We start from the raw sequence: 461,373 nt of genomic DNA, 5'->3' as shown, positions 1-461,373 counted from the left end.
TCTTACAAAAGAAACTGTGGCAGAATATTTAAATTTGCCGCTTAAGCTTGATGAAAACTCCCTTAACAGGATGAAGGATTACTTTAAAAAAACAGGCCGCCAAATAGCTAATAATAATTATAAACAGGCATTAATTCCTGAAGGCGCAATTGCTATAGAAAATAAAAATGGAACAGCGCCGGGCGTGCTGTTAAAATATGGTGATAAAATAATCGTAATGTTACCCGGCCCACCGAGAGAAATGGAGCCGATGTTAAAAGAAACGGTTATACCTTATCTTTCCAAGATGTCAACAACCACTATATTTTCAAGAATTTTGAAGTTTTATGGCATTGGAGAATCAGATTTGGAAGAGCGGCTTAAAGATTTGATAGACTCGCAAACAGTACCTACTATTGCGCCTCTGGTAGGTAGGGCTGGTGAAGTTACGATTCGGCTTACTGCAAAAGCTGGCAGTAAAGAGGAAGCGCAAAAAATCATCCGTCCGACAGAAGAAGAGATTATAAAAAGAACAAGAGAATATTTTTACGGTTTCGACAATGATTCAGTGGAAGAGATTGTGGCAAAACTGTTAATCAAACTAAATAAGACGATCTCTATTGCAGAATCCTGCACCGGGGGTCTTTTGGCCCATAAACTTACAAATATACCAGGAATATCAGCAAGCTTCGATAGAGGAATAATTTCTTATAGTAATCGATCAAAACATGAATTGCTTAATGTCAAAAATGAGACTTTAGAAAATTATGGTGCTGTAAGTGAGGAAACAGCAAAAGAGATGGCTGAAGGAATAAGGCTTTCATCAGGCACTGACATAGGAGTTTCCGTTACCGGTATAGCCGGCCCTGACGGCGGAACTGCCGAAAAGCCGGTAGGTCTTGTGTATATAGGATATGCTGATTCTAGCACTGTATGTGCCCAGCGACATATTTTCAGCGGCAGAAGAATCGACATAAAAGAACGCTCTGCAAACAGCGCTCTACACCTTGTAAGAAAGATGCTGCAAAAACTAGAAAATCCTAGTAATAGATAATTAAAATCAAAAGCAGCAGGTGAGAAAAATGCGATGTTTTATATCGATTGAAATCGAGTCTTCGATTAAAAAAGCTATAGGCGATTTTATAGAGGAAAATAACTTGAGAAAAAACTTACAGCAAATAAGATGGGTAAATCCTGAAAACTTGCACATAACCCTTGCTTTCTTAGGTGAAGTTGCAGTTGAAAGAATTCCGGCTGTGAAAAAAATAGTCGCGGAAGGCACGCTAAATCATCACCCTTTTACTATAAAGCTTGAAGGCTTAGGATGTTTTCCCGATATTAGAAGACCGAGAGTAGTTTGGATAGGGATAAAGGATGAGCCTGAACTTTTAAGCGTAAGGGAAGACATAAATAAAGGCCTTGATGCCGCCGGTATTTTCTATGACAAAAAACCATTTTTGCCACATCTTACCATCGGACGTGTAAAGTCGCCAATTAAGATTCAGCCGGAGTTTATAAATAAGCTAAATTTTACCGCTTCTTTCCCGGTTCAGGAAATATCTTTAATGGAAAGTAATTTATCGCCAAAAGGAGCATCCTACACAGTTTTATTCAGTTCTGCTCTTGGCGAGATTTCTTGACGCAAACATGAAGTTGTTGACTTGCTTTATTTATAATATATAATTATATCTAAGAACATTTGTTTGGAGGTTTTGGTAAATGGCCGAAAAGGATAAGGCTTTAGAGGCTGCTATAAGCCAAATTGAAAGGCAGTTTGGCAAAGGTTCAATAATGAAATTAGGAGAGGCAGGATCGCGGTTTAATATAGAAAGCATTCCTACCGGGGCTCTTCCGCTAGATATAGCATTAGGAATAGGCGGAGTTCCCAGAGGAAGGGTAATAGAGATATTCGGCCCTGAATCTTCCGGTAAAACTACGGTGGCACTCCACATAATCGCTGAGGCGCAAAAAGAAGGCGGCACAGCGGCTTTTATCGATGCGGAGCACGCCCTGGATCCTACCTATGCTAAAAATTTAGGAGTGGATACAGATAATCTGCTAATTTCTCAGCCCGATACAGGAGAGCAGGCGCTTGAAATAGCAGAGACACTTGTAAGGAGCGGTGCTGTAGATGTTATCGTCATAGACTCAGTGGCAGCTCTTGTACCTAAAGCTGAAATAGAAGGGGAAATGGGAGATGCTCATGTAGGTCTTCAGGCTCGCCTTATGTCTCAGGCTTTAAGAAAGCTTTCAGGAGCTATCAGCAAATCTAATACAGTGGCTATATTTATTAATCAGCTCAGAGAAAAAGTAGGAGTTATGTTTGGAAATCCGGAAACTACCCCGGGAGGCAGGGCCCTTAAATTCTATGCTTCAGTGCGGCTTGATGTACGGAGGATAGAAACTTTAAAACAAGGCGAGGATATGTTAGGCAATAGAACACGTGTAAAAGTGGTAAAAAACAAAGTGGCGCCTCCATTTAAGCAGGCTGAATTTGATATTATATACGGCGAAGGTATATCCAGAGAAGGATGTATTCTTGATTTTGCGGTAGATGAAGGGCTGATTCAAAAAAGCGGTGCATGGTATTCTTACGGAAAAGAAAAAATTGGGCAAGGAAGAGAAAATGCCAAACAGTACCTTAAGGAGCACCCGGAAATACTAAATGAAGTGGAATTGCAAATAAGGCAAAAATACAACATGGTCAGACCTGAAAAGTCAGGAAATAAGGGTGCAGAGCCTAAAGAAGGCGCATAAAATGCGGATTTTGTACTTTACAGATACACATATTCGCGGCAACAATCCTCCTAATCGAAAAGATAATTTTTTAGAAACTCTATACCGAAAAATTACAGAGGTCTTTGAAATCGCCAAAGAAAGTAATGCAGATATAATCCTACACGGAGGAGATATTTTTGATCGGCCGGATATTTCACCTTCCCTAGCAAGAGAATTTGTGTTCTTAATTAATAAATATTCGCTGCCTGTATATGCTATAGCGGGAAATCATGACATATACGGGCAAAACCCTGTAACCTTAAGTCGGACAATGCTTGGGCTTTTAAGTGAGGCCGGAACATTAAAACTTATAAACCCAAATGAAAAGCTTTTGTTTAAATCAAAAAATAAAAAAATACAGCTTACCGGATGCCACTACTTTTATGGCATAGATTCTGATGATAAAAAGGGAAGCTATATTATAAAAAAAGACCCTGAAATTGATGTGGCAATTCACATGGTTCACGGTATGCTTCTTGAAAAGCCTTTTATAGAAGGTATTGCATATACCCTTATAGACGAAATATTAGGCACTGAAGCAGATATTACTTTGAGTGGACATTATCACAGCGGTTTTGCTACAAAATATATTAACGGCAAGTATTTTATAAATCCCGGCAGTCTTGTTAGAATTAACAATAGCATAAGTGAGCTTTCCAGGAAGCCGAAGGTTGTAATTTTGACAATAGAAGACGAGATTAAGGTTGAGGAAATTCCTCTTAAAAGCGCATTGCCGGGGGAAGAAATTTTAGACCGTTCAAAAGTCGAAGCCCTTGCCTTCAGAGAGAAAAAGCTCTCTGATTTCATTCAAAGCGTGCATTCTGCAGGCAGTTATGAAACTTTTGACATCAACCGCATAATAGAACAAATTTCCAAGCAAGAGAATTTAAGCGAAAAAGTCGTTTTGGAAGCAATCAAAAGAATCGGCTACGCCCAAGAGCAATTAGGTGATGAGGATATGTCAGAGGTGAATTGATTTGGGCTTGATTAAAAGCTTAAGACTTATTAATTTTCAATCGCATAAAGATACCAAAATCGACTTTGATGAAGGTCTTACGGTAATATTAGGGCAAACCGATCAGGGCAAAAGCGCTATAATCCGGGCGTTAAAATGGGTTCTGTATAACGAGCCGAGAGGCACTGATTTTATAATGGCCGGTTGCAAGCTTTGTCGAGTTAGCCTGGAAATGGATGACGGTTCCGTAATAATTCGAGAAAGGGAAGGACAGCGGAATCGTTACATATTAATACAAAATGGAAAAGAAGAAGTTTTTGAAGGGTTTGGGAATACCGTACCTCTTGAAATAGCAAGGGCTCACGGCATACCGAAAATACGTATCGACAAAGATGCGGCATCTGCTGTAAATCTTGCTGAACAGTTAGAACCTCCTTTTCTCATATCAGAAAGCGGCGGCAATAGAGCAAAAGCGCTAGGAAGACTTGTAGGGATACACATAATCGATGCGGCTCAAAGAACTGTTCTAAAAGATATAACTAACGCCAAGCAGAACTTTGAATCAATTCAAAAAGATATAGAGAGCTTAAATAGTCAATTGGAATCATACAAAGACATTGTTGAGCTTCAAATAAGAATATCATCGCTCCAAGATATATTAAAAAAATTAAAGGAAACAAGAGCTATATTTTCGATTTTAATGAAAAGTAGGCAGGAGCTTGGCGAGCTTGACTCTGAGATAGAAAAAAATACGGATACCATCAAGAAGTTGGATTTTATAGATAAAGTAGAGCAGAACATTACTTTTTTAGATGCACTGTCTGTAAAGTGCCGCTATCTAAAAGAGCTTTCGATAAAACTTGCACAAAACAGGCAGAATGAAGAAATTGAATTGCATATAATAGAAAATATGAGGAATCTTCCAAATGTCGAAGAGATCTATTCTTATACACAAAGTCTTGCTTTAAGGCTTAGCAGTCTTGTAAAACTTAATACAAGTTTTGCCAAAATCACAAATGATTTAAATGCCATGATGAGATTAAAGCAGAGAACCGAAAATATTTTCGAAGTCGAGGAAATCTTGCCGGAGTTAGAAAAAGTTGTTGAATCAAAAAGGAAGCTCCTTTCAACTTTGGATCTATTAAAATCTATTAATAACCAAATTATTTCTCAAAAAGCAGATCTTGAAAAATATGAGGCTGCAAAAAAAGCAGGGGACTATTTGGAAACAATCACCGAAAAATCGGCTCGGCTTGCAGCACTGGAAAGTTTAAGGGCTTCAAAAAAATCCGTGGAAGATGCTATTGGAAAGGGATATGAGTATTTAAAAACTACCAATGAGGCTTTAAGTATCATGGCAAAAAAATATAGTCAAATTTTGCAAGAAGCTGCTATATGTCCTTTGTGCCTTCAGCCTATAGATAAGGAGACTGTCAAAAAGATCGTTTCGGATATCCTCAATTAACTTTAAATTATATGAGGTGAAGATATGGATGCAGAAAAAGAAATTCACGAACTAAAACAAAAAATAGACAAAGCTAAAGCTATGAGATACAAAGCAGAGGTGCGTTTAGAAGAGCTGCAGAAACAAAGACAACTTATTTTGGATGAGTTAGAAAAACTAAACGTAAAGCCTGAAGAGCTTGATAAAGAAATCGAAAAGGCAAGCAAAGAGATAGAGGATTTATTAAAAAAAGCAAAGGAGCTTTTGCCGAAAGACCTGGAGGCATAAAATGCTTGAAGATTTGGATAGGACTATAAATGATATCGAGAAAGAAACACAGCAGTTGCTCATAGAGTTTAATGTTAAAAAGAGTATAAAAGAGAAACTGGAAAATGATTTGTCAGCCAAGGAAAATGAGCTTGAAGAAATAAGAGAATTAATGGATGTTTTAGAACAAGTAAAGTTTTTACTTCAAAGGGCATCCGAATATGCCAGAGAACAAATAAAGCAGCAAATAGAAATGCTTGTCACTCACTGTCTACAGTTTGTTTTTGGCCCAAATATCGAGTTCCAGATTGAACTTTCCGAGGCCGCGAATAAGACGAATGCTGAATTTTATGTAATTTCTGATTACGATAATTTTAAAGTTAAAACAAAACCTCAAGATGCTCGAGGCGGCGGAGTAGTTGATGTTATATCACTTGCTCTCAGAATAGCGGTAATACAAAGCACTAATGCATATAAAAACGGACCATTAATCTTAGACGAGCCAGCTAAACATGTAAGCAGCGAATATATAGCAAATGTAGCACAATTTTTAAAGCAAATAAGCGATATTTTTCATCGCCAGATAATCATGGTTACACATAATAACTATTTGAGCGAAATTGCGGATGCGGCATACAAAGTTGAGCTGAAAAACGGAATCAGCGATGTAACATTAGTGGATGAAAAAGAGCAAAACAAGCTTTGAAACAGTTTTGCCCATATCAGGTTTTCTTGACACAAGTGTTAAAAAAGTATAAAATTAAATTGTGATAAAACCTTGATGAACTTCGGTTTTTAATTGATTCGGGAGGCGCGAATGTAAATTAATTAGAGCATTTATATCTCTATTTAATTAATAAAGCCGAGTTCCCTCGGTTTTATTGTTTTATTCACAATCTAGGAGGTGAAGAAGTATCGGCAGCATAAATGTACTAGCAACTCTTGTTATTGGATTTGTAGCTTTGGCTTTGGGATATTTTATTAGAAAATATATTGCTGAAGCAAAGATAAAGTCCGCAGAAGAATCGGCTAAGAAAATCTTGGAAGATGCAGAAATTAAAGCCGAATCTATTAAACGTGAAGCTCTTGTAGAGGCAAAAGAAGAAATATTAAAACTTAAAAACGATGCCGAAAGGGAGCTGCGCGACAGAAGAAACGAATTGCAGCGCTCAGAAAGACGATTAATTCAAAAAGAAGAATCTCTCGACAAAAAAATGGAATCAATAGAAAAAAAGGAAGAATTAGTCGTCAAAAAGCAAGCTGAAATTAATCAGCTTCATGAAAAGGTCAATGAATTATATATGAAGCAAATTGCTGAGCTTGAACGGATTTCATCTATGACCACCGAAGAAGCAAAAGAATTTTTGCTCAATAAGGTAAAAGACGAGGTTCGTCATGATGCAGCTATAATGATTAAGGAAATTGAAGCTCAGGCAAAGGAAGAGGCGCAGAAGCGCGCAAAAGAAATTATTTCATATGCCATACAAAAATGTGCAGTAGATCAAGTTGCAGAAACAACGGTATCTGTAGTTGCATTGCCAAGTGATGAAATGAAGGGGAGAATCATCGGCAGAGAAGGCAGGAATATTAGAGCATTAGAAACTCTTACCGGTGTAGACCTTATTATTGATGATACTCCTGAAGCAGTTATCCTTTCCGGATTTGATCCTATTAGACGACAAGTAGCCAAAATTGCCTTAGAAAAACTGATTTTAGACGGAAGGATCCATCCTGCAAGGATTGAAGAAATGGTTGAAAAGGCCCAGAAAGAAGTGGAAAATACCATACGTGAAGAGGGCGAAAAGGCCACATTTGATACCGGCGTTCACGGTCTTCACAGCGATCTTATAAAATACCTTGGAAAACTATACTACAGAACAAGTTACGGTCAAAATGTGCTCCATCACTCTATAGAGGTTGCACATCTTGCCGGCGCTATGGCTGCAGAGTTAGGCGTGGATGTAAAACTTACAAAGCGCGCAGGTCTCTTGCATGACATAGGAAAAAGCGTAGATCAGGAAACAGAAGGTCCTCACGCCTTGCTTGGAGCTGAGCTTGCTAAAAAATACGGAGAATCTAAAGAAGTAATAAATGCTATAGCAGCACATCATAGCGATGTGGAGCCGGAAACTGTTGAGGCTATATTAGTTCAAGCGGCAGACGCTATATCCGCTGCAAGACCCGGAGCAAGAAGAGAAACTTTGGAAGCTTATATAAAGCGTTTGGAAAAGCTTGAAGAAATAGCGAATTCTTTTGCAGGTGTGGAAAAATCTTATGCAATTCAAGCGGGACGAGAAATTCGAATTATGGTTAAGCCTGAAGATGTAGATGATTTAGGCGTTTTAGAAATTGCGCGGAATATTGCTAAAAAAGTCGAAGATGAGTTAGAATATCCGGGTCAGATTAAGGTAAATGTAATACGAGAAACTCGAGTTACAGAATATGCAAAATAATTAAGTGCGCGTTTTGCGCACTTTTTTACAACTTATAGATAAAAAGCCAGGAGCTGAACTTATTGAAACCACTTAGAATTTTAATGATAGGAGATATTGTGGGCAGGCCCGGAAGGACAGTTATCCATGAAAAATTATCTTTTTTAAAAAGGAAATACGAGATAGATTTTACCATAGCAAACGGTGAAAACGCAGCAGGCGGCAACGGAATAACTGAAAAGGTCGCACAAGATCTCTTTATAAGCGGCATAGATTTTATGACAACAGGAAACCATATATGGGATAATAAGGATGTATTTAATTTTATAGATTCTGAAGAAAGAATAATCAGACCTGCTAATTATCCTGCAAGTCCGGGCAAAGGTTATCAAATAGCTAGAATCGGACAAAATTGCAAGATTGGGATTTTGAATATTTCAGGTAGAACATTTATGCCTCCTCTTGATTGTCCTTTCAGAACTGCGGACAAAATAATTAATGAAATAGCTAAAGAAACAAAAATTATAGTGGTAGATTTTCATGCTGAAGCTACCTCAGAAAAGATCGCTATGGGCTGGTATCTTGATGGCCGTGCATCTCTAGTTGTTGGGACACACACACATGTACAGACAGCTGACGAAAGAATCCTGGAAAATGGGACTGCATATATAACAGATATAGGTATGACCGGTCCTATAAATTCCGTCATAGGTGTGGAAAAAGACAAGGTATTATACAAATTTCTTACACAAATGCCGGTAAGATTTGAAGTTGCCGGAGGGCCCTCCGAAATAAATGGCGTAGTTGCGGATATAGATAAAAATACAGGGCGAGCTTTGAGAATTCAACGAATTAAGGAATAAATATTTAAATTAAAATATTTCCTCAAAAGTTTTAAAAAAAACAAGGACTTTTTATAAAAATATAGAATAAAGTATTAAAAGCAAATCATGCAGGGAGGAATTAAACAATGGAAGTGTTAAAGGTATCAGCTAAGTCCAATCCTAATTCGGTAGCAGGAGCTTTAGCAGGTGTTTTAAGGGAAAAAGGCGGTGCCGAAATTCAAGCGGTTGGCGCGGGAGCTTTAAACCAAGCAGTAAAGGCCGTAGCTATAGCAAGAGGATTTGTAGCACCTAGCGGGGTTGATTTAATTTGTATCCCAGCTTTTACTGACATTGAAATTGACGGTCAGGAGAGGACAGCCATAAAGCTGATCGTTGAACCGCGTTAAAATTCAAGTTTAAAAAGCGGGTAACAATTTTTAAAAAAGTTTACGACATTCAGCTTTAATCAGTTGAATGTCGTTTTCTGTTTAGGGGGCAAATGTACTCATGTATGTAGATCTTCATGTACACACAACATTTTCAGATGGCTTGCTTGCGCCACAGCAAGTAGTAAAAAAAGCCTTTGAGCTTAAGCTAAAAGCAGTAGCTATTACAGACCATGATACTGTCAAGGGAATACAGCCGGCACTAGACGCAGCCAAATCTTACAAGGGTATAGAAGTAGTGCCGGGAATTGAGTTTAGTACGGAATATTTTGGTGAAGAAGTTCATATCCTTGGGTATTATATTGACTTTTGCGATAAAAATTTAAACGAATTCCTGACAGATTTACAAGAAGGTCGCAAAAAAAGGATATACAAAATTGTTTCTAAGCTTCAATCTCTTGGGATTGATATTTTTGAAGATGAAGTATTCGCAAAATCAAAAGGTGCGTCCATAGGCCGGCCTCATGTAGCAATGGTGCTTTGCGATAAGGGATATGTAAATTCTATCGAAGAAGCCTTTGAAAAGTATTTAAGTAAAGATGCTCCTGCTTATGTGCCAAAGGAAAAAATAACTCCATTTTACGCCGTAGATTTAATATATAAAAAGCACGGTATACCTATATTGGCGCACCCAGGCCTCTTAAAAAATAAAAATATTGTAAGCGAATTAATTTCATATGGTATTAAAGGAATAGAGGTGATTCATAAAGATCACACAAAAGAAGATATCCAGCTGTATGCTAAATTGGCTAAAGACAATAATCTGCTTTTGACAGGGGGCTCAGATTCTCACGGAGAAACACCCCTTCTTTTAGGGAGTTTCAATGTGCCGGTAGAGTATTTTTATAAGTTAAAGGAAATGAAAGACAGGAGCGATGATCATCTTGATTGAAAAACATATAAAAATCATTATTGATGAAAAGGCTTGTAAAAAGTGCGGTTTGTGTATAGCCTTTTGTCCTAGAAAGGTTTACGTCTCATCTGAAGACGGCAGGCCGGCAGTTGCCAGATTAAGCGCTTGCACTAATTGCAAGTTGTGCGAACTTAGATGTCCGGATTATGCTATAGTAGTCGGAGGTGAAGATGATGAATAACAAAGCAATACTTATGCAAGGTAATGAAGCTTGTGTAGAAGGAGCCATAACTGCCGGTATGCGCTTTTATGCCGGATATCCCATAACTCCATCTACTGAAATTGCTGAATTATGTGCAGAAAGGCTGCCTCAAGTCGGAGGAAAATTTATTCAAATGGAAGATGAACTTGGAAGTATGGGAGCAGTAATAGGGGCATCTCTTACAGGCGTAAAATCTATGACTGCAACTAGCGGCCCTGGATTTTCTCTAAAGCAAGAAAATATAGGATTTGCATCTCTTACTGAGGTGCCGTGCGTTATAGTAGATGTGCAGCGAGGGGGACCGAGCACAGGCTTGCCCACATCTCCTGCCCAAGGTGATGTTATGCAGGCCAGGTGGGGAACTCACGGAGACCATCCTATAATAGTCATTTCACCCTATTCTGTAAAGGAAACCTATTACATGGCAATAAGAGCTTTTAATCTTTCCGAAAAGTACAGGGTGCCTTGTATTTTACTTATGGATGAAGTTGTAGCTCACATGAGAGAAAGAGTTGAGCTAGATGATATTCAGAACGTAGAAATAGTCAACAGAAAAAGATTTAAAGGTTCACCTCTTCCGTATAAACCTTATATGGATTATGATGGGGATAAAATTCCTCCAATAGTAGATTTCGGTAAGGGAGTTCCTTTTCATGTAACTGGTCTTATTCATGATGCTTCAGGATTTCCGTCTACGAATCCTGCTGTTACAAAAGAACTGATTTCAAGACTAATGAGCAAAATATATGATAATCTAGATGATATCATAGACTATGAAAATGTTTATACAGATGATGCAAAAATAGTTATAGTCACTTTTGGTTCCACTGCTCGTTCAACATTGCAGGCAATAAAGGTCTTAAGGCAAGAGGGTTTGAAAGTCGGCATGCTGAGATTAAAAACAATCTGGCCCTTTGCCAGTAAGGCTATTTTAGAACTTGTCAATACTTCTGTAAAGCACCTAATAGTAGCTGAAATGAATTACGGTCAGCTCATACAAGAAGTTAAGGCCACTGCCGAAGGCGCATTTAAAGTTGATGGTCTTAACAAATACAGCGGTGAATTAATAACTCCATGGGAAATAATTGATAAAGTTAAGGAAGTGGCCAAAGATGCGTAAGGAATTAGAAAAGTATTTCAGAACAGATAAACTTCCTCATATATGGTGCCCAGGCTGTGGCAATGGCATCATAATGGGTGCTGTTGTAAGAGCTATTGATAATCTAAAGCTCAACCAAGACAAAGTATGCATCGTATCCGGTATAGGCTGCTCATCTAGAGCGACGGGTTATTTAAATTTTAATACGCTTCATACTACTCATGGAAGAGCGCTGGCATTTGCTACCGGCATTAAAATGGCAAATCCGGACCTTAAAGTTATAGTTCTTACAGGTGATGGAGATTGCTCCGCCATAGGCGGCAACCACTTTATTCATGCAGCTAGGAGGAATATAGATATTACTACGATAGTTTTTAATAACAATATATATGGAATGACCAGCGGCCAATATTCTCCAATGACGCCAAAAGGTGCATATGCTACCACAGCTCCCTATGGCAACATTGACAGAAGCTTTGATTTATGCAAACTGGCTGAGGCCGCAGGCGCTACTTATGTAGCAAGAGGAACTGTTTATCATGTTCCTCAATTAATAAAATTAATAGAAAAGGCAATAAATCACGATGGCTTTTCGGTAATAGACGCCGTAGCTATATGCCCAACATATTTTGGCCGCAAAAATAAAATGGGTTCTCCTGTTGCTATGATGGAAAATATCAGAGATCTTTCTGTCACAGTCAAAACAGCTGCAAAACTTTCTAGTCAGGAGCTTTCAGGCAAAATCGTCATTGGAGAGTTTTATGAAGAAAGCGCACCTGAATATACCAAGGAATATGCTAAGGTCATCGAAAAAGCTCAAGGGGGAACCAAAAATGAGTGACACAATAGAGATACGATTGAGCGGCTCAGGAGGCCAAGGACTTATCTTAGCCGGAATCATACTTGCTGAGGCTGCAATATTAGACGGGAAAAACGCAGTACAGACCCAGTCTTATGGTCCGGAGGCTCGCGGCGGCGCAAGTAAAGCTGAAGTAATAATTAGCGATGAAGAGATTTACTATCCTAAAGTTTCAAATCCTGATGTTTTTCTAGCCCTGACTGAGGAAGCAATGACAAAATACGTCAACGATGTAAAAGAAAACGGTCTCCTTATAATAGATTCAACTATGAAACCCCCTAAAGATTTTTTAAATGTTCTTAGCGTTCCTATATTAGAAACTGCTCAAATAAAAGTAGGCAGAATAATCGTTGCAAATATTGTAGCACTCGGAGTCCTGACAGAAGCTACAGGTGCTGTGTCAAGGGAAGCAATTGAAAAAGCGGTACTTGACAGGGTGCCAAAAGGCACAGAAAAAATTAATAAAACCGCTTTACAGGAGGGGTTTCAACTGATAAAATTGAAATAAATTTTTTAATCTAAACATGAAAGGGGTTTTTGTTATGCCCGAAACAAATTTAGTTGAATCCGTTCAAAAGGAGATCAAGCTGGCATGTGACAAACTAGGCCTTGACAAATCCTATTATGAACTGCTCAAAGAGCCTGAAAAGGTGCTTGTAGTTCACATTCCGGTAAAAATGGATGATGGCTCAGTAAAAACATTTACCGGCTACAGGTCTCAGTATTGTTCTTTTATGGGGCCTACAAAAGGCGGATTTAGGTATCATCCGGATGTTTGTCTTGATGAAGTAAAGAGCCTTTCTATGTGGATGGCGTTTAAATGCGCCGTAGTTGGCATCCCTTACGGCGGAGGTAAAGGTGGAGTGTGTTGTAATCCGTCCGAGCTTTCAAAGGGAGAACTGGAAAGGCTAACAAGAGGCTACGTAAGAGCGATTAGTTCAATTATAGGACCTGAAAAAGATATCCCCGCTCCCGACGTCAACACAAACCCCCAAATCATGGCTTGGTTTATGGATGAATTTAGTAAGCTGAAAGGTTATACTGTTCCCGGCGTAGTAACCGGAAAACCTGTGCCATTAGGAGGTTCTTTGGGAAGAACCCAGGCAACTGGATATGGAGTGACTGTGGTAATTAAAAAAGCATGCGAGAAGCTCAACTTAGATATGTCTAAAATTAAAATAGCCCTCCAAGGCTTTGGCAATGTAGGCGGTTACACAGCACTCTTTTGTAAAGAGCTTGGAGCAAAAATAGTTGCTGTGGCAGGTAAGGATTATGTGCTGTATGATGAAAATGGTCTTGATGTAGAAAAACTTTTCGACTACAAAGCTAAATACGGAAGTGTTAAGAACTATCCGGAAGTAAAGAGAATAAGCCTTGATGAATTCTGGGCACTTGATGTAGATGTATTAGTTCCATCAGCACTGGAAAATGCAATAGACAAAGATGTTGCTCCTAAAATAAAAGCTAAAGTTATAGTTGAAGGCGCAAACGGTCCAACTACTCCGGAGGCTGATAAAATCTTAGAAGAAAAAGGAATCTTGGTATTTCCTGATATCTTAAGCAATGCCGGTGGCGTTACTGTATCCTATTTTGAATGGGTTCAAAACTTGATGAATTTTTACTGGACTGAAGAAGAAGTTATACAAAGATTAGATTCATTAATGGTTAAGGCCTTCGACAATGTTTATGATATGCATTGCAGTTTAAATGTTACTTTAAGACAAGCGGCATATTTGGCAGCTATTAATCGAATTTCGGAGACTATAAGACTTAGAGGATTAATATAAACAATACAGCAAAGCAAGCACTATCTCTGTTTATACAGCAGGGGTAGTGCTAATTGCTAAATAAATGCTACTGTTAATATAGCAGTTTTGATGATTTGGTTTATTGCCTTTTTTTATAAAGTATTATACTATTAAATTTAAGAATAAAAATAAGGAGGAGGAATATCTTATGAAAGACAAAGACTCCTTCGAAAAACTTTTGGAATGCCAAAAGAAATGGGAAGAAAAAACGAGGAAGGCTTTGGAGAAAAGGCCGGAAAGATGTGATAATTTTTACACGAATTCCGGAATAGAGATTAAAAGATTGTATACAGAATTAGATATGCAGGATTTCGATTATTTAGAGGATTTAGGATTTCCAGGGGAATTTCCTTACACGCGCGGGATATATCCTACCATGTACAGAGGTCGGCTCTGGACTATGAGACAGTATGCAGGATATGGAACTGCCGAGGAATCTAATAATAGATATAAATTTTTACTTTCACAGGGTCAAACAGGACTTAGCGTGGCCTTTGATCTGCCCACTCAAATGGGATACGATTCAGATCACCCTCTATCTCAAGGAGAAGTAGGTAAAGTTGGTGTTGCAATTGACTCCCTAAAAGATATGGAACTCTTATTTGATGGAATTCCATTAGATAAGGTAAGCACATCAATGACGATAAATGCTCCTGCTGCCGTGTTGCTTGCTATGTACATAGTTCTTGCTCAAAATCAGGGTGTGCCATTAGAGGAGCTTTCAGGAACTATCCAAAACGATATACTAAAGGAATATATAGCTCGAGGCACCTATATTTTTCCTCCAGAACCTTCAATGCGCCTAATAACGGACATATTTGAATTTTGCTCGCGTTACATGCCAAAATGGAATACTATAAGTATTAGCGGTTATCACATCAGAGAGGCAGGTGCTACAGCCGTTCAAGAAGTAGCGTTTACTCTCTCTGACGGCATAGCTTATGTCGAAGCTGCTATAAAAGCCGGCCTTGCGATAGATGATTTTGCCCCAAGACTTTCATTTTTCTTTAATGCCCATAATGATTTGTTCGAAGAAGTTGCAAAATTTAGAGCCGCAAGGAGACTGTGGGCAAAAATAATGAAAGAAAGATTTAATGCCCAGAACCCCAGTTCAATGATGCTCAGATTTCATACACAAACTGCAGGTTCTACTTTGACGGCTCAGCAGCCTGACAACAATATCGTAAGAGTAGCTATTCAAGCTTTATCGGCGGTTCTTGGCGGCACTCAATCTCTTCATACAAACTCTCGGGATGAAGCCCTTGCGTTACCCTCTGAAGATTCTGTAAGGATAGCCCTGCGCACTCAGCAGATATTAGCTCATGAAAGCGGGATTACTGAAACTGTGGATCCTCTTGCCGGTTCTTATTATATAGAAAATCTTACAGATATGATTGAAGAAAGCGCAAACAAGTATATTGAAAAAATCGATAAAATGGGCGGAGCAGTAAAAGCTATAGAAAATGGCTTCATGCAGCAAGAAATACAGGATAGTGCCTACGACTATCAAATGGCGATAGAATCAGGAAATCGCATAGTAGTTGGCGTGAACAAATATCAAATTGAGGAAGAGCCGCCTCGAGGTTTGTTAAAAGTTGACCCTGCAGTAGCAAGGTTTCAAATAGAAAAATTAAGGGAACTTAAGGCATCAAGGGATAATTCAAAGGTTAGTGAGGCTTTAAATAACCTAAAAGACTGCGCTAAGACTTGCAAAAACCTAATGCCGCCAATAATAGAATGTGTTAAAGCCTACTGCACTTTAGGTGAGATATGTGACGCACTGCGCAGTGTGTTTGGCGAATACAAGGCTTCTATAAACATATAAAGAGGGTGATTTTTTGGCAAGTTCAAAACCCATACGGGTCCTAGTAGCAAAACCCGGTCTTGATGGCCATGACAGGGGAGCAAAGGTTGTTGCACGAGCACTCCGCGACGCAGGTATGGAGGTTATTTATACAGGCCTTAGGCAAACTCCCGAACAAATAGTAGAATCTGCTATCCAAGAAGATGTAGATGTCATAGGGCTTTCGATCCTTTCCGGTGCTCACAACGTTATTTTCCCTCGCATAATGGAGCTTTTAAAAGAAAAGAATGCTCTTGACATTATGGTTATTGCAGGTGGTGTTATACCTGCAGAAGATATTCCCTACCTAAAGGAAATAGGCATCAAAGAAATATTTACTCCAGGCACACCTACCTCTAAAATAGTAGAGTTTATTAAAGATAATGTTAAAAAAGATTAGATAATAGAGAAGGCTCACTTTATGGATATAGTAGATGGAATTTTAAAAAAAGATAAGCGAAGTATTGCAAAAGCAATTACTCTCATAGAAAGCGAGCCTGAAAAGGCTTTTGATATATTAAAAGAAATATATAGATTTACCGGAAAAGCTTTGGTTTTAGGAGTAACCGGTCCTCCCGGCGCCGGTAAAAGTACATTGATATGCCAGCTTGCAAAAAGGTTGCGAGAAAAAAATAAAACAGTTGGGATTCTTGCAGTAGACCCTACCAGTCCTTTTACGGGAGGCGCAATCCTAGGAGACAGAATAAGAATGCAGGAACTTACAAAAGATGAAGGGGTATATATTAGGAGCATGGGCACCAGAGGAAGACTTGGCGGGCTTGCCCAGGCCTGTTTTGACGCAGTAAAAATCCTTGATGCTGCCGGAATGGATTATATAATAGTAGAAACGGTGGGTGTCGGACAGTCAGAAGTAGATATAATAAGTCTAGCTGATATCGTAGTATTAGTGCTTGTGCCGGGAATGGGCGATGAAGTCCAAGTAATAAAAGCGGGTATCATGGAAATCGGAGATATATTTGTAGTAAATAAAGCAGATTTAGATGGGGCAGACCGCCTTGTAAGCCAAATAAAAATGAACCTTGAACTTTCTCATGCTAAAAATTCTTTTGTTCCTCCAATTTTAAAGACTATTGCCCATACCGCCTTTGGAATAGAGGAGCTTGAGCTTGCCATAAACCAAGTATATAATATACTAATGGGCACAAACATGCTTTATGGCAGGCGTAAAGACCATTTAAAACAGGAGCTTCAAGAATTAGTCTATGAGATTTATATAGATAAAATTAAAAATAGATTTTCTGCGGAACTTGAGGTATTTGCTGAAAAAATATTAAAAAGAGAAACTGATCCTTATTCGGCAGCTCATATCATATTATCAAGAATGGAGGGAGAATATTCTAATGATAGAAAAAATTGACCATATCGGCATAGCAGTAAGCAATATACAAGATGCAGCAAAATTTTACACAGAAGCTCTAGGCCTTAAAGTCTCTGAAATTGAAACAGTTGAGGAACAGAAAGTAAAAACTGTAGGGATTTTATTAGGCGATACGCGTATAGAGCTTTTGGAGCCATTGGGCGCCGAAGGCCCCATTGCTAAATTTATAGAAAAGCGCGGTGAGGGCATTCAACATATAGCTTTAAAAGTTGATGATATAAAAGCACAGTTAGATGATTTAAAGCAAAAAGGTATCCGCCTGATAGATGAAGAACCAAAAATGGGAGCAGGCGGTGCTAAAATTGCATTTATTCATCCTAAAAGCACAAATGGCATTTTAATCGAATTATGCGAACGATAAGGAGGCAGAGCAAACAACAATGGAAAACATTGAAGCAAAAATCAAGGCGCTTGAGCAAAAACGAAAAGAAATAGAAGCAGGTGGTGGGGAAAAACGCATACAAAAACAGCATGAAAGCGGTAAGCTTACTGCAAGAGAAAGAATAGAGAAACTTTTAGACAAAGACAGTTTTGTCGAAATTGATGCATTTGTTGAACACCGCTCTATTCAATTCGGCATGCAAAATACTAAAGTTCCTGCAGAAGGTGTTGTCACAGGCTACGGAACAATTGACGGACGATTGGTTTTTGTATTTGCTCAGGACTTTACAACAATGGGCGGATCCCTTGGAGAAATGCATGCGGCAAAGATTTGCAAAGTAATGGATATGGCTCAAAAGACAGGGGCACCCTTTATCGGTCTTAACGATTCCGGAGGTGCAAGGATTCAGGAAGGTGTAGATGCGTTAAAGGGATTTGGGGAGATCTTTTACCGAAACACTATGTCTTCAGGCGTTATACCTCAGCTTTCCGTAATATTAGGTCCATGTGCAGGCGGCGCCGTATATTCTCCCGCCCTTACAGACTTTGTGTTTATGGTTTCAGGTATAAGCAAAATGTTTATAACGGGCCCCCAGGTAATAAAGGCAGTAACAGGAGAAGAAGTAAGTGATGAAGAATTGGGAGGTGCTGCGGCTCACAGCCAAAAAAGCGGCGTCGCACACTTTATAAGCAGTAGTGAAGAGGAATGCTTTGAACAAATAAAAAAACTTCTATCATACATACCTTCCAACAATCTAGAGGATCCTCCTTATAAGAAAACAGATGATCCTTCAACGCGGATGGTGCCAGAATTAAACGATATAATACCGATAGATCCAAATAAGCCTTACGACATCAAGGATATAATAAGACATATAGTTGATGATCAAGAGTTTCTTGAAGTTCAGCCGATGTATGCTCAAAACATCGTAACATGTTTTGCAAGGCTTGCAGGCCACAGTGTGGGGATTATTGCAAATCAGCCTCGCTATCTTGCTGGATGCCTTGATATAGATGCATCAGATAAAGCTTCGAGGTTTATTCGTTTTTGTGATGCATTTAATATACCCCTCATTACTTTTACTGATACTCCCGGCTATCTTCCTGGCGTTGCCCAAGAACAAGGAGGAATTATAAGGCATGGGGCAAAACTTTTATATGCATATTCAGAAGCCTCTGTTCCAAAGCTTACTGTTATCACCAGAAAGGCTTATGGCGGTGCGTATATAGCTATGTGTTCCAGACATCTTGGAGCAGATCAAGTGTTTGCATGGCCTACTGCCGAAATAGCAGTAATGGGTCCTGACGGAGCTGCAAATATAATATTTAAAAAAGAAATTGAAAGCTCTGATGATCCCATTGAAACAAGGAATCAGAAAATAGAAGAATATAGGAATAACTTTGCAAATCCATTCCAAGCTGCATCTCGGGGTTATGTAGATGATGTAATAGCTCCTGCTGCAACCAGAACAAAACTTATATCAGCTCTAGAAATGCTAATATCAAAAGCTGAGACAAGGCCGGCCAAAAAACACGGCAATATTCCTGTATAAGGAGGCATAACCATGACGACTTTACAAATAATTACTGAATCTTTAAAAACCACGCTATTCGGCATGGGCCTTGTAATACTTACGCTCTATGTATTATCGATTATTTTACAGCTTTCGAGGATAGTTTTTTACCCTGCAGCAAGTTTAAAAAGGGCAAAAATTTCTCAGATAGAAGCATCTGCCGAGGTAAAAGAGGAGAATTTTGTCGATGAAGTTATTAATGGCAAAACACAATCTGAGAATCTGCAAGATGATTCCGAGCTTATCGCAATAATTACTGCTGCAGTTGCTGCTTATTTGGAAACTTCCACCATAAACCTTAAGGTAAATTCAATACGCCAGATTCATCAAAAATCCCCAGTATGGGCTGTAACTTCTCGAATCGAGAACACAAGAAGCCACATAGTCCATGACATAAAGAAAGGAGAAATCTGCAAATGAAAAAATATAAGATAACTGTCGAAGGAAAGACTTACGAAGTTGAAGTCGAGGAAGTGGGCGTAAAAAATGTTCAAGATGAGCTAGGAAACAAAAAGCAAGAATCTATTAATACAGCACAAATATCTCAAGAAACAGCTAAACCTAAAGCCAAGCCCGCTTCTTCAAAAGCCTCAGGCGCACAAAAAATAGTGGCTCCAATGCCAGGCACCATCCTATCTATTAAGAAAAAACCCGGTGATGTGATAAAAAAAGGTGATGTAGTTATGGTGCTTGAAGCCATGAAAATGGAAAATGAAATCCTGGCTCCGGAAGATGGTACAGTAGTCTCCATTGACGTAGTGGAAGGCTCATCAGTAAATACCGGTGATCTACTTGCAACTTTTGAATAAAACACAAAATTAGCATCAATGGAGTGATGGATGTGCTTGATAAAGCAATAAATTTTTTTGCCGGAACCGGCTATGCAAACCTAACCTTTCAGCAAGCCATAATGATAGGGATAGCATGTTTTTTGCTCTATCTCGCCATAGGAAAAAAATATGAGCCGCTTCTTCTAGTGCCGATAAGCTTTGGAATGCTGCTTGCCAATATCCCTCAGGCAAATCTTATGGCAAAAGGCAACTTTCTTTATTGGATTTATAGAGGGGTGGAACTTGATATATATCCGCCGCTAATATTTATGGGAGTAGGTGCTATGACAGACTTCGGCCCGCTTATAGCATATCCCCAAAGTCTGCTGCTTGGAGCTGCTGCCCAGTTCGGCGTTTTTACGAGCTTTTTAGGTGCCGCGCTTTTGGGCTTTAATTTTAAAGAGGCTGCTTCCATAGGAATAATAGGTGGAGCAGATGGTCCTACAGCTATATTTCTTACAAGTAAGCTTGCTCCTCATCTCCTTGGAGCTGTAGCAATATCCGCTTACTCCTATATGGCTCTCGTGCCTATAATCCAGCCGCCTATTATGCGCGCCCTTACCACAAAGAAAGAGCGGGAAGTTACTATGGAACAGTTAAGACCTGTATCTAAAATTGAAAAAATCGTGTTCCCAATAGTAGTTACAATACTTGCCGGCTTTTTGGTTCCAAGCGCTGCAGCGCTTATCGGCTGCTTAATGTTAGGTAATCTTTTTAGAGAGTGTGGCGTAGTCGATAGATTGTCAAAGACCACGCAAAATGAACTTATAAATATTGTTACAATATTTTTAGGTGTGACTGTAGGCGCTACAGCAAACGCCGAAAATTTTCTCAGATGGGAAACTATCAAAATATTATTACTCGGACTTGCCGCTTTTGCAGTAGGAACTGCAGCGGGTATCCTTTTCGGAAAGCTTATGTACATTTTTTCAGGTGGAAAAGTAAATCCTTTGATTGGCTCCGCCGGAGTTTCAGCTGTGCCTATGGCGGCTAGAGTATCTCAGGTTGTGGCTCAAGAAGAAAAACCCGGTAATTTTATTTTGATGCATGCTATGGGACCGAATGTGGCAGGAGTTATAGGAACTGCAATTGCCGCAGGAATACTGCTTTCATTATATGGTGGATAAAATCGTCCGCCTAGGGTTTATAGGCTTTCCTGTAAAAAACCTAAATATAGTTAGTAAAGGGGAATTAAATTGCAGCAAAAGCAAGTTAGAATAACCGACACCATCTTAAGAGATGCTCATCAATCCCTTGTAGCAACTAGAATGAAAACAGACGAGATGCTGCCGGTAGCTGAAAAGCTTGATAAAGTTGGTTATTATTCTCTTGAAATGTGGGGCGGAGCTACCTTTGATACATGTATTCGCTTTTTAAACGAAGATCCATGGGATAGGCTTCGAAAATTGAGAAAGGCCATCAAGAATACCCCACTGCAGATGCTTCTTAGAGGTCAAAACCTTTTAGGTTATCATCATTACCCTGATGATGTTGTAGAGTTATTTATAAAAAAATCAGTTGAAAATGGTATAAATATCATTCGTATATTTGACGCATTAAATGATATACGAAACTTAGAAAAATCAATTGAGGTAACTAAGCGAGTGGGGGCACACGCTCAGGGAACAGTTGTTTATACTATAAGTCCTGTTCACAATAATGAGTATTATGTAAGCATGGCAAAGGAGTTAGAAAAATTAGGCGTTGACTCCATATGTATTAAAGACATGGCAGGCCTTTTGGCTCCATATGATGCTTATGAGCTGGTTTCCAAGCTAAAAAAGGAAGTAAGTGTCCCAATTCAACTTCACAGCCATTATACCAGCGGCATGGCTTCTATGAGTTATCTCAAGGCTATCGAAGCCGGAGTAGATATAATAGATACGGCTTTATCGCCATTTGCTCTTGGCACATCCCAACCCCCAACGGAAACCATGATAGCAGTGTTGAGAAACACACCCTACGATACAAAGCTTGATCTAGAGTATATTTCCAGTATTTCGGATTATTTTAAAGAAGTTAGAAGCCATTATAAAATCGACAGCATTATAACAATGGTGGATACAATGGTGCTCAATTATCAAATACCGGGCGGTATGCTTTCTAATTTAACCAGCCAATTAAAGGAACAAAATGCTTTAGATAAACTTCCTGAAGTGCTAAAAGAGGTACCGCGTGTAAGGGAAGATTTGGGCTATCCTCCGCTAGTCACACCTACAAGCCAAATAGTTGGCACGCAAGCAGTTGTCAATGTTATTACCGGGGAACGTTACAAAGTAGTTATAAATGAAGTTAAAAATTACGTAAAAGGGCTTTACGGCAGACCGCCGGCACCAATAAAAGAAGAAATAAAGAAGAAAATAATAGGAGATGAAGAAGTAATTGAGTGCCGACCTGCAGACTTGTTAGAACCGGCTTTAGATAAATACCGCAAAGAAATTTCCTATTATATGGAGCAAGAAGAAGATGTTTTGACATATGCATTATTCCCGCAAATTGCCCTTAAGTTTTTTCAAGAGCGTCAAGCCAAAAAATATAAAATTGACAGTAACCTAGTTCAAAAAGATAAATTTGACGTATATCCTGTATGAAGTAGCATATTATTTTATAACAAAAGCGGCTTTGAATTTTCCAACTTTCAAGCCGCTTTTAGTGGTTTAATATGAACTAGTGAATATCTTTAAGCGGTTCACTTAAACACCGCCATATGGTATAATATACCATAGCAATTTAAAATCAGTTTACAAAGAGGGACAAGGCTGTGCTTGAAAATGAAATAAAAAAGACACTTGCTGCTGATGAAATAAAGCTTCCGGAAATAGTAAAACTGCTTTTAGATTTAAAGATGGAATTTAATTTAAATGAAACTAATACTGATGACATTCTTCGCACATTAAGACTCGATAATGACCAAGCTGTCAAAGAGAGGGATTACTTATATAAAAGACTGATAGAGTATACAAATAAGTGCAATAATTGTATGCTCTGCACCTTAGAAACCCATACTCAAAAAGTGCCCGGTGAAGGAGCCCTTAATTCCCCTTTAGTTTTAATCGGCGAAGGTCCGGGCTTTGATGAAGATAAAGAAGGACGTCCTTTTGTAGGAAAAGCAGGTAAGCTGCTTACAACTATTTTAGACAAATTGAATGTAAGCAGAGAAAAAGTCTATATAACAAATGTAATAAAATGTCGCCCTCCTCAAAACAGGACTCCGCTGCAAAAGGAGATTAAAGCATGTTCTCATATATTAGAATTGGAATTATCTATAATCAAGCCCAAGGTAATAATCGCACTAGGTGCCGTGCCTTTTAACTATTTTAAACCCGGAAGCAGCATAATGAAGGAGCGGGGACAGTGGATAAATGTAAGGGATTATTGGATTATGCCTACCTTTCACCCGGCATACATTTTAAGGCAAGGCGGTAAGGCTTTAACTCAGGTTAAATGGTTGGTCTGGAGCGACTTTAATAAAGCCTTGGAAAAAGCAAAGGAACTTTGTCCTGAATATAATTACGCGGACCCATAAACTATTTTTGCAGTAAGGGTAAAGCAAGGAAGTGGTATTTATGAAGTACAAAATATTTACTTATGGATGTCAAATGAATATACATGATAGTGAAGTTATAGCAGGAGTGCTAGAAAAAGCAGGCTATGAGCCGTCAGAAACGCTTAAAGACACAGATGTTGTTGTACTAAACACCTGCTGCATTCGAGAAAATGCCGAAAGAAAAGTTTATGGCAGAATTGCCCAACTTAAATACTTTAAGCAGCGAAATCCTAACTTTACTATTGCAATCTCAGGATGCATGGTTCAACAACCTCATGTGGTAGAATATATTTCAAAAAAGCTTCCTTATGTAGATATTCTTTTTAGCATTAAAAATGTTAATAAGCTGCCAGAGCTTATAGAGGAATGCAGGCGAATTGATTCAATAACGGCTGCTTTGGCCGGTAATTCTGATCTTGCTGAGAACCTTGAAGTAAAGCACACAAGCTCGATTAAAGCATGGGTGCCAATTACTTATGGCTGCAATAACTATTGTACTTATTGCGTAGTACCATACGTAAGAGGAAGAGAAGTAAGCCGCCTGCCGGAGGATATTCTAAGGGAAGTAAAAACGCTTGCCGATGAAGGATTTATGGAAATTAATCTTTTGGGGCAGAATGTAAATTCATATGGTAAAAATTTAGATAAGCCTTTTGATTTCCCGGAACTTTTAAGAAAGATAAACGAAATAGAAGGTATCGAGCGAATAAGGTTTATAACATCTCATCCAAAAGATCTGTCTGATGAACTAGTACTTGCAATGAAAGAATGCGAAAAAGTATGCGAACATATTCATTTACCGGTTCAGTCGGGAAGCAGTCGAATTCTAAAAAAAATGAATAGGCATTATTCACGAGAACATTATATAGAATTAGTAAATAAATTAAAGGATGCCATTCCGAATATTTCTATTACCACTGATATAATAGTAGGTTTTCCGGGAGAAACTGAAGAAGATTTTTTAGATACACTAGATCTGGTGAAAACCATAGAATTTGATTCTGCTTTTACTTTTATATATTCAAAAAGAATCGGAACCCCTGCAGCTCAAATGGAAGATCAGATAGATGATGAAATAAAGAAGGAGCGTCTAAAAAGGCTTATGGAACTGCAAGATTCCATAACGAAGCGGAAAAACAATGAATTAGTTGGAACTGTTCAAGAAGTTCTAGTTGAGGGAGAGAGCAAAAACGATGCTCAAAAACTCTCCGGCCGGACGAGAACAAATAAATTAGTAAATTTTGTCGGCCCAAAAGAATTAATCGGTCACCTTGCTGATGTAAAAATTACCGAGTCACATACCTGGTGTTTAATCGGCGAGGCTGTAAATTAATTTCTAAAAGGATTGTAAATTTTATGCAGAATAAAAAAGATTTATTAGTAGCTATAGTCGGTCCTACTGCAGTAGGCAAAAGCGAGGTTGCTATAGAAATTGCTCAAAAGATTGGTTCTGAGATAGTTTCTGCTGATTCTATGCAAATATACCGCTACATGGATATTGGGACAGCCAAACCCACAATAGAAGAAAGAGAATTGGTACCTCACCATATGATTGACATCGTATACCCTGATGAAGAATTTAGCGCTGCTGACTTTCAAAAAAGGGCAAAATCATGCATAAAATCAATATACCAGAACGATAAGATACCGTTAGTAGTGGGAGGTACAGGTTTTTATATAAACGCTCTGTGTTATGATTATACTTTTTCACCTGCTGGAAAAGACGAAAATCTAAGGGAGCACCTAAAAAAGGAAGCTGAGGAAAAGGGAGCCGATTATTTATATAACCAGCTTGTACAAATTGATCCTGAAGCTGCAGCAAAAATTCATCCTAACAATTTAAGACGAATTATAAGGGCATTAGAGGTGTGCAAAACTACCGGAAAGCCCTTTTCATATTATGTAAAAATGACGAAAATGGGAAAAAGCCCTTATGATTTACTTATATTCGGCCTTACAATGCCCAGAGATGAACTTTATAGGCGAATAAACAAAAGAGTAGTTTCTATGATAGAAAAGGGCTTTATTGATGAAGTAGAAAAACTTTTAGAAATGGGTTATGATAAAAATCTAAAATCAATGCAAGGTTTAGGTTACCGTCAGGTTATCCAGTATTTAGAAGGAAGACTTACTTTAGATGAGGCAATAGATTTGATTGCAAGAGATACAAGGCGCTATGCAAAACGGCAGTACACATGGTTTTTACGTGATCAAAACATTATTTGGCTTGATATATTAGAACAGGGGAAAGAAAAGATCGCAGCAAAGATAATTGAAAGTATTGAAGGAAAAACGAGAAATACCTAGAATATTAAATACAAGTAAAAAAATAATTGCAATCGATGCGAAAGGAGAACGAAAATGGCAAAAGCTCAAATAAATCTTCAAGACAATTTTCTAAATCAAATTCGAAAGGACAATATCCCAATAACCATATATCTAGTAAATGGCTTTCAGTTAAAGGGTGTAGTAAGAGGTTTTGATAATTTTACAATTGTGTTAGAATCCGACAATAAGCAACAATTAGTCTATAAACATGCAGTTTCAACTATAGCACCTTCAAAAACGGTAAATATTAATCTAAATCAGCTGATAGAGCAGGAAAAAGAAAGCTAGATCTAAAAACGAGTGTTGAGTAAGATAACTATTGGATAAGTATTGCAATCTTGCCTTGCGGTTTGCAATACTTATTCTTTTGCATACTTTTTATAAAGGGGAATATAATAAGGTGAAACATGTATTTAATGAAGCAGATAAAATTGCAATGGAAAATTATGGAATAGATGCTGATATTATTGAAAAAACAAGAAAAATAGAAGAAGAGATTACTCCGATATTTGCAGCAATTGAAGAAAAGGTTGAATTTAACCAAATAAAGGTTTTAGATGCTATGCGCAAGTCTTCGCTTAGCGATTATCACCTTACAGATTCGACGGGGTATGGATACAATGATATGGGAAGGGAAGCCATAGAAGAGATTTTTAAAAGCATTTTCAGGGCCGAAGATGCTCTTGTAAGACCTCAAATAATATCCGGCACCCATGCAATAACTTTATGCCTTTTAGGGATATTAAGACCTGATGATGAGCTTTTAAGCGCAACAGGTGCGCCGTATGATACTCTTGGAAGTATAGTTTATGGAAAAAATTGCGGCTCTTTAGCGGACTATCGGATAGGGTATAGGGAAGTAGACTTAAAAGACGGTAAACCTGATTTTGAAGCAATTAAAGATTGTATAACATCAAAAACTAAAATGGTACTGATTCAGCGATCCAGGGGCTACAGTTTAAGGCCATCTTTAAGTATAGATACTATTCAAGAGCTTATCTCTTATATTAAAGATTTGAAAAGCGATATAATTTGCTTTGTTGATAACTGCTACGGGGAACTTGTAGAGACGCGAGAGCCGATAGAAGTAGGAGCTGATTTATGTGCCGGCTCGCTGATAAAAAATCTTGGCGGCGGAATAGCGCCTACCGGAGGATATGTAGTAGGAAAAAGTGAGCTTATAAAGCAGTGCTTTTATCGACTGGCGGCTCCCGGACTTAATAAAAATTGCGGTCCATCTATTTTTGCAAATCGTCTGATAGCCCAAGGGATTTTTTACGCACCAATGGTAGTAGGAGAAGCTGTAAAAAGTGCAGTTTTTACCTCTAAAATCATGGAAGATATGGGATTTAAGGTTTATCCAAAATACAGCGATAAGCGAACCGATATCGTAACTGCTATTGAGTTAGGTAGTAAGGACAAATTGATTAATTTTTGTCAGGGGATACAAAAAGTAGGTCCTGTAGACTCTCACGTAAAACCTGAGCCATCTGAAATGCCGGGATATAATCATAAGGTAATTATGGCAGGGGGAAGTTTTATACAAGGTTCTTCGATTGAGTTTAGCGCTGATGCTCCTCTTGAGGAACCTTATATCGTGTATGTTCAAGGAGGTATAAACTTTTTTCAGGCAAAACTTGGAATTTTAAGCGGTCTTCAAGCTTTGAGAAATCTTTAAAAACCAAAATCACTGCTAAAACTTTCTATAAAGGCCTATTACTTTACCTAATATGCGAAGACTGCTTACTATTATAGGTTCCATAAAAGGATTTTCAGGTTGAAGTCTAAAATGATTCTCTTCTTTATAAAACCTTTTTATAGTTGCTTCATCTTCAATAAGAGCAACTACAATATCACCGTTTTCCGCAGTAGTTGTTGATTGCACTATAACATAATCGCCGTCTAAAATTCCGACGCCTATCATGCTATCGCCTTTTACAAGTAGCATAAATACATTATCATCGCTAGTTGGTATCATTTCTTTAGGGAAAGCAAAAAACTCCTCAATATTTTCTTGAGCGAGAATAGGCAGACCTGCTGTGACTTTTCCAACAAGGGGTATTTTAACTACATTATTGTTGCTTACAGATGTATATGGAGAATTTGCATCTGTAACTTCAATAGCCCTTGGTTTTTGCATTTCACGCTTAATATAACCTTTTTTCTCTAGTTGAGTAAGGTAGCCATGGACTGTAGCAGTGGATTTCAAATTAGTAGCTTTGCATATTTCACGAACGGAGGGAGGGTAACCCTTTAAACTCGAATAGCTACATATATAATCAAGTATTTGTTTTTGCCGTGCAGTTAGATCATCCCACATGATTTTAAAAATCACTCCAAAAAAAGTTTACTTAAAAGTTTGCGTATATTAAGTATATTAACATTTATTATACCATATAAAAAGGCTGTAAACGCAAATTTAGCGGTTTTAATGAAGCTTTATCTCATAATAGAGGAGGGAGGAGGAATAATTAATTAAATACAACGTCCGATAATATATCTTATGTAAACTTGAGATAAAATTTATCAAAAAGTGCAAAACGCAAGTCAGATAAGGCCAGGAGCTTATAAGCTAGTAAAGATGTAGAAAATAATTTGCCTCTTTTTGTGGTTATTAAAAGAGGCAAATTATTTTATGTTTGTTTGAATGTAAAGGACATTATACACATTTTTAATAAATATTTAGTTTTAAAATGGCAGGGGAGACAGGACTCGAACCCGCAACCAACGGTTTTGGAGACCGCTACTCTACCAATTGAGCTACTCCCCTCGGTGACAATTTTTATTATACAATAATTTTTTTGTAATGTCAAAGGAATATGCCTTTGGTATTTGTTCTATTTGTCTGTTAAACAAGTTTATTTGATTATATTGACGAAACTCTCAAGCCTATCAAGGCCTTCCTTGATATTCTCCATAGATGTGGCATACGATAATCTTATATATTCATCTGCTCCAAATGCCACCCCTGGGACAATAGCTACTTCATATTTTTCCAGCAATACTTCACTGAAATCTGTAGAATTCTGAATTATCTTGCCTTGACATTCTTTCCCAAAGGTTTTTGAGATGTTTACAAATACGTAAAATGCTCCATTAGGCATATTGCAAGATAAATTGTTGATTTGATTAATTTTATTAACCATATATATTCTTCTATCTGAAAATTCTTTAACCATTTTTGCAATTGTTTCGTGCCTTAGGGGATTTGTTAAAGCTTCAACGCTTGCTTTTTGGGCAATTGAATTTGGATTGGACGTAGCGTGACTTTGGAAATTTTCCATGGCTTTTATAAGCTGTTTAGGCCCCGCAGCAAATCCTATCCTCCACCCTGTCATTGCAAAGGTTTTTGACACTCCGTTTATAACTATAGTTCTATCGGCCATATCTTTGACTGCTGCAATGCTCGTGTGTTTTAATCCATCATATATCAATTTGTCATATATTTCATCTGATATAACAAAAATATTATGCTTCGCCGCGATTTCTGCTATTTGTTTTATATTTTCTTCAGGATAAATATTTCCACATGGATTATTAGGACTGTTTATAATAAGGACTTTAGTTTTGTCAGTTATATATTTTTCTAAAATTTCCGAATTAAGGATAAAATTATTATTTTCAGATGTTGGTACAAAAACAGGAACTCCTTCACACAATCTCACCATTTCTGGATAGCTTACCCAATAAGGAGCCGGAATTAAAACCTCATCTCCTGGGTTCAAAAGACAGTATAAAGCATTATAGACGCTGTGCTTTGCACCGTTTGACACCAATATTTGATCTGTGGCATAACTTACTCCGATTTCATCTTTGAAATAATTTGATACCGCTGACTTGAGTTCCTCAATACCCCCAACCGGCGTATATTTTGTAAAACCGCTATTAATAGCCGATACTGCCGCAGTCTTAATAAATTCCGGTGTATCAAAATCTGGCTCTCCTGCTCCAAATCCTATGATATTATGGCCTTCTTTTTTCATTTGCTTTGCCTTTGCATCCACGGCAAGAGTTGGAGATGGACTTATGCCCTGGGCTTTTTGTGAAATAATCAAATGCGTTACCCCCTCTACAAACTTTTAAGTATTTCTCTTATATTCTTCAAAAAAATGCAATTTCCTTCTAGGATTCTAAAAAAAATTTAATTATCATGTTTCATAAATTGATATTGTAGCCATATCACCGTTTTTAGAAATACCTATAATAACCTTTTTGTTTTTTAGATTCTTATTTAAAAAATCTACTACTTTATATAATTCATCGCTGTATACCACTTCTTTTTTTGCGATTAGCTCAAGTTTACTTGCTTCTTTTTTTATATCACTGCTTTCACTCATTTTACTCATTACCCCTCCCTACTCCATTTTCATCAGCTATCTCCAGATTCCAGCTTTCTATAGTATCAATTGCTTCATATTTTGTAAGATCCACATGCAGCGGGGTAACTGATACGTAATTATTTTTAACAGCCCAAACATCTGAACCTTTATCGTTCGTATTGTCAACAGGTTGGCCGCTTAACCAATAGTAAGCCTTGCCTCTTGGGTCGATGCGCCGGTCAAAGCTATTTACATACCTTATATTGCCAAGCCGTGTTATTGCTATACCCTTTATAATGCTTGGATCTGCTGGCGGTATATTGATATTCAGTAACATGTTTTCGGGCAGATTCTGGTTTATGATTTGTAATAGCAATTTACTTGCGATGCTTGCTGCGCTTATAAAACAAAAATCATCTAGTTCATGTCCTGCAATTGATAATGCTATCGCAGGTATACCCGACATTGCAGCTTCGCTTGCAGCAGAAACCGTCCCTGAATATATAACATCTGTTGCAAGATTAGGTCCGCTGTTTATGCCCGATAAAACAAGGTCAGGTGTAAAATCAAGCAAAGCCTCAAGAGCTAGTTTCACACAGTCGGCAGGCGTGCCATTGATTTTCCACCCCGAAATCCCTGTATCAGGAATTATAACCCTATCAGCTCGCAACGGTTTGTGCATTGTTATTGCATGACTAATAGCGCTTCGCTCTCTATCAGGGGCTACTACCGCTATATTGGCTATTTTAGATATTTCTTCAGCAAGGGTTCTTAATCCTATGGAATTAATGCCGTCGTCATTCGTAATTAGTATATTCAAACTCTAAGCACTCCCAACTTAAAAAATTAATACAAAAAAGGCAGTTTTTCGACCTATTGAAATTAATCGACTGCCTAAGTTAACTATTCGGCATTAAAATACCGAGATTCATAATTTATTGTTGGTTTTAAAACAGTTTTGCCTTTCATCCCTATATTGAAATAGATAGAATTTCCGGCAGATTTCCTAAATAATATTAGTTATTGCTTCCATCTATCTTTATTTTACCTAGTATATCTGATATTCTATTAATTGTCAAGATAATGCTCTTGGCGTATCATAGCCATATGTAGGCCGATAATTGATAATAATAAAATGAATAAGAAGGGTGATACTTATGCGGCAAAACCAGTCTTCTAAAAATCCGGTATATGTAATAGGTCATAAAAATCCGGATACAGATTCTATATGCTCTGCCATTGCGTATTCATATTTCAAGAGAGAATATGATGGCATCAACGCTATCCCTTGCAAACTAGGCCCTATAAATAGGGAAACCGAATTTGTTTTAAACTACTTTAACACAGAAGAACCTATCTACATCGAAAATGTATATACTCAAATAAAAGACATAGATTATGAAAAACCACTATGCGCTAACATGGCTTGGCCAATGCTGGCCGCATGGCAGCTTATCCAAGACTCCGGAATAAGAACGATATGTGTTGTAGATGATAGTGATAAATTTATCGGTCTTGCCACCCTCGGTGATCTTGCAAAAGTTTATCTTTCACAAATGAATAATATAGAAAAATACAGTATACCTCTTAAAAACGCTGTAAGCGTTCTCTCTGGAGAAGTAATAAATAAAGGCAACGACACCTTAGGGGGCAATATAATAGTTGCCACCATGTCTTTAGAAGAAGTTGTAAAGAGAATAAAATCCGGGGATACAATAATAGTCGGAGATAGGCCGCACATACAAAAAGCCGCTATAAAAAACAATGTAGGCACACTTATCATCGTTGGAGGAGCAAAACCCGACAATGAAACTCTAAATCTTGCTAAAGAACATCAAGTAAACCTTATATCAACTCCCTACGATGCCTTTGATGCCGTAAAGTGTATAAGCCAAAGTATTCCGCTATCATACATTATGAAATCTGCAGATATAGTTTCTTTTGGCGAGGAAGAATATATACACGAGATAACGAATACAATGTCTAAATATAAATATCGAAATTTCCCCATACTAGACAAATACGGCACTGTGTTAGGCCTTATCTCTAGAAGACATATATTAGAATATGAAGCCAAAAATGTAATACTCGTTGACCATAATGAATTTTCCCAAACAGTTGAGGGCATTAACGAAGCTGCTATTTTGGAGATAATAGACCATCACCGTCTTGGCGGAATTGTTACTGATAAACCGATACTTTTTAAAAATCAGCCGGTAGGTTGTACATCTACTATCATATACGAAACTTATCAAAATGCCAAAATAACGCCGCCGCCGGAAATAGCCGGAATTATGTGTGCAGCTATATTATCTGATACACTGGTATTCAAATCTCCTACCTGCACCCCAAGGGACAAGAAGGCCGCCTTAAATCTGGCCGCCATAGCAGAAATTGATATCGAAGATTTTGCCGGTAGAATGTTTAAAGAAGGAACGGAACTACTTGATAAAAGTCCTGAAAAAATATTTTTTACAGACTTTAAGGAATTTCATGTAGATGAATTTAAAATAGGCGTAGGTCAAATAAATGTAATGAGTGATATAGGCGAACTTAAGAATGAAATACTTTCATTTATGAAAGATTTAAAAGAAAAAGGCGGATATGATATTTTACTTTTGATGCTAACGAACATAATCAAGGAGGGCTCTGAAATTTTATGGGTTTCAGATTACAAAAACGTAATCGAAAAAGCCTTTTCAATTGATATTAATGAAAACATCTTTTATCTGCCAGGTATCATGTCGAGAAAAAACCAGGTAATTCCACCTATTGTAAAGGCTGTAAAATTACTTAAAAAATAAAAGCAGGTTATAACCTGCTTCTTAATTTGCTTTAGTAACCAAAGATGATTTATTAAAATAATAAAAACCCTTGTTTAAAGGGCTATAGTAGTCTTTAACATGGTGGGCCATCAGGGACTCGAACCCGGGACACCCTGATTAAGAGTCAGGTGCTCTGCCAACTGAGCTAATGGCCCTTAAATTATGGTGGAGAGGGGTGGATTCGAACCACCGAAGGCACTGCCAGCAGATTTACAGTCTGCCCCCTTTAGCCACTCGGGAACCTCTCCATAGGTAAAATAGATATCTGGAGCCGACGATGGGACTCGAACCCGCGACCTGCTGATTACAAATCAGCTGCTCTACCAACTGAGCTACGTCGGCAAATGGTGGGCCCACTAGGACTCGAACCTAGGACCGACCGGTTATGAGCCGGTTGCTCTGACCAACTGAGCTATGGGCCCAGACGCAATTATTAGTATACATTATTTTTTTTATATCGTCAAGACTTTGTAGGGTGCTTTTTGCAGGATTTTTTAACAAAATCGCGGCAAACTATTTGATTGCGCGTTATTTATACCAAATTTATATAATCAATTATTTGTCTTGCCGGCAATAATCTTTTGGTAGAAGAAGTGCCTACGACTTGTAAATCCATACTTTTGAGGCATTATTATCTGCTCTGTGCTTCCTACAAAAAATATCCCATCATCCGAAAGGGCATCATAGAATTTCTTATATAGTTTCTCTTTTGCTTCTTCTGTAAAATATATCATCACATTTCTGCACAATATTAAATCGCATTTAGAAGGAAATGGATCATTTAATAAATTGATTATCTTAAAATCCACTGATTTTTTGATTTTATCTTTTATAACATAATTATTGCCTTCTTTTGTAAAATATGTATCTAACATTTGTTTGGGGACATTGGCTACTTGTTTCGGTGTATAGATTCCCTCTTTTGCATCTTCTATAGCTTCTTTATCAATATCGCTTGCTATGATTACAGCTCTATTAAGCAAGTTCATTTTATCCAGCATCATAGCAAGTGAATAAGGCTCTTCTCCTGTAGAGCATGCTGAACTCCATATTTTTAATGTACTTTTACCTGATATAAGCTCAGGAATTATTTCCTTTTCCAAAACCTCCCACTGAGCAGGGTTTCTAAAAAATTCCGATACATTGATTGTTATGTAATTCAAAAATTCTCTTAAGTGTTCCTTGCTATGTATTAACTGTTTCAAATACGATTCGTAATTATCATGTCCGTTTCTTTTCTTAAGCGAATCTATTCTTCGTTTCATCTGTTTTTCTTTATAATTAGACAGGTCAATATTGCATATTTTTTTTATTTGTGCTGAAAATTCTTCATAATCCAACGAAAATCCTCCTCTGCCCTCTAATCGAAATGTGTTGTAATAATTATAGCAATATCTTCCTGATATGTAAAATCAAGCAAGTTTTAATTTTTTTGTTTATAAATAGAAAAAATGCGCGCCTTACTGCTCACGCATTTTTTCTGCTAGACATACACGAAAGAAAAATCTAGAGATTTTTTAATACTCAAAATATCTCCTACCTTTAAAAATTTATCGCCTTTACAGGCGCATCAAATAAACCTCTTTTGATTTCAGTAGCATCCATATGCTTTGCACAAAGTTTGTCTGCAATATAATTGCAAGCATCCCATGGATTTACTCGTTCACCACATGTGAAAACATCAACCGCAGCATATCCAAATTCGGGCCAGGTATGGATGGTGAGGTGAGATTCAGAAATTATAACCACACCGCTAACCCCTTGGGGGCTAAACTTGTGAAACGCAACCTCTCTTACCTCTGCTCCTGCTTCTAAAGCTGCTTTAACTAAAATTTCTTCAATTTCTTCAGCATCGTTTAGAATATTTGGATCGCAATCGTAGACTTCCGCCAATACATGGCGGCCTAAGTTTTTCATTTTTCCATCAATACCCCCTCTAAATTATTATTTTTAAATAACAATCAAATTAAATTGTAGCAGATTATCGCATTTTGTCAATAGAATCAGCTAAAATCCTTTGGTAATTGATGAAATACTGGTTTATCTGCAGTTAAGTTTTTATTCCTCGGTATTTTAACCAATGATATGTTTTCCCGTTGATAATTACAGGTCTTTGCTTTAGCTCTTCTAAATTCCTTGCTCCTGACATTGCCATAACGTATTTTATCTCTTTTTGTATTTCTATTATATATTTTTCCAAAGCTAGCGAACCTTTACTTAATAGAATATGAAGAAAATATCCTGCAAACCCTACCGCTTTAGCTCCCAGTGCCAAAGATTTTGCAGCATCTACACCGTTTTTAAGACCCCCTGATGAAATTACATCAACTTTATCTTGTGTGGCGTCAATTGTCTCTATTAAACTTATCGGAGTCGGTATTCCCCAGTTTCTAAGATGATATGATGCTTGAGATTTGCCTCTCCTGCCTTCTATCTCAATAAAGTTTGTTCCACCTTTTCCACTTACATCTATAATTTTTACGCCACTTTCAGCCAGAATAAGTGCCTCTTCCTTGGCTATTCCAAAACCAACTTCTTTTACTATAATCGGAATATCTATGTTTTGGACTAAATTTGCTATATTATCTATTAAACCTGTAAATTTCTTTTGGCCTTCCTTCATTACAACTTCTTGAGGCACGTTTAAATGCAGCTGTATAGCATCAGCTTTTATCATTTCAATGGCTGATTTTGCTTCCTCGACAGAAGAATCGGCACTTAGATTTGCAAATACAACACCATCTGGGTTTATTTTTCTTACTATTTTAAAGCTGTCTACAGCATCTTTATTATTTAAGGCAATCTTTTGAGAGCCCACAGCCATTGCAACCTTTAATTTTTTTGCAATACCTGCAAGTTTGCCATTAATAATTTTTCCTTGGCTTGTTCCACCTGTTATTGCATTTATGATTATCGGATTTTCTAAATTTATGCTCTGTAGTTTTGTAGAAATATCAATACTTTCCATATCCACTTCAGACAAACAATTGTGCAAAATGGTTATATCATCAAATGCATTGCGCTTTAATTTTTTTTCTAGCAGCATGCCGTATTTTATATGCTCGTCTTTTCTTTGTTTCCTTTTATGTTCGTCCATTATATCCAAACCCCTAACTCCAATTTAAGATTCTTCGCCATGCTTGTAGCAAAAAATTTGGGGCTTTTTTGCCCCAAATTTTTAAAAGCTTCAGTGGTTATTCTTTTTTATTCTCAAAAATGTCTCCTACCATTTCTCCAATTGTTATGCCTGTTATACCATTATCTTTGGGTTTTTCAAAGCTCTGCTTGCTTTCTTCTTTATTTAGCTCATTTTCAGCCTCTTTAATACTAAGGCTCATGCGCTTTTTCTCGGGATCGATTTCAAGGATTTTAACTTTAACTATATCCCCTTCTTTTAAAACATCTTCCGGCTTATTAACGTGCTGGTTAGATATTTGAGATATATGAACGAGGCCTTCAACACCTGGTTCAACTTCTACAAATGCGCCAAAGTTTACTAATTTAGCAATTCTACCTTCTATAACAGAACCTACTTTGTATTTCTTTTCAATATCCTCCCAGGGATCAGACAGTGCCTGCTTTAAGCCTAGAGAAATACGCTGGCGGTCTTTATCGACTTTCAGCACAACTACTTCAACTTCTTGTCCCTCTTTTACGATATCGGAAGGGTGATTTACCCTTTGCCATGATAAATCTGAAATATGAATAAGTCCGTCCACGCCTCCAATATCAACAAAGGCGCCAAAATCAGTTAATCTTTTCACTACTCCCTTTATAACTTGGCCTTCTTGGATATTTGCCCATGTTTCTTCTCTTAGGGCATCTCTTTCTTTTTCTAGAACATGCTTATGAGATAGTACTAGGCGATTTTTATTTCTGTCTAGCTCAATAATATTTAGATTTAATTTTTGGCCTAAAAATGCGTTCAAATCAGGTACATATCTTAAATCTAAATGTGAAGCCGGAATAAAGCCTTTGACACCCTTCACATCTACCAAAACACCGCCTTTTACTACTTCAGTTACTGTTCCTTCAACTTCGCCTTGATTATTATATATTTCTTCTAGTTCGTCCCAGCCAATTACTTCATCTGCCTTTTTCTTTGAAAGAATAATATTGCCCTCATTATCCTCAAGTTTTAATACAAGGGCTTTAATTTTATCTCCTACTTTTACAACATCTTCGGCAGACTCAAAGGCTGAATTCGAAAGTTCGCTTACAGGTATAATTCCATCAGACTTATAGCCGATATTTACCAGTACTTCATTATTATCTACTTTTACAACAGTTCCCTCTACTATATCTCCTTCCTTTAAATCAGTAAAGGTATTGTCGTAATTAACTGCTTCACCTTCCTCTTGTTTTGCCAATTCATTTTGATTTTCTTGATTGTTAAGTTCTTTATTTAATTCATCCATTCTAAAGATAACCTCCTTTATAATCCAATCAGGCGTAGAAGCACCTGCGGTTATGCCAACTTTATCTGCGGCAGTAAACCAGTCTTTGCGAATATCTGCCGCTGTTTGAATATGGTAAACCCTGGCTCCTGCTTTCTGGCAAACTTTAACTAAATTTTTAGTATTTGCACTTTGTTTGTCTCCCACAACTAGCATTATATCAACTTTCTTAGCTAACTCAGACGCTGCTTTTTGTCTTTGCTGAGTCGCTGCACATCTGGTATTTTCAAAAGATGCTATGTCTAGCCGCTTGCCAAGGATTTCCATAATTTTCTCTACATTTTCTTCTGTTTGGGTAGTTTGAACAACTATCCCTACTTTTTTGTTCGTATAAAAGTTTTTAGCTTCTTCAACGTTTTCTATGATTTTTACGTCTTTACCACACCAACCCCTGATTCCCTCAACCTCAGGATGGTTGTGTTCACCGATTATAATTGTAAAATATCCCTTATCGGAAAAATTTTGCACAGCTTTATGAACCCTTTTTACATTAGGGCATGTGCAATCAATTATGTTCAAATTTAATGAATTTAGTTGAGCTATTAAACTTGGTTCTACACCATGGGTCCTGATTATTACGTTTCCTTCTTTAATATCTTCAAGATCCGCAACATTTATCCCGGCTTTTTTAAATCTTTCGATTACTTGAGAGTTGTGAATTAAAGGCCCTAACATATAAGCTTTTTCGCCATTATCTATTAACTCCTCAACTTTTTCTACGGCTCTTTTTACGCCAAAGCAAAACCCTGCATAGTCTGCAACACTTACAATCAATTTCCCTTCACTTCCTAAAATTTATTACAAAGACTCTAGGTCTTAAATTCGATAAGCAAGGTCTTAATTCCTGCTTATTCATTAAATTATAATTAGAAATCATTATTTAACATTCATCAAATTCGATACTTCTTCAAAAAGAGCAGAACTTATTTCCTTTAGTTTTTCCGAATTTAATTTAGTGTCTTCTTGATGATATTCGCTAAATTTTTTAGGCTCGCCGAATATCACGTCTATATGAGAAAAAAATTTATAATTTCCCCTTATAGCAACCGGAACCAGAGTTACATCTTTTGCCTTTGAAGCAAGGAGAGCAAGTCCCGGCTCAGGCTCCTGAAGTTTCCCGTCTTTGCTTCTTGTACCTTCTGGAAAAATTCCTAAAACTTGATTATTGTTTAATACCTCCAGCGCTTTTTTAATAGCCTTTCTATCAGGTATTCCACGCTTTACAGGAAATGCGTGGAGGTTTTTTATGATAAATCCCAAAACGGGAATTCTAAATAATTCTTCTTTTGCCATAAAAACAACTGGTCTTTTTACAAGGCAGCCTATAATTATAGGATCCCACATGCTTTTATGATTAGAATATATTATTACCGGGCCTCTTTCAGGAAAATCCGCACCACCTATAACACGAATTTTAAATATAATATGGATAACAATATTGCAGATAAATTTTACAACATTATAGAACACTGCCCTCCCCCTTTTTTATACAGCCTATTATCTCATCTACAACTTCATCTATGGTTTTACCTGTAGTATCAATGATTATTGCATCATCCGCTATAGCCATGGGAGAAAAATCCCTTTTCTTGTCCTGGTAATCTCTATCTATGATATCTTTTTCTACTTGTTTGAAAGTTACTTTATATCCCTTCGAAATAAGTTCGTTGTAACGCCTGCAAGCCCGCTCCTTAACTGAAGCAGTTAAATAAAACTTATACTTTGCATCAGGCAGGACAGTAGTGCCGATATCCCGGCCGTCCATCACAACTCCACCATTTTTTGCTATTTGGCGTTGAAGTTTCGTTAATGCAGCTCTTACCTCAGGTATCGCCGCTATTTTTGATACTTTTTCTGTTACGGCAAGGTTTCTGATTTCATCTGTAACGTCTTCACCGTTAAGATATATGCGATTTTCCTTAAAATCAATCTTCGCTTCAGATGCCAATTTTATAACGTCTTCCGGATTTGTTTTGTTATGTCTGATAGTAAGCAATGTTATAGCTCTGTACATTGCGCCGGTATCAACATAAGTCATTTTAAGCTTATCTGCGACTATTCTAGCTGTTGTGCTTTTACCGGCCCCTGCAGGACCATCTATAGCTATATTAAAGTTCAAGTATTTTACCTCCTTTTAAGGGCTTGCCGAACTTTTACCCGCAACGAAGCCGGTAGAAAAAGCCGCCTGCAGATTATACCCTCCTGTAACTCCATCTACATCTATTACTTCGCCGGCAAAAAATAATCCTTTAATTAACTTGGATTCCATGGTTTTTGGATTTATCTCTTTTACGCATACTCCGCCTCTGGTGACAATTGCTTCTTTTTCTCTACAGCCAACTACGGTCACTGCAAAGTTTTTCAGGCTCTGTCTTATTTTCACTCTTTCGCCTTGAGTAAGCTGATTTACCGGTTTTTCAGGATCTATCTCCGAATAATTTATAAATACGGGAATCAATTTTTTCGGAAGTAAATCATTAAGAGAGTTCTTAAACAATTTATTTTTATATCGTTCAAAATCCCTAAGAAGTCTTTCGTCAAGTTCCTCCTCACTAAGGGCAGGTTTTAAGTCTATAGACACTATTGGAGTATTTTCTAAATTATCTACAACATATCTACTTAAGGTTAAAATTATCGGGCCTGAAATGCCAAAATGAGTAAAAAGCATTTCTCCAAATTCTGACGCAACTTTTTTTCCGCTGACATAGACTGTTGCAGAAACGTTTTTCAGGCTAAGGCCCTGAAGGTCCTTTACCCATTTTTCTTTAGTTATAAGGGGCACAAGGGAAGGTTTAAGCTCTACAATACTGTGACCTGCCTTTTTTGCAAATTTATAGCCATCTCCCGTAGAGCCCGTAGCAGGATAAGACATGCCACCTGTTGCTATTATAACGCTGTCACAGTAAAACTCTTTTTTATCGTTAATTATTATACCTTTAATTTGGTTATTTTTGATGATTAAATCTTTGACACAGGTTTTATAACAAATATGAACACCGGCTTCTAAAACTGCTTTTTGAAGCGCTTGTACGATATCTGATGATTTATCGGACTTTGGAAATATTCTGCCTCCCCGTTCTACTTTCGATTTTACACCTATTTTTTCGAAAAAAGTTACTAAATCAGTATTTGAAAAAGCAGAAAGGGAACTAAAAAGAAATTTACCATTGCCGGGAAAGCACTCCAGAAAATTTTCCATCATTTTCTCATTGGTAAAATTACATCTGCCCTTACCTGAAATTAATATTTTTCTTCCAAGATTTGGGTTTTTTTCAAATAGGTAGACATCTGCACCATAAAGGGCGGCCTGTAAAGAGGCCATTAAGCCTGCTGCTCCGCCGCCAATGACTGCAACTATTGTTCTGCTCATAAAATCATCTCATTACCTTATCGCTTTATTTTTCTATCTAAAATCATCAAACGATTTCTAAGTTCTTCATTCATCTTAAAGAGTATCTTCTCTAAATCATTACTAGTAATAAGCATTTGAGGAGGTTCTAAAATCTCAAGCTTTCTGAATTCTTCTCGCATCACAAAGCGTATTATATCTTCAATAGAATCGGCGTTTAATGTGATTTCTGCAGGAGCATAAGCCACTTTCTCACCTAATAAATCATCATATATGACATAAGGTTCTAGCGATATATCATAATCTAAAAAATAAACCCCTTGAACCGGTATGTTTTTTAGTAATGCTATTTGTTCTTCTCTAGCGTCTTGGGCTGCCTGCTCTAAGGATTTGCCGCCAAAGAAAAACTTTCGCGGCTTATTGTCCGCCTTAAAGTCAAATCTGACCTTAAAACGTATCTTGCTTTGAATTATATCTTCGCCCAATTTTACTTTCACCATCTGCAGGCCTCCAATTATTATCGTTTTATATTATTTCTTTAAGCTCCTGCATTGATTTAAAAACAACTGCTTTGTCTTTGATTTTGTTGTAAATCTTGACTGCTGCTCCATTGGTGTAATCTCTTTCGTTTATATCGTTTTCTTCTAAAATGTAAATATCTTTTCGACCTATGAAGCCTTCAAGACACATAATATTTTTTAAATTGCCTAGACCGAAGGGAATATTTGCTAAAATCACCGCATCGGCTTTCTCTATATAAGAGATGTTTTTTGCCGCATTTTCATCGCTTATTGGTGAAAAAGGTATCTCCTCAACAATATCAAAGCCTAAGCGGCGAGCTGTTTCCCAATCACTATCTCCTTTATTTAGAACTCCTACGGATACTTCATACCCACGTTGTCCCAGATAACTCAGTAATTCCTCGCCTTCTCCTCCGCCGCATATTACATGAAGCTTATGAAAAGGCTTAGGTTTTTTTGCAAATATCGCCTCATTCTCATCTGACGTATTCAAAAAAATAACTACAGGTTTAGGATTGCCTTTAGGAGTAACAACTCTTACATCCATGTCAAAGACTGCTTTAATATTGTCTTCATTTAGGACTTCATTTAAATCTCCCATTTTAAATATCTTATGATCCTTTAGCAAAATTATCTTGTTGCAAAACATTGACGCCAAATTTATATCATGGAGCACAACTAATATCGTCAAACTCTTTTTGAGGCATAAATCCTTTAAAAGGCCTAATAATTCCCATTGATAGTTAATATCAAGATGGGATGTAGGTTCGTCTAAAAGCAGAAGAGATGGCTGCTGGGCAAGTGCTCTTGCAATCAGAACTCTTTGCCTTTCACCGCCGCTTAATTGATGTACAGGCTTATCTCTTAGGTGCAATATGTCCATGGACTTCATGGCATCTTCTACGATAGCTATATCTTCTTTTTGCTCTGATTCAAAATTTTTTAGATGGGGATTCCTTCCCATTAGCACTATTTGCTCAACTGTAAAAGCTACATCCAAATAAGTGTCTTGAGGAACGGTAGCTACTCGCTTTGCCAAATCCTTAATTGTTACTCTATAGATACTTTCCCCATTAACATATATATTTCCTGTATCAGGCTTTAACCAGCGGTTAATATTTTTAAGCAAGGTTGTTTTACCGCAGCCGTTTGGGCCTAAAATACCTACGAAATCGCCAACTTCCAAAGTAAAGCATATGTCTTTGAGGATTTCTTTTTCATTGTATTTAAAACCAAGATTTTCAACTTTAAGTATCTGTTCAGAAGACTTCATAGATCTTTATCCTATACCTATTATTGTTTCTCTTACTATTTTTGCCGCTAAAAGCGCTGTTCTATCAGATAGATCGCTGGCAGGAGAAACTTCTACCAAGTCAATTCCTACTACATTTAATTTGCCAAAACTTGCAACTACTTCAAGGATATCGCAAGAAGTGCACCCGCCGGGTTCGGGTGTTCCTGTTCCGGGGGCAAACGCAGGATCTACCGCATCTATATCAAGAGTTATATATACCGGCTTTCCTTTTAAGGAATCTAAAACCTGTAGAAATGGAGTTTTAACTTCTAACGGATACATGTTTGTATGCTGCTGGGCATACAAAAATTCTTCCTTTACACCTGATCTTATGCCAAATTGAAAAATATGCTTATTTTTGACTTGTTCAGATACTCTGCGTAAAACAGTGGCATGAGATAACTTCTCGCCGAAAAAAGTATCCCTTAAGTCTGCGTGAGCATCAAAGTGCAGGACTACAAGATCAGGATATTTTTCTGCGACTTTTTTGACTATCGGATAAGTTACAAGGTGCTCTCCTCCCAAAAAAAACGGGATCTTTCCATCGTTTAATATTTTATTTGCAGCTTCTTCTATCATATCTAGGCTCTTTTTGACATTACCAAAGGGCAGCTCAATATCTCCTATATCGCAAAAGCTTTTATCATCCAGGGCATCATCGGCATAAACACTATAAGTTTCAAGGCCGTAAGAAACACTTCGTATTCTTTCCGGTCCAAATCTTGTCCCTGGCCTAAAACTTACCGTAAAGTCCATAGGAGCGCCTATAATTACTATTTTTGCTCTATCATAGTCTTCTTTTGCCCCTAAAAACCCATTATGTCCGGATACGAAATCTAGTTCTTTCAAAATATGGCTCACTCCTCGACAGGTAAAATTATATCTTCTAAAAACGGTGGTAATGTAAAGTACGCTTTGTGAAGTTTAGGATTATAATATTTTGTATCAAAATTTGTTTCGGGAATAATCTCTCTAGATAAAGGATCTATGCTCTTAGAGCCCATTGTAAACGTCCAAAATGCTCCGGGATATGTGGGCACCACTGCTGTATATGGGTTTGTAAAGGTAAAAGCCGAAGATATTCCGTCATAAATCCTTTTAACAAGTTCAGGAAACAAGACCGGCGTTTCTGTTTGAGCAGCCATAATTCCATCTTCGCTTAAAGCATTGGAGACATCTTTATAAAATTGCGCCGAAAATAGGCCTACGGCAGGACCTACCGGATCGGTGGAATCTATAATAACAATATCGTAGCCTTTGTGGTTTTTAACAAATTCGATACCGTCCTCATAAAAGATTTTCACTCTTTCATCGGATAATCCGCAGCTTATAGTGGGAAAATATTTTTTTGAAGTTTCAACAACCTCTTCATCTATTTCCACAAGGTGCACCTCTTTTACCGGGTGTTTTAAAACTTCCCTTACGGTGCCGCCGTCTCCTCCGCCTATAACCAAGACTTTAGACGCATTTTGATGTGTTAAAAGTGGAACGTGAGAAATCATTTCATGATACATAAACTCATCTCTGGTTGTAAGCATTACAGTATCATCAAGCATTAATACCCTTCCAAAATCCTCAGTATCAAAAACAGATATATATTGATATTTACTTTGTTTGGTATAAACTAAATCTTTCACTCTAAAAGAAAGTTTTACATTTTTTGTCTGATATTCAGAAAACCAAAGCTCCAAACTTTTCACTCCTTTGATAGCATTATACGTTACGAGTTTCTATTGAAAAAATTATATCAAATAAAAAAACAATACTCAAATAATTTCTTTTCATTAAAAACGGCATTGAGGCGTATTAAAAAATTCCTCTACATCCAGTTCCATTGTACAGCAATTAGCTGCTGTTTTAAAATCAATATTATTGTTTATGGGGCAATCAGATTTAGTACAGCATACGTGCTTAAAACCAAAACGCGTAAAATAATCTGTATCTTCACTGCCGCAAAGGTAAATTTTCTTAACACCCCTCCTGTCAGCATAATTTATCAATGCTCTTACAAGGCCGTCACCTAAACCGTCGCCCCGATGTTCCGGAAAAATATAGACAAATCTTAGAAGTGCTTTATCACCGTATATGTCCAGTATACCATAACCTGCGATTAAATCATCTACTTCAATAATCATTGCATCTTCAATATCGTCTACCTTTAAGAGCTGAACATTTGACTCTTTGGCATCATGGATTAACCTATTCTGAATAAGACCTATCTCGCTTGGTAAGGCTTTTCTAATTATAATCAAAAATCTCACCTTGCCCTTCTATAAATTTTTAATATAATTTATCTCATCTTGAGATAAATATCGCCACTTTCCGGGCTGCAGGCCGCAAAGCGATATATTACCAATATGCGTTCTTGTAAGCTCTAACACCGGATGCCCTACTGATTCGAACATGCGTCTTATTTGCCGCTTTTTACCTTCGTGTATTTTTATTTTTACAATAGTTGAATCTCTTGAAACATCTAATATATCAATTTTTGCCGGGGCTGTAATTCCATCCTCCAATTTAATGCCCTTTTCCAATGTGGTAACTTTTTTATTATCGATAATGCCTTTAATACGAGCAATGTATGTCTTTGTTATATTAAATTTTGGATGAGTAATTTTATATGCTGCTTGACCATCATTTGTAAGCAGTATCAAACCCTTTGTATCCTTGTCTAAGCGACCTACCGGAAAAATCCTTTCGGGAAATTTTGGCAGCAAATCGAGAATAGTGGGCCTGCCATGGGTATCTTTTACAGTAGTAATCACTCCCTCAGGCTTGTTCATAGCAATATAGATAAATCTACTTTCGAGACGGCATGCTTTTCCATCTACCCTGACTTTATCGACTTCGGGATCGATTTTTGTCCCAAGTTCTCTTATAATTTTTCCGTTAACAGTTACTCTGCCGTCTAGAATTAACTTTTCGCACGCTCTTCTTGAGGCAATCCCTGCCTGTGATAAATATTTTTGCAGCCTGACTTGCAATAGATGACAGCTCCTTTGTAAATAATGTATGTACATTTAGAATACCGAAAGAAATGATTAAAATCAACAATCACTTCTTTCGGTATTTACTAAGGATAGTGTCGGGAGTAGTTTATTTAAGCTTTTCTATAATTTTTTGGACAAAAGGACCGGCTTCCCCTAATGCATACGCGTTCATCGTTCCACAAGCTACGTTTCTTATTGCAAAACTTATATATTCAGGAGGAATGTTTAATTCTTTAAGGCGCGCTTCGATAGTTAGTGCGGCCTTTATTCCTTCTTCGCTTGCGATATTGTTGATTAGTTTTACTGTTTTCTCACTTCCGTAGCAAGTGCATCCAAGGTGCGCAAAAATTTCCGCGGTTTTTTGGCGCACATTCTCGTCATCTGCATCTATTAAGACCAAGGGCAGTTCACCTGTTGTAGCTATGTTTAATGCATGACCTATTATTTTTGCAGATGCAAGTTTACATAATCCTTGTATTGGTTTAAAGGTATCCTTTTCTGTATCGGTAGAAATGTTTATTAGTATTTGATTTTCGGAAAGATAAGGCTTGATGTCCTCTAAAACATTCGGTATTATACTAGCAGGAAGAGCTGTGATTATATAATCCGAAAGCTTTAGCATTGAATATTCTCCGGTTGCTAGAGCGCCTATTTCTTGCGCTAACAGTCCGCACTTTCTCAAGTCTTTGTCAATTAAAATTAAATTATAATCATAAGATATTTTATGAGCTAAAAGGCTGCCCATACGACCTACGCCTATAATTGATACAGTTTCCATAATTTATCCTCCCTGTGCTGAATTAAACTTTTTAACTTAAATGCGGCTTATTATATTTTCAAGCAAGGGCAGTGGCCCGTCTGATTCTATGTCAATTACAGGAACATTAATACATGCCCTCATACTTTTTAAAAGCTTTTCCCTATTTATATAGTCAGCTTCATAGGTGCAGCTTGCCGAATAATATTTAGGATAAAAGGGATTTACTGTTATAGCTAGCAATGGTATAGTTTTTAATATTTTGACGTTTCCGCCCTCAGCTTCTATTTTGTTTATTTCCATTAATATGGATTCCGGATTTCCGCCAATTATAAGTTTTATAGAATCTTTTAATATTAAACCTTTGCCATTCCACGATTCTGACATACATTTATTTAGATTTTTTAAAGCTGCTTCCGATATCAGCGCAGGTACAAAAATTATTTTTACGGTTCTGTTTTCTTCTTTTGTTTTTTTGCAGATATCTCTTGCTATTTTACTGTCAAAAAGCGAACCATACTTCAATAGAACAGGCTCTTTGTTAAAGTCGAAGATAAGAGCTATTTTGTCTAAGTTTGAAAGATATTTGCTCTCGTCTTTGGATACAGCAGGTAGATTAAATAATTCCGCAAGTGCTTTTGTTTCATCAACCAGATCGTCAATATTAGTGGTTCGTGAAGCGCCGGTTGCAATAATGATACCGTCGGTTTCGGTCATTGGGGCCAGCCGATTTAATGCCCCGTCAACTAGCACAACTTCACATTTTAAATCATTTATCATTCTATATTTAATATAGTTTAATTGGGTGCCTTTGTTTGGGCCTGCGATAACCACCATGCCCTCTGCGGTAATTTTTACAATGCATACCTTTCCCAAGGGAGTCAAGATGTCAGTGACTTCTAGTATGTCATAGCCGGCGCTTCCTGCTTGGAGACATTTTTTAGCAGTAGCAACAACAGTATCTTTCTTTACGAACAGGCGAGGCTTTGGCAGCCTCGTAATGTTGTCAATTTCCTCGCCGTCATATCCGATACTAGTTAGCCCGACACTTATTTTTTGATTATAAAGCTCGTTCAATATCGCCGCTGTAGTTGTTGTTTTTCCGGTATTTTTTGCAGTTCCGGCTATTCCTATTGTTACACTCATTATCAGATAACCCCCGGTGGTTTGACCATTATTTTTTTGTTACAGAATTTCTTCCGGCTCTGCCGGGATATGCTCCGTCTTCGCGGCTTCCTAGTAGTCCTTTATACAAAGCATCAACAAAGTTGCCATTTTTTTCCACAAGTTCCAATGTTTTTTCTATACCTTCTTCGATATCTGCCGCCCATTTCTTAGCGTTATCTGTAGGAATAATATTGGATTGACCGAAGAATCTAAAAGATGCTTGAGTAGCCCTTAGCGTGTCTATTCTCGCTGGAGCAGTAATCGGTCCTCCTGAAAATGCTTCGTCAGACGATGCTATGGAAATTCCGTCAACGCCTAGTGAAGAAGCAAGAGATGCGTGAAGTGCAGTCATTAAGGATGATTGAACTCGATCTTCGGTTTGAGTCAAAAATCCTATGGGAGCGCCGCACCATATAGGGGCATTAACGATATTTCTGAGACAATAAATTTTTGCGGCATTAAAGTCTACATAGTTGTCTTCCATTTGGCCACTTATCATAACTTCCGGCGAATAGCAAAACAGTGGCTGTAAAATAGGCTTTCCCCCAAGCCTAAGACCTAATTTTGATACTATAAGCATTCCTGCAAAGGCTTTGTAAGCCGGAACGCCACATAATTCTTCGTTTGTTACAACATCAAAGGGCATATTAAACTCAGCCGCATACTTGATGGCTTCTACTGCATCTACTGTTAAACGTTCAGGGTCAGTGCCTCCTCCAAGGGATCCGTAGGCGATGTTTATTTTTGTAAGATCAGCGCCAATTTTGCCCGCGAGCAGGACAGTTTCGGGGGTATTTAAGCCTCGGTGAGCCCTTACTTGCCAAAGTGTGCTTGGCAGCAGCGAATTTTTTATGCTTTTAAGGTTCTCATATGTTATTACAGAACCATCTTCTTCATGAGTTATATAGCCTTCCAAAAATCCCTCGGCTCTAGCTCCCCAAGACGGGTCAAAATGGACTGCTCCATCAGCTCCCCATGCTTCACATGACTTAATATGAGCAATATCCATGAAGGGACACCCTGTGCCATATTGAATAAAAACTACGGGATTTTTTCCGGTGTGCTGCAAATTAAGAGGTTTCATCCGTTCGTTTACCGAATCCACATATCTTGTAAGTGAATTTATCTCATCTTCTGTCATGGGGCGAGTTTTTTGGCGATATTTTCCGGCCTCATAAAAGGATTTTATCGTATCATCGCACAAAGCTGCGTAATCCTTTCTGAGACTCTGTATTTCACTCTCATCGCTAGATTCTAACATTTGCCTTCTAATTTGCGCCCTTAAAACGGCGGGACTGGTTTTATCGCTTACATAAGAAAGGATGGCATCTACAATTGAGTCAAGTAATTTCTCAATACGTTTATTGTGGAATTCATAGTCATATCCTTTTGTTATATCTTTTTTAACCTTTGCATTTTTTCCTTCTGCCGGAACATATTCCCTTCCTTCCACAAAAGCAATAGCTTCTTCAACTGTGGTACCGGGACCAAAGCCGGCATCAAATCCAAGTTCTGCAGCAAGTTCCGGTCGTATCGCCATGCCACCTATGCCTATGCGCACTTTATCTCTGATTCCTGCAGCTTCAGCTAAGTCAATGAATTTTCCTAATATTTCCGCAACGCCGTAACCAATTGTGCGGCTGACAAGAACTACATCAACATTTTTATCTATTATCGTCTTTATTATTTCTTCAGCAGAATAATCTGGTGGCAAAAGTATAGTTTCATGGCCTCTTTTCTCTAATCCTCTTTTTATCATCTTAAGGCCAATATCGTGCACTGGATCAAGGGGTGCTAAAAGTACTTTCTTTTTTACAAATTCATTTTCCATGTTGATTTGCCCTCCCTAACAAGTCTCATCCGAAAGCCATCCATAGCGGTCACCGGGCTTATAAACATATCCCCGTGCCCTAACCCTTGCTCCCGGTCCCTGGTGTTGAAGAAAAACAATTGATACATCTTTAAAGCCCAATTGCTCCATTAAAGTAAAGGTTAGTTTTTCTGCCTCATCTTCATCTTTGCATACTAAATAAGTTTCTATATCAACAGCATCCATAACTTTTTTTAAAACATCAGGCATTTTAACCCTCCTAATCGTCTTTTACTAAACGATATCGCTATTACCGGTTTGACTATTTTCCTCATAAAAATTTTCCCAGTACTTTCTAACATCATTTTCAAGTCTTTCAATATGGCGTATCATAGCTTTTTCTGCTTGAGCAGGTTTTCTTGCGGCAATAGCCTTAAAAATATTTTCATGCTCTAAAAGCACCGAACCTTTTACTTCTTTTCTTATATACTCTAACATAGGTGAAAGCTGGCCGTGCTGTCTTATGAGATCCATCGCGGCATCCAAAACTTTATTTCTTGCAGCCTTGGCTATAAGTTTATGAAATTCCACATCATCTTCAGCTATAGAAACTCCTTCTTCTACGTGAACGCGCTGCCTTTCAATAACCTTTTTCATTTTTTCAATTTCATCATAGGTAGCATACATTGCAGCAAGCTTTGCAAGCTGACTTTCTATCGCCTTTCGCGCAATAAGCATATCAATAAGTTCTTGTTTGCCTGTTCCTTTTATCGCTTTCATTAACTCTTTCCCATATCGGTTGATTGTATTTTCGTGTTCGAGTTCCTCTAGCTTTTCCTTGCCTTTTGGCGTTAAATTGCGTCCCTTAAATCCAATCTTTTCAGTATATCCTTCAAAGTCCATTTCTTTTAGCATTCTGCCGATAGTGGCTTCACTTACGTCAAACCCTTGCAATTTTAGCATATTGCGTATATAGCCTGACCCTACTGGAGTTTCTTTTGAATTATCGATAATTTTTAATATAAAAAACAGCAATCGCTGCTTTTCGTGTAGCATTTTAACCCTCCGCTTGCTTTTGCAAAAATTAAATTTACTTCTATTAGCATAACACTACTTATCTTTAATTTCTACATTTAATACAAATTCTTTAAAATAAAGGAGTCATGCAAAATGACTCCTTTAGTGTTGAGTAAACGTTGATAATGGTTTATAAGCTTTATATGATCTTTTGATTGAAAATATTTGTCATTCCTGCTTTTTCTACCCTATCTTTAATTGCATCTATATCTATTGTATAAGAACCCAGTTGTTTCATCCGTTCAAAATACACAGAGCCTGAAAAAGTATATTTCTTGGATATGCCTTCCTCAGTCTTCATTTGTTCCTTAACATAAGCTATGGCATCACCTACGGCAAGTTCTGTCGGGATCTCCAGCAACTCCTTGCCTACTGCCCAACGAACTGCGTTAGCTCCTGCTAAAGTGCCTGTGCAAATAGCTTCTGTATGGCCTACTAATGGTCCTGCTTTTTCTCCGCCGCAGAAGAGATTTTCTACGCCTTCTGTCTTTAGATGATTATCTCTGGGCGACATTGCCATATATCTTATTGAATTTCCCAGGTTTCCTGCATATGGATCCTCGTAGCGAGCATTTTCAAAGCCGGGAATTTGCCGTAAGTTATCAAGGGGGAAGAAAGGTGTCATTAGTTTTGCATGGCCTGTGTCAAGTAAAATTACATTTTCTACATATTCATTGAGTGCATATTGCTGGCATGCCTTTTTTGTAAGGATTTTTGCATCTTCTCTAGCATGTTCCGGTACCGGTATAACTGCAACGCCTGTACTATTTAACTTGTCGACGATCTCCTTTGAAAGCGACTCTTTTAAGAGTTTACACGATCCGCTCATTGCACCATATGTGCCGTCGGCCTTCTTTGCCATCATTTCCTTTACGCCCATTTTAGCTGCAACACTGACTCTTCCTCCGTAGCTATGGCACCTGTATATGCACATGGCACAGCCATTGCCGTATTTTGTGCAGTTTACTTGAGGACCGGCAGTACCTGTACACTCAACAAAAACATCGCCTTCATATTTTCTTCCATCATCAGTTACAACAGCTAAAATTTTGTTGCCGTCAGCTTCTACATCAGTTACCCTGCTTTCGGTATGAACTTCAATACCGGCATCTATTAGCGCTTTCTTTACCGCAGGTTCGGCTAATGCCACATCATATAAAGATGCATGCTTGTGTCCCGGAAACTCAATATTTCTATGTCGAGAAACCTTGTCCATCAACTGGAACAGTTCGCCGCCGCCCATTGCTATCATTTCTTCAGCTGCTGTATATCTTCCATTATTTCTCATGATTCCGCCCACAAGGCCAGTGCCTAAGAGCATATCAGCTCTTTCAAGAAGCACTACATCAGCACCTGCTTTTTTTGCTGCCAAAGCAGCACCTGAACCAGACCAGCCACCACCAATAACAACTACTTTTGGCATACTTACAAACCTCCCTTATTTATAAAAAATTATTTAGCCTTTAAAGGTAATGCTAAAAATTTAGCATTACCTTTAAAGTTTTACTTCTTTTTAAATTAGTCGATGAAACCGCTGTATTTTGCAACGATCTCCATGAGCTTAACCTGGGCTTTTACAGCATATCTGAAGTTGCTCTCAATAATTTGACCCTTCTCATCGGTTGTTCCAAGGCCGGGAGAAATCATTATATTGGCATCATATGCAACTGTAGGAATTACGCCCATCTGAGAAAGACCTGTCTGCAGCAGTTGAGTGCCGGCATACATATCTTCTATTGAGAATATCGGCAGTCCAAGCTCGCCGTCATTCCAAGTATTTTCGTAGTTGACTTCAATTGCTCTTGAATTGTAGGATTTTGATATTATTAAGCCTTTACGAATCTTAGGATGTATCTGGTCAAATTCTTCTTTAACTATCTTGTACATATCGTCTACCGGTTTCTTTAGCTCGTCCGGATTATCTATTATTTCTTTTAGTGCAGCTATCATGCCCAACATTGCTTCTTTGCCAGGATCATTTGTAACATATGCTGCTTTGCCATATGATGCTGTGGTTCCATATCTGTCACCGTGCATACCAAGAGCTCTGCGAATAGGTACCATAAACTCTTCCTTACCTATGATAAGGCCGCCTGTTGGTGATTCGCTTGCCTTATCCATACTGTAGATAATTACATCAGCGCCGCTCTTTCTGATATCATGACCAATAAACGGAACTCCCCATGCATTATCGACTACATATGGCACATCAAAATCTTTGGCTATCTCTGCCAAACGCTTCTGGAGCACAGGCACACCGTCGCTATCTTTTACGCCATATCCATAGCCCGGAGTATCATATGCAAGAGATGTGATACCTGTAAGCATTGAAGCCTGTCTTTCAGCTATCGTCTTAATCTTCTTAGCGGAAGCTTCAGGATCAACCTTTGTAAGCTGAATTGCGGGATGATACTTAATGCCATGCACTGAGTAATCTGCACCTACCAAAGGTGCGATGTATACACTTAGATTATTTTGTCTTTTTCCGTAAAAGCCTAGTTCACCGGCGGTTGCGCCTCTGTCTGCTAAAATATCTTTAAATCTGCCGGGGAAAGGTCTTCCGTATCCACCATGGTGGTGTAAATGTTTCTCATAAGGAATGATGTAGCGGGCTTGATAACCATCGCCGCGGCCTTGCATAGGAGTAGTAAATAATGCGTCAAATGTAACCCACAGTCCGGCTTCACAAGTATTTATAGGCGCTGCGTCATAATCATCACCATATACATCTTTAACTAAGCCTCTTATTTGATCTACCAATGTAGCCAAAGGAATAACTTCGGTTGCACCTTTGTCCATTGCTTCTCTTACTTTTTTTGTCAAAGGACTGGGGCATCCTGAAACAGCACCTGTAAGCCCAAACTTTCCTCTTAGTTCTGCAGGAATGCCTATTTCGTCAGCTGCTTTTCTAGCATCGGCGTAAATATTTTGGATATTTGCCTGTAAAGATTTATACATCTCAAATTTCTTTGTAAATTTAGCCATTCTAAATCCTCCTAAAAATTATTTTAACTTTACTATAAGCTCAACTTCGCAAGTAGCATCCATAGGGAGCTGATTTACGCCAACAGCTGAACGAGCATGAGCTCCTGCTTCTCCGAAAATCTCGCCTATCAATTCAGAAGCACCGTTTATAACTTTTGGCTGCTGGTTGAATCCATCTGCACTATTTACAAACCCAACTACTTTAACTACTTTTTCCACATTATCAAGGCTGCCTGCCAAAGACTTAACAATACTTAGGCAGTTTAATGCACATATCTTTGCCGCTTCATAAGCTTCTTCAACCGATACCTCTTTACCAGCTTTGCCCTTGTACTTCAGTTCGCCGCCTACAAAAGGTATCTGGCCGGCAGTATAAATATATTTGTCGACTTTAACGCCGGGAACATATGCTGCTACGGGTTTCGGTGGCTCAGGTAAGGTAATTCCCATTTCCTGCAATTTTTTTTCAAAAGACATTCAATACACCTCCTTTCAAAGATTAAAACAATGTTGTTAAAAACTAACCAATGATAACTTCATCATCAAGGTTAAGATTTCTTTCATTTCCGGAAATGCGATCCTTGCCATATATTACGATATTGTAATGGTTAGGCATGTGCGTCTCATCAAATCCTGCAATCTTCCCGATGATCTCTCCGTTAATTTTAACTTCGTCACCTGCAACAATGACTGCACTTTCCTTAACGGCAAAAAAACCTATGTATGCAATTTTATTTACTACTTCTCCGGGTTTCTTGTCTTCATCTGTTAAAATCATTTCATGCACGTCATTTGCGGCAAGACATCTTGATGGCTGTTGAATAAGATTTAGGCCGCGGTTTTCATATTTTCCGTCTAGCACCACAACAAGATTTCCCTTTAAGGGTTTTTTCTTGGCATATGGATTTGACTTAAACATTTTATCCTTATAAGGATCTCCCATTTTTTAATTTTAACCTCCTCATCATTGATGAGCTATTCTATATTATATAGATTCGACATTATTTCGGAAAATCCTTCTTTTAAATTAAATTTTTTATTCTTTTTTTTTGCAAAGTATTTTCAACTGCTTTTTTTACATCATCTATACTTTCCAAGCCAAAGTACTCCATGCAATAATCAGTTGTTGCGTAGAGTATAGGTCTTCCCGGAACATTTAGTCTATCTTTTTCAAATATAAGGTTCCGCTCCTGTAAGGTTACAAGAGCCTTTTCTGTATTTACACCTCTTATAGCTTCTATTTCAGCTCGTGTTATAGGCTGCTTAAACATTATAATAGCCAGAGTCTCCAGTGCTGCTTCAGAAAGCTGAGCCTTTGCTTTTGGCGCAAATACAGCCTCTAAATATGGAAATATCTCTGGCTTTGTTGTAAGTCTTAAGTTTTCGCCAACCTTAGAAATTGTAATGCCATGAGAGGATTTGCTATAAATTTGCTCTAAGCGATTGACGCATTTCATTATATCCTCTTCAGTCAGATCTGTCGCTTTGACTATGTCTTTCATGCTCACAGGATCTCCTGAAGCAAATAAGATACCTTCGATTATGCCCATGGCTTCATCGATATTCATTAGTTTTATCCTCCCTGTATCTTACAACAACTTTGTCGAATTGCCTATTTTGAATAGCTAAAATACGGTTCATTCTTACTAACTCTAAAATAGCCAAGAACGTTACTACGATTTCAGTCTTTGCTGCATTTTTGTAAAATGAGGCATCAAAATATATTCTAGATTTTACACGTTTTAGAATTCTGTAGATTTCTGATATTTTGCGCGAAACAGGCAGTGGGTCTTTTGATATTCTTGTAATCTTTTCCTCGCCGCGTTTGTTTTTTTGAGCAACTAAAAGGAATTTTGATTTTAATTCATTTAAACTAATATCAGGCATTGAAAAATTATCCTTAAAGATAGGCGATAAATCTTCCGGAGATTTTTTCATTACAAGCCTTTGTTCTTTTTCTGCAGATTTTAAGGCAGCCGATATCTCCTTAAACTGTTTGTATTCAACTAGCCTGTTGACTAAATCTTCCCTTGGGTCAGCTGATTCGGCCGCCTCATCGGCACTTATCGCATCGATGCCTTTATTTTGAGTCTGTAATGGTAGAATCATTTTTGATTTAATACTGAGAAGCGTTGCTGCCATTACCAAAAATTCGCTGGCCGAATCAAGCTTGTCCCTATCCATATCCTTTATAAACTCTAAATATTGCTCAGTTAAATCTGCTATAGGTATATCGTAAATATCTATTCTATTTTTTTCTATCAAATGAAAAAGAACATCAAATGGCCCTTCAAAAACTTCTGTTTTAACATTTAAAGCCATAGTCTCCACCTATTAAATTTTATAGCATTTTCATAGCATCTCTGACTTCTTCCAAGGTTTTTTCAGCTACTACTCGTGCATTTTTTGCCCCTGTATTTAAAATTTCATCAATTATTTTAGGGTTCTGCTCCAACATTTTTCTCTTTTGATGGATCGGCTCCATCCTGGCAACCATTAAGTCGGCCAAGTTCTTCTTGCATTCTACGCATCCGATTTGCCCCTTTTGGCAAGCTTCCTTCAGCTCTTGTACTTTTGCAGGTTCATTAAATACTGTATGAAATGCAAATACATTGCAGACATCCGGATGACCCGGGTCATTTTTGCGAATCCTTGCAGGGTCAGTAATCATCATTTTGACCTTTTCTCTTATTACATCAGGACTTGCAGAGATTTCTATATAATTGTCATAACTCTTACTCATTTTTCTACCGTCTATACCGGGAAGCACCATAAATTCAGTATAAAGCGCCTCGGGTTCAGGAAACACCGGCTCATAAAGGTAATTGAACCTTCGTGCAATTTCCCGGCATAATTCAACATGTGCTTCCTGGTCCTTTCCAACGGGCACCTTATTTGCTTTGTAAATTAAAATGTCTGTTGCCATAAGCACAGGATATCCTAAGAACCCATAAGTATTTATTTCTCGGGTTTCCAGTTGCTTTAACTGCTCTTTATAGGTCGGACATCTTTCCAGCCAAGACAGCGGTGTTATCATAGAGAGCAAAAGGTGTAGTTCAGCATGTTGTTTTACTTGGGATTGAACAAAAATATTACATTTTTCAGGGTCAAGGCCGACGCTTATCCAGTCGATTACCATCTGCCGGATGTTTTCCTTTATATCCTGTGTATTTTTATACTCAGTAGTAAGCGCATGCCAATCTACGACAACAAAAAAGCAATCATATTCATTCTGCAATTTTACCCAATTAGTAAGGGCACCCATCATATTTCCTATGTGTAAGCGCCCGGTAGGTCTCATCCCACTCATCACTACATTTTTATCCATAAAATATGCCTCCTGATTTGGAATTTAACTACTAAAACCGCAATAGTATTAGGTCTGATAAAATAGACAGACCATTGCTTACAAATATCATTAAAGGATTTAAAATTACGTCTAACAAGTTAAGATATATTAGGATGATTAAGATAAAGGGGCCATAACTTTCTATTTGTGAAAACTCATATGCGTATTTCGCCGGCAATACTCCCATAAGTATCTTTGAACCGTCCAAGGGTGGGATTGGAATTATATTAAAAACAGCAAGCGTAAGATTATAAATAAACAAGATATAAATGAAATTTTCCAGAATGCCATTATGAAGGATATCCAATTTTAGTATCACCATACTGGCAAACGCCAATAAGAGATTTGCAATTGGACCTGCTACAGAAACTAACATCATGCCTTTTTTAGGTTCCTTATAATAATTAGGATTTATCTCAACAGGCTTAGCCCACCCAAATTTAAAAAGCCATAACATTAAGAGGCCTATCGGATCTAAGTGAGCCAGCGGGTTTAGTGATAGTCTTCCCTGCCATTTAGGCGTCGGATCACCTAAAGAGTACGAGACTCTTGCATGGGCATATTCATGAAAAGTTATTGCAAGCAATAAAGCTGGAATTCTAAGTAGCATCTCGGGTCCTAAAAAATTTGTCATAACAATCAATTATCGCCTTTCTTATTATATTTTATTGCTTTAGACACATTATATCAAACAATATACTGCTACTGCAATTAAGATAAAATATATTGTAGTAGCCTACGATATATTTAAAATATAAGTTGCGAGCCTTAAACCTAATTATAAAAAAATATAAAGATAAAAGCAAGAAAAACAGGTAAACGAAAAAAGTGTGCATGAGCACACTTTTTAAGAATCGATAATTTATCTAAACACTTGCAGAAAACGCTTTAGCTGCGCTAGGCAGCGAAATATCATAACTTAGTAAATCCTCATATGTTTGTCTGCGCACAACCAGCCGCGCTGTTTTGTTCCTTACAAAAATTACAGCAGGTCTTGGCAGCATATTATAATTGCTTGCCATAGAATAGTGATATGCACCTGTTGTAAAGACAGCTAATATATCGCCGGGAGCAATTTTAGGCAAATCTATGTCCCAAATTAACATGTCGCCAGATTCGCAACATTTTCCGGCAATAGAAACAGTTTCCTCGGCCGGCCATTTTGCTTTATTTGCAATAGCAGCTGAGTACTTTGCATTATAAAGGGCAGGTCGTATATTATCACTCATTCCGCCATCTACACTGACATATTTTCTAATTCCTGGGATATTCTTTATGGCGCCTATAGTATATAAAGTGACGCCGGCTTCTCCAACTATCGCTCTTCCCGGTTCTATTAATATCTTAGGTGCGGATAGATTATATTTTTCACAGGATTCTATAACCGATTCAACAAGAGTTTCAAGATAGTCTCTTACTTCTAAAGGCTTATCTTCTTCTGTGTATCTTACACCGAATCCACCGCCAAAATCTATTTCTTGGGTCTTAAATCCATATTTTTCTTCAACCATCTTTGCAAAATGCACCATTATATCAGCTGCTTCTCTAAAGGGCTCTTTTTCAAATATTTGTGAGCCTATATGGCAGTGGAATCCCATCAATTTTACATTTTTAATGCTTAGTGCATTTTCTATGGCCATAAAAGCATGTCCATTTTCTAAACCAAAGCCAAATTTGGAATCAATTTGACCTGTCTTTATATAATCATGAGTATGTGCCTCGATTCCGGGCGTGAGGCGAAGAAGTATTTTTACTTTTCTGCCTGAAAGTTTACTGGTAATATCTCTTAGCAGCTCCAACTCATAGAAATTATCTACTATTATATGTCCTACCCCATGCCTTACTGCCATCTCGAGTTCATCATAGGATTTATTATTCCCATGGAAGTATATTCTTTTTGCAGGAAAATCGGCTTGAAGTGCCATGTAAAGTTCGCCACCGGATACCACATCTAAGCTTAATCCTTCTTCTTCTATTAATTTACACATTTCAACAGTAAGAAAAGCTTTTCCGGCATATATCACATCACTGTTTTTATATAAACTATTTAAATTTTCCTTATATAAACGGCAATTTTCACGTATACATTCTTCGTCCATAACATATAAGGGTGTTCCAAATTCTTTTGCAAGTTCTACAGCATCGCACCCACCTATTTCCAAATGACCAAGTTCATTAATCTTGCACGGTCCATGATACATAGGATTTCCTCCTTTTTAATACAAAAAACAGCCGGGATATTTGCCGACTGTTTTAGTTTTTTAGGCAAATACCTCTCTCTTCCTGAAGTAGCGCTTCACCAAAATCTTAGTTAAATTAAAACTTTGGTGACAGTCTTATACCTATTCGGCATAAGCCCAGCGTGGCTTTGGGGAAACCACACTTCGGCGATGGTCCCTTTCGATTTGTTTAATTGACTTTCCCAAGTCTCCACAAATTTACTCTTGACCTATCGCACCTCTACCTCAACTCTTTCTGAGATGAGGTACATATTTAATTTTTTATAACTATACCATAAGTAAGTATAAGTGTCAAGGACTTTTTTAAATCGAATCGCAAAAAGCTAAATGCAATTTTTGGTTTAATTTTAATCAGCTTCAAAGTAATAGCTTATACTACGCCCTCGGATGAGTTTTGTCATATACTTCTTTAATTTTATTTCGTGTTATGTGAGTATATACTTGTGTCGTAGATATATCAGCATGACCCAGCATTTCTTGGACAGAACGCAGGTCAGCTCCATTTTCAAGTAAATGAGTAGCAAAAGAATGCCTAAATAAATGAGGAGTTATCTTTTTTGTTATGCCGGCCTTTTTAGAATATTTTTTTAATATTTTCCAAAAACCCTGACGAGTCATGGGTTTACCTAAACGGTTTAAGTATAATACTTTGCTTTCCCTGCCATTTAATATTTTTTCTCTTGCATCATTAAGATAAAGTTTTAAATATTTTATAGCAGAGGAATTTATTGGCACTATTCGTTCTTTAGATCCTTTTCCTATGCAGCGTAAAAAACCGGTTTCTAAATTTATACTATCTGTCGACAGCGAAAGTAGTTCTGAGATTCTCATGCCTGTCGCGTACAAAAGTTCGAGCATACTTCTATCCCTTATGCCTAACGGATTTGACATATCAGGCTGGCAAAATAATGTCTTAATTTCTTCCGCACTTAACACTTTAGGCAGTCTGTGCTCGAGTTTCGGAGTATTTAAATTATCAGCAGGGTTACTGCTAATAATGTGCTCTCTAAACAAAAACTTGTAAAATGATTTTATAGCAGCACAGGTTCTAGATATAGTGCTACCGGCCTTGCCATCTTTTTGCATTAAAAGTAAATATGATACGATATTTGATTGTTGTGTCTCTTGAATGCTTTCAATATTCGCTTTTCTTAAATAGCTTATGTAGCCTTTCAGGTCTTGATTATATGCAGATATTGTATTTTTAGCAAGGCCTCTCTCAACTGATAAATACTCGAGAAAATCGTTTAAAAGGTTTTCCATATTGTCGCCTCAACTTTACCATACAAGCCACCACCACCCGCTCTTAGAATAAGGTTTTGGTTTCGCGCAGCTATTATACTGTTTGCTCTGACTTCCCCAATAACTTGAGCTAATTGATTAAAACTTGCATTTTGTAATACGTTTATTTCTGTCCCGAACTTTGCAACCAGTTCTTTTATGGTTTTTACCCCTATTCCGGGAATAAACTCTAGCGGAATCTGATAATAGTAAGGTGGTCTATGAGCAGGATGTATTGCATTTTTAAAATCAGATATCATATTTATTCTATCCAAAACGCCCAGCGTTACTTCTTTGCTGCCGCATTTCGGACATATTATTATAGGTGGTTCTTCTGATGCAATATAGTTGCATTTTTTGCAAAAAGTGCGGTGATACTTGCCCAGTTTTGGATTCAGGCCGTAATTTGCTATTATAGCATTATCATTTAATCGATTAATTGCAGAAAAAATGTTTTCAAAATCGGGAAATTGTAAGTTAAGCTTGTTGTATTCTCGTGCTATTTTTTCTAAAGAATGGGCATCTGAATTTGTTATAAAGGTTTTTTCTGATAGTTCATCTATAGTATCGGCAAAATCTGTGTCCGCACTCAGCCCCAATTCTACTGCTGCAATGCTATTGAAATGTTTTTCAAAAGCTAGAGAAAGCCTGTCATAACAGCTACCATAAAAACTTTTAAATGGCGTAAAAGCGTGAGCTGGGATTAGCTTGCCGCCAAGTTCGTATACAATTTCAGCTAGATTATCTGCTGAAAGTTTCGCTTTTTGGCAACTTAAAGTTATATTTGTAATGTATTTGGAAAGAACCTTTGAAAATTCTTTGATTTGTTCATAATATGGGAAAAAAGCAATGCTGTGCGCCGCACCTTGTTTTTCAGTAGTTTCAATTTCTGCTCCCAAAATAACTGTAAGCTTGTTTTTATATCTTAAACCTCCGCCAGGCAAAATAGTCAGCAGACCACACTCTACCTGCTCAGCTATTTCATCGAGAACATATGGGGAAGCACAATCTACTACCCCTACAATATCGATGCCTTTATTGTTAATACAATAATCGTAAATATTTTGTAAAGTTAAACTGCGAGAAGCTGTAATCTTAATTGGTTTATTTTTTGCTCGTCCAATGTGGACATGTAAATCTGCAAAGTATTCCATTTTAATTATCACCAATGATAGATCTTGCAAGGAGTAATCCGGTAATTGTTTTTCCGTCGGTAATCTGGCCGTTAGATATTTTTTCAACAGCCTCTTCTAAAGGTATGGCTTCTGCTTGAAGATACTCATCAAAATCGGCTTCTAAACTTTTCTTTTCCAAGTCAGTAGCCAAAAACAGATGAATTATCTCATTAGAAAAACCGGGAGAGGTATAAAAACTTATAACGTATTTAATGGCCTTTGGAAAATAGCCAGTTTCCTCCATAAGCTCTCTTACTGCACATTCTTCTTTTGACTCCCCTTCTTCTAGCTTTCCGGCAGGTATTTCTAGTAAAACTTTTTCGATAGCCTTTCTATACTGTCTTACCATTAGTACATTATTGTTGTTATCTATTGCAACTATCGCAACAGCACCGGGATGTTCTACTATCTCTCTTGTAGATTTTCTCCCATTCGGAAGCATAACCTCATCTACGCGAAGCTTTATAAAGCGACCGGAAAAAATATTTTTTGAGTTTAAAGTAGTTTCATAAAAATCCATTTTTGTTCTCCTATTTATTAATTTCCTTTTATCTTTTTAGCCATGGCTAGCATTTCCTTAGCATGAGCAATAGTATTGTCTGTAATTTTAGCGCCGCCAAGCATTCGAGCCAGTTCATCTACACGCTTATCTCCATCTATCTTATAAACCTTGGTAACCGTAGTATCTCCTGTGCTTTCCTTTTTAATTAGAAAATGAGTATCACCTAAACTTGCAATCTGTGGTGAGTGAGTTACGCAGAGAATTTGATGAGTTCTGCTTATCTTAGAAAGTTTTTCTCCCACAGCCTGGGCGGTTCTACCACCAATTCCCGCATCAATTTCATCAAAAATCATGCAGGAAATATTGTCAACTTCTGCTATTATGCTCTTTAAAGCTAACATAATACGAGAAGATTCTCCCCCTGAAATAATCTTGGCAAGTGGCTTTAACGGCTCTCCGTAATTTGTGGAGATTAGAAATTCTACATTATCAATTCCATCTTCTGACACAGAAATCTTTTTGTCATCAATTTCTATGCCCTTTGGATCCTCGGTTAACCCCATATGGACTTTAAAATTGACATTTTTCATCCCTAAATCGCTTAATTCCTTTAAAATGTCTTGCTCTAGTTTTTCTGCCACTACTTTTCGCTTTTCGCTAAGCTCCAGGGCGTTTTCAGCTAAGGATTTTTTTATCTGTTCATATTCAATCTTCAGTTCTTTGATTTCATCCTCTGTATTTATAACGTTATCTAATTCCGCAATAGCATTAGCTTTATAATCTAACAGCTCCGGTATTGTTTTCCCATATTTTAACTTAAGCCTGTTTATCAATTCTAATCTTTCATTGATTGTATTGAGTTTTTCAGCGTCGAAATCTACTGAATCCTTGAGTTCTCTTATTGTAAACGAGATATCTTCTAACTCATATAAAATATTTTTCAACGATTCTAAAATATTTTCAATCGGTTTATAGAACCCCTTGATATCCTCAAGAGAATCGATAACTTTGCTCAAATTGTCGTTTATGGAAGGTATTTCATAGTTTTGATACAAAGTTGTGTAAGCAAATTCTAAAGCACTAAATATTTTTTCAGCATTTTCGATGACTTTTTTTTCTTCTTCTAGTAATATATCTTCATCAGGTAATAGTTGAGCCTTATCTAGCTCGTCAATCTCGAACTTAAGTATTTCTTGTTGCTTTGAAAAATCCAGATATTTTTTTTCAAGTGTGCTGATTCTGCTGTTTATTTGTCGATACTTTTTATAAAGTTCGCTTACTTTTTCCTTGGAGTCTGATATAATTTTCGAGCCGAGAGAATCTAAAATATTAAGATGGTTTTTACTATCCAGTAGTGCTTGATGTTCGTGCTGTCCATGAATATCAATTAATAGTTTTCCTATTTTTTTTAACACGCCAACAGGAACAAGCCTGCCATTTACGCGAGCGAAACTGCGCCCTTCTTTGTTTACCTCTCTGCTGATTATCAGAGTATCGTCTTCCGCGTCTATGCCATATTCTGTTAAAATATCTTCAATGGCAGGGTTTTTGTAATCAAAAACTGCTTCTACACTTGCGCTTTCACTTCCGGTTCGGATAAAATCCGTAGAAGCTCTCTCTCCAATGATAAGATTTACCGCATCTATAATTATAGATTTCCCCGCACCTGTTTCTCCAGTTAAAATATTTAATCCGGGACCAAAAGAAATAGACAAATTATCAATTAACGCATAGTCTCGAATAGAGAGGTTAAGGAGCATGTCATGCCTCCTATTTCATAATCTCTTCGAATTTATTTAAAATGTCATCAACAGCCTTTTTAGATTTTGCTATAACTAAAATGGTGTTGTCTCCAGCTATGGTTCCCAGTATTTCAGGCCAATTAAGACCGTCAATAGCTTCTCCCACAGCCGGAGCAGTCCCTGAAGAAGTTTTTATTACTATAAGGTTGCCTGCCGAAGCAAAATTTGTTATGGATTCTTTAAAAATTTTAAGCAACCTGTCCGATGAAACTGACATATTTTCAGGTGCTTCCGCGTAGCAGTAACGTCCGTTATCTTTTAAAACTTTTATAAGTTTTAGTTCTTTAATATCCCTAGATACTGTTGCCTGGGTGACGTCAAAGCCTGCTTTTCTCAATTCAGCTGCTAGTTCTTCTTGAGTTTCTATTGGTTTTTCTTTTATAATTTCACGAATTTTGAAGTGCCTTTTTTGTTTCATTAATGCACCTCCGTGGATGTTTTATGGTATTTATGTAATTACTCGCTCAACTTTTTTCTGAGGACATCATAAAAACTTCTTTCCTTCAAACGGATTAAGCGAGTTAAAAAATTCGACTTTTTTATTATAATTTGATCACCAGGAAGCAGCTTGTATCCTTGCTGGCCATCGACGGTGAGCATAATTTCCGGATGATCCGCCAGAAGCTTTACTTTTATAACATCATTCTCTGATACTACGATTGAACGGCTGCGAAGTGTATGGGGACAAATCGGTGTAAGCAACAGCAGATTCATATTTGGGTGGATTATCGGCCCGCCGGCCGAAAGAGAATACGCAGTAGAGCCCGTAGGGGTTGCAATAATCAGGCCATCTGCCGGATATGTATCTATGTATTCCTCATTTGCATATGTTTTAAGGCGAATCAATCTTGCAAAAGGACCTTTTGTCACTACCGCATCATTTAAAGCTAGAAATTTTTCCAGCACTTCTCCGTCTCGCACAACCTGTGTCTCTAGCATCATCCGATAATCTATAGTGTAAGAGTTTTTGCTGAATCGTTCAAGATCAGTATATAAATCTGCAAGCTCTATTTCTGTTAGAAAGCCCACATGGCCTAAGTTTATTCCCAGTATTGGTATTTTATATGGTGCCACATGCCTTGCAACATTTAAGAGGGTACCATCCCCTCCTAAGGTTACGGCAATATCGATTCTTTGAAAAAAGTCTTCAGTTTCTATGGAATGTTCTGATATGCTCAGAACATCAGCAATATCCTTGGGTAGTACTACTGAATAGCCTCTACTCTCAAGCCAATTTATCAATCCACTTACCAATTTAGTTAAATTTTTTTTATTTACATTAGGATATAAACCAAGTGTTGTCAATTGTATCATCCCCTAGCCAAGAAACCAATAATAAAACCTGCAAGAAGCAAAATAAAGTAAAATATTAAGCGCTTTATATAAGAGAGACCGCTGTTTTTTACTTGCAATATAGAATATTCCACTGTACGAATCTTTTTTCTTTCCATATCAATTAAAATTAACCCATGCGGTCTATATACCATAAAATACTCTAGCAGCTGTCTCCTTGTTCCGCTGTGTTTAGGTGATGTAACTTTTTTACCGGATTTTACTTCGGCAATATATATCTTATTACTTTTTTTTATTATCATATCTGCTCTTACTGTAATTTTATGAGGCTTGCCATCGACAGAAAGTATATATTCTCTTTCACTTTGTAAATCAACTATTTCAAAACCTTTGCTCTCAACAAATTCAATAGCTTTAAATTCGCTTTTTCGCGCTTTTTCCATCTTTTTCCGCAAGCTGCGGTTCTTTAAAAATCTTAAAATATTAACGGTTATAATTGCGCCGAATATAGTACCTGCCATTAACAAAAAAATATAATCCATTTTTTTATCCTATGACAGTTCATTGTGAGATTTATTGACTATAGCTTCAATATCAATAATAGAATTATCCGTCCTGTCTTTCCTAAAATGAGCAAGATACTCTATATTGCCTTTTGGGCCTTTTATCGGAGAATAGGTTAAATTAATTACGTATAATCCGCACTGATTAGCACTTGAAATTACATCAGAGATAGCTCTTACGTGAAGTTTGGCGTCTTTTACCACACCATGTTTGCCTACTTCTTCACGCTTTACCTCAAATTGAGGTTTTATCAAAGTTATCAGATCACCTTCTGGCTTTAAAAGTTCATAAAAAACATTAAATACCTTTGATAAGGAAATAAAGGAAAGATCTGCTGTAATTAAATCTACCTGCTCTCCGACATCTGTAAGGGTGAAATGTCTTACATTCTTTCTTTCCATAACAATTACCCTATTATCTTCTCTGAGACTGTAAGCAAGCTGACCATATCCTACGTCTACGGCATAAATCCTTTTTGCGCCTCTTTTTAACATGCAATCAGTAAAACCTCCGGTAGAAGCACCGGCGTCTAAAACAACCTTGTCTCTTACGTTTACTGCAAAAACTTCTAATGCTTTTTCCAGCTTCAGTCCGCCTCTGCTTACATAAGGACACATTTTTTGTTTTAGCGTAATATTGCTTTCTACGCTAACTAATGTCCCGGGTTTATCAACTACATTGTTGTTTACAAGCACATTGCCGCACATTATTTCTGCTTTTGCTTTCTCCCTGCTTTCAAATATACCATTTTTGACTAATAAAATATCAAGCCTTTCTTTTTTCTGGTCCATTATGATCAATTTCTCTCCTGCTTTTTTCGCTTAGCTCCGTTGCTCTTAGGCAAAATATCAATATGTAGCTTGTTGTTTAGAATATATAAAAACAGTGCTACATTTTGCACAACTGTTTTTGAATTATTTATAGCAATACTTTTGCCGGCAGCCTTACCGCCTACCGTCAGCATGGAAATTAAACCGGTAAGTATCATTTTGATTATAATTTCCTTATTGCTGCCTCCTTGGACCGCTATTTTCACTACTATCGCGGCACCTGCGGCACCACTTATAATCCCACAAATATCTCCTACGATATCATTGCAAAAATTTGACACGATATCAGCATTTTTCACGAGTCTCACCGCTTCTTTGCCGCCGGGAGTCTTATCTGCAGCCATAGCATGAAAAGGTGCTTCGTTTGCTGAAGCAACAGCTATCCCAATTATATCAAAAATGATGCCAATAGCAATTATAATAAGCAAAATAATCAGCGAAACAATTATATTCACTTTATCTAATAACATTTCCGAGATAAAACTAAAAAAAACAGAGAGTCCAAAAGCCATCATACAAGCTCTGTATACCCATCTGGTTTTTGAACTCTCATTATTCTTCTTAGATTTCTTGTCTTCTGAATCGAGGTTCAATAAATTACCTCCATTTTTATACGTGAGCAGGCGGTAATAGGCAGGGTAAATTTTGTGGCTTAGGTCTAGCAGGATTTCCCCGGCAGACATCTAATCGTTGCCGAAAAGACGGTTCCCCTTTAAGTCCACCGCTGCTTTGTTGCCAAAAACAGGGCTAGATTGCCACTTAGTCCACACTGTAATCCCCTGTCTATCTCCTTGCGGAACAGTCTAGGAGTTTTCCTCACCAAAACCTGACTCCTCCTAGCCTCTTTTGCAGGATGGATTTCAAAGGTAAAGATTTGATATGCGGTTTGGCCAAACCACATATCAAGTAACATCCTTTTTCCGCCCATCCCACTCAAGGCAGGCTACGCTGCACCCAACATTCATCGGATGCAGGTTCACACCCTAAGCCGTAACTTTCAGTATTTTCTTGGAGCCACGCACTTAGGTCTCCGCGGAGGTAGGGTCAACGCCTACATGCCATTGTAGATCGCCCCATCCTCCTTACTCCCAGCACCAGCCCCCGACTGGGCGTCAGCGGCCAGCACCAAGAACTTCATCGATGTGCCCTCGACGGATTTTTAGCCCCGCCTTCAGAGGAGTGGTTTTGACTAGAATACTGCACCGCCTGCTCCTGCTTTGACATTTATTATAACACAAAAAACGCTAAAATTCAATAATTGGAGTTCAGGCCTTAGTGGTCTCGGTTTGCTATAAATTCAATTAAATTCATAAAAAACTCATTATTAGGATAATCTGATATTAGATCTTTAGCTTCATTCGAAAGTTTATTTACCAGTCTCAAAGATTCTTCAAGACCTAATATGCTGACAAAGGTATTTTTATGATTCCTTAAATCACTTCCTATCGGTTTTCCTAAAATAGATTCATCGCCTTTAACATCTAAGATATCATCTACAATCTGAAAGACTAATCCTATTTTATCTCCCAGATCTTTGAATAAAGAGAGATCTCTTGGAGAAGCACCGGCAAGCCTGGCTCCCGCCCATGTTGCAACACTAATTAATGCTCCTGTTTTGTGGGTGCTTATATAAAAAAGTGTATCTATGTCAATATCCTTCCCTACTGTATCGATGTCGGCAGTCTGCCCGCCCACCATTCCACATCCTCCGGCTGCAATCGATATTTCACGCACTATATCAATCACTGCCTCAGGTAAAATTCCATCTATACCATAATTTGAAGCTATTGCGCAAAAAGCATGCGTAAGCAGCGCATCTCCTGCTAAAAGCGCTATAGCCTCTCCAAATTTTTTGTGACATGTCGGTTTTCCGCGCCTTAAATCATCATTGTCCATGGCAGGAAGATCGTCATGTATTAGTGAATATGAGTGTATCATTTCAATGCCACATGCAGTTGGAATAACTTTTTCATAAGAAAGCCCAAAAAATTCTGCAGACTTCATTACCAGAATCGGTCTTAGTCTTTTTCCTCCCGATAAAACGCTGTAGGTCATTGCATTGTATAACTTTAAAGGCAGCGTATCCTTTTGAGGCAGATAGTTTATAAGCTCATTGTCGATAATCTGAGACATATGCTTCATTTCTTTTTCAAAATCATTCACCTGCTTCTAAGCCTCCGTCAAAATCCTTTATCACAAAATCGCCATTTAGGTCTTTTGTTAAAACTTGTACTTTCCCCTCAGCCTCATCTAAAATTTTTGAGCATATTTTGATAAGCTTTATACCTTCCTCAAAAAATGAAAGCGCTTCTTCTAAGGTAAGATCACCTTTCTCTAGTTGTCCTGCAATATACTCTAATCTTGCTATCGCATCTTCGTATTTGTACTCAGTATTCAAGTATTCTCATTCCCCTCTTTGCATTCCTTTACATTGCATACAAGGCTGCCTTCTGACAACAATATTACAACCATGTCTCCTTCTTTGGCATCTTTTGCGCTTTTTATTATCCTTTTAGAATCAGCATCCATGCAAATACTGTAACCTCTCTTTAGTATAGAAATAGGACTTAAAACCTCAAGCTTATCTGTATAGGTATTCAGCAGGGCTCTCTTTTCTGATAAATATATATCCATTTCTCTTAGAAGTTTTTTTATAATTTCATCTAATGCAAGGCGGTTATTAATAATATAGGTTTGCGGCCTTTTAAAAACAGGAAGTTTGCTTAAATATTCAAGTTTTTGTCTTTCGGTACCTATATACCTTGCCATTGCATTAAGCAATCTCAAATTCAGGTGCCTTATTTCATTTTTAAGAACAGCTTTTGAGGGCACCGCCATTTCTCCCGCGGCCGATGGAGTCGGTGCCCTTTTATCTGCAACAAAATCGCTTATGGTATAATCGGTTTCATGGCCTACCGCTGAAATAACCGGAATGCCAGAGCTTGCAATTGCCCTTGCTACTTTTTCTTCATTGAACGCCCATAATTCCTCTATGGATCCTCCGCCTCTTCCAACAATTATCACATCTATGTTACCTAATTTATTTAATTCGTCTATAGCAGCACAGATCTCATCAGCGGCTCCGGTTCCCTGAACTAAAGTAGGGGCGATAACGATATCTACGTTAGGGAATCGCCTTTTTATTACCGTAAGCAAGTCTCTTATCGCAGCTCCGGTAGGTGATGTAACTATTCCTATTTTTTTTGGCAAAAAAGGTATGGGTCTTTTTCGCTCTGCGCCAAAAAGACCTTCCTTGTCTAATTTAGCTTTAAGCTTTTCAAAGGCAATATGCAATGCTCCGATTCCGTCTGGCTGTAAGTCTTCTGCATAAAGTTGATATTCTCCGTTTTTTGCAAAAACGCTTATAAAGCCTAAGACTATTACCCTCATTCCATTTTCAGGAGTAAAAGGAAGGAGCCTATTAGCATCCCTAAACATCACACATCGTATTTGAGATTTTTCATCCTTTAAAGTAAAATACATATGACCAGATACATGATGCTTAAAGTTTGAAATCTCTCCTCTGATATAGACCTGTCGCAAAATTTCATTAGAATCAAAAAGACTTTTTATAATGGTTGTAACTTCGCTTACTGTAAAAATGGGTTTCAAGATAAACCTCCGTTAAGCAAAATCGGTTTATTTGCTTTCATATTCTCTGACTACCGATCCTAAAAGGCCATTTATAAATTTATAAGACTTTTCATCACTGTATTTTTTTGCTATTTCAACAGCTTCATTTATTGAGACACTTGCAGGTATGTCATCTCTATAGAGAATTTCATATATCGCAATCCTTAGAATATTCCTGTCCGAAGAAGCCATGCGATTAACTTTCCAATCGCCGGAATACTTATTTATAATCTCGTCTATAGATTCCAAATTGTTCAAAACACCATTGACCTCATCAAGAACAAATTTTTTCTGTCCTTGATCATTTAAAGAAGGGATAGCAATTTCCATTGCTTCTTCAATTGTATTCTCTCCTACATCAATTGCAAAGAGTATTTTAAAAGCTTGTTCTCGTGCGGTTTTCCTACTCAAAAAAGTACACTCCTCATCTTTTTGCGGAATGAAAAATATTATTTACTTTTTCCCTAATATCTTTGTCGCCACTTAGATATTTGCCAACATAATATCCTATAGCACCGCATAATACAATAAATAAAGTTTTCAAAAATCCGACTGCAAGTATCATTATACCAATTAGAACACCGATTATGCAACCGATTATCTCATTGCGATGCTCGGCCCATAATTCTTGCAAGAAGTTCAATATTATCACCTCTCATTTTGAAGCTTTCGGTTTGGACTGATTAGAAATATTAGTTATATTTATCTGGATATCACTTACCGGAACACCCGCAGTAGTTTCTATATAGTTTTTAATAGTATTTTGAAGTTCTGCAGCTATATCAGGTATTACAACATCATAATTTACAACAAGTTTCAATATTATTGATACGCCCTTGTCTTGTCTTTTTACAATTATAGTTGAATCCTTTATATTCTCATTATCTTTAATAACTTTAAGAACTAAGCTTTCTACTGCGTCAAGCGTAATAGCAATTTTTCCTAATTCATCACTTTTTATTATCGTTTCTCGAACTTTTTTATTTGATTTTAGGCTGTAAAACAAAAATCTTATTCCAATTAGAAGTAAAACAATGCCTGTTGCCAACGCTTCGGTTCGTCCATATAAAAGAGTTAAACCCGCAATTGCATATTCGAATCTTATTGTTTTTAAGGAAAACATAATTACGGCTATAGAAACTAGAGAAAAAACCAAGGAATAAATAGCAAGTAAAAATCTATCAAAAAAATTCATGCATAAAACCTCCCTAATTTAAGTTAACCCCCTGAATTGTTGCCAGGGGGCATATATTATTTACTGTCATTTTCTTTTTCAGCAGGAAGACCAAAGCTTACACCTTGCACATGAATATTTACATCTGTCACAGACAATCCAGTCATATTTTCAATAGCCTTTTTAACATTTTCTTGAATATTCCATGCAACCTCAGGTATCCTTACGCCATAATCCACGATAATATACAAATCAACAGTAACATTTTTATCGTTTACCGCGACTTTTACACCTTTTGACAAATTCTTACGTCCTAAAATTTCAGTAATATCTCCTACAACACCGCCGCTCATACCTGCTACTCCTTCTACTTCTGTAGCAGCAAGGCCGGCTATAACACTAATTACATCATCGGAAATTTTTATAGAACCTTTTTCGCTGTCAAAATTCTGATCTGCACTCATCGCAAACTCCCCTTTCAAAATGATTTTGCATTTCAAAGTTATTATAACAAGCTGGTTATTTTAATACAACTCCCATGTAATGCATATTAGCATAAAAAGAGGGGTATCCCTCTTTTTATAAACTTTTGCTTGTGAACTATTCACCACTTATTCATTCATTCGTTGAAGTGGGAGCTTCTTGGTCAATAACAGTAGCCTGCCAAGTTTACCCAAGCTCTAAGGGTAGTCCCTACCCCAATAATAATTTTTAGCTATGGTTTGGCTATCGCCATGGTTATTAGCAATTTATCTCCCACTTATAAAAGATGGGAGATAAATTGCTAAAGAGGGTCAAATTACTGCTCTATATCTATTACTGCGTTGCAATTCGGGCATTCTGCTTTATTGTCTTCTATAAAATCTTTATCTATATATACTACTTCGTGGCAATTTGGACAATCGACTTCGATAAACCCTTCATCATCGAATTCGTAGTCCTCGTCATCCTCATAATCGTCGTAATCTTCATCATCACCGTATACTTCTGACTCTAACTCGCCAAGATCTTCATCAATACTCTCCATATATTCTTGAGTATCTTCCATCATCACTTCTAGATCATCAACTGCTTCTGCTATATCGCTCATTACATTTATTATTTCTGTTATGGCTCTTTTTGTTTTTGCATCCTCAATATCAAGACCATCTACCAGTCCTTTTAAATAAGATACTTTTAAGCTGACATCACGCATGTTAATTCCTCCTATTCATTTTTATACTCTACTTAAGTATTCTCCTGTTCTCGTATCTATCCTTACAACATCGCCGATCTCAATAAAAAGCGGCACCTGGACTACTGCTCCAGTTTCAAGGGTTGCAGGCTTAGAACCGCCTGTTGCTGTATCTCCTTTGAACCCAGGTTCTGTCTGAGTGACCGTAAGCTCAACAAAAGTTGGCATTTCAACTCCTATAGGAGCTCCGTCATAAAAAGTTACAACAACCTCCATATTTTCCTTTAAATAATTAACCGCATCACCTAATTGGTCCTTTGTAAGCGGAACCTGCTCAAAGGTTTTTGTATCCATAAAGTGATATACATCGCCTTCGGAATACAAATACTGCATATTTTTTCTTTCTATTATAGCTCGGTTAAGTTTTTCGCCTGCTCTAAAAGTTTTTTCAAAGACTTGTCCCGTCTTAACATTTTTGATTTTTGTCCTGACGAAAGCAGCGCCTTTTCCTGGTTTTACATGTTGAAAATCTACTACTGTATACACTTCTCCGTCAATCTCTACAGTAACACCGGTTCTTAAATCATTAGTTGATATCAAGTAAAGCACCTCCACTTTTGACTATAGCACATTTTGCAAATTAGCTTTTGCAGCATAACAAGAATCATATCTGTGACTTTGTCATTTAATAATATATCATATTTTAGTTTGTTTGAATATAGGTTTTAAGTTATATTCAAAGATAATAAAGGCTTATTCTTGCGGTAAGTTTGCATAATGTAAATGAATCAAGCGGCAGACTATCAATAGCCTCCAAGCTTAATTCTTCAACCTTTAAGAATCTAGAATAGTTCTCCATCTCATCTAAAAATTCCAGCAAAACCTCGTAAATGCCTTCGGCGCTAATTTCTATAGGAATAACATTTATTTCGGAATTCCCTATGTGTTCTATTCTTGTCTGGTCTGGGTAAATCGAAACTATCTTTACCTGCTTATCGTTGCTCCATCTTTCGATGTCCTTGAGAAACTTAGGAATCTCCTTATTTTTAGGGATGCATTTTTCAGCTTTTTGAGCTAAGTGTGCATCGTTTTCATAGATATTAATGTACTCTGTTTTAGTGTTTAAAGCTTCTTCCAGTTGTGATTTTAAGTCTCGATTCCTTATCAATTTCGGATATAGCACAAAATAAAATGCACATACAAGAAGGCAAATGGTTGTCAAAACTACCAGGTTGTCTTCAGATCTTTTAAGATATTTCTTTAAACTTAAAAATTTAAATTTCAATTGCAAATCAATCCTTAGCAAGTTCTACAAGTAATTCAAAATCATAATTTGCCGTAAATTCGCTTTTCGCTTCCTGGCGGCGAACAAATCCTAATTGAATATCTGAAACATCTTCGGCATTTGCGAAATTCTCCATAGCTTCTGCCACAGATGCGTTATCAACAGCATGGCAATAGAAGTTGAGCAATCTGTCTTCACCGGCTTTTAAGGAAATTATGGAAACACTATCAGGTACCACTTTTACAAGCTCATCTATTTTGCGGGCATAATATATTTTGGTTTTAGACAAATCTTTGTATGCATTTTGTCTTTTATTTAAATCCTCTGGCGTAAGTTCAAATTCTCCAGTTTTTTTAATCTCCAGGATGTCTTTATGAACACTTCTAATTTCCTCTTTGAGCAAATCGTTAGATCTATTTATGAGAACGGTAGAAGACAGGAACAATAAAATAAAAATGCATGCTCCGAAAACAAAAATTGGGCGGCGAGTTTTTCTAGACATTTTTGTTAACATTTCTGATGGCATAAGATTTAACTTGTGCATTTTACCTACCTCTTAACGCAAGACCGATTGCACTGAAATAATCTAATATATCAGAATTTAACTTTATGTTTGCGGAAATATGGTCTACTGCAAATTCCGCTCCCATAAAAACTTCAACATGAAAGTGTTTTTCAAGTACGGCCTTACAGTACTTTGATTTGCTTCCTTCTCCCGCAATAACTATTTTTTCAATTTTTTGCCCGCCATTTCGCATATAAAATTCGAAAGTCCTTGAGATTTCAATTATAAAATTTTTATATGACATAGGAAAAGAATCTATGTTTTCCCAATCAGCTTGCTTATCAGCTTCGTTTATATTAAAAAAATCAAGGTTTCTTACTAGAATAATTTCCCCGTCATTTAAAATCGTTATTTCGCTATAATCAAAATCCAAATCAATTATAGCAATTGGGTCATAATTTTTTTGAACCTGAATTACACAAGCATTTGCAAGAGGATATACATCTAGGGAATTTGGAAAAATACCGGCGTCTAAAGCAATCTTGGCATAATTTTTTGCTATGCCTTCCGGCACTGCTGCTATTAATATACTGCAAGTATTTTTGCCGTGGTATAAAACCTCATAATCGCTGATAAATTTCATGCCAAAAGTTGCCAAAAACTCTTGAGTTTCCCAAAATATAGCCTCTTTTAATTCTCTCTTACTAAGGCGCGGCAATTGAATCTGCCGAAAGAGAGCATACTTACTCGAAATTCCAATAATAATTTTTCCGGAAAATATGTCTTTTATTTCTATAAAGCATTTATTCATAATGCTCTTTTCCAATGGAGTTTCCGGAATTAGTTTGCCAATCGGATTTTCTATTTTATAAAAGTTCTTGACGAAATATGATCTTCTGTTTATTGTTACATTTGCAATTTTTATATCTTTTGCTCCAATGTCTATTCCTGTATGTAGCGAACTTTGCAGCATTGATAAAACTCCTTACTCATGATGTGGGTTCCTGGAAACAATATCCATTGCTTTTAGCAGCTGTATAATAACATCAGTGCGGTATTGCCTATTTAAAAGATCTGTTTTGGCATATACTTCGCCTTTCTTAGTTACCACATACTTTGTCGGCAAATTATTTAACGCAATGGCCATAATATCAAGACGGCAATGCTCGCACTTGCAAATATCCCTATCTCTCATAAGCTCTTCTAAAAGTAAAGCAACGATATCTTCCATATAGTTTTTTAACTTGAATTCGCTATTTTGCTCCATTTTATCAATACCCCTTATACTAGAATAAGATTACTTTTTAAGAACTTTTTAATTTACCCATAAGCCAAAAGGCGTAAGTTTTGTTGTTAACACAGAATTGCTGTTTTTCGCTTTTAAAAAAATTTCTACAGAATGTTTTCCTGATCGACTAAAACTTACTTGGCCTAATTCAGCCACAGGATTTACTCCATTGTTCTTTTTTCGATAAAGCACTCCATTACTAAAGTAATATATAATTTTCTCGCCACTGCCGCTTATTATTTTTATCTCATTTTCCGATAGTGACTCAATGGTTTTGGCCTGCTTTACGGTAGTTGAAAGCCACAAAAAGGCTTGTCTGATATTTTGACTGTCAAAAATCTTGGCATTTTCGCTATCGTAGGACTTTTGTCCGCTGCTGTAAAGCATAAAAGCCGTGGTAAGCACAAGGCTTAAAAGTCCTAAAGAAAGAATAAGTTCAATAAGAGTAAAACCATCTCTGCTGTCAGTATTTTCCCCGATATGTTGCAACTTCTACCTCCTGGTTATCTCCCTTTATTGTTACAGTTATCATCAACAGATTTTCATTTTTTACCAGATATTTTATGCTTCGTGCAAAACTATAATTATCTAATTTTACAATGTCTTTTTGTTGATACGTAAGTTTTTTAAGCAGTTCCTCAAAAGAAAACGATTTTAACTCCTCTATTGTATCTTGCGCCAAAGCCGTGGCCAGCATCATCTCCTCTGTTCTTCTATTTGATTTTACGCTTTGAGAAAAAAGTCCGCAAAATGGAATTGTCATCAAAGAAAGTAGTGTTACAGCAACTATTATTTCGATAAGCGTCGAACCTTTTTCGTTAGATTCTTGGAGGTATTTTATCAATTCTCACCCTCCCTGTTGCTACAGAAACTATTACATAAATTGTATCATCTCCATTTGTCAGTGCTATGGTGCCTCCTTGATTAGGCGCTCCCGATGGGCCAAATATTATAGTTTTGCCGACATTTGTATAGCTGGTCCAGCTAAAAATTACATTTTTCGGTAGTTTTACAAATTTACCGTATTTGCCGGCAAGTATTTGATAATTATCTCCACGTTCCAGGTCTATTACTATTTTATATGGTATGCCTTCGACCATAGATTTTTGCTGTGCTAGGCGAATGTTTTCTGCAAGTTCAAAAGCAGCTGTTTTAAGATCAGAATTTGCGGCGTTTTTCTTAAAATCAGGAAGTGCTATACCGGCCAATAATCCGAGTAATGATATGACAACAACTAATTCAATTAAAGTATATCCTCTGCAATCTTTATAGTCATATATCATTTGTAATTCGTTTAAAACCCCCCCTTTAAAATAAATTGTAAACATCAAACATGGGAATTACAACCGAAATCACTATAAATGAGACTAAAATCGTCATAAATATTATCATTACAGGTTCAATAAGGACAGTTATCTTGTCGGAAAGGATCTTAACTTCCTCTTCGTAAAAAGAGGCTGCTTTATCTAGCATTTCTGCAAGATTCCCTGATTCCTCCCCTATAAATATCATTTCTAATGCCAGGGGAGAAAAAATATTATCAGGCATGAGACCGGCTAAATTTTTCCCTTGTTTCAGCCCCTCCCATACGGCATATAGCTCTTTTTTAATAAACTGATTCTTTACAGTGCCCATTGAAATTTCCAGTGCTTTTAAAATAGGTATTCCACTAGATACCAAAATATTTAGCAGCTTTATTACCTGCGCAGAGGTTTCGTTTTTTATGAGCTTACCTATCAAAGGAATTGAAAGTTTTAATTCATCTATACGGCATGCAATAGAAAACGACTTCTTGGATTGCAGAGTAATAAAAAATATTGAAGATAAAAAAATAAGGATGCCCAAGCAAAATTCTACCATATTTGAACTTACCGATATAAGAATCCGAGTAACTCTAGGTAGTTGCACTCCGGCCGATGAAAATATGTTAGCGTAGACCGGCAAAACTTTGGTTGATAGGAAAATGATTGTCCCGATTGATGCAACGCCTAATATTGCAGGGTATGTCAGTGCGTTTTTTATTTTCTCACTTTGCTTTGAATTACTTGAATAATATTCAGATAATAACTGTAACGCCTCGCTTAAATTTCCTGATATCTCCCCGGCTTCAATAGCGGAAATGAAAACATCAGAAAATGCATATGGGTAGTTTTTGCAGGAGTCAGAAAGGGAGCTGCCGCGCTCTACTTGTCGGCTTATATTCATAATAATCTTGTGCAATTTACTATTTTTTGTCTGTTTTGCTATAGAGCTAAGGCTTTCTACAATACTAACACCTGAATCGAGCATAATTGCAAGGTGTCTGCAAAATATTGCAAGTTCAAAAAAAGTTATTCTATTAAAAAGAGCTGCTAAAATATATATAAAACTGTTTTTGTCTATGCTTTTAATCTTAACAGGTATGTAACCGTCGTTTTTTATCTTTTTTGCAACTGCGTAATCGCTTTCTGCCTCTACCATGCCAATTGTCTTGCTGCCGGCAAAATTTTTGCCTTTATAATAGTAAAGTGACATTATTATCCATCCTTTATCAAAAGACAACACGCATCATTTCTTCGAGCGTGGTAATACCATTTTTAACTAATGATGCTGCGCTAGATTCCATTGAATCATAGCCATTAGCATATAATAAACTTTCAATTTCTTTCAAAGTTGCCCTTTTTGATATGAGTTCCCGATAAGGAGATGAAACTTCAAAAATCTCTCCGACTACTGTCCGGCCTTTATAACCCGTAAAATTACAAGCCTCGCATTCTTTTCCCTTAAAGATGTAATGCTCTTTATTATCATTTATATCCAGATAAGATGCTTCATATTTTGATGCCTTGAACTTTTCTTTGCATATGGGACAAATTTTGCGAACTAATCGCTGCGAAATAACTCCTACAAGGCATGAAGCCAGAAGATAAGATTCTACCCCCATATCTAAAAGTCTGGTAATAGCTCCTAATGCATTATTTGTATGTAACGTAGAAAAAACAAGGTGGCCGGTGAGTGCTGCTCTAACTGCAATATCCGCCGTTTCTTTATCTCTTATCTCTCCGACCATGATGATATTTGGGTCTTGCCTTAGAATAGCTCTCAAACCTGTGGCAAAGGTTATTCCGCTTTTAGGATTAATCTGTATTTGGTTGATGCCGGAAAGTGCATATTCTACCGGATCTTCCAATGTAACTATATTTTGATTTGGCTTATTTAAATAATTTATCATAGAATAAAGAGTTGTAGTTTTACCGCACCCGGTAGGTCCGCATACTAGAATCATGCCATAAGGAAAACTCAACATTCTGTAAATCTGCTCTTTTTGTCTATCGCTAAATCCAAGCTGATCTATATTTCGCAAAAACTTGTCGCGATTTAATATTCTAAGAACAGCTTTCTCGCCTTTTGTTGTAGGAATAGTGGATACCCTTATATCAATCAGATTGTCGTCTATTTCTAAATTAAAGCTTCCATCTTGGGGAATCCTCTTTTTTGTAATGTCAAGCTTTGCCATTATCTTAATTCTTGCTATCACTGATTGCAGTAAGATTTTATCAAAGAACATTACTGAAACAAGCTCTCCGTCAACTCTATATCTTATACGAACATTCTTTTCTTGAGGTTCAATATGAATATCGCTGGCGTTCTTTTTGACTGCTTGGTATATTATGGTATCTACCAGTTTTACAACAGGAACTTTTTCAGCATCCTTTAGCTCTTTTTTGGTATGTGCTGTTTCTTTGATTTTAAAATTAGAATATGATTTGTAATAAGTATCTATGGCTTTTTGTATTTCAGTTTTTGATGCTATAACAATTCTAATATCGCAGCCGCTGGCAAATTTTACATCATCTACGGCAAATATATTGTAAGGGTCACTTACTGCTATTACTAAAGAGTTGCCATCTTTTTCAATAGGTAAGATAGTATGTTTTCTGGCAATATCTTCAGGCACCAAGTCAATTACATTTTGACTGATATAAAGCCTGCTTAAGCTCACTTGCGGTATCCCTGTAGCAATTGCTAAAATTTCAGCTAATTTTCCCTCGGAAATCAAATCTTCATCTGCGATTACTTCACTTAATCTTTTGCCGTTCGAAAGTTGTATTTTTTTAATCTTTTTCAATTCGGCTGTCGTAATATAACCCTTTTCTGATAAAAAATCCTCGAGTCTTTTTCCACCCGTCACTACAGCCTCGCTCCTCTAATTTATATTAATACCGATTAAGAAAAATCAGATTCTTCCTTTCCATATATTTTAAGATTAGGCCTTCAAATTTTCGGATAATCTTAGTTCCAAAAAATTCCTTATCGCCTATCGGCTTTACTAAAATTGCAAATAGCCCACTGCGTTTTGCGCCTAAAATATCGGTAAATATTTGATCGCCAATAGCTGCCGTTTCTTCCGGCTTAGTACCTAGTATATTCAAGCCTTCCTTAAAAGCTCTTTTAAGCGGCTTATAGTGGCCTGATACTGCGGGAATCCCCAGCTTATTCGCACACACTCTTATGCGGCTTGCAGTATTGTTAGAAATAATGCATAGAAGGAATCCCTCTTCTTTACATAAATTCACCCAATTTATCAGCTTATTGTCAATATCTGCTGAATTCCACGGAAGTAGAGTATTGTCAATGTCTATAAGTATTCCTCTGATATTTTTTTTCTTTAAATAGTTTAAATCTAATTTATAGATATTTTCGATATAAAGATCAGGGCAAAATAGCTCTAGCATAATCATTCCTCATAAAAAAATTTATGTTTAGTTATTGCTACTTTCAATCTTCTCTTGAGCGTTTAAATGATCTGCATATGTTTTAGTAAATATATGCGAACCGTCGCCTTTTGCTACAAAGTAAAGATAATCAACATTTGCAGGAGAAATTGTTGCAAGTAGCGATGAAAGTCCAGGTGCTCCTATTGGTCCAGGAGGCAAGCCTGTATTTTTATAAGTGTTGTATGGCGAATTTATCTTAAGGTCGTCAAAGGAAAGCTTCTCCTTGTGTTCATCTAACAAAAACTCTATTGTTGCGCAAGACTGCAAGGGCATCCCCTTTTCAAGTCGGTTGTAAAATACTGCTGCAATTATCGGCCTTTCACTTTCAAGTTTTGCTTCTTTTTCTACTATAGATGCTAATGTAACTATTTGGTATATGCTATACTTAGGATATTTTTCTTCTAATATTCCAGACAATTCAGTTTTATATATTTTCTCAAATTGCTTTAAAAACACATCGATATAAAACTCCACGCTTCTGTCCTTAGGCAAAAAATAGGTGTCAGGAAATAGAAATCCTTCCAGAGTAGCATCTTGTGGAAAATCTTTAAGAAAGTCGTACTTATCCTTAAAATTTTGCGCCTTAGCATAGCTGATAAATTCAGCTGTATCATTAATCAAGCCCTTATCTTTTAATATGTTGGCAATGTCTTTTAAAGTGCTTCCCTCAGGAATTGTAACTCGAACATCATTAATTGAATTTTTTTCATCTATTAACTTATTTAAGATTTCCCCGACGGTCATAGAGGGACTTAAATAATATCTTCCACTTTTTATCTTTATATCCAGCCCCTTTATTTTCGCATAAAGAATAAAAATTGTATCATTCTTTATTAAGCCTTTACTTTGCAAGTTTAGTGCTAGTTCTTGTGCTGTTTCACCTTTCTTTACCTCGAATTCGACGGCTGCCTTATTTGATGGGTCTTTTGGAGAAAGTGAAATTTTAAACCAAATTGCTATAATCAAAACTAAAAAGATTGCTATTAAAAACAATGCTTGGGCTTTATTTGATTTAATATATTTTATCAGGCTTTGGCCTGAATATTTTAATTTATATCTCAAATATTTTTGCACCTCTTTATTTTTTGTTGAAGATTTTCCTTAAATTCGTGCGCTGTATCAAATAAAATAGTGGTATACCTATTCCGGCAACGGATATAAGCTCGCCTAGGCCAATATATAGAGCTGTTGCAATATAGGGAACGCTATAAATTTTGGAAAGGTAAAAAGCTACTCCTAAAGCATTCAGGACTATAGGCGGAACCGCTCCTAAAAAGGGGTTTGGCATTTTGCTTGTGATATAAGCGGCTAAAAAGGTAATCAAGCTGCCAAGACAGATATCCCATAAACCTAAACCGCCTAATATATTTGCAATCAAACAGCCTACAAAAAGACCGGGAACAGCTGCCGGATCCATAAGAGGCAATAGTGTAAGCGCCTCAGAGATCCTAACTTGAACAGGACCATAACTTATCGGTTCAAAAACGTAAGTAACCAGTGCGTAAATAGCAGCTATAAGCGCTGCTCTTGAAATTAAATACGCAGAAGGATTTGTTTGGCTGTTTTTTCGTTGCTGAAATACAAGCCAAAAAACGATTGCTGCAATTAAGAATATAAGTATTGCAAACCAAAGCATTTTGATGTATCGCCCTTTCTATTTGAGTTGTTTTGGCTTTGCCTCCTTGACTTAGTTTAACGTTAGTTTTAAATGAGGTCAATATGATTTGAGTTGACACTAGGTAGATTTTATTATATCATTATTTACGAATAAATCATAACAGTATATATAGAAATCATCATACTCCGTTAAGGGGGAGTAGTCGTTTGATGAAAGTCACCAGCACGGCATTTATGCCTGGCTTTTATCATTTCAGTTTTTTCTGAAAAGACAAGACCTTTGACGCAATCAACTATTATTCGATAATCGATTGCAGTAAGGGTCTTTTTTATTTACAGCTATGAAAATTCATAAGTAAAGGACGGCGATCTTTTAAAAGGTAATTTAACTTTGGCAATTATTATATCAGTATTAAAATATTACATAAACTAATAATAGTAGAAGGAGGATTTTATTTTGGCCGAAAAAACTAATTGGTATTCTCTAAAAAAGGAGGAAATATCAAGTAAGCTAAATACTGATCTAAAAAGCGGTCTCTCCTCAGAAGAGGCAAAAAAGCGCCTAGATGAAGTGGGATACAACGAGCTTGTTGGCAAAAAAGGCGAAACTATTTGGCAAATGCTGCTTGAACAGTTTAAAGACTTTCTTGTCCTAATCCTTATTGGTGCAAGCCTTGTTTCTGCTGTTGTAGGGGAGACAACTGATGCAATCGTAATAATTTTAATAGTTATTCTAAACGCAATTTTAGGTGTTGTCCAGGAAGCAAGAGCTAGTAAAGCTTTGGAAGCCTTAAAAAAAATGGCAGCTCCTGAGGCAAAGGTTATAAGAGACGGCAAGGTTGTTGAAATTCCTGCAAGAGAACTAGTTCCAGGTGACATAGTTATACTAGAGGCAGGAAATTATGTGCCTGCAGATTTAAGACTTATCGAAAGCATAAACTTAAAAATCGATGAAGCTTCTCTTACCGGTGAATCAGTTCCTTCGGAGAAAAATGCTGAAGTTGTCCTAGGCGGAGAAGTTCCATTAGGCGATAGAAATAATTCAGCATTTATGGGCACAGTGGTAACATATGGCAGAGGCAAGGGAATAGTTATAGAAACAGGTATGAACACAGAAATAGGGCTAATTGCCAAGATGCTTGAGTCTTATGAAGAAGAGGAAACACCTTTGCAGAAAAAACTAGATGATCTCGGAAAGGTTTTAGGGATCGCCTGTCTCGTAATATGTGGTATAGTTTTCGTCTTGGGTATTTTTGAAGGTAATCCGCTTCTTGATATGTTCATGACAGCAGTGAGTCTTGCAGTAGCTGCCATACCCGAAGGTTTACCTGCAATAGTTACGATAGTTCTTGCTCTTGGAATGCAAAGAATGGTTAAAAGACATGCTATCATAAAAAAACTGCATGCAGTCGAAACTTTGGGGAGCACTACTGTTATTTGTTCCGATAAAACCGGGACACTTACGCAAAACGAAATGACAGCAAGAAAGGTATTTGTAAATGGCAAGTTTTATTCGATTACAGGTGAGGGATATAAACCCATAGGTGAGTTTTATCTAGACGATCAAAAATACGATCCTTTATCTGATTCTGACTTAAAGATGCTTCTAACTATCAGCGCATTGTGCAATGACGCAAAGTTAGAAGAAAGCGGCTCAAATACCGAAAAAAGCTGGCGCATCATGGGGGATCCTACCGAAGGCTGCTTAATAGTAGCAGCTGAAAAGGCGGGTCTTTCAGCTGAAGAGCTGAATGCTTTGACACCAAGGCTTCAAGAAATACCTTTTGATTCCGATCGCAAGCGAATGACTACTTTCCATCTATACAATAATAGCTATTTTGCTTTTACAAAAGGCGCACCGGATATAATGCTGAGCTTGTCAAATAGAATTCTAAAGAATAATCAAGTTTTTGATATAACCGACGAAGACCGCAAAACAATATTAGAAGCAAACCACGGCATGGCTTCTCAGGCTCTTAGAGTTTTAGGCTTTGCCTTTAAACCGGTAGATTCTATACCATCGCACCCTGATCCAGCAGAAGTTGAAAAAGATATGATTTTTGTAGGTCTTGTCGGCATGATTGATCCTGCAAGGCCTGAAGCAAAAGATGCAATAAAAATTTGTAAACAAGCTGGTATAAAACCTGTAATGATTACAGGAGACTATAAGGATACTGCCGAAGCAATCGCAAAAGAACTAGGTATGATCGACGAGAATTCTCAAGCTCTTACTGGTCTTGATCTAGATAAGATGACTGATGAAGAATTGGTATCTGTTGCTAACAATGTGTCGGTTTATGCAAGGGTATCCCCAGTTCATAAGCTTAGAATAGTAGATGCCATAAAAAACAATGGTCATATTGTCGCAATGACAGGTGATGGTGTCAATGACGCTCCTGCACTTAAAAGAGCGGATATAGGAATCGCTATGGGCATTACCGGAACGGATGTAGCTAAAGAAGCTGCAGATATGATTTTAACAGATGATAATTTCGCCAGTATAGTTGCTGCTGTAGAAGAAGGAAGGACAATATATGCAAATATACGCAAATTTATATTCTTCCTTTTATCCTGTAATATAGCGGAAATACTAATCATATTTGTTGCAATGCTAGCCGGCTTGCCTGTGCCGCTAAAACCAATCCAGTTACTCTGGCTAAACCTGCTGACTGATGCTTTCCCCGCATTAGCACTTGGTATGGAAGCCAAGGAACCAGGCATCATGAAAAAACCGCCGCGTAATCCTAATGAACCGATACTTGACAAAAAAATGAATTGGCAAATTGCTGTTCAAAGCACGTTTATGACTATTGCCGTTCTTGGAGTATTTGTATTTTCATTGAACTCTACTTCTGATCTTCGAGTTGCCAGGACATTCGCCTTCGCGACATTAATTTTCAGCGAGCTTCTAAGGGCATATACTTCTCGTTCGGAAGAACTTCTTATTTACAAAATAGGATTTTTTAGTAACTTATATATGGTTGGCGGTACACTTTTATCTTTCCTGCTCTTGATAGCAGTTTTGTATATACCTGCATTAAGAGAGATATTTGATACAGTAAAATTATCTTTTTATGACTGGGATATTATAGTATTGTTTGGTATACTGCCCTTTATTGCCGCTGAGATAACTAAACTATTTCTTGCAAGACTCCAAAAATAATTTAAGATATACTTTATAATTTGAATGAACAGGCGGAAATAAAAAGATTTTATATACCCGCCTGTTCATTTTATTTATATCGAAAAAATCTAGAAGCAAATAAATAACCTTCAGCTTTAAAAATATACATAAATGCATAAATATGGTAATATAGGACATGATAAATAAGACATTCTCGGAGGTGAATTGTTTTGATTAAGTGGAAGGATGACTACAAGATAGGCGTAGAACAAATTGATAAGCAGCATCAAAAATTATTCGAGATAGCCAATGAAGCTTATAATCTTTTAAAAAATGATTTTTGCTATGACAAATTTGATCAAATAATACAAATACTGGCAGAGCTAAGAGATTATGCTATTTATCATTTTCAGTCAGAAGAAAATTACATGCTCAGCATCGGTTATAAAGGCTATCCTTTGCAAAAGGCAGCTCATGACAGTTTCGTAGAAAAACTTAACGCAGTAAACCTTGACAGCATAGACGAGAACCAAAATCAATATATCCTAGAGCTACTAGATTTTATAATTAACTGGATAAGCGACCATATCCTAGGTGCGGATAAACTTATTACACAATCTTCAAATCGATAAACAAATATGTTACAAACAACAAACCAGCCTATAAAGGCTGGTTTGTTGTTTGTTGATTTATGTCAAATCTTTAAGGCAATCCTTACAATATCCAAAAAACTTAACGGCATGATCTATTACTTTGAAGGAGTTATTCTTATAAATTCTTTTTTCAAGGTCCTCTAATAGATCATCATCAAATTCGTAAATTTTTCCACATTTTATACAAATAAGATGATGATGTTGATGCCGCTGGTCTTCACTTAACTCATACCGATAACATCCATCATTAAAATCTAACTTTTTGATAACGCCAAAGTCATCAAAAAGTTGTAAAGTTCTGTACACCGTAGCTAATCCAATATCTGGAAATTTTTTTCTTACAAATTCAAAAACTTCTTCTGCACTAAGGTGCTTGGACTGATTATCGAGAAGGACATCTAGAACCACTCTTCTTTGGGGAGTTAATTTAAGGTCTTTCTCTTTTAATCTATCCTCGATAACACTTATCCTGTATTTTCTTTCTTCTTCTGTCAACAAAATACCCACTCCCGGCATATATGCTGCTTCGCTCATAGTATATTGCAAACAGCAATTATTGTCAAGGAATTAGAACTTTATAAATAGAGCATCAGACACATCTTCGATTTTTCTTATTTCATTTAAAACATGCTCAGGAACTTCTTCGTCGATTCCAAGCACCATTAGCGCTTCTCCTCTAAAAGATTTTCGGCCCAGCTGCATATAGGCTATGTTAATATCATTGTTGCCCAGGAGGCTTCCTACCTGTCCCACAATACCGGGTCTGTCTTTGTGAAACGACATTAGAGCATATCCGCGAGGAATAAGATCTATCTTATAATCATCTATAGCTGTTATTCTAATTTCGTCTTTTTCAAAAACTGTTCCCGAAATACTGCTCTTTCCTTTATCGGTAGTCACTTGCAAAGTTATTGTTCCTGGGGCATCTTGATCTTCGCTAACTTTTTTCTCGCTAATTTTTATACCCCGTTCTTTCGCAAGCAAATATGCATTTACTAAATTAGGTGGAAATTCTAGCATATTTGTCAGAATGCCTTTTATCGCGGCAACTGTTATTGGTTTTACATCAAATTTTGTTACTTTTCCGGAATATATCATTTCTACTTCGCTTATACGACCGTTTTTTAGTTGCGTATAAAGTGAACCCATTTTCTCCGCCAGTTCTATAAAGGGCTTTATTTCGTGATATTCTTCAGGTCTAACAGTTATCATGTTAACGGCATTTTTAACTAATTCCCCTTTTAGCGCACGAATTATGTCATTCGCCACTTCTATAGCTACATTAATCTGAGCTTCAGCGGTAGATGCTCCAAGGTGAGGGGTTGCTACTACATTAGGTAAATCAATAAGCGGGCTTTCAAGGGGTGGTTCATGCTCAAACACATCCAAAGCGCACGCCCCCACTTTTCCTGAAACAAGTGCTTCGTAAAGGGCTTCTTCGTTGATAATACCTCCTCGAGCACAATTAATTAAAATAACCTTATCTTTCATTATTGAGATCTGGTCTTTATCAATCATATGATAAGTAGCCTTTGTCAAAGGAACATGGAATGTTATAAAATCCGAATTTTTTAGCACTGTTTCAAAGTCGGTTACTTTAATATGGGTATTTTCAAGAGTATTGTTTATTATATAAGGATCATATGCCAGAATATTCATTCCAAGGCCAATAGCTTTAGCTGCTACATCTTTGCCAATTCTCCCAAGGCCTACAATTCCAAGGGTTTTTCCTCTAACCTCTATTCCAACAAAACTTTTTCTGTCCCATTTTTTATTTTTAAGGCTCATAACAGCAGCGGGTATATTTCGTGCAACAGACATGAGAAGTGCAATAGTGTGTTCGCTGGCCGCTATTGTATTTCCTTCAGGAGCATTAACTACCAAAATTCCTTTATGCGTTGCAGCATCAACATCTATGTTGTCAACACCAACACCCGCTCTTCCGATAACCTTCAGATTGCTTTTTTCTATAATATTTTTTGTAACTTTAGTCGCACTGCGGACAACAAGTGCATCATAATTAGGAATTATTTCCATTAATTCTTCTTCGCTTAATTTTGTCTTAACATCTACATCAAATTCTTTTTTTAATATGTCGATTCCCTCTTGAGCAAGATCATCGCTTACTAAAACCCTCATTTATATCTCCCCTTTTGCAAAAATTCTTTCTGCCGCAGCTATTCCTGCTCCAAATAAATTCTCATTATTCAATGCTGACTCGAGTGCTGCCAGCACATTAATAAAAAAATTCATCACCACCGTGCACCTCTCCTTAAATATATAAAATAGTCCAAATTAATATATAATAAAAAAACCGCCCAGTACAAGGGGCGGAAATTACCGCGTTGCCACCCTATTTCAGTTTCCCAAAATATGCAACCCTCTATAAATCTAACGGTTAAAACCGGTTTGGCTCATCGCCAACAACTCCGGGGCGGAAATAAAGATCTTCTGTCAGTTTGCACCATCCACTGACTCTCTATAGAAAATATCTTTAATTTTCCCCTTCATAGTTTTTACTAACTAAATTTTAGAATATTATAAAACAGCTAGATAAGTTTGTCAAGACAGTATCAAAAATTAAACCTACTCATCTTCTCCATCAAAATCGTCATCTTCGTCAAGGGATTCCAATTCATCCATGCACAGCATTTCCCATGCATCCCTTACCATTTCAAATTCTTCGTCGTCTTCTACCTCAAAAAGGACCTCATTACCCTCTTCATCCACATCGATTCTGAAGATGTATGCTTCGCCCTCTTCTTCATCTTCTTCGTCTTCGATTAAAGGGGACAGAATTGCATAATCTGTATCCTCGACATTTATAACTCCTAATATCTCAAATACAGTTTCCTCTCCATTTTCATCCAGCAAGGTTATTGTTTCAAACTCTTCCATAAAGTTTCTCCACTCCAATTCAATTGAATTAGGAATATTTTATAGTAATTATTACATTGTGTCAACTCTTGATTTATAATCTAAATAGCTTTGCAAGATTATTACTGCAGATAGTTTATCAATTACGCTCTTTCTTTTTTTTCTGGAGATATCTGCATCTATCAAAACTCGTTCAGCTGAAACAGTGCTCAATCTTTCGTCCCAAAATCCTAAATCTATATTCAAACAACTTTGTAGTTTTTTAGCATAGTCTTCAACCATCTTACCGCTTTGTCCTAAAGTCCCGTCCATATTTTTTGGAAGACCTAATATTATTTTATCAACATTGTATTTTTCAACGATTTTTCGTATTTCCTCTATATCTTCGTCTTTGCTATTTTGTTTTCTTTCAACGGTGCCTAAGCCCTGGGCGGTTATGCCTAGTTCGTCCGATACCGCAACTCCTATTCTTTTTTCGCCCACGTCTAAACATAAAATGCGCATTCAAATACTCCTTAATTAAACTATCTTTATACAAAACTCCGGACAGTAGCCTGCACAATAACCGCATAAGATGCATTTATTGGGATTAACCATAGATCTGCCGCCTTTAACTTCCAGCGCGCCATATCGGCAGTGCCTTGCACATTCTCCGCAACCTGCGCACCAGTCTTCAATTAAAAGCTCTCTTTTTTGGCTACTTAATCTTTCCTCGACCGAAGGCTCAATGGGCCTTCTTTCAAATATAGCAATATTTTCTGCAACTTCATCATATGATTTCATGCCAACTGCTATAGAATGGGTATAAGGAAATGAAAGTATATAAGAAAAGGCTTGTTGCTTGCACCCTATGAGGTTTCCTCCCCCAAGGGCTTTCATAGCATATATACCCTTCCCGTTCTCATATGCTGCTTGTATCGCTTTTTCCATTTCCTCTAAATTTCCGTCTTTAATCCCTATACCTTTAAAATTTATCAATGGGTGAATTACTTCAATCTCATCCATGTAAGATGCGGCATTTACAACTTCAACAGTGTGAGTAGAAACTCCTATTGCCTTTATTTGGCCTTTTGCTTTAGCGTTCTGTAAATATTCCAACGCCTCGCGATGTCCTTTGAGTGTAAGCCGGCTTTCTTGTTCATGAAGCATAAATATATCTATTACATCTCGGTCAAGTTCTCTACGCGCTTTCTCAACGCTGTTTTTCATTCCATCATAGGTGTAGGCATAAGATTTAGTTGTTATTACAATATCTTTCTTTGTTCTTTTAAGTGCTTTAGATATATAATCGTAGTTTTGATAAAACTCAGCTGTATCAATAAAATTAACGCCGCAATCAATTGCTAAATTTATAATATCGGCTCCCGCTTCTAAAGAAAACTTTGATTGGAGCGGGCTTATTGACAGGCTTCCAAAACATAGGTAGGATACCCTCAAACCTGTATTTCCAAGAATGTTATACTCCAATTTCAAGACCTCTTACAACTGCTAAAATTATTCGCTTTCAATGTAACTCTTAATTAACTCCTCTACTAATTTATCCCGTTCGAGCTTTCTAATTAAGTTCCTGGCATTGTTATAACTTGTAATATATGCTGGATCACCGGATAAGATATAGCCCACAAGCTGATTTATAGGGTTATATCCCTTTTCTTCCAGTGCCTTGCTGACTTGTTTCAAAATTGTTTTGGCATCAATGTCAGCTTCTTTTTCGACTCTAAACTTAACAGTTTCATCCATCTTTCCTTCCATTTTCATCCCTCCATTCCGCAATTTATTTTAAATTTTGTTTTGGAGCTCTTCGATTATAGCAAAAACAGCATTTAGCGCTTCATCAAGCTTATCAGGATTTTTGCCGCCTGCCTGTGCAAAGTCTGGTCTGCCGCCACCTCCGCCACCTGCTATTTTGGCTACCTTTTTAATTATTTCTCCGGCATTATAGCCTTTCTTCGTCAAATCATCGGTTACTCCAACTACAAATAAAACTTTATTATCGCTGCAACTTCCTAAAACTATTATACCGGTTTTGATTTTCTGGCGCAGTGTGTCCACCATCATCCTTAAATCGTCAATGCTTTTTGCATTAGCTCTTGCAGAAATCACATTGATACCATTTACGGGCTTTACTTTTTGCACTATTTCTTCAACTTCTGAATTTGCCAACTGCTGTTTTAACGACTCAAGCATTCTTTCCTGTTCTTTAAGCTGACCAGTTAACTCGTCAATTTTTTTAAGCAGCTCTTCTGGAGATGTTTTTAAAAGTTTCGATGCTTTATCTAAAATTTCGAGATTCTCGTATAAATAATTCATTAAATTAAAGCCACATACCCCTTCAATTCTTCTCAGTCCGGAACCTACACTGCTTTCTGAGATTATCTTAAAGAGGCCTATTTCACCAGTAGACTTGACATGAGTTCCTCCGCACAGTTCTTTACTATAGTCGCCAAAGCATACAACTCTTACATTTTCTTGATATTTTTCGTTAAAAAGTGCGATAACTCCTTGCTCTCGAGCCTCTCGAAGAGTTGTTTGGTATATTGATACAGGTAAGTTTTTAAGTATCACATGATTTACTTTAAACTCTACCTGCCTTATTTCATCGGGTGTAAGACTTGAAAAATGTGAAAAATCGAATCTTAATTTATGTTCATCAACTAATGAACCTGACTGATTTACATGCTCGCCTAAAACTTCTTTTAATGCTTTGTGTAATAGGTGAGTCGCACTGTGGTTACGAGAAATGTTTAGTCGTCTTTCCACATCAATTTTAGCTGTGACTTTTTCGCCTATGCTTACGCTTCCTCTTTCTATTCGGCCTCTATGATAAATCTTTCCATCGGGGGTTTTTTGAGTATCTGTAACTTTAAATAAAAAGTCTTTATTTTCAATTACGCCAGTATCTCCCACTTGGCCACCGGATTCAGCATAAAATGGTGTTTTATCAAGTACTACAATAACATCCTGTTTCGTATCATCGCATTTTTCTACCGCTGCTTTGCCAGCTAAAATAAATTGAACTTGACTTTCCGTTTCAAAATTTTCATATCCAACAAATGCCGTTGGAGCAAGAGGGGATAGCACCGAGGCTAGTTCATCAATTTCATATTCGCTTTTGCGTGCTGCTTTTGCCTTTTCTCTTTGTTTATTCATTAATTCTTCAAAGGTTTTAATATCGACTTTCATTCCATTTTCCTGAGCTATATCGCACGTCAAATCAATTGGAAAGCCGTAAGTGTCGTACAAGACAAAAGCTATATTACCAGGTATTTCTTTCTTGTTCTCTTTTAGTAAATCCTCTATATTTTCTCTTAAAATCCTCAATCCATCGTTTAAGGTTTCAAGGAATTTTTTTTCCTCGGCTTTCACTACTTTTTGTATATATGGCATATTCTTTTCAAGTTCCGGATAGGCATCTTTCATTAATTCCACCACTTTAGGAACTACCTTGTACAAAAACGGTTCATTTAAACCAAGTTCCTTTCCGTAGCGGGCGGCTCTTCTAATGATCCGCCTTAATACATAGTTTCTTCCCTCGTTTCCCGGAATTACACCATCTGAGATTAAAAATGTTATGGCTCTTGAATGGTCAGCAATTACTCTAAATGCAAATCCTTGTTCATTATCTTTGTACTCTTTTTTTGTCATATCCTCTATAAAAGTAATCAATGGCCTTAAAAGGTCTGTATCGTAGTTGCTGTAAACCCCTTGCATCACAGTTGCTATACGTTCAAGCCCCATTCCCGTATCAATGCTGGGTTTTGGAAGTGGTGTCATAACACCGTTTTCGTCTCTGTTATATTGCATAAAAACTAAATTCCATAATTCGCGCCATCTGTCGCAGTCACATTTGCCAAGGGCACATTCTTCGGCGTCACATTTATGCTCAATGCCCCTATCAATATATATTTCGCTGCAAGGTCCGCAAGGTCCAGTCTCTCCCATGCTCCAAAAATTATCCTTCTCTCCTAAACGGACAATTCTTTCTTTGGGCAAATATGCTTGCCAAAGCTGAAAAGCCTCTTCGTCTTCTTTGAAAACACTGACCCATAATTGATCTTTTGGAAGTTTTAGCACATCTGTAAGAAATTCCCATGCATATGCTATAGCCTCTTTTTTAAAATAGTCACCAAAGGAAAAATTGCCCAACATTTCAAAAAAAGTATGATGGCGCGCAGTTCTTCCAACGCTTTCCAGATCATTGTGTTTGCCGCCAGCTCTAACGCATTTCTGACAGCTGACCGCCCTTTTATAAGGTAGGGTTTTAAGACCAAGAAAAACGTCTTTGAACTGATTCATGCCTGCATTAGTAAAAAGTAATGTGGGATCATTTTGAGGAACTAAAGAGGAACTTTCCACTCTTGTATGGCCTTTACTTTCGAAATAGCTTAAGAACTTTTCTCTAATTTCATTGCTGCTCATCATAGGAATAACCTCCAAAATCAACTAAATCTTCACTTATTGTTGCTTTGCACTGATTGGAATTATATAAAAAGAAAAATCAATTATCAATATTCAGTAGGCATTTTTTTAAAAATTACTCATAAATTTGTGTTATATATGGCGAATATGTGTCTCCAAATTTTTTACGCTCAGTTAAAAAATGTATCACTAAGAAAGTAATGGCCATTAGGGCCACGCCAACTACTACAGCAAAAGGTTCTATAATGGCGATTTTAAATATTCCTGAAACTTTATAGCCCAAACCTATCCCTATAAAAAAAGCTAACAGGGGAATTGCATATATTATTATCGTTGCCGACAGGAATGTAGAATCACGAAGCTCAACTTCTACAGTTTGACCAACTTTTGCATTAACATAATTCTTAGCCCATATTTTTATTGCTTTTCCGCTTTTTCCAGCAGCGCAGGCTTTACATCCTTCGCAGGAATCTTTCGGTTCTATCTGCAACTGGGCAAATCCGCTTTTTGTCGCAACTACAACAGCTTTTTCTCTCACTTTTAATACCTTCCTTAAAATAAAATATCAAATGAAGCCCAATCTATAGGCATATTATATAACATTGCACTAGCTCGGTCAATTTTTTATCAAATCTCGTATTACCTCACCTGCAACTATAAGTCCCATTGTAGAAGGCACAAAAGATATGCTCCCAGGCGGATAATGTCGTGTTATTGGAATTTCCGTGGAAAATACAACTTTTAATCCTTTTTCTATACCAATTTTCCGAAGTTCTTTTCTTATTTTTCGAGCCATAGGACAAGTGTGAGTATTTGATATGTCGGCTACTTGAAATTTTAAAGGATCTAACTTATTTCCGGCACCCATGGCTGAAATAATGGGAATGCTTAAATGTATGCAATATGTAATAAGATCAATTTTTGATTTTAGTGTATCTATAGCATCTACAACATAGTCAAAATTACTGTCTAAAATTGTGGAAGCATTTTCAGACGAATAGAATTCCTTTATACCTATAACTTTTGCAGATGGATTTATATCAGAAATTCTAGCTTTCATCGCATCTACCTTTGAAATTCCGACAGTGGAATGCGTAGCATGAATTTGACGATTCAAGTTTGAAGGCATGACCACATCATGGTCAACAATTACAAGTTCTCCCACCCCGGCACGGGCAAAAGCTTCTACCGCAAAGGAGCCAACGCCGCCCAGTCCTATTACCGCAATCTTTGAATTTTTAAGTCTTTCAATGCCGGCTTCCCCTATAAGAATCTGGGTTCTAGAAAAAATATTCTCATCCATAATAAAACACAACTCCATATAATTAAATAAACCCCACCATGCCGTGTTTACTGACCGTAAATAGAGACCCGGCTTACCAGGTGGGTGTCCTCCTGAACGTCTCTTGTATTTCCCTCTCTCGAGGGCATATACTCAACATTCAGAGTCCGGACTCCCTTTCTCAGAGTGTTGGCTCTTTACTATGTCAGCTTACACGCACACAGCAGGGATTGTTTTGTTAAGTTAATATTACCATAAAACCCGATATTTATCAAGAATTCATTGCTGGGAACACAGAGGGGGAACACAGAGGGACGGTTCTTTCGTGTTATTCCTGGCGACCAGCAGAGCACAAACGGCACAGAAGAACAGCACAGAGAAAAAACAGCATGAACAGCATGAAGGGACTGTCCCCTTGTGTTTGCGATTTCTTTTAGGGGGACTTTTTTAGTGGTCTCGGACTGTCCCTTCGTGTTCTTTCGTGTTTAAATTTTCAGTTGTATGTGTAATTCCTTTAACTGCTTCTGGTCAACTTCGCTCGGAGCGTCTGTTAAGGGGCATGAAGCATTCTGTGTCTTAGGAAATGCTATGCAGTCTCTGATGCTATCAAGCCCTAAAAGTAGCATCGCCATTCTGTCTAATCCATAGGCTATGCCTCCGTGGGGAGGTGTTCCGTATTCAAAGGCTTTGAGCAAAAATCCAAAGTTGTTCCAAGCCCTTTCCTTTGAGAAACCCAGAACTTCAAACATTTTTTCCTGAAGATCAGTGTTGTGTATTCTTATGCTGCCTCCTCCTAACTCCGTTCCGTTTAAGACGATATCATAAGCCTTGGCCCGCGCTTTCCAGGGCTCGCTTTCAAGCAGATAAATATCCTCATCCATGGGAGATGTGAAGGGGTGATGTTTTGCCACATATCTTTTTTCTTCCTCGCTGTATTCCAATAAAGGAAATTCAGTTACCCACAAAAAGTTAAACTTGTCCTTTTCTATAAGATTTAAAGTTTTGGCCAGATACAGTCTAAGGCTTCCAAGTGATGTCATAACAAGTTCGGGGTCTTTATCAGCTACAAATACTATTAAGTCTCCTGTTTTAGCATTGAATTTGCTAATAAGATTTTCTATTTGTTCGCTGCTGAAAAACTTGGCAATTGGAGATTTTATTCCTTCTTCCGCGATGTTTATCCATGCTAGCCCTTTTGCACCGAATTCTTTTGCTTTTTCTACCAATTCATCAATTTGTCTGCGGCTAAAGAGATTGCTGCCATTTACAATGTTTATTCCCTTAACTTTTCCGCCATTTTCAACTGCATCTTTAAACACCTTAAAATCACTATTTATAACAGCATCAGATACATCGACCATTTCCATGCCAAAACGTGTATCGGGTTTATCTGAACCGTATTTCTCCATTGCCTCATTATAAGTAATTCTAGGGAAAGGAATATTAACTTTTATATCAGTAACCCTTTCGACAACATATTTGATAAGTTTTTCATTTAATGAAATTACATCATCAACATCCACAAAAGACATTTCCATATCAAGCTGAGTGAATTCCGGCTGCCTGTCAGCTCTTAAATCTTCATCCCTAAAGCAACGAGCGATTTGATAGTAACGCTCCATTCCACCTATCATCAATATTTGTTTGAACAATTGGGGAGATTGAGGAAGAGCATAGAATTTACCGGGATTTAATCTGCTGGGAACCAAATAGTCACGTGCACCTTCTGGAGTGCTCTTAGTAAGAATCGGCGTCTCTACCTCAATAAAACCGTTCTCATCTAAAAAATCCCTTATAGCCTTATTTAATTTACTCCTAAAGATTATATTTTCCTTCATCTTCGGTCTTCTTAAATCAAGATAACGATATTTAAGTCTTACAATCTCATCAACTTTTGCATCATCTTCAATTAAGAATGGCGGGGTTTTTGCTTTACTGAGAATTTCTATTTCCTGGCCGATTATTTCTATATAGCCTGTGGGAATTTTTGGATTTACATTTTCTTCAGGCCGTTTAGATACCTTTCCTCTCACAGAGATAACATACTCACTTCGTATTTCATCAGCTTTTTTAAAAGCTTCTTCATATTCGGGATTAAACACTACTTGTACAATACCGCTTCGGTCCCTTAAATCAACAAAAATAAGCCCTCCTAAATCTCTACGAGTCTGAACCCATCCCGAAAGGCATACATCATTGCCTTCATGTTCCTCTCTCAAATCGCCGCAATAAAAGTTCCTTTTAATCTTTTTTTCCACAAGAAACAACTCCTTTTTCTGTAAGTTTATTCGAATATAAGCAGACTGATTAACAAATAAAAAAGTCCCCATCCTTGATAACAAATTATATTATCAGGGACGAGAACTCTCCCGCGGTGCCACCCTGTTTGGAAAAAATCCCACTTACAAGTCTAACGCTTGCTCAGCGTAAATCCCTAATCAAAATAGAAACTTCAGGATTTAAGCTCCGAGGTGTTAGGTATTACATGCGCATGCCGAAAAAGCTTTCAGTCTCGGCTTTTTCTCCCTGAAGACTTTGCATGCTCCTTCCTCATCTTCGCTTTTGGCGTATGCCTTTTAGACAATTATAATTAAATTGGACTGAGGTGTCAATGAGTCAAATCTCAAACTTTCACAAATCCCTAACAAATTTCACACGAAATTTATAAATTAAATAGGTTATAATTAAAATAGAACATAGTAAATGGAGGTTGATTAAATTGAAGTTGATCAAAAATAAATATTTCGTTGCCGTCTTGATTGGCCTTACAATTGGAATGGCAGTAGTAGCAGGAGGCATTTTTGCTTATAATTCCATCTATCCATCTAAAACAGCAACTGCAGACGGGACCGAGGGTGCGCTTACCCTTGCATCATCAGCTGCTTTGCCGACTAACATTCCCGATATAGTCGATGAAGTAAGTGACGCAGTAGTCTATATAGAAACTACGATAGAGACTCAAACAAGTGTAAACCCCTTTTTTAATGATCCGTTTTTTAAATACTTTTTTGGGGATGATTTTAATTTTCGCACAACCCCTCAAATCAGCAAAGGTTTGGGCAGTGGCTTTATAATCGATACGCAAGGACATATTTTAACAAATGAACATGTCATAAGCGGAGCAAAATCGATTTCTGTCACAGTAAAAGGATTTGATGAGCCTTTTACTGCAACTGTTGTTGGCAAGGACGCATCTATGGATCTGGCAGTGTTAAAAATTAATTCTTCAAAAAAACTGCCCACAATATCCTTGGGTGACTCCGATAGCGCAAGAGTAGGTGAATGGGTAATTGCTATAGGAAATCCTTACAGACTTGATCACACCGTAACAGTAGGTGTTATTAGCGCAAAGGGAAGACCTATCACAATTGCAGACCAAAGCACCGGAACTACCAGAGTTTATAACAATCTTATCCAAACAGATGCAGCTATTAATCCCGGCAACAGCGGCGGACCTTTAATTTCACTAAACGGAAAGGTCATTGGCATAAATACTGCTGTAAATGCTCAGGCTCAAGGGATAGGTTTTGCAATTCCTATAAACAGTGTCAAAGAAGTGCTAGATGAACTAATTACAAGTGGTTCAATTACAAGACCCTATATCGGCGTGGCTCTTCAGGATATGACAAAAGATCTTGCTGAGTATTTTAAGCTTGATGAAGTCAAGGGCGCCATAATAGCTGATGTTGTCGCCGGCAGCCCTGCTGAAAAAGCCGGTCTGCAAAGAGGAGATGTAATATTAAAAATTAACGATCAGGATATAAAGAATTCCAACGATGTAAGCACAATAGTTAGTAAATCCAAAATAAACGACAAGCTCGTTCTTGTAATACTCAGAAACGGCCAAACTAAATATGTTACAGTAACTGTAGGCAAAAAGCCTGAATAAATCATTAAAGCCCCGGCCTAGTTTACAATCTTTAGGCTGGGGCTTTATTACTATTGATGTATATTTTATACTTATACCTCTGCAAGAAATGGATTTGTGCGCTTTTCAAAGCCAATGTCGGAAGCTTCTCCATGGCCTGGGAGAATTGAAATATCGTCACCCAAGGGGAGAAGTTTTTCTTTAATTGACTTAATAAGCTCATCGTAAGATCCCCCCGGGAAATCTGTACGGCCTACCGAACCGGCAAATAAAGTGTCTCCTGTAAACAACATCCCATCGACTCTAATAGAGATTCCTCCAGGAGTATGTCCGGGTGTATGAATTATCTCAAAGGTAAGATCACCAACTTTAAATCTTTCGCCACCTTTTAAAAATATTTCTGCCGGAGTTTGAGCAAAGCCGCCACCTACATAGATTGAAAGATTGTCTTCCGGAGATAACAGCATATTAGCATCTTTTTCATGAATAGCTATTTTAGCATTTGTTGCCTTTTTTATTTCGTTTAATGCGCCGATATGATCAATATGGCCATGTGTCAAAATTATATACTTTACTTTGAGGTCCTTAGATTTTATGACGTCCAAAATTTTATCAGCATCTCCGCCCGGATCTATTACAACAGCTTCACCGGTTTTTTTATCAGAAACAATGTAGCAGTTAGCTTCTAATGGGCCGACTGATAAGCGTTTTACAAACATGACATATCTCCTCAAATCTCTCATTTAGAAATTTTTATTACTGTCAACTAATATCGTAACAGGGCCGTCGTTTAATATATAAACGAGCATTTGGGCTTGAAACTGGCCTTTTTTTGTTTTAACCTTCTGATTGCAGGCGTCCACAAGAGCCTCATAAAGTTTTTGCGCCTCATCAGGCGGAGCTGCTTGAGTAAAACTAGGCCTGCGTCCTTTTCGAACATCCCCCAACAGTGTGAACTGGGATATCATAAGAATTTCTCCATCAATATCTTGTATTGATTTATTCATCTTCCCTTCGTCATCTTCAAATATCCTGAGCCCTACAATTTTTTCTGCAATATAATCAACATCTTTTATAGTATCGCCGGCAGCTATTCCGACGAAAACCGTCATTCCTTTGCCTATTTTGGCAATCTGCTCATCATTCACAGAAACTGCTGCTTCTTTTACTCTCTGAACTACCGCCCGCATAATATCCCCCTTTACTGGTTCATCACTCTTCGAATACTATATATCCCATTTATTTTTTTGATTTTTTGCATAACATTCTCAAGATGCTGTTTATTATTGATCTCTAGTATCATATCTATAACAGCGACTCCGTCTTTAGTTGTGCGTGCATTAATTGCGTCAATATTTGTTTTCATATCGCTGACTAAATTTATCACTTCAGAAAGTATGCCCGGCCTATCATGGGCAGATGCCTGAATCTCTACTGGATATGAAGTTTCTTCAAATCCTTCCCATTTAACATCTATCAGCCTATCTTTATCGAAATCTCCCCTTGCTACATTCTTACAGTCTTGCCTATGAATAGAAACGCCTCTGCCTCGCGTGATATATCCTACAATTTTATCCCCCGGAACGGGATTGCAGCAACGTGAAAATTTCACCAAGAGATTATCAACGCCATCTATCTTTATTCCATGGTCCACATTCTTTTTCTTTTTAGCTTTTGTGTCAACTTTTTCGATAATTGTCTCTTGCTTAAGCTTTGTGCTTTTCTTATATTCCTCAAGGATTTTTTGAAGTATTTGTTTTGTCGTAACAGCTCCATAACCGATAGCAGCATACATATCATCAATGTTAGCAAAACTCATTTTCTTTAATAAATTGTTCATAAAGTCAAGTTTCATCAGCTGGTAAATATCGTAACCTTGTCGGCGGCCTTCTTTTTCAAGCATATCCTTTCCTCTGGCAATGTTTTCTTCCCGCCGTTCTTTCTTAAACCACTGCCGTATTTTGTTTTTTGCCTGAGGTGATTTTACTATATTTAACCAGTCCCGGCTAGGTCCCGGACTATGGCTTGATGTAATAATCTCAACTATATCACCGTTAGCTAGCTTATAATCGAGGGGAACCATCTTTTCATTTACTTTGGCTCCCACACACTTATTGCCAATATCAGTATGAATCCTGTAGGCAAAGTCTATAGGGCAAGAGCCCATGGGCAAGTCTATAACATCTCCTTTGGGAGTAAATACATAAACTTCATCAGTGAAAAGATCGATTTTTAAGTTTTCCATAAAGTCTTTTGCATCGCGAAGTTCCCGCTGCCAGTCTAGTATTTCTCTGAGCCATGACAGTTTTTGTTCAAAATCACTGCTATCCTTTCCACCTTCTTTATATCTCCAGTGAGCCGCAATTCCATATTCAGCAGTCTTGTGCATTTCATATGTTCTGATTTGTATTTCAAGAGGGTCTCCGGAAGAATCTATCACTGTGGTATGAAGCGATTGATACATATTAGGTTTTGGCATTGCTATATAATCCTTAAATCTTCCGGGTATAGGTTTCCAAAGGCTGTGAACAACGCCTAATGCACCATAGCAGTCTTTGACAGTATCAACTATCACCCTGACAGCAGTTAGATCATAAATCTGTTCAAAGGTTTTGTTTTGGTCTTTCATTTTCTTGTATATGCTGTAAAAATGCTTTGGACGCCCTTGTATATCAGCTTCTATCCCGGCAGCCGAAAGTTTTTCTTTTAAAATGGCTATCATTTCGTTAATATGCTTTTCACGTTCTTGTCGCTTTTTTGCAACTTTTTCTACAAGTTCATAGTATTTTTCAGGTTCCAGATATCTAAAAGCCAAGTCTTCCAATTCCCATTTTATTGCAGATATTCCAAGACGGTGCGCAAGAGGTGCAAAAATCTCAAGGGTCTCCATTGCCTTTTCTTTTTGCTTATCTTCCGGCATTGATTTTAATGTTCTCATGTTATGCAATCTATCTGCCAGTTTAATAAGGATTATACGGATATCTTTAGCCATGGCGAAAAACATTTTTCTTAAATTTTCTGCCTGCTGTTCCTCTTTTGTTTTATACTCAAGTTTTCCAAGTTTTGTTACACCGTCTACTAATGTCGCAATTTCGGAGCCGAAATTCTTTTCAATATCTTCTATCGTATAACTGGTATCTTCCACTACATCATGAAGCAGGCCGGCAGCAATAGTGGGAACGTCCAGCTCTAAATCCGCTAAAATCTTAGCAACGCCTAATGGATGAGAAATAAACAGTTCACCTGAAACTCTGCGCTGCTCACCATGTGCTTCTTTTGCGAATTCATAAGCTTTTCGGACTATATTAATGTCAGCTGACGGACTATAAGACAAAATCTGTTTTTCTAGCGAATCAAAATTCAAATACTTTCCCTCCGGCTAACTTAAATATTTTACGAGAGAGAATACATCATAATTTTGCAATACATTCCTGCCGCCTAATTCTGTCAATTCTATCACAACTGCCACCGCCACAACTTTTCCGCCTACTCTTTCTACAAGATCTATGTTAGATAAAGCTGTGCCACCGGTAGCCAGCAAATCATCAGCAACTATTACCCTTTGGCCGGGTTTTATTGCATCTTCGTGCATTTGGATAATATCTGTTCCATATTCCAACTTATATTCAGCGTTTAGGGTTTTTGCCGGAAGTTTACCGTTTTTTCTTGTGGGTACAAAACCGGCCCCAAGTTCATACGCCAGAGGAGCACCTATAATGAATCCGCGGGCTTCCGGTCCCACTACAATATCAGCATTTTTATCTTTTACCAAATCCGCTAGAGACTTTATTACGAATTTAAATGCTTCTCCATCTTTGATAAGGGTTGTAATATCTTTGAAACTAATCCCCTTCTGGGGAAAATCTTCAATTACTCTAATTTTTCCTTTTAAATCCATTCAATTTCCTCCATATTTTCAGATAAAAGGCTTATAATTTACTATAAAAATCTATAATACTTTTTTTAAGTAAATAAAGATTCATATATGTATCGGAAAACTCTAATTGAATTTTTCTGCCGTTTTTCTTGTAATCTAAGATGTGCATATAGTTGCCGTCGATCTTGTAGCGAATAATGTCCATCTCTTGAAAAACTTTTAATACATTTAACAGGTAAGCTTTATTAAAATCTATCTTTAATTGCTTTTTAAGAATGTCTTCCAGTAAATTAAGATCCAATAAATTATTAGAACCGTTTAAAAAAAGCCTTGATAGCACTTGATAAATTATTTTTAGCTCATCAATCGTCGGGAAAATTCGCCTGCATACAAGATAATTATAACGCAAATCCTCTTTATTAAACAGTAGGTGTATTTTTGCATCAGGCAAGATTTGCGCAAGCTGCTTTTTGAATATATTTTCATTAAAAGGAGCATCATAAAAAACAATGTTATCACAGCATGCTTTGCCACAGTCAAAAGCAGGATTTATAGCAATGATATTGTCGCTAAGGATTTTCGGCAGTTCCGAGTCAATATTGTACACTATTTCAAACTCATTGTAACTTATATCATCGCATTCTTGAAGTTGTTTTGCAAATTCCCAGGCTTTATAGGGTGTATTTATAATTATTGCTGTTTTTTGTTTTGGATCAAGCACTGATTTTATATAGTCAATTTTAGCTTTTGGATTCTCGCCGGGTAAAATAAATTTATTTTTATATATGTCATTAGGGACTTGCCTATCATTTTTATTTAGATATGTTAAATAAGAATTAAAGTTTGCATAATATTTGTTTTCTATTTTAATGAGCAGTTCATCTCTGAAAAACGGAACCTTTAGATCTTTTATATTAAGCTGAGGCTCAACATTGCCATTCCATCGGTTTACTTCTAAAAAGAATGCTATATCCATTATGGAAGCCATGTCTAAATCTTCTTTATACCCTCCAAAATTAAAGCCAATTGCTTCAATATTGTTTTCCCGGCTCTTAAGGCGCAGCTTCAGATGCTTAAAGTCGCTGCCTACCGTTCTTGATGTCTGAATTTGTAAATTCTTGCATGCAAATACCGGTTTTGTGTTTCCGTAACCGAAGGGCTCCATTAGTTCAAGTTGCTTAGCAAGTTCAAGACTTATGTCATCTTGATTAAGCTCCAAATCAATATTGAGTATAGGCTCTGTTATAAGCTCAATATCCTTTATATTAAAGCGACGGTTCAATTCATCTGTTAGTTTACGAATGTTCTCTGTTTTTATAGTAAGGCCAACGGCCTGTTCATGTCCTCCGAATTTCATAAAAAGATCGGAGAATTCGCTTAGTGCTTCAAAAAGATTAAACCCCGGAATGCTTCTTCCGGAACCGCGCCCCTCACCATTGTTTTCAGATATAACTATGCACGGTCTCTTGTATAATTCAACTAACTTTGAAGCGACAGTACCTACGACGCCAGGGTGCCAGTTAGAGTTTGAGATTACTATAATACTGGACTTGTCTGCAAGATTCTCTTTTTCTATAATTACTTTAGCTTCATCGAAAATCTTGACTTCAATTGCCTGTCTTTCTTGATTGATTTTTTCAAGAGATGATGAAAGTTCATATGCTTTAGCTTCATCTTTGCACAATAAAAGTTCTAATGCAGTTTCCGGGTTTCCTATTCTCCCTGCCGCATTCAATCTCGGAGCTATCAGATAGCCGATTTTTCCAGTGTCTAAAGCGGCATTGTTCAATCCCATTTGTGTCAGCATTGCTTTAAGGCCATTGTTAGTTGGGTTTTCCAGATAGGCAAGACCGTTCTTAACTATTATCCGGTTTTCATCTAAAAGAGGCACTACATCAGCTATTGTTCCAACAGCTGCAAGTTCTAGGAATTCCTTTTCAAGGGCTGCATCATTTATCTTAAATGCACATGCAAGTTTAAGTGCAACTCCTACGCCTGCCAATTCTTTAAATGGGTAGTTGCAGTCTCTTTGTTTTGGATTTACTATTGCAACAGCATTGGGTATATTTTGCGAAGGTTCATGATGGTCGGTAATGACAATATCAAGACCTAATTTTTTTGCAAATTCTACTTCTTCCGCCGCACTTATGCCGTTGTCTACTGTTATAATAAGTTTTGCTCCTGTGTCGGCTATTGTTTGTATGGCATCTGTGTTAAGCCCATACCCTTCATCTAATCTTGACGGTATATAATACTCAGGCAAGGCACCTAATTTTTCCAACAATTTTATAACTATCGCACAGCTTGTTATGCCATCTGCATCATAGTCTCCATACACCACGATTTTCTCTTTATTTAAAATCGCTTTCTTAATCCGCTCTACGGCTTTATCAATATCTTTTAAAAGCATCGGATCGTATAAATACGAAAGTTTCGGGTATATATATCGCTGAATCTGCTCCTGTGTAATTATGCCTCGTTTTTTCAGTAATTGTAGAATTACAGGATGAAGATTGTTCTCTGCTATATCAACTTCTTCTTTCGTACCTATTTCCCATTTATAATTGCCATTAATCATTGTATCCTCCGATTTTTTTGACCGAGATGTTCTCTTGTTCTATAAATAGCTGTATGCACAACTATAATTATAAACTAATCTGATTTTTATATCAATGAAAATGAAAAATACCCGCCGGTTGACCGTGGATATTTTCCCTTTGAATCTTTAACAATTTCTTACTTTCAAGAATACCTCCATAAATTTTATGGAGGTATTCTTGAATAAAACTATTTTGCTTTCTTAGCTTCCTTTTTTATTACTTCTAAATCTTTGTAGTATCCGCAATTAGGACATACCCTATGAGGCATTTTCGGCTGCCGGCAGCGAGGACATTCTGAAATTGCCGGTAAAGATAATTTCCATTGGCTTCTTCTAGAACCTGTTTTGGCTTTAGGGGTTTTATGTTTTGGATTGGCCATTGCTATAACACCTCCTCGCTATCTGCTGTCTATCAGCTTTTTTAAAACTGCAAGTCTTGGATCTATATCCTCTGTTTCGCAACTGCATGCGCCTAAATTTAAATTTGCACCGCATTTAGGGCAAAGCCCTTTGCAATCAGGTTTACACAAAATTTGGCTAGGACAATTTAAAATAATTTCACTTACTATCTGGGGATAAAGTTCTATTTCCTCACCTTTGAACGCAAAAATATCATCCGTTTCGGCTAAGATATCACTAAATTTAAACAAAAACTCCATTCCAAACTTGACCGGTGTCGGAGCGAGGCATCGTGAGCACAAACCGACTGCAGAAACCTCAATATGGCCCTCTGCTTGAAATATTCTATCGCCAAGATTCTCGATTTTTCCAGTTACTTGCACAGGACCTACTTTAGTAATATTCTCATGTGAAAGATCAATATTCATCTTTTCCTGGGTGAATGCAAATTCAGCCGTACTTCCAACCACATGTTTCATTCCTACCAAACTTAATTTCACAAAATTCACCTCAAAAGCATCCTGTTGTGATAGCAATAAAGAAATGCAGTCGGTCTTATTATATATTTACAGCAAGTCTGTGTCAAGCGTTTTTGACTAAAGACATTGTATCTAATGCTATCATAAGTTCTTCATTTGTTGGAACAACAAGGGTTTTTACTTTTGCATCGTCTGATGAGATATCTCCTTGTTTACCCCGCACAGTTGTATTATTTTTATTTTCATCAATACTTATGCCAAGATAATCCATTTCACTGCATATCATTTTCCTTACAGTATTCGAATTTTCTCCAATTCCTCCGGTAAATACGATAGCATCTAGGCCGTTCATAGCAGCAGCGTAGGAGCCTATATATTTCTTGCATTGATAAGCAAACATGTCAAGAGCAAGTTTTGCTCGCTCATTGCCGTTATCTGCGGCTTCCTCCAAATCTCTAAAGTCGCTACTTACCCCTGAAATTCCATAAACGCCGCATTCTTTATTCAAGTAGTCGTTTACTTCATCCGGAGAGAGCCCTTCCTTTTCCATTATAAACGGTACAATTGCGGGATCTATACTGCCGCAACGAGTTCCCATTACAACGCCCTCTAAGGGAGTAAAGCCCATGCTGTTGTCAATTGATTTACCATTTTTTATGGCTGTTATACTTGAACCATTGCCAAGGTGCAGCGTTATAATCTTTAAATTCACAAGAGGTTTACCTAGTATTTTCGCAGCTTCCCCTGCTACAAAGCAGTGAGATGTTCCATGAAAACCATATCTTCTTATAGCGTATTTTTCATACATCTTATAAGGAAGGCCATACATATAGGCATACTTGGGCATTGTTTGATGAAAAGCCGTGTCAAACACGCCTACCGTGGGAATGTCAGGTAACATTTCACGCACCGCTTCAATACCGATGATATTTGGTGGGTTGTGTAGCGGAGCTATTTCAATGCACTCATTTAAAACTTCCATAACATCCGAATTAATTATTACTGAACCCGAAAATTTCTCTGCACCATGCACAACGCGATGACCAACTGCTGATATTTCGCAAAGATCATCGATAACACCATAATCTTTATTTATCAACGCATCCAGCATTAACTTTACTGCAACTTTATGGTCTGGAATATTCTCCTCTATTTTCACAGTTTCTTTTCCTTGCGGAGTATGTTTGAGCATTCCGCTTTCAAGGCCTATTCTTTCGACCAAACCTTTTGCAAGAACAGAATTGTCCTCCATATTAAACAGCTGATATTTTAGCGATGAACTTCCGCAGTTAATAACAAGAATTTTCAATTTAATTGTCTCCTCCTTTTGTGCTTTCAAATTACTGAGTCGCCTGCAGGCATGTTATTGCAACTACATTTACTATATCATCAGCATTGCAGCCTCTTGATAAATCGTTTATAGGGGCAGCCAATCCTTGGCTTATCGGTCCTATAGCAGTAGCTTTGGCAAGTCTTTGCACTAGTTTATATCCGATATTACCCGCATTAAGATCAGGGAATATTAGAACATTTGCCCTACCTGCCACTTGGCTGTCGGGTGCTTTTAACTTGGCAACTTGCGGAACTAAAGCGGCATCCGCTTGAAGCTCTCCGTCTGCAAGAAGGTCAGGAGCTTGTTGCTTAAGTATCTTTGTAGCCTCTACAACTTTATCTACTAATTCATTTTGTGCGCTTCCTTTTGTAGAAAATGACAGCATTGCTATACGCGGCTCATCTTCCATTAGAGATTTCCATGTATTGGCAGTGGAAATAGCAATGCTTGCCAACTGTTCTGAATCAGGATTTGGATTTATTGCACAATCTGCAAAAAGAATATGGCCTGCTGAGCCTAACTCACAATTTGGCACTATCATCATAAAGGCGCTAGATACCACACTGATGCCGGGTGCAGTTTTAACTATTTGAAATGCCGGCCTGAAAATATCTGATGTGGCTGTTATAGCTCCCCCTACCATTCCGTCAACATCACCATTTTTAACCATTAAAACTCCATACCATATAGGATCTTCTACCAGTTCTCTCGCCTTATCCAAAGTCATGCCTTTGTTTTTACGCAATTCATACAATAGATTTGCATACTCTTCGGATTTAGGCGATGTTTTAGGATTGAGAATTTGAACTCCCAAGGATTCCAGCTTACTTGAAGCTTCTAAATTTTCCTTTTCTGCCAGTACCACAACCTTTGCAATTTTTTCTCTTGCAATAATTTCTGCTGCACTAATAACCCTTTCATCGCTTCCTTCAGGCAGCACTATTGTCTTTTGTGAAGCTTTTGCCCGCTCCCTTATCTTTTTAATAAAATCCATACTAAATACTCCTCCCTTTATCTATCACTTAAATATTTTTAATATATTTTTAGCTTTGCGGTCTCATAAAACCTTGTTAATTATAACACAATATCTGCTGAAAGTTTAAGCAAAGTTCTAATACCTGGCAATAAAAATGTGTTCAACTTTAGTAATTGTTCTATAGCAAAACTGAAATTTCCTTCTTAAAAGTTTTTTATTTTTGTTATATAATAAACAAAAGTAATTATGAGGGGCGTAGCCAATTGAATGTTGTTGGAATCGTGTCAGAATATAACCCTTTTCACAATGGTCACTTATATCAATTAGACATGATTAAAAAATCCCTGAGGCCAGATGCTATAATAACTGTCATGAGCGGAAACTTCGTGCAGCGCGGACAGCCAGCTGTCTTTGACAAATGGGCACGGGCCGAAATGGCTCTTGCTCAAGGAATAGATCTCGTAATTGAGCTGCCTGTTTGTTTTTCGACTGCAACAGCCGAAATTTTTGCAGAAAGTGCCGTAAGATTGCTGCAAAGCTGTAAAATTGTAAATACATTAAGTTTCGGTGTTGAAGATTGTGATACTAAAAAATTAGTACAGTTAGGAGAAACTCTATCCGCAGAACCTAAACTTTTTAAACAATTTATAAATGAATATCTCAAAAGCGGTTTATCGTTTCCGGCAGCTAGAGAAAAGGCATTGATAAAATATGCTTTAGCAGAAGATTTGAATCTAGACATAGATTCAGCGTCCATGCTACTTAAAAAACCAAATTATATTTTGGCAATAGAGTATATAAAAGCTATTAATAAGCTTAGAGCGGATTTTTCAATCTTTCCTGTTGCAAGAAAAGGTTCGGATTATAACAATAAAAGCCTTACAGGAAAATATTCCAGTGCATCAGCTATAAGAGAAGCCCTATCAAAGGAAACCGCTTTTTTGACAAGTGAAATTGCAGAAAGCCTTCCTGTTTCTACGGTTGAAATTATAGAGCGAGAAATAAAATCAGGTCGTTCTCCTGTTTTTTTAAGCGACTTTGAAGATATTATTTTTTATAACTTGCGGAGAATGACTGCAAAAGAACTCAAAAATTATTTCGATGTTGAAGAAGGCCTTGAAAATAGAATAAAAAAAGCTGCCAAAGTTTGCGGAAATCTTAAGCAGCTTATTTTACAAATAAGGTCAAAACGTTATCCATTAACTCGCATTCAAAGAATACTTATTCACTCAATGTTGGATATTCCTCAAAGCATGGTTTCAAAGCGATCCCCGGAATATCTAAGGATACTCGGATTTACTTCAAAAGGTGCTCACTTGCTAAAAGATATAAAAGCAAAGGCTGCACTGCCTATAATTACCCGTGCATCTGAGTATAAGAAACTAAACCCTTTAGCAAGAGCAATGTTCGAAAAAGACATACTTGCAACGGATATTTATGTTCTGGCCCACGAGAATGCTTCGTTTAGAAAAGCAGTCTCCGACTTTTCTAGGAAAGTTATCTACTTTAATTCTTTTAGGTAATTTAGCATATCATCAAGGGTGCTTACTGGGACAATTTCTATATCCAAGCCTTTTGCCGCTTTTTTTGCATCTTCTGCATTATTTACAGGAACAAAGAATATCTGTGCTCCATCCCGGGCGGCTGCTCGCACTTTTTGTTTTGCGCCGCCTATTTCACCAATCTGCTCGTCAAGACTTATAGTGCCCGTCCCAGCAATTTTTTTGCCCTTCGTCAGATCTTCTTTCGAAAGTTGGTTTAGAATTTCAAGTGTCAGCATACTACCGGCAGAAGGCCCGCCAATATCACCCGTATCAATTTCTATCTTCAGTGGCAAATTTGGTTTCCAATTTAGCGTAGTTATATATATACCCACTATGGCTTTCCCTTTTTCTGTCTTGCTCTCAATTGTGGGTATAGAAACGGTTATAGTCTTGCCTTCTCTTACAATTTCGAATTTAACTATATCGCCGACTTTATGGCTCGAAACCTTTTTTACGACCTCATCGGCTAAATTTACCTTTTCGCCATCCACCTTTATTATTACGTCTTGGGGCATTAATTTTCCATTTGCTGGACTTTCTGGCATTATTTCTACCACTTGGGCTCCATCGCCTAAAATCTGAGGGTTATAACCTGCTTTCCTAAGTGCTACCACTTCTGCTATTTTTTGGCTTTCTTCCATCCATCTTTTCATATATTCCATATACTGATTAATATCCCAGCCAGCAGGTATTACATCTTCTTTCCTTTCAATATCAGTGTAAGGGTCTATTGCAGCATATATAAAAAGTGGTATATTGAGAGTTCTGCTTGATACTGCTGTTAAAAAAATAGAGCCTTCTTTGTGCTTTATTCCATTTTCAACAGTTACGATTTCTTTCAAATCAACAGTTATTCCCGGCGCCATTATTGTATAATTCTGAGCTAAATAGTAATTTATACCTAATAGTATTACAATTAACGCCAAAAATTGCAGTAGCTTTTTTTTATGCTTGCCAGACATTGTCCTACCTTCTTTTCTGATTGTATTATTAAATATTACTAACAAATTATTTTGCTTTATTTAATTCGTCTCTTCCTCTTTTTAATGTTTCAAGCAATTCTTCAAGATATTTTTGTGCATTTTCTAATACTTCATCAGCATATTCATTGGCACCGGTGCGCAAATCGCGAGCAGTCTGCTTAGTATAAGCTAAGATTTGTTCGGATTTTTCTCTGGCAAGTCTGGTTATTTCATTTTCATCTACCATTTTTTCAATTGTTGTTTCAGCTTCTTTTACTATTAAGTCTCCTTGCTGTTTCGCTTCAGACAAAATTCGCTGCTCTTCTTCAAGCACTCTTTTAGCATCTTTTAGATCTTCAGGTATATTGCGCACAATTTCATCGATTAAGTTTAATGCCTGTTCTTTATTTATTATTACCTTATTAGAGAATGGAACTTTTGGACTATCCATTATTAAATTCTGAAGCTGCTCTATAGCTTGAAAACATTTCATGGAAAAACCCCCTTCAAGGTTTTTACTTTTTGTTGTCAATTTTAAATTTATCCTTTAAGCGTTTTTCAACTAATGGCGGCACAACAGTTGCTACACATCCGCCAAAACTTGCAACTTCTTTTACAACACTTGAACTTAAATATGAATATTTGCTGCTCGTCATAATAAAAATCGTCTCTATGTGTTCATCTAATTTCTTATTCATAAGAGCCATTTGAAGCTCATATTCAAAATCAGAAACAGCCCTAAGCCCCTTTACTATTACATCTGCTTTTTTTAGTCTTGCAAAATCTATTAGCAAACCGGAAAAAGTGTCAATTTCAACGTTCGGCATGTTCTTTACTGATTCCTGAATCATCTCAATTCTTTCTTCGACAGTAAAAAGCGGCGTTTTTCTTGGGTTTGACAGCACTGCTACGATTAATCTGTCAAATAATTTTGCGCTTCTTTCTATTATGTCAACATGGCCATATGTAATTGGGTCAAAACTTCCTGGGTATATACCTATTTTCAATTCTGTCACTCCCTAATCAAAAATGTCAGCATTGACTTGCCATATTTTTTGCGTTTATAGCATAAAAAACCATCAGTATTAAATAGTTCGTCTTCCGCGTGTTGAATCACTATGATGGATTTTAGCGGCTCAAAATCTCGTAAGATCGTTAATATTGGTTCTATTTTGTTTTTCGAATAAGGGGGATCCATGAATATTATGTCAAATTCTTCGCCTTGCTTTAGCAGATTTTTTAGGGCAGACTCTGCATCATCCCTAATTATCCTGGATTTTTCGGTAAGAGCTAGATTCTCAAGATTTTGTTTAATTATCAAGCAAGCCTCAAGGGATTTTTCAACAAAAATCGCACTTTCTGATCCACGACTTAGCGCCTCGATTCCTACTGCTCCGGTTCCTGCAAACAAGTCTAAAAAACGACTTCCCGCAATCTTGCCGCCCAATATATCAAATAACGCTTCTCTTACAATATCCGCTGTAGGTCTTGTATTTTTCCCTTTTAGCGATTTAATCTTTCTTCCTTTATGCATGCCGCCAATAACTCTCACTCTTTAAGCACCTCAGACCTCTTTAAGCATTATTCTAACACATTATTTAATGATTTAAAACAAAATATTAGTTAATTGCATCCTTTGCCTTATTTTCGAGTAATTCCTTGAGATTTTTATATTCTGGGAGCTGAAGATAATTTTTCTGCAATATTTCGCTAGCTAATTTTTGAGTAGTTTCAAGGATATCTGTGTTTTCAACAAAGCTTGCAAACTTGAACTCAAAAAATCCATGTTGTCTTATGCCTAAAAATTCTCCGGGTCCTCTCATTTCCAAATCTTTTTGCGAAATTTCAAAGCCATCTTGACATTTCATTAAAAACTTCAACCTCGTTAGAGCCTCAGGTTGGCTAGAGGCAGTCATTAAAATGCAATAAGATTTCAACGAACTTCTACCAACTCGACCGCGCAATTGATGAAGCTGGGCTAAACCAAATCTTTCTGCATTTTCTACAATAATAAGCGTAGCATCAGGAACGTCTATCCCTACCTCTACAACTGTAGTTGCTACAAGGGCCTGAATTTCCTTTCTTAAAAAGCGGCCTAATATATCATCTTTTTCGTCTTGTTTCATTTTACCATGGAGAATTCCTATCTTTAGGCTTGGATAATTTTCTTTTAACCAAGCTGCATGTTCCTCTACATTTGCCACATCCAGTTCATTTTCTTCCACTGCAGGACATACAACATAAACCAAATGGCCTTTTTTTATTTCTAAAGCCGCAAAATCATATACCTTTTTTCTCATAGAATCTTGGACTACATAAGTATCGACCTTTTGCCTGCCTTTTGGGAGAGTGTCTATAATAGAAATGTCCAGATCTCCATAAAGCGCCATAGCAGCAGTACGCGGTATAGGAGTTGCGCTCATAACTATTACATCCGGAGAATAACCTTTTTTCACCAAATTCTCCCTTTGTTTTACTCCAAATCTATGCTGTTCATCTGTAATGATCATTCCTAATTTTTTAAACATCACATCTTCTTCTAAAATAGCATGTGTACCCACTAAAACATCTATACTACCGTTTTTAAGTTGCGATAAAATCTTTTTTCTCTCCTTGCCGGCAAGCCCTCCTTTTAATATTTCAACATTTACTCCATGAGGCTTGAGAAACTTTTTCAATGTATTATAATGCTGATCGGCTAAAATCTCAGTAGGAGCCATCATTGCGCCTTGAAGACCATTTTTTGCCGCAAGATACAAAGCTGCACATGCTATGATAGTTTTTCCTGAGCCTACATCTCCTTGCACCAGTCTGCTCATAACATTTTTGCTTCGCAAATCTTCCACTATCTCTTCTAAAACCTTTTTTTGGCCGGATGTAAGTGAAAAAGGAAGGGACGATAAGAAAGGTGTCAATTCAAGGTTCTTATATATATTTTTGCGCTTTTCAGCTTTTACGCAGTATCTGGATAAACCGGCAGATAGTTGAAATAACAGCAATTCCTCAAAAACAAATCTTTGTCTTGCCTTTTCAAGCATATTAAAGCTTTGTGGAAAATGTATGTTTTTTATAGCTTCTTTAAGGGAAAGTAAATTATATTCTTTGATAATATCTTCAGGCAATGTATCCTCTATACTCGATACAACTTCCAATGCATTTTTTACGATGCTTCTTAAAAAATTTTGGGATACACCTTTGGTCAAAGGATAGATAGGGCGAATTTTTTCAAGTTTTTCGCCCTGTTTTATTTCTTCAAACTTTATCCATTCAGGAGCAGAAATTTCATATGTTCCGAAATTTTTTCTTATTTTTCCTATAAGTATTAGCTTTTGATGAGGGTAAAAGCTTCTTTCAATAAACGGCTGATTAAAAAACACAGCATAGCCTTTATTTTGGCCATCACTAACCGGCACTTTCGTAATGTAAAGGCCGGAGTTTGTTTTTGTAGTTGCAGCTCTTCCTGTTACAACACAGGGAAAGGCTCCTGTTTTATCTTCTGCTCCCTGTTTAAACGTTAGTGGTGACATATCCAGGTAATCCCTGGGAAAATAAAACAGCACATCTTTAATGGTATATATGTCTAGCTTAGAAAGTTGTTTTGCCCGCGCAGGACCAACACCTTTGATATTCTGAACATTAGAGTTTAAATCCAATCAATCACACCCTTATTCCAGAGAAACAATGTAATAATATAGGCTTTGGCCTCCAAAATAGTATTCCACATCAAAATCCTTATACTTTTCTGTTAAAGCTTCTACTGCCTCTTTTACCGAATCTTCGCTTACATCATCGCCATAATAGATTGTAATTATTCCGCCGATTGCACCTTCGGCCATTTTATCTACAAGATCCAGCAAAACCTTCTCTTTGTTATCTCCAATAACGACTATATCATCTTCCTTTATCCCGATAATATCCCCTTTTTTTATTTTGATTCCGTCCCATGATGTATCTCTGACTGCATAAGTAACTTCACCGGAAATTACGTTTTGAATATTTCTTTCCATATTCGAAATGTTTTCTTGTACTGAAAAATCAGGATTAAAAGCCAACAGCGCCGCAATACCCTGCGGAATTGATTTGGTAGGAACAACATACACGTTTTTAGTTGAAATGCTCTTTGCTTGCTGGGCAGTCAATATTATGTTCTTATTGTTTGGTAAAATAATTACGTCTTCATAACTGCTATTTTCTATAGCGGAAAGTATATCTTCTGTACTAGGATTCATAGATTGGCCGCCTTCGATTATATCGGCGCCCATGCTTTTGAAGATCTCATTTAAACCTTTGCCTTGAGATACCGCGATTACGCCTACTTTTTTCTTTGATGTCATTTCCTTATTCTCGGAAATCTTGATATCAGCTTTATTTTCTTCTACTACTTCATTATTGATAATCTCATTATGCTGTATCTTCATATTATCAATTTTAATTTTTGATAGTTCTCCTCTTTTTAATGCAGCATTTAAGACCCTATCCGGATTATTAGTATGGATATGTATCTTCACGAGGTCACCCATGCCGGTTACTATCATAGAATCTCCTATGCCATCCAATTCTTGTTTTAGTGAATTTATATCTATTTCTTTTCCGGTTATAAGTAGCTCTGTACAATAAATATATTTTATTTCTTGAGGAATTTTTTCACTTTCGTAAGCAGTTTTATATGAAGACTCATAATTCTTTTCCTTAAGGGACGCAACATCTAAATTTGGATTTTTTATTGCCTCAAGAAAGCCCTTCATTAAGAATATAAGACCTTTTCCTCCGGCATCTACTACATTTGCTTCCTTAAGGACTTTTAACATGTCTGGTGTTTTTTCAAGGACTTTCTCGCCATATTTTATAGTGTTTTCAAGCACGGTTTCCAAATCTTCATACCGTCTTGCTTCCATAATCATTTTATCGGCAGTTTCTCGCGCTACCGTAAGGATCGTCCCCTCTACCGGTCTCATAACAGCACGATATGCCGCATCAACTCCATTTTTATATGCCGTGGCAAGTTCATAAGGGGTAATGCTTTTCTTATTGGAAGGAATGCCCTGGGCAAAGCCCCTAAAGAGCTGAGAGAGAATAACTCCGGAATTGCCCCTTCCTCCCATCAATGAACCCCATGCCAAGGCGTCAGCGATCTTTTTTAGATCATTTGATGACACTTTTTCCAATTCTCTTACTGCCTGGTCCATTGTCAGGGACATATTCGTTCCCGTATCTCCGTCAGGCACAGGAAATACATTTAGTGCATCTACATTTTTCTTATTTTGCCTTAAAACAAAAGCTGCATTTATTATAGCTTTTCTTAGCAAATTGCCATCGATTTTTTTAATAGCCAATGCTACAACCTCCCCGTACCTTACTTTGTTCTGACGCCATGAACTATTACATTAATTTTGTCAGGCTCAAATCCCAAGAAGTTTTCCAATGTGAAACTTACTTTTTCAATAACGTTATTTGCAACTTCATGGATTTTTATGCCATATTGTACTACCACATGTAAATCGATGATTAGCAAATCTCCTTCAAGCCTTACTTCTACGCCTTTGTGCAGATTTTCTCTTCCTAAAAGTTCAGTCAGGCCATCGCTCATTTTTCTGGAAACCATGCCTACTAAACCATAACATTCAACAGCCGCATTGCCGGCAAGCACAGCTATAACATCTTTGGATATTTCTATTTCTCCCAATGAAGTCTTTATTATATTTTTCAAGATTGCCTCCCTCCAAGCATTATAAATACTTTAGATTTATTATAATATATTTTATAGGTTTTTCATAATCCATTAAAAGCAAAACCATTGAAAGACATTTTTATTGCAGTGCTGTTTTTTATATGATACAATACTTTTGGCGTATTTAATCATACCATGACCATGCTAATTTTTAAAAAAATATATGGAGCGTGGATTGTCAAAAGATGATAGGGAGGTGTAGTAATGGCAAAATGTGAGATTTGTGGCAAAGCCCCAAGGAGAGGTATACAGCTTAGCCATTCTCATAGAAAGTCAAAACGCACATGGGCTCCGAATATTTTCCGAGTAAAAGCTGATTTAAACGGCCGCATAAAAAGGATAAATGTATGCAGCAGCTGCTTACGCTCCGGAAAAGTAAAAAGAGCCAAATAAAGAATCAGCGTGCCGGTAAAGCACGCTTCTTTATTTTGTCAAATATTATTGTTTTTTAACTTTCTTATCGTTTCTGCAGGGCAGTGAGATTGGTAAATAGCAGAACCTGCTACTAATATATCCGCTCCGGCTTTTGCTATATCCGATGCGTTATCCTCATTGATCCCACCATCAACTTCTATTAAGACATCTGCGTTCTTTTGTCTAATCATCTTTTTTAAATCCATTATTTTTTCCATCATTGCAGGAATAAATTTTTGTCCACCAAACCCGGGGTTAACGCTCATTATCAGCACCATATAAATATCATTTATTACATATTCCAGGCTCGAAATAGGAGTCGACGGATTTAGAGCAACTCCTGCTTTCATTCCCTTATCCTTTATATAACCTAATACCCTATGCAAGTGAACCGTTGCCTCTTCGTGAACTGTAATAATGTCTGCTCCTGCCTTAGCAAATTCATCAATATATCTTTCGGGGTTTTCGATCATTAGATGAACATCAAAGGGCAGATTAGTTTTTCCTTTAAGACATGATATAACTGGGGGGCCAATTGTTATATTTGGCACAAAATGTCCATCCATTACATCTATATGTAACAGATCAGCTCCACCGTCTTCTACTTTTTTTATATCTTCTAATAAGCAACTAAAATCTGCAGATAAAATTGAAGGTGCAATTTTTGTCATAAACCATCAGGCCCCTTTACGATTTATAAATAATTGATAAAAGGCAGGTAAGACCCACCATTTATCATTTTGTTCCTTTGTAGTAAAGTATATCATCAAGCCAAACCTCAATGTTCATTTGGCCTGCGCCTTCGATTGTTATATTAAGGGGGCTTTCTTCCGCTTTATGTTTTTTTAGATATGCGGTACGATTTTCGCCCAATTCATCCGAAACTACAATTTTCACCGTAGTTTCTTCCACATCAGAAGGAAGAAGTATCGGTCCTACAACTATTTGTTTTTTCTCGACCGGTCCGCTGCTTACTACAAGAGTTACAGAAGCGCCGGGGCTAACCGATGCGCCTGCTTTTGGATTTTGATCTATTACAGTATTCGCAGGAGTTTGGTCATGCTTTTCGGAAACGCTTCCTACTGCAATGTCATTTTCCTTGAGCAAAGCTTTGGCTGCATCCAATGTCTTTCCTATAAGATTTGGCATAGTTATAGTCTCCGGCCCAACGCTTATAGTTAAATCAACAGATTCTCCTTCTGAAAGGGTAAAACCTTCCTTCGGATTTTGATCAATTATCGTACCTTCAGGTTCAGTAGAATTTTCAAGAATTATTCGAGCTTCTAAGCCCTTGCTTTTCAGTGCTTCAAGTCCTTTTTCTTCCGAAAGTCCTATTACGTTAGGAACAGTGGTAGCTTTCGGTCCTTTACTGACTACAAGTTCTATTGGGGGGCGATTTACTTTTACTTTTTGGCCGCCTTCAGGATCTTGTGAGATTACCTGCCCTGCCGGAGCTTTATCAAAAACTCTGTCTACGACTTTTGCCTCAAGCTTTTGTTTTTCAATTTCAGCAATAGCTTCTTCTTCTGTCATTCCAACAACACTTGGAACAGTAACTTCCTGCACCTCGAGATATTTTTTGGCAAGAAATGTTCCTGCATAGGAGAATATCCCAAACAAAATAACTAGCGCAAGTGCGATACCTATGCCTTTGAGAATGTTTCGAGATTTTTTCGGCTTAGAAACATCAGATTTATGTCCCGAATTTGCAGCCGTTGTCAATGTATCCTTCAAATTATCTATTACCATTGTATTTTCTACATTAGGAGCCGAAACAAAGTTGATGATATTTTCATTTGTTAATGCTCTTATCAAATCATCTCTTAACATCTTAGCGCTTTGATATCTGTCGTCAGGGGATTTTGCAAGACATTTTTGTACAATCCTTTCAAGTTCATAAGGAAAACCGGGAATAAATTGGGAAATTAGAGGCGGTTTTTCCTGTATATGTTTTAATGCTATAGCCACCGGCGTTTGACCGGTAAAAGGCAATTGGCCTGTAAAAGCTTCATACAAAACCACTCCTAGTGAATATATGTCAGAACGTTCATCGACAATATCGCTTTTTGCTTGCTCAGGCGAGAAATACTGCACTGAGCCAAACATATTATTGCTGTTTGTAATAGTTGCGCCATCTGCAGCTCGAGCAATACCAAAATCTGTTACTTTTATCCTGCCATCATTAGTTATCATGATATTTTGGGACTTTATATCTCTGTGGATTATTTTATTCTTGTGAGCGCATTCTAATGCGTCACATATTTGTATGCCCATTTCTAGAACATCAGCAATAGGTATAGGAAAATTTTGCTTTATATACTCTTTTAAAGTAATACCCTCAACATACTCCATCACTATATAGTATAAACCGTCTTCTTCACCTACATCATATATACCGACAATATTCGGATGTGACAAGCTTGCAGCGGCCTGGGCCTCTCTTCTAAAGCGCCTTACAAATTCCTCATCATTTGCAAATTCAGGTTTTAAAATCTTTATGGCTACTATTCTGTTGAGAACACTGCACTTTGCCTTGTAGACTGTAGCCATGCCTCCGCCGCTGATTTCTTCTAGAATTGTGTATCTGTTTCCCAAAGTTTTTCCTACTATATCCATTTATTCACATCCCACTTCATCCACTTTTATTATGCCAACGGTGATATTGTCTTCCCCGCCTTTAAAATTCGCATAATCTATTAGTTTCTGAACAGCCTTTTCAGGTTCTTTAGCAGACAAAACAATGTCCTTAATTTCATCATTTTCCAGCATATTTGTCAGTCCGTCGCTGCACAGTAAAATTATATCATTATCTTTCAAGGCTATCTTTAGAATATCCGGCTCCAAATCTCTTTCAGTCCCAAGAGCCTTTGTAATAATATTCTTCATAGGATGTACCCTTGCCTCTTCCATAGTTATGCGACCGCTTTCCACTAGTTGCCACACCAGGGAATGGTCTCGAGTCAATTGCTTGATATCATTTTCGCGAATAAGATACGCTCGGCTATCGCCTACGTGACCGATATATACATAATTTCCGTAAAATAGCGCGGCAGTAAGTGTTGTTCCCATTCCGAAAAATTCATCTTTTTGTAAGGATAAATGTAATATCTTTTCATTTGCTATAGATACAGCATTTTTAATAGTTTCCTTAATTTCCTCACAGCTGATGTTTTCTGATAAGTGACTGTTTATATATTCAGCCACTTCATTAGTTGCTATTTTACTTGCCACTTCACCGGCCTGATGTCCGCCCATTCCATCAGCCACTATGAAAAGCTCGGGAAGTTTGCTGTCTTTTGGCGGAAAATAAAAAGAATCTTCATTGTTTGCTCTAACCCTGCCCACATCGCTTTTTATTACACCAAGCATTATTTCACCTCTCTAATAAACTCCGTCGAAGTTGACCGCAGGCAGCATTTATATCGGCTCCTGTTTCTCTTCGAACGGTTGCGGAAATATTATTTTCTAGGAGTATTTGTTCAAATTCCCGTACTTTTGCATCATCGCTTCTTTTAAATTCTTTGCCTTCTACAGGATTAAATGGTATCAAATTTACATGGCAGAGTAAACCTTTTAAAAGTGTGCAAAGCTCATAAGCACATTCTTTTGTATCGTTTACGTCTAAAATCAGTATATATTCAAAAGTTATGCGCCGTTTTGTTTTCATTATATAATATCTTGCCGCATCTAACAATTGTGAAATTGGGTACGTTTTATTTATAGGCATTAGACTATTTCTTATAGCATCATTGGGCGCATGTAGAGAAATTGCAAGAGTTACGGGTATGTTTTCATCGGCAAGGGAAATAATGTAAGGCACTATGCCGCATGTGGAAACAGTTATCCTTCTGTAGCTTATATTAAAAGCCAAAGGTGAATTTAAAATTCTTAAAAACTTAATTAATTCTTTGTAATTCAAAAGAGGTTCGCCGCTTCCCATTACTACCACGCGGCTTACCTTTTCTTGCAAGTCTTTTTCCATGGCAAGAACTTCATCTGCCATTTCCCACCACGCAAGATTTCTTACCAGTCCGTCTTGGGTAGACGCACAGAAAGCGCAGCCCATGGCGCATCCAACCTGGCTTGAAATACATGCTGTTGTTCCAAATGAATATTTCATCTTAACGCCTTCGATTATATTTTTATCATCTAAGGCAAAAACATATTTTATTGTTCCATCGTCTGACGCATATTTTTTGTATATTTTTAGACTGCTTATAAAAGCCACATCTTCAAGCTCTTTTATAAAGCTTTTAGGAAGATCTGTCATCTTTTCAAAGTCTGTTTGTCCTCTATATATCCATTTATAGATTTGCTTTGCTCGATAGGAAGGTTGCCCCATCTGATGCACAAAATTTTCTAACTCTTCTAGTGTGTAACTTTTTAAATTAATTTTATTCATACCGTTTCACCTTAATGGCTTAACTTTTTTCAAACGAGCAATGAAAAATCCGTCTGTCCCATGAAGATTTGGGTACAAAGTTAAATAACCGCAATGATTTTCAAGGCTTTCATGAAGCTCTTTAGGTACATAATTCCTTAAATCATCATAGACGAAAGAATCATTTTTTGCAAGAAAAGCTTCAATATTTTTCTCATTTTCTTCCGGATCTATGCTGCATGTGCTGTAAACTAAGATACCATTGGGTTTTACATAACAAGAGCATGTGTTTAATATTTTTTCTTGTTCTGATTTTAAAGAAATAATATCTTCAGGTTTTTTTGACCATTTGATATCTGGCTTGCGTCTGATAACTCCTGTCCCGGAGCATGGTGCATCTATTATAACTTTATCAAATGTATCAACTAGATTCTCATCAAAAACTTTAGCGTCTTTTACCTCCGGCTTAACAATATCTACCTTTAATCTTCGGCAATTTTCTTTTATGAGTTGGACTCGATGGGGATGTACGTCCCATGCAATTATTTCTCCTTTATTTTGCATAAGAGCAGCCATGTGAGTTGCTTTGCCTCCGGGAGCTGCTGCTGCATCAAGAATCTTCTCGCCACTTTTTACACCCGTTGCAAGAGATGCTATAATCGAGCTTTCGTCTTGTGGAATAAAAAGACCTTCTTTAAAGCTTTCTAAGGTAGTGATGGGGGGAGAGCTTAAAATATATAAAGCCTCATCACAAAACAGGCCGGGAGCAGTAAGTACACCTTCGGCTCTGAATCTGTTTTCTAATCTTTCTCTTGTAGTAAGGAGAGTATTTACCCTGGCACAAAGTTTTGGCCTTTCATTTAATGATATGCACAAACTTTCTGTAAAGCTTTTGCCAAACAAATCCACCCATCTTTTAACAAGCCATGAAGGAAAAGAATAGTACACCGAAAGGTATTCTTCAAAATTTTTATCTCTATCAGGATAGGATATATTATCTTTATTCCTTATAATATTCCTTAAAACGGCATTTGTAAAATTTGCTGCCTTTGCTCCACTAAACTTTTTTACGATATTTACTGATTCATTTACAGCTGCAAATTCCGGCACTCTATCCAAAAAGAATATTTGGTATACACTTATTCTTAAAGCATTTCTAACATTTGGAGACATTTTTGATGGGTGTATTTTAGAAAATTGTGATATTATATAATCTATTCGAAGAAGATTTTGTACAACTCCGTTGACTAGCTCAGTAATTAATGCGCGATCTTTTTGAGTTATATCAGGTGTTAAATATTGACTTAAAAGCAGATTTCCATATGAACCCTTTTCTATCTTGGTCAATATAGAAACCGCCAATTCTCTAGGTTTTGGCAATGTATTATACTACTCCTTCCCAGATAGAAAAAATTCAATTGCGTAAGTTACCTTGTCTAAATTAACTTTTGTATTTTTGCATGGCCCCTCCGGTCTAATATTTAAAACCCCAAATACAGGTAGCGGACTGGTATCTAAGATGCCGTCTGTTAAATCCCGCTCGCACGCAATAGCTACCACTGCCTTTGGCCTAAAATCTTTAACTTTTTTTCTGGCCAAAGTTCCGCCTGTCACAACTGTCAAGTTAACTCCATATTCTTCACTTATCTTTAAAAGCTTATCTATATCACATCGGCCGCAATGGTGGCAGTTAGAAACATCGGCAGTAACTTTGTAAGGACAGTCCCACTTTTGTAGGCAGTGAGGAGCTAAAATAAGAATATCGCTTGGTTTTAATGAATAAGCTTTGCTTTGAAGCAGTTTATTGTTTACTTCGATATAGGAATCTTTGATAACCTCGGCAGGTATATTGAAAATTCTTCCAATTGCTACAACTAATGGAAATAACAAGTTTAGCGAAGATTTCATTAGTTTTTCAAGGCCAAAAAAGCTTCTTACATGTAGTAATGTCAGAACAACTGCCGCAAGGCCGATGCCTATTAGAATAATAAATATACTTAAGAATATTATTACTCCTAATAAAATGTAGCGGTACCAGTCGCCAAATTTATTATAATAGATAAGAACTCCTGCAAAAATCATTCCTAAAATCAGAAGAATACTTACAGACAGCAGTCCGATAAATACTCTTTTTTTTGCACTTTCACCATTATTTTTGGTGTACATCATCGGCAAAGAATTCTCCTTCATTCATTGTGTGACCGGCTAAATATTCTGTGGCTTTCATCCGCTTTTTTCCGGATTCTTGCACTTCTAACACAAGCAGGCTTCCGTCTCCTGTGCCTATCAGAAAACCTTCATTTTTTACTGCACCCAAATATTTGCCGGGATTAGGTGCAGCATTTGTTAAATAAGGTCTGGCTTTTAATATCTTAAATTCAGTTTTGTTTCTTAATGTAAATGCAGTTGGCCACGGATACATACCTCGAATTAAATTATAAATCTCCCAGGTGGTTTTAAACCAATTAATTTTACCATCGTCCTTTTTAAGCATTGGTGCATAAGTTGCTTCTTCGTGGTTTTGAGGTACTCGTATTAAATTTCCAGATTTTATATTTTCCAAAGTTTTGATTAGTAATTTTCCACCTAATTTTGAAAGCTCACATGAAAGTTCTAGTGATGTCCACTCGTCATCTATTTCAATCTTTTCCTGCATAAAGATATCTCCGGTGTCTACTCCTTCGTCCATCCACATGGTAGTTACTCCTGTTACCTTTTCTCCGTTTATTATCGCCCACTGCATCGGAGCTGCGCCTCTATATTTCGGTAGCAATGAAGCATGAACATTTATGCATCCTATTTTAGGAATATCAAGTACATCTCGGCTTAAAATTTGTCCAAAAGCAACAACAATGATTAGGTCAGGCTCAAGCGATTTAAGGATTTTGATAAATTCAGCACTTTTAACCTTCTCTGGCTGGTATACAGGAATATCGTAATTAGATGCAAGCTTTTTTACAGGAGGTGCAGTTATAACTTTTTTCCTTCCTACCGGCCGATCCGGCTGTGTAACAACACCTATAATATTTATATTGTTTTTTATTAACATTTCAAGAGGGACAACCGCAAAATCTGGCGTTCCCATAAATACAACCTTCATTTTTCTTCCTCGCTATCAGGTTCAATGAATTTTATAGCTTTATCCACAAAAAGCTTGCCATAAAGATGATCTATTTCGTGACACAAAGCTCTTGCCAGCAACTCTTGACCCTCTAATTCTATATAGTTACCCCATTTATCCTGTGCCTTGACTTTGACTTTCATAGGTCTTGCAACTTCGGCAAGCACGCCGGGCACACTTAAACACCCTTCGGCATCAATAATTTCTCCTTCGCTTTCTACTATCTCTGGGTTTACTAATGCTATAGGGCCTTCTCCCACATCTATAACAATTACCCTTTTAAGCACACCGACTTGCGGAGCCGCAAGACCGACGCCATTAGCATGCACCATCGTTTCTTGCATATCTTCTATAAGCACATGTAGTCGTTTGTCAAATACAGTAACATCTTTAGCTTTTTTTCTTAAAATTTCATCGCCGTATTCACGAATATTTCTTAGTGCCATTAACATGCCTCCTATAACAAATCCAACGGGTCTATATCCCAAGATATGTCTATTTTATTATCAATATTTAAAATATTCATTTGGTTACAAATATTTATCAAAATATCTATCTGATCGCTTTTTATTAAAATATTATAACGGTAATTTTCTCTGATTTTGGATCGAGGCGCCGGAACCGGGCCATACATTTTGATTTTAGTGCTAAATTGCTGCTGGAGCATCTTACCTATTTTGTCCGCTTCTTTTTTGACTAAATTTTCATCATTTCCTTTAAAAACAATGTTGAGCATGCGGCAAAAAGGCGGGTAATTTGCCTCTTTGCGGTTTTTTAATTCTTCTTTATAAAAGCCTTCTATATCAAAATTGCAAGCTGCTTGAATAGCAAATGATTCAGGATTATATGTTTGGACATATACTTTTCCTCGAGTTTCTCCTCTTCCTGATCTGCCTGCAACTTGAGTAATCAATTGAAATGTTCGCTCGCCCGATCTAAAATCAGGCACATTTAGAATAGTATCAGCACTTATAATCCCTACAAGCGTAACATTTGGAAAGTCTAGTCCTTTTGCAATAGACTGAGTCCCCACTAATATTTGGGCATTTCCTTTTTTAAAACTTGCCAGCATTTTTTCCAAGGATCCTTTTTTCCGGGTTGAATCAGAATCAATCCTTATAGTGGAATATTCGGGGAAAAATCTCCTCGCTTCTTCTTCTACCTTTTCCGTTCCTGCCCCAAAATACCTTATGTTTCTACTGCTGCACTTTGGACATATATCAGGTGCCTTTATCGTATAACCGCAATAGTGGCACCGAGCAGTCTTATCTTCAAAATGATACGTCATTGAAATATCGCAATACTTGCATTTTAAAACAAAGCCACAGTCTCTACAAATAACAAAAGTCGAGTGACCTCTGCGGTTTAAGAATAGGATAACCTGTTTTTTTTGTTCTAGAGTCTCCTTCATCCCGTAAAGCAGCTTCCTGCTAAAGATGTGTCTGTTGCCAGCTTTTAATTCTTCTCTCATGTCTATAACTTCTAATTTTGGCAGATGTCGCCCTGACACCCTTTTGGTAAGTTCGGCAAGTAAATATTCTCCTTTGCAAGCTCTATAAAAAGATTCTACAGAAGGAGTGGCGCTACCTAAAACTAGAAGAGCATTCTGCTGTTTTGCCCTTAATTGCGCAACCATCCTTGCGTCATAATATGGATGTTCACCGTTTTTATAAGAAGTCTCATGTTCTTCATCTATGATAATCATGCCTAAATCTTGGATAGGGGCAAATATTGCTGACCTTGCTCCTAGAGTAACCAAAGCCTTTCCTGAACATATACGCTGCCACTCGTCAAATCTTTCTCCTGCTGAAAGTTTGCTGTGGATAACAGCAGTTTTATCTTTAAAGCGGTTTTGAAATATTGAAAGCATTTGAGGTGTAAGCGAAATTTCAGGAACTAACATGAGAACTTTTTTCCCTGTTTTTATAACTTCATCAATAGCTCTAAGGTATACTTCGGTTTTGCCACTGCCTGTAACTCCGTATAAAAGTACGGTTTTTTTAGAGTTATAATAGCTTTCCACAATCGTTTTTATTGCATTTTCTTGTTCTTCTGTAAGTATAATATCTTGACTGGAACTGCTGTATGAAATTGAAAAAGGCTTTCTTCTTACTATCTTATAATCTTTTTTTATTATTTCTTTTTTACAAAGCGCTGTTAGTGCCGACCTTACCGACGAAAGTGGAATCTTTAAGTTTTTTGAAATTTCATTTTCAGTAGCACATTCGGCTTTTGCTATATAATCGAATATTTGTTTCTGATTAAATGCTCTTTTAGAGATCTTGCTATTGTCTGCATTACTTTGCAAAAAATATACTCGCTCAGTTTTGTATCCAAGGGAAGGCGGCAGCATAAGACGCAAAAAATCTATAAGTGGGGTGCCATAATATTTGGAAAGACTTTTTGCAAGTTCTAGTAATTCTGCCGGCAGACTCACTGGCTCTTTGTCTATAATCGATTTTAATTTATAGTCGGCAGGTTCGCAGCTACTTGTATCCAAAAGTTCTGTAACCACTCCTGTCGTTTTCATATTGGCAAAAGGAACACGGACTACATCACCAAGGTTTATTGATGATTGCATATCCTTGGGAATCAAGTATGTGTATTCTTTTTTGGCTTTTGGATGTTTTACATCTACTGCTACCAAGCAAGCATTAATCAAAGATTTTCCTCCTACTAAAACTTATACAGCTTAAAATTTACGATTTTGCTCCAAAAAAGCGTATATCCTGTTTAATATTTCATCAGCCAAGTCCTTCTTGAGCATTTTAGGCAATTCTTCTATTCGTCCGTCTTTGTATAATATCTTCACGATGTTCGTATCTGTGCCGAAACCCGCTCCCTGCGCTGTAAGATCATTTAATACTATCAGATCAAGATTTTTTCGCTTCAGTTTATCCTGGGCATTTTTTAGTGTATCAGTTGTTTCAGCAGCAAATCCAACTAAAATCTGGTGTGTTTTACTATTTCCCAGTTCTTGCAGTATATCCGGATTTCGCTTAAGTTCAAGTACCATATCAAAATTCTGTTTCTTTATTTTTTCTTCACTAAAATATTTGGGCGAAAAATCCGCAACAGCCGCCGATTTTATAACAACATCGACCTTAGGATAGTATTCCATAACAGCGTTAAACATTTCATCGGCTGTTTCTACGGGAATATATTTTGAAAGGCCCAGGGGCGGTTTTATGTTTGTCGGACCGGAAATCAAAATAACTTCGCCACCTCGATGCACTGCTTTTTCGGCCAAGGCATAACCCATTTTTCCGGAAGAATGGTTGGTAATAAACCTAACCGGATCAATAGGTTCGCGAGTAGGTCCTGCGGTTATTAAAAACTTTTTGCCTCTTAAATCTCCGCTTTTCCCTAATATCACTTCTATTTGCTCGACAATATCTGCCGGCTCAGGAAATCTTCCTTTACCTTTATATCCGCATGCAAGATCACCGGTTGCAGGTTCTATCACCACAGCACCGGTAGATGTGAGAGTTTCAATATTCCTTTGTGTTATAATATTTTCATACATATTAACATTCATTGCAGGGACGATTATCTTTTTTGCTCTTGTGGCAAGTATAGTGGTGGTAAGCATATCGTCTGCCAGACCGGCTGCAATTTTTGCAATTATGTTAGCAGTAGCCGGTGCTACCAAAAAAACATCAGCTTTATCTGCAAGAGCTACATGTTCCACATCAAAGGAGTCAGGTTCTTCAAACATATCGGTGATAACAGGATTCTGGGATATGACTTGAAAAGTCAACGGCTTAACAAATTCGCATGCCGATTTTGTCATTATTACTTGAACTTGCGCACCTGCTTTTTTTAAAAGCCTTACCAGCTCTACCGCTTTATAGATGGCTATGCTGCCAGTCACTCCCAATATCACAAATTTGTCTTTAAGCATCGCACACCTCTTTTATTTTACTCGAGTTTTTGGTTTTTCTATTATAATCTTACCTGCATCAAGCTCGAATAGTGCTATTGAAACAGGTTTTTTCGTATTTACTTCTACAAGCTCCTTCGCACCTTCTACTAATTGTCGTGCTCTTTTAGCAGCCGCAACTGCTATAATATATTTACTCTCATACTTTGCAGTAAGAGAATCTATAGATGGATACATCATGGCTTATTCCTCCTAGTGTCAATCTCCGATAATCTCTAAAATTTTATCTTTATTCCTTGAAACCTTGCATCTTTCTGCTAAAATAACCGATTGAAGTTTCAAAACAGCTTTATCTAAATCATCATTAATTATAACATAATCATAATCAAAAGAAGCTCGCATCTCTTCTTTTGCAGATTTTAAACGTAAATTAATAGACTCTTCGTTATCCGTGCCTCTGTTTATAATTCGCTTTCTTAATTCCTCAAGGCTGGGTGGTGCTATAAATACGAAAACCCCGTTAGGACAGTTCTTTTTTACTTGAGCCGCGCCTTGTATATCGATTTCAAGAATTACATCTTTGCCTTCTTTTAGCTTTTCAATAACAAATTCTTTAGGCGTCCCATAATAATTATTATATACCTTGGCCCATTCCAAAAACTGCCCTTCTTCAATTTTCTCTTCGAAATTCTCTTGGTTCATAAAGATGTAATTTACGCCGTTTACCTCGCCTGTCCTAGGCGGCCTGGTAGTAGCTGAAATTGATATAAATAAATTATCTATGTTTTTCACCAATGCATTGCACAGCGTTCCCTTTCCGACGCCGGAAGGTCCTGATACCACAATAAGCAAGCCCTTTTCGCTCATAAAGTTCCCTCTATTCGAAATTAGTTTCTTCTTCGACTATTTCTTCGTCTTCAATCAAATTTTTGTTGCTGCTTAAGCGATGAGCTACTGTCTCCGGCTGAATAGCTGATAACACAACATGATCGCTGTCTGTTATTATAACAGCACGGGTTCTTCTGCCATAGGTGGCATCTATAAGCATTCCTCGTTCACGGGCTTCCTGAATTATGCGCTTTATAGGTGCCGACTCAGGACTAACAATAGCTATTATGCGATTTGCTGATACAATATTTCCAAATCCAATATTGACAAGTTTGATATCCATAATCGAAATATAACCTCCCAGATTTTTTATTTAAAGAGTTAATTTTTTTCAGTAAAAAATAACCTTTATGCACTAAATAAACCCAGTAAACCAGGGTTTGCCCTGGTTTACTAAATAATCCTTGCAATTATTATATCATTTAATTTTATTTAAAACAATAACATTGAAGTTCAACAAGCCGGTGCCGGGTTCGATGTTTATGATACTAATGTCTTTGCCAATGCAATTTCCTTTTTGTAAGCTTCAATGCCGCCAGGTGTTTCTAATAAGAATGGCTTATCTTCCAGTCTTGGATGAGTTAACACAGCTTTAATTGTTCCAATGCCAAGCATGCCCTCTCCTAAATTTGCATGCCTGTCTTTCATACTTCCTAGTCCAAACTTGCTATCATTTAAATGCACTGCCTTCAATTTTGAAAGTCCTAAAATTTTATCAAACTCTGAAATCACTCCGTCCAAATCATTAACTATGTCGTAACCTGCTGCAAACAGATGACAGGTGTCAAAACATACTCCAAAATTTTCAGGGCTTTCTGTAAGATTAATAATATCATAAAGCTGTTCAAACCTGTATCCGACTTCTGTTCCCATACCTGACATCGTTTCCAGCAAAATCATAACATCTTTTTTGCTCTCTGTCACTTCTTTTAATATGGCAGCAATCCTTCTGATACCTACTTCTACTCCTGCCCCTAAATGGCTGCCCGGGTGCAAAACAATATATGGAGCACCAATAATAGCCATTCTATCCAGATCGTCTAGAATAATATTTTTAGTAAAATTTCTGGCATTTTCTTTATCTGACGCCGGATTAAGCGTATATGGAGCATGAGCCACCAAGGGACCAAAATTAGTTTCATTAACTCGTTTTTTCATTTTCTCTATATCGTTTGGATCCAGTGCTTTTGCAGCACTGCCTCTAGGATTTCGAGTAAAAAACTGTAGCGTGTTTGCTCCAATAGATATTGCCTCATTTACTGCATGTTCATAACCCTTGGAAATAGAAATATGAGCTCCTATTAGCATATTATCTGCTCCTTTGTCTACATCTTTAAATCTTTATACCTCTATTTTGTAAGTTTGTAAATAGAATTTTAGAAAATAGTATAGAAAAAGAAAAGGTCTCCGATATTTTGTCGGAAACCTCATGAATCATTGCCTGCATATGATGATACTTTTATAATATTACCTTTAAAATACTCCGGATGCTTTTCCTTTAAATAAGACATGTCGTAAATTACCCGTGTCAGGTGTTTTTCCATAAGCTCTGTCGCCAATTCTTTATCTCGTCTTCTTATAGCTTCGAGCAATTCTCTATGTTCATTCACACTGACATTCATATCCATTTCCGTATAGTTTAATATACGGACTCTATCAAACTGAGCAACGGCACTTTTAATCAAATTATACGTCATTTTCTTATTGCATATCTCGAACAAGTATTCATGGAATTTATCATCTAAATAGAGTAAATACTGCGGGTCATGGTGTCCTAGGCATGTCTCTTGTAATTGAAGGTTATCCTCAAGTTTTGTAATATCGCGGTCAGATATTTTATCGCATGCCAATTGAATAACAGCTTTTTCCAGTACACATCGCATAAATCGGGATTCCTCAACGACATCCATGTCTATAGGCGCAATGCAAGTACCTCTTTGAGGATATATCTCAACCAGAGCCGATTTAGAAAGCTCGATAAAAGCTTCTCTCACAGGGGTGCGGCTTACTCCCAGTATTTCCGCAATCTCGTTTTCACTTACAAACTGACCTGGTTTGAGATTTAAATTTATTATATTATGTCTTAGAACTCTTATTACGTATTCTCTTGTAGTCTCTCTTTTGTCTCTTTCTAATAATTCAAGCATAATTATCCTACTTTCTATACTACTGATTAATTATATGATATAAAAAGTAACTTTAAAATACCTTATTCCAACATTTTCATCTTTTGTCAAATCCAGATCGTATGAAAAATCCCTTCTTCATCTATTCTTTCATAAGTATGTGCGCCAAAATAGTCCCTCTGGGCTTGAATTAAGTTGGTTTTTTCACCCAGAGAGACTTTCAATCCTATCATTTTCTAAACTACCGAATACATTACTTGCAATATCGTTTGCTCATTTTATCGATCGCTTCCCACAGTCCTTGTATATAAGTAGCACCTAAAGCTCTATCATAAAGTCCATAACCTGCACGTCCTGTTTCATCCCAAATCATACGTCCATGATCCGGCCTTATATACCCGGTAAATCCTGTGTCATAGAAGGCCTTTACAATTTCAAACATATCCAGTGATCCACACTTAGAAAGATGTGCGCTTTCATAAAAATCTTTATCGTTTTCGAATTTAAGATTTCTTATATGAGCGAAATGCACCCTTCCTTCTCCTGAAAATTCTCTTATAATAGCAGGAAGATCATTTTCTTTATTTGCTCCAAGTGATCCTGTACAAAGCGTTAAACCATTATATGGGCTAGTATTAAGATCAAGGAATTTTCTTATATTATCTCTGTTGGTAATAACTCTTGGCAGGCCAAATATTGGCCATGGTGGATCATCCGGATGAATAGCAAGTTTAATATCATATTTTTCAGCATAAGGAATAACGCTGTCTAGAAAATATTTTATATTCTTCCAGTATTGTTCCTCAGTAATATTCTTATATTTTTCTATTACGGTAGACATCTCTTTTAATCTTTCTGGCTCCCAACCTGGAAGCTCAAATCCACCTGATTGCTCTCCTACTCGACTTGCAAGATTTTGTGGATCAATATTTAAAATGTATTCATGCTTATATGCCATAGTAGTGGATCCGTCGCTTAGTGGTTTTGCAAGCTCGCTTCTTGCCCAATCAAGCACAGGCATAAAATTATAGCAGATTACTTTTATTCCAATTTTCGACAGATTTTCCATAGTTTTAATATATGCATCAATGTATTTATCCCTTGTCTTTTCACCAAGTTTTATGTCTTCATGTATATTAACGCTTTCAATAACTTCAACTTCCAGACCATGATCTTCGATTTCTTTTTTAAGAGCCTGAACTCTTTCCAAGGGCCAGACTTCACCTACCGGAATATCCATTAAACTTGTTACAACTCCGGATACGCCAGGTATTTGCCGTATATAATTAAGAGGAATCTTATCATATTTTTCACCAAACCACCTAAATACCATCTTCAAATGTATCAACCTCCGATAATAGATTAATTTTAACTTGTAATTGTCGCCTTAGGTTATGGATAGGCTACAATATTTATAAAGTTTTCAGTGTTGTCCCATGTTAATTTTGTCTAAAATATAGTCATATAGATCTTCTTTTTGCACCCCTAATATTTTATTTGTTAATATATATCCTTGCTTATGTGCTGTGTATATAATAAGCATATTTGGTTTTTTGTATACCCCTTTTATCTTATCCCATTCGAATTTAGAATTTTGATTCTTTGTCATTATGTGAATTCCATAGTCATCAAAGCCTATCTCTAAATCAGATGGAATCTTTGCTACCAATCTTTTTGACTGAAGATAAATAACGATAGGTTGAATAATTGTAAATAAACTAACTGCTAGCATTAGAAGTAATTTTATAATGGTGGTTGCATTTGCCCAGAACTTTACTGTTAAAAGCAGTATAGCAGCAGTAAAAATAATGTTGCATACTCCTATCATAGAATTATAAATATTAGATATAGATAGTTTCCAAATATCAGAAGCCATCACCTGATAATTATATTTATATTTCATGACGATCGTCTCTTTACATAAATAATGATGGGAGCCACAGACTAATTGCCGGAACGAATGTTACCAGCAAAAGAGCGATAATCATACAAATGTAAAATGGTAATGTCGCTTTTACAACGCGTTCCATCGGCAGCTTGGAAATGGCGGTGCCAATATACAACACAGATCCTACAGGAGGCGTCAAGAGACCTATTCCACAGTTCAGGACAACGATGATGCCAAACTGGATAGGATCAATGCCAATTGAAGTTGCAATCGGAAATAGAACAGGAACAGCAATTAATATAATCGGAGCCATGTCCATAATGCACCCCAGAACCAAAAGAATAAAATTTAAAAGCAATGACAAGATAATAGGATTATCTGTAAAACTAATAATCGCATTTGCTGCTAGAGACGGCACATGTAAGCGTGTTAGCAAATATCCAAAAATACTAGAAGTTGCAATTAAAATTAGAACAATAGAAAGTGTATCTATGCAGCTTTCTAGAGCCTTCCACACGCCTTTCCAGTCAAGGCCTTTATAGATGTATACACTAACAATTAAGCTATAAATAACTGCTATAGCCGCAGATTCCGTAGCTGTAAAGATACCTCCGACTACTCCTATTACAACTATTAAAACAGATGCAAGAGCCCAAATAGATGCACCGAGCTGTTTCAATAAATTGCTCATACTGAATTTTTCGCCTTTAGGATAATTTCTTTGAACGGAAATTATATAGGCACCTATCATTAAAGATACTGCTAAGACTGCACCCGGTAAATATCCGGCAAGAAAAAGGCTTCCTATCGAGACACCACCTACAGCAGTAGAATAGATAACCATATTATGACTAGGAGGAACTAAAAGACCTTCCACTGAAGAAGTAATCGTAACCGCAGTAGAGAAATCAGCATCATACCCCTCTTCTACCATCATAGGAATTAAAATACTGCCGAGAGAAGCGGTATCTGCAGCCGCTGAGCCGGAAATACCTCCGAAAAAGTAGGATGCAACGATGTTAACCATCGCTAAGCCTCCTCTCATCCACCCAACACAAGCATTTGCTAACTCAATTAACTTTTCTGAGATACCGCCAGTTCCCATTAAAACTCCCATTGTAATAAAAAACGGCACTGCCATGAGGCTATAAGAGCTAATTCCTTTTACCATCTGTTGAACAATCGTAGTAAGCGGCAGCCCTTGATATAAAAGCGTTAACAATGATGAAAGCGCAACTACATAAGCGATTGGAAATCTTAAAAGTATCATTATAAAGAAGCTGCTGAGTAAAATCAAAATCGCTGTACTTTCAACGCTCATCTATATTTCCTCCTTTATCGCAAAAAGCTTCTCGATATTTTCTAATAAAACCTCAATTTGAAATATAAGCATGGCTATCCCTCCTAATGGCACAGCAAAGTACATCCAGAATCTGGAGACATTGGGCATACTTACATAGGAACCTTTTGAGCCAATCTCTACTGAGTATCTCCAACCCACTACTATCAGAACTATGGCTAACACTAAAACAGCAATATCAGAAATAACATCCGAAATAGTCACTAGTTTTTCAGGTAAAAATTTATCAAATGCTGTCATACGAATATGTGCCCTTCTTCTGATGGCTAAGGCTCCAGAAAGAACTGTCATATACGCCATACAGCTTAAAATCACTTCTTCGCTCCATGCCGGATCAGGTATAAATGGAATATATCGCCCCGCTACAGTCAGTGTCGCAACAAGAATATCAGCTATCAAAAGCATTTTGCACAAAAAAAGAGTAATCTTATATATTTGATCATATACTGGTTTAATCTTATTAAGAATACCAAAAATTCCTGCCATGTTTTACCTCCTCCTACTCGTGTTATTTATTAAATTACTCTTGTTTATTTGCTACTCTTATAAGTGGCATTACATACGAATATTTCAAATAGCTAGTTATCGTATATTTATCTACCATAAATAAATTTTGCCTTGATTTCGCTTTAACATTGTTTGAAAGTGTACTTGAAATTATCAAGAGCACGAATTAAATTATTCGTTTTACTCTTGATAATTTCGACATATTTTTTGGTTATTAGCGAAATCAAAGCATCAGATATGCATTTCACAATTGCTCTATTTTATTTGATTTGCAATATTTAGGGTAAACTTAAGGTAAAATAAAATTTTTGAATACGATTGTATCTCTCGGAAATTTATTAGAATTTTTAAATTTATTGCATATCAAGAATTTGCTGATAAAGTTCAGCATATTTTTCTGTTGCAGAAGAGATTACATCCTTACATGCTTCTTTCCAAGGTGTAATATCGTTAACTTCTATAACATTTACGCCTTTAGCTTTTAGTTCATCTAAAGCTTGATTTTCCGTTTCTTCGGAAATCTTTCTGTTATACTCTGATGCATACTTACCGGCTTCCATAAGAATATTTTGCTGTTCCTCTGTTAGACTATCCCATGCTTCATCTGTTATGATTACTTGTATTGCTCCAAGAGTATGGCCATCAAGAATCAAATTTGGTGCAACCTCATAAAATGAATTAGCTTTGTAGTTTACAATTGGCTGTTCTGCTCCATCGACTACACCTGTTTGTAGTGCAGAGTATAATTCATTAAATGATACGACCGTGGGTGAGGCGCCAAGAGCTTCTACCATGGCAGTCATAATGGGATCTGCTGATACCCTAAGTTTCATACCTTTAAGATCTTCTATGCCTTTAATCGGCTTTACTGTGAAGAAATGACGGAAACCTTCTTCACCGTAGAATAAACCTCTAACTCCCTTGCCATTTTCATGTGGTTCTAGAAGAAATTCAGAAGCTAAATCAGAATTAGCAAATTTCCAAAAATGTTCACGGTTTACAAATGTATAAGGAACAGAGAGCAACATTGATTTTTCACCGCCATAGCTTGTCAGGGCAAATGCGGATATACGAGCCATGTCAATTGTCTTGCCGCCACCTAGCATTGTGTCTAGCACATCATTTTCTGCTCCCAAAACTCCACTTGCTTGAACATCAATTTTAATCTGACCATTTGAAAGCTCTTCTACTTTATCTTTAAAAGCAAAAGCTGTCTTGCCGGCAATAGAATCTGGCGGATTGACTTCCGCATATACAAGAGTAATTTCTTCTGAGGTTGAATTTCCCTCTGACTCCTGTTTACCTTCTTGCGATTGTTGGCCTCCGCATCCTGCTAACACTGAACTGATTAATGCCAGCGCCAAGATTAATGATAATAACTTAAAACTTTTTTTCATTTTCATCCCCCTAATTTTAAAAATTTTTGCTGCCGTCGCATTTATTTTTACACTTTTTTGCGCTTTATCTTTTTAAAATAGGCTTCTCCCCTTTCATCTAAAACTAATTTTAAGCAAATGGTGTTCAATATCTTATGTAATACTTCTATGTCCTGATTTGCCGGAAATCATAAATAACTCATGAAACTCTTATATATCCTTAGCAAAAAAATTTAACGCATTATAATAACAGATATTCTCTACCAACTTTTTTAGTAATTTTTTATCATTGGGAAATTTTCCTTCTTCAACCTGTTCGCCTATATAATTGCATAAAATTCGTCTGAAATACTCATGACGTGGAAACGATAGGAAGCTCCGTGAATCTGTGACCATTCCCGTAAAATGCATAAGTAATCCATGGTCTGCTAAAGTACTCATCTGACGAAGCATGCCTTGCTCTGTATCATTAAACCACCATCCGGCTCCGAATTGAATCTTGTTTTTTATTCCCTCTTCATTGCTTTGAAAATTTGCTATAGCGCTTGCTACAATGTGATTATATTCCGGATTCAGATTGTATATAATCATTTTTGGCAAAGTATTCCTTTGGTACATAGTATCGAGTAGCCTATTTAATGCATAAGCTAAATCTGATTGATCGGCTATAGAATCAAATCCCGTATCTGGTCCAAGCCTCTCATACATAACAGTATTGTTATTTCGTATTGCTCCAAAATGAATTTGCATTACCCAGTTTTTTTTGTGATAAATAGCCCCTAAGTCTATTATCAAACGGCTGATAAATTTTTTGTATTCTTCGTCAGTAATTTGATTTTCATTTAGCGACTTTTGAAATATGGCTTCTACTTCTTCATCTGTTGATTCTTTAAAAAACAATTTTTCAAAGCTATGATCAGATATAAAAGCTCCTCTTTTATCAAAGTAATCAACCCGTTCTTCTAAACACTTAACAAAATCCGAATAACTTTTGATTGTAGTATTTGTAATTTGGGCTAATTTCTTAACAAAATCAACGAACTTTTTTTCTCCAATTGTAAACGCTTCATCCGGTCTAAAAGAAGGGAGTACTTTAATTTTAAAATTCTTATCAGCGCTTATTTTATCATGATATTCAAGAGAGTCTAGGGGATTGTCAGTGGTACAAATATAAGTCACGTTTGATAATTGAAGCAACTTTCTTGCGGTTAATTGCTCTTCCTTGATCACTTTATTGGCTTTATTATAAATTTCTTTCCAATTATTCTCATTTAATAGTTCATCTATGCCAAAATAATTTTTTAATTCCAGATGAGTCCAATGATATAATGGATTTCCTATGCAATTTTCGATAGTTTTTGACCATGCTTCAAATTTTTCTACAGAACTGGCATTTCCAGTAATCATTTCTTCTGATATGCCGTTAGCCCTCATTGCTCTCCATTTGTAATGGTCTCCTGCCAGCCACAGTTCAGCTATACTAGAAAATTGATAGTCCTTGGCTATGAGCTTCACGTCTAAGTGGCAGTGATAATCAAATATTGGAAGAGATTTGGCATACGTATGATATAAAAATTTAGCAGTGTCATTCTGTAACATAAAATCGTCATTTATAAACGCCATTTTCACATCTCCTTAAGGCTATTGTGTTTTAAACATAGTCGTTTAGTCGCTAACGTATTTCTCCAATGTCTTCCTTACCGCCCCCTTACCAGCCACTAGTTCTGTAAACATATTTTCTACCTTCGGAGCGAGTTTATATTTATAAAGATCTACTCCAAATATTTTTTCATCTGAAAGTATTGGCTTTAATGAATCCGTAAACGGTCCTTTATCTCCCAAAGATATGTCTTTTATATATCCCTGCAATACTTCAAGCATTGGGTCAGGGCTGGGGGCAAATGGCTTTCCTTCATCGTCTATTCCCATAAGGTATCTTAACCAGCCTGCAAAAAATAACGGTATATATGTTAGTGTTGATATGTCTCGCTTCCCAGTTGAAATATATGCCTTGAGAGTTTCGCCAAAGCGCACCGGGATTTTTTGTGATGTGTCACAAGCTATCCGTTGTGGTGTATCAGGAACAAAAGGATTTGGCAATCTTTCTTCTATAACTTCTTTTAAAAATTCTTCCGGTTTTATTATTCCCGGATCTACTACAACAGGCAGCCCTTCCTCATACCCTAGCTTTTCAATAAATTTTTTAAGGTGCTTATCTTTCATCTCGTCCGCAATAGAGGTATAGCCTAAAAGGCAGCCGTATATAGCAAGCGCCGTGTGTAATGGATTAAGGCATGTGCAAACTTTCATTTTTTCTACTTTATCCACGATTTCTCTATCTGTAAAAATTACACCCGCTTCTTCTAAAGGAGGTCTTGAATTTGGAAATACATCTTCTACAACGAGATATTGGGTTTGCTCCGCGTTTACAAAAGATGCGACATATGTATTCTTTTTTGTTTTTATAATTTCCACATCTTCTAGTCCATCAGCTTCCAACATAGCTTTTACTTGTTCAGAAGGTCTTGGGGTGATTTTGTCTATCATTGTCCATGGAAAAGATACGAATTGTTGATTTTGTATATACTCCAAAAAACCTGCATCAACTTTTTTATTTTCTACCCAACTATCAGCAAAAGTTTTCACTGCATCATGTAATTTTGAGCCATTGTGCGAACAATTATCTAGACTTAATAAAGTTATAGGAAGCTTTCCGGCTAAGTATCTTTTGTAGCATAAAAAAGCTATTGTACCCATTAGAGTCTTTGGAGTTTGAAAATTTCCCTCAAGGTCTTCTGCTATTTCTTTTGGATAACTTCCGCTGGAATCCACAAGCGAATATCCTTTTTCTGTTATGGTAAAGCTGGCTATTTGTAGACTTGGATGTGTAAAAATATCAATCAATTTATTTAAGCTATCTCTTACATTCATTGCAGAGGCTATGCTTGCAATTATTTTCTTATCTATGCTGCCATCAGCTTTCAGAGTTATAAGTATACTTAAGTTATCATATGGCGTGTAAGCTTTTTCAATAATTTCTTCATCATAGGATTCACATACGATGATTCCTCGGTCTGAAAGACCTTTATCCAGTAAATCTTGCTGCAATGCCGCGGGAAAAGCTCTAAAAATGTTGCCAGCTCCAAAATGTAACCACATTGGATTTTTAAGAGTGTTTTCTTTCATCTTTTCAATATCAAAATTAGGCAGTTGATATCCTTTCCTCTGCCAGAACTCTTTGTTTTTAAGGTTGGAAATGTTCAATTTCATTTTCATCACCTGTTTTACTTCAGGCCATAAATTAATACCTGAATATTTTCACTTACATACTACCATATTAGTATGTAAGATGTCAATCATTATTTTTTCATATTATGAATTTTTTATAAAAACACAAAAGATAAGAATTCCTAAAAATGTAAGCCATCCTTCATGTTAAATCTTTAAAAACAGGCGGTTTCATGTTATACTTAATTGCAATGTAAGGAGGGTTTTATATGCCGTTTGATGGTTTAACTTTATTTGGAATAACTGACGAATTAAAAAATCTCTTGGTTGGTGGAAGGATAAGTAAAATTTATCAACCTGATAAAAATGACGTAGTACTTAGCGTATATAATAATCGTGAAGAATACAAACTTTTAATATCAGCTCACTCTGTAGACTGCCGTATTCATCTGGCTCGGAAGCCTTTTGAAAACCCATCTTCTCCACCAATGTTTTGCATGCTGCTTAGAAAATATCTTTTGGGAGGAAAAATCGAGGAAATAGTTCAGGATGGTTTGGAGCGAATTTTAAATATCACTATAAAAAACACAGATGAATTTATGCAGCCTGCAGAATACGAAATAGTAGCGGAAATCATGGGAAAACACAGTAATATCATATTGTTGGACCTTCAAACAAAGATAATTATTGATTCCATAAAAAGAATCGGCTTAGATGTTAATAGATACAGGGAAATTCTTCCTGGAAAAACCTATACTAAACCGCCGGTAGAAGAAAAAGTAGATTTACTAATTTCTGACAGAAGCTCTATTATCAATGTTATAAAAGATGCAGCAAAATCCGGCAAAACCAAGACCCTTAGTAAGTGGCTTCTTGAAACCTTTGCCGGTTTTTCAGGGATTTCAGCTCAAGAAATTGCGGTAAGAGCCGGGATTGACCACAAAATACCGATATCAAATTTAAGTGAAGATGATATTGAAGCTCTTACCGATTCCATGATGAAAATACGAGAGGATTTGATTCTGCGCAACTTTGATCCGCGTGTATATTTTAGCAAAAGCAGCCGTGTGCCTTTAGATTTTTGGCTTTTTCCTATGGAAATATATAAAAACGAATTAATTACCGGCGTTTCGAATGTAAATACAGCGGTTGATACCTTTTTTTCTAAAAAAAGAGAGATCTCGGAAATTGAGAAGGCAAAACACAAAATCAAGACTGAAATCGCAAAAATTTTAAAGAAACTCAATCAATCTCTTGAATATCTTGAGGAAAGAAGACAAAGAACTCTTGATTTTGAAAAATACAGGCTTTGGGGCGAAATTTTATCAGCAAACTTATACAATATAAAACCCGGGCAATCAAAAGTTATATTGCCTAATTTTTATCAGCCCGGCGAAGAAATCGAGATTCCTCTTAATGAAAAATTATCGCCTTCGCAAAATGCGCAAAAATATTTTAATAGATATAAAAAACTACAATCTACGAAAAATATTGTCGAAAGTAGGATTTCCAAGATATTGGCAGAAATTGACTATTTGGAAAGTGTGCTTGTAAACATCGATTATAGCCAATCTACGGAGGATCTCGAGGAGATACAACAAGAATTAGAATCACAAGGTTATCTTGCTGCGCCATCACATAAAAAAAGGAGGCAAAAAACAGCCTCTTCTTCTAAACCACTGCAATTTAAATCTTCAGACGGTTTTATAATAAATGTTGGAAAAAATAATAAACAAAATGATGTCCTGACTTTTAAAAAAGCAAAACCTGACGATATATGGCTTCATGCCAAAAATACCCCTGGCTCTCACGTTGTCATCGAAAGCTCAGGGAATGAGGTGCCCGAAACTACCCTTGTGGAGGCAGCAATTCTTGCTGCACATTTTAGTAAAAGCAGAAATAGCAGTAATGTGCCGGTGGATTACACTTATGTAAAGCACGTAAAAAAGCCCTCAGGAGCAAAACCGGGCTTTGTGATTTATTACCATCAAAAAACAATTTATGTTACACCAGATGAAAATATCGTAGCAAAGCTTTCATTCTAAAATAACAACACTATTTTCTCCATCTATCTCCTCTAATCTAACTTCAACTATTTCATCGTTCGAGGTTGGCACGTTTTTGCCTACATAATCCGGCCTTATGGGTAATTCTCTATGGCCTCTGTCAATCAGCACCGCAAGCTGAATTGATTTTGCTCTTCCTAAATCTGCCAGGGCATCAAGTGCAGCTCGTATTGTTCTCCCTGTATAAATTACATCATCGACTAAAATTATGTTCTTATCAGCTATATTAAAATTTATTTCCGTCTTGTGCACTACCGGTTGTAAAGTTAGGCTGGACAAATCATCACGATAAAGTGTTATATCTAAAATACCTACGGGCACCTCTACTCCCTCAATAGAAGAAATGTACTTTGCAAGTCTCCTGGCTAGCGGAACCCCTCTTCTTCTTATGCCTACAAGTGCCAGATCTTCAACACCTTTATTTTTCTCGATAATTTCGTGGCTGATTCTAATAAGTGTGCGATCTATAGCTTTTTCATCCATTATGCGTGCTTTTTCTTCCATTTAATTTCCATCCTTTCTCTGCTCTGCGTATTTATCTCTGAGTATATCCAAAATTTTAGCCATATCATCCGGCATAGGTGCTGAAAATTCAATAAATTTTTTAGTAGTAGGATGGTAAAAACCTAATTTATATGCGTGAAGCGCCTGCCCCTTTATTTCAAATGGCGCTTTTTTTCGCGAATATACCGGATCTGCCACTATCGGATGATTAATAAATTTCATATGAACCCTTATTTGATGCGTTCTGCCGGTTTCAATTCTTGCCTCTATAAACGTAAATTCGCCAAATCTCTCCACTACTTTAAAATGTGTAATGGCGTCTTTGGAATTTTTTGTAGTAACGGTCATTTCTTTCCGTCTTACAGGATGTCTGCCAATAGGAGCATCTATCGTGCCTTCGTTATCTTTGATATCTCCCCAGACTATAGCCTGATAGACCTTTTTAAATTGTCTGTTTTTCAGTTGTTCTACTAAATTAAGGTGCGCTGCATTATTTTTTGCAACTACAATAAGGCCTGATGTATCTTTATCTAACCTATGCACTATCCCAGGCCTTATTTGTCCGCCATTAGATGCTAAATCCTTAGTGTGGTAGAGTAAAGCATTTACTAAAGTTCCTGAATAATTACCGGCAGCCGGGTAAACCACCATTCCCCTAGGCTTATTTATAACAATTATATCTTCATCCTCGCAAACAATGTCTAGCGGGATATCTTCCGGAGTCGCTGAAGGTTTGGGCATTTCAAGAATATTAACCGTTATCTTGTCATTTTGTTTTAGTCTATAATTAGGCTTTGCGCAAAAACCATTAACTAAGACCTGGCCTTCAAGGATGCTGTTTTTTATAAAGCTTCGGGAATTTTCTATTTTCTCTGCTAAAAATACATCAAGCCGCTTTTTTTCGTCATTTTTTTCTACCACAAATTCAAGTTTGCTGCTCAATCTAACCTCCTGCCATTCTTAAATTCTAGTTTTTCCGAATCTAAGCGGAAAAGAAGAAAATATCCTAAAATTATTGTTCCAATAACAATGGCACAATCCGCCACGTTAAAAACAGGCCAAATCCTAAAATCTAAAAAGTCAATTACATATCCATACCTCATTCTGTCTATAAAATTGCCTGCCGCTCCCCCCAAAACCATAGCAAGGGCAATGCCCAATGCCTTTTGTTTGATGGGATATTTTATTAATATAAATGTTATTGCGGAAATAATAATTATAGAAGCTGAAATGAACAAAAAAATTCTTCCACTTAATATACTAAATGCTGCTCCTGTATTTTGCACATAAGTTATATGGAAGACATTTTTTATTATAGGAATCGAATCGAACGGATCCATTGTTTTTTGAACTTGATATTTTGTTATAAGATCTAAGCCCGCTATAAATATACTTAAAATAATATATGGCAATATTGCTACCTCCGGTATTGCGGTTTTTTAACAATTATACAACCATATCTTATAAATTTCAATCTATTCAGTTGCTGTATCTTCGCTAACCGCAATTTCATCTGATGTTTCCGTGATGCAGGTTTTTGAAGCCTCGCATACGTTTTCTTCCTGCGAAATATCCTGATTTTGCAAAATCAAGTTCGATATATCAAGTTCACTACAATCAAGATAATCTAATTGAGACTGAAGGAAGTTTTTAAACCGCGTCTTGTATAGATTAAACTGCCTTAAAAGTTCCTCTGTTTTGTTATTTATTTGGTTGAATTTTTTCTGGGCACCCTCGATAATTTTATCTGCTTCTGCGTTTGCCTGCTTTAAAATAATCTCTCTTTCTTTGCGTGCATTAGCTTTGACTTCCTCAGCAGTCTGTTCAGCTAATACAAGAGTATTTTTTAAAGTAGTCTCGATTTCTCTATAACTTTGTATGGTTTCTTCTAAAAGCTCAATTCGTTCTCTTAAGTCCTTGTTTTCTTTATAAATTTTTTCGTAATTTTCCGTTAACTTCTCTAAAAACTCGTCAACTTCTTCTTTGTTATAGCCCCTCATTGATTTACTAAATTCTTTCTTCTGGATCTCCAGCGGCGACAGGTCCATTCAAAAATCATCTCCTTACCACAAAATTGCAACCAGTAATCTTATAACAATATTTCTTAAAATATCCAAGAAAAATAGAGCAAGCACAGGCGAAAAGTCTAAATAATAGCCTGTATGGCGAGGTGGAATTAACTTTTCTAAAAGCGTTCTAAACGGGAGTAATATCGGCTCTGTAATTTGATATACAAAGTGTGCAATATTAGAACGAGACAAGTCAGGAAAAAAGGATAACACAATCCTAATGAGAATCATTAAATCTAAAAATTGGAATATCATGTTGACTAAATTAATCAGCAAAATTTATGCACTCCTATCTCGAAACCAGTGATGTACCATTTGCGTCATAGTCATCTGCATCAACACCAGAAACATCTATATTATCAGGGGCGAAAATAAATATACCGGCGCCGATTTTTTTAACTGTTCCATTTAGAGCATAAATACTCCCTGCCATAAAGTCAAGCACTCGCTTTGCATTTTCTTTGTCCATTCTTTCTAAATTTACGATTGCTGCACGTCTATTTTTCACTTCATCGGTTATCTCGCGAACTTCTTCAAAAAACTGAGGCTTAAATATAACCATTTTGTTTTTGCTTGTCTGATGAATGTTGATTACGCGACCTGCGGGTTTTTGTTCAGCCCTTACAACATAAGGTTCATATTCGTCTTTTTCAGGTTCTTCAAGTTCTTCATCGCCAATTCCTAAAAAATACATCATCTTGTCTAGAAAGTTTTTTCCACTCATTAAAATTTTCACCTCTTATTTATAAATATTTTTATAGATTACTTAGAGTAATCCCTTGCTCCAAAAATCGCAGTACCAATTCTTACCATATTCGATCCTTCTTCTATTGCTACTTCGAAATCATTACTCATGCCCATTGACAGGTATTTCATTTCGACATTTTTTATAGATTCTTGTTTTATCCTTTCAAATATGCTTCGCATCTCTCGGAAATAAGGTCTTACATCCTCCGGGTTTTCTTTGAAAGGAGCAATTGCCATAAGGCCTTTTACGTTTAAGTTTTCCAAAGAAGCAACACTTTCTATGAAACTTTCGGCATCGGCAGGGTTAATGCCATATTTTGTTTTTTCTAAGCCAATGTTTATCTGAACCAGGACATCAACATTTTTTTGCATCTGCCGCGCCCTTTTTTGTATTTCTTCAGCCAGTGCAAAGCTGTCTAGTGATTGAATCAATGAAAAAAGTTCTAAGGCTATTTTTACCTTATTTCTTTGTAAATGGCCTATTAAATGCCATTCCACATCACCCTTTATTTTATCAATTTTACCGCGGGCTTCTTGGACTTTATTTTCGCCTAATAACGTTATGCCGGCATCTACTGCTTCCTGAATTATTTCAGGAGAAATGGTCTTCGTAACAGCAACAAGGCTGATATCTTTAAAGTTTCTTCCGCTTTTTTCGGCAGCGGTTTTTATTCGTGATTCAATATTTGCGATATTTTCCTTTATAAATAACATGCAATCCCCTCTTTGTACAAATAGTTTAATTATAAGCTGCGTGTTGTGCATCTATATTTCTATATGTTCTCCAAAAATGCCCATAATCCTCCTTTTTAACTGGCAATACTTAAAAAAATTAATAGGAAAAGCCACCTGCTCGCACATCTTCGATGCATGGAACAGGCAGCTTTTCATTCTTATACAGAATTTTTGTTTTTATGTCTCGGTTTATTCTTTGTATGCATATTCAAATATCATATGCCCTGAAACATCTACTAAGAGGCCCTTTATATTAGGTTTGCATAAATATGCAGTCTCTCTAAAATAAAGAGGTATTATGGGCATTTCATCCATTAGCAATTTTTCAGCTTTTGCAAAGTTTTCCATGCGTATTTTTTGATCTGCAGTCTTGCGGTTTTCTTCAAGCAGCCTATCATACTCAGGATTGCTCCAGCGATTATTGGTCTCGGTATTTACACTTTCCATCTGATCAAGCATCGTCATTGGATCTAAATAATCTCCTGTCCAGCCATCCCAACCAATGTTGAAGTTTCCCTGATGCATCTCATCCCAGTATAATTTGGATTCATATGTTCTTATATCAACCTGAACACCAAGATTTTCTTTCCACATGCTCTGGAGCGCTTGAGCCAAATCCTTGTTGGCTTGATCCGCCATGCAGATGTATGTGACAGCAGGAAAGTCTTTGCCATCAGGATAACCTGCTTCAGCTAGCAGTTTTTTTGCCTCGCTAACGTCTTCTGTGAAAAGGTTTCCCACCACATCTCGGTAGTCTTTATCTTTTTCAACACCGTGAGGAATACCATAAGGCACAAACCCAAAAGCCGGTTTGCCTACTGTTTGCAATATCTTTGTAACAAGCTGCTCTCTGTTTATTGATATACTAAAAGCCTTTCTTACTCTAGCATCATCAAAAGGATCTTTTGAAGTGTTTATATCAAGATAATAAACTCCAATCCTTGGGACTCTATGAAATTCCGACGAATCCTTGTATTGTGACATCCCTTCAGGAGTAAGGTTTTGAGATATGTCTATTTCATTGTTCTGATATGCGGCAAGTTCGGTCTCAGGAGAATCTATAAAGGTTATCTCTAAAGTATCTAATTTTACTTTGTCAGCATCGACATAGTGAGGATTTTTCTTTAGAACATACTTTTCTTTGGGCTTGATTTCTGCCATATAAAAAGGACCATTGCTTATAAGAGTTTCTGGAGATTTTGTCCAACCTTCGTTTCCTTCCACAATATCCTTTCTTACAGGCAAGTAGCTGCTAGAACTTAAAAGATCTAGAAAATATGGGGTTGGATTTTCTAATGTAATTTCTAAAGTTCTGTCATCTAAAGCTTTGACTCCTACCTCATCTGCTGTGGCATTTCCATCGTTGTAAGCTTTGCCGTTTTTTATGTAATAAAGTTCATAGGCTGCTTTCGATGCCACATCGGGATTTAATATTCTTTTGAAAGTATACTCAAAATCTTGAGCGGTAAGAGGCTTTCCATCTGACCATTTAGCATTATCTCTGATTTTGAACGTATATTTTGTTCCGGTTTCATCAATAGTATAACTTTCAGCCATCGATGGCGCAAGCTTGCCATCAGGTCCCACTTTAAACAGACCACTAAAAAGGTTTAATAACACATTTGAGGAACGAGCATAAATGTTCAGCGTCGGGTCTAATGTTTCAGCTTCATCGCTCATAGCGTATATAATTTTATTTTTTGAATCCGCCGTGGAAGATTGTTGACCTCCGCAGCCTGCCAGCATAGAAACTATAAGTGTCAAAGCAACTAGAAACACTCCTGATTTTTTCAATATTAATTCCCTCCGATTCATTTATATTTTTGACATATCAATAAAGGTGGCATGCCACCATATGTCCGGCGCCTGCATCTTTTAGCACAGGCTTTTCCTCTGAACATATTTTGCTGGCATAGATACAGCGATTTCTAAACGCACATCCACTTGGCGGATTTAATGGGCTTGGTACATCCCCTTGAAGATGTATCCTTTCACTTTTTTTAGATTCGTCAGGATCAGGAATTGGCGCCGCGGACAGAAGCGCTTTTGTGTAAGGATGAAGCATGTTCAAAAAGATCTCGTCTACTCCTGCATATTCTACCAAAGAGCCAAGGTACATAACGCCCACTTTGTGAGATATGTGCCTTACCATTGAAAGATCATGGGATATAAATAAGTAAGTTAAACCAAACTTTTCTTGAAATTCTTCAAGCATATTAACAATCTGAGCTTGTATAGATACATCAAGAGCTGATATGGGCTCATCGCAAACTATAAACTCGGGTTCGACCGCTAAAGCGCGGGCTATTCCGATTCTTTGGCGCTGACCACCGGAAAATTCATGGGCATATCTGTTTATGTGGTCACTTTTTAATCCTACAAGTTCTACAAGCTCCGCAATTCTGTCAGAACGTGCCTTACCTTCATAGAGGTGATGAACGTCTATAGCTTCTCCCAAAATTTCGCCCACCGTCATGCGAGGGTCTAATGATGCATAGGGATCTTGAAATATGACCTGCATTTTCTTTTTATATGGAAACATTTCTTTTTCGCTAAATTTTGATATATCATTACCATCGTAAAAGATTTGGCCCGAGGTGGGCTCATAAAGTTTTAGTATAGTTCTTCCGGCAGTAGTTTTTCCACATCCCGATTCGCCTACAAGTCCAAAAGTTTCGCCCTTTTTTATGCTAAAACTTACATCATCTACAGCCTTCAAAATGCGCACATTTTTACCAAAAAAGCCTTTTCGTATCTCAAAATATTTTTTTAAGTGTTTTATTTCTAAAAGGTTTTTACTATCTATTTGCATACAATCCCTCCATTTTATATCCGGGTGATTTTGGATGCATAAGCCAGCAGGCAACACTGTGAGTGTCACTAAGTCCTATTTTTTTCGGAGGGTATTTCATGCAGACCTTCATTGCATATTCGCATCTTGGAGCGAAGGGACAGCCGGCAGGAGGTGAAAGCAGATCCGGCGGGCTGCCCGGAATAGGTATAAGTTTACTTTTTTGAGCAGTTACTTTTGGAATGGAGCGCAAAAGACCCCATGTATAAGGATGTTTAGGCTCGTAAAATATTTCTCTAGAAGTGCCTTCCTCTACCAATAAACCACCATACATAACAATGATACGATTGCAAATTTTAGCAACGACTCCTAAATTATGAGTTATTAATATAATTGACATATTTAATTTTTTCTTTAATTCATCCATAAGGTCTAAAATTTGTGCTTGAACTGTGACATCTAGTGCTGTAGTCGGCTCATCAGCTATCAAAAGTTTTGGATTGCAGCTTAGGGCAATTGCAATCATTACTCGCTGTCTCATTCCACCTGAAAATTCATGAGGATATTGCTTTAATCGGCTTTCCGGATCAGGTATTTCTACTAATTTGAGAAGTTCTATTACTCTTTTTTTTGCATCCTCGCCTGATAGTTTTTGATGTATGCGAATTGGCTCCATTATCTGATCTCCGATTGTAAATAAGGGGTTTAGCGAAGTCATTGGATCTTGGAAAATCATGCCGATTTCACTGCCTTGAATTTTTCGCATAAAATTGTCATCTTGTTTTAATAACTCGGTACCGTTAAAATTGATGCTATCGGCTTCAACTTTGGCGTTCTCCGGTAAAAGCCTTGTTACCGAGAGCATTGTAACGCTTTTGCCCGAGCCGGACTCACCGACAATGCCTATAGACTCTCCTTCATCAACATGAAAAGATACGCCCCGCACTGCCTGAACGTTTCCGGCATCAATTTGAAAAGTTGTCTTAAGATTAACCACATCAAGCAATATCATAATTTTACCTACCTATTTTTTTAGTCTTGGATCTAAAGCGTCTCTAAGGCCGTCTCCAATAAAGTTTAATGCAAACATTGTGATGCTTATGGCAAGTACAGGAAAAATCATCTGATAAGGCTGAGTAAAAATAGCCGGAATAGCATCATTTGCTAAAGTGCCCCAACTTGCCATTGGAACCTGAATTCCTATGCCCAAAAAGCTTAAAAAAGCCTCAGAAAAAATAGCTTGAGGGATTAAAAATGTAACTGTTACTATAATTGGACCCATACTATTAGGAACTAAATGTCTAAATATTATACCTAAATTTGAAACGCCTAGCGCTCTTGCTGCAAGAGTGTATTCTTCATGCTTTAAAGATAAAACCTGAGACCTTACGATTCTTGCAGTGCCTATCCAATAAGTAAGGCTGAGTGCTATAAGAATACTTTTAACTGTGTTACCTAAAAACATCATAATTAAAATTATATAAAGCAATGATGGAAGTCCATACAGAACATCTACTATCCTCATCATCACCATATCTACTCTACCGCCAAAATATCCGGCTATACCGCCATATATAACTCCTATTACAAGATTTATTGCGGCAGCCATTACTCCTATACTGAGACTAATTCTTGCCCCATAAAGAACGCGCACAAAAATGTCTCTTCCAAATTTATCAGTACCAAACCAATGTTCTCTTGAAGGAGGCTGGTTTTGAATAGCTATATTTTGACCGTCATAAGTGTATGGCGAAACTATAGGTCCGAAAATAGCAAAAAGCGTAATAATAATTATAACTACAAGGCCGATCATAGCAAGTGGGTCTTTCTTAAATCTTGCCCAGGCATTTTGCCAGTATGACATACTAGGCCTAGATATTACATCGGACTGTTTTTCCGTATCCAAAGCTTTTTCAAAAAGTTCTGGTGGAATTTCATCATATAACGGTGTTTCCATTTTTTTCACCTACTCATCCATTTTGACTCGCGGGTCAATAAGCGCATATAAGATATCAACGATAATATTGGCAATTACAACAAATAATCCAAAAAATAATGTCATTCCAAGAGTTACTGAATAATCCCTATCGCTTATTCCAGTTACATAATAGCGGCCCATGCCTGGAATTGAAAAAAGCTTTTCAACTACAAAACTGCCTGTTAAAAGAGATGCCACTAAAGGACCTAAGTATGTCACTACGGGTGTTATGGCATTTTTCATTGCATGTTTTGCTATAACCCAAAATTCGCTTACGCCTTTTGCCCTAGCTGTACGAATATAGTCTTGACGCATGATTTCCAGCATACTAGACCTCATCAGTCTTGCTATATAGGCAATTGGTCCCAGGGCAAGACCTCCTACAGGAAGTATATAGTGTCTCCAACTCGTAAGTCCATATGTGGGCAAAATCTTTAACTTTACAGCAAATAAGTACATTGAAAGCACAGCTATAACAAAACCGGGAACCGATATACCGATAGTTGCAAATGCCATAGAAGCCCAGTCCATCCATTTGCCCCTTTTTACCGCTGATATTATACCAAGAGGGACGCCTATTACCACAGATACCACAGCAGCTATAGCACCAACTTTTGCTGATACCGGAAAACCAATGCGGATAATTTCGTTGACTGTTCTGTCAGGTTGCTTAAATGAAAAACCCAAATCTCCATGTGCTAGATTTTTTAAGTAGTTAAAATACTGAATATAAACTGGATCGTTGAGGCCGTATCGTTCTTCAACTTTTTTTAATACACTTTCAGGGACATTTCGTTCTTCTGCCGGACTGAAAGGTCCCCCTGGAATAGCATGCATCAAGAAAAATGTTATTGTCACAAGTATGAACATAGTAAGCATACCCGCTAAAATACGTTTTAAGATATATACCGGCATTTAAAAACCTCCTCAGTTGCAGGACTACTTTAAAATATTCTACAATGTACTAAAAAATCCTGCATCTATTTTAAAGTTTTTAGATGAGCTATTTTAAAAAAGCGGGACTTTATCATTAAACCTGAATGCAGATCATTATAATGAATTCATTTTTTGGATAAGCAGGAATTTAGAGTTGCAAGCAGAATTATTTTATTGTAAAGCAAATTCATACCTTAATTTTTTTAAATTATGTTTGGTGAGGTTAATATGGAAATAATAACGATATTGTTAGTTTCAGCTGTGCTTGCCATCTCAGTTATAGCAAGAATTTCAATTTTATACGCTTTGCTTGCTGGATATTTTATTTTTTGCGTATATGCGTTTATAAAAAAATATACAGTTTTTCAAATTGTTAAGATGTCATATATTGGCATTTACGCTGTAAAAAATATTCTTCTTACATTTCTTCTGATCGGTATGCTGACTGCTGTATGGAGAGCTGCAGGCACCATTCCTGCTATTGTGTGTTACGCTATAGAGTTTATTAAACCCTCAATGTTCGTTTTAACAGCATTTCTTTTAAACTGTCTTGTATCTTTTTTAACAGGAACGGCGCTAGGGACAGCTGCTACCATGGGCGTAACTTGTATGATGATATCCGTTGCAATAGGTATAAATCCCATCTTAGCCGGAGGTGCTATCTTATCCGGCGCCTATTTCGGTGATAGGTGTTCACCTCTTTCAACTAGTGCATTATTGATTGCTGAATTAACTTTTACTGACATATTTAAAAATATAAGAAATATGACAATTACTGCAGTTGTGCCTTTTGTCATAACATGTATTATATATGCCTTAACAGGAATTGGTGCATCAAATAGCTATCAGCACACTCTTGATATACAAAGTCTTTTTTCATCAAGCTTTCAACTCGATTTTGCAGTCCTGCTTCCTGCATTTATAATTTTACTTTTATCGCTACTGAAGATAAATGTAAAATTGTCCATGATAGCAAGTATTGTTTCTGCTATAGCAGTTTGTTTGCATTATCAAGGATTAGATATAAACAGCATTTTAAAAACAATGATTTTGGGTTACAAGTCTATAAATCCGCAAATCGCTTCAATGATTAATGGCGGCGGAATTATATCTATGTTGAAGGTTACTGCAATAGTATGTATTTCTTCATCTTACGCCGGCATATTCAGGGAAACGGGTTTGCTTGATAATTTAAAAGACCATATAGCTTCTTTTGGCAAAAAAAGTTCTTCATACAGTCTGGTGCTTTTAATATCAATTATTGTGGGTATCATATCATGCAATCAAACGCTTACTATCATGCTTACACACCAACTATGTGATATGCTCGAATCTGACAAAAACAAATTGGCAATTTATCTGGAAAATACCGCTGTAGTAATTTCACCGTTAATTCCATGGTCAATTGCAAGTGCGGTGCCCCTTGCTACAATATCAGCTCCCACATCTTGTGTACTTGCCGCCTGTTATTTATACTTATTGCCCTTATGGGGACTAATTGTCGAAGCGCTACTTGAGAAAAAATCTCCAAAGCTAGATGAAATATCTTAGGACGCAAAAGACCACCTGTCTAATCATTTTAACGCAATTAAAACAGGTGGTCTTTTTATAATACTTCTTAGCAATTGCTTATATTTTCCTTGTAACTATGATTATTCTAAGTAATGGTCTGAGTGGGGGGACTTGAACCCCCGGCCTCTAGAACCCCATTCGCTCTTGAATGATATGTATTCAGATATAATCCATTGCTAAACCATTTTTTTAGTGTAAACCGTTATATTTTTTAATATTTACTTTTCTGGTTAAAGTGTATATAATAATAATATAAATGTCAATACCTAATTGTGTATTTTGATAAAGTAATGGTAGTTTACATAACATATATTATCGGACGTTGTATTTTATCTATAAATAACTAAAACCTCCTACCCTTTGATATATAAGGCTTTGGAGGTTCTTTACTTTCTATTAAAGCATAAAATAACGGTTAACAAATAATTATTTATCGTAAAACCTCAAAAAGTCCGCCACACGTAGACAAATTAAGGCCTTTTTTAACCTTCTTTTGATAGTGTTAGTGTTGTAATCCTGCTAATGTCTTTTCTGCGATTACCGGTTAAAATCTTGCATCTTAATGCTTATAAGGCCTAATTCTCATTACGTCCGGTTTAATCCCTTTAAAAAGACATTCTTCTGTAACGCTTTCGAGGTAGGGGGTTACGCGCAAAGCCTGTGTGTTGTTTGAAGGTAGGACACTCGGTTTGCGAACATAAAAAAGTAAATGAGCGACTGGGGGGTATCTTGTCCCTTCCAAAGGAATTAAAACGAGCGACGAAATTCGTCGACTGCCCCTTTTTAGGCTTTTTGATTATCTTTGTATATTTTAGTAACACATAAAACCTTACCTTTCCTTACGTCGAATGTTGCATATAATCTTAGGTTTTCTTAGGTTATAAATGATTGCATTAACCTTGTTATTGATAACATTAACCCTAATGTATCTTAGTTATTGACAGTAGTAACTACCTTTCAACCCCGAAAAAGGTAAAAATGGCACGTTTGGCAGGAATATATATAGACTTTTACCGTTTCCTAAAATACCGGATACGGTATTACCGGATACGGAAACACCGGATACGGAAAATCCGGAAACTAATAGTAACAGTATTAATAATAACAGTACTAATAATACTTGTTTATCTAACGATAAACAAGACGCCAATGGCGTGCCGCCGACACCTACATATTCTGAAAATAAACCTTTCAACCCCTAAAGGTTATCAAGTATCGGATTTAATTAAAGTGGCTCCCGCCGTCTTTTTTAGGGTATCGAATAAATCGATAATGTTAAGTATTGTTAAGGTGTAAATGTAAGGTTTTGTTAGGTTACCTCGTTTAACTATCCTTTGATATATTTACGCCTCCAAATTATGCCTTTTTAGCCTTTTTAATCGTCTTTGTATAGTTTTATATGCTTTTTATGTAATCTCGGCTAAAAACGGCCTTTTTGAGCGTTACAGTTATATCATTCACTCTATACATTCCTTTATAGTTAAACCTCCAAATTATGCCTTTTTAGCCTTTTTAATCGTCTGCCTATGTTTTTATATACCTTTCATATCAACTCGTCCAGAAATAGCCTTTATGGACGTATTGGTTATAGCAGGTGTCGCCAGACTGTCTATAAGCGGATGTTGTTCTTTTTTGTTGCTAAAGGCATATAGTATCACTAGTAACAATTAAATCCTTCTCGCTTTCGCTATAAATAAAATAAATAAAAAAGGCTGGTCATCATCGTCAGATGATGAGAGTGTCTATTAATACTATTATAATGATTATTTAAGTACTTTTATATGAGTAGTACGGAAATGATAGATTGAATTCACTTTTGTACTACTTAATAAGTATCATTTTTAGTCCACTTAATACGTACTACTTAATATATCCCACTTAATAAAACTGTCTATCTCTTACTTTTGTACTACTTAATAGATTTAGCTAAATCCTTTAACTCTCTGAAAATAACTTCAACGTTATTTAAGAAGTCCCTTATAGTTCTGGTCTTTTTCGCTTGACATGATGCCGGCAATTCGTGTCTGTCTGCTGTAATATACCATCGGGCCATTTCCTGCATCTGCTCTGCTGTAAACATTTCTAAAAGCTCTGTTGCCTGTTTTACATCTCCATAATATCGCTCAATATCTTTATCCATGTGTTGCCTATACATCCACCTATAGGCACTAATAAACTTTAATCCCGGCTCGTTTTGCTTATCTTCTTTAGCCTTATCTATCTGTGCCTTTAGTCTTTCCTTCATGGCCTCGTAATTACTACGGTTATTATCATCGTCGCTTGGGTCTGCAAGCCATATAATATTATTAAACTCCCATCTGTGGTAAAGGTCTTCATACTCAAAGTAATGACTACCGTCTTTAAATGTAATCTTTTCATAAAGGTTAATAATACATTCTTCTAATTTTGATGCTCTCATATTCGTCAAGTCGCTAAATTCCTTTTTTGTTATATAAAAATCGTATTTTTCGTCTTTGTAAACTTCTTCTTTCTTGTCTTTGAATTTATCTCGTAAATAATAAATATACACAAGTGTTACTATGTCATAGCTGTCAAATCTGCCTTTCCTCATCTTGTCAAGCATAGAGTAAAAAGTATATCTATGAATTAAACTAAATCGGCCTTTCTCATTGTTTCCGCTCTCTGGGTCTTTATCCCCTTCGTCCTCTGGGCCTTCTTTATTAGCCTCTTTTATCTTTTCCACTAGGTCAAGCCATTTACTGCCTAAATACGTTGTCGCCACCGCTTGGCCTGTTGCCGGATTTCTAAAACCGGGCCTAACGTCAATATATCCTAGCTTTTGAAATTTCCTTCTAGCTCTCCTTATAGTATCTTCTTTTACGTTTAATGTAACGGCTATTGACATATCATCTTTAAAGTAATTCTCTTTCCGTTCTTGCCACTGATGAAGGTTTAACTCACTTAGAATATAAAACATATATAGCTTTTCCGTTGGTGAACACCGCTTAAAATCCTCGCTATCCTCTATCAATGCACTTGGTAAAGGAAATGAATTTACCACCTTTCCCACTCTCCTTTTGAATATGAATATTAATTATGAAAAAATAAGGTTTTTTAGGTTTTTCTGATTGTTTAAGAAGTCGTTTATATTTACCTTGAGTTCCTTGTTTATAAAGTCCTGGATAATCTTAGGCCTGTCCTCGGTATCTTCAAAAACGAAATACTTCTCCCTGTCTCCTTCCACTCGCTTAAGTTTTACCCCTTGTGTTAATAATACCGTTGCAATGTTAATTGACTTTGTCCGGTATTCTCTCACCTTTTAAACCTCCCTGAATATGAGTATTATACTGGCTTTATATTAATTATTCTAACGTTTTTATCCTTCTTGATCTGCTACATTACATTACAAAAAGGGGAATAGCCATAATAAGACTATCCCCTACCCTACCGTTCTACGCATATTTCTTTAATGGTATCTTGATATATTCCGCGTCGCTTTCGATTAGCTTTCCTTCCTCGTCAAATAGTTCATTCTCTGGTATATGTAAAGCCTCGGCTATTTCCCGTCGAAGTTTCGGCCACGGCCTCATAAAGCCGTTTATAACTTGTGAAATACTTGAAGGTGATTGATTTATCATCTGTGCTAATTCTCTTTGTGTCAATCCCTGCTCTAGTATTGCCGCCTTAAGTCTGGTCATGCTCTCAAGCCTCCTTTGCAAACTTATGTTTCCTTATATCTATTATACTATGTTTAATAGGCTATGTCCATTGATACAACTGTATTAGAAGGTATTTTTTAAGCATTTATTTTTAACATTTTATTAGCTAAGTCCTCGAAGATTGCTTTTAATGTTGCAAGTTCTACGCCTTGCCTAATTAGTCTTTCAATCGGATATTTGGCTCTCTCTTGTAATTCTTGCCATAGCTCGTCATATTCTTTTGGCACTCTTAAAACCTCCCTTCTGCAAGGATAATTTTTTATCTGTTCTAGTTGGTTTAGGCACTCTCTACTTCTCTATCAATAACTTCTTTCCCCTTTTTTAGGGCAGCCATTAAGGCCGGATACTTGTTTTTCCTCGCCTGCCCCCCTTTTTTAAGGCCTGCGAAAACTGCGGATAAAGGTTTTTAGTTCCCTTGCGTTCAAATTATCCATTCTTCCAGCCTCCCTATATATCCAGTCTGTTTATCTGCATGTTATTAAGTTTATTTAATGTTCCCTTGGCCTGCTTTAATTCACCTTTAAGCCAAAGGTCTTCGTTATCTGGCCTTAAATCATTAATAACACTTGAGGTATATACTAAAACCGCCCTCAAGATAAATTGAATGTCGTTCATGTTTAAATCTTCCATGTTTCGGCCTCCTTATATGTCTAAATTATTTAATGGATTATGCTTTTCGTTTTGCTCTTTGATAGCACTTCCAAACAGTGACACATATTTATTTGTCATGTCTAAAGTAGAGTGTCCTAATATCCGTTGTAGTGAAAAAACATCCCCACCGCTTAAAATCCAGTTCTTTGCAAATGTATGCCTGAAGGTATGAGCCGATACTCTGACATCTCTAAAGTTCATTATCTTGGCTAATCGTTTAAATATATTCCCTACGGCATTTTCAGTAAGTCTTTTCCCTGTACCGTCAGTGAACACGTTTCGCTCTGGTGTAAAGCTGTAAAAGTGTTTTTCGTTAAATAACCGCCATTCTATAAGCTCTTGTTTTAGCTTGTCGGTCAATGGTATTGTTCGCTGTCTTCTGGCCTTGCCGTATATTGTCATTTTGCTGTTTGCTAGGTCTACATCATGCCATGTTAAATTACATAGCTCCCCTCGCCTTATCCCTGTGCCTAAGAGTGTGACTATGATTGTATAATCCCTATAAGCGTAAAGGGTCATATTCCGCTGTTTTATTCTCCGGTAGTAGTTTAGCATCTGCTTAATATGATAGTCGGTAAAAGCCTCGATTTTGACGTCCGTTTTTACCTTCTGAACCTTCTTCATAGGGTTTTTTTCTATTGTTTCAATGTCGGCCATATAGTTAAAAAATACTTTAAGGTTTCCTATTTTGTGATTTAAGCTCGTTGGCCTGTTTCCCCCTTCTTCCCTGCATGAAATTAAATAGCTTTTTATATCTGCTTGGGTTACATCTTCAACGTTAATCTTTTCATTTTGCGTCAAGTATCTGTGGAAATGCTCTAATGTTACTTCATAGCTTTTTATCGTTGCAGGTGAAAGGTTTTTAAGTTTCCGGTCATCTAAAAAGTCCTTAATTGCGAATTTAAACAGCAAAAAACCGCTTACCTCCTTTCCGGTAAACGGCTTACACTAAATTTACATTAAAGCTGTCCTATATTTTTACAAGGTAAAGCAGTCATGGCACTTAAAAATGATACTTGCACTGGCCATTTTACTTTTTAGCCTGTGGATAACTGCTGTAACCTTAGATATTCTTTAAAATGGTCTGAGTGGGGGGACTTGAACCCCCGGCCTCTAGAACCCCATTCTAGCGCGCTACCAAACTGCGCCACACCCAGATATCATCACGCATTTACTATTATAAAACAAAGGAGAGACAATTTCAAGCCCTTTAGCGAATTTGATTTTTACAAAAATCTTGCGCCTGTAGAATCCGGAGACAGCACTTTGTAGGAAGACTTAATACCATTTTTAGAAAATATTTCTACCATGTGTTCGCCTAAGGCATCAGATCTTTCTCTTAAACTCAGGCATACAACTGAAGGGCCTGAGCCACTTAAAAAGCCTGCATATGCGCCTTTTGATCTTACTGTGGCAAGTATTTCATCCATACCTGGAATCAGGCGGCTTCTATATGGCTGATGGAGCCTGTCCTGACAAAAAATATCCATATCAGTAAAGTCGCCCCTTGCCATAGCAGCCACTAACATCGCAACACGACCGATGTTAAACACGGCATCTTGAAATTTAATTTCTTTAGGTAATATTTTTCTTGCATCTTCGGTCTTTAGCTCAAACTCCGGTATGCAAACCACAAATTGGAGCCAAAATGGCATCGGAAAAGTTTTATAAATTATTCTATTTTCATGTATCATGGATAAGCAAAAACCACCAAAAGTTGCGGGAACCACATTGTCAGGATGTCCTTCCATCTGTGTTGCAATTCGTATTAGCTCGATATTATCAAAAGCATCTCCCACAAGGCGGTTAGCAGCTTTCAAACCACCTACTATACATGCTGCGCTGCTCCCAAGCCCTCTAGCTATAGGAATGTTATTTTCAAGAACTATCTTTAGATGTTTATCTACACCTGCCAATTCAAGCACTTTCAGGCCCGCTTGATAAACCAAGTTAGTTTCATCAGTAGGAATCTCTTCCTTTCCTTCTCCCCTTACCTCTACAATCGGCTCATCTGAAAATCCCATTTCTATATAGTTATACAATCCTAGAGATGCTCCTAGGCAATCAAAGCCGGGACCAAAGTTTGCCGTTGTAGCAGGTACTTGTATTTTTATCACATTTCTCACTCCCCATAAATTTCATTTTCGAGTATATCGAGCCGGGGCTCAATCACAGTTGGGCTGGTTCCGTTTTTGATTGCAGTATCCGGATCCTTCAATCCATGCCCTGTAAGCACGGCAACTACTGTATCACCATCTTTTAGTTCATTCTCTTTAATCATTTTTATTATGCCCGCAAAGGAGGCTGCTGAAGCCGGCTCTACAAATACACCCTCTTTACTTGCTAAAAGTTTATATGCTTCAAGTATTTCTTCATCAGTTACTTTCCGTATCTTGCCGCCGGATTCATTAGCAGCTTCTACTGCATATTTCCAGCTTGCAGGATTTCCTATTCTTATAGCAGTAGCAATTGTTTCTGGCTTTTCGATTATTCTGTTCTCGACAATTGGCGCTGCGCCTGCTGCCTGAAAACCCATCATCTTCGGCAGTTTTTCAGTCTTTTTTAGATGATAATACTCCTTAAATCCTTTCCAGTAAGCTGTTATGTTTCCTGCATTTCCAACAGGTATAGCAAGGTAATCCGGGGCACTGCCAAGTTCGTCACATATTTCAAAGGCGGCGGTTTTTTGGCCTTCAATACGATAAGGATTAATAGAATTTACAACTGTTATAGGTTTTTTGGAAGAAATTTCTCTGACCATATTCAATGCATCATCAAAGTTGCCGTTTATAGCAATAACTTTTGCTCCATATGCAATAGCCTGAGCCAGTTTTCCCATAGCTATTGCACCGTTAGGAATAAGCACTACGCATTTTAGGCGCGCTTTTGCAGCATATGCCGCAGCCGAAGCAGATGTATTGCCTGTAGATGCGCAAATTACAGCAGTAGCTCCATCTTCAACCGCTTTTGAAACTGCAACTGTCATTCCCCTATCTTTAAAAGAACCTGTAGGATTTAGGCCTTCATATTTTAAATAAATATTTGCTCTTGTGTCTAAGTGCTCCTCTAGATTTTTTGCTCGGAGAAGTGGCGTATTTCCTTCGTTGAGCGTAATTATATTTTTTTTATCGCTGATCGGTAAGTATGAAAAGTAATTATTGATAACGCCTATTTTCTGTATCACCTAAAGCTCCCCCTCTACCCTGATGGCTGTTGCTATTTCTACTATTTGCTCATATTTGTTGATTTCAGCTAAAGCCTTTTGGAAATTCTTAAACGGCACGCTATATGTAACTACAACAATTTCTGCAGTTCCATTTATGGTATTTTTTTGAAATACTTTCGACAAGCTGATTTGATTTTCTCCAAATGCCCCTGCTATTTTCGAGAGCACACCAGGCTTATCTACCGCTTTAAGCCTTAAGTAAAATCCGCTAACCGTTTCACCGGGCGTTAAAACTTTTAGGCTGTCATAACAGGTGCAGTATATTTTATTTCCATTTTTATTGCGCACAGCTTCCATAATATCACTTACAACAGCACTTGCAGTTGGCATTTTTCCTGCTCCTAATCCGTAAAACATCACCGGACCTACAGCATCTCCCTCTACCATGATCGCATTAAATGTCCCTGAAACACTAGCTAAGGGATGATCTTTTTTCAAGAGCACGGGAGTTACTGCAACTTCAACACTGCCCTCGTTCTTCTTGCCAATTGCAACAAGTTTTATAACAGCTCCTAATTCATCTGCATATATTACATCCGAATGAGTCACGGTATCGATTCCTTCGGTATAAACCTGTTCCGGAATCACCCTGGTGTTAAATGCTATAGATGAAAGTATTGCAAGCTTTCTTGCGGCATCAAAGCCTTTTATATCATTTGTAGGATCGCTTTCAGCGTATCCGGCTGCTTGCGCCTCTTTTAAAGCTTCGTCAAAGTCTTTGTTTTGTTCTGTCATTTGAGTAAGAATATAATTTGTGGTGCCGTTCAATATACCCATAACCTTAAAAATATCATTTGCCGCAAGGCACTGTTTTAAAGGCATTATTATAGGTATACCTCCGCCCACACTAGCTTCAAACAGCAAATTTACATTTTTTTCGGCTGCAATTTTCAGTAATTCATTTCCATGTTTTGAAATAACTTCTTTATTTGCGGTAACCACATGTTTTCCCTTGTTTAATGCCTTTCTTATATAAGTAAGGGCAGGCTCTTCGCCACCCATAACTTCAACTATTACTGAAATATCTTCATCATCTAATATATCGTCAAAGCTATAGGTAATTTTATCCTTGAGCGCTATTGGTCTTTCTTTATTAGACTGTCTTACAAGAATTTTTTTTATATCTATGCGTTCCTTTATTCTTTTTTCAATTATGTCATTATTTTTTTCTATAAGTTCTACCGTCCCGGTGCCTACTGTACCAAGACCTAAAATTCCGATTTGAGCCACTCCTCTGTCTCCCTTCTATTTTCCTTAATCTATCCTTGAGCAATTATGTCGACTTTTTGGACGCCTTGTTTATTCTGAATCATTTCCAGTAATTCTTCGATATTTTGGTTCATGTTGCCGGTTTCAAAGGAAATAGTGACGCTTGCCATGTTCTGAATGGGTATATTTTGATTTATTGTAAGTATGTTGCCATGTGCCTTAGCTATTTCATCTAATATTGACGAGAGTATGCCGGGTATATGCTCTAAAAGTAAAGAAATTGTCACTATCTTGCCCATGCTGGCTTCATAAAAAGGAAAAATATAGTCTTTATACTTGTAAAAAGCACTTCTGCTCATGCCCACCATTTCAGTTGCTTGATTGACAGTCTTAGCTTTGCCGCTTCTTAAAAGTTCTTTTGCTTTTACAGTTTTTTTTAAGATTTCCGGCATTATTTCTTCTTTAATGATATAATAGCCGCCTTTTTGGACCAAGTTTCTGCCTCCCGATGTTCACAATGTAAAAACATGTATTCATATATGAGAGACATTATAGCACAACTTTTTACAAAAAACAAGGCTGTAAGTTTTTGGTTTTAATTCATTCTTGCAGGTGCAAATTTCTCTTATTTTGTGTAATATAATAGTTATAATTATATTTAAGATACGGAGGGATATGGTTGCCTAATTTGCAAGATAAAAAATCTAAGTTTCTTTTAGTATTGTTTTTTATAAACTTTTTTGGTTCTATTTATGGTTTTTATTGGTACAAAGCACAGTTATTATCGACTTTTCCAGAATATCTTAGAATTTTTGTACCTGATAGTCCTACGGCTTCTTCGCTCTTTTCTCTTGCTTTATTGCTTATTATTATAAAGAAGCCCAGCCCCTTTGTATCCCTTCTTGCATCTTGCTGGGTCATAAAATATGGGCTCTGGGCTGCAGTAATAAACACTCATTTTTTGTTGACAGGTGAAGGTTATTCATTTACTAATTTTCACCTTACATTATCCCATCTGGGTATGGCTATTGAAGGATTTTTGCTTATAAGCAAGTGCAGCTTTAGTAAGATACACTTTTTTCTTGTTGTAATTCTCATGATATCAAGTGATATCATAGATTACACTTTGGGAATCTATCCCTGGCTCTTTGCAGAAAACCAGCAAACAGTAGCTCTTGTATCAGCTGTTTTGCTCACAGCATTTATCAGCTTCTATTGTTTCATAAGACTTCGGACACAGACTAGAAAGTGAACAATTATCGCATAAAGGTTTCCTTGCACGACAAACATTGCGGCCATGATAAATCAACCAGTGATGCGCTTTTATCCACAAATCTTCAGGTATTTTTCTTTTTAAATCTTCTTCAACCTTTACTATGTCTTTTTCATCCGAAAACCCTAGGCGGTGAGCAAGCCTATATACGTGAGTATCAACTGCAAATGCAGGTTTACCAAAAGCGTTGGCTAAAATCACATTAGCAGTTTTTCTTCCTACGCCGGGAAGTTTTATTAACTCGTCGAAAGTGTCAGGGACTCGTTTATTGTACTTTTCCAAAAGTATTTTTGAGGTTTCTATTATATTTTTGCTCTTGTTTTTAAACAAGCCGCATTCTCTTATATCATTTTCTAATTCAGCCCTGTCTGCCTTCGCAAAATCTTCCGGTCCCTTATATTTTTTAAACAGTTTTTCTGTTACTTTATTTACTCGCTCATCAGTACACTGGGCAGATAAAATCGTTGCTATAAGCAATTGAAAGGGATTGTTGTGATTTAGCGCCGTAGTTGCATTTGGATACAGCTTGCTTAATTCTGATATTATTTCATTTATACGTTCTTGCTCTTTTTCATGTAACTTCATGCTTTTTTCCATTAAAAGTTTCCTTTTCATCTGTAGTAATTATATTTAAGCTGCTCTGCTCTTTTTAATCATTTCTTTTAGGACATCAATTGCTTTTCTTAACTGAATATCTTCTTGCGAAACAATTTTTTTGTATATAGCATCGTTCAGAGCTGAATAAAATTTTGAGTCAACAACGCCTGTAGCAGAAATACCAGCTTGTTTCTGAAGTGCCTTTACTGCTTGCTGTGTCCTAGGGCCAAATACGCCGTCAGGAGCAGTGCCTAGCAAGTTCAAAAACTGCAGTCTTTGTTGAACTGCCAACACATCAAGGCCGATATTTCCATATTTCAAGGTTTTTTGAGTATTTAACGGCACAAAGTCTTTTAACGGGTTTGTCTTGTCTGTTTCAACAACTATATCTGGAGTTATTCCTGTTTTATTTATGTTTGTTCCATTTGGAGTAGTGTAATGAGCTATAGTAAGTTTTATCCCACCTAGTGTTCCAAGGCTCAGTGTTCTTTGAACCATTCCTTTGCCAAATGTTCTTTCTCCAACCAAAACCCCGGCTTCCCTATCCTTGATAGCTCCGGCCAATATTTCTGATGCGCTGGCTGAACCGCCATTGACAAGCACCGCTAACTGGTAAGGAGATACTTGTGAGTTAGAATTGTATGATTGGATAGTACCGTCTTTTGAAACAATATTAACTATGGGGCCCTTATGCACAAACCGTGATGCCACTTCCACAGCTTGATCCAGATATCCTCCAGGATTATTGCGAAGATCTAACACTATACCTAATACCCCACCTTTTTTGAAACTATTAAGGGCCTTATCCAGGTTTTCAACGGTGTTCTCGTTAAATTCGCTGATTTTTATATACCCTATACCCTGACCTAAAATTTTGGCAGTAATTGGATTTGTTTTGATTATATCTCGCTCTACTTCAAACCTTAGTACTTGTCTGTCTTCGCCTCTTATGACTCCAATGTTTACCATGGTGCCCTTATCGCCTTTTATACGATCTAAGATACTTGAAAGAGGTAAATCAGTTACATTACTACCATCGATTTCAATTAACTTATCTCCCGGCTTTATACCCGCTTTTTCAGCCGGGCTTCCTTCTATTACCGAAACAACAGTTATATATTTGTCCTTTAAAGTGATTATAACTCCTATTCCTCCAAAATTCCCGCTTACTTCTTCATTAAACTCTTCAAATTCCTCTGGAGTAAAATATTCAGAATATGGGTCGTCTAGCGATTCAATCATCCCTTTTATAGCTCCTCTTAAAAGGTCTAAGTCGCTTACATCTTCCACGTAGTTTGTCTTTAAAAAATTTTCCATCTGCATTAAAAAATATATCTCATCCGGGACTTTTTCTTCGGCTGCCTTTGCGCTACTGCATAGTAAGAGGTTTACGGAGAGAAATGTTATCAAAACAATGGTAAGTGTATCTTTCAACAGCCGGCAGTGCTTTTTCATATTCTTAATACCTTCTTCCGGATAAATTTTAGTTGTCTATATTTTAACATAAAAAAGTAAAAAATGTTAAAAATATAATTCGGCTTCAGATACAAGCTCTTCCATAAGTTTTTTTACCGGAACTATTTCGCTGATTCTATAGACATTTGCCCCCGCAAAGGCAAATCCCTTATCAAAGTTTCCCCTCTGGGCGTTAATTAGGGCGTCTGCTATACAATATGGGGCTTTAGACGGATTGCATGGCTTCAAGCAATTAATCATACATTTTATTGGTTTTTTCTTGCCCGCTTCTACATCAATTAAAAATTGATTTCGTATCGCTCTGCCTATTAACCCAACAGGACTGTGTATTAATTGAATATCCTCGTATTTGGCATCTAGGTATGCTTGTTTAAATCTATCTGAAGCATCACATTCAAATGTTGCAACGAAACGTGTCCCCATTTGAACGCCGGAAGCTCCCATTTTTATTAGATCTACAATGTCCTTGCCGGTATAGACTCCGCCTGCGGCAATTACCGGTATTTTTCGCCTATAAATTAATTCGTATGGTTCGATTACCTCTAATACATCCTTTAAAATGTTTTCAAGTTGAAACTCGGGTTTATCGATTTCATCTTCCGAAAATCCAAGATGACCTCCTGCTTTAGGACCCTCCACTACAATTGCATCAGGTGCTACGTCATAATGTTTATGCCAGCTCTTGCAAATTACAGAAGCTGCCCGTCCAGAAGAGACAATAGGAACAATTTTTGTATCAGACCCTTTTGTAAATTGCGGCAAACGCAGTGGCAATCCTGCTCCTGAAAATATAATATCGACTTTTTGTTTTACTGCTTCCACCACGATTTCCTCAAAAGTGTTCAAAACTACCATGATATTTACGCCTATTATTCCACCCTTGGATATTTCTTTTGCCTTTTGTATATATGACCTTAATGCTCTCAAATTTGCTTCTTTTTTATTTCTAAAATGGTCCGGCTCATTAAACCCGGGTTCAACCGCGGAAATAACACCGATTCCTCCGTTTAATGCTACATTCCCAGCAAGAGAAGAAAGTGATATGCCAACTCCCATTCCCCCTTGCACAATGGGAACTTTAGCAACAAGATTGCCTATTTTAAGCTCTGGTAATTTCATATGGAACCTCCTAAAATATATAATATCAAGTATTAGTAGTTACTATTAATTTCTCATAACATAAGTATATAATTTATTTTTAAAAAAAGAAAGAAGGTATTAGATTGTTTTATTCACATTCTCAATTATAATTTTTGCTGAAGCATTTAGGATTTCTCTTGCCGGAACGTCCGGAAGTGCCATAAGCGCTTCCTGTGCCTTCTTAACATACCTATTTATCATATTTCTAGTGTATGCGAATCCTCCTGCTATCTCTATTATTCTTACTATTTCAGAAAATTCTCCCTCTCCTATGTTTCTAGTTTCAAGAATGCTCCTTAAATATTGGTTCTCCCCATTTTTCTTCAAAGCATATATCACAGGCAGTGTTATAACGCCGGATTTTAGGTCTGAGCCCTTCGGCTTACCTAATTTTTCAGAGTCAGCGATAAAATCAGAAAGATCATCTGCCATTTGAAAAGCCATACCTGCGTTTATGCCATAAGTATACAACTGTTTTGCTGTTTTGCAAGGAGCCTGCGAGCTGAAAGCTCCTAGTTTTGCCGATAAAGCAAACAAAACTGCAGTCTTTTTTTCAATTCGGTAAAGATAGTCCTTCAGCGTCAAATCTACATTGAAAAAATCTTCTTTTTGCTTTATTTCACCTTCACAGACTTGACTCATAGCTTTCGAAGTCTCTTTCATCACATAAGCAGGTTCATTTGCCAGGATTTCAAAAACCTTACAAAAAACATAGTCGCCGGCGTATACAGCCGCATCTTTACCAATGGCAGACTGGATACTGGGAATACCTCTTCTTGTGGGAGAATCATCAACTATATCATCATGAATCATGGATGCCATATGCAGTAGTTCTACGGCAAGAGCTAATGGTCTAGCTTTTTCGAAGTCATAATTGCCAAATCTTGCAGCTGTTAGGACAAGACCCGGCCTTAATCTTTTTCCACCCGCATTTATCATGTTTTCTAAAGGTTTTCTTATGAGCATTCTTTTTGTGTTTATGGTTTTGAGCAGATCTTCTTCTAAAACCATAAGCTCTTCTTCGATATCATTTAACAGCTCTTTAAACAATCATTTCACCACACAATATTATGTCACTTTATACTGTCTTTAGTATAGATATTTTATCAATAAATGTCTATATAGTAAATTTAATAGGTATTTTTCGCTTAAACATATTTTGTATGTTGTAAAGAATTTACTGTATGATAAACTGAATATGATAAAAAGAATTGTTTGGCTAAATTTTATTCTTGTCAAAGTATGAAACTTTTACATAACTTTGATCGTCTATATACTGATAGTTAAATATTTTGCACTTGCAAAGTAAGAAAGGAAGGTACCGCTTTGCCACTTATTGAACTAAAAAATATTTGTCGCCGTTATAAAAACGGCCAGGTCTTTATAAACGCCCTTGAAGACATTAATTTGAGCATTGAAGAAGGTGAATTTGTCTCTATCATGGGACCTTCAGGCTCTGGTAAATCTACATTGCTTAATATCTTAGGGTGCTTAGACCGACCCACTTCAGGAACATACGAAATTGCCGGCAGGCATGTCGAAAAAATGAGCGACAACATGCTGGCAGATATACGCAACCAGTTGCTAGGTTTTGTATTTCAAAGCTTTCATCTGCTGCCTGATTTAAATTCAATTGAAAACGTAGAGCTGCCCCTTATTTATAGGGGATTGAGCGGAAGCGCAAGGCGCAAGCGGGCAACCGCAGCCTTGGAAGCAGTCGGTCTTAAAGAACGTATTTATCATAGGCCTTCTCAGCTTTCAGGAGGTGAACAGCAGCGTGTAGCAATCGCTAGAGCCATCGCCGGTGATCCTAAATTGCTTTTAGCTGATGAACCTACCGGCGCGCTTGATTCCAAAAATAGTGAAAGCATAATGGCAATTTTTCAAGATTTAAATACAAAAAGGGGAATTACTGTTATTCAAGTTACGCATGAAAAAAGTGTGGCTGAATACGGTCATACAATATTTCACTTAAAAGACGGCAAGATTGAACATATAGAAAATGTTGCAAATGTAACTATATAAAAATTTAATAATATATTTGGGGGTTATATTAATATGGCGCAGCGCATTTTAACGATTGCATTGATTGTAGTTATTGTAATGGGAGGGGGATTTTACGCCTATAAAGAGCTTTTACCTCCGCCGAAAGAAGAGTCCCAGGGACCGATTTATTCTACTAAACCTGTAACAAAAGGTGATATAAGCGTCGGTGTAAATGTAACAGGCCCTTTGAATCCTTCAAGGAGTGGAAGTATACAGGCTCCGGGCATGCGCAATTATTATGACGTATCATCAAGTAATATTCAATATACTCTAGTTGAAATTTTAGCCGAAGAAGGCACTGAGGTTAAAATGGGTCAAGTCATTGCAAGGCTTGCAGCTCCCGAACTTCAAAGTAAAATCAAAAATGCTCAGGACGAACTGGAAAGCGCAAAAAAGTTTTTATCTGATTTGACCGGTCTTCCTCCGGAAAATTTATCCGAAATAAATCCTTCCCAGGGTGTAATCTTGAGAGCACCAATCGATGGAAGAGTATCCGGCCTTTCAGTAGCTGAAAGTCAAGAAGTAAAGCAAGGTAATATCGTGGCAAGAATAGTGGATGATTCTCACTTTAAAATAGATGCAAAACTTTACGCCGACGAATTTAGCAGAGTAAAGCTCGGTCAAAAGCTTGCTTTGAGATTTTCTGCTTTTGACGGTATATATTACGGAAATGTAACAGATATAAATCCTAACCCAATTCCCGATGGCGACGAAGAAAATCCTGCTAAGGGTTTTGTATATATTATAACTGTAGAAGGTAAAAATCCGGGTTTGGTAAAACCAGGACTTGCAGTCTACGTAGGAATTCCTTTAGACGAAAATAATGCTACCAGAGTATCATGGTTTGCAAATCCTACTACTGTTGCAGGTTTTGTTAAAGAAGAAAGGGTTTTATCAACGGTTGAAGCAATAGCAACCCAAGTCTATGTCAAAGAAATGCAGGCTGTTAAAAAAGGCGATCCTATTGTATCTCTTGCAGGCTCTGATGTTCAAAAATCTATCCAGGAGCAGTTAGATAAGGTGCGTGAAAAAGAATTTGAACTTTCTCAGCTTTACTCTCAAATGGGTCAAACCGAGGTCAGAGCTCCGATGGATGGTATTATAGCAAGCTGGGAAACCCAGATAGGAGCTCAAGTCAATTCCGGAGATTGGATGGGATATGTATTTAATACAAGTGACATGGACTTATGGGCAGAAGTTGACGATATCGATGTATTAATGATAAAACAAGGTTCCCCGGTTAAAGTCACAGTCGATGCCCTCCCTAATGAAACTTTTGAAGGTGAAGTTATACACGTTGATACAATGGGTCAAGATTCTAAAGGGATTACTAAATTTGCTGTAGATATTGCAGTAAAAGGCGGTCCAAATTTAAGGCCCGGTATGCAAGCCAGAGGCTATATAGACTCCGGAAGTGCAAAAAATGTCCTTCTTGTTCCGCTAGAAGCAGTATTTGAAGAAGATGGCATTCAGAAGGTGGAAGTTTTGAATCCGGATGGAACAACAAAAGCAATACCGGTAAAGCTTGGTTTAATGAATGACAAAGTAGCTGAAGTAAAAAGCGGTTTAGAGGAAGGCCAACTTGTGATAACCGGAAGCAGTGCAGATTTGTTGCCAAGTCAGCATATAGGTAATAAGGATTCTATCATTCCTTCTAATGATGAAGAAAAAAATGGTGACAATAGCGGCACAAAGGATAAAAACGGTACAGATAGTAAAAAAGTGCCGGCAACCAGCGGGGAGTGAATAATATGCAAAAAACATCTCGATTGCTCTCTGCTTTGACCCGCTTTTGGTTTGCTGCAAAAATGGCAGCCCATGGTATCTTAGTGCATCCGATGCGCTCGGCTCTTACCGTTCTTGGCGTTGCAATTGGTGTGGCTTCTGTGGTAAGCCTCATGGGGATAGGAGAAGGCGCAAGGCAGGCTGTTGTGGCACAATTTGAAAGTTTAGGCTCAAATGTCATCGACATAAAGGCAAACGATCCATCTGTTGAATTTGATCCTGATGATGTAAAGGATTTGGTAGAAAGAGTGGATGGCATGGACATGGCAACACCTGTTGTTCCTACAAAAGCTGTAATGCGTTGGAGGCGCGCAAGAGGAACAGTGGATATATTAGGTGTAAATAGTGATTTTCCGAAGATAAGAGATAATGATTTAGTTTCGGGGCACTTTTTTACAGAGCTTCATGTAGCCCAGAGGTCTCCAGTAGTGGTGCTAGGCTATAACATGGGTGCGGGCTTGATGGGTGGTCGTAATCCGGTGGGGCAAGTAATAACTTTAAACGGGACAACTTTTCGTATCATTGGAGTACTCGCCCCAAAAGGCATCGGAAAGGCCGATGGCATTGATGACAAACTAGTGATACCTTATACTACTGCACTAAAAATTGCGGATAAAAAAACCGTTGCAGAAATCTGGGGCAAGGCTGAAAGCCCTGCAAAAGCAGATCTTGCCGTAGTCCAGCTAGGGCGAATATTTAAAAGAAAACTGGGGCTGGATCAAAGTGCGCCAACAACCTTGTCTCCGAGCGAAAACGAAAGCGGCACAGAAGAAGGTTTGAACGGCGAAGCCGGTAGTATGTCTTCACCAACTGAAGAAGCCATTCCGGAAGGCAATAGCGGGGAAGAATCAACACAAATTCCATTAATAGCCGGTAGTGAAGATTTAATCACAATCACAAATCTTAACCAGTTAGTCCAAGAAGCAGATCAGGCTAATCGTGTTATGACTTTATTGCTCGGCGGTATAGCGGCAGTATCACTACTGGTTGGCGGACTTGGAATAATGAACATTATGCTTGTGGCGGTCACAGAACGTACTCAAGAAATAGGCGTGCGTCGTGCTTTAGGTGCAAAGCAAATAGACTTGTTGATTCAGTTCTTGTTAGAGGCACTTTACGTAAGTGGAATTGGCGCTATAGCAGGCACTGCAGGCGGTATTTGGGGGCTAAATGTTTTTAGCCGTTACGGTTTTGAAACTGCAATCAGCTTTGAGGCAATAAAAATTGCGGTAACTGTGGCACTGACTTCCGGACTCTTGTTTGGAATCTATCCTGCGATTTCGGCATCATCTGTTCCTCCTATTGAAGCTTTAAGGCGGCAATAAAACTTTTGTAACCCTTTAGTTGTGATTCTGCTGTAACAAGAATAACAAAACTTTACTTCGGATTAGGGCGCTGCCCTTGAAAAAAGTTGCATTAAAAACGAAATAGTAATAAAAAAAGAGCAGCTAAATTTGGATTCTTTTCTCTGTTCAGTAGACAGGAAATTAGACAGTCCAATCAGTAGCTGCTCTTAACTTTTAAGCGATAGTTATATTATTTTTGAAGTCATTGTATCTGAAGCCAATCTGTCTTTTATTAAAGTTCTTACATAGCCTATCATATAAAGTGAACCTGCAAAAACAATCATATCTTCTTTAGAATTTATAAGTGATAAGGCAAGGTTTAGAGCATCTTCGATCTTTTCTCTGGAATATATAGGAATTTCCGCAGGTACTTTACCCGGTAATATATATTGGCGGTCATTATCATTTATTTCTATTGTCTTTTCATCAAGCATTTCGCAAATAGTGCAAGCCAGTTCTGAAGCGTTGAGAGCTCTAGGGCTAAGCGGTGCTGTAGTTATTACCATATCCGCAATCGGAACTATTTCCTTTAGCATTTCTTTATAGTCTTTATCTTTTAAAATACCTAAGACTAGAATCTTTTTCTTATCTTTATAATATCTTATTAAAGCATCTTTTAAAGTTTTTATTCCTGCTATATTATGGGCCCCGTCAATTAAAATCAGCGGTTTTTGTGAGATTCTTTCCAGCCTTCCCGGCCACCTTGCATTCTTAAGTCCTGCATATATAGCTTCGCGCTTTATATCAATTCCATACACATTCAGAACATCAACTGCAGTAACGGCAGTTGCAGCATTGCTTAACTGGTGTCTCCCTATTAAATGAATTTCAAGATTTTTAAACTCTTCCGCAGGGGTCTTTAAATCAAAAATCAGGCCATCATCATTATCGCTTACTAATTTGTAAGTTGCAGTATCATGTAAGTCGAAATCTTTGCTGATACTTTCTTCACCAATTACCTTAAGCAACCTGCAATTTAAGTTTTTACATGTCTCTTCTATTACCTGCAGTGCTTCAGGTTCTTGAGGGCTTGTAACTACAGGAACTCCGGGCTTTATAATACCGCATTTTTCTTTTGCAATAGCAGAAAGTGTATTACCTAGATACTCTTGATGATCAAAACTGATAGGAGTTATGACGCTGACCAAAGGAGTTACAACATTTGTAGCATCCAGCCTGCCGCCCATCCCCACTTCCAGTACAAGAAAATCTACGGCCTGTTCATAAAAATATAAAAAGCCTATTGCAGTAACGACCTCGAATTCAGTAGGAGAACCTATGTTATTTTCTCTCATATAAAAAACTGCTTTTTGCACCTTGTCTGTAAGTCTTGCAAGATCGTCATCAGATATGTTTTTTCCATTAACTTGTATTCTCTCGTTAAAAACTTCCAAATATGGAGAAGTGTAAAGTCCAACTTTGTAGCCATCGGACCTTAGGATAGAATCTATCATAGCGCATGTAGATCCTTTTCCATTAGTGCCGGCAACATGAATTATTTTCATATCTTTATGTGGATTCCCTAAAATCTCTAAGAGCTTTGTGATATTCTCAAGACCTAATTTTGTTCCAAAAGCATTTAAACCGTGGATAAAATCTAATGCCTGATTGTAATTCAGCATATATTCTCCCCTTCTATTTTGGCAAAATTCAGCAGTACCTATTCCGCCAGCATGTCTTTCATCATTTCAAGTCTTGCTACCACCTTCTCTAGCATTTCCTGATAATCTTTTTGTTTTTGCTTTTCTTTTTCAACTATATCCTTTGGAGCTTTTTCAATAAAGCCCGGATTACTTAACTTTTTGCTTGTCCTCTCGATTTCTTTCTCTAAATTTAATTTTTCTTTTTCGAGCCTTGCAATTTCTGTATCTAAATCTACAAGCCCTTCCATTGGAATAAAAATTTCTGCACCTTTTATCACACAAGACACAGCTTTGTGAGGGACTTGAAGATCTTCCTTACCAAATTCCATTTCTGATACCTTTGCCAGACTGTAAATAATATCTAAATTACTGCTTAGTATTTGCTCTGTCATGGGATTTGTTATTCTGACTAATGCAGATGCTTGTTTTGCAGGAGGAACATTCATTTCTGCGCGTATATTTCTAATACCTCTTACGGCATCCATTACTAATTCCATTTCGTTAGCATCTTCAAAATCCCAATCCGCTTTATATTCGGGCCAGGAGGATACCATTATGCTTACTCCTTCATGAGGTATATGCTGCCAAATTTCTTCAGTTATAAAGGGCATAAAGGGATGCAATAATTTTAAGGCTCGTTCAATTACCTCAACTAAAACCCGCTGTGTTGTTCTTCTATTCTCTTCATTTTTACCGTATAAATCAATTTTTGCCATTTCAATATACCAATCGCAAAATTCACTCCAGAAAAAGTCATAAATTTTTTGAGCCGCAAGGCCTATCTCGAATTTTTCAAGTGAATCTGTAACATCGCGCGTTATATCATTTATTCTCTTTAGTATCCAGCGGTCTTTTAAGGCTAATTTATCTAAATTAAGCTCTCCCGGTGTAAAATCTTCCAGATTCATTATAACAAATCGCGATGCATTCCAAATCTTATTCGCAAAATTGCGGCTTGACTCTACTTTTTCCCATGAAAATCTCATATCATTGCCGGGGGCATTTCCTGTGCACAGTGTAAATCGCAAGGTATCTGCTCCGTATTTATCAATTACTTCTAAGGGATCGATGCCATTGCCTAATGACTTGCTCATTTTTCTGCCTTGCGCATCGCGGATTAAACCTGTTATGACAACATATTCAAAAGGAGGTTCCTTCATAAACTCCATAGCCATAAAGATCATTCTTGCTACCCAGAAAAATATGATATCATATGCGGTAACTAAAACAGAGGTGGGATAAAAGTAATCTAAATCAGGCGTATCTTCTGGCCACCCCAGAGTAGAAAACGGCCATAGAGCTGAACTAAACCATGTATCTAACACGTCCGGGTCTTGCTCCACACTGCTGCTGCCGCACTTGGGGCATGTCTTAATATCTTCTCTTGATACTATCGTCTCACCGCAGTCGCGGCAGTACCATGCGGGAATCCTGTGTCCCCACCATAGCTGCCTGGATATGCACCAGTCCCTTATATTCTCCAACCAATTCATGTATATTTTTGCAAATCTTTCAGGGATAAACTTTACTTCACCTTCAGTTACCACATCAATTGCCGGTTTTGCCAACGGTTCCATTTTTACAAACCACTGTTTAGAAACTACCGGCTCCACAATAGTATGACAGCGATAGCAGTGTCCTACACTGTGGCTTATATCTTCTGCTTTTTCAAAAAGTCCTTCCTTCTCCAATTCGTCAATAAGTGCTTTTCTGCAAGCAAATCTGTCCATTCCTTGAAATTTGCCTGCTTTTTCATTCATGCATCCGTTTTCGTCAATAACGATGATTATCGGTAAACTATGGCGCACACCCATATCAAAGTCGTTCGGATCATGACCGGGTGTTACTTTTACTGCTCCTGTGCCAAACTCCATATCAACATAAGAATCGGCAATTATAGGTATTTCTCTTTTTACAATTGGTAGTATTAAAGTTTTTCCAACTACATCTTTGTAGTGCGTATCATTGGGATTTACGGCTACTGCTGTATCTCCTAAGATTGTTTCGGGTCTTGTTGTAGCCACAGTTATATAACCTGAACCATCCTTAAACGGATATTTAACATAATACAGCTTATCTATTCGGTCTTCGTGCTCTACTTCTATATCAGAAAGCGTGGTTTTACAAGTGGGACACCAGTTTACAATATAGTCGCCCCGATATATTAACCCCTTTTCATAAAGCCGGACAAATACCTCTCTGACCGCCTTACTAAGCCCCTCATCCATAGTAAATCTGAGCCTTGACCAGTCGCAGGATGAACCTAGTTTTTTTAGCTGAGTTATAATTCTGTCTCCATACTTTTCTTTCCATGCCCAAACTCTTTCTAAGAATTTTTCTCTTCCTAAATCATATTTAGACAAGCCTTCCTCTGCCAATTGTTCTTTAACTTTTGCTTCAGTAGCTATGCCGGCGTGGTCTGTTCCCGGAAGCCAAAGCGCAGAATAACCTTGCATTCTTTTAGTTCTAATCAATATATCCTGCAGTGTATTATTTAATGCATGCCCCATATGGAGCTGTCCAGTTACATTTGGCGGAGGAATAACAATTGTAAAAGGTTCTTTGTTCGGATCTATTTCGGCATGAAAAAAATTTTCTCTTTCCCAAAATTTATACCATTTATCTTCTACTTCATTTGGATCATAGACAGAAGGTAATTCTTTTTGCATCTTACACACTCCTATTATTTGCTATAAATTATTTTTTATGACGCTCGGCAGCATCAAAAAAGTCCTTCATCCTTCAAAGGACGAAAGACCTGCTTTCGCGGTACCACCTTATTTCCAATACCGGCAACTTTAAACTTTTAACGCAGTAAACCGTCCATGACTACTTCTTTGTTCGTCAGGGATGCTCCAGGGCGACATTCAAAGCTAATTTCGAAAGGCTTTCAGCCTAGACCTTTCTCTCTTTTAACCTAGCTTTTACTCCTCCCTTTCAAAGCAGTTGCTTATTTTATTCTACTTATGCAGCAAGGCTTTGTCAATACTAGATAACACCTGTTGTAATCAATAAAATCATAACAATTCCCAAGATAATTCGATAATACGCAAAAGGTTTTAAGGAATGTTGTTTTAGATATGTAAGAAAGGCATCTACGGCAAAAAGTGCAACTATAAATGACACTACAAAACCTACGCCCAGTGCCTGAAATTGCTGTAAAGTAGTAGTTGAAAAGCCCTTGGCAAGCGAAAAAGCGGTAGCGGCTATCATGGTCGGAATAGCAAGAAAGAATGAAAACTCTGCTGCGGCTTTCACCGACAGACCTGCTGCCATGCCGCCCATAATAGTTGATGCAGATCTTGACATGCCGGGAATTAATGATAAGCATTGACCTATGCCAATTATAAAAGCCTGCTTCAAATCTACTTTATCCATGTCGTTTAAACCGCCGCGGCCAAAAATACCTTCAGCCACTATCATTAAAAACCCGCCTACTATTAATGCTATTGCAACAGTAAATGATGAAAATAGATATTTTTCTACAATATCATTAATTAATAAGCCTATAATCGCCGCCGGTAAGAAAGCGACGAAAATTTTAAGCCATAATTTAAAACCTCTATCGCCTGGTCTAAGATGCCTTAATGAATCAATTATTTTATATCTGTAATAAAAAATTACTGCCAGGATAGCTCCCAACTGAATAACAATTTCAAACATTGTATAAAAGCTATCGCCTTTAAAGTTTATGAAGTCTCCTACAATAATCATATGGCCTGTAGAAGATATTGGAAGAAACTCTGTAAGACCCTCAACTACACCCATCAGTGCAGCTTTAAGAAGTAAACTCATGATGCCCCTCCTTGTAGTGTTACCTTATCTTTTTTATTATACCATATCTTTTGCCGGCTTCAAGATTGATTAAATCTTCTTCAGGCCTTTGTGTTAATTTTAAATTATATCTGGTATGATATATTAAGTAATGTTACCTTAGAAGGAGGCTGCCGCTTTGCTTATTGAAACGGTTCAAGATTTGATTAAAGATGTCGATGGGGTATGTAGCGTAGTAATTGATAGTACCTGGTCTGATGAAAAAATTTTTATAAACGAAGACAAGATAATGTCTTCTGCAAGCATTATAAAACTTTGGATTTTATGGAAACTGTATGCCGAATCTGAAAGGCGAGACATTGACCTTAAGAAAAAAATCATTCCTCTAAAAGATGAAAATAAGACCACAGGGGCAGGGGTGCTTCAGTATATGAACTCCGGCCTTAACCTTTCCCTTCATGATTATGCAACTTTAATGATAACTTTAAGCGATAATACCGCTACCAATATTCTTATTGATTATCTTGGTATGGAATCTATAAATCAGGAAATTAAAAAACTCGGAATGCCTAATACTTGCCTTCAAAGAAAAATGATGGATATGAAGGCCCGTTCTTGCGGTAAAGATAATCTTACTTCAGCTAAAGACATATACGACTTTTTTGTAAAACTGCTAAAAGGCCATGATATTTCTGCTCAATCGCGAAATGAAATGATCGATATGCTTCTTTGCCAGCAGTTTAACGACAGACTAAGCCTATACTTGCCGGAGGATATTCAATTTGCTCATAAAACAGGCGGACTTTTCGGGATCGAACATGATGCAGGCATATTTTTTATAAATGATACTAAAGTAATAATTGTTGTTATGATGAGTAATCTCAAGAATAATGCTGACGGATTAAAAGTCCATAACGCATTAGGGGCTGCAGTTTATAATTATTTTCTCAATCAGTAGTCGTTTTTTACCATTTGATTCATTTTCATGTAGAGAAAAAGTGCAATTAGCTCTACTGCACAAGTAAAAATTTTTATAGCTCCGAGTTGATTCAGATTATAAAGGTAGCCTGTAAAGGCGGAACCGCCTAAAAGAGCTAGACCATAGCAGGCATTAAATATTCCGTAGCTTGTGCCGCGTTTGTTAAAGGGTGTTATGTCAGCTATAGCCGAGCGCATAATCGTTTCATGAACCCCTATTATAATTCCAAAAATTATCATGCCTAAAATAATCATCGTAGTAGATTTGCCAAGTGCCAAAAACGGAATTAAGAGGGTGATAGCCGGAATAGCGCCAAGCACTGCTAATCCGCCGGTTTTTGTTCCTATTCTTCTTTTCATTTGATCATAAGCTCTTCCTATAATAATAGCAGTTATGGCATCTACAATCATAGCAACTGAATATAGTAACGTAATATTCCCATCTGATAGTAATCTATTTGCCTTTAAATGGTAGCCAATAATACTGAAATTAAGAAATCCTAAAGTGCAAAAGAAGGTAAAAGCAGTATAAATCCAAAATGTAGGCCTGAGACTTTCACTTTGAAATTGTCTTTGTTTTATAACCGGAATTAGTTTTTCTCTTTCGGTTTGAAGGTATGCAAAAGTTACAAAAAGCATTAGGGCAACAAAAGGAATCATCAAAACTTTGTAACCTAACTGATATTCAGCAATCTCACTGTTTTTTGAAAGGTAAAATGCTAAGGTAAAAATTAAGGGGCCGGCAAATGCTCCCAGTTGATCCAAGGCTTCCTGAAGACCAAAGGCAAATCCTGTCCCTACCTGATTTTCCGCAACTGCAGATAATATTGTATCTTTCGCCGGGTTGCGCAAAGATTTTCCTATTCGTTCTACTAAAATAAGCACAACGAGAAAGTTCCAGTTTGTAGTAAGGCCCATTAAAGGCACTGCGATGAGCATTCCATACCCTATAAAAATAAAAAGCCAGTGTTTTCCGGTTTTGTCTGACAAAATACCTGCTATTAAGCGTAGAAAATATCCTAAAAATTCACCTATGCCAAAAACCAGGCCTACTTGAGCTGCATTAATACCAATTAGCTCAAAATATTGACTATTTGCACTTCTAGCACTTTCATATACCATATCTCCTAACAGACTTATAATACCGAATATTATTATAACTCGAATTGCCGTTTTTGAAGAATGATTTACAATTTTTCTATTCACAATTGCGCCTCATTTCTATAAGGATTTGTAGAAATAAGCGGGATAAATATCGATTATAATTATATCATATGAGGAAAATTCAATAAACGGCTTTTTTGCTATTGACAGTGCAATCCTCTAGGTTTATATTTATTATTAGTAATAGTTATTATTTTAGATGATATTTTACAAATTTAGGGGGAAGATTACCATGAAATGTGAAAAAATTAACAACTGCCCATTCTATCAGCAAAAAATGCCTATTGATAGCGGCTTGGGAGCTATCTACCGTAGAAATTACTGTGAAACTGATAAAACCAAGTGTGCAAGATTTATGGTAGCAAGCACTTTAGGTCCTTCATATGTTCCAATAGATTTATATCCTAACATGGTCGATCGTGCAAAGCAAATCATAAGTGAGAATAGTCAAGGTTAATAAATATCAATTTAATTTCTATAAATGATAAAAGGCGGTAAATTTTTACCGCCTTTTATCATTTATAAATTTGTTTGATCAATAATTAAAGCTAAATTCCTTCATTATCAACATTATTTGTTTCGCAATAACTTTTCTTAATTAGTTCAGAGTTAATTTTAATTCCATTTATAGCATTTTCAATTATAATTTTTTTGAGTAGATTCAAATCAGTGGTAGTGTCCCTTCTAAGTATCGCCTCTAAAAGCATCGGTAAATTTGCTCCAGTTATAACTTCTATCCTTGGATCCTTTTCGGCTATAAGTGCAGCTGTATTATAGGGTGTACCACCTAATATGTCTGTAAATATTATATAGTAATCACAATTTAGTTCATCGATGCTCTGTATAATTTTTGAGTATAACTCATCAGGTGATTCGTTAATTTCAAAAGTTAATGCTTTGATATTATTTTGAGCACCTAATATTAAATTAATGGCGTCAAACATGCCGACAGAATATTCCCCATGTCCAATTATAATATATCCAATGTGCATCTACATCACTACCTTTTTACCCTAGGAGACCGGTATAGCTGCCCAATATTCCAATAACTATAATAAAGATTATTGCTGTAGTTGTGTTGAAATTTTTCTTGCGCATTAGGTAAAGTATCAAAAGTGTTACGCCAAGCGGCAATATGCCGGGCATAATTTTATCCAAAAAATCTGTCTGCAGGTTGACCTTAGCTTGTCCCGCTGTAATTGTATAAGGTATCGATAGTCTGACATAAGAAGGTATCAAAGAACCAATTACCAATATACCAATTGTCGACGCTGCTTTTGATATAGATTGTACGCTTACGCTTAAACTTTTTAATAACGATAAACCAGAATTATATCCGAAAAATATTCCCCAGTACTTAAGTCCGAAGTTGACGATATTAAATAGAATCAGAAAGATAATTGGTCCAGCTATATTTCCTTGCATTGACAAAGATACTCCGATGCCCGCGAATATTGGCAAGAAAGTAAGCCAAACTATAGCATCACCTATTCCCCCTAGCGGTCCCATCAATGCTACTTTTACACCTCTGATTGATTCAGGATCTTCGCCTCTCTCCTCCATTGCGGCTATTATACCCGCAATAGGAGTAATCAGCACAGGATGTGTATTAAAAAATTCTAAGTATGATTTTAATGCACTGGCCATGCTTTCTTTAGTGGTATATATCTTTTTCAAAATAGGTATCATTGTATATGCCCAACCTATATTTTGGAATCTTTCATAGTTGAAAGATGCTTGGAGAAAGTTGCATCTCCAAAATACTGATATGAGATCTTTACGAGTTATTTTCTTATCAGGCATTGCATTAGATTCCTTCATCGTTTTCACCTCCGCCAACACCAGCATTTTGCGTTCTATTTCTATCAATATAAAACTCCCAAATAGCAATCGCTACGCCTATAAGTGCAACAGCTAAAACCGGCAATTGTAAATATACTGAACATATAAAACCTAATATCAGGAATGGCACAAATTCAGATTTTAACATTATTTTTAATAAAGTTGCCAGGCCTACTGCTGGCATTATTCCGCCTGCAATAGCCAGTCCGTTCATTAGTTTTTCTGGTATTAAGCTTACTATATTTTTCGCTACATCCATGCCAAAGTAGATAGGTAAAAATACTATTATTGCATAAAGCAAAAAGTGAAAAACTAATGCACCTATATTTATTCTCTCAATCATTTTATAATTGCCATCTTCTGCATATTTATCTGCTAAATGAGCAAAATAGCTAAAAGCAGTGTATAATAATGTCTTAATACTTTGCGCTGCAATAGCAAATGGAATAGCAAATGCTACGGCAGTTTGAGGCGGTTGTTTTGTTATAATGGCAAAAGCCGTACCTAATATACCACCTACTATCGGATCTGGGGGTTGTGCACCAGCCAATGGAACAAGTCCCATCCAAGCCAATTCAAGAGTAGCTCCTGCAATTAATCCAGCTTTTACATCACCAAGAACAAGACCAACTAGAAGGCCTGTAACAAGTGGTCGATGCCAATGAATATGTACCACTAAAATGTCTAGGCCAGCCAATCCAGAAATTAACGCCAACATCAGCGCTTGAAACATTTCTAGCCCTCCCTAATCTCATTAAATTTGCAATCATTATACTAGCTTATAAATTGTTAATTAGTTCTTCTATATCAACTCCCTTCTCTGTTGGGACACGTTGTATTATACACTTCACCCCCTTTGATGTTAACTTTTTAAATGTATCTATATCATCTTGGCTTACTGATACAGTAGAACTTATTTGAACCTTCCCTTCCGAATAATGCATGTTACCAACATTTACAGTTTTGATCGGTATTCCAGCTTCAACCAATCTCAATACGTCTTGGGGAGTTTCGACAACTAGCATAATAAATTGTTTTGGAGAAGCTTTTGGCAATTTAAGAACTGCTTCATCTACTGTAAAGTATCTTACCCCAACACCTGGCGGCACCGCCATGTTCATAATGTTTTTCCTAATTTCATCTTTAGCAACTTTATCATTCACTACCACTATCAAATTTGCATTTGTATGATGACACCAGGTAACAGCTACTTGACCATGAATCAATCTATTGTCAATTCTTGTAAGAACAATATTCATATATAATTACCTCCTTTTAAGTTATCGGGTGTTAATCAATTTATCTTGCCATAAGGATATATATTTACTCCCTTTACTACTCTGTTTACTATGCCGCCGGGATTAGGGTTATCCGGTTCTATTCCCGATTTTACAGAGGCTAGAAGCGCAAACACCTGGGCATAAAGGATGTAAAGCATTGAAATTAATATGGGATTATCTATTTCAGCTGCTTTTTCCGGTAGATAAAGTAAGTCATTACATATTTCCTTTAAGTCATTTTCAAAATTTGCTGATATAGCTATTACGGTATGATCACCAGGGTCATTGTAGATTTCTTTTAAAAGATCTATGTCATATTTTCTTGAATATGCATCTTGGGATAAAAATATAAAAACTAAAGTTTCATCATTTACTATAGATTTTGGGCCGTGTCTGAATCCTAAGACGCTTTCACTGTAGCCTATGATTTTACCTCGTGTTAATTCCAAAAGTTTTAATGCGCTTTCTTTTGAAAGTCCATAGAAACTTCCTGACCCAAGATATATTACTCTTTTTGGGGTAGAATTTAAGATCTCGCTTAATTTCTGGTGATTATTATCTAAAATATTTTTTCCGATATTTGCAATTTCTGCTAATTGTTTAGAATAGTTTTCTAAATTTTGTATATCAAATATCAGTAAAGCCGCCAGTATCATGCATGTCAAGCTGCTGGTCATCGCAAAACCTTTATCATTTGACTTTTCAGGCATTAGAAGCAATAGGATATTTTTCTTATCCTTTGCTGTTTTGGCCATTTCGCCATCAGGGTTGCAAGTTATAAATATATGATGCACATCGTTTATTAATTGTTCTGCTAAGTTAAAGGTCGCCATACTCTCGGGACTGTTTCCGGACCTACCGAAAGAAATTATTATCGTGGTTGTATCTTTTTCTAGATAATTTTCCGGATTAGTCACAATATGCGTAGTCGGAATAGCTTCAAACCTGTAATTATATTTTCGCTGCAAATATGGAACTAAAATCTCTCCTATATAAGCGGATGTGCCTGCACCTGCAAATATAACTCTTGTGTTTTTGTTTTCCTGAAATCCAGCAAAAAATCCTTTGATCTTTTCTATGTTGTTTTGAATGATTTGCAGAGTTTCAAGCCATAGTTCAGGCTGCTGATATATTTCAGTAGCTGTATTAAATCCATTGATATTTTTCCATACTTCTTCTCTTATTCCGAACATTTTTCTCCCACCTTATAATGTTGTCATGTCATCATTACCAGTTTTGATAAAAAATTATCTTTTTAAAGCAACTCTATATTTAAATCTATCACCCCTTGCCACACTTTTAGTATATTCTATTACAGTGTCTTTTTCGTAAGTAAATCGTTCAATCATCATGCTGGGCAGTCCTTCGTAATAGTTCAACAATTTTGCTTCATTTTCTCTGGTTATAACAGGTTGAAAAATTTCTTCGGCAAATGTAAAAGTTGTGTTGTATTCTTCTGAAAAAATGTCATACATCGGACGTCTCTCTAGTTTTTCCTTTGTTAAACCAGGAAATCTGCCGCATGGCACATGGCTTGTCTCTAACATCATCGGTTCGCCGTCCGCAAGCCTTAAGCGGGTAAATACGTATATTTCATCATGTACATTCAGTCTCATCTTCTGTGCCAGCTTTTCGTTGCATTTTGCTATTTTAAAATCTAGAACTTTAGATGTTGGCACTTTCCCAAGCTTCTTCATTTCTTCAGTGAAACTGTAAAACTTTAAAAGATCTTGTTTGAATTTTTCAGGTGAGACAAAAGTGCCTTTTCCATGTATTCTATAGATATATCCTTCTCGCTCAAGTTCCTGAATAGCTTGTCTGACAGTAGATCTGCTGATATCGTACTTTTCACATAACTCTCTTTCCGAAGGCAATTTATCATCTGCCTTTAGATTTCCCGCCTCAATCATTTCTATAATAATGTCCATTAATTGGTAATATAATGGTATTCTACTTTCCTTTTCAATCTTCTTCATCGCATCACCTTAATATTGTCATGTGGTCCGTACCAGTTATCTTTATAATACACGTTATTTTTTTGCTTGTCAATGTATTATGGCTAAAATTTTACCGTGTTTTTATTTTGTCTTTTATCTGCTCAAATTTTTTATCGCCTATGCCTGAAACATTTTTTATATCTTCTACACTGCTAAATTTACCGTTGTTTTCTCTGTAGTCTATAATTTTTTGAGCAGTTACAGGACCTATGCCGGGTAATTGGGTAAGCTCTGCTTCGCTTGCGGTATTGATATTGATTTTTCCGTCATCTTTCGAGCTTATTCCTGCAATTGATTGACCTGTTGAAGAATCTGATGTATCTGTAATTTCTCCTGTTTTGGGAACATATAATTTATCTTCATCGTGAACCTTCATGGCAAGGTTTAAGGATTCAAGGTCTGCCTCAGGTATAACTCCGCCTGCAACATCTAGGGCATCTTTTACCCTATCTCCTTCTTCAAGGGTATAAACACCGGGGCTTTTGACCGCGCCCGCTACATGAACAATTATTTTTTCTTTCTCTTCTACAAAGGTTTCATCGTCTTCAAGGGGAGCTTTATCTTGCTCCTCTTGAAGATCGAGTACTATTTCGCTTGATGGTTTAAAAAATGCATAATATGTGATACATACCGTAAAAATCGCCATTATTAGCAAAATTCCTAGAAGTATCTTTTCTCTTTTATCAAAATCAGGCACTTCCTCAGCTCCTAATTTTACTTTTACATACCCATAATTTCATATATCTTTTTTATATCTACACTATTTCTTAAGACATCAGCCCAACGGTCAAACTCTTTTTCTCTGAACTCTTTAAAATTTAATGATTCAAAGTCTCCAAAATCAAAGGTTCTTCCATACTTACATATTTGCAAAAAGCTCACAAATTTTTTCGTAAACTCCGGATTATCAAACAGGCCATGAACAAAAGTACCTATGACTCTGCCTGTAGAAGATATAAAACCGTCTAATCCATCAACCGTACTATAAGCTTCATCAAGCTTTATAAAGCTTTTTTTGACAGCTTCTCCCCTTATATTTCCTGAATAAATCATATAGCCATTAATTTTTTCGCCATTTAAAACATCTGCAGGACTTGTAAGATTGTCTGATATATGTCCCGAGACTCTGATATTTTGCTGAGGGTTCATTGCAATATCGGCATCAATAAGGTTTAGCCCTTCTATACTTTCATTTGTTTCAAAGTCAAAAGGCAGTTCAAATTTTCTTCCTAAAAGCGGCAAACTGCTTCCTTGGGCAAAAATCACAGCTCCTTTTCGGGCAAGTTCTGATATTTCCTCATCCCATTCTCTTTTTCGGATAAATTCTATACTTTCTTTGGGATTTTCAGAGGCCGGAATCAGCACCATGTCAGCATCCCCTATAGGCCCTTGAGACACATATGAAAGGTTGATTCCCGGATATTCAGCAAGTGGTGCAAAATCATTGAAATTCGTGATACGAGGCAATGTTAAAATTTTTACGATTATGGGGTGTCTTGAGGCGTCACTGTCAGTCTTAATATACTTTTGTAAGAGCCGTTCCTTTTCAGCCTGTGGTGAATCCTCTTCATCTATATAAATATCGGCATATGGGACGACGCCGAGCATTGGCCTTTTTATTATATCTTCTAGCATTTTTAGGCCAGGCTCCAAAAGTCTCAAATCTCCCCTAAACTTGTTGATAATAACGCCTTTTACCCTTGCTCTTTCTTCATCGGTAAGCAAAAGCATAGTTCCTGCAAGAGATGCAAATACTCCGCCTTTGTCAATGTCTCCTGCAATAACCACCGGAGCATCCACCAATTCGGCTACACCCATATTTGCAATATCATCTTCCCGAAGATTAATTTCCGCAGGGCTGCCTGCGCCTTCTATTACAACTATGTCATGGGAGTTTGCCAATTCATCATAGCTTTCTTTAACTATTTTTTTAAGCTTTGATTTATAGTCTTGGTAGTCCATTGCTGATAGGCTGCCTATTGGTTTGCCTTTAACTACAACTTGACTGTTTTTATCTGAACGGGGTTTTAACAGCACAGGATTCATAATAGCCTGAGGTTCAATTTTGCAGGCTTCGGCCTGGACAGCTTGGGCCCTTCCCATCTCTAATCCATCTTTAGTTATATAAGAATTCAGTGCCATATTCTGAGCTTTAAAAGGCGCAACTTTAAAACCATCTTGCGCAAAAACCCTGCAGAATCCTGTAACTAGTCGGCTTTTGCCAACAGAGGAACCGGTTCCTTGAATCATTATGCATTTTGCTGTCATTCTAAGAACCCCCTCAGTATTATATCTTCAGCCTCTTCCTCGGAAAGGCCCAGGGTCATTAATTTCAAAAGTTGCTCTTCGGCAATTTTGCCTATAGCAGCTTCATGGGTCAATTGAGCATCAGGATGTTCCGCTGTAATTGCAGGGGTTGAGCTTATTTTACCATGATCCATTATTATTGAATCACACTCTACATGGCCTTTGCTGTCAGCCCTTGCAATAACTATTGGGTGAAAAATCTGGCTTGAGTTGTCTCTTGCAACAGAACGCGATACCACTTTAGTATTGGAGTTCTTGCCATTTAGTTCTATTGTCATATTGGATACTGCTTGTTGATCCTGGTGAGTAAGCAATCTCTCTGTAATTATCAGGCTTGCTCCTTCGGCAAGCTGCGCCTTTGTATCTCTTATAGTACTGCTAACACCTTTAATCTGGACGAGTTCCATTTCAGCTATAGAATTTTCCTCCATTGTAACTATGGTTTGGGGATTTAGGATTCTCTCTCCCGATCCTTCTCCATAGTGTTTTTCTATATACCGCATTTTAGCGCCTTTTTTAATGATGATTTCGTGGATGCCGTCATGCTGGGATTTCTTAGATCCGGGATTATGAATTCCACAACCGGCTATTACTGTTACATCTGCTCCTTCACCTACGATAATAGTATTATATACTACATCCACTAGGCCGGACAAAGTTATAAGAACCGGGATGTGTACAGCTTCATTTTTGGTGCCGGGTGCTATTATAACATCAATTCCGGGTTTATCTGTTTTTGGCCTTACTTCAATATTTGCAGACGAATGGCGTATTATCCCTTCTCCATTCTTTCTTATGTTCACAGCTCCTGATGGTATGTTATGCAAATCTGCAATATTTTTTAAAAGTTCATTTTCAATAGCATTCAACTTCATCATTATTACCTCCGCAATTTGCCTTCCAGCAGCATCTTGCATCTTCCTGGATTAAAGGCAGTATTTTGTCTCTAGATCCTCTATCAGCTATTTTGCCATCAACTAGCAGGATTATTTCGTCGGCCAGTGATAAGACTCTTTCGTGATGAGTTATAACAACGCTTGTCACATTTCCCCTTTTGTGATAATTTCTAATTAGCTGAAGCAGATTCTCAAAGCTCCAAAGGTCAACCCCTGCTTCCGGTTCATCGTAAATTACAAGTCTAGATGGTCTTGCAAGTACGCTGGCAAGCTCAATTCGCTTCATTTCTCCGCCGGAAAGACCGGAATCGCATTCTCTGTCAAGATAGTCTTGTGGACATAATCCAACAGACCTTAAAATTGCTCTTAATGAATTTTCATCAGCAGAAATCTTTAAAAGGTCTTTAATTTTTAATCCCTTAAACCTAGGTGGATTTTGAAACGCATAGCTTATTCCGGCTTTTGCCCGTTCAGTTATACTAAAATCTGTTATGTCCTTGCCATCTAGGTATATTCTCCCCTCATCATTTTTATAAATGCCCATAATAACCTTGGCAAGCGACGTCTTTCCGCCGCCGTTTGGTCCTGTTAGAGCATAAAATTTATTATCTTCTAAATCTAAGTTTATATTTTCTAATATCGGAACTTCCTCACTGCCATTTTTCAGGCGAAGGTAAACTGATTCAAGTCTCAACATAATATTACCTCTTTTCTTTCATATTTATTGAATAAAGGGCTACTGTTTTCGTCCTTTGCCTTTTATATTTTACCTCACTTTCTCTCTTCATACAATAGCAACTCTTGGTTATAAAAATATATAAAATCCTTATAAATCAAGCCCTGATTGATATTCATAATTACAATTGATAATAATAATTAATATTTGTTACTTATATTTAAAAACCAGCACATAAAAGCGCTGGTTTTGTTTCTTCAAAAATTGTAGAGATTTTATACCTATTTAACTACTATGTTTACTAGTTTGCCGGGCACCGAGATAACCTTTACAATTTTTTTATCTTTAATGTATGGGGCAATTCGCTCTTGCTTTAGTGCAGCTTCTTTGACCTCTTCTTCCGGCGTATTGACAGGAATTACAATTTTATCTCTTACTTTTCCATTTACTTGAACAACTATTTCAATTTCATCCTCTAAAATCGCTGCAGCATCATAAGATGGCCACTTTTCAAGATATACGCTTCGCGTATGGCCCAACTTATGCCATAACTCTTCTGCAAGATGGGGGGCAAATGGGGCAAGAAGCAAAAGCAAGGTATCCAGTGATTCGCTTAAAACTTTTTTAGAAATGTCTCTGTCCTTGTAATCACTGAGCTCATTTACCATTTCCATGATTGCACTTATTGCGGTATTAAAATTAAATCTTTCACCAATATCTTCTGTAACTTTTTTTATAGTCTTATGGGTGATGCGACGGATATATGCGTCGCATTCTCCTTCGGTCTTAGCACTGCTCAATTTTCTAGATAATTCATCTACTAATCTAAAGACCCTTTGAAGAAATCTTGAACATCCTTCAACACCTTGATCGCTCCACTCTAAGTCTCTTTCGGGAGGTGCTGCAAAAAGTATAAACAGTCTTGCTGTGTCAGCTCCGTACTTTTTAACTATTTCCTCAGGGCTTACGATATTGCCAAGGGATTTTGACATCTTAGCACCGTCTTTTAGTACCATTCCTTGTGTAAGTAAATTTGAAAATGGCTCAGATGCAGATACAAGGCCTGCATCCCTTATGACTTTTAGGAAAAATCTGGAATACATAAGATGTAGGATGGCATGCTCCACACCGCCAATGTATTGATCGACCGGCATCCAATAGTCGACCTTACTTCGCTCAAAGGGCATTGCTTCATTTCTTGCATCAGTATATCGAAGAAAATACCAAGAAGAGCATACAAAAGTATCCATTGTATCCGTTTCGCGTTTTGCAGGTCCATGACATTTTGGGCATGTGGTATTTATGAATTCCTCTGATTCTTTTAAAGGAGACGTGCCTTTAAAATTAAACTTTACATTTTCCGGCAGCAAAACGGGCAGGTCTTCTTCAGGCACAGGTACAATGCCGCATTTGTCACAATAAACCATGGGGATAGGCGCACCCCAATATCTTTGTCTTGAAATAAGCCAATCTCTCAACTTATAGTTTACTTTAAATTTACCTATACCTTTTTCTTCCATGTATTTTCCAATGGCTTTAATAGCTTCACTGCTTATCATGCCATTAAATCCATTAGAGTTTACCAAAATCCCCTCATCCACAAAAGCCTCTGACATTTCTTTAGGAACTAGAGTTGCATCTTTCGGAGAAATAACCACTTTTATCGGCAGATTATATTTTCTTGCAAACTCGAAATCCCGCTGGTCATGGGCTGGAACTCCCATAACCGCTCCTGTGCCATAACTCAGCAGCACATAGTTTGCCGTCCAAATCGGAATCTTTTCGCCGTTCATGGGATTTATGGCATATGCGCCTATAAACATTCCTTCTTTTTCGGTTTCGGCGGAAGTTCTTGCTATTTCGTTGTATTTCTCCATTTTTTTTCGAAATTCTCTAACTTGAGCTTCATATTCTGTTCCTTTAGAAAGAGATTCTACTAGCGGATGTTCAGGTGCAAGAACTATATATGATACTCCATATACTGTATCAGGGCGTGTCGTAAATACAGGAATTTTTTCACCATTTTTTTCTGCGACAAATGAAAATTCAACACCTTCGCTGCGGCCAATCCAGTTTTTTTGCATAGTCTTTACCTTTTCCGGCCAACCGGGAAGTTTCTCTAAATCATCTAAAAGTTCATCTGCATAGTCGGTTATCTTGAAAAACCACTGTTCAAGCTCTTTCTTTTCAACTTCGGTTTTGCAGCGTTCACATGCCCCGTCTACTACCTGCTCGTTTGCAAGAACTGTGCCGCATGAAGGGCACCAGTTTACAGAAGCTTTTTTGCGGTAGGCAAGGCCTCTTTTATAGAGAAGCAAAAAGAACCATTGCGTCCATTTATAGTATTTCGGATGGCATGTAGCAATCTCTCTATCCCAATCATAGCTCAATCCCAATTGCTTTAATTGACTTCTCATATTTGCAATATTGTTCCACGTCCACTCTGCCGGATGAATTCCATGTTTTATAGCAGCGTTTTCGGCAGGAAGGCCAAAGGCATCCCAGCCCATCGGATGCAACACATTAAAACCGTTCATCTTTTTAAATCTTGCAACCACGTCTCCGATGCAATAATTGCGCACATGGCCCATATGTAAATTGCCCGAAGGATAAGGAAACATTTCAAGACAGTAATATTCAGGTTTGCTTTCGTCTTTCACAGCTTTGTAGAGTTTATTTTTTTCCCACTCCTGTTGCCATTTATTCTCAATAGACTTAAAATCGTATTTCAATCAAACGTCACCCTCCATATGCACAGTTATAGGTTTTAAATATATATCTTATGAATTAAAAAAAGTTTCTTATCCCCTTTAGGGACGAGAAACTTCTCGCGGTACCACCCTAATTGGTCAAACGACCCGTCTCAAACATTTTAACGCCTGTCGGCTAAGTCTTCTAAAGGTGAGTTCAAAGACTGTGCTTTTCGGCTCGCACCTTGCGCCGAATCTCTGTAAAAGCACCAGTCTCATACTATTCCTTTGTATTAATATAAATGCTTATATTAAATTTTCTATATTATATTTCAACTCTTTTGGAGTGTCAATCTCATCCGGCGGCAAATCGATAATTTTTGCATCGGCCCATAGGCGTTCTAGCGTATAATATTCTCGTTCTTGACGAGTGAAAATATGCACAATTACGTCATAATAGTCCATCAGCACCCAAGCGCCTTCTTGATAGCCCTCTTTTCCTCTTACTGTGTAGCCCGCTTCTCCAAGCTTTTTCTCCACTTCATCCGCTAAAGCTCTGACATGCACCGGAGATGTGCCTGTAGCTACTACAAAATAATCTGAAAATACTGCAACAGAACTTATGTCCATTATCAGAATATCTTCGCCTTTTTTATCCCTTAAAATACTAGCCGCTTTAAGAGCGCAAGTTTTAGGGTTTTTTGTCATTCAGTTCCCTCCATAACAGAATTATATTTATATTAAAAATTTATTCATCTATCATATCTTTTCCCACAATTACCGTAGGAAGAGAAATATTTGAATCGCTTTTTTCTTCGAGTAAGGCCTTCGGAAGAACTTTTGCAACTTTTTCGGCCTCATCTTTTTTATCTTGAGGATATACTATGGTAGTAGTACCATAATCGAAGCTGTCTGCATTACCTATACTGACAACTTTAAAACCTTGAGATTCGAGTCTGCTGGCAATTTTCGATGCAACGCCGCTTGTACCGCTGCCGTTTAGGACTGCTACTTTGACGCTGCCATCATCATAAAAAACTTCATCTATTACTTTGTCAAGTTCATTTTGAAAAGGTATGAAATAACTGATACCTGAAATATTTTTTCCTTCACCCGGCACGGTATACATTTTAATGTTTTCACGCTTCATCTGCCTTGCAAAATTAGCAAGACTCATCATTTCCATAGGCTGAATATCTGTTTCTACATTTTCTTGGACAATATCAATTATTTTAGGTAGTTTTAAAAGCGTTGAAGGTTTTAAAATTTTATCTATAAGTGCTTCCATGAATTGCTGCTGTGCTTTTATTCGTCCAAGATCAGCATCTGCATATCCTCTGTATCTTATGAACTGTTCAGCTTTATCGCCGTCAAGAGTCTGTAGTCCCGGATATAAGTCAATATACAGTCCCCCTGCAGGATCGCTGTATTTCATACGTTCTTTAACATCAACTTCTACACCGCCTAAGGCATCCACAATATTTTTAAAACTGGAGAGCTTTACAACAACATAATTGTGAATCGGAACACCTAGAAAATCTTTTACAGTTTTAACTGCTAAATCCGCTCCTCCTAAAGCTGTTGCGGCGTTTATCTTCTGAATGCCGTATTTCCCAAGCTTTACTCTTGTATCTCTTGGAATGGAAAGTACTTTGACGGTTTTATTTTGGGTATCCAAGCTTACGACAATAATCGTATCTGAGCGATGTCGGTTATTTTCTTCTTTTGCCCCTATAGTTCCTGCATCCATGCCCAGCAACAAGATATTTCGGCGTCCACCCTTAACAAATTCATCGGTATTTGATATGACAGAATCTTCATTCTGCTCAGCCGCCATATTCATCGTTCTTACCGTGTAGTAAAATCCGCTGCCAAGGGAAAAAACTATAAATAGTAATATAGCTACGGCTATTTTTAAAGGCCTTTTCATTGTTTAAATTCGCTCTCCCTTTTGATAAGAATAAAATTCCTACCGGAAATTGTCTTTGGATGCAGCAAGCTCCTTTTAGTTAAAACGTACCTGATTGTAGAGTCGAAGGCTTTTACCATGGTATCGTCAAGATCTTGAAAAGCCACTCGTCTTAATTTTTCAACATCAGGAAAACATCGACTCGGTTCAATGAAATCCGCAATAAATATTACTTTATCTAGAATGTCCATATTTTCGTCGCCGGTAGTATGGATCTTTATGGCATGTAAAATTTGCTCATCATATATACCATAGTCTCTTTTTGCTAGCTCAGCGCCTAATGGTCCGTGTATCAAAACTTTTTCTCTAATTTCGATATCATCTAAAAGTATACCAAAATCCTGAGCTAGTTTCAACTGAAGCTCTTCGCTCATGCCTCGTGCACAATCGTGAAGCAGACCGGCAATTTTTGCTTTATTGACATTTGCTCCATAACGAAGCGCTAATTTTTCAGCGGTTTCCATAACACCTATTGAGTGTAAAAATCTTTTTTCGCCCAAGTTTACCTTTAACTTTTTTATCATCTCATCAAGACTTATAATCATTGGTAAAGGCCACTTTTCTTTATATATGTTTCTACGCTATCAGGCAGTAAATATTTAATGGATAAGCCTTCCTTCATCCTTCGCCTGATTTCAGTAGAGGAGATATCAAGGCTTGTAACTTTCATCGGAACTACCTCATAACCGTACATTTCTTTTATTTGAATAAGCTTTTGGTGCAATTGGTCTATAGGATATCCCGGCCGGGTTGCAGCTATGAAAGTACAATAACTTAAAACTTTATCAACATCTTTCCATGTGAGTATATCGAAAACCGCATCTGCTCCGCTTATAAAAAAAAGTTTTACGTCAGAGCCGAGTTCATTATAGAACTGCTCTAACGTATCCACGGTGTAAGTCGGACCGGGTCTGTCAATCTCTATCCTTGAAATTTCAAAAAATGGATTATTATTTACAGCAAGCATTGTCATGAGATACCTATCTTCAGGAGGCGTAACTGCATAATCTTTTTTATGCGGCGGCCGACCGGCAGGTGTAAATATAACTTTATCTAATTTGAAATTGGTTCTTGCAGTTTCAGCGGTTACAAGATGGCCATAGTGAATGGGATCAAAAGTTCCTCCCATTATGCCAATCTTTTGGTTCTTTGGCAAAGCAAATCCTCCTTTTTGAGTTTCTAAAATTCAAAGGTATATCTGATTATATGGCTGTCGCCTTTATTCTACATAATAAAACTCTGAATTGCCTATCTTTACTGTGTCTCCTGGCTGAATTCCTTCTGCTTTTAGTGCATCATCAATTCCCATTTTTTTAAAGGCTCTCTGCAGGCGCTTAACGGCAGATTCGTTTTCAAGATCAGTCATTGCTACAAGTCTTTCAACGGCTTTTCCGCGAATATAAAATACATGGCCGCCCTTTTCAATAGAAAAAGGCTTTTCATCTTCTAGTGTATATTTTATAGATTCTACTTCTTTAACTGCTTCCGGTTTCTCTATGCTTGAAAGGGTCTTAGCGATAACCTGAACAAGCTCTCTTATTCCTTGTCCCGTTGCTCCTGATACAGGTATTACATTATATCCTTCTTTTTCTAATAAAGGCTTCACTTTTTCGTAATTAATCCTGGATTCTTCTAAATCCATTTTATTCGCAGCAACAATTTGGGGTTTTTTAGCAAGTTCTTCGCTATAGCTTGCAAGCTCTTGGTTAATTGCATAAAATCCTTCCAACGGATCTCTTTCAAATCCGGACATATCGATAACATGAACAAGTAGTCGGGTTCTTTCAACATGCTTTAAAAACTCATAACCTAAGCCTTGCCCTTCATGAGCTCCTTCTATAAGACCCGGTATATCGGCTATCACAAAACTGCCCTCTGAACTTTGGCCAAAGCTTGCTACTCCAAGATTTGGAGCAAGGGTCGTAAAGGGATAATTAGCAATTTTAGGCCTTGCAGCGGTCATTCGCGAAAGCAATGTAGATTTTCCTGCATTAGGAAATCCTATTAAGCCCACGTCTGCTATGAGTTTTAATTCCAGTATAATCCAACGTTCCTCTCCCGGTTCGCCTTTTTCCGCAAAATCAGGAGCTCTATGAACGGAAGATGCAAACTTTGCATTCCCTCGTCCGCCACGGCCTCCTTTAGCTATAACAAAGCTTTCTCCATTTTCCACCAAATCTGCAATTACTTCACCTGTTTCAGCATCTTTTACGATGGTGCCCGGCGGCACATATATAACAAGATCCTCAGCATCGCGGCCGAATTTGTTAGAACCTTGACCATGTTCTCCTCTTTCGGCTTTGTAATGAATCTTGTATTTAAAATCCATTAATGTGGACATATTTGCATCGACTTTTAAAATCACGTCACCGCCGCGCCCGCCATCGCCGCCGCTAGGTCCGCCGCGAGGAACATATTTTTCTCTTCTAAAGGCTACAACGCCGTTGCCGCCGTCGCCTGCCTTTACGTAAATTTTTGCGGTATCTATGAACATTTAAATCAACACCTATATCATAGTTTTAGTTATAATTGAATATTAAAAATTTGTAATAAAAAACAAAGGTAACTTTTTCCATTAGTTACCTTAGAAACAGCTGCTATTATCAAAAAACTTAGTTCGCTGAGTATACGCTAACAAGCTTCTTATCTTTCCCTTTATTTTCAAACTTAACAACACCGCTAGTTTTTGCAAAAAGCGTATGATCGGTTCCGATACCTACATTTTGTCCGGGATAAATCCTAGTGCCTCTCTGGCGAACTAATATGCTTCCGGCATTTACAAATTGTCCGTCGAATCTTTTAACGCCCAAACGTTTTGACTGGCTGTCACGTCCGTTTTTGGAACTGCTACCGCCTTTTTTGTGAGCAAAAAGCTGTAAATTCATGAATTACACCTCCTCTATAACATCTACCTGTATATTTGAAGGATATGACTTTGAAATATCTTCTATGCCTAAAATAAATGTTTCCATAATAATGTTCACCTTATCAGCTTTTTCAGCCGACAAGTCTTTAGGTATCTTCAGCAAAAAATAACCATCTTTCTTTTTGATTTTTGCCTTGATACCAACCACTTTTTCCAAGCCTAAGGCCATAGTCTGCGCAAGTGCCGAGACCGCTGCGCACACTATATCTTTGCCATATTCATCGTATCCCGCATGGCCGGATATTTCTATTAATCTATAGCCGCCAAAAGGATCGACATGCACTTTTACCTTTATCATTTCTGCGTTATTTTTCTATTTTTTCGATTAAAATTTCAGTAAACGGCTGGCGGTGACCTTGTCTTTTTCGGTAGTTCTTTTTAGCTTTGTACTTTAGCACTATAATTTTTTCGCCCTTTCCATGGCGCAAAACCTTAGCTGTAACCTTTGCGTTTTCAATCCAGGGTTTGCCGACTTTCAGGCCTTCATCGTCTGAAACAGCTAATACTTTGTCTATTTCAACAATCCCGCCTTCTTCTACCGGAAGTTTTTCTACTCTAATTTCATCGCCTTCCGAAACTTGATACTGTTTACCGCCTGTTTCAATAATTGCGTACATAAATTCATCTCCTCCTTATTCTCGCCGGAATCTAGGTAAATTTTTTAAAAACCCGTCCCGTGCGGTGGAAGAATATCAACCACCTAGGCTATTTTAGCATACGAAAACCTTATCTGTCAACGAAATTTAATTGTATTCTACCTTTACCATGACATTTAGGGCAAGTTTCTTCCATAACTTCGTACAAACTCCTGCATACTTTTTTTCTGGTCATCTCAACTAACCCAAGATTTGTAATTCCGAAAACTTGTGTTTTTGTTCTATCCTTTTTTAGTTCATTTTTTAAGGTATCTATAACAGCTGCCTTATGATCGGTGCCTTGCATGTCAATAAAATCTATAATTATTATTCCGCCTATATCTCTCAATCTTAATTGCTTCACGATTTCCTTAGCTGCTTCTAAATTAGTTTGAAATATAGTGTCCTCTAAACTCGTATGGCCTACGAATTTTCCGGTATTTACATCAATGGCAGCTAATGCTTCAGTATAATCTATAATAATATATCCGCCAGACTTTAACCAGATTCTTCTTTCTAGAGCTTTTTCAATCTCTTTGGTTGCATTGAAGCATTCAAAAATGTCTCTAGAATCTTTGTAAAAGATTATGCGCTCCTTTAGCTCTGAAGATATCGCAGATGACAGCTTGCAAACTTTTTCATATCCCTTTTGTGTATTAATATAGAACTTGTCTATTTCAAAGGTAAACATATCCCTGACAACTCGGCTAAGCAAATCCATATCTTTATAGATAAGTGCGGGAGCTTCTATATTTCTTTGCTTTTTTTCTATTTCGCTCCATATTACTTCCAGATATTTTACATCTGCTCTTATTTCTTCTTCGTTTTTATTTTCTGCCGCGGTTCTTGCAATTATTCCCATTTCATGTGGCTTTACCTCTTCTACTGCAGCTCTTAGACGCCGACGCTCATTTTCATCCTCTATTTTTCTAGATACGCCTACGCAGTTTATTCCAGGCAACAAAACCGTATATCTGCCAGGTAAGCTAATATTAGTAGAAACTCGCGCTCCTTTTGTCCCTACAGCTTCTTTTGTAACTTGTACAAGGATTTCTTGCCCTTTTTTAAGCATTGCCTCTATCGGGCTTTTTTTAAAACTATCAAATTCATCTTCGTGAAAATTGACATCCGAAACATATAAAAATGCATTTTTATCAAAACCAATATCAACAAAGGCTGCTTGCATACCCGGAAGTACATTTGCAACTCTTCCCTTATAGATATTCCCACGGCTTTTCTCTATGTCACCGGTTTCTATATAATACTCTACAAGATGTCCATCCTCTAAAAGTCCAACTCGGGTTCGATTGCAGGCAACATCCGCCAAGATCTCCTTAGACATAAATTTTCATCTCCTTGACCTTATCTTAGGCAAGCTTTTCAAATAGGAAAGATTTTTTTATTTCCATCAAAATAATAAATTTCTCTGCGAAAGATATAATTTATTTCAAATTCGAAGCCTGCAATCCTTTCTAGCACAGATATTATTACTGAAGGGGAAATGCTGCCCTCTTGGCCAATCGAGAGCTTCATAAGAATTTTTATTCCTTCACTGTTGCTTTCAAGAACTTCAATGCTATATATCAAGGGAATGATGTTCACTTGCTTTGCACCGGATTTTGACTGTTTTTCAATAAATATTTCTTTACTGTTTTCAACTTCTTTAATTGCGTTTCTTAATTTAGCTTCATTATTACTTCCGTCCTCGATGCTTACTACATAAGATGCAGCATTTAGAGAAGAAAGCGGCAGCTTGTTATCGGCAACTTCAGCCTCGAGGATTTTTATTCCGATGGGTAAAACATTATTTAGGCGAATCATAACATCTCTTGGTAAAATCTCCTCGTCAAATTCACAGTCCATATATTCGCTGCAGCTGGTAGTGCCCACTGGCAGAGCTGGAGTAAAGGTCATTTTGGGCCTTGGATTAAAGCCTTTGGTGTATGATATGGGAAGATTAGCACGCCTAAAGGCCCTCTCAAAAACCCTTATTACATCCAAATGAGAAATAAACATTACCGAACGGCCCTTTTCAAATTTCAATCTTATTTTCACAGTAATCACCTGCCTCAAGCCTGTTTACGCCGCAGCCACTACAACGAATTCTACAATCAGGAGTCGTTTCGCCTTTTTCTGATTTCTCAAGTTCTTTTTGCAAAAATCTTTTATTAATGCCTATATCTATTATATCCCACGGAAATATCTCATCTTTCTCTCTGTAACGATATGCATAAAAGTTAGGATCTATGCCTGATTCATTAAATGCTGAAACCCATTTTTCAAAAGAAAATATGTCATTCCAACCGTCAAACTTGCACCCATTGTCGTGAGCGGCTTTTAGAACCTTGCCTAGTTTTCGATCACCTCTTGAAAAAACAGCTTCTAAAAAACTTAGTTTCCCTTCATGCCAATTGTAGGATATATTTTTGTTCTTTCTAAACAAACTCTTTAATAATCTTTGCCGCTCGTCAATTTCTTCAAGCGTTATTTGAGGATGCCACTGAAAGGGCGTAAAAGGTTTTGGTACAAAAGTTGATGTGCTTACATTTACTCTGAGTCCTTTTGTATTTCCGTGTATTTTTCTATAGACATCAACAACTTTGTTGGCAAGCTCCGCTATTCCTTTTATATCTTCTAAAGTCTCCCCTGGAAGTCCTATCATAAAGTATAGTTTAACTGTATTCCACCCTGATAAAAAAGCGTCATGAGCCGATTTTAGAAGATCATCTTCCGTAACGCCCTTATTTATAATGTCTCGAAGTCTTTGAGTGCCGGCTTCAGGCGCAAAAGTAAGGCCTGATTTCCTAATTTCCTGCACTTTTTTAGCAAGTTCTAAAGAGAATGCATCAATTCTAAGAGATGGCAGTGACAATCCCACTTTACTTTCACGAAATTTTTCGGTTAAAGATTCAGTCAGCTGTTTAAGCTGCGAATAATCACTGGTGCTAAGGGATGTAAGGGAAAGTTCTCCATAGCCGGTGGAGGCTATAATATCTTTGGCCATTTTTTCTAAAATATCGGCAGATTTTTCTCTTACAGGTCTATAAATCATGCCAGCCTGGCAAAAGCGGCATCCATGGGAACACCCGCGAAAAATTTCAAGAGGAGCTCTATCATGGACAATATTAATATATGGAACTATAAAATCCGTCGGATAGTAGGCTTCATTGAGGTTTGCGATAAGCCGCTTTTCTATTTTGGCCGGAAACTCATTAGATTTTGGCAAAATGCTTCGAAGCGTCCCGTTTTCATTGTATGTCACGTTATACAACGAAGGAACGTATAAACCTTTGATTTTAGCTACTTCTGTTAAAAAGTCTCTTCTTGGCCTGCCGTTTGCTTTAAATATCTTGTACAAATCCATAATTTCCACTATAGCTTCTTCAGCTTCGCCTATTACAAAAAAGTCTATAATATCGCCTAGAGGCTCCGGATTATATGCACAGGGCCCGCCTGCAATTACTAGAGGATCTTTATCGCACCGCTCGCTTGAGAATATAGGGATTCTTGCAAGTTCTAACATGTTTATTATGTTTGTATAACTCATTTCGTATTGAAGAGTAAAGCCAAGAAAATCAAAATCTTTAATAGGAGTTTTAGTTTCAAGGCTAAAGAGCGGTATATCATATTCTCGCATCAATTTTTCAAAATCAACCCATGGCGCAAAAACTCTTTCTGCATAAATAGTCGAGTCTTCGTTTAACAAGTGATATAAAATCTTAATGCCTAAATGAGACATACCAACTTCATATATATCAGGAAATGCCAGCGCAACGTGGACATCTATATCCTCTTTACGTTTTAATATGCTATTGTATTCATTTCCGGTATATCTTGCAGGTTTTGAAACTTTAGGCAAAATCTTTTCCAATAGTCTATCTAAAGTCAAATTTTTTCCTCCCAAGTTTAATAAAGATAGTTTTACGCAAACTATCTTTAAATTTAAAATAAAATTTTCTGCCGTCGCATTCCTACATTAATAACTACTCCTGCTGCCATCATATTCATTAAAAATGAGCTTCCGCCATAGCTCATAAAGGGCAGAGGTATGCCGGTTACTGGCATTATACCCATGTTCATGCCCATATTTACCAAAATTTGAAATAGCCACATTGAAACTATTCCTACAACCATATATGTTCCCAAAAGGTCTCTTGCCTTAAATGCTACCCTTAGAGAATAGTAGATAAGGACAAAATAAAGTAGAAGCAAGGTCACTCCACCTATAAAGCCAAGCTCTTCTCCTAAAACTGCAAAGATAAAATCTGTATGCTTTACAGGAAGAAAGTTAAGCTGATTTTGAGTGCCTTTGTAAAGACCCTTGCCAAATATCTTGCCTGACCCTATTGCGATTTTTGACTGAATAACATGATAACCACGCCCCAACGGATCTAGATAAGGGTTAAAAAAAATAAGGATACGATCTTTCTGATATTCTTTTAAGAAATGCCAAAATATCGGCAGGCCCAATAATCCACAGCAAATAACCTCGCCTAGAAGTTTGTAGCTCAAGCCTGCAGCAAAGGTCATGCCAAAGCTTATAGCTGCAAGAACCAAGGATGTGCCCAAATCTGGCTGTTTCGCTATAAGCAGCATGATAGGCGCAATATGCAAAATCACGGAAACTAAGTCCTTTGGTGTGTTTAATGATTTCTTTTTTTCTAAGTGACTGGCCAGAGTAATAACCACGGCTAGTTTTGCAAACTCAGAAGGCTGCAGCGTAAAAGGACCTATATCAAGCCAGCGCTGCGCGCCTCCCCCTTTTTCTCCTGCTAGAAGAACCAAAAGTAATGAAAAAATGTTTGCTGAATAAATTATTTTATACCAACCCGAAAAGGAATGATAATCTATTGAAATGACGGCCAGCATCAAAATAGCACCGACGCAAAACCAGATTATCTGCATTCTGGTAGTATAGAAATTTCCGCTGGTTGTAGCATTTGTTGCGCTGCTTATCATTGTTACGCTTAATATTGTAAGTAATATTATAGCAATCAAAATAGGATATTCTACATTTTTTAATAATTTCTTATCCATGAATTTACTATCCTCCAAACCCCTCCGCTATTGAGTTAATTAGTAAACTTCTCAGCAAGATTTGCTATGGTTCCCAGTAAATTTCAATCTCATCTTGATCTTGTATTGGGTCTGCAAATCCTGCATCAATACCGTTGATTTTAATAATTAGCCGCCCTGAAATGCCTTCAGGTTTAAAGGATATAAGGTTAAAAATGTCGCTTAAAATTAGTTTTCTTTTTTCAACCGTTATCGACGCTTCATCAGGGATATCATCTTCCGGTTTCATTATAGTGTCACCGTTTTTTATGATCGGATCTATCGTAAAATCTCTTCCATTTATTTTCAATCTCAGTTTATCTTCTTCTGAAATATATTCTCTAATTTTTGCATTTGTACTAATCCCGTCTTTTGCCGGCATGAAATTTATTACGGCGCCATCATAGACAGGCTCGTTTAAATTTACTGATTTCCCGTTTATAGTAACAGATGCCGGTTCTGCCATTTTCCCCTTTATTATTTTTAATTTGCCATTTAGTTTAAAAGTTTTTGCCATGCCAGGCCGCCCAAAAATTTCCGCCGATGATTTTCCTGCATACAATAGCGCATTTAGAACTGTAGGGTTATTTTGTGCAAGGATATTTACAGGTTGGTCATCCACATAAACCTTATAAGAGGCTAAGTGCGCTCCCTTAATTGAGTTTACTGCAATACCTATGGGCGTTATTGAAAAAGGTCCTGTTAAATCCTCTCCTCCTGAAATATTTGTCAGGCTTTCACGACCCTTAATACCGACTCTTTCTTTTGGAATTTCTAAATTTGCTGCAATTGCTTCGCACAATCCGGGCATAAGGCTTCCGCCTCCTACAAGTAGGACTGCAGCAGGAGCTCTACCATTAAGTTCAAAAATTTTGCGTGCAATATTTGATGAAATTTCGTTTATTGTAGGCCTAACAGCCTCAATTATTTTATCACAATCGATCTCTTTTTTGCTACCTAAGATATCTTGAAATTTTACTTTTCCATGCTTTGATAATTCGCGCTTTACTCTTTCCCCTTCTTCGAAACTGAGCAAAAACTCCTCACAAATTCTTTCGGTAATTTCGTCTCCCGCCATCGGAACCATTCCATAGGCAAATATACTTCCATCTCTTGATATAGCAATATCCGAAGTTCCCGCTCCAATATCAACAAGAGCCACATTCAATTTTCTCATTCCCGGCAGTATAACCACGTCGCCTGCCGCAATAGGCTCTAAAGTCAAACTTTCCAACCCTAACTTACATTTGCTCAAAACAGTAAGAATACTTTCAACAACAGCACGAGGAAGAAAAGTAGCTACAATTTTAACTGACATACTTTTTCCCTTTTGTCCTAATAAACTGTCCAGCGGTTCATCTTCCAAATACCATTTTATCGGACTAAATCCAACGCAATAGCAATTATCTAAGCTTCCCAAATTGCCTGCTTTTTCTCCTATAAGCTTAATGGCTTTGGACAAAGCCTCAGTCTCTAAGCTGCGAATATCTCTATCTGTTATCTCTATAAAAGGCGAAATTTTTCTTTCAGCAGCTGCTTCTACTGTGTATAGCGCTCTTCCGGCTGCTGCCACCGCGGCTTTTTCTAATTTTCTGTTTAGAGTTTTTTCCAGCTGGCTCTTTACTATATTTACGCTTCTTGATACAGCTTCCACGTCATGGATTCTGCCGTCATACATCGCACGGCTCTCATGTTCAATAACCTTATTTGCAAGAATACTATATGTTTTACCTTGGCATTCCATAACTAATCCAACTATGGTTCTTGTGCCGATGTCTAAGGCAAAAACTTCCTGTCTTTCCTCGTTCAAAAAAACTTCCTCCTTTAGAACTTGGATGAGTGTTTCACTTTTTTTATGGGAATATTTGCAACCAGAGCCGGAACTTCCACATTATCTTCACTTTCCATGCTTGTAAGTTTAATTTCTATGCCTTCTTTGTCAATTTCCATATAGTTTGAGATCATATCTACGAGTTGCCCTTTTATCATTTCAAGAAATTCTGGGGAGGCATTAGCGCGATCATGGACTAATATCAATTGCAATCGCTCTTTCGCAATATCTTTACTTGAACTACTGGTTTTCTTGAAAAATTTGAAAAAATCCATCAAAAACTCACCCTCTCTTATTTTGTGTGAGCCTTTAAGCCAAAAAATTGCCTTAGTTTTTCTAAAAATCCTGCTTCGGTTTTTTCTTCAGTAATTAGCGGCACATCTTCGCCTTCAAGGCGTCGAACTATATTTCTATAGGCCTGCCCTGCCTTAGATGTCTCATCGGCCACTGCAGGTTCGCCTTTATTAGTGGAAATTACTATCTTTTCATCTTCAGGCACAACTCCAAGTAAATCGATGGCTAGAACATCTATCATGTCGTCCACGTCCATCATATCGCCGCGTTTTATCATATCAGGTCTTAAGCGATTTATTATAAGTTTTGGCTCTTCAAAGCCTGCTGCTTCCAGCAAACCTACTATTCTGTCGGCATCTCTTACGGCAGAAACCTCAGGAGTTGTAACAATTATTGCTCTGTCTGCGCCTGCAATTGCATTTTTAAAACCTTGTTCAATTCCGGCAGGACAATCAATTAATACATAATCAAAATCTTCTTTCAGCTCTTCACATATTTTCTTCATTTGATCAGGGCTTACTGCTGTTTTGTCTTTTGTCTGCGCTGCGGGAAGAAGATAAAGGTTTTCAAAGCGTTTATCTTTTATTAATGCTTGTTTTGTGCGGCATATTCCATTTGCTGCATCAACAAGATCGTATACTATGCGATTTTCCAAACCCATGACTACATCGAGATTTCTCAAGCCTATATCGGCATCCAACATCACAACTCGTTTTTGTTTGTACAGTGCAAAGCCGGTTCCTAAATTTGCGGTTGTTGTGGTTTTCCCTACACCGCCTTTTCCAGATGTAATAACTATTACTTCTCCCATTAATGCCCCTCCCATTTATTTAAAATCACAGCGGTTCTATCACTATAACATTATTCTTCAAGCGTGCTATTTCAGGAAACAAAGGTCCGTCTTCCCGTTCTTCCGGAGGTCTTGCGATAACACCTGCTATTCTCAGTTGAGTCGGTTTTAGTCGAAAAGCCGTTACAACAGCGCTGCTATCTCCATCAGCGCCGGCATGAGCCATACCGCGAAGAGTGCCCATAACTAGAATATCGCCTGCTGCAATAATTTCGCTGCCGGGGTTTGCATCCCCTAAAATAACCACACTCCCGTTATAAGCAATTTTTTGCCCTGAGCGTATGGTCTTTTTTAGCAGAAGAACCCTGCTTTTATTCGGTTTTGGAAATATCATGGTCTTAGGAGAGCTGGCTTCTTGTAAATTCATTCCAAAATCTGTAAACAATTTTTGCAATTTTTCATACTCCTCATTTGATAAATTCCGATTTTTTGCTTGTATTCGCACATTTCCTCCAGAAAAAAAATTGCGGCTGTTTTTGAGTTTTTCGTAAAGCGCTTTTTGTAAATCATCAAATTCCAAACTGTCATCAAGTATTATACTGATGCCTTCTTTTGTTCCCTTAATAACAACAGGATCGTTTTTCACGCAAATCCCTCCAAATAGCAGCGCTTTAATTACTTTATTCTTCAAAAATGTAACAAATCCTTCTTTTGATTGCAAATAAACAGAATCTTGGGATTCCAGTTACGGTTGAACAAGATAGTCTTCCGCTGTATCAGTCTTATCGTTAAGATGAAAGTATTCCTCAAATATTGCTTTTGCCACAGGTCCACCGGTAGTTCCTCCTGAGCCTGCTTGTTCAATAAATACAGCCACGGCGATTTCAGGGTCTTCATAAGGAGCAAACGCTACAAACCAACCATGAGGGTCTTTTCTTACATCCCATTCAGCAGTACCGGTCTTTGCAGCCACTGAAATAGGAAATTTTGCAAAAACGCTTGAAGCTGTTCCTCCAGGCAGTGCAGCTGCGCGCATGCCTTTTTTGATTATTTCAAAAGTCTTCTTCGAAACATCATCAACTTTACCGCCGATCTCTGGGTTCTTCTCTAGAACTGTGTCGCCGTTTGAATCAACTATGGATTTAATTAAATGAGGTTTCATCCAAAAGCCTTCATTTGCAACAGCCGAAATATAGGTTGCAATTTGAATAGGTGTAAAGCTTTGATATCCCTGGCCGATAGCGGCATCTAGCGTCTCGGCAGGGTACCATATTTGATCTTGAGGATTGCTAAAGGTTTTTTTCTTGTATTCACGGCTTGCGACAGTTCCTGCTTTTTCATTTGGAAGTTCTATTCCCGTAAGACTGCCTAGGCCATACATTTTTGCATATTTTTCAAGGTTATCTATTCCCACTCTGCGGCCCATTTCATAAAAGTATACATTACAGGATTGGGCAATAGCTTTTTCCATATTTACGAGACCATGGCCCCCTGCCTTCCAGCACTTCTTCGGCAAAATAGTCCAGTAAACACCTGTATCTCTAATATATTCTTTTTCGGTAGTTACCTTTTCTTCCAAGGCAGCCGTAGCAGTAACCATTTTAAAAACGGAACCCGGTGGGAATGTGCCGCTAATGGCAAGGTTCAGCATTGGGTTAAGTGGATTCTTTGATATTTCTTCCCATTCCTTTTGGCTTATTCCTGTTGCAAACATATTTGGATCAAAATCCGGAACACTGGCCATAGCTAAGACTTCACCTGTTTTTACATTAAGTGCTACTACCGCCCCTCTTTTGGCATTTGGATATGGTTTATATTTGTCTGTCTGGAGCTTTATCAACTGCTCTTTTAGGGCAGTTTCAGCAACCTGCTGCAATTTAATATCAAGAGTTAAATTTACGGAGTCACCGGGTGCAGGAGCCTTTTCACCAAGAACTTTTATCGGTTTTCCGGATGCATTGACTTCTACTTGTTGGCCGCCATCTGTGCCTTTTAAATAGGGTTCAAGCACTTTTTCCAAGCCCATTTTACCTACTACATCCCCAGGGCGGTAAGTACCGTCTTTGTCTGCCTCTAACTCTTCTTGGCTTATCTCTCCTACATAGCCAAAAACATGAGATGCTGTATTTCCATAAACATAGTTCCTTAAAGGCTCTACTTCTATAACTACTCCGGGAAGGCGGCGTTCTTCTATTTCAGCGATAGTCTGAAAATCTACGTCTGTCTTGAGTCTTGCAGGCTTATAGCCTTGACCCCTAACCTTGTTCTTTAATGTGTCATATTTGTATGACACAAGAAGCCGGGTTCCGGCAGGTTTATCGATTACGAGCTTTCCTGTGTTTAAATCTGCTTTATTTATTGGAATTTTTTCTCCATTTTCTCCATCTATCACTGTAATATCCGAGGTATCAATTTTTCCATTGCCGTCAGCGTCTCCCACCGGCAATTTACTTAGAAATATTTCGCCATCTTTACTAACAGTATATTCTTGATTTGATATATCAGTATAAAGAGGAATATCCAGAATTTCTCTTAAAGTCTTAAAAACTTCTTCTTGTTCAGACTCCTCAGCTTTTATGCTCATATATGAAACCGTAAAGCTCGGCCGGTTATTTACTAATTCTCTGCCATACCGGTCTCTGAAAATTCCCCGCGGTGCCGTTATTGGAATAATTCTAATTCTATTTTCTTCCGCAAGTTTCTCATATTCATCGCCTTTTATTATTTGAAGATTAGAGAGGCTTATTAAAAGCACTAAAAAAATTACTAGAGCGGCGCCAAGTATAATATTTAGACGTTTTTGGAGTTTTTTTACGTCCATAAAAATCCCTCAAGATTAGTATTTTAGATTAAAGTAGAAGTCAAAAAAGTCTTCTATTCTATAAGTCAATAAGTAAATTAAAGGAGATATGATCATATTCGCGAAAGGCGGCAAAACAACTGCCGACATTATATATTGGGGAGAACTTGTCAACTGGCCGGTAAAAAGAGCAATAACTACAAAAATAAACTTAAAAATGACAGAGCCTATAAAGACTAACATCATAGTTATAACCGCTCTACCTTTATAGAGGTTTTTAGAACTAAGACCTACAATGTAAGCCGACACTGAAGTTGCTATTGTATTCATGCCTATAAAAGTTCCAAAAAGCGCATCTTGTAAAAATCCACTTATAAAGCCTGCTGTAAAACCCGATCTTTCATTTTTTACCATCGAAAGACAAAAAGCAAAAATTAGCGGCAGATTAAGGCCGCTTGTATAAGCTCCGAATAAGTTTGAAAAGGTTGCCTGAATAACAGTAAGAACAATAATTAGCAAACCATACACTAAAGTTCTCATTGGGCAGCCCCCTTTTCGCTTTTAACAACAAAAACCCATTCAAGTTTTAGCAAATCTGCGGCAGGTTTTATTATGGCGTACTGAGTAAGCTGATGTGATTCCTTTTGAGCTTCGACAATCTCACCTACAACAATACCTTTTGGAATTATCCCCCCAAGGCCGGAAGAAATTACTATATCGCCTTTTGCTATATTAGCATCCTTAGATAAAAAATCCATTTCCAAATAGCCTTTTTGTACTTCGTTTATGCTTCCTCTTACTATTCCATTATCCCGCGTTCTCTGAAGCATAGCGCTTACAGCACTTCGCTCATCAGTGATAAGCATAACTTTAGAGGTGTTTGCAGTAGCGCTTATAATGCAGCCAACCAGTCCGTCATTTGTAATAACCGCCATGTCTTTTTCTATACCTTGGTTTTTTCCTTTGTCGATTAGTATGATATTAAACCAATCGTCAGAGTCTCTCCCTATTACTTCAGCTGTTTCAAGGTCAAATTGAAGGTTTTTCTCTTTCAGGCCCAGCAGTTTTCGCAAGTCTTCATTTTCCCGTTGATATTCTAGAAGATTTTGCTTATAGCGCTGTAATTCTGCTACCTGCTTCTTTAAAGCTTCATTTTCTTCTTTTAGTTGGAAAATTTGCGGTATGAATTCGATTTTTTCCTTTATACTAAATCCGGCTGTCGAAAGCGCTTTTTGGATAGGGCTAAGGAAAGTCAATATAGGATTTTCTATAGCCCTAAAAACATCATTCTTCTGCAGTGTTATGCTAATTATAGTAACTAACATAATTAACGCTAAAATCCATATAAGCCACCTTCGATTACTAGACAAGTGTCGCAAGAACACCACAACCTTTAACCTACTTTTTTAGGTGAAATCAATACGCGTTTCAGTGTATCCAATTCTTCTAAAACTTTACCCGTTCCCATAACTACACAATTCATCGGTTCATCGGCAATATGGACAGGCATACCGGTTTCTTGATTTACTTTTTTGTCTAGGCCTGTAAGCAGAGAACCGCCGCCGGTCATAACTATCCCCCGGTCCATTATATCAGCTGCAAGTTCAGGTGGAGTTTTTTCAAGGGTTGTCTTAATTGCATCGATAATACTATTTACGGTTTCTTCTAATGCACCATTGATTTCTTTTGCAGTTATTGAAATCGTTTTGGGCAGACCAGTTACTAAGTCGCGTCCGCGCACGCTCATATTCTCTATATCTTTATCTAATACGGCAGAACCAATTTCTATTTTAATTTCTTCTGCTGTGCGCTCGCCTATCATAAGATTATACTCTTTTTTGACATAATAGGAAATAGCTTCATCCATTTCATTGCCGCCTATACGTATAGATCTGCTGGTAACAATGCCCCCAAGTGAAACGACTGCAACCTCGGTCGTGCCCCCTCCTATATCGACAATCATATTTCCTGCCGGCTCATATACCTCAAGGCCTGTACCTATTGCAGCCGCCATAGGTTCTTCTATCAAATAAGCCTCACGAGCACCTGCTTGAAGCGTAGCATCGATTACGGCTCTTTTTTCGACTTCGGTAACTCCCGAAGGTATGCCTACCACTACTCTTGGTTTAATGAAGTGCCTGCTTTTAAGTGCTTTTGAAATAAAGTATCTTAACATATTCTCTGTTATGTCAAAATCAGCTATAACCCCATCTCTCATAGGTCTTATAGCAGCTATATTACCGGGCGTGCGGCCAATCATTAGTTTGGCTTCCTCTCCTACGGCTAAAACCGCTCCGCTGTCACGCTGGATTGCAACTACAGAAGGTTCGTTTATAACAATGCCTGCATCTTTTACATATACTAAAGTATTTGCCGAACCTAAATCAATTCCAAGATCATTTGAAAATATGCTAAAAAAACCCATTCATTTTCCCCTTTCCTTCTTACACAAACATAGTCTTTCAAGTTTTTACATTAGATTTCGTTCCCTTAAACTAAAAATAGAATCATTGCCGATTATTATGTGATCTAGGACATTTATGCCTAAAATCATTCCGGCGTCTACCAATCTTTTAGTAATTTCAATATCTTCTTTGCTAGGTGTTGGATCTCCGCTTGGGTGATTGTGCACCAAAAGAATAGAAGCGCTGCTCCTTCTTATTGCAGGTTTAAAAACTTCCCTGGGATGTACAATTGAAGAATTTAAAGTCCCAACTGAGATTTCCTCTACGGATATAACGTGATTTTTTACATCTAGTAATATCGCTCTAAAATGCTCTTTTTCAAGAAATCTCATCTCTTCCATAAGTAAATACTTTACATCTAGAGCAGTCATTATAGTAAATTTTTCTTTGCGTTTATGAGAAGATATTCTTCTGCCCAGTTCAACTGCTGCTTTTATTTGAATGGCTTTGGCTTTTCCTATTCCTCTTATTTTCGAAAGTTCCTCTACGCTAGCATCAACAACATAGTCAAGCCCGCTTTTGCCCATATCGCCTTGTAATATATTATGTGCCACATCCAGTGCGGATTCATGGCGAGTTCCTGTTCTTATCAAAACAGCTAAAAGCTCGGCATTACTTAGCGCTTTAGCCCCATACTTCAATAAACGTTCCCGTGGGCGTTCTTCAGGCGGCAAATTCTTTATCATGACATCATTACCCAAGGGTTTGACCTCCTATTATAACCTATTATAGTAAATTTATTCCAAAAGATTTGAGCATATTATTTAATCTAAACAGCGGCAAGCCCACTATATTGTAATAATCGCCGCAAATTTTTTCCACAAAAAGTGCTCCTTTTCCCTGGATGCCATAAGCTCCTGCTTTATCCATAGGTTCACCGGAATCTATGTAGTTTTGAATTTCTGATTCAGTAAGATTTTTAAATTTGACTTGGCTTTCTTCAAATTGATTTATGCTATGACTGGTAGCTGCATCTACTAAAGCAACCCCAGTAAAAACACTGTGCCAGCAGCCACTTAAGCGACTCAGCATTTTTCTTGCACAACTTCTGTCAGCAGGTTTACCGAAGATTTCATTATCTAAAACTACTATCGTGTCAGCACCTATTATTATCCCGTTTTCATATTTTCCACTGACAGCCAAGGCTTTCCTAAGAGCAAGCTCTGCTACTAAATTTCCAAAATCAGCTGTAGCCGGCATATCTTCATCTATATCGCTTGGATCTGTAATAAATTTTAAGCCTATTTGATTTAATAGCTCCTGCCTCCTGGGAGATGCAGACGCTAGAATTAAACTTTTTAACATCTTTAAACTCCTTTATTGCATCTGTTGATACAAAATAATTGCAACAATAAGACCTATTGCCGCTGCCAAACTAAGCGCTATATCAAAACCAAAAACAATACTTATAACGCCTAAGTTTAGGTTGGTGGTCGAAAGGCCTACATGAATCCCCTTGTTTAGAACAGGAACGGTATCGTTTAATGCTTGGCCTAAAGCTCCACCGGCAAGAAGCCCTACTAGTAAAACAATGATTAGAATCGAGGGATTATAGCGATTTCTTTTCATTTATTACCTGCCCTTTCATCGTTATATCATAATAAAATATTCTAATAAAAAAATGCGGGAAGACTGCGCCGTACAAAATCAGCTGCAAGTCCTGTAAACAGGCCCATAATAAGGCCCAATATCATTAAATACGGCAGATAAATGTAAAGTCCAAAAGTAGAAAGGACAATCGCTGCTACGGTAATTTGTACAAAATTATGAGTGACAGCACCTAGGATACTTATTCCAACCAGGCTGAATATATTTTTAAAATATTTGTATGCTCCTGCCATAATTATAGTGCTTAAAATCCCTCCGCTTAAGCTGTAAAGTAAACTAGAAAATGAGCCGGAAAGAGCCGCACCTAAAATGCATCGCAATACGCAAACAACAAGACCATCTTTATAACCATAAAGCACTATTGCCAAAAGCGATATAATATTTGCAAGGCCTAACTTTGCACCTGGTATCGGAAACGGTAATGGCAGCATATTTTCAAAAATGTGCAGTACTATGCCTATGGTTACAAGCAGTGATAGAAAAACCATCTTGTAACTTTTTTTCATTATCAGGTTCATTCCTCTTATAAAATTTGTGTCACTTGTTCAAAAGCTTACACCATCTATATCATTGTCATGTCCGGTATTGCCATTGACTATTTTAATCACTATCTTATTTGGAAGGCATACAATAATTTGGCCAGGACGGCTAATCCACCCTTGCCTTACACAATCCTGGTCAGGGCAGTCTGAATATATAATACGTACTTTATCTTTGTCCACTTCAACTATACTCTTATGATTTCCTGCAGGAACAGTCAGTTTGAAGTTAGAACCATTTTCACCAAGCAAGATTTTCTGAAATAGCTTCCCGTTTACCTCGATTACAGCATACGTTTTCTCTGCTGCAAAACCAAATATTTGGAAAGCTGCGAGTAGTAAAAATGACAAGAGCAATACAACACAAATAAGTATTTTGTCGCCTTTTGTAATCAAGGTAATCCCTACTCGTTCAAATCCGTATATTTCATATGCTTAGTGTAACATTTTATTCCATCTAAAACAAGGGGAAAATGGATGTATCAAGGTTTGTAAATTTGTTATAATAATTTATACAACAAAATTATAAATAGTCAGGGGACACAATTGAGATGATATTCAAAAAATCAAGAAATTATTCAGTTATATTATCATTGATATTCGTAATGACATTACTTCCAATCGCAAAAGCAGAAGCTGTACCCTTAGTATCTTCCGCAAAAGTTGATATCGTACAAAATACTGATCCTGGACAAAGAATCCTTATTATAGTACCTCATCCCGATGATGAATCTCTTGGAACGGCCGGCATTATTCAAAAAGCTGTTAACTTAAAAAGACCTATTAAGGTCGTAATTGTAACTGATGGAGAAAGCTCAAAAATGTCTGCAATTGCATTTACTGATAACGAAAACCCTATGCCCCATGACTTTTATGAATTGGGGTTGGAGCGTCAAAAAGAAAGTATGTCGGCAATGGCAAAACTTGGTCTTCCTAAAGAAGACTTAATATTTCTTGGATTTGCCGATGGGAGCATAAGATTTTTATGGAGCGATTATTGGGACAATGGAAAGCCACGAGTCAGTGGTGGAACGCAAGTTGCATATTCTCCATATAGTAATGTATACAAGCCTAAAATTGCATATACAGGGCAAAATTTAGAAAACTGCCTAGCAGAGATAATGGCTTCATTTAAGCCTACAGATATATACTATCCGATGGCAGACGATATGCATCCTGATCATTGGGGAGTAAGCAATTTTACGCGATATACCATTAATGCACTGAATCTAAAGGTAAAGGAACACATGTTTCTCGTCCACTATCCTCACTGGCCTTCTCCGTGGTTTATGGTTTCAAACAAGCATGAGTCATTATTGCCTCCTTCAGACCTTAAAAGCAGTAATACATCATGGCAAAGCTTACCACTGGATAAAAATGAAGAATTTAACAAAGAAATGGCAATTAGGCAATACAAATCACAAATGAAAGTTACGGCACCATTTCTGCTGACATTTGTTAGAAAAAATGAGCTTTTTGCAGTAAAGGCTCCCATAATCGTGCCTAAGGAAACTTCCAAACCCAATTTGTCACCAATGAACATATCTCATCCTCTCATTGTTATGAATGGAGGAGGCCTGTTAAACCAAAGGATTCACAAAAGTGCAGACATAGTAAAATTTACAGCCTTTATATACAATAACGATCTGTATCTTGGTTTAGAATCCTTAGGACCTATTTCAAATAAGGTACTTTACAATTTTGAGTTAAGGCTATTTTACGAGAAAGGTATAAAAAGGATTGATTTATCCTTAGTTAATGGCAAGCTCAGGCAAGTAAGAAAGGCTTCGAATTCAATCGTGGAATCTGTGATTACAGATCATCCTATAATAAATAAAAACACTCTCTGGGTAAAGGTAAAAATACCTCAAGAAGAGAGCTTAAGATATATATTTATGGGAGCAAATGTAATATATAAAAATAACTTAACAGATAAAGTGTCTTGGAATATTTATAAGCTTGAAAAGTAAAATCAGCTGCGCAAGCTAAATATGAAAAATTGTTTAACTCTTTAGGATAAATTTTAGATGGGAACCTTTCGGTTCCCATCTCTTCCTTTATTCTTATTATATTTGCTCTCCTAATTTTCCTTCTTCAGGTTTTTCTTGCTGAATTTCCTCAGGTCTTACAATTTTCTCTACTATTAAGTCAACTTTTTCTACTTTATATCCTGTTAAGGCCTCTACTTCGCTGATAATCTTCTGTCTTGTCTTTTCTGCCACTTCAGGAATTTTAACGCCGTACATAACAGAAAATCTTACTTCAAAAGAAACACTGCCGGGTCCTTCTTCCAGTTCGCTAGGATCTGTTTTCTTTACTGATATTTGTGGCGTGAACCTGTCGAACATCTGAGTGAAACCTGCTAACCCGCCTTTTTTACCTTGTTTGTAAACTTCCTCGACTTCACGCATAGCTTCTTTTGCTATTTCCACAAAAACTGATTCATTGATAAATGTTTTCCCACTCACACTACCAAGCCTCCTCGTTATTATTTATTGCTTAACTATATTATATAATATATTCGACTCTATGTGTAAATAACCTTCTTGATTTCGCGATTTTTCTTATTTACTTTTGAATTAAGAAAGGATTTTCCATTTTTATGTAGAATTAATATTTTGAACCAAATAACAAGTTAAGGAGAATCTCTGATGAATTATATTGATCTTAGAAGTGATACAGTAACTTTACCAACTCAGGAAATGCGCGACGCTATGTACAATGCTGAGGTAGGAGATGATGTTTACGGCGAGGATCCTACTGTAAACCATTTAGAAGAGACGGCAGCTGAAATGTTCGGCAAAGAAGCCGCTATGTTTGTAACCAGCGGGACCCAAGGCAATCAGATATGCGTAATGACGCATACTAATCCCGGAGATGAGATAATTTTAGAAGAAAAGTCTCATATAATAACGTATGAAGTAGGGGGTATAGGCCGGCTTTCAGGAGTTCAGGCAAAACTTATTAGAGGCACAAAAGGCGCCATGGATCCTTCAGACATTAAAGCCGCTATACGTAACGATGACATACATCAACCCAAGACCAGCCTTATTTGTGTAGAAAATACCCATAACCGGGCAGGCGGAACTGTTATACCTATGGATATTCTCCAAAATACATATGAACTTGCCAAAAATTACGATATTCCGGTACACATGGATGGAGCAAGAATTTTTAATGCAGCTACATATTTGAATATACCGGTAAATCAAATTGCAAGATATGCAGATTCTGTAATGTTTTGCCTTTCAAAAGGTTTGTGTGCGCCGGTAGGTTCTGTAGTAGTAGGGACAAAAAGTTTTATAGCAAAAGCCCGGAAATTTAGGAAAATGCTCGGCGGAGGAATGCGGCAGTCGGGATTTTTAGCAGCTGCAGGTATCATAGCATTAGAAAAGATGCCTTCTAGGCTAAACGAGGATCATGAAAATGCAAGACTTCTTGCGGAGGGACTTTGTAATATTCCCGGAATTAAAATAGACATGGAAACGGTTCAAACAAATATCATAGTTTGTGATATAGCAAATCTGAACATGTCTGCTGATGAATTTTCTTCGAAACTTTATGAAAAAGGAATTAAAATAAACGGAGGAGGAGGAACTACTGTAAGGTTTGTAACTCATTATGGAATTGCCAGAAGCGATATCGAAACAGCTTTAGAATCTATTAAATCGATTTTTGATAAGAAACACATATCTTGAAATTTAGGAGGGAACTACTTTTGCAACTTTCAGACGGACTAAAGGGGACTTACATGATTTATGCTTTAGCAGTAGTTATCATAATTTTCTTGGTTGTATATCTCGTTGGTAAAAAAAGAGAAAATGATAAGATTGAAGCAATTATTAAACGGCTTCAGCAATTTAACGAAGGGCTCTTATGGCAAAATTTCGACGACATCGCAAAAGGCGGCGCTCTTGGTAAGCTCTGCAAAGAAATTGCCGGCGTCACTCAAAACACGAGGCATCTTACAGGTGAACTTTCTATAGCTTCAGAACAGTTGCAGGAATTATGCAAGAAATTTTCTTCAGAAACTGAAACTTCGGCCAAGGCTTCTCAAGAAGTCGCAGAGACTATTAGCCATATAGCTCAAAGAGCCGAAGAGCAAGTAAAGGCATGCACCAATGCCGTAAATGAAGTTGCAAATCTAAGCGAGTTTTCTAATCGCATAGCTAAGGAAACCGACAATGTAGTCTTGGGGAATAAGGAAGTTCAAAAATCTTTAAACGAAACATCTAAGCTAATTGAAAACCTTGTGAATTCAGTTAAACTCACATCGGAAGAAAATAATGCCACCGCCCAAAAAGTCCAATTTTTAAAGCAAGAGGCAGACAAAATAGGCGGTATTATAGGTTCCGTTGAAAGTATTGCAAAACAAACAAACCTACTTTCCTTAAATGCAGCAATCGAAGCTGCAAGAGCAGGCAATGCAGGCAAACAGTTTGCAGTAGTAGCTGATGAAATCCGAAAACTCTCCATAAACGCTCAATCCGCCGCCGGCGAAATCAGAGAAAATATTGAAAATATTAGTAATAATATCCTTGAATTGTCAGAGGAAATTGTATCGAGTTTTGATAAAATAAAAAAAGAGGCCGAACAGGCAAATACTACAAAAAATTCTTTACAAGCCACTTCGACAATAATCGAAAATACGCTAAAATCAATGGACCATATAAGCAAACTCACAAAAGATCAGGCTACCGCTACAGAAAATATCAAAAATTTAATTGTGGATTTTTCCTCACTTACAGAAAACATTTCTGCCGCTTTCCAGGAAACTGCAGCAGTTTCTGAGGAGCAAGCTGCTGTAATGAACAATATAAATAATTCTACGGAGAGTCTTTTGAAAGTTTCATCCGAAATATCAGGCTATGTTGGCAAAGTGTTAAAGAATAAGGAATATGATGTATCGCAAGAAGTAAAATTAAAACTGCTTAATGCACTTAAAAAACACGCAAAATCAAATGAGATGCTTTCAATGAAAAAAGAAGAACATATGAGGATCTTTAATGAATTGAAGAAGGAATTTCCGGGCATTACCGGTATAATAACCGTAGATGAACACGGAAAAAGTATAGCAAACTCTAATCCTTCCGAAGTAACTGATTTTTCTTTTAGAGACTGGTTTAAATCTACGAAAAATGGACAGGATTTTACCTCAAAAATGTATATTTCAGCCCTTACAGGAAAACCAACAATTAATGTTGCAACACCAATTTTAAAAGATGGCCAATTTATTGGAGCAATTACTGCAGGGATATGCCTTAATCAATGAAAATGGTCATAGACCGCCTGAGCAGCTTTTTTGTTCATTCCTGGTGCGCCGGCAAGTTCTTCAACAGAAGCCTGTCTGATGCCCTCAAGACTGCCAAAAGTCTTAAGGAGTGCTAATCGACGGGCTTTTCCTATACCCGGAATATCATCCAAAGCAGATTTTAAATTTCTTTTGCTGCGCAAACTTCTATGAAAAGTTATTGCAAAGCGATGAGCTTCATCTCGCACTCGCTGAACTAAATAAAGAGCTTCCGAGTCTTCCGGCAATACTATGGGTTCTTCTTTTCCTTCTACAAAAATATGTTCAAACTCTTTTGCAAGTCCTATTGTAAATATGGACTCTAATCCTAGCTCCCTCAGAGCTTCTCGCGCATACCTTAATTGTCCTTTTCCTCCGTCAATCAGCAATAGGTCTGGTAGATTGTTAAATTTTTCATCGCCTAAAATCGCTCTTTTAAAACGCCTAAAAATAACTTCTCTCATGCTTTCAAAATCATTTGGCCCTTCGACTGTCTTGATTTTAAATTTCCTGTAATCTTCTTTTTTAGGCTGTCCTTCTTCAAAAACCACCATTGATGCTACTGATTCTGTCCCTTGTGTATTTGAGATATCAAATGCTTCGATTCTATGAGGTATATCTTTTAAACCAAGATATTTTTGCAGTTCTTCAAGTGCTTGCATGTTTTTAAGTTTCTCTCGTTCATCTTTATTTTCAATTTGTTCTAAGTATATTCGTGCATTTTCCGCTACCATTTCAGCTAGTTTTTTCTTTTCTCCTCTTTTAGGAATTGATATATACACTTTAGAACCCTTTTTCCCATAAAGCCATTCTTGTATTGTAGTCTTATCTTCAATTTCTTCTTCGATTATAATTTCCTTAGGGATAAAATTTGTATTATTATAGAACTGCTTTACAAAAGCGGTAAGAACTTCCTTGCGCTCTGCCCCTTTGGTATTGCTAAGGATAAATGGCTCTCGTTCCACGAGTTTTCCTTCTCTTACAAAAAATACCTGAATACATACTGTATCTATGCCTCTTGCCATTGCAATAATATCCTGGTCAGTCATGTCAGTAGATACGATCTTTTGTTCTTCAAGAACTTTCTGTAATGCTGATATTTGGTCTCTAAGTATTGCGGCTTTTTCAAAATCTAATTTTGCGGCTTCTTCTTCCATTTTTTCTCTTAATTGTTTAATAAGAGTTTCTTGCTTGCCTTCTAAAAACATAATGATATTTTTTATCATTTCATCATATTCTTCTTGTTCCACCGAACCCTGGCACGGCGCAAGGCAGCGTTTTATATAATAATTAAGGCAGGGTCTTTCTTTTAGCGGTACCTGACTTAAATCTTTTTTGCAGCTGCGAATAGGGAATACTTTATTTATTACATCTATAGCTTCCCTCATTGCTCCAACATCGGCATAAGGTCCAAAATAGCGAGCACCATCTTTTTTTACCCTTCTTACAACTTCCAGGCGCGGAAAAGGTTGACTAGTTGCGATTTTGATATAAGGATACTGCTTATCATCTCTTAACAAAATATTATATTTCGGTCTGTTAAACTTGATTAAATTACATTCTAAGATAAGTGCTTCAACTTCTGAATCCGTTACTATATATTCAATATTTTCGATTTTCGGAACCATTGAGGCAACTTTCACAGGTAGGTTTTTTGGTGACTGAAAGTAAGACCTTACTCTGTTTTTTAAAGACACAGCCTTGCCTATATAAATAATTCTTCCTCGTTTATCTTTCATAATGTAAACACCGGGTTTTTCTGGAAACTCTGCAATTTTCTCCGGATTAAACATAAATTATTCCTCCTGCTGCAACTCTTTTATTTTTCCCGATGAATATGGTTTACATGTTCAAATCCTTCTTTTATAATATGAACCACATGTTCGTCATCTAATGTATAAAATACTTGTTTACCTTCTTTGCGGAATTTTACCAGGTGAGCTGTTCTAAGCACTCTCAAATGATGCGATACATTTGAAACTGTGGAGTTTAAAAGAGTTGCTATATCGCACACACATAATTCATCCTTTGAAAGCAAGTATACAATCTTTACCCTGGTTTCATCCGCTAGGACTTTAAATAAATCTGCCAAATCCACCATATCAGGAATAGTACCTGCAAGTTTCCTGACTTTATCTTCTTCAATACTAAACACTTCACAAACATCAATTTCTTTGCTTACATTATTATCATTATTCTCCATTTGGCTTCCCTCTAAAGTTTATTCACATGAATTATATCAAACTTGGCAAGATGTTTCCACTTCCGTTATACCGCATTATCACAAAAACATCACATTTTGCACAAATTTCTGCTGTAATTTTTCTGGTAAAATAAACTTGATCGTTAAATCCCCTTTTATACATCTTAATTATTAACCCCCTTTTTTGGCAGGTATCCCCTGCCTTAATTTTTTTTAAATCTTACTGGTGCAGCAATTATTTTTTTGATATACTTTCAATATGCATAAATGTTGCTTAAAGCTTAATGTTTGTAATTTTCGAGGAGGCAAAAAAATGATCATCGGTGTCGTTAAAGAATTAAAAGAACAAGAAAATCGAGTGGCTATTACACCAGCAGGCACAGACGCCCTTATATCCAGTGGCCATCAAGTGCTAATTGAGAAAGGGGCAGGTCTGGGGTCTGGTTTTTCTGACGAAAGTTATGAGGCTGCAGGGGCAACAGTAATTGACAGTGCCTCAACTGTGTGGGAGAAAAGTGAGCTAGTGATAAAGGTTAAAGAGCCCCACGAGTCGGAGTATAAATACTTAAGACCCGGATTGGTGTTCTTCGGTTATTTGCATCTTGCAGCCGACGAAGCGCTAACTAAAGTTATTGTCGATTCAGGAGTTACTGCAATAGCCTATGAAACGGTTCAGCGCAGTGATAGAAGTCTTCCTTTGTTAACACCCATGAGCGAAATTGCAGGCCGCATGGCCATTCAGGAAGGTGCGATATATCTTGAAAAAACTCGAGGAGGCAAGGGAATTCTTTTAGAAGGTGTCCCGGGAGTTACTCCCGGTTCAGTAGTTGTGGTTGGAGCAGGAACTGTGGGCACAGGTGCTATTAGAAGAGCAATGGGTCTTGGCGCTCATGTTACAGTAATAGATGTAAATGTGGACAGGCTAAGATACCTTGATGATCTTTTCATGGGTAGACTTGAAACACTATATTCAAATCGTTTAAATATAACTGAGGCGCTAAAGACCGCAGATCTTGTAGTAGGATCGGTTCTGATTCCCGGCGCTAAAGCACCCAAGCTTATAACTGAAGACATGGTCAAAAACATGCAGCCCGGCAGTGTCATTGTAGATGTTGCCATAGATCAGGGAGGTTGTGTTGAAACCATAGATCATCCAACAACCCATGCTGACCCGGTATTTGTAAAACACGGTGTAATTCACTATGCGGTTTCAAATATTCCCGGCGCAGTACCGCGCACATCAACTCTTGCCTTGACCAATGCTACCTTGCCTTATCTTTTAAAGATAGCCGACAAAGGGTGGAAACAGGCTGTTTTAGAAGATCCTGCTCTTGCAAAAGGTGTAAATGTCTTAAATGGAAAAATCACATATGAGGCAGTTGCAAACGCCCATAATCTCCCCTATTATCCACTGGAAACAGTGATAAAAGAAATTTGATCTAAAACTCTGTGCTAAAAAATTTTTTAGCACAGAGTTTTTAGTTAATTCATCAAACCTGCAATAGCTGCTCCTATAAGCGTTGAATTATCAGCTCGCACAAATTCAAAATACATATCCTTTTTGTCATTTAGATAATCTTTCATGTAGTAAACGAGTTTATCTTTAAATAATTTTGATTTATAGAAGGTAGAACCTTCGCAAGTTATGCAAACAGGTTTGCACGGATTTGTTCCATCGCCGGTTTTAGATAAAATTGCTGAAAGATTTATAGCAGTGAGTTTTGCGGCTCTTTCAATAATTGTATCGATTAAATGATATAAAACTATGGCATCGTTGCTATCTTCAAGGCAGCAAGTGGAAAGTAAGCTTTTTGAATAGGGGTAGTACAAGAAATCATTAATATCCACCGCTGTAATTTCGCCAATTTTGTCAAATCTGTCGGAAAATTCTTTTGTAACAAGCTTATCTTCTGCAGCTTTTTTCACTACAGCAGAAATCAAGCCTCCTTGATATCTTCCGGAAATCATTTTTTCGAAAGTATAAGAGCCGGGATTTGCTGTCTGAAGATCGAACTCTTTGTCAATTACGCCTTGTGGGGCCTTTGCGTACCCGCCGGACTCAATATTTATTATCATAGAACCTAATTTATTTTGAATATCCGGAAGCTTTTTTATGTTTTTATTCTGTTCCACATAGCACGTATTTGTTCCGGTGCCCAAGATGAAACCTACATAACTCGAAAACAATCGGTCCGGGTATGTAGCTTTGCCTCCAAGGAGTGTAGCAACTGTATCGTTTAAAACAACTATTTCTTTATCATCGGAAAACCCCGCATCTTTTAAGGCTTTTAACAAGCCTTCGCCCACTGCCTCTCCTATGAGCTCGCTGAGTTTTATTTCTTTGCTGAATTGTAGAACCTTCCCGTCTTTGTTAGGAAGAGCCTCAGTAGGATATGAAAAGCAAAATCCTATTTTTTTACTGTAATCAAGCAATGGCTTCATGAAATTTACAATTGTCTCAAAGAATTCTTTTTTAGATGTTTCTCGTTCAACGCCGGGCATAGGATAGGACTTATAATTTTCGATAATCGGTCCTTTTTCTTCATCAAAATAGCATCCCGCAACTCTAAAATTAGTCCCACCGGCATCTAAGACTATAACGGGTTCATTAAAAGGCACCTTTTCCCCAAGACTTATGTACGTGGGTATCATCTGGAGGGAGCTAGCCTCTCCTTTAAGACCTTTTTCCATTTCTTCTACAAACAGTTTACAATTCTCTTCTATGTCTATTTCTTCATAGCTCATAGAATATTGCTTCAAAAACTCTTTAACTTCTTGCTTTGTTTTTTGCAATCACATCACCTCTTAATAAAATTAGTTATGTGTCCCAAGGTATAAAAAAGGAAAATTCAGTACCTCCTTCCGCACAATTTTTTACCCATATTTTTCCATTGTGAAGCTCAATTATTCTTTTTGCAATAGCAAGTCCTAACCCTGTGCCGCTATCTTTCCTCGCTCTGGATTTGTCAACTTTGTAAAACCTTTCCCAGATAAAAGGCAGTTCGGAGTCCGGTATACCGCTTCCGCTATCTCTGACAGAAATTGTAACTCCTGTTTCATCGGCTCCTGCCTTAATCAGCACATCTTGACCGCTGGGCGAATACCTTATAGCATTATCAATAAGATTTATCATTACCTGCTCTATTTTATCTTCATCAATTAAAATCGGCGGTATATTTTCTATTTCTATTTTCAAGTTAATATTCTTTTCCTCACAGATAGGAAGGAATTTTTTGCAAACTTGTTCAACTAATTCTTTTATTGAAACGTAATCTTTTTGTATATTTAAGTGGCCTGCCTCCATGTGCGAAAGCTCCAATAGTTCATCAACTAAGCGGCGCAGCCTCAAAGTTTCTTCAAGTATAATATTAAGATATCGGTCATGTTCATCAGAATCTTTGACAATCCCGTCAATTAATGCTTCTGTATAGCCTTGCAAGTAAGTTAACGGTGTCCTGAGTTCATGGGAAACATCACTTAAAAACTCCTTTCTTAAGTCCTCTTGCTTTCTCTCTCGCGTGATATCTTGCAGTACAGCCAAAACCCCTTGCAGCACACCATCATCACTTAACAAAGGAGTCATTTTTACCGCTACAACCTTTCCATCTATCTCTAGCTCTTCACTGATAAATTCACTGCATTTCATGGCTTTTTTTACAATCGGCTCGATTATTTTTGGCACTTTTAATTCACCATTTTGCTTCAAATCAGGTATCATCTCAACAGCTTGGGGGTTTGCCATTATAACACGATTTTCGGCATCGAAAGTAATAACACCATCAGTCATGCTGAGCAATATATTCTGAAGCTGCCTTTTTTCTTGATCAAGCATATTGATATTTTTATTTAAAGCCTCGGACATATAGTTTATCGCATTTGCTAATGTCCCCACTTCATCCTGAGATTTTACCTTAACTTTAGTGCCGAATTCGCCTCTTGCTATTTCTTCTGCGACTTTTTTCATTTGGATGAGAGGTTTGGAAATAGTCTTTGATAGTACAAGGCTTAAGGCCGTCAAAACTAAGACTGATGCCCCTGCTACCGAAAGTACCAAATATCTAATTTGCCAAATAGTGCTTTCGATAGAAGACATAGGGGAAAATAGTATTACGCCTCCAATTACATTGCCTTCAGTTCTAATGGGCAGCGCTACTGTAAGCATATTTGCATCAAACTGAGATACAAAACTTTTGCTTACAACAATGTTGCCATTGAGCACCTCCCTAAGCTCTTTAGGTCCAATAGCTACACCCTCAAATTTTAGAACATTTGAGCTTGCCTGGATTAGCCCTTGTCTGTCAATTATCACCGAATATGCATTTATAAATTTACTTATGTCAAGCAGTTCTGAAGGATTTATACCTCCTAGAATTAAAGATATAAGCTGCTGCCCCTCGTTTATCATCTCGTTCTTTCGCATATTAAAATAAAAATCTTCAAATATGTTTGAAAGTACTAAGCCAGAGATTAGAAGAGCGACGACTGTAAGAACCGTCATATAAATCCACAGTTTCGTAACAATGCTTTTCCTCGGAATCACTTTTCCACCTCGAATTTATAGCCGATTCCCCAAATAGTGCTTATATAGGAAGCAGCCTTACTTCGCCCTAATTTTTCTCTAAGCTGCTTTATATGTGTATCTATTGTCCGAAGGCTGCCATAAAAATCGTATCCCCAAACTTCCTTTAGAAGTTTCTCTCTGCTAAACACCTTTCCCTTGTTTTTAGCTAAAAAGTAGAGAAGATCAAATTCTTTAGGAGTAAGAGCCACTTCTTTATTATTGACCTTTACAACCCTAGATATCGGATCTATCATCAGCTCAGGAAATGCGAGTATCTCACTTTCCTCATCTTCCTTAGAAACTATGCGCCTGAGCAGAGCTTTTACCCTAGCTGTAAGTTCTCTAGGGCTAAAGGGTTTTACTACATAATCATCCGCCCCAAGTTCAAAGCCTAAAACTTTATCAAATTCTTCTCCCCGGGCTGTCAGCATTATTATCGGCGTATCATATTTTTGCCTTATGTCTTTGCAAACTGTCCAGCCGTCTACTATAGGAAGCATAAGATCTAAAATAATCAGATCATAGGATGAGCTCGATATCTTGTCCAAAGCCTGCTGACCGTTAAATGCCTCATCTACCGAGAAACCCTCTCTTTCTAAATATTTTTTTACCAAGTCTACAATGCGTTTTTCGTCATCAACTACTAATATCTTAATATCGTGCACCTGTTTTCCTCCCTGATCCGCACAAATACATTAGAAGATTTTTTTAATTGCATGATTTATGCCTTAACCCTATTATAGGTTTTGCACTAAGAACCGTCAATATACAGAGATTTACAGAGCTTTGAACAAAGACTAAATGCGCGTGCCTGAAGATTGTTTTTATATTTGACTCATGATAAAATTAAAAAGCACTTGTGAATAACAAAACTTATTTCATCAGTAAGGAGGTGCTGCCTTGACATTAAACTCATTTTTAACTTTATTTGGCGGTTTGGGCCTATTTTTATATGGAATGAAAATTATGGGCGAAGGACTTGAAATGTCAGCAGGAGATCGTTTGAAGGGTTTATTGGAATTGCTGACTAGGAACCGCTTTTTAGGGGTAATTGTGGGAGCGTTTGTTACCGCCATAATACAAAGCAGCAGTGCTACAACAGTTATGGTAGTTGGTTTAGTAAATGCAGGAATAATAGACCTTTCTCAGGCAGTCGGTGTAATAATGGGAGCTAACATCGGAACTACTATGACAGCTCAACTAATTGCTTTTAAGCTTACAAACATTGCCTTGCCTTCTATAGGAATCGGAACGATAATATTATTTTTAGGTAAAACTAAATCTCAAAAATACATAGGACAAGTGGTATTAGGCTTCGGGCTTTTATTTTATGGAATGCAGACAATGGAAATCGCATTAAAGCCCCTTGCCGATGTCCCACAATTCGTTGACTTTATCGCAACTTTTAGCAAAAATCCAATTCTAGGCGTGGTAGTCGGTTTCCTTACAACAAGTATAATTCAAAGCAGCAGTGCTACGATAGGTATTCTTCAGGCCTTGGCAAGTCAAGGCATATTAACTATTTCCTCAGCTCTTCCTATATTATTTGGAGATAACATAGGAACATGTGTCACAGCACTTCTGGCAAGTATCGGAGCAAATGTTACGGCAAAAAGAGCTGCAATTTTTCACTTGCTGTTTAATATAATCGGAAGCGCATTATTTTTGATGATCCTACCGATTGTTGAAAAAATTGTAGCTATGACCTCTCTTGACCCGGTCCGACAGATAGCTAATGCACATACTATTTTTAATTTGACAAATACTATTATTCAGTTTCCTTTTACGTTTTTAATTATAAGATTAATCTTACATCTTGTGCCAGGTGAAGCAGTAGTTATCGAACACGGCGTAAAGTATATAGATGATCGGCTAATAGAAACACCTGTTTTGGCTCTTGAGCAAGCAAAAAAAGAAATAGGTCGGATGGGAAATCTGGCTTTAGAGACATTAAAAGATTCATTGGATACTTTTGTAAATTACGATGAGAAAAAGGGTAAAATAGCAAAGGAAAAGGAAGAAGTAATAAATGAGCTTGCAAGAGAAATTACAAGATATTTAGCTCTGCTTTCACGCTCTTCTTTGCCGGAAACCGGAGAAGGTTCAATAACAGATCTGATAAATGCGGTAAATGATATGGAGCGAGTCGGCGATCATGCAATGAATGTGTTGGAGCTTGCGGAATTTAAAAATGAGCATCGTTTAGTTCTTAGTGAAGAAGCTATAGTTGAACTAATAAAAATGTCTGAAAAAGTTACAGAAACCTTTTCTATTGCAATAAATGCATTTTTAGCTTGGGATAAATCTTCTGCAAAAACCGTAATAGCCAGAGAAGAAGAAATTGACGCAATGGAAAAAGAGCTGCGATTAAGTCACATTAAGCGTTTAAGCAGTGGGGCATGCGTGCCAAGTTCAGGCGTTATCTATTTGGATATAATAAATAATTTGGAGCGCGTAGGGGATCATTCTTTTAATATTGCAAGTTATATCCTTGGAATTGACAAAAACTTTAAGAAACTGATCTAAATCCATCACACCCGCATAGGCAGGGTGGCTTGCTGCACTCTCAGTAGGCTAAAACCAATGATTTAAAGCGAGCAGGCTATTTTGCCTGCTCGCTCTTTACGATTTCCCTATTTCCTTCTTCTTTCTTCACGGTTTTATTGCAATATGGGCAAATCCACGTTCTTAGTTCTGCTGCAGAATATGATTTTTTATTGCAATACGGGCATAAGGTATATGGCAATATAAACCCCCCCGCTTAAATGACTTTACCCTTAATTTTTCCTTGCAATCCGCTCCGCTATCTATATTATATTATTCTATAATACTTTAGTAAATCCTTCTTTGTAATAAAAAATTTTATATGTATTTTTTGTCCGGAAATGATACATTTCGTATAAAATTCAGTAATATAGAAAAACCGTATATTCTGTGATATACTAAAGAAGAATTCGCGTCTGAATATCTTATATAAGGGGGCTTTATCTTGGAAAGTACTGATGTGGCAAAAATTGCAATAAAAATGGCAATTTCAACCCGCGCAGAAGAAGCTGAGCTCAAAAAGACATTCCGTGATATGAATGTTAAGGTTTGTGCAGTAGATTTTGGCGGTAATTTAATAGATTCTATCGAAAAAATTATAGAAAGATCTTTGGTCGCCGCAAAACGAGAAGGTGTCATAAAGGAAAACGTTCATGTATTAGAAGGAGCCCTTATAGGAGCTACACGGGAAGCCCTTTCTCAGGTTTTGCAAAAAGCTGTAGGCTTTAATGTGGGAGGTAAAATCGGAATTGCCAGGTATGGAGAACATATAAGTGTAGCAATGTTTTTTGCTATAGGATTCTTAAGCTTCAATGAAGTGGTCATAGGCCTTGGGCACCGCACACTGCCTCGGAGTGAAGGTGAAATCTAAATATTCATAAATTACTGTTAGAATTCACTATTGACAAACTGACCTAATAATTATATACTTTAGCCAAATAAATTGAATTAACTTGTAGCATGGTAGGACGGTAGGAGAAAACGTAGAGTTACATCAAGCACTCTTGCCGAGTGCTTTTTTGCATACTTTTTACTCCTGTTCAGCTTTGCAAGTATGCTACTTGCTTCTGTCCTGCAAGCTAAACAAAAGGGGGCATTCAAAATGAAAAAAACTTTTATAACATCTATAGTAATAATGATTTTAATTCTCGCGCTAGCTCTTATCCAAACAGGATGTGGCAGCGGTCCAGCGTCTCAAGAATCAACCTCTGATACATCAAACAGTGAAGATACAAGCGCCGGCGGCACAGGCAAAGTCTACAAAATTGGAATATCACAGTTTGTCGAACACCCTGCACTCGATTCAGCTCGTGAAGGCTTTGTAGACGGTCTTAAAGAAGCAGGATTTGAAGAAGGCAAAAATATTGAAATTATTGTCGAAAATGCTCAGGCAGATTTTTCAACAACGCAGGCAATAGCCAATAAGCTTATCAATGAAAAAGTAGACCTTATTCTAGCTATCGCAACTCCATCAGCCCAAGCCGCTGTAAATGCCACAAAAGACATTTCTATTCTTGTAACTGCTGTTACCGATCCGGTAGATGCAGGTCTGGTTAAGAGCATGGAAAAACCCGGCACAAATGTTACGGGCACTACTGATATGAATCCAGTAAAAGACCAATTAAAGTTGTTAAAGGAAATAATTCCTTCGGCTAAAAATGTGGGTATAATTTACAATGCCGCAGAGCCCAATTCTGTTGTTCAGGTAAACATAGCAAAAGAAGCCGCAAAAGAACTTGATCTTACCATATTTGAAGCAACAGTTGCCAATACCAGCGAAATAAATCAAGCAGTCCAGTCATTAGTTAGCAAAGTAGATGCAATTTATACTCCCACAGATAACACCGTAGCTTCCGCGATAAGCAACATTGTAAAAGTTGCCAATGAGGCAAAAATACCTGTTATAGGAGCCGAGCGTGGTGAAGTAGAAGGTGGAGCCTTAGCCACTATTGGAATAGATTATTATCTTCTGGGTAAACAAACCGGCCAAATGGCTGCCAGGGTTTTAAATGGCGAAAATCCTGCAGAGATGCCGGTAGAAAGCTCAAAAGATTTAAAGCTTATTATAAATAAGAAATCAGCAGAAGCTCTTGGGATTACTATCCCTCAAGAAGTATTGTCTAGGGCAGATGAGATATTAGAAAAATAATTGAGGTGTCCATAAATGTTGCAAAACTTATTCCTGACTTCTTTAGAGCAAGGTTTAGTCTACGGAATCATGGCAATCGGTGTATATATGACCTTTAAGATTCTAAAGTTTTCCGACTTGACTGTAGATGGAAGTTTTCCTCTTGGGGCTTCCATCACAGCAGCCCTTATCGTAAGCGGATATAACCCGGTAGTAGGAACTTTTGGCGCAATCTTAGGAGGCGCCTTGGCCGGTTATGTAACAGGATTTTTAAACACGAAAGCCGGTATCAGTGACCTTTTGTCAGGTATTTTGACCATGACATCGCTTTATTCAATAAACCTTAGGATAATGGGCAGGCCGAACACTCCTCTGCTAAATCAGCCTACTATCTATTCTATGGCAGAATCTTTTATAAGCCGAGTTTGGCCGTCATTTCCAATGAAATTTATTTATCTTGCATTCTTTATTGTTTTTGCTTTGCTTATAAAGTTTATAATTGACACCTTTTTAGAAACACAGATGGGCTTTGCGCTAAGAGCAACCGGTGACAATCCACAGATGATACGAAGCCAGGGAGTAAATACTGATATGGCAAAAACTATAGGACTTGTAATTTCCAATAGTCTTGTGGCCTTGTCCGGTTCATTGGTTGCTCAATATTTGGGTTTTGCTGATGCCGGTATGGGAGTTGGGACGATTGTAGCCGGCCTTGCTTCAGTTATAATAGGCACCACGCTTTTCGGAGAAGGAAGTGTATTTATCAGTACGTTAGGAGTGCTTTTCGGCTCATTCTTATATCGATTTAGCATTTCGCTGGTTCTTTCCTTCCGATTGGCGCAGGCTTCTGATTTAAAGCTTTTTACGGCAATCGTTGTAATTATAGCCCTTACAGCCCCTCAAATAAGGCAGTCAATAAAACTTCGCGTGCAAAGGTGTGATTCCTATGGTGATTCTTGAGCATATACAAAAAATATTCTACCGCAATACCCCTAACGAAAATAGAGTTTTAAATGATTTGTCTCTTGAAGTTAGTGATGGCGACTTTATAACCGTTATCGGAAGTAATGGCGCAGGAAAATCGACGCTACTGAATATCATTGCAGGTGTTTATTTTCCGGACAGTGGAAAGATATACCTTGATGGCAAGGATATAACAAATCTGCCGGAATTCAAAAGAGCTGCATTTATAGGTCGGGTTTTTCAGGATCCAATGCTTGGCACTGCCCCATCCATGACTATCGAAGAGAATTTATCAATAGCGTATGCTCGTCCAAACAATATGATGCTTCGCCGAGGATTGGATGCTCAGCGAAGAAATATATTTAAGGAGTATCTTGAAAACATTAATCTGGGTCTTGAAAATCGTCTTTCTACAAAGGTAAAGCTTCTCTCCGGTGGTCAGCGTCAAGTTTTGACTTTGATTATGGCTACGATGAAAAAGCCTAAGTTGCTGCTTTTAGATGAGCATACTGCTGCACTGGATCCAAAAACAGCTGTATTGGTAAACAGCCTGACAGAGGAAATCGTACAAAAAAACAAGTTAACGACAATTATGGTCACCCACAATCTGGAGCATGCAATCAAAATGGGAAATAGACTTATAATGATGCACAATGGTCAAATCGTCTTAGATATTAGTGGTGAAGAAAAGGCTTCAATGACTATCCCACGGCTGCTTAGTAAGTTTGAACAAGTCCAGGGCGAGAAATTTGCAGAAGACAGAATAATGCTGGCTTAGACCTCAAAATCAGCGTAATAGTTTTTGTTATTTTTCTGCAAGAAGACAACTCCCTTTTTCTTTTTTACATTATAGTTATAAGGGATGTCATAGTTAAAAAGCCCATAAGCAAGATATCTAGAAAGTTCATGATTTGAGAATCCTATGGCTTGAGGAAGATTTTCCTTAAGCCATTTATTGTTGCAAATGTATTTCTTGGCTATTGTTAAAAATTCTCGATCTTCGCAAGCCTCAATACATCTAGGCATAGCAGCCTTACCATTTGTCAGTAGAAAATCAAATTTAAGGATGTCTTTAAAAATGTCAAAATTCACGATATCTGTTCCTAAACTTTCTGCAAAATAATATAATATGTCATATCGGTCTTTTAAAGAATGCCTGGTTTTAAAAAGACCTTCTCTTTTACAATAATCATAAAATGCCTTGTAAAGCTCAAAGGAGCATTTAAATTTCTCTTCTAGGTAGATAAGAGAATGGTAGAATCGGCCTGTATTGTAATATTTGTCTAAGAGGCGTGCAATTCCCTTTAATATGCAAAGCTCTTCATATGTTATGTCATTGTTGTATAAAATTTCATAAGGGGGTTTTGAACGATATATAATACCATATTTATGTGCATCTGTCCTAAGTTTTGTTCCTTTTAAAAGCTTCAAAAATCCAAGCTGTATTTCATCGGTATGAAGATTGTACACTTCATTAAAAGAATTGCCAAAGCTTTTAAAGTTTTCGTGCGGGAGACCGGCGATTAAGTCTACATGAAGTTTTATGCCGGCTGATTTGAGGCGCTTTATTCCGTCAAGGGATTTTTTTGTATTAGGAGTCCTTGATATTTCTTTTAATGTTTCAGGATTTGTGCTTTGAATACCTACTTCAAACTGCAGCCTGTCTTCAATGCCCTGTAAAGCTTCAATAAACTCCTCATTTACCAACTCCGGATTTATTTCGCAGTGAAATATCATATCCTGCGGCAGGCTGCGAATGATTTCAAGAAGTCTCAGCGCTCGCGGCAGATTGCAGTTAAAGGATCTGTCTACCAACTTAACTATCCTTACTCCCATTCTCAAAAAACGCATAAAGTCTTGCTCTACTTTGTCAAGATCGGCTTCTCTTACGGCAGTTTCAAGAGATGACAAGCAAAAGGCACATCTAAAAGGGCATCCTCGCGATGTTTCGTAGTATACTAACTTGTTCTCTAAATTCTCGTTCTCGTTAATGTATGGAAATGGAATTTTATTCAAGTTTACATATGACTTTGGGGACTGTATTAAAATATCGTTCCATTTTTTATATGCCAAACCATCGATTGTATCAAGAAGAGCTCCGCTTTTTAAATGCAGCAGCAATTTAAAAAATCTTTCCTCTCCCTCTCCCAAAATTACATAATCTACAAAGGGATTCCTTTCCAGTAGATTTTCTGCCTCATAAGATACTTCGGGACCGCCTAAAACAATTTTTGTCTCCGGTCTTATTTTTTTGATGTTTTCTGCTAAATATATTACGCTTTCTATATTCCAAAGATAGCACGAAAAACCGATTACGTCGGGTTGATAAGATATAATATCTTCTAAGATATCGTCTAATTCATCATTAATTGTTGCTTCGTAAATCTGTATGTCTTCTTCTTTGTTGTTCTGTTTTATATAGCCAAATATATCCCTTATTGCAAGGTTTGTGTGAATATATTTTGCATTTATTCCTACAAGGAGGGTTTTCACGAATTTATCGCTTCTTTCATTGTTTTTACATATTCCGAAACTAAAGGAGCTGCATTTCTTCCGTGTTCTTCGATGATTTTAACAATAGCAGAACCTACAATGATTCCATCAGCAAGCTTGGCCATTTCTGCAGCCTGATTAGCATTTGAAATTCCAAATCCTACGGCTGTAGGGATATTTGTAGACTCTCGGACAAGCTTTATCATATTTTGTATATTATCTGAACTGATTTCATTTCTCACCCCTGTAACTCCTAAAGACGAAACACAATAGACAAAACCTGCCGCTTCTTTTGCAATCATTGAAATGCGCTGATTTGAAGTAGGCGCGATAAGAGAAATAAGTTCTATTCCATATCTTCTACACAGAGGCGCAAAATCCTCTTTTTCTTCAAAGGGCACATCAGGAAGTATCAATCCGCTCACACCAACTTCAGATGCTCTCTTTATAAATCTATCTGTTCCATAAGAAAATACAACATTGGCATAGGTCATAAAGACCATAGGAATTTTTACTGTTTTTCTAACTCTATAGACCATATCGAATATCTTATCCGTTGTTACTTTGCCGGCCAGTGCCCTCATATTTGCGTTTTGGATTACCGGTCCTTCTGCAGTAGGATCGGAAAATGGAATTCCAAGCTCGATTAGATCTGCGCCGGAATCAGCAATAACCTTTATTAATTTTTCTGTAGTATCTAAATCCGGATCTCCGCAGGTTAGAAACGCAATAAATGCCTTGCCATGGTCAAATGCTTTACTTATGTCACTCATTTATCATGTCCTCCCCTCTGTATCTAGCAATTGCAGCACAGTCTTTATCACCGCGGCCGGATATATTGACAACTAAAATCTTATCCTTACCCATAGAAGGCGCTATTTTTATTGCTTGAGCCACTGCGTGGGCGCTTTCGATGGCCGGAATAACGCCTTCTGTCCGCGACAGGTATTCAAATGCGCAAACCGCTTCTTCGTCAGTTATTGCTACATATTGAGCTCTGCCGCAATCATGAAGATAAGCATGCTCCGGGCCTATACCCGGATAATCCAAACCTGCTGATATTGAATATACAGGTGCAATTTGTCCATATTCATCTTGACAAAAATACGACTTCATTCCATGAAAGATTCCCGGCTTTCCAGTAGTAATAGTTGCTGCTGTCTCAAAAGTATCTACTCCCCTGCCTGCCGCTTCACAGCCAATTAATTCCACTGATTTATCGTTTATAAAGTGATAAAAAGCACCAATCGCATTGGAACCCCCGCCTACACAGGCTATAACCATATCCGGCAGTCTGCCTTCTTTCTCTAACATTTGTGACTTAATTTCTTTCGAAATTACAGATTGAAAATCCCTTACGATTGTAGGAAACGGATGCGGTCCCATAACAGATCCTATTATATAATGAGTATCATTAATCCGCTTTGTCCATTCTCGCATAGTCTCTGAAACTGCATCTTTTAGTGTAGCAGTGCCGGATGTAACAGGATGCACTTTCGCACCAAGAAGTCTCATTTTATATACATTTAAAGCTTGACGCCGGGTATCTTCTTTTCCCATAAAGATTTCGCACTCCATCCCCATAAGCGCTGCAGCTGTAGCAGTGGCAACACCATGCTGACCTGCTCCTGTTTCAGCAATCACTCGGCTTTTACCCATCTTTTTTGCAAGAAGCGCTTGGCCTAATACGTTATTTATCTTATGAGCGCCTGTATGATTTAGATCCTCGCGCTTTAGGTAAATTTTGGCACCGCCTAGGTCTTCTGTCATCTTTCTTGCAAAATACAGGCGAGAAGGTCTACCGGCATAATCTCTAAATAAGTCTTCCAGTTCTTTGTTAAATTCCGGATCATTCTTATAATAATCATAGGCTTCTTCTAATTCAATTACAGCATTCATCAATGTTTCCGGTATATATTGTCCTCCATGTATTCCGAATCTTCCCTTTGACATAATTTCCTCCTAAAATTTTAAGTTTTGTTCGTATATTCTTAGCAATTTCTGACAGTGGTAACCACTTTCAGTATTTTTTCTTTATCTTTTACGCCTTCTGACTCTACTCCTGAGCTTATATCTACTGCATAAGGCTGAAATTTCCTGATTGCATCGCAAATATTTTCTTGTGTAAGCCCTCCTGCAAGAATGAAAGGCCTTGTAAATTCTTCTATAAGCGACCAATCAAAGCATTTGCCTGTTCCATAACCATTATCCAAAAGCACCACATCTGCTGCGCTGCTTTCTGCGGCTTTTAGGTCCTCTTTAGAACAAACCTTGTAGGCTTTCCAAATCACCTTTTTTGGAATATATTCTCTAAGTTTCGCTATATATTCATTGTCTTCGCTGCCATGAAGCTGAATTATATCTATAATGTTTTTATCGCATAAATTTATAATTTTTTCGAAAGGTGCGTTTACAAATATACCTACGGATTTTATAGATGAATCTAATGCTTTACTAAGTTTCTCAGCTTTTTTAATTGATACATTCCTGCGGCTTTGCTCCCAAAATACAAATCCCGCATAATCAGGCATTGCAAGATTTACATACTCTATATCACATAATCGAGAAAGGCCGCATATCTTAATTTTCGTTCTATCCACTTGCTGCCCTCCTAAAAGATTCAAGGATTTTGTGCTTATTTTTTGCTTTCATTAAAGCTTCGCCTATAAGGACTGCATCGACACCTGCTTTTTTTAAGGCTTTTATGTCTTCCTGCGACTTTATCCCTGATTCTGCAATAAGCAAAATATCAGAAGGAACTTTGTCTTTCAATTTTAAAGTATTCGTAAAGTCCACTGTAAAATCTTTAAGATTTCTATTATTGATCCCAATAAGTCTTGCGCCTGCAGAAACAGCAGACTTTATTTCTTCTTCATCGTGAGCCTCAACTATTGCGCAAATCCCCATTTCTTCACATATTGTTAGAAATTTCTGTATGGTTTTGGTATCTAGAAGTGCACAGATTAGAAGCACTGCATCGGCTCCTATGCACTTAGCCTCATAAAGTTGATATTCGTCTATTGTGAAATCTTTCCTGAGCATGGGAAGCTTTACATGTGAACGTATATCGAAAAATATTTCGTCTGAACCCATAAACCATTTTGGTTCGGTAAGACAAGAAATACAATCCGTGCCTGCCGTCTCGTATTCTTTTGCAATTTCAATATATGGAAAATCCATTGAGATAAGTCCTTTAGATGGAGAAGCCTTTTTTATCTCACATATAAAAGACATATCGGGGTTTTCTAAAGCCCTTTTAAAACAAAAATTTCCTTTGGGCAAGCTCAGTGCTTGTTCACGAATATGCTGGAGGCTGATTTCCTTTTTTGCATTTTCAACTCTCGTTCTGGCATATGCTGCAAGTTCGTCTAAAATCATACTGCTGTCTCTTGCTTATTTGACTCTCTAATAAATTGAACAAGCTTTTCTTTTGCTTTTCCGCTTTTTATTAGTTCTTCGGCAAGTCTTACGCCTTCCGTGTGATTTTTTGCTTTTCCCGCTATATAAAGACCTGCACCGGCATTTAAAATTGTTGCCTGATATTTTGGCCCCTCTGTGCCATTTAAAATATCCAGTGTTATTTTAGCATTTTCTGCAGGTGTTCCACCGATTAGCTCTTTCTTTTCTGAGCGTTTAAAGCCAAAATCCTCCGGCATAATAACATATTTTTTAAAATGATTTTCTGTAAATTCACATATAGTTGTAGGCGATGAACTGGAAATCTCATCGAGCCCGTCTTGCCCATACACTACCATGCCACGTTTTACACCAAGATTTGAAAGAACATGTGCTAATGGCTCTACTAATGATTCGGTATATACGCCAAGCACTTCCATATTAGCCAAGCTCGGATTTGTTAAAGGGCCTAAAATATTAAAAATGCTTCGGATTCCAAGTTCTTTTCGCACAGGTCCCACATATTTCATGGAAGTGTGATAATTTTGAGCAAAAAAGAAGCATATTCCAATCTCTGCTAAGAGTTTTATACATTTTTGTGCAGAAAGATTGATGTTTACACCTAAGGCTTCTAAGCAATCTGCTGCCCCGCTTTTTGAAGATGCAGCGCGATTGCCGTGCTTTGCAACCTTTACGCCCCCTGACGCTATAACAACAGAGGCGGTTGTTGAAATATTAAATGAATTTGATTTATCTCCGCCTGTTCCTACGATATCCAGCAGATCAAAATTGTGGGTGACCGGCACAGCATAGTTACGCATGCCGGCAGCACATGCCGTAATTTCCTCTATCGTCTCTCCTTTAGCTGAAAGCGCTGTAAGGAAGGCTGCGATCTGCACGTTTGAACTTTTACCGCTCATGATTTCGTCCATAACGGCCGCAGCTTCTTCATAGGTTAAATTTCTATTCTCAATAAGTTTTGCCGTTGCTTCTTTTATCATAATAATGCTCCTTTCAATATATTTACAAAGTTTTTAATTATTTGCAGACCATCCGGAGTTAAAATTGATTCAGGGTGAAACTGCAGGCCAAAAATTGGGTAGTCGCGGTGTTTTATTGCCATAATTTCTTCTTCATTTGTTTTCGCTATTATTTCCAGGCAGCAGGGAAAATTATCTTCCAAAACTTTAAGGGAGTTATAGCGAGCGACTTTAATTCGACTTGGCATACCAAAAAATAGAGGATTCTCGTTGTCTATAATTACTTCGCATTGCTTGCCATGCATAAATTTTTTTGCTCGGATAATATCTGCTCCATATGCTTTACAAATCACTTGATGGCCTAACCCAACTCCAAGTATGGGTGTTGTTTCTTCAAGTTCCCTTACCGCATCCATACATATGCCTGCACTTTCAGGATACCCGGGCCCTGAGGAAATTATAATGTGGCTCGGGTTAAGTTTTTTTATATCTTCAATTGTTATTTCATTATTATGGAAAATTTTAGCATCGCAATCTAACATTCCTGCCAATTGGTAAAGGTTGTAAGAAAAACTGTCATAGTTATCAATTACTAATATCATATATTCATTCCTCCTTGAGCAATTTTTAGCGCTTCCACAACCGCCTGAGATTTGTTTATACATTCTTGGTATTCGTTTTCAGGTATGCTGTCAGCTACTATGCCGGCACCCGAACGCACAAATACCTTTCCGTTCTTTGTGAAAGCAACGCGTATTGCTATACATACATCTAAGTTACCCGCAAAATCTATATATCCAATTGCTCCGCCGTATATTCCTCTTTTGTCATTTTCTAATTCATCAATTATTTCGCATGCTCTTATCTTCGGCGCGCCGCATAGTGTGCCGGCAGGAATTACTGCTGCTATTGCATCTATAGCATCACAATCTTTCCTAATTTTTCCAGAGACATCTGAACCTATATGCATTACATGGGAAAGATGTTCTATGTCCATATATTTGTCTACTATTACACTGCCAAATTCGCTTACTTTCCCAATATCGTTTCGCCCCAAGTCAACCAGCATATCATGTTCTGCACGCTCTTTTTCATCTGCTAAAAGTTCAATTTCAATTCGTTTGTCCTCTTCTTCGGTTTTGCCTCTGGCACGTGTTCCGGCCAGTGGAAATGTGTGCAGAACTCCATTTTCCAATTTTACAAGGGTCTCAGGAGATGCACCTACAATTTCAACATCATCGGTAAAAATATAAAACATATAAGGGGATGGGTTGATTTGTCGAAGAGCTTTGTAAGTGTTTAAAAGGCTGCCTTTAAAATCGGCATCTAGTCTATTGGATAGTACCACTTGAAAAACTTCTCCCTGCCCAATATAATCTTTGGCTTTGTTAACCATATTGCAATATTGATGTTTGGTAAACATCTGGCGCACTGAAGATGTTATTCTGCCAGGTATCTCGTCGGCGGGCAAACCAAATAAAATAAGTTTTTTAAGATTTTCAATTTCCCTCAAGGCCCGTTTGTATTCTGCTTCTATATTGTCGCATTTTATATTCACAATTAACATTAATCGATTATGAACATTATCAAAAGCAATTACTTTATCAAAAAGCATCAGATGCATATCCCTAAAATTTTCGGCGTCATTTGCATTTAGAAAAAGAGAAGGTTCTGCATATCCAACATAGTCATATGAAAAATATCCTACTAGCCCTCCCGTAAAAGGAGGCAAGTAGTCAAAGCGCAGACTAAAGTTATCTTTCATTACTTGACGTATAACCTCAGCAGGATCCTCTGACGTTGTTGTAGAAAATGAATCCTTTACAATTGTTACTTTTTTATCGGCACAAATTATCTCTAACAATGGATCAAATCCTAAAAACGTGTAATTTGCAGATTTTGACTCTTTGTAAGCAGACTCAAGAATATAGCAGCGGTTGCTGGCATTTTTTAACTTTGATAAAATATCAAGCGGTTCAATTCCATCTTGAAATAATTCACAGCTTATTGGAATGTTCTTGTAGATCCCTGTTTTTGCAATTTTTTTGGCCTCCGACAGGCTTGGCTGCAACATTTTAACACACCCTTTATAAATAGTTTTAATTAGAACAGTATCGAATTTAGCCGGGGGACGTCAAAAAGCCCGTCCTTGACATAAAAGTCAAGGACGGGCTTTACGCTCGTGGTACCACCTTGATTCACGGTATATTGCAGCCGTGCACTCAGCAGGATACTATCATATCCCCGGCAACTTACGTATGCCTACACGTCGCAGAATACTCAGCTTTCGCCTTTGGCTGCGCCCTCAGCGGTCCATTTGATGGCTTGTTTTCTACTCGCTTTTCAGCACCGCGAGCTCTCTGTAAGAGCATAACCATCTTTATCTCCGCCTCAACGGTTTTAGATGCAGTAATTAGTTTTTTATAGGATACATCAAATAAAATCTTTTGTCAACATTTTATTTTTTGAACTTACAATAAAATAACAATCGTACCTAGGTCAAGATGGTAGACCGCTTGCACTTGTGTTTTAAGATGGTATAAAATATTTGACAAAATTAGATTTTTACGCTATATATTATACAATAATAAAAATATAGCTCAGATAGTTAGTTAAATTTTGAAGGGATGTGGCTGGACTTGTCTATGGAAAAAACCTTTATCATGATTAAGCCTGATGGAATTCGCCGAGGTTTGGCTGGTACTATTATTCAAAGATATGAGCAAAAAGGCTTAAAAATAACTGCTGCAAAACTAATTATGGTTCCTGAAGAATTGGCATGTAAGCATTATGAAGAGCATGTGTCAAAACCATTTTTTCAAGAATTAATTGCAAATATCACTTCCGGACCTGTTTTAGCTATGGTCTTAGAAGGCCCTAACGCTATAAGACTTGCAAGGCTTATAAATGGTCCGACCCAAATTGAAGAAGCTTTGCCGGGAACAATCCGAGGGGATTTCGCCACTTCTACAACAGAAAACCTAGTCCACGCTTCCGATAAGCCGGAAACTGCAGAACGTGAAATAAAGCTTTGGATGTCTTATATGAACCTTGCATGACTAAAGTGTAACCCCATTTTTAAAAATTGCTATTTCTTTAAATCCCATTTTTTCAGCCTTACTTTTTTCGCCTGAAGCAACATTTATAACATAACGCATTAATTCCGAAGTTAGTTTTTCCATTGTTTCATCGGAAAGAAGCCTGCCTGCATCAAAATCAATCCAATTGGATTTACGGTTGTAAAGATTGGTATTTGTAGAAATTTTTATAGTTGGTACAGCAGTTCCTAGTGGAGTTCCTCTTCCTGTTGTAAATAAAATCAAATGACACCCTGCAGCGGCAAGAACTGTCGATGCTACCATATCGTTTCCCGGACCTGTAAGTAGGCTAAGGCCACTATTTTTTACCACATCGCCATAATCCAACACATCTACTACATTACTTGTTCCGCCTTTTTGCACACATCCCAAAGATTTTTCTTCTAAGGTTGTAATACCTCCTTTTTTATTGCCCGGCGACGGATTCTCATAAATTGGCTGGTTGTAGCTCATAAAATATTCTTTAAAGTCGTTTATCATTTTAACTATTTTATCGAATACTTCACGACTTATTGCTCGATTCATAAGGATAGTTTCTGCACCGAACATCTCAGGCACCTCTGTTAAGACGGTACTTCCTCCGCAAGAAATTAATTTATCTGAAAAAGAGCCTACTAAGGGATTTGCGGTAATACCTGAAAAACCATCGGAACCACCGCATTTAAGACCTACTACAAGCTTTGAAACTGGGCAATCCTGTCTTTCAAATTGTGATACATATTCTACCAGCTCTTCTATAAGCCCGACTCCTGCCTCTATTTCGTCTTCTACTTCCTGCGCTACTAAGAATTTCACTCTGTCAGAATTATACTTTCCTAACACTTTTTTGAACTCGTCAACATTATTATTTTCACAGCCAAGGCCTAGAACCAAGACTCCACCCGCATTAGGATGATTTACCAGATTCGCTAATATCTTTTGAGTATTTAATTGATCTTGGCCTAATTGGGAACAACCATAAGGATGAGTAAGCTCATAAATACCATCCAGATTTTTTACCCCTTTAAATCTTTCCTTTGAAATTTTGGCTATAAGCTCGGCATTTCTGTTTACGCAGCTTACAGTGGGTATAATCCATATTTCGTTTCTTATTCCTGCTCTGTCGCCTTCGCGGATAAAACCCCGGAAAGTTCCACATTCCTCGGCAACCTTCACATCGGATAGACGAGGAGTATATTCATACTCTGTAAGTTCACCTAAATTCGTTTTCAGATTGTGACTGTGAACCCACTGGCCGGCCTTTATATGAGTTGTAGCATGCCCTATTGGGAATCCATACTTTATAACATTTTCGCCTTGCTCTATATCATAAAGAGCGATTTTATGGCCTTGATCTATATCATCTAAAGCTATAACTGAACAAGAACCCACTTTTACTACTTCACCTTTACTCACTTTATCGATCACTACGGCCACGTTGTCTCTTTCGTGTATTTTGATTACTGCCATAAGTTTTCAATCCTTTCTTGTAACTAAAGAGATAAAGGCAATCAGTTGCGCTAGTTTTTCACAAGTCTTTCAACGGTATTTTTTATACCATCATTGGTAATTTGATACAAATAGTCAGCTACTTTATCTGTAAGACCGTCAATATTGTTTAGGTCTTGATCCCACATTTTGCTGTTGGCAAGCACAGCCTTTGCCACGCTTTTAGCAGCTTTTTTGCTTTTGTCAAAATCATTCCATGTCTTCTCAAAGAATTCTAAGACCCACAAATCATCCTGCATTACAAATTCGCCTTTTTCACGGCGCGCTTTCATTACACCGTTTTCAACTTTGCCGTCTTTATATACCGCCATTAATGCAGCAAAAGAAAACGTAAGTTTTTCGGGAAGTTTATTATATAATTGTTGATACTCAATAATTGAAGGCAATACCCTTGTTTTAAATTTCGAGGATGAATTGAGGAGAATGCTTATTAAATAGTGTTTTATATACGGGTTTTGAAAACGCTCAACAACAGAATCCGCAAATTCAAGCAGCATTTTTTTGTCCAGATTTATCGAAGGGACTATCTCGTCGTAGATAACTTCTCTTGCAAATTTGCCCATAACATCGTGCTCCATCATCTCTCCAATGGTTTCAAGACCATATAGGAATGCTGCAGGAACTGAAGATGTATGGGCACCGTTTAATATCCTGACTTTTCTTGTCCTGTACGGTGACATATCATCAGTCCATAATACATTAAGACCCGCCTTGGTAAATGGTAATCTTTCGGAAAGCTCGCCGGGACCTTCAATTACCCATAAATGAAAAAGTTCTCCTGTATCAACAAGATTATCTTCATAACCCAGATGGTTTAAAATTTCATTTATTTCGTCCTTAGGATACCCTGTTACTACTCTGTCTACCAAAGTGTTGACAAAAATATTGTCTTTTTCTATCCATTCTTTAAACACTTCAGGCAGGTTCCAGTCATTTGACAGCTGTAATATAATTCTTTTTAAGTTGTCGCCATTTCTGTCAATCAGCTCACAAGGAATAATGACCATGCCCTTTGATGGATCGCCGTTAAAGTGGTTAAATCTATGATATAAATAAGCTGTAAGTTTCCCCGGGTATGATAAAGGCGGTTTCTTGTCAATGCTATCGCTTTTATCATATGAAATCCCGGCTTCAGTAGTGTTAGAAACCACAAATTCTATATCGGGATTTTCTGCACATTTTAGATATTCATCCCATTGAGTATACGGATTTATTCCACGACTTATTGAACTTATTATTTCTTTGAGTTCGACAGGTTTTCCATCTTGCAAGCCTCTTAAAATTAAGGTATATAAACCGTCTTGTTCGTTTAGCTTGCCAACCAAGCCTTGAGCAATCGGCTGAACAGCTACAACACGACCATTGAAAATCTTTTGTTTGTTCATCTGGTGAAACATCCAATCAACAAAGGCCCTTAAAAAATTGCCTTCGCCAAATTGAATAACTTTTTCCGGCAAATTTTCAGGAAACGGCTGCACCATCAAATCTTCCGGGAATTTAAAACCACTTTTTAGTAATTCCTTATTTAGTTTTACCATAATAAGTCATGCCTCCTTTAAGACTAATTTATTTTAGCAATGGAGCTACATTGCTGAGCCAAGCCAATTTAGGATCATCTTTCGGAACAAGCTTTCTTCCGTAGTCTCCTGCCATTACCCACAAATAATACACCTGAAATCCTGGAGCTGCTGCAACAGGATGATAACCTTCAGGTATTATAACTGCATCTCCATCTTTTAGCATATATGCTTTTCTTAGCGATAAATCATCGTTATACATTACTTGAACTCCAAAACCCTCTTCGGGTTTTATCTTAAAATAGTAAACTTCTTCCATTTTAGCTTCATAGGGAGGATTATAATCATCGTGTTTATGAGAGGGATAGCTAGACCATTGTCCGGGGCATGATATAGTCTCGCCAACTACTATACGATGAACTTTTCCTTCGCCGTTTGCTACAATAATATCTCTAACATCTCGCTGGTAGTTTAAGATACCACGATGATCGCATACTACTTCTTTTGGCATTACCACAAAAGGTTCAAACTTTTTCTCAGCCTTAGCAGAAACCACTGCAGCTTCTAAGACAAATCCCTGAGCTTCTTCCACTTTAAAAGAACTTTGAATGGGTATATAAACTGATGCAGGGTTACCTGAAAATACATCCTTTCTTTCTCCAAGACCTATAAATTCTTTTCCATTTACGACTACATTGCATTTTCCTGATAAAATAACCAATGCCGCTTCTTCATCGTTTGTTTTTAAGCTGCATACTTCGTTTGCGTTTAATTTCAGCAAACCCAACCCGCAAAATTCCATATCCTTTCCTGCTTTTACAACTTGGCTATAGCCTTTTACTTCCTTGCTTGGATATAAATATTCCATATTTAAAACCTCCGTTTTAAGCATTCATTATTTGCCTAACATCTTCTAACATATCCGAGTCTGTTTTAAATAAATGTTTTAGCGCCAGTGCGCAAGCACCAACTACTCCAGATTTTTCTTTAAGCTCAGAAACTTTAATTTCGGTAGAAAGAGCTATTTCGGGAAATGCATGGGTATTAGCTGTTTTTCTAATTATATCCATAAAATAGTCGCCAATCACAGACATTTTTCCGCCTATAAATACCAGCTCAGGATTGTAAAAATTTATTACATTCGCTATTGCTTTTCCTATATATATCGACATCTGTCGTAAAAGTTTCCACGAGTAAGAATCTGGAATATTTGCAGATTCAATAATATCAGCAATCGAAATCTCTCCATTTTCCAGCCAAGCTTTTTTTAAAGGATCGCTTTCTGCAATATTAGGCAGCTCAGCTTTAGCTTGCCTAATAATAGCAGGAATGCCGCATATGCTCTCTAAACATCCCCTGTTACCACAATTGCACAAAGGACCCCCTTCTTGAATTGACATATGACCAATTTCACCGGCATAACCTCTGGCGCCTTGTAATATTCTATCGTTTAAGATTATCCCGGCGCTTATTCCTTCACCAAGGTTTATATACACCAAGTCTTTGCATCCCTTGCCTCCGCCGAACCAGCGCTCAGCAAGAACCGATGTATTAGAGTTGTTTTCAATAAATATTGGCAGCTCCAGTTCGCTTTCTAAAAATTCCTTAACGTTAAAACTATCCCATGCCTTACCTAAATTGATAGAACGTTTTACACTTCCTTCGCGAACATTTAATAGTCCCGGAAATGCTACGCCAATTCCGAGGAATGCTTTTTTAAGGTATTTTTCTTCGCTCATGATTTGCTCTACCGCGTCCGCTAAGAGTTTTATCCCTTTTTTGGGATCTGTCATATCAATCTTAGCTATTCTAAAATCGGTAGGATCGTTTTTTAAGTCTGCAATTCCTATAAGTGACTCAAACCTGGTAACTTCAATACCTATAACATACCCTGCTTCAGGATTAAGACATAGATTGACGGGTCGGCGGCCTCCGTTGGATTTATCCAGTCCTACTTCTCTTACTAATCCCGCTTCAAGTAACTCACGCACTATACCGCTTATTGCAGGCGGAGTAAGCCCTGTAAATTCTGCTAGTTGTTGTCTTGATACAGGTTCATGCTTTTTTATTGTGTTTATTACTGTCATTCTGTTGAGTTTTTTAATGTATTTACTATTTATAGGTTCTTTTGTCAAATGCATCACCTTTTTAAAAAATACTTATTTAAATTAATTAAGTATCTTTTTATATTTTATATTCGCTATAAAATCGAAAAGTCCTGCTTCTTTTTATAATTTTTTTGCAAATCAAGATAGTCTATCTCATATCAAATAGCCGGCGTCCTAGACGCCGGCTATTAACTGCTTTTTTATTATTCATTTTAATGAATTATAGACATAATTAGTTAATGTCACTATATCAAACACGGGCAAATTTACTGCATCTTGCACCGATTTTCTAAATGGAGGCATATTAGTACATTCAAAAACTATTGCACCTATATCAGGATTCTCGCTTACCATGGTTTTTGCAACTTCTGTCATTTCTTCTTCAACTTTCGACACATCGAGGGTTTCTTTTTGGTCTAAGAAAACTTTAGGAAACTCCTCTTGGCTTTCCATTCCATAAATTACTACAGGAATATTATCGGCACCAACGCCTTGAAAATGAAGTTTTGTAAGGTGGGGTTTACTAGCGGTCATTATGCCAACTTTTTGTCCTTTTTTTAGCATACGATGTGCTAAAGGCACCTGAAGCAAGCTGGAAGCAAAAACCGGAATATTGACTGCATCTGCTAAAAGTTCCTGGAAAATAGCTAGAAAGCCGCAGCTCGTTGTGATTGCCGCAACACCTTCTTTTTCAAGCTCCTGCGCAGCTTCGATAAAAGGCTGTATAAGAGTCGGATCGGCTTCTCTAACAACTCTTTGTGATGTAGCGCCTGCAACCTTTTTGTATTTTACCGGAAAACTAAATGTACCGGCATTTCCTATGTCTCCATAAATTCTGGGAAATTTAGTATCAAGCATTAATATTCCTATAACCTCACCGTAATTGGTTCTGCCCCCTTTTACGATCATGCCGCAACTCCCTCCTTGACAAAATTTAAGGATGCTTTTTGTATTTATATAACTTCGTTTTCATTCTTTTTTAAGGAGCCAAATCTTTCAGGGCTTAATTTGCTTACATCTATAAATGTCTTACCTTCTGTAATAAGATCAGCTACAATTCTTCCCGTAACAGGGGAAAGTGCTATTCCATCTCCTTCGTGCCCTGCGGCAACAAAAAATCCTTTTATATCTTCTATTGGCCCTAATAACGGCAAACCATCGGAAGTATACGGCCTTAAGCCGGCAAAAGATCTTATTGTATGAATATTTTTTAAGGCAGGCACGAGACGTGTGGCATTTTTTAAAACTGCTTTTAGCGCTTCATGTGTTGTACGTTTGTCATACCCTACAAACTCTCTGGTAGCTCCTATTAATATTTGGCCGTCATGTGTCTGGCTAAGGGATAGTCCCACTCCGAGACGTGTTGCAGGATCATTGGATTCTTCGAGTATTTTGGGATTGTATTTTGCAACAATATATTTTGCGCAAAGCACATCATGCATAACAAGCTTCGGAACAGGCTCTGTTACAACTATCTGCCCCCTCCTGGGTTTTATCGGCAGAGAAATTCCTACCAGTTCACCGATAAACGGAGCATATACTCCTGCTGCATTTACAACTGTATCCGTTTCTATTTCACCTTTTGGTGTAATTATTGACCTTACTTTGTTTTTTTCTAGTTTTATATCCAGCGCCGGGGCATTCAGCATTATTTCGGCACCCAGCTTTTTGGATGCCTTTGCGAATGCAAAACATAGTTTCATGGGATTAACATGAGCATCATCAGGACTATATGTAGCTCCTAATAAATGCGGCGACAGTCCCGGTTGAATCTCCAATGCTTCTTTTAAGTCTAAAAGTTTTACCGAAAGACCGACTTCTTTTTGGCGCCTTGCAAAATCCCTCATTATATTCATCTGTTCATCATTTTCTATTAAAATCATGCCTCCGCAAGCTTCATACTCAATTTCCGAACCAAGTTCTTCTGCAAGAGGTTTATACATTTTTGCACTTTCTATCGCAAGTTGAAGATGAATACCCGGGTTTTTAGATTGAAGTATTATATCGATATCACATGCCCCTGAAGAGCCGGAGGCTAAGTCATCTTTTTCCAATAAAATAACCTTTAGGCCTTTCTTTGCTAAATGATATGTTATCGAATTGCCTATGACGCCACCGCCTATAACGACTACGTCAGCACTTTTTTTCACTCGTCTTCTCCCTCCACAATTTCGCCGATTTTAATCGCACGTACAGGGGGTCTTGAAGTAGGCGGTTTTATTTGGGCCGGATCTTCAACTTTTGAAAGCATTTGAGTAACTAAGCGCTGGCACGTTCTGCCTTGGCACAGGCCCATACATACACGGGTTCTGCGTTTAACTCCTGCTAAAGTAGTCGCTCCATCTTCGATGGCCTTTTCTATTTCCTCTCTTTTTACTTCTTCACAACGACAAATAAATTCATCATTCATCATTTATTCCCTCTTTCTAAACGTTTAATGCTGCGAACATCATCTAGATATTCGGCAGGTATCTCCACCGTTATAACCGCAGTAGCGTCATATTTGGGAGATTTTATTATTCGAAGCACTTTACCGCGGGTTACTTGTTTTCCTGCCCTGTCAACACACCAAACTTCGTCTCCTTTATTAGGCAAAGGGTAATATTCAAAAGGAAAGCTAACTTCTGCCTTTTCTCCCGAAACACTCACAACGAATATTGCAAGACCCGGACATGCAGCTATGCAGGTTCCACATCCAATGCATTTTTCTTCATCAAGCACCGGCAAATTCGTTATAGGTTTTCCTACGCTTATGGCACCATAAGGGCATGCTTCCTCACATGGATTGCAAGGTATTTCCTGCACACACTCTATACATGCTACCGGTCCTTTTTTGATTCGTTCTTTAGACGGAACGCCGGGAATCTTTAAAAGCTCTTCTTTGGACGGAAATCCTTGATATATTATACCTTGCTGCTCTGTCATACTAATTGCCCCCTTGCGTTTACCTGCTTTAGTTTTGCCTGAAATCTTCCTTCACCAAACGGCCCGGTTCGCAGTGCGTCCAGTCTATTCCAGATTTCGTTCTTTAGCTCAAGGGCTTTTATTTTATCATAATATCCCAAACTTTCCGCACATGCCACACCTGCAAGCCGTCCTTCCTCCATGGCCGAAGATGCTTCTTCCACTCCTGTGATATCACCGGCCACATAAACTCCTTCAAGCGTTGTTTCCATATTCCTGTCGTGAATTGGAACTTGGCCGCCTAATGGAGGTATATAAACAAATTCGCATCCCGCCATCCATGCAAGTTCCGTTAGTGGAGAAAGGCCTACCGCAAGACATACCGTATCAGCTTCAAAGCTTTTTTCAGTACCTGGAATTTGCTGCCAGTTTCTATCAAGTTCGATAGTTACAACTTCTTCGACTTTTTCTTCTCCAATTATTTCTTTAATCGTCGTAGAAACATATATCGGAACACCGGCTCTTCTGATTTTGGATGCATGCACGCCATATCCCCCTATTTTCGGGGCTGCTTCTATAAGTGCTACAACATCGGCTCCTGCTTGCATTAGCTGATATGAAACTATAAGACCTACATTGCCGGAGCCTACCATAATTATCTTTTCTCCGGGCAAAACCCTATTTACATTAATCATGGTTTGTGCCGCTCCTGCTCCCATTACGCCTGGTAATGTGCATCCCGGAAAAGCTAGGGCATTTTCGGAAGCTCCGGTTGCAAGAACAATTTTCTCTGCTTTCAATGTATGATCTTTACCATTTGTAATGTAAGCTATAAGGCGGTCTTCATATATACCGTAAACTGCCGCATCCAGCACAACTTCAACACCAAGTTTTTCAGTTTCTTCCAAAAGCTGCTGCCCTATTCGAAATCCTCTGGTACCTGCCCTGTGCTCCCGCGATCCAAAAAATTTATGGATTTGTTTAAAAAGCTGTCCGCCCGGCTTTAAATTTTCATCTAAAACAACAACTTTCGCGCCGGCTTTTGCAGCCTCCACAGCACATGAAAGACCTGCAGGACCTGCTCCTATTACAGCTATATCTGCTCTCTTCATGATTGCTGATCACCCCATTTTCCCAAACCCTTTTGTGTATTTATGATCATTCCATCTCTAACAGGCGTTACACATGTCCTGACGTTCGGAACACCGTCCACAGTCATTACACAATCTGTGCATCTTCCAATAGCGCAAAATATGCCCCTAGGTTTATGGTATTTTTGTGTTTCTCTAAACTTTTTTATTCCTGCCGCCAAAAGAGCTGCGGCAATGGGCTCGCCTTCTATTGCCGGGATTTCTTTTCCGTCTACTGTTATTTTGGCATTAAACTGCCTGGTTTCATCTCCTAATATAGGATGATGTATTACGCGCAATTTTCTCCCTCCAATTCTTGTTTCAAATAACATTTTAGGCATTAGTTTAAAATATCTGACCATTTTGCTTAAATAAACTGTTATGTAATTAAATTACAATGCAAGAACTATGCCTTCCAAGCCATCGGAAATTATAGTCTAAAAGCCTGCAGCAGAGCCGGTTTAACTATCGGGCAAAATTTCATTGCAGGCTTTATTTATAAATATTATAAAGCATAATATTGCAAAGCAAAAATGGTATTTAGCAATTTTTAAGTAAGCGTAGATAAATAGCCGCTTTTATAAGGCTTGCAGCATTTTTAATTATTAGAAATTATTTATAACAATTGGAATTAAATCTAATTCATTTATGGAGTAACATCAAATATTTCAATACCTTCAATACACATACTGACAAGCTTTTCCACATCAATATCCTCTTCGGCTTTATGGACTTCGCAAATAGCCGGACGTATTTTTGGATGCTTAGGTACAAACACCGAACAGCAGTCTGCATATGGCTCTATTGAAATATCATATGTGCCGATTTTTCTTGCAATATCCATTATCTCGATTTTATCAAACCCTATTAGTGGGCGAAAAATCGGCATTGAAGCCACTTCGTTGGTTGCAGCAATTGCTTCCATGGTTTGACTTGCTACTTGTCCAAGGCTTTCCCCTGTAACCAATGCTTTGGCTCCGCGTTCTTCTGCGATTTTGTCAGCTACTCGGACCATCATACGCCTCATCATGATTGTCAAAAATTCTTCAGGTGTATTCTTCCCGATTTCTTTCAGCGCTTCTGTAAAATTCACAACATGAAGCCGTATTTTACCCGAATAACCGGCAAGCACTTTGCAAAGATCGATTACCTTTTCCTTCGCTCTATCAGTGGTAAACGGAAAACTGTGAAAATATATAGGTTCTATTTCCACGCCTCGCTTCATTATCATATATGTTGCAACAGGACTGTCTATACCGCCGGAAAGAAGGGATATGGCTTTCCCGGTGCATCCTATAGGAAGTCCTCCCGGTCCGGGAATCTTCTCAGAGTAAATAAACGTTTTTTCTCGTATCTCGATATCAAGTCTTATATCAGGATCATGGACATTTACTTTAAGTCCTTCTATATTACTTAGAATGTAAGCACCGACCTGTGCATTTACCTCGGGAGATTTAAGGGGAAACGATTTATTGGGCCGCCTGGTTTCAACCTTAAAAGTCTTGCCGTAATAGTCTTGTTCTTTGATTACCTCAAGAGCGGTATTTTTTATATCTTCAATGTTGTTTTCGCAGCTTACGGCAGGGCATATATAAACTATACCAAAAACTTTTTTTAAGGCTTCTGCCACTTTTTCTTTCGGTGCTTGCGTAAAGCAATAAATTCTGCCATGGACATTTTTTAACTGCACATTCTTGTCGTAAGGCATAATAACCTGTTTAATTCTTTGAGTCAGCATTCTTTCAAAAAATGGCCTATTCTCGCCTTTTAAAGCAATCTCTCCAAAACTTATTAAATAAAGTCTTTCCATTTCCTACCTCCGCACAAATTTTCGTATTTCGCAGACTTCCTCGGTTAAGGTTTCTATTACATAATCTATGTCATCTTCTGAAATAAAATGCGATAAGCTAAATCTTATTGCACTATCCTGTTCCTCTAAGCTTTTTCCAACAGCCTTTAGAACATGGCTTGCTCCGCCTTTGTGAGATGAGCAGGCAGAACCTGTTGACACGAATATACCTTTTCCTTCAAGGGCATGTAAAAGTATTTCCCCTCTTGTTCCTATAAAAGAAGCATTTAGAATATGGGGAGCGCTGTTAATTTCCGGAGTATTTAAAACAACGTCAGGAATTTTTTCTAATATACCATCTTTTAAGCGTTTTTTAAGGCTTTTCATTTTTATTTTCCATTCTTTCATATTCTGTGTAATCTCCCAAGCAGCACAGCTAAGGCCTGCTATTCCTGGCACATTTTCGGTTCCTGAGCGAAGCCCTTTTTCCTGTCCTCCGCCATATATAAGTGGTTCTATATTTGCATTATCCCTTACAAAAAGAACGCCAATGCCTTTAGGAGCGTGGATTTTATGGCCACTTACAGACAGCAAATCTATTCCTGCTAAAGCCGGCACAAGGTCAATCTTACCAAATGCCTGGACTGCATCAACGTGAAAAAGTATATTTTTATTGTAACTCTTAATCGCTTCAGCCGCCTCACTTATAGGCTGAATAGAGCCGATTTCATTGTTTACATACATTATGCTCACTAAAACTGTATCCTCGGTTAAAACCTTTTTTAAATCATTTATGTCTATGAAACCATCTTCGTCAGTATTAAGATATGTGACTTTATACCCTTGCCTTTCTAGAACTTTAAAAACTTCTAAAACAGATGGATGCTCAATGTTAGTGGTAATTATATGATTGCCGCGACGTTTGAGGCTTAGCGCTGCTCCTCTGATTGCCCAATTGTTAGATTCTGTGCCTCCTGAAGTAAAGTAAATTTCATTTGCTGTCCTTCCTAAAAAACTCGCAATTTTTTCTCTGGCTTCTTTTATTATCTTTTCAGCTTCTATTCCTTTTCTATGCATAGAAGAAGGGTTTCCATAATACAGCGTCATCGCTTCAAAAGCAGACTTAGCTGCATTATCAGAAACTCTGGTTGTTGAACTATTATCAAGATATACTTGCCTCAATTTTATCACCTGTTCACTTTATTAAATATGTTACTTTATTATATCAATAACTTTAGATGGTGTCATCAGGATTGAAATAAGGGCCTATACAGACTGAATAATTTGTCGAAGAGACCAAGATGCTTGTTCCCTTATTATTTCCGAAGGGTCTGTAGTTAGATACTCAAGAGTTTTTATCGCCCCTTTATACCTTATGTTTCCCAGAGCGCATATGGCATTTCTTCGAATAATATTTCTGCCTCGCCAGCCGGCTGCTGTAGGCTTAAACATCCTAATAAAATCTTGTTTGCTAAGAATTGCTAGTTTTTCTAGATTTTTTTCTAAAGGTACATCCGGAAAAAATTCCTGGTGATTTGGGATATTGACATCCTTGTTATAAGGACAGACATCTTGACATATATCGCACCCAAAAATCATATTTCCAAGAGTTTCTCTGAATTCTTTTGGGATTTGCCCTCTCATTTGTGTGATATAAGAAAGACATTTGTGTGGATTTAACTTAAAAGGCTCTATTAATGCGCCTGTAGGACAGACAGCTATGCATCGGCCGCATTTATCACAATAAGTTTCGGCCGGATCGTCTGATTCAATCTCAATATCAGTAAGTATCTCCCCTACGAACACCCATGAGCCGAATTCAGGAGTAAAAAGGCAGGTATTCTCTCCAATCCACCCTATTCCTGCACGAGCTGCAGCAGCTCTTTCAATTAGCGCACCTGTATCTACCATTATTTTAAACTTGCCTGGTTCTTTTTCTGAAATGAAATCTGCTATCCTGATAAGCTTTTCATTTAAAACATTATGATAGTCTTTAATTTGTGCATATTTGGAAATTTCGCCTTCAGGTATATCAACTGAAGAAAATTCTTTTTTTACAGAAGGTTCTATAAGATAGCCAATCGCAAAACATATAATCGTTTTAGCTCCGTCAAGAAGTCTTTGAGGATTGCATCTTGCTTCCATATCTTGTTCTTCAAAAGGAGAAATTAGCTGCTTTCTCTTTCTTTCTTGCAAAATTTCTTTTTCTTTTAAAAAAGGATCTGCCGACGCAAAGCCTACTTTATCAATGCCTATTTCTTTTGAAAAGCGAATTATCTCAGATTTTAAATTCATTTTACGCTCCGATTTGAATTTTTTTCGAAAATCTTTATAATTGTATTATATAGTAAAAAAGCCATTTTAGGAATTCAAAGGAGGGTTTTTCATGATATCAGACCAGCAGATAGCCCGTATTAACGCACTTTATAAAAAACAAAAAGGCGAAGGTCTTACACCTGAAGAAAAACAAGAGCAGGCATACCTTCGCAGGCTCTATATTGATTCTGTGAAAGTCAATCTAAAGTCGCAATTGGATAACATAGAAATTGTGGAGCCTTCAGATGATCGCAGTTTTTCGGATGACAGTGTCGAATAAAGCTTGGCAAAATTAAATAATATTGCATCCTAAGGTATTTTTTGCTTCTTTTAAAGCAAAATCATGGGCAGTGCTATCAAAAGATGCAACTGCGTCTTTATAAATACTCACCTTATATGCTAAATTTCGCGCATCAGCAGCAGTATAGAGAACACAAATGTTGGTGCAGACACCTGTCAAAAATATTTCATCTATATTGTTTTCTCTTAAATATAAATCCAGATCGGTTCCGAAAAAGGCGCTGTAGCGTCTTTTTGATATTACTTTATCCACATCTTTTACGTCTAAATCACTAATTATTTTTGCACCGGCAGTGCCGGCAATGCAGTGAGGGGCAAACATCTCAAATTCTTTATCATTTTTTTCATGGTTATCGCAAATAAATATAATGGGGTATTCATTTTTACGAAACTCGCTTATTTTTTCTTTTATAATATTTATAATTGCTTTACCTTGAGGCCCAACGCTTAATGCCCCGTCTTCATCAATAAAATCATTTAACATGTCAATTACTAATAAAGCTTTCACCGGAGGCTCTCCTTTCAAATAACATTTAGATTTTTAGATAGAAAACAATTCACTTATATTATAGCATGTTTTTAGAAGTATCACTTATAAAGAAGGTATGAAAACAGTTATGCAGCAAAGCAAAGAGAAAAACGATCTCATTTTTGGAATAAAACGAGCTATACCCATTGTGTTCGGGTATATCCCAGTTGGATTTGCAATGGGTGTTACAGCATCTAATACAGGCCTGACTCCCTTTGAAACCGGTTTGATGTCTGTATTTGTTTATGCAGGCTCAGCTCAATTTGTAGCAATAGATATGATAAGATCAAATGCAAGTTTCATCGCCATTATAATAACTACATTTTTGGTAAATTTAAGGCATTTACTTTTCAGTGCTTCGCTAGCGCCGCATTTTCAGCATATAAAGCAAAAATTGATTTTCATCATTTCTTTTTTTATTACTGATGAAAGCTTTGCAGTAAGTATTACTGATGCGGAACAAGGTTCTTTATCTCATAGTTATTATTTAGGTCTTTATATTACCGCTTATCTAAGTTGGATTTTAAGCACCGTTATAGGTGCTGCATTTGGTAATCTGATACCGGATACTAAAGCTCTTGGCTTTGATTTTGCACTGCCTGGGATGTTTCTTGCTTTGTTATGTATGCAGCTTAAAAATATTAAATTCATTTTTGTGTCGTTAATATCAGGATTGCTTTCCATCATTTTGATATATCTAATGCCGGGAAACTGGAATGTTATTTTAGCTGCCGTAATCGCAGCGGTGATAGGAGTGTTTATTGACGATGAGGACTAGCTTAAGTTACTTATATCTCGTGCTTACTATGGGTTTTGTAACATATCTTTTAAGAATGCTGCCTGCCACACTTCTTTCAAAAAAGAAAATCCCAAAATTATTTGTCAAGTTTTTAAAGTTCATTCCTGCAGCTGTACTTTCCGCTTTGCTTTTTCAAGGTGTATTTATTTATGGAGGAAGATTGAATATTTCTTTCTATAATCCTTTACTGGTTGCTTCGATAATAGCCTTTCCCATTGCTTATAAGACAAAAAACATGTTTGCAACGGTGCTGGCAGGAATGGGCATTGTTATGTTGTTTAATTATATAATATAAATCATATAAAAACGGAGGCGAATTGTATAATTAAATGAAACACAACTAAATAAACAACGCTCATGAGAGCTTCTCTGTTATAATGTTATCAATGACAATAAACAGAAACGGAGAAGATCATGAGCTTAGTATATTGTATCAGAACACGAGAAAAAGGTAAACATCTAACATTTTCCGAGCGAGAAGAATTAGAAGAAATGGTAAAGCAAAACAATGCCGCGCCAAAGAAAGAAAAACTGAGCCAGCGTAAAATAGCAGAGCGGATGGGTGTAAGTCCTGCAACAATAAGCCGGGAATTAAAGCGCGGAAAGGTAGTATTATTAGATACTTATTTGCGGGAAGTAATCAGCTATTCAGCTATAGTAGCACAAGATGATTACGACAATAAGGCAAGCGCTAAAGGACCTCATTTAAAGATTGGCAAAAATAGACGATTAGCAGATAAGATTGAAGAATGCATTATAGAAGAAAAATATTCTCCCTATGCCACAATAGAAAAACTAAAAGACGATAGCAGCTATCAAGAAACGCCAATATCAGTGCGCACCCTTTATAATTACATAGACCAAAACTTATTGCTCAATGTAAGCAAAAAAGATTTACCTCGAAAAGGAAAGAGCAGCAAGCGAAAATACACCCGAGTGACAAGGCGAATAAAGGATATAACTGCAAAGCGCATAGATGATCGCCCAAAGGAAGCTGATGGCAGAGATGAGTTAGGCCATTGGGAGATGGACTGTATAGAGTCAGGACGCGCAAAAGGAAGAGCCTGCCTATTAGTACTTGTAGAGAGAATGAGCCGAAAAACACTGATATTCAAGATGCGCTCTCAAACACAAAAAGAGGTTAAAAGACAATTAGATCAATTAGAAAAAAGAATAGGAACTAAGCGCTTTGGCATGGTGTTTAAATCGATAACAGTAGATAACGGCAGCGAGTTTTTGGATTGGAGGAACTTGGAACAATCATGTGTAAGCAGCCGGGGCATATTGCGTACCCAGATTTATTATTGCCATCCATACCATTCATGGGAAAGAGGAACTAACGAACAGGTAAACGGCCACATAAGGCGATTTATTCCAAAGGGCTGTGCAATTTCAAAATACAGCACAAAAGAGATTTTAAAGATTCAAGAATGGCTAAATACATATCCGCGAAAAATATTAAATGGAAAAAGCGCAAGAGAATTGCTTAAAGAAGAATTAAGAAAATGTTCATAGAGCAAAAGCAAAATTCTTCTCCCCTAGGGGAGAAGAACATAGACTGATGTAGAAGAGTTTACAAGATACATAAACAATAACATATTAACAGAGATAAAAGTGTTTCATTTTAAGTTGCATTTAGCGTCATATAAAAACGGAGTAGGAATCTATTGACAGAAAAGCAATAAGAAGGTATAATATTTTATGGCACTGCGGGCGTGCTGGAATCGGCAGACAGGCATGTTTGAGGGGCATGTGAGAATTTCTCGTATGGGTTCAAGTCCCATCGCCCGCACCATTTTTATTTTATACATCGATTAAATATGAAAAATAGTTATTTAAAAGCCGGTCGCTTTATCATAAGCGCACCGGCTTTCGTATTGTTGCTTTATATAAACAGTTTTAACAGAAAATATATTGCCGTAACCGCCCCAAACATAATAAAAACCGGAGGCAGTAAAAGCTCAAAAATCGCTATTGTCATAGCAAGTATATCTTTTGAGTCAAAATCATTCTTCTTTGGTAAACTCATTGTTTAAGCCACCACTCACTTATATTGTAAAATACATTTATAGGATTTGGATTTACACCCTTTACCCTAGTATTTAGAGCCAAAATATCATTTGGGCTGTATAGAAATAAATAAGGTAAATCTCGGCTTATAATCTCTGAAGCCTTATATAAAAGCTCTTTTTTGTTATTTTCATCCCGCGATGTCTGTATTTTGTTTAAAACATCATCAAGCTCTTTGCTTGAATAGGAAACGAAATTATAGCCATTTTTTATCTCGCTGCTGGAAAACATAACTCCAAGATCCGGGTTTGGCGCTAGTTTCCATCCCATTATAGCCGCTTCGTACTTTTTGCTCATAACTTTACTTCGAAGTTCTTCCCAGTTTAGATTTGTTATCTTTACAGAAATCCCCAGTTCTTTTAAGTCTTCTGCTATATGAGAAGCAGCTTGATATCTGGCGCTATCTGACGCATTAACTAGTAATTCAAATTCAAATTTGTATTTTTTTGTTCCAATAGTCTTTTCTAAAATTCCATCACCATTTTCATCTTTCCATCCTAATTCTTCAAGCTTTTCAGCTGCAAGTTTTTTATTGTATTCTATGTGCTGTGCATTAGGATTGAATGCCCATGAATACGGCAGAATCGGCCCATCTACAATAAGTCCTCTTCCCCATATGGTGTCTTGAAGAATCCTGTTGCGGTCTATCCCCATTAACATCGCTTGCCGCACATTGGCATCGCTAAATAATTGGTTTGTAAGATTTAAAGCCACAAACTCAAAATATCTGGAAGGATATTGAAGCATGTAACTATCTTTTACTTCGCTAAATTTATCATAATCTTCTTGTCCGATTTCAATAACATCTATAGAGCTGCTCATAAAAGCCTCTTTTGCCGTTTCTTTATCTGGGAAGATTTTTATATTAACTTCCTTGATATAAGGTTTTTTATCGTAGTAAGACTCGTTCCTTTTTAATGTTATTGAATCACTGGTTTTGCTGACAATTTCAAAAGGTCCTGTTCCGGCAAACGATTGACCTGATGCGTTGCTTGCCTTTAAAGCTTCAATAGACGATGCCGGAATGATACCGCAAGTAATTTTGTTAAGAAAATCCGGATCCGGCTTATATAAATGGACTACAAAAGTTGCGGCATTGGGTGCGTCATAGCTTTGGACATTATTAAATTCTGCAAACAAGGCCTGTGTGTTGCTTTTTGCCGATTTTTTCAGCTCACGAACCCTGTCAAAAGTAGCTTTTACATCATTTGAAGAAAAACTCTCGCCGCTGTGCCATTTTACATCCTGCCTAAGATTAAATGTATATGTGGTTCCTGTTTCATCTATCTGCCAATTTTCAGCAAGTGCCGGCTGAATTTTACCTTGCCCATCAACTTTTACAAGACCTTCATAAATAAGGCTTAAAATATTTTTGTCATCTTCATTTGCAGCATTTAAAGGATCTAAATTCAGACTTGACATTGCCGCAAGATTTATGGTACCACCGCTTATAGGCTTTTCAGCTTTGCTTAGTTCATTTTCGACATTTGAACTTTGAGAGCCAGATTTACTCAAATTAGAGCATGCCCCACTGAAAAATATTGTTAGGATAATAAGGATTACTCCCGCTGCTTTCTTATTCATAATAACCTCAATAGATCATTTAACTCTTTTAAGTTTTGGATTATCTATCATTCCTGGAATTCTGCCTCGTTTTGCGATAGGTTTGCCGTCTACCATCTTTAAATCAAGGGTCATGTCAATAGGAGATGCTCCTGATATGTAACTGCCAACACCAAAAGCATCGGCACCGGCTTCTATAAGGACCTTTATTCTTTCCGGCGTAAGACCGCCCGATACAAAGATTTTTACATAATCATATCCTTTTAGGTCCAGTCGCTTTCTGACTTCATAAACCAAATCAGGCGTGACTCCTCCCCGCTCACCGGGAGTATCCAGTCTAACTCCTTGCAAGTCCTTTCCGAGTGCCTCTGCAACATTTATTGTTTCTTCGGCTTCATCTTTAAAAGTGTCTACTAGAATTATTCTAGGGGAATCGGGCGGCATTATTTCATTATAGACCTTTGCGATTTTAACGGTATCTCCCGCCATAATTATAGCTGCATGTGGAATTGTTCCGGAAGGTTCTCTTCCAAGGAATTTTGCAGCCAAAATACAGCTTGCATTATCGGCGCCACCTATGATTGCTGCTCGCTCCATAACAGGTGCTACCGCAGGATGAACATGCCTTGCTCCAAAGCATATACAAAGCCTCTCCCCTGCTGCTTCGCGACAAGCTCTGGCTGCTGTTGCCCAAGCGCTGGAATGAGCTAGAACCCCTAAAAGTGCGGTTTCGTATATGCCAAATTCCTCATAAGGTCCTTTTATTCTAACAACGGTATCTTTCGGTTCGAATGTCTCACCTTCCGGCACCGCATAGACTTCTACATTTTTGTTTTTTAAAATATTTATAACCTCTTCTGTACCGCACATTACCCCATGTTTGCGTGGAAATATTTCTGCCACTACTTCTTTTTGAGAAATATTCATATGTCTTAATATTTCCATAGTTTTGATAAAATAAATGTCTGTGGTCATTCCTGCTATTATCTCATCATGACTTGCTGAAAATAACGGTCTTTCAGGATCAATTTTAATATCTTTTACATCATTTAAGTTTTTGAGTTCTTTCATAAGCCAAACCTCTCTTTTTTCATTTTGTGAACTGCATAATTACCGCGACTATGCCTGCCGCTGTAAGTGGCCCTACGGGAACGCCCTTGAAAAATGCTACACCTATAATAGAACCAAGAATAATACCTATAACTATCTGGGGACTTGTTGATATCAAATCTGTTCCCTTGCCCGACAATATGACAGTAACAGCTCCTGCAATAAGAGCAGCAATTGCCGAGGGATTTCTCATGGCATCGCTTACATCTTTTGAGGTAATTTCCCCAGTTGCAAAGGGGGCTATGATGCCCATTGTTAAAATGATTATACCCCATTTTAAAGCGTTTTTGTCAAGAAAAATTAACGCTTGCTTTAAATTGGCAAGCCGTAAGGTAAGAACTACCGCAGCTGCCAGAGCAAGTGAATTGTTCTTCGATAGAACGCCTAAGACAAGTATTGCTAAGATAATTAAAACTCCTTGATCCATAGGTATTCACCTACCATTTCAAAATCTAAATCTCTTCATGAGATTTTAGTCCACATTTTGTCTACTTGCTTTTTTGTTTCTTCAATACTTGAGTTATTGTCTATGACTCTATCTGCAAATTTCAGTTTTTCGGCTAGTGGCATCTGAGATTTTATTCTTTTTAAAGCTTCATCCTTTGTAATGTCTTTTTCTCGTGCCATAAGCCTTTGAAGCTGAATATCCTCATTAGCTGCAACCACCCATACTTCATCTGCGATTTTATCAAGACCTGTTTCTATGAGTAGTGCCGCATCAATTACAATGATTTTTTTGCCTGCTTTTTTATATTCCTCAACCTGTCTTTTAATTTCTTCTATAATCTTAGGATGAGTAATATTGTTTAATACTTCAAGCTTAGCTTTATCAGAAAATACAATATGTGCAAGTTTCTTTCTATCTATATCGCTTCTATCATCATTTAATATCTCATCGCCAAAATAATTCAATACTTCAAACCAGGCAGGCTCGCCCTTTGACATTATTTCTCGTGCAATTTTGTCTGCATCTATTATAACAGCGCCTTTTTCTTTAAGCAATGCCGTTACAGTACTTTTACCGCTGGCTATACCTCCTGTAAGACCGATTACCGTCAAAAGTATTTCTCCTCTCTAGAGCTCTTCCCATGTATACCCTTGATGGATATCCACTGTAAGGGGAACTTTCAGCGAAAAGGCATGCTCCATGCAATCTTTAAGGATGTCTTTTACCTTAGACAATTCTTCTTGCCTGCTGTCTAATATAAGCTCATCATGAACCTGTAAAAGTATTTTTGCACCTAACCCATTTTCTTTTAATGCCTTATAAACATTAACCATAGCAATTTTTATAATGTCTGCTGCACTGCCTTGAATGGGAGTATTTACTGCTGTCCTCTCTGCAAAAGACCTAAGGTGATAATTTTTACTGTTAATATCAGGAATATAGCGGCGGCGGTTAAGCAATGTGGTAACATAACCTTGTATTCTAGCAGATGCAATTGTTTCGCGTATAAAATCTTTTACCTTTGGATATCTTTTAAAATACGCATCTATATACTCTTTAGCTTCTTTGTTTGATATCCCAAGGTTTTGCGCAAGCCCATAATCGCTTATACCATATATAATACCGAAATTCACCGCTTTTGCCTTGTTTCTAAGGGAAGGTGTTACTTCTTCTAGCGGCACGCCAAAAACTTCGCTGGCCGTTCTTGTGTGTATATCCTCTCCCTTAAGGAATGAATCTATAAGACCGGGATCCTCTGACATATGTGCTAAAACCCTTAGTTCTATTTGAGAATAATCACCTGATAAAAGAAGGTGCCCCGGCCCGTCGGCAGTAAAAACTCCTCGAATATGCTTGCCTTCCTCTGTTTTTACCGGTATATTTTGGAGGTTTGGTTCTGTACTGCTTATACGTCCTGTAGTTGTCACCGTTTGATTAAAGCTGGTATAGATTCGAGAGGTTTCTTTATCAACTAAGGCAGCCAAGCCATCAGCATATGTAGACTTCATCTTCATTACGAACCTATAATCTAAAATTTTATCGATTATAGGGTGTAAAGGTCTTAATTTCTCCAGTACCTCGGCATCTGTCGAGTATCCGGTTTTGGTTTTTTTAATTACCGGCAATAAAAGCTTTTCAAATAGGATTTCACCTAACTGTTTTGGCGAATTTATGTTAAATTCAGTTCCTGCCAGCTCATAAATTTCCTTTGTGAGGAGATCTAATTTTTCTCCAAATTTAGCAGAAAGTTCCTGGAGTTTGCCCAGGTCTACTTTTATCCCTGCATGTTCCATGTCTGATAAGACAACGCTAAGGGGTATCTCAACTTCGTATAAAAGTTTACTCATATCATACTCTTTAATTTTATCATCCATTACATCCCTTAAAGCAAACATATGAATTATTTGCTCTGTAAAACTTGCTGTATCCGGCATCGCAGCTCCTAAATATTCAGTTACCAGTAGCGGTACGTCATATCTTGGCCTTGAAGATTCCAAAAGGTAGGCGGCAAGCATTGTATCGAATTGGCATTTAAAATCGATATCTAGTTGTCTTAGCGCATTTCTTATAAATTTACTATCATGTGTAATTTTATATACTGCAGGATCTTCTAAAAGTTGTTTTAGCGTTTTCCTAACATCGCTTTTCTCAAGTAACTTTCCAGATACAAAAGCATATTCATCTTTGGCACAAATATACAGTCCATCTATCTTATAAGATTTAAGGTTCTTCTTTTTTGCATCTACAAGAATCGAAAGTCTTTTTTCTATAGCTGCTAACTTTATTACGTCCTCAAGGGAACTGTTATTTTCTGCAAAATTCATATCTGCTGCATTTTCGGTTTCCTTGACATTTTTATTGTCTTTAATATTTTTAGATAGGCGGTCAATCAAGCTGTAAAATTCTAATTCTCTAAGCAAATTCATTAACTTGTCATAGTCAGGTTCGCGATATTTAATATTGTCAAAATCAAATTCCAAGGGTACATTTGTCACAATAGTTGCCAAGTATTTGCTGTCTTTCGCCTGATCGGCATATTTTTGTATGTTTTCTTTTAGTTTACCTTTCAGTTTATCAAAGTTCTCTAATACATTTTCAAGACTGCCAAACTCTTGAAGAAGCTTTGCAGCTGTTTTTTCACCTATTCCCGGTATGCCCGGGATGTTGTCGGATTTATCTCCCATTAAACCTTTTAAATCCGTTATAGCTTCAGGAGAAATTCCATACTTCGAGTTTATTTTTTCAAGGTCGTAAGCCTCTATGTCTGATATGCCCTTTCTGGTAACCAGGACTTTAATATTGCGAGATATAAGTTGAAGCTCATCTTTATCTCCGGTTACAATTATAGAGGAAATTCCTTCTTTCTCGCCTTTCTTTGAAATAGTGCCTATGATATCATCTGCTTCGTACCCGTCGATTTCAAAAAAAGTGATGTTCATGGCCTTTAATATCTCTTTTAAAAGATCGAACTGGCCTATTAATTCTTCCGGAGTAGGCGGACGTGTGCTTTTATACTCAACAAATTCTTCATGTCTAAAAGTCGGCCCTTTTTTATCAAAGGCTACTGCTACATAGTCAGGCTGTTCTTCTTGTAAAATCCTGAGCAGCATATTCAGGAAGCCATATACTGCATTAGTGGGCACTCCCTTAGATGTTCTAAGCGGAGGCAGCGCGTGAAAAGCCCTATGCAGCAAACTGTTTCCGTCTATTAAAAGCATTTTTTTCAAACTGGCTCCTCCATTCCGTATCTATAATGCCTGTTTTATTATTATTTCACCAAATTTTTTAAAAAACCTGCAAAGAAAATAAAAATCTATAAATCTTTGTATTTTAGATCCAGTTTCTTTTTCTATGGCTTCTCACTCTTTATTATAGTTATGTTTACATGGGGCAGCTCTATATCTTCATCCCATAAAGCCAATTGATTTTCTAAATCAATAATCTTGCTGCGAGTATTATAAAGCTCTTTTTGTATCTCAATTATTTCGCTTGTACCAGTTGCTTTTTGAAGTATCAAAGTCAGTTCTTGCTCATATTGACGCAGATAATCTAGTTTTTCAAGAGTGTTATCATAATCCTTACTGATATCTTTTGTTTCAACATTCCAGCTTAAGATGTTTTTCTCGGTTTTAAAGGTTTCCATAATTTTATCAACCTCTGCCTCCGGAATTCTTGCGTCTATTGAGGCTCTCTCAGGTGTTTTATTTGTGCCTTTCATTTCGATCTTGCTGTTTTCTATATAACCCCCTGCTTCTTCGGCAAGATTCGCAATTTGTTCTATTTTTCCGCTTAATTCTTCTGTATTTATCGAAATTGTGATGCTTTTTGTTAAGCGTTTCTGCATTGCTGTATCGCTTTCTGCAATAGCTGCAAAACTTTTTAAGCTCTCATCTGCTTTAAGGCTTCTGGCCTCAGGCTTAGTGCCTGTTGTATTTTCAGCAGCAGCTTGTGTGCTTTCTTTTGAAGCATAGTTCATATTAGAGTTTTTTCCTAAATTATAGAACGTGAAAATAAGCGTAAAAATTACTATTATGCCTGCAGCAGCAGTAAATTCCCTCTTATGGGATTGATAGAAATTAAGGAGCAGCCCGGAGAATGATTTTTTTGAAGACCTTTGCGTTTTGGAAATCTCATTAATTTTTTCCGAAAGATTGATGGAAAAATTCGGCGGCGTTTCTACTTCGCCCACTAAGTTTGTTAAAGCCACAGTTTGTCTGAGTTCTTCTACTTCACGTCTGCAATTTGGGCAGACTTTAAGATGCTCTTCCAGTAATTTCTTTTCTTCCGGACTTGCAAAGCCGTCCACATATTTATCGATTAAGTCGCTAAAGTCCTTACATGCGGCCATGTTGCTCCCCCCTTTGAAGCTCGCCGTCAGATGGTGTTTGAGAAAAAATCCCCATGTCTTTAAGCAATTCTCTCAAATTTCTGCGACCTCTATACAACCTTGATTTCACGGTACCTAAGGAGCAATTTAAAATTTCGCCGATTTCTGCATAACTAAAGCCTTGAACATCTCTTAGTATTACACATATTTTTTGCTCTTCAGGCAGCATATTAATTGCATCTGCTATAGCTTGTCTTATCTCTTTATTTTCTATAAATTCTTCAGGCAGTTGGGTCGGCGTTCCCAGATTTAAATGATTATGTATTTCTGATTCTTCATGGATGGGGAGAGTAACTTCTCTATGTTTTCTTGAAAAATCTATGCAGGTATTTACAGCAACTCGATACAGCCAGGTGGAAAAACTTGATTCTCCTCGGAATTTATCAAGGGAGGTAAATATTTTAATAAAGATTTCCTGGCTTACATCCATTGCATCTTCGGCGTTATTAAAAAACCTATACACGGTATTGTAGACTTTTTTCTCATAACCGGAAATCAAGTCTTCAAACGCAGACATATCCCCTCTTTTTGCCCGGTATATGAGTTCTCCTTCAATATTCAATTTTACCGTGCCTCCCTATATGTTGTGGGCAAAAATTTAAATAGCATTTGGTTTTGCTGATCTTTCAGCGGTCAAGATTCCAACCAAAAACTAAAAAAGCAGAGCTTTGGTGTTTTCGTCCAAGCCCTGCATTACTTGTCGCATCTGGTGCCGAAGGCGGGAATCGAACCCGCATGGTATTGCTACCACTGGATTTTGAGTCCAGCGCGTCTGCCAGTTCCACCACTTCGGCTTGCATGTGTTTATAATATTATCATATGCTAAGAAATTTTTCAAGCAAGTTTTATTGTATATTCTACTCCGCTAACACAAAATCTATTTGGCGCTCGGCAATATTTACTTTATAAACTTTTACTTTTACAATATCTCCTATTTTAAATACTCTTCCTGTCCTTTCTCCTCGAAGTGTCATGTTTTTTTCGTTAAAATTGTAATAATCATCTTCGATATTGCTTACATGAACAAGGCCTTCGATTGTATTGTCCAGTTCTACAAATATACCAAAAGGTGTTACGCCGGAAATAATTGCCTCATAAACATTTCCAATTCTAGTAGACATATATTCGGCAATTTTAAGATCTACGGATTCTCTTTCAGCCTCATCAGCAATGCGTTCTCTTTCCGATGAAATTTTTGCAACCTTTTCGACTGTTTTACTTAGTTTTTCTTGGCGCTTTAAATCAAGTTTATTTTCCTGCAGTTCTCGCAAGATTCGGTGTATCTCCAGGTCAGGATATCGCCTGATCGGTGCAGTAAAATGCGTATAGTAAGGGGAAGCGAGGCCAAAATGCCCTAAATTTATCTCGCTATATCTGGCTCTTTTTAGTGAACGAAGAACCATGGTATTTACAAGACGTTCTTCTGGTTTTCCTTTAGCTTTCTCCAAAACTTGCTGTAGTGATTTTGGTTTTACTATATTGCTATTGCCTTTTATTGTATAACCTAAATTATAGAGAAATTCTCTTAAAGATTCAATTTTTTCTTCATCCGGTGTTTCATGAACTCTGTAAATAAACGGAGTTTTTAGCCAGAACATATGCTCTGCAACTACTTCATTTGCAGCAATCATAAATTCTTCAATTATGCGGCTTGCTATTCTTCGCTCTTCTTTGGCTACATCAATCGGTTTTCCGTTCTCATCCAAAATAACTTTTGCCTCATCTAAATCAAAATCCAGACTGCCTCTTGCAAATCGCTTAGCTGTAAGCTTTCCGGCCAGTTCCTTCATTAAGATAAAATCCTCTACGAGGTAATCAAAACGTTTTATAAACTCAGGGTCTTCATCTTCTAATATTTTGTTGACCTGAGTATATGTCATTCTTTCACATGTTTTTATAATTCCAGGTGTTATAGTGTAGCTTAAGATTTCGGCGTTTTTATCAAAATCAATAACTACGCTCATGGTAAGCCTGTCTACACTTGGATTTAAACTGCATATTCCATTTGATAGTTTAGGCGGAAGCATAGGAACTACTCTGTCTACAAGATATACACTGCAGCCTCTTCTTAAGGCTTCCTTATCCAGTGGGCTTCTTTCTTTTACATAGTAGCTTACATCCGCAATATGCACTCCGAGTCTGTAGCCATCCTCTGTCTTTTCGATTGAAATTGCATCATCTAGGTCTTTTGCATCTTCGTTATCTATAGTGACGATTTTTAGGTGGCGAAAATCTTCTCTTTTGGCAAGATCTTCTTCCCTGACTTTATCGGGTATCTCTGCCAGCTGCTTTACAACTTTTGGCGGGAAATCCAAGGGCAGATCATATTTTTTTATAATAGAAAGCACATCTACACCAGGCTCATCTTGATAGCCAAGTACTTCGATTATTTCCCCTGTGGGATTTCTATGTCTTTCCGGCCATTCGGTTATTTTTACTACAACCTTCTGCCTGTTTTTAACTCCTCGTGCCTTATTTTTCGGGATAAATACATCATAAAATATTCGTTTGTCGTCAGGAACTACAAATATGAAGTTCTTGCCTCTCTCTACAGTTCCTACTATCTTGTTATTGGCCCTTTTCAAGATTCGTATTACTTCTCCCTGCTTTTTATGAGCTCCTTTAGGGGCTATTTTAAGTCTTGCCAGCACTATATCCCCATGCATGGCTCCATTCATGTCTTCACGGGCTATATAAACATCTTCAATTTCAGGATTGTTAGGAATCAAAAAGGCATATCCTGCCGGATGGGCTTCTACTTTTCCGGCGACTAAATTCATTTTTTCCGGAACGCCATACCTTCCCCTTCTGTTTTTTACCACCAGGCCATTCTTTTCCATGTAATCCAATGCTTTTATCAACTGATCAATTTCGCTTTTATCAACGTTTAAGGCGGAAATAAGCTCTTCCGGTGTCATCGGCTTATATGCCTCTTTATTCATAAATTCAATCAATCTTTCATTTAACGCCATCGGCATCTTCTCCTATCTTGTATGAGCTCCTTTTATTTTATACATAATTTATAAATATAACAATATTAAAATGTGGTTAATGTAAAATGGGTTATAATTGAAAATGCTGTAAATACATGGTATGCTTTTAAAAAATGAGTAATAAAATGAGCGGGGGCAGGTAGATGAGTATAAAAATAATAAAGAAACCTAATTCTGAGATTAAGTCCGAAAATAATAGCCAGATAAGAGAAAAGGTGTCAGATATACTTTTGCAAATACAAAAAAACGGTGATGAAGCTTTGCTTGAATTTTGCAGAAAATTTGATAACTATCAAAGTGAAAATCTGAGGATTTCCTCAAAGCAAATTCAAGATGCCTATAAACATATAGATTCTGAATATATAAAAGCACTAGAAACAGCGGCTTATCGCATAAAAAAATTTGCTTTATATCAAAAAGAAGCGATAAAGCCTTTGGAGATAGAATTATCTGCAGGTGTTACCGTAGGGCACAGAATAATTCCTGTTTCATCTTCAGGTTCTTATGTTCCCGGGGGAAGGTATCCCCTTCCTTCATCTGCGCTTATGTCTATTATTCCGGCCAAAGTAGCCGGCGTAGAAAGGGTAATAGCTTGCTCTCCGCCTGATAAATCTATCGGTACAATTCACCCTGCAACGCTTGTTGCAATGGATATGGCAGGTGCTGATGAAATTTACTGTATGGGTGGAGCACACGCTATCGGTGCTCTTGCTTTTGGCACAAAAAGTATTGCACCCGTAGATATTGTAGTGGGGCCGGGAAATCAATGGGTAACTGAAGCGAAAAGGCAAGTCAGCGGCAGTGTGGGAATAGATTTTATAGCAGGCCCCAGTGAAGTGCTTATAATTGCAGATAAAACAGCAAATCCCGCTTTCATCGCTGCAGACCTTTTGGCTCAATCCGAACACGACCCAAATGCTAGGGGAATATTAATATCGCTAGATGAAAACCTCATTCAAGAGGTTCTAGAGTATTTAAAAACTTACTTAAATGATCTTCCTACACAATCTGTTGCAAAACGTTCATGGGAAAACAATGGCACAATATATTTTGCAGACAATATCATTGAAGCTGTTGAACTTTCAAATAAAATCGCACCTGAGCACCTTGAATTACAAGTATCAGATGTAAACCTGCTAATTCCAAAACTTTATAATTATGGTTCATTGTTTATAGGACCATGGTCGGCAGAAGTATTTGGAGATTATGTTTCAGGAACAAATCATATCCTTCCAACTATGAAAGCCGCCCGCTACACAGGTGGAGTATGGGTCGGCACATTTTTAAAGGTTGCAAGCTATCAACAAATCTCACCTGAGGGGGCAGAAGAACTTGCTCCTATCGCATCCGAGCTTGCAGAACTTGAAGGACTTTTCGCTCATAAACTTGCGTCTGATTTGCGAAAATAAGCAAAGAAGATAGTGTCATGTTCGATATGACGCTATCTTCTTAAGATCTCTTTAATGTATAAATTTAATGAATAAATAGTTTTAGCATTTTGGCGGATAAGTCGGCGCATCTTCCGGCATTACCACTTCTCCGTTATATATTTCACCTATTAGCGCCAGCTCGTCTGTTAAGTCAAAGTAGGTATATTGCAGCCCCATGTAATTTCCGCCTTGAAGTTCATGGATACCTTTATCTGCAAGGAATTTAACAACATCGTCATAATTATCTATGCCAAGTGCCACGTGATGAATTCCCGGTCCATTGGTTTTTAGAAAGTCGTAATATACGCATTTGTCATCAAGAGGTTGTATAAGTTCCCATTGAATTCCATTAAAATCACAAGTAGCAAGCCTCATTGCGTAATCTACACGTTTACCCTTTATAGTCATATTTTTTACGGTATCTTTGTTGAAATCTAGAATTACCCATGGCCCTATTCCGTATTCATCATAATACTTTTTCAAGTATTTATCTAAATCGTCTACCACTATGCCTACTTGAAGAAGGTTTTTAAATATTGGTTTTTGCATATTTTCACACCTCCTTCTTTTATAATTTTTATTTCGGACTTATAGCGCTAGCGTGGCAGGATTTTCCAGGACTTGTTTTAAATAAAGCAAGAATTTCGCTGCTGCAGCTCCGTCTATGATTCTGTGGTCAAAAGACAGGCTAAGGGTCATGCTTTGACGTATGGTTATATTATCGTTTATCACGGCAGGTTCTTGATAAATCCGATTTACGCCTAATATTGCACTTTCAGGTGGATTAATTATTGGCGTAAAGCTGTCAATTTCGTACATTCCCAGATTAGTTACCGTAAAGGTGCCTCCTATTGTTTCATCAGGTTGCAGCCTATTTTCTCTAGCTCTTATGCTTAAATCCTTGATGCAATCAGATATTTCTTTAAGAGATTTTTTATCTACATCCCTTACCACGGGAACAATCAATCCATTTTCCAACGCCACTGCTACGCCGATATTGATATTCTTATTTTTGATTATAAATTCTCCATCGGTAGACCAATTTATATTGGGATATTTTTTAATAGCTATAGCACAGGCTTTTACTATTATGTCGGTAAAGGTTATTTTAATTTTCTCATTCATATTTAGTTTACTTCTAAAATCTACCATTTCTGTCGCATCAATTTTTATATTTTCTGTGACATGAGGTGCCTGTGTCCAGCTTTGCTTCATCCTTTGAGCGATTATTTTTCGCATGTTGTCCATAGGAATTTTTTCTACTTCAGCTTTTTCTTCCTTTTCTTTGGTGCCGGCAGTCTTTGATGCCATATAGTTCTTTACATCCTCTTCCGTTATTCTGCCTCCGGGGCCTGTCCCCTGAATTTGAGATAAGTCAAGGCCATTTTCTTTTGCCAATTTCTTTGCGATAGGGGTGGCTTTTATGAAGCCTTCAGACGGTGGGGTAACCGCTTCTTCTTTTGCCGCTGCTTTAGGGATTTCGTCTAATTTTTCTCCTTCGCTGATAATTATACCTATGGGTGTTGCTACAGGCACTTCTTCCCCTTCGTTAACTAGGATTTTGCCAAGGATACCATCAGCCGGGGCTTCTACGACATTTGTAATTTTTTCGGAAGATATTTCAGCTACCGCATCTCCTTTTTTTACCTTATCTCCTACTTTTATAAGCCATTTATTTAAAGTTCCTTTAGTCATTGTAAGGCCAAGTTTTGGCATAACAACATTTACCGCCATGTTCTCACTCCTTTACGAAAAATCCCGACTCCTGCGCTATTTCTAATGCTTTTTTTGCATCTACTCTCAAAGGTCCGTTTCTTGTAAGTTTAATATTCAATTTTTGGCCTTTCTTGACAAATATTTCTCTTTCGCCATCTAATGCTAAAGTACCTGCAAATTCCATCACATAGGAATATTCTTTGCTTAAGTACATTTTTTCGTAATCCAAAACACTTACATCTCTTATTACACCTGCAGAAATCGGTGCGCTTACCACTTTCCCTCCATTATCGCCAATCCTTGCATGGAGCCCAAACTCATCTTCGCGCAAAACTTTCATAAAACATCCTGCTATCGAAGAGAGTCCTATTGAGCATGGGTGCGCTCGCGTTACGAAAATATCTGATATTGTCGATATATCCCAAATGGCACGGGATCCTACAAAATTCTCTCTAGAAACTGCAGCATCAATAAGAGCTATATCTAACATTTCACCGTTTTTATAAACTTCTATTCTTTTATCTTTCTCGCAAAAGCTTGTTAAATCATACTTTTTAGAAGCAGTAACGGCTGCAGCCATTCCTCCTAATGTCCCTTCGATCATTTCCGGATACACATTATTTGTACCTGTCGATATCGGAAGTAGTGGAGTATCGCCTATAGCCTTCGCAATTGCTCTATTGGTTCCATCTCCTCCTAGTGAAACGATGCATCCGACTCCTATTTTTTCCATCTCTATAGTTGCTTTTATTGTATCTTCAATGCTGTAAGTTATTTCTTGTTCTATTACCTCAGCATTGCATTTAAGTTGTTTTAACGAAACCAATGCATCTATTGCTTTCAGGCCTATGTGAAACGTATCCGGCATAATGTAAACACTGTCTACTCCAAAATGCTGGGCAGCTAAAATTATTCTCTCAACAATATTGACCTTTTCATTGTTATCTATTACTGTTGCATGAGATACAAGTCTTCTTATATCTTTTCCTGATGCAGGATTTGCGATTATTCCTATGCTTGTCATAGATGTCCTCCTTTCTTGCAGAGGGGCAGAGGGTCTCCCCTCTGCAAGCTTCACACTATAGCTTGGACTGCTTTGATAATATCTGTTTCATTTGGCACAACAAAATTTTCAAGAGTTTTAGAAAAAGGTATAGGGGTATTCAGTGCTCCTATTCTCATAATTGGGGCATCTAAATAATCAAATACATCTTCCGCAATCATAGATGCAAGCTCAGCCGTCCAGGCACCTCTTTTTACTTCTTCGCTTACTATAACTACTTTATGTGTCTTTTTTACAGAATCGTAAATCATATCCTTATCTATTGGAAACAGGCTTCTTGGATCCACTATTTCGGCCTCGACACCATTTGATGCCAGTTGATTTGCAGCATTTAGCGCTTTGTGAACCATCATACCAGTTGCAATAATGGTCACATCTTTACCTTCTCTTTTAATATCAGCTACGCCAATGGGAATAGGCTCGTTTTCGTCGGGAACTTCTCCTTCCATGGCATACAAAAGCTTATGTTCTAACACTATCACTGGATTGTCATCCCTAATTGCTGCTATCGTAAGACCTAAAGCATCCTTCGGAGTTGATGGGTAGACCACCTTAAGGCCCGGCACATGAGTAAACCATGCTTCAAGGCTTTGGGAATGCTGAGCTGCCGCTTGTATGCCTGCACCCACCATGGTTCTAAAGGTTATAGGAAGTGTTATTCTGCCGCCAAACATATAGCGCATTTTGGCAGCTTGATTTACGATTTGATCCATTGCAACTGTGGCAAAATCTATGAACATAATCTCGGCTACAGGCCTGCTGCCGGCAGCTGCAGCTCCAACTGCTCCGCCTGCAATAGCTTCTTCGGAAATAGGTGTATTCCTTACCCTTTCTTTGCCAAACTCATCTATTAAACCAGCCGTCACTCCGAAAACTCCGTGAACTACGTCTTCACCCATTAAAAATACTTTAGGGTCTCTTTTTAGTTCATTTCTTAACGCCTCGTTTATAGCTTGGGCAAAATTCATCTTTCTCACCTTACCCGCACCTCCTCCACAATATCTGTGTAAACATCTTCAACCGCTGCTTTTTCTTCGGGTTCTTTACTTTCTTTTGCAAATTTTACTGCGTCTTCGATTTCTTGATCTATATTATTTTGTATTTTTTTAATTTCTTCCTCGCTTGCTATATTATTTTCCAGGAGATACTTTTCAAATCTTGGTATTGGATCTTTTTTAGCCCATTCTTCTACTTCTTCTTTGCTTCTGTAAAGCTGCGGATCGCCTTCAAAATGTCCTCTAAGTCTATAGGTCTTGCATTCTATGAGGGTCGGTCCTGCTCCGTCCTTTGCTCTTTTTATTGCTTCATTTGTTGCTTCATAAACAGCCAATACATCATTACCATCTACGGTAATTCCCGGAAAACCATACGCTATCGCTCTATCTGCTACATCAGTTATGGCTTGATGGTCTTTCTGACTTGTAAACTCACCATACAGATTATTCTCGCATATATAGACTACCGGTAGTTTCCACACAGATGCCATGTTCATTGATTCATGAAATGTCCCTTGGTTAGATGCACCATCGCCAAAGAAGCATACAGCCACTTGATCGCTTCCTCTAAGCTTTATAGAAAGAGCCGCTCCTGTAGCAATAGGCAATCCTGCACCAACTATACCATTTGCACCTAATATGCCCTTTGTGGCATCAGCTATGTGCATTGAACCGCCTTTTCCTTTGCAGTACCCGGTTTCTTTGCCATAAAGTTCAGCCATCATATACTTAGGCTCTCCGCCTTTTGCTATAACATGTCCATGGCCTCTGTGGGTACTGGTAATGTAATCATCATCCGAAAGGTTTTCGCACACGCCAACGGCTGTTGCTTCTTCTCCTGCATATAAGTGCACAAATCCGCCTAGTTCGCCTGCGGCAAATAATTCAGCTGCTTTTAGCTCGAATTTTCTTATTCTAAGCATTCTGGTATACATATCAAGCAAAATTTCTTTTGAAAAGTCCATAAAATCAAGCCTCCCCAAAATTTATTTTTGTAAATTCTTATCTTCTATGCCAACTGTCACACATGCCACAGCAACTTCTACAGTATCATCCTTGTCTTCAAAACCCGGTATAAAAATCCCTGATACTCTCATGCCTCCTTTTACTGCCGTAACTTTCTTTTTACCGATAGGCAAAACAGATTTTATCACCTCCTCCCGAATTTCTTCCGGCTTTGATACCGCAACTGTTACATCTACAATCACATCATCTAATTCAACATCTAATATCTCCACAAGTCCTGATAAACAGCTATGAGAAATTGCATCTTTTACAGCTTTCTTAGCCGCATTAGTCACGTCTTGACCATGTAAATCTATGCCATAACCAAATTCTATAATGAAACGTTTAATAAATACCGCCTCCCTCCATTACATAAATCAAGCAAGTATCGTGCCAAAAAAACAAAGCCCCGATTATCGGGGCTTTCGCCATTTGTAAAAACAGTAATCTCATTTTGATACAAAATAATTTGTCTCAACTTGAGATTACTTTAAAATAAGTATTAGTATTTTCTCAAAATGATACTAATTTCTCTTAAATTTAATTTTTGTAACTATTTACGTCAATATTATATTTCTTTATTTTACGATATATTGTAGCTCTACTTAGATTCAACATTTCAGCTGTCTTTAAAATATCTCCTCCCGAAGCGGCCAAGGTATTTTTGATGCTTCTTTCTTCAATAATTTTCAGCGGTATTATGTTATCTTTTAATTTTGAGTCTTCATTTTTCAGGCCTATTGATATATTTTCCGGTAAGTATTCTTCTGTAATTAATCTTCCATCGGTCAGATAATATGCTCGTTCTATAACATTTTGCAGTTCTCGAACATTCCCCGGCCAATGATATCTTTCAAGTTTGGTTATAAAATCCTTGTCAAATTCCTTATGGTTTTCCGGATTTGCCTTATTTAATCTGCTTAAAAACACATTAGCCAATACCCTTACATCTTCCATCCTGTTTCTAAGCGGCGGTATAGTAATATTTATCACATTTAGTCTATAATAAAGATCATCTCTGAAATTTTTATTATCGACTTCTTTTCTTAAATTTTTATTTGTAGCCGCCAGCACTCTCACGTTGACCTGACGCTCGTGGGTGCTGCCTACCCTTGAGATTTTATGATTATCAAGCACCCTTAAGAGTTTAGGCTGTATCTCAATCGGAAGTTCCCCAATTTCATCTAAAAATATTGTTCCACCGTCTGCAAGTTCAAACTTTCCGGGATGGCCTTCTTTATTCGCACCGGTAAATGCCCCTTTTTCATATCCGAATAATTCACTTTCTACCAGGTCCTTGGGCAGGGAAGCACAATTTACAGCTACAAACGGACCTTTTGCCCTTTTGCTGTTGTTGTGGATTGCCTGAGCAAAAAGCTCTTTGCCTGTACCACTCTCGCCGGTTATTAGAACATTGCAATCGGTTATAGAAGCTTTGCGGGCAGATTCTATGACTTTTTTCATGTTTGGATTTACTGCTACTATATCTTCGAATACATAGTTTGCTCTATACCCTGCAATCTTGTTTACAAATCTATGCACATATTTTTCTTCTTTAAATGTTATTACAAGCCCTGATATTCCCGAAGTATCAAGAATCGGCGCAAAATTAGCAGTTGTTCTAACAGACTTGCTTCCTGTGCAAAATGTGCATTCGGCATCGAAAATAGGCTTCAAGGAAGTTATAATCTCATCAACTGATTCATGATTCTGTATTAGAGAAACTATCGGAATATGGAATATTTGCTCTTGCTCGATACCCAATATTTTTAAAGCTGCTTTATTTGCCAGAATTAAATTTAGCTTGCTATCTGTAATAAGTATCCCTTCGTTTATAGAATTGAAGGCTGTATCAATTATTTGATTAGATCTTATTAATGCAAGCTGTTTTTCTATCGAATAAGCTCCCGCAAGGACGATACCAAGAGTATGCGGATGGGCTGCTTCCTTTAATCCTGTCATGTTCAGGCAACCTATGAGTTGACCGTTTTCGTCATGAATAGGGGCGGCAGAGCAGGTTCCCGTTTGATGTGTTATGCAGTAATGTTCAGCTCCTACAAGCTGTATGGGCTTATCAAGGCGCAGAGCCATACCGATAGCGTTAGTTCCTACTGCGTTTTCTGTCCATAGGGCTCCTTCAACAAAATTCATTTTTCTAGCTTCGCCCATTATTCCTTCGTCACCTATTCTATCAATAAGATAGCCGTCTTTATCAGTCAAAACGATTACAAAGCCTGAACCCCTTACCTGATTGTAAATTTGTTCCATTATAGGATGAGCAATTTTAATTAAATTCTCATTTTCTTTCAGACGTTTTTTAAGTGCTGTTTTATCTAAAACTGCACCGGCACCGCCTAACGGATCAACCCCTGCTGACTTACATATTTTCCATGAATCTGCCACATCTTTTTTTATAACATCAGATTCTAATATTCCATGCTCGGTAAAGTCAGTCCATGCCTTTTTAATGAGCTCTGAAGTATCTTTCATATAATATCCCTCCCTTCTATAATTAAATTATAGCAAAATATTTGTAAATTACAAAATTAAGCGAAAAAATTCACATATAAAATAGGGACGTTAACGTCCCTATTTTAAGTAAATATTTGGCTGTATTTAATTTTAACCTTTGTTTATTGGCATGCCCAAGATGTCTTCAGCCGCTTCTTTAATTCCTTCAGAAAGTGTAGGATGTGCATGAATTGTATCCGCCAGCTCCTCTGCAGTAAATTCTTCTTTTACTGCCAGGACCCCTTCGTGAATCATCTCTGTTGCATCTTTTCCTATAATCTGCATACCCACTATCTGATTATATTTTCCTTCAGCAATTATTTTAATTAAGCCTTCGCTTTCGCCCATTGTCATGGCTCTGCCCAAAGCAGAATATGGAAATGTTCCTATCTTTATTTCACCATACTTCTCTTTTGCTTGCTTTTCATTTAAACCAACCCAGGCTATTTCAGGTTCCGTATAAACGCAACTTGGAACTGCATTTAAATCGGCTTCCTTTGCTTCTCCGGCAATATTGTGAGCAGCTATTATTCCTTCATATGATGCCACGTGAGCAAGCTGTATACCTCCTGTTACATCACCTATAGCATAAATATTATCTATGCTGGTTTTCATATGTAAATCTACTTTGATGCCCTTTCTATCCATTTCAAGGCCCAGGTTTTCAATGCCGTTTACATTTGCAACCCTACCAACTGCCATCAAAACTGCGTCGCAGTCAACTTTAACTGATATTCCGTTTTCCGAATAAACCACAGCAGGACCAGCTTCTATTCTTTCAACTTTGCTGTTTAAATGCAGATCTATTTTCTTATTTCTTAAAGCCTTCTGCATTATATCGGCAATATCCCTATCAATCATCGGCAAAAGCTCAGGCAGCATTTCTATTACGGTTACTTTGCTACCCAGAGTACTATAAATGTTGGCAAATTCAAGGCCGATTATGCCTGCGCCTACAATAACGATTCTTTCCGGAACGTTTTCAAGTTCTAGTGCCTTATCGCTTATCATCATTCCAGGATCATCGGTACCCGGTATTGGTGGTACAAATGTTTTAGACCCTGTCGCTATTATGAAATTTTCGGCAGTATATTTTTTATCTACCTGGATTGTATTTTTGTCCAAGAATGTAGCTTTGCCATTGATTACATCGATATTATGGGATTTCATAAGATAGCCAACACCTGCTACAAGTCTTTTTACTACGCGCTCCTTTTTCTTTCGCATCTTATCAATATCTACATTGTATTCTGCTGCTATGCCAAAATCATTTGCAGACTTTATAGAATTTATAAGTTCTGCAGCATGGGCATATACCTTTGTAGGTATACATCCACGATTGAGGCAAGTGCCTCCAAGGGAATTTTCTTCCACTATTGCAACTTTTTTGCCTAAATCAGCAAGCCTTATTGCGGCAGTATAACCTCCCGGTCCGCCGCCGACAACAATTACATCATAATCCATAATAGAACCTCCTCTTTGTAAATTAATTATTAAAGCAGGATAAAAAAATACTATTTCTTAAATAAGTTATTACTATTTTAACACAAAAAATTGTATAGGTGTATTCATAAGTTTATATTTTAGGACAAATTATCTGATGTTTCATAACAGACGTAATTTACCGGCTTAGTATATAAAAATTATTATTAGGCTAAAAAATATTAAAAAATCGCTCAAATGAAAATAAGCAGGATTTGGAAAATTTTATTATATTATGGTATAATTTCCACAAGATGAATTCTCTGGCATAATAATATATTATGATTAAATTTAAAAGGGGGTATACTGTGTGAAATTTAAAAGTATTCGAACAAGAACTCTGGTTTATATTTTGCCTTTAACCATCGGCATTATGGTAGCCCTATCAGCATTTAGTTTTTTCTTTTTTAGAAATACTATCGACGAAGAAGTAAATAAAGGGTTGAATTATCAAATACAGGAAGTTACAGAAACAATCGACAAGCTGCTGATTCAACATGGTAAAATACCAGAAATGCTGGCTCGCTTTAGCGAAGCAGCAGGAACTAGGCTTACAAAAGAGGAATACATAGAAGTATTAAAGAAAGCGGTTATTACAAATACAGATACTTTTGGGGCAGGAATTTGGTTTGAGCCTTATCGATATGATGAGAACGTCAAGTATTTTGGACCATATGTATATAAAGAAGGAAGTGATATAAAAGCCACTCTTGAATATGAAGAAGAATCATACAATTATCCAAGCTGGCCGTGGTACCAAATGGCAGTAAATACAAAAAACAGTATTGAATGGTCCGAACCTTTCTATGATGAAACTACAAATGTAACTATGATAACTGTTAGTGCTCCATTTTATGACGAAAATGGCAAATTGTTTGGCCTTGCTACGGCTGATATTGATTTAACCCACTTTCAAGAGATGATATCCGAGATCAAAGTAGGTAAAGAAGGATATGCTTTTTTACTTAGCAAAGACGGTGATTACCTTGCATCTCCCAACAAAGATGTGATTATGAAAGAAAAAATAACGGAAAGCAAAAATGAGTCTTTGTCAAAATTAGGTTCGCAAATTTTAAGCGGCACATCGGGTATAGGATACTACACGGAAAACGGGGAAAAGATGAGGGTCGGTTACAATATTATTCCGAGTACCGGATGGTTTGTCTGCACTGTTATTCCTGAAAGCGAGCTTTTTGCGCCTGTTGAAAGACTGCTTTCGACCTTGCTTCTTGTTATGCTCCTTTCTATTTTGGCGGTTGTATTTTCTGTATTTCGTTACAGTAACTACATTAGCAAGAATATATTAAAGGTAAATGAGTTTTCCAAAAATATTGCCCTTGGAGATTTATCCGCAAAACTCTCTTTAAAGAGTGAGGACGAACTGGGGCAAATGACAGAAAACCTAACTTCAATGGTCAAATCTGTAAGAAAGGTAATTATAAATATTCTCCACAATATAGAGCAGCTGCTTGAAACAGGAAAATTGCTCAGTACAAGCACAGAGGAAACCATGAAGGCAAGTGAACAGGTTGCAGTTACTATGCAAAACCTTGCTGCTGATAAACAAAAAGAACAGGAAATTATTGATACAACGTCTACGGGAGCGGAAGAAATAGCAAAAGGCGTAGAGCAAATAGCTCAGACTATTCAAAGCGTAACGCAGGCTGCAGTCAGCAGTGCGCAGCAGGCAGGCAAAGGAAATGAAGTAGTAAATTTGGCGGTAAGTCAAATGCAGCAAATCGACAACAATACAAAGACAATCGAGGAAAGAATAACTCAGCTTGAGAAAAAATCCGATCAAATCGGAGAAATAGTTTCGCTGATCACTTCAATTGCTGATCAAACCAATTTACTCGCATTAAACGCAGCTATCGAAGCAGCTCACGCCGGTGATCAGGGCAAAGGCTTTGCCGTTGTAGCTGAAGAAGTAAGAAAACTTGCGGAAGAATCAAGGCAGGCCGCTAAAGGTATTGAAGAAATTATTGATGCAATCAAGACAGATGTAAAAACAGCAAGTTCAGCGGCAAAAGAAGGTACCCGGTCGGCAAAAGAAGGTAGTGTGCTTGTAGGCAATGCAGGAGAAGCTTTCCATAAGATCTTGCAAGATGTCACGTCTGTATCGAACCAACTTCAAGATGTGGTTGCTGTAGTGGAAGAAATATCTGCTGAAACGCAAACTATGGCAAGTTCTATGCAGCAGGTGACTTCAATTTCACAAAACTTCCTTAACAATATAGAAAGCGCAGCGGCTGCAAGCGAAGAACAAACCGCGCTCAACCGAGAAGTATCAGAGGTTGCTGTAAAGCTTTCTAATATGGCAGAAGAATTAAGAAGCTCAATAAGCAGATTTAAACTATAATTTAAACTACAATTAACAAACATTAAGCCGGATCCAAAGAGTTTAGCCTCCCAGATCCGGCTTAAAATGCCTTAAATATTGTTTATTTGTGGGATTATAAGAATATGGATTGGCTAAGACAAGCCTTCCGCATCTTATGGTCATTTGATTTTCTTTATGTAAGATGTAACTTAGACGGTAATCAAACTTACTGGTCTTTTAGCAAAAGTTATGCCTTTGCTTTTAGTCAACAAGCATATACTCGCTGCAAACCTAAAACTTAAGAGCGTTACCATCTTTAAAAGCATTGCCAACTTTTTCACCTAACACTAAATAATCATTGTGAATCGGATCAAAGGAAATGGGCTTTAGTTTAGCTGGGTCAATCAAACCGTCTTCGCCAAGTATGCTTTCATCAGCACTGATATTGACAATCTCCCCGATAATATTTCCGTCTTCATTTACTTTTAGAAGGCGGCACTCTAATGTCATTGGAAGCTCACGTATGATTGGCGCGTCCACAAAGCTGCTCTTTTCAGTGGTAAAGCCGGCTTTTTTCAATTTATCCGGGGTATCATTTCCGGAAACAAGCCCTACATAATCGCAGGCTGCAATATGCGCAACGTCGCCAAAACTGATGGTAAAGGCTTTCTTGGTTTTAATATTCTTTGTGGTTTTATGGTCTTCACTAAGAGAAAGTATAACACGATTCGTGTCATAAATACCTCCCCATGCCGCATTCATGGCATTCGCATTGCCATTTTCATCATAAGTTGCAATAATCAAAACAGGTAGAGGGTAAAACCAAGTCTTTGGTCCAAAATTTTTTCTCATAGTCTTTTACTCCTTTCACTTCTTCTACAACTTATTATACCTTATATCTGATAAAGATTCATGCCACTCATCATTTGAATTTTAGAAGGTATGTAATTTTTTACCCTTTGAAGCACCATAGGCATACTCTGCAAGTTTCTCGAGAAAACGGAATCCTATTTTGCCATTTCTATACGAAGTTTTGTCGTGGTTCTTGAACCTATACATAATACATTATTTTGATATAAGAGGCATCTTGCCCAAGTATTCTATAATCAGACTCTAAGTTTCTAATAAAATATACTTACTTAAACAAAATCCTCCAAATCAAAGGCATGTTATTAAATAAAGCCAGACCTGTTAAGATAATTCTTATAGTTCTAGCTTTAAGTGCCTTAAATTGATAAGCGTGCCAAAACTCATTATGCGAAAAGTGCAATCGCCGAAATAGATAAGCAGATTGCCCGGCAGATGAGATATGCTTGTTAGTAAGGCTAAAACTAAAAAGCAAAGACAACCCCTAAAATCCCGGCAATTACTATCATCAAAATCGGATTTATCTTAAATTTAATAAGACATATCAGCGAGGCAGCGAATATAAGCACACTTTTGAAATTAATTATATACAGGAAATTTTTTAATATATAACTTAAATTAAATACGAGATCTTCTTTGAAAAATGCAGTTTGAGCGACAATCACTGCAGCGGAAAAGATAAGCCCAACAATAACCGGTCTTATGCCGTAAAAGAGCATCTTATTTAAAGGGTGGTCTTGGAATCTAAAAAAATACCTTGAAACTATTAAAACCAGCACTACAGATGGCAGCGCTACGCCAAAAGTTGCAACAATTCCGCCTAATATACCTGCTGCCTTATATCCCACAAAAGTTGCAGAGTTTACAGCAACAGGACCCGGAGTCATTTCAGATATCGCTATAATATCGACAAATTGGGAAGCAGAAAGCCACCCATGGCTTTCAATTTCCTTTTGTATAAGGGGTATCATTGCATAGCCACCGCCGAAACTAAATAATCCGATTTTAACAAATGATAAAAATAGCTGTAAATAAATCAATCTTTATGTCCTCCGCTATCTAGAATCTTTGCTGCTTTTAAAGGAAGCAAATAGTATATAAAAAGCCCTACTGCAGCCCCTGCAAGAATTACAAATATAGCCTGCACATCAAAAACAGCAACTAAAACAACCGCTGCTATCGCAAGAAAAAGCCCAACCTTATCTATAATTGATGCTTTAGAGATATTTACTGCGGCAACAGATATAAGCCCGACAATAGCCGGCCTGATTCCGGAAAATATAGCACTTACTACAGGGTTGTCCTGAACCCTTGAAAAAAACATAGCTATTACAGTTATGATTAATAGTGAAGGCAATATAACACCTGCAGTAGCTACCAGCGCTCCTTTTTTACCGGCTATCTTGTATCCTATAAAAGTTGATGAATTTATTGCAACAGCACCCGGCAATGACTGTGCTACAGCAAATACATCAACGACTTCTTCCTCTGTAACCCATTTCTTGTTTTCAACTACTTCCCGCTCTATAAGCGGTATCATTGCATAACCGCCGCCAAAGGTGAAGCTCCCTATTTTAAAAAATGTCGCAAACAGTTCTAAAAACAATTTAAATTGACTCTTATTTTTCATCTTCGTCCCTCACTTATACATCTTGACTTGCCAAGATTTCTTCAACTAATAATGCTGCTGCCCCTACCGCTATGGCTTTATCCTTAAAATATCCTCCCCTGCTGAAAATAACCCTGCTGTTTTTCATATATCTTCGCTTTGATGCCGCCTCCACTCCTGTTTTATAAAATAGTGGAGAATGTTCAATAAGCGGTCCGCTGAGCACCACCAATTCGGGATTGATTAAATTAATATAGTTGGCAAGGCCTATGCCAAAACGGGTGGCAGCATTCACTATTGTTTCTTTAGCAAGCTTATCGCCTTGCTCTGCAGCATTGCAGATATACAAATAATCAATTTTATCCAAAGGCTCGTTTATAGATGACGAGTTTCTTTGTTCCAGCAGTTTTTTAAATTTCTTAGTAATAGAAGGTATTGAGCACATTGTTTCAATGCAACCACGATTTCCGCAGTGGCATAATTCCCCATTAATATCAATAACCATATGCCCAAAAGCATCCTCATACTCATTAATAGCCCTTACAATACCTCCTGAAGAAATGGCACCTGTCCTAATGCCAACGCCGCATTGAAAATATGACATGTTATCTATGCCCTTGCCTGTCCCGAATAAATGCTCAGCCAAAACTGCAGTATTTGCGCCATTATCAATGACGATCGGAAGACTCAATTTTTCCTTGAACATATCCCTGATAGGCACATTAATCCATGAATTTGATGGAAAATTCGCCGGGTTAAGGATAATTCCTTTCTCACGGTCAAGAGGCCCTACAGTGCCTATTCCCGCTCCCAGCACAAAGGATTTTGCTATACCTAATCTATGCAACGAATCTTCCAAGTACAAAGATATTTGATTTACAGTATCTTCCGGATCATGCGGCGATGCAAAACGATGCAAATCGATAATACCCATCTTCAGGTTTGTTATGACAGTCTCAGTATAAGTTCGTGAAATATCAATACCGATTACATAAAAACCTTCGGGATTTACATCATATAGTGTGGGAGGTCTGCCGCCGGTAGATTTACCCATGTCTGCTTCAATTATAAATCCTTCATCTAAAAGCGGCTGCATGAACCGTTTTAAAGTAGTTAACTTCATGCCGGTAGCATCCATAATCTGGTTCCTAGTAACAGGCCCCTTTTTCTGAATAAGGCCCAGCAGCAATTTACTTTGGTATTTCATATTTATTAGCTTATCATAGGCATTTACCATAAAAGATGCCTCCAAAACAAGGTTTTCACAGTAATAGCTTTGTTTATATCATAATATCTTTTTGCCATCTTGGCAATAAGTTTTTAAAAATATTTTTTGTTTATACGCTTTGTTGTAAGATAATAGTTATAAAATTACTAATCTGTGGATTTGTGTCAAGAATTTAGACACAAATCCACAGCATCAATACGTTTCAAATTTATCACCTTTATATTATCTTTCAAAAACTCTTTAGTATTTAATTCTTTTATAGAATTGGAATTTAATAATCTCGGCGCTTATTATGTAAATGAATATTATAGCGGCTATGAGCAAAAGTGTATGAATCTTTAAAGGCTCGAAACCTAATATTCCTCCAAGCGGAGAATATGGAATAGCGACAGTTGCAGTTGCGACAGCAAAAGTTGCTATCAAGAGATACTTCCCGGGTTTACTCTTATAAAATGGTCTCCTGCTGCGCACAACTAAAACAATCAAAGCAGCGGAAATAACTGATTCTACAAACCAGCCAGTCCTAAATTGAACATCATCTGCATGAATTAATAAAAGCAATGAACCGAATGTTAAGTAATCAAACACGGAGCTGAGAAGTCCAAATGTCAGCATGAATTTGCGTATAAAACCTATATCCCATCTTCGAGGTTTTTCTACCATTTCCGCATCTACAGAATCCGTAGCTATTGTCATTTCAGGAAAATCTGTAAGCAAATTTGTAAGCAATACTTGTTTTGGAAGCAGTGGTAAAAATGGAAGAAACAAAGATGCTCCAGCCATGCTGAACATATTCCCAAAGTTTGCGCTTGTGGCCATAAACACATATTTTAGTGTATTGGCAAAAGTGTTTCTCCCGGCCATTATGCCGTCTGCCAACACGTTTAGATTTTTTTCAAGCAGAACTATATCAGCCACTTCTTTTGCCACATCTACCGCGCTGTCTACGGAAAGGCTCACATCAGCAGTATGCAAAGCCGACACATCATTTATTCCATCACCCATATATCCTACAACATGGCCTGCGTTTTTTAACGACTCTATTATGCGTTCTTTTTCATTTGGCTCAACCTCTGCAAATATAGAAACGGAAGATGACCGCTGAGTAAGTGCTCCATTAGTCATTTTATGTATTTCCGGCCCCGTAAGTATTTCTGCATTATTAAAACCTAATTGTTTTACTATATTTGCCGCAATATATCTATTGTCACCTGTTACAATTTTTAGAGAAACTCCTAGATTCTTAAGGTTGGTAATTGTTTCTATTATACCGGGCTTTAGAGGATCAGTGAACGTTAAAAACCCGAGAAATATCATATCTTCTTCTTTTTCGTCTTCAATCGTAGACTTAGCATCTATTTTTTTATATGCTATCCCAAGCACCCTGTAGCCGCTGTTGCTGTAATTTTCATAAAGCTGCTGAATATTTGGCAATATAGTTGAAATATCTACAATTTCACCTGTTTCAAGTTCAGCTTTTGTACATATTTCAAGAATGTTGCTTATGGCACCTTTAGTTACCATAAGGCTTTCGTCGCTACCTTGTTTGCTCACCATTATGCTTAGTCTTTTTCGAATGAAATCATAGGGGTGCTCGTCTATTTTTTCATAATCTTTAACATCAAACTCCTTATAATTTCTTATCGCCTGGTCGATAGGATTTACAAATCCAGATTCAAAGAAAGCGTTTATATAAGCATACATTAGAACTTTTTCGCTTGGTTTGCCATTTGCATCAGCTCCGGCTTGAAGCTGTATTTCTCCTTGAGTCAAGGTTCCTGTTTTGTCTGAACACAATACATCCATACTGCCAAAATTTTCTATAGAAGCAAGTCTTTTAACTACGACTTTAGCTTCTGCCATCTTTTTTGCTCCATAAGAAAGGTTTACGCTGATTATAGCAGGAAGCAGTTGGGGTGTAAGTCCTACAGCCAAGGCCAGCGAAAAAAGGAATGAGTCAAGAGCAGGGCGCTCAAGTAAAACGTTTACTGCAAATATAAATATCACCAGCAGTAATGTAAGCTCTATGAGAAAATATCCGAATTGATTTATTCCTCTTTCAAATTCAGTTTCCTTTGGTTTTATTTTAAGTCTTTCAGATATGCTTCCGAATTGCGTAGACTTGCCGGTAGTGACGACTAAAGCTTTACCGATTCCACTTATAACATGGGTGCCCATCCATAAGCAGTTTTTTCTTTGGGCAAGCGGTGTATCAGGTGAAACTATACCGGGTGATTTTTCAGCCGGAAAGCTTTCCCCTGTTAAAATCGCTTCATTTACCGTCAGGGAATTAGAATCTAATATTATGCTGTCGCCCGGTATTAAACTGCCGGCTTTCAATAAGATAATATCACCTGGCACAATTTCCTCAACTTTTACCTGAATCGGCGTATTATCTCTAAGAACTGTTACTTTAACTTCAACTAAGGCTAATAATTTAGATATTGCATTATTTGCACTATATTCCTGCCAAAAACTCAGCAAACCGCTTATTATTATAATTGTTAAAATAATCAAGGCATCTAATGTATCGTGTAACAAGAAAGAAAGCAATGTCGCAGAGAAAAGTATAATGATTATCGGACTTTTAAATTGAGAAATTAAAAGCGAGAATGTGCTTTTGCTTTTTGAAGCAGCGATAGAATTTATCCCATAGATTTGCAGTCTTTTTTTCGCTTCTTCAGTAGATAAGCCATTTTCAGTAGTATCCAGTGATTTTATGATTTCTTCCGGTGGCACAAACCAAAAACTCTCTTTAAGATCTGCCATACTTTTATACCTTATCCCTATACCCTTCAATAAAATTATTGCAGCTTTTTCTTTAGCTGCTTTGCTGTCATTTTTAATTTTATCCGTATTTAGAGTTTTTTGCAAGATAAGGAGTTATTCTGGTTATGGTAAATATCCGTGAAGTTTGAGGATTACTGAATTGTTTGTTGTATCTTAAGTGAAAGAAGCAAAAACCATGTACACAAATTTGTAAAGTATAGAAGAGTACATAATAAAAATCAGTACCTGCATTGAATCTGCCGGTACTGATTTGATAATTTTATTACTTATAATTTTATAGTTGCTTCTACTGCTGAGTAGAGCGCTTCATATTAAAAACTAATCTTTTCCCCAGTAATTTATCATTAGGTTTTTGTATGTCGAATATCGTTCATAAATTTTCATATATATTTGATGGTTGTATTGATTTGGGTAAAAATATGTTAAGTATTGCTCATTGAATTTAGGAATTTGACCTGCTATCTTCTGTAATAAATAGGAGATGCCCAAGATACCAAGCTCTTTTACATTATTTCGGACTAATGGTTCATCTAAGCAGTCGCATATTATCTGGCAAAGAAAGTCACTCTGTGCCCCTCCGCCTGCTATGTAGAGCCTATTCTTGTACTTTGGCAGATTTGTATGGCAATCATATAATGCTAAAGCAATACCTTCATAAGCAGACCTTATCATATCATATTTTTTATGATATGCTCTAAGTCCTAAAAATGCCCCACTGGCATTTGCCAATCTAAAAGGAGCTCTTTCACCGAAAAGGTATGGTAAAAATATTATCTCATTGCTTCCTATTGGAACTTTTTTTAGTTCTTCCTCTAATTGGGCATAAGTCATCCCTTCAGCTAATATGTTTCTGGCCCAGTCTAATGATGCTATTCCACTTAAGGCAGACATTTGTTTGATGTACATATTTGGTTCTACATGGCATAGGACGCTGCCAATACTGCCTAAATTCCTTTTTGCCTCATTTTCATTTATAACTACGAAATTTGCAAGAGTAGTGCCAAGGATACTACCTTTTTCTCCCGTTTTCATTAAACAATTACCCTCAGCCGCAGCTAAAATATCTAGAGAACCTGCTATTACTGGTGTTCCTGCAGGTATTTTAAGATACTTAGATATGCTTTCAGAAACTTCCCCTACAACTTCAGTCGACTGGTAAACAGGCGGCAAGCAATTTCTTAACTCGTCTATATCAAGCCAATTTAATATTTCATAGCAATATGTCTTATTAAAAATATCAAAGGCGGCTGTTGATGCATCGGTTACATCTGTAGCTATATTACCTGTAAGTTTGTAATTTATCCAGTCTTTGCAATGTATTACCCATTTGACTTTTTTGTAGTTATTTGGTTCATGTCTTTTTAGCCAGTTAAGGATTATAGGAAAAGCTCCAGAAAAAAGTGGTGTTGTATTCAAATCAATACATTTTTGATTTATAAGATTTAGCTCATCTTTTTGTATAGTCCCCGGACGCGTATCATTCCAAAGAATAGCAGATCTTACAGGATTACAATTTGTATCTAAGAGCCAAGCGCCGTCGCCTTGAGCACAAACCCCAACAGCACAAATTTCACTCCAAAGGTCGGTGTTTCTGGTATATAAGATTTCAAGAACTTCGCAGAGTAAGTCCCAATACTCATTCATACTTACTTCTGAAATGCCTGGACTTGGCATCAGGACTTTCACATCTTTGCTTGCAGAGTCAATTAATTCTGATTCTGTAGTTGTTAATGCAGCTTTTATCTTTGTTGTTCCGGCATCAATACACAAGAAACTTTTCATCGTGTAAACCAATCCTTCTTAAATTTTTTCAAAGGCTTGCTCAAAATCACAAATTATATCATCGATATTTTCAATACCTACAGAAACTCTTATTAATCCATCCTTTACACCCATTTTTTCACGTTCCTCTTTTGGAACTTTGCCATGAGTCATTATTGCAGGAATTTCTACAAGTGTATCTAAATCGCCTAAGCTCACTGCAGGTTTTCCTATTTTTAAACTAAATATGACTTTCTTTGCTTCTTCTATTCCTCCATTTATTACAAAACTTACCATTCCTCCAAAACCGTTGAAATATTTCAGCGCACGATTATAATATTCATTGCTTTCAAGGCCAGGGTATATTACTTTTTCTATTTTTGGATGTTTACTCATTGCATTGGCAAATGCTAAAGCATTTTGACAATGTCTCTCCATTCTCAGGTGAAGGGTCTTTAAACCTCTTGTCATTAAATAGCAATTAAGCGGTGCAGGTACCGGCCCTATATCCATATATTCTGTCTTCCTCAGGCTTTCGCAAAAATCTTTACTTCCAACTACTACTCCACCTACCAAGTCACCATGGCCATTAATATATTTTGTGCAGCTATGGACAACTGTATCAATTCCCCAATCAAGAGGCTTGAATAGATATGGTGAAGTAAAGGTGTTGTCAACAACAGTTTTTATATTATTTTTCTTTGCCCAATCAACTATTTCATCAAATTCAGGAATTTCCAATGTAGGGTTTGCTATGGTTTCAAAGTAAATTACTTTTGTATTATCATTTTTAGCATCCTCTAAACTTTCTACAGTCAAATCTTTAACAAATGTCACATCAATGCCGTATTCTGGCAATACATGTGTAAAAAGGCCGAAGGTTCCCCCATAAATCGTCTGGGCAGATATTATATGATCACCTTTTTTGCAGTGTCCCATAATTGCCATTGTTATGGCAGACATGCCTGAAGCAGTAACCAATGATGCCTCACCATGCTCAAGTGCGGCGATTTTTTCTTGAAGGGAAACTTGGGAGGGATTCCTTGATCTGCTGTAAGTATAAATTATCTCATCCTCTTGCGGCGCGCCTGCAAGCCATCTTTCCATTTTATCAGGTGTGAAAACAAATGTGCTTGTCATATATACCGGTTCAACAAGTGCTCCTGTTTTTTCATCAGGATGGCTTCCGGCATGAACAGCTAAAGTTTCAAACTTGAAATCTTCTTTCATTTTATCTTTCTCTCCTTCACATTTTAGAAATAAAAGTTTATGCTAACTGATCTCCTGCAATGCACACCAGAACTTTTATATTGTCATTTGGATGCCTGTTCATTTCTTCAAACCCGCCTTCAACTATATCATCCAGGTCGACTACTCCTGTTATCATTTTTTCTATATAGGGATATTTGCCTTTGCTCATATTGTCAAGACAAATTCCTATTTCATTGATGTGGGCTTGTGAAGTATATAAAATTCTTTCTCCCTCTTGAAAGTCATTCATCGGAAAAACCGGTGGCTTCTCAAACACCCCCATTACCATTACAGAAGCTGCCGGTCGTGTTGATTTAATAGCACTGTGCAATGATGATTCTACCCCAACACACTCAAACGCAGCATCTGCCATCCATGAGTCGGTTTCTTGTTTTACCACATCTAACAGATTTTCTTGTGTTATGTCAACATGTTTTAAACCTATTTCATCTGTAAGGCTTTTTTTAAAGGTCCCTACTCCTGATATAATTACGTTTTTTGCACCTGCTTGCTTGCAAGCTATTGCTGCACTAAGTCCAATTATACCATCTCCTGAAACTACAACCGTTGTTCCATCAAAATCAAAGTTCATTATATTGACGGCGTGTAAGCCGCAAGCTAATGGTTCGCACAAAACTGCATCTTTAAGGCTTACATTATCAGGTATCTTGAACAATCGCTTTTGTTCAACGATTACATACTCTGCAAAAGCTCCGTCGGTAGAAACACCAAGAAATCCAAGTTTTGAGCAAATATTCTCTCGCCCCGCCCGGCACATTGGGCATTGGCCACATGATAAAGTGCCATTTGCGGTTACTCTGTCTCCTTTTTTCCAGTTAGTAACGCCTTCTCCCACATCAACTATTACACCAGAAAATTCATGCCCCATAATAAGAGGAGCTGTTCTTCCAGTAAGCCGATGCGGAGTCTTTACAGGTATAAAATTTGGTCCCACATATTCATGTCTATCAGTTCCGCAAATACCAGCCCATGCCACCTTAATTTTTACATATCCAGGTTTTGCTTCCGGTTCTGGCATTTCTTCTACCCTAACATCTTTATGTCCATGCCATACTGCTGCCTTCATTTTTTTCATCTTCTTTCTTATTCTAAATGTTTAAAAGCTTCTATAAGGCGTGTAATAGACATTCCTTTTGGAAAAGTACCGTCAAAAAAATCTACTTTTAGATTTGCGGCCACTTTCTCAACAAATCTTACAAAGTCAATTGTTGCTTGATTTGCTTGCTGTGCTTCATCTCTATATGGATAGATGTCAACGCTTATCCACTCGCTATAACCAAGTTTATCAAGCCAATAGATAAATTCAATAAACTGTGGCCAATGCACTGTGCCAGCCGGCATATCATCGTCGCATATACCATAATTGTCATTTATATGAACATGAAAAAGTCTTTTCTCTCCCATCAGCAAAGCGGCGGATTCTGCTGGATTTTCATTTGCATTTAGGGAGTGGCCAAAATCAAGTGTAACCCCTACATTGCTGCATCCAGTCAGCAAGCATAATGCCAAAGCTTTTCCGGCAGAGTTAATATAACATTTCATATTTGGCTCATTAATCTTATATTCAAGGGCTAACCTGATGTTAGGACGATACTTTGCACATTCCCGTATGCCTTCAACTAAGTAATTCCATCCTTTTCTGTAATCTGCTTCAAAGACATAATCAAATCCATCAAGGCCAAGCCATAAATTAAGAGTATTGCAATTGCAGACTTCAGCTATATCCATAGCTTTTTTCGTTCGCAAAATCGCCAATTCTCTCATACTAGAATCAAATGAAGAAAAAGAACCATGTTTCCATTGAGTTTCGCAAACTAATTCGACGTTTATTACCGAGACCTTAAGACCTGCTTCACTGAGTTTGCACATTCTTTCCTTATAATTTTCCTCGTTTAAATCATTAGGATAATTTAATTCTATGCCACAATTTTCCTTTAGACTTTTTATCTTTTCAATCCGCTGATCGAAATCTAAAAATGGCTTGTAGCCATCTGAAACGTAACGATCGCTGCATTTTCCATATGTCCATATTCCAACAGACAATTTATTTGTTTTCAATGGATTTGCCTCCATTTATGAAATTTGTATTTTTGTATTAATTTATTATGTTCCAAGATAGGCTTCAAGAAGTGCGCTGTCTTTCAACAGTTCTTCGGGCGTCCCTTCCTTTACTATTTTTCCAACGTTCATAATATATGCTCTATTACTAATTGCAAGAGCTTTATATGCGTTTTGTTCAACCAATAAGATGGATGTTCCTGTGGATTGCAGGCTTTGAATTATTTGAAAAATCTGTGACACGATAATTGGAGCAAGACCTAAAGACGGTTCATCGAGCATTATCAGTTTCGGTCTTATCATCAAAGCTCTGCCGATTGCTAGCATCTGCTGTTCTCCCCCTGAAAGGTATCCACCATATTGATTTTTTCGCTCCTTTAAAATTGGAAATAGAGCATAGACTTTTTCTAAATTTTCTTTTACCTCGTTTTTATCTTTGCAAAGATATGCCCCCGCCATTAGGTTTTCGTATACAGTCAGATTTGTAAAAATTAACCTGCCTTCAGGGACAAGGGTGATACCCAGTTTTACTACATCATAAGGTTTATCCGGCGTCTTTTTGCCTTCGAAAAGTATTGAACCCTCTGATTTTCGCATTGCCGAACAAATGCACTTTAATAGTGTGGTTTTGCCAGCTCCGTTAGCCCCCAAAATAGCAACGATCTCTTTAGGCTTTACTTCAATGGAAACATTGCTTACAGCTTTAATTGCTCCATAAGCAGCTGACAAATTCTCTACCTTTAGCATCCATACTCCTCCCCCAAATACGCCTCGATTACAAGAGGATCCTTCTTAATTTGTGCAGGAGACCCTTCTGCAATAGTCTCTCCAAAATTCAGCACTGTACATTCATCACATAAATCGGTTATAACATCCATGTGATGTTCTATAATCAAAATCGTTAAGCCGAATTCTTCTTTTATCCTATAAATAAAGGAGACAAGTTCCTTTGATTCTTCCTGATTCATTCCGGCAGCCGGCTCATCAAGCAACAATAATTTTGGATTTAAAGCAAGAGCTCTTGCGATTTCCAACTTTCTTTGATGGCCATAAGGAAGACTGCTGGCACGTTTTTGGCTCATATCTTGCAGCCCTACAAACTCTAAAAGTTTCATGGATTTTTCATAAAGTGCCTTTTCTTCTTTTCTAAATTTTATTGTTCTTATAAAAGATTCGAACATATTATAGGTAATATCTTGATTTCCAGCGATAATTACATTTTCTAAAACTGTTAAATATGAAAAAAGTTTAATATTTTGAAATGTCCTTCCTATTCCTTCTCTAGCTATGGCGAAAGTTTTCATCCCTGAAATTTCCTTGTCGCAAAATATAATACTCCCGTTAGTTGGTTTATAAACTCCTGTAATTACGTTAAAAATCGTGGTTTTTCCTGCACCGTTCGGGCCAATCAAACCATGAGTTTTTCCGTCTTCAATAGTAAGGTTGAAATTGTTTATGGCTTTTACGCCGCCAAAATATTTGCTGAGGTTTTTTATTTTAAGTAATTCATTCATGATTTGCATCTGCCCCCTTCTTCGGGACCTTTCTGGCAATATTATTTATATGAGAGATTACCTTGCTAATAGAAAATTCCCTATATCCATATAGACCATCTGGTTTAAAAACAATTACTGTAACTACGGCGATACCATATATTAACATTCTGTATGAGGCAAGACTGCGAAATACTTCTGGTAATAGTGTAACAAGAAGTGTGCCAAGCACTGTTCCCGTTAAGCTTCCTAACCCACCTATAACAGCTGTAATAGTAAGCTCTGACGATTTTGCAAGGTTAAACATCTCTGGGGAAATAAATGTTAGATTGTGACTATAAAGTGCTCCTGCCCATCCGGCATATATGGCGCTTATTACAAAAGATAATTTTTTGCTGCTGAATGTATCAATTCCAACCATTTCAGCGGCAAGTTCCTGTTCTCTAACTGCTATCAAGTTTCTGCCCGTCTTTGAGTGAACTAAATTCCATGCGAATACAAAAGCAAGTATTACGCTTATTACAGTAATAAAAAGTGTCGTATAGTGCGGTATCGAGGCAAATCCACGAGCTCCGCCTGTCGCAGGCTCCATATAGGCGAAAAGAACCCGAACGCACTCTCCAAATCCTAAAGTTGTAATGAGAAAATAATCTCCCTTTAGCTTAAGGGTCAATGTTCCCAGTAAATAAGCAATACATCCTGCAAATAAAGCACTAAAAACTAGTGCAGGTATAAATGGAATTCCATACTTTGCAGTCATTATTGCAGAAACATATGCCCCTATTGACATAAAACCGGCATTTCCAAAAGAAAACAGTCTTGTAAAACCTGTAAGTATCGATATTCCCAAAACCGCAATCAGATTTATTCCTACTAATATAATTATTCCCTGTAAATAGCTGGACATATGCACACCTCTTTTAAGCTTTGTCTTCTACTTGAACGCCCATTAGTCCGGAGGGTTTTACAAGTAATATAACGATAAGTAACACAAACGTAAAAAGATCTCGCAAACCCGAGCTCAGATATGCAGTTACCATAACTTCCATTATTCCTATTATCAATGCACCTACTATGGCTCCTCGGACACTTCCTAGACCACCTAATACGGAAGCAATAAAAGCTTTTAACGCGACATTACCCATCGTCGGATATACAGTGTACTTCATTCCCAACAATATTCCGGCACAGCCAGCATACATCCCCGCAACAAGGAATACTATGGAAAAATATCTGTCAATGTTTATCCCCATTAAACTAGCTGTATAGGGATTAGAAGCTACCGTACGTATACCTAAGCCAAGTTTAGTATGATTTATTGTTATATCTAAAATTACTAAGGATGCTAATGATACAGCAAGAGATATAACATCTAGTAAGCCAAGAGTTGCATTACCCATATTAAAGGAAGTGGCGGATAAGCCTGGAAATATTTTAAACTTTGAGCCAAAAAGGTTCAAAGCAGCATTTTGATAAATTATGGACAATCCCATTGCGGCAATCATCAAGAACATAGTTGGTGAATTATTATCTCTTATTCGTTTATAGGCTACTTTTTCATTAAGGAAACTGAAAAACCCTGCACCTGCCACACCTATAATAACTGCAAACGGCAGCGGCATATTAGCAAGAAGTACAGACTGTATCGCAATATAAGCCCCGATCATGGCAACATCACCGTGTGCCCAATTAGAAAATCCCAATAAGCTATATATTAATGCATATCCCGTTGCCATTAAAGCATAAATACCGCCAACTGAGATACCATTAACCAATTGCTGAATAAACATATTGCAACCACTCCCATGTACTTGAGGAATTTATTTATTTCAATTGAATATCTATTTTGTAAAACGACGAATGTTGTAATTCATGTTTAATTATTGTTAATTCCATGCAAGTAAATAAACTTGCATGGAATTAACATAACTTAATTGGATAGTTTAAGTTTCTAAAATTATTTTAAGGAGTATAAATCTGAACAAATTTTACTTGTCCGCCTTCTATTTTGAAAATAGCTGCATCTCTTACGGGATCATGTGTCTTTGGATCAACTGACATCTTTCCTAATAGCCCTGTAAAATTAGTTGTAGACTCTAATCCTTTCCTAATACTTTCACTGTCTGCAGCGCCTTCTCTTTCGATAGCATCTTTAATCCACATGAGTCCATCATATCCGAACAAGCATTCAGCTTCAGGTGTAATCTTATAGACTGATTGATATCTTTCGGCAAATTTCTTTGCTTCAGGGGTATTGAATCCCGGGCGTGAGCAGAAATAGCCGCCTTCGATTGCATCTCCTGCAAGTTTAGGCAAATCCTGCGAATCCCATCCATCAGCACCTATAAACACGCAGTCAATGCCAAGCTCTCTTGCTTGTTTTACTATGAGCGCCACATCTTTATATATCCACGGAATGAAAAGAGCTTCAGGTTTTGCGGCTTTAATTTTTGAAAGTTGTGCACGGAAGTCATTATCGCCTGACGAAGCATTTTCATGTGCCACTATCTTGCCGCCAAGCTTAGTAAATTCATCTATCAGATATTGAGTAATACCTGTTGAATAAGCATCGGCAATATTTGTTAATATGGCAGCATTTTTGATGTTTAATTCTTTATAGGCATAAGAGGCAATTACTCTGCCTTGGAACGGATCTGTAAATCCAATTCTAAAAGAATAAGGATGAAGCTTGCCTGATTCATCTACTGTAACTAGCGGACTTGAAGCAGCTGTAGCAATTACGGGAACTTTTTTCTCATCAGCTACTGATGCCATAGGTATATTACAACTTGAAAAGTTTGTTCCGACTACAGCAACACATTTGTCTTGATCAATTAATTTGTTTAGTGCATTAACTGAATCTAATGGTTCGCCCTTGCCATCATAAGATATGACCTTAACTTGCCTTCCTAGAATGCCGCATGCATCATTAATGTCTTTCTCGGCAAGAAGCATACCATTTAAACCTGCTTGACCCCATAGTGCCGTCTCACCGGAAAGAGCTCCAATATAGCCGATTTTAATTGGCTCCTTGTCGCCACTTTCGTTTGAAGCTGCTCCATTTTGTTCGGTTTGGGAGCCCTGTTGCGTACTTCCACCGCCGCAACCGGCTACAGTAACTAATAGCACAACAGTCAAAAGCAATACTATTAATTTCTTGAGCATTTTTTCTCCTCCTAAATTATAATTTTTGCTTACTTATTACTTTTTACTTTATTTTTTTGGATGGGAGCTATTTTATACTTTATATTCGTATTCTAGCGGCTCATGATTTAAAAAATGCTTTATATCTGTTAGTAATTGTTCTGTATGATTTTCAATGGCTTCGTAAGTTGCCCCGGCAAGATGAGGGGTAATTACAACATTATTACACTTTGTAATAAATGGATGATCTTTGGGTATAGGCTCTTCGTCAAAAACATCAAGGGCTGCTCCGGCTATTTCATCATTAAGTAGCGCATTAATTAGCGCATTTTCATCTACTATGGCGCCCCTTGAAGTATTTATAAAAAAGGCTGTCCTTTTCATACTTTTAAATACCAATTCGTCAATTATGTGGTATGTTTGAGGAGTATCTTTGCAATGGACTGTTATAATATCGCTTTGTTCAGCAAGTTCTTTAAGGGTTGATGTAAAAATTGTACCATCTTCAGAAATTGATTTATAAGGATCATATGCTAAAATGTTCATCCCGAATGCTTTACATAGCTGGCCTACTCTTTGCCCGATTGTACCATATCCTACTATGCCTAATGTCTTTTTGTAGAGTTGGTTTCCTTTATACAAAACATAAGGGGTATCTATCCCTAATGACCATGTTACATCACGGCGCAATCCTTCAACTGGTTTCGTTTTATTATTTTCCTCAATATCTTTAGTGTGTTTTCCGCTCTTTAATGCCGCATAGGCCATTGGAATTTTTCGAGTAATAGACAGCATCATTGCGACAGTATATTCTGCTGTGCAGATTGAATTTCTTCCCGGGGCATAGCTTACTAAAATATTCTTTTTTGCTGCATATTCTGCATCTATATTTACAGGATTAGAGCGCGTGCATACAATCAGTTTAAGATTTGGAGAGCTGTCTATTACTTTCCTTGTGATTGGATCATAGCTCGTTATAATAATATCAACATTATGTGCTGCAACAAGGTTTGACATTTGCTCTTCCGTCAAGATCACACCGTCTTTGTACCAACCTGCATAAACTATTTCAAGAAGTGCTTCAAGTTCTTTCGCTTCTTGGCTTACTTCAGCGGTTAATAATGCCTTCACAATTCTTCAGCTCCTCGGATTTGCACTATATTTTCTCGCAATTGTCTACTCGCTGTCCATAGTTCTTAAATCTTTCCATTACTCTTATCATTTCATCTTCAGGCAGAATAACAGGTTCTCCTATAGATTTTGCTCGGTAATACAGTTCACAACAAAACTCTATTTGTTCTGTCACTGCAAACGCTTCCGCTAAACTTGTTCCTACTGCAAGCAGGCCATGATTTGCAAGTAAACAGGCTTTTCTATCTTTCATCGCTTCAAAAGCATTCTTAGCAAGTTCAACAGTGCCATAAGTTGCATAAGGTGCACATCTTACGTTTAGCCCGGCAAAACCTACTAAATAATGAAGAGGCGGAAGCGACTGATTTAAACAAGAAATTGAGGCTGCAAAAGTTGCATGGGTATGTATAACTGCATTAACGTCTTCTCTGTATTTGTAGAAAATACGATGCATTTCGCACTCGCTTGATGGAATGGTATCTCCTTCTTTAATATCTCCTGTCTCTACATCGATTAAGACAATCTGTTCAGGCTCAATTTTAAAATAATCGATACCGCTAGGAGTTATAGCCATGATATTTTTTTCTCGATCACACATGCTAATGTTTCCCCCGGTACCTCGGGTCAATTTTGACTCAATTAGTTTTTTCCCATAATCTATTATCTCTTTTCGTGCTGCTTCAAGTAACATATAATACCTCCTAGTTTTATAAAATATAAAATGTGCCACACAAAACTTTTTATTAATGATTAAAATTACTAACAATTTATATTACTTTCTATTTACTCTATCTTCAACGTTGGCAAAATCTTATCACTACTAATGTCTGCTGTCAATGTATTTATGTTGTTTTCTATCCTATTTTTTATCATTTTTCTCCTTTATGCTTTTGTTTTATTTAATTTATATCATATTGTTAGTATATTTATTTTTGTTTTGATACTTATTTCTAAATAAAACTCCTTAAAAACAACATAAACAGAAATTATTCTTGACCAATAAAAATCTGTTTGGTATATTTTAAATTAAAGAAAATATTAATTACTTTTATCTATATAGCTTAAAACATACGAACCGGAGGCGTATTTATGCTATCAATCGAAAGGCAGAATGGTATAAAAGAAATATTAGCAGAAAAAAAGAGTGTAACAGTAGCAGAGCTTTCAAAACTTTTTAATGTTACCGAAGAAACAATTCGACGAGATCTTAATTCAATGGAAAAAGAAGGTTTGCTTATCCGTACCTATGGTGGTGCTTTTATCCAGGAAGGAACTTTAAACGAGATAGATTACTCTTTACGCGAAGCAAATCATGTAAAAAGTAAAAAAACAATTTCTGAGAAGTGTACAAAGTTTATTCAGAATGGTGACTCAGTATTTTTAGATTCTTCGACTACTGCGGCATATGTGGCAAAAGCTATAAGTAAAATGAAATTAACCGTTCTTACAGATTCGTTAAAAATAATAAGTATGTTGTCAAACTGCGACAACATTAAGCTTATAGGAACCGGAGGGGAGTTCTCTCAGCGTTCCATGTCTTTCATAGGACCTGGTGCTATAAATTCAATAAAACAGTATTATGTAGACATCGCGTTTATATCTTGCAGATCAATTTCTTTAGACAATCAAATTACTGATTCAAATGAATATCTTGCAGAAGTAAGAAGACATGTAATCGAAAGAGCTGATAGGACTTTCGTAATCGCTGACTTTTCTAAATTTGGAAGAACGTCTTTTTACCATATATGCAACTTTCAACAAATCGATTCCATAATTACAGATAAAACCTTAGATGAGAATTGGCATACAACCCTTGCAAAATATAACGTAAAAATTTACGATGAGGAATAAATAATTAATAATAAGCCCCTCACTCTCAGCCATGTTTTTAAGGATTCAAGGCCGGAAAGTGCGGGGCTGTTTTAAAAATCAATCTTTATTTAATATATTCGTTACTTACCAAAACATTTGATATAACCTCTGTAGGTATAATAAATTCTTGGACTCCCATATAACCCGGGGCCACTTCGTACTTATCAAAACAGATTACGAGTTTGCCATCATTATTGATATAGAAGTTTTGATCTTTGGATATTTTTTCAAAAAGTTCTATTAGGTCCTCATCTTCAACACCGCTTACCCAATAAATCATATTTTCATCTTCTTTGTGCCGTTTGATCATTTGCTCTTTTATGTTTTCGCTTATAATATTTATATAGCTATCATCTTTAAATAAGCTGGGCAGTGTGATTAGAACTTCATTCTTTTTGTCTATGGTATCATATTTAAAGGTCGTAGACGAAGATGCGACCGTATTTACCACATATCGGCCAACAGACAATATTCTGTCATTATCTGTTTTTATTACATAGCCGCTATCTACTCCTAAGTGCCCGCCTCCGCTTTTTTTCATTTCTTCCATGTCGTTTATAAATTGTTGATACAGTTTTTCGTTTTCTTCAAGATATTTTTCATTTAATGCCTTCTGCAATTCTTCATCTTTTAATCCGCTAATTTCAGGAATTTTTATGTCCGCGTTGAAAGTTTCATCATTTAATGTATATTCCTTAAAGGTGAGAACCTTAACAATGCCGCCCACAATCGGCACTTTCGAAAGGGTTTCGGCAAAAGCAGGGCTGGTATTTATGCCCACTGTAACCGTTGCCATAATAATAAGCGCAGAGGCTGCTGCAATAATTGTTTTCTTAAAACTACTTCTCTCTTTCGGTTTAAGCGATCTGTTTTCCTTTATGGCTTTTCTAACAACAAAATCCAGTTCTTCAGGTATGGGAATATCAAGATATTCATTTTTTAAACCTTTGAGACCTTTTTCCATTATATTAGAACCTCCTCGTTTTTCTCGTCCATTGCAATGCGGAGCTTTTTAAGACCTGCGTATAGGCGAGTTTTGACAGTATTAACATTTTCGTTCAAAACATCAGCAATTTCTTGCAGTTTTAAATCTTCAAAATATCTAAGGATAATTATTGTTCGATAGTTTTCAGGTAAACCGTCAAGAGCTGTCTTTAAATCAAAATTTTCATAGCTGTCATATTCGCCTTCGTCAATGGAGGATAAAAAGGTTTCATTTGATAAAATTTCTCTTTTTCTTTTACGCAAAATATCCACTGAAGTATTTACTACAATTCTGTAAAACCACGTCTTTATGTAGCTTGGGTTTTCCAAAGAATCAAGTGATGAAAATGCTTTATAAATGGATTCTTGAACAATATCCATGGCATCTTCACTATTTTTAACATAGCTATAAGCCAATCTATAGTACCGCTCTTTAAACTCGATTATATGTGCTGCAACTGTATCCTCTAAGCAAGTTTTGTGCATTTACCGTAGTTCTCTCCCCTCTTCAAGATACGTATCTTGTGTCATCTTTCACTATATAGACGGCGGGCTATTGTAAAAAGTTTTACTTTGCCTTGGTTTTTTATTGCTTAATCCCAACAAAATCTCTCTAAGTCTTGTCTTATCTATAATTCTACAAATAGCATACGAGCATACTAATGTTAGCGAAAATACTAAAATTAGCTGAAGAATACGTGTAGTATATGTACCGAAAATTTTACCTATAATTATTTTTACAACCGTCAAAACTTGGGGATGTACAAAGAAGATGCCGTAAGAGTATCTTGAAATATTATTCAATAGTTTCGTTATTTTTCCGTATTTTATTAAGGATTGAGCAAACAGGTAAAATGCAGGTATTGCAGCCATAGAATTGATTAAAACCATTGGACGAAGTGAAGTATATGATTCAAGGTGTGTCTGTCCATAATTTATAAAGCCTATGTAAGCTTCAATTATTACAAAACAAGTGGTAATGATATATATCATTATAAGGCGCAATTTATTTAAATCAAGCCTCCTAACTTTCTTCCAATACTTTGCCACAATTCCCCCAAGAATAAAATAGAAATACCATCCTACAAAATTTACAGAGTAATACCTTTGCAGCCAATCTATTATTGTAATTCCGCTCATGGTCATAAAGTTTTTAAAATAGATAGTTAAGAAAAAGTAGATGGCAAAATTCACCGCTGTAAAGCGTAATGGATTTTTTACACTTTTCACTAGTTTTAAAAGACAAGGAAATACTAGATATAGTTGTATAATCATAAGCACAAACCAAATAGGAGTATGTATGTTTTCTTTTAAAGTCCATTCTAAATATGAGAGAAAAGCCTGTTTTAAAGGTAAACCTTTAAATGTAAAGGAGGGATTGAATATATCCCTTAAAATCATATATATAAAGCTCCAGACAAGATATGGTAAGAATACAGCCCTAAATCTTTGAAGGTAAAAGTCTTTAAGATTAAGTTTGTTGCTACCGTATCCGTAGAATATTCCAAAACCCGAAACAAAAACAAACAATGGCAAGCAAATTCGCGACCACTGATTTAATATAAGTCCTATGTAAAATGCATGGCTTTCAGGAGGACTATATGCTACATAAGCCGCTGAAACATGTAGGACAAGCACCATTAATATGGCAAATGCTCGCATAAAATCCAACTCAATTATTCTTGAATTAGCCACTAAATCACTCCATTCTAAGATTTTGGTTCTGTAAGTTTTATCACAAGCAACAACCCATCTTTTATGCTGACTGTAGCTACATTTTCAACAAATACATTGCTTATGCCGCGAGCAGGTCCCATAACAAGAGTCTCTCCTTTTAGAGGATAATAAAGCCCGCCAGTCTTAACATCTTGAACCTTCGGCGTTAAAGGAATTAAAGATAATATATCGCCTTTTTCCCCCGGTATTTCAACTTTTTTGTCAATAACAAACATTTCCCAGTTTTCGTCTGCAAGTTTTAGTTTCAAGCCTTTTTCTTTAAAGCTTACCATTAAAAATATATTTGCAAGACTATGATCAGGCCTGCCGCCAAGAGCACCTAGAAGCACCACTTCACTTGTCCCCATTTTTAACGCTTCGCAAATTGCAAGTTCTGTATCTGTATAATCTTTTTCTTTTGGAAATTTCACAATTTTCGTTCCTGATTCTTCAATTTTTTTTCTATCTTCACAGCTGATTGAATCTAAATCTCCTACAAGTATATCCGGTTTCACGTTCATACTAAATGCATGCCGCACGCCGCTGTCGGCACATATTATCAAATCAGTGTTCACTGTATATTTTCTAACTTTTTCATAATTTTTTATTTCTCCGCCGGTAAATACGACTGCTTTCATTACCTATCCACCTCAATAATCAAATGTAGTTATCTTTAAGGAAATTATATCATAAAGGGCCGCCCTTGTAAGAGCGACCCTTGTTTTTGTTGGTCAATTAGATTTTAAATTTCTGCACTGCTTCGTTTAGTCTTTCTGCAAGATGTGCCAGATTTTCGGCAACCTTTGCTACGTTATCAATAGCTGCAGCAGTTTGAGATACGCTCTCTGCAATTTGCGAAGAACCGGCAGCTCCTTCTTCTGTGGTAGCACTCACATTTTCTATTGCTTTGCTAATTTCTTCCACAGAAACTTTTACTTCTTGAGTGCTTGTTAAAAACTGGTGAGTCAGTTGTTTTACCATTTTGGCATCAGCTAAATATTGTCCTCCCATATCAGCAAAAGCGTTGTAGTCTGTTTTAACTTTTTCGTCAATAAAATCGAGTATGCCGTTTGCGCTGCCAGAAAGATTTTTAAATGCTCTCTGAACTTTTTCTATGATTTTTTGAATATTTGCTACTGACGATGCCGATTGTTCGGCCAGTTTTCGAACTTCTTCCGCAACTACTGCAAATCCTCTACCTGCTTCACCAACCCTAGCAGATTCGATTGCGGCATTGAGTGCTAAAAGATTTGTTTGATCTGCGATTTGGGAAATATCGTCAGCCATTTTGCTTATTTCTTCTACGACTTTACCTTCTTCAATGGCTTTTATAATTTCGTCCTGCTTTTCGCTGTAAATCGACTCTGCTTCATTCTTAGATTGTATAGCGCTGTTTTTCATTTCATTGGCGCGTTTTTCAATTTGATCTGCGGCCTTGCTTCCTTCTTGCGCTTTTTCCACAAGGCCTTCTGTGGCTCCAAGTATTACTTGAGTTGAAGCATTAATTTCTTCTGCAGAAGAACTTGTTTCTTCCATCCCTTCAGCAATTTGCACGGTACCAGTGTTGATCGTCTCGATTTGAGAAGCAACTTCTTCCACTGTTGCTGATAATTCTTCGCTTTCAGCGCTCATTTCCTCTGCATCGCTTAATACTTGGGAAACCATATTTCTGGTATTTCGTATCATTAAATCAAAGGCTTTGACTAATTTTCCTATATCATCTTTTCTATCTAGAAATTTCTCCGGAACATTAACTGATAAATCACCGGTAGCAATTACCTCGGCAAGTTTTGTAGCAGCGATAAGCGGATTGGTAATAGATCGGCTGATAAACCATGTAAGGATAAGAACGATCACAAACGAGAAAGCCATCATCATTAAAACCAAATTTCTCGTTGCATTGTATTTATTGAAAGATTCTTTTGCTAAAATGCTTGCAGCATCTTTATTTATTGCTACTAAATTTTCCATGTCAGTCCGCATTTCATCTATTAATGGTGCAGCTTTGTTTTTCCATATAGTCAGATCCGGACTTTGATAATAAGTTTCTAAAACAGATTTTAGTTTTGGCATCTGAGTACTTAACGAATTTACGGAGGTTGCCTCTGTTTCAAGAATATCTTGTCTGCCTGCTTTCGTAAGCATATCCACAGTTGCAGGATCGATTGAAAGCAGATAAGTATCTGTATAGTTTTTTATAATCTCTTCAGCTGTATTTAGATTTTCTTGAATCTTGCTCTTTGCATCAGTTTCATTCTCAACAGCCATGCTTAAACCATTTGCATAAATCTCAGAAAAAGCTACATTGGCATCTTCGATATTTGTTATTGGAATCAGCATCCATTCATACATTGTATCCACGTTACTGTTTATTGCACCAAGCTGCAGAAGGCCAAACCAATCTGTGCCAAGAATGAATAAGCACATAATGATACCAAAAATAAGGATTTTTATGCCTGTATTAAGATTATAGAACCACTTCATCAAAGCCCCCCTCTTTCATAATAATTTCAGGTTTAGTAAAATTACCTTTTTATAGATATATATTCTATAAAAACCATCTTTTTCCTTCTTTGTAAGCAATCATAATTCAAGGAATTTTGAAAGCTCAACTATTTCGCAATAAAAAAATAGGGATAGAACCTAATTCTTATCCCTAAAAATATCGAAGTTAACGCTAAGGATACTATTCGTCTTCATCGATATTATCATTAAATAGAGATTCCTCTCCATCTACATAAATTTCAACTTGCATCTGCTCTATTATTTCAACTATAACTACCTCTTTCGTAACAAATCGCACGATTCCATAGGCAAAAGTATCAAACGTATCATAAAGTCTGCCGGCACTATAGCACCCAAGGGGAACTGTATGCACACTGTTTGCCACGTATCCTACGGCACCCACCGGCTCCAAAATCGCCATAATAGCCTCACCGTCATAATCGTTTTCAAAATCTTTAACAAGTCGTAAGAACTGTCCCGGCTTAAATATCTTTGCGCCAAAATAATTGCTCAACCCAACGATTGCCACATAAATTGGTTTCATATTTATCATCTCCCATAAGGTAAGTGGGCAATAAATGATTTAATTTAGCGAGAAAATTAAATCTATGCTAGGGAAATGGCCACATCACTTCCCATTTTAACTAAAGCAAATTCATCAGATAATGCAAAATCTTCCATTTTGTATTGGATTTCAAAAGGAAAGACACTCTTTATATTATTTGCTTTAAAAAATTCTATATAATCCTTGTTATTCACTGAAAGATAAGCTTTTAAATAAAGAAGTTTTAGCGAGGTATTTTCTATTTTTATAGGTGTCTTCTTCTTAAATTTACCATTACCCCTTCGCTCTAAAACCTGCCAATCAACCATTGAACTCATGATTTTCTGTACTGCATATTTTACAGTGCTGCGCTCTCCCCAAATTTCATAAATGCGCTTTTCCACCAATGACAAAGTGACATCATCTTGAAAATCAGTAATAGCGCCTATAATTGTAGATATATCCCTAAAAATAGGATAAACCGCAAACATCATTGTCCAGTGAAGCAATAATCGCTCTTGATTAAAGACTTTATTTGAAAGTATAATTGCCTCACTTTTTATACATTCTAATTCTTCCGGGATATTTACCCATATAGCCATCAGCTTATCCCTGGCTTTTCGCCTTGTAATATCGCCGGGAATTTCTTGTTTCAAGTATTCTTCCAAGGTCTCTCTTATTAAACTGATATCGCTTTCATTACTTGCAATCTCCATCGTCTTATCCAGCCACTCACCTTTTAAAAATCTGTCAAGACCAACTATTCGCATGATTTATTCTTCCTTCCTTATATGGATAAATGGTACGACTACTTCTTCGATAGAAATACCGCCATGAGTGAGATTCTTTTCATTATCCTTGCCGTAAGAATAACATCCGTCACTGATAATATAGTTATACTCCTCGGGAAGACCATAACCTGCCCACTTGTATGCCTTGTACCTTTTTAAAGCCGTTTCATAATTCTTCCCCTGTTCATAAATCCTTACCCTGTCAGCGGCCCTATCCACCGCCAAGCCTTCCCGAAGGTTGCCCTGACCCACACTGCTAACATGACCGTGGTCTGACGTAATGTAAACATCAAAATTCCGTTCTAAAAGAGTCTGCAGGAATTTTTTAAAACCTTCTTTTTCCATCCAAAGCCGAAGATTTTGATGAAGCCCTGCACGAAGCATTTGTTGACCATGAACCATATCATCTATCATATTCACTACAAAACCCAGTATCTTAGCTTTAGGGTTTTCAACGATATCTCTTAATCCATTTTCGTTAAAATGTTTTATGCCTCGCATGTAATAAATAGCATCAGGTCTAATGCCGCGCTCTGCCCAAAATTTCTTCCAATGACGTTCATCTTCGCTAGTGCTGAAAATAGTTTTGCCGAAATATCTAGGAATTTGCCCGGAGAATATCGCTTGCCTGGATATCGAAGTAATTGTGGGAATCCAAGCAAAACAAAGTTTTTCTTCAAAGCGGCAACTCGAATTCTGATTCAAATACCGGCTAATGATAAGCCAGTCGTCAAGCGCCATACCATCAACTACAATAAGAGCAGCTTTTTGCGTAGCATCTTTTCCCATTCTATAGTTAATATACCAAGGGATGTGATGAACCATAACTGGAGCACGAACATACGACAATGATGGTAATAGATTATAGTTGTCAAAAAGCCAAGTGCGAAACCTGCTGTTTAGCATATCGGAAATCGATATGAAAGCCTTCTCATCAAGCCTTCCTTGGATTCGTTCATCATTGTAAATAACCAATATTTCAGCCCAATCTTTTGCTGCTTGTAACCAGTCTTTATAAGAAGTTATATTATCAAGTGTATCATAAAGGCGATCCAATAAATTATTATAATTTGCCTTAAGCTGGCCAAGCTCATCTATCAGTATTCCTCGGTGCACCCACGAAGGCACGTTGTCAATGCTGTCACTCTGGATAGGAGTTAGATAGCCTTCCTCAAAAAGACTGCCCAAATATATTTTAATATCTTTATGAGAAAAGTCTACCGCACTTTTTATAGGCAAAGTGTTGGTCAAACCCTTTACAAAGATTTCCCACTGTCCCTGCAGGTAATCAAAGAAAGAGTCGGCACCCTCTAATAGTTTTTTCACCGGATATTCCTTAAAATCTTCCTTGCACATTAGTAAATCAGCAAGATAATCTGAAACTACTTGAGGCAGCGAATCATTTTCATAGTAAAAATCAATCAAAGCCTTTATTAGGTCTGTAAATTTGTTAATTGTTTCAGGGTATATGCCAAAAAGGTTTTTTAAAATAAAGTCTAGGGTTTCCCGCTGGCTAAGGTTTTGGCCCATATACTTATATACCCTATACAGCCTATCATAAAGCTCACTGTCCAGTTCCTTTAATATACTATAAGAAAGGCCCGGAAACAATTCCTTAAGTGAAAGAGTAATATTATAGAAACTGTTTTCAATATCATATGGTATATAGCTGTGACGGCCTGTCACCCTAAGTACAAGTTTCATGTTGCAATCGGGTTTTTCTCGAAAGTTTTTCTCAAAAAAATACCTAAATGCAATGGAATCATCATAATTTACTAATTGAAAGCCCTGTGAGGTAATAGAAGTTAGGATATCTTCCGATGAAGTAATATCATCAATATCATATAACAATATAAATGGTATAGGACTTTGCTTAAGTTTTGCAATAACCGCTGATTTCACAGGAAGTTCCTCCTAATCCCCCAGTCTAGTCAATGCGTTATCGTAGTACATCAAGAGGGTAGTGTCTTCTTGCAACACAGATTCCGGCAGACGCTCGCCTATTTTAACAATGGTATTATAATCCTTTTTGCTCCAACAGTCCTTAAACCCTGCCCGAACGGCTTCAGTCCTGAAGTAGCGCAGCTTGCCACGGCCAGTCTTATATTCCTCAAAATCTTTTAAGAGCCGCCGTTCCCGGAGTTTTTCCAAGTCTGACTGTTTACTTGTATCCGGCACGTACCAGCGACCCTTTTCATCCTGCAGAAAGCTTTCCTGCAGTAAATCGCCAAGTTCCGGCATATTCTCATGACGCAATTGCTTGAGCTCTTGTAAAAATTTAGGCTGTATATCTTGATAGGTCTTAGGTTCCTTTGAAAGTTCTTGTCTTAGCCACTGAATTGCAGTCTTCTCATCAAGAATCAGAAAAGATAACTGTTCATTTAACTCCAATTCCATTCGCTTTTGCTCATACTTACTAACCTGATCCGGTAAAAAATACATACCGTCCCGTTCTGGAAACCGCTGCTTTAGCCCTTGATAAAAATCTGCTGCTCCCATTGGAACTGTCGCCCCACGCTGAATATGATATGCTACCATGCTATCATAAAGCAGATAATTTTGCCTCTCCGGAATAACATCAAGTCTTCCGCCGCTTTCCAACGTCACCGGCAACCGCTCCAGGTGTTGGCGCACAAAATTCCACACACCTTCTTCAGTACCTGCCTGCCGCACAAAATCTTGCACAAAACGGTCTTTGGGTTTATAGGCAGAGATTATAAGGTCTTGCTTTACCGCCATTGTAGTTGTAACCTGTTTGAAACTCCCTTGCTGTTTATCTAAACTTCGGACATTTGCCACAACAAAACCCGCTCTCATAATGGCTTCTTGAATGGCATTCCATACACTATTTTTAGAATTATGAAACTCAACCGTCATCCAGCGCCCGGGTTTTAATATCCGATGCATCTCTTTAAAACATCTTTCCATAATTCTTTGGTATTCCACTAAACCCTTTCCCTGTGTTTTGTTTATTATGGCTTCTGATTCGTTATTTGTAAAAACTTTCAGCCATGCCTCCCACAGAAAGTTGAGCTCCGAATACATGAGATTTGCTCCAAAGGGCGGATCGGTAAAGATGTAGTCGATAGTATTGGCATTTAATAAAGTTTCCGCAGCAGAACTTGTTGTAACTATTGCGCTATTTACTTTCGCATTTATCCTCTTAATTGTGCTAATTCTATTTTTAAATGTAAAAATAGGCGAAACTTCAACATTTAATGAAGGTATAAAAAGCGTTCCTGGTAAACTGGTGCCAACCCAGCCTCCTCCTCCATGGAAATAGTTTTTAGCAAGAAATCTTGCTTGTTTAGAACTTCTAGTTAATAAACTAGTAAAAAGAAACTTTAAACGAAGGGGTTTTATTTTGAAAAAAAGTGCACTCAACACCCACAAATTCCTTTTAGTATAAAAGTGATGGACATGGGTTATCCCATGTGATTTTTTAGGCTGTTCGGTATTATAACCCTCCGGCATACGATCCGTAGGATACCAATAAGGGATATCCATCTCCTCAATCTTCTGGAGTAATTTCAAATCCTCCTCATCTGGAGTCTTTTCAAATCTTTTGCGGCCAACTGAATAGTTTATCATTACAGGTACTTGTTTTACCTGTTCTATCATCTTGCCTAATGCTTTATCATATATGGTTACTCTTGCCTTCTCCACATTCCTCTTGTCAGTTAATAGTCCGCAATGAGGACAGTGGAATTTATCCAGGACCTTGCCCGTTTTTTTGTTTACCGCTATATTCCAAAAAATCATTTCTTCCATACAATTAGGACATAGAAAAACATCAGACCATACCGTATAGTTTATCCGTCCCTTCATGGGTTTACCGTCAATGCTTAGTTGGGATGTACCATTAATAGTATGATTAGTTTCATACATCCAACTGCATTCATCTTCCATTTCTTCTAATATCCTTTTAGCTTCCTTTTCAAATTCCTCCACGTCCACTGGGGTATTGTAATTATATGCTATAAAGGTAGCCGCCGGCGATAGGTCGCATAGAACTGCTCTTCTAGCTCCCCATTCTATGGTTTTGCCTTCTTGTATGGCTTCTTGTTCTAATTTTATTTTAAAATCCTCGTCAGGATTCTCGCACATTGCAGCAGCTACTCCGGTCATGCCGGTACCGCAAAAGCCGTCAAAAACTATATCACCCGGTTTTGTGTAGTGTAAAATATATCGCATAATGGCTTTATGTGGCACTTTAGTATGATAGGAATGAGCGTTGTATATGGGGTCGTTCTTGCCTTCGGATACATCAGCAGTATATGGCTCCACATTGTATTCATCTGTAGACTCATCATAAGAAGTTCCGTATTTTTCTATAAATTCACCTATAAATGGGTTGGGACATGCGGTGTAATACGGCGGGTCCGAAAGTGCTATAATGTCTTCATCCTTCCCTAACGGAAAGCCTTCAATATTCCTTACTTTGTCAAGTATTTCTTTTGTTAGTTTCACTTACATTCCTCCATTATTTCAGCATTATCCGCACACGATCGACATCCATTCCCTTTACCATCTCATCGATATAATCGTTCAAGCGCTGTTTCATATCGGATACAGTAACCGGCCCGCCTTTAAATATTGCCTTTACTAAATCTTCAGTGGTAATCTCTACCTTATCAAGACCCTTCATTAGCATATTAATCGTTGAAACAAGCTGTGAATCGATTTTATCAGGAAGCCGCTGATTTTGGGCAATACTCTCTAAAGCTTGCCGTTGAGGCTTATCTAGTAAAGCAATGTTTTCCTTTACTTTTTCATCTTCTAAAATCTCAAGAACTATCTTTTCCCATTGGTAAAATAGCTCTTCCATAGATTTCTCAATGGCTTCCACCTCTCCAAATACCGGCTGCTCATCTTCATCAGGTGTATATCCGCAGTGGGGGCATAATGGACTCATATTAATATCATCTTCAATTAAGCTAAAACATGTTTTCAATTTCAAAAGTCTATTGCAAATTTCTTCATAGGGTTTTGAATAAATTAAATCACTAACACAAGTAAGCATATCCAAATTATGCTTTAATTCACTTTCTAAAAGCTTTTGTTTTTGCTTATCGCCGTTTAAATCCAGGCGATATTCTTTATGGAGCTTGATATAAATAGAAATATATTCCTTTTTCAATGCTTGAAGTTTACCTACATATTCTTTGATATACGCATCTGTCAGTTCCTGCGGCTTTTGTACCTTGTCTAGTACCTCAACTCGGACCTTTTGGACTTTTTGATTCCACTTATCATCACTAAGTATCATACATGTACGTGTAAGATAGGATACATAAGGATCAACTTTTAGTTTAAAATCCCTTATATTCAAGATTTCTTGCATTATTTCAATGTTAGCTAAGGAACTTGCTACCTCATCTTCTGAAAACCTGAAGTTCTTTAACTTTGCAGGGGTGTTATATTGTTTTATGGCATCAAGGAAATCCTTTAGCGTTTTTAAGCTTTCCTTATAGTTTTCTTTTGTAGCTTCGTCTATTGCAAGTTTATCCCAAAGTGCCAAATTGCTTATGAGAAATTGCTGTGTTTCGATTACCCTTTTGGTCAATTCCTCTGTTCGAACAAGCATTTTTTCTATAGCGGCTTCTCGCGTGTTGGGATTAGTTATTTGACCAGGCGGCAGCCCCAACCCTTCAAAAAGTTTTTTTAATATTTTTACAGGAACACCTTCTGGCACCTGACAGTATTTGAATAAAATTAAATCTGCAGGATTGGCGGCAGCGATTTCTTCCATTTTTGTAGCATCGAAAGTATGTCCAGAAATGGTCAAAGTAGCATGACCACTATATACTAATGCACAAAGTATCAATGTGACCCATACATCTTCTAATTGAAATTCTTTATCAAGTGTAACTTCACTTAAATATTCTAAGACATCTTCTCTGTTTAGCACATGTTTTTCCGGCAAATTTTCTAAAAGCTTGATGTAATGGCGTGCATAAATTGATTTTTCCGGTGCAATCATATCACCTTCCAAAAGTCCCAGAGAATCTAGCACTTTGGCGCCCAGTTCATTTTTTCTTCCGGCAAGATAGTTTAATCCTGCTTTAAAAAGTTCTTTCATATTCTCTTGTGTTACTTGTGTATAAAATTTTGGGTAATAAGGGTATTTATCATTAAAATAAGCCGAAAGACATGCAGAAGCAGTCATATCCACAAATTCCTTTACGGTATGCTCTTCGGCAGCTTTACCTTTTAGCCAGTACTGTATAGTCTGTTGCTCGCCAGCGGTCTTTACTATAAAGCACTCCTTGACATGTTCTTTTATCCACTGAACGATTGCCTTTAGATAACCTTCGGCTTTTTTAAAATAAGTCTGTTTACTATCTGCTGAAGATACCATTGCAAGTTCCATAGAAGCAGCATACAGCTTTATATATTCATCAACTTTTTCATCTCTGTTTATGAATTCAAATATTACCTCATCTTTCTCAATTTCACCTTGATAGACGTTGTTGCCATATGGGCGTAAAAAATATATGTAAAAATCTCTAGGAGGTTGAGCAGTAGTGCGTTCATTGGGAGCGCCAAAGAACAGATAACCATATCGCTCAACCTTCTTATCCTCCCAAATAATCTCATACTGCCATATCCTTCGGCCGGTTTTATGTTCAGGCCTTTCCCAGTTCAATACCTTAAGCAGTGCGTCATAATAGTATTTATTGAGCATATCATCATCCATGAAATCGGCTTTTGCTTGAATTTTTGCATCATAATCTATATCTTTCTTTAAATCCAGATAGTACTGCTCGTTATCTCGGTTATAAGAGATAAATTGACCGCTAACGGTCTTTAAGATTTCCCGGACCGCTGTTTCTACCGTAGTCTTTAAAAAACTTTCCTCTACTTCAGGCATAGGTGTATATATACAAAGGTCATCCTTCATGTTATCGACAGTTATGCCAATGGGTGCATTGATATCGCCAGTAGTTAGTCTGTGAACACTTAAAGCGTGGATGATTCGCAGAGCTATGGGTCGGTACTGAGGCCTTGTATATGATTTTAGTATAAGGTCTTCTAATACATTGCTTTTTTCCACTACCTCCCGAAGGTCGGGGTCTGAGCGCACGGAAATATTTTCCTTTATATACTCCCAGTATGAGTCATATGAGATGATTCCGGTCTCGTTTTCAGGAACATCTTTGTCTAAGATTTTTTTGATAGTATGTGTTATGGTCTTTAAAACCTCTCGTTTTTCTGCTATGTAAACTTTTTCGAAGATTTCTATATACGCCGGATGAATTGGATATAGATTTACATAATCTTCCAATCTATCAGCCATATTTGAATATAGATGGGAAAACTTGGTCAGGTGTTCTCGTATCCACGCCTTTTGCCGTTCATCTTTTTTTAGTATCCGCTCTGATACAACAAAAGATATGTCCTGCTTCCGGATTACTACTTGTTCGTATCTATCCCTTACACGTCTAAGTGAGTCGGCAACAAATGCAAACTGCCCGCTGTCAAAAAGGGATTCTTGAACCCCTGCCATGAAACGTAGCCTGCAGCTCTTTGAAATTTCGCCGATTTCGCGAAGAAAATTAAGCGCAAGGACTACTTTTTGTTCGGTAAGGCCTCGAAGGTAATCCAGAAATTCATCCGCAACTATCAAATAACCTTTATCAGGATATTTTTCTTGAAATAGTGCCATCATCTCTAAAAGGTAATCTTTAGTATTAGGGACTTCCTCCATGGATGGGAAACGGTAGTCGATGCCTCTTTTTGCCAAATCTTTCTCCAGGTGCCCTATAACTAAGTCTCGAAGGTCCATCTTTGAAGTGCCGATTTCAAACCTCAAGACTTCAAATTTGCCGGCAATGCTTTGAGCTGCTTCTTGAAATATTTGGTTATTTACCAGCTCAAGCATCTTTTTATCTTCGGCTATGGCAGATATTACTGACATTAGATGAGATTTACCCGTGCCATAGTTGCCAACGATAAATATACCCTTATTATCAAAGGAATTTTCGAACTGCAGCTGTGGAATAACTATGTCTTTTAATGTTTTTGCCATACTATCTGACATTACATAAGTTTTAACCAGCCTCATAGCCTCCTGAGGCTGGTCTGCTTCTACCAATTTTATAACGGATTCTACCGGATCAAAACTGACAAGTTCCCTGTATTTCACTGGAAACACTCCCTCTATTAATCTAGTCATTTCAAAAGCGGCGGTTAAAAACTAGCCTTATAGTTCTGGTCTATATCAATAATTGTATAATCGACCTCAATAGGATATTTTATATATTCTGGATGGCCTGGTTTAGCATAAATCAGAATATCATCTTTGATGATGCCTGGCCAATCAGATATGAGTTTTCTGTGCCGCGAGATATTTTTTAGAAGTGCCATAGGGTCTGTATTTAGCGGTTTTTCAAACAGTATTTCGATGTGGTCAAAAATAACTGTTTCAGCACTGATGCCATTTATGATTTCATCAATGCACTGATTCACAAATAAGCTGCGTTCATGGCTTGGAATCATCATCAAGCGTTCTGACAGGGCGAGGTTAAGGTTTACATAAGCATAGTTGCCGCTTTCAGCTATCTGCTTTAAAAGGAGGCTTTTTTTATGCGAATCGTCACCGGCAATTAGAAGTAGTTGGTAGAACTTATGTGAAAAAATCATAAGTGCATTTGTTACCTCATCCGGTAGATGCATAAAATTACCTCCTATTTTTTCATTCAATTTTTAAGACGTTTATATCTAATTTTATTACTTAATATTTATATTTCGTTATAATTTGAAAAAATCCTTCTTGAAAAGTTATAAAGATATTGTGAAACGAAGTTTCCTTATTAAAACTAGTTAGTTGTTACCTTTATTTATTAGGCTATATGCTGTACAATATACTTGCTGTACGGTCTGGAGACATTTGTGCTAGATTATAAAGTTTCAATTTAAATCTAAATGCAGCTAAAGGAGAAAAGATTGTGATGGGAAAAGTTTCGGGAAGAATCGGCGGTGCCATAGGCGGATATGATGTGGATGCCAGTATTGAAGATGGTGTGATTTCCGGCAGAATTGGCGGCGCAATTCTTGGAAATGATATAAATGTAAACTACTCTATGGAGGAAGGATCTATAGCAGGAAGGCTAGGTGGGGCAATAGTCGGAAAAAATATTGAAGGAAAAATTGGCCCTGATTTTCTCTTGGTGCGAATAGGTGGAGTGATTGACGGTTATGACTTAGATCTTGAAGCTCGAGGTAATTCCGTATGCGGCCGATGTGGCGGCCCTGTAATCGGATTCGAAGTAAATATTGAAATTGCCGATAATCAGGTTACAGGGCGTCTAGGCGGAGATGTAATCGGCATGGATGTTGCAGGATATGTAGAAAACGTAGATCCAATTATTGCGGGTGCAATAATTGCCATAGCATATTACATATATCAGGTAAATCACAGAAACAGCGGTAGCCATGGAAATACGGGCAATAATTAAAGTTTGTATTTTAAAGACCCATCTTACCTTTTCAGTAAAATGGGTCTAATTTATTAATTATTTTTTAGAAATTCAACTGCTTTTTAAGATTGGCCATTTCTATAGCGCTAAGAGCAGCTTCGCTTCCTTTGTTTCCTGCTTTTGTCCCTGCTCTTTCGATGGCTTGTTCTAATGTGTCAGTGGTTATAATTCCAAAGATTGTGGGCACCTGGGTTTGCAGGGATACTTGTGCCACACCTTTTGCAGCTTCAGAGGATATATATTCAAAATGAGGCGTAGCTCCCCGTATCACAGCTCCAAGACATATAACCGCGTCATACTTTTTACTCTCGGCCATAAGCTTTGCAGCAAGGGGAATTTCAAATCCTCCCGGCACCCATGCAATTTCAATATCTTCTTCTGCTGCGCCATGGCGTATGAGTGTATCTTCGGCGCCTTCCAACAGTTTTTTTGTAAAAAAATCATTGAATCTACTTACAACAATTCCGAACTTTAAGTTTTCAGCTATAAGTTTACCTTCGATTATTTTTGACATGTAACATTCTCCTCCCTGTTTTTAAAGCCAGTGGCCCATTTTTTCTTTTTTTGTAGCTAAATATTTCATGTTATATTCATTAGGTTTTATTTTTATAGGAACACATTCCGTAACAGTAAGACCGTATCCCGAAAGCCCAATGAGTTTCTTTGGGTTATTGGTTAAAAGCCGCATTTTTCTTATGCCCAAGTCCCTTAGTATTTGAGCGCCTATGCCATAATCTCTAAGATCTGCTGCAAAGCCTAATTCTTCGTTGGCTTCTACGGTATCAAGGCCTTTATCCTGCAGACTGTATGCCTTTATCTTATTTGCAAGACCTATCCCTCGCCCCTCCTGCCGCATGTAAAGAAGTATGCCTTTGCCTTCACGCTGAATCTGTTCTAATGAGCTTTTTAATTGTAGTCCGCAGTCGCATCGGCGAGAGGCAAATACATCTCCTGTAAGGCATTCGGAATGGACCCTTATAAGGGGTGTATCTTCCTCGTTTATATCTCCCTTAACTAAAGCTACGTGGTTTTCCTTTGTTATGATATCTTCGTAGCAGTAAAGCCTGAAATAACCGTAATCCGTTGGTAAGTCTGCCTCGGCAGTTTTTTCAACAAGCTTTTCCCTTGTTTTTCTATATTTTATCAGTTCCTCAATAGTAATAATTTTTATATTGTGTGTTTTCGAAAATTCCATAAGTTCAGGGAGCCTTGCCATTTTGCCATCGTCCTTCATGATCTCACAAATAACTCCTGCCGGGTAAAGCCCTGCCAGGTTCGCCATATCTACCGCAGCTTCGGTATGGCCTGCTCTTCGCAGCACTCCGCCGGGTTTTGCCTCAAGCGGAAAAATATGGCCCGGCCGCCGGAAATCTTCAGGCTTTGCCTTGGCGTATGTCAGTGCTTTTGCGGTTAGGGCTCTGTCATATGCCGAAATTCCCGTTGAAGTGCCAATATGATCCACTGATACAGTAAAAGCCGTCCCCATATTGTCAGTATTTTTTTCTACCATAGGTGTAAACTTTAATTGTTTTGCCCTTTCCTCGGTAATCGGCGCACAAATAAGACCTTTGGCAAAAGTCGCCATAAAGTTTATGCTTTGTGGGCTTGCCATTTCAGCTGCCATCAAAAGGTCTCCCTCGTTTTCGCGGTTTTCATCATCAACTACTATTATCATCTTGCCCGTACGAATATCTTCAACGGCTTCTTCTATGGTATTAAAATAAAAATTGTTTTCCAATCTAATCTCCCCTATCTCTTCAGTATCCAAGAGAAATAAGTTTTTCCATGGTCATTGTTTCATTGCATTTCTCTTGCCTTAAAAACTTTTCAACATATTTACCTATAATATCCGTTTCTATATTTACCAGGTCGCCCGGCTTCTTAGAGCCGAGTGCAGTGCTGTTTAAAGTAGTGGGAATAATAGAAACCCCAAAACTTTCACTTCTTACCTCCTGCACTGTAAGGCTTATTCCATCAATAGCTACTGAGCCTTTTAAAACTATGTATTTTAAAAGCTCTTGTTTTGCAGCAATATGGATTGTAAAGAATTCATCACTCTTTTTAATTTCGCAAATAGCGCCAACCCCATCAATATGCCCTTGAACAATATGACCGTCTAATCTGCCTGATACCTTCAAAGCTCTTTCAAGATTTACCTTACTTTTTGGCAGAAGTTTCCCCAAATTTGTGCTTTCTAAGGTCGCAGGCATTATATCAGCTGAAAATCCAGCTTTGTTTAAATCTTTTACGGTAAGACATACACCATTTACCGCAATACTGTCACCGTGTTTAAGGCCATCAAGGATTTTCTTGCAGGAAATCTGCAGCATAGCTCCGCTGGTTTTATGCTGCAGATTGGATATCTCTCCAACTTCTTCTATAATTCCGGTAAACACTTAGCACCTTCCTTTCATTTTTTAGGATACATCGCGAGCATCACATCATCACCGGCTTTTTCCACATGGTCAATATAAAAATCATATATATCTTTCATTTCCCTTAGAAAAAGATTTCCTACATAATCTTTGCCATCACCTCCGATGATCTTTGGCGAAATGAAAACTATTATTTTATCCAAAAGCCCTTCTATAAGAAATGAAGTAAATACCTGGGCGCCTCCTTCCACCAAAATACTGTAAATTCCCTTATTATAGAGAGCTTTCAGTAGTTCCTTAAGGTTTACTTTATCTTGAGATGTCGTTACAATTTCTGCACCTATTTCCTCAAGTTTTTTCAAACGCCCTTTGTCAGCTTGTGCTGTAGTAGCTAAAATAACCTTATCCTTGCCCTGCAAAAGTCTTGACTCTATAGGAATTGCAGCCGATGAATCCAAGACTATCTTCACCGGACTTGCCGAGTTATTTGCAAGACGGCAGTCAAGGATCGGATCATCTGCTAAAACCGTCCCTATACCTACCAAAATACCATCATACATGCTTCTTATTTCATGGCCCCTTTTTCTGGCAGCATCACATGTTATCCATTTTGACTTTCCTGAAGATAGGGCAATCTTTCCGTCAATGCTCTGAGCTATTTTTGCTGTCACAAAGGGGATTTGTTCGGAAATGTTTTTAATAAAAACTTCATTTAACTTTGATGCTTTATCCTTTAGAACACCTACTGAAACTTCTATCCCGGCATTTTGTAATTGTGAAAACCCTTTTCCGGCAACTTTTGAATTGGGATCTTCTATAGCCGCAACTACTCTTGCTATTTGGGCTTTTATCAGTGCTTCAGTGCAAGGTGGCGTTTTCCCATAGTGACAGCAAGGTTCCAGATTTACATAAATAGTTGCTCCTTTTGCATTAATTCCGGCTTCCTTTAAAGCCTCTATTTCTGCATGAGATCCTCCAGCCTTTTTATGATAACCTTCTCCTATGATTTTGCCTTCTTTTACGATAACTGCACCTACCATGGGATTTTCTCCCGTTGTTTTTCTACCCTTTTCTGCAAGTTCCAATGCCCTTTGCATAAAGTACTCATCAGTTTCCATAAAATCCCTCGCTTTTTATGTAAAATAAAAATGCCCCGGAAAATACATTCTCCAGGGCAAATAGATCTATAAAAATATAATGAACCTTCTTCCATCCAGACTATACTGTCGGCTTTGGATTTGCACCAAATCGGCTCCACATCGGAGTTCGCGGGCTTACTCTCTCGAGCTTACCGCCGGTGGGGAATTTCACCCCGCCCTGAAGGTTGTTTTTTAAAATTTTTAAGTTTTGAATTGATTATGAGTCATGATATCATATAAAGATTATATTTTCAAGGGAATTTTATCTAAATTAATTCATTTGGCTTTGATTTGCCCCAAAAAACTTCTATAACTTTCTTTGGAGGTTTTGGAGTTGCTAAACTTACAAAAACTGTGAGCAGGCCGGAAACAATAAGCCCCATTACAATCCCATGCATCCCGAGGTTAAATGGGATAATTTTTCCTTGTACGAGAATGAAAGTGACCATGCCGCGGCATTTGTTAGTATTTGAAGCATTTTTATATATCTCAAATTATAGGAAATTTTTAAATTTCTTCAATTATTATCAGGATAAAATGAGATCTCTTTGCCAATATCTGGATTATATTTCTTTAAAGTGTAATATTTCATCAGAATATAATATACGAATATGCTCAAAAAAAGCCCTACAAAGAACGCATAGCCTTCAAAAAATAAACCTATTATAAATGAAATAATTAATGCAGCAAAAGCACTCATATTATAACCATTATTATATTCATACTCTCCTCCGGGTTTATACAAATCTGTAACATTTACCTTGCATTTACGTATGAGATAATAATCAGCTAATACAATACCTATGATGGGACCTAGCAATTGCGATATCCAATTTTGGATATTTATAAGAAACCCACCCGAATCCTGTATTGTCCATGGCAGAATAGCTACTGATATCACGCCGCATATAATAGTACTAACTGAATATTTCATTTTTGGAAAAATGCTCAACATAACTAACGATGGAGGTAATAGATTAGCTGCTGTATTAGTTGACCACTGGGCAAATACTACGCATATATAACATAAAATGAGGCTTACTTTATTTGTAAATAAATCATTTATGACTTCATTCAAATCCCAATAGCCAGAAGTAATGCCAGCTGCCATACCAACTAACATCGTTAATACTCCTACTAGCATTAAACCAATCACTTGACCAAAAATTGCTCTACGATTGCGCTGCAAGAAACTCATTTTTTCATAATTCTTATCCCGCTTTATTTTTCTGGTTAAATCACATCCATTTAACGCCATTGTTATCCATCCGCCGGCAATGCCTGCTATTGCGTATGGAATTGAATAGCCGCCACTAGCTTTAGCTGACATGATGTCAGGAATTGAAACATTATATTTTTTGAGAATCATAATTAAAATTGCACTAAACAATATTCCTAAGCTTGGTATAGCAATCCAATCAAGTTTTGCCATGGCTTCTAACCCATACATAGCATTTACTATTTGCATAATAGCAAATGCTATAATCATTAAAGTTAAATTGTTAAAACCAGGAAAAATTATACTCATCATATAATTCATAGCTTCTGCTCCTATAAAGGTTAAAAATCCAAACCAGTAAATGCCGGGTATAGCACGTAATAATCCGGCAACGCGCGCTCCTTTATATCCAAATGGCGCACGGCTATAAACCACGAAAGGAATTCCATAGCTTGTTCCAATCTCTCCTATTAGAATAGTAAAAAATGTCACTATGGCATATCCTATTAGCATAACCCAAACCACGGTCCAAGGTGATAAGCCTTTTCCTCCGTTATAATATTGGGCACCTAAGCTAAATCCGACTATGTTAATAGTCATTCCAGCCCATAAAATAGTATAATCTCCTAGCGACATTGTTCTTTCTGAATCCAGCATAGGCAATAATTCTTTATTTTCAGTACATTGATTTTCCTTTTCCATGTGTTATCCTCCTCTTTAAAATCAGGGGTTGTCTTAATTTATTCCTTAAGTAAGACTCGAGTTTGAAAACATTGTTGTAAAAGATAAGATATTATGATTTGCTATTTATAGCTTTTGCATCTGCCCCTATCTGGATTTGACTTATTTATATTAGTCTACAAGCTAAATCTCCTTAATATGTCAGGCTCGATCTGTCTTTTTATAAATTTGCCATCTCCTCGTTTTCCCTTGAATTCTCCGCTTTCTATTATTATCTTACCGTTTGAAATGGTCATTACCGGATAACCTTTAACTTTCATCCCTTCATGCAGGCAATAGTCTATATTGTTATGCAGCACCTCAGGTGATAGTGTAACTTCTTTATTCATATCTACTATAACTATATCTGCGTCACTTCCAGGTGCTATAATACCTTTGCGCGGATAACATCCAAATATTTTTGCAACGTTTGTGCTAGTAATTTCACATACTTTATTTATTGAAATTCTCCCTTTCGATACACCTTCTGAAAGTAAAATTGGTAATCTAATTTCAGTCCCGGAGCACCCATTAACTACCTTGGTAAAGTCGGGAATGAAATTACCATTTTCATCTTTCTCTAAAAACATGGTTTTTTCTTCTTTTGAATAAGTACAATCATCAGAACCAGTTACTGAAATTGTTCCATCTTGCATACCCTTCCATAAATTCTCTGCTTCTTGAGGCGTCCTAAGTGGTGGAGAACAAATCGCCAAGTAACCAATTTCTGGATCTTCATATAAGTCTTTAAATAATGTAAGATAGTGAGGACATGTTTCAACATAAATCGGGTATCCCTCATTTTGAGCTTTCCTAACTATATCTAATGCTTCTCCATTAGTTGTATGAACTATTAACAAAGCATTCCCAACATATTTTGAAAAATATACTGCTCTACTTACCGCTTCTGCTTCACATAAGATAGGTTTAGAATCCGCGAATCTAGGCCAACTTAGATCTCCTATTTTCTTGTATTTTTCTATATTCAGTTCAGCTATAGCATTACTTTCCGCATGAACCATCGGTAAAGCATTTAATTCTTTCGCCCTTGAAAATATTTTAATTAACGTTTCGTCATCCGCCATAACACCTTCTTTTTTATATGTCATAAATAGTTTAAACGAAGGGCATCCATAATCAACAATTTTTTCTACCTCATTTAATATATTTTCAGGTGCTTCCACGAATTTACCATGTATGCTATAATCAATAGCAGATTTGCTCATTTCTTCATGCCTTTTTTTTACCGCTTCAAATACAGACTTTCCTTTGAATGTGTTGGTAAAATCCATCAGCATCGTGACGCCGCCGAAAGCTGCCGATATACTTTGAGTGTAAAAATCATTAGCGCCAAAACATCCTTGAAAAGGAGCCTCAACATGCATATGGGCATCTATGACTCCAGGCATTACATATTTACCTTCTGCATCTACTATTCTTTTGGCATCTCCTAAATCTTCTATATCGCCCAATGCTGACACTTTCCCATCTTTAACTGCGATATCTGTTTCTACAATTGAAGTAGGGGATACAACTTTACCATTTTTGATAATTAAGTCATACATAATATTAACCTCCGTTAAATTTTTTAACTAATTTAATTAAATCTTAAGACCTTACCTGCTTTTACAGGCTGCGGCTTGCCATTATTTACAAGTATTTGCCCATTTACAATTACATAATCAATTCCCTCGGGGTACTGGATAGGATTAACATAATCGGCGGTATCTTTTACTTTTTGTGGATCAAAAATAACTATATCTGCTGCATAATTTTCTTTTAGCAGTCCCCTATCTTTTAAGCCAAGAACGCTTGCGGGCTTGCCGGTCATTTTGTAAATCGCTGTCTCTAAATCCAGTACCTTTTCTTCTCGAACATATTTTCCTAAAATACGAGGAAATGTCCCATACAGCCGAGGATGAGGTTTTGCTCCCATAATGCCATCGGTGCATACATTATGTTCTTTCCTTTTCATAATCTCTACAACATGTTCTTCCTTTCCATAAAAGTCCACCATACCTACAACATTTTCTTCTTCGAGCAGTAAATCAAATACTGCATCAAAGGGGTCTTTTCCCCTTATTTCTCCGATTTCAACTAAATTTTTGCCAACAAGATCACGGTTCTTTTCTGTTTTAACAAATGTTACATAAATTCCGTCTAAGCCTGCAAAGTCAATGAAATTATCCCATCCCGGTATTCCGTTGATTATGTCCTCTTTCATCTTTTTCCTTAATTCCGAGCTTTTAAGTCGTTCCAGAAGTTTATCTGTTCCTCCGTCGTGGACCCAGGGCGGTAAAATTACTCCAAGCATTGTACTGCCTGCTACATAAGGATATTGATCAAAGGAAACAGTAATACCATCCTTATTTGATTTATCCAGCTTTTCCATTACTTTTGGAAATTTATCCCAATTTTTCTTACCGGCAACTTTAAAATGGGAAAAATGCACTCGGCAGCCGCTTTCTTTTCCGATAGTAAGAATTTCATCCATAGAATCTAATATACTATCTGCTTCGCTACGCTGATGTGTTACAAAAACAGCGCCTGCATCATGAAGTATTTTCCCTAAAGCAATAAACTCATCGATTTTGGCATAGCAACAAGGTGGGTATATCATCCCTGTAGACATACCAAAAGCGCCTTCTTGAATGCTTTTTTCTAAAAGTTTTTCCATTGATTTAAGCTCTTCCGAAGTCGGTTGGCGATCATCAAGCCCCATAGCTGAAAGGCGTAGATTGCCATGAGGTGCTAAGAATGCAATGTTCGGGCCAAGCTCAAGCTCTTCTAACCGGCTTAAGTATTCACCAGTGGTCCTCCAGGTCCACTCTACTTCATACTCGCCTTCTAAGCCTGCCATAGCTTTCTTCCAAGAAGAAATGTATTCATCTTTTATAGGTGCAAGCGACATCCCATCTTGACCAATAACTTCAGTTGTAACTCCCTGGCGAATCTTTGGCGAAACAAAAGGTTCTGCAAATACGTGTAAATCCGAGTGACTGTGGGTATCGATGAATCCGGGGGATACTACCTTATCTGATGCATCAATTATTGTTTTACTTTCAGCATCCTTAAGGTCGCCGTCTATTGCTTCGATCTTACCATCCTTTATACCTATATCTGCCTTCTTGCCTTTGGCACCTGTTCCATCGACTACAAGGCCATTTTTAATTATGATATCGAAAACGCTCATCTAAAACCCTCCTTGATTTAGCTTAATAAAGCCTTGATTATTTCATAATAGCCACATGTTGCTTTTAGAAGCTGCTCGATTTCTATATATTCATCTACTATATGTGCAAGACTCTCTTTAGACGGACCAAAGCCAAGTGTTTTGATATTCGCTTCTCCCGCATAGTGACTGCCGTTAGTGCAAAAAGAGTAATGGGTTATTTCAGGCTGAAAGCCTGCGCTTTTTAGCCCCTCATAGGTTTTTTGGATAAAATCTTCTTTTTCATCATAGAGCCATGCCGGGAAAAATCTTTCTCCCTGTATTTTTGTGCCTGTATAGCACTTTTCCTCCCCTAAAGCATAGGACACTTTTGCTTTAAAGTTCGGGTCATCTTTTTCCATCCTTGTAATAATATCTTTTATCGGCTGCAAAACGCTTTCTTTTGTTTCGCCCACCAAAAGTCTCCTATCAAATGTTGCTCTGCAATAATCAGGCACCACGGATGCTCCGGGATAAGGCGATGATTTTATATCTGTAAGTTCTAAGATTCCATCTCCCAAAAAGTCGTGATGAATAGGCTTTATTTTGCGGATTTCATCAATCAAATTTGTCATACTATAGACAGCATTTATTCCTGCTTTAGGATTTGAAGAGTGGGCGCTTTTGCCAAAAGTCTCTATGACTATTTCCGCTCTTCCTCTCTGCCCGCGCTTAATGTTGCACTCTGAAGCTTCTCCTATGACAACATAATCAGGGTTTACTTTTTCGCTGACTTTTCTAGATGCTATTCCCTCAAAGCATTCCTCGTGGACAACACCTGCAATGTATATATCTCCAGCAAAATCCTTCTTTGTGCTTCTTGCATAATTTGCAGCCGCACACACCATCGCGCTTATAGCGCCTTTCATATCCGAAGCTCCTCTGCCGTATATCCTCCCTTCTTCAATAATCCCTTCAAAAGGTGCCTTGCTCCACTGACTTTCGTCAGCAGGTACAGTATCCATATGACCGTCAAACAAAATAACTTTGCCGGATTTACCGCCTCTCATATGGCCTATTACATTACCATAATCATCAGTTAAAATCTCATCAAACCCCATTGCCTTGAAAGTATCAGCCAGTTTTGCGGCAAGCATTTCCTCCTGGCCGGAATAGCTTCTGATTCTTATTAAATCTTGACATAGATTTATTACTTCTTTTTGTTGATTTTCTGTTAGCATTTCTTTTTCACCTCTCATATTTTTACAAAAGATCGTATGAAGGATATTTTCCATCCCAAACTATTTTTCTGTAATCCACCGGATCTGTATCGCCTTCTGTGCTTATAAGGAGGATTTTTGACTTTTCGTCAATCCTAAGTAGATCCTTCATTTTGCTGAGTTTTTCAGCTTCTGCTATCAAACTTAAAACTCCCATGCCTACAGCTCCTGACTCTCCGGAAATTACTTGCGCATCTCCTTTTATCGGGCTGCCAAGTATCCTTACACCTCTTGCTGCCGTATTATCAGAACATATAGCATACATATCAGCATAATCTCTTAAAATTTCCCAACTTATTATATTTGGCACGCCGCATGCAAGCCCTGACATAATGGTATCAAGACTGCCTTTTACGGCATGGGGCTTTCCGTCATTTGCCTTCGCCGATTCATATATGCAGGCAGCTGTTTCAGGCTCAATTATAAGTGTTACAGGTCTTTCTTCCTTATAACGCGATGCTAGATAGCCCTGGACAGCGCCTGCAAAGGAACCTACTCCCGCTTGGAGAAAAACATGCGTAGGCTTATCTTCACCAAGTCCCTCAATTTGCTCTATCGCTTCATCGATTAACGTACCATATCCTTGCATTATCCAAAGGGGTATGTCTTCATATCCTTCCCAAGCCGTATCTTGTACAATAACTCCTCCGTGCTTTTCGGCATATTCCATTGCAATTTTTACAGAATCGTCGTAATTGTATTCTGTAATCGATGCCTCAGCACCCTCATTTATTATATTTTGCAGGCGAATTTTTGAAGAACCCTTAGGCATAAAAACTACGCATTTTTGCCCCAGCTGCCTTGCTGCCCATGCTACGCCTCGCCCATGATTACCATCGGTAGCAGTTACAAAAGTGATATCTCCTATTTTTTCTCTAATTTCCTTCGAACGCAGTTTTTCAAAGGTTATTTCTTCTTGTGGCATGCCAAGCTTTTGGCCTAAATACATGCCTATAGCAAAGGAGCCGCCCAAAACTTTAAAAGCATTAAGACCGAATCTATAAGATTCGTCCTTTACCCAGATTTTATTTACCTCAAATCTTTTGGCAAGGTTGTCTAAAGTATGCAGCGGTGTCACTGAATATTCAGGAAAGCTTTTGTGAAAATTACGCACCTTTTTAACTTGCTCTTGTGACATAACATCTACAGAAACCTTTTCGCTATAATTTTTTCTAGCATTGTTATTATAAATAAACTTAATCGGTAAATCGTTCATTAGTCGATACCTGCCTTTTAGTATTTTAAAGCTTCATGATTCTTTACTAAAATATAATGCAAGTATTATGCCTAAACTTTCGAAATCAATGATAAAAAATAAAAGCCTTGTATCAGAAGGCTTTAGGCGGTTTTTCGAATAATTAATTTTTATATTGTTTCTTTGAAGCTTCGATTATATTTATCATTATGATAAATATAATCACCTAAAAGCAGTTTTGGCTAATGTTGAAGGCGTGACATCATTTATCAAAATGATAGATGATTATCAAAATGATAATTGGTAAGTTTATTGTATATCATACTTTTTAAGTTTTCTGTACAAGGTAGCAATTCCTATACCCAGCGCATCCGCAGCTTGCTGCTTCCCTGCTACGGTATTTCCATATAAATGAAGGGCACGCTCTATTAAACCCTTTTCCAGCTCTTCCAATGTAATTAAGCTGTCATCTCTATTTAAATCAGTCTTTATTTTTTGAGGAAGTAAGTTTACAGTTATTATGCCTTTGTCGTCTAACATGTTTATCATGTACTCCACTGCATTCTCAAGTTCACGGACATTTCCGGGCCAGCTGTAACTATATAACAAATCCCAAACCTTGCTTTCAAAGCCGATAACTTTCTTTTTAAAGAGCGCCGAATATTTATGAACAAAGTAATCTGTCAGCACCCTTATATCATCTTTACGTTCACGAAGGGGCGGTATATAAAAGGGTATGACATTGAGCCTGTAATAAAGATCCTCGCGGAACGCCCCTTCTTCAATAAGTTTTTCAAGGTTTTTATTTGTTGCGGCAATTATCCTGACATCGACAGGCACAGGCGTATTTGAACCTAACCTTACAATCTCTTTTTGTTCAAAAACTCTAAGAAGTTTTGCCTGCAGATAAAGAGGCATATCCCCTATCTCATCCAGAAAAAGGGTGCCCTTATTGGCAAACTCTATTTTGCCAATTTTTCCATTGGGGTCTGCTCCGGTAAAAGCTCCCTTTACATATCCAAAAAGCTCACTTTCAAGAAGTGTATCAGGCACTGCTGCACAGTTAATTGCTACAAAAGGTTTGTTTTTCCTATCGCTTTCGGCATGTATGGCTCTGGCAAATATTTCTTTTCCGGTGCCGCTTTCCCCTGTGATAAGAATCGTTGAAGATGATGGAGCAATCTTTTTGACCTTATTTTTAAGCATTTTTATTGACTCGGATTCACCGATAATATTTTCGAGATTCACATTCTCTCTTGTAGTTGTTGCAGAAAACATTTTCTGTTTTAGTGAGTTTAAATCAGTGAATATGAACACTTTGCTGTAATTAAAGTCACCTTCGAAAATTTCATATTCCTCTCCAATTAAGATATAATTTTTAGTTCCTGCCTTAAGCTCATATTCTTTCATATTTAAAAGAGAATTTCCGGTTGTTCTTATTTTTATTTCGGGGAATACATCTGCCGTATCATTTATACTGAAAATACTCTTTGCTATGCTATTTGCCTTTAAAATTTTTTCATTCTTATCTAACACAATGACCCCTTGATCTATTTTATCGATTATGTCATTTAACATATCTATAAGAGTGAGCATGTTCTGTTTTTCGATTTCTTCTTTTGCTTTTGATGAAATAAGATCAGACATCTGCTCTAAAAATTCCATAAAGGTCTCTGAATTACTTAAAATGTGCTCCTTCTGTATCTCGCTAAAGCACACAAAGCCCATCACGCCTACAACCTTTTCTCCAATTTTTATGGGCATGCTCATTTCAAAGGTTTCTTCGCAATGACCTTCTTGAGCGATTTTAGGGCAGTTTTTGCATATTTCATGCTTACCGGGTTCTGAAATAATTTGCTGTTTACCTGTTTTCATGACATCCTTATACACATAGCCTTCATTTTCCATATTCTTGTTTATTCTGCCGGAAAACATGCCTGTGCCCGCTATACGCTCAAAATTATCGTCTACGATTTCTACATCAACACCCAAAACCTGAGATAAGACTTTGGCATATTTTTCAACAGTATTCTGCATGCTTTTTAAAATACTTGCCAACTTTATTTCCTCCTGTAGGCTATCTTTTAGTAAAAATTTTGTTTTTATCACTTTGATAATTTAAGTTTATCAGTTTTAAAAAATAATACAATCAAATTTGTTCTTTAAAAAATATTTATCTTACTCAGGATGCATTATACACTCACAATACACATCAGCAATATCTATTAAACTTTATAATACATATTAATACACATATGAAATTGCCTTGATAAAATCAAGCTTTTAAGTTATGGCATAGTTTTTGCTTCTATGTTAATTCCGGATAATATTATAAGATAAAAAAGAAGGGATGATTATTTTGGACGCTATCATGAATTTTTTAAATGATCACTTTATGCCTTTCGCAGGAAGGCTTGCGGAACAGAGACATCTTAAAGCTTTGCGTGAAGGAATTGTTGCTGTAATGCCACTTTTGTTGGTTGGCTCTCTATTTTTAATAATAGCTTACCCGCCTATAGAAGCTCTAGATACCGCAGTTGCACCTTTTAGAGGCGAACTTTCCAAGGTTTCTAATGCTACTTTTGGAATCCTTGCACTTGTAGCATCTTTTTCGGTTGCATACTCACTTTCGAATTCTTACAAGCTTGACAGCCTAGCATCCGGTATAATAAGTGTATCGGCATTTTTACTTTCGATGCCAGCTACAGATAATGGTAATATTCCTGCAGAATGGCTAGGAAGCAAAGGCTTATTCGTTGCTATGATAATAGCAATACTAGCAGTAGAAATTCAAAGATTTTTCATGGAGAAAAACATTTTTATAAAAATGCCGGCTGAGGTTCCGCCTTTTGTTGCCAGGTCTTTTGCAGCTTTGCTTCCGGGATTTGTTGCGTTGCTTTTAGTTTGGATTGTTAACATTGTATTATTGACAACTACAAAATTAACCTTGCCTGAAGCAATTAACATTGTTCTCGGTATACCTATCATGAACCTAGGCTCTTCTTTACCTGCTACTCTCGTAGCAATAGTTGTAATTCAACTTCTCTGGTGTGTTGGTATACAGGGAGCCGATATTGTAGCAGTATTTTTAGGACCAGTATGGTTATCTTTATCTGAACAAAATGCAGTAGCTAAAGCAGCTGGGGAAATGCTGCCGAATATAATAACAAACCAGTTTATTTATGTATTTGTTTTTGTCGGCGGTGCCGGTGCAACTTTTGCTCTTGCTCTTTTGTTATTAAAGGCTAAGTCTTCGCAGTTAAAAGCTATTGGCAAAGTTGGAATCTGGCCCGCAATATTTAATATCAATGAGCCTATAACCTTTGGCATGCCAATAATAATGAATCCTGTAATGTTTATTCCGTTTATATTGGCTCCTTTGGCAGCAGCCATTACAACATATATTGCAATGGCAACTAATTTAGTCGCTAGACCTTATGCGATAGTCCCATGGACAACTCCGGTTTTTATCAGCGGTTTCTTAACAACCGGGGATTGGAAAGCCATTATACTGCAATTAGTTAATATTATTATTGCCGCTATCATCTATTATCCATTCCTTAGAATGTGGGATAAGATGAAATTTGATGAAGAAACAAAACAAGCAATGGAGGAAGATGTATGAAAATATTATTAGTTTGTGCAGGCGGTATGTCAACAAGCCTGATTGTTGAAAAAATGAAAAAAGAAATTGAGAAGCGAAAAATAGAAGATATTAAAGTTGACGCTAATACTATTGAAGAATTAGAGCAAGTCATCGATGACTATGATGTAGTTATGGTTGGTCCGCAAATTCGATATAAAGAGCCATATATCAAAAACCTATGTGCTCAAAGAGGCAAAAAATATACAATAATTCCACCTGCTATATATGGATCGGTAGACAGCACTAAGATTTTAGATCTTGCTATAAACCTTATAAACAATTAAAGGAGTTCTCGAAAATGGATTATGAACAGATAATTTTATCTATTATAGCTCACGCTGGAAATGCACGCAGTCTCTCCTTTGAAGCATTGCAGCTTGCAAAAGAAGGCAACTTTCAAGAAGCCCGTCAAAAAATAAGTGAAGCCAAAGAAGAATTGATCAATGCCCATAATGTGCAAAGTGATATTTTGCACAAAGAAGCTGCCGGTGAAAAATATGATATTAGTTTACTGCTTATCCACGCTCAAGACCATCTTATGGCAGCAACATTGGCAAAGGACCTTATAGAAGAGTTTATCGAGCTTTATGAAAACGCTTTTAAAAACAAAAAATCGATAGAATAAATAGAAGCTGGAGTGAATTTTTGTGAAAAGAACATTTGAATTAAATTTTGAAGACATGATGAATATCTCAAAAAAGGATTTGCTTTTATCAATAAGCTCATCAGAAGGCAGAACAGTAATGGCGGAAACCGATGTCGCAAAACAACCCATAGTATACGGTGTAAGCAATCCGGAACTTGCTGCCGCCTTTGGTGCAGATATGATTACACTGAATTCATTTGATTTTGACGCACCGTTCATCTTTGGTATAGATGATAAAGACTTGGCAATATCAGATGCATCTGATATGGTAAATAAATCTGCTGAAATTCAAAAAATCCTTCGTAGAAATTCTGCTGATAGAGATTATATACGCAAAATAAAAAATGTAGTTGGAAGATTGTTGGGTGTAAACATGGAGCCGGTTCCAAAAAATACTAATTATTGCGAGGGCAGAAAATTAAACAAAAAAAATTTGGAGAAAGCATCAGAACTGGGTTTTGACTACATAGTCATAACCGGAAATCCCAAAACAGGAATTACAAGTGAGGATATTTTAAAAGGAATCGAGGAAGCTGCGGATGTTTTAGGTGATAAAGCTGTAATAATCGCGGGGAAGATGCACGGCGCCGGCAGTGATAATATCTACGATCCAAAAGTACTCCAAGACTTTTCTAAGGCAGGTGCAGATATTATTTTAATAGGGGCGCCGGGAACGATACCCGGATTGGATTTCGAGCTATGTCGCCGTCAAATAAGCGCAGTTCACGAAACTGGAAAAATGGCTTTAACTGCCATAGGGACTTCGCAAGAAGGTGCTAATTTAAACGTGATACAAGATATGGCCTTAATGTCAAAAATGGCAGGAGCAGATATTCAACACATCGGCGATGCAGGTTATGGCGGTATTGCTTTACCGGAAAATATATCAGCCCTTTCTATTGCAATAAGAGGAAAAAGGCACACATATCGCCGGATGGCTTATTCGTTAAGAAAATAAATCTTAAGTATAAGTATCGCTGAACATTAATGTGTTCCGCGATACTTTTTATATTCTCCTGTTATTTTATTGTGTCTTATTGACACATCAGGGCACTTTATTATTCATTCGTTACCATTTCGAGCAATATGTTGTAATTCTTAGCGCAGCGAAGAATATTATTGGTGAAACAATTGTTATTACAAGAAATGAATTACCTTCACTAAATTTGAATATATTTCATCAGGGAAACTAATATTAAATGATTTCTCCATGGATTCCAGTGCTGAGGCGACTGTCTTGAAATCTTCCGGGTATTTCTCCTTTAGAAAACTTATTTGAGCGGTATTGATTTTAGGTTTAAAGGTGCCTGTTTGGATTTTCTCTATTGCGCAGGAAATGTGAAGGATAAAGCCTACTATCATATCCTCATTGAGTATTATGTTGTGCTTTTTTAAGCTTTTATAGAAAGTGATAAAGTCTTTAATATACTTTTCCGAATCAATACTTGTATTTTCCTTGACTACTTCTTTCATTTGCTCTATAAGAACAATATTTTTGTCTAAGAGCTCTGATTTCAAGAAGCTTTCCGCTTTATTTTCAAGAAGGTCTTTTGGTGAAAGATATTTTAATGTAATATCTTCCGGTTTTACAGAACTAATTACTGCAAGGATATTTTTTTCCTGTTTTATCTGAGCGATTTTTCTATTGTAATCTTCCACTGAATTTATATCTATAGGAATAACATCTGCATTTTTACAAGTGTTATCTAAATATCTTTCCACAATATCCTTCATTTTCAAGGCTGCACCTTCGCCTGTAAAGCACGCGGTTACTATTACATCATCTCTTATGCCCTTGTTATAGTTTAGGTTATCAGCATAATAAATGCGGCCAATATAAGGACTAAAATTTATGACTGCATCATACACTTCATCAAGGCTTGCCGCCATTGTCGCTTTTCTTGAAGCTTCAAGTACCATTGGAGTGCTTACCATTTCGACGGTCTTTATGGGTATACCGGTTCTCTCGTGAATAATATCGCCAAAAAACACCAGGGACCCCATGTCTGCCAAAACGATTACACCTTTGCCTTCATTTATTTTAATTACCAATTCAGTTAGTTCTTCAAGAGCTATTTCCGGCTTTTTATCAAGAGGCAAATTATAGCCTACGGCGTGTCTTTCGCCCAGCAGTTTTGCAGCTACATCCACCATAGAAGTAGCTGTAGTTTCCCCATGCATTGCAACCACTACCCCGACGCGAGACGACTTGTTTTCTTTTCCGTTTTCTTCTGTTATTAAGAACATAGTAATAAATCCTAATTCATCTTCTGGTATATCAACTCCAAAATTATTTCTTAATAGTTCAGCCATTTTAAAAGAAACACCGAATTCTTTTGGATACAGTGTCTTGATTTCATTGGTACGTGGATTAAAAATAATTTTATTGGCTTTAATCCTTTCTAAAGTGCTGGAGACATGCATAGAAATGCTGTACAATACTTTTTCGCTAAAAACTCTATTCAATTGGCTTGCTGCATAATCCAAAAAACACTTAGCTATGGCAACAATTTTTTTATCAACTACTTTGTAAAGTTGCTCCATGCTTTGCTCATTAAGTCTTGAAATATATTTTTTTAAAATGTTTTCTATGTCAAGCGATAGCATTAAGTCAATATCTTTCTCTGTCAATCCCTTTCGTTTTAAAGTATTTCTTTTTTCTTCAATAACCTCATAAATATTAAGTGTATTTGTTTTATCAAGAATTTGAGGTTTATCCTTTTCTGCTCCAAAAACTGCTTCACTTTTCAGGCCAAGCCTTTTAAGCTCTTCTCGGTGTTCCCTGTAATGCAGTATGCCATTTCTTACATACTCGGGCAAATCTTCGCTTCTAATCTTGAGGCAATCCTCTTCTTTGCCGGATATGTAACGGATAAAAGACTTTGCGCAGCTTAATTTTATATCACTTTTAAGCTGCCCTATATTATTTGGACAATCATAGAGTAATAAGGCTCTCATGGAATTTTCAGTTACATGAATATCAATTTTTAGATATTTTGCTTCTTCTGTAAAGAAAGTTTTTATGAGTTCTAAGCGCTCGCTAAGTGTGCGCTGCCTAAGGGGTGGAAGTTTTACTGTCATCGGTATTCGCCTTATAAAGGTTGAAAGAAGAGAGGATTCCGGCTCCTCTGTAGTAGCGCATATAATTAGAATTCGTGCTTCATGTAACGCATCTATTTCGCCAAGCCTTCTATACAAACCTTTATCTATAAGATAAAAAAGCATTTCTTGTCCCTCGGGCGGCAGTCTATGAACTTCGTCAAGGAAAAGTATTCCCCCATCAGCTTTGGCCACAAGACCCGCTTTATCCTTATCAGCCCCTGTGTATGTCCCCTTTTTTACTCCAAACAATTGAGAAATAAGAAGCTGTGGATTATGGGCATAGTCGGCACAGTTAAATGTTACAAATGGAGCCTCTTTTTTTAGTATTCCAATTTCCTTAGCATGTCTATAAATCGCTTCAGCAAACATAGATTTCCCTGTACCGGTTTCGCCCAGCAGTAAGGTATGAAGGCCCATAGGTGGATACATAATAGCCGCTTTTGCCTGCAATACAGCTGTCTTAAGACTATCATTTGCTCCGATAATTTTATCCAAAACCCCCTGAGCTTTCTGATTGCTCTTCTCTATGTAAAGTTTATGTCTTGTTAATAAATCAAGATCTTCTGCTTTAATCTTATAAAAAACGGGTTTTCCACTTACTTTTTCCAGCTTTCCCTCTCGCACAAGGTAGTTCAAGTCGCTGGAAGCATTAGAACGGTATATCTTTAAAATCTCTGCAACTTCTTGGGCACAAACTCCGAAAAGTTCACCATTTTGCTCTAATTGTCGCATACACTCAGATTTTACTGTTTCATATACTTTCTGATATCGCTTCATTACGGTAGCTCCTACTTACTGTATTTTGTGAATATCTTAATATCTTGCAGTATTCCATGGCAATAAACATTCACTAAGCCATACTCTTATATCCATAATAACACATTTCTTATTCACAAAAGCCCGAACGCGTAATTAAGCATTCGGGCTTTTGTGATAAACGTATAGGTTTTAGCTAATATTTCTATTATTTTGCAGTGGCGCATTTGTTGTTAGTTTTTATCTCTTTTTCGCCGTCACGCACCATTTCGATAGCATTCATGCGACATTTTTCCTGACAAATCCCGCATCCGATGCACAGCTCCGGATTTACGGTATGAACTTTTTTTACCTCTCCCGTAATTGCCTTTACCGGGCAATTCCTGGCACACACGGTGCAACCGGTGCACTTTTCTTCGATAATTACCGCTTTTTTACGCTGGCTAAATGCTGGAACAATTGATTTGGTCGGACATTTCTCAACACATAGCATGCAGCTGCGACATTTTTCATAGTCAATTACTGCCACGTTATTGTTGACATGGACAGCATCAAAAGGACATACTTTTTCACATTGTTTGCAAGCTATACATCCTTTGCTGCACACCTGCCTTGTCTCTTTTGGTTTCATCGTGGCCCGGCAGCTTACCCATACCTCATTTTTCTCGGAAACTAGCGCTAAAACGTTTTTCGGACATGCTTCGGCACAAAGGCCGCAGCCAATACATTTTTGTTCGTCTATTACAGGAAGACCATTATCTCCCATAATTATAGCATCAACAGGGCAAACAATTGTGCAGTCGCCAAAACCTAGGCAGCCAAAAGGACAGGCTTTTGGGCCGCCGTTTACCATGGATGCTGCTTTACATGTTTTTACTCCATGGTATTCCGCTTTTGTTTTAGCTTCATTATTTCCTCCTTGGCACAGAACCCTTGCAATTTTTCTATCTCCTGAGGCACCTATATCATCAACGCCCATAATCTTGGCAACCTTTTTCGCAACCGCTTCTCCCCCTACAGGACAAGTATTAACCGGTGCTCTCCCCTCAGCAATTGCTTTTGCCGCGCCTGAACAGCCGGGATATCCGCACGCACCACAGTTAGCTCCCGGCAGTACTTCAAGAATAGCATCTACTTTCGGATCCGTCTCTACTGCCAGCTGCTTGGACGCTATTGCAAGACCTGCACCCAGCAATAAGCCCAGGCCACCCATGCTCAATATTGAAATTAATATTATATTAGACATTTTTTTTACCTCCCACGCTTTGTCTTACGCTAGTGGCACAAGTCCTGTAAAACCTAAAAATATCATCGACAGCAGACCCGCTGTAATAAATACAATTGCAGGCCCTTTAAGTGCATCCGGAACATCTGCAAATTCTAATTCTTCCCTTATGCCGGACATTAAAGCTAGTGCCAATGTAAAACCTACTCCTGCTCCAAATCCCAGGGCAATACTTTCTACTAAATTATAGTTGTTCAGCGGTATCAAAAGTGCAACAGCCATAACAATACAGTTAGTAGTAATTAGCGGCAGAAATATGCCGAAGGCATTATATAAAGTAGGACTTACTTTTAAAACTATCATCTCCACAAGCTGCACCAATGACGCTATAACAAGGATAAAGGCAACTATTTGAAGAAAATCTTCCAATCCGAAGGGAACTAATACATAGTTTTGAATAAGATATGCCGCAACTCCCGTCATGGTAAGTACAAATGTTGTTGCTATACCCATTCCGATTGCTGTTTCAGTTTTATTGGAGACGCCTAAGAATGGACAGTTGCCAAGAAATCTGGAAAAAACAAAGTTATTTACAAAAATCGAACCAACAATGATAAAAAATAATTCTTTTGCCATATATAATCACGCTCCTTTAATGGCCGTCGGCGCTGTTGGCTGTTTTTCTAGTTATAAGATTCATAAGGCCAACCAAGATACCCATAACTATAAAGGCTCCGGGCGGCAAGATTGCAATAACCCATGGCGTAAAACCTGCTCCGAGAATTTTATACCCAAAAACCGATCCTGTTCCCATAATTTCTCTTATTATACTGATTAGAGTAATTGCCCATGTGTAGCCTAAGCCCATGCCAAGTGCGTCAGCAGTTGCTCTAAGAGGGCCTACTTTTGAAGCAAACGCTTCTGCTCGTGCAAGGACAATACAGTTAACCACTATTAGAGGGATAAATATTCCCATGACATTGTATAATGCAGGAAAGTATCCTTTCATAAAAAGGTCGACCACGGTAGTAAAAGTAGCTATTACTATAACATAACACGGAATCCTGACCTTTGAAGGAATTATGTTTCTGAGCAGTGATATTAATATACTTGAACATGTCAGCACAAAAGTAAGAGCCATTCCCATTGCAATACCGTTGTTTGCTGAAGTAGTTACTGCAAGTGCTGAACATATACCTATAACTATTCGAAATATTGGATTTTCGTTCCAAATACCATTTACAAAATCCTTTATTAGCTGCATAACTAAAAATCACCTCCTACGGGGTACAGTTTTACTATTTCATCTAGCGAGGCCTTTATTGCCTTTGTTACCGCGGTAGAGGATATTGTGGCACCCGAAATCGCCTGTACATCTTGTTTGACTATAAATTGGTCTTTAACCGACTTGCCATTAAATTGTCCCGTAAAAGACTCTTCCGTGATTTTTGCGCCAAGACCCGGTGTCTCGCTCATAGACAGCACTTCAACACCTGTAAGCTTGCCTTCAGTAGGATTATATCCCACCATAAGCTCAATTACACCATTAAAGCCGGAGCCTGACGCAGGAAATGCTATCCCCTTCTTGTTTCCTTGATCATCAAGTCCAATATATACTGTAATTCCGTCTTTTTGCACCTCTTCCATTTTGGTTGCACCTGGAATTACCTTAAGCACTGATTCTTGCAACTTTTGTAGTTCCTGCTGTTGAATTTTCGGATTAGTAACTGCGTAAGACAAGGCTAGAACCGCCCCAGATGCGCACGAAATAACAAGAAGCACTACTATCATTTTTACATATTGGTTCATTTGGCTTTCACCTCACCATAGATTCTAGGGACGGTAAATCTATTGATTATCGGTGTAAAGGCGTTCATAAGGAGAATAGAAAACGACACGCCCTCCGGATACCCGCCGAAAAATCTTATCAAAACTGTAAAAAACCCTGCTCCAATACCAAAGATTATTTTGCCTTTCTTTGTAATAGGTGTTGTAACCATATCTGTTGCCATAAAGAATGCCCCTAGCATAAGGCCGCCTGCAAGTAAATGAAAAATAGGATCCCTGCCTAGAATAAGAGATAAGACCGCAACTGTGCCTAAATAGCTTGCGGGTATTCTCCAATCTGCATAACCTTTAAATATCAAAAACAGACCTCCGATAATAATAAGTAATGCTGATGTCTCTCCTAATGATCCGCCTACATTTCCTAGGAATAGTTTCATATAATCTGTTGATACTCCCTGCATTTTCATCAGCGAAAGGGGTGTCGCCCCAGTTGTCCCGTCTACGGGATTTATCCATGTGGTCATCGGGCCTGTGAATGATACCATCAAAAATACTCTGCCTATAAGGGCGGGATTAAACGGATTGGCTCCTATTCCACCGTAAATTTGTTTGCCTAAAGATATAGCTACCACAGCACCTACTGCTGCCATCCAGTAAGGCAGTCCCGGTGGTAGATTAAGGGCCAGAAGCATTCCTGTTACCAGAGCACTTCCATCTTTAATAGTGATGGGTCTGTTTCTAAGTTTTTGAAAAATGGCTTCCGTTATTACCGCAGCCACGCTGCTTACTATCACAAGAGCTAAAGCCCTAGGTCCAAAGAAATATATGCTTCCAATGGTGGGCAGTAACAAAGCTGCGGCTACTGTTAACATTATCTTTGACGTGCTTTCTCCTGAATGTATATGAGGAGAAGACGTTACAATCAAATTATAGTCCTCCATTATACAGCTACCTCCTATCTTGTCAGAAAAAATCTACTTCTTATTTTTCTTCCTTAAAGCTGTTATAGTATTCTTTGCAATCCTTATATGTTGTGTCAGCGGTATATGTGCCGGACATACATATGCACAGCAACCGCATTCTATACAATCCATTGCGTGGTAGTCTTCAGCGTCCTTCCATCTGCCTTTTTCCGAGAATTTAGCAAGTCTTGTAGGTAAAAGGTTTATGGGACAAGCATCTACGCAGCGCGCACAATTAATACAGGTCGATGGTTCAAAAAGCTTTACATCTGATTTTTCTAAAACCAATATGCCGGAGGTGCCCTTTATGGCCGGAACATCCAGTGTAGACTGGGCCAGGCCCATCATCGGGCCACCCATTAAAACCTTGCCGGGAGTGCCTTTAAAGCCGCCACACTGTTCTATAATATCAATAAGGGGTGTGCCTATTCTTATCAAAAGATTGCTCGGCTCGTTTATCCCTGAACCGGTTACCGTGGTTATTCTTTCAATAAGAGGCATACCGGTTTTTAGCACTTTTGCAATAGCCGCACACGTGCCGGCATTGTTAACTATTACTCCTACATCCATAGGCAGGCCGCCAGAGGGAACTTCTCTATCAGTTACAGCTTGTATAAGTTGTTTTTCGCCGCCTTGAGGGTACTTTGTAGCTAAAATTATAACTTGAATCCCTTCGCTTCCGGCGATGGCTCGGTTTATACCGTCTAACGCATCTATTTTATTGTCTTCTATTGCTATAATTCCTTTGTTCACATTGACTGCTTTCATAATGGCCTTAAGGCCTAAAACCACATCTTCCGGATGTTCTAGTAACAGCCTGTGGTCTGCTGTGATGTAAGGTTCGCACTCTGCAGCATTTACAATGATTGTATCTATATTTTTTTCCGGCGGTACCGCAAGTTTAACATGTGTGGGAAAACCTGCGCCTCCTAGTCCCGCCATGCCGGCTTCGCGTATTATACTTTTTATCTCTTCTGGCGTCAGCTTATCTAACGGTTTAGGAGGGTTAATATCCTCATAGGCCTCGTCTTTCCCGTCAGATTCGATAACAACGGACATCATTAAACCTCCGCCCGGCCATAATCTAGGCTCTACTGCAATTACCTTCCCTGAAATGCTGGCATGAACCGGCACCGAAACAAAGGCTTTGGAATCTCCTATTTTTTGGCCTTTCTTTACCATATCTCCAACTTTTACCAGCGGCTCACAGGGAGCACCTACATGCATACCCATAGGGAGTATAACCTTGCTGGGTAAAACAGCTTCCTTTATAGGTTTATTTTTGGTCAATTCTTTATTGTATGGTGGATGTATACCACCGTTAAAGGTCTTAACCATTCTTTCGCCTCCTTCTTTGAGCTAACCTAGTTATTATTCGACAAGTTTTACTAAAAACCTTCATTTAAAAATAATATTATGGCGATTTAAGAATTACGTCTGTATACATACCAATAAGCAATTCCTATTACAATAGCTCCTCCTAATATATTGCCTATGGTAACAGGAATTAAATTTGAAAAAAGACCCCCCGCGTTCAAAACACCTATTGAAGACGGATCAATCTTGCCTACTTCAAGATAGGCCGCATTTGAGGCGGCAAAAATTCCGGCAGGTATAAAATACATATTGGCCACGCTGTGCTCAAAGCCTGACATCACAAAGAGCATAATAGGAAACCAAATAGCGCAAATTTTGCCTGCGATATCTTTTGCGGCAGTAGCCATCCATACAGCAAGCACCACCATTATATTACATAAAATTCCTCTAACAAGGGCCTGGCTAAAAGGTAATGATGCTTTTGTTATTGCTGTTTTAATTACGGTAGCTCCTAAAAGCTGACCGCCACTGTCAAGTAAGCCGCTGCAGCTTATCAGGTATGCAATAATTACTGAACCTATAAAATTTGATATGTAAACCGTAATCCAATTTCTTAAAAGCTGTTCCAAGCTGATTTTTTTATCCATAAGGCCTATTATCATAAGGTTATTTCCTGTAAAAAGTTCGGCTCCGCAAATTACTACTAATATAAGACCGGTTGGAAAAACTGCTCCGCTTGCAAACTTTGCAAGGCCGGGATTTGTTATACCATAGGATATCATTTGTGATGCAAAACCTGCAAAGGCAATATAAGCTCCTGCTAAAATTCCTAAAATAATTAAATTTACCAGTGAATTTTTTGCTTTACCCACAGACACATTGTCAAATGCCTCTGCTATTTCTTTTGGACTTAAGAAATTATTCATTTTTTTCACACCTCCGCTGTTATTTTTGTTTTATTTAAAAAATGAAAACGACGGTTAAATTATATACCAGAAATACAATCTATTCAAGGAACAGCAATTTTAGTTTCCGCCATAGTCTAGCTAAAATTTTATTAAAAGAAAGTGGAAAGCGGGCTTTTCTTATTCTCCAAGCTTTCGCTTTCCACTAATATATTTAATTTATGAGATTTAAAGATTTGGTTTACGTCTTTTCTTATTATTTCATAACGGGATAGAGCTCGCGTTTTACATAATGAGTGTGAAGCAGCTCATGAGATTTTTCGCCAAGGGGTTTGCCTAAAAACTCTTCATAGACAGCTTTAATTGCAGGATTTTCATGGGATTTTCTAAGGGGCATATTCCGATCTACCTCATATATTGCTTTTGCCCTTTCTTCCCTATAATCTATCTCCCAGCGCTCGTCTGAACTTAGTATCGGCTGTCCGCCTCCGCCAACGCAGCCGCCGGGGCATGCCATTATCTCGATAAAGTGATAGTTGGCTTCGCCATTTTTAACTCTTTCAAGTACGGCTCTTGCATTTGAAAGACCGTGGGCAACAGCTACGTTTACTTTGAGTCCGTCTATGTCGATTGTCGCTTCTTTAACGCCTTCTACTCCTCTTACCTGAGTAAAATCTATGTTTTTTAGCTCTTTCTTGGTAACAATCTCATATACGGTTCTTAAGGCAGCTTCCATAACACCGCCGGTTGCACCGAATATAGCGCCTGCGCCGGTGGATATTCCAAGAGGCTCGTCAAAATCCTCATCGGGAAGAGTATTAAGATTTATTCCTGCTTCCTTTAGCATCCTTGAAATTTCCCGAGTAGTCAGGACCGCATCTACGTCCTGATATCCGCTAGAGAACATCTCGGGACGCTGGCACTCGTATTTTTTGGCAGTGCAGGGCATTATAGATACTGAAAAGATCTTTGCAGGGTCTATTCCGATTTTTTCAGCATAGTACGTTTTTACCAGAGCTCCAAACATCTGCTGTGGAGATTTGCATGTCGAAACATTTTCAAGAAATTCCGGATAATAATGCTCACAGAATTTTATCCACCCCGGACTGCAGGAAGTTATAAGGGGAAGTTTACCCCCGTTTTGGAGCCTGTCTAAAAACTCAGATCCTTCTTCCATAATTGTAAGGTCAGCCGAAAAATCCGTATCGAATACCTTGTCAAAGCCAAGCCTTCTGAGGGCAGCAGGCATTTTATTTGTTACAATTGCTCCACGCTTTTTGCCGAATTCTTCTCCTAGAGATACCCTTATTGCAGGAGCGGTTTGAACTACGACAAATTTTTCCGGATCGGCTAAAGCCTGCCATACTCTATCTGTATCATCTTTTTCCTTTAAAGCTCCAACCGGGCAAGCTGTTATACACTGACCGCAGTTAGTGCAGGGGACATCATTTAAACTCATATCGTATACCGGAGCAATTACCGTATTGAACCCTCTGTAGTTAGGCGATATTACACCTACACTTTGCACATCATGGCATGTGCTTACACACCTGCGACATAATATGCATTTTGATGTATCTCTTACTATTGAAGGTGAGAAATCGTCATATTGAGACTTGCTTTTTTCTCCGGGATATCTAAGAGACTTTATGCCTAATTCTTCTGAAAGCTTTTGCAGCTCACAGTTTAGATTTCTTATGCATGTGGGACATTCCAAATTATGATCTGAAAGTAAAAGTTCCAAAGTCACCTTTCTTGATTCTCTTACTGCAGGAGAGTTAGTAATAACTTCCATGCCTTCTGAAACCGGTAAAACGCAAGCGGTCTGCAGCGCCTTGCCGCCTTTTACCTCTACAACACACATGCGGCAAGCTCCTATTTGGTTTACTCCTTTTAAAAAGCAGAGCGTCGGAATTCTGATTCCAGCTTTTCTTGCGGCTTCAAGCACTGTAGCATCTTTGGAAACTTCCACTTTTACTCCGTCTATAGTTAATGTTACCATATCACCCATGTTTTTCTCTCCTTCCGCTATATCTTGACAATGGCGTCAAATGGGCATCTGTCAAAACAGCTGTTGCATTTTATGCATTTATCCGTATCTATTTTATATGGCTGCTTTCTTTCACCGCTGATCGCACCTGCCGGGCATACCTTTGCGCAAACACCGCAGCTCTTGCATTTTTCAGGCACAACTTCATAATGTATTAAAGCCTTGCAAGCACCGGCCGGGCATTTTTTATCCTTTATATGTGCCTCATATTCATCTCTAAAATATCTTATTGTAGAAAGCACAGGATTGGGAGCTGTCTGGCCAAGGCCACATAAAGCTGAAGCTTTAACGCTGTTTGCCAGATTTTCTAAAAGCTCAATATCTCCTTCTCTTCCTTCACCGTTTGTTATTCTTTCTAAGATTTCAAGCATTCTTTTGGTACCGATTCTGCACGGCGGGCATTTCCCACAAGATTCTTCCTGGGTAAAGGTTAAGAAGAATTTTGCTATATCTACCATGCAGTTATCTTCATCCATGACTATCATACCGCCGGAGCCCATCATAGAACCTGCTTGTACAAGAGTGTCATATTCAATTGGCATATCCAGCAAGGATGCCGGCAGACAGCCGCCCGAAGGTCCGCCAGTCTGGACAGCCTTGAATTTTTTGTTGTTGGCAATGCCTCCGCAGATATCGTATATTACCTCTCTCAGTGGTGTTCCCATCGGGATTTCTACAAGGCCTGTATGGTTGATTTTTCCTCCCACTGCAAATACCTTAGTTCCTTTGCTCTTTTCTGAGCCGATGCTTGAAAACCAGTCAGCACCTTTTAATATAATTTCAGGCACATTAGCAAAAGTTTCTACATTATTTATTATTGTAGGCTTACCCCAAAGTCCCTTGTTTGCAGGAAATGGCGGTCTTGGTCTTGGCTCTCCACGGCGCCCCTCGACTGAAGCCAAAAGTGCTGTTTCTTCTCCACATACAAAAGCTCCTGAGCCTAGTCTTAAGAAGATATCAAAATTAAAGCCGGTTCCAAGGATATTTTCCCCTAAAAGTCCATGGTTTCTAGCCTGTTCAATTGCTATTTCCAATCGTTTTACAGCTATAGGGTATTCAGCTCTTACATATATATAGCCTTCGCTTGCACCAATGGCATAACCTGCAATTTCCATCGCTTCCAATATAGTATGGGGATCTCCTTCCAAAACGCTGCGGTCCATAAAGGCACCGGGATCTCCTTCATCAGCGTTGCATACTACGTACTTTATATCTCCTTCAGCATTTGCAGCAAACTGCCACTTGTTACCTGTGGGGAATCCACCGCCTCCACGACCTCTTAAACCCGATTTTTTAATTTCATCAATTACTTCCTGCGGTTTCATTTGAGTCAGTGCTTTGGCTAAAGCAGCATAACCGTCATTTGCTATATACTCTTCAATTATTTCAGGATTTATAAGCCCGCAGTGTCTAAGAGCTATACGTTTTTGCTTCTTGTAAAAATCGATATCCATCAGTGAGCGGAAACGTTCTTTGGTATCAGGTTCTTTATATAAAAGGCGTTCTACTATGCGGCCTTTAAGCAAATGCTCTTCAACAATTTCAGGAACATCTTCGGGTTTGACTGTGCAGTAATAACTTCCTTCAGGATAAATTAGTACATTTGGTCCAAGTTCACAAAGACCAAGGCAGCCTGTTTGAACCACCTTAACTTCTTTTGAAAGACCCTTTTTTTCTATTTCTTTTTCAAAAGCATCCAGGACTGCTTCGCTGCCGGAAGCTGTGCACCCGGTTCCTTTACACACAAGGACATGGGCTCTGTATATTTCCATTTCTATAACCTCCTTAAGTTATCCCATCTGTTATACATTTGGCACTACATATTCATCAACAACTTGATTATTTATTATATGCTTTACTACAACCTCTCTTGCCTTTTCTGGCGTCATATTGACGTATGTCACCTTTGGCTTACCGGGTTGAATGACATCTACTAATGGCTCATACTGGCAAAGACCTATGCAGCCGGTTTCAGTAACAATTACGTTATCTATATTCCTCTTCTTTAATTCATCTAAGATCGCAAGCATGACAGCTCTTGCACCGGCGGCGATACCGCAAGTTCCCATGCCCACTACTATACGGGTCTTTGTTTCATTGTCCACTCTTAGATTTATCATATCTTTTGCTTGCTCTCTAATCTTTTCAAGCTCCTCTATCGACTTGATTACTGGCATTTTACGCACCTCCATCAATTTCCTTCAAGCCGCTCTCGATGAATTTTTTTATCCAGTCGAGAACCAGCGGATTATTTATAGGCACTTCATGTAGTATCTTTTTTATCTCGCGAGTATCAAAAACAAATTCCTTATCTTGCACTTTATGTCTGTATACAAAGTCAATTTCCGGGTGTGATGCAACAAGCGACACCATCGTATCTGACATACTTCCCAAGGGAGCTCTGTCAATATGGCTTAATATAAATGTGGCTTCAATTGTTGTTCCTTTACCTTTTTTAGAGTAGATCTTTAAATCTCCTCCGCAGCTTTGGGCAGCTTGTGCAAAAAGAGGGATGCCCATTCCTACTTTTCGAGTTGTCCTCGTAGTAAAAAACGGGTCTGACACTTTGCGAGATGTTTCTTCGTCCATACCTGTTCCGTTGTCTTTGATCTTGATAGTTAATAAATCTTTCTTTTTGTCTTCTTCAATTTCAATTTCCACAAGGGATGCTTTTGCTGCTATTGAATTTTGAGCAATATCTAAGATATGCAGCGAAAGTTCTTGCATGATTACTCAAATCTCTTTAAGATATCCGGAACTTTATCAGGGGTCATTCTTCCATAAACTTCATCATTGATAATCATAGCAGGGGCAAGTCCGCAGGCGCCTATGCAGCGGCAGGAATTAAGGGAAAACTTTCCATCATCTGTAGTATCTCCTACATCGATACCAAGCTCGGTTTTTAACCTATCGAGGACTTTCTCTGCTCCCCTTACATAGCAAGCTGTTCCAAGGCATGTTCTTATTTGGTATTTTCCTTTTGGTTTTAAACTGAAAAACGAATAGAAGGTAACAGTACTGTAGACTTCACTTAATGTAATATTTAGTGCCTCTGAAACCATCTTTTGAACTTCCATCGGTAAATATCCGACGATATTTTGAGCTTCTTGCAGTGCTTGTAATAGAGTACCTCTTTTACCTTTGTATTTTTCCAACATTACTTCTACTTGCTTTAGTTTTTCAGCAAACTCTTGTTGCTGATTTAAAACTACTGACATTATTTCTTCCTCTCCTTCGCTTTAAATGTTATAATGAGTTCTTTCACAATATGAATAAGCATATGCATTTATATCTACCTAAGTTACTACTACCTTCCTCCCTTCCAAACCCTTAAGAGCCATAACAACTTCGGCATAATTTAAAGATTCTATATGGAAAAAAGTTTTTTGATAAACCATGTCTTTTAATCTATGAGCATCAGAAGATGTAATCAAGGTGTACCTCTCAAGGCCCGGAAATTTAGTTATAAAATCATTTTTGGAGATCATCCTGGAAAATTCTACTCCGTCAATTCTTAGGCTTTCAGGTATAAAACCAAGCTGACTTATTATGCTGTAGCTACCTCTATCTACATGAGCAGGGATAAGCAGTCCACCAAGCTCTGCCACCATTTTAGAAATATCTTCTACCGTAAAAGAAGTTGATGCAAGCAGCATCCGACATTCTTCATCTAAAATATTGCCTTGGCCGTCTACTATCCACTGATGGCCAAAATACTCAGGCCTATTTTTTATAGAAGGCAGAGAACCGTATACGCATTCTTGCCACTTTAAAAGTGTTTGCATTTTTTCAAAAAAACACAGCAGATGAACTTCTTCCACGCTCTGCACTTCCATACCCGGCACCACTAAAATATCATAGCCACTAGCCAAGTCTATTATTGCTTGAATATTCTTAGCTGAATTGTGATCGCATATTCCTATTATTTTAGTGCCAAGCAGTTTTGCCATATTTAAGATGTTTACGGGAATCATCTCGTCATCGGCGCACGGTGACAAACAGGTATGAATATGAAGATCTGCGCCAAATTCTTTAAGCATTGCCTAAGTCTCCGATAACAATAAATTATACAGTATACCACAGAGCTCAAAAATCGATTTTTCGCTGGAATATATTGCAATATTTTCGGCTTCGGCCTTTTTTATGGTATCTTCGCCTACGGTTACACTTTCGGCAACAATTATTGCCGCAAGATTTAAGAGTGAGGCTACTGCTACTATATTCTGATGGCTTTGAATCGTTATCCAAACCTCATCTTCTTTAGCATGGGCCATGACCCAGCTTAAAAGGTCTGAAGCGTACCCGCCTTTAACTTTTCTATCGAGGTTTGTGATTTTTGTAACTAACTTTAGCGCGAGTAAATCTTGCATAGTTTTTAAATCCATTTATATTTCACTCCTGCCTTTCCTTTGCATCTAAGGTTGGAGGCAGCTTTTGTGCAAGATCATACATCTCGCCGGCCAGCTGCTTTACTCTGTCTCGCAGTTTAAATATACAATCTTCCTCATTCGCTTGTCCTTTTACAATATCTTCAGCCAGTGCCCTGCAGTTTGGAGAGCCACAGCTTCCGCAATCAAGGCCCGGCAAATCCTTTACAGTTTTTTCTAAAAGCTCCATCTTGCGGATAGCCTCTGACAAATCATCATCCAATTTCATTGAAGGCTTTGGTAAAATTGCATTTTCTAAGTCGAAATAACCCTTACGAAAATCTTCGATTACCTTTTCTTTCTTAATTGGGCTTTTGGTGCCCAGTTTTTCTGACAAACGTCGTATCTTGACTCGCGCAATATATTGGCTTTCAACTGCAAGTGCGCCGCCTATGCAGCCGCCTATGCACGCCTGGCATTCAATGTAATCTATGTCAGGGAGTTTGTTCATCTCAATTTCTTCTAGCACTCCAATGCAGTTGTGTATACCATCTACTGCCAGATAATTATCTCCGCCAATTGCTAAATTTTCTCCTCCTGCTCTGCCCCAGCCAATTCCAAGGCCGGAAGCTTCACCGAATATTGATGCCTGTTCTTCTTCATCATCTCCCAGATTTTTTACTATGTCTCCAAAAATCTCTGATATTGAGATTACTCCGTCTACCGACGATTTATTTAATCCTAACGGCTGCCTTACTGCAGTAACTTTAGCAGGGCATGGGCTTATAAAGAAGGCGCCAATTTCTTCGGGCCTCAATCCCATTTTTTCGATTATAATTTCCTTCGCTCTTTGTGCGGCAATTTCCATAGGAGGTTTCACCGGCATTATATTTTTTATAAGTTCCGGAAATCTCACCTGTATAAGCCGTAAAACAGCAGGACAGGATGATGAAATAAGCGGCCGCATTTCTTTGTGCGTATTAATATACTCACGAATTGCAATCGAAACTTCCTCCGCTGCTAAAGGAACCTGGTAGACTTCATCAAAACCGATTTTCTTGAGAGCGAAAATAATGCTTTTTATAGAAGCTTCTTTTTTAAATTGTCCAAAAAAGCTGGGGGCGGGAAGTGCAACATTAAATTTAAACTCTTTTAATTTAGATAAATTATCTGTAATTGCATATTTTGCACCGTTAGGACATATCCTTATGCACTCGCCGCAATCAATGCACTTATTCTCCAAAATATGTGCCTTTCCTTTTCTAACTCTTATCGCTTCCGTCGGACACCCCTTTATACAATTTGTGCAGCCCTTGCATTTATCAACATTAAGAGTAACAGAGTGATAGTACTCTTGTTGCAACGATATCACCAACTTTCAGCCACACTATAGGTAAACAACCATTCTGACCTTTGTGCCCTTTCCAACAACTGAATCTATCTCAAATACATCTGAGAATTTTTTCATATTTGGTAAACCCATTCCAGCTCCAAAGCCTAATTCTCTTATATGTGCAGGAGCAGTAGAGTAACCTTCTTCCATAGCCTTTTGGATGTCTGGTATACCCGGTCCTTCATCTTCTGCAACTATTTCGATGTATGAAGGTGTAATTTCAAAAACTAGCTGTCCTTTATATGCGTGTATCACTATATTCATTTCAGCTTCATATGCAGCAATTGAGACTTTCCGTGCGATAGCAGAATCTATGCCAAGCTGCTTTAAAATCATTTTTGCTTGTTCTGTAGCCCTGCCTGCATTGTTAAAGTCATTACCGGATATACTGTAAACGAGTCTCATAGTCTGTGACCGCTCTTTTTCTTTAGCTTTCGCGTTTTCTGCGGCCCTTCGTTCATCTACACGCTGTCTTAAGCCGGCTTCATATAAAATGCCGCATGCTTCATACAGCGGCAGCTTTGTATTTAAAAGGGGAATTTTAACCTGTTTTGCAAGACTTATAACATCAGCTGGCGGAACCTTGCCCCTGACGAACATAATCGCCACAAAATCGCTCATTACAGCTGTCTGGATAATCTGTCTATGAGTAAGTCCCGTAAGAAGCAAAGCATTTGTTTTAGTATCTGCAAGAATATCGCTCATCAGATCAGCACCGCACGCGCTGGTAACTTCAGCTTCTAAAAATTCTTCTCCCCACAATACATTAGCCTGAAGGAGCTCTTTTATTTCTGACAGCTTCATTAAATTTCCTCCAAATAGTAGGTCAAATATTCAAGTTGAGCAGATAAATCTACCCTCCTTAATACAATATTATCAGGCACCGTAATATTTATAGGAGCAAAATTCATTATTCCTCTTATGCCGGCTTTTACCAATTTGTCTGCAACTTCTTGAGCTGCTTGTGCCGGAACCGCAATAATGCCAAGTTCGATTTTAAATTCTTTTACCTTTTCTTCTAAAACATCTAAATGATAAATATTTATATTGGAAAGTTTTTTGCCTATTTTCTTAGGATCATTATCAAAAATGCATGATATGTCAAAACCTCGTTCATGAAAACCTTTATACTGAGAAAGCGCTCTGCCTAAATTCCCGGCTCCTATGATTGCCACAGGCCAACGCTTGTCAAGGCCTAAGATTTTCATTATATGCATGTAAAGTTCTTTAGAATTATATCCTACGCCTCTTGTTCCAAATTCCCCAAAATACGCTAAGTCTTTTCGCACTTGGGCAGGAGTTACACCTGTGGCATCTGCAATACTCTGAGACGAAACAGTCGTTACTCCTTTTTCATAAGCTTCTATCAGATATCTTGAATATAATGATAAACGTCCAATTGTGGCGTCTGGAATTTTGGCTTTTTTAATCATCTTTCAAACGCTCCTTCGCAATTATTTTAGCATAACGTATTTGATTTTACAATAGAAAAAGTGAAATAAGTCACAATGTTATATTATTGTCAAATGTTTGTTAAAAATTTAACAATATGCTAAATATCTTCTTGTCCGAAAGTTTTATCTATTATCTTAAAATTATAATTTTTAACTCCCGAAGTTGCATATACCTTACGGTCAGTCGTTACAAAAATTGCTTCTATACCTTTTTGCCTTTCAATAAATTTTGTTCCTAAATCTAAACCCATAGAAAATACCATAGTTGACATAGCATCTGCATCTATTGAGCTTTCCGATATAATTGTTACACTTGCAAGACCGTTTTCTACAGGAAAACCTGTTGCTGTGTCTAAAATATGATGATATCTTTTTCCGTTTTCTTCAAAATATCTTTCATATATCCCTGAGGTAACCAATGTTTTATCAGCGACTTCTAAGGTTGCAAAACTGCTTCCGCGTGGTTCAAAAGGATTTTGCACTCCTATCTTCCACAGCTTTCCATCCGGTTTTTCCCCTAGAGCATAGATATTTCCTCCCAAATCAATTAAACCGCTTTTTACTCCGTTTTCTCTTAAAATTCGTGCCGCTTCATCGGCGGCATAACCTTTTGCAATTGCTCCTAAATCTAGAGCCATTCCTTCTTTTTTTAAAAAAATTGAGTTGCTCTTTTCATCCAGTAGCACTTGGGTGTAATCTACCAATTCTAGAGCTTTTTCTATTTCATCAGGTCTAGGAATGCGAGCTTTGTCAGTTCCTATTCCCCATAATTTTACCAAAGGCCCGATTGTTATATCAAATTTCCCCTGGGATAACCGAGAATATTCCAGCCCTTTTTTAACTACATAAAATGTGTCAGGGCTTACCTTGTAAGATTCCTTTCCAGCTCGTTTATTTACTTCAATTATTTCACTAGAATCAGCATTTACTGTCATCTTACTTTCGATATCGCCAATTCTGGCAAATACCTCATCAATGCTAGAAGACGCATTTGGCCCAAATGCCTCGATTTTGATTATTGTATCAAGCATAAAATTTGTTTTTTCGATTACTTTCTCGCCTTCTTGGTTATTTTGGCAGGCGCAGGCGCAAAGCGTACATATAAAAATTAAGAGAATAAATTTTGATTTTGCTTTACCGATATTGTGTTTCGCAGTGGATTCCTCCCTTTTAGTCTTCTAAAGAATGGATGAATATTCCGCTTTGCAGTTTGGGCTCAAACCAAGTAGACTTTGGCGGCATTATCAAACCCATATCCGCAATTTTTATAAGATCGTCGATAGGTGTTGGATACAGCGAAAAGGCAATACTTGCCTTTCTGCTGTCAACGAGTCTCGCTAATTCATCTATGCCTTTTACGCCTCCGACAAAATCAATTCTGTTATCTTCTCTTGGGTTTGTAATTCCAAAAATAGGTGATACTACAAGATTTTGCAGTATAGACACATCAAGGCTTCCTACGGGATCATTTTCATCAAAGCTATTTTCTCTTACCCTAAGTCCATACCATTTTCCGTTTATATACATTCCAAAAAAATGCTTGGCCCTTGGTTTAAAAGGATCTTTTCCTTCATAAACCAGCTCAAAATTTCCTTCGATTTTCTCCAGCAATTCTTTTTCACTAAAACCGTTTAAGTCCTTTATTACTCGATTATATTCCATAATAGTGAGCTGTTTATCCGGGAAAATTACTGAAAGAAAGTAATTATACTCTTCGTCGCCGGTATGATTAGGATTGCTTTGCCTCATTTCTAATCCAACCTTTACAGCTGCAGCCGCCCTGTGGTGTCCATCAGCTATATATAGTGAGCTTACTTTAGAAAACATTTCAGTCAATTTTTTGATAGTAGTTTCATCATCTACAATCCAAACAGTTTGCTTTACGTTGTCAACTGAAACAAAATCATAAATCGGTTTATGATTTAAAATCCATGATTTTATTTCATTGCTTATCTGTGGGTCTTCCTGATAAAACATCATAATCGGCCCGGTATGGGCTTTAGTATATTTTACATGGTTTATTCTGTCCTGTTCTTTCGCTTGAAGTGTGTTTTCATGCTTCTTTATAACATTGTTTACATAATCGTCTATCGAGGTGCAAGCCACTATCCCTTGTTGGATTTTTTCATCTCTAGTCAATTGATAAATATAAATACAGGGATTTTTATCTCTTTTATATACTCCTTCCTTAATCATCTGTGACAATTTTTCGCCGGCTTTTTTGTAAACCCTAACATCATACGGATCGACAGGTTCGTCGAAATCGATTTCCGGTTTATCCACATGCAAAAAAGAATAGTTGTTGTCTTTAACTAGCTTTTTTGCTTCCTCGGTTGTAACCACATCATACGGCAACGCCGCAACCTGTGCCACTTTATCTTTTGTAGGTCTTAATGCTCGAAACGGTCTTATTACTGCCATAATATCCCCCCCGGTGTCAAGATTGGTTTTGTCAAACTACAAATTAAGGCCATCAAGCAATACAAAGCAATCATTACCTGATGACCTGATTTTAGCATATGTAGCATTTGCCTTTCAACAATAAATAGTAAACTTGGTAAAATTAATATAAATGGCATGCAACAAAATGTTCATTACCGATATCTTTTAAAATTGGCTCTTGCTGGCTGCACACAGGCATAGCATACTGGCAGCGGGTATGGAATCTACAGCCAGTCGGCGGATTTATCGGCGTTGGCACGTCACCTTCCAAAATAATCCTTTCTCTTTTTGCTTCCGGATCAGGAATAGGTATTGCAGAAAGAAGTGCTTTAGTATAAGGGTGGAGTGGATTTGAATAAAGTTCGTTTTTCTCCGAAACTTCAACTATTTTCCCCAGGTACATCACGCACACCCTATCGCTTATGTGTTTTACTACGCTTAAATCGTGGGATATAAATAAATAAGTTAGTTGAAATTTTTGCTGTAGTTCTTGCATAAGATTCAATACTTGTGATCTTACAGAAACATCAAGAGCAGAAACCGGCTCATCACAAATAATAATTTCCGGATTTACAGCAAGGGCTCTGGCTATTCCTATCCTTTGGCGCTGCCCGCCAGAAAACTCATGAGGATATCGCCGTATATGCTGGACATCCAGACCTACAATATTTAAAAGCTCGAGTATCCTTTCTTCTTTTTCTCGGCCTTTTGCAAGCCCAAAAATATCCATAGGCTCTCCTACGATATCACCTACAGTCATTCGCGGGTTAAGCGAGGCATAGGGATCTTGAAATATAATCTGCATTTTTTTTCGTAGTTCCCGCATTTCTTCTTTTGTCAGCTCCAGTATGTTTTGGCCATTGTATGTAATCTCCCCTTCAGTTGCATCAATAAGCCGTAAGATAGCTCTACCCAACGTTGATTTGCCACAGCCGGACTCGCCGACAAGGCCCAAAGTTTCTGCTCGCTTTATAAAAAGGTCCACACCGTCTACTGCCTTAACATATCCCACTGTCTTTCGCAGCAAGCCGCCTGTAATCGGAAAATACTTTTTTAATCCCTTAACTTCAAGGAGTCTATCGTTTTTAGATTCCAATATCCTCGCCCCCTTCCCACTGGTCGCTGTATTTCCAGCAGCTCACCTGATGATTATTGCTGCTAATTAATGCCGGCTCACGGTTTACACATATATCTTTCGCTTCAGGGCAGCGCGGGTGAAATCTGCATCCTTTTGGCATGTCAAAAGGATTTGGCACCGTTCCTTCAATGACGTAAAGTTTTTCTCTGGGCTGATCTAGCCTTGGGATCGACTCCATAAGGCCTATTGTGTAAGGATGTTTCGGTTCCTTGAAAATAGTTCTGACATCTGCATATTCCACAACTTTCCCTGCATACATAACAAGTACATTCTCCGCCATTTCTGCTACTACGCCCAGGTCATGAGTTATGAGCATGATAGAAGTATTAAGTTTTTTCTTTAGGTCCTTCATCAACTCCAGTATCTGTGCCTGAATGGTCACATCTAAAGCTGTTGTGGGCTCATCCGCTATAAGAAGAGACGGATTACATGAAAGAGCCATTGCAATCATCACTCTTTGCCTCATGCCGCCACTCATCTGGTGTGGAAAATCATAGACCCGTTTTTCGGCCGAGGGTATCCCAACCAATTTTAACATTTCCACAGCTTTATCCATTGCCTGTTTTTTATCTAGGCCTTGATGTAATTCAATTGCTTCTGCTATCTGCTCGCCTACTGTAAAAACAGGATTAAGTGATGTCATTGGCTCTTGAAATATCATCGATATATCATTTCCCCGAATTTTGCGCATTTCGGATTCAGATTTTTTAAGAAGATTCTCTCCTCTGAATAAAATTTCACCATCCACAATCTTGCCCGGAGGGCTGGGAACAAGACGCAAAATCGAAAGAGATGTTACACTTTTACCGCAGCCTGACTCACCTACTATTCCAAGCGTTTCTCCCTCTTTTATGGAAAAGTCTACACCGTCAACAGCAGGAACAACTCCATCCTCAGTAAAAAAATATGTTTTGAGGTTTTTTACTTCAACTAAGTTTTTAGACATAATTCGCCTCCTTACTGCTTAAGCCGGGGATCTAGAGCATCCCTTAAGCCGTCGCCAAAAAGATTAAAGCCCAACACTAGTAGCATTATAGCTAAACCCGGAAATACAGACCACCACCACTGGCCTGAAAGAAAATATTGCTTGCCTTCGCTAATCATATATCCCCAGGCAGGTTTAGGGGGTTGGATACCGAATCCCAAAAAGCTAAGAGACGATTCGAGCATAATTATGCTTCCTATTTCTAAAGTCGTTTGAACTATAATAGGTGCCAAAATGTTGGGCAATATATGTTTTAGCAAAATCCTGCTGTCTTTTCCCCCCATGGCTGTTGCAGCTTCCACGAACTCCATCTCTTTTACTTGAATAACCTGGCTTCTGGCAACTCTGGCAAAAGACGCCCACGAAACTATACCAATAGCCATATACAAAAGAGGCAGACTTGGAGGCAGATAGGCTACAAGAGCCAAAACAAACAGCAAAAATGGAAATGCAAATATTACATTTGTCAGCCATGTTATAAAATCGTCAATGAAGCCACCATAATAACCGGCAATGCTTCCAAGTGCAACTCCTATGACAACTGATATGGCCGTAGCCGCAAAGCCTATCTGCAGTGAAATTCGTGCGCCATAAATTACTCTTGTGTAAATATCTCTTCCGTATACATCAGTTCCAAACCAATACTTAGCACAGGGTGGGCAAAGTCTTGCAGAGGGGCCTTCTGTCCAAATAAATTGTTCGTAAGGATCATATCGTGTTATATAGGGTGCAAAAATCGCAGCAAGACAAATAATTATAATGAGCCACATACCAAACATAGCAAGCTTATTTCTTTTAAGTCTACTCCACCCATCTGCCCAAAGACTGCGGCCTTCCATTTTTTGATTAGGTTTTGTTTCTTTTTGCTTATTTTCTGCTTTCATTTCCATGATTCTACCTCCGATCAATCGTATTTAATTCTTGGATCAAAAAATGGATAGGAAAGGTCTACTATAAGGTTGGCTAAAACAAAGATAAAAGCCATGAATAGAACCACGCCTCTTATAACCGGAAAATCCCGATTTGTCAGCGCCTCTACGCTAAGTCTTCCAAGGCCAGGCAATGAAAATATCTGTTCTGTGATGACCACACCGCTCAAAAGACTTGCAACTTCAATACCGATTACAGTTACAACGGGAATTAAAGCATTGCGCAGTGCGTGTTTCATTATAACAACCCGTTCAGATAAACCCTTAGCTCTTGCAGTGCGGATATAATCTTGTCTTATTATCTCCAGCATGCTCGAACGGGTAAGCCTTGCAATGAGAGCTGCAGGTCTAAGTCCTAGAACAATTGATGGCAAAACATAATAAATAAGCTCGCCGTTTCCGGTGCCGGTCCCAGGAATCCAACCAAGTATCACACAGAAAAGCACCACAGAAAGCAGAGCCACCCAAAACACAGGCGCAGATATACCAAGAATCGCAAAGAACATCGCCCCATAATCAATCCACGAATACTGCTTTACAGCAGAGATAATTCCCAGAGGCACGCCTACGGCAACGGCTATAATTATAGCAAAAAATGCCAGCTTAAAAGTCACCGGTATTCGCGTTGCTATTGCCTCCACTACTGTCATATTATTTCTATATGAACGTCCAAGATTGAGAGTAAGGGCATTTTTCATAAAGTCGAAAAATTGGACAGGCAAAGGTTTGTCCAGCCCCATTTCATGCCTTATTTTTGCTATAGTTTCAGGATTACCCCTTTGCCCCATCATAATTCTGGCTGGGTCTCCTGGAACAATCGTGGTAAGTATAAACACTACAGCAATTACGCCTATCAGTACAGGAATTGCTCCTACAAGCCTTCTTATAACATAGTTTAGCAAATCCCCTTTCCCTCCTTTTACGATACTTTCGAAGAATTTGTGTATGGCTTCCTTATTTAAGGAAGCCATATGGTAAAACTTTTATTTTTGTATGTCAAGCTCGGTGTATTTAAGTGAATATGCTCCAAAGAAAGGCACTCTCATATTTTTAACGTATGGCTGAGCCAGACCATGAGTGGTATAGTGATATATAAAGAGCCACGGTGCCTCCTCGCGAGCTATCGCTTCAGCCTCTTTATATAGTTTTTCACGAACCGCAGGGTCTGTTTCTTTTCTGGCTCTTAAAGTTAGGTCATCGAATTGCTTATTGCTAAAACCTGTATAGTTGCCATTAGGTCCGATGTTATTTGAATGAAGCAAAACATATAAGAAGTTATCCGGATCCGGATAATCGGCAACCCATCCCATTCTAAAAAATGGAATTTCCAGTCTGTCTGCAGCATCTAACAATGCTCCCCAGTCTACGTTCTTTAATGCAACATCAATGCCCACCTGTTTAAATTGGGCTTGAAGGGCTTCGGCTATTCGCTTATGGCCTTCGCTGGTATTGTAAACCAGTTCAACCTTTATTCCATTGGGATAGCCGGCATCTTTCAAAAGTGATTTGGCTTTCTCAACATCATATGTGTATTTCGGTTGGATATTTTCATCATAACCCATCATTCCCGGAGGCAGCGGCCCGCTTGCCGGAAGTGCTCTGCCGTTCATAACCATGTTTATAAGGCCTTCTCTGTCAATTGCATAGTTGAAAGCCTGTCTAAGTGGCTTGTTATCTTTAAAAGGAGCCATTGTCAAGTTAAATCCGTAATAGTATGTTCCGAGCTCTGCTCTCTCAATGAAATTTGGCATTTTCTTGGCTTCTTCATAATACGGATCGTCTACTTCTTCAATTATATCAAAGTTGCCCAATCCAAATTCCGTCCACTGCATTGCCAAATCAGTAACAATACCAAATTCTACACCGTCAAGATACGGTAGTTGGTTGCCATCTTTGTCCTTTGCCCAATAATTTTCGTTTTTGGAAAGAACGATTTTATCATCTTGGACCCATTGTTCAAATTTGAATGGTCCTGTTCCTACGGGATGGAAATTAAATTGTTCTGTGCCATATTTTTCTACGTCTTCTTTGGGAAGAACATTGAAAGTATTATACGCCAAAACGCTCAAAAACGGAGCAAAGGGATAATCAATTTCGATTTTTAAAGTATAATCGTCAATCTTGGTAATTCCCGCAATTTGTTCTGTTTTTTTGTCTTGATAGTCCTGATAACCTTTAATCATATCAAGGAAATAAGCCCTTGGTGAATTTGTATCTGGATTTAATATGTAGTTAAATGTCCAAATCCAATCATCGGCAGTTACTTCTCTGCCTCCGTTAGCTGTTGGTTTGCCTTCAATTGAGTCATGAAACTTGACGCCTTTTCTTAGGTGAAATATATATTCTGTGCCATCTTCAGAAATGTCCCAAGACTCCGCTAAAAGCGGCTGTACTTTTCCATCATTGTCATAGTCTACTAATGTTTCAAATATCTGATAAATAACCCTTGCAGAAGAAGTGTCTGTTGCAAAAACCGGATCAAGCTTTGGCGGATTAGACATAACGCCTACTCGCAAAATTTTGCTTTCGCTTTGCTGTGGCTGTGTGGTGCCTTCTTCGGCTGGCTTTTCGCCACCGCATCCGGCTAAGGTTGTAATAGCTAACAGCAAAACAAGTAATACTACCAGGCTTTTCTTTAATATTAAATCCCCTCCTGAAATTAAATTTTTTGTAGCATCTTATTAAAACCCTTATTCTATATATTCGATAAATATCTAGAAAATCCTTTTAATTTTTTTCTTGGTTTACTATTGATATTTTGCCAAAACTTTCTTGGATACGTTTGATGCGCATACAAAAATTGGGAACTTAGTTAAGTTCCCAAAAAACGCAAAATTTAGTTTGTAATTGTTACTCTGTTAACTACAATAAATAAGTTTCAGCATTTTCTATTACCTCTCTTAAATCTTTAGCAAAACGTGCAGCTACTGCTCCATCTATGGCTCGGTGGTAACAAGCTAGTGACAAACTAATAATCATTGCTATATCAATTTTTCCATCTACTATCCACGGCTTTTGTCTTATAGCACCAATATAAAGAAGAGCTACTTGAGGCGCATTAATTATTGGAAAGCCCAATTCTGCTCCATACGTGCCAAGATTAGATATAGTAAAAGTTCCTCCGCTTATATCACTCGGAGCCAGTTTGTTTTGTCTTGATTTTTCAGCTAGCCTTTCTATTTCTTTGTGAATTTCCTGTAGTGACCTTTCATCAGCATTCTTTATTACCGGAACAGTTAAACCATAAGGAGTCTCTATTGCTACCGAAATATTTATTTTTTTCCAATTTTTTATCTCATTTTCTTTTTCCATGGTAGCATTTAGTTTGGGATGTTTTTCTAACGTAATAGCAACTAATTTTATCAAGAGATCAGTATATGAAAATTTCATTTCGCTTATCAGTTTTTCTCTAGCATTAACTAAGCTATTTGCGTTCACTTCCATAAATTGTACAATATGAGGAATATTTTTCCAGCTTTCAGTAAGATGTTCTGCGGATATCTTTGCAAAACCAGTTAGTCTTATTAATTGATAATTTTCCTTTTCTTTAAATTCCTCTATATATTTTTTTACATCTCTATCTGTAATTAGACCATCGGGTCCAGTTCCTATAACGTTTTCTAAATTCACTTTTAATTCAGTTGCTAATTTGCGAGCAAAAGGTGTAGCTTTAATATTCCTAATATCTTTAGGTATTGTATCTTTTGCTTTTTCAGTCTTTTCTCCCAAGGTATCTTTTGTTGTATCATTTAATATTTCTGATAATAACTTATTCAGCTCTTGTTCGTCAAATTCTTCGTCCGGCAGTGAAACTATTGCAATAGGTGTTCCGACATCAAAATCTCCTTCTTGATGGATTATTTTTCTTACTATTAAATCATACGGGGCTTCAACAGTTATGCTGGATTTTTCACTTTCCATATTATATAATGGCTCATTGGCTTTAACTGTATCTCCCTCTTTTACTAACCACTCAACAATTTTTCCTCTTCTAGCTGACATGCCAAAGGCGGGTAGCTTGAGGACATTCATATATATCTCATCCCCTTCACTTTCTTAGATATAAAGTGCAATGCCTAGTATCTCATAACATCTTTTACGCCCTCAATAATATCTTCAACTTGAGGAATTGCCATCTGCTCCAAAACTATGTGAGCTGGAATTGGCACATCTTCTCCTCCTACTCGTTTAATAGGTGCTTTCAGATCAAATAAGGCTTCTTCAGCTACAATAGCGGCAACTTCTGAACCGAATCCACCCGTTTTTGGCGCTTGATACACTGTTACAAGCCTTCCGGTCTTTTTCACAGAATCAAGGATTGTATTTTTATCTAAAGGATAAAGTGTCCTTGGGTCAATCACTTCGATATCAATACCTTCTTCTGCCAGCTTTTCAGCAGCTTTCATGCTTTTTGATACCATTTCACACGTTGCCACAACTGTAACATCTTGCCCTTTTTTCTTAATATCTGCCTTGCCAAAAGGAATTAGGTATTCTTCCTCTGGAACCTCTCCTTCGCTAAAATACAAGCTTTTTGGTTCAAAAAATAGAACAGGATTTTGATCTCTTATTGCGGTTTTTAGCAGTCCTTTTAGCTCATAAGGCGTAGAGGGAACAGCTATTTTTAATCCTGGACAACCTAAAAATAAAGCTTCCGGACATTGTGAATGCTCAGGACCAGCTCCTCCCGAAAGACCTGATGGCATTCTCAATACCATAGGAACATTTATGCGTCCCCCATGCATATATCTCCATTTTGCCATTTTAGCCCAGATTTCATCCATTGCACACTGGAAAAAATCTGCATACATCAGATCAATAACTGGGTGCATCCCTGAAATAGCCATACCTACACCGCTGCCCACCAATGCCATTTCAGAAATCGGAAATTCAAACACTCGTTCTTCTCCAAATTCATCTATTAATCCTTTTGTTGTACCATAAAGGTCCCCGATTATTTTTATATCTTCTCCATAGCAAACAACGGTTGGATCCCTTCTCATCTCTTCTTTTAAAGCCTCATTTATGGCTTGACCACCGGTTATTTTTCGAGTCATCTATATAACCTCCTAAAAATTTAATAGTTTAGCTTAAAAATTTTAAAATTGACTTTATTCTGCAAACAATCCTTGGAATATTCTCTCCTTGCCAGGCTGTGGTGCAGCAGCAGCAATATCAATTGCCTCTTTTATTTTTTTAACAGCTTCGGCCTTTATTTCTTCAGCTTCTTTTTGAGTAATATATCCTGCCGCAAATAAGCGATCATAAGAAATTTTTAATGGATCCCGTTTAATCCATTCCTCCACCTCTTTTGGATCTCTATAGCTTATGCCATCGTCTCCTACAAAATGCCCATAATGTCTATACGTATCCACTTGGATCATCGATGGTCCGTCACCACGTCTTGCTCTATCTACACATTCTTTCATCGTTTCGTATATTGTTAAAGGATTGTTACCATCCTTTACAACATATCCAGGCACCCCGAATCCCTCGGCTCTGTCAGCAAGATATTCTTTTCTTGCGGAAACGTTTTTTTCACTCACAGACATTGCATATCCGTTATTTTGTAATATGAAAATAACGGGCAACTTCCTATAACTGCACACATTTATTGATTCTTGCCATGTTCCACGGTTTGCTGTGCCATCTCCAAAAAACACTGCCACAACTTGGTCTGTTTTTCGGAATTGAATAGATATTCCAGTACCGGTAGCCAGTGGAAAACAGCCTCCTAATGTACCACTTTGGCCAAGCATCCCGAGGCTTGGTTCAATCATGTGAATTATTCCTGCTCCAAAGCCCCTTGTGCTTCCAGCCATTGTTCCTAAAAAATCGCCGAAAATATCGACTAATGACATTCCTCTTGCAACTTGAGTATTTACTCCACGATGATGATAGTAAACATAATCATCTTTTCTTAACGTGGGCATAACCCCGGCCGCCGGTGCCTCTTCGCCTTTGCCAGGATGATGAGAGCCGGTTCGACCTTCTTTAATTAATCCTAAAATTGCATCATCAACGCTTCTTTCAAGAACCAATGTTTTATAGATATTCAACACAAAGTCCTTCGGGTATTTACCCCAGTCTTCAATCGGTTCTACTACTTTAGACATTTTAAAACCTCCTATTTATTTTAATCTTTTATTTATTATCTCTATCATTTTAGGTATAAAAATATACGCGTCTTAGAACATGATGAAGATAATATTTCAATAAAACTAAGAAAGAACATCTATAGATATCCATGTTCACGATTGAGTTCTTTATGGTTTAACCATAACCTTTATGGATTTATAGGCATCTGATTGCACTTCGAAGGCTTCTTGAATGTTGTCTAATGAGAAAACATGGGTTATTAGATCTTGAGTAGTTGCTTTCTTTTCTTTTAAGTAATTAATTGCTACTGGAGCGCTGCCGCCAAAAGCGCCTAATATTTTAGGAGCTTTGTGCACAATTTTTGTAGTATTTATAGGTGTTTCTTTTTCTGCAAGTGCTACAATTGAAATAGTTCCGCCACTTCTAACTATTTCCAGTGAATCTCTTATGGTAGATGGCACGCCGGCAGCCTCCACTACTACATCAGCCATGGCTCCAACATTGAAATGATAAGGGCCAATCCCCACCTCCTCTTTGCATCGCTCTAAGACACTTTCTGTATTTGCATTAATAATTGCATCAGCACCTTTTTTCTTTGCTGCATCAAGTCTTAGTGGCGATACTTCACTCACTACTATTTTCCCCACTGGGACAGATTTAAATATTTGAAGTATGACATTGCCTATAAACCCAGCTCCTAAAATAACCACTTTATCATCTTTTTGAGGTTCGGTTATCAATACGGCATTAGCTGCTACACTTGTTGGTTCAATAGTGGCAGCTGTGATATCGTCAAGTTCATCCGGAATTTTGAAAACATTTACATCTAAACTTGCGTTTCCAATTTTTATATATTCTGCATATGCGCCGGGTTTTCCGTATCCTGTGCAGGCTTCAAATAAGTGAGGGCACATTGCATACATTTGTCTCTTACACCAATAACACTCCCCACAAAGTTCGGCTTCAGAAGCAAAAACTCGCTCTCCTACCTCCAAATTCTTGACATTCTCTCCAACTTTCACAATTTCGCCACAATATTCATGCCCCATTATTTGACCTGGTTTAATGTATAAACCTAATTTATAACTATGAACGTCAGAACCGCATATCCCACAATATTTTACTTTAATTAAAATATCATTTGGGCCAATATCTGGCACTTCTATATTCTCAACCCTAATGTCCAAAGGTTTATAGTAAACAGCAGCTTTCATTTTCATTATATTAATAACCTCCTTCAATATATTAAGAGATCCGCTTCTATTTTTTTATCCCCCTAGGACCTGTTTCCGGAAGTAAAAAAGTAAACACTATAGGTAAAATTTGTGAAAAAGCAAATATGAATAAAGTTGTATTTAACCCTATACGAGAAGCTAGCCATCCGCCGACTACCGGTGATAAAAAAGCTGCGGCATTGCCTAGCCCAAATATAAATGCATAGGCTCCTCCTAACATACTCGGTGTCATTCCCTTAAGTTCCATCGGTATCGTAAGTAATGCCGGCGTCCATCCGGCAGCTCCAAACCCCACTAATATTACTGAAATGTATAACATTATGCCTGGTTTAAAGCTTATAGACCCCAATAAGCCAAAAAGAATGGCAGTATGAAGTGGCCATGTAAAAATCTTTCTTTTTCCGATGATACTCATCAGCAAACCACAGACAAGACCTCCGATTATACCGGAAATAGTTATCAAGCTTGTAATGCTGCTTGCAGCAACGGCATTTAATTGTCGATATTGTTGGTAAAATGTAGGTAAAAATGTAGTAAAAAACTGAAACTCCCACATACCGCCAAAAAGTGCTATCGCAAGATACCAAACTTCTCTTTTTTTAATCGCAGACCTAAGAGCGCTTTCATGCTTTTTCTCTTCAATATTGGGTCTTTCGCTTGTTTCGATTACCTTTTCTCGTCCAAATGCAAGCCATAGAAGGGCTAGGGTAATAGCAGCAAAACCATAGGTAGCAAGGGCTTTCTGCCAGCTTCCAAATCTATAGGTAAGAGGAAGTGTCAGAGAAAACGCTAGTGTCATACCTACATAAGTCAAGCATGAGTTAATAGTATTTATAAATGGTTTTTCATTATCAGGAAACCATGTCATTATCAAAACTCCGGGTATTGCTGTCATCATCGCATATCCTATGCCTAAAATCAGACGAGTTAGTAAAAAGTTGCTATATGCTGTAACCAAGATTGCTAAAGCTCCACCCGTTCCTATCAGTAAAAGTGCTATCGCAAAAGCAATTTTTGCTCCAAACTTTTCTATTAGAAAACTTGCTAAGGTAGAAAAAAGCGCCACACATAAAGGCATAATTGAAATAATCATGCCTGCTTGTGCAAGGTTAATTGATAAATCTTTAATAATGGTCGGCAATAGCGGAGATGGAGCAAGCCATAGGGCACTCATCATGGCTGTTCCAAATACTATGAATAGTTCAACAATCCATCTGTAGTTAGAAATTGTCTCTTTATTTTTATTATCCATGTGTGTTTACTCCTTCATAAGGGAGTATTTAGCCTCCTTTCCTTTTTCATTTTTATAAGATATTCGCTAACCATATTTTGTTTACTCATTTACAAATTTTGGGTTACGTTTTTCTAAAAAAGCTAGCATTCCTTCTTTTTGATTTTTTGTTGAAAAGCACAAGCTAAATGCACTTGATTCTAATGTCATCCCTGCGCCCTCTGAAGTTTCGATGCTTTTATTAATACTTTCTTTAGCTAGTTTAAGGGCAAATTTGCTTTTTAAAGCTAAGTCTTGTGCAAAATTCTTAACATTCTCTATTAATTCATTATCTTTGACAACATAATTTACTAAGCCTATTTTTTCGGCATCATAAGCATTAATCATTTTTCCTGTATATATCATTTCCTTGGCTTTAGCTATACCTATAATTTTTGTTAACCTTTGAGTTCCTCCAAAGCCCGGCATTATTCCTAAATTAATCTCTGGAAAACTAAATTTAGCCTTTTCTGAAGCTATTCTTATATCGCAAGAAAGGGCTAGTTCCAATCCTCCTCCAAGAGCAAAGCCATTTATTGCAGCTATAATTGGTTTATCATAATTTTCTATAAAATCAAATACTGCTTGGCCGAACATCGAAAAAGCTTTAGCTTCTGAGCATGTCATATTTACAATTTCATTTATGTCTGCTCCGGCTATAAAAGCTTTTTCTCCTTCTCCGGTTATAATAATACTACTTATTTGCTTTTCAGATTTTATCTTTAATAGTTCTTCGTATAATTGCTTTAACAGCTGTTTATTTATAGCATTTAAATACTTCGGACGATTAAATTTTATTAATAATACATTCGGAGATAGATTTTCTTTGATAATCAACCGTTCCTCCATTGTTTTCCCACCTTTGTAAGTTCTTGAGCTACTAGCAACATAATTTCGTCTTCAAACAGTACTTTAAAGTTTGAGTTTTTGCCATTTATAATTATTAAATTTTTTATTTGAGAAAAATCTTCTGCTTTGATGCACGCAGTACTACAACCATTTAATATTACTAAGCCATCGACTTTAGAAAGATCAAATGCAATAGTTAAGTGTAATTTTTCTAAAATATCCTGTATCTTCTTAAAAGTTTCTTCTATATCAACTTCTGAGTTGCATCCTCCACAACATTTTATGCCAATAGCTTTTATCATTTTTCTTTTTCAATGCCTGCCAAATCTTCTGCCAACTTTTTCTTCATTTTAAGATTTGCTTGCTTTAAAATCATTATTTTTTGAGCTTGAGGCGATCCTGCGCCATGCATAGACTCTACTAAAGCAGTACCACCTGTCATATTTTCGATTAATCTAAAAATTCTCATTCTATTTTCTGTAGGTATATTATCTACGCCTTTTAAATATTTTTCTATTAAATACTTTAGTTGTGGATTGTTTAAATCCGCCTCTGATGGAAGAGTAGCAACTAAGCCGCCTGCAATATCATGGCACAATCGGCATATCTCATATATATAACGTGTTACATTTAGTTTTGTCACATTAGCCAAAAGTGGATTCACTATATATGCACCGGAATCTGTTTCGTGCCCTTGATCCGAACAAGCAATGGAACAAGAATATAAAGTTTCTGTCATATTAACCATTTCGGCTATCTTATCTTTTATATGAGATGCACTAGCTACTCCATTATACTCTGCAGCAGCCACTGCGCTGCCTATTATCACATCGCTTACGCCAGTTTTGCACCCACCATAATTTTGTCTATGATACGAAGCAAACCTTTCTACAAACAAACCTGTCCATTCCCATTCACCGCACATAAATACGCGTTCCCATGGAACAAATACGTCGTTAAATATTGTAAGGGCTTCGCCCCCGACTATCCCATATTTATAATTACCTTTATCCATTGTACCCTCTTCTAATCGGCGGGTATCATTGGTTTGTCTTCCGAAAATATGAATTATCCCCTTGGTGTCAACCGGAATAGCAAAAGCTAGGGCATAATCTTTGTCTTCCTCACCCATAGCCAGAGTAGGCATTGCTAAAAGTTCATGTGAATTTATTATCCCTGTTTGATGGGCTTTCGCTCCTCTAACGATAATTCCCTTATCATTTTTTTCTACAACATGCAAAAATAGATCAGGATCTTTTTGTTGACTAGGCTTTAAGCTTCTGTCACCTTTTGGATCAGTCATTGCACCAGCTATCATTAAATCATTTTCTTGTACATATAACAGATATTCTTTAAATTTTTTGTGATAATTTGTACCATTTTTTTTGTCTATTTCATATGTGACTGTATATGTGGCATTTAGTGCATCCCACCCTACACATCTTTGAAAGCAAGCCCCTGTTTTTTGGCCTAGAAGTCTTAGGGCCTTTACTTTTTTTACAAGATCATCCGTGCTCTGATGTATATGAGTAAAGCGATTAATTTTTTTACCTGTCAGATGTGATGTAGCTGTTAGTAATTCTTCATATTCAGGCATGTTTGCTAATTCATAAGTGAGAGCTGCACTATTTATATGTGGTAAAAAGCTCGGATATCCTAGTCTGTCATCTATCTTTTTACCAAGATAGAAAACTTCTGGATTTAGCTCTTTTAAGCTTTCTCGATAAGAATTTCCATTTTTTAATGTCATTAAGGAAACCTCCTAAATTTATTTCTTTTTTAAATATATTGCTTTTGTGAATAATCGAAGAATCCTTTTCCTGTTTTTCTTCCAAGATAACCAGCCCTGACCATTTTCCGAAGAAGGGGACAAGGTCGATATTTTGAATCGCCAAATTCGGTGTAGAACGTTTCCATAACTGCCAAACATATATCTAGGCCTATCATATCAGCCAGCGACAATGGCCCTATCGGATGTCCGGCACCTAATTTCATACCTTTATCAATGTCTTCTGCATCTGCTACATTTTCCATTAATGCATAAACAGCTTCGTTGATCATAGGCACTAATATTCTATTGACTACAAATCCCGGAGTTTCATTTACTATAATAGGAGTTTTTCCAATCTTTTCAGCAAAATCTTTTATAAAATTTATAGTGTCCGGCGATGTGCGGGCTCCCTTAACTATTTCTATTAAAGCCATTACTGGTGCCGGATTGAAAAAATGCATTCCTGCAACTTTTTCTGGTCTTTTGGTGGTATTAGCAATTTCTGTTACACTTAAAGCTGACGTATTTGTAGTAAAAATTGTTTGTTCTGGAAAAATGTTATCTATTTTTTTAAAGATATCTTTTTTTATCATTAGATTCTCTGCCGCAGCTTCTATTACTAAATCAACTCTCGGCTGTATATTGTCCAAATCATACGCTGGATTAATATTGCCTAAAATTCCATTTTTCTTTACTGGATCAATTTTCCCCTTTGAGATTTTTTCATCCAATAAGTGTTCTATATTTTTTAGTGCATTTTGAACTATTTCAGCTTTTATATCATATAAATAGACTTTGTTATCTGCTTCAGCAGCAGTGTAAGCAATACCGGAACCCATGGTGCCTGCACCTATAATTAAAACGAACATTTTTTAATCTCCCTTCAAATTACCCTTTCTATCAAAGTTGCAATGCCTTGTCCTCCTCCTATACACATAGTAATTAAGGCAAATTTCTTCTGAATCCTTTCTAGCTCCCACAAAGCTTTCACCATTAATATTCCGCCAGTAGCCCCGAGCGGATGGCCTAAAGCTATTGCTCCCCCGTTCGGATTAACTTTATTCATATCCCATTTAAGAATTTTGGAACAAGCTAAATATTGAGCTGCAAAAGCTTCATTACATTCAATTACATCAATATCATCAAGTTTTATTCCTGTTTGTTTTAAGACTTTTTGAGTAGCTTTAACGGGCCCCAGCCCCATCATCGATGGCTCAACACCTTCAACTGTAAAACCTCTAATTTTAGCTTTTGGCTTTATATTTAATTTTATACTTTGCTCCTCACTTGCTATCACAACTGCTGCAGCGGCATCGTTTAATGGAGAAGAATTTCCCGCCGTTACTGTTCCGTTTTTATCAAAAGCTGGTTTAAGTTTTGAAAGAGTTTCTATGCTGGTATCTGGTCTTGGACACTCGTCATCACCAATGATTAAATTTTTATTGTAATTCTTTAATTCTATCGGAATGATTTGATCTTTAAAAAAGCCATCTTTCAAAGCTTTTAAAGCTTTCATATGGCTTTCATATGCTGTCGCATCTTGTTCTTCTCGTTCAATGCTATACTCTTTTGCCAAGTTTTCTGCTGTAACTCCCATATGATACCCTAGTATAGGGTCAGTGAGCACTGCAATTAAACCATCTTTTAAAATTACATCGTTAAGTCGTGCTCCCCATCTTGCTTCATAAAGCAAATATGGTACATTGCTCATGCTCTCCATGCCGCCTGCCACGCATAGCTCATTTATTCCCAGAATTACTTTTTGAGCAGCTATATTTATAGAGTCTAACCCTGAACCACATAATCTATTTACAGTAAGAGCCGACGACGATACTGGTAGTCCTGCTTTTAGAGCCGCAGTGCGACTAGCATATGCGTTTTCACCATTTTGACAAGTGCAACCCATTATTACTTCTTCTACATTTTTTGGGTCTATTTGTGATTTTATAAGCAAGTTTTTGATAACTATGCTCCCCAGATCAGTCGCCGAAAAACTTTTTAAGCTACCGCCATATCTGCCAATTGGTGTTCTCAAGCCCTCTAATATATATGCTTCCCTCATATTTTGCCTCCTAATGTCACCACACTGTATATCCTCCGTCGACAGTAATGACTTCACCAGTCACATAAGAAGCTTCATCTGACGCAAGATATATAGCTGCTCCAGTTATTTCTTCAGGTTCGCCAAACCTACTCATTGGTGTTTTTGATATTAAATCATTATATATTTTTTCTGAATTCATGACTCCGGCTGTCAAGTCTGTTTTCACATAGCCGGGTGCTATAGCATTTACTCTAATCCCATATTTAACCCAATCTAGTGCAAGCACCTTTGTAAGTTGAATCACTCCTCCTTTTGCAGCACAATAAGCAGCTTGACGTAAAAGGCCTACTTTCCCACCCACAGAAGCAATATTGATTATTGTTCCGCTAACATTCTTGTCAATCATTATTTTTCCGACTTCATTAGAACATATAAACACTCCTGTAAGATTAGTATTTATAATTTGGTTCCATTCCTCTAGTGATGTTTTTTCTGCACTCTTTAAGATAGGGCTTATTCCTGCTCCGTTTATTAATATATCTATTTTATCAAAAGTTTTAATTACTTTTTCTATCATGAATTTAACGCTACTTTCATCACTTACATCGGTAGTTATTGACAAAGTTCTTCTTCCCAGGTTTTCTATTAGGTTGCACACTTCGTCAACGGCTGCCTTTGTCCGGCTAACAGGTACTACATCAGCTCCTGCTTCTGCTAATCCCAACGAAATGGCTTTTCCAATCCCTCGACTACCACCTGTAACTATGGCTACTTTATTTTCCAAATTAAATTTTGATGTCATTTTTATCGTTTCCTTTTCTTATTAGTATTTGTCTAATAATTTTAATAAGCAAAATTTGTGCCAATGAACTCATGAATTATTAAGTTAAAATACGAGGAAAGTATATACTTTCCTCGTATTTTAACTTAATAATTCATGTATTAAATTGCTACATTGTTCTATTGTGCTACACAACATATGCTACAATTCTCTATACACCTTTTTTTCTTCGATCAAACCATATTTTGACATTTTGCGATATAGTGTCGATCTTGCAACTCCCAACTCTTTAGCTACTTGGCTTATATTCCCCTTTTTATTTTTTAAAAGTTTCATAATCAATTGTTTTTCATAAATTGCTATGGGCTCACTATTTTCTTTATTTAAAGAAGTGTTTGTCTGTTCACTCAAATATGCAGGTAAATGCTCTAGTTTCAGCTTAGAACCATCGCACATATTTATTGCTCTCTCCACTACATTTTGAAGTTCTCTTACATTTCCAGGCCATGAATGACACTTTAAAATATTCCATATTCTCTCATCAATTTCATATATTTTCTTTCCCATCTGTTTTTCTTTCTTTTTTAAGAAATGCAAAAAAAGTAGTTCAAGATCTTCTAAGCGTTCTCTTAAAGGAACAAGATTTATGGTTATAACATTTAATCTGAAAAACAAATCTTCTCTAAAATTACCAAGTTTAACTTCTTTTATTAAATCACGATTCGTAGCAGCAATAATCCTCACATTTACAGGTATTACGGAATTTCCTCCTATACGGGTTATAGTCTTTTGTTCAATTACTCTTAATAAATTTGACTGCAATTCAGGCGGCATATCCCCTATTTCATCTAAGAAAATAGTCCCAGTTTCAGCGAGTTCAAACTTTCCTGGATTACCACCACGTCTTGCCCCTGTAAAAGCTCCTTCGACATATCCAAAAAGTTCGCTACCAATCAGATCTTTTGGAACTGCTCCGCAATTTAGCACCACAAACGGACCTTTTGCTCGACAACTGGCATTATGAATTGCTTGTGCTAAAACATCTTTCCCGGTACCGCTTTCTCCTAAAAGAAGCACTGTAGAATCGCTAGAAGCTGCTATATTAGCAATGTGTAAGCACTCTTTAAATTTTGGAGAATTCCCCAATAAATCCTCAAAGGTGACTTTAGCTGTAGCACCGCTCATGCGCTGCGCTAATTGCCTCGCGCGAGATATTTTGTTAACTATCATAACATTGCCTTCATGGTGTCCTTCATTATCTCTAATAGGCCGCGTTGTCACTACTGCCTTTGTGTTACTGTGTTCATTGCTTATATCGATTTCTTCATCGGTAATGTATTTATTTTTATTTAAGATGCTTTTGCAATCTTTTCCATTGCATTTAAAAACTTCATTAATATCTTTTCCTATCTCACTTTCGGCTTGAACTTTTAATATTTGGGCTGCTACTTGATTTATATGAATAATTTTGCCGTCTGCATTTGTAGCAATTATACCCTCTGAAATGGATTCCATTAAAGCTTCGCACAATCTATTAGTGCGATTGCGTTCCAGCCATATTTTTTGCATAGTAATCTGACGTTCCACTGCATCTGCTCCCGCCACAACCATTCCTAATGTATGGGGGTGCACATTCTCATAACGTCCGGTCATATCTAGTACTCCGATTATTTGACCGTCAGGATCATGAATAGGAGCAGCAGAACAAGTCCATTTATGGGAGCAAATACAATAATGCTCAAAACTAAAAATTTGTAAAGGTTTATTTGTAATAAGCACCGTCCCAATGCCATTAGTTCCTGCACTAATTTCGCTCCAATCAGCTCCAGGTATAAAATTACCATTTGCAATATCTTTGACTATGTCAGGGTCTCCTATCATTTCTAACAAAATACCGTTATTGTCAGAAATACTGATTATAAATCCTGAACTCATTACAAAGTTATATAACGTTTGCATAACCGGCCTGGCAATTTCCAACCAGTATTTATTTTTTTGCTTTATACTTTTTAAATTATCAGTATTTATAATATTTTCTACTAATTTTTGATATGGATTAACTCCTGCTTTTTTGCAGCGCAACCAAGATTCTCTTATCACTGTCCTCACTTTCTTGATATTCTTTTCGCTCCCATTGATAAAATCCTTCCAAATAGGTTTAAGCTCATCTGGAAGCAGTTCCATACTTTCCCTCCTAAATTTACTATTATTATTAAATATTTTAAGTAAAGATTATAAGTATCAATAGCTATTATTTAAGAATTCTATATTTCTATAAATATTCCTGCTTGTTACTGTATTTTTATATTTATATTATTGAATACAATTTTTTTGATTGTTTGTATTTAACCGCTTTAAGAAGCCCAATAATAAATGTTATTTAAAATAGAAAATATGTTCCCAAGATAACTAGCTTTTTGTCTAAGCTGTTTTTCTATAGGAACATATAATATGGTTGCCTTTATGAGGTTTTTTTACAAACTGTTAGTGGTATTCAATTCCACCATCAACATTGATATTCTGGCCAGTTATTTCACTAGCTTCATCAGAAGCTAAGAAGGCCACGACATTTGCTATATGTTCAGTAGTGGTAGGCCTTTTAAGGGCCGTTGACGCCATAACAGAAGCATCGTATACTTTCTTAGGTACATATAGTTCATCTTTGAATGGCGGTATATGCTCTGCTAGCCATTTATCAGTCACTTGCCACATTGGCGTCCAGACAAGTCCGGGATTAACCGCATTTACATTTATTCCATAAGGTCCAAGTGCTCTCGCAAGACCTTGAGTTGCATTAATTACCCCTGCTTTTGCAGCTGAATATGGAAATAGGGTTTCTGAACCTGTTACACCTGCAATAGAAGCGATATTTACGATTTTGCCATATTTTTGTTGTCTCATTATCGGTGCAGCCGCTTTACACATAAAAAATGTTCCTTTTAAATCTACATCCATAGTGGTGTCCCAATCTGCAATTTCATCAACATCATCTAAAAAATTGAGAAATCCAACTCCGGCACAATTTACCAAAATATCTAATCTACTAAATTCTTTAACCACTCGTTCAACAGCATTAAAAGTTTGATTGGTATTCCTTACATCTGCAGTAATCGCAAGAGATTTGCATCCTAATTTTTTTATTTCTCCCTCAACTTCTTTAAGATCTTCAAGTTTAGGTGGCACCCATTGAGGATTTTCCTTAATTTTTGAACAAATATCTAATACGGCAACATCTACCCCTTCTTTTGCAAGTCGTAGAGCGCACGCTTTTCCTATACCTCGAGCAGCCCCTGTGACTAATGCTACTTTACCTTTCATATTATACATGATCTTTTCTCCTTGTATCTTATTTAGTTTTAAAGCTCAAAACCTATAAAATACTACATAGTAATTCATTATCGAGCTGTCCAGCCACCGTCAACCGGTATTATAGCTCCTGTCAAATACGATGAATCATCAGATGCAAGAAATAGGGCAAGTTTAGCAACTTCTTCTGGTTCTCCCAGTCGACCTAATGGTGTCGATGTTTGAAAGTATTTTTGCACTTCTGGATTTGCTATAGCTCCGGCAATCATTGGAGTATTGATTGCTCCAGGACATATGCAATTGACTCTTATGTTCTTCGGGCCATAGTCAGATGCTAAAACGCGGGTAAGCGAAATAACCCCTCCTTTCGCAGCTGTATAAGCATCGGCTCCAGGCATAGCTACAAGTCCATTTATAGATGAGCAATTAATTATAGAGCCTTTTCCATTTTGAAGCATATGAGGAATAGTATACTTGCAGCACAGAAAAATACTAGTTAAATTCAATTCTAAAATTTTTGACCAGTCAGTCAGAGGTGTATTTAGGATATCAGCCATTGTGTACGGTGAAGAGTAACCATGGCTTGCATTGTTATATAAAACGTCTATTCTTCCATAAAGATTTATTACTTCATTTATAAGATTTTTAACTTCATCTTCTTTAGAAACGTCTGTTTCGATGTATCTTGCTTCATAACCTTTTTCTTGTATGTTTTCCGCTACTTCCTTTCCTATTGGTCTCTTGTATACTTCTTGGTAATCTGCTATTACAACTTTTGCTCCTTCCTTTGCGAATAATTCAGATGCAGCTTTCCCCATACCGCTGCCTCCTCCAGTGATTATAATCACCTTATTACTTAATAACATTTTTATCCCCCTTATTATTATTTTGGATAATTTAAAACTCAATAGTCATTAAAGAATCTGTCCCGGCTTTATTAAAAAATTGAACCACCTATCGTATTTTAGACACTAATGTCGATTAATAATGTAGTTTTGGTTAAAATTATTTTGCTACTTATTAATTATGCATGCAAAAATGATGCCAATGTAAGCAAAATTTCAAAATATTTGTATTCTGCTAATTAAAGCATTAAATTTTTTATATAGTGTTCTAATATGCAACAGATGTTTTATTTTTAAACAGAACACCAAAAATTATCTATTTGATCATAACCACCCGTTTAACGGGTGGTTTGCTCTAGCCCTGTAAGGACATTTACTGGCAGAGCCTTAAGGCTCATTGAATAATCTGCCAACCGCATGATTTTTTCAAACTACCCCTAAAGGGGTTATTTTTTCTTGTTTTTGTTTACCGCCTCACCCCTAAACGGGTCTATGTATTCCTTTAAACTTATTTGATCTGATGCTATGTCTTACTGTATTTGATTTCTTATATATTCCTCTATCGCCTTTTATTTCTACTAGCGGTATTTACATAATATCCTTTGCACCAGAATTGTCTGTTACCGTATCTGTACTTTAAATTTGCATGTCTGTCGAATATCATCAATGAACTTTTACCTTTTAGGCATCCCATAAAGCTTGATACGCTTAGCTTAGGTGGTATCGATACTAACATGTGTATATGATCGGGGCAGGCATTTGCTTCTATTATTTCTACCCCTTTATATTCACATAGTTTCCTCAATATTTTTCCGTAGATTATTTGCCTTCTATACTTTGGTGCAAATACTATATGATATTTGCAATTCCATTTTGTATGTGTGAGAGTATTATTATCCATAACAGATATTACCTCTCTTGATTTAATTTTGTTGTTGGCAAACCCGCTTTATTTTATCAGATGGAGGTGTTTTTTCTACTCATAGCTGTAAGCTTTTTAGAATACCACGGGCATAGCCCGTGGTATTCTAGTTACAGCAAAAATAAGCTGCTTTTTTAAAGCAGCTTATTAAAAAACTATTAGAGCTTATTAAATTTCTTTAAGCAATCTTGTAAGTATCGAGTTTACCATCTGGGGATTTGCTTTTCCTTTTGTCTCTTTCATTATTTGGCCCACAAGAAATGACATTGCTTTTTCTTTTCCGTTTTTGTAATCCTCAACAGATTTGGGGTTGTTTTCAATGACCTTTTTTGCTATATTTTCAAGTTCTGCCTCATCGGAAATCTGTATAAGATTTTTTTCCTTTACTATTTCTTCAGGGTTTTTGCCTGTTTTAAACATCTCTCTAAAAACATCTTTGGCTATTTTGCCGCTTATAATACCCTTATCAATCATTATTAGCATATCGGCAAGTTGTTTCGGTGTAAATTTCAGGTCTTTTATTCCTTCGCCGGTTTCATTCAAAACGTTCATTAATTCAACCATTATCCAGTTGCTGATTATTTTAGGATCATGATAATATTTTACAGTTTCCTCATAAAAATTCGCCAGGATTTTAGATGCAGTAATTATAGAGGCATCGTATTCCGGAAGGCCGTATTCTTTAATAAACCGCTCCTTTTTTACATTAGGAAGTTCCGGAATATGGTTTCGTATATCTTCTTTCCATTCATCACTGATAATAATTGGGGAAAGATTTGGCTCTGGAGAATAACGATTGCTTCCCTTACCACGCATAAAAATCGTGATTCCTTGCGCCTCGTCCCATCGGCGGGTTTCGCCATCGATTGTACCACCGTTTTCTAAAATATCTCTCTGGCGTTTTTCTTCAAATTCAATAGCTCTCCTAACAGCTCTCAGTGAACCTAAGTTTTTCACCTCAACTCTTGTTCCCAGTTGTTCTGAGCCTTCAGGTCTAAGAGAAATATTAATATCGCATCTCATGGAACCTTCTTCGATTTTGCAGTCTGAAACTTCTATATATTGAAGTATAGTCCTTAAATTGTTTAAATAAAGCCATGCTTCTTCTGCAGAACGCATATCAGGTTCTGATACTATTTCTATTAGAGGCATTCCTGCTCTGTTTAAATCTAAATGGGAATAAGATCCGCCTTCTTCATGAACCAGTTTGCCTGCGTCTTCTTCCATGTGCATTATTCTTATGCCGACTCGCTTTTTTTGGCCATTAGGCTCAATTTCTACATAGCCGTTTCGCGCAAGAGGTATGTAGAACTGAGATATCTGGTAGGCTTTTGGAAGGTCAGGATAAAAGTAGTTTTTCCTGTCAAACCTGGAAAAATCTGCTATCTGGCAATTTAACGCAAGTCCTGCTTTAGTCGCAAACTCAACAACGCTTTTATTCATAAGTGGAAGTGCTCCGGGCATCCCAAGGCAAATGGGACAGCAGTGGGTATTTGGATCTGCTGCAAATTCAGTGCTGCATCCACAAAATATTTTTGTTTTTGTAAAAAGTTCAACATGCACCTCAAGACCTATTACGCTTTCATATTTCATCGCTCAAACCATCCTCTCCTTGATACGCCTTGTGTGATAATCATTATTTTGTTCAAATGCATAGGCTACTTGCAATATTCCTGCCTCATCAAATGCTTTCCCTATAATTTGAAGACCTACAGGAAGCCCTTTGGAAAATCCGCAGGGTAGAGATATAGCCGGCAGACCTGCAAGATTTACTATTGAAACACACAGGTCATTCATATGCATTTTAAAAGGATCATCAGAGCTTTCGCCTATCTTAAATGCCGTAGTAGGAGTTGTGGGAGTTATTAAAAAATCATATTTTTTAAATGCTTCGTCAAAATCTTTCTTTATAATTGTCCTTATTTTTTGAGCTTTTAAGTAGTACTTGTCATAATATTTTTCGTCTGACAGATAAGTTCCGAGAATAATATGCCATTTTACATCAAAACCAAAGCCCTCGCCTCTAGTTTTTTTATAAAAATCTTTTAAGTCCTGATAATCGCTAGATGTTCTATATCCATACCTTATACCATCATACTGGCCGAGTTCCGAGCTCGCTTCAGCGGCCAAAGTTACAAGATAGGCGCTCATGGCGTACTCAGCATTTTTCAGGCTTATTTCTTCGCATATACATCCAAGATCTTCATAAACTTTAATCGCATTTAAAACAGCATCTTTTACGTCTTTACTAACTGCTTCATGGTATAAGAGTTCTTTTGGAATGCCTATTTTTAAACCCTTTACATCATTCTTGAGCTTTTGCAGATAGTTATCTACCGGAATATCAGATGAAGTAGGATCAAAACTATCTTGCCCTGCAATCGCAGAAAGTACAATGGCGCAATCTGTCACATTTTTTGTAATCGGTCCTATAGTATCCATTGTTGCCGCAAGGGATGCAACTCCAAATCTTGAAACTCTGCCGTAAGTAGGTTTAAGGCCAACAACTCCACAGTAAGAAGCGGGTTGTCTTACCGATCCTCCGGTGTCTGAGCCCAAAGCATAAATGCACTCATCGCTTGCCACTGCAGCTGCCGAGCCACCGGAAGAACCACCAGGCACTCGTGATAAATCCCATGGATTTTGTGTTGTATGGAAAAACGAAGTCTGAGTAGATGAACCGATTGCAAATTCATCCATGTTAGTTTTTCCTAAAATTATAGCATTCCTCTCTCTTAGTTTAGAAATTACAGTAGCGTCATATGGAGGCACAAAATTTTCCAGCATCCTTGAGCAGCATGTGGTCTTTAAGTTTTTTGTACATATATTGTCTTTTGCCGACATGGGAATTCCCGCTAGAGGATCTGTAAAATCAGCTTTTTCATCTGTCGATTTAGCTGATTTTAAAGCCCCTTCTTTGTCAATCGTAACATATGCCCCAATTTTGCTCTCGCATTCATCTATTCTATTTAATATATCTTCTGTCAGTTCTTGAGCTGTTATTTCTTTTTTCTTTAAAAGCTCATTTGCTTTTTTAATAGTAAGTTCATGAAGTTTCAAAACATTACCCCCGATCATATGTAACTTATTCTTCTATAATTCTTGGCACTAGGAAAAATCCCTTATCTTTTTCTGGTGCATTCGCTAAGGCCTTATCAACAGAAAGGCTGTCCCATATAGTATCTTCTCTGAAAACATTTTTGTCTGTTATCGGATAAACTGTCGGTTCAACTTCCTGAATATCTAGTTTACTTAGTGTTTCAAAAGATTGTTGCAACGAATCAAACTCTTCTGCAATTTTATTTCTCTCTTCTTGAGATAAAAAAATGTGGGCTACATCTGCCATACTTGAAATTGTTTCATCATCAATAAACACTGCTCTCACCTCTTATATTGTTTGCTTTAGAATGTATTTTATATTTTATCATACTTGCAAGCTAGCATACAATGTACCTTTACTCTTGCAAGAAATTTTTCGTGAACTTACTTAGCCTGATATGTCTTTATAAAATAGGAACGAGTTGGAGTAAATATGATTGTAAACGGAGAATTTCCATAAGGCGATTGCACATATATGTCTTGTATCGCCACATCGTCAACTTTGGGATATGTTGTAAAATATTTTTGCAAAACTCGACCAAAAGGCTTTGCCAGTATATTTGCGAGCAAAAAGGCCAAGATAACGTTTATCAAAGACAAATGATGTCCATAAAAAAGCACGATTATAAAGGCTAGAGAAAATAAGAAATTGGCTGCGGCAATGGAGGTTCCACACCTTGGATGTATAGCCAGATCTGTTTCTCCATTTATCATACGGAATTGAGCTTCCTTTACAGCGCTCATGACTTCATAAATAGGCGGAAGATCCGGCCCCGAAAGGGAAAAACCGTTAGAATATGCAAGTCCGCCGGCTTGCAGAGGTCTTCCATATCGCTGCTCAAGCACATTTATGGTTGCGTGCTCCAAACTATGATTTTTTCTGACTCTTCGATCTGTAGCAATCTTTATAATTTGCCACGGAATCGTAATTATATTATAGAAAGAGTTAAAAACAATAACATATGGAAGCAAAAATAAAAAGCCTATTCCAAGAAAAATCAGCATCGGCAAAAGCAAATAAGGAAAAAGTATGGCTAACATTAAAAATATCAGCAGTGATATGAGCATCGGAACAACCTCCTTGCGATTTATCTTATGTTATTATAACATATCCGGCAGATTGTGTGAAAAAAATAAATGCTTGGCAGGCACGCACTTATATAACCGCCAAGCATTTATTAATTTCAACTTCTCTTAAAAACCTATAGATTTATAGCTGCTTCATAACCTTCCGCTATAGCTTCCAATGCTTTTCTAGGCTTTTTAGCATCTCCTACAACATATACCTCATCTACTACACCCTTTATTGCCTCAGCAAGTTCATTTACCGGCGATGTTCCTACTGCTATAATTATTGTGTCAAATCCTGAAAGCGTCTTTTCTCCTTCAGGAGTCTCGATTATTGCACCATCCTGTGTTATCTCCTTAACTGGTGAATTAGTGATTATGTTTACTCCATGATGGAAAAATCTGTCCATTAAGAAGTATTTAGGACCAAGACCAATATCTTTTGCTATGTCATCTAACATTTCCACAATCGTAACCTTACGTCCATACTCTAGTAATAAATCAGTTGTTTCACAACCAACAATTCCACCGCCTATTACCAAAACATTTTTACCTGCTACTTTGTTAAATTCCAACACATCCTTGGCAGTCACAACATTTTCTTTATCAATTCCGGGGATGTTTGGTATTAGAGGTTTGCCGCCAGTGGCTACTATTACTGCGTCTGGTTTTAATTCTTTTACCAAATCTTTAGTAACCTCAGTATTCAGCCTCACATCTATATTGCTTTTTTCAACCTGAGTTACAAAATATTTTAATCCGCGGGATATTTCCTGTTTACCCGGAGGCACGCATGCAAGAAGGAATTGGCCTCCTAGTTCTCCTGATTTTTCGCAAAGGATAACTTCATGACCTTTAGATGATGCCGTAAGAGCTGCTTCAAGGCCGGCAGGTCCGCCCCCTGCAATAAGAACTTTTTTAGGATTTTCAACCTTTTCTCTCTTTATTTCAGCCTCTCTTCCTGCTTCCGGATTCATAAGGCAGGAAACTCCTCCGCCCGTCATTAAAAGTTTATCTATGCAGCCTTGATTGCAAGATATACACCAGCGTATATCATCGATTTTTCCATCTTTAATCTTATTTGGCAATTCAGGATCGCAAATCAAGCCCCTGCCAATAGCAATAATATCAGCTTTATTGTTTTCCAATACACTTTCTGCTATATACGGATCATTTAACTTTCCTACAACGATTACCGGCACATTTACAGCTTTTTTGATTTTAGCGGCAGCTTCCACATTAAGTCCCGGCTCAACTCCCATTGGAGCTATGAGATATGAAAATAGATTGTCATAGACTCCGGTAGATATGCTAAGACAATCTGCTCCAGCTTCTACTAGCATAGGCGCAATCGCTACAGATTCAGCTACTTTTCTGCCTCCCCACACTCTTTCATCTGCAGAATATCTAAATATAATGGGAAAATCCGGTCCCACTTCTTTTCTGACAGCTTTTATTATCTCTATTGCAAACCTCATCCTGCCTTCAAGATCACCGCCCCATTTATCACTTCTCCTGTTTGAATAAGCCGACATAAACTGAGCGATTAAATAGCCATGTGCCCCATGTATTTCTACAGCATCTAGTCCTGCTTCCTTTGCCCTCCTTGCTCCTTGCGCATAGTTGTCTATTGCTTGGTATATTTCTTCTTCTGTCATTACCGAAGGAATATCTTGGCAAAGGGGGCATGATATCTTAGATGGCGCCTTCGGCGGTTTAATGCCCTGATAAGATGCTTGGCGCCCGGGATGATGTAATTGGACACATAGTTTAGAACCTTCTTTATGTATCCTTTTTGCAAGTTTCTCCCATCCCGGAATCAGCCTATCATCGTATATGCCTAACATCCCCGGATCTGCTGTGTACGAGTCTATTTCCGTTACTTCAGTTTCAATCAAAGCAGCACCACCTCTTGCTCGTGCTGCATAATACTCTATATTTCTTTCCGATACACTATTGTCTTCATTAGCAAGTATTGTACCCATAGGTGGCATAACTATTCTGTTTTTAAGCTCCATTCTGTTAATCCTTATGGGTTTTAATAAGCAATCAAATGAACTCATAAATTTTTACCTCCATATCAATTTTATTATTAACACTTATTTAAGTATTCTATATTAATAGTAAAAATCCTGCAAAACTACCAGAAATTTAGTATCAAGTAAACTGATTATAATTATAGAATTTATTTTCAGTATCAGCTGCATCCTTTAAAATTTAAAATTAGGGTAAATTTTTTAAGACCTCTATGAACAGTTGATGTGCTGCATTTTCTGCCAGGCCTTTATCCCTTAAAAGGCATTGGCTATTTTAAGCATTGACGCCTTGTAATCCTTGTAAAGCAGTTTAGCTTCATAGCTATCGTCATCGCCTTTGTAAATTGTAGAACAAAAAAGTATATGCATCTGCTCTTATTTTAAAAGATGACATTTATAGATATATGGTTTTTTTCTTTCAAAGCCTCGATTTTGTCCATGATTTTGAAATAAAAAAGCCATAAACGAACAAACAATTCGTTTACAGCTCTAATAGAACATCTGATGCTCTAGATTCCCCTTACCCACCCTCGCTTTAAATTATAAATTAGTACATGGTAGTAACAATAACAATCTATTTGTACTGGTGTAACATTTATGGGCTTAAGTTGTTATATGTGGAATCGAACCACCGGCTTTGCCCCAAAGCCACCAGCAGTATAACTTTGACCTAGTTATAAGGTTTGTACTCACCTTTATAATTTACAGCTACCGACTTTGTTTAGATTAAGTCTATAGTCCAATTCAATCCTTGAATTTTAGTATCAAGCTCTCTATACTCTTTTGACAATTTATCTATTTGTTTTTGCAGTTCTTTTACATTTACCACACTAATATATTTAATTTCAGTTCTGGAATATCTATCTTGCTTTACACTGGCTGCCTCAGTTATATGTGATAAAACTAATCTTTTTTCCCACAGTTTATCTCTTTCCGCTAATGCGTCCGCTAAAGTCCATTCTTTGTTAAACTTTGTTGCATTGTTTGTCTTATTTATTCGTTTAATAATATCTGTCAATTCTAATAGGCAATCATCCAATTCCTCTAATAGAACTTCCGGTTCTTCACTTGGCTTTTCGCCTTCTTGAACCATTACATTATTTCTTAACCTATTTTTAAGTTGTTCTATTCTCTTTTGCAAATCTGATCTTAATATTAACGCCTCTGCCAGTTTCATAACACAGCCTCCCTTTAATAATGCCCGGATTTACCATTAACTTTCGCACAAATCCGTCTGTCGCAAGCCAGCGTTCTTTATAGTCAATGTAGTTATATAATATTATTCATTTCTTATACCGTCAAGCAAACTACAATTTTCCCCGTACATTTTAGTTTGATTGAACCGGAATACGGGTGTCGTTTATAATGACAGCAGTAACTGTGGCAACGTCAAGCGGAGCTTCTGTGTTCCAGTGCAAATTAAAGGTCTTTTTTTGGGAATTAAGACTTCCCCCGCCGCCATGTAGTGGAATAACGCCATCGGCAGTCTCAACTGCCATAGACATTCCGCTTGCCATACACTCTTCCCCAGTATAGGAACCGATGACTTGAAGTCCCAAAGGACTAAGGGTCATATGCTCAAAGAGATGGCCTTCAACAGGAATATCATTTGTAATGATGCGCATCTTGCGGCTTGTGTCACTCAGATTTACAGCTACCTTCCACCGGCCTTTTACACCGGAATAAACCGAGCCGGCATAGCAAAGGTTATAGCCATCAAGTTCCTCGGTGTCTATAGAAAAGATAGCTTCTTCGTATCTATATGCCGCATCCCCGTAGTCGCTTTCTTCCAAGTCTAGCAGGCGGCAGTCCTTATCGCCGTAAAGATCCAATACATAGTCCGGGTTAATGAAGTAACCGTCTGGGGTTTTAAGATTTAGATTGGGGTCTGTGCTGCCGAACTCTTTATGAAGAAGCTTGCCTGTCTGAACATGCAGTTTTCCATCGATAATACCAATGTTTGAAATCCATTGGTCGGCTTCCCCGTGGGGCATGGGAGCATAATTGCCGGGAGCAAGGACCGTTGTCAGTTCGTCAAGGTCGTCCGGTAAGTCTGAGCTGCCCCTGCCCCAAACGAGGTCGTCCGGCAAGTCTGAGCCGCCCCAAATCTGGCCTCTGCGTATGGATACAGTTTCAGCCTCCTTAATGTCCGACAGGGATATAGAAATCGGCTCCTCATATGACCTTTTATCAAAATATATAAGAAAGCTGCCTAATTCCAACGGATCGGACAGCGGTGAATCCGCATCGGCTGTAATAGTGAATTCATAATATATGGTATTGGTTTCCTCGTCAAAGTAGAGCATTTTTTGCCCATAGCCGAAGCTGGCGACAATTTCGTCTGTTTGGCCCTTTGCTTCCTCTTGCGCCTGCGTATTCATTTTCACGGTAAACCCGTCCTGGAAATCGGTTTGCTCAGTCAGTCGGTTTTGTCCGCTTATATCTTGAAGCGACAGATAAACAACCGCCATATTGTCATACTTTTGTGCGCCAATGACTTCCATACGGATTCCCTGATCTTCACAATATGCCTCAACAGGTTCTGCAATCTCGCCAAAGGATGGGTTGAATCTTTTGATAAACCAATCAAAACCACCCTGAGCTGCAACTGCCACCGTGACAAACAGCATCACTGACATAACTACCGCTATAGCTGCAGTCATAGGCTGGCGCATTCGGCGCTGTATGGTGTTAGAAGCTTCTTCATTCAATCGCCTTTTAACCTGTTCGGCAAGCTTGCTTTCATCAACAGTGATTTGCGAAAGTGCATCATGTATATCTTGTTCGTTCTTATCAAATGTACTCATGTTTTGTCTCCTTTCCATATTGCCCGGCGGTCAGGTAGGCCGCCAGCTTATTTTTTGCCCGCTCGTATCGCTTGCGCAAAGCAGTAGGAGAACACCCTAACAGTTGGGAAAGTTCTTCATAGCTCAATTCTTCCATTATCCGCCCATAAAGCAGGGCCCGTTCTTTTGGTTTAAGTCGCCGTAGGGCACAAAGTGTCTCGTCACTTAGACTTGTATCATCTATAGGCGAAACTGCTTGGGCACGGATTTCACTAAAACATAAAATTCTACGCTTTTTTAGTTGGTTTAGACTGCGATTATATGTAATTTTATACAACCATGCGGAAAGATTTTTGCCGTCAAAAGCTTTACGGTTTTGATAAGCTGAAAGAAAAACATCCTGCACCACGTTTTCCGCTTCATGGTAATCACACAGGATGGCAGTTGCATAGCGAAGAAGTTTTTCACCATAGAGATTGATTACTTCTTCCAGCTCATCCTCTCCACCGGCGGCAAACCGCTGTCCCAGATCTGTATCACTCATCCATTATCTCCTTTCACTTTTTATCAGTCGACTGTACCCTTATAACAATTCAAATAACGGTTTTGTGACATAAAATCGAAAACAATCTATATTTTTATATCGATATAGGTTGCAATTTCAGTATAAAGCTTAGTTTTATATATCATGCCTTACGTCATTTTTAATATATCATTTTCATCGATGCCGTGCTTTGAGTTGCAATCTTTGCCAACAAATTATTTTCTTTTTGTAATGAAATTAAATATTATTCGTATTAACATATAGAAAGACTTACTTAGCTAAGTAAAAATTGATTGGGAGGAGGAGAACAAAAATTTGCCGAAGCTCGCTTTAATCGATGCTCAATCTAAAAGAGAAATTCCGGAATTATTAGACATGGAAAAAGAATTTACCTATATTTTTGAAACTTATTACAAAAAGGTGTTTAACTTCGTATACTATCGAGTAAATCAATACTATACGGCAGAAGATTTAACCAGCCAAATATTTGAAAAAGTAATGATTAAGATAAATACCTATGATGAAACTAAATCTCCTTTCGAAGTATGGCTATTTGCTATAGCCAGAAATACAGTAAATGATTATTTCAGGAACCTGCAAAACCGTAAATTCTTACCTATTGATTCAATCAAGAATTTAATATCAAAGAAAAAAACTCCTGAAGATATTGTGGAAATAGCTGAAACCAATGATGAACTTTTAAAGGCCCTAAGTATTTTAGATGAAAGAGAAAGAAGCATAGTAGCACTTAAATTCGGTGCAGGTTTAAAAAATGTAGAAATTTCAAAGGTGTTAGGTCTTACAGAAAACAATGTCGGGGTGATACTTTTTCGCACTATGAAGAAATTGAAAAAAGAATTAGAAAGGATGGGATAATCTTGGAGAAAAAGAGACTTGAAGACATGTTTTCTACGGACATAGATGCTTATTTAAAGGGCATAAAGCGATTAGACAGTAAGCAATCTGAAGAATACATTAAGCTTTTGGAATTGGGTAAAACAATGGCAGATAAGGATTTTAGCAAGGACAGCGATAAACAAAAAGTCTTTGAAAGAGTTTTGAGAAATATTAATGAACAAAAAGGGAGAGAAGATACTTTGAAAAAGTCAAATAAAACTAAAAGTATTGTCACTAAAGTTGCGTCATTTGCGCTTGTATGTGTTTTGGGATTTTCCTTGATGCAAACATCTTTTGCCCAAGGAGTAGTTGACAAGATAGTAAGGACTATATCCCTTGGACATATAACAATTCTAGAAAGTGAACCTTCTGACATAAAATCAGTGCCTGTCCCCGATAAATTAAAAGGCAAGATTTTTGATAAGGATGGCAATCCATTAGAAGTGCTTTCAACTGAACATGCCGACGAAATATATACCGTTGATGGCGAAAGAATCGCTTACATTGATTCAGATGGAGATATAGTAACTAAAAGCGAGCACGAGAAGGCTAGGGCCGACGAGTGTCTGATAATAAAAGACCCCAACCAATTAAATAATTATACCTGTTTTGATATCAAGCTTCCAAGTTATTTACCTGAAGGTTATAAATTTACAGAGGCAGAATTTTTTAAAGACGAAAATGGCGTCGTAGAAAATAGCAAAGTCGTAGGACTGTATTTTGCAAATGAAGAAACGGGGAAATTTATCTACATGCAGCAGAGAGTTGCCGAGGAAGATGCAGGATATGTGACAGATGCGGTTAAGATTGAAGAATTAAAAATAAACGGTGTAGACGCCGTCCTGTATGATGATAGTAATCTTGACTGGGAATATAATGGCGTAATTTATATGCTGGTAGGCAGAGGCGAAATTGCCAAAGATGAACTTATAAAAATTGCAGAATCTATAAAATAATTTTGCAATACCTCTAACCATAAAACCCTCCCTTAAATTTTTATTAGTTGGGGAGGGTTTTATTTTACTTTCTTTATCACATAAAGCTTTAAATTTGGCTGCTTCGTCACCTTTTCATGTTAGCTTGTTAGCCTTACAAAATGTATTTAGGCACGATTTGACTAGTTTTTGTTAGCTAGCTCTTTTTTAGCGGCTTCTTCGCGAACAAGCCACGGCTGATATGGCGTTTTCATGTTTTGAACCATATCTACGCCTTTATTTTTAAGATATCTAATCCTGAAGTAAGTATAAGTACCAGCAGCAATATAAAATCCCACCATGAGCAGATAATTCTTAGGTTTCATTTGAGCCAAAACAGAGCTTCCCATGACGAGACAAAGAGCCGAGGCAACAAAAACAATTACACAGTTTATCCAATGAGGAATCCTTAGAAAAGATGTCTTGTATGAATTTGGAAAATACTTCGGCAGCATAAAAATCGAAGCGAATATAATTGGACTAAGCAGCAATCCGGGTATGGATGTTATATTGATCACATCGGTTAAATTAAAACCGAAAACCATTGCCAAAATTGCAATAAGAGAATTTAACCAAATAGAATTTGCCGGAGCATTGTATTTATTAAGCTTCATAATGCTTTCAGGGAATAAGCCGTCTCTTGCAGCAGCAAAATGGGAACGTGAAAACATTAAAATACATGAATTAATACTCGTTACAACTGCTAAGAGAGCTCCACCCGCTATAAAGAATGTCAGCATGCCAGGACTCATAAATTTGCCTGCGACAGTTGCCAGGTTATCAATTTTATAAAAATCTGGCATCACGCCAATTGTTACATAAGCCATAGATGCATAAATAATAGCTGTTAAAAATGTGCTTATTAAAAAAGCTATAGGGATATTTTTGCCTGGGTTTTCAATTTCATCGGCAATATACATAAGAGCGTTAGCTCCTATCAAACTGCCATGCATAATACCCATAGCCGCCCACATTTTGGTAAGTTCAAATGTTGATGTAATAACCTCCTTAAGAGATACCACTGTATGGCCCCAACCACCGAAAATATAAGTGCCGATTGCCGCCAAAAGCACAAATACACATACATTTTGGACCCATGCAGATATTTGGATACCATAGCAAGTAATAATTGTGAAAATTATCGTAATAACAACCGCTATCAGAACCTCGGGTATTGACGGAAAGAGCATTGCAAAATAGGTTGAAAATGTAAGTGCCATCGTAGCAACTTTCATAGGGCCAATAGCTAACTGATTGAATGCATGGATAATTCCCAAATATGGATGAACAAGACGAGTAAGATGCATATAAGATGCCCCATTTGCTGGCAGAACAGAAATTAGCACCATTTCAGGAAGCGTTTTTAGAAAAACAAAAATAGCAGCTAAGATAAATCCCAAGACAATTCCATTACCACCTATGATCTTAATTGCTATAGGCGTTGTCGCAAATATGCTAGCGCCAATTATACTGCCTATGCCCATCATCACACAGGAAAAAAGTGACATCTTCTTTACTTCATTCACACTATTCACTCCCCCTTTAATAATTTACGGATAATTTATTTTTATTTTATAATACTTAGTATTTTACATCTGTCAGCTAGGAGACAATAATATAAAATTTAACATTATTGAGAAGATTGCTCAATTGAAAATTTTTTAGTGTATGATATGATGTTTATAGATAATTTTTAAGTTGGTATTCTTCGGGATTGGTTAGGGGAGGAGGTGTATGATTGGAATATAATTTCCCATCGCTTGCAAATGGCTTTGATAAAAAACTAAAAAATGAAGAAATTGCAGTTTTTATAGCAAAAACGCCAATATTTGAAGGTGTTGAACTTAAAAATTTAAAAAGAGCGGCCGAAAATAGCCAGGTTCACCATTTTAGAAAAGGAAGTATCATTTTCCAAAAGGGCGAACCATCTAATTGGATGTATATTATACGAAAAGGTTCCATAGCTGAATTTGTTAGATATGGTTCAAGTGTTGATATTATAGTAAAAACCAGAAAGGCTTGCGATTATATTGGTGAAATGGGCATGCTGATTGATGAACCTTACACTTGCACTGCGGTTGCCATGGAAAACAGCACTCTCTATTCATTTTCTAAGGAAAAATTTTTGGAATTGGCATGGAGCACGCCTAAGATTTTACAGCATATCATTAGCCAGTTGATAGACCGTTTAAATAATTCATGTGAAAAATTTGTAAATGCTATGCACTTAGACGCTGAAGGCAGGCTTGCTTTTACGATAATTCAACTAGCAAATGACAAAGATACCGAAGGCGATAATATAAAGATAAATGTTACTCAAGACGAACTTGCAGCATCGTCCGGAATGGCACGGCAAACAGTGGCAAGCATACTAGGGCAGTGGCGTAAGCAAGGTTGGATTTTAACATCGCGTGGAAGTATAAGTGTTAAAAATCGTGACGCGCTGATGGATGTCATTGTCGATAGTGAATTAAAATAATTTCCGATATTTCAAATTGAACATTTAATTTTTTTAAGTATCTCTTAATTTTTTAAAAGGAGATACTTTTTTTATAACATTCCGACTTATGTCGCATATCTGACTGACGACACCTAATCCAACAGCTATAATAGTTTTATAAAATATCTTCATGGAGGCATAGTTACAATGAAATTAAAGGAGTTTAAAGAAATTACAGGCTTAAGCAAGTGTCCAGTTTACTGGGACAGGCGATATTCGAAAGACTTAGATAAACTTTCTAAGCCTGAATACAGTATTAAAAAAGAAGCAGATGTACCTGTAATACTTCGTGACGGATGCAAGATATACTGCGACATATATCATCCGGCAGAAATCGATCAGGCGCCGGCTTTGGTTGCATGGTCTGCTTACGGTAAAGAAATGCAGGTTATGCGGCATGGCTCATTGCCCAGCTCTTCTAATTATTTTGACCATAGTCTCGAAGCAGGTGACATGGAATTTTTTGTCACACGAGGCTACACTTTTATAATCCCCAATCCCCGTGGAATCGGGAAATCTGAAGGTGAGTTTCTCGGCATCTATAATCCTCAGGAACAAGAAGACTGTTATGATACTGTGGAATGGGCAGGTACTGTCTGCAAGTATTGTAATGGCAAAGTTGCTTTAATGGGATATTCATATTTTGGAATTATACAAGCCCTTGTAGCAGCTCTTCAGCCCCCGCATCTCGTATGTATTATGCCTTTGTCATACACAGATGATTATTATCAGCATGGATACTACGGGGGAGTTGCAAATACTTACATGAATATGTATTGGGAACTTTGCCCTTCTAATAATCCGGTACCTTGGACAACCAAAATGATGTCTGAAGAAGAAATGAAAGAACTTATTTGTGAAATTCAAAAAGATCCAGATATCGCTATAAACTCTTATTTTAATAAAATTTTCAATGTATGGCCGCCTAAATATCACACTTTTTACTTAGATTATTTATTGCACCCCCAGGAAGATGATTTTTGGCGCCCCCGTTCAGTTAAATATAAGTATGACAAAATAAAAGTTCCAATATATTTAAAATGTGGTTGGGCTCCTTCTGGAAGATGGACTGCGCCAGTATTTAACGCCATGAATTCTTCTGAGCTAAGCGTGTATAAACGCTGCGGCGTGATGGAAGATTATAACGGCTTGGAATTACCTTATCGCTTTATGAATGAGGAAATGCTGCGATGGTATGACCATTGGATGAAGGGAATTGATACAGGCATTACTGAAGAACCTCCTATAAAACTCAACATCATGGGTAGGGGTTATAGGTATGAGTATGAATATCCACTAGCAAGAACTGAATACAAAAAGCTGTACTTGCACCCATTTGGCCAGCTTCGCTGGGATCCTGTAATTGACAGTGATCTTCCTCCGGACAGCTTCACTCACCGCCCTCCGCATATTACAACCGATGTAGAATCATTAGTGTATAGAACGAATCGTTTTAATAAGCCTACTGAATTTACCGGTCCGATTGAACTCCATTTATTTGCTGCTATTGACAGCACTGATGCTAATTTTATCTGCAAGGTCTGGCAAATTTTGCAAGATGGCAGTAGGATGCCTGTATGTAGGGCAGGTTATCTTAAAGCCTGCTATAAGCTGGATGAAGAAAAAAGTCTAATCGGAAGGCCGGTCCACGATTACACAAAGCGCTACCCAGTAACGCCAGGCCAAATAAATGAGTATGTAATAGAAATCAATCCCATAGGCATGGTATTCGATCCCGGCACCTCGCTTGAACTGGAAATTAAAGCAATGGACAATTATCCTCCTCAAGCCGGCGCTTGGCAAGGTAAAATGGGTCATCTTGGACCAATTCCAAGCAGTAATACAATCAATTATAAAATTTACAGGGATAATCATTATCAATCCTACATTCTTATGCCTTATATACTTTCAAGTCCTGATGAATTATGGCTTCAGTCAGTTGTAGAAGACAATATTGTTGCAGCCGGCACTGTAAGCGGCGGAACGCACTAAAAATAACTTTAAATTGCGGCGTATCTTCATTATCTCATGCTTAGATATACTTAGATACGCCGCTTATAGCACAAAGGAGTACATGTAATGAGTTGGTCCTTTGAATTGAGTTTTTTTATTTTTTTAATTATTGTTTTTGCCTCCCAGGCATTGGCAGTTCGTCTTCACTCTCTCGTGCCAATGCCGCTGATTATGGGGATATTTTGCATAATCGGATTTGCTTTAAATATTATCCCTAAAGATTTTGTGGTAAATTCAAATATGACCGCCGTAGGAACTATTGCTTTTAATGTTTTTGTTATTCACAATGCTACCATGATTGATATCAGTTTTCTAAAAGAGCATTCTACAGACGCCATAGCTTGTATCTTAGGTTCGCTAATACTTACATGCATTTTGGCACTCTGCACAAAAGGCATTTTAGGGCAAAAGTTATCATTGCTTTCTCCTGGTCCAGTTTTAGGCAGCGGAGCCTCTTGTGCCATTGCATCTTATTCCGTCAAAAGTACCCACCCCGAACTTTCAGTCTATCCATGGATGATTTTCATGTTTCAAGGTCTTTTTTCAGTACCTGTTGTGACATGGGCGCTTAAAAAAGAGGCAAAAATTATTTTAAATAATTACAATGACAGCGAAGACGAAACATGTGCTTTTAATCCTATAGAGAACAATAAAAGGTCAAATTTACTTCATATCAATGGTTTATGCAAAAAGGTCCCTTCTGCATATAAGACTCCGGCCTACTATCTTGGAACTATTATGATTGTCAATATTTTTAGTAAATACTTATATACCGAATTTCTTACACCATGCAAATTAAACACTAATGTAATAGCCCTATGCATTGGTTTCATTTTTGCTCAATTAGGTTTTTTGGATAAGGCACCTTTAAACAAATCTGATTCTTTCGGTTTGCTGCTTATGGGTCTTATGGGACTCATGGCAAATACTCTTGCAAATACTCCCTTGGATAGTATTTTATCATTGTTTGGTCCAATAATTTTTGTCTTTTCTGTTTCTACGCTAGTGCTTATACTATGCGGAATTGCTGCGGGCAGGTTATTTGGTTATAGTTCATATCGTGGAATTGCCTTGATGGCCAATTGTATGATGGGTTTTCCTGTAAATGAAATGCTTTTACAAAACGTGGCAAAGCTTGCTGAAAGCGATTCAGAAAAGGAATATTTGGCAAAGCAGATTTTTCCGATCTTAAATACCGGAACTATGTTGATAGTAAATACAATTTCAATTTTGATAGTAAGTATTATGGTGAATTTTATTTAATAATGCTAGGAGGAAATTATTATGTCAAAACTTCTGTCTGAATACTTGGGTCTTGATGTTCTACCTCATTACTGGGATAAGAGGTATACCAAAAATCTTGATAAATTATCCAAACCTATTTACAAGGTACAGAAAATTGAAGATGTCTGGCTTACTTTGCGCGATGGCACAAGACTTTGCACTGATATTTATGTGCCAGTGGGCGCTAAGGCTTGTCCGGCACTGCTTGCATGGTCTGCTTATGGTAAAACCATACAAGGCATTAAAAGAGGCGCGATACCTCCGGAATCATTGCTGTTTGATCATAGTCTTGAAGCTGGCGATATAGATTATTTTGTCTCAAGAGGCTATGTTTATGTTATTCCAGACCCTCGAGGTATTGGTAAATCCGAAGGCGTATTCTATGGCGTATACAACCCTCAAGAACAAGAAGATATTTATGATGTCATAGAATGGATAGCAGCTCAAAGCTGGTGTGACAGCAATGTCGGCATGATAGGCTATTCTTATTTTGGTATTATACAGATTTTAGCTGCTGCAAAACAGCCACCACATTTAAAATGTATAATGCCGTGTTCTTTTGTAGATGACTATTACCAGCATGGATACTACGGCGGAGTAGGCTCCACCTATATGAGTATTTATTGGGAACTTTGTCCTTCTAATAAGCCCATGCCCTGGTCAATAAAAATGTATGGCGAGGAAAAAGTAAGGCAAATGATGACAGAGCGCTTAAAAGATCCGGATATTGCTGTAAATTCATATTTTACTAAAATTTTAACAACTTGGCCTCCGACATATCATACTTTCTTTCTTGACTATTTATTGCATCCACTAGACGGAGAATATTGGCGTCAAAGATCCGCCAATCAAATTTATGAAAAAGTAAAAGTCCCGGTTTATTTGCATTGCGCATGGTCTCCGATGGGCAGATGGAGCGCACCTATCTTTTCTGCAATGAATGACAAACGTCTGAATTGTCCAAAGCGTCTCGGAGTGTTAGAGGGTTATGACGGCTTAGAGCTTCCATACCGTGCATTAAATGAAGAATGTCTGCGTTGGTATGATATGTGGCTTAAAGGTATTGACACAGGAATCATGGATGAACCTTTATATAAAATAAGTATAATAAATTCAAGCGTACGTTATGAGCATGAATGGCCTTTGGCAAGAACTCAATGGAAAAAGCTGTACCTACGTTCTTTTGGAAGGTTGCGCTGGGACAGCGAACCTGACAGCAATCTTCCGCCTGATGGGTTTACTCATTTGCCACCGTCTGTTTCGACCGAGGTAAATAAGCTCACTTACCGAACATCGCCTTTTCCACATCAAAAAGAGTTTACAGGTCCTATAGAATTACATTTATTTGCCTCCATAGATACAACAGATGCAAATTTCATTGTTAACCTGTATGATGTTTTGCCTGATGGTTCCCGGATGCCGCTGCCTCGCTATGGAGCGCTTAGGGCATCGCATCCGTTAAATGTTGAAAAATCAACTATCGGTTCACCTGTTCATAACAATTCGGTTTCTATACCTGTAAAACCCGGAGAAATAAATGAATATGTAATCGAAATAAATCCCACTGCCATTGTTATTCCTCAGGGTCATATGTTAGAACTTGAAATTACCAGTATGTGCCCTAATGAATGTCATAAAGAAACCTGGATAGGTAAGGTTGGCAATATGAATGTCATTCCTTCGAATGCAACAACAAGCTATAAAATATATCGAGATAGCGACCACCCTTCTTATATCTTGCTACCTGAAATTCCGTATACTCCTTCAGATTTGTGGCTGCAACCGATAGAGGATACTCTAGTGGATTATTTATAGATATAATTTTGCACAAACATTATTTTAAAGCAAAAACAGATATGGCGCCAGAAGAAGTATTATATGTAACGAATTAACTTCTTGACAGTAAAGTAAATTATAGGTTCTTCAAATACCTCTTGATAAAGCAAAACTCAAGAGGTATTTGAAGCATATAAATGGTATCACAATGTTAAATCACTTCCACGGTCGCCTTTTTTAGCTTTTCCATCGCATTCTCAAGCAATGCTCTTGGACAGCCTAGGTTAAGCCTCATAAATCCCCTTCCATTTTCTCCGAACCAGTATCCGCTATCAAGTGCTAAACCTGCTTTGTCCACAAATAATTTATCGATTTCTTTTTCATTTAAGCCAAGCCCCCTGCAATCAAGCCACATAAGATAAGTTCCCTGCATTTTTGTGGGTCTTATTCCCTTTATGTTTTTATTTATATAATCATATACAAAATTCGCATTGCCCTCAAGATATTCTATAAGCTCGTCTACCCACTCTGCCCCCTGTTCATATACAGCCTGAGTTACTACTCTGCTAAATACGTTTGACCTGTTAAGATCCAATAAACTTAACTCTTTTTTATATGCATTCATTTTCTCATTATCAAATATAATACAATATGCGCTGTGAAGACCTGCGATATTAAATGTTTTGCTAGGTGCAGTACAAGTTATCGAATTCATTTTAAATTTTTCGGATATGCTGGCAAACGGTACGTGAGCACTATTTTTAAATACAATATCGAAATGGATTTCATCAGAGACTACAAGCACTCCGTTTTTTAAACATATTTCTCCAAGCTGCTCTAACTCTTCCCTGCTCCAAACTCTCCCAACTGGATTATGAGGGCTGCACAATATAAGCATTTTACAGGCCGGATCAGATGCCTTCTTCTCTAGGTCATCAAAATCCATTGTATATTTACCATCTTTGACTACTAGTGGATTTTCTACAATTTGTCTATTGCTTCCTTTTATTACATTAAAAAACGGATAATATACAGGAGTTTGTATGATAACTTTGTCTCCTTCCTGCGTAAACTTTCTTACCATCATGTTCAGAGCAAAAACTACTCCGGGTGCATACTCTATATTTTCCTTTGCAGCATCCAGATTATGCCGCAGTTTTAACCACTTTACTATAGCATCATAAAACTGATCCGGTCTTCTCGTATATCCAAAGATCCCGTGTTGAGCCCTTTTTGTTATAGTAGATATTACAAAATCCGGTGATTTTATATCCATGTCAGCTACCCAAAATGGCATTAAGTCATTTCTTCCAAAATTTATATCCATTTCATCATACTTTACTGAATCTGTGTTTCTTCTGTCAATTATTTCATCAAAATTATACATTCAAATCCCTCGATCCATTTTTTATTATTCAACTACATCAACTGCTTTTTGCAATTTTGCTTTTTCAAGCCAATCCTTGCCATCAACGGTTCGACTTACCATCATGCATACTACAGTATCCCCTGTTGAATTTATCATTGTCGCGATAGCATCTGTAAGTAAGCCGATAGTTACAATAATAGGGAGAACTTCCTGGTTAAATCCATAAAAACTTACTATCATTATATCTCCCATCATTCCTCCGCTTGGAATCCCGCTCAGCACTACACCCGTCAAAATAGAAAGAAGTGTTGCTGTTGTCCATACACCAATTCCCTTAAAGTCCAAACCAAAAATCCCAAATAAAAATGCTATTTTCATCAAGCTGGTAAGCACAGTGCCGTCCATGTGAATCGTAGCTCCTAATGGAAGAATTATACTGCTTATATCATCCTTTACTCCGATTTTTTTAGTTATGGATAGATTAGTAGGTAAGGTTGCAATGGAGCTTTGGGTCGCAAGAGATGTTACAACTGCAGGGAATATATTTTTATAGAAAACTTTAACACCTTCCATCCCGGCTGCGTAGTAGACATAAGCGGTAAAACCTATTAGAAAATACAATATGCAAATAGGAAAAAACATTATAATGGCTCTACTGTATGCTCCAATCAAGTTCGTGCCATAGTCCCCTACCAATGCGGCAAAATAAGCTCCTAAGCCTATTGGTGCATAAAGCATAATAAGATTTATCATCTTCATAAACGCCTCTGACATAGTGTCAAAAAATGTAATTACAGGATTGTCTTTGCTGTCCTTTATCACCAACCTTATGCAATACCCAAGTGCAATAGAAAAAATTATAAGCGGCAACATGGCTTTTTTAGAAAGTATAAGATTAAAATCATTTACCGAAACTGCTTGCACTATCTGGGTCAAAAAGTTAATTTCTTCTGGTTTCTCATATTCTCCTAAAGAAATATTTATTCCTTGAGCAGGAGGGAAAATTGTTAAAATTATTATTATAAATATAGAAGCGATGATTCCAGTGATCACAAAAAATATAAGCGAGTGTTTTAAGATTTTTCCTAATCTTTCCATATTTGTCATTTTCGCAATCGAACTTGACAAGCTAAAAAAGACAAGAGGAACTACAACTGTAAACATCAAATTTAGAAATAGTTCTCCAAAGGGTTTTAATACTACTGCCTTCTCTTTAAATATCAATCCAATAATGCAGCCTGTAACAATTCCAACAATTAAGAGAATGATAAACCTATAGCTTCCGAGAGCACCTCTTTTTTTAGATTTTTCTGTTTGCATGAATTATTCCTCCTTGTTTTATTTCAATAAGTTTTATTTCTATAAATAATGCAAGTTGTGTGCCATTAGAAATTTTTGCGTTTTATATTCAAACAACAGCCCGAAGGCTGTTGTTCTAAAGATAGATTTTAGATTTGACAGTTTAAAAAACAATTTTATAAAATATGAACAGGGTTATTAGTCTTTTAGTTTTACCTGCAAACCCTATTAATTGGCATTTAGTTTCTTAAGAGCTTCAAGAAATTCTATCCCCTTTGGACTAATCGTGCTTCCGCCTCTTCCTCTTGATGAATTTGTAAGCTCGTAATAGGATAACTTCTTTAATACACTTTTAACATCATATTCTGAAAGATTGAATCTTTTATTATATGCCTTTTGGCTTATTGTCTTCCTTCCTAATTTTTCTCTATTAAGAAACGCTTCATGAAGTATTTCTAACACTACTAAGCACTTTTCATCTTCAAGTATCTCATCTAATTGATCAAATTTTAAATCTCTCCTGACTTCATTGCTAATTCTTCTTCTAATATGATAAGGCAAGTCATCTATTTCGATTTTAGATTTTTCCAGATTATCCAGATACCTTACGCAATTAATCAGCTCTCGGATATTTCCATCCCAATTATATTCTTTCAAAGCATTCATAGTTTCTTTTGTTATCACAAAGTTTCCATGCATGCTGTTCTTAAAATATTCAATTAGAACTTCTATATCTTCTTTCCTATCTCTTAAAGGCGGAACATAAATCGGCAGCACATTAAGTCTGTAATAAAGATCTTTTCTGAAAAGACCTTTTTGAATTTGTTCCTCTAAATCTAAATTTGTCGCAGCAATAATCCTCATATCCACTTTTATAACTTCACTGCCGCCTACTCTCATTATTTCTCTTTCTTCAATTACTCTTAAGAGTTTTGCCTGTAATTCTATGGGCATCTCTCCGATTTCATCTAAAAACAATGTACCATTATTAGCCATTTCAAAAATTCCTTTTTTGCCACTTTTAGATGCCCCGGTGAAAGCCCCTGCTTCGTATCCAAAAAGTTCGCTTTCAAGAAGGGAAGGATTAAATGAAGCACAGTTTACAGCAACAAAGTGCTTATCTTTATTATTAGAAAGGTTGTGAATCGCTTGGGCTACAAGCTCTTTTCCGGTACCGCTTTCACCTGTTATCAATACCGATGCTTTTGATTTTGCCATTCTCTTGATTAAATTACGAACTTCTTCTATTTCAGAGCTATTTCCTAGGATTTGATCAATGGTATATTTTGCCACATGCCCCTTGTTCATAAGCTGAAGTCTTAATTTGTTCTGTGCATCTTCCTTGGATTGAAAGTCCTCTATAATTGCATATGATCCATTATACTTTCCATCTTTTTCTAAAATTGGATAGCAAGATAAACTAATATACTTACCATTTATTTTGACCAACTTATCCTTTATTTGTTTATCCGAAAAATCAATCTCCGGCAATATTTTATTTGCAGCTTTCCCCAGCATATCAATTTTATTAATTCTAACAATGTTTTCAGCATTGCCGTTGCAAGAAACAATTATATTGTCCTTATTTGCATATATAACGCCCTTATCCATAAGACTCAAAAGAGCATCAAGCTGGTTTTTTAGTGCATTTGACTTGCCTAAAAGATATTCTACTCCTATGTTATACGTCACAAGAGTATCAAAGTATTCTGACACACTTTTATTAGCTAAGTATTCTTCCAATCCAAGATTTATAAACAATTCTACAATAGTGCTTTCATCGATTAATCTATGTCCTAAATCATAAACCCGTTTTGCTCTTTGGGGAACAAAACGCATTTCTCCTGTAGTAACAGCAACATCTATATTAGGTATTTTTCCCATGTTTGGATAAACGGGTATAAATTTAATATAATCAAAGCCCAGTTGATATAAGAGTCCTATGGTTTCAGCAGCCATCTCCGGACTCAAATTCACTAGCATTGCTGTGTCTACATCCGTTAGGGATTTTAGAATATTATAGCCTTTTTTGGAAAGGGTAAGCTTTGCTATTACAACATTAAAATCATCGGTAAGATAATTCCTCAGCATCTCATATTGTGAATATGTACTTATTAAAATTGTATCCAAGTTTTTAATCTGATTGATGATGTTTTGGCTATCAAAATTATTATTCTCAAAAGAAAAATCAAAAATATCTACATCGTCACCAAAAACTTTTTCTAGATTTTCCTTGTAAGATCTGCCGACAGCTGCACTAAAGGTTACTATGCCTAATTTCTTTGTCATATATTCCTCCCTACCCCCTTGCAATTCTTTCAGGATACCATTTTGCAAACCATGCTGTAAAAAGCCCCATTAATAAGGGGGCGAGCAGATTGATTAGTCCTATGTATTTTGCCACGGCACTGCTCATTAAGAAATATGAGTATATGGCAATAATTAGATATAACATACCCCAAGCTAAGGTTAGAATCTTGTTTGTTTTTATAAACAGCGGATTAGCAAACGCTTCGTCGCCATTATAATCATTACTTGAATAGTAGGCTGTCAGCGGAATTTTGGCAAGGCACGATAAAATCCACATTAACCCAAACAGCAGGTAGGATAAACAAACTATAAGTTTTAAACTTATGTTAAGCAATGCTAAAACACTTAAAGCAGAAACCATTATAATGCTTGTTTTGTCGTATATTGTCAGCTTGAATTTGTATGTTAAAACCGGAATAATCGAGCATACTATAACCCCCGCAATACCCGCCCATGTTTTATTTATCGGAAGTAATACCCATAAGATTATCCATTGAATTAAAAGGATATTCATATTGGTTTTAGGTTCAGCCTTGGGAATAGATTTTTTTGTGCCAAAATAATCATTCATTCTGAGCATTGTATTAAAATCGCCTAAGACTCTGCACTGTTTTTTCATCATTGCCGCTGCACCGTTTGCTTTTCCCTCTGAAATTTTATTCCATAAATCAAATGTTGTTTCAATTCGTGTAGTATATGGCATAAAATCATCAGTTTTCAGGATGCACTTTTCTTTTTCGAGCCATAACTGATATGTTTTATTAATGTCGGCAAAATGAAATTCAATCACGGCATCTTTTGCATAGCTTTGCGGGTTGTATACTGCAGCCATTTGCCGCATATAGTTATAAGATTTATCATCTTGGTTACGGTTTTTAGCAGGCTCGTTAATCTGCCAGCTGGCATCTGCTGTTTCAACGAATACTTTCGGCGGCAATATGAGTTCATTTAACTTATTTTGCGTGAGCTCAGAAAACTTCCCTGTTTCTGCAAATTCTCTGCCTGCTTGTTCTGCATAATATAAATATTCAGAAGTTTTACCGTCAAGCTGAGGCACAGAAAAAAGTTCTCCTTCAGGACAGATTATTTTCGTCAGTTTATCCCCAAATATAATCTCAAATTGGCGAAAAAGTGCGTCATAGTTATTTTTTACAGTGTAAAATCCGCAAGTTGAAATAAGAACATAGCGTTGATGTGATAAATCATAACGTGGAGGGTGGCCCGTTGTCCCGTCTTCGTTTATGCTCATATATGGTAAATTTGTCGGCAGCATGCGGTCAAGAAAAGCCTTGATTTTTGACGGCATACCAAAATAATAGAGCGGAAAACTCCATATGATAAGATCTGCTTTGATATATTGCTTAATAAGCTCTTCCATGTCATCTTTAATGACACATCTGCCCGGCGTTTTTGTCCAACAGGTAAAGCAGCCCCGGCAGGGCTCTATGTTTTTTGTTTTGATTTCCACAATGTCTATATTGTGCCTTTGCTTGCTGCAAAGCCCCTTTAAAAAGGCTTTCGTTATTTTGAGAGTATTGCTTCGCTCCCCCTTCGGGCTGCCATTGAGCACTAAAATATTCATAGCGCTGCCTCCAAATATAATGAAATATCAGTACCTTGTTAATCCATAAAAATTCACCAGTTTCAAATATCCTTATTCCATTACTTTTGCCTTTGTTCTGATTGTTGTTTGATTGCTTCTGAATATCTTTTTCCCGGAAGCGTCAAAACCTCGTATTTCATAATAGTATATTGTATCAGGCTGGAGGTTTTCATCTATAAAAATTCCATCAAAATTTCCGGATATCTTTTTACCATTGCGATAAAGCGTATATCCTGCAATATCTGAATCAACCACCGTTGCGGTAAAGCTTAAGGCGGCTTGTGTATCAGTTACATCCGATGCGGTCAGTTTTCCTAAATCCGAACTTGCTACCACATCTTTATTATTCTTATTTACTGTAAATCTTATCTTATTATCCGCACTTTTGTAAGTGTCAAAATTAAAGGTATCCAAGATTTCGATTATGACTGTTGCTCTTCCTTTTTTGTTGATTCTAAGGACATCATCATCAATATCGGCTATTTGGGCATCGCTGGTGATTATATTATATTGACTGCTGTCAAGATACATAATGGCAGAGCTGTTATCGCAAAATACGGCTTTCGCCTTCAAAGGCGCTTCTTTTTCCTCCTTCAGCATCTTTACCGGTATCACAGCCTGAAATTCCCTGACTTTATGGTTTGCCATAAAACTATGATTTGAAATATATTCTTCTAAGATATTAAGCGCAGCATTAAGGTCTGCCTTGATTTTCGCGGCTACTTGCATATTTAGAGTTTCATCGCTGTCAACTATATCAATTAAATCTTCAATGTTACTTTTAATTGAACCTGCACTTTTTGCCGCATCTTTATCATTTTTAAAATCAACTTTAATGTTCCTGACGAGTTCTTTATATTTCTGAGCCTCCTTATTATCCATGCCGCCATATTTTAAATATATGTCATCGATCTTTCTTAAAATATCGGAAAACATAAGGTTTACAGATTGCTCGGTATCTTCCGTTGTAATTGCAGGCTGTCTGAACACGCCGAGTTTTAGCGCGCTGTCATATCCTCCGCTAAAAAGCGACTGAAGTTCAAAAATTCCTACACCGTTTGCAGATGCGGCTCTTGCAGCTGCAATTTGCCTTAAAAATATCTGTATATCAGGTTTTGTAGTTGTGGCAAGCCCCACATTTACCTGCGCATGTCCTTTGGCAAAAGCTTGTGTTTTATTTATATCTTCAACAACCGGCTGTTCGTAAAGATAATATGACATAGGTATTATTGTGTTAATATAATCCTGCGATATCCAATCCTTTGGATTTTGAAATGTGTCTATTATAGTCTTGTTATAATCCGGCCATACATCTATAGATATTTGAATATCCGGTTTTATAGACTTGACTTCCGAAATAACCCTGTATGCAAAGGAATTTATTATGCCGACTCTAAAATCGCACCAATCCTGCCACAATTCATCCTCCGCAGTCAATGATGCAGGATCGGCTCCAGCGTAATTTTTGAAAAGCTGCCGTGTGTATGAATCGTACCCGAAATCATTAGAATAATCACCAGACTCCGGATATCTCATATAGTCAAACTGTACGCCGTCAATGTCATATTTTTTGACAAGTTCTTTATACATTCCTGATATAAAATCACGAACTTCGGGCAGGGCCGGATTCAGGTAATAATATTTAGTTCCCAAACTGTCTTTAAAGTATCTATCGCCCTGCTTGCTCTCAATCATCCATTCAGGCTTTTTCTGTGCTACATTTTGACCTACCAAAAAATCCTCAACCCACGCATAAAGCTTTATTCCTCTGGCATGTGCCTCTGTAATATATGCTTGCAGCACATCAAACCCATTATATATAGGATTATGCTCCATGATTTCATTATTTGTCGGGTATATGCTGTATCCATTCCAGTACGTTTCAAGATAAACGGTATTTATATTGATATCTTGCAGCATGTCAAGGCGCTGTTTTACTTCATCAATGCTGGTTTCCCGGGGCCTGTGCCATACCGCCCTGTTTTCAACTTTTGGTGATTCAAATGTCATATAATAAGCTATATTTACCTCATTTTGTATATCATTTACGGTTTGTATCAGCTCTCTGTAATCACCTTGACTTAACAGTTCATGCACTTTTTGCATTTGGGATTTGGTCAAATCTATTTTATTTTGTATTTCATCATAATCAATATCGATATATTGTATTTTAGCCAAATTCAAACAATCCTGAGCCGCTTCTATGGCAAGGTCGGCTGTGCCAACATAAGAATCCGGTGTGAAAATAATCCTTACTTCATGTTTCTCTTTATTCAAGATCACTCTTGACCCTAAACGAGCGTAACTTTGCAGCCAATTTGCTCGGATTCCGTGACCGGATATTACAAACCCGCCATCTGGGATTTGCAGATTGTTTCCACCCACATTCACTATTTTACCGTCTTCTTGAACAGCCACTTCATAGCCGTATGGGTTTGTGCCGGTATAATCACCGTAACTTGAGTCGTAGATTATTATCTGGTCCGGACCGCGGAAACCATCATATGGCTTGTCATTTTTCTTGTCCCAAGCCAAGGGATTATCTTCAATAGACATGGGGTTAAACGCATCATATGTATTCTTGCCGGCACTGTAAAGTTTCATATTATCTGTTACGACTGTTACTTTATCACCGAGTTTGACGTTTTCATGCAGCTGATTATAGAAGGAATTCCCGGAATGTATTGATATAACTACCCCGTTTGATGGTATGGGCGAGTTGTTGTCTACTACTCCGCCGTCATTTTTTATATCAGCGATATCACAAACAGCTCCGTCCACCACCGTTAATTCCATTCCCCACCCATTAGTCTTTGTAGACTTTCCATAGGACGAATCATATAATACGATGCAATTTGCATTTCTTTGTGAATTGACATCATCTATCGGTATAATCAAATCCCCTAGTTTAAAATACTTCTCAGGCAGAATAGGCACATCCAAATTTATAAGTGCTGCTTCATCACCTATATTAACATTTTCTACAGAATCGGCCTTCTCTGTTGCATATGAAATAACATAGCCGTCTGCCGGGATATAAGTGCCTTTGAGTCCGTTGGTATTTTTATATGCTACTATATTATTTACAATTACTAGTTCAACAATACCATTGGTAAAAGGTTTTGTGTATTCTCCAAAATTTCTGGTATAAATCGCAACTTGCTCTTGCTCTCGCTCTTTATCAACCAAATCTATGAAGCAGGCGGCGCCATTTTCAAAGACAATCTTTGGCATGCCGGATGCCGCTATATCCATAGTGCTGGCTCCTGCACTAAACTGCATCATGAAGAGAGCCGCGATAAAAGCGCCTAGTGCGATGGTCTTGGTAACTTTCAAATCGTTTAACTCCTTTCGAGTTTTGGACAAGATACATTGTATATATCAGTATGTATCAATTATAGCAGGTAACAGCGAAAAACCCAACCAATTCCCTTGTCAAAAATTGTTTTTTTTAGTAACGGTCTATCATTCTGAGCACAGCGAAGAATCTTATTTAGTTCTTACAAGGATCCTTCACTGCGTTTAAGATGACAGGCTGGTATGTTCAGTATAGAAAGTCGTTTTAGCCTCGGATATTAGCCTTATTTAATAATTTTTCAAATAAGTTCGTCATTATTTGTAAAATATATTTGACTTTAGTAATATATATGTTACAATATAGATAAAGGAGGTGCCGGGGTTTGATTAACCGCATTAAATTAGCTAGAATGGAGAAGGGCCTAACCCAGCAAGAGCTGGCAGATGCTGTGGATGTCACGCGACAAACAATTCATCTGATCGAAAAAGGTAAATATAATCCTTCACTGAAGTTATGTCTTTCCATATGTCATGTTTTAGATAAAACTCTGGACGATCTATTTTGGATTAAGGAGGAAGATAATAAATGAAAAAACCAGTTCGGGACGAAAGGATTATTCAAGAAGCCATGAAGCAAAACAGCCTGGGCTTTACAATTTTATTTTTTGGGCTTTTATTTGATATACTCTGCAGGCAATTTTTGTTCCACCAGCCGATCTCAAGTTATTGGGACTTAGCTTTGCTATTTTTTGGAACAAGTATTTATTTAGCTGTAAAACGGATAAGCTCAGGCATTTATACCGGTAAAGTCAGCGTAAAACGCATCATTCCATCATCTATAATAGCATCAATTGTATATTCTGCCGTAAATTATCGGTATTTTAAAAACACTGATCTTCTTGAACTTTTTATCGGTGCGATTACTTTCTTTGTGGGATTTTTAGCTGTAAACTTGTTAATGCAGTACGTTTCACAGAAAAAGAATAAGCAAATATTAAAAGACGAGTAGTCTATTTGTAAATACTTATAATTTTTTTCGTTGAATATAAGAATATTATCTGTTATAATAAGAATGATTTTAAATAAGATGTATTTGAAAGGAGTTGTTTGATTTGAAGGAAAAGGTGCAGGATATTTTAGATAAAATTCGTCCGTCGCTTCAAGCAGATGGCGGAGATGTTGAGCTGGTAGATGCAGACGAAGCTACTGGCATAGTAAAGGTACGTCTTTCCGGAGCCTGCGGCGGTTGCCCATTTGCAACTATGACGCTAAAAAACGGTATAGAAGAAGTTTTAAAAGATGAAATCCCTGAAGTCAAAGAAGTTCAGCAGGTTTAATCGTAATTTTAGTGGTCAGTTTTAGAACTGGCCACTTTTCTTTTGTATAGATATCCACTGGCGCTATGCCAGTGGATAAAAAGGCTTTAGCTATAAGCAGAATTAACTATAACAAAGAATAAACTCCTATGATAAAATAAAAGCAACTGACAATCGCAAACATAAAAATCATAGGAGGTGTCAATACACCATATAGTGTTTACACCTCTATATTATACCTAGGTGGCTGGTGTTATTTACCGTAACTATAAAAGCATCGCTTTCCCTAAGTTCCTTTTGGCCATCATATTCGATAATAGTAAGGGATGTATTGCTTATTTTAAACTTCCAGAAAAAACTTGGCTTTAAGTCGAGAAGGGTAAAAAGCATAGCCCTTATAGGACCAGCATGGCTTACTACCAGGATGCGCCCATCTGGATTATTTTTTGCAGTCTCCATTAAAAATTTCGATACCCTTTGGCATAATTCAGAAAGACTTTCTCCCTCTGGCGGTCTAGTATAATAAGGGTTATCTATCCAATTTTGGTATTCTTGTGCCCATTTTTCCATTATTTCTTCATAGGTCAGCCCCTCCCATATACCAAAAGAGAGTTCCCTTATCATTTTTGTCGGCACTACTTTTAGATTGTGGGGCTTTGCTATGATTTCAGCGGTTTCTATAGTCCTTTTCAGGTCGCTTGCAAATACACCGTCGAGTTTTTCGTCCTTTAATTTATCCGCAAGGCACTCGGCTTGAAACCTACCCTCTTCAGCAAGTGGTATATCTGATTGTCCTTGGTATTTCTTTTCTGTATTCCAGATGGTCTCACCATGTCTTACTAAAAAAAATCTTGTCAAAATATCACCCAATCTTAAAGGAAATTATCAAAAAAATCAGCAAAGCAACCGTTTCGCAAAATTCATTAGTTGCTCCGTATGTATCCCCCGTCATACCTCCGAATTGTCTAATTATATATTTTATAAAAGCAAAACCGCACAAAAATGTTATAAAGCTAGCAGCGATTCCTTTGGGGCCGGCGGTAAAGTATATTATTAATAAAGTGAAAACGCTTGCCATAGTAAAGGAAGAAATGCTTTGTCCTGTAAAAGCCTTGCCTAAACCTTTCTTGCGAATATAAGGATAAAACACCATAGAATATGTCATTATCCATCGGCTTATCACCGGGAAACAAATCAAAGAAGATATCATCCATTTTTCAGGAAGCGAAAAAATAAAAAGAAATTTAAGCAAGATTATCAATACAATCCCTATGACTCCATAAGCCCCTGAACAACTATCTTTCATAACGGCCAGTTTTTTTTCTCTATCTCCATAACAAAAAATTGCATCTGTTGTATCGGCAAAACCATCTAAATGCATGCCACCGGTCATAGCGACATGAAAGGCAGTGGCTATACCTGCCGCAGCGCTAAGCGGCATTATTTTTTGAGCCAAAACATATACAAGGGCTAAAAAACCGCCTATTATCGCACCTGCCACCGGAAAAAACGGCAAAGAAGAAGCAATCTTTTCATCGTCGAGTTCTATTTGAGGCAGTGGCAAGCGAGTTAAAAATAGCAGTGATACGTAAAATCCCATTTATCAGCAGTTCTCCCTTCTCTTTATAAAATTGCGCAGCGGATTACTTCACCAATAATAAGGCCTAAAATCGATGTTAATATGCTGAGCTTTACTGTAGTTTTTATATCTTCCAGCACAATTTCTCTAAAGTTTTCTCCCATATATTCTCTAAAACTCATTACGCCTCCGTATGAATTATATCCTCCGAGCCTGATGCCTAGCACTCCTGCTGTTATAGCCTCAGGTATACCACTGTTGGGACTTTCATGCTTTTTAGCATCAGAGATTAAAGTCTTTAAGCCGCCTCTTGTATTAAGGCGCATAAAAGATGACGCAAGGAGCATTAAAATACCACCGATTCTTGCAGGAATAAAATTCGCTATATCGTCCATTTTTGCAGAAAACCATCCCAAATCTTTATATCTTTTATTTTTGTAGCCCACCATCGAATCCAGCGTATTTATCGCTTTATAAGCTAATGCCAAGGGAGCGCCGCCGATAAAAGCATAAAACAATGGAGATATTATACCATCCATAGTGTTTTCGGCAACTGTTTCAACCACGGCTCGGCATATTTCTCTTGAGTCAAGATTTACAGTGTCTCTGCCCACAATAAAAGAAAGTCTTTTTCTTGCACTTTCTATATTGTTTTTCTTTAATTCTTCAAAGATTTTAAAGGCTTCCTCAGATAAATTTTTTAGGGCAAAGGCGGTATATAAAAGCCAGATATTTATTATTTGATCTAAAAACCAGTTAAAATTACTTGCTGTCTTAATTATAAAGAAAGTTACGAAATATACAGTAAAAACAACGATTACCCATAAGATAATCCCTGCTGCTTTCAGGCCTTTTGATGTCTTAAAAACAGTTCTAAGGCAATTTTCTAAAAAGCTTATAAACCTACCTATAAGCACTACAGGATGTGTGGGCCTTCTAGGGTCACCCAAAATTATATCAAGTAAAAATGCAAGCAAGATTGATATGCCTATATTCATAAGTTGTCCTCTTTTTTCGTATTTATGCAAAGTATCTCATTTAGTGCAGAAATTAATATATCATTTTCTTCTGATTTTTTTACTGCAATTCTGAAGAAATTCTCATTTAAAAAATCATAATTTGAGCAGCTGCGGATTAAAATCTTTTTTTGTTTTAGCTTCTCAGCAAGCGCTGTAACTTTAATTTTGCCTATTGTTTTTGCAAAAATAAAGTTCGCTTCCGGAAACACAGGCTCCAGATTAGGTATTTTGCTAATATTTTTCCAAAGTCGTTTTTTCTCTCTTGAGATATAGGATCGTGTATCTTGAATATATTTTTCGTCTTTAAATATCTCTGTTCCAACAAATCCTGCAAAGGTATTGATATTCCAGGGATCCTTTAAATTATAAAATGTTCTCATAAGTTCAGGATTCGTAAGAACAAACCCCAACCTTAGACCTGGTATTGCAAAAAATTTCGTTACAGATTTTAATATTATAAGATTATCATATTGTTCAATAAAATCTACCATGCTTTCATTTTCTTCTACAAAATCCATAAAAGCTTCATCAATCATCAGGTAGGAATTTCTGGTTTTAAGCTCTTCCAGCGTTACTGTTAAATCACTTTTCTTGGCGATGATACCAGTGGGATTATTTGGATTACATACTATAAAAAGTGAATTTGGGCTTATGGTATTTTTTATTCTATTAAATAACTCTGTATCCAGAATAAAGTTATTAGCGGTAAGATCTAAAAGACGTGTTTTAAGCCGGCGATTCTTGCAAATACGGGCATATTCTAAAAAAGTAGGTGAAGGTATTATAACTTCTTTCGGCTCTATCGCTTCAAACACTATATTTATAAGTTCCACAGAACCATTGCCCGGCATGATGCAGGATGGCTTGGTGCCATAATAAGATGCCGCTGCTTCTCTTAATTCGTTTTGCTCTGTATCAGGATAATAAGCAATATCTTTTATGTGTTCTAATATGATTTTTTCAACAGCATGCGGAAATCCTAAAGGGTTGATGTTGGCACTAAAGTCCAATATCTCATTAGGTGACACATTTAGTTCTTTTGCAGCTTTATATACATTTCCTCCATGAATGCGATCTTTTTGCATTTTTTCTCCTAACCTTCAGCTTTCTCTTTTGCTTGAAATAGATTTTTATTTGAGTAGATTTGAATAGTCTTTGGCCCGCCGCCGCAGGTGCAAGTTTTAGTAATACGATACGTTATACTATAGTTATGCATTATAGCATCGAGTTCTTTCCAAAGGTTTTGGTTTATATCATAATCTTTTTCAAAAAACATACCGATTGCAGAACCGCTGTGGGCAATATTTATTCCGATTGCACTGTATTTTTCTCCTAAATCGATAATATCCGGTAAATGAGGTTTGGGCAAAATAGATTGATGTGCCAGGGCACTTATTTTCATGGCTTGGCCTAGAAGTCTAAGATCTTTTTTTTGAAACGCAGAAAAGACAATGCTCAATGCTTCCTTGATAGCCGGCTCTTTTTGTCGGTTTTTTTCTCTTAACTCTTTCATATTGTTAAATTGTTCAGTATCGACTTTTTCTCCTGTATCTATAATATAAACATCCATCTTCGGCAGAAAACCTAATCTTTTTCGTATTTTTCCCTCTATATGGTCAAATAGCGTGATTCCGGGATACATTATGCCATCGCTGGGTTCAATGGAAAGCGCTATATCAGCTACTATATCAGGGGATATGCTCTCGCCAAGGGCTTGGGCTGTGGCAAAACAGGCTGCGGTGATATCTGCTGTGCTAGATGAAAGACCTATCCCACAAGGTATATTGCTCTTAACTTTTATATCTGCTCCCAGATCGACGGCATTAAAATATTTGAGAGTTTTTCTCACTGCTTGGATTGTTTTATTGCATTCCAGATTACTGTCGCATGTGTATTTGTTTTTTTCATTGTTCAGTTTAACCGATACTTCTGTATAAATTGCTATGGGACAAGTTACCAAAATATTAGTGTTATCTATAGTTCCTTCTATAATCTCGCCGCAACTTGCCGGACAAATAGCTTTACCCTGCAAAGCATTCACCCCCATACATCTTTATTTCAATTTTATTGGCAATCCGGAAACCATAAACACCACTTCGTCAGCTGCCGACGCTATCTTTTGATTTACTTCACCCAGCAGATCCCTGTATAAACGCCCAAGGGGATACTCCGGCACCAGTCCCATACCTACCTCGTTTGAAACAATAATTACTTTTTGTTCAATTCTTGTCAGTTCCTGTATTATAGCATCGATTTCGTTTAATAAGTCAATTCTAAGAGCATCATGCAAGTTAACATCTTCTGCCCTTTCCAGTGGCAGCCAGTTTGACACAAAAAGTGCAATACAATCTATTAAAATTGTATCATATTCTTTAAACTTTTCATTTAGCCGAATTTCGCTCAAAGCTCTGGATAAATATCTCGGTTCCTCGATGGTAAACCAGTTGTCAGGTCTTCTCTTTTTATGTACAGCTATCCTGTGAGTCATTTCTTCATCGAGGGCTTGGGCTGTAGCTACATAAATCGCTTTCCCGCCTTGTCTTTTGGCTTCTCCTTCTGCAAATTTGCTTTTGCCGCTCCTTGCTCCTCCTGTAACAAAAAGTGTTTTCATATCTCGTCTCCTTATGCTCTAAATCTTATAGTCCTTATTCTTCTTTTGAAAAAGAAGATAGATAAAAAACGGCCCGCCAAACAGCGCTGTCAATATTCCTACGGGCAGTTCTGTTGGAGCTATTATAACTCTAGAGATGGTGTCAGCAAGCATTAGATAAAGTCCGCCCACAAGAGCTGAAACAGAAAATAACTGCCTGTAGTCCGGTCCTATTATAGCTCGAGTTATGTGGGGAATTATGAGCCCTACAAAACCAATTACACCGCTAACCGCTACCGCAGATGCTGTAAGCAGGGAAGCCGCTGCCAAAGACATTCTTTTTACTCTTTCTGTATCAACACCTGTAAAAAACGCTGTCTCTTCTCCGAGTTGCAATATGTTTATTTCTCGTAAATTCCAATAAGCGAAAACGAACCCTATAACGCCATACGGTAAATTCAAATATACTTCATTCCATCCTTGAGAAGAAAAACTTCCCATAAGCCAAAAATATATCTGGTGAAGCCTTTCGTCGCTGAAATACATAAAAAAAGAAACAAGAGCAGAAATAAAGCTGCTGACCGCAACGCCTGAAAGAAGAAGTGTAAAAGAATATGTCCTGCCGCCAACACTTGCAAGACTGTAAACTAAAAATATGGTTCCTGCCGCACCAATAAAGGCAAAAAATGGAACCGATCCTATGCCGAAGATTTTCATGGCGGGAAAAAATAAAATTCCAAGAGAAGCGCCTAAAGATGCGCCGGCCGAAGAACCTATAATATAAGGATCTGCCATGGGGTTGCGAAACACTCCTTGATATATCGTACCCGCTGCTGAAAGCTCAGCTCCTACTAGAAAGGATAAAATTATCCTCGGAAATCTAAGCTGCAGAATAATTGTTTCATCAGTAGCAGTCCAGTTTTTAATGATGAAATCTTTTAAAACTGGCAAGCGACTTAAGACAATTTTAAAAACTTTATCTGTTGCCACATTTACGGTTCCTATACTCAAGGCGAAAATACCTGATATTATTATTGCAGCAATTATACAAGCATAGCGAGCATATGAACGCATATTTCTAAGTCGATAACTGTCCACTGTATTTCCTCCATCCGACGTTGCAAACATTATTTAAAGAGCTCTGGATGAATTATTTTTGCCATCTCTTCCAAACCGTCTACAAGCCTGGGTGTAGCTCTTTGAACTAAATTCTCATCAATATAAAACACTTTCTTATTTTTTATGGCATTTACATTTTTCCAGCCTTGCCTGGAAAGTATATCTTCTACAGACTGGTTACTTGAGCCGTGGTGAGAAAATATAATTATATCCGGATTTTTTGCTACAATCATTTCTACGCTATACTCAGGGTAGGATTTTTTTGCATCGCCTGCGATATTTATACCGCCTGCCTTTTGTATTATATCATTTACAAAAGTTCCCGGGCCTGCCGTAGTAATAGGAGAAGGCCATATCTCATAGTAAACTTTGGGTCTGCGATCCTCTGTAAGTTTTGCTGTTTTATTTTCTATATCTTCCATTCTGGCTTTTAAGTCATTTACTATCTTGGCAGCTTTTTCACTTTGGCCTGTTGCTCTTCCCATAGTTTCGACGCTTGCCAACATATCATCAAAATCCTTCGGATCCAAAACCACGGCCGGAATACCTAATTTTTCCAGTTCTTCCACCGGTTTTTGATGCATGTTTGTAGCAAAAACTATATCAGGTTGCAGTGAAATTATTTTTTCAATATTAGGTTCTGAAAATCCGCCTATTTTTTCCTTCGTCTTAGCTTCTTCAGGATAGTCGCAAAAATCGGTAACCCCCACAATCTTATCACCGAGCTCTAAATTAAACAGTATCTCGGTATTGCTAGGTGCAAGCGATACTATTCTTTCAGGTTGCTTTTCAATAGTAACTTTTCTTCCCATTTGGTCTTCTATAGTAAGTGGGAATTCTTCGAAATTTTTTGCTTCTTTTGAGTCTGTGGAAGGTGCCGCTGTCTTATTGCTGCACGCTGTCAGTATAAATAAAGAAATAATAAAGATTGTTAATATAATTTTTGATTTGTTTTTCATTTTCATCTTTACCCCTTCTAAAAAAATAACCCGGCCTTCTTTTTCGAAAACCGGGGTGTTTTTGCCAATGCTTTCTAGTACATCCCTTTCTTCCGAAGGCTCGTACTTCACTCACAGGCAGGTTTCCTGGCTCTCGGATCATTTTAGCTGCGCCTTCCCGGTTTCCCAGTGGCATAACAGTTTATCCCCGATTACAGTGGCGGGACCGCTCAGGATTTTAACCTGATTCCCTTTTAACCTTGCGGCACCTGGTGAACTGCCGCCAATTATAAAAGTGGCTGGCTTCCTGTTTCTCAGAACATACCTAGTAAATAGGTCTCATGCGTTCTCCGCAGGCTTAACTTTGGGCAGTTCCTGCCCTAGAATGCTAAATTTTAAATACATAACAATTATATACCCAAATAACCTATTTCACAAGGTAAACATGTATTTTCAAGTACTTTTTTGCTTGAATATCTTGTAAAACCAATGCCAAGATAAGTATACGGCAATAAATATCAGAATCAAAAAAAGAAGGCTGTAATGTGAGAAAAACGTAAAAAGCCAGTGTAAGTATGGGCTGGCTGTGTTAAATAATGCAACCCAAAAAATCGTCCATACTAAATCGCCGATAAATGAAAACAATGTATATGATAAAAAATTTATCTTAAAAACGCCGGCTACCCATATTGCGGGTGTCCTTGTAATTCCCACCCACCTGCTAACTAAATTTGTGATGCTCCCATATTTTTCAAACCACTTTTTGATCTTTGTTATATCTTCTTTACTTATTTTTAAAAATTTGTTCAACTTTTCAAAAATCCGCTCGCCGCCGCGGTAGCCTATATAATATGCAATAATATTGCCAAATAAGTTGCCGAAAGTAGAAATAATAATTACACTGCAGGTCGACATTGCTCCGATGCGTATAAGATATGCAGTAGCCATAAATATTATTTGGACCGGTAAAGGAAGGCCCAGGCCCTCTAATACTAAAAAAGCAAAAAGCCCATAATAGCCATAAGAATATATAAATTGATTTGGAGTTTGTGGCAAAGACATAAACACATCACCTTTTATAATTATACTTGATTCTTGAAATAAAACAAATAGAAATAATGAATTTGTGATATATCCGGTTTTTTCTTCGTTGAAATCTGAACTTTATTTTATTTACTTCATAAAATTTGAAATCGAGTCCTAATATGGTATAATTTTTACTATATCTTAGTACTTTAAAATAAATTTTTAATGCTCTTTATTAGGTTATTAGGCGAGGTGTTCATTTTGATCGAGCTGTCTAATGTAACAAAAAAGTACGGAAATAAAATTGCCATAAGTAATATATCATTTTTTGTAAAAAACGGGGAAATTCTGGGTCTTCTCGGGCCGAATGGTGCCGGTAAATCAACTACAATGCGAATAATTACAGGATACCTGGCTCCCACATCAGGAATTGTAAAAGTAGCAGGATTTGATATGGCAAAACAACCTGTCTTAGCCAAAAGACATATAGGCTATTTGCCGGAAAATCCGCCTATTTACAAAGATATGACGGTTTACGAGTACCTAAATTTTGCAGGCGAGCTAAAGGGTTTAAAAGGTAAAGAAAAAGCCAGGAGAGTAAGTAAGGTAATCGAAGAAGTCGGAATCGGGGATGTAAAAAATCGCCTAATCGGCCGTCTTTCCAGGGGGTACAAGCAAAGAACAGGCCTTGCTCAGGCATTGGTGTCAGATCCGGATGTGTTGATACTTGATGAACCTACGGTAGGCCTTGACCCTCAGCAAATAACCGAAATCAGGCAGCTTATAAAAAGCCTTTCCGGAAAAAGAACTGTGATATTAAGTTCCCATATACTACCTGAGGTAAGCAGTTTGTGTCACAGAGTAGCCATAATTAATAAGGGAAATTTGATAGCGGAAAATACGCCGCAAAACTTGGGCAAATCCCTAATGGGGCATCATAAAGTAGTAATCCAGGCAAGGGGTTCAAATGATAAGATATTGGAGATACTTTCTAATCTTTCCGGCATAGAAAGCGTTGAAGTGAGCAAGGTATTGAATGATAACTTATGCGAATATACTATAGAATCTGAGATGGACAAGGATGTGCGCGAACAACTTTTTTACGCAATGGCAAATAACAATTTTCCAATATTAGAAATGAGATCCTATGTTATGTCTTTAGAGGATATTTTTTTGCAGCTTGTAACCGAAGAACCTGTAATAAGCGCAAAACCGCAATGGGAGGCAGGTAAAACAAAATGAATGCAATAATATCTATATTTAAAAAGGAACTTAAAAGTATATTTTATTCACCGATTGCATACGTCATCGGCGCTGTGATATTAGGTCTTGCTGGTTACTTTTTTTCAGTAAACCTATTTGTTTCTCGAATAGCGGATCTTACAGGTGTCTTTATGAATCTGGGGGTAGTGCTTATTTTCACTGTTCCCGCTCTCACCATGAAGCTTTTAGCCGGCGAGGAGCAGGCGGGAACTATGGAATTTTTGCTTACTTCGCCTATTTCTGTTTTTCAATTGATTATTGGTAAATACCTGGCTTCATTGGTGTTTTTTCTTTTTATAACTGCATTTACTCTGATTTACCCGGGGATTCTATTTGCTCTTTCGGCTCCTGACAGCGGTATTATAATCGTTTCATATATTGGGTTCCTTCTTCTTGTCGCATCATATATTTCTGTTGGCCTGCTATGTTCTTCTTTGACTACAAGTCAGGTAGTTGCAAGTATATTAAGTTTCGGGGTTTTGCTTCTTTTATGGGTGTCAAGCTGGCTTTCCTCGAACACTTCTGGTATATTAAGTTCATTTATTAAGACACTTTCAATGTCAGAACACTATATGGATTTTCTGCGAGGAATAATTGATACATCTCATCTTGTATATTTTGTAAGTATAATATTAGTTTCTCTGACCTTATCAGCGATCAACATCTCACGGCGCACCTGCTCATAGGAGGAAACGGCATGAATAAAATTTCAAAAAAAGTTTATTATACTTTTATTACAATCTTTTTGGTCATAGTACTTATCGCAGTCAATCTTATATGCGCTCAATATCATTACAGATGGGACCTTACGAAATCTCACCGCTTTACTCTTTCTTCAAAAACCAAAGAAGTTATAAGTCAGTTGGATGAAAGTATAAAAATTACTGCCTTTATTGCTGAAGGCAGCAGCATATCAACAGATATAAAAAATCTTTTGAAGGAGTACGATTTCGCCTCTGATAAAATTGAAGTAAAATTTATTGATCCAGAAAAGGAACCTGCTATTGCTAAAAAATACAATATTCAAGACTATAACACTATCATTGTTGAAGGTACGAAACATCAGCAAACAATAAGTCCTTACAATCTTTATTCTCCCTCTGCAAACCAGTATTCAATGAATTTTAATGGCGAACAAGCTATAACTCGGGCAATACTTAACTTAAAACAGCAAAACCAAGCAGTAATTTACTTTCTTTCAGGACATGGTGAATTAAGTTCCATATCTGATTTAGATAGTTTTAATTCGTTTTTACAAGGTGAAGGTTATACAACAAGGCAACTGGATTTACCTGTGGTAGGGAAAATTCCGGAAGATGCTGACCTTCTAATATCGGCAGGTCCTCAAAAAGATTTAATGCCCAATGAAAAAGCCCTTTTAGAAAAATATATTCAGTCAGGCGGCAAGATATTAATATTCCTTACACCTACTGATCCAAAGGTGTCACTGGGTGGCTGGAAGGAGCTTATTGCAGGTCTTGGTGTAGAAATACATGACGATATTGTTACAGATCCACAAAGATCCTTTTATTCAGACCCATTAAGTCCTGTACCTATGGTAGAAAGGCATGAGGTTACTCAGGCTCTTTTGGATAAAAAACTCTCGGTGGTTTTTCCTTACGCTCGAAGCCTTGCACCTTTAGAGAAAATTCCCGAAAACTTGCAAGTAAAATCACTTCTTGTTACAAGCGATCAAGCATTTGGAGAAACGGACTTGGAACAGTCTCAAGTATCTCTAGATGAAAAAGATGTGTCAGGTCCTCTGCATTTAGCCTATGCAGTATCTAAAAAACCTGCTTCAAAAAATGAATCACCGGTAGAACCAAATACTATTACAGCTCCTGATTCTGAAATCGGTGAGCCTATTGCAGTTATCGTAGGAGATGTAGCTTTTTTGGGCGCAAAATCCATAGGTCTTGCCGGAAACCTAGATTTTGCAGCAGGAAGTATAAACTGGCTTTTGCAAGTTTCGGATGATGCACTTAGTATTCCTTCCAAAAACGATGAACCGCCTTTTGTAAATCTTACAGGTGATACAATGAATCGTATTTTTTATGCGGCAGTTATAATACCGCCAGGATGTATACTGGCAATAGGTTTTGTGATATGGCTTAAGCGAAAAAATCTGTAAAAAAGGGGGTGATTTATTGGGCATTATTAAAGCCTTTGAAAGTGTTTTAAGTATTGTATTGATGGTGTCGGTGGGGGCATTTTTAAATTACAGGCATTGGTTTGATGATGATAAATCAAATCTTTTAGTAGACCTTGTAATTAAGGTATCTTTACCGGCGCTTATGATATATAACATGATGAGTAATTTTACTAAAGAAGAACTTTTAAACTCAGGTTACGGTCTTGTTGTGCCTGTCATTTCTATGGCTATTTGCTACTTAATTAGTTTTGCAGTAGCTTATATAGTTGGTATTGACCCTTCAAGACGAGGCGCATTCCGCTCTATGTTTTTTAATTCTAATACAATTTTTGTGGGACTTCCGGTAAATATGGCTTTATTCGGCGAAAAAAGTTTGCCATATGTCCTATTTTATTATGTGGCAAACACCTTTTTCTTCTGGACACTAGGCGTATCCGAGATAAGAAAGGATAGCACGATATATAATGAACCTGATTCATCAAAATCCGTCTTCTCTATTGAAACACTTAATAAGATTTTGTCACCACCCCTTATAGGACTGCTTATAGCTCTTTTTTTGATTCTAATAGGTGTTCGACTTCCAACTTTTCTTTTAGATACATTAAAGAACTTGGGCGGTCTTACTACTCCCTTATCGATGATTTTCATTGGTATCACTATAAGCGCTATAAAAATTCAAAATATCAGATTCGACAAAGAAGTGATAGCATTGCTTATAGGGCGCTTTATCGTGGGGCCGGCAACAATCATCCTGTTATCACAAATTTTTTATATGCCAAAACTAATGAGAGATGTCTTTGTGATTCAATCAGCAATGCCTGTAATGACAAATGCAGCAATTATCTCTAAAGCTTACGGCTCTGATAGTGAATACGTAGCTATTATGATAGCAATGACTACTGTACTGATTATGATTGTTATACCAATTTATATTTATATTTTAAGCTATATATAAGTTTAACCACCCAAAAGGGTGGTTAAACTTTATCCTATTTTTTCTACTATCTCTTTTACCATAGCCCTTATATCAGCCGGTTCGCTCATAGAAAGGGCTTTTCCAGCTATCTCTTTTGCCTCGTCATAAGTAAGTAAGCGGATTATCTTTTTTACTTTCGGTATAGAAGATGCGCTCATGGAAAACTCATCAAGTCCCATACCAAGAAGTATTGGGGCAGCAAGGGGATCTCCTGCCATCTCACCGCACATACCTGTCCATTTACCTTCTTTATGGGAAGAATCGATTACATTTTTAATAAGCCTTAATACCGCAGGATGGAAAGGTTCATAAAGGTAGGAAATATGTTCATTCATTCTGTCAACTGCAAGGGTATACTGAATCAGGTCATTTGTACCTATGCTGAAAAAGTCCACTTCTTTTGCAAGTATATCTGCGGTAACAGCGGCAGAGGGTATCTCTACCATTATGCCTACCTCTATATCTTCGTCAAAGTCTTTGCCTTCCGCGTAAAGTTCAGCCTTTGCCTCATCCAAAATCTTATTTGCCCTTCTTACCTCATCTACTCCGGATATCATGGGATACATTATCCTTGCCTTACCATAGGCACTAGCTCTTAATATGGCTTTAAGCTGAGTCTTTAGTATATCAGGTCTGTCAAGACATATTCTGATAGCACGCCATCCTAAAAAAGGATTAAGCTCATCAGGCATATTAAGATAGGGCAGCTTCTTGTCTCCTCCTATATCAAGAGTCCTTATGATAATAGGGCGAGGCGCCATTTTTTCAACAACCTGCCTGTAGGCATCAAACTGTTCTTCTTCTGTGGGAAGGGACTGTCTGTCCATATATAGGAATTCTGTCCTGTAAAGACCTACGCCCTCTGCTCCGTTTTCAAGAGCCCCTTTTACATCTTTAGGCGTTCCGATATTAGCGGATATCTCTACTCTTTTTGCATTGTCAGATGTCTCGGCCGGAAGGTCTTTTAGCTGTTTTAGCTCTTTTACTTTATTGAGGTAATCCTGCTTTAGTTTCTCATACCTTTTGGCTGTCTCCTCGTCCGGGTTTACATATACCGCCCCTTCATTGCCATCTATTATGACAGTATCTCCTGTTTTTATCTTTTGGGTTGCATCCTTTAATCCGACTACCGCAGGTATCTCAAGGGACCTTGCCATTATGGCTGTGTGAGATGTTCTTCCTCCCATATCTGTTGCAAAGGCCTTTACTTTTTCTTTGTCCATTTGGGCTGTATCAGATGGCGTAAGATCCTTTGCGATGATTATGGCTTCTTGTTCAAGGCTAAAGGCATCTACCGAGATTCCCAAGATATTCTTTATCAGTCGCTCCCCTATATCCTTTATATCTGCAGCTCTTTCTTTTAGATATTCATCCTTTGCGCTGCCGAATTCAGCTATATAGCTATTTACAACTTGGGATACGGCATTATCCGCAGTTATCAGTTCGCTTTCTATCTTAGATTTTATCTCGTTTATGAAGACGGGATCTTCTAAGACCATAAGCTGTGCATCGAATATCTTGGCTTTTTCGCTGCCGAGTTCCTTTTGAGCCTTCTCTTTTATCTTTTCAAGCTGAAGCTTTGTTGTCGTAAGTGCATCTTCAAGTTTCTTTATCTCTTTGCCTATATCTTCTTTTTTGATAGGCGATGTATTAATTACTACTTGCTCATGTTTTACAACATGTGCTTTGCCTATTTCGATTCCGGGCGATGCCGCTATTCCCTTTAACATAGTAAGCCTCCTTGTCAATTATCTTGTTCATCTTTTATAATGTCTCCAATTTCTTTTGCGATGCGATATGGTTTTGTTATAATTCTGATGGGCAATGACAGGATAAACCCGGTAAGATCCTGTTCCAACTCCTGCGTCATTCGGTAAGGTTTTGTAAGGATTCTGTCTATAAAATCTGCTGCATAGTTTTCCAGTAGTTTATCGCGCCTTATTTCGATCTCATTACCGCAGTTTAGGCATTTTATGCTTTTTAATGTATTCCCAGCGTAGTTTACTTCATGTGGAGTATCTTTGTTGCAATGGAGGCAGAAAAGTTCTGCTTTCATTTTAGAGGTCACTTAAATCCACCTCGTTTCTTCTACTGCAATTTAGAAAAATTTGTCTTGAATTCGTCTTAATTGCAAAATAGTTGAATCATTCTCAAGCTCTACCATATTATATGATATAGCTTGGCCTTTCTTAACATCTTGCTTGAGAACTGTATTCTCGTTTATCAGACCAATAGGTAAAGCATTTTCTTTCTTTGCATTTTCAGCTGTATCAATCAAGCCGTACACTGTATATCCGCCAATTCCGTCCAAATGTTCTCCGGCTTTTAAATCCTTTTTGGCAACAGTTATTGTTTCTGCTACAGGCGCGCCAATCGGAGAAATTGTCGGCTCTTTATATAAAACCGCCCTTGCTGCTGAAAGTGGAGTTTCGACACAAACAAGATGATAAGGCCTGTAAAAAACATAATTTGGGCCATCTCCCAGGGAAATATAAGACATAATCTGTTTTGTCACCGGACTGTCTGTTGTAACAACTATAAAGACGCCGGGAGCTATTCCGAAAACAAAGTCAACCACACCACACTTGTCTAAAATTCCGCCATCTTCTTTTAGGGAAAAAATTTTCGGAAGATCTTTTACGGCGCCTGTCGGACCGACAAGGCCTCTGCACGACGGAATAAGACCGGTGGCATTTGCTACAGCTGTTAATTCAACCATGGTATTAGTTGCATCTACAAAAGAAGTAAGCATCCGAGGGTTGATGCCTCTTGTTTCTGCTTCCGGTCTCATATTGTCCGGATTTGCTTCGCGGTTTAGGGGGTTGTTCTTGCCCTTTCCTGCAGCAACCACCTTAAAACCCATGGAATCTGCAAAATCAAAAAGCTCCTTGATCGCGCCGGGTTCGTCACCGGCAGAACCAGTATAGACTATACCGGCACTATCTGCCATTTTTTTGAGAATAGGCCCTACAGTTACATCTGCTTCTACATTAAGCATCACCACATGTTTTCCGTTATAGATGCTCTTTAAAGCTGTATTTGCTCCTACCTCGGGAACACCGGTAGCTTCTATTATTACATCAACAGGTAAAATCTCGGTTACAATTTCAAAATCCTCAGTTACTGCATATTTGCCCTGCTGTATAGCTTTTTCTGCTTGAGATACAGTGTTTACTTCATAAACATCTTGGGGCGATATTCCGGCAAGCTCAAAGGTTTCCCTTGCCTTTTCAATAGTTCTATTTGCAATGATTGGTATATTCATACCTCTCATTCGCAATACTCGGTCTACAATTCCGCGCCCCATTTGGCCTGTGCCTACAAGGCCTATATTTATTTTTCCGCCTTTCTCTTCAAGCTCCTTAAGTTTAGAATTAAGATTTAGCATTTTTGCTCTCCTTTATAATTAGGAAATAAACGGAATCTAGCTTTCTACACGAATTTTTTGGCCTATTTCAATACAGAAAGGCTCGCTATCCCTCTCTAAGTGTATGTAGCCGGGCATTTTTGCAGATTTTTCATTGTCAAATTTTAGGCAAACATGGCCCATTAATCTTAAATTACTGTTAGCTTTTTCTCCAACTGCTGTAACTGTATAAACTTTTTCGCCGATATAAAGTTTGTCACCGGCTTTTATATCTTCATAGAGTTTGCCTCCGTTATGCATAACAGAAATCTCTTTCATCTCCAAGGGCATCTCTTTTTTGCTAAACAAAACAACTGTTCCCTCATTAAAAAACTTCTTTGCCAGTTCTCCTATATCCACCACTGTTACTTCATACTTCATCATATATTTCCCCTCTATTTCTTAGGAACTTTTTTCCAATCATCTAAAAATTTCTCTATTCCTGTATCTGTAAGAGGATGCTTTATCATTTGTTGTAAAACTTTAAATGGGACGGTAGCAATATCTGCACCGGCTCTTGCCGCCTCAAACACGTCCATTGGAGTCCTTATACTTGCAGCAATTATTTGCGTTGGAATATCATACATAGTAAAAATCTCAGAGATGTTTGCAACAAGCTCGATGCCGTCTTGGGTAATATCGGTAAAGCGCCCTATAAAAGGACTTACATAAGTTGCACCTGCCCGGGCTGCTGCCAGTGCTTGATTTGGGTTGAAAACAAGTGTAACATTTGTCTTTATATTCTTTTTGGACAATCTGCTGGTTGCTTTTAGGCCTTCCCATGTCATCGGAATTTTTATAACGATATTAGGGTGCCAGGCAGCAATTTCTTCGGCTTCTTTTACCATGCCATCAGCATCTAGACTGATAACTTCTGCACTAATAGGCCCATCAACTATTGATGTAATTTCAAGAATGGTTTCCCTAAAATCCCTGCCTTCTTTAGCTACTAACGTTGGATTTGTAGTAACTCCGCAAATAATTCCTGTTGCGGCTGCCTCTCGGATCTCATCCACATTTGCAGTATCAATAAAAAACTTCATATTCATTCAACCTCCGTATCTAGTTCTTGTTTTACTCTATTTTATACTATTTTTAAGAAGGTTTCTAGTCAAAGTAACATTTCAAATCATTGTTAAAAAATTTTGTGTCATCTTGAGCATAAGCGAAGTATTTGCCGGCAATAACTTTAAACTTCATTATAAGAACCGGATTTTGCGCGGAAAATCTATTTCCGTTGCATGCAAGATCCGGTTCTTATAAGCAACCTAACTTAGAGAAGTTAGCGACTTTTATCACTGATTAGGTCAAATAGCTGAAGCCCAAAACTTTGCAGATCCTTGAAGAATTAGTCATTGAGCTTTATTCTTTCACCCGTTTTAAGATAAACTGCCATTTCTCCGATATTAGTGCTGTGATCACCTATTCGTTCAAGCTGCCGCGCTACCATAATTAATTGGACGCCTTGATGAACAGTAGAAGCATCTTTGGTCATTATAGCAATTAAATCTTCAAATACCCGCGCATATAAATGATCTATTTCTTCTTCCATGCTAACGATACTTTTTGCAATTTCTACGTCTCGTTTTACATAAGAATCCAGTGATGTTCTTAATATGTCTTGAGCAATTTTGGCCATCCGAGGAATATCAACAAGGGGCTTTATATACTCTTGTCCAATTATTCTTTTTGCTATCCTTGCAATATTTACTGCTATATCGGAAATTCTCTCCAAATCAGTTGCAAGCTTTACTGCAGAAAATATTGTTCGCAAATCTTTAGCTATAGGTTGCTGGCGTATTATCATTTCTATACTTTTGTCTTCGATTACTTCTTGAAGCCTGTCTACTTCATCATCGCGATCAATGACTGTTTCAGCTATCTTAATATCTTTGGCAGTCAGAGATTCTACCGCTTCCCGTATCTGCTGCTCAATAATTGCCCCCATCCGCAGGATATCACAGTTTAGATCTTCCATTTCTTTGTCAAGAGAAACTCTTGAAGTTGACAATTTTAAACACCTCTTAATCTTTTATATTAACCGAATCTGCCTGTTATATAATCTTCAGTGCGCTTATCTTTTGGGGTATGAAACATCTCTAATGTAGGACCAAATTCTATAAGCTCGCCGCTCAAAAAGAATGCTGTAGAATCAGAAATTCTTGCCGCCTGCTGCATATTATGGGTTACTATTATAATTGTATAATCTTTTTTTAAATCAAGAATTAAATCTTCCACGCGCATTGTCGATATCGGATCAAGTGCCGAGCATGGCTCGTCCATTAAGACTATTTCCGGTTCAACGGCAAGAACTCGACCTATGCATAATCTTTGTTGCTGACCGCCGGACAGCCTAAGGGCAGAATCCTTTAATCTGTCCTTGACTTCATCCCATAATCCCACAGATTTTAAGCTGTGTTCCACGATATTATCAAGTTTATGTTTGTCTTTTATGCCATGTATTCTCGGCCCATAAGCAATATTGTCGAATATACTCATAGGAAACGGGTTCGGCCTTTGAAAAACCATGCCTACCTTTTTCCTCAATTGCACGACGTCAACTGTGTCTAGTAATATATTTTCATTATCAAGAAAAATAGCTCCCTCGGCTCGCGCTTCTTCGATAAGGTCATTCATTCTGTTGATATTTCTTAAAAAAGTAGTTTTCCCGCAACCGGAAGGACCTATTAATGAAGTTACTTGATTACCTTCAATATTCATATTAATGTTCTTTAAAACCTGATGTTCTCCATAAAAAAAATTAAGATTTTCAACTTTTATTTTAGTTGTCATATGAGTCCTCCGCTATCTTACACTAAATAATATTTTTGCTTAGCTGTATTTTGGCAAACTTACTTTAAATGTGCTTCCCTTGCCCAGCTGACTTTCTACGCTGATTTTCCCATTTAAGCTTTCTACTAAATGTTTTACCACTGCAAGTCCCAGCCCAGTACCGCTTGCACTTGTGATTCCCGGTCCTTGCACCCTATAAAAGCGTCCGAAGATTCTCTCTAGCTCGTCTCCTGCAATACCAATTCCGTTATCTGCAACTGAAATGCTGATAAAGTCCGATTCATCTTCAATTTCGACAGTTATATTTCCGCCTTCCGGAGTGTACTTTATAGCATTATCTAAAAGATTTATAATAATTTCTAAGACGCTGTCTTCATCACCTGTTACCGGCCCTAAATTTTCTGGAAGTCTAAGATTTAATAAATGCCCTTTATCATCTATGTTTTTTTGTAAGAGCTTTACCGCTTTATTTACAACGGATGCTATATTCACAGGTCTCTTGGGTATGGAAAAATCTGGTTTTTCTATACGTGACAGATATAGAAGTTCATTAATTAAGCGAGTCATGCGGTCTGTCTCCTGCTTTATTATCCTCAAAAAGTATCGACAGTTTTCTTCACTTTTATAAGCTCCATCTAAAAGAGTTTCTGCGAAGCCGGATATAGAAGTCAATGGCGTCTTTAATTCATGGGATACATTTGATACGAAATCTGATTTCATTTTTTCAAGTCTTTTTAACTCTGTAATATCTCTCATAACCGCTACTGCACCTAAATTATTCTCTTTATCTATCGGTACAACATTTATCCAAAAAATTCTTTCGTCATAGGTATTTATCTTTATCTCCCGAGTTGAACCCTTTCTAGTTTTCAACACTTCATTTATCAGATCATGTAATTCTCTATTTCTCAAAACTTCTAAAAGGTGCTTGCCCAAAGTTTCTTCTTGTCTTATCTTGAAAAGTCTTTCAGTCGCAAAGTTCATCATTACTACACGACAGTTTTGGTCAACTGCGATAAGTCCTTCTGCCATGCTTGCTAAAACAGCCCTTGTTTTATCTGTTTCTTCTTTCAGTTTTCCCACTGTCTCTTGCAGATTTTCAGCCATGCGGTTAAAAGATTCGGCTAAAATCTTTGTTTCATAAGGAGGCCTTAGAGGAACTTTCAAATCATAGTTCCCGCATGATATTTTTTTTGCCGCATATGATACTTCTTCTATAGGTTTTGTTATCCTTCTAGAAAAAATAGTACTTATCAAAAACGCAACTAAAAGACCGGCAAGACTTGCCGAAAAAAACATTTTCCATATATTGCGTGTCAATGCATTTATGTGGGATATTGGAACTGCCAAACGTAAAACATAGGCTATATCATGATTTTCAAGAATTGGAATTGCCACATACATCATTTCTGTTTTTAAGGAACTGCTGTAGCGTACGCTTTTTCCGATATTTCCTAAATATGCTTCTTTTATTTCCGGTCTTGTACTATGGCTCTCTGTATCAGAGGGATCCTTTTCGCTGTCGGCTATCACGTTGCCATCAATATCGACAATTGTGATTCTTGTTTTTATTTCGTTTCCTAACTCTTTTACAGCAGTTTCTAACTGTCCTAAAGTATTTTCCTCTTGTTTTATCTTAAGGGCTAAAAACGGGCGCACGGCAAATGCACGGGTTTCAAGATCGTCTTCCGTCTTTTGTATAAAGTAGTCTTCAACAACTTTTGCAACAGCATAACCGGTTATAGACAGGCTAATAAGGACTATAATCATACAGGCCGCAAAAATATTTCGCCTCATAATCTCACTCCTTGACGCTAAAACGATATCCTATGCCGCGAATTGTATCAATACTGTATTTGCTGCCGGTGTCTGCTTCTTCGATCTTTTTTCTAAGATTGCAGACGTGTACGTCAACAGTCCTCGTATCGCCCATATAATCATATCCCCAAACTTGTTCTAAAAGCTGCTGACGGCTAAAAACATTAAATGGATTTGATGCAAGAAGTTTAAGAAGCTCAAATTCTTTTAATGTAAGATCCAGCTTTTTACCGTAAAGAACAGCTTCGTATTTCAAATCATCTATAATAAGGTCCGGATTATTTACAGGCAGGCTATCACTATCTTGCTCTTCTACGCGCCGCATAACCGCCCCAACTCTTGCAACAAGTTCTCGCGGGCTAAAAGGCTTTGTAATATAATCATCCGCTCCAAGTTCAAGACCTACAATTTTATCAACCTCATCATCGAGGGCAGTAAGCATAATTATTGGAATTTTTCTTGTTCTGGGATCTTCTTTTAAAATGCGGCAAACTTTTAATCCATCTATTTTCGGTAACATGATATCAAGAATTATCAACAAAGGATTATCATTTTTTGCAATATCTAGAGCCTCTTGACCATCAGCAGCTTCTACCGTTTTATATCCTCTACTTTTGAGGTTAAACTTAATTAGTTCGCGAATATTTTTTTCGTCATCCACTACTAATACGGCCTTTTCGCTGTTTTCCATTGAATACCTCCGAAGATAGATTTTATAATTAATAAAATACTTATTCTATTTCTACGGCTATTATACCATAAAAACGAAAAGACCATCTATTGGTATCATCGAGAAGAAAATCTTGAATAACGATTTGAAATCCCATGAGCGAGTAAATTTAATATTAATACGACTGCTATAAGAACTGTTGCCGCAGAGAAGGCCATATCCATTGCTCCTACTTCCATAGCAGTAATATATATGTGCATAGCCAGAGTTCTGGCCGGGTCAAAAACTGAAGTTGGCAAAAGTATCGAACCACCAAGAGTTAAAAGAAATGCCGCCGTTTCTCCAATTATTCGGCCTATTCCTAGAATCACGCCGGTTAATATACCTGGCATTGCAGTAGGAAGCGTTACATGAATAAGCGTTTGCTCTTTTGTTGCTCCAAGAGCAAGACTCGCTTCTTTGTATTCTCTCGGAACTGTTTTAATCGCTTCTTCAGCATTTCGTATTATTACCGGAAGTATCATAAGCATTCCCGTCAGAGCGCCTGATAAAATCGACCAGCCGCCGGTAACCGATTTTAGTCTCGTAACGAAAAACGCAAATCCAAAAAGGCCAAAAACAATAGAAGGTACTGCTGAGAGCATATCATTTCCAAAACGTATAGATTTCACTAAAAAATTTTCTTTTGAATACTCAGTAAGGTATACCGCCGCCGCAATGCCCAAAGGAGCCGCCATGGCAATTGTAAGTAAGGTAAAGTACACTGTGCCGACTATTGCCGGATAAACGCCTCCTTCCATGCCCATCCGTCGCGGCGATTGGGTAAGAAAATCAATGCTAAGTTTTCCGATGCCTCGAGATACAATATAGGCAAGGATCATCAAAAGAACTGCAATGGTTGCAAGGCCGCTTGTCCAAAGCACTATCTTCATGATATTTTCTACAGTTTTAGGTTTCATTTTGCTGCCGCGTCCTTTCTATAAATTCTAGAGGCAAAAATATTGGTAAGAATTATCATGATAAACAGTATAATCCCCGTCCCAAATAGCGCCTGTGTATGCGTTCCTGCTTCAGCATAAGCCATTTCGATGGCTATATTGCCTGTTAAAGTGCGGATAGGAGAAAAAATTGAATCCGGAAATTTTACGGTATTACCTGCAACCATTATTACCGCCATCGTCTCACCAATTGCTCTTCCCATTCCCAAAACAGTGCCTGCTATAATACCTGATTTTGCAGCCGGAAGAGTTATATGCCAAGTGGTCTGCCATTTAGTAGCTCCTAGGGATAATGAACCTTCTTTGAAATCATTAGGTACTGATTTTAGCGCATCCTTTGCCATATTAATTATAGTGGGAGAAATCATTATGGCCAAAATTATAGACGCTGCAAGGACGCTGTATCCTGATTGGATTTGATTTGTTGAAGGATGTGCTTTTTGGAATTCTCGTATTAGCGGAACGAGCATTGTCATTCCGAAAAGCCCATATATTACCGAAGGAATGCCTGCTAGAAGTTCAACTGCAGGAGTAATTAATCTTTCCGCTTTCTTTGGGGCATATTCTGATAAAAATATAGCTGTGAAAATGCTTAGCGGAACACCTAAAATAAGTGCGCCTAGCGTTGTTGCAAGTGTCCCGCATATCATCGGGAATATTCCATATAAGTTGTCAGATGGACTCCATTTTTGTCCAAAAACAAAATTGAAGAAACCTACCTTAGTAAAAATTGGGTAGCCTTCAATAAAAACAAAAAGGCCGATTAACATAACAGATGTTATGGAAAGAGCGGCGCATATAAATAATATTTTTTTCATATGGATTTCTCCTAAATCATGATTATTTTACCGGAATAAAATCTTGTGCCACTATTTTTTGGCCTTCCGGGCTTAATACAAAATCCAGGAATATTTTGACAAGTCCTGTAGGTTCGTCTTTTGTCATATAAATAAACGGCCTAGAGATTTTATAAGAATTGTTAAGAACGGTTTCTTTAGAAACTTCTATTCCGTCAACTTTTATAGCTTTTACTTCGCTATTTAAAGAACCAAGAGATATGAACCCTATCGCATTAGGATCCCCTGCTACAGCAGTTCTAAGTGCACCTGTAGAATTTTGAACGATGGCCCTGTCTGTAAATTTTGCATCCTTGCCGAAAACTATCTCTTCAAAAGCACCTCTTGTGCCAGAACCATCTTCACGAATTACAACGGTTATTGGAGCGTCTTTACCGCCAACGTCTTTCCAGTTGGTTATTTTGCCTGAAAAAATTTCTTTTATTTGTTCAAGTGTTAAATCTTCAACAGGGTTTTGTGTATTTACAATTATTGCTATACCGTCTTTTGCTATAATGAATTCTTTAACTGTCTTTTCCTCCGGTTTTAGTTCTCTAGAAGATGCACCAATATCTGCTGTTCCCTCTTGAGCCGCTTTTATACCGGCACCTGATCCGCCGCCTGCCACATTGATTTTTACTTTAGGATATTTACTCATAAATGCCATTGCCAGTTCTTCCGACAGAGGTTGAACCGAAGTCGAACCTGCTATCTGGATAGAGCCGCTGATTTCTGTTTCACCTCCTCCCTGAGCTCCGTTTTGAGACTCAGGAGCGGAACTGGAATTACCGCATCCCGCAGAAAAAACCAAAACAGCACACAATAGCGTTGCAAAAATGAATCTCGCTTGTTTCTTTAACATATTCTCCTTCCTTTCAAATTAAATTTTCTTTCTGATTTAATTATAAGGATGAAGTTTTATGGTTGTGTTAAGGGAATGTTAAATATTATTGCATATATGTAAAATATAAATTCGAAATCTAAAAAAGCAAATAAAAAATCATCTTTAGGAAAATTAGCTGGTAAAAAAATAAAAGACGTAAAAGATCAAAATCTTCTTCTACGTCTTGTTTTCATCTGGTGCCGAAGGCGGGATTCGAACCCGCACATCCTTGCGGACACTAGACCCTGAATCTAGCGCGTCTGCCAATTCCACCACTTCGGCTTATTGCGTTGCTTTTGGTAATCAATGCATTATTTATAATACCATATTCATATAAGGAATTCAACATCTAATCTTTCTGAAATCACATGACTTTTTCTGTTTTGCAGACAATCTTAGGAGTTGAAAAAATGTAATTACAGGCATTAAGGATAACTAACTCATGTAAATTACAACTTGCTTAAAAAAAGAAAAATTTATAAAATTGCTTTATGTTGTGCTGTTTTGATATATAATAAATAAAGGGAATTACAATCTTAACCCAGAAGGAGGCTTTTTTATGCTCGGCTCGATATTTACCTTTTTTATCGCGTTAGTAGTGCTTTATATATTGGGAATGCTTTTGGTAATACCTATAAAGATAGCATGGCGGCTTATATATAACGGCATAATAGGCGGTTTGACGCTGCTGCTTTTAAATCTTGTAGGTGGTTTCTTTGGCTTGGCGCTTCCCATCACGCCGCTTACAGCGCTGCTTGTTGGCTTTTTAGGTGTACCTGGCGTCATAATACTACTTATCGCAAACTATTTATAATTAAAAGATTTAATCTACTCCGTTATAATAATGCCCTCTAGTTATTTTGCCGAATGTGCATCGTGTTATTTCGCCTTGTTTGTCTATGGCTTGTTTGTATATTTTTACTGTTCGCATTAGCTCATTACTATCATAACCATTTAGGTTTAAGCGCAAGCTGTAAGGCTTAGCCGATAATAAATCATCTATTTTATCAGCCATGTACATTTGATGCGCATTTTCTATCTCGATATGGCAGCCGTATTTATCAACATAAGTTCTTATAGGTAAAAGCTCGCCTTTGCGGTCGCGCAAGCTGTAGTGCTGTTTTAGGCAGGGTCTAGAACAAGAGTGTGACAAGTTAAAGTTATTGCAAACCGAGCCTATCGGACAACCTTCTGCTACCATTAGGGGTATGTTGCCGTGCGCCATAAGTTCCATTGGGATACTGGTGTGCAGCTCTTTTATTTGTGAAAGCGTAAGTTCCAGTGAGGGCATAAAGCGCTTTATTCCCATCTTGGCATAGGTTTGGACTGCGTTACTGTTGAATATATTCAAGCTGTAATCGCCGTATATTTCAGCTATCCCCGCTACTTTAGTGCAGTTAAGCTGGCCTATATCTGAAACCAATACGCCGCTATAAAGCTTTTGTATATATAACAGAGCTTCTCTTATGGCACTAAACCTGATATTGCGCGTTACCCGCGGAAAGACCCAAATTAATTCTATGCCGGCATCTTTGCATAATCTGGCAATTTGTGCAGTATTGGCGCCAGTAGCTTCTTTTGCGCTTATGTGCAGATAGATGCCATCAGCTCCTGCCTGGATGGCAGATGAAACAAGGCTTAGGTTGTCTAGCATAACAAATATAGCAGGTTTTTTGCATTTATATGATTGCTGCATATACGGTATAGGCGGCATATGGGATTCTATAACTACCGGTTGCCTGTGTTTTTTATCTATGCGCCGGTTTACAAGCTCTTCAATGGCAGATCTACGCAGAGCGTTTAACACCGATATGGGTATCCATGCATTAGGCGAAATATTAACGTCTATATTATTAAAGTTAAATGGTAAATCTCCTACCCGCTTTATTTGCTCTATAACACGTTCTTTTTGCAGTGCTGCATTTCTCGCTGACTGCACAATTTCCGTACCTGTGCATTTAACATTATTACCGTCACTGTCCCAAACCTCGATTGACGGCGGTTTTCCCTCAATAAGATTAACTTCAGCTTTTAAACCTATATACCTTTCGGCTTTTTTGATATATGCTTTTATTTTTTTATCCAAATTTGTATCCAGTGTTTTATATATTGCAGTACCTTGCGGCGTAGGGCTGTTTATTCGCACCAAAATATAGCGGCCTGCAGGGGCTTCCTTTATAGGACCATTTACATCTTCCATATATGTTACTATCTGGCCAGTACTCTTGTCGCTTTGCCTTATCTCTATTCCATCGCCCAAAGCAAGAGGCGCCTCAAGCTTTATATTTGCCATGTTTCGATGAGCATCATAGCTTTTGATGCAGCCAAGAGGAACTCCCCAGTTATCAGGCTTTTCCGGACATATCATATTTATGCCAGATTTGCCATAAATATAACCTTTAGAAAATCCACCACGATTAAACACTTGCATAAGCTGCATTTTGTCCTGTTCATCGGCTAGAGGATTTATACCGGTCTCCATCCTGTCAAGTGCTTTTCTGTATTTCGATACCACTATGGCTACATACTCAGGACTTTTCATACGTCCTTCTATTTTAAGCGCTGATACCCCCGCTTCGGACAGCACATGCAGCTCATCTATCAGGCACATGTCTTTCATGCTCAGCAGATGCTGAGACGATGATATTCGGCTGCCCTCCCGAACTAGTGAATATGCCATACGGCAGGGTTGGGCACAACGGCCTCGGTTGCCGCTGCGGCCTCCCATAAAGCTGCTCATAAGGCATTGCCCGGAATATGAGTAGCACATTGCACCATGTACAAAAACTTCTATTTCTAAACCGTCTATATCGGCAAGGTCAGCTACTTCATCCAGTGATAGCTCCCGGGCAGGCACAATGCGCTTGAAACCAAGTAATTTTAGGGCAGCAGCGCCATAAGAGTTGTGCACTGTCATTTGTGTGCTAGCATGCAGCGGCATATCTGGTAAGTATTGCCTTATCAGAGCGGCTACGCCTATATCCTGCACTATAATTCCATCAGCACCGCTTTCATATAGCATCTCAAGATAAGGTACCAGTGTTTTAAATTCGTCATCACGCACAAGTGTATTAACTGTAATATATACCTTAACGCCCCTTAAATGGGCATAATCTAAGGCATATTTTAAGTTGCCGTCATTAAAATTATCGGCATACTGGCGCGCATTAAAAGCACTGCCGCCTATATACACAGCGTCAGCTCCGGCTTTCACAGCAGCCTCAAAGGCTTCAAGGCTGCCTGCAGGTGCTAAAAGCTCCATCATAAACAAAGCATCCTTTCAATAAACTACCTGTTCATCTACTGCATCGTCGTTCTATAGAATTAAGCACGTAATTTTTGAGTTTTCTTTAAGAACTCGCCGGTGTATGAGCGAGGATTCTTGGCTATTTCTTCCGGAGTGCCAACGGCTATCACTTCTCCGCCTTCATCCCCGCCTTCAGGTCCTAAATCTATTATATAATCTGCTGTTTTTATAACATCCAAATTATGCTCAATAACTATAACTGTACTTCCTGCGTCAACTAGACGCTGCAGTACATTTAAGAGTTTTCGAATATCATCCGGGTGTAGTCCTGTTGTTGGCTCATCCAAAATGTAAATCGTATTGCCATTGCTTTTTCTAGAAAGTTCTGTAGCAAGTTTTACCCTCTGGGCTTCTCCGCCGGATAGCGTAGTAGACGGCTGACCCAATTTTATATACCCAAGACCTACATCTTGCAGTGTTTCAAGTTTCCGCTTGATTTTGGGAATGCTGTCAAAAAATTTCAGAGCCTCATCTACCGTCATGTCCAATACATCAGCTATATTCTTGCCCTTGTATTTTACTTCAAGTGTCTCTCTGTTATAACGTTTACCTTTGCATACTTCGCAAGGCACATATATATCAGCCAAAAAATGCATTTCAATTTTTATTATGCCATCACCTTTGCAGGCTTCGCAGCGACCACCGCTTATATTAAAACTAAACCTGCCCGGTTTATATCCTCTCATACGTGCTTCAGGAGTCATTGAAAAAACTTCCCTTATGTCATTAAACACATTAGTATATGTTGCAGGATTCGAACGCGGCGTCCTGCCTATTGGCGATTGGTCAATATCTATAACTTTTTCTATTTGTTCAGCTCCAATTATTTTGTCAAAATCTCCCGGTAAATCCTTCGAGCGATAAAGTTTTGCTCGCAATGACTTATAAAGTATTTCATTTACCAATGTGCTCTTTCCCGAACCTGAAACTCCGGTAACACAGGTAAAAAGCCCTAAGGGAAACTTAACATCTATGTTTTTTAAATTGTGTTCTCTGCACCCTTTTAATTCAAGCCATGAACCTGAAGGTTTTCGTCTGTTTTTCGGAACAGAAATTTTCTTTTTACCGCTAAGGTACTGGCCGGTAATGGATTCTTCCACCTTTTGAATATCTTTTGCACTTCCGCATGCAACTACTTTGCCACCGTTTTCGCCTGCGCCGGGCCCAATATCCACTACATAATCTGCTGTTCTGATGGTATCTTCGTCATGTTCTACAACTATGACGGTATTTCCAAGATCGCGCAAGTCTTTTAGTGTTTTTAAAAGTTTTTCATTATCCCGCTGATGAAGGCCAATACTAGGTTCATCAAGTATATATAGTACACCCACAAGCCTTGACCCAATTTGAGTTGCAAGACGTATTCTCTGAGATTCACCGCCCGAAAGGCTCGCTGAAGCTCGATCAAGGGTCAGATAGTTAAGTCCCACATCAACCAAAAATTGGAGGCGATTATGAATCTCTTTGAGGATTTGATGTGCTATTATTTCCTCTCTCGGGGTTAGAGAAAGATTTTTAAAAAAGTTGATAGCCTCATTTATTGAAAATGCAGTTACCTGAGCAATGGATTTATTTTCAATTGTAACTGCCAAGCTTTCAGGCTTTAACCTTGCACCGTTACACGCAGGACATGGTTTTGTGCTCATGTATCTTTCTATTTCTTCTCTAGAATACATAGAATTTCCATCATTGTAACGTCGTTTTAAATTATTTATCACACCTTCAAAATTTCCCTTATAATGTCTGGTATTATCGCTAAACCTGCTTTCGTAATAAAACTCAATGGGTTCTTTTGAGCCGTAAAGAATGGTATTTACAACATTTTTAGGCAAATTCTTAATTGGAGTTTCCGGGCTTTGATTATAGTGATCCAGCACAGCCATGAGCATTTGATAATAATATCCTCCAGGAGTGCTGCTCCATGGCTCTACAGCCCCTTCGGCTATGGATTTTTCTTTGTCAGGTATTACAAGATCCGGATCTATTTCCATATTAATTCCCAGACCGTCGCACACCGGACAAGCTCCATAAGGACTGTTGAAGGAAAACATTCTTGGTGTAAGTTCTTCCAAGCTTATATTACAGTCTGCACACGCAAATTTTTGTGAGAAAAGCATTTCTTCTTTGCCGATTACGTCTACTATAACCAAGCCTTCAGATTGGGAGAGGGCAATTTCTATAGAATCTGCAAGTCTTGACTCGATTTCCGGCTTTATAATAAGCCTGTCGATGACAATCTCTATATCGTGCTTTTTATTTTTGTCAAGCTTTATTTCCTCACTTATATCTTTTATTTCGCCATCGACTCTGACTCTTACGAAGCCATTTTTTTTGATTTTTTCAAGCATTTTCTGAAACTCGCCTTTTTTTCCCCGGGCAACCGGAGCTAATATTTGGATGCGAGTTCCTTCCGGCAGTTCCATTATCGCATCAACCATCTGATCTACGGTCTGTTGTGATATTTCTTTACCGCATTTCGGGCAGTGAGGCTTGCCTATCCTTGCATACAGTAAACGCAGATAATCATAAATTTCCGTGATTGTTCCAACTGTAGAACGCGGATTTTTGCTGGTAGTTTTTTGATCAATGGATATGGCCGGTGAAAGACCTTCTATATAGTCAACATCCGGTTTCTCCATTTGGCCCAAAAATTGTCTGGCGTAAGCCGAAAGAGACTCTACATAACGCCTCTGCCCCTCGGCGTATATTGTATCAAAAGCCAATGTAGATTTTCCCGAACCAGAAAGTCCAGTAATTACTACTAACTTATCCCTCGGAATTTCTACATCTATATTTTTAAGGTTATGTTCTCTTGCACCTTTAACTATTATTTTATCCATCTAATCGCTTTCACTCACCCTGTACTATTTTGTCTTTACTACGCTAAGCTTTTCAGCCTTTATCTCAAATATGATATCACGTATCTCAGCAGCCTTCTCAAATTCAAGCCGCTTTGCTGCTTCCTGCATTTCTTTTTCAAGATTTTCAACAAGAGCTTTAAGCTCTTTTTTGCTCATCTTTTCGATGTCTTTCTCAGGTAAGTAATCCGCCTCATCTTCTGCAACTTTTGTGGCTTCTATAGGTTCTCTTATCGTTTTTTGGACTGTTGTAGGCACTATACCATGTTTCTTATTATATTCCAATTGAATTTTGCGCCGGCGGTTAGTTTCATTTATTGCCCTGGCCATGGATTGTGTAATTGTATCAGCATACATTATAACTTTCCCGTCTATATTCCTGGCTGCCCTGCCGATAGTTTGGATAAGGGAAGTTTCGGAACGCAAAAATCCCTCTTTGTCAGCATCAAGAATCGCTACTAGCGAAACCTCCGGCAAATCCAATCCTTCTCTTAAAAGATTGATACCTACGAGGCAGTCAAATTTTCCAAGCCTTAAATCTCGTATTATTTGCAGCCGTTCCAATGTATGGATTTCAGAATGAAGATACCTAACGCGGATACCTGCTTCTCTTAGATAATCAGTCAGATCTTCTGCCATTCTTTTAGTGAGAGTAGTAACTAAAACCCTTTGATTATTCTTGGCCCTCTGCTTAATTTCTCCTATTAAGTCGTCGATCTGCCCTTTAATCGGTCTAATTTCAACTTCCGGGTCAACTAAACCGGTAGGACGAATAATCTGCTCAACTACTTGGGAACTTTTAGTAAGCTCATATTCGGCCGGTGTGGCAGATAAAAAAACTACTTGGTTTATGCGCTCTTCAAATTCTTCAAAAGTCAAAGGGCGGTTGTCAAATGCCGACGGCAGCCTAAACCCGTGTTCTACCAATGCTTCCTTTCTTGAACGATCACCTGCCCACATGGCATGAATCTGGGGCAGAGTAACATGGGATTCATCTATAATAATTAAGTAATCTTTAGGGAAATAGTCAAGCAGCGTAAATGGTGCATCTCCGGCTTTTCGTCCCGACAGATGTCTTGAGTAATTTTCAATGCCTTTGCAGTAACCCATCTCTTGAAGCATCTCAATATCATATTTAGTTCGCTGTTCGAGCCTTGCAGCTTCAAGAACTTTATCCTGACTTTTTAGCTCTTTAAGTCGCTGTGCAAGTTCGCTTTCGATTGATTTTACAGCAGCTTCTATTTTGTCCTTCGGAGTTGCATAATGGGACGCAGGGAATATGGACACATGGTTGCGTTCACCTGTTATTTCTCCAGTCATCGTATCAACTTCAAGAATTCGATCTACTATATCGCCAAAAAATTCAATACGTATAGCCCTTTCAGTAAAAGAAGCCGGAAATACCTCTAAGACATCGCCACGAATGCGGAACGTGCCGCGGTGAAAGTCTATTTCATTACGGTCGAATTGTATCAAGACAAGCTTTTTTATTACCTCATCTCTGTCTATTTCCATGCCCGGTCTGAGTGAAACCACTTGATTTTTATAGTCCACTGGAGAACCAAGACTATATATGCAAGACACGCTTGCCACAATTACCACATCCCGGCGTTCAAAAAGAGCCGATGTTGCTGAATGTCTAAGCTTATCAATTTCGTCATTTATTGATGCGTCTTTTTCTATATAAGTATCGGTTTGGGGAATGTATGCCTCCGGCTGATAATAATCATAGTAACTTACAAAGTATTCCACAGCATTATTTGGAAAAAATTCTTTAAGCTCGCTATAAAGCTGGCCTGCTAGCGTCTTATTGTGAGCTATAACAAGCGTCGGCTTCTGGACTTTTTCAATCAAATGTGCTATTGTGAAGGTTTTGCCTGTGCCGGTTGCACCAAGAAGTGTTTGAAATTTATAGCCTTTATTAATCCCATCCGTAAGCTGACAGATTGCTTTTGGCTGATCTCCTCGGGGGATGTATTCCGAAATAACCTTAAAGCTTCCCATAAATTCACCTTCTAAACTAAAGAGATACCGCAACTTTTATTATAACATACTGCAAAAGGGTGTAAAGAATAAAACAAAACTTTTGTTTGCCTTAAATTTCAGTGCAAAAGAAAAAGTCGGGATAACCCTGAACTGACCCTTGTCAAGTAGACAATCAATTTAATTAAAATTTATGCACATTTGGATGCTTGGTTCCTATACTCTAAAGGAGCCATGCATCCTAGTCTTTTTTGAAACCTTTCTTCGTTGTAAAACTTAATGTATTCAATTATTTTATCCTTTAATTCTTCTAGTGTTTTAAAAGTTTTTCCATAAAACATTTCAGCTTTTAAAGTACCAAAAAATCCTTCCATAGGCCCATTATCTATACATTTACCAACTCTAGACATACTTTGAGTCATTCCAACTTCTTCAATTTTATTTTTAAAGATATTACTAGTGTATTGGAATCCTCTGTCACTGTGAAATATTGGTTTAGCTTCGGGATACTTTTTAGTTGCTCTGCCAAACATTTTAAATACAAGCTGATTATTGTTTTTGAAGGATAGCTCATATTCAATAATACTGTTGTCGTAAAGGTCCATAATTGGACTTAAGTAAAGCTTTCTACTATCTCCTGGAATTGAAAATTCAGTTACATCTGTAAGCCACTTTTCATTAGGAGCATTAGCTGCAAAATCTCTTGCTAATATATTTTCTTTTATATACTCTGGTTTTACTCTAATACGATTAACTTTCTTTCTTCTAATTCTAGCTGAAACACCCAAAATTCTCATGAGTCTATGTACATAGCCTTCAGAGAATGATTTTTGATTTAGTTCGTTTATGAACATTGTCATCCTTCTATACCCTAAAATTCCATCAAAAGTTGAGTGATATTCAGTGATTAACGAACAAATCAACTCATCCTGTTTTTCTTTTTCAGGTTTGACTCTAGTTTTGTATTTGTAGTATCCACTTCTTGAAATATTTAGAACTTCGCATATCTTGGTTACTGGGTAACCTTTTTCTTTGAAAAAGTCTACTGTTTTGTATTCTGCTTCATGTCTTATTTTCGATAGCGAAGTTTCTTTTCGAATTCCTCTTTTTTTTTAAGAACTTCCAGTTCAAATTCTCTTCTTTTTCTTAATGCTTTTTCTCTCTCAAGTTCAAGCTTTAATTTCTCAACTTCAGTTAATTTACTTTCATCAATTTCTGATTTCGGTTTTGGCCCACGCTTTTTATGTTTTAATGCTTCTGGTCCCTTGTTTATATATGCTCTTGTCCATCTATATACAAGCGCATAAGCAACCCCATATTTATCAGCTGCATCTTTGTAGCTCATATTATTGTCAATAACCCATTTAACTATTTCTAATCTCTCTTCAAATGTAGTTTTTCTAGATTTCATGGTATAGACATCTCCTTTAGGAGCATAATCTTTTATTTCTATACCATTATACCAGTTATTAACCCAGGTGCGGATAATTCCAGTAGCAATATTATGTTTGGCGGATAGGTCTGCTAGTGAATATTTACCTAAGGTATATTCTTCTACCACTGACAGCTTAAATTTCTGACTATATGTGCTATTTTTGTTTGATGTTTCAAAAGCACTAGGCCCGTGTTCGTTATATGTTAGATACCATCTACGAACAGTTTCTTCATTAGCTCCAATTTCTTTTGAAATGTTCTTAAAACTAAACTTATCTTCTTCATAATCTTTACAAGCTTGTATTTTTACTTCCTTACTAAACTTTGCTTTTCTTCCCATAAAAAATACCTCCAAGTAGATAATCTAATTTTAATTAATTAGACTGTCTACTTTGGAAGTATCATATCACCCGACTTAATTAACGTAAATTATTTTGTTTCTTCTGCGCGTGAAGAAACCGTTAGATTTTGTTCCAAAACTGTCTCTATTACGAAACTGTGTATCAATGTTTACTATCTTCATCATAATATCCTTTTTTTCTTTTTCGGATGCAGAAGTGTAAGCTCTGAGCAGCATATCCCTTTCATGCTCCAAATATTCTTCTCTTGTCATAAAAAAGCCTCCTTTTTCCTAAAAAAGTTCTATAAATAAAGCTCAAACTAAATTATAATGTGAGCGTTATATCTTTCACAATCATTATAGCATATATTAAACTTTCCATCAAGTATTTATAATCAAAAATGTCATATATTTTCTAAAAAGTTTCTATTTCTTCCAATCATTGAAACAATAATGTAATTACTCTATAATTAAGATGAGGTGAGTAAATTGACCTTCAATCTAAAAAATTATAATCCGCCGACAATAGGAGTCATAGCCGGGACACCTGTAGATACACAGATGGGAGTAGATTTTATATTAAAAAACGGGTTTAGAGCAATAGGAGTACCTACCGCTTCAAGCCCTGAAGAACAAAATCGCCTTCAATTTTTAAATTCTGACTCTCTTACTCAAAAAGTATTGGGAATTATTAATGATTTTGAGGAAAAAAACATTTTTCGCACCATGATCTATTGCAATTCCCTTTCCGCAGCAATAGATGTTAGATATATCAAAGATGCGTGTCAAAATTCTAAGATAGTAACTCCGCTAGATGTTTACCAAAGACTTGCCTCAAAATATAATAAAATTGCCATATGGGCTGCTAACGGTCAATGTCTTTCTTCGATTGAACGCATATTTTATGAAGTAAATCCATCAATAGACATTATTGGCATATCCATGTTGCCGGTTATTAAAGCTATTGAAAGCGGCAATGACCCTCGGTCAATTATCTTGGAGTTTAATCTTGTTTCTCTTGCAGCAAAGGAATTTGCATCCGATGGTTTAATCTTAGCTTGTACTCATCTACCCTATCTGCAGGCAGAGCTTTTAAAAGAAGTAAAAATTCCAATTATAGACCCTGCAGTTGAAATGCTTAAGATACTTGTTTAGGTCATTTCTTCTTGATGACGCTTTTTAAAAAGAGCTTTCAACTTTTTTCTCAGCAGCCCGCCTTCCTCCATAACTACATAAGAACCTGTGTTTCCTTTTGGAACTAAAATCACCCCTAAGTCGCTTATGCCTTTAGGGAACTGGTTAAATTCAAGTTTTTTTAATGTTCCGTCAAGACTCCTTGCTGTGAGCCATATAAACGGTGGATATTCCATTAAAATTTCATGTATTTTTCCCGGTTCATCCAAATCTTGTCCATTCAGCGAAAGAATTATATCTCCGGAACTTAATCCCATTTTTTCTGCCGGAGAGTTTTTTATTATATCAAGAACCATCTCGCCGTGAATAGGAGGCACAAACAAGGGCTCACTTGCCTGCTCATTTTTTCTGCCGGTAATTATTAAGAATTCATGACCTGCCGGTGCGAAAACAGCTGCCGCATATGCAAACAATCTTAGCCGTGAAGCTAAAACCGATAACAACAAAAGCGTAATGCTAAAAGCAAACAAATTTGCAGCAGAAGACTTGCATTTTTCTTTCGGTTTCTTTGTTAATGCTATATCTCCATATCCTAAAGCCGCAACCACCGGAATCATAAAATAAATTACATTGAGATTTTCAGCAATATTTACCGGCGGCTTGATTAGAGGCCACCAATCGGGCATTTGAAGCATGTCTATTGCTTGAAAATTTCCTGTCAATATAGCTAGGAGCATTATTGGAACAGGCCAAAATTCCTGAAGCGAAAATCCTCCTATAATCCCGTAGCGTTCGTCTCTTACTAAAACCGGTATTGGATTTTTATGGCCGGAAAAGAATATCAGAAGGCTTTCGACAAAATGAAGCGCTGCCACGAGTCCCATAAGACCGGCTACATCAATATCCAAGAGTCCTGTGAGAAGTGAAAAAAGCGCTAATAGCCCACCTGCATAAGAAAAACACATCAGGTGTGGGCTAATTAAGGCAAGAATTATAGCAAGAGGCCATACATATGCTATGCCGGCTTGTGTTATACTTATCCCTAATAGAATAACTATCAAACTTCCGATTATTCCTCCAGCAATTCCAAAAAGTGTAGCCCATACTGCTTTATGCAATGGATTAGTTTTTGTAACTCCAAATAAATTTTTTTCTAAAGAAGCGCTTTTTCTAGCCTGATTCCATGCAATAAAAATTACAAGCCAAAAAAATGGGTTTAAGATAGCAGTTGGAATCCCCTGCAATATTAAAACGAGTATCCTACCTAGAGGAAACATATTTACCGCTCCTGTCATTTGACATCAAATAAAGACTTTGTTACTTCTATAGCTTTTAAAAGTTGTGCATCTTTCTCTTTTGAAAGGTCAAAAGAGTTGGAGCCCTCAGGATTTTTAACCGAAAAATCAGGTTCTATCCCCTTTCCATCGATGCATCTGCCACTTGGCAGGTAGTACTTGGCAATTGTTATTTTCATTCCACTGCCGTCTTCAAGAGAAAAAACTTCCTGCACAGAGCCTTTGCCAAAGGTTTTTGCGCCAACTAATTTACCGGCTTTATGGTCTTGGATAGCGCCTGCTAAAATTTCTGAAGCACTAGCACTGTTTTCATTAACCATTACTGTTATGGGCACAGATGTCTTGCTCTCATCAGAAAAATATTCTCCAAGCCTGTTTCCGTTTTTCCCCTCAGTATAGACAATTAATCCCTCGCCAAGGATTTCGTCAGCAATTTTTACCGTTTCATCAAGGGAGCCGCCAGGATTATCGCGTAAGTCTATTACAAGTCCTCTTATTTTCTGTTTTTGCAGTGCATCTAATGCTATTTTAAAGTCGTTATATGTTTGAGAATCAAAAAACGAAATGCGTATATAGCCGATCTTTGCAGCATCATCAACGATATTATAGTCAACAGTGCTTATGCGAATATCATCTCTTACTAATTCCAATTTTATAAGATCTGAATTCTGGTTTCTTTTGATATACAAAGTTACTTTGGTGCCTTTCTCGCCTCTAATCATTCCAGCTGCTTCATCAAGAGTTTTTCCTGAAAGTTCCGTGTCGTTTACTTTAACTATTATATCGCCGGGTAAGATGCCGGCTTTTTGTGCAGGGCTTCCCTTTATTGGGGATACCACAATGATGTCTTGTGTCGAATCATCAATACCCAGAACAATTCCTACCCCGCTTAAGCTTCCCTCGAGAGATGAAATAAAATCTTGAAACTCTTTTTTATTCATAAAAACTGAATATGGATCGCCAAGAGAATCTATTACTCCTTTTATGGCTCCACTAGTTAAAGTTTCCATTTCTACATCTTTGATGTATTTATCTTTTACTATTTGTATAACCTCAGAAACAGCCTTTAGGTCTTGGCTGTCATGTTCATCTTTGACTTGAGTTAAAAGGGTGCTTGCATCATTTTTGGCATTTACTTCCCTAAGCTGTTTTCCGCCTACGGTTGTTCCGATGAAAAACGAAAACAGCGATATTGCTAAACACAATATCGCTATTCTTGAGATATGCTTCCAATTATTTTTTCGCATATGTATACCACCTAACGCAATTTTAGCATTATTGTTTTAAAGCTTATTTTAATATTTGTTATTTTACCCAGTCTAATGGGTTTACTACCTCTCCATTTTTAATTACACCAAAGTGCAGGTGTGGGCCCGTAGACCAGCCTGTACTGCCAACTAATCCGATTTTGTCGCCTTTTGACACTTTTTTCCCTTCGGCTACCAGAATCCTGGAAAGGTGAGAATATTGCGTTGAAATACCACCACCATGACTTACTATAATTGTATTGCCATAGGCACCATAAGAACCTGCAAAAATAACTTCACCGTCATCTGCAGCTACTACATCGCTTCCTGTAGATGCTGCTATATCCAGACCCTCGTGAAACCGGTTTGTCTTAAGTATCGGGTGGACGCGCCAGCCAAATTCAGAAGTTATATTTGTCGAACTTGGGACAGGCCACTGAAATATTCCGGTTCCGAAAAATCCTTTTTTGTTTTTTGACTCCCAGGCTAATATCTGCTTTCTCAGGTTCTCAGAATCTTTCAGTAGTTGATCCTCTTGACGCTCATATTCCGCTTTTTGTTTTTCAAGTTCAGTCATCAGCCTCTGGCGTTCTCCTCGATAAGCTACGATAGTTGCCCGTCGGCTGCTTATGTCTCTGCGTTGCTGCGCAATAATTCTCTGCTGTTCTTCTAATTCAGCTTTTTTAGCTTCAACTTCTTCCTGTCTTGCTTTAAACTCTGCAAGCAGGTTTTTGTCTGCCTCAATGATTCGCTTTACCATATCAAGCCTTGTTAAAAAATCAGAAAAACTGGAAGATGCTAATATAACTTCTATGTAATCTACAGGCCCAGTCTTATAGAGAGCTCTCATTCGAGTGTTAAGATCATCTTTTTGTTCGGCTACCTTAGCCTCTGCCTGTTTTAGCTCTTCAGTAACATTGACTAATTTTGTTTGTGTTTCCTGAAGCTTTGCTTCAACTGTCGACAATTCCTTTTCTGCGTTGCTTAACTTTATTTCTAGCGACGTAAGCTCTTGGCTTACATCTTTTTTTGCATCTTCAACCTGTTTTATGCTATTCCTTATGTTTTGTATCTGATTGTTTATATTTTGCTGCTGCTTCTTCAAATCATTGATATCGCCAAATGCTGCAGGTGATGCCACCGTCAAAGCAATTGCCAGCAACAAAACACTTGCCAGCATTTTTTGCTTTCTCTTGCCTCCCATGTTCGACTTCACTCCTTATAAGATGCTCTATACATTTAAAAACCGCTTTAGTGAAAAACTACTTCCAAAAGCTCCTATAATCATTCCAATTGCTAAAAATCCAATTGCATAATTGTAAAATTCTTCTATTGGCAGCAGTGAAATCATGGGAATATTCAGCTTTACCGTTATGTAAAGGTAGTGATATGCTACTGCCAAAACCGCAACAGCCAGAAACGAGCCTATAAGCCCTAAAACCATGCCTTCAATTAAAAACGGCCAGCGGACAAACCAATCGGTCGCTCCAATATACTTCATTATACTTATTTCTCGCCGCCTTGCAAAAACAGTTAGTCTTATGGTATTTGCGATTATAAAAATTGAAATTGCTGTAAAAACCACCATTATTACAAAGCCGATTATTCGTATCCAGTAAACTATTTTAAACAATTTTTCTACAATGCCTTTGCCATACTTGACCTCTTCAATACCGGAAAAGTTTTCAATCTTTTTTGCAATTGCAGGTACATTATGCGGATCATCAGCTTTAATTCTAAATGAGTTTGGCAATGGGTTTTCCATACCTTCTAATAAATCTTCTCCAATTTGTTTTTTAAATTCTTCAAGGGCGGCTTCTTTTGCAATAAAGTCTACCTCTTTTACGCCCGGAATATTAGACAATTCTTCTCTCAATTTAGTTATATCTTCATCTTTTGTAGAATCTGCAAGGTAGGCTGTAATTTCTACTTGAGACTCCACATCTTTTAAAATGTAATTAAAATTTACAGAAAGAAGCAGAAATGAACCTAGAATAATGAGGGCTGAAGCAACTGCTCCAATCGATGCCAAACTCATCCACCTATTCCTTGTAAGACTGGTAAACGATTCCTTGAAGAAGTATTTGATGGTCCTAAGTCTCATTGATATATAACCCTCTTTCTTCGTCGCTTACCAGACTGCCTTCTTCAAGGCGGATAACCCTTTTTTTCATGGAATCTACTAACTCGCGGGCGTGAGATGCAACTACCAGCGTAGTTCCCATCTTATTAATGTCATCTAATAAGTTCATGATATCTCTAGACGTATCAGGATCCAGGTTACCTGTAGGCTCATCTGCTACTAAGACATCAGGATTATTCACAATGGCTCTTGCTAAAGCGACTCGCTGCTGTTCTCCTCCCGAAAGTTCCGAAGGTCTTGCTTTTGCTTTATGAGATAGACCCACCCTTTCTAAAACATATGGCACCCTTTTTTTGATATCCCTGTTCGATGCTTCAACCACTTGCATCGCAAATGCGATATTCTCGTATACGGTTTTATCCGGCAATAACCGAAAATCCTGAAAAACAATACCTATTCGCCGTCTTAAATATGGTATTTCCCGCCTCTTCATTCGAGTAATATTTTTTCCTGCAAAAAATATCTGGCCTTTAGTAGGAAGTTCCTCTCTAAATAAGAGCTTTATTAAAGTTGATTTTCCAGCACCACTGGGGCCTACAACAAATACAAATTCGCCTTTTGCTATCTTAAAACTTATATCCTTAAGGGCCACTTGGCCACCAGGATAGACCTTAGTCACTCCATACATTTCAATCAAATTGCTCACTCCAAAATCAGTCAACCTGTTAAAAATTAATGCGTATATAATTTTAACTTCGACATTATTACTAAAAATCCTTCACGAAAAACTAATTCTTTAAATCCTTTTACCGCTATTTTCAAAGCCTATATAAAGCAGAAAATTGTTACAAATCCTATAAACTTTTATAGGAGAGCACAAAAATAACACTTAACAATTTTATATTTAATACTTACTTCCAATTCTAGCACAAAATCTCAATTTCTGTAATAAAAATCATTATAAAAATCGACTTTTTAATAGTTGCAAAATAAATATTTTGTCATATTGCAGGAAAATAATTAATTTCGTAGAATATAAGTGTGTGTATAGGAGAAAATCGCAAGGAGGACTATATTTTGAAGAATATCGGCGATTTTAAACAAGAACTTATAAAAATTAATAACAAGGTAAATGAAGAAATGTACGGCCGAGGTCTCGATTGGCAAAAAATAGATATTATAGGCGATAAAATAATTGTTTTGTCACTAAATCAACGGATCTCTGTATTAAGACATATTGATGAAAAAGACGCACTTACTGCAAGGTTGATGGACTTAGCTTTACTAAATGAATTTAAAATTAGAATGAAGGCTTATTTTGAAGAAAAATTTCAACTAAATATACGTTCGATACTAAAAGACTACGACCCTGTAAATCAATTAGCGGGAATGATTATTGTTACAGAGGAACCTGTGGAAAAATTTTTTGAAGAAAAATTTTTAAAAACCCCTTGACAAACTCAAAATTATTTGATAGCTTTGAAAACAGATAGTGCTTGTGAAAAATTTTATAATTGACTGGATAAGGAAGATCTTTTTTTAAAAAGATAGTTCGAGGCCGTCAAATAAATGCCTTTGTAGATAAAGGGAACTGTTATGCTACTTTCCTTTTTGGAATGGTAGGGTGATTTTCCCGTTGAAGAGGTATTTATTTGGCGGCCTCTATTTTTGTCCAAAACAAGGAGGGACTTTTTATGAAGGTCAGAGAATTGATAGGCGTGCTTGACGATATTACAGGAGGGAGGGTAATTACAGATTTAGACGACGTATCTACTGGAAAAAATCCTTTTGTGGTAATAAAAAGCTCGAATATTCCGGGAAAGGCAGTAATGGAAACTCCTGGCCTAGTATACGGAAATCCGGATGCCGAAATTAAAAAGGTTGCAGTAGCTATGACGCTTACCGAAGGAGGTATAGAACTTGCGGGAGCGACAGGAGTAAATGTCATAATTGCGCATCATCCAATTGCCGATGCAGCAAACTCCGGCGGTGTAACACTTAAGTCATATTTAGATCTTTACAATATTTCGGTATTTGAGCTTCATGAAGCATTTCATGGGCTTCATCCCGGTATCTCATACATTCATGGTCACAAGCCTTTTCATTCCGATATCAGATATGGTGGCATCCCTGGAAATATAATGTATGTGGGAAAAACTCTTGACGAAGTAAAGACATTAGGAGACATACTTGATCGTTTAAATAAAATGATGGATATGGACAAGGAAAATCAAGTAATGGGTTCGGAAAGAATTCATTTCAACTGTGCTGACATGAAGGATTCTGCAACATCGGTATTAGGCGAGATATTGCTGGGCACAAAAGACAGTCCGGTAAATACTGTACTTCACATCTTTCCTCATACGGGTTTTACAGCGGAGCACCTTGAAAAAGCCAAGAGTGAATATCCTGAAATAGACACTGTGCTTGCGACTATAAGCCGGGTAAAGACTGACAGCGCTTTAGTAGCAAAAGCTAAGGAACTGGGGTTAAATTTCATTTGCGGAAATTCTCATGCTCTAGAGATTTTTGAAAACGGATTACCTCTAGCATATGCTTTAAGGCATTATTTGCCCGAGGATATAGAAATAGTAATCTTTAGAGAAAGAATATGTTCAACACCACTTAAAGATTTTGGATCCCAAACAATCAAAGATTATGCAAAATTTATTACAGAAAATTACCTTATTCACGATAAAAAGTAATTTTTAATTGAGGTGAGGCTGTTGTGGGATTTAATTATTAAAAATGGTAACATATTGACCCTAGATGCCCCCTTAAAAAAGAATAGTAATTGTATTTTAATAAAAAATGGTATTATTTCGGATATCGTAGATTGCGAAACAGCAAAAAATCTTCAGGCACAAAAGATAATAGACGCTACAGGGCTTACTGTAATGCCGGGCCTCATCGACTGCCATACACATTTGTGTGAATATGCTACCGAAGGTGTGCACCATACTATAGGAAAATCTCAAAAAATGGCCGCTATATCTAATTATCTTGATTGTCTGAAAAGTGGAATAACTACTGTTGGTGATCATCACCTTGGCCACCCACTATTGTCAACGCCTCTGAGTGAACTAAAACATACAGCAGGGAATATAGCTTTAACTGTGAAATTTACTGCAGGAATGTGCTGTTTAGGCACTGAACCATTGTCTTATACTTCATCATTAAAGCCCGGCAGCAACTTGACATTTGATGATTTTAACGATGAGCACTTTGCTAAACTGGCAGTTGAAAGTGAATTTCCCGGTGAGAATATTTTTGTAACTGCAACTGTGGCGAATTTACCGCCTGCCTTGGTGCCAAACGGTGGAAAACTAATTTTTAATAGCAAAGATATTTGCAAAATTGTTGATATATTCCACGCTGCAGGAAAAAGAATAGGAGCTCACATAGAAGGTGCCGAAAATATTCAGATATTCATAGATGCGGGCGGCGACGTTATTCACCACGGTCATGGTGCCGAGAATGCTCAGTTTATACAAATGGCTAATAAAAAAATTGCATTGGTTGCTACTCCCCACGGAGGGACAAGCAGATCTCCTAATACACCGGAAGATATTTACAATGCCTTAAATGCAAATGTTGTAACAGCTATAGCCACTGATTCGTATTTGCCTGTGCATCCCCAAGCGATGGGCCTGGGTAATTTAAAAATAGTAGGTCCAAAGGACTTTCTTGCAATATGTAAACCAACGTTTGAATATCTAAATAATAAGGGAATTTCAAAAACCGACTGTCTCAAATTAATAACTGTAAATGCTGCTAAAATAATGGGCCTGGATCTAGAAATAGGTTCTATTAAAAAGCTTAAAAGGGCTGATATTATCTTGTGTAAAGGTGTGCCTGTATTTGATTTTACCAATATTGAATCAATTGCAGCAGTTATTAAAGAAGGTGTGATAGAAATCAATAATAGCGGGTTGTGATTTTTATCATTAATGTGATGGAGGTGATTATTTTCCGGAACTTTTCATGTGTTGCAGAGTTTATTTGGATATCTATGGTTTGTTAAACTCATCATCTATTAAAAAATTATGAGGAGGTTTTTTAAGTGGCTTCAAAGGAAGATAAGACAGTAAACACCAACGAAGTTCGCCCAATTTCGAACATTGAATATGTTGGCTTAACACTCCTAGCGTTAACTCTTATTGCACTTTTTGTTAAACCTGAAATTATCGGCGGCAGCTTTAATGCGATGTTAACAAAAGCTGTTGAACCGGTGGTTAAGACTTACCTTACCGGCACCCTTGGCACCGCCATAATTTTAAGTGTTATGACAGGACGTATATTGGAACGTCTAGGCTTCACAGATGCTTTAATACGTGTTTTTACACCACTTGCAAAGCTTATGAAAATAACACCGTTGATAATAGTTCCTGCAATATACAATATTCTCGGAGATATAAATGCAGCAGGCAGAATTACCGGTCCATCCCTTAAAAAGGCAGGAGCTACAAAAGATGAGCAAAAAATAGCTATTGCAACTATGTTCCAGTCGCAACAGTCTTTTTCGACATTTATGTTAGGTTTGGTAGCTTTTGCAAAAGCAGGTATATGGGCTTTCCCTGTAGTTATCATAGGAATATTTCTTCCTGTAATCGTTGTTCCTTTTGTACTAAGTAAAACTATCTACAGAAATGTCAAATACAAAGATATAAGTGAAATGCCTCGTTTTACCCCAACCACCCCAATTGTACCAACTATATTTAACGGCGCAAGGGAAGGCGCTGAACTGATGTTCTTATTATTGATCCCTGCAGTGGTCGTAGTTTTCGCTATCATAGGATTATTAGAATACATTGGCGTTTGGGCACCAATCGAGTCAGCGATGTCTGCTTTTCTAAATCTTTTATCGATAGATCCTGCAACCGGAATGCAGTCTATCTTAGTTGCACCTACGCTTGCAATGAATACCCTGGTAGAAACTATTCAAACTATACCAACGCGTTTTGCTATAGGTTCCTTTATATTAGCAGCATCAGGCCTACCTCTGCAGGTGCCCCTTGCCCAGATTCCTGCAGTTTGGAGTGAATCTTCTGACCTTTCTACGGGCGAAGCCCTTCAGGCATCCCTTGTAGGCCTTGTAATCCGTGTATTCAGTGCGTTTGCACTTGCTTGGATTATAACACCGATGGTATAAAGCTATAAAAGCAAAAAATAATTAGTATGTAAGTCAAGAAACTATTCAAGGGACTGATTCTTTTCAAAAAAAATATGAATCAGCCCCTTGAATTTTCAATTAAACCCTTTCCTATATCTGCGATTTTTATAATTAGTTCAGGTCTTTTATCTACAGGAAGCTCATCGGTATTTGGGATAAAAATCTTATCCGTCAGCTTTGCATTTATACATTTGTAAAACATATCTAAAACCTTAATGACACACTCAAAATCTTTATCAGCCATATTAGAACCTGATACGCATATCGCACATCCTGTTCTTTTTTTGCGGCTTATTGGGCTTTTTCCGGCTACATATTTGCCAGACCAAATTGACTGGCAGCGTTCGATTAGTATTTTTAGGCGCGATGATAAAGTGTTAAAATATATAGGTGTCGAGGTTAAAACAATGTCAGCTTCTTCAAAATACACATATACATTTTGCATTTCGTCATTTATTATGCATTTTCCATCTTTAAAACACGAATTGCAGGCTTTGCAGGGTTTTATGTCCATGTTGGTTAGATATAATCTTTTTATATTTAATTCCTTGCTTTTCATGGCGTCTAACAGATAATCTAATGCCACATCACTGTTATACCCTCTGCGATGGCCTCCGTATATTGCAACTATGTTTTTCATAGTACTCTCCCGTCTGTAAATACCTACTTTACTGCCGCATCATATTGCGGTTTTCCTGAACTGCCTTGTCTTTAAAAAATGACGCCTCTGCATAAAGCTTGCAGTAGTCTCCTCTAAAATATGTTATGCCAAGGCCCATCGGCTTATTATCCATATCGTACAGCTTTTGTTCTATAACCATCAAAGGCAGCTCAGCATTGTAAATATTTAGATATTTACTCAGTTCCTCGTCCGGCATTTGCACAGAAATAACCAGCTCTTTTCTTATTGCAAAAAGTGACGTATTCTTCGATACCATTTCAGGGAATGTAGCATATCGTATCTCTTTTTCAACAATTGGCATTCCCTTGTAGTAGGGCAAATACTTAACATCGTACGCCACCGGCTCTTCATCTGTATAAAACAGCCTTCGAATCATTATCACCTTTTTATTCTTTGTTATCTGGAGACTGTCGATTAATTTATAAGGTGGCATGATGATATTGACTTCAAGCAATTTTGTTTTATCAACACTATTAATAAGGTTATTCATTTCATCATAATAAAGGGTGTAAATACTGCTGTCGGGTTCCTGGACAAAATTGCCCTTTCCCGGAATGGAATATATATATCCTTCATTGGCCAATATTGCAAGGCCCTTTCTCACTGTCATTCGACTGGTATTATAGTTTTTGCATAAAGTGTTTTCGGAATATATAGGATCGCCAGGTTTTAGTTCGCCGCTATTAATTTTTTCTTTTATGTCTTCAACGATTTGAAGATAGATTGGTAGCCCCATCATCAATACTCCTCATATTATACTTTGTCTCTATCCATTTTCTGCAATATTCTACGCCAAGCGATGCATCATTAGTGTAATAGTCGGCACCTATATACTCACAAGCCTCTTTAGTGAGATGACTACCGCCTAAAATAATTAGTCTGTTTTCTCTCAAGCCGGCTTTTTCAAGAGCGGCCACAGTCTCCTTCATTGATTCTATTGTGAAGTTTAGCACGCCGCTTAATCCTATTATATCCGGATCATATTTCTGCACACCTTGAACAAAAGCTTCTTTTGATACATCTACTCCCAGATCTATAACATCAAATTGGCTCGCTTCCATCATGCCTTTAAATATATCTTTTCCTATATCGTGCAAATCTCCTTTAACTGTTCCCACCAGTATTCTTCCAACTTTGCGATTATCGCTGTTTTGAAATTGTGCCATCATTTTATCTAATTTTAGCACTTCTTTAAATATGAGGCCAGCCATTATTAAGTCAGCAATAAAATACTGCTTACTTTCATAAAGTTTTCCGACTCTGTCCATGCCTTCTTTAATTAGGTTTAATAGATGAAACGGCTCCATGCCATTTATAAGGGCTTCATTGGCAAGTTTAATCACTTTTTCCTCATCAAGGTCTTCTACTGCCTTTATTATTTGCTCTTCCATCATTGGCCCTCCAAAATACTTTTATTTGGCAAAATACGACATATCTATACATATAAATATAATAGCACTAAATGCATAATTTTGCAAATAGTAAAAACCGGGAAAAATTTCCCGGTCCTTTAAGGCATTTGTTTTTTAAACCTTATAACTTCACTTTAAGCTTTCTTCATATTCTTCGGCACTTATAAGATCGTTTAACTCATCAGGATTTTTAATTTCGAACTTAGCAATCCAAGCATCATAAGGCGCTTCATTTATGCGTTCGGGAGAATCGTCTAATTCCTCGTTTACTTCAACAACAACACCGGAAAATGGCATTCTTAGTTCCGAATTTACCTTAGCCGATTCTACCTCACTAAAAAGGTCACCTTTGGCAAATTCTTGTCCGACTTTCGGCAAATCTACATATAATATTTCTCCTAATTGGTCCTGAGCATAGTCGGTGATACCTATGCAGGCTGTATTGCCTTCAACCTTTACCCACAAATGCTCCTTGTTATATTTTAAATCCTTCGGAAAATTCATCTTGTCATCCCTCTCCTTCTTTGTTTATTTAATAGTAAAATAGTAATTTCAACTATACTCCATGAATCAGGTTAAAGTCTTGCTTCGTCTAAAATTAGAGGTACATTTTCTTCAGCGCCAATTGCCATTATATGAACGCCATCGCATAAGTTTTTGTCTCTAAGTTCATAAATTAATTCACCGGCAATCTTGATTCCCTCTTTTGCAGGTTCGCTGCTTTTTTTCATGCGCTCTATGAGTTCATCGGGAACATTTATTCCGGGAATGTTTTTGTTCATATATTTTGCCATACCCGCAGACTTTAGTGGTATTATTCCTGCAAGGATTTTTGTATTAAATGGTTTTGTAAGCTCCTTAAATTTCTTCATTGTTTCAATGCTGTAAATTGCCTGTGTCTGAAAGAATTTGGCTCCGGCTTGAATCTTTTTTTGCATTTTTATAAGTTGGAGCTCGATTGGGTCATATTCCGGCGTCACACTAGCTCCTAAAAAGAAAGAAGGATATGTTTCTAGCTTATTCCCACCCATATCTACTCCTTGTGATAATAATGTAGCTGCTTGTAAAATTCCTACACTGTCCAAATCGTATACAGGTTTTGCGTCAGGATTATCTCCCACTGTAGGATGATCTCCTGTAAGCGCTAAAAGATTTTCTACACCAAAAAATCCCGCAGACAGCATTTCTCCTTGTATAGCTAAGCGATTCCGATCTCTACCGGTAATCTGAAAAACAGGCTCTAAACCCATATCGATCAAAGCTTTGCACATCGCAAGGGATGTTGCTCTAAGTATTGCTGATTGAAAATCTGTAACATTTATTCCATGTACCCGCTCGCCAAACAGCTCTGCGCACTGCAGAGCATGGGAAAAATCGATGCCTTTAGGTGGCGCAAGTTCTGCTGTAACCGCAAATTCGTTATTTTCTAAGGCTTTTTGCAGTAAACTCATTGTGCTGCACCTCCATCTCTAAGGCTTATAGTCCTGGGATGTGCAACTTTTGAGTATTCCTTTGGTTTTTGTATCTCATATATTTTTTCTAACTGGCCTAATTTTTTCAATTTCTCATAAATTAATATCCATGCACGGTCATTTTCCGGGTTCACTTCGCATTTTCCATCTTTTGCACCACCGCAAGGACCGTTCAGCAATGATTTGGCACACTTTGTAACCGGGCAAATATCGCCGGTTAGGCCGAGTATACAGTCGCCGCAGGTCTTGCAAGCTTCGCTATATACTCCGACTCTTTCAACTTCTCCGACAAACATAGTGTTGTTGCCCGGATAAACTGGTATATCTACGAGTTTTCCTATTGTCTGTGTTCCATCTCCGCAAGCAAAAGATAGTATGGCATCAGCATCAGATACTGTATCTTTAATCTTTTTTAGGTCTCTTCTTACCAGAAGGTAGTTGCAGCTGGTTTCGGGAACTATAAAAGCCGTTACTTGTTTTCCGATTTCTTCAAGTTTAGCTTTCATGGCCACAAGCTCTTCTTCGCCGCCAACCTTGCACACAGTGGCACATTCACCGCATCCGATTAAAATTATCTTATTGCTGTCTTTTAAAAGTTCTTTAATTTCTTCAAAGGGTTTATGCTGAGAAATAATCAAGATGGCACCTCCCGTTCCTTAACATGAGCCTGTTTGTAATTTGCATGCTTTTATCACCTGTTTTGCTAAAACAGAAGTTGTAACTGATCCTACCCCGCCCGGAACCGGTGTAATCAGTGAGGCCTTGCGGGCACAATCTTCTGTATCAGCATCCCCGCATAGTTTTCCGTCTTCGTCAACGTTTATTCCTACATCAATTACAACTGCGCCGTCCTTTACATATTCAGAATTTACCATTTTCGCCCGCCCGATTCCGACTACAAGCACATCTGCTTCAGAGGCAACTTGGGGCAAGTTTTGTGTTCTCGAGTGGCAAATAGTAACAGTGGCGTGTTCCTTTAGCAGCATCATAGATACAGGCTTGCCTACAATCATAGAGCGCCCTATAACCACCGCTCGTTTGCCTTTCAATTCAACATTATAATACTTTAGCATCTCCATAACGGCAGCAGGTGTGCAGGGAGGAAAACCGCTTTCGTCTCCTTCAAACACCTTTGCTACATTAAGAGGGCTAAAGCAATCTACGTCTTTGTTAGCGTCAATAACATATTTTATAACATTTTCATCAAGCTGCTTCGGCAGCGGCCTAAATATCAAAATGCCGTGAACAGAGGAATCTGAATTGACTTTTTTAAGAAAGTCCACGAACTCCTCCTGTGTAATATTTTCAGGAAGTGCATTTACTTGTACGTCAATATCAAGCTCGGACATTACCTTTAGTGCTCCGCGCTCATAAGATATATCTCCCGGATCGGCACCTACTCTGATAATAGACAATTTTGGAATGGTGCCTTTTGCTCTAAGCTCTTTTACTTCGGCTTTTATATCTTCTTTTATTTTATCCGCAACAGGTTTGCCTTTAATTAATGTTCCCAATAATACCCCTCCTCCGTATGTATTTTGTATTTCGCAAAGGCGGCGTTTTATTTATTTAAGATATTTTCCACCTTATTATACACTATATCGGCAAGGTCTACTGCTTCAGAAACCAGATTATCGACTTCTTTTTTTACTTTGCTTACATAATCTTCGTCTTTGATAGAATTAATGTTAATTACAACATTTAATCTGCCGCTGATTATTGCTGCCCTCAGGCACTGAACGCCAACGCCCACATCACTTATGGCAAGCTTCGAGCATTTGTCGACAAGTTCTGCATGAAGCTTTATTCCCTTATGGCAAGCTCTGACTATTTTTATTGGAACCTGGCAAGCTTGTTTAAGAGCTTTTTCCATCGTCTCTTCTTTTAGTTTTTTCTGCTCTTCTGTCTCTGTAGGCATTCCATAAGCTTTCGAAAGAGGAAGAAAGTTTTCTGCATCCTCATCAATCATTTGCATTAATTCTTTCTGAAGCTCTTCGCATTTTTTTAATATGCCTTTGATATCTTCTTCATACTGAGCATACTTTTTTTTGCCTATGGTTAAATTAGATACCATGCTTCCTAAGGCAACACCGATTGCACCTACCAGGGCGGCGGCTCCGCCGCCACCCGGTACTGGATTTTTTGATGCAAGTTCATTTACAAAATCGTTACAAGTCTTATCCCCAAAATTCATGAATAATACCTCCTAGAATAATCCCGAAATTACTCCTTTTTCGTCAACATCAATTTTTTCCGCGGCCGGAACTTTTGGAAGGCCGGGCATCTTCATTATATCACCTGTAACAGCAACAAGGAAGCCCGCTCCTGCCGAAAGAGTGACATCTCTTACGGTAATATTGAATCCTGTAGGTCTTCCAAGCTTTTTCGGGTCATCGCTAAGGGAATATTGGGTTTTCGCCATACAAACCGGTAAATTGCCATATCCGAGTTTCTCGAAATTATCAATTTCTTTAGCAGCTTTATCTGTAAAGACCACATCATCTGCTCCGTAAATTTTTTGAGAGATTGCCCGTATCTTTTCCTTAATGGGTATATCTAACTCGTATGCAAAGCTAAGCTTTTGATCTTTGCCCTCGTTCTGCTCTATCAATCTTAACAATTCCTCTGCTAGGGCTATTCCGCCTTCTCCGCCTTTGGCCCAAACTTCCGAAATCGCCACATTTACTCCTAATTCATTGCATTTTTCTTCAATGAATTTCAATTCAGCATCAGTGTCCTGCGGAAATCTGTTGACCGCTACCACTGCAGGGAGTTTAAATACTTGAGTAATATTTTCCACATGCTTTAAAAGATTGGGTATGCCTTTTACAAGCGCATCCAAATCTTCTTTGTCAAGCTCTGACTTGGGAAGTCCGCCATTATATTTTAACGCTCTTACAGTTGCAACAATAATTACCGCATCAGGTTTTAAACCGGCAAGCCGGCACTTTATATCAATGAATTTTTCCGCTCCCAGATCTGCACCGAAGCCTGCTTCTGTAACTACATAATCCGAAAACTGCATCGCCATCTTCGTAGCTATAACAGAATTGCAGCCGTGTGCTATGTTAGCAAAGGGTCCACCGTGGACAAATGCCGGCGTTCCTTCCAAGGTTTGAACTAAATTAGGCTTTAATGCATCCTTTAAAAGGGCTGCCATTGCGCCCTGAGCCTTTATGTCTGCAGCAGTAATAGGATTGCCCTTTCTGTCATAAGCTACTAAAATTTTTGCAAGTCTATTTTTCAGGTCTACAATGTCATTTGCTAAGCAGAAAATTGCCATAACTTCCGAAGCTACCGTAATATCAAATCCATCTTCTCTGGGCATGCCGTTGGCTTTTCCTCCGAGACCGTCAACTAAACTCCTGAGCTGTCTATCGTTCATATCAAGAGCTCTGCGCCACACAACTCGTCTCGGATCTATATCTAACGCGTTTCCTTGGAAAATATGGTTATCAACCATTGCTGCAAGTAGATTATTAGCAGCCGTAATGGCATGTATATCTCCCGTAAAATGAAGATTTATATCTTCCATGGGAACAACCTGTGAATATCCTCCTCCTGCTGCACCGCCTTTAACCCCAAATACAGGCCCTAATGAAGGTTCTCTCAATGCTACCATGGATTTTTTGCCTAAGCGAGCAAGAGCATCTGCGGCACCGATAGTAGTGGTTGTTTTGCCTTCGCCGGCAGGTGTTGGTGTAATTGCTGTAGTTAAAATTAATTTCGCCTTTTTGCCGGAACCATTTTTTAACAAATTGTAGTCGACTTTTGCTTTGTACTTTCCGTATAATTCAATATCATCTTCGCTAAAACCAACTTTTGCGGCAATTTCCCTAATGTCCTTAAGTTTTGTTGATTGAGCAATCTCAATATCAGATTTAAAAGTCATTGATGCAGCCTCCCTGTTTTTATCATTAAAATTTAGATACATTATTATTTTTTATAACCAATCTTGCCTTTTCTATATGCATCATTAAATTTCCTGCAGTATCTGTCCTTGCCAAGCAGTGCTTCGGTTGCAAGAAGCGTCGCCATCATATCTTGATCGCAGGGATCCATTATAGCAGAATCCATACCTGCGTATATTGCAAGTGTCAAGAATGTCCTGTTGACAATCTTTCGAAGGGGCATGCCAAAGGATATGTTGCTTAAGCCTGAAGTAACTTTAATCGTAGGATACATTTCTTTTATTTTTTTAGTAGTTTCCATAAACTTTAACATAGATTGATTGTCTGTAGCCAGCGCTATTACCAGTGGGTCAATATGTATTCTGTCTGGCGCAATATTATATTTATCAGCTTTTTCTACTATTTCTTTTGTTATATCGATCCTCGTTTGGACATCTGATGGTATACCTCTGTTGTCGCATGTTAGGGCAAACACTTGCCAATCAGTTCCTTGGATAAGGGGAAAAATAATTTCACACTTTTCTCCCTCCAGCGAAACGGAGTTAATTATGCCCGGTTTTTTTGCATATTTAAATACTGTTTCAATGGTTCTTGGGTTGGGACTATCAATACATACAGGCTTATCAACTGAGTCTTGAACGATATCCATAAGCCACTTTAGTGTTTCGACTTCTACCTCCGGAGTGGTTCCTGCGCATACATCTATATAGTCTGCTCCAGCTTCTGCCTGTTTAACCGCTCGGTCTCGTATGAATGCTTCGTCTCTTTCGTCGATTGCTTTTTTTACGCTAGGAATAGTTCCATTAATTTTTTCTCCAATAATAATCATTATAAAGCACCTCCGCTATAAATTTGAATATTTCATTTGTATATACATGTATAGTTTACATATTTCATAAAAATATATTAACATTTTTAAAATTATTTGTCAATGATGACTAATCAATATTTTATATTATGTGTTATTTTGTTAACAAATCAAAAATTTATCTTATTAAAAAATGCGTCTCTGAAATCTTCCCTGGCACTTAGCTCTACATATTTTATTTTGCTAGCGATATCCCTTGCGCGGTTGCGCTCTTTTTCTGAAAGTAAGAATAATTTTGCACCGGCTCCTGCTGAATTTCCGATTCCTTTTATCTTATTTTCAAGCTCTTGAGGAATTAAGCCAACTCTGCATGCACTTTTATAGTCTAAATAATTGCCGAATGCTCCCGCCAAAAATACCTCGTCTATATCATCAGCCTTTGCACCATAGGTTTTTAAAAGCACTTCAATGCCAGCTGCAATTGCACCTTTTGCCAGTTGAAACTCCCTGATATCTTTCTGGGTTATATAAACAGGTCGGCCGGTAGCTGTTTTATCCTCAATAAGAAAGGACAAAACGCCTTCTATTGTAGTAATTCTATCTAAATACTTTTTGCCAATAGGGTTATTTACTTCTTCAGGTCTTAAAATACGGCCGTTTTGATCGATTATCCCTGCCTTTAATAGTTCTGCTATAATATCTACAAGGCCTGAACCCGCGATACCGTAAGGCAGTCCATCGTCTATTACTGTATAGCTCAGTTCATTGTCAATATGCACATGATCTATTGCCCCGGAAGCTCCTCTCATGCCGCATGTGATCTCTACGCCCTCGAAGGCCGGTCCTGCAGCCGTAGAGCAAGAAAGCGAATTATCTTTTGTGCCGAGAACTATTTCGCCGTTTGTTCCAATGTCTATAAACAGCTTTAGCTTCTCTGCTTTATCGATTTCTATAGTTAAAGCTCCGGCTACTATATCTCCACCTACAAAACCTGCTATATTAGGTAATATAAAAACCTTGCCTGTAGGATTTATTTTGATACCCAGGTCTTGGGCATCTGCAACTATATGTTCTGTCACTACCGGAACATATGGCGTTGAGGCAAGCGATCCCGGCTTTATATTTAAAAATAAGTGATGCATTGCAGTGTTGCCACATACAGAAATGGCGTAAACATCTGAAGTTTTAAACCCTGCCTCTTTAACCGCCTCCGCTATTAATTCATTTATTGCTTGAACAATTTCGCCATGTAACCTTTCCAGTCCCGCATCTGTTTCTGCAAAGTTTATGCGCGAAATTACATCCGCACCATACTTTGTTTGTGGATTTAAGGTAGAAACTTTAGTTAGCTCTTTCCCGCTCTTTAAATCCATGAGATAACCGGCAACCGTAGTAGTTCCAATGTCAAAAGCCATTCCTAGCAACATATCTTGCGTGTTCTTATCTTCGATTGCGATAATTTCATCATCGGAAATAACTATTGTTACATCGAAATTATTTTCTCTAATTTTTTTAGGAAGCTCTTGTGCAATCTTTAAGCTCGGCCTTATTCCTCGCCTTTCCACTAATCTGCTCCAGTCATCCCTATTGTCAGAAAGTGTCGGTTGTGGCAGTTTTCTGTGCACTTTTTTTACCAAAGGATCTAAAAGTACTTCTCTTTCTAAACCTTCAGATAAAATTCTATGTTGTTGCTCTTTCTTTGTAATTTCGACTAGTAAGTCCTCTTTAATTTTAAATTGGCAGGCAAAAACTCTTTCTTCTTCTCCGCTGTCTCGTTTAATTTTAACCTGACACTGTTTGCAAAGCCCTAATCCTCCACAAGGAAACTCAAAACTTATATTATTATCGGTAAAAACTTTTTTGAGAGTATCATTTTCTTCCGCCAAAGTTTCTATGTTATTCGGCAGAATTTTTACTTTATATTTTTTATCGGACATTTCTATCGCCTCCTGCAGTTAAATTAACAGTTTTTGCTGATTTAATCAAGTCTTTTTATTTTATCGAATCTCATGCCTAAAATTGCGCAACACGTGCCGCACAATCGAACTATTATAGCGATTATCAATGCCCAATAATATCCGCCTGTCACATCTTTTATATAAGCCCCAACATATGGCCCTACCGATACCCCAACACCTACAGAAAATGCGTTCAGTACACTCATGACTTTGCCCAGGTGCTTTCGTCCAAAAACATGGGGGACAATAGCGTAATGAATAACAGGTTCCCCGCCACCACAAAAATAAAATACAGCCCCTATCAGGAAAATAAGAATCTTTGAATGGTAATTTAGATAAAATGCCCCCATTAAAATGGCGGGAAGTAGATAAACTACCCAAAGAGTTTTCCATGGCCCACCTAATTTATCTGAGATTATCCCCCAAATAAAAGTTCCTGCAAGAGTGGATATCGCTGAAACGGAAAGAAAAGTCGGCACCACTGAAGATAATATATCTTCTTTACTCATAGTGCTTGATAAACCTTCCATTATTATTAAAGAAACATTTTGTGTAAAAAACATATAGGAAAAAGAGGCGCAGGTAAAACAAATATATAATATCCAGAATCTTTTATCGAAAATTGCTTCTTTTAAGGTATAATCTTTTGAAAAGTTGTTAGTTATATTAGTATTGATATCAGATGTATTTTTTGAAAATATCGGATTCCAGTTGGAAGAGGGCGTTTTCCAGAAAGGAAGGCCTATCCCAATTAAAAATATAGCAGAAATTACAGAAAAGAATAAAAAAATATTGCCGTTAAAACCATGATTTTTTATGTAAGAAGCAACTAAGGGAGAATATACAATTGTCCCAGCACTTGTCCCTGCCACTGTAAATCCCATAGCTGTTCCCACTTTATCCGGAAACCATTTGCCGATTGTCGCCGGTGATGTGCCTCCAAAAAAACCGCACCCAAGGCCAACAAAAAAACTGCCCAAATACCAAAGGCGCATGGCTACAGACCACTGAGTAAGCAAAAGCATTTTCATTATAAAAATATGGCCTGTAATTAGGGATATTGCAGCAATGATAAAATTAATTTTCGGGCCGTATTTATCTAAAATTACTCCGGCAATAGGAGGCCCGACAATCATACTGCCTATCCCGCTAAAAGTCGCTGCAAGGACTATAGATGCAGTAGTATCTAATCCAAAATGCATTTGTATATGAGGATAAAACATAGTCCAAAGGCCGGTTACTGTGATTGCTGTTCCCATTACAAAACCCGATATTGGATAAAACCATCTTCTTTCTTCTCCTATTCCTTTTTCCAGGCCCATGATAGCCGTACCTCCGATGCAATTTTTAGAGGGCACCGAAGCAGTATCGGTGCCCAACTTTTTCTAATTAACCGTATTTTTCCACTGCTTCAATCAAAGCATGTATGTTTTCGGGTGGCGTATTTGCCGGAGCTACATTTACGCCGGCAGCAAGTATAAATCCTCCTCCTGGTTTCATTTTCTTTAACAGGTCTTTAATAAAATCGTCAATCTCTTGCGGAGTTCCGCTCACAAGTAAGCTCATAGGGATTCCACCCATTATACAAGTATGTCCCTGTAATACCTCTTTTGCTTTTACCACGTCAGTTTTTTCAAAATAAGCTACACCCCACCCTTTTGGCAACTCTAAAATGGTCTCTAGGTGAGGCTCATGATGTCCTTCAAAAAATACCTGAGATTTAACGCCCTCTTCGTAAAATCTCATTATTACTTTCTTCAATGAAGGCCAATAAAATTCATTATATAATTTCGGAGAAAGGTACTCGTTTAAGTGGAGGGGGAACATTGCAATTTTTGCACCGCCCTGGACTGTAGCCAGCGAATACTGAATAACCGGTTCTGTTAAGGCATCGATTGCCTTCTTAACTTTATCGGGATATCTTCTTACATCAAGCACTGCATTACTTATACCTCTTAAAAAGTCACCTATAATGTCCATGGGGGCATATCCCCATCCCATAGGCATTGAAGGATAGCCTAGCTCAGCTAATATTTTCCCCAGCTCAGCGTAAGCCGGACCAGCCTTTGATATCTCCATACCAACTCTTACCCAGGTAGCCATGGCCTTTCTTTTTGTCTCCAGATTAGTACATGCCCTAGGCAGTATGGTTTCTGCAATAAATCCTACAGGATCTTCTATCAGCTGATCGTATTCTTCCGGCTGCATGAAGGTTCCGCCGATAAACTGAGGACTTGCATTTTCATCAATCTCTCTGCCGGGATATCTGCAATATTTATCGCCGAGCGCATCGTGTATTGGACCAGTGATGAAGGCAATACCAGGAGATATGTCAGGAAATTCAGAAAAAGCTACACTAAATACCCTGCCGTCTAACCCCATGAGCCCGGCCATCCCGGTATCAAAGGGAAAATCCCTCAAAAACTTTTCGATTGCCATTAGAGTTTTTTCAGATTCATAACAAAACTCATATTGTGTGATTCCGGCATAAGCTGGAACTATATCTCCGCCCACACCCCAGCAAGGCACTCTATCAGGTTCCTCTAAATTCATAGCAGCTTGTATTCTTGCAAGACGTTCCTTTGCAAGTTCGTCAGGACTTTTTGCACACATCTTTATCCCTCCACTCCCATTAATTCTTTGCACAGCCT

General features: G+C 37.5%; 442 protein-coding genes, 9 tRNA genes, 1 other RNA gene, 2 pseudogenes, 3 riboswitches and 4 other annotated features (1 of these 461 only partly in view). Of the genes and pseudogenes, 86 read left to right on the top strand and 368 right to left on the bottom strand.

Annotated features, from left to right (window positions below; genetic code table 11):
• From TSYNT_RS11175 to TSYNT_RS11030, 30 genes are all read left to right on the top strand, one after another.
• Window positions 1–1,033 carry the 3' portion of a competence/damage-inducible protein A gene (locus TSYNT_RS11175; protein ID WP_059034068.1) on the top strand. 224 nt of this gene lie to the left of the window's left edge, so only the last 1,033 of its 1,257 coding nucleotides appear in the window; the start codon falls outside the window, past its left edge; its stop codon occupies window positions 1,031–1,033.
• A gap of 28 nt (window positions 1,034–1,061) precedes the next feature.
• Window positions 1,062–1,619: an RNA 2',3'-cyclic phosphodiesterase gene (thpR, locus tag TSYNT_RS11170; RefSeq protein WP_059034066.1), complete on the top strand. Its 558-nt coding sequence runs from the start codon at window positions 1,062–1,064 to the stop codon at window positions 1,617–1,619.
• A 79-nt stretch (window positions 1,620–1,698) separates the two neighbouring features.
• The gene (gene recA, locus TSYNT_RS11165) at window positions 1,699–2,736 is read left to right on the top strand and encodes a recombinase RecA (RefSeq protein WP_059034064.1); all 1,038 of its coding nucleotides are present in this window, start codon (window positions 1,699–1,701) and stop codon (window positions 2,734–2,736) included.
• Window position 2,737: 1 nt separating this feature from the next.
• Entirely contained in the window at window positions 2,738–3,733 is a 996-nt protein-coding gene (locus TSYNT_RS11160; RefSeq protein WP_059034062.1) for a metallophosphoesterase family protein, read from the top strand.
• Window position 3,734: 1 nt separating this feature from the next.
• Window positions 3,735–5,177 carry an AAA family ATPase gene (locus TSYNT_RS11155; protein ID WP_059034060.1) on the top strand — a complete coding sequence of 481 codons (1,443 nt, stop codon included), beginning with the start codon at window positions 3,735–3,737 and terminating at the stop codon, window positions 5,175–5,177.
• A 24-nt stretch (window positions 5,178–5,201) separates the two neighbouring features.
• On the top strand, window positions 5,202–5,444 hold the full coding sequence (locus TSYNT_RS11150) for a hypothetical protein (protein WP_059034056.1): 243 nt from the start codon (window positions 5,202–5,204) through the stop codon (window positions 5,442–5,444).
• 1 nt (window position 5,445) lies between these two features.
• Window positions 5,446–6,129, top strand: coding sequence for an ATPase (locus TSYNT_RS11145; protein ID WP_059034054.1), 684 nt, complete (start codon window positions 5,446–5,448; stop codon window positions 6,127–6,129).
• Between the two features lie 217 nt (window positions 6,130–6,346).
• Window positions 6,347–7,876, top strand: coding sequence for a ribonuclease Y (rny, locus tag TSYNT_RS11140; protein WP_309297992.1), 1,530 nt, complete (start codon window positions 6,347–6,349; stop codon window positions 7,874–7,876).
• Between the two features lie 83 nt (window positions 7,877–7,959).
• On the top strand, window positions 7,960–8,718 hold the full coding sequence (locus TSYNT_RS11135; protein ID WP_174221100.1) for a TIGR00282 family metallophosphoesterase: 759 nt from the start codon (window positions 7,960–7,962) through the stop codon (window positions 8,716–8,718).
• A gap of 107 nt (window positions 8,719–8,825) precedes the next feature.
• A complete protein-coding gene (locus tag TSYNT_RS11130) occupies window positions 8,826–9,086 on the top strand; it encodes a stage V sporulation protein S (protein WP_059034048.1) in 261 nt (86 codons plus the stop codon).
• A 100-nt stretch (window positions 9,087–9,186) separates the two neighbouring features.
• Complete coding sequence (locus TSYNT_RS11125; RefSeq protein ID WP_059034046.1) at window positions 9,187–10,017, top strand: PHP domain-containing protein; 831 nt, start codon at window positions 9,187–9,189, stop codon at window positions 10,015–10,017.
• Window positions 10,010–10,219 carry a 4Fe-4S dicluster domain-containing protein gene (locus TSYNT_RS11120; RefSeq protein WP_083497748.1) on the top strand — a complete coding sequence of 70 codons (210 nt, stop codon included), beginning with the start codon at window positions 10,010–10,012 and terminating at the stop codon, window positions 10,217–10,219. The genes TSYNT_RS11125 and TSYNT_RS11120 overlap by 8 nt, the downstream gene beginning before the upstream one ends.
• Window positions 10,212–11,360, top strand: coding sequence for a 2-oxoacid:acceptor oxidoreductase subunit alpha (locus TSYNT_RS11115; protein WP_273039513.1), 1,149 nt, complete (start codon window positions 10,212–10,214; stop codon window positions 11,358–11,360). The genes TSYNT_RS11120 and TSYNT_RS11115 overlap by 8 nt, the downstream gene beginning before the upstream one ends.
• Window positions 11,353–12,180 carry a 2-oxoacid:ferredoxin oxidoreductase subunit beta gene (locus TSYNT_RS11110; protein ID WP_059034040.1) on the top strand — a complete coding sequence of 276 codons (828 nt, stop codon included), beginning with the start codon at window positions 11,353–11,355 and terminating at the stop codon, window positions 12,178–12,180. Before TSYNT_RS11115 ends, TSYNT_RS11110 begins: the two co-directional genes overlap by 8 nt.
• Window positions 12,173–12,706 carry a 2-oxoacid:acceptor oxidoreductase family protein gene (locus TSYNT_RS11105; protein WP_059034038.1) on the top strand — a complete coding sequence of 178 codons (534 nt, stop codon included), beginning with the start codon at window positions 12,173–12,175 and terminating at the stop codon, window positions 12,704–12,706. Before TSYNT_RS11110 ends, TSYNT_RS11105 begins: the two co-directional genes overlap by 8 nt.
• Before the next feature lie 34 nt (window positions 12,707–12,740).
• Entirely contained in the window at window positions 12,741–13,985 is a 1,245-nt protein-coding gene (locus TSYNT_RS11100) for a Glu/Leu/Phe/Val family dehydrogenase (RefSeq protein WP_059034036.1), read from the top strand.
• Between the two features lie 169 nt (window positions 13,986–14,154).
• The gene (locus tag TSYNT_RS11095; RefSeq protein ID WP_059034034.1) at window positions 14,155–15,831 is read left to right on the top strand and encodes an acyl-CoA mutase large subunit family protein; all 1,677 of its coding nucleotides are present in this window, start codon (window positions 14,155–14,157) and stop codon (window positions 15,829–15,831) included.
• A gap of 13 nt (window positions 15,832–15,844) precedes the next feature.
• Window positions 15,845–16,249, top strand: a complete 405-nt coding sequence (locus tag TSYNT_RS11090; RefSeq protein ID WP_059034032.1) for a coenzyme B12-dependent isobutyryl CoA mutase small subunit — start codon at window positions 15,845–15,847, stop codon at window positions 16,247–16,249.
• A 21-nt stretch (window positions 16,250–16,270) separates the two neighbouring features.
• Window positions 16,271–17,227, top strand: coding sequence for a methylmalonyl Co-A mutase-associated GTPase MeaB (gene meaB, locus TSYNT_RS11085; protein ID WP_059034030.1), 957 nt, complete (start codon window positions 16,271–16,273; stop codon window positions 17,225–17,227).
• Window positions 17,211–17,609, top strand: a complete 399-nt coding sequence (gene mce / locus TSYNT_RS11080) for a methylmalonyl-CoA epimerase (RefSeq protein WP_059034027.1) — start codon at window positions 17,211–17,213, stop codon at window positions 17,607–17,609. The genes meaB and mce overlap by 17 nt, the downstream gene beginning before the upstream one ends.
• A 19-nt stretch (window positions 17,610–17,628) precedes the next feature.
• Window positions 17,629–19,182, top strand: coding sequence for an acyl-CoA carboxylase subunit beta (locus TSYNT_RS11075; protein ID WP_059034025.1), 1,554 nt, complete (start codon window positions 17,629–17,631; stop codon window positions 19,180–19,182).
• 12 nt (window positions 19,183–19,194) lie between these two features.
• Complete coding sequence (locus tag TSYNT_RS11070) at window positions 19,195–19,623, top strand: OadG family protein (protein WP_059034023.1); 429 nt, start codon at window positions 19,195–19,197, stop codon at window positions 19,621–19,623.
• Window positions 19,620–20,012, top strand: coding sequence for a biotin/lipoyl-containing protein (locus tag TSYNT_RS11065; protein ID WP_059034021.1), 393 nt, complete (start codon window positions 19,620–19,622; stop codon window positions 20,010–20,012). The genes TSYNT_RS11070 and TSYNT_RS11065 overlap by 4 nt, the downstream gene beginning before the upstream one ends.
• A gap of 26 nt (window positions 20,013–20,038) precedes the next feature.
• Complete coding sequence (locus TSYNT_RS11060; RefSeq protein WP_174221096.1) at window positions 20,039–21,160, top strand: sodium ion-translocating decarboxylase subunit beta; 1,122 nt, start codon at window positions 20,039–20,041, stop codon at window positions 21,158–21,160.
• A 63-nt stretch (window positions 21,161–21,223) separates the two neighbouring features.
• Window positions 21,224–22,624 carry an oxaloacetate decarboxylase subunit alpha gene (locus TSYNT_RS11055; RefSeq protein WP_373877522.1) on the top strand — a complete coding sequence of 467 codons (1,401 nt, stop codon included), beginning with the start codon at window positions 21,224–21,226 and terminating at the stop codon, window positions 22,622–22,624.
• Between the two features lie 170 nt (window positions 22,625–22,794).
• Window positions 22,795–23,559 (top strand): uracil-DNA glycosylase, encoded by a 765-nt coding sequence (locus TSYNT_RS11050; protein WP_059034015.1) that lies wholly within the window; start codon window positions 22,795–22,797, stop codon window positions 23,557–23,559.
• A gap of 40 nt (window positions 23,560–23,599) precedes the next feature.
• Window positions 23,600–24,913, top strand: coding sequence for a tRNA (N6-isopentenyl adenosine(37)-C2)-methylthiotransferase MiaB (gene miaB, locus TSYNT_RS11045; RefSeq protein ID WP_059034013.1), 1,314 nt, complete (start codon window positions 23,600–23,602; stop codon window positions 24,911–24,913).
• 23 nt (window positions 24,914–24,936) lie between these two features.
• Window positions 24,937–25,887 carry a tRNA (adenosine(37)-N6)-dimethylallyltransferase MiaA gene (gene miaA, locus TSYNT_RS11040; protein ID WP_059034010.1) on the top strand — a complete coding sequence of 317 codons (951 nt, stop codon included), beginning with the start codon at window positions 24,937–24,939 and terminating at the stop codon, window positions 25,885–25,887.
• A 54-nt stretch (window positions 25,888–25,941) separates the two neighbouring features.
• Window positions 25,942–26,196: an RNA chaperone Hfq gene (gene hfq, locus TSYNT_RS11035; RefSeq protein WP_059034008.1), complete on the top strand. Its 255-nt coding sequence runs from the start codon at window positions 25,942–25,944 to the stop codon at window positions 26,194–26,196.
• 148 nt (window positions 26,197–26,344) lie between these two features.
• Window positions 26,345–27,586 carry a methionine gamma-lyase family protein gene (locus tag TSYNT_RS11030; protein WP_059034353.1) on the top strand — a complete coding sequence of 414 codons (1,242 nt, stop codon included), beginning with the start codon at window positions 26,345–26,347 and terminating at the stop codon, window positions 27,584–27,586.
• Window positions 27,587–27,601: 15 nt separating this feature from the next.
• On the opposite strand, the gene lexA is transcribed toward TSYNT_RS11030, so the two are convergent.
• From lexA to surE, 5 genes are all read right to left on the bottom strand, one after another.
• On the bottom strand, window positions 27,602–28,228 hold the full coding sequence (lexA, locus tag TSYNT_RS11025; RefSeq protein ID WP_059034005.1) for a transcriptional repressor LexA: 627 nt from the start codon (window positions 28,226–28,228) through the stop codon (window positions 27,602–27,604).
• Window positions 28,229–28,602: 374 nt separating this feature from the next.
• Window positions 28,603–28,678: transfer RNA gene (locus tag TSYNT_RS11020), tRNA-Trp, on the bottom strand.
• A gap of 88 nt (window positions 28,679–28,766) precedes the next feature.
• Window positions 28,767–29,963 (bottom strand): pyridoxal phosphate-dependent aminotransferase, encoded by a 1,197-nt coding sequence (locus tag TSYNT_RS11015; RefSeq protein ID WP_059034003.1) that lies wholly within the window; start codon window positions 29,961–29,963, stop codon window positions 28,767–28,769.
• A gap of 93 nt (window positions 29,964–30,056) precedes the next feature.
• Window positions 30,057–30,245, bottom strand: coding sequence for a YpmA family protein (locus TSYNT_RS11010; protein WP_059034351.1), 189 nt, complete (start codon window positions 30,243–30,245; stop codon window positions 30,057–30,059).
• A 1-nt stretch (window position 30,246) separates the two neighbouring features.
• Window positions 30,247–31,047 (bottom strand): 5'/3'-nucleotidase SurE, encoded by an 801-nt coding sequence (gene surE / locus TSYNT_RS11005; RefSeq protein WP_059034001.1) that lies wholly within the window; start codon window positions 31,045–31,047, stop codon window positions 30,247–30,249.
• A 337-nt stretch (window positions 31,048–31,384) separates the two neighbouring features.
• On the opposite strand from surE, the gene TSYNT_RS11000 reads away from it, so the two are divergent.
• A complete protein-coding gene (locus TSYNT_RS11000) occupies window positions 31,385–33,031 on the top strand; it encodes a putative manganese-dependent inorganic diphosphatase (protein WP_059033999.1) in 1,647 nt (548 codons plus the stop codon).
• A 100-nt stretch (window positions 33,032–33,131) separates the two neighbouring features.
• Here the strand turns inward: TSYNT_RS11000 and TSYNT_RS10995 are convergent.
• The 61 genes from TSYNT_RS10995 to TSYNT_RS10690 all read right to left on the bottom strand — a co-directional run bounded on the left by TSYNT_RS10995 (window position 33,132) and on the right by TSYNT_RS10690 (window position 81,947).
• Window positions 33,132–33,207 (bottom strand) — tRNA-Lys (locus tag TSYNT_RS10995).
• A gap of 8 nt (window positions 33,208–33,215) precedes the next feature.
• Window positions 33,216–33,300, bottom strand: a tRNA-Tyr gene (locus tag TSYNT_RS10990).
• Between the two features lie 18 nt (window positions 33,301–33,318).
• Window positions 33,319–33,394 (bottom strand) — tRNA-Thr (locus TSYNT_RS10985).
• Between the two features lie 3 nt (window positions 33,395–33,397).
• Window positions 33,398–33,474: transfer RNA gene (locus TSYNT_RS10980), tRNA-Ile, on the bottom strand.
• A 129-nt stretch (window positions 33,475–33,603) separates the two neighbouring features.
• Window positions 33,604–34,392 (bottom strand): CheR family methyltransferase, encoded by a 789-nt coding sequence (locus tag TSYNT_RS10975; protein ID WP_059033997.1) that lies wholly within the window; start codon window positions 34,390–34,392, stop codon window positions 33,604–33,606.
• 202 nt (window positions 34,393–34,594) lie between these two features.
• Window positions 34,595–34,969, bottom strand: a complete 375-nt coding sequence (gene speD, locus TSYNT_RS10970) for an adenosylmethionine decarboxylase (protein WP_059033995.1) — start codon at window positions 34,967–34,969, stop codon at window positions 34,595–34,597.
• 133 nt (window positions 34,970–35,102) lie between these two features.
• Window positions 35,103–36,149 (bottom strand): type 2 isopentenyl-diphosphate Delta-isomerase, encoded by a 1,047-nt coding sequence (fni, locus tag TSYNT_RS10965; protein WP_059034349.1) that lies wholly within the window; start codon window positions 36,147–36,149, stop codon window positions 35,103–35,105.
• Between the two features lie 97 nt (window positions 36,150–36,246).
• Complete coding sequence (locus tag TSYNT_RS10960; RefSeq protein ID WP_059033993.1) at window positions 36,247–38,283, bottom strand: bifunctional 4-hydroxy-3-methylbut-2-enyl diphosphate reductase/30S ribosomal protein S1; 2,037 nt, start codon at window positions 38,281–38,283, stop codon at window positions 36,247–36,249.
• Between the two features lie 102 nt (window positions 38,284–38,385).
• Window positions 38,386–38,979, bottom strand: a complete 594-nt coding sequence (locus TSYNT_RS10955; protein ID WP_059033992.1) for a lysophospholipid acyltransferase family protein — start codon at window positions 38,977–38,979, stop codon at window positions 38,386–38,388.
• Window positions 38,969–39,628 (bottom strand): (d)CMP kinase, encoded by a 660-nt coding sequence (gene cmk / locus TSYNT_RS10950; RefSeq protein WP_059033990.1) that lies wholly within the window; start codon window positions 39,626–39,628, stop codon window positions 38,969–38,971. Before cmk ends, TSYNT_RS10955 begins: the two co-directional genes overlap by 11 nt.
• A gap of 15 nt (window positions 39,629–39,643) precedes the next feature.
• On the bottom strand, window positions 39,644–40,879 hold the full coding sequence (locus tag TSYNT_RS10945) for a BaiN/RdsA family NAD(P)/FAD-dependent oxidoreductase (protein ID WP_059033988.1): 1,236 nt from the start codon (window positions 40,877–40,879) through the stop codon (window positions 39,644–39,646).
• Window positions 40,880–40,896: 17 nt separating this feature from the next.
• Window positions 40,897–41,358, bottom strand: a complete 462-nt coding sequence (locus TSYNT_RS10940; RefSeq protein WP_059033986.1) for a hypothetical protein — start codon at window positions 41,356–41,358, stop codon at window positions 40,897–40,899.
• A gap of 25 nt (window positions 41,359–41,383) precedes the next feature.
• A complete protein-coding gene (locus tag TSYNT_RS10935; protein ID WP_059033984.1) occupies window positions 41,384–42,652 on the bottom strand; it encodes an ABC transporter ATP-binding protein in 1,269 nt (422 codons plus the stop codon).
• Between the two features lie 6 nt (window positions 42,653–42,658).
• Window positions 42,659–43,522 carry an agmatinase gene (speB, locus tag TSYNT_RS10930; protein WP_083497746.1) on the bottom strand — a complete coding sequence of 288 codons (864 nt, stop codon included), beginning with the start codon at window positions 43,520–43,522 and terminating at the stop codon, window positions 42,659–42,661.
• 8 nt (window positions 43,523–43,530) lie between these two features.
• Window positions 43,531–44,364, bottom strand: a complete 834-nt coding sequence (gene speE, locus TSYNT_RS10925; RefSeq protein ID WP_059033983.1) for a polyamine aminopropyltransferase — start codon at window positions 44,362–44,364, stop codon at window positions 43,531–43,533.
• Window positions 44,365–44,457: 93 nt separating this feature from the next.
• A complete protein-coding gene (locus TSYNT_RS10920; RefSeq protein WP_238142717.1) occupies window positions 44,458–44,934 on the bottom strand; it encodes a GNAT family N-acetyltransferase in 477 nt (158 codons plus the stop codon).
• Window positions 44,935–44,943: 9 nt separating this feature from the next.
• Entirely contained in the window at window positions 44,944–45,693 is a 750-nt protein-coding gene (locus tag TSYNT_RS10915) for a pseudouridine synthase (protein ID WP_059033981.1), read from the bottom strand.
• 76 nt (window positions 45,694–45,769) lie between these two features.
• Window positions 45,770–46,441 (bottom strand): NAD(P)-binding domain-containing protein, encoded by a 672-nt coding sequence (locus TSYNT_RS10910; RefSeq protein WP_059033978.1) that lies wholly within the window; start codon window positions 46,439–46,441, stop codon window positions 45,770–45,772.
• A gap of 36 nt (window positions 46,442–46,477) precedes the next feature.
• Window positions 46,478–47,566 carry a lysine 5,6-aminomutase reactivase subunit KamB gene (gene kamB, locus TSYNT_RS10905; RefSeq protein WP_059033975.1) on the bottom strand — a complete coding sequence of 363 codons (1,089 nt, stop codon included), beginning with the start codon at window positions 47,564–47,566 and terminating at the stop codon, window positions 46,478–46,480.
• Window positions 47,567–47,594: 28 nt separating this feature from the next.
• Window positions 47,595–49,418, bottom strand: coding sequence for a cobalamin B12-binding domain-containing protein (locus tag TSYNT_RS10900; RefSeq protein WP_059033973.1), 1,824 nt, complete (start codon window positions 49,416–49,418; stop codon window positions 47,595–47,597).
• A gap of 15 nt (window positions 49,419–49,433) precedes the next feature.
• Window positions 49,434–49,667, bottom strand: a complete 234-nt coding sequence (locus tag TSYNT_RS10895; protein ID WP_059033971.1) for a hypothetical protein — start codon at window positions 49,665–49,667, stop codon at window positions 49,434–49,436.
• A 24-nt stretch (window positions 49,668–49,691) separates the two neighbouring features.
• Window positions 49,692–50,453: an FCD domain-containing protein gene (locus tag TSYNT_RS10890; RefSeq protein WP_059033969.1), complete on the bottom strand. Its 762-nt coding sequence runs from the start codon at window positions 50,451–50,453 to the stop codon at window positions 49,692–49,694.
• Between the two features lie 160 nt (window positions 50,454–50,613).
• A complete protein-coding gene (locus TSYNT_RS10885; RefSeq protein ID WP_059033967.1) occupies window positions 50,614–51,897 on the bottom strand; it encodes an FAD-dependent oxidoreductase in 1,284 nt (427 codons plus the stop codon).
• Window positions 51,898–51,992: 95 nt separating this feature from the next.
• Window positions 51,993–53,459 (bottom strand): hypothetical protein, encoded by a 1,467-nt coding sequence (locus TSYNT_RS10880; RefSeq protein ID WP_059033965.1) that lies wholly within the window; start codon window positions 53,457–53,459, stop codon window positions 51,993–51,995.
• 18 nt (window positions 53,460–53,477) lie between these two features.
• Entirely contained in the window at window positions 53,478–53,936 is a 459-nt protein-coding gene (locus TSYNT_RS10875; protein WP_059033962.1) for a RidA family protein, read from the bottom strand.
• A gap of 43 nt (window positions 53,937–53,979) precedes the next feature.
• A complete protein-coding gene (locus tag TSYNT_RS10870; protein WP_059033959.1) occupies window positions 53,980–54,402 on the bottom strand; it encodes a DUF6917 domain-containing protein in 423 nt (140 codons plus the stop codon).
• Between the two features lie 79 nt (window positions 54,403–54,481).
• The gene (gene scpB / locus TSYNT_RS10865) at window positions 54,482–55,027 is read right to left on the bottom strand and encodes an SMC-Scp complex subunit ScpB (RefSeq protein ID WP_059033957.1); all 546 of its coding nucleotides are present in this window, start codon (window positions 55,025–55,027) and stop codon (window positions 54,482–54,484) included.
• Window positions 55,014–55,781, bottom strand: a complete 768-nt coding sequence (locus TSYNT_RS10860; protein WP_059033955.1) for a segregation and condensation protein A — start codon at window positions 55,779–55,781, stop codon at window positions 55,014–55,016. The genes scpB and TSYNT_RS10860 overlap by 14 nt, the downstream gene beginning before the upstream one ends.
• Window positions 55,782–55,800: 19 nt before the next feature.
• Complete coding sequence (gene trpS, locus TSYNT_RS10855; RefSeq protein WP_059033954.1) at window positions 55,801–56,787, bottom strand: tryptophan--tRNA ligase; 987 nt, start codon at window positions 56,785–56,787, stop codon at window positions 55,801–55,803.
• Window positions 56,788–56,818: 31 nt separating this feature from the next.
• Window positions 56,819–57,442 carry a site-2 protease family protein gene (locus TSYNT_RS10850; RefSeq protein ID WP_059034344.1) on the bottom strand — a complete coding sequence of 208 codons (624 nt, stop codon included), beginning with the start codon at window positions 57,440–57,442 and terminating at the stop codon, window positions 56,819–56,821.
• A 232-nt stretch (window positions 57,443–57,674) separates the two neighbouring features.
• Window positions 57,675–59,009, bottom strand: a complete 1,335-nt coding sequence (gene lysA / locus TSYNT_RS10845; protein ID WP_059033951.1) for a diaminopimelate decarboxylase — start codon at window positions 59,007–59,009, stop codon at window positions 57,675–57,677.
• Window positions 59,010–59,089: 80 nt separating this feature from the next.
• Window positions 59,090–59,279: riboswitch (Lysine riboswitch) on the bottom strand.
• A gap of 144 nt (window positions 59,280–59,423) precedes the next feature.
• Entirely contained in the window at window positions 59,424–60,311 is an 888-nt protein-coding gene (gene xerD, locus TSYNT_RS10840; RefSeq protein ID WP_059033949.1) for a site-specific tyrosine recombinase XerD, read from the bottom strand.
• Window positions 60,296–61,483 (bottom strand): endonuclease Q family protein, encoded by a 1,188-nt coding sequence (locus tag TSYNT_RS10835; RefSeq protein WP_059033948.1) that lies wholly within the window; start codon window positions 61,481–61,483, stop codon window positions 60,296–60,298. Before TSYNT_RS10835 ends, xerD begins: the two co-directional genes overlap by 16 nt.
• Before the next feature lies 1 nt (window position 61,484).
• A complete protein-coding gene (locus TSYNT_RS10830) occupies window positions 61,485–62,024 on the bottom strand; it encodes an NUDIX hydrolase (RefSeq protein ID WP_059033946.1) in 540 nt (179 codons plus the stop codon).
• A 17-nt stretch (window positions 62,025–62,041) separates the two neighbouring features.
• Window positions 62,042–63,766: a DNA repair protein RecN gene (gene recN, locus TSYNT_RS10825; protein WP_059033944.1), complete on the bottom strand. Its 1,725-nt coding sequence runs from the start codon at window positions 63,764–63,766 to the stop codon at window positions 62,042–62,044.
• Window positions 63,767–63,776: 10 nt separating this feature from the next.
• Window positions 63,777–64,226 carry an arginine repressor gene (locus tag TSYNT_RS10820; RefSeq protein ID WP_059033942.1) on the bottom strand — a complete coding sequence of 150 codons (450 nt, stop codon included), beginning with the start codon at window positions 64,224–64,226 and terminating at the stop codon, window positions 63,777–63,779.
• 38 nt (window positions 64,227–64,264) lie between these two features.
• A complete protein-coding gene (locus TSYNT_RS10815) occupies window positions 64,265–65,122 on the bottom strand; it encodes an NAD(+)/NADH kinase (RefSeq protein ID WP_059033940.1) in 858 nt (285 codons plus the stop codon).
• A complete protein-coding gene (locus tag TSYNT_RS10810) occupies window positions 65,119–65,643 on the bottom strand; it encodes a hypothetical protein (protein WP_059033939.1) in 525 nt (174 codons plus the stop codon). The genes TSYNT_RS10815 and TSYNT_RS10810 overlap by 4 nt, the downstream gene beginning before the upstream one ends.
• A 9-nt stretch (window positions 65,644–65,652) precedes the next feature.
• Complete coding sequence (locus TSYNT_RS10805) at window positions 65,653–66,456, bottom strand: TlyA family RNA methyltransferase (RefSeq protein ID WP_059034342.1); 804 nt, start codon at window positions 66,454–66,456, stop codon at window positions 65,653–65,655.
• 5 nt (window positions 66,457–66,461) lie between these two features.
• Entirely contained in the window at window positions 66,462–67,088 is a 627-nt protein-coding gene (locus tag TSYNT_RS10800; protein ID WP_059033937.1) for a hypothetical protein, read from the bottom strand.
• 679 nt (window positions 67,089–67,767) lie between these two features.
• Window positions 67,768–68,658, bottom strand: a complete 891-nt coding sequence (locus TSYNT_RS10790; RefSeq protein ID WP_059033933.1) for a polyprenyl synthetase family protein — start codon at window positions 68,656–68,658, stop codon at window positions 67,768–67,770.
• Window positions 68,651–68,893 (bottom strand): exodeoxyribonuclease VII small subunit, encoded by a 243-nt coding sequence (locus TSYNT_RS10785; RefSeq protein WP_059033931.1) that lies wholly within the window; start codon window positions 68,891–68,893, stop codon window positions 68,651–68,653. Before TSYNT_RS10785 ends, TSYNT_RS10790 begins: the two co-directional genes overlap by 8 nt.
• On the bottom strand, window positions 68,890–70,107 hold the full coding sequence (gene xseA / locus TSYNT_RS10780; protein WP_059033928.1) for an exodeoxyribonuclease VII large subunit: 1,218 nt from the start codon (window positions 70,105–70,107) through the stop codon (window positions 68,890–68,892). Before xseA ends, TSYNT_RS10785 begins: the two co-directional genes overlap by 4 nt.
• A 27-nt stretch (window positions 70,108–70,134) precedes the next feature.
• Window positions 70,135–70,539, bottom strand: a complete 405-nt coding sequence (gene nusB / locus TSYNT_RS10775) for a transcription antitermination factor NusB (protein ID WP_059033926.1) — start codon at window positions 70,537–70,539, stop codon at window positions 70,135–70,137.
• Between the two features lie 13 nt (window positions 70,540–70,552).
• Entirely contained in the window at window positions 70,553–70,780 is a 228-nt protein-coding gene (locus TSYNT_RS10770; RefSeq protein ID WP_373877519.1) for a DUF2273 domain-containing protein, read from the bottom strand.
• A 3-nt stretch (window positions 70,781–70,783) separates the two neighbouring features.
• On the bottom strand, window positions 70,784–71,323 hold the full coding sequence (gene amaP, locus TSYNT_RS10765; protein WP_238142716.1) for an alkaline shock response membrane anchor protein AmaP: 540 nt from the start codon (window positions 71,321–71,323) through the stop codon (window positions 70,784–70,786).
• A 56-nt stretch (window positions 71,324–71,379) separates the two neighbouring features.
• The gene (locus TSYNT_RS10760; protein ID WP_059033919.1) at window positions 71,380–71,766 is read right to left on the bottom strand and encodes an Asp23/Gls24 family envelope stress response protein; all 387 of its coding nucleotides are present in this window, start codon (window positions 71,764–71,766) and stop codon (window positions 71,380–71,382) included.
• Window positions 71,767–72,101: 335 nt separating this feature from the next.
• Window positions 72,102–72,497, bottom strand: coding sequence for a CD1247 N-terminal domain-containing protein (locus TSYNT_RS10755; protein ID WP_059033917.1), 396 nt, complete (start codon window positions 72,495–72,497; stop codon window positions 72,102–72,104).
• A gap of 21 nt (window positions 72,498–72,518) precedes the next feature.
• On the bottom strand, window positions 72,519–73,076 hold the full coding sequence (efp, locus tag TSYNT_RS10750; RefSeq protein ID WP_059033915.1) for an elongation factor P: 558 nt from the start codon (window positions 73,074–73,076) through the stop codon (window positions 72,519–72,521).
• 136 nt (window positions 73,077–73,212) lie between these two features.
• Window positions 73,213–73,761: a type 4a pilus biogenesis protein PilO gene (gene pilO / locus TSYNT_RS10745; RefSeq protein WP_059033913.1), complete on the bottom strand. Its 549-nt coding sequence runs from the start codon at window positions 73,759–73,761 to the stop codon at window positions 73,213–73,215.
• 7 nt (window positions 73,762–73,768) lie between these two features.
• Window positions 73,769–74,305 (bottom strand): PilN domain-containing protein, encoded by a 537-nt coding sequence (locus tag TSYNT_RS10740; RefSeq protein WP_059033911.1) that lies wholly within the window; start codon window positions 74,303–74,305, stop codon window positions 73,769–73,771.
• Window position 74,306: 1 nt separating this feature from the next.
• Window positions 74,307–75,239, bottom strand: a complete 933-nt coding sequence (pilM, locus tag TSYNT_RS10735; RefSeq protein WP_059033909.1) for a type IV pilus biogenesis protein PilM — start codon at window positions 75,237–75,239, stop codon at window positions 74,307–74,309.
• Between the two features lie 12 nt (window positions 75,240–75,251).
• Complete coding sequence (locus TSYNT_RS10730) at window positions 75,252–75,533, bottom strand: late competence development ComFB family protein (protein WP_059033906.1); 282 nt, start codon at window positions 75,531–75,533, stop codon at window positions 75,252–75,254.
• A 48-nt stretch (window positions 75,534–75,581) separates the two neighbouring features.
• Entirely contained in the window at window positions 75,582–76,043 is a 462-nt protein-coding gene (locus TSYNT_RS10725) for a prepilin-type N-terminal cleavage/methylation domain-containing protein (protein WP_059033904.1), read from the bottom strand.
• On the bottom strand, window positions 76,018–76,398 hold the full coding sequence (locus TSYNT_RS10720; protein ID WP_238142715.1) for a type IV pilus modification PilV family protein: 381 nt from the start codon (window positions 76,396–76,398) through the stop codon (window positions 76,018–76,020). Before TSYNT_RS10720 ends, TSYNT_RS10725 begins: the two co-directional genes overlap by 26 nt.
• Window positions 76,373–76,837 carry a prepilin-type N-terminal cleavage/methylation domain-containing protein gene (locus tag TSYNT_RS10715; RefSeq protein ID WP_059033902.1) on the bottom strand — a complete coding sequence of 155 codons (465 nt, stop codon included), beginning with the start codon at window positions 76,835–76,837 and terminating at the stop codon, window positions 76,373–76,375. The genes TSYNT_RS10720 and TSYNT_RS10715 overlap by 26 nt, the downstream gene beginning before the upstream one ends.
• Before the next feature lie 25 nt (window positions 76,838–76,862).
• Window positions 76,863–78,068, bottom strand: a complete 1,206-nt coding sequence (locus tag TSYNT_RS10710) for a type II secretion system F family protein (protein ID WP_238142714.1) — start codon at window positions 78,066–78,068, stop codon at window positions 76,863–76,865.
• Between the two features lie 16 nt (window positions 78,069–78,084).
• Entirely contained in the window at window positions 78,085–79,725 is a 1,641-nt protein-coding gene (locus TSYNT_RS10705; RefSeq protein ID WP_059033900.1) for a GspE/PulE family protein, read from the bottom strand.
• 25 nt (window positions 79,726–79,750) lie between these two features.
• Window positions 79,751–80,269, bottom strand: coding sequence for a YqeG family HAD IIIA-type phosphatase (locus TSYNT_RS10700; RefSeq protein WP_059033898.1), 519 nt, complete (start codon window positions 80,267–80,269; stop codon window positions 79,751–79,753).
• Window positions 80,270–80,296: 27 nt separating this feature from the next.
• Window positions 80,297–81,373, bottom strand: coding sequence for an endolytic transglycosylase MltG (gene mltG, locus TSYNT_RS10695; protein ID WP_059033896.1), 1,077 nt, complete (start codon window positions 81,371–81,373; stop codon window positions 80,297–80,299).
• Window positions 81,374–81,389: 16 nt separating this feature from the next.
• A complete protein-coding gene (locus TSYNT_RS10690; protein WP_059033895.1) occupies window positions 81,390–81,947 on the bottom strand; it encodes a QueT transporter family protein in 558 nt (185 codons plus the stop codon).
• Between the two features lie 438 nt (window positions 81,948–82,385).
• Between TSYNT_RS10690 and TSYNT_RS10685 the strand changes: the two genes are divergently transcribed.
• Window positions 82,386–85,091, top strand: a complete 2,706-nt coding sequence (locus TSYNT_RS10685) for a calcium-transporting P-type ATPase, PMR1-type (RefSeq protein WP_059033893.1) — start codon at window positions 82,386–82,388, stop codon at window positions 85,089–85,091.
• A gap of 191 nt (window positions 85,092–85,282) precedes the next feature.
• On the top strand, window positions 85,283–85,684 hold the full coding sequence (locus TSYNT_RS10680) for a bacteriohemerythrin (RefSeq protein ID WP_059033891.1): 402 nt from the start codon (window positions 85,283–85,285) through the stop codon (window positions 85,682–85,684).
• Between the two features lie 57 nt (window positions 85,685–85,741).
• Here TSYNT_RS10680 and TSYNT_RS10675 read toward each other — a convergent pair whose 3' ends face one another.
• The 11 genes from TSYNT_RS10675 to aspS form a co-directional block, all read right to left on the bottom strand.
• Window positions 85,742–86,221: a Fur family transcriptional regulator gene (locus TSYNT_RS10675; RefSeq protein ID WP_059033889.1), complete on the bottom strand. Its 480-nt coding sequence runs from the start codon at window positions 86,219–86,221 to the stop codon at window positions 85,742–85,744.
• A 51-nt stretch (window positions 86,222–86,272) separates the two neighbouring features.
• The gene (serA, locus tag TSYNT_RS10670; RefSeq protein ID WP_059033887.1) at window positions 86,273–87,844 is read right to left on the bottom strand and encodes a phosphoglycerate dehydrogenase; all 1,572 of its coding nucleotides are present in this window, start codon (window positions 87,842–87,844) and stop codon (window positions 86,273–86,275) included.
• Window positions 87,845–88,028: 184 nt separating this feature from the next.
• Window positions 88,029–88,225: a binding site (T-box leader), on the bottom strand.
• 66 nt (window positions 88,226–88,291) lie between these two features.
• A complete protein-coding gene (locus TSYNT_RS10665) occupies window positions 88,292–88,603 on the bottom strand; it encodes a DUF1292 domain-containing protein (protein ID WP_059033885.1) in 312 nt (103 codons plus the stop codon).
• Between the two features lie 51 nt (window positions 88,604–88,654).
• Window positions 88,655–89,086, bottom strand: coding sequence for a Holliday junction resolvase RuvX (gene ruvX / locus TSYNT_RS10660; RefSeq protein ID WP_059033883.1), 432 nt, complete (start codon window positions 89,084–89,086; stop codon window positions 88,655–88,657).
• Between the two features lie 15 nt (window positions 89,087–89,101).
• Window positions 89,102–90,049, bottom strand: a complete 948-nt coding sequence (locus tag TSYNT_RS10655) for an aldo/keto reductase (RefSeq protein WP_059033881.1) — start codon at window positions 90,047–90,049, stop codon at window positions 89,102–89,104.
• A gap of 27 nt (window positions 90,050–90,076) precedes the next feature.
• Window positions 90,077–90,334, bottom strand: a complete 258-nt coding sequence (locus TSYNT_RS10650; RefSeq protein WP_059033879.1) for an IreB family regulatory phosphoprotein — start codon at window positions 90,332–90,334, stop codon at window positions 90,077–90,079.
• Window positions 90,335–90,361: 27 nt separating this feature from the next.
• Window positions 90,362–93,004 carry an alanine--tRNA ligase gene (gene alaS, locus TSYNT_RS10645; protein ID WP_059033877.1) on the bottom strand — a complete coding sequence of 881 codons (2,643 nt, stop codon included), beginning with the start codon at window positions 93,002–93,004 and terminating at the stop codon, window positions 90,362–90,364.
• 112 nt (window positions 93,005–93,116) lie between these two features.
• Window positions 93,117–93,539 (bottom strand): SoxR reducing system RseC family protein, encoded by a 423-nt coding sequence (locus TSYNT_RS10640; RefSeq protein ID WP_059033875.1) that lies wholly within the window; start codon window positions 93,537–93,539, stop codon window positions 93,117–93,119.
• A 78-nt stretch (window positions 93,540–93,617) separates the two neighbouring features.
• Window positions 93,618–94,304 (bottom strand): tRNA threonylcarbamoyladenosine dehydratase, encoded by a 687-nt coding sequence (locus TSYNT_RS10635; RefSeq protein ID WP_059033873.1) that lies wholly within the window; start codon window positions 94,302–94,304, stop codon window positions 93,618–93,620.
• Between the two features lie 26 nt (window positions 94,305–94,330).
• Window positions 94,331–94,516, bottom strand: a non-coding RNA gene (ssrS, locus tag TSYNT_RS10630) — 6S RNA.
• Window positions 94,517–94,768: 252 nt separating this feature from the next.
• Window positions 94,769–96,541 carry an aspartate--tRNA ligase gene (gene aspS, locus TSYNT_RS10625; protein ID WP_059033871.1) on the bottom strand — a complete coding sequence of 591 codons (1,773 nt, stop codon included), beginning with the start codon at window positions 96,539–96,541 and terminating at the stop codon, window positions 94,769–94,771.
• A gap of 461 nt (window positions 96,542–97,002) precedes the next feature.
• Here aspS and TSYNT_RS10620 point away from each other — a divergent pair, with 461 nt between their 5' ends.
• The gene (locus TSYNT_RS10620; protein WP_238142712.1) at window positions 97,003–98,172 is read left to right on the top strand and encodes a S1C family serine protease; all 1,170 of its coding nucleotides are present in this window, start codon (window positions 97,003–97,005) and stop codon (window positions 98,170–98,172) included.
• Between the two features lie 71 nt (window positions 98,173–98,243).
• Here the strand turns inward: TSYNT_RS10620 and TSYNT_RS10615 are convergent, their stop codons facing one another.
• The 9 genes from TSYNT_RS10615 to pta form a co-directional block, all read right to left on the bottom strand.
• The gene (locus TSYNT_RS10615) at window positions 98,244–98,870 is read right to left on the bottom strand and encodes an MBL fold metallo-hydrolase (RefSeq protein ID WP_059033869.1); all 627 of its coding nucleotides are present in this window, start codon (window positions 98,868–98,870) and stop codon (window positions 98,244–98,246) included.
• 24 nt (window positions 98,871–98,894) lie between these two features.
• A complete protein-coding gene (dtd, locus tag TSYNT_RS10610; protein ID WP_059033867.1) occupies window positions 98,895–99,341 on the bottom strand; it encodes a D-aminoacyl-tRNA deacylase in 447 nt (148 codons plus the stop codon).
• An 11-nt stretch (window positions 99,342–99,352) separates the two neighbouring features.
• The gene (locus TSYNT_RS10605) at window positions 99,353–101,515 is read right to left on the bottom strand and encodes a RelA/SpoT family protein (RefSeq protein WP_059033865.1); all 2,163 of its coding nucleotides are present in this window, start codon (window positions 101,513–101,515) and stop codon (window positions 99,353–99,355) included.
• 15 nt (window positions 101,516–101,530) lie between these two features.
• Window positions 101,531–102,049 (bottom strand): adenine phosphoribosyltransferase, encoded by a 519-nt coding sequence (locus tag TSYNT_RS10600; protein WP_059033863.1) that lies wholly within the window; start codon window positions 102,047–102,049, stop codon window positions 101,531–101,533.
• A gap of 31 nt (window positions 102,050–102,080) precedes the next feature.
• Window positions 102,081–104,606: a single-stranded-DNA-specific exonuclease RecJ gene (gene recJ, locus TSYNT_RS10595; protein ID WP_238142711.1), complete on the bottom strand. Its 2,526-nt coding sequence runs from the start codon at window positions 104,604–104,606 to the stop codon at window positions 102,081–102,083.
• A 209-nt stretch (window positions 104,607–104,815) separates the two neighbouring features.
• A complete protein-coding gene (gene rpmF / locus TSYNT_RS10590; protein WP_059033860.1) occupies window positions 104,816–105,007 on the bottom strand; it encodes a 50S ribosomal protein L32 in 192 nt (63 codons plus the stop codon).
• An 18-nt stretch (window positions 105,008–105,025) separates the two neighbouring features.
• Window positions 105,026–105,535 (bottom strand): YceD family protein, encoded by a 510-nt coding sequence (locus TSYNT_RS10585; RefSeq protein WP_238142710.1) that lies wholly within the window; start codon window positions 105,533–105,535, stop codon window positions 105,026–105,028.
• Between the two features lie 73 nt (window positions 105,536–105,608).
• Window positions 105,609–106,814, bottom strand: coding sequence for an acetate/propionate family kinase (locus TSYNT_RS10580; protein ID WP_059033858.1), 1,206 nt, complete (start codon window positions 106,812–106,814; stop codon window positions 105,609–105,611).
• Window positions 106,815–106,845: 31 nt separating this feature from the next.
• Entirely contained in the window at window positions 106,846–107,832 is a 987-nt protein-coding gene (gene pta / locus TSYNT_RS10575; RefSeq protein WP_059033857.1) for a phosphate acetyltransferase, read from the bottom strand.
• Window positions 107,833–108,077: 245 nt separating this feature from the next.
• On the opposite strand from pta, the gene TSYNT_RS10570 reads away from it, so the two are divergent.
• Window positions 108,078–109,337, top strand: a complete 1,260-nt coding sequence (locus TSYNT_RS10570) for a nucleotidyltransferase (protein ID WP_059033854.1) — start codon at window positions 108,078–108,080, stop codon at window positions 109,335–109,337.
• On the opposite strand, the gene TSYNT_RS10565 is transcribed toward TSYNT_RS10570, so the two are convergent.
• From TSYNT_RS10565 to TSYNT_RS10535, 7 genes are all read right to left on the bottom strand, one after another.
• On the bottom strand, window positions 109,316–110,320 hold the full coding sequence (locus TSYNT_RS10565) for a YlbL family protein (protein ID WP_083497744.1): 1,005 nt from the start codon (window positions 110,318–110,320) through the stop codon (window positions 109,316–109,318). The genes TSYNT_RS10570 and TSYNT_RS10565 overlap by 22 nt on opposite strands.
• 46 nt (window positions 110,321–110,366) lie before the next feature.
• On the bottom strand, window positions 110,367–110,813 hold the full coding sequence (locus tag TSYNT_RS10560) for a hypothetical protein (protein ID WP_059033849.1): 447 nt from the start codon (window positions 110,811–110,813) through the stop codon (window positions 110,367–110,369).
• A 22-nt stretch (window positions 110,814–110,835) separates the two neighbouring features.
• Entirely contained in the window at window positions 110,836–111,327 is a 492-nt protein-coding gene (gene coaD / locus TSYNT_RS10555) for a pantetheine-phosphate adenylyltransferase (protein ID WP_059033847.1), read from the bottom strand.
• A gap of 5 nt (window positions 111,328–111,332) precedes the next feature.
• On the bottom strand, window positions 111,333–111,872 hold the full coding sequence (rsmD, locus tag TSYNT_RS10550; protein WP_059033846.1) for a 16S rRNA (guanine(966)-N(2))-methyltransferase RsmD: 540 nt from the start codon (window positions 111,870–111,872) through the stop codon (window positions 111,333–111,335).
• Window positions 111,873–111,939: 67 nt separating this feature from the next.
• On the bottom strand, window positions 111,940–113,973 hold the full coding sequence (gene recG / locus TSYNT_RS10545) for an ATP-dependent DNA helicase RecG (RefSeq protein ID WP_059033844.1): 2,034 nt from the start codon (window positions 113,971–113,973) through the stop codon (window positions 111,940–111,942).
• A 12-nt stretch (window positions 113,974–113,985) separates the two neighbouring features.
• Window positions 113,986–115,653: a DAK2 domain-containing protein gene (locus tag TSYNT_RS10540; RefSeq protein WP_059033842.1), complete on the bottom strand. Its 1,668-nt coding sequence runs from the start codon at window positions 115,651–115,653 to the stop codon at window positions 113,986–113,988.
• A 20-nt stretch (window positions 115,654–115,673) separates the two neighbouring features.
• Complete coding sequence (locus TSYNT_RS10535; RefSeq protein WP_059033840.1) at window positions 115,674–116,027, bottom strand: Asp23/Gls24 family envelope stress response protein; 354 nt, start codon at window positions 116,025–116,027, stop codon at window positions 115,674–115,676.
• 225 nt (window positions 116,028–116,252) lie between these two features.
• Between TSYNT_RS10535 and rpmB the strand changes: the two genes are divergently transcribed.
• On the top strand, window positions 116,253–116,441 hold the full coding sequence (rpmB, locus tag TSYNT_RS10530) for a 50S ribosomal protein L28 (protein ID WP_059033838.1): 189 nt from the start codon (window positions 116,253–116,255) through the stop codon (window positions 116,439–116,441).
• 38 nt (window positions 116,442–116,479) lie between these two features.
• Here the strand turns inward: rpmB and rpe are convergent, their stop codons facing one another.
• The 23 genes and pseudogenes from rpe to TSYNT_RS10415 all read right to left on the bottom strand — a co-directional run bounded on the left by rpe (window position 116,480) and on the right by TSYNT_RS10415 (window position 139,262).
• Complete coding sequence (gene rpe / locus TSYNT_RS10525; RefSeq protein WP_059033836.1) at window positions 116,480–117,133, bottom strand: ribulose-phosphate 3-epimerase; 654 nt, start codon at window positions 117,131–117,133, stop codon at window positions 116,480–116,482.
• 64 nt (window positions 117,134–117,197) lie between these two features.
• Window positions 117,198–119,072 (bottom strand): Stk1 family PASTA domain-containing Ser/Thr kinase, encoded by a 1,875-nt coding sequence (gene pknB, locus TSYNT_RS10520; protein ID WP_059034331.1) that lies wholly within the window; start codon window positions 119,070–119,072, stop codon window positions 117,198–117,200.
• A 6-nt stretch (window positions 119,073–119,078) separates the two neighbouring features.
• Window positions 119,079–119,831 carry a Stp1/IreP family PP2C-type Ser/Thr phosphatase gene (locus TSYNT_RS10515; RefSeq protein WP_059033835.1) on the bottom strand — a complete coding sequence of 251 codons (753 nt, stop codon included), beginning with the start codon at window positions 119,829–119,831 and terminating at the stop codon, window positions 119,079–119,081.
• 4 nt (window positions 119,832–119,835) lie between these two features.
• On the bottom strand, window positions 119,836–120,864 hold the full coding sequence (gene rlmN / locus TSYNT_RS10510) for a dual-specificity RNA methyltransferase RlmN (protein ID WP_059033833.1): 1,029 nt from the start codon (window positions 120,862–120,864) through the stop codon (window positions 119,836–119,838).
• A 6-nt stretch (window positions 120,865–120,870) separates the two neighbouring features.
• Window positions 120,871–122,223, bottom strand: coding sequence for a 16S rRNA (cytosine(967)-C(5))-methyltransferase RsmB (rsmB, locus tag TSYNT_RS10505; RefSeq protein WP_059033831.1), 1,353 nt, complete (start codon window positions 122,221–122,223; stop codon window positions 120,871–120,873).
• Window positions 122,224–122,232: 9 nt separating this feature from the next.
• A complete protein-coding gene (locus TSYNT_RS10500) occupies window positions 122,233–123,012 on the bottom strand; it encodes a DUF116 domain-containing protein (RefSeq protein WP_238142708.1) in 780 nt (259 codons plus the stop codon).
• Window positions 122,993–123,943 carry a methionyl-tRNA formyltransferase gene (gene fmt / locus TSYNT_RS10495; RefSeq protein ID WP_059033829.1) on the bottom strand — a complete coding sequence of 317 codons (951 nt, stop codon included), beginning with the start codon at window positions 123,941–123,943 and terminating at the stop codon, window positions 122,993–122,995. The genes TSYNT_RS10500 and fmt overlap by 20 nt, the downstream gene beginning before the upstream one ends.
• Complete coding sequence (gene def, locus TSYNT_RS10490) at window positions 123,940–124,410, bottom strand: peptide deformylase (protein WP_059033827.1); 471 nt, start codon at window positions 124,408–124,410, stop codon at window positions 123,940–123,942. Before def ends, fmt begins: the two co-directional genes overlap by 4 nt.
• Window positions 124,411–124,421: 11 nt before the next feature.
• A complete protein-coding gene (gene priA, locus TSYNT_RS10485) occupies window positions 124,422–126,626 on the bottom strand; it encodes a replication restart helicase PriA (RefSeq protein ID WP_059033825.1) in 2,205 nt (734 codons plus the stop codon).
• A gap of 30 nt (window positions 126,627–126,656) precedes the next feature.
• Window positions 126,657–127,868: a bifunctional phosphopantothenoylcysteine decarboxylase/phosphopantothenate--cysteine ligase CoaBC gene (coaBC, locus tag TSYNT_RS10480; protein WP_059033822.1), complete on the bottom strand. Its 1,212-nt coding sequence runs from the start codon at window positions 127,866–127,868 to the stop codon at window positions 126,657–126,659.
• A gap of 12 nt (window positions 127,869–127,880) precedes the next feature.
• Window positions 127,881–128,087: a DNA-directed RNA polymerase subunit omega gene (gene rpoZ / locus TSYNT_RS10475; RefSeq protein ID WP_059033820.1), complete on the bottom strand. Its 207-nt coding sequence runs from the start codon at window positions 128,085–128,087 to the stop codon at window positions 127,881–127,883.
• Between the two features lie 18 nt (window positions 128,088–128,105).
• Entirely contained in the window at window positions 128,106–128,714 is a 609-nt protein-coding gene (gmk, locus tag TSYNT_RS10470; RefSeq protein WP_059033818.1) for a guanylate kinase, read from the bottom strand.
• A gap of 10 nt (window positions 128,715–128,724) precedes the next feature.
• Window positions 128,725–129,018 carry an extracellular matrix/biofilm regulator RemA gene (gene remA, locus TSYNT_RS10465; protein WP_059033815.1) on the bottom strand — a complete coding sequence of 98 codons (294 nt, stop codon included), beginning with the start codon at window positions 129,016–129,018 and terminating at the stop codon, window positions 128,725–128,727.
• A 197-nt stretch (window positions 129,019–129,215) separates the two neighbouring features.
• Window positions 129,216–130,043, bottom strand: coding sequence for a deoxyribonuclease IV (locus TSYNT_RS10460; RefSeq protein ID WP_059033814.1), 828 nt, complete (start codon window positions 130,041–130,043; stop codon window positions 129,216–129,218).
• 119 nt (window positions 130,044–130,162) lie between these two features.
• Window positions 130,163–130,882, bottom strand: a complete 720-nt coding sequence (locus tag TSYNT_RS10455; protein WP_059033811.1) for a GntR family transcriptional regulator — start codon at window positions 130,880–130,882, stop codon at window positions 130,163–130,165.
• A gap of 86 nt (window positions 130,883–130,968) precedes the next feature.
• A pseudogene (locus TSYNT_RS10450) lies at window positions 130,969–131,058 on the bottom strand (hypothetical protein); the annotation flags it as partial.
• A gap of 56 nt (window positions 131,059–131,114) precedes the next feature.
• Window positions 131,115–132,200: a mannonate dehydratase gene (gene uxuA, locus TSYNT_RS10445; protein ID WP_059033809.1), complete on the bottom strand. Its 1,086-nt coding sequence runs from the start codon at window positions 132,198–132,200 to the stop codon at window positions 131,115–131,117.
• An 84-nt stretch (window positions 132,201–132,284) separates the two neighbouring features.
• Window positions 132,285–132,764, bottom strand: a complete 480-nt coding sequence (locus TSYNT_RS10440; protein ID WP_059033807.1) for a YcxB family protein — start codon at window positions 132,762–132,764, stop codon at window positions 132,285–132,287.
• Window positions 132,765–132,777: 13 nt separating this feature from the next.
• Window positions 132,778–134,070, bottom strand: a complete 1,293-nt coding sequence (locus TSYNT_RS10435) for a TRAP transporter large permease (RefSeq protein ID WP_059033805.1) — start codon at window positions 134,068–134,070, stop codon at window positions 132,778–132,780.
• Window positions 134,071–134,595 (bottom strand): TRAP transporter small permease, encoded by a 525-nt coding sequence (locus TSYNT_RS10430; protein WP_059033802.1) that lies wholly within the window; start codon window positions 134,593–134,595, stop codon window positions 134,071–134,073.
• A 374-nt stretch (window positions 134,596–134,969) separates the two neighbouring features.
• On the bottom strand, window positions 134,970–136,013 hold the full coding sequence (locus TSYNT_RS10425) for a TRAP transporter substrate-binding protein (protein WP_059033800.1): 1,044 nt from the start codon (window positions 136,011–136,013) through the stop codon (window positions 134,970–134,972).
• A 189-nt stretch (window positions 136,014–136,202) separates the two neighbouring features.
• Entirely contained in the window at window positions 136,203–137,615 is a 1,413-nt protein-coding gene (uxaC, locus tag TSYNT_RS10420; protein ID WP_059033798.1) for a glucuronate isomerase, read from the bottom strand.
• Window positions 137,616–137,657: 42 nt separating this feature from the next.
• The gene (locus TSYNT_RS10415) at window positions 137,658–139,262 is read right to left on the bottom strand and encodes a mannitol dehydrogenase family protein (protein WP_059033796.1); all 1,605 of its coding nucleotides are present in this window, start codon (window positions 139,260–139,262) and stop codon (window positions 137,658–137,660) included.
• Window positions 139,263–139,489: 227 nt separating this feature from the next.
• On the opposite strand from TSYNT_RS10415, the gene TSYNT_RS10410 reads away from it, so the two are divergent.
• Entirely contained in the window at window positions 139,490–141,265 is a 1,776-nt protein-coding gene (locus TSYNT_RS10410) for an Rqc2 family fibronectin-binding protein (protein ID WP_059033794.1), read from the top strand.
• Here TSYNT_RS10410 and pyrR read toward each other — a convergent pair.
• The 12 genes from pyrR to TSYNT_RS10350 all read right to left on the bottom strand — a co-directional run bounded on the left by pyrR (window position 141,257) and on the right by TSYNT_RS10350 (window position 151,025).
• Window positions 141,257–141,790 (bottom strand): bifunctional pyr operon transcriptional regulator/uracil phosphoribosyltransferase PyrR, encoded by a 534-nt coding sequence (gene pyrR / locus TSYNT_RS10405; RefSeq protein ID WP_059033792.1) that lies wholly within the window; start codon window positions 141,788–141,790, stop codon window positions 141,257–141,259. The genes TSYNT_RS10410 and pyrR overlap by 9 nt on opposite strands.
• Entirely contained in the window at window positions 141,791–142,732 is a 942-nt protein-coding gene (locus tag TSYNT_RS10400) for an RluA family pseudouridine synthase (protein ID WP_059033790.1), read from the bottom strand. It lies immediately after the preceding gene.
• Window positions 142,729–143,202 carry a signal peptidase II gene (gene lspA, locus TSYNT_RS10395; RefSeq protein WP_059033788.1) on the bottom strand — a complete coding sequence of 158 codons (474 nt, stop codon included), beginning with the start codon at window positions 143,200–143,202 and terminating at the stop codon, window positions 142,729–142,731. Before lspA ends, TSYNT_RS10400 begins: the two co-directional genes overlap by 4 nt.
• Window positions 143,203–143,265: 63 nt before the next feature.
• Complete coding sequence (locus tag TSYNT_RS10390) at window positions 143,266–143,838, bottom strand: DivIVA domain-containing protein (RefSeq protein ID WP_059033787.1); 573 nt, start codon at window positions 143,836–143,838, stop codon at window positions 143,266–143,268.
• Between the two features lie 15 nt (window positions 143,839–143,853).
• Window positions 143,854–144,114, bottom strand: coding sequence for a YggT family protein (locus TSYNT_RS12140; protein WP_373877527.1), 261 nt, complete (start codon window positions 144,112–144,114; stop codon window positions 143,854–143,856).
• Between the two features lie 34 nt (window positions 144,115–144,148).
• Entirely contained in the window at window positions 144,149–144,583 is a 435-nt protein-coding gene (locus TSYNT_RS10380) for a cell division protein SepF (RefSeq protein ID WP_059033782.1), read from the bottom strand.
• A gap of 38 nt (window positions 144,584–144,621) precedes the next feature.
• Complete coding sequence (locus tag TSYNT_RS10375) at window positions 144,622–145,320, bottom strand: YggS family pyridoxal phosphate-dependent enzyme (RefSeq protein ID WP_059033780.1); 699 nt, start codon at window positions 145,318–145,320, stop codon at window positions 144,622–144,624.
• 210 nt (window positions 145,321–145,530) lie between these two features.
• Window positions 145,531–147,135, bottom strand: coding sequence for a peptide ABC transporter substrate-binding protein (locus TSYNT_RS10370; protein ID WP_059033779.1), 1,605 nt, complete (start codon window positions 147,133–147,135; stop codon window positions 145,531–145,533).
• A gap of 37 nt (window positions 147,136–147,172) precedes the next feature.
• Window positions 147,173–148,153 (bottom strand): ABC transporter ATP-binding protein, encoded by a 981-nt coding sequence (locus TSYNT_RS10365; RefSeq protein WP_059033776.1) that lies wholly within the window; start codon window positions 148,151–148,153, stop codon window positions 147,173–147,175.
• The gene (locus tag TSYNT_RS10360; RefSeq protein WP_059033774.1) at window positions 148,140–149,144 is read right to left on the bottom strand and encodes an ABC transporter ATP-binding protein; all 1,005 of its coding nucleotides are present in this window, start codon (window positions 149,142–149,144) and stop codon (window positions 148,140–148,142) included. The genes TSYNT_RS10365 and TSYNT_RS10360 overlap by 14 nt, the downstream gene beginning before the upstream one ends.
• A 12-nt stretch (window positions 149,145–149,156) precedes the next feature.
• Window positions 149,157–150,089, bottom strand: coding sequence for an ABC transporter permease (locus TSYNT_RS10355; RefSeq protein WP_059034327.1), 933 nt, complete (start codon window positions 150,087–150,089; stop codon window positions 149,157–149,159).
• Window positions 150,090–150,098: 9 nt separating this feature from the next.
• Window positions 150,099–151,025, bottom strand: a complete 927-nt coding sequence (locus TSYNT_RS10350; protein ID WP_059033772.1) for an ABC transporter permease — start codon at window positions 151,023–151,025, stop codon at window positions 150,099–150,101.
• Window positions 151,026–151,274: 249 nt separating this feature from the next.
• On the opposite strand from TSYNT_RS10350, the gene TSYNT_RS10345 reads away from it, so the two are divergent.
• Window positions 151,275–152,597 (top strand): Na+/H+ antiporter NhaC family protein, encoded by a 1,323-nt coding sequence (locus TSYNT_RS10345; RefSeq protein WP_059033770.1) that lies wholly within the window; start codon window positions 151,275–151,277, stop codon window positions 152,595–152,597.
• A gap of 1,553 nt (window positions 152,598–154,150) precedes the next feature.
• Here TSYNT_RS10345 and TSYNT_RS12055 read toward each other — a convergent pair.
• The 12 genes from TSYNT_RS12055 to TSYNT_RS10295 all read right to left on the bottom strand — a co-directional run bounded on the left by TSYNT_RS12055 (window position 154,151) and on the right by TSYNT_RS10295 (window position 161,878).
• Window positions 154,151–154,285 (bottom strand): hypothetical protein, encoded by a 135-nt coding sequence (locus TSYNT_RS12055; protein WP_272947407.1) that lies wholly within the window; start codon window positions 154,283–154,285, stop codon window positions 154,151–154,153.
• Window positions 154,286–154,527: 242 nt separating this feature from the next.
• The gene (locus TSYNT_RS10340; RefSeq protein ID WP_059033768.1) at window positions 154,528–155,640 is read right to left on the bottom strand and encodes a hypothetical protein; all 1,113 of its coding nucleotides are present in this window, start codon (window positions 155,638–155,640) and stop codon (window positions 154,528–154,530) included.
• Between the two features lie 33 nt (window positions 155,641–155,673).
• Window positions 155,674–155,895 carry a DUF5659 domain-containing protein gene (locus tag TSYNT_RS10335; RefSeq protein WP_059033766.1) on the bottom strand — a complete coding sequence of 74 codons (222 nt, stop codon included), beginning with the start codon at window positions 155,893–155,895 and terminating at the stop codon, window positions 155,674–155,676.
• 136 nt (window positions 155,896–156,031) lie between these two features.
• Entirely contained in the window at window positions 156,032–156,277 is a 246-nt protein-coding gene (locus TSYNT_RS10330; RefSeq protein ID WP_059033764.1) for a helix-turn-helix domain-containing protein, read from the bottom strand.
• A gap of 98 nt (window positions 156,278–156,375) precedes the next feature.
• Window positions 156,376–156,525 carry a hypothetical protein gene (locus tag TSYNT_RS11845; protein WP_162781000.1) on the bottom strand — a complete coding sequence of 50 codons (150 nt, stop codon included), beginning with the start codon at window positions 156,523–156,525 and terminating at the stop codon, window positions 156,376–156,378.
• A 220-nt stretch (window positions 156,526–156,745) separates the two neighbouring features.
• On the bottom strand, window positions 156,746–156,928 hold the full coding sequence (locus TSYNT_RS10325) for a hypothetical protein (RefSeq protein WP_059033763.1): 183 nt from the start codon (window positions 156,926–156,928) through the stop codon (window positions 156,746–156,748).
• A 12-nt stretch (window positions 156,929–156,940) separates the two neighbouring features.
• Window positions 156,941–157,861: a tyrosine-type recombinase/integrase gene (locus TSYNT_RS10320; RefSeq protein ID WP_059033761.1), complete on the bottom strand. Its 921-nt coding sequence runs from the start codon at window positions 157,859–157,861 to the stop codon at window positions 156,941–156,943.
• A gap of 168 nt (window positions 157,862–158,029) precedes the next feature.
• Window positions 158,030–158,106 (bottom strand) — tRNA-Pro (locus TSYNT_RS10315).
• Window positions 158,107–158,175: 69 nt separating this feature from the next.
• The gene (gene thrB / locus TSYNT_RS10310) at window positions 158,176–159,066 is read right to left on the bottom strand and encodes a homoserine kinase (protein WP_059033759.1); all 891 of its coding nucleotides are present in this window, start codon (window positions 159,064–159,066) and stop codon (window positions 158,176–158,178) included.
• Between the two features lie 5 nt (window positions 159,067–159,071).
• The gene (thrC, locus tag TSYNT_RS10305; protein WP_202859771.1) at window positions 159,072–160,133 is read right to left on the bottom strand and encodes a threonine synthase; all 1,062 of its coding nucleotides are present in this window, start codon (window positions 160,131–160,133) and stop codon (window positions 159,072–159,074) included.
• A complete protein-coding gene (locus TSYNT_RS10300; protein ID WP_059033757.1) occupies window positions 160,134–161,405 on the bottom strand; it encodes a homoserine dehydrogenase in 1,272 nt (423 codons plus the stop codon).
• Between the two features lie 29 nt (window positions 161,406–161,434).
• Window positions 161,435–161,878 (bottom strand): ACT domain-containing protein, encoded by a 444-nt coding sequence (locus tag TSYNT_RS10295; RefSeq protein ID WP_059033755.1) that lies wholly within the window; start codon window positions 161,876–161,878, stop codon window positions 161,435–161,437.
• Between the two features lie 185 nt (window positions 161,879–162,063).
• Here TSYNT_RS10295 and TSYNT_RS12135 point away from each other — a divergent pair, with 185 nt between their 5' ends.
• Window positions 162,064–162,636 carry a DUF1405 domain-containing protein gene (locus TSYNT_RS12135; RefSeq protein WP_162780999.1) on the top strand — a complete coding sequence of 191 codons (573 nt, stop codon included), beginning with the start codon at window positions 162,064–162,066 and terminating at the stop codon, window positions 162,634–162,636.
• Here the strand turns inward: TSYNT_RS12135 and nth are convergent.
• The 4 genes from nth to TSYNT_RS10270 all read right to left on the bottom strand — a co-directional run bounded on the left by nth (window position 162,565) and on the right by TSYNT_RS10270 (window position 166,920).
• Window positions 162,565–163,242: an endonuclease III gene (gene nth / locus TSYNT_RS10285; protein WP_059034323.1), complete on the bottom strand. Its 678-nt coding sequence runs from the start codon at window positions 163,240–163,242 to the stop codon at window positions 162,565–162,567. The genes TSYNT_RS12135 and nth overlap by 72 nt on opposite strands.
• Before the next feature lie 45 nt (window positions 163,243–163,287).
• Window positions 163,288–164,709 carry a S41 family peptidase gene (locus tag TSYNT_RS10280; protein ID WP_059033753.1) on the bottom strand — a complete coding sequence of 474 codons (1,422 nt, stop codon included), beginning with the start codon at window positions 164,707–164,709 and terminating at the stop codon, window positions 163,288–163,290.
• A 66-nt stretch (window positions 164,710–164,775) separates the two neighbouring features.
• On the bottom strand, window positions 164,776–165,849 hold the full coding sequence (locus TSYNT_RS10275; RefSeq protein WP_059033751.1) for an NAD(P)H-dependent flavin oxidoreductase: 1,074 nt from the start codon (window positions 165,847–165,849) through the stop codon (window positions 164,776–164,778).
• A gap of 99 nt (window positions 165,850–165,948) precedes the next feature.
• Window positions 165,949–166,920, bottom strand: a complete 972-nt coding sequence (locus TSYNT_RS10270) for a polyprenyl synthetase family protein (protein ID WP_059033748.1) — start codon at window positions 166,918–166,920, stop codon at window positions 165,949–165,951.
• 276 nt (window positions 166,921–167,196) lie between these two features.
• On the opposite strand from TSYNT_RS10270, the gene TSYNT_RS10265 reads away from it, so the two are divergent.
• From TSYNT_RS10265 to TSYNT_RS10255, 3 genes are read left to right on the top strand one after another with little or no spacing between them, the layout of a single operon-like run.
• Complete coding sequence (locus tag TSYNT_RS10265; RefSeq protein WP_059033746.1) at window positions 167,197–167,895, top strand: ABC transporter ATP-binding protein; 699 nt, start codon at window positions 167,197–167,199, stop codon at window positions 167,893–167,895.
• Between the two features lie 33 nt (window positions 167,896–167,928).
• The gene (locus tag TSYNT_RS10260; RefSeq protein WP_059033744.1) at window positions 167,929–169,662 is read left to right on the top strand and encodes an efflux RND transporter periplasmic adaptor subunit; all 1,734 of its coding nucleotides are present in this window, start codon (window positions 167,929–167,931) and stop codon (window positions 169,660–169,662) included.
• Between the two features lie 5 nt (window positions 169,663–169,667).
• Entirely contained in the window at window positions 169,668–171,026 is a 1,359-nt protein-coding gene (locus TSYNT_RS10255; RefSeq protein ID WP_059033742.1) for an ABC transporter permease, read from the top strand.
• Between the two features lie 206 nt (window positions 171,027–171,232).
• On the opposite strand, the gene TSYNT_RS10250 is transcribed toward TSYNT_RS10255, so the two are convergent.
• The 3 genes from TSYNT_RS10250 to TSYNT_RS10240 form a co-directional block, all read right to left on the bottom strand.
• Window positions 171,233–172,666 carry a bifunctional folylpolyglutamate synthase/dihydrofolate synthase gene (locus TSYNT_RS10250; RefSeq protein WP_174221099.1) on the bottom strand — a complete coding sequence of 478 codons (1,434 nt, stop codon included), beginning with the start codon at window positions 172,664–172,666 and terminating at the stop codon, window positions 171,233–171,235.
• Window positions 172,667–172,707: 41 nt separating this feature from the next.
• On the bottom strand, window positions 172,708–175,359 hold the full coding sequence (locus TSYNT_RS10245) for a valine--tRNA ligase (protein WP_059033738.1): 2,652 nt from the start codon (window positions 175,357–175,359) through the stop codon (window positions 172,708–172,710).
• Between the two features lie 73 nt (window positions 175,360–175,432).
• Window positions 175,433–175,640, bottom strand: a binding site (T-box leader).
• 38 nt (window positions 175,641–175,678) lie between these two features.
• The gene (locus TSYNT_RS10240; protein ID WP_059033736.1) at window positions 175,679–176,485 is read right to left on the bottom strand and encodes an undecaprenyl-diphosphate phosphatase; all 807 of its coding nucleotides are present in this window, start codon (window positions 176,483–176,485) and stop codon (window positions 175,679–175,681) included.
• A gap of 157 nt (window positions 176,486–176,642) precedes the next feature.
• Here TSYNT_RS10240 and TSYNT_RS10235 point away from each other — a divergent pair, with 157 nt between their 5' ends.
• Complete coding sequence (locus TSYNT_RS10235; protein WP_059033735.1) at window positions 176,643–177,422, top strand: serine hydrolase; 780 nt, start codon at window positions 176,643–176,645, stop codon at window positions 177,420–177,422.
• Here the strand turns inward: TSYNT_RS10235 and TSYNT_RS10230 are convergent.
• A complete protein-coding gene (locus tag TSYNT_RS10230) occupies window positions 177,416–178,648 on the bottom strand; it encodes an MFS transporter (RefSeq protein ID WP_238142705.1) in 1,233 nt (410 codons plus the stop codon). The genes TSYNT_RS10235 and TSYNT_RS10230 overlap by 7 nt on opposite strands.
• A gap of 190 nt (window positions 178,649–178,838) precedes the next feature.
• On the opposite strand from TSYNT_RS10230, the gene TSYNT_RS10225 reads away from it, so the two are divergent.
• Entirely contained in the window at window positions 178,839–179,063 is a 225-nt protein-coding gene (locus TSYNT_RS10225) for a hypothetical protein (protein ID WP_059033733.1), read from the top strand.
• 91 nt (window positions 179,064–179,154) lie between these two features.
• On the opposite strand, the gene TSYNT_RS10220 is transcribed toward TSYNT_RS10225, so the two are convergent.
• From TSYNT_RS10220 to TSYNT_RS10045, 36 genes are all read right to left on the bottom strand, one after another.
• Window positions 179,155–179,598, bottom strand: coding sequence for a PTS sugar transporter subunit IIA (locus tag TSYNT_RS10220; protein WP_059033730.1), 444 nt, complete (start codon window positions 179,596–179,598; stop codon window positions 179,155–179,157).
• Between the two features lie 16 nt (window positions 179,599–179,614).
• Complete coding sequence (locus TSYNT_RS10215; RefSeq protein ID WP_059033728.1) at window positions 179,615–180,427, bottom strand: PTS system mannose/fructose/sorbose family transporter subunit IID; 813 nt, start codon at window positions 180,425–180,427, stop codon at window positions 179,615–179,617.
• Window positions 180,414–181,181 carry a PTS N-acetylgalactosamine transporter subunit IIC gene (agaW, locus tag TSYNT_RS10210; protein ID WP_059033726.1) on the bottom strand — a complete coding sequence of 256 codons (768 nt, stop codon included), beginning with the start codon at window positions 181,179–181,181 and terminating at the stop codon, window positions 180,414–180,416. The genes TSYNT_RS10215 and agaW overlap by 14 nt, the downstream gene beginning before the upstream one ends.
• A 46-nt stretch (window positions 181,182–181,227) precedes the next feature.
• Window positions 181,228–181,707, bottom strand: coding sequence for a PTS N-acetylgalactosamine transporter subunit IIB (agaV, locus tag TSYNT_RS10205; protein ID WP_059033724.1), 480 nt, complete (start codon window positions 181,705–181,707; stop codon window positions 181,228–181,230).
• Between the two features lie 35 nt (window positions 181,708–181,742).
• A complete protein-coding gene (locus TSYNT_RS10200) occupies window positions 181,743–182,921 on the bottom strand; it encodes an SIS domain-containing protein (RefSeq protein WP_059033723.1) in 1,179 nt (392 codons plus the stop codon).
• A gap of 54 nt (window positions 182,922–182,975) precedes the next feature.
• Window positions 182,976–183,704, bottom strand: a complete 729-nt coding sequence (locus tag TSYNT_RS10195; RefSeq protein WP_059033720.1) for a GntR family transcriptional regulator — start codon at window positions 183,702–183,704, stop codon at window positions 182,976–182,978.
• Between the two features lie 91 nt (window positions 183,705–183,795).
• Window positions 183,796–184,422 (bottom strand): helix-hairpin-helix domain-containing protein, encoded by a 627-nt coding sequence (locus TSYNT_RS10190; protein ID WP_238142704.1) that lies wholly within the window; start codon window positions 184,420–184,422, stop codon window positions 183,796–183,798.
• Between the two features lie 23 nt (window positions 184,423–184,445).
• Window positions 184,446–185,993 (bottom strand): cobyric acid synthase, encoded by a 1,548-nt coding sequence (locus tag TSYNT_RS10185; protein ID WP_059033718.1) that lies wholly within the window; start codon window positions 185,991–185,993, stop codon window positions 184,446–184,448.
• Window positions 185,990–186,907: a SufB/SufD family protein gene (locus TSYNT_RS10180; RefSeq protein WP_059033717.1), complete on the bottom strand. Its 918-nt coding sequence runs from the start codon at window positions 186,905–186,907 to the stop codon at window positions 185,990–185,992. Before TSYNT_RS10180 ends, TSYNT_RS10185 begins: the two co-directional genes overlap by 4 nt.
• Window positions 186,888–187,625, bottom strand: coding sequence for an ABC transporter ATP-binding protein (locus TSYNT_RS10175; RefSeq protein WP_059033714.1), 738 nt, complete (start codon window positions 187,623–187,625; stop codon window positions 186,888–186,890). The genes TSYNT_RS10180 and TSYNT_RS10175 overlap by 20 nt, the downstream gene beginning before the upstream one ends.
• A gap of 260 nt (window positions 187,626–187,885) precedes the next feature.
• Complete coding sequence (gene leuS, locus TSYNT_RS10170; RefSeq protein WP_059033712.1) at window positions 187,886–190,336, bottom strand: leucine--tRNA ligase; 2,451 nt, start codon at window positions 190,334–190,336, stop codon at window positions 187,886–187,888.
• 77 nt (window positions 190,337–190,413) lie between these two features.
• Window positions 190,414–190,597: a binding site (T-box leader), on the bottom strand.
• 3 nt (window positions 190,598–190,600) lie between these two features.
• Window positions 190,601–191,002, bottom strand: a complete 402-nt coding sequence (gene rsfS, locus TSYNT_RS10165; RefSeq protein WP_059033710.1) for a ribosome silencing factor — start codon at window positions 191,000–191,002, stop codon at window positions 190,601–190,603.
• A 40-nt stretch (window positions 191,003–191,042) separates the two neighbouring features.
• Window positions 191,043–192,224: an LCP family protein gene (locus TSYNT_RS10160; protein WP_059033709.1), complete on the bottom strand. Its 1,182-nt coding sequence runs from the start codon at window positions 192,222–192,224 to the stop codon at window positions 191,043–191,045.
• Window positions 192,221–192,808 (bottom strand): bis(5'-nucleosyl)-tetraphosphatase (symmetrical) YqeK, encoded by a 588-nt coding sequence (yqeK, locus tag TSYNT_RS10155; RefSeq protein ID WP_059033707.1) that lies wholly within the window; start codon window positions 192,806–192,808, stop codon window positions 192,221–192,223. The genes TSYNT_RS10160 and yqeK overlap by 4 nt, the downstream gene beginning before the upstream one ends.
• Window positions 192,805–193,419, bottom strand: coding sequence for a nicotinate-nucleotide adenylyltransferase (gene nadD / locus TSYNT_RS10150; protein WP_083497742.1), 615 nt, complete (start codon window positions 193,417–193,419; stop codon window positions 192,805–192,807). Before nadD ends, yqeK begins: the two co-directional genes overlap by 4 nt.
• A gap of 63 nt (window positions 193,420–193,482) precedes the next feature.
• Window positions 193,483–194,757, bottom strand: coding sequence for a GTPase ObgE (obgE, locus tag TSYNT_RS10145; RefSeq protein WP_059033705.1), 1,275 nt, complete (start codon window positions 194,755–194,757; stop codon window positions 193,483–193,485).
• 118 nt (window positions 194,758–194,875) lie between these two features.
• Window positions 194,876–195,148, bottom strand: a complete 273-nt coding sequence (gene rpmA, locus TSYNT_RS10140) for a 50S ribosomal protein L27 (RefSeq protein ID WP_059033703.1) — start codon at window positions 195,146–195,148, stop codon at window positions 194,876–194,878.
• A gap of 3 nt (window positions 195,149–195,151) precedes the next feature.
• Window positions 195,152–195,487 carry a ribosomal-processing cysteine protease Prp gene (locus TSYNT_RS10135; RefSeq protein WP_059033701.1) on the bottom strand — a complete coding sequence of 112 codons (336 nt, stop codon included), beginning with the start codon at window positions 195,485–195,487 and terminating at the stop codon, window positions 195,152–195,154.
• A gap of 7 nt (window positions 195,488–195,494) precedes the next feature.
• Window positions 195,495–195,806, bottom strand: coding sequence for a 50S ribosomal protein L21 (gene rplU / locus TSYNT_RS10130; protein WP_059033699.1), 312 nt, complete (start codon window positions 195,804–195,806; stop codon window positions 195,495–195,497).
• 109 nt (window positions 195,807–195,915) lie between these two features.
• Window positions 195,916–197,166 (bottom strand): Rne/Rng family ribonuclease, encoded by a 1,251-nt coding sequence (locus TSYNT_RS10125; protein ID WP_059033697.1) that lies wholly within the window; start codon window positions 197,164–197,166, stop codon window positions 195,916–195,918.
• A gap of 38 nt (window positions 197,167–197,204) precedes the next feature.
• Entirely contained in the window at window positions 197,205–197,879 is a 675-nt protein-coding gene (locus tag TSYNT_RS10120) for a TIGR03936 family radical SAM-associated protein (RefSeq protein ID WP_059033695.1), read from the bottom strand.
• Window positions 197,857–199,713, bottom strand: coding sequence for a TIGR03960 family B12-binding radical SAM protein (locus TSYNT_RS10115; RefSeq protein WP_059033693.1), 1,857 nt, complete (start codon window positions 199,711–199,713; stop codon window positions 197,857–197,859). Before TSYNT_RS10115 ends, TSYNT_RS10120 begins: the two co-directional genes overlap by 23 nt.
• Before the next feature lie 53 nt (window positions 199,714–199,766).
• Window positions 199,767–200,861, bottom strand: a complete 1,095-nt coding sequence (gene rodA, locus TSYNT_RS10110) for a rod shape-determining protein RodA (protein ID WP_059033691.1) — start codon at window positions 200,859–200,861, stop codon at window positions 199,767–199,769.
• Window positions 200,862–200,925: 64 nt separating this feature from the next.
• Window positions 200,926–202,689, bottom strand: a complete 1,764-nt coding sequence (locus TSYNT_RS10105) for a cell division FtsA domain-containing protein (RefSeq protein WP_059033689.1) — start codon at window positions 202,687–202,689, stop codon at window positions 200,926–200,928.
• A 14-nt stretch (window positions 202,690–202,703) separates the two neighbouring features.
• A complete protein-coding gene (minE, locus tag TSYNT_RS10100) occupies window positions 202,704–202,985 on the bottom strand; it encodes a cell division topological specificity factor MinE (RefSeq protein ID WP_059034315.1) in 282 nt (93 codons plus the stop codon).
• 17 nt (window positions 202,986–203,002) lie between these two features.
• On the bottom strand, window positions 203,003–203,815 hold the full coding sequence (gene minD / locus TSYNT_RS10095) for a septum site-determining protein MinD (RefSeq protein WP_059033687.1): 813 nt from the start codon (window positions 203,813–203,815) through the stop codon (window positions 203,003–203,005).
• Window positions 203,816–203,840: 25 nt separating this feature from the next.
• Window positions 203,841–204,485, bottom strand: coding sequence for a septum site-determining protein MinC (gene minC, locus TSYNT_RS10090; protein ID WP_238142702.1), 645 nt, complete (start codon window positions 204,483–204,485; stop codon window positions 203,841–203,843).
• Window positions 204,486–204,539: 54 nt separating this feature from the next.
• On the bottom strand, window positions 204,540–206,615 hold the full coding sequence (gene mrdA, locus TSYNT_RS10085; RefSeq protein WP_059033684.1) for a penicillin-binding protein 2: 2,076 nt from the start codon (window positions 206,613–206,615) through the stop codon (window positions 204,540–204,542).
• A gap of 15 nt (window positions 206,616–206,630) precedes the next feature.
• On the bottom strand, window positions 206,631–207,134 hold the full coding sequence (gene mreD, locus TSYNT_RS10080; protein ID WP_059033682.1) for a rod shape-determining protein MreD: 504 nt from the start codon (window positions 207,132–207,134) through the stop codon (window positions 206,631–206,633).
• Window positions 207,131–207,964, bottom strand: a complete 834-nt coding sequence (gene mreC, locus TSYNT_RS10075; protein WP_238142701.1) for a rod shape-determining protein MreC — start codon at window positions 207,962–207,964, stop codon at window positions 207,131–207,133. Before mreC ends, mreD begins: the two co-directional genes overlap by 4 nt.
• Window positions 207,965–207,987: 23 nt before the next feature.
• Entirely contained in the window at window positions 207,988–209,019 is a 1,032-nt protein-coding gene (locus TSYNT_RS10070; RefSeq protein WP_059033677.1) for a rod shape-determining protein, read from the bottom strand.
• A gap of 45 nt (window positions 209,020–209,064) precedes the next feature.
• Complete coding sequence (radC, locus tag TSYNT_RS10065; protein ID WP_059034313.1) at window positions 209,065–209,745, bottom strand: RadC family protein; 681 nt, start codon at window positions 209,743–209,745, stop codon at window positions 209,065–209,067.
• Window positions 209,746–209,785: 40 nt separating this feature from the next.
• Window positions 209,786–210,364 carry a Maf family protein gene (locus tag TSYNT_RS10060; protein ID WP_059033676.1) on the bottom strand — a complete coding sequence of 193 codons (579 nt, stop codon included), beginning with the start codon at window positions 210,362–210,364 and terminating at the stop codon, window positions 209,786–209,788.
• A 12-nt stretch (window positions 210,365–210,376) separates the two neighbouring features.
• Window positions 210,377–210,628, bottom strand: coding sequence for a DUF4321 domain-containing protein (locus TSYNT_RS10055; protein ID WP_059033674.1), 252 nt, complete (start codon window positions 210,626–210,628; stop codon window positions 210,377–210,379).
• A gap of 41 nt (window positions 210,629–210,669) precedes the next feature.
• Window positions 210,670–211,173, bottom strand: coding sequence for a Gx transporter family protein (locus TSYNT_RS10050; protein WP_059033672.1), 504 nt, complete (start codon window positions 211,171–211,173; stop codon window positions 210,670–210,672).
• 39 nt (window positions 211,174–211,212) lie between these two features.
• Entirely contained in the window at window positions 211,213–211,602 is a 390-nt protein-coding gene (locus tag TSYNT_RS10045; protein ID WP_059033670.1) for a NusG domain II-containing protein, read from the bottom strand.
• Window positions 211,603–211,757: 155 nt separating this feature from the next.
• Here TSYNT_RS10045 and TSYNT_RS10040 point away from each other — a divergent pair, with 155 nt between their 5' ends.
• Window positions 211,758–213,176, top strand: coding sequence for a PIG-L deacetylase family protein (locus TSYNT_RS10040; protein ID WP_059033667.1), 1,419 nt, complete (start codon window positions 211,758–211,760; stop codon window positions 213,174–213,176).
• A gap of 96 nt (window positions 213,177–213,272) precedes the next feature.
• Here TSYNT_RS10040 and TSYNT_RS10035 read toward each other — a convergent pair whose 3' ends face one another.
• A complete protein-coding gene (locus TSYNT_RS10035) occupies window positions 213,273–213,674 on the bottom strand; it encodes an Asp23/Gls24 family envelope stress response protein (protein ID WP_059033665.1) in 402 nt (133 codons plus the stop codon).
• Between the two features lie 183 nt (window positions 213,675–213,857).
• On the opposite strand from TSYNT_RS10035, the gene ltaE reads away from it, so the two are divergent.
• Window positions 213,858–214,904 carry a low-specificity L-threonine aldolase gene (gene ltaE / locus TSYNT_RS10030; protein ID WP_059033662.1) on the top strand — a complete coding sequence of 349 codons (1,047 nt, stop codon included), beginning with the start codon at window positions 213,858–213,860 and terminating at the stop codon, window positions 214,902–214,904.
• A gap of 20 nt (window positions 214,905–214,924) precedes the next feature.
• Window positions 214,925–216,478, top strand: a complete 1,554-nt coding sequence (locus TSYNT_RS10025) for a methyl-accepting chemotaxis protein (RefSeq protein ID WP_238142699.1) — start codon at window positions 214,925–214,927, stop codon at window positions 216,476–216,478.
• On the opposite strand, the gene uvrC is transcribed toward TSYNT_RS10025, so the two are convergent.
• Together uvrC and TSYNT_RS10015 are read right to left on the bottom strand one after the other, a co-directional pair.
• Entirely contained in the window at window positions 216,472–218,289 is a 1,818-nt protein-coding gene (gene uvrC / locus TSYNT_RS10020; RefSeq protein ID WP_059033660.1) for an excinuclease ABC subunit UvrC, read from the bottom strand. The two genes, TSYNT_RS10025 and uvrC, sit on opposite strands and share 7 nt — an antisense overlap.
• 26 nt (window positions 218,290–218,315) lie before the next feature.
• The gene (locus TSYNT_RS10015) at window positions 218,316–218,699 is read right to left on the bottom strand and encodes an ArsR/SmtB family transcription factor (RefSeq protein WP_059033658.1); all 384 of its coding nucleotides are present in this window, start codon (window positions 218,697–218,699) and stop codon (window positions 218,316–218,318) included.
• A gap of 313 nt (window positions 218,700–219,012) precedes the next feature.
• On the opposite strand from TSYNT_RS10015, the gene ald reads away from it, so the two are divergent.
• Window positions 219,013–220,137, top strand: coding sequence for an alanine dehydrogenase (ald, locus tag TSYNT_RS10010; RefSeq protein ID WP_059033656.1), 1,125 nt, complete (start codon window positions 219,013–219,015; stop codon window positions 220,135–220,137).
• A 44-nt stretch (window positions 220,138–220,181) separates the two neighbouring features.
• On the opposite strand, the gene TSYNT_RS10005 is transcribed toward ald, so the two are convergent.
• From TSYNT_RS10005 to TSYNT_RS09995, 3 genes are read right to left on the bottom strand one after another with little or no spacing between them, the layout of a single operon-like run.
• Window positions 220,182–221,492: a hexokinase family protein gene (locus TSYNT_RS10005; protein WP_059033654.1), complete on the bottom strand. Its 1,311-nt coding sequence runs from the start codon at window positions 221,490–221,492 to the stop codon at window positions 220,182–220,184.
• Window positions 221,493–221,517: 25 nt separating this feature from the next.
• Window positions 221,518–223,239 (bottom strand): ATP-binding protein, encoded by a 1,722-nt coding sequence (locus TSYNT_RS10000; RefSeq protein WP_059033652.1) that lies wholly within the window; start codon window positions 223,237–223,239, stop codon window positions 221,518–221,520.
• Window positions 223,236–223,925 carry a response regulator transcription factor gene (locus TSYNT_RS09995; protein WP_059033650.1) on the bottom strand — a complete coding sequence of 230 codons (690 nt, stop codon included), beginning with the start codon at window positions 223,923–223,925 and terminating at the stop codon, window positions 223,236–223,238. The genes TSYNT_RS10000 and TSYNT_RS09995 overlap by 4 nt, the downstream gene beginning before the upstream one ends.
• Before the next feature lie 235 nt (window positions 223,926–224,160).
• Here TSYNT_RS09995 and TSYNT_RS09990 point away from each other — a divergent pair, with 235 nt between their 5' ends.
• Window positions 224,161–225,786, top strand: coding sequence for a Na/Pi cotransporter family protein (locus tag TSYNT_RS09990; protein WP_059033648.1), 1,626 nt, complete (start codon window positions 224,161–224,163; stop codon window positions 225,784–225,786).
• A 76-nt stretch (window positions 225,787–225,862) separates the two neighbouring features.
• On the opposite strand, the gene TSYNT_RS11840 is transcribed toward TSYNT_RS09990, so the two are convergent.
• Entirely contained in the window at window positions 225,863–226,006 is a 144-nt protein-coding gene (locus TSYNT_RS11840) for a hypothetical protein (RefSeq protein WP_162780998.1), read from the bottom strand.
• Between the two features lie 243 nt (window positions 226,007–226,249).
• Between TSYNT_RS11840 and TSYNT_RS09985 the strand changes: the two genes are divergently transcribed.
• The 4 genes from TSYNT_RS09985 to TSYNT_RS09970 all read left to right on the top strand — a co-directional run bounded on the left by TSYNT_RS09985 (window position 226,250) and on the right by TSYNT_RS09970 (window position 229,673).
• Window positions 226,250–226,675, top strand: a complete 426-nt coding sequence (locus TSYNT_RS09985; protein WP_083497740.1) for a HutP family protein — start codon at window positions 226,250–226,252, stop codon at window positions 226,673–226,675.
• A 231-nt stretch (window positions 226,676–226,906) separates the two neighbouring features.
• On the top strand, window positions 226,907–227,953 hold the full coding sequence (locus tag TSYNT_RS09980) for an ABC transporter substrate-binding protein (protein WP_059033646.1): 1,047 nt from the start codon (window positions 226,907–226,909) through the stop codon (window positions 227,951–227,953).
• A 15-nt stretch (window positions 227,954–227,968) separates the two neighbouring features.
• Window positions 227,969–228,892, top strand: coding sequence for an ABC transporter permease (locus TSYNT_RS09975; protein WP_059033644.1), 924 nt, complete (start codon window positions 227,969–227,971; stop codon window positions 228,890–228,892).
• Window positions 228,879–229,673 (top strand): ABC transporter ATP-binding protein, encoded by a 795-nt coding sequence (locus tag TSYNT_RS09970; RefSeq protein WP_059033642.1) that lies wholly within the window; start codon window positions 228,879–228,881, stop codon window positions 229,671–229,673. Before TSYNT_RS09975 ends, TSYNT_RS09970 begins: the two co-directional genes overlap by 14 nt.
• Here TSYNT_RS09970 and TSYNT_RS09965 read toward each other — a convergent pair.
• Genes TSYNT_RS09965 through TSYNT_RS09930 form a run of 8 tightly spaced genes read right to left on the bottom strand, consistent with a single transcriptional unit; the run spans window position 229,670 to window position 237,838 of the window.
• On the bottom strand, window positions 229,670–231,388 hold the full coding sequence (locus TSYNT_RS09965) for a B12-binding domain-containing radical SAM protein (RefSeq protein WP_059033640.1): 1,719 nt from the start codon (window positions 231,386–231,388) through the stop codon (window positions 229,670–229,672). The genes TSYNT_RS09970 and TSYNT_RS09965 overlap by 4 nt on opposite strands.
• Window positions 231,385–232,161: a tryptophan synthase subunit alpha gene (gene trpA / locus TSYNT_RS09960; protein ID WP_059033638.1), complete on the bottom strand. Its 777-nt coding sequence runs from the start codon at window positions 232,159–232,161 to the stop codon at window positions 231,385–231,387. The genes TSYNT_RS09965 and trpA overlap by 4 nt, the downstream gene beginning before the upstream one ends.
• Window positions 232,154–233,341, bottom strand: a complete 1,188-nt coding sequence (gene trpB / locus TSYNT_RS09955; RefSeq protein ID WP_059033635.1) for a tryptophan synthase subunit beta — start codon at window positions 233,339–233,341, stop codon at window positions 232,154–232,156. Before trpB ends, trpA begins: the two co-directional genes overlap by 8 nt.
• Window positions 233,342–233,379: 38 nt before the next feature.
• Window positions 233,380–233,988, bottom strand: coding sequence for a phosphoribosylanthranilate isomerase (locus tag TSYNT_RS09950; RefSeq protein ID WP_059033633.1), 609 nt, complete (start codon window positions 233,986–233,988; stop codon window positions 233,380–233,382).
• A complete protein-coding gene (gene trpC / locus TSYNT_RS09945) occupies window positions 233,981–234,766 on the bottom strand; it encodes an indole-3-glycerol phosphate synthase TrpC (protein WP_059033631.1) in 786 nt (261 codons plus the stop codon). Before trpC ends, TSYNT_RS09950 begins: the two co-directional genes overlap by 8 nt.
• Window positions 234,763–235,785, bottom strand: coding sequence for an anthranilate phosphoribosyltransferase (gene trpD, locus TSYNT_RS09940; protein WP_059033629.1), 1,023 nt, complete (start codon window positions 235,783–235,785; stop codon window positions 234,763–234,765). Before trpD ends, trpC begins: the two co-directional genes overlap by 4 nt.
• Window positions 235,782–236,366: an anthranilate synthase component II gene (locus tag TSYNT_RS09935; protein ID WP_059033627.1), complete on the bottom strand. Its 585-nt coding sequence runs from the start codon at window positions 236,364–236,366 to the stop codon at window positions 235,782–235,784. The genes trpD and TSYNT_RS09935 overlap by 4 nt, the downstream gene beginning before the upstream one ends.
• Complete coding sequence (locus TSYNT_RS09930) at window positions 236,363–237,838, bottom strand: anthranilate synthase component I family protein (protein WP_059033626.1); 1,476 nt, start codon at window positions 237,836–237,838, stop codon at window positions 236,363–236,365. The genes TSYNT_RS09935 and TSYNT_RS09930 overlap by 4 nt, the downstream gene beginning before the upstream one ends.
• Before the next feature lie 86 nt (window positions 237,839–237,924).
• Window positions 237,925–238,168, bottom strand: a binding site (T-box leader).
• 241 nt (window positions 238,169–238,409) lie between these two features.
• Between TSYNT_RS09930 and ndk the strand changes: the two genes are divergently transcribed.
• Window positions 238,410–238,823, top strand: a complete 414-nt coding sequence (gene ndk, locus TSYNT_RS09925) for a nucleoside-diphosphate kinase (protein WP_059034307.1) — start codon at window positions 238,410–238,412, stop codon at window positions 238,821–238,823.
• On the opposite strand, the gene TSYNT_RS09920 is transcribed toward ndk, so the two are convergent.
• From TSYNT_RS09920 to queG, 13 genes are all read right to left on the bottom strand, one after another.
• Window positions 238,824–240,311, bottom strand: a complete 1,488-nt coding sequence (locus tag TSYNT_RS09920; RefSeq protein ID WP_059033624.1) for a UxaA family hydrolase — start codon at window positions 240,309–240,311, stop codon at window positions 238,824–238,826.
• 50 nt (window positions 240,312–240,361) lie between these two features.
• On the bottom strand, window positions 240,362–241,888 hold the full coding sequence (locus tag TSYNT_RS09915) for a tagaturonate reductase (RefSeq protein WP_059033622.1): 1,527 nt from the start codon (window positions 241,886–241,888) through the stop codon (window positions 240,362–240,364).
• 28 nt (window positions 241,889–241,916) lie between these two features.
• On the bottom strand, window positions 241,917–242,735 hold the full coding sequence (gene iolB / locus TSYNT_RS09910; RefSeq protein ID WP_059033621.1) for a 5-deoxy-glucuronate isomerase: 819 nt from the start codon (window positions 242,733–242,735) through the stop codon (window positions 241,917–241,919).
• A gap of 16 nt (window positions 242,736–242,751) precedes the next feature.
• Window positions 242,752–244,008, bottom strand: a complete 1,257-nt coding sequence (locus TSYNT_RS09905; RefSeq protein ID WP_059033619.1) for an ROK family transcriptional regulator — start codon at window positions 244,006–244,008, stop codon at window positions 242,752–242,754.
• A 174-nt stretch (window positions 244,009–244,182) separates the two neighbouring features.
• Window positions 244,183–244,884 (bottom strand): aspartate/glutamate racemase family protein, encoded by a 702-nt coding sequence (locus TSYNT_RS09900; RefSeq protein WP_059033617.1) that lies wholly within the window; start codon window positions 244,882–244,884, stop codon window positions 244,183–244,185.
• Window positions 244,885–244,928: 44 nt separating this feature from the next.
• Window positions 244,929–246,125: an NAD(P)/FAD-dependent oxidoreductase gene (locus TSYNT_RS09895; protein ID WP_059033615.1), complete on the bottom strand. Its 1,197-nt coding sequence runs from the start codon at window positions 246,123–246,125 to the stop codon at window positions 244,929–244,931.
• Entirely contained in the window at window positions 246,122–246,388 is a 267-nt protein-coding gene (locus tag TSYNT_RS09890) for a (2Fe-2S)-binding protein (protein WP_238142698.1), read from the bottom strand. The genes TSYNT_RS09895 and TSYNT_RS09890 overlap by 4 nt, the downstream gene beginning before the upstream one ends.
• Window positions 246,385–246,900 (bottom strand): 4Fe-4S dicluster domain-containing protein, encoded by a 516-nt coding sequence (locus TSYNT_RS09885; RefSeq protein ID WP_059033611.1) that lies wholly within the window; start codon window positions 246,898–246,900, stop codon window positions 246,385–246,387. Before TSYNT_RS09885 ends, TSYNT_RS09890 begins: the two co-directional genes overlap by 4 nt.
• Window positions 246,897–247,991 carry an NAD(P)/FAD-dependent oxidoreductase gene (locus TSYNT_RS09880; protein WP_059033609.1) on the bottom strand — a complete coding sequence of 365 codons (1,095 nt, stop codon included), beginning with the start codon at window positions 247,989–247,991 and terminating at the stop codon, window positions 246,897–246,899. Before TSYNT_RS09880 ends, TSYNT_RS09885 begins: the two co-directional genes overlap by 4 nt.
• On the bottom strand, window positions 247,988–248,308 hold the full coding sequence (locus TSYNT_RS09875) for a (2Fe-2S)-binding protein (protein WP_083497739.1): 321 nt from the start codon (window positions 248,306–248,308) through the stop codon (window positions 247,988–247,990). The genes TSYNT_RS09880 and TSYNT_RS09875 overlap by 4 nt, the downstream gene beginning before the upstream one ends.
• Before the next feature lie 347 nt (window positions 248,309–248,655).
• On the bottom strand, window positions 248,656–249,819 hold the full coding sequence (thiI, locus tag TSYNT_RS09870; RefSeq protein ID WP_059033607.1) for a tRNA uracil 4-sulfurtransferase ThiI: 1,164 nt from the start codon (window positions 249,817–249,819) through the stop codon (window positions 248,656–248,658).
• 3 nt (window positions 249,820–249,822) lie between these two features.
• The gene (locus TSYNT_RS09865; protein WP_059033605.1) at window positions 249,823–250,980 is read right to left on the bottom strand and encodes a cysteine desulfurase family protein; all 1,158 of its coding nucleotides are present in this window, start codon (window positions 250,978–250,980) and stop codon (window positions 249,823–249,825) included.
• Window positions 250,981–251,064: 84 nt separating this feature from the next.
• Window positions 251,065–252,093, bottom strand: a complete 1,029-nt coding sequence (gene queG, locus TSYNT_RS09860; RefSeq protein WP_059033603.1) for a tRNA epoxyqueuosine(34) reductase QueG — start codon at window positions 252,091–252,093, stop codon at window positions 251,065–251,067.
• Between the two features lie 91 nt (window positions 252,094–252,184).
• On the opposite strand from queG, the gene TSYNT_RS09855 reads away from it, so the two are divergent.
• On the top strand, window positions 252,185–252,394 hold the full coding sequence (locus TSYNT_RS09855) for a DUF896 domain-containing protein (protein ID WP_174221092.1): 210 nt from the start codon (window positions 252,185–252,187) through the stop codon (window positions 252,392–252,394).
• A 12-nt stretch (window positions 252,395–252,406) separates the two neighbouring features.
• On the opposite strand, the gene TSYNT_RS09850 is transcribed toward TSYNT_RS09855, so the two are convergent.
• Window positions 252,407–252,922 carry a cysteine hydrolase family protein gene (locus TSYNT_RS09850; protein WP_059033601.1) on the bottom strand — a complete coding sequence of 172 codons (516 nt, stop codon included), beginning with the start codon at window positions 252,920–252,922 and terminating at the stop codon, window positions 252,407–252,409.
• Between the two features lie 97 nt (window positions 252,923–253,019).
• On the opposite strand from TSYNT_RS09850, the gene TSYNT_RS09845 reads away from it, so the two are divergent.
• The 4 genes from TSYNT_RS09845 to TSYNT_RS09830 all read left to right on the top strand — a co-directional run bounded on the left by TSYNT_RS09845 (window position 253,020) and on the right by TSYNT_RS09830 (window position 255,537).
• Window positions 253,020–253,721, top strand: a complete 702-nt coding sequence (locus TSYNT_RS09845; RefSeq protein WP_238142696.1) for an AzlC family ABC transporter permease — start codon at window positions 253,020–253,022, stop codon at window positions 253,719–253,721.
• On the top strand, window positions 253,711–254,037 hold the full coding sequence (locus TSYNT_RS09840; protein ID WP_059033599.1) for an AzlD domain-containing protein: 327 nt from the start codon (window positions 253,711–253,713) through the stop codon (window positions 254,035–254,037). Before TSYNT_RS09845 ends, TSYNT_RS09840 begins: the two co-directional genes overlap by 11 nt.
• A gap of 119 nt (window positions 254,038–254,156) precedes the next feature.
• Complete coding sequence (locus tag TSYNT_RS09835; RefSeq protein ID WP_059033596.1) at window positions 254,157–255,257, top strand: IS30 family transposase; 1,101 nt, start codon at window positions 254,157–254,159, stop codon at window positions 255,255–255,257.
• 194 nt (window positions 255,258–255,451) lie between these two features.
• A tRNA-Leu gene (locus tag TSYNT_RS09830) sits at window positions 255,452–255,537 on the top strand.
• A 90-nt stretch (window positions 255,538–255,627) separates the two neighbouring features.
• Here TSYNT_RS09830 and TSYNT_RS11870 read toward each other — a convergent pair.
• The 10 genes from TSYNT_RS11870 to rnr all read right to left on the bottom strand — a co-directional run bounded on the left by TSYNT_RS11870 (window position 255,628) and on the right by rnr (window position 266,292).
• A complete protein-coding gene (locus TSYNT_RS11870; RefSeq protein ID WP_174221091.1) occupies window positions 255,628–255,771 on the bottom strand; it encodes a hypothetical protein in 144 nt (47 codons plus the stop codon).
• Complete coding sequence (locus TSYNT_RS09825; protein WP_059033595.1) at window positions 255,768–257,396, bottom strand: ABC transporter substrate-binding protein; 1,629 nt, start codon at window positions 257,394–257,396, stop codon at window positions 255,768–255,770. Before TSYNT_RS09825 ends, TSYNT_RS11870 begins: the two co-directional genes overlap by 4 nt.
• Before the next feature lie 15 nt (window positions 257,397–257,411).
• Window positions 257,412–258,446, bottom strand: a complete 1,035-nt coding sequence (locus TSYNT_RS09820; protein WP_059033593.1) for a nicotinate phosphoribosyltransferase — start codon at window positions 258,444–258,446, stop codon at window positions 257,412–257,414.
• A 19-nt stretch (window positions 258,447–258,465) separates the two neighbouring features.
• Complete coding sequence (locus TSYNT_RS09815) at window positions 258,466–258,912, bottom strand: DUF441 domain-containing protein (protein WP_059033591.1); 447 nt, start codon at window positions 258,910–258,912, stop codon at window positions 258,466–258,468.
• A gap of 35 nt (window positions 258,913–258,947) precedes the next feature.
• Complete coding sequence (gene coaE, locus TSYNT_RS09810) at window positions 258,948–259,544, bottom strand: dephospho-CoA kinase (protein ID WP_059033589.1); 597 nt, start codon at window positions 259,542–259,544, stop codon at window positions 258,948–258,950.
• 15 nt (window positions 259,545–259,559) lie between these two features.
• Window positions 259,560–262,151: a DNA polymerase I gene (gene polA, locus TSYNT_RS09805; RefSeq protein ID WP_238142729.1), complete on the bottom strand. Its 2,592-nt coding sequence runs from the start codon at window positions 262,149–262,151 to the stop codon at window positions 259,560–259,562.
• A 131-nt stretch (window positions 262,152–262,282) separates the two neighbouring features.
• The gene (locus tag TSYNT_RS09800) at window positions 262,283–263,281 is read right to left on the bottom strand and encodes a DUF4349 domain-containing protein (protein WP_059033585.1); all 999 of its coding nucleotides are present in this window, start codon (window positions 263,279–263,281) and stop codon (window positions 262,283–262,285) included.
• Window positions 263,268–263,882, bottom strand: a complete 615-nt coding sequence (locus TSYNT_RS09795; protein ID WP_059033582.1) for an RNA polymerase sigma factor — start codon at window positions 263,880–263,882, stop codon at window positions 263,268–263,270. Before TSYNT_RS09795 ends, TSYNT_RS09800 begins: the two co-directional genes overlap by 14 nt.
• Before the next feature lie 145 nt (window positions 263,883–264,027).
• Window positions 264,028–264,114, bottom strand: a tRNA-Leu gene (locus TSYNT_RS09790).
• A 63-nt stretch (window positions 264,115–264,177) separates the two neighbouring features.
• On the bottom strand, window positions 264,178–266,292 hold the full coding sequence (gene rnr / locus TSYNT_RS09785; RefSeq protein ID WP_059033581.1) for a ribonuclease R: 2,115 nt from the start codon (window positions 266,290–266,292) through the stop codon (window positions 264,178–264,180).
• A gap of 170 nt (window positions 266,293–266,462) precedes the next feature.
• Between rnr and hisD the strand changes: the two genes are divergently transcribed.
• Entirely contained in the window at window positions 266,463–267,722 is a 1,260-nt protein-coding gene (hisD, locus tag TSYNT_RS09780) for a histidinol dehydrogenase (RefSeq protein WP_059034300.1), read from the top strand.
• 81 nt (window positions 267,723–267,803) lie between these two features.
• On the opposite strand, the gene TSYNT_RS09775 is transcribed toward hisD, so the two are convergent.
• From TSYNT_RS09775 to lpdA, 8 genes are all read right to left on the bottom strand, one after another.
• Window positions 267,804–268,292, bottom strand: a complete 489-nt coding sequence (locus TSYNT_RS09775; protein ID WP_059033578.1) for a VOC family protein — start codon at window positions 268,290–268,292, stop codon at window positions 267,804–267,806.
• A gap of 39 nt (window positions 268,293–268,331) precedes the next feature.
• A complete protein-coding gene (locus TSYNT_RS09770; RefSeq protein ID WP_059033576.1) occupies window positions 268,332–269,477 on the bottom strand; it encodes a dihydrolipoamide acetyltransferase family protein in 1,146 nt (381 codons plus the stop codon).
• 4 nt (window positions 269,478–269,481) lie between these two features.
• The gene (locus TSYNT_RS09765) at window positions 269,482–270,483 is read right to left on the bottom strand and encodes an ATP-NAD kinase family protein (protein WP_059033573.1); all 1,002 of its coding nucleotides are present in this window, start codon (window positions 270,481–270,483) and stop codon (window positions 269,482–269,484) included.
• A 50-nt stretch (window positions 270,484–270,533) separates the two neighbouring features.
• The gene (locus tag TSYNT_RS09760; protein WP_059033571.1) at window positions 270,534–271,499 is read right to left on the bottom strand and encodes an alpha-ketoacid dehydrogenase subunit beta; all 966 of its coding nucleotides are present in this window, start codon (window positions 271,497–271,499) and stop codon (window positions 270,534–270,536) included.
• The gene (gene pdhA, locus TSYNT_RS09755) at window positions 271,496–272,482 is read right to left on the bottom strand and encodes a pyruvate dehydrogenase (acetyl-transferring) E1 component subunit alpha (protein ID WP_059033568.1); all 987 of its coding nucleotides are present in this window, start codon (window positions 272,480–272,482) and stop codon (window positions 271,496–271,498) included. The genes TSYNT_RS09760 and pdhA overlap by 4 nt, the downstream gene beginning before the upstream one ends.
• Before the next feature lie 21 nt (window positions 272,483–272,503).
• Window positions 272,504–272,872, bottom strand: a complete 369-nt coding sequence (locus TSYNT_RS09750) for a Lin0512 family protein (protein ID WP_059033566.1) — start codon at window positions 272,870–272,872, stop codon at window positions 272,504–272,506.
• A 190-nt stretch (window positions 272,873–273,062) separates the two neighbouring features.
• Entirely contained in the window at window positions 273,063–275,012 is a 1,950-nt protein-coding gene (locus TSYNT_RS09745) for a sigma-54-dependent Fis family transcriptional regulator (protein ID WP_059033564.1), read from the bottom strand.
• Between the two features lie 132 nt (window positions 275,013–275,144).
• Window positions 275,145–276,497, bottom strand: coding sequence for a dihydrolipoyl dehydrogenase (lpdA, locus tag TSYNT_RS09740; protein WP_059033562.1), 1,353 nt, complete (start codon window positions 276,495–276,497; stop codon window positions 275,145–275,147).
• Between the two features lie 328 nt (window positions 276,498–276,825).
• On the opposite strand from lpdA, the gene TSYNT_RS09735 reads away from it, so the two are divergent.
• The gene (locus TSYNT_RS09735) at window positions 276,826–278,874 is read left to right on the top strand and encodes a methyl-accepting chemotaxis protein (RefSeq protein WP_059033560.1); all 2,049 of its coding nucleotides are present in this window, start codon (window positions 276,826–276,828) and stop codon (window positions 278,872–278,874) included.
• A gap of 252 nt (window positions 278,875–279,126) precedes the next feature.
• Here TSYNT_RS09735 and TSYNT_RS09730 read toward each other — a convergent pair whose 3' ends face one another.
• The 16 genes from TSYNT_RS09730 to TSYNT_RS09655 form a co-directional block, all read right to left on the bottom strand.
• Window positions 279,127–279,687 carry a flavin reductase family protein gene (locus TSYNT_RS09730; protein ID WP_059033558.1) on the bottom strand — a complete coding sequence of 187 codons (561 nt, stop codon included), beginning with the start codon at window positions 279,685–279,687 and terminating at the stop codon, window positions 279,127–279,129.
• Between the two features lie 479 nt (window positions 279,688–280,166).
• On the bottom strand, window positions 280,167–280,742 hold the full coding sequence (locus TSYNT_RS09725) for a chromate transporter (protein ID WP_059033556.1): 576 nt from the start codon (window positions 280,740–280,742) through the stop codon (window positions 280,167–280,169).
• Window positions 280,739–281,332: a chromate transporter gene (locus TSYNT_RS09720; RefSeq protein WP_059033554.1), complete on the bottom strand. Its 594-nt coding sequence runs from the start codon at window positions 281,330–281,332 to the stop codon at window positions 280,739–280,741. Before TSYNT_RS09720 ends, TSYNT_RS09725 begins: the two co-directional genes overlap by 4 nt.
• Window positions 281,333–281,345: 13 nt before the next feature.
• Complete coding sequence (locus TSYNT_RS09715) at window positions 281,346–282,548, bottom strand: ROK family transcriptional regulator (RefSeq protein ID WP_059033552.1); 1,203 nt, start codon at window positions 282,546–282,548, stop codon at window positions 281,346–281,348.
• 231 nt (window positions 282,549–282,779) lie between these two features.
• On the bottom strand, window positions 282,780–285,308 hold the full coding sequence (mgtA, locus tag TSYNT_RS09710; RefSeq protein WP_059034298.1) for a magnesium-translocating P-type ATPase: 2,529 nt from the start codon (window positions 285,306–285,308) through the stop codon (window positions 282,780–282,782).
• Window positions 285,309–285,647: 339 nt separating this feature from the next.
• Window positions 285,648–287,111: an FGGY-family carbohydrate kinase gene (locus TSYNT_RS09705; RefSeq protein WP_059033550.1), complete on the bottom strand. Its 1,464-nt coding sequence runs from the start codon at window positions 287,109–287,111 to the stop codon at window positions 285,648–285,650.
• A gap of 18 nt (window positions 287,112–287,129) precedes the next feature.
• The gene (locus tag TSYNT_RS09700) at window positions 287,130–288,320 is read right to left on the bottom strand and encodes a trans-sulfuration enzyme family protein (RefSeq protein ID WP_059033548.1); all 1,191 of its coding nucleotides are present in this window, start codon (window positions 288,318–288,320) and stop codon (window positions 287,130–287,132) included.
• Between the two features lie 37 nt (window positions 288,321–288,357).
• Entirely contained in the window at window positions 288,358–289,428 is a 1,071-nt protein-coding gene (locus TSYNT_RS09695; RefSeq protein ID WP_059033547.1) for an alcohol dehydrogenase catalytic domain-containing protein, read from the bottom strand.
• Between the two features lie 17 nt (window positions 289,429–289,445).
• Entirely contained in the window at window positions 289,446–290,420 is a 975-nt protein-coding gene (locus tag TSYNT_RS09690; RefSeq protein WP_059033545.1) for a sugar phosphate isomerase/epimerase family protein, read from the bottom strand.
• A 45-nt stretch (window positions 290,421–290,465) separates the two neighbouring features.
• Window positions 290,466–291,167, bottom strand: a complete 702-nt coding sequence (locus TSYNT_RS09685; protein ID WP_059033543.1) for an ABC transporter ATP-binding protein — start codon at window positions 291,165–291,167, stop codon at window positions 290,466–290,468.
• Window positions 291,161–291,934, bottom strand: coding sequence for an ABC transporter ATP-binding protein (locus TSYNT_RS09680; protein ID WP_059033541.1), 774 nt, complete (start codon window positions 291,932–291,934; stop codon window positions 291,161–291,163). Before TSYNT_RS09680 ends, TSYNT_RS09685 begins: the two co-directional genes overlap by 7 nt.
• Window positions 291,927–292,820 carry a branched-chain amino acid ABC transporter permease gene (locus TSYNT_RS09675; RefSeq protein ID WP_059033539.1) on the bottom strand — a complete coding sequence of 298 codons (894 nt, stop codon included), beginning with the start codon at window positions 292,818–292,820 and terminating at the stop codon, window positions 291,927–291,929. Before TSYNT_RS09675 ends, TSYNT_RS09680 begins: the two co-directional genes overlap by 8 nt.
• Window positions 292,821–292,833: 13 nt before the next feature.
• Complete coding sequence (locus TSYNT_RS09670) at window positions 292,834–293,703, bottom strand: branched-chain amino acid ABC transporter permease (protein ID WP_059033537.1); 870 nt, start codon at window positions 293,701–293,703, stop codon at window positions 292,834–292,836.
• Between the two features lie 172 nt (window positions 293,704–293,875).
• A complete protein-coding gene (locus TSYNT_RS09665; protein ID WP_059033535.1) occupies window positions 293,876–295,078 on the bottom strand; it encodes an ABC transporter substrate-binding protein in 1,203 nt (400 codons plus the stop codon).
• Between the two features lie 72 nt (window positions 295,079–295,150).
• Window positions 295,151–296,188, bottom strand: a complete 1,038-nt coding sequence (locus tag TSYNT_RS09660) for a 2-hydroxyacid dehydrogenase (RefSeq protein ID WP_059033532.1) — start codon at window positions 296,186–296,188, stop codon at window positions 295,151–295,153.
• Between the two features lie 25 nt (window positions 296,189–296,213).
• On the bottom strand, window positions 296,214–296,879 hold the full coding sequence (locus tag TSYNT_RS09655) for an L-fuculose-phosphate aldolase (protein ID WP_059033531.1): 666 nt from the start codon (window positions 296,877–296,879) through the stop codon (window positions 296,214–296,216).
• A gap of 398 nt (window positions 296,880–297,277) precedes the next feature.
• Here TSYNT_RS09655 and TSYNT_RS09650 point away from each other — a divergent pair, with 398 nt between their 5' ends.
• The gene (locus tag TSYNT_RS09650) at window positions 297,278–298,039 is read left to right on the top strand and encodes a DeoR/GlpR family DNA-binding transcription regulator (protein WP_083497737.1); all 762 of its coding nucleotides are present in this window, start codon (window positions 297,278–297,280) and stop codon (window positions 298,037–298,039) included.
• An 85-nt stretch (window positions 298,040–298,124) separates the two neighbouring features.
• Here TSYNT_RS09650 and rsiV read toward each other — a convergent pair whose 3' ends face one another.
• From rsiV to brxF, 11 genes are all read right to left on the bottom strand, one after another.
• Window positions 298,125–299,024: an anti-sigma-V factor RsiV gene (gene rsiV, locus TSYNT_RS09645; protein WP_083497736.1), complete on the bottom strand. Its 900-nt coding sequence runs from the start codon at window positions 299,022–299,024 to the stop codon at window positions 298,125–298,127.
• The gene (locus tag TSYNT_RS09640) at window positions 299,024–299,530 is read right to left on the bottom strand and encodes a sigma-70 family RNA polymerase sigma factor (protein ID WP_059033527.1); all 507 of its coding nucleotides are present in this window, start codon (window positions 299,528–299,530) and stop codon (window positions 299,024–299,026) included. Before TSYNT_RS09640 ends, rsiV begins: the two co-directional genes overlap by 1 nt.
• 51 nt (window positions 299,531–299,581) lie before the next feature.
• A complete protein-coding gene (locus TSYNT_RS09635) occupies window positions 299,582–300,739 on the bottom strand; it encodes an acyltransferase (RefSeq protein ID WP_059033525.1) in 1,158 nt (385 codons plus the stop codon).
• A 14-nt stretch (window positions 300,740–300,753) separates the two neighbouring features.
• Entirely contained in the window at window positions 300,754–301,398 is a 645-nt protein-coding gene (locus TSYNT_RS09630) for a thiamine diphosphokinase (RefSeq protein ID WP_059033523.1), read from the bottom strand.
• Between the two features lie 97 nt (window positions 301,399–301,495).
• Window positions 301,496–303,244, bottom strand: a complete 1,749-nt coding sequence (locus TSYNT_RS09625) for a methyl-accepting chemotaxis protein (RefSeq protein WP_059033521.1) — start codon at window positions 303,242–303,244, stop codon at window positions 301,496–301,498.
• Window positions 303,245–303,446: 202 nt separating this feature from the next.
• Window positions 303,447–303,809 (bottom strand): hypothetical protein, encoded by a 363-nt coding sequence (locus TSYNT_RS09620; protein ID WP_059033519.1) that lies wholly within the window; start codon window positions 303,807–303,809, stop codon window positions 303,447–303,449.
• 62 nt (window positions 303,810–303,871) lie between these two features.
• The gene (locus tag TSYNT_RS09615) at window positions 303,872–304,579 is read right to left on the bottom strand and encodes a hypothetical protein (RefSeq protein WP_013778920.1); all 708 of its coding nucleotides are present in this window, start codon (window positions 304,577–304,579) and stop codon (window positions 303,872–303,874) included.
• 3 nt (window positions 304,580–304,582) lie between these two features.
• Entirely contained in the window at window positions 304,583–306,502 is a 1,920-nt protein-coding gene (gene pglZ / locus TSYNT_RS09610; protein ID WP_059033517.1) for a BREX-3 system phosphatase PglZ, read from the bottom strand.
• 12 nt (window positions 306,503–306,514) lie between these two features.
• On the bottom strand, window positions 306,515–309,070 hold the full coding sequence (locus tag TSYNT_RS09605; RefSeq protein WP_059033514.1) for a DNA methyltransferase: 2,556 nt from the start codon (window positions 309,068–309,070) through the stop codon (window positions 306,515–306,517).
• Between the two features lie 13 nt (window positions 309,071–309,083).
• Window positions 309,084–312,749 (bottom strand): DUF6079 family protein, encoded by a 3,666-nt coding sequence (locus TSYNT_RS09600; RefSeq protein WP_059033512.1) that lies wholly within the window; start codon window positions 312,747–312,749, stop codon window positions 309,084–309,086.
• 44 nt (window positions 312,750–312,793) lie between these two features.
• Window positions 312,794–313,279, bottom strand: coding sequence for a BREX-3 system P-loop-containing protein BrxF (gene brxF, locus TSYNT_RS09595; protein WP_059033510.1), 486 nt, complete (start codon window positions 313,277–313,279; stop codon window positions 312,794–312,796).
• Between the two features lie 275 nt (window positions 313,280–313,554).
• On the opposite strand from brxF, the gene TSYNT_RS09590 reads away from it, so the two are divergent.
• Entirely contained in the window at window positions 313,555–314,061 is a 507-nt protein-coding gene (locus TSYNT_RS09590; RefSeq protein ID WP_059033508.1) for a hypothetical protein, read from the top strand.
• A 64-nt stretch (window positions 314,062–314,125) separates the two neighbouring features.
• On the opposite strand, the gene ribH is transcribed toward TSYNT_RS09590, so the two are convergent.
• The 10 genes from ribH to TSYNT_RS09535 form a co-directional block, all read right to left on the bottom strand.
• On the bottom strand, window positions 314,126–314,596 hold the full coding sequence (gene ribH / locus TSYNT_RS09585) for a 6,7-dimethyl-8-ribityllumazine synthase (RefSeq protein ID WP_013778900.1): 471 nt from the start codon (window positions 314,594–314,596) through the stop codon (window positions 314,126–314,128).
• Window positions 314,597–314,617: 21 nt separating this feature from the next.
• Complete coding sequence (locus tag TSYNT_RS09580; protein ID WP_059034295.1) at window positions 314,618–315,757, bottom strand: bifunctional 3,4-dihydroxy-2-butanone-4-phosphate synthase/GTP cyclohydrolase II; 1,140 nt, start codon at window positions 315,755–315,757, stop codon at window positions 314,618–314,620.
• Between the two features lie 82 nt (window positions 315,758–315,839).
• A complete protein-coding gene (locus TSYNT_RS09575) occupies window positions 315,840–316,478 on the bottom strand; it encodes a riboflavin synthase (RefSeq protein WP_059033506.1) in 639 nt (212 codons plus the stop codon).
• Between the two features lie 14 nt (window positions 316,479–316,492).
• The gene (ribD, locus tag TSYNT_RS09570) at window positions 316,493–317,575 is read right to left on the bottom strand and encodes a bifunctional diaminohydroxyphosphoribosylaminopyrimidine deaminase/5-amino-6-(5-phosphoribosylamino)uracil reductase RibD (RefSeq protein ID WP_059033504.1); all 1,083 of its coding nucleotides are present in this window, start codon (window positions 317,573–317,575) and stop codon (window positions 316,493–316,495) included.
• 79 nt (window positions 317,576–317,654) lie between these two features.
• A riboswitch (FMN riboswitch) is annotated at window positions 317,655–317,786 on the bottom strand.
• Between the two features lie 327 nt (window positions 317,787–318,113).
• On the bottom strand, window positions 318,114–319,517 hold the full coding sequence (locus TSYNT_RS09560; protein ID WP_059033501.1) for a cytosine permease: 1,404 nt from the start codon (window positions 319,515–319,517) through the stop codon (window positions 318,114–318,116).
• A 155-nt stretch (window positions 319,518–319,672) separates the two neighbouring features.
• The gene (hydA, locus tag TSYNT_RS09555) at window positions 319,673–321,100 is read right to left on the bottom strand and encodes a dihydropyrimidinase (RefSeq protein ID WP_059033499.1); all 1,428 of its coding nucleotides are present in this window, start codon (window positions 321,098–321,100) and stop codon (window positions 319,673–319,675) included.
• Window positions 321,101–321,132: 32 nt separating this feature from the next.
• Complete coding sequence (locus TSYNT_RS09550) at window positions 321,133–322,728, bottom strand: N-acyl-D-amino-acid deacylase family protein (RefSeq protein WP_059033497.1); 1,596 nt, start codon at window positions 322,726–322,728, stop codon at window positions 321,133–321,135.
• 17 nt (window positions 322,729–322,745) lie between these two features.
• Window positions 322,746–323,927, bottom strand: a complete 1,182-nt coding sequence (locus TSYNT_RS09545) for a YgeY family selenium metabolism-linked hydrolase (RefSeq protein ID WP_059034293.1) — start codon at window positions 323,925–323,927, stop codon at window positions 322,746–322,748.
• A gap of 22 nt (window positions 323,928–323,949) precedes the next feature.
• Window positions 323,950–325,182 (bottom strand): diaminopropionate ammonia-lyase, encoded by a 1,233-nt coding sequence (gene dpaL, locus TSYNT_RS09540; protein ID WP_059033495.1) that lies wholly within the window; start codon window positions 325,180–325,182, stop codon window positions 323,950–323,952.
• A 288-nt stretch (window positions 325,183–325,470) separates the two neighbouring features.
• Window positions 325,471–327,219: a sigma-54 interaction domain-containing protein gene (locus TSYNT_RS09535; protein WP_059033492.1), complete on the bottom strand. Its 1,749-nt coding sequence runs from the start codon at window positions 327,217–327,219 to the stop codon at window positions 325,471–325,473.
• A 301-nt stretch (window positions 327,220–327,520) separates the two neighbouring features.
• Between TSYNT_RS09535 and TSYNT_RS09530 the strand changes: the two genes are divergently transcribed.
• The 4 genes from TSYNT_RS09530 to TSYNT_RS09515 are packed head-to-tail and all read left to right on the top strand — an operon-like array spanning window position 327,521 to window position 330,411.
• Entirely contained in the window at window positions 327,521–328,786 is a 1,266-nt protein-coding gene (locus tag TSYNT_RS09530; protein WP_059033491.1) for a PTS sugar transporter subunit IIC, read from the top strand.
• A complete protein-coding gene (locus TSYNT_RS09525) occupies window positions 328,783–329,091 on the top strand; it encodes a PTS sugar transporter subunit IIB (RefSeq protein ID WP_059033489.1) in 309 nt (102 codons plus the stop codon). The genes TSYNT_RS09530 and TSYNT_RS09525 overlap by 4 nt, the downstream gene beginning before the upstream one ends.
• A 14-nt stretch (window positions 329,092–329,105) precedes the next feature.
• Window positions 329,106–329,432, top strand: a complete 327-nt coding sequence (locus tag TSYNT_RS09520; RefSeq protein WP_059033487.1) for a PTS sugar transporter subunit IIA — start codon at window positions 329,106–329,108, stop codon at window positions 329,430–329,432.
• Between the two features lie 22 nt (window positions 329,433–329,454).
• Window positions 329,455–330,411 (top strand): DUF7916 family protein, encoded by a 957-nt coding sequence (locus TSYNT_RS09515; RefSeq protein WP_059033485.1) that lies wholly within the window; start codon window positions 329,455–329,457, stop codon window positions 330,409–330,411.
• Window positions 330,412–330,590: 179 nt separating this feature from the next.
• Here TSYNT_RS09515 and TSYNT_RS09510 read toward each other — a convergent pair whose 3' ends face one another.
• The 48 genes and pseudogenes from TSYNT_RS09510 to TSYNT_RS09275 form a co-directional block, all read right to left on the bottom strand.
• Entirely contained in the window at window positions 330,591–333,332 is a 2,742-nt protein-coding gene (locus tag TSYNT_RS09510) for a sigma-54-dependent transcriptional regulator (protein WP_059033483.1), read from the bottom strand.
• 187 nt (window positions 333,333–333,519) lie between these two features.
• Window positions 333,520–334,557, bottom strand: a complete 1,038-nt coding sequence (locus tag TSYNT_RS09505; protein WP_059033481.1) for an RnfABCDGE type electron transport complex subunit B — start codon at window positions 334,555–334,557, stop codon at window positions 333,520–333,522.
• A 24-nt stretch (window positions 334,558–334,581) separates the two neighbouring features.
• On the bottom strand, window positions 334,582–335,172 hold the full coding sequence (gene rsxA / locus TSYNT_RS09500; protein WP_059033480.1) for an electron transport complex subunit RsxA: 591 nt from the start codon (window positions 335,170–335,172) through the stop codon (window positions 334,582–334,584).
• Between the two features lie 16 nt (window positions 335,173–335,188).
• On the bottom strand, window positions 335,189–335,800 hold the full coding sequence (rsxE, locus tag TSYNT_RS09495; RefSeq protein WP_059033477.1) for an electron transport complex subunit RsxE: 612 nt from the start codon (window positions 335,798–335,800) through the stop codon (window positions 335,189–335,191).
• 2 nt (window positions 335,801–335,802) lie between these two features.
• Window positions 335,803–336,345, bottom strand: a complete 543-nt coding sequence (locus TSYNT_RS09490; RefSeq protein WP_059033475.1) for an RnfABCDGE type electron transport complex subunit G — start codon at window positions 336,343–336,345, stop codon at window positions 335,803–335,805.
• The gene (locus TSYNT_RS09485; RefSeq protein ID WP_059033473.1) at window positions 336,342–337,265 is read right to left on the bottom strand and encodes an RnfABCDGE type electron transport complex subunit D; all 924 of its coding nucleotides are present in this window, start codon (window positions 337,263–337,265) and stop codon (window positions 336,342–336,344) included. Before TSYNT_RS09485 ends, TSYNT_RS09490 begins: the two co-directional genes overlap by 4 nt.
• Before the next feature lie 33 nt (window positions 337,266–337,298).
• Window positions 337,299–338,624, bottom strand: coding sequence for an electron transport complex subunit RsxC (gene rsxC, locus TSYNT_RS09480; protein WP_059033471.1), 1,326 nt, complete (start codon window positions 338,622–338,624; stop codon window positions 337,299–337,301).
• 86 nt (window positions 338,625–338,710) lie between these two features.
• Window positions 338,711–339,529 carry a formate/nitrite transporter family protein gene (locus tag TSYNT_RS09475; RefSeq protein WP_059033469.1) on the bottom strand — a complete coding sequence of 273 codons (819 nt, stop codon included), beginning with the start codon at window positions 339,527–339,529 and terminating at the stop codon, window positions 338,711–338,713.
• A 235-nt stretch (window positions 339,530–339,764) separates the two neighbouring features.
• Window positions 339,765–341,519: an NADH-dependent [FeFe] hydrogenase, group A6 gene (locus TSYNT_RS09470; protein WP_059033467.1), complete on the bottom strand. Its 1,755-nt coding sequence runs from the start codon at window positions 341,517–341,519 to the stop codon at window positions 339,765–339,767.
• A 17-nt stretch (window positions 341,520–341,536) separates the two neighbouring features.
• Window positions 341,537–343,330, bottom strand: a complete 1,794-nt coding sequence (nuoF, locus tag TSYNT_RS09465; protein ID WP_059033465.1) for an NADH-quinone oxidoreductase subunit NuoF — start codon at window positions 343,328–343,330, stop codon at window positions 341,537–341,539.
• Window positions 343,331–343,360: 30 nt separating this feature from the next.
• The gene (locus TSYNT_RS09460) at window positions 343,361–343,735 is read right to left on the bottom strand and encodes a (2Fe-2S) ferredoxin domain-containing protein (RefSeq protein ID WP_083497734.1); all 375 of its coding nucleotides are present in this window, start codon (window positions 343,733–343,735) and stop codon (window positions 343,361–343,363) included.
• Window position 343,736: 1 nt separating this feature from the next.
• Window positions 343,737–344,285, bottom strand: coding sequence for an ATP-binding protein (locus TSYNT_RS09455; protein ID WP_059033463.1), 549 nt, complete (start codon window positions 344,283–344,285; stop codon window positions 343,737–343,739).
• A gap of 2 nt (window positions 344,286–344,287) precedes the next feature.
• On the bottom strand, window positions 344,288–344,776 hold the full coding sequence (gene nuoE / locus TSYNT_RS09450) for an NADH-quinone oxidoreductase subunit NuoE (protein WP_059033461.1): 489 nt from the start codon (window positions 344,774–344,776) through the stop codon (window positions 344,288–344,290).
• A 78-nt stretch (window positions 344,777–344,854) separates the two neighbouring features.
• Complete coding sequence (locus TSYNT_RS09445) at window positions 344,855–345,598, bottom strand: PHP domain-containing protein (RefSeq protein WP_059033459.1); 744 nt, start codon at window positions 345,596–345,598, stop codon at window positions 344,855–344,857.
• A gap of 3 nt (window positions 345,599–345,601) precedes the next feature.
• A complete protein-coding gene (locus TSYNT_RS09440; RefSeq protein WP_059033457.1) occupies window positions 345,602–345,943 on the bottom strand; it encodes an AraC family transcriptional regulator in 342 nt (113 codons plus the stop codon).
• 7 nt (window positions 345,944–345,950) lie between these two features.
• Window positions 345,951–347,297, bottom strand: coding sequence for a [Fe-Fe] hydrogenase large subunit C-terminal domain-containing protein (locus TSYNT_RS09435; protein ID WP_083497758.1), 1,347 nt, complete (start codon window positions 347,295–347,297; stop codon window positions 345,951–345,953).
• Window positions 347,298–347,312: 15 nt separating this feature from the next.
• Window positions 347,313–348,122, bottom strand: a complete 810-nt coding sequence (locus tag TSYNT_RS09430) for an ATP-binding protein (RefSeq protein ID WP_059033453.1) — start codon at window positions 348,120–348,122, stop codon at window positions 347,313–347,315.
• Entirely contained in the window at window positions 348,122–348,751 is a 630-nt protein-coding gene (locus tag TSYNT_RS09425) for a redox-sensing transcriptional repressor Rex (RefSeq protein ID WP_059033451.1), read from the bottom strand. Before TSYNT_RS09425 ends, TSYNT_RS09430 begins: the two co-directional genes overlap by 1 nt.
• Window positions 348,752–348,870: 119 nt before the next feature.
• Window positions 348,871–349,803 carry an FAD:protein FMN transferase gene (locus TSYNT_RS09420; RefSeq protein WP_238142694.1) on the bottom strand — a complete coding sequence of 311 codons (933 nt, stop codon included), beginning with the start codon at window positions 349,801–349,803 and terminating at the stop codon, window positions 348,871–348,873.
• A 139-nt stretch (window positions 349,804–349,942) separates the two neighbouring features.
• Window positions 349,943–351,193: a DUF1015 domain-containing protein gene (locus tag TSYNT_RS09415; protein ID WP_059033447.1), complete on the bottom strand. Its 1,251-nt coding sequence runs from the start codon at window positions 351,191–351,193 to the stop codon at window positions 349,943–349,945.
• Window positions 351,194–351,335: 142 nt separating this feature from the next.
• Window positions 351,336–352,310, bottom strand: a complete 975-nt coding sequence (locus tag TSYNT_RS09410) for an ABC transporter ATP-binding protein (RefSeq protein ID WP_059033446.1) — start codon at window positions 352,308–352,310, stop codon at window positions 351,336–351,338.
• The gene (locus TSYNT_RS09405) at window positions 352,300–353,298 is read right to left on the bottom strand and encodes an ABC transporter ATP-binding protein (protein ID WP_059033444.1); all 999 of its coding nucleotides are present in this window, start codon (window positions 353,296–353,298) and stop codon (window positions 352,300–352,302) included. The genes TSYNT_RS09410 and TSYNT_RS09405 overlap by 11 nt, the downstream gene beginning before the upstream one ends.
• 11 nt (window positions 353,299–353,309) lie before the next feature.
• Window positions 353,310–354,221, bottom strand: coding sequence for an ABC transporter permease (locus TSYNT_RS09400; RefSeq protein ID WP_059034290.1), 912 nt, complete (start codon window positions 354,219–354,221; stop codon window positions 353,310–353,312).
• A gap of 20 nt (window positions 354,222–354,241) precedes the next feature.
• Window positions 354,242–355,168, bottom strand: coding sequence for an ABC transporter permease (locus TSYNT_RS09395; RefSeq protein WP_059033442.1), 927 nt, complete (start codon window positions 355,166–355,168; stop codon window positions 354,242–354,244).
• A gap of 81 nt (window positions 355,169–355,249) precedes the next feature.
• Window positions 355,250–356,875, bottom strand: coding sequence for an ABC transporter substrate-binding protein (locus tag TSYNT_RS09390; RefSeq protein ID WP_238142693.1), 1,626 nt, complete (start codon window positions 356,873–356,875; stop codon window positions 355,250–355,252).
• Window positions 356,876–357,128: 253 nt separating this feature from the next.
• Window positions 357,129–358,298 carry a dihydrolipoamide acetyltransferase family protein gene (locus TSYNT_RS09385; RefSeq protein WP_059033438.1) on the bottom strand — a complete coding sequence of 390 codons (1,170 nt, stop codon included), beginning with the start codon at window positions 358,296–358,298 and terminating at the stop codon, window positions 357,129–357,131.
• Between the two features lie 44 nt (window positions 358,299–358,342).
• Entirely contained in the window at window positions 358,343–359,323 is a 981-nt protein-coding gene (locus TSYNT_RS09380; RefSeq protein ID WP_059033435.1) for an alpha-ketoacid dehydrogenase subunit beta, read from the bottom strand.
• 54 nt (window positions 359,324–359,377) lie between these two features.
• Complete coding sequence (locus TSYNT_RS09375) at window positions 359,378–360,382, bottom strand: thiamine pyrophosphate-dependent dehydrogenase E1 component subunit alpha (RefSeq protein ID WP_059033433.1); 1,005 nt, start codon at window positions 360,380–360,382, stop codon at window positions 359,378–359,380.
• A gap of 150 nt (window positions 360,383–360,532) precedes the next feature.
• The gene (locus TSYNT_RS09370) at window positions 360,533–361,585 is read right to left on the bottom strand and encodes a zinc-dependent alcohol dehydrogenase (protein ID WP_059033431.1); all 1,053 of its coding nucleotides are present in this window, start codon (window positions 361,583–361,585) and stop codon (window positions 360,533–360,535) included.
• A gap of 40 nt (window positions 361,586–361,625) precedes the next feature.
• Entirely contained in the window at window positions 361,626–362,852 is a 1,227-nt protein-coding gene (locus TSYNT_RS09365; RefSeq protein ID WP_059033429.1) for an MFS transporter, read from the bottom strand.
• An 81-nt stretch (window positions 362,853–362,933) separates the two neighbouring features.
• Window positions 362,934–363,719 carry an enoyl-CoA hydratase-related protein gene (locus TSYNT_RS09360; RefSeq protein WP_059033427.1) on the bottom strand — a complete coding sequence of 262 codons (786 nt, stop codon included), beginning with the start codon at window positions 363,717–363,719 and terminating at the stop codon, window positions 362,934–362,936.
• Window positions 363,704–364,021: a hypothetical protein gene (locus TSYNT_RS09355; protein ID WP_059033425.1), complete on the bottom strand. Its 318-nt coding sequence runs from the start codon at window positions 364,019–364,021 to the stop codon at window positions 363,704–363,706. The genes TSYNT_RS09360 and TSYNT_RS09355 overlap by 16 nt, the downstream gene beginning before the upstream one ends.
• Window positions 364,018–365,469 carry a 4-hydroxyphenylacetate 3-hydroxylase family protein gene (locus tag TSYNT_RS09350; protein ID WP_059033422.1) on the bottom strand — a complete coding sequence of 484 codons (1,452 nt, stop codon included), beginning with the start codon at window positions 365,467–365,469 and terminating at the stop codon, window positions 364,018–364,020. Before TSYNT_RS09350 ends, TSYNT_RS09355 begins: the two co-directional genes overlap by 4 nt.
• Before the next feature lie 29 nt (window positions 365,470–365,498).
• Window positions 365,499–366,359, bottom strand: coding sequence for a 3-hydroxyacyl-CoA dehydrogenase NAD-binding domain-containing protein (locus TSYNT_RS09345; RefSeq protein WP_059033421.1), 861 nt, complete (start codon window positions 366,357–366,359; stop codon window positions 365,499–365,501).
• Between the two features lie 14 nt (window positions 366,360–366,373).
• A complete protein-coding gene (locus TSYNT_RS09340) occupies window positions 366,374–367,552 on the bottom strand; it encodes a thiolase family protein (protein WP_059033419.1) in 1,179 nt (392 codons plus the stop codon).
• Between the two features lie 16 nt (window positions 367,553–367,568).
• Window positions 367,569–368,336: an SDR family NAD(P)-dependent oxidoreductase gene (locus TSYNT_RS09335; protein ID WP_059033417.1), complete on the bottom strand. Its 768-nt coding sequence runs from the start codon at window positions 368,334–368,336 to the stop codon at window positions 367,569–367,571.
• Between the two features lie 180 nt (window positions 368,337–368,516).
• Window positions 368,517–370,499: a sigma-54-dependent Fis family transcriptional regulator gene (locus TSYNT_RS09330; protein WP_059033415.1), complete on the bottom strand. Its 1,983-nt coding sequence runs from the start codon at window positions 370,497–370,499 to the stop codon at window positions 368,517–368,519.
• A 300-nt stretch (window positions 370,500–370,799) separates the two neighbouring features.
• Complete coding sequence (locus tag TSYNT_RS09325) at window positions 370,800–371,642, bottom strand: SDR family NAD(P)-dependent oxidoreductase (RefSeq protein WP_059033413.1); 843 nt, start codon at window positions 371,640–371,642, stop codon at window positions 370,800–370,802.
• 68 nt (window positions 371,643–371,710) lie between these two features.
• Window positions 371,711–372,487 carry an SDR family NAD(P)-dependent oxidoreductase gene (locus tag TSYNT_RS09320; RefSeq protein ID WP_059033411.1) on the bottom strand — a complete coding sequence of 259 codons (777 nt, stop codon included), beginning with the start codon at window positions 372,485–372,487 and terminating at the stop codon, window positions 371,711–371,713.
• Window positions 372,488–372,912: 425 nt separating this feature from the next.
• Window positions 372,913–373,367: pseudogene (gene tnpA, locus TSYNT_RS09315) on the bottom strand (IS200/IS605 family transposase).
• Window positions 373,368–373,556: 189 nt separating this feature from the next.
• Window positions 373,557–374,981: an Asp-tRNA(Asn)/Glu-tRNA(Gln) amidotransferase subunit GatB gene (gene gatB / locus TSYNT_RS09310; RefSeq protein ID WP_059033410.1), complete on the bottom strand. Its 1,425-nt coding sequence runs from the start codon at window positions 374,979–374,981 to the stop codon at window positions 373,557–373,559.
• A gap of 3 nt (window positions 374,982–374,984) precedes the next feature.
• Window positions 374,985–376,448 (bottom strand): Asp-tRNA(Asn)/Glu-tRNA(Gln) amidotransferase subunit GatA, encoded by a 1,464-nt coding sequence (gene gatA / locus TSYNT_RS09305; protein ID WP_114272615.1) that lies wholly within the window; start codon window positions 376,446–376,448, stop codon window positions 374,985–374,987.
• Between the two features lie 25 nt (window positions 376,449–376,473).
• Complete coding sequence (gene gatC / locus TSYNT_RS09300; protein ID WP_059033406.1) at window positions 376,474–376,764, bottom strand: Asp-tRNA(Asn)/Glu-tRNA(Gln) amidotransferase subunit GatC; 291 nt, start codon at window positions 376,762–376,764, stop codon at window positions 376,474–376,476.
• Between the two features lie 107 nt (window positions 376,765–376,871).
• The gene (locus TSYNT_RS09295) at window positions 376,872–377,555 is read right to left on the bottom strand and encodes a DUF6391 domain-containing protein (protein WP_059033404.1); all 684 of its coding nucleotides are present in this window, start codon (window positions 377,553–377,555) and stop codon (window positions 376,872–376,874) included.
• A 134-nt stretch (window positions 377,556–377,689) separates the two neighbouring features.
• Window positions 377,690–379,618, bottom strand: coding sequence for an oxidoreductase (locus tag TSYNT_RS09290; protein WP_059033402.1), 1,929 nt, complete (start codon window positions 379,616–379,618; stop codon window positions 377,690–377,692).
• 694 nt (window positions 379,619–380,312) lie between these two features.
• A complete protein-coding gene (locus tag TSYNT_RS09285; RefSeq protein WP_059033401.1) occupies window positions 380,313–380,768 on the bottom strand; it encodes a DIP1984 family protein in 456 nt (151 codons plus the stop codon).
• A gap of 151 nt (window positions 380,769–380,919) precedes the next feature.
• Complete coding sequence (locus TSYNT_RS09280) at window positions 380,920–382,398, bottom strand: hypothetical protein (RefSeq protein WP_059033399.1); 1,479 nt, start codon at window positions 382,396–382,398, stop codon at window positions 380,920–380,922.
• Entirely contained in the window at window positions 382,385–382,921 is a 537-nt protein-coding gene (locus tag TSYNT_RS09275) for an RNA polymerase sigma factor (RefSeq protein WP_059033397.1), read from the bottom strand. Before TSYNT_RS09275 ends, TSYNT_RS09280 begins: the two co-directional genes overlap by 14 nt.
• A gap of 315 nt (window positions 382,922–383,236) precedes the next feature.
• On the opposite strand from TSYNT_RS09275, the gene TSYNT_RS09270 reads away from it, so the two are divergent.
• Window positions 383,237–383,797 carry a sigma-70 family RNA polymerase sigma factor gene (locus TSYNT_RS09270; protein WP_059033395.1) on the top strand — a complete coding sequence of 187 codons (561 nt, stop codon included), beginning with the start codon at window positions 383,237–383,239 and terminating at the stop codon, window positions 383,795–383,797.
• Window positions 383,798–383,799: 2 nt separating this feature from the next.
• Window positions 383,800–384,774 (top strand): DUF4367 domain-containing protein, encoded by a 975-nt coding sequence (locus tag TSYNT_RS09265; protein ID WP_059033393.1) that lies wholly within the window; start codon window positions 383,800–383,802, stop codon window positions 384,772–384,774.
• Between the two features lie 161 nt (window positions 384,775–384,935).
• On the opposite strand, the gene TSYNT_RS09260 is transcribed toward TSYNT_RS09265, so the two are convergent.
• Window positions 384,936–386,318, bottom strand: a complete 1,383-nt coding sequence (locus tag TSYNT_RS09260) for an APC family permease (protein WP_059033391.1) — start codon at window positions 386,316–386,318, stop codon at window positions 384,936–384,938.
• 212 nt (window positions 386,319–386,530) lie between these two features.
• Here TSYNT_RS09260 and TSYNT_RS09255 point away from each other — a divergent pair, with 212 nt between their 5' ends.
• From TSYNT_RS09255 to TSYNT_RS09240, 4 genes are all read left to right on the top strand, one after another.
• Complete coding sequence (locus TSYNT_RS09255; RefSeq protein ID WP_059033389.1) at window positions 386,531–387,271, top strand: Crp/Fnr family transcriptional regulator; 741 nt, start codon at window positions 386,531–386,533, stop codon at window positions 387,269–387,271.
• A gap of 168 nt (window positions 387,272–387,439) precedes the next feature.
• On the top strand, window positions 387,440–389,284 hold the full coding sequence (locus TSYNT_RS09250) for a CocE/NonD family hydrolase (protein WP_059033387.1): 1,845 nt from the start codon (window positions 387,440–387,442) through the stop codon (window positions 389,282–389,284).
• Between the two features lie 87 nt (window positions 389,285–389,371).
• Complete coding sequence (locus tag TSYNT_RS09245; RefSeq protein WP_059033385.1) at window positions 389,372–390,568, top strand: hypothetical protein; 1,197 nt, start codon at window positions 389,372–389,374, stop codon at window positions 390,566–390,568.
• Window positions 390,569–390,589: 21 nt separating this feature from the next.
• Window positions 390,590–392,404, top strand: a complete 1,815-nt coding sequence (locus TSYNT_RS09240) for a CocE/NonD family hydrolase (protein WP_059033384.1) — start codon at window positions 390,590–390,592, stop codon at window positions 392,402–392,404.
• Window positions 392,405–392,576: 172 nt separating this feature from the next.
• Here the strand turns inward: TSYNT_RS09240 and TSYNT_RS09235 are convergent, their stop codons facing one another.
• From TSYNT_RS09235 to TSYNT_RS09215, 5 genes are all read right to left on the bottom strand, one after another.
• The gene (locus TSYNT_RS09235; RefSeq protein ID WP_059033382.1) at window positions 392,577–393,752 is read right to left on the bottom strand and encodes a MalY/PatB family protein; all 1,176 of its coding nucleotides are present in this window, start codon (window positions 393,750–393,752) and stop codon (window positions 392,577–392,579) included.
• Window positions 393,753–393,776: 24 nt separating this feature from the next.
• Entirely contained in the window at window positions 393,777–395,054 is a 1,278-nt protein-coding gene (locus TSYNT_RS09230; protein ID WP_059033379.1) for a dicarboxylate/amino acid:cation symporter, read from the bottom strand.
• Between the two features lie 207 nt (window positions 395,055–395,261).
• Window positions 395,262–397,322, bottom strand: a complete 2,061-nt coding sequence (locus tag TSYNT_RS09225) for a sigma-54 interaction domain-containing protein (RefSeq protein ID WP_059033377.1) — start codon at window positions 397,320–397,322, stop codon at window positions 395,262–395,264.
• A 10-nt stretch (window positions 397,323–397,332) separates the two neighbouring features.
• Window positions 397,333–398,925: a flavodoxin family protein gene (locus TSYNT_RS09220; RefSeq protein ID WP_059033374.1), complete on the bottom strand. Its 1,593-nt coding sequence runs from the start codon at window positions 398,923–398,925 to the stop codon at window positions 397,333–397,335.
• Between the two features lie 72 nt (window positions 398,926–398,997).
• Window positions 398,998–402,282 carry a glycoside hydrolase family 10-like protein gene (locus tag TSYNT_RS09215; protein WP_059033372.1) on the bottom strand — a complete coding sequence of 1,095 codons (3,285 nt, stop codon included), beginning with the start codon at window positions 402,280–402,282 and terminating at the stop codon, window positions 398,998–399,000.
• A 344-nt stretch (window positions 402,283–402,626) separates the two neighbouring features.
• Between TSYNT_RS09215 and TSYNT_RS09210 the strand changes: the two genes are divergently transcribed.
• The 3 genes from TSYNT_RS09210 (at window position 402,627) to TSYNT_RS09200 (ending at window position 403,580) form a co-directional block, all read left to right on the top strand.
• On the top strand, window positions 402,627–402,833 hold the full coding sequence (locus TSYNT_RS09210; protein ID WP_059033370.1) for a helix-turn-helix transcriptional regulator: 207 nt from the start codon (window positions 402,627–402,629) through the stop codon (window positions 402,831–402,833).
• On the top strand, window positions 402,830–403,252 hold the full coding sequence (locus TSYNT_RS09205) for a DUF6773 family protein (protein ID WP_059033368.1): 423 nt from the start codon (window positions 402,830–402,832) through the stop codon (window positions 403,250–403,252). The genes TSYNT_RS09210 and TSYNT_RS09205 overlap by 4 nt, the downstream gene beginning before the upstream one ends.
• A gap of 103 nt (window positions 403,253–403,355) precedes the next feature.
• Window positions 403,356–403,580 carry a NifU family protein gene (locus TSYNT_RS09200; RefSeq protein WP_059033367.1) on the top strand — a complete coding sequence of 75 codons (225 nt, stop codon included), beginning with the start codon at window positions 403,356–403,358 and terminating at the stop codon, window positions 403,578–403,580.
• A gap of 207 nt (window positions 403,581–403,787) precedes the next feature.
• Here the strand turns inward: TSYNT_RS09200 and cobC are convergent, their stop codons facing one another.
• From cobC to TSYNT_RS09155, 9 genes are all read right to left on the bottom strand, one after another.
• Window positions 403,788–404,417, bottom strand: coding sequence for an alpha-ribazole phosphatase (cobC, locus tag TSYNT_RS09195; RefSeq protein ID WP_059033365.1), 630 nt, complete (start codon window positions 404,415–404,417; stop codon window positions 403,788–403,790).
• Between the two features lie 4 nt (window positions 404,418–404,421).
• Window positions 404,422–405,159, bottom strand: coding sequence for an adenosylcobinamide-GDP ribazoletransferase (gene cobS / locus TSYNT_RS09190; RefSeq protein ID WP_059033363.1), 738 nt, complete (start codon window positions 405,157–405,159; stop codon window positions 404,422–404,424).
• Between the two features lie 23 nt (window positions 405,160–405,182).
• Window positions 405,183–406,136: an adenosylcobinamide-phosphate synthase CbiB gene (cbiB, locus tag TSYNT_RS09185; protein WP_059033361.1), complete on the bottom strand. Its 954-nt coding sequence runs from the start codon at window positions 406,134–406,136 to the stop codon at window positions 405,183–405,185.
• Window positions 406,133–407,242: a threonine-phosphate decarboxylase CobD gene (cobD, locus tag TSYNT_RS09180; RefSeq protein ID WP_059033360.1), complete on the bottom strand. Its 1,110-nt coding sequence runs from the start codon at window positions 407,240–407,242 to the stop codon at window positions 406,133–406,135. The genes cbiB and cobD overlap by 4 nt, the downstream gene beginning before the upstream one ends.
• Before the next feature lie 8 nt (window positions 407,243–407,250).
• On the bottom strand, window positions 407,251–408,189 hold the full coding sequence (locus tag TSYNT_RS09175) for a GHMP family kinase ATP-binding protein (RefSeq protein ID WP_059033358.1): 939 nt from the start codon (window positions 408,187–408,189) through the stop codon (window positions 407,251–407,253).
• 21 nt (window positions 408,190–408,210) lie between these two features.
• Window positions 408,211–408,768 (bottom strand): bifunctional adenosylcobinamide kinase/adenosylcobinamide-phosphate guanylyltransferase, encoded by a 558-nt coding sequence (gene cobU / locus TSYNT_RS09170; RefSeq protein ID WP_059033356.1) that lies wholly within the window; start codon window positions 408,766–408,768, stop codon window positions 408,211–408,213.
• 18 nt (window positions 408,769–408,786) lie between these two features.
• The gene (locus TSYNT_RS09165; RefSeq protein ID WP_059033354.1) at window positions 408,787–409,845 is read right to left on the bottom strand and encodes a FecCD family ABC transporter permease; all 1,059 of its coding nucleotides are present in this window, start codon (window positions 409,843–409,845) and stop codon (window positions 408,787–408,789) included.
• Window positions 409,846–409,874: 29 nt separating this feature from the next.
• Complete coding sequence (locus TSYNT_RS09160) at window positions 409,875–410,936, bottom strand: ABC transporter substrate-binding protein (protein WP_238142692.1); 1,062 nt, start codon at window positions 410,934–410,936, stop codon at window positions 409,875–409,877.
• Window positions 410,925–411,089, bottom strand: a riboswitch (cobalamin riboswitch). Its footprint overlaps the gene before it by 12 nt.
• A 168-nt stretch (window positions 411,090–411,257) precedes the next feature.
• A complete protein-coding gene (locus TSYNT_RS09155; RefSeq protein ID WP_059033351.1) occupies window positions 411,258–411,866 on the bottom strand; it encodes a DedA family protein in 609 nt (202 codons plus the stop codon).
• 225 nt (window positions 411,867–412,091) lie between these two features.
• Between TSYNT_RS09155 and TSYNT_RS09150 the strand changes: the two genes are divergently transcribed.
• The 4 genes from TSYNT_RS09150 to TSYNT_RS09135 are packed head-to-tail and all read left to right on the top strand — an operon-like array spanning window position 412,092 to window position 416,200.
• Entirely contained in the window at window positions 412,092–413,072 is a 981-nt protein-coding gene (locus TSYNT_RS09150) for an ABC transporter ATP-binding protein (RefSeq protein WP_059033349.1), read from the top strand.
• Window positions 413,069–413,779 (top strand): ABC transporter permease, encoded by a 711-nt coding sequence (locus tag TSYNT_RS09145; RefSeq protein ID WP_059033347.1) that lies wholly within the window; start codon window positions 413,069–413,071, stop codon window positions 413,777–413,779. Before TSYNT_RS09150 ends, TSYNT_RS09145 begins: the two co-directional genes overlap by 4 nt.
• An 11-nt stretch (window positions 413,780–413,790) precedes the next feature.
• Window positions 413,791–415,224, top strand: coding sequence for a GldG family protein (locus tag TSYNT_RS09140; protein ID WP_059033344.1), 1,434 nt, complete (start codon window positions 413,791–413,793; stop codon window positions 415,222–415,224).
• 16 nt (window positions 415,225–415,240) lie between these two features.
• Entirely contained in the window at window positions 415,241–416,200 is a 960-nt protein-coding gene (locus TSYNT_RS09135) for an AEC family transporter (protein ID WP_059033342.1), read from the top strand.
• A gap of 29 nt (window positions 416,201–416,229) precedes the next feature.
• On the opposite strand, the gene ptsP is transcribed toward TSYNT_RS09135, so the two are convergent.
• From ptsP to TSYNT_RS09070, 13 genes are all read right to left on the bottom strand, one after another.
• Window positions 416,230–417,951 carry a phosphoenolpyruvate--protein phosphotransferase gene (gene ptsP, locus TSYNT_RS09130; protein WP_059033340.1) on the bottom strand — a complete coding sequence of 574 codons (1,722 nt, stop codon included), beginning with the start codon at window positions 417,949–417,951 and terminating at the stop codon, window positions 416,230–416,232.
• Window positions 417,952–417,965: 14 nt separating this feature from the next.
• Window positions 417,966–418,289: a hypothetical protein gene (locus TSYNT_RS09125; RefSeq protein ID WP_059033338.1), complete on the bottom strand. Its 324-nt coding sequence runs from the start codon at window positions 418,287–418,289 to the stop codon at window positions 417,966–417,968.
• Window positions 418,290–418,319: 30 nt separating this feature from the next.
• Complete coding sequence (locus tag TSYNT_RS09120) at window positions 418,320–419,609, bottom strand: NAD(P)H-dependent oxidoreductase (RefSeq protein WP_059033337.1); 1,290 nt, start codon at window positions 419,607–419,609, stop codon at window positions 418,320–418,322.
• A gap of 36 nt (window positions 419,610–419,645) precedes the next feature.
• Window positions 419,646–420,011, bottom strand: a complete 366-nt coding sequence (locus TSYNT_RS09115; RefSeq protein ID WP_059033335.1) for a PTS glucitol/sorbitol transporter subunit IIA — start codon at window positions 420,009–420,011, stop codon at window positions 419,646–419,648.
• Between the two features lie 11 nt (window positions 420,012–420,022).
• The gene (fsa, locus tag TSYNT_RS09110) at window positions 420,023–420,670 is read right to left on the bottom strand and encodes a fructose-6-phosphate aldolase (RefSeq protein WP_059033333.1); all 648 of its coding nucleotides are present in this window, start codon (window positions 420,668–420,670) and stop codon (window positions 420,023–420,025) included.
• A 305-nt stretch (window positions 420,671–420,975) separates the two neighbouring features.
• Complete coding sequence (gene phoU / locus TSYNT_RS09105) at window positions 420,976–421,638, bottom strand: phosphate signaling complex protein PhoU (protein ID WP_238142691.1); 663 nt, start codon at window positions 421,636–421,638, stop codon at window positions 420,976–420,978.
• A gap of 26 nt (window positions 421,639–421,664) precedes the next feature.
• Window positions 421,665–422,420, bottom strand: a complete 756-nt coding sequence (pstB, locus tag TSYNT_RS09100) for a phosphate ABC transporter ATP-binding protein PstB (protein WP_059033331.1) — start codon at window positions 422,418–422,420, stop codon at window positions 421,665–421,667.
• A 39-nt stretch (window positions 422,421–422,459) separates the two neighbouring features.
• Window positions 422,460–424,217 (bottom strand): two-component system histidine kinase PnpS, encoded by a 1,758-nt coding sequence (gene pnpS / locus TSYNT_RS09095; protein WP_238142690.1) that lies wholly within the window; start codon window positions 424,215–424,217, stop codon window positions 422,460–422,462.
• A 4-nt stretch (window positions 424,218–424,221) separates the two neighbouring features.
• Window positions 424,222–424,929, bottom strand: coding sequence for a response regulator (locus TSYNT_RS09090; RefSeq protein ID WP_059033327.1), 708 nt, complete (start codon window positions 424,927–424,929; stop codon window positions 424,222–424,224).
• 95 nt (window positions 424,930–425,024) lie between these two features.
• Window positions 425,025–425,867 carry a phosphate ABC transporter permease PstA gene (gene pstA, locus TSYNT_RS09085; RefSeq protein WP_059033325.1) on the bottom strand — a complete coding sequence of 281 codons (843 nt, stop codon included), beginning with the start codon at window positions 425,865–425,867 and terminating at the stop codon, window positions 425,025–425,027.
• Window positions 425,864–426,724 (bottom strand): phosphate ABC transporter permease subunit PstC, encoded by an 861-nt coding sequence (gene pstC / locus TSYNT_RS09080; RefSeq protein ID WP_059033321.1) that lies wholly within the window; start codon window positions 426,722–426,724, stop codon window positions 425,864–425,866. The genes pstA and pstC overlap by 4 nt, the downstream gene beginning before the upstream one ends.
• Window positions 426,725–426,746: 22 nt before the next feature.
• Window positions 426,747–427,604 carry a phosphate ABC transporter substrate-binding protein gene (locus tag TSYNT_RS09075; protein ID WP_059033319.1) on the bottom strand — a complete coding sequence of 286 codons (858 nt, stop codon included), beginning with the start codon at window positions 427,602–427,604 and terminating at the stop codon, window positions 426,747–426,749.
• A gap of 216 nt (window positions 427,605–427,820) precedes the next feature.
• Window positions 427,821–427,907, bottom strand: a tRNA-Leu gene (locus TSYNT_RS09070).
• Between the two features lie 277 nt (window positions 427,908–428,184).
• Here TSYNT_RS09070 and TSYNT_RS09065 point away from each other — a divergent pair.
• Window positions 428,185–428,439, top strand: coding sequence for a pro-sigmaK processing inhibitor BofA family protein (locus tag TSYNT_RS09065; protein WP_059033316.1), 255 nt, complete (start codon window positions 428,185–428,187; stop codon window positions 428,437–428,439).
• Window positions 428,440–428,448: 9 nt separating this feature from the next.
• Here TSYNT_RS09065 and TSYNT_RS09060 read toward each other — a convergent pair whose 3' ends face one another.
• From TSYNT_RS09060 to TSYNT_RS09035, 6 genes are all read right to left on the bottom strand, one after another.
• Window positions 428,449–430,890 (bottom strand): U32 family peptidase, encoded by a 2,442-nt coding sequence (locus tag TSYNT_RS09060; RefSeq protein ID WP_059033314.1) that lies wholly within the window; start codon window positions 430,888–430,890, stop codon window positions 428,449–428,451.
• Window positions 430,891–430,949: 59 nt separating this feature from the next.
• Window positions 430,950–433,772 (bottom strand): excinuclease ABC subunit UvrA, encoded by a 2,823-nt coding sequence (uvrA, locus tag TSYNT_RS09055; protein WP_059033312.1) that lies wholly within the window; start codon window positions 433,770–433,772, stop codon window positions 430,950–430,952.
• Window positions 433,773–433,796: 24 nt separating this feature from the next.
• Window positions 433,797–435,794 (bottom strand): excinuclease ABC subunit UvrB, encoded by a 1,998-nt coding sequence (gene uvrB, locus TSYNT_RS09050; RefSeq protein ID WP_059033310.1) that lies wholly within the window; start codon window positions 435,792–435,794, stop codon window positions 433,797–433,799.
• A 170-nt stretch (window positions 435,795–435,964) separates the two neighbouring features.
• On the bottom strand, window positions 435,965–436,846 hold the full coding sequence (locus tag TSYNT_RS09045; protein ID WP_272947409.1) for an IS3 family transposase: 882 nt from the start codon (window positions 436,844–436,846) through the stop codon (window positions 435,965–435,967).
• The gene (locus TSYNT_RS09040; protein ID WP_059033306.1) at window positions 436,843–437,547 is read right to left on the bottom strand and encodes a helix-turn-helix domain-containing protein; all 705 of its coding nucleotides are present in this window, start codon (window positions 437,545–437,547) and stop codon (window positions 436,843–436,845) included. Before TSYNT_RS09040 ends, TSYNT_RS09045 begins: the two co-directional genes overlap by 4 nt.
• A 75-nt stretch (window positions 437,548–437,622) precedes the next feature.
• Window positions 437,623–437,820: a hypothetical protein gene (locus tag TSYNT_RS09035; RefSeq protein ID WP_059033305.1), complete on the bottom strand. Its 198-nt coding sequence runs from the start codon at window positions 437,818–437,820 to the stop codon at window positions 437,623–437,625.
• 207 nt (window positions 437,821–438,027) lie between these two features.
• Between TSYNT_RS09035 and TSYNT_RS09030 the strand changes: the two genes are divergently transcribed.
• On the top strand, window positions 438,028–438,702 hold the full coding sequence (locus TSYNT_RS09030) for an Asp/Glu racemase (protein ID WP_373877535.1): 675 nt from the start codon (window positions 438,028–438,030) through the stop codon (window positions 438,700–438,702).
• On the opposite strand, the gene TSYNT_RS09025 is transcribed toward TSYNT_RS09030, so the two are convergent.
• From TSYNT_RS09025 to ftsE, 5 genes are read right to left on the bottom strand one after another with little or no spacing between them, the layout of a single operon-like run.
• Window positions 438,699–439,958 (bottom strand): PDZ domain-containing protein, encoded by a 1,260-nt coding sequence (locus tag TSYNT_RS09025; protein ID WP_059033300.1) that lies wholly within the window; start codon window positions 439,956–439,958, stop codon window positions 438,699–438,701. The two genes, TSYNT_RS09030 and TSYNT_RS09025, sit on opposite strands and share 4 nt — an antisense overlap.
• A gap of 14 nt (window positions 439,959–439,972) precedes the next feature.
• Window positions 439,973–441,223: a S41 family peptidase gene (locus tag TSYNT_RS09020; protein WP_059033298.1), complete on the bottom strand. Its 1,251-nt coding sequence runs from the start codon at window positions 441,221–441,223 to the stop codon at window positions 439,973–439,975.
• Window positions 441,224–441,281: 58 nt separating this feature from the next.
• Entirely contained in the window at window positions 441,282–442,427 is a 1,146-nt protein-coding gene (locus tag TSYNT_RS09015) for a murein hydrolase activator EnvC family protein (RefSeq protein ID WP_059033296.1), read from the bottom strand.
• A gap of 27 nt (window positions 442,428–442,454) precedes the next feature.
• Window positions 442,455–443,327: a permease-like cell division protein FtsX gene (gene ftsX / locus TSYNT_RS09010; RefSeq protein WP_059033295.1), complete on the bottom strand. Its 873-nt coding sequence runs from the start codon at window positions 443,325–443,327 to the stop codon at window positions 442,455–442,457.
• Window positions 443,317–444,003: a cell division ATP-binding protein FtsE gene (gene ftsE, locus TSYNT_RS09005; RefSeq protein ID WP_059033293.1), complete on the bottom strand. Its 687-nt coding sequence runs from the start codon at window positions 444,001–444,003 to the stop codon at window positions 443,317–443,319. The genes ftsX and ftsE overlap by 11 nt, the downstream gene beginning before the upstream one ends.
• 380 nt (window positions 444,004–444,383) lie before the next feature.
• Between ftsE and TSYNT_RS09000 the strand changes: the two genes are divergently transcribed.
• From TSYNT_RS09000 to TSYNT_RS08985, 4 genes are all read left to right on the top strand, one after another.
• Window positions 444,384–444,761: a Na-translocating system protein MpsC family protein gene (locus TSYNT_RS09000; protein ID WP_059033290.1), complete on the top strand. Its 378-nt coding sequence runs from the start codon at window positions 444,384–444,386 to the stop codon at window positions 444,759–444,761.
• Between the two features lie 239 nt (window positions 444,762–445,000).
• Window positions 445,001–446,011 (top strand): Nif3-like dinuclear metal center hexameric protein, encoded by a 1,011-nt coding sequence (locus TSYNT_RS08995; protein WP_059033288.1) that lies wholly within the window; start codon window positions 445,001–445,003, stop codon window positions 446,009–446,011.
• A 12-nt stretch (window positions 446,012–446,023) separates the two neighbouring features.
• Window positions 446,024–447,244 carry an amidohydrolase family protein gene (locus TSYNT_RS08990; RefSeq protein WP_238142689.1) on the top strand — a complete coding sequence of 407 codons (1,221 nt, stop codon included), beginning with the start codon at window positions 446,024–446,026 and terminating at the stop codon, window positions 447,242–447,244.
• A gap of 125 nt (window positions 447,245–447,369) precedes the next feature.
• The gene (locus tag TSYNT_RS08985) at window positions 447,370–448,458 is read left to right on the top strand and encodes a hypothetical protein (RefSeq protein WP_059033286.1); all 1,089 of its coding nucleotides are present in this window, start codon (window positions 447,370–447,372) and stop codon (window positions 448,456–448,458) included.
• A 79-nt stretch (window positions 448,459–448,537) separates the two neighbouring features.
• On the opposite strand, the gene TSYNT_RS08980 is transcribed toward TSYNT_RS08985, so the two are convergent.
• From TSYNT_RS08980 to TSYNT_RS08920, 13 genes are all read right to left on the bottom strand, one after another.
• Entirely contained in the window at window positions 448,538–449,119 is a 582-nt protein-coding gene (locus TSYNT_RS08980) for a flavodoxin family protein (protein ID WP_059033284.1), read from the bottom strand.
• A 28-nt stretch (window positions 449,120–449,147) separates the two neighbouring features.
• Complete coding sequence (locus TSYNT_RS08975; protein ID WP_059033283.1) at window positions 449,148–449,897, bottom strand: GntR family transcriptional regulator; 750 nt, start codon at window positions 449,895–449,897, stop codon at window positions 449,148–449,150.
• Window positions 449,866–450,552: a cobalamin B12-binding domain-containing protein gene (locus TSYNT_RS08970; RefSeq protein ID WP_059033281.1), complete on the bottom strand. Its 687-nt coding sequence runs from the start codon at window positions 450,550–450,552 to the stop codon at window positions 449,866–449,868. The genes TSYNT_RS08975 and TSYNT_RS08970 overlap by 32 nt, the downstream gene beginning before the upstream one ends.
• Window positions 450,553–450,702: 150 nt before the next feature.
• On the bottom strand, window positions 450,703–451,077 hold the full coding sequence (gene gcvH / locus TSYNT_RS08965) for a glycine cleavage system protein GcvH (RefSeq protein ID WP_059033279.1): 375 nt from the start codon (window positions 451,075–451,077) through the stop codon (window positions 450,703–450,705).
• 71 nt (window positions 451,078–451,148) lie between these two features.
• Window positions 451,149–452,024, bottom strand: a complete 876-nt coding sequence (locus TSYNT_RS08960) for a methylenetetrahydrofolate reductase (RefSeq protein WP_059033277.1) — start codon at window positions 452,022–452,024, stop codon at window positions 451,149–451,151.
• Window positions 452,021–452,683, bottom strand: a complete 663-nt coding sequence (locus TSYNT_RS08955) for a methylenetetrahydrofolate reductase C-terminal domain-containing protein (protein WP_059033275.1) — start codon at window positions 452,681–452,683, stop codon at window positions 452,021–452,023. Before TSYNT_RS08955 ends, TSYNT_RS08960 begins: the two co-directional genes overlap by 4 nt.
• 18 nt (window positions 452,684–452,701) lie before the next feature.
• Window positions 452,702–453,559 carry a bifunctional 5,10-methylenetetrahydrofolate dehydrogenase/5,10-methenyltetrahydrofolate cyclohydrolase gene (locus TSYNT_RS08950; RefSeq protein WP_059033273.1) on the bottom strand — a complete coding sequence of 286 codons (858 nt, stop codon included), beginning with the start codon at window positions 453,557–453,559 and terminating at the stop codon, window positions 452,702–452,704.
• Window positions 453,560–453,606: 47 nt separating this feature from the next.
• Window positions 453,607–454,239: a cyclodeaminase/cyclohydrolase family protein gene (locus tag TSYNT_RS08945; protein ID WP_059033271.1), complete on the bottom strand. Its 633-nt coding sequence runs from the start codon at window positions 454,237–454,239 to the stop codon at window positions 453,607–453,609.
• Window positions 454,240–454,251: 12 nt separating this feature from the next.
• Window positions 454,252–455,937, bottom strand: coding sequence for a formate--tetrahydrofolate ligase (locus TSYNT_RS08940; RefSeq protein ID WP_059033269.1), 1,686 nt, complete (start codon window positions 455,935–455,937; stop codon window positions 454,252–454,254).
• A gap of 44 nt (window positions 455,938–455,981) precedes the next feature.
• Window positions 455,982–456,785, bottom strand: coding sequence for a methyltetrahydrofolate cobalamin methyltransferase (locus tag TSYNT_RS08935; protein WP_059033267.1), 804 nt, complete (start codon window positions 456,783–456,785; stop codon window positions 455,982–455,984).
• Between the two features lie 149 nt (window positions 456,786–456,934).
• Window positions 456,935–458,701 carry an ASKHA domain-containing protein gene (locus tag TSYNT_RS08930; protein WP_059033265.1) on the bottom strand — a complete coding sequence of 589 codons (1,767 nt, stop codon included), beginning with the start codon at window positions 458,699–458,701 and terminating at the stop codon, window positions 456,935–456,937.
• Window positions 458,702–458,742: 41 nt separating this feature from the next.
• Complete coding sequence (locus tag TSYNT_RS08925; RefSeq protein ID WP_059033263.1) at window positions 458,743–460,044, bottom strand: MFS transporter; 1,302 nt, start codon at window positions 460,042–460,044, stop codon at window positions 458,743–458,745.
• A gap of 67 nt (window positions 460,045–460,111) precedes the next feature.
• Window positions 460,112–461,373, bottom strand: a 1,262-nt coding sequence (locus tag TSYNT_RS08920) for a uroporphyrinogen decarboxylase family protein (protein WP_337589724.1), incomplete at its 5' end; no start/stop codon positions are given.

The sequence above is a fragment of the Tepidanaerobacter syntrophicus genome (assembly GCF_001485475.2).
GTDB lineage: Bacteria > Bacillota > Thermosediminibacteria > Thermosediminibacterales > Tepidanaerobacteraceae > Tepidanaerobacter > Tepidanaerobacter syntrophicus.
This window is presented reverse-complemented; position numbering and strand designations above follow the sequence as displayed.

Excerpts from the sequence above, each read along its gene's own strand:
- thpR (WP_059034066.1), top strand. The coding sequence starts at position 1,062 with ATGCGATGTTTTATATCGATTGAAATCGAGTCTTCGATTAAAAAAGCT.
- recA (WP_059034064.1), top strand. The coding sequence starts at position 1,699 with ATGGCCGAAAAGGATAAGGCTTTAGAGGCTGCTATAAGCCAAATTGAA.
- TSYNT_RS11160 (WP_059034062.1), top strand. The coding sequence starts at position 2,738 with ATGCGGATTTTGTACTTTACAGATACACATATTCGCGGCAACAATCCT.
- TSYNT_RS11150 (WP_059034056.1), top strand. The coding sequence starts at position 5,202 with ATGGATGCAGAAAAAGAAATTCACGAACTAAAACAAAAAATAGACAAA.
- TSYNT_RS11145 (WP_059034054.1), top strand. The coding sequence starts at position 5,446 with ATGCTTGAAGATTTGGATAGGACTATAAATGATATCGAGAAAGAAACA.
- TSYNT_RS11135 (WP_174221100.1), top strand. The coding sequence starts at position 7,960 with ATGATAGGAGATATTGTGGGCAGGCCCGGAAGGACAGTTATCCATGAA.
- TSYNT_RS11130 (WP_059034048.1), top strand. The coding sequence starts at position 8,826 with ATGGAAGTGTTAAAGGTATCAGCTAAGTCCAATCCTAATTCGGTAGCA.
- TSYNT_RS11125 (WP_059034046.1), top strand. The coding sequence starts at position 9,187 with ATGTATGTAGATCTTCATGTACACACAACATTTTCAGATGGCTTGCTT.
- TSYNT_RS11115 (WP_273039513.1), top strand. The coding sequence starts at position 10,212 with ATGAATAACAAAGCAATACTTATGCAAGGTAATGAAGCTTGTGTAGAA.
- TSYNT_RS11110 (WP_059034040.1), top strand. The coding sequence starts at position 11,353 with ATGCGTAAGGAATTAGAAAAGTATTTCAGAACAGATAAACTTCCTCAT.
- TSYNT_RS11105 (WP_059034038.1), top strand. The coding sequence starts at position 12,173 with ATGAGTGACACAATAGAGATACGATTGAGCGGCTCAGGAGGCCAAGGA.
- TSYNT_RS11100 (WP_059034036.1), top strand. The coding sequence starts at position 12,741 with ATGCCCGAAACAAATTTAGTTGAATCCGTTCAAAAGGAGATCAAGCTG.
- TSYNT_RS11095 (WP_059034034.1), top strand. The coding sequence starts at position 14,155 with ATGAAAGACAAAGACTCCTTCGAAAAACTTTTGGAATGCCAAAAGAAA.
- meaB (WP_059034030.1), top strand. The coding sequence starts at position 16,271 with ATGGATATAGTAGATGGAATTTTAAAAAAAGATAAGCGAAGTATTGCA.
- mce (WP_059034027.1), top strand. The coding sequence starts at position 17,211 with ATGATAGAAAAAATTGACCATATCGGCATAGCAGTAAGCAATATACAA.
- TSYNT_RS11075 (WP_059034025.1), top strand. The coding sequence starts at position 17,629 with ATGGAAAACATTGAAGCAAAAATCAAGGCGCTTGAGCAAAAACGAAAA.
- TSYNT_RS11070 (WP_059034023.1), top strand. The coding sequence starts at position 19,195 with ATGACGACTTTACAAATAATTACTGAATCTTTAAAAACCACGCTATTC.
- TSYNT_RS11065 (WP_059034021.1), top strand. The coding sequence starts at position 19,620 with ATGAAAAAATATAAGATAACTGTCGAAGGAAAGACTTACGAAGTTGAA.
- TSYNT_RS11060 (WP_174221096.1), top strand. The coding sequence starts at position 20,039 with ATGGATGTGCTTGATAAAGCAATAAATTTTTTTGCCGGAACCGGCTAT.
- miaB (WP_059034013.1), top strand. The coding sequence starts at position 23,600 with ATGAAGTACAAAATATTTACTTATGGATGTCAAATGAATATACATGAT.
- miaA (WP_059034010.1), top strand. The coding sequence starts at position 24,937 with ATGCAGAATAAAAAAGATTTATTAGTAGCTATAGTCGGTCCTACTGCA.
- hfq (WP_059034008.1), top strand. The coding sequence starts at position 25,942 with ATGGCAAAAGCTCAAATAAATCTTCAAGACAATTTTCTAAATCAAATT.
- TSYNT_RS11030 (WP_059034353.1), top strand. The coding sequence starts at position 26,345 with ATGGAAAATTATGGAATAGATGCTGATATTATTGAAAAAACAAGAAAA.
- lexA (WP_059034005.1), bottom strand. The coding sequence starts at position 28,228 with ATGTGGGATGATCTAACTGCACGGCAAAAACAAATACTTGATTATATA.
- TSYNT_RS11010 (WP_059034351.1), bottom strand. The coding sequence starts at position 30,245 with ATGAGTGAAAGCAGTGATATAAAAAAAGAAGCAAGTAAACTTGAGCTA.
- TSYNT_RS11000 (WP_059033999.1), top strand. The coding sequence starts at position 31,385 with ATGCGGCAAAACCAGTCTTCTAAAAATCCGGTATATGTAATAGGTCAT.
- speD (WP_059033995.1), bottom strand. The coding sequence starts at position 34,969 with ATGAAAAACTTAGGCCGCCATGTATTGGCGGAAGTCTACGATTGCGAT.
- fni (WP_059034349.1), bottom strand. The coding sequence starts at position 36,149 with ATGGACGAACATAAAAGGAAACAAAGAAAAGACGAGCATATAAAATAC.
- TSYNT_RS10945 (WP_059033988.1), bottom strand. The coding sequence starts at position 40,879 with ATGAGCAGAACAATAGTTGCAGTCATTGGCGGCGGAGCAGCAGGCTTA.
- TSYNT_RS10940 (WP_059033986.1), bottom strand. The coding sequence starts at position 41,358 with ATGGTGAAAGTAAAATTGGGCGAAGATATAATTCAAAGCAAGATACGT.
- TSYNT_RS10935 (WP_059033984.1), bottom strand. The coding sequence starts at position 42,652 with ATGAAGTCTTCTGAACAGATACTTAAAGTTGAAAATCTTGGTTTTAAA.
- TSYNT_RS10915 (WP_059033981.1), bottom strand. The coding sequence starts at position 45,693 with ATGTACATACATTATTTACAAAGGAGCTGTCATCTATTGCAAGTCAGG.
- TSYNT_RS10910 (WP_059033978.1), bottom strand. The coding sequence starts at position 46,441 with ATGGAAACTGTATCAATTATAGGCGTAGGTCGTATGGGCAGCCTTTTA.
- kamB (WP_059033975.1), bottom strand. The coding sequence starts at position 47,566 with ATGAGTGTAACAATAGGAATAGCCGGAACTGCAAAAAATACCGGAAAA.
- TSYNT_RS10900 (WP_059033973.1), bottom strand. The coding sequence starts at position 49,418 with ATGGAAAATGAATTTGTAAAAAAGAAAGTACTTTTAGCACCCCTTGAT.
- TSYNT_RS10895 (WP_059033971.1), bottom strand. The coding sequence starts at position 49,667 with ATGCCTGATGTTTTAAAAAAAGTTATGGATGCTGTTGATATAGAAACT.
- TSYNT_RS10890 (WP_059033969.1), bottom strand. The coding sequence starts at position 50,453 with ATGCTACACGAAAAGCAGCGATTGCTGTTTTTTATATTAAAAATTATC.
- TSYNT_RS10885 (WP_059033967.1), bottom strand. The coding sequence starts at position 51,897 with ATGCCAAAAGTAGTTGTTATTGGTGGTGGCTGGTCTGGTTCAGGTGCT.
- TSYNT_RS10880 (WP_059033965.1), bottom strand. The coding sequence starts at position 53,459 with ATGGCTAAATTTACAAAGAAATTTGAGATGTATAAATCTTTACAGGCA.
- TSYNT_RS10875 (WP_059033962.1), bottom strand. The coding sequence starts at position 53,936 with ATGTCTTTTGAAAAAAAATTGCAGGAAATGGGAATTACCTTACCTGAG.
- TSYNT_RS10870 (WP_059033959.1), bottom strand. The coding sequence starts at position 54,402 with ATGGGAGATCCTTATAAGGATAAAATGTTTAAGTCAAATCCATATGCC.
- scpB (WP_059033957.1), bottom strand. The coding sequence starts at position 55,027 with ATGAATATCGATGAAGCCATGGGCATAATCGAAGGTATCTTATTTGCT.
- TSYNT_RS10860 (WP_059033955.1), bottom strand. The coding sequence starts at position 55,781 with ATGGCTTTAAATGTTAAAACAGAAGTTTTTGAAGGGCCATTTGATGTT.
- trpS (WP_059033954.1), bottom strand. The coding sequence starts at position 56,787 with ATGGATAAAAATGTAGTGATGAGTGGGATGAGACCTACCGGGCGCTTA.
- TSYNT_RS10850 (WP_059034344.1), bottom strand. The coding sequence starts at position 57,442 with ATGACAAATTTTTTAGGACCCGAGATGCTACTTAGAATTCCAGCTTTA.
- lysA (WP_059033951.1), bottom strand. The coding sequence starts at position 59,009 with ATGTATCATGGACCGTGCAAGATTAATGAACTTGGTCATTTGGAAATA.
- xerD (WP_059033949.1), bottom strand. The coding sequence starts at position 60,311 with ATGGAAAACCTTTTAAACGATTTTCTCGAGTATTTATCAGTTGAGAGA.
- TSYNT_RS10835 (WP_059033948.1), bottom strand. The coding sequence starts at position 61,483 with ATGGAATACTTTGCAGATTTACATGTCCACATTGGACGAGCAAAAAAT.
- TSYNT_RS10830 (WP_059033946.1), bottom strand. The coding sequence starts at position 62,024 with ATGGATTTTTATGAAACTACTTTAAACTCAAAAAATATTTTTTCCGGT.
- recN (WP_059033944.1), bottom strand. The coding sequence starts at position 63,766 with ATGCTCCTTAACCTCTCTATTCGAGACTATGCGTTAATTGATAATTTG.
- TSYNT_RS10820 (WP_059033942.1), bottom strand. The coding sequence starts at position 64,226 with ATGAAACAAAAAAGGCACTTCAAAATTCGTGAAATTATAAAAGAAAAA.
- TSYNT_RS10815 (WP_059033940.1), bottom strand. The coding sequence starts at position 65,122 with ATGATACAATTGACAACACTTGGTTTATATCCTAATGTAAATAAAAAA.
- TSYNT_RS10810 (WP_059033939.1), bottom strand. The coding sequence starts at position 65,643 with ATGGATTATATTTTTTTGTTAATGGCAGGTACTATATTCGGCGCAATT.
- TSYNT_RS10805 (WP_059034342.1), bottom strand. The coding sequence starts at position 66,456 with ATGGACCAGAAAAAAGAAAGGCTTGATATTTTATTAGTCAAAAATGGT.
- amaP (WP_238142716.1), bottom strand. The coding sequence starts at position 71,323 with ATGAATTTTTTTGATAGATTTTTACTTGCTATTTATTCCTTGGTTTTT.
- TSYNT_RS10760 (WP_059033919.1), bottom strand. The coding sequence starts at position 71,766 with ATGAGTGCAGATCAGAATTTTGACAGCGAAAAAGGTTCTATAAAAATT.
- TSYNT_RS10755 (WP_059033917.1), bottom strand. The coding sequence starts at position 72,497 with ATGCGTGATGTCAGCTTAAAAGTATCTTATTTAAAAGGACTGGTAGAT.
- TSYNT_RS10740 (WP_059033911.1), bottom strand. The coding sequence starts at position 74,305 with ATGCACAAGTTAAATCTTATGCCATCAGAAATGTTAACAAAAATGTCT.
- pilM (WP_059033909.1), bottom strand. The coding sequence starts at position 75,239 with ATGCTGCAAAGTTCGCTACATACAGGAATAGACATTGGAGCAAAAGAT.
- TSYNT_RS10730 (WP_059033906.1), bottom strand. The coding sequence starts at position 75,533 with ATGGAGCAAAATAGCGAATTCAAGTTAAAAAACTATATGGAAGATATC.
- TSYNT_RS10715 (WP_059033902.1), bottom strand. The coding sequence starts at position 76,837 with ATGATATATGACTATAAAGATTGCAGAGGATATACTTTAATTGAATTA.
- TSYNT_RS10710 (WP_238142714.1), bottom strand. The coding sequence starts at position 78,068 with ATGTCACTTTACTATTATAAAGGCAAAAATTTTGCCGGCAGCAAGACA.
- TSYNT_RS10700 (WP_059033898.1), bottom strand. The coding sequence starts at position 80,269 with ATGCTAGAGCTATTTTGCCCTGATCTTTATATCGAAAATATCTATAAA.
- TSYNT_RS10690 (WP_059033895.1), bottom strand. The coding sequence starts at position 81,947 with ATGCTTTGGTTTGCAATACTTATATTCTTAATTGCAGCAATCGTTTTT.
- TSYNT_RS10675 (WP_059033889.1), bottom strand. The coding sequence starts at position 86,221 with ATGCCGGGAGTGGGTATTTTGTTGACAGAAGAAGAAAGAAAATACAGG.
- serA (WP_059033887.1), bottom strand. The coding sequence starts at position 87,844 with ATGAGGGTTTTAGTAAGCGATGATCTTGCTCAAGAGGGAATCGACATA.
- TSYNT_RS10665 (WP_059033885.1), bottom strand. The coding sequence starts at position 88,603 with ATGGAAGAGTTTGAAACAATAACCTTGCTGGATGAAAATGGAGAGGAA.
- ruvX (WP_059033883.1), bottom strand. The coding sequence starts at position 89,086 with ATGCGCATTTTATGTTTAGACGTGGGCGAAAAAAGAATAGGAGTTGCG.
- TSYNT_RS10650 (WP_059033879.1), bottom strand. The coding sequence starts at position 90,334 with ATGGAAGGAAAGATGGATGAAACTGTTAAGTTTAGAGTCGAAAAAGAA.
- alaS (WP_059033877.1), bottom strand. The coding sequence starts at position 93,004 with ATGATGAGCAGCAATGAAATTAGAGAAAAGTTCTTAAGCTATTTCGAA.
- TSYNT_RS10635 (WP_059033873.1), bottom strand. The coding sequence starts at position 94,304 with ATGGATGAGAATATTTTTTCTAGAACCCAGATTCTTATAGGGGAAGCC.
- TSYNT_RS10615 (WP_059033869.1), bottom strand. The coding sequence starts at position 98,870 with ATGTTTGTAAAACGCTTATCAGTCGGCCCATTAGAAGCTAACTGCTAC.
- dtd (WP_059033867.1), bottom strand. The coding sequence starts at position 99,341 with ATGCGGGCGGTAGTTCAGAGAGTAAAAGAAGCAGCAGTTTCTGTGAAT.
- TSYNT_RS10600 (WP_059033863.1), bottom strand. The coding sequence starts at position 102,049 with ATGGATTTAAAAGGAAAAATTAGAGTAATTGAAGATTTTCCCCAGAAG.
- recJ (WP_238142711.1), bottom strand. The coding sequence starts at position 104,606 with ATGATTAATGGCAATTATAAATGGGAAATAGGTACGAAAGAAGAAGTT.
- rpmF (WP_059033860.1), bottom strand. The coding sequence starts at position 105,007 with ATGGCCAATCCAAAACATAAAACCCCTAAAGCCAAAACAGGTTCTAGA.
- pta (WP_059033857.1), bottom strand. The coding sequence starts at position 107,832 with ATGGATTTTATTAAAAAGATAAGGGAGCGGGCAAAAGCTTCACAAAAG.
- TSYNT_RS10565 (WP_083497744.1), bottom strand. The coding sequence starts at position 110,320 with ATGTCTGGCAAGCATAAAAAAAAGCTACTGCAATTTTTGGCGTTAATT.
- TSYNT_RS10560 (WP_059033849.1), bottom strand. The coding sequence starts at position 110,813 with ATGAAATGTTTTCAAGCTATAGAGCAGCTTCAGAATTTAATAATGGAT.
- rpmB (WP_059033838.1), top strand. The coding sequence starts at position 116,253 with ATGGCAAAATGTGAGATTTGTGGCAAAGCCCCAAGGAGAGGTATACAG.
- rpe (WP_059033836.1), bottom strand. The coding sequence starts at position 117,133 with ATGACAAAAATTGCACCTTCAATTTTATCTGCAGATTTTAGTTGCTTA.
- TSYNT_RS10515 (WP_059033835.1), bottom strand. The coding sequence starts at position 119,831 with ATGCTTGGTGTAATAAAAAGCGATGTGGGCAGGGTTAGAGCAAACAAT.
- rlmN (WP_059033833.1), bottom strand. The coding sequence starts at position 120,864 with ATGAATAAAATTAATTTAAAAAGTTACACACTAGAAGAGTTAGAAAAT.
- TSYNT_RS10500 (WP_238142708.1), bottom strand. The coding sequence starts at position 123,012 with ATGATGTACACCAAAAATAATGGTGAAAGTGCAAAAAAAAGAGTATTT.
- fmt (WP_059033829.1), bottom strand. The coding sequence starts at position 123,943 with ATGAAGGTTGTATTTATGGGAACGCCAGATTTTGCGGTTGTCCCTCTT.
- def (WP_059033827.1), bottom strand. The coding sequence starts at position 124,410 with ATGGCACTAAGAAATATTCGTGAATACGGCGATGAAATTTTAAGAAAA.
- coaBC (WP_059033822.1), bottom strand. The coding sequence starts at position 127,868 with ATGCTTAAAGACAAATTTGTGATATTGGGAGTGACTGGCAGCATAGCC.
- rpoZ (WP_059033820.1), bottom strand. The coding sequence starts at position 128,087 with ATGATGTATCCATCTATAGATTCTCTTACTGCAAAGTATGAGAGTAAA.
- gmk (WP_059033818.1), bottom strand. The coding sequence starts at position 128,714 with ATGAGCGAAAAGGGCTTGCTTATTGTGGTATCAGGACCTTCCGGCGTC.
- remA (WP_059033815.1), bottom strand. The coding sequence starts at position 129,018 with ATGGATATCAAACTTGTCAATATTGGATTTGGAAATATTGTATCAGCA.
- TSYNT_RS10460 (WP_059033814.1), bottom strand. The coding sequence starts at position 130,043 with ATGCTAATAGGAGCTCATATTTCTATTTCCAAGGGTTATGAACATGCA.
- TSYNT_RS10455 (WP_059033811.1), bottom strand. The coding sequence starts at position 130,882 with ATGCTTGAATTATTAGAAAGAGACAAAAGAGAGACTACAAGAGAATAC.
- TSYNT_RS10440 (WP_059033807.1), bottom strand. The coding sequence starts at position 132,764 with ATGAAATATAAATATAATTATCAGGTGATGGCTTCTGATATTTGGAAA.
- TSYNT_RS10435 (WP_059033805.1), bottom strand. The coding sequence starts at position 134,070 with ATGAGCGTTGAAAGTACAGCGATTTTGATTTTACTCAGCAGCTTCTTT.
- TSYNT_RS10430 (WP_059033802.1), bottom strand. The coding sequence starts at position 134,595 with ATGGCAGGAATTTTTGGTATTCTTAATAAGATTAAACCAGTATATGAT.
- TSYNT_RS10425 (WP_059033800.1), bottom strand. The coding sequence starts at position 136,013 with ATGAAAAAAAGTTTTAAGTTATTATCATTAATCTTGGCGCTGGCATTA.
- uxaC (WP_059033798.1), bottom strand. The coding sequence starts at position 137,615 with ATGGCGTTTATAAATGACGATTTTATGTTACAGAATGACACTGCTAAA.
- TSYNT_RS10415 (WP_059033796.1), bottom strand. The coding sequence starts at position 139,262 with ATGAAATTGAACATTTCCAACCTTAAAAACAAAGAGTTCTGGCAGAGG.
- TSYNT_RS10410 (WP_059033794.1), top strand. The coding sequence starts at position 139,490 with ATGCCGTTTGATGGTTTAACTTTATTTGGAATAACTGACGAATTAAAA.
- pyrR (WP_059033792.1), bottom strand. The coding sequence starts at position 141,790 with ATGGAAGAAAAAGCACGCATAATGGATGAAAAAGCTATAGATCGCACA.
- TSYNT_RS10390 (WP_059033787.1), bottom strand. The coding sequence starts at position 143,838 with ATGGACCTGTCGCCGCTGGAGATCCAGAAGAAAGAATTTAGTAAATCA.
- TSYNT_RS12140 (WP_373877527.1), bottom strand. The coding sequence starts at position 144,114 with ATGATATTCCAATTTTTAGATTTAATGATTCTCATTAGGATTGTGTTA.
- TSYNT_RS10380 (WP_059033782.1), bottom strand. The coding sequence starts at position 144,583 with ATGAGTGGAAAAAACTTTCTAGACAAGATGATGTATTTTTTAGGAATT.
- TSYNT_RS10375 (WP_059033780.1), bottom strand. The coding sequence starts at position 145,320 with ATGTTATTTATAAAGGAAAATATCGCAAATATTGAATCACGAATAAAA.
- TSYNT_RS10365 (WP_059033776.1), bottom strand. The coding sequence starts at position 148,153 with ATGCAAATAGATAGTAAAAACCTTTTAGAAATAAAACACTTAAAAAAA.
- TSYNT_RS10360 (WP_059033774.1), bottom strand. The coding sequence starts at position 149,144 with ATGATATTGCTTGATGTGGTTAATCTTAAGACAACTTTTCAAATTGAT.
- TSYNT_RS10355 (WP_059034327.1), bottom strand. The coding sequence starts at position 150,089 with ATGGAAACACCGTTATATGATGAAATTCCACCAGAACTTTTTGAAAAA.
- TSYNT_RS10350 (WP_059033772.1), bottom strand. The coding sequence starts at position 151,025 with ATGCCGGTATATATCTTAAAACGTATTTTAGCGGGTATGCTTACTATG.
- TSYNT_RS10345 (WP_059033770.1), top strand. The coding sequence starts at position 151,275 with ATGGAAATAATAACGATATTGTTAGTTTCAGCTGTGCTTGCCATCTCA.
- TSYNT_RS10330 (WP_059033764.1), bottom strand. The coding sequence starts at position 156,277 with ATGACCAGACTTAAGGCGGCAATACTAGAGCAGGGATTGACACAAAGA.
- TSYNT_RS10325 (WP_059033763.1), bottom strand. The coding sequence starts at position 156,928 with ATGGAAGATTTAAACATGAACGACATTCAATTTATCTTGAGGGCGGTT.
- nth (WP_059034323.1), bottom strand. The coding sequence starts at position 163,242 with ATGAAGTTACATGAAAAAGAGCAAGAACGTATAAATGAAATAATATCA.
- TSYNT_RS10280 (WP_059033753.1), bottom strand. The coding sequence starts at position 164,709 with ATGAAAAAGCACTGCCGGCTGTTGAAAGATACACTTACCATTGTTTTG.
- TSYNT_RS10275 (WP_059033751.1), bottom strand. The coding sequence starts at position 165,849 with ATGAAATTACCAGAGCTTAAAATAGGCAATCTTGTTGCTAAAGTTCCC.
- TSYNT_RS10260 (WP_059033744.1), top strand. The coding sequence starts at position 167,929 with ATGGCGCAGCGCATTTTAACGATTGCATTGATTGTAGTTATTGTAATG.
- TSYNT_RS10255 (WP_059033742.1), top strand. The coding sequence starts at position 169,668 with ATGCAAAAAACATCTCGATTGCTCTCTGCTTTGACCCGCTTTTGGTTT.
- TSYNT_RS10245 (WP_059033738.1), bottom strand. The coding sequence starts at position 175,359 with ATGCAAAAAGAATTACCTTCTGTCTATGATCCAAATGAAGTAGAAGAT.
- TSYNT_RS10240 (WP_059033736.1), bottom strand. The coding sequence starts at position 176,485 with ATGAGTTTACTTCTTAAAGCTGCACTGATGGGTGTAGTTGAGGGTCTT.
- TSYNT_RS10225 (WP_059033733.1), top strand. The coding sequence starts at position 178,839 with ATGAAATGTGAAAAAATTAACAACTGCCCATTCTATCAGCAAAAAATG.
- TSYNT_RS10220 (WP_059033730.1), bottom strand. The coding sequence starts at position 179,598 with ATGCACATTGGATATATTATAATTGGACATGGGGAATATTCTGTCGGC.
- TSYNT_RS10215 (WP_059033728.1), bottom strand. The coding sequence starts at position 180,427 with ATGAAGGAATCTAATGCAATGCCTGATAAGAAAATAACTCGTAAAGAT.
- agaW (WP_059033726.1), bottom strand. The coding sequence starts at position 181,181 with ATGTTTCAAGCGCTGATGTTGGCGTTAATTTCTGGATTGGCTGGCCTA.
- agaV (WP_059033724.1), bottom strand. The coding sequence starts at position 181,707 with ATGAATATTGTTCTTACAAGAATTGACAATAGATTGATTCATGGTCAA.
- TSYNT_RS10200 (WP_059033723.1), bottom strand. The coding sequence starts at position 182,921 with ATGTTCGGAATAAGAGAAGAAGTATGGAAAAATATCAATGGATTTAAT.
- TSYNT_RS10195 (WP_059033720.1), bottom strand. The coding sequence starts at position 183,704 with ATGAAGAAGATTGAAAAGGAAAGTAGAATACCATTATATTACCAATTA.
- TSYNT_RS10185 (WP_059033718.1), bottom strand. The coding sequence starts at position 185,993 with ATGACAGCAAAATGCATAATGATTCAAGGAACCGGTTCCTCTGTTGGC.
- TSYNT_RS10180 (WP_059033717.1), bottom strand. The coding sequence starts at position 186,907 with ATGAAGTTGAATGCTATTGAAAATGAACTTTTAAAAAATATTGCAGAT.
- TSYNT_RS10175 (WP_059033714.1), bottom strand. The coding sequence starts at position 187,625 with ATGTTGAGACTTGAATCAGTTTACCTTCGCCTGAAAAATGGCAGTGAG.
- rsfS (WP_059033710.1), bottom strand. The coding sequence starts at position 191,002 with ATGACAAAAAACCCTAAAACTTGCGCTCTTAAAGCGGCTAGTATTTTA.
- TSYNT_RS10160 (WP_059033709.1), bottom strand. The coding sequence starts at position 192,224 with ATGAAAAGGCCTTTAAAAATAGCCGTAGCTATATTACTATTTATAGTT.
- yqeK (WP_059033707.1), bottom strand. The coding sequence starts at position 192,808 with ATGATTATAAGTCTTGATGAGATGATAAAAAAGTTAAAGGTAAACTTG.
- obgE (WP_059033705.1), bottom strand. The coding sequence starts at position 194,757 with ATGTTCATAGATACCGCAAAAATTTACGTAAAGGCAGGCGACGGCGGC.
- rpmA (WP_059033703.1), bottom strand. The coding sequence starts at position 195,148 with ATGAATTTACAGCTTTTTGCTCACAAAAAAGGCGGTAGCAGTTCCAAA.
- TSYNT_RS10135 (WP_059033701.1), bottom strand. The coding sequence starts at position 195,487 with ATGATAAAGGTAAAAGTGCATGTCGATCCTTTTGGCGGCTATAGATTA.
- rplU (WP_059033699.1), bottom strand. The coding sequence starts at position 195,806 with ATGTACGCAATTATTGAAACAGGCGGTAAACAGTATCAAGTTTCGGAA.
- TSYNT_RS10125 (WP_059033697.1), bottom strand. The coding sequence starts at position 197,166 with ATGTCTAAGGAGATCTTGGCGGATGTTGCCTGCAATCGAACCCGAGTT.
- rodA (WP_059033691.1), bottom strand. The coding sequence starts at position 200,861 with ATGGATAAGAAATTATTAAAAAATGTAGAATATCCTATTTTGATTGCT.
- minE (WP_059034315.1), bottom strand. The coding sequence starts at position 202,985 with ATGGATTTTTTCAAATTTTTCAAGAAAACCAGTAGTTCAAGTAAAGAT.
- minD (WP_059033687.1), bottom strand. The coding sequence starts at position 203,815 with ATGGGAGAAGTAATAGTTATTACATCTGGAAAAGGCGGTGTAGGGAAA.
- mrdA (WP_059033684.1), bottom strand. The coding sequence starts at position 206,615 with ATGGACGTAAAAAAACTCCAAAAACGTCTAAATATTATACTTGGCGCC.
- mreD (WP_059033682.1), bottom strand. The coding sequence starts at position 207,134 with ATGAGAACTTTAGTGTATGGTTTGCTAATTATTGTTCTTACTGTTATT.
- TSYNT_RS10070 (WP_059033677.1), bottom strand. The coding sequence starts at position 209,019 with ATGGGTTTTTTTAGCATATTTTCAAATGATCTTGGAATTGATTTAGGT.
- radC (WP_059034313.1), bottom strand. The coding sequence starts at position 209,745 with ATGATAAAGAATTTGCCGCCTGAAGAACGCCCACGGGAACGTTTATTG.
- TSYNT_RS10060 (WP_059033676.1), bottom strand. The coding sequence starts at position 210,364 with ATGTTAAAAAGTTTAATTCTAGCGTCTGCATCTCCCAGGAGGCAGGAG.
- TSYNT_RS10055 (WP_059033674.1), bottom strand. The coding sequence starts at position 210,628 with ATGAAAAGAAATCGCTATAATCCCTCGATTCTAATCATTGTTTTACTA.
- TSYNT_RS10050 (WP_059033672.1), bottom strand. The coding sequence starts at position 211,173 with ATGAAAAAAAGTTACAAGATGGTTTTTCTATCACTGCTTGTAACCATA.
- TSYNT_RS10040 (WP_059033667.1), top strand. The coding sequence starts at position 211,758 with ATGATATTCAAAAAATCAAGAAATTATTCAGTTATATTATCATTGATA.
- ltaE (WP_059033662.1), top strand. The coding sequence starts at position 213,858 with ATGAATTATATTGATCTTAGAAGTGATACAGTAACTTTACCAACTCAG.
- uvrC (WP_059033660.1), bottom strand. The coding sequence starts at position 218,289 with ATGTTTAATCCGGAGAAAATTGCAGAGTTTCCAGAAAAACCCGGTGTT.
- TSYNT_RS10015 (WP_059033658.1), bottom strand. The coding sequence starts at position 218,699 with ATGGAGAATAATGATAATAATGTAAGCAAAGAAATTGATGTTTGTGAA.
- ald (WP_059033656.1), top strand. The coding sequence starts at position 219,013 with ATGATCATCGGTGTCGTTAAAGAATTAAAAGAACAAGAAAATCGAGTG.
- TSYNT_RS09980 (WP_059033646.1), top strand. The coding sequence starts at position 226,907 with ATGAAAAAAACTTTTATAACATCTATAGTAATAATGATTTTAATTCTC.
- TSYNT_RS09975 (WP_059033644.1), top strand. The coding sequence starts at position 227,969 with ATGTTGCAAAACTTATTCCTGACTTCTTTAGAGCAAGGTTTAGTCTAC.
- TSYNT_RS09970 (WP_059033642.1), top strand. The coding sequence starts at position 228,879 with ATGGTGATTCTTGAGCATATACAAAAAATATTCTACCGCAATACCCCT.
- trpA (WP_059033638.1), bottom strand. The coding sequence starts at position 232,161 with ATGAGTGACATAAGTAAAGCATTTGACCATGGCAAGGCATTTATTGCG.
- trpB (WP_059033635.1), bottom strand. The coding sequence starts at position 233,341 with ATGTCAAAGGGAAGATTCGGAATACATGGAGGACAATATATACCGGAA.
- trpC (WP_059033631.1), bottom strand. The coding sequence starts at position 234,766 with ATGATTTTAGACGAACTTGCAGCATATGCCAGAACGAGAGTTGAAAAT.
- trpD (WP_059033629.1), bottom strand. The coding sequence starts at position 235,785 with ATGATAAAAGAAGCAACGGCAAAACTTATTGAGAATAGAAATTTAACC.
- TSYNT_RS09935 (WP_059033627.1), bottom strand. The coding sequence starts at position 236,366 with ATGATATTAGTAATTGATAACTATGACAGTTTTTCTTACAACCTTTAC.
- TSYNT_RS09930 (WP_059033626.1), bottom strand. The coding sequence starts at position 237,838 with ATGTTGCAGCCAAGCCTGTCGGAGGCCAAAAAAATTGCAAAAACAGGG.
- ndk (WP_059034307.1), top strand. The coding sequence starts at position 238,410 with ATGGAAAAAACCTTTATCATGATTAAGCCTGATGGAATTCGCCGAGGT.
- TSYNT_RS09920 (WP_059033624.1), bottom strand. The coding sequence starts at position 240,311 with ATGGCAGTAATCAAAATACACGAAAGAGACAACGTGGCCGTAGTGATC.
- TSYNT_RS09915 (WP_059033622.1), bottom strand. The coding sequence starts at position 241,888 with ATGGTAAAACTAAATAAGGAATTACTAAAAAGTGGTTTTAAATTCCCG.
- iolB (WP_059033621.1), bottom strand. The coding sequence starts at position 242,735 with ATGGAATATTTATATCCAAGCAAGGAAGTAAAAGGCTATAGCCAAGTT.
- TSYNT_RS09905 (WP_059033619.1), bottom strand. The coding sequence starts at position 244,008 with ATGCATTTGACAAAAGAACCTATAAATAGTAAATACATTAAAAAACTC.
- TSYNT_RS09900 (WP_059033617.1), bottom strand. The coding sequence starts at position 244,884 with ATGATCGTAAAAGGGGGCAGAACCAATTACGGTGAGGTTATAGGAATA.
- TSYNT_RS09890 (WP_238142698.1), bottom strand. The coding sequence starts at position 246,388 with ATGATGAATGATGAATTTATTTGTCGTTGTGAAGAAGTAAAAAGAGAG.
- TSYNT_RS09885 (WP_059033611.1), bottom strand. The coding sequence starts at position 246,900 with ATGACAGAGCAGCAAGGTATAATATATCAAGGATTTCCGTCCAAAGAA.
- TSYNT_RS09880 (WP_059033609.1), bottom strand. The coding sequence starts at position 247,991 with ATGAAGAGAGCAGATATAGCTGTAATAGGAGCAGGTCCTGCAGGTCTT.
- thiI (WP_059033607.1), bottom strand. The coding sequence starts at position 249,819 with ATGGAAAGACTTTATTTAATAAGTTTTGGAGAGATTGCTTTAAAAGGC.
- queG (WP_059033603.1), bottom strand. The coding sequence starts at position 252,093 with ATGAATTTAAAATCTGAGATAATTCGCTTTTCAAAAGAAATAGGCATT.
- TSYNT_RS09855 (WP_174221092.1), top strand. The coding sequence starts at position 252,185 with ATGATATCAGACCAGCAGATAGCCCGTATTAACGCACTTTATAAAAAA.
- TSYNT_RS09845 (WP_238142696.1), top strand. The coding sequence starts at position 253,020 with ATGAAAACAGTTATGCAGCAAAGCAAAGAGAAAAACGATCTCATTTTT.
- TSYNT_RS09840 (WP_059033599.1), top strand. The coding sequence starts at position 253,711 with ATGAGGACTAGCTTAAGTTACTTATATCTCGTGCTTACTATGGGTTTT.
- TSYNT_RS09835 (WP_059033596.1), top strand. The coding sequence starts at position 254,157 with ATGAGCTTAGTATATTGTATCAGAACACGAGAAAAAGGTAAACATCTA.
- TSYNT_RS11870 (WP_174221091.1), bottom strand. The coding sequence starts at position 255,771 with ATGAGTTTACCAAAGAAGAATGATTTTGACTCAAAAGATATACTTGCT.
- TSYNT_RS09825 (WP_059033595.1), bottom strand. The coding sequence starts at position 257,396 with ATGAATAAGAAAGCAGCGGGAGTAATCCTTATTATCCTAACAATATTT.
- TSYNT_RS09820 (WP_059033593.1), bottom strand. The coding sequence starts at position 258,446 with ATGAAAGAACTCAAAAACTTAAATGATGTAAAAGATATTAAAATTGAT.
- TSYNT_RS09815 (WP_059033591.1), bottom strand. The coding sequence starts at position 258,912 with ATGGATCAAGGAGTTTTAATTATCTTAGCAATACTTGTCTTAGGCGTT.
- polA (WP_238142729.1), bottom strand. The coding sequence starts at position 262,151 with ATGCTTTTAATAGACGGAAACAGTTTGCTGCATAGGGCTTTTCACGCG.
- TSYNT_RS09800 (WP_059033585.1), bottom strand. The coding sequence starts at position 263,281 with ATGGCCGCATGTAAGGACTTTAGCGACTTAATCGATAAATATGTGGAC.
- rnr (WP_059033581.1), bottom strand. The coding sequence starts at position 266,292 with ATGGCGTTAAATGAAAGATTGATTGAATTTATGAATAAAGAGGCATAT.
- TSYNT_RS09775 (WP_059033578.1), bottom strand. The coding sequence starts at position 268,292 with ATGCAAAAACCAATATTTAAAAACCTTCTTCAAGTAGGCATAGTGGTA.
- TSYNT_RS09770 (WP_059033576.1), bottom strand. The coding sequence starts at position 269,477 with ATGGCGGTAAATGTTGTTATGCCAAAACTTGGCCTTACAATGACTAAA.
- TSYNT_RS09765 (WP_059033573.1), bottom strand. The coding sequence starts at position 270,483 with ATGACAAGCATAGGAATAATCGCAAATCCTGCATCAGGAAAAGATATA.
- pdhA (WP_059033568.1), bottom strand. The coding sequence starts at position 272,482 with ATGGACTTTTCAAAAGAAATTTTGCTTGATATGTATACCAGAATGCTT.
- TSYNT_RS09745 (WP_059033564.1), bottom strand. The coding sequence starts at position 275,012 with ATGAAAGATACTTCAGAGCTCATTAAAAAGGCATGGACTGACTTTACC.
- lpdA (WP_059033562.1), bottom strand. The coding sequence starts at position 276,497 with ATGGATTATGATGTAATTGTTGTCGGCGGCGGACCGGGAGGTTATACT.
- TSYNT_RS09730 (WP_059033558.1), bottom strand. The coding sequence starts at position 279,687 with ATGAGAAAAAATTTTGGACCAAAGACTTGGTTTTACCCTCTACCTGTT.
- TSYNT_RS09720 (WP_059033554.1), bottom strand. The coding sequence starts at position 281,332 with ATGAAAAATAAGAGTCAATTTAAATTGTTTTTAGAACTGTTTGCGACA.
- TSYNT_RS09715 (WP_059033552.1), bottom strand. The coding sequence starts at position 282,548 with ATGGTAAATGCCTATGATAAGCTAATAAATATGAAATACCAAAGTAAA.
- mgtA (WP_059034298.1), bottom strand. The coding sequence starts at position 285,308 with ATGGCAGATCTTAAAGAGAGTTTTTGGTTTGTGCCACCGGAAGAAATC.
- TSYNT_RS09705 (WP_059033550.1), bottom strand. The coding sequence starts at position 287,111 with ATGAAAAGTTTCTTGTGTATTGATGCCGGAACAACAAAGATAAAAGCT.
- TSYNT_RS09700 (WP_059033548.1), bottom strand. The coding sequence starts at position 288,320 with ATGAAAGAAGATTTCAAGTTTGAAACTTTAGCTGTTCATGCCGGAAGC.
- TSYNT_RS09695 (WP_059033547.1), bottom strand. The coding sequence starts at position 289,428 with ATGAAGGCAGCAGTATGGCATGGACATAAAGATGTTAGGGTAGAAGAA.
- TSYNT_RS09685 (WP_059033543.1), bottom strand. The coding sequence starts at position 291,167 with ATGCTAAAGGTAGAGAATTTGTCAGCTGCTTATGGAGCAATTAAAGCT.
- TSYNT_RS09680 (WP_059033541.1), bottom strand. The coding sequence starts at position 291,934 with ATGAATGAATTACTTAAAATAAAAAACCTCAGCAAATATTTTGGCGGC.
- TSYNT_RS09675 (WP_059033539.1), bottom strand. The coding sequence starts at position 292,820 with ATGTCCAGCTATTTACAGGGAATAATTATATTAGTAGGAATAAATCTG.
- TSYNT_RS09670 (WP_059033537.1), bottom strand. The coding sequence starts at position 293,703 with ATGTTTATTCAGCAATTGGTTAATGGTATCTCAGTTGGCGGTATTTAT.
- TSYNT_RS09665 (WP_059033535.1), bottom strand. The coding sequence starts at position 295,078 with ATGCTCAAGAAATTAATAGTATTGCTTTTGACTGTTGTGCTATTAGTT.
- TSYNT_RS09655 (WP_059033531.1), bottom strand. The coding sequence starts at position 296,879 with ATGTTACTTGAAGCAGCACGAAAAGAGATAATAGATTATGGGAAAAAA.
- TSYNT_RS09650 (WP_083497737.1), top strand. The coding sequence starts at position 297,278 with ATGCTATCAATCGAAAGGCAGAATGGTATAAAAGAAATATTAGCAGAA.
- rsiV (WP_083497736.1), bottom strand. The coding sequence starts at position 299,024 with ATGGAAAAAGGTCTCAAAGGTTTAAAAAATGAATATCTTGATATTCCC.
- TSYNT_RS09640 (WP_059033527.1), bottom strand. The coding sequence starts at position 299,530 with ATGCACAAAACTTGCTTAGAGGATACAGTTGCAGCACATATAATCGAG.
- TSYNT_RS09630 (WP_059033523.1), bottom strand. The coding sequence starts at position 301,398 with ATGAAAGCAGTCGTATTTACCGGCGGAGAAATAAAAAATTATGAAAAA.
- TSYNT_RS09625 (WP_059033521.1), bottom strand. The coding sequence starts at position 303,244 with ATGAAGTGGTTCTATAATCTTAATACAGGCATAAAAATCCTTATTTTT.
- TSYNT_RS09620 (WP_059033519.1), bottom strand. The coding sequence starts at position 303,809 with ATGAAACCAATTTATGTGGCAATCGTTGGGTTGAGCAATTATTTTGGC.
- TSYNT_RS09615 (WP_013778920.1), bottom strand. The coding sequence starts at position 304,579 with ATGCGAATAGTTGGTCTTGACAGATTTTTAAAAGGTGAGTGGCTGGAT.
- brxF (WP_059033510.1), bottom strand. The coding sequence starts at position 313,279 with ATGCATCTACCGGATGAGGTAACAAATGCACTTATGATTTTTTCACAT.
- TSYNT_RS09590 (WP_059033508.1), top strand. The coding sequence starts at position 313,555 with ATGGGAAAAGTTTCGGGAAGAATCGGCGGTGCCATAGGCGGATATGAT.
- ribH (WP_013778900.1), bottom strand. The coding sequence starts at position 314,596 with ATGTCAAAAATAATCGAAGGTAAACTTATAGCTGAAAACTTAAAGTTC.
- TSYNT_RS09580 (WP_059034295.1), bottom strand. The coding sequence starts at position 315,757 with ATGATAATAGTAGTTGATGATGAAAACCGCGAAAACGAGGGAGACCTT.
- ribD (WP_059033504.1), bottom strand. The coding sequence starts at position 317,575 with ATGGAAACTGATGAGTACTTTATGCAAAGGGCATTGGAACTTGCAGAA.
- TSYNT_RS09560 (WP_059033501.1), bottom strand. The coding sequence starts at position 319,517 with ATGGAAAAGGAAAATCAATGTACTGAAAATAAAGAATTATTGCCTATG.
- hydA (WP_059033499.1), bottom strand. The coding sequence starts at position 321,100 with ATGTATGACTTAATTATCAAAAATGGTAAAGTTGTATCCCCTACTTCA.
- TSYNT_RS09550 (WP_059033497.1), bottom strand. The coding sequence starts at position 322,728 with ATGAGCGTTTTCGATATCATAATTAAAAATGGCCTTGTAGTCGATGGA.
- TSYNT_RS09545 (WP_059034293.1), bottom strand. The coding sequence starts at position 323,927 with ATGCTAACAGAAAATCAACAAAAAGAAGTAATAAATCTATGTCAAGAT.
- dpaL (WP_059033495.1), bottom strand. The coding sequence starts at position 325,182 with ATGAACGATTTACCGATTAAGTTTATTTATAATAACAATGCTAGAAAA.
- TSYNT_RS09525 (WP_059033489.1), top strand. The coding sequence starts at position 328,783 with ATGAAAATATTATTAGTTTGTGCAGGCGGTATGTCAACAAGCCTGATT.
- TSYNT_RS09520 (WP_059033487.1), top strand. The coding sequence starts at position 329,106 with ATGGATTATGAACAGATAATTTTATCTATTATAGCTCACGCTGGAAAT.
- TSYNT_RS09510 (WP_059033483.1), bottom strand. The coding sequence starts at position 333,332 with ATGAAGCGATATCAGAAAGTATATGAAACAGTAAAATCTGAGTGTATG.
- TSYNT_RS09505 (WP_059033481.1), bottom strand. The coding sequence starts at position 334,557 with ATGTCTAATATAATATTAATTTCAATATTGAGCATGGGTGGCCTGGGC.
- rsxA (WP_059033480.1), bottom strand. The coding sequence starts at position 335,172 with ATGGCAAAAGAATTATTTTTTATCATTGTTGGTTCGATTTTTGTAAAT.
- rsxE (WP_059033477.1), bottom strand. The coding sequence starts at position 335,800 with ATGCAGCTAATAAAGGATTTTGTAAATGGTATTTGGAACGAAAATCCA.
- TSYNT_RS09490 (WP_059033475.1), bottom strand. The coding sequence starts at position 336,345 with ATGAACCAATATGTAAAAATGATAGTAGTGCTTCTTGTTATTTCGTGC.
- TSYNT_RS09485 (WP_059033473.1), bottom strand. The coding sequence starts at position 337,265 with ATGGAGGACTATAATTTGATTGTAACGTCTTCTCCTCATATACATTCA.
- rsxC (WP_059033471.1), bottom strand. The coding sequence starts at position 338,624 with ATGGTTAAGACCTTTAACGGTGGTATACATCCACCATACAATAAAGAA.
- TSYNT_RS09475 (WP_059033469.1), bottom strand. The coding sequence starts at position 339,529 with ATGAATAATTTCTTAAGTCCAAAAGAAATAGCAGAGGCATTTGACAAT.
- TSYNT_RS09470 (WP_059033467.1), bottom strand. The coding sequence starts at position 341,519 with ATGGGTGATATGGTAACATTAACTATAGACGGAGTAAAAGTGGAAGTT.
- nuoF (WP_059033465.1), bottom strand. The coding sequence starts at position 343,330 with ATGGAAATATACAGAGCCCATGTCCTTGTGTGTAAAGGAACCGGGTGC.
- TSYNT_RS09460 (WP_083497734.1), bottom strand. The coding sequence starts at position 343,735 with ATGCCAGTAATCAAGTCGATAGAGGAGCTTGAAAAGATTAGAGAGCAA.
- TSYNT_RS09455 (WP_059033463.1), bottom strand. The coding sequence starts at position 344,285 with ATGCAAGAACTTTCGCTGCATATCTTAGATATTGCTCAAAATTCAATA.
- nuoE (WP_059033461.1), bottom strand. The coding sequence starts at position 344,776 with ATGTCAGTAGTTTTAAATCAGCAACAAGAGTTTGCTGAAAAACTAAAG.
- TSYNT_RS09445 (WP_059033459.1), bottom strand. The coding sequence starts at position 345,598 with ATGCTTAAAGAATTTGGCGCAGATCTTCATATTCATACCTGTTTGTCA.
- TSYNT_RS09440 (WP_059033457.1), bottom strand. The coding sequence starts at position 345,943 with ATGGATTTAAAAACTATGCAAGATTTACTCGCGCTAAAGTTAGTTACA.
- TSYNT_RS09430 (WP_059033453.1), bottom strand. The coding sequence starts at position 348,122 with ATGAAGCTGTCAGAAATAAAAGAGCTCCTTCAGGCTAATGTATTGTGG.
- TSYNT_RS09425 (WP_059033451.1), bottom strand. The coding sequence starts at position 348,751 with ATGATTAAAAAAGCCAAAATTCCAGACGCCACAATTGGACGTTTATCA.
- TSYNT_RS09420 (WP_238142694.1), bottom strand. The coding sequence starts at position 349,803 with ATGCTTGATACAATAATCAAAATCGAGGCATTTGGGCCAAATGCGTCT.
- TSYNT_RS09415 (WP_059033447.1), bottom strand. The coding sequence starts at position 351,193 with ATGGCAGTAATAAGACCGTTTCGAGCATTAAGACCTACAAAAGATAAA.
- TSYNT_RS09405 (WP_059033444.1), bottom strand. The coding sequence starts at position 353,298 with ATGTCTAAAAACTTAGTTGAAGTAAAAAACCTCAAAACATATTTTTTT.
- TSYNT_RS09400 (WP_059034290.1), bottom strand. The coding sequence starts at position 354,221 with ATGAAAGCAGAAAATAAGCAAAAAGAAACAAAACCTAATCAAAAAATG.
- TSYNT_RS09385 (WP_059033438.1), bottom strand. The coding sequence starts at position 358,298 with ATGAATGTCCTCAAGCTACCCGCCTTTGGCATGTCAGCTAGAAGAGGA.
- TSYNT_RS09380 (WP_059033435.1), bottom strand. The coding sequence starts at position 359,323 with ATGACTCGAAAAATAACCGGTGGTCAAGCCATAAATGAGGCTTTAAAA.
- TSYNT_RS09375 (WP_059033433.1), bottom strand. The coding sequence starts at position 360,382 with ATGTCTAAAGTAGTAGAACCGATTGAAGACTGGGGTAAATACCCGAAG.
- TSYNT_RS09370 (WP_059033431.1), bottom strand. The coding sequence starts at position 361,585 with ATGAAAATGAAAGCTGCTGTTTACTATAAACCTTTGGACATTAGGGTT.
- TSYNT_RS09365 (WP_059033429.1), bottom strand. The coding sequence starts at position 362,852 with ATGGATAATAAAAATAAAGAGACAATTTCTAACTACAGATGGATTGTT.
- TSYNT_RS09360 (WP_059033427.1), bottom strand. The coding sequence starts at position 363,719 with ATGGAGGAACGGTTGATTATCAAAGAAAATCTATCTCCGAATGTATTA.
- TSYNT_RS09355 (WP_059033425.1), bottom strand. The coding sequence starts at position 364,021 with ATGATAAAAGCTATTGGCATAAAATGTTGTGGAGGATGCAACTCAGAA.
- TSYNT_RS09350 (WP_059033422.1), bottom strand. The coding sequence starts at position 365,469 with ATGACATTAAAAAATGGAAATTCTTATCGAGAAAGCTTAAAAGAGCTA.
- TSYNT_RS09345 (WP_059033421.1), bottom strand. The coding sequence starts at position 366,359 with ATGTTCGTTTTAATTATAGGTGCAGGCACCATGGGTTCCGGTATTGCT.
- TSYNT_RS09340 (WP_059033419.1), bottom strand. The coding sequence starts at position 367,552 with ATGAGGGAAGCATATATATTAGAGGGCTTGAGAACACCAATTGGCAGA.
- TSYNT_RS09335 (WP_059033417.1), bottom strand. The coding sequence starts at position 368,336 with ATGACATCAAAATTTAATTTGGAAAATAAAGTAGCCATAGTTACAGGT.
- TSYNT_RS09330 (WP_059033415.1), bottom strand. The coding sequence starts at position 370,499 with ATGGAACTGCTTCCAGATGAGCTTAAACCTATTTGGAAGGATTTTATC.
- TSYNT_RS09325 (WP_059033413.1), bottom strand. The coding sequence starts at position 371,642 with ATGTATAATATGAAAGGTAAAGTAGCATTAGTCACAGGGGCTGCTCGA.
- TSYNT_RS09320 (WP_059033411.1), bottom strand. The coding sequence starts at position 372,487 with ATGTTATTAAGTAATAAGGTGATTATAATCACTGGAGGAGGCAGCGGT.
- gatB (WP_059033410.1), bottom strand. The coding sequence starts at position 374,981 with ATGAAATATGAAAGCGTAATAGGTCTTGAGGTGCATGTTGAACTTTTT.
- TSYNT_RS09295 (WP_059033404.1), bottom strand. The coding sequence starts at position 377,555 with ATGCTCATATCACTGCTGATATTTTTAATGTTAGCCATACTTTTTCCT.
- TSYNT_RS09290 (WP_059033402.1), bottom strand. The coding sequence starts at position 379,618 with ATGAGTTCATTTGATTGCTTATTAAAACCCATAAGGATTAACAGAATG.
- TSYNT_RS09285 (WP_059033401.1), bottom strand. The coding sequence starts at position 380,768 with ATGAAACTGGCAGAGGCGTTAATATTAAGATCAGATTTGCAAAAGAGA.
- TSYNT_RS09280 (WP_059033399.1), bottom strand. The coding sequence starts at position 382,398 with ATGAGTACATTTGATAAGAACGAACAAGATATACATGATGCACTTTCG.
- TSYNT_RS09275 (WP_059033397.1), bottom strand. The coding sequence starts at position 382,921 with ATGAGTGATACAGATCTGGGACAGCGGTTTGCCGCCGGTGGAGAGGAT.
- TSYNT_RS09250 (WP_059033387.1), top strand. The coding sequence starts at position 387,440 with ATGAAATTAAAGGAGTTTAAAGAAATTACAGGCTTAAGCAAGTGTCCA.
- TSYNT_RS09245 (WP_059033385.1), top strand. The coding sequence starts at position 389,372 with ATGAGTTGGTCCTTTGAATTGAGTTTTTTTATTTTTTTAATTATTGTT.
- TSYNT_RS09240 (WP_059033384.1), top strand. The coding sequence starts at position 390,590 with ATGTCAAAACTTCTGTCTGAATACTTGGGTCTTGATGTTCTACCTCAT.
- TSYNT_RS09235 (WP_059033382.1), bottom strand. The coding sequence starts at position 393,752 with ATGTATAATTTTGATGAAATAATTGACAGAAGAAACACAGATTCAGTA.
- TSYNT_RS09230 (WP_059033379.1), bottom strand. The coding sequence starts at position 395,054 with ATGCAAACAGAAAAATCTAAAAAAAGAGGTGCTCTCGGAAGCTATAGG.
- TSYNT_RS09225 (WP_059033377.1), bottom strand. The coding sequence starts at position 397,322 with ATGACAAAGAAATTAGGCATAGTAACCTTTAGTGCAGCTGTCGGCAGA.
- TSYNT_RS09220 (WP_059033374.1), bottom strand. The coding sequence starts at position 398,925 with ATGAATATTTTAGTGCTCAATGGCAGCCCGAAGGGGGAGCGAAGCAAT.
- TSYNT_RS09205 (WP_059033368.1), top strand. The coding sequence starts at position 402,830 with ATGAAAAAACCAGTTCGGGACGAAAGGATTATTCAAGAAGCCATGAAG.
- cobS (WP_059033363.1), bottom strand. The coding sequence starts at position 405,159 with ATGGGATTTTACGTATCACTGCTATTTTTAACTCGCTTGCCACTGCCT.
- cbiB (WP_059033361.1), bottom strand. The coding sequence starts at position 406,136 with ATGAATATAGGCATATCAATCTTGCTTGCATTTTTACTTGATATAATT.
- cobD (WP_059033360.1), bottom strand. The coding sequence starts at position 407,242 with ATGCAAAAAGATCGCATTCATGGAGGAAATGTATATAAAGCTGCAAAA.
- cobU (WP_059033356.1), bottom strand. The coding sequence starts at position 408,768 with ATGAAAACACTTTTTGTTACAGGAGGAGCAAGGAGCGGCAAAAGCAAA.
- TSYNT_RS09155 (WP_059033351.1), bottom strand. The coding sequence starts at position 411,866 with ATGTCTTTGCCACAAACTCCAAATCAATTTATATATTCTTATGGCTAT.
- TSYNT_RS09145 (WP_059033347.1), top strand. The coding sequence starts at position 413,069 with ATGAATGCAATAATATCTATATTTAAAAAGGAACTTAAAAGTATATTT.
- TSYNT_RS09140 (WP_059033344.1), top strand. The coding sequence starts at position 413,791 with ATGAATAAAATTTCAAAAAAAGTTTATTATACTTTTATTACAATCTTT.
- ptsP (WP_059033340.1), bottom strand. The coding sequence starts at position 417,951 with ATGTTAAAGGGAATAGCGGCATCGCCCGGAATCGAAATAGGCAAAGCA.
- TSYNT_RS09120 (WP_059033337.1), bottom strand. The coding sequence starts at position 419,609 with ATGCTAAATCTTAATTCTAAACTTAAGGAGCTTGAAGAGAAAGGCGGA.
- TSYNT_RS09115 (WP_059033335.1), bottom strand. The coding sequence starts at position 420,011 with ATGATGAAGTATGAAGTAACAGTGGTGGATATAGGAGAACTGGCAAAG.
- fsa (WP_059033333.1), bottom strand. The coding sequence starts at position 420,670 with ATGAAGTTTTTTATTGATACTGCAAATGTGGATGAGATCCGAGAGGCA.
- pstB (WP_059033331.1), bottom strand. The coding sequence starts at position 422,420 with ATGACAACTAAAATAAAAGTTGAAAATCTTAATTTTTTTTATGGAGAA.
- pnpS (WP_238142690.1), bottom strand. The coding sequence starts at position 424,217 with ATGAGGCGAAATATTTTTGCGGCCTGTATGATTATAGTCCTTATTAGC.
- TSYNT_RS09090 (WP_059033327.1), bottom strand. The coding sequence starts at position 424,929 with ATGGAAAACAGCGAAAAGGCCGTATTAGTAGTGGATGACGAAAAAAAT.
- pstA (WP_059033325.1), bottom strand. The coding sequence starts at position 425,867 with ATGAAACCTAAAACTGTAGAAAATATCATGAAGATAGTGCTTTGGACA.
- pstC (WP_059033321.1), bottom strand. The coding sequence starts at position 426,724 with ATGAAAAAAATATTATTTATATGCGCCGCTCTTTCCATAACATCTGTT.
- TSYNT_RS09075 (WP_059033319.1), bottom strand. The coding sequence starts at position 427,604 with ATGTTAAAGAAACAAGCGAGATTCATTTTTGCAACGCTATTGTGTGCT.
- TSYNT_RS09065 (WP_059033316.1), top strand. The coding sequence starts at position 428,185 with ATGCTCGGCTCGATATTTACCTTTTTTATCGCGTTAGTAGTGCTTTAT.
- TSYNT_RS09060 (WP_059033314.1), bottom strand. The coding sequence starts at position 430,890 with ATGATGGAGCTTTTAGCACCTGCAGGCAGCCTTGAAGCCTTTGAGGCT.
- uvrA (WP_059033312.1), bottom strand. The coding sequence starts at position 433,772 with ATGGATAAAATAATAGTTAAAGGTGCAAGAGAACATAACCTTAAAAAT.
- uvrB (WP_059033310.1), bottom strand. The coding sequence starts at position 435,794 with ATGGGAAGCTTTAAGGTTATTTCGGAATACATCCCCCGAGGAGATCAG.
- TSYNT_RS09040 (WP_059033306.1), bottom strand. The coding sequence starts at position 437,547 with ATGGGAAGAAAAGCAAAGTTTAGTAAGGAAGTAAAAATACAAGCTTGT.
- TSYNT_RS09035 (WP_059033305.1), bottom strand. The coding sequence starts at position 437,820 with ATGACAAGAGAAGAATATTTGGAGCATGAAAGGGATATGCTGCTCAGA.
- TSYNT_RS09025 (WP_059033300.1), bottom strand. The coding sequence starts at position 439,958 with ATGTTTCCTCTAGGTAGGATACTCGTTTTAATATTGCAGGGGATTCCA.
- TSYNT_RS09020 (WP_059033298.1), bottom strand. The coding sequence starts at position 441,223 with ATGCGAAAAAATAATTGGAAGCATATCTCAAGAATAGCGATATTGTGT.
- TSYNT_RS09015 (WP_059033296.1), bottom strand. The coding sequence starts at position 442,427 with ATGGGAGGCAAGAGAAAGCAAAAAATGCTGGCAAGTGTTTTGTTGCTG.
- ftsX (WP_059033295.1), bottom strand. The coding sequence starts at position 443,327 with ATGAGACTTAGGACCATCAAATACTTCTTCAAGGAATCGTTTACCAGT.
- TSYNT_RS08995 (WP_059033288.1), top strand. The coding sequence starts at position 445,001 with ATGAAGGTCAGAGAATTGATAGGCGTGCTTGACGATATTACAGGAGGG.
- TSYNT_RS08980 (WP_059033284.1), bottom strand. The coding sequence starts at position 449,119 with ATGAAAAACATAGTTGCAATATACGGAGGCCATCGCAGAGGGTATAAC.
- TSYNT_RS08975 (WP_059033283.1), bottom strand. The coding sequence starts at position 449,897 with ATGGGGCTACCAATCTATCTTCAAATCGTTGAAGACATAAAAGAAAAA.
- TSYNT_RS08970 (WP_059033281.1), bottom strand. The coding sequence starts at position 450,552 with ATGGAAGAGCAAATAATAAAGGCAGTAGAAGACCTTGATGAGGAAAAA.
- gcvH (WP_059033279.1), bottom strand. The coding sequence starts at position 451,077 with ATGAATTTTCCGAAGGATTTAAAATATAACAAGGAGCATTTGTGGGTA.
- TSYNT_RS08960 (WP_059033277.1), bottom strand. The coding sequence starts at position 452,024 with ATGAGTTTACTGCAAAAAGCCTTAGAAAATAACGAATTTGCGGTTACA.
- TSYNT_RS08945 (WP_059033271.1), bottom strand. The coding sequence starts at position 454,239 with ATGAATTTTGGGGATAAGACTTGTAACGATTTTGTAAATGAACTTGCA.
- TSYNT_RS08940 (WP_059033269.1), bottom strand. The coding sequence starts at position 455,937 with ATGACTTTTAAATCTGATATTGAGATTGCTCAATCAACAAAACTTAAG.
- TSYNT_RS08935 (WP_059033267.1), bottom strand. The coding sequence starts at position 456,785 with ATGATTATTATTGGAGAAAAAATTAATGGAACTATTCCTAGCGTAAAA.
- TSYNT_RS08930 (WP_059033265.1), bottom strand. The coding sequence starts at position 458,701 with ATGTCCGATAAAAAATATAAAGTAAAAATTCTGCCGAATAACATAGAA.
- TSYNT_RS08925 (WP_059033263.1), bottom strand. The coding sequence starts at position 460,044 with ATGGGCCTGGAAAAAGGAATAGGAGAAGAAAGAAGATGGTTTTATCCA.